This is a genomic window from Pseudoduganella sp. HUAS MS19 (assembly GCF_053615455.1).
The window spans coordinates 4035561-4490571 of record NZ_CM132133.1; the positions used below are offsets into that span (position 1 = coordinate 4035561).

412 protein-coding genes, 15 tRNA genes, 4 pseudogenes and 1 riboswitch (1 of these 432 running past the window's edge) are annotated in these 455011 nt (G+C 63.7%); of the genes and pseudogenes, 174 read left to right on the forward strand and 257 right to left on the reverse strand.

What is annotated here, in order from left to right; translation table 11 throughout:
* Positions 1-94: 94 nt before the first annotated feature.
* Genes gcl through pyk form a run of 5 tightly spaced genes read left to right on the forward strand, consistent with a single transcriptional unit; the run spans position 95 to position 6263 of the window.
* Positions 95-1837 (forward strand): glyoxylate carboligase, encoded by a 1743-nt coding sequence (gene gcl / locus ACWBU6_RS18210; RefSeq protein ID WP_452644810.1) that lies wholly within the window; start codon positions 95-97, stop codon positions 1835-1837.
* A gap of 11 nt (positions 1838-1848) precedes the next feature.
* On the forward strand, positions 1849-2628 hold the full coding sequence (hyi, locus tag ACWBU6_RS18215; protein WP_452644811.1) for a hydroxypyruvate isomerase: 780 nt from the start codon (positions 1849-1851) through the stop codon (positions 2626-2628).
* Between the two features lie 24 nt (positions 2629-2652).
* Positions 2653-3540: a 2-hydroxy-3-oxopropionate reductase gene (gene glxR / locus ACWBU6_RS18220; RefSeq protein WP_452644812.1), complete on the forward strand. Its 888-nt coding sequence runs from the start codon at positions 2653-2655 to the stop codon at positions 3538-3540.
* A 1-nt stretch (position 3541) separates the two neighbouring features.
* Positions 3542-4813: a glycerate kinase type-2 family protein gene (locus ACWBU6_RS18225; RefSeq protein ID WP_452644813.1), complete on the forward strand. Its 1272-nt coding sequence runs from the start codon at positions 3542-3544 to the stop codon at positions 4811-4813.
* 28 nt (positions 4814-4841) lie between these two features.
* Positions 4842-6263, forward strand: a complete 1422-nt coding sequence (gene pyk, locus ACWBU6_RS18230; protein WP_452644814.1) for a pyruvate kinase — start codon at positions 4842-4844, stop codon at positions 6261-6263.
* Positions 6264-6320: 57 nt separating this feature from the next.
* On the opposite strand, the gene guaD is transcribed toward pyk, so the two are convergent.
* A complete protein-coding gene (gene guaD, locus ACWBU6_RS18235) occupies positions 6321-7622 on the reverse strand; it encodes a guanine deaminase (protein WP_452644815.1) in 1302 nt (433 codons plus the stop codon).
* A gap of 9 nt (positions 7623-7631) precedes the next feature.
* The gene (uraH, locus tag ACWBU6_RS18240) at positions 7632-7985 is read right to left on the reverse strand and encodes a hydroxyisourate hydrolase (protein ID WP_452644816.1); all 354 of its coding nucleotides are present in this window, start codon (positions 7983-7985) and stop codon (positions 7632-7634) included.
* A 129-nt stretch (positions 7986-8114) separates the two neighbouring features.
* On the opposite strand from uraH, the gene ACWBU6_RS18245 reads away from it, so the two are divergent.
* The 3 genes from ACWBU6_RS18245 to ACWBU6_RS18255 all read left to right on the forward strand — a co-directional run bounded on the left by ACWBU6_RS18245 (position 8115) and on the right by ACWBU6_RS18255 (position 11851).
* Positions 8115-8936, forward strand: coding sequence for an outer envelope protein (locus tag ACWBU6_RS18245; protein WP_452644817.1), 822 nt, complete (start codon positions 8115-8117; stop codon positions 8934-8936).
* 74 nt (positions 8937-9010) lie between these two features.
* On the forward strand, positions 9011-10363 hold the full coding sequence (locus ACWBU6_RS18250; protein ID WP_452644818.1) for a nucleobase:cation symporter-2 family protein: 1353 nt from the start codon (positions 9011-9013) through the stop codon (positions 10361-10363).
* 111 nt (positions 10364-10474) lie between these two features.
* Positions 10475-11851 carry an 8-oxoguanine deaminase gene (locus ACWBU6_RS18255; protein ID WP_452644819.1) on the forward strand — a complete coding sequence of 459 codons (1377 nt, stop codon included), beginning with the start codon at positions 10475-10477 and terminating at the stop codon, positions 11849-11851.
* 36 nt (positions 11852-11887) lie between these two features.
* On the opposite strand, the gene ACWBU6_RS18260 is transcribed toward ACWBU6_RS18255, so the two are convergent.
* Positions 11888-12265, reverse strand: a complete 378-nt coding sequence (locus tag ACWBU6_RS18260) for a DUF3060 domain-containing protein (protein ID WP_452644820.1) — start codon at positions 12263-12265, stop codon at positions 11888-11890.
* Between the two features lie 522 nt (positions 12266-12787).
* Here ACWBU6_RS18260 and ACWBU6_RS18265 point away from each other — a divergent pair.
* A complete protein-coding gene (locus ACWBU6_RS18265; RefSeq protein ID WP_452644086.1) occupies positions 12788-14044 on the forward strand; it encodes an IS256 family transposase in 1257 nt (418 codons plus the stop codon).
* Positions 14045-14385: 341 nt separating this feature from the next.
* Here the strand turns inward: ACWBU6_RS18265 and ACWBU6_RS18270 are convergent, their stop codons facing one another.
* Genes ACWBU6_RS18270 through ACWBU6_RS18280 form a run of 3 tightly spaced genes read right to left on the reverse strand, consistent with a single transcriptional unit; the run spans position 14386 to position 16001 of the window.
* On the reverse strand, positions 14386-14517 hold the full coding sequence (locus ACWBU6_RS18270) for a hypothetical protein (protein WP_452644678.1): 132 nt from the start codon (positions 14515-14517) through the stop codon (positions 14386-14388).
* Between the two features lie 37 nt (positions 14518-14554).
* Positions 14555-14947, reverse strand: coding sequence for a hypothetical protein (locus ACWBU6_RS18275; RefSeq protein ID WP_452644821.1), 393 nt, complete (start codon positions 14945-14947; stop codon positions 14555-14557).
* 22 nt (positions 14948-14969) lie between these two features.
* A complete protein-coding gene (locus tag ACWBU6_RS18280) occupies positions 14970-16001 on the reverse strand; it encodes a hypothetical protein (RefSeq protein WP_452644822.1) in 1032 nt (343 codons plus the stop codon).
* 180 nt (positions 16002-16181) lie between these two features.
* Between ACWBU6_RS18280 and ACWBU6_RS18285 the strand changes: the two genes are divergently transcribed.
* Positions 16182-17288 (forward strand): IS5 family transposase, encoded by a 1107-nt coding sequence (locus tag ACWBU6_RS18285; protein ID WP_452644074.1) that lies wholly within the window; start codon positions 16182-16184, stop codon positions 17286-17288.
* A 738-nt stretch (positions 17289-18026) separates the two neighbouring features.
* On the opposite strand, the gene ACWBU6_RS18290 is transcribed toward ACWBU6_RS18285, so the two are convergent.
* The 3 genes from ACWBU6_RS18290 to ACWBU6_RS18300 form a co-directional block, all read right to left on the reverse strand.
* The gene (locus tag ACWBU6_RS18290) at positions 18027-19088 is read right to left on the reverse strand and encodes a TolB family protein (protein WP_452644823.1); all 1062 of its coding nucleotides are present in this window, start codon (positions 19086-19088) and stop codon (positions 18027-18029) included.
* Between the two features lie 124 nt (positions 19089-19212).
* On the reverse strand, positions 19213-20835 hold the full coding sequence (locus ACWBU6_RS18295) for an HAL/PAL/TAL family ammonia-lyase (RefSeq protein ID WP_452644824.1): 1623 nt from the start codon (positions 20833-20835) through the stop codon (positions 19213-19215).
* 16 nt (positions 20836-20851) lie between these two features.
* Positions 20852-22114, reverse strand: coding sequence for a urate hydroxylase PuuD (locus tag ACWBU6_RS18300; protein ID WP_452644825.1), 1263 nt, complete (start codon positions 22112-22114; stop codon positions 20852-20854).
* Positions 22115-22348: 234 nt separating this feature from the next.
* Between ACWBU6_RS18300 and ACWBU6_RS18305 the strand changes: the two genes are divergently transcribed.
* The 6 genes from ACWBU6_RS18305 (at position 22349) to ACWBU6_RS18330 (ending at position 31155) form a co-directional block, all read left to right on the forward strand.
* Entirely contained in the window at positions 22349-23284 is a 936-nt protein-coding gene (locus ACWBU6_RS18305; protein ID WP_452649581.1) for a LysR family transcriptional regulator, read from the forward strand.
* Between the two features lie 133 nt (positions 23285-23417).
* A complete protein-coding gene (locus ACWBU6_RS18310; RefSeq protein ID WP_452644826.1) occupies positions 23418-25169 on the forward strand; it encodes an allantoate amidohydrolase in 1752 nt (583 codons plus the stop codon).
* 145 nt (positions 25170-25314) lie between these two features.
* Positions 25315-26616 (forward strand): NCS2 family permease, encoded by a 1302-nt coding sequence (locus ACWBU6_RS18315; RefSeq protein ID WP_452644827.1) that lies wholly within the window; start codon positions 25315-25317, stop codon positions 26614-26616.
* A gap of 17 nt (positions 26617-26633) precedes the next feature.
* Entirely contained in the window at positions 26634-28121 is a 1488-nt protein-coding gene (xdhA, locus tag ACWBU6_RS18320; RefSeq protein ID WP_452644828.1) for a xanthine dehydrogenase small subunit, read from the forward strand.
* Positions 28118-30463 carry a xanthine dehydrogenase molybdopterin binding subunit gene (gene xdhB, locus ACWBU6_RS18325; RefSeq protein ID WP_452644829.1) on the forward strand — a complete coding sequence of 782 codons (2346 nt, stop codon included), beginning with the start codon at positions 28118-28120 and terminating at the stop codon, positions 30461-30463. The genes xdhA and xdhB overlap by 4 nt, the downstream gene beginning before the upstream one ends.
* Positions 30460-31155: an aquaporin gene (locus ACWBU6_RS18330; RefSeq protein WP_452644830.1), complete on the forward strand. Its 696-nt coding sequence runs from the start codon at positions 30460-30462 to the stop codon at positions 31153-31155. Before xdhB ends, ACWBU6_RS18330 begins: the two co-directional genes overlap by 4 nt.
* Before the next feature lie 65 nt (positions 31156-31220).
* Here ACWBU6_RS18330 and ACWBU6_RS18335 read toward each other — a convergent pair whose 3' ends face one another.
* The 11 genes from ACWBU6_RS18335 to ACWBU6_RS18385 all read right to left on the reverse strand — a co-directional run bounded on the left by ACWBU6_RS18335 (position 31221) and on the right by ACWBU6_RS18385 (position 43098).
* On the reverse strand, positions 31221-32171 hold the full coding sequence (locus ACWBU6_RS18335) for a DUF3616 domain-containing protein (RefSeq protein ID WP_452644831.1): 951 nt from the start codon (positions 32169-32171) through the stop codon (positions 31221-31223).
* 17 nt (positions 32172-32188) lie between these two features.
* Positions 32189-33253 carry a hypothetical protein gene (locus ACWBU6_RS18340; protein WP_452644832.1) on the reverse strand — a complete coding sequence of 355 codons (1065 nt, stop codon included), beginning with the start codon at positions 33251-33253 and terminating at the stop codon, positions 32189-32191.
* A gap of 373 nt (positions 33254-33626) precedes the next feature.
* On the reverse strand, positions 33627-35519 hold the full coding sequence (locus tag ACWBU6_RS18345) for a clostripain-related cysteine peptidase (protein ID WP_452644833.1): 1893 nt from the start codon (positions 35517-35519) through the stop codon (positions 33627-33629).
* Between the two features lie 264 nt (positions 35520-35783).
* Entirely contained in the window at positions 35784-36425 is a 642-nt protein-coding gene (gene ribB, locus ACWBU6_RS18350; protein WP_452644834.1) for a 3,4-dihydroxy-2-butanone-4-phosphate synthase, read from the reverse strand.
* Positions 36426-36526: 101 nt separating this feature from the next.
* Positions 36527-36677: riboswitch (FMN riboswitch) on the reverse strand.
* A 145-nt stretch (positions 36678-36822) separates the two neighbouring features.
* Positions 36823-38916: a flagellar biosynthesis protein FlhA gene (locus tag ACWBU6_RS18355; protein WP_452644835.1), complete on the reverse strand. Its 2094-nt coding sequence runs from the start codon at positions 38914-38916 to the stop codon at positions 36823-36825.
* Positions 38913-40058, reverse strand: a complete 1146-nt coding sequence (gene flhB, locus ACWBU6_RS18360) for a flagellar type III secretion system protein FlhB (RefSeq protein WP_452644836.1) — start codon at positions 40056-40058, stop codon at positions 38913-38915. Before flhB ends, ACWBU6_RS18355 begins: the two co-directional genes overlap by 4 nt.
* Positions 40051-40833, reverse strand: coding sequence for a flagellar biosynthetic protein FliR (locus ACWBU6_RS18365; RefSeq protein WP_452644837.1), 783 nt, complete (start codon positions 40831-40833; stop codon positions 40051-40053). Before ACWBU6_RS18365 ends, flhB begins: the two co-directional genes overlap by 8 nt.
* Before the next feature lie 6 nt (positions 40834-40839).
* On the reverse strand, positions 40840-41112 hold the full coding sequence (fliQ, locus tag ACWBU6_RS18370) for a flagellar biosynthesis protein FliQ (RefSeq protein ID WP_130311928.1): 273 nt from the start codon (positions 41110-41112) through the stop codon (positions 40840-40842).
* 11 nt (positions 41113-41123) lie between these two features.
* Complete coding sequence (gene fliP, locus ACWBU6_RS18375; protein WP_452644838.1) at positions 41124-41870, reverse strand: flagellar type III secretion system pore protein FliP; 747 nt, start codon at positions 41868-41870, stop codon at positions 41124-41126.
* Positions 41867-42241: a FliM/FliN family flagellar motor switch protein gene (locus tag ACWBU6_RS18380; RefSeq protein ID WP_426172241.1), complete on the reverse strand. Its 375-nt coding sequence runs from the start codon at positions 42239-42241 to the stop codon at positions 41867-41869. Before ACWBU6_RS18380 ends, fliP begins: the two co-directional genes overlap by 4 nt.
* A 2-nt stretch (positions 42242-42243) precedes the next feature.
* The gene (locus ACWBU6_RS18385; protein WP_452644839.1) at positions 42244-43098 is read right to left on the reverse strand and encodes a FliM/FliN family flagellar motor switch protein; all 855 of its coding nucleotides are present in this window, start codon (positions 43096-43098) and stop codon (positions 42244-42246) included.
* A gap of 387 nt (positions 43099-43485) precedes the next feature.
* On the opposite strand from ACWBU6_RS18385, the gene ACWBU6_RS18390 reads away from it, so the two are divergent.
* The 17 genes from ACWBU6_RS18390 to ACWBU6_RS18470 all read left to right on the forward strand — a co-directional run bounded on the left by ACWBU6_RS18390 (position 43486) and on the right by ACWBU6_RS18470 (position 57223).
* Entirely contained in the window at positions 43486-43836 is a 351-nt protein-coding gene (locus ACWBU6_RS18390; RefSeq protein WP_452644840.1) for a flagellar hook-basal body complex protein FliE, read from the forward strand.
* Positions 43837-43872: 36 nt separating this feature from the next.
* Positions 43873-45645, forward strand: coding sequence for a flagellar basal-body MS-ring/collar protein FliF (fliF, locus tag ACWBU6_RS18395; RefSeq protein WP_452644841.1), 1773 nt, complete (start codon positions 43873-43875; stop codon positions 45643-45645).
* A complete protein-coding gene (locus ACWBU6_RS18400) occupies positions 45626-46654 on the forward strand; it encodes a flagellar motor switch protein FliG (RefSeq protein ID WP_452644842.1) in 1029 nt (342 codons plus the stop codon). The genes fliF and ACWBU6_RS18400 overlap by 20 nt, the downstream gene beginning before the upstream one ends.
* Complete coding sequence (fliH, locus tag ACWBU6_RS18405; RefSeq protein ID WP_452644843.1) at positions 46654-47364, forward strand: flagellar assembly protein FliH; 711 nt, start codon at positions 46654-46656, stop codon at positions 47362-47364. Before ACWBU6_RS18400 ends, fliH begins: the two co-directional genes overlap by 1 nt.
* Positions 47361-48671: a flagellar protein export ATPase FliI gene (fliI, locus tag ACWBU6_RS18410; protein WP_452644844.1), complete on the forward strand. Its 1311-nt coding sequence runs from the start codon at positions 47361-47363 to the stop codon at positions 48669-48671. Before fliH ends, fliI begins: the two co-directional genes overlap by 4 nt.
* Positions 48668-49099 (forward strand): flagellar export protein FliJ, encoded by a 432-nt coding sequence (fliJ, locus tag ACWBU6_RS18415; protein ID WP_452644845.1) that lies wholly within the window; start codon positions 48668-48670, stop codon positions 49097-49099. Before fliI ends, fliJ begins: the two co-directional genes overlap by 4 nt.
* A gap of 87 nt (positions 49100-49186) precedes the next feature.
* On the forward strand, positions 49187-50578 hold the full coding sequence (gene fliD / locus ACWBU6_RS18420; protein ID WP_452644846.1) for a flagellar filament capping protein FliD: 1392 nt from the start codon (positions 49187-49189) through the stop codon (positions 50576-50578).
* Between the two features lie 12 nt (positions 50579-50590).
* Positions 50591-50977, forward strand: coding sequence for a flagellar export chaperone FliS (fliS, locus tag ACWBU6_RS18425; protein WP_090436437.1), 387 nt, complete (start codon positions 50591-50593; stop codon positions 50975-50977).
* Positions 50970-51281 carry a hypothetical protein gene (locus ACWBU6_RS18430; protein WP_452644847.1) on the forward strand — a complete coding sequence of 104 codons (312 nt, stop codon included), beginning with the start codon at positions 50970-50972 and terminating at the stop codon, positions 51279-51281. The genes fliS and ACWBU6_RS18430 overlap by 8 nt, the downstream gene beginning before the upstream one ends.
* 2 nt (positions 51282-51283) lie before the next feature.
* Positions 51284-52582: a flagellar hook-length control protein FliK gene (locus ACWBU6_RS18435; RefSeq protein ID WP_452644848.1), complete on the forward strand. Its 1299-nt coding sequence runs from the start codon at positions 51284-51286 to the stop codon at positions 52580-52582.
* 7 nt (positions 52583-52589) lie between these two features.
* Positions 52590-53045 (forward strand): flagellar basal body-associated FliL family protein, encoded by a 456-nt coding sequence (locus tag ACWBU6_RS18440; protein WP_452644849.1) that lies wholly within the window; start codon positions 52590-52592, stop codon positions 53043-53045.
* Between the two features lie 4 nt (positions 53046-53049).
* Positions 53050-53766, forward strand: coding sequence for a FliA/WhiG family RNA polymerase sigma factor (locus tag ACWBU6_RS18445; RefSeq protein ID WP_452644850.1), 717 nt, complete (start codon positions 53050-53052; stop codon positions 53764-53766).
* Between the two features lie 41 nt (positions 53767-53807).
* Complete coding sequence (gene motA, locus ACWBU6_RS18450) at positions 53808-54722, forward strand: flagellar motor stator protein MotA (protein WP_452644851.1); 915 nt, start codon at positions 53808-53810, stop codon at positions 54720-54722.
* Positions 54706-55692, forward strand: a complete 987-nt coding sequence (locus ACWBU6_RS18455; protein WP_452644852.1) for a flagellar motor protein MotB — start codon at positions 54706-54708, stop codon at positions 55690-55692. The genes motA and ACWBU6_RS18455 overlap by 17 nt, the downstream gene beginning before the upstream one ends.
* Before the next feature lie 22 nt (positions 55693-55714).
* Positions 55715-55987 carry a flagellar biosynthesis anti-sigma factor FlgM gene (flgM, locus tag ACWBU6_RS18460; protein WP_452644853.1) on the forward strand — a complete coding sequence of 91 codons (273 nt, stop codon included), beginning with the start codon at positions 55715-55717 and terminating at the stop codon, positions 55985-55987.
* Positions 55988-56010: 23 nt separating this feature from the next.
* Positions 56011-56412, forward strand: coding sequence for a flagellar export chaperone FlgN (flgN, locus tag ACWBU6_RS18465; protein ID WP_452644854.1), 402 nt, complete (start codon positions 56011-56013; stop codon positions 56410-56412).
* Positions 56399-57223, forward strand: coding sequence for a glycoside hydrolase family 73 protein (locus ACWBU6_RS18470; RefSeq protein ID WP_452644855.1), 825 nt, complete (start codon positions 56399-56401; stop codon positions 57221-57223). Before flgN ends, ACWBU6_RS18470 begins: the two co-directional genes overlap by 14 nt.
* Here the strand turns inward: ACWBU6_RS18470 and flgA are convergent.
* Positions 57183-57899, reverse strand: a complete 717-nt coding sequence (flgA, locus tag ACWBU6_RS18475) for a flagellar basal body P-ring formation chaperone FlgA (protein ID WP_452644856.1) — start codon at positions 57897-57899, stop codon at positions 57183-57185. The two genes, ACWBU6_RS18470 and flgA, sit on opposite strands and share 41 nt — an antisense overlap.
* 54 nt (positions 57900-57953) lie before the next feature.
* Here flgA and flgB point away from each other — a divergent pair, with 54 nt between their 5' ends.
* The 12 genes from flgB to ACWBU6_RS18535 all read left to right on the forward strand — a co-directional run bounded on the left by flgB (position 57954) and on the right by ACWBU6_RS18535 (position 67956).
* Positions 57954-58316, forward strand: a complete 363-nt coding sequence (flgB, locus tag ACWBU6_RS18480) for a flagellar basal body rod protein FlgB (protein ID WP_452644857.1) — start codon at positions 57954-57956, stop codon at positions 58314-58316.
* Positions 58317-58350: 34 nt separating this feature from the next.
* A complete protein-coding gene (flgC, locus tag ACWBU6_RS18485; protein ID WP_452644858.1) occupies positions 58351-58767 on the forward strand; it encodes a flagellar basal body rod protein FlgC in 417 nt (138 codons plus the stop codon).
* Positions 58767-59435 (forward strand): flagellar hook assembly protein FlgD, encoded by a 669-nt coding sequence (locus tag ACWBU6_RS18490; RefSeq protein ID WP_452644859.1) that lies wholly within the window; start codon positions 58767-58769, stop codon positions 59433-59435. The genes flgC and ACWBU6_RS18490 overlap by 1 nt, the downstream gene beginning before the upstream one ends.
* Before the next feature lie 15 nt (positions 59436-59450).
* Complete coding sequence (locus ACWBU6_RS18495) at positions 59451-60707, forward strand: flagellar hook protein FlgE (protein WP_452644860.1); 1257 nt, start codon at positions 59451-59453, stop codon at positions 60705-60707.
* A 14-nt stretch (positions 60708-60721) separates the two neighbouring features.
* Positions 60722-61450: a flagellar basal-body rod protein FlgF gene (gene flgF / locus ACWBU6_RS18500; RefSeq protein ID WP_452644861.1), complete on the forward strand. Its 729-nt coding sequence runs from the start codon at positions 60722-60724 to the stop codon at positions 61448-61450.
* 13 nt (positions 61451-61463) lie between these two features.
* Entirely contained in the window at positions 61464-62255 is a 792-nt protein-coding gene (gene flgG / locus ACWBU6_RS18505; protein ID WP_452644862.1) for a flagellar basal-body rod protein FlgG, read from the forward strand.
* Entirely contained in the window at positions 62255-62914 is a 660-nt protein-coding gene (gene flgH, locus ACWBU6_RS18510) for a flagellar basal body L-ring protein FlgH (protein WP_452644863.1), read from the forward strand. Before flgG ends, flgH begins: the two co-directional genes overlap by 1 nt.
* A gap of 10 nt (positions 62915-62924) precedes the next feature.
* Complete coding sequence (locus tag ACWBU6_RS18515) at positions 62925-64118, forward strand: flagellar basal body P-ring protein FlgI (protein WP_452644864.1); 1194 nt, start codon at positions 62925-62927, stop codon at positions 64116-64118.
* The gene (locus ACWBU6_RS18520; RefSeq protein ID WP_452644865.1) at positions 64118-64525 is read left to right on the forward strand and encodes a rod-binding protein; all 408 of its coding nucleotides are present in this window, start codon (positions 64118-64120) and stop codon (positions 64523-64525) included. Before ACWBU6_RS18515 ends, ACWBU6_RS18520 begins: the two co-directional genes overlap by 1 nt.
* 85 nt (positions 64526-64610) lie before the next feature.
* Positions 64611-65993 carry a flagellar hook-associated protein FlgK gene (flgK, locus tag ACWBU6_RS18525; protein ID WP_452644866.1) on the forward strand — a complete coding sequence of 461 codons (1383 nt, stop codon included), beginning with the start codon at positions 64611-64613 and terminating at the stop codon, positions 65991-65993.
* A gap of 11 nt (positions 65994-66004) precedes the next feature.
* Complete coding sequence (gene flgL / locus ACWBU6_RS18530; protein ID WP_452644867.1) at positions 66005-66916, forward strand: flagellar hook-associated protein FlgL; 912 nt, start codon at positions 66005-66007, stop codon at positions 66914-66916.
* A 5-nt stretch (positions 66917-66921) separates the two neighbouring features.
* On the forward strand, positions 66922-67956 hold the full coding sequence (locus ACWBU6_RS18535) for a hypothetical protein (protein ID WP_452644868.1): 1035 nt from the start codon (positions 66922-66924) through the stop codon (positions 67954-67956).
* Between the two features lie 70 nt (positions 67957-68026).
* Here the strand turns inward: ACWBU6_RS18535 and ACWBU6_RS18540 are convergent, their stop codons facing one another.
* Both ACWBU6_RS18540 and ACWBU6_RS18545 read right to left on the reverse strand, forming a co-directional pair.
* Complete coding sequence (locus ACWBU6_RS18540; RefSeq protein ID WP_452644869.1) at positions 68027-68461, reverse strand: hypothetical protein; 435 nt, start codon at positions 68459-68461, stop codon at positions 68027-68029.
* Entirely contained in the window at positions 68458-68886 is a 429-nt protein-coding gene (locus tag ACWBU6_RS18545) for a hypothetical protein (protein ID WP_452644870.1), read from the reverse strand. The genes ACWBU6_RS18540 and ACWBU6_RS18545 overlap by 4 nt, the downstream gene beginning before the upstream one ends.
* A gap of 34 nt (positions 68887-68920) precedes the next feature.
* On the opposite strand from ACWBU6_RS18545, the gene ACWBU6_RS18550 reads away from it, so the two are divergent.
* On the forward strand, positions 68921-69217 hold the full coding sequence (locus tag ACWBU6_RS18550; RefSeq protein ID WP_452644871.1) for a transposase: 297 nt from the start codon (positions 68921-68923) through the stop codon (positions 69215-69217).
* Positions 69211-69705: a helix-turn-helix domain-containing protein gene (locus ACWBU6_RS18555; RefSeq protein WP_452644872.1), complete on the forward strand. Its 495-nt coding sequence runs from the start codon at positions 69211-69213 to the stop codon at positions 69703-69705. Before ACWBU6_RS18550 ends, ACWBU6_RS18555 begins: the two co-directional genes overlap by 7 nt.
* A gap of 12 nt (positions 69706-69717) precedes the next feature.
* On the opposite strand, the gene ACWBU6_RS18560 is transcribed toward ACWBU6_RS18555, so the two are convergent.
* Genes ACWBU6_RS18560 through ACWBU6_RS18575 form a run of 4 tightly spaced genes read right to left on the reverse strand, consistent with a single transcriptional unit; the run spans position 69718 to position 73827 of the window.
* Positions 69718-71934: a putative bifunctional diguanylate cyclase/phosphodiesterase gene (locus tag ACWBU6_RS18560; RefSeq protein WP_452644873.1), complete on the reverse strand. Its 2217-nt coding sequence runs from the start codon at positions 71932-71934 to the stop codon at positions 69718-69720.
* 42 nt (positions 71935-71976) lie between these two features.
* Positions 71977-72639: an amino acid ABC transporter permease gene (locus ACWBU6_RS18565; RefSeq protein WP_452644874.1), complete on the reverse strand. Its 663-nt coding sequence runs from the start codon at positions 72637-72639 to the stop codon at positions 71977-71979.
* Positions 72640-72641: 2 nt separating this feature from the next.
* Positions 72642-73412 (reverse strand): transporter substrate-binding domain-containing protein, encoded by a 771-nt coding sequence (locus ACWBU6_RS18570; protein WP_452644875.1) that lies wholly within the window; start codon positions 73410-73412, stop codon positions 72642-72644.
* 10 nt (positions 73413-73422) lie between these two features.
* Positions 73423-73827, reverse strand: coding sequence for a hypothetical protein (locus ACWBU6_RS18575; protein WP_452644876.1), 405 nt, complete (start codon positions 73825-73827; stop codon positions 73423-73425).
* Between the two features lie 35 nt (positions 73828-73862).
* Here ACWBU6_RS18575 and ACWBU6_RS18580 point away from each other — a divergent pair, with 35 nt between their 5' ends.
* On the forward strand, positions 73863-74048 hold the full coding sequence (locus tag ACWBU6_RS18580; protein WP_452644877.1) for a DUF3460 family protein: 186 nt from the start codon (positions 73863-73865) through the stop codon (positions 74046-74048).
* Positions 74049-74085: 37 nt separating this feature from the next.
* Here ACWBU6_RS18580 and ACWBU6_RS18585 read toward each other — a convergent pair whose 3' ends face one another.
* The 3 genes from ACWBU6_RS18585 to ACWBU6_RS18595 form a co-directional block, all read right to left on the reverse strand.
* A complete protein-coding gene (locus ACWBU6_RS18585; RefSeq protein ID WP_452644878.1) occupies positions 74086-74703 on the reverse strand; it encodes a YcbK family protein in 618 nt (205 codons plus the stop codon).
* An 82-nt stretch (positions 74704-74785) separates the two neighbouring features.
* Entirely contained in the window at positions 74786-75235 is a 450-nt protein-coding gene (locus tag ACWBU6_RS18590; RefSeq protein WP_452644879.1) for a hypothetical protein, read from the reverse strand.
* Positions 75236-75294: 59 nt separating this feature from the next.
* On the reverse strand, positions 75295-75579 hold the full coding sequence (locus tag ACWBU6_RS18595) for a 2Fe-2S iron-sulfur cluster-binding protein (RefSeq protein WP_452644880.1): 285 nt from the start codon (positions 75577-75579) through the stop codon (positions 75295-75297).
* A 1-nt stretch (position 75580) separates the two neighbouring features.
* Between ACWBU6_RS18595 and ACWBU6_RS18600 the strand changes: the two genes are divergently transcribed.
* The 4 genes from ACWBU6_RS18600 (at position 75581) to ACWBU6_RS18615 (ending at position 80070) form a co-directional block, all read left to right on the forward strand.
* Positions 75581-76093 (forward strand): DUF1697 domain-containing protein, encoded by a 513-nt coding sequence (locus ACWBU6_RS18600; protein ID WP_452644881.1) that lies wholly within the window; start codon positions 75581-75583, stop codon positions 76091-76093.
* A complete protein-coding gene (locus tag ACWBU6_RS18605) occupies positions 76078-76836 on the forward strand; it encodes a helix-turn-helix domain-containing protein (RefSeq protein ID WP_452644882.1) in 759 nt (252 codons plus the stop codon). The genes ACWBU6_RS18600 and ACWBU6_RS18605 overlap by 16 nt, the downstream gene beginning before the upstream one ends.
* Positions 76837-76882: 46 nt before the next feature.
* A complete protein-coding gene (locus ACWBU6_RS18610; protein ID WP_452644883.1) occupies positions 76883-77719 on the forward strand; it encodes a sterol desaturase family protein in 837 nt (278 codons plus the stop codon).
* A gap of 122 nt (positions 77720-77841) precedes the next feature.
* Positions 77842-80070 (forward strand): NADP-dependent isocitrate dehydrogenase, encoded by a 2229-nt coding sequence (locus tag ACWBU6_RS18615; protein WP_452644884.1) that lies wholly within the window; start codon positions 77842-77844, stop codon positions 80068-80070.
* 94 nt (positions 80071-80164) lie between these two features.
* Here the strand turns inward: ACWBU6_RS18615 and ACWBU6_RS18620 are convergent, their stop codons facing one another.
* The gene (locus tag ACWBU6_RS18620) at positions 80165-81043 is read right to left on the reverse strand and encodes a LysR substrate-binding domain-containing protein (RefSeq protein WP_452644885.1); all 879 of its coding nucleotides are present in this window, start codon (positions 81041-81043) and stop codon (positions 80165-80167) included.
* Between the two features lie 84 nt (positions 81044-81127).
* Here ACWBU6_RS18620 and ACWBU6_RS18625 point away from each other — a divergent pair, with 84 nt between their 5' ends.
* Both ACWBU6_RS18625 and ACWBU6_RS18630 read left to right on the forward strand, forming a co-directional pair.
* Complete coding sequence (locus ACWBU6_RS18625) at positions 81128-82492, forward strand: MFS transporter (protein ID WP_452644886.1); 1365 nt, start codon at positions 81128-81130, stop codon at positions 82490-82492.
* Entirely contained in the window at positions 82480-82704 is a 225-nt protein-coding gene (locus ACWBU6_RS18630; RefSeq protein WP_452644887.1) for a 2-hydroxymuconate tautomerase family protein, read from the forward strand. Before ACWBU6_RS18625 ends, ACWBU6_RS18630 begins: the two co-directional genes overlap by 13 nt.
* On the opposite strand, the gene ACWBU6_RS18635 is transcribed toward ACWBU6_RS18630, so the two are convergent.
* Together ACWBU6_RS18635 and ACWBU6_RS18640 are read right to left on the reverse strand one after the other, a co-directional pair.
* Positions 82705-83427, reverse strand: a complete 723-nt coding sequence (locus ACWBU6_RS18635) for a ThuA domain-containing protein (RefSeq protein ID WP_452644888.1) — start codon at positions 83425-83427, stop codon at positions 82705-82707.
* Between the two features lie 98 nt (positions 83428-83525).
* A complete protein-coding gene (locus ACWBU6_RS18640; RefSeq protein ID WP_452644889.1) occupies positions 83526-84044 on the reverse strand; it encodes a GNAT family N-acetyltransferase in 519 nt (172 codons plus the stop codon).
* A 173-nt stretch (positions 84045-84217) separates the two neighbouring features.
* On the opposite strand from ACWBU6_RS18640, the gene ACWBU6_RS18645 reads away from it, so the two are divergent.
* Positions 84218-85228, forward strand: coding sequence for a sulfate ABC transporter substrate-binding protein (locus ACWBU6_RS18645; protein ID WP_452644890.1), 1011 nt, complete (start codon positions 84218-84220; stop codon positions 85226-85228).
* A gap of 3 nt (positions 85229-85231) precedes the next feature.
* Here the strand turns inward: ACWBU6_RS18645 and ACWBU6_RS18650 are convergent, their stop codons facing one another.
* From ACWBU6_RS18650 to ACWBU6_RS18660, 3 genes are read right to left on the reverse strand one after another with little or no spacing between them, the layout of a single operon-like run.
* Positions 85232-86380, reverse strand: a complete 1149-nt coding sequence (locus ACWBU6_RS18650; protein WP_452644891.1) for a response regulator — start codon at positions 86378-86380, stop codon at positions 85232-85234.
* Between the two features lies 1 nt (position 86381).
* The gene (locus ACWBU6_RS18655) at positions 86382-90674 is read right to left on the reverse strand and encodes a response regulator (protein WP_452644892.1); all 4293 of its coding nucleotides are present in this window, start codon (positions 90672-90674) and stop codon (positions 86382-86384) included.
* 9 nt (positions 90675-90683) lie between these two features.
* A complete protein-coding gene (locus ACWBU6_RS18660; RefSeq protein WP_452644893.1) occupies positions 90684-92186 on the reverse strand; it encodes a GAF domain-containing protein in 1503 nt (500 codons plus the stop codon).
* Positions 92187-92387: 201 nt separating this feature from the next.
* On the opposite strand from ACWBU6_RS18660, the gene ACWBU6_RS18665 reads away from it, so the two are divergent.
* Positions 92388-93254 carry a serine hydrolase gene (locus ACWBU6_RS18665; RefSeq protein WP_452644894.1) on the forward strand — a complete coding sequence of 289 codons (867 nt, stop codon included), beginning with the start codon at positions 92388-92390 and terminating at the stop codon, positions 93252-93254.
* A gap of 33 nt (positions 93255-93287) precedes the next feature.
* Entirely contained in the window at positions 93288-95618 is a 2331-nt protein-coding gene (locus ACWBU6_RS18670) for a histidine kinase dimerization/phospho-acceptor domain-containing protein (protein ID WP_452644895.1), read from the forward strand.
* On the opposite strand, the gene recD is transcribed toward ACWBU6_RS18670, so the two are convergent.
* From recD to ACWBU6_RS18690, 4 genes are read right to left on the reverse strand one after another with little or no spacing between them, the layout of a single operon-like run.
* Positions 95598-97571 carry an exodeoxyribonuclease V subunit alpha gene (recD, locus tag ACWBU6_RS18675; protein ID WP_452644896.1) on the reverse strand — a complete coding sequence of 658 codons (1974 nt, stop codon included), beginning with the start codon at positions 97569-97571 and terminating at the stop codon, positions 95598-95600. The two genes, ACWBU6_RS18670 and recD, sit on opposite strands and share 21 nt — an antisense overlap.
* Positions 97568-101200 carry an exodeoxyribonuclease V subunit beta gene (recB, locus tag ACWBU6_RS18680; protein WP_452644897.1) on the reverse strand — a complete coding sequence of 1211 codons (3633 nt, stop codon included), beginning with the start codon at positions 101198-101200 and terminating at the stop codon, positions 97568-97570. The genes recD and recB overlap by 4 nt, the downstream gene beginning before the upstream one ends.
* Complete coding sequence (recC, locus tag ACWBU6_RS18685) at positions 101197-104595, reverse strand: exodeoxyribonuclease V subunit gamma (protein ID WP_452644898.1); 3399 nt, start codon at positions 104593-104595, stop codon at positions 101197-101199. Before recC ends, recB begins: the two co-directional genes overlap by 4 nt.
* Before the next feature lie 47 nt (positions 104596-104642).
* On the reverse strand, positions 104643-107762 hold the full coding sequence (locus ACWBU6_RS18690) for a CHASE domain-containing protein (protein ID WP_452644899.1): 3120 nt from the start codon (positions 107760-107762) through the stop codon (positions 104643-104645).
* Positions 107763-107903: 141 nt separating this feature from the next.
* Here ACWBU6_RS18690 and ACWBU6_RS18695 point away from each other — a divergent pair, with 141 nt between their 5' ends.
* Entirely contained in the window at positions 107904-109493 is a 1590-nt protein-coding gene (locus tag ACWBU6_RS18695; RefSeq protein WP_452644900.1) for a CehA/McbA family metallohydrolase, read from the forward strand.
* Here the strand turns inward: ACWBU6_RS18695 and ACWBU6_RS18700 are convergent.
* Positions 109480-110157 carry a hypothetical protein gene (locus ACWBU6_RS18700; protein ID WP_452644901.1) on the reverse strand — a complete coding sequence of 226 codons (678 nt, stop codon included), beginning with the start codon at positions 110155-110157 and terminating at the stop codon, positions 109480-109482. The two genes, ACWBU6_RS18695 and ACWBU6_RS18700, sit on opposite strands and share 14 nt — an antisense overlap.
* 75 nt (positions 110158-110232) lie before the next feature.
* Between ACWBU6_RS18700 and ypfJ the strand changes: the two genes are divergently transcribed.
* Positions 110233-111111: a KPN_02809 family neutral zinc metallopeptidase gene (gene ypfJ / locus ACWBU6_RS18705; protein ID WP_452644902.1), complete on the forward strand. Its 879-nt coding sequence runs from the start codon at positions 110233-110235 to the stop codon at positions 111109-111111.
* On the opposite strand, the gene ACWBU6_RS18710 is transcribed toward ypfJ, so the two are convergent.
* Positions 111112-111684, reverse strand: a complete 573-nt coding sequence (locus ACWBU6_RS18710; RefSeq protein ID WP_452644903.1) for a hypothetical protein — start codon at positions 111682-111684, stop codon at positions 111112-111114.
* A gap of 63 nt (positions 111685-111747) precedes the next feature.
* Here ACWBU6_RS18710 and ACWBU6_RS18715 point away from each other — a divergent pair, with 63 nt between their 5' ends.
* Entirely contained in the window at positions 111748-113832 is a 2085-nt protein-coding gene (locus ACWBU6_RS18715; protein ID WP_452644904.1) for a prolyl oligopeptidase family serine peptidase, read from the forward strand.
* A gap of 32 nt (positions 113833-113864) precedes the next feature.
* On the opposite strand, the gene ACWBU6_RS18720 is transcribed toward ACWBU6_RS18715, so the two are convergent.
* Positions 113865-115052, reverse strand: coding sequence for an IS4 family transposase (locus ACWBU6_RS18720; protein ID WP_452644905.1), 1188 nt, complete (start codon positions 115050-115052; stop codon positions 113865-113867).
* 398 nt (positions 115053-115450) lie between these two features.
* On the opposite strand from ACWBU6_RS18720, the gene ACWBU6_RS18725 reads away from it, so the two are divergent.
* A complete protein-coding gene (locus ACWBU6_RS18725) occupies positions 115451-120346 on the forward strand; it encodes a HAMP domain-containing protein (protein ID WP_452644906.1) in 4896 nt (1631 codons plus the stop codon).
* Positions 120346-121206, forward strand: a complete 861-nt coding sequence (locus ACWBU6_RS18730; RefSeq protein WP_452644907.1) for a CheR family methyltransferase — start codon at positions 120346-120348, stop codon at positions 121204-121206. Before ACWBU6_RS18725 ends, ACWBU6_RS18730 begins: the two co-directional genes overlap by 1 nt.
* A 21-nt stretch (positions 121207-121227) precedes the next feature.
* Here ACWBU6_RS18730 and ACWBU6_RS18735 read toward each other — a convergent pair whose 3' ends face one another.
* From ACWBU6_RS18735 to ACWBU6_RS18745, 3 genes are read right to left on the reverse strand one after another with little or no spacing between them, the layout of a single operon-like run.
* Positions 121228-121341, reverse strand: coding sequence for a DUF2474 family protein (locus tag ACWBU6_RS18735; protein WP_452644908.1), 114 nt, complete (start codon positions 121339-121341; stop codon positions 121228-121230).
* Positions 121341-122348, reverse strand: a complete 1008-nt coding sequence (gene cydB / locus ACWBU6_RS18740) for a cytochrome d ubiquinol oxidase subunit II (protein WP_452644909.1) — start codon at positions 122346-122348, stop codon at positions 121341-121343. The genes ACWBU6_RS18735 and cydB overlap by 1 nt, the downstream gene beginning before the upstream one ends.
* A gap of 2 nt (positions 122349-122350) precedes the next feature.
* Entirely contained in the window at positions 122351-123781 is a 1431-nt protein-coding gene (locus tag ACWBU6_RS18745) for a cytochrome ubiquinol oxidase subunit I (protein WP_452644910.1), read from the reverse strand.
* A 226-nt stretch (positions 123782-124007) separates the two neighbouring features.
* Between ACWBU6_RS18745 and ACWBU6_RS18750 the strand changes: the two genes are divergently transcribed.
* The 5 genes from ACWBU6_RS18750 to ACWBU6_RS18770 all read left to right on the forward strand — a co-directional run bounded on the left by ACWBU6_RS18750 (position 124008) and on the right by ACWBU6_RS18770 (position 130934).
* Positions 124008-126344 (forward strand): TonB-dependent receptor, encoded by a 2337-nt coding sequence (locus ACWBU6_RS18750; RefSeq protein WP_452644911.1) that lies wholly within the window; start codon positions 124008-124010, stop codon positions 126342-126344.
* Between the two features lie 67 nt (positions 126345-126411).
* Positions 126412-129057 carry an ATP-binding protein gene (locus ACWBU6_RS18755; protein WP_452644912.1) on the forward strand — a complete coding sequence of 882 codons (2646 nt, stop codon included), beginning with the start codon at positions 126412-126414 and terminating at the stop codon, positions 129055-129057.
* 149 nt (positions 129058-129206) lie between these two features.
* A complete protein-coding gene (locus tag ACWBU6_RS18760) occupies positions 129207-129461 on the forward strand; it encodes a hypothetical protein (protein ID WP_452644913.1) in 255 nt (84 codons plus the stop codon).
* Positions 129445-130323: a DUF692 domain-containing protein gene (locus ACWBU6_RS18765; protein WP_452644914.1), complete on the forward strand. Its 879-nt coding sequence runs from the start codon at positions 129445-129447 to the stop codon at positions 130321-130323. The genes ACWBU6_RS18760 and ACWBU6_RS18765 overlap by 17 nt, the downstream gene beginning before the upstream one ends.
* 2 nt (positions 130324-130325) lie before the next feature.
* Positions 130326-130934, forward strand: a complete 609-nt coding sequence (locus ACWBU6_RS18770) for a hypothetical protein (protein WP_452644915.1) — start codon at positions 130326-130328, stop codon at positions 130932-130934.
* Here the strand turns inward: ACWBU6_RS18770 and ACWBU6_RS18775 are convergent.
* Positions 130820-131722, reverse strand: coding sequence for a LysR family transcriptional regulator (locus ACWBU6_RS18775; RefSeq protein ID WP_452644916.1), 903 nt, complete (start codon positions 131720-131722; stop codon positions 130820-130822). The two genes, ACWBU6_RS18770 and ACWBU6_RS18775, sit on opposite strands and share 115 nt — an antisense overlap.
* Positions 131723-131859: 137 nt before the next feature.
* On the opposite strand from ACWBU6_RS18775, the gene ACWBU6_RS18780 reads away from it, so the two are divergent.
* Genes ACWBU6_RS18780 through ACWBU6_RS18805 form a run of 6 tightly spaced genes read left to right on the forward strand, consistent with a single transcriptional unit; the run spans position 131860 to position 137447 of the window.
* Positions 131860-132726, forward strand: coding sequence for an alpha/beta fold hydrolase (locus ACWBU6_RS18780; RefSeq protein WP_452644917.1), 867 nt, complete (start codon positions 131860-131862; stop codon positions 132724-132726).
* A gap of 3 nt (positions 132727-132729) precedes the next feature.
* Entirely contained in the window at positions 132730-133902 is a 1173-nt protein-coding gene (locus tag ACWBU6_RS18785) for a substrate-binding domain-containing protein (RefSeq protein WP_452644918.1), read from the forward strand.
* A gap of 12 nt (positions 133903-133914) precedes the next feature.
* Entirely contained in the window at positions 133915-134664 is a 750-nt protein-coding gene (locus ACWBU6_RS18790) for an ABC transporter ATP-binding protein (protein WP_452649582.1), read from the forward strand.
* Complete coding sequence (locus tag ACWBU6_RS18795; protein ID WP_452644919.1) at positions 134657-135379, forward strand: ABC transporter ATP-binding protein; 723 nt, start codon at positions 134657-134659, stop codon at positions 135377-135379. Before ACWBU6_RS18790 ends, ACWBU6_RS18795 begins: the two co-directional genes overlap by 8 nt.
* 54 nt (positions 135380-135433) lie before the next feature.
* Positions 135434-136378, forward strand: coding sequence for a branched-chain amino acid ABC transporter permease (locus tag ACWBU6_RS18800; RefSeq protein WP_452649583.1), 945 nt, complete (start codon positions 135434-135436; stop codon positions 136376-136378).
* 1 nt (position 136379) lies between these two features.
* Complete coding sequence (locus ACWBU6_RS18805) at positions 136380-137447, forward strand: branched-chain amino acid ABC transporter permease (RefSeq protein WP_452644920.1); 1068 nt, start codon at positions 136380-136382, stop codon at positions 137445-137447.
* Here the strand turns inward: ACWBU6_RS18805 and ACWBU6_RS18810 are convergent.
* From ACWBU6_RS18810 to ACWBU6_RS18820, 3 genes are read right to left on the reverse strand one after another with little or no spacing between them, the layout of a single operon-like run.
* Entirely contained in the window at positions 137416-138204 is a 789-nt protein-coding gene (locus ACWBU6_RS18810; RefSeq protein ID WP_452644921.1) for a substrate-binding periplasmic protein, read from the reverse strand. The two genes, ACWBU6_RS18805 and ACWBU6_RS18810, sit on opposite strands and share 32 nt — an antisense overlap.
* 3 nt (positions 138205-138207) lie before the next feature.
* On the reverse strand, positions 138208-138831 hold the full coding sequence (locus ACWBU6_RS18815; protein ID WP_452644922.1) for a glutathione S-transferase family protein: 624 nt from the start codon (positions 138829-138831) through the stop codon (positions 138208-138210).
* Between the two features lie 24 nt (positions 138832-138855).
* Entirely contained in the window at positions 138856-139554 is a 699-nt protein-coding gene (locus tag ACWBU6_RS18820) for a glutathione S-transferase family protein (RefSeq protein ID WP_452644923.1), read from the reverse strand.
* A gap of 386 nt (positions 139555-139940) precedes the next feature.
* On the opposite strand from ACWBU6_RS18820, the gene ACWBU6_RS18825 reads away from it, so the two are divergent.
* Complete coding sequence (locus ACWBU6_RS18825) at positions 139941-140621, forward strand: YceI family protein (RefSeq protein ID WP_452644924.1); 681 nt, start codon at positions 139941-139943, stop codon at positions 140619-140621.
* Here ACWBU6_RS18825 and ACWBU6_RS18830 read toward each other — a convergent pair.
* A complete protein-coding gene (locus ACWBU6_RS18830; RefSeq protein ID WP_452644925.1) occupies positions 140605-141234 on the reverse strand; it encodes a LysE family translocator in 630 nt (209 codons plus the stop codon). The two genes, ACWBU6_RS18825 and ACWBU6_RS18830, sit on opposite strands and share 17 nt — an antisense overlap.
* 212 nt (positions 141235-141446) lie before the next feature.
* On the opposite strand from ACWBU6_RS18830, the gene ACWBU6_RS18835 reads away from it, so the two are divergent.
* The 3 genes from ACWBU6_RS18835 (at position 141447) to ACWBU6_RS18845 (ending at position 144654) form a co-directional block, all read left to right on the forward strand.
* The gene (locus ACWBU6_RS18835; RefSeq protein ID WP_452644926.1) at positions 141447-143048 is read left to right on the forward strand and encodes an ATP-binding protein; all 1602 of its coding nucleotides are present in this window, start codon (positions 141447-141449) and stop codon (positions 143046-143048) included.
* Complete coding sequence (locus ACWBU6_RS18840) at positions 143045-143662, forward strand: phosphohydrolase (RefSeq protein ID WP_452644927.1); 618 nt, start codon at positions 143045-143047, stop codon at positions 143660-143662. The genes ACWBU6_RS18835 and ACWBU6_RS18840 overlap by 4 nt, the downstream gene beginning before the upstream one ends.
* 293 nt (positions 143663-143955) lie before the next feature.
* The gene (locus ACWBU6_RS18845; RefSeq protein ID WP_452644928.1) at positions 143956-144654 is read left to right on the forward strand and encodes a hypothetical protein; all 699 of its coding nucleotides are present in this window, start codon (positions 143956-143958) and stop codon (positions 144652-144654) included.
* A 285-nt stretch (positions 144655-144939) separates the two neighbouring features.
* Here ACWBU6_RS18845 and ACWBU6_RS18850 read toward each other — a convergent pair whose 3' ends face one another.
* The 4 genes from ACWBU6_RS18850 to epsC form a co-directional block, all read right to left on the reverse strand.
* On the reverse strand, positions 144940-145143 hold the full coding sequence (locus tag ACWBU6_RS18850; protein WP_452644929.1) for a hypothetical protein: 204 nt from the start codon (positions 145141-145143) through the stop codon (positions 144940-144942).
* Positions 145144-145320: 177 nt separating this feature from the next.
* The gene (locus ACWBU6_RS18855) at positions 145321-147081 is read right to left on the reverse strand and encodes an amidohydrolase (RefSeq protein WP_452644930.1); all 1761 of its coding nucleotides are present in this window, start codon (positions 147079-147081) and stop codon (positions 145321-145323) included.
* A gap of 4 nt (positions 147082-147085) precedes the next feature.
* Positions 147086-147652 (reverse strand): YceI family protein, encoded by a 567-nt coding sequence (locus tag ACWBU6_RS18860; RefSeq protein WP_452644931.1) that lies wholly within the window; start codon positions 147650-147652, stop codon positions 147086-147088.
* Positions 147653-147800: 148 nt separating this feature from the next.
* Positions 147801-148718, reverse strand: a complete 918-nt coding sequence (gene epsC / locus ACWBU6_RS18865; RefSeq protein WP_452644932.1) for a serine O-acetyltransferase EpsC — start codon at positions 148716-148718, stop codon at positions 147801-147803.
* 126 nt (positions 148719-148844) lie between these two features.
* On the opposite strand from epsC, the gene ACWBU6_RS18870 reads away from it, so the two are divergent.
* On the forward strand, positions 148845-150047 hold the full coding sequence (locus ACWBU6_RS18870) for a multidrug effflux MFS transporter (RefSeq protein ID WP_452644933.1): 1203 nt from the start codon (positions 148845-148847) through the stop codon (positions 150045-150047).
* On the opposite strand, the gene ACWBU6_RS18875 is transcribed toward ACWBU6_RS18870, so the two are convergent.
* The 4 genes from ACWBU6_RS18875 to ACWBU6_RS18890 are packed head-to-tail and all read right to left on the reverse strand — an operon-like array spanning position 150017 to position 152901.
* A complete protein-coding gene (locus ACWBU6_RS18875) occupies positions 150017-150274 on the reverse strand; it encodes a hypothetical protein (protein WP_452644934.1) in 258 nt (85 codons plus the stop codon). The genes ACWBU6_RS18870 and ACWBU6_RS18875 overlap by 31 nt on opposite strands.
* A gap of 50 nt (positions 150275-150324) precedes the next feature.
* A complete protein-coding gene (locus tag ACWBU6_RS18880; RefSeq protein ID WP_452644935.1) occupies positions 150325-150945 on the reverse strand; it encodes a helix-turn-helix transcriptional regulator in 621 nt (206 codons plus the stop codon).
* Positions 150942-152183, reverse strand: a complete 1242-nt coding sequence (locus tag ACWBU6_RS18885; RefSeq protein ID WP_452644936.1) for an MFS transporter — start codon at positions 152181-152183, stop codon at positions 150942-150944. The genes ACWBU6_RS18880 and ACWBU6_RS18885 overlap by 4 nt, the downstream gene beginning before the upstream one ends.
* A 52-nt stretch (positions 152184-152235) precedes the next feature.
* Positions 152236-152901: a GntR family transcriptional regulator gene (locus ACWBU6_RS18890; protein ID WP_452644937.1), complete on the reverse strand. Its 666-nt coding sequence runs from the start codon at positions 152899-152901 to the stop codon at positions 152236-152238.
* Between the two features lie 128 nt (positions 152902-153029).
* Here ACWBU6_RS18890 and dctP point away from each other — a divergent pair, with 128 nt between their 5' ends.
* Genes dctP through ACWBU6_RS18940 form a run of 10 tightly spaced genes read left to right on the forward strand, consistent with a single transcriptional unit; the run spans position 153030 to position 162017 of the window.
* On the forward strand, positions 153030-154046 hold the full coding sequence (gene dctP, locus ACWBU6_RS18895) for a TRAP transporter substrate-binding protein DctP (RefSeq protein WP_452644938.1): 1017 nt from the start codon (positions 153030-153032) through the stop codon (positions 154044-154046).
* On the forward strand, positions 154043-154597 hold the full coding sequence (locus tag ACWBU6_RS18900; protein ID WP_452644939.1) for a TRAP transporter small permease: 555 nt from the start codon (positions 154043-154045) through the stop codon (positions 154595-154597). The genes dctP and ACWBU6_RS18900 overlap by 4 nt, the downstream gene beginning before the upstream one ends.
* Positions 154594-155943: a TRAP transporter large permease gene (locus ACWBU6_RS18905; protein WP_452644940.1), complete on the forward strand. Its 1350-nt coding sequence runs from the start codon at positions 154594-154596 to the stop codon at positions 155941-155943. Before ACWBU6_RS18900 ends, ACWBU6_RS18905 begins: the two co-directional genes overlap by 4 nt.
* Positions 155944-157611, forward strand: coding sequence for a malonate decarboxylase subunit alpha (gene mdcA / locus ACWBU6_RS18910; protein ID WP_452644941.1), 1668 nt, complete (start codon positions 155944-155946; stop codon positions 157609-157611).
* A gap of 8 nt (positions 157612-157619) precedes the next feature.
* Positions 157620-157934, forward strand: a complete 315-nt coding sequence (mdcC, locus tag ACWBU6_RS18915) for a malonate decarboxylase acyl carrier protein (protein ID WP_452644942.1) — start codon at positions 157620-157622, stop codon at positions 157932-157934.
* Positions 157931-158815, forward strand: a complete 885-nt coding sequence (locus ACWBU6_RS18920) for a biotin-independent malonate decarboxylase subunit beta (protein ID WP_452644943.1) — start codon at positions 157931-157933, stop codon at positions 158813-158815. The genes mdcC and ACWBU6_RS18920 overlap by 4 nt, the downstream gene beginning before the upstream one ends.
* Positions 158816-158817: 2 nt before the next feature.
* A complete protein-coding gene (gene mdcE, locus ACWBU6_RS18925; protein WP_452644944.1) occupies positions 158818-159534 on the forward strand; it encodes a biotin-independent malonate decarboxylase subunit gamma in 717 nt (238 codons plus the stop codon).
* Positions 159518-160204 (forward strand): malonate decarboxylase holo-[acyl-carrier-protein] synthase, encoded by a 687-nt coding sequence (gene mdcG, locus ACWBU6_RS18930; protein WP_452644945.1) that lies wholly within the window; start codon positions 159518-159520, stop codon positions 160202-160204. Before mdcE ends, mdcG begins: the two co-directional genes overlap by 17 nt.
* Positions 160201-161127, forward strand: coding sequence for a triphosphoribosyl-dephospho-CoA synthase MdcB (mdcB, locus tag ACWBU6_RS18935; protein ID WP_452644946.1), 927 nt, complete (start codon positions 160201-160203; stop codon positions 161125-161127). Before mdcG ends, mdcB begins: the two co-directional genes overlap by 4 nt.
* Positions 161124-162017, forward strand: a complete 894-nt coding sequence (locus ACWBU6_RS18940) for an ACP S-malonyltransferase (protein ID WP_452644947.1) — start codon at positions 161124-161126, stop codon at positions 162015-162017. The genes mdcB and ACWBU6_RS18940 overlap by 4 nt, the downstream gene beginning before the upstream one ends.
* Here the strand turns inward: ACWBU6_RS18940 and trxC are convergent.
* On the reverse strand, positions 162014-162448 hold the full coding sequence (gene trxC, locus ACWBU6_RS18945) for a thioredoxin TrxC (RefSeq protein WP_452644948.1): 435 nt from the start codon (positions 162446-162448) through the stop codon (positions 162014-162016). The two genes, ACWBU6_RS18940 and trxC, sit on opposite strands and share 4 nt — an antisense overlap.
* A 61-nt stretch (positions 162449-162509) precedes the next feature.
* Here trxC and ACWBU6_RS18950 point away from each other — a divergent pair, with 61 nt between their 5' ends.
* Positions 162510-163391 carry an alpha/beta fold hydrolase gene (locus tag ACWBU6_RS18950; protein ID WP_452644949.1) on the forward strand — a complete coding sequence of 294 codons (882 nt, stop codon included), beginning with the start codon at positions 162510-162512 and terminating at the stop codon, positions 163389-163391.
* Here the strand turns inward: ACWBU6_RS18950 and ACWBU6_RS18955 are convergent.
* The 6 genes from ACWBU6_RS18955 to ACWBU6_RS18980 are packed head-to-tail and all read right to left on the reverse strand — an operon-like array spanning position 163388 to position 170961.
* Positions 163388-164194, reverse strand: a complete 807-nt coding sequence (locus ACWBU6_RS18955) for a substrate-binding domain-containing protein (RefSeq protein ID WP_452644950.1) — start codon at positions 164192-164194, stop codon at positions 163388-163390. The two genes, ACWBU6_RS18950 and ACWBU6_RS18955, sit on opposite strands and share 4 nt — an antisense overlap.
* Positions 164195-164848, reverse strand: coding sequence for an energy-coupling factor ABC transporter ATP-binding protein (locus ACWBU6_RS18960; RefSeq protein WP_452644951.1), 654 nt, complete (start codon positions 164846-164848; stop codon positions 164195-164197).
* Entirely contained in the window at positions 164845-165552 is a 708-nt protein-coding gene (locus ACWBU6_RS18965; protein ID WP_452644952.1) for an ABC transporter permease, read from the reverse strand. Before ACWBU6_RS18965 ends, ACWBU6_RS18960 begins: the two co-directional genes overlap by 4 nt.
* Positions 165552-166508, reverse strand: coding sequence for a formate dehydrogenase accessory sulfurtransferase FdhD (locus ACWBU6_RS18970; protein WP_452644953.1), 957 nt, complete (start codon positions 166506-166508; stop codon positions 165552-165554). The genes ACWBU6_RS18965 and ACWBU6_RS18970 overlap by 1 nt, the downstream gene beginning before the upstream one ends.
* Entirely contained in the window at positions 166505-169288 is a 2784-nt protein-coding gene (gene fdhF / locus ACWBU6_RS18975) for a formate dehydrogenase subunit alpha (RefSeq protein WP_452644954.1), read from the reverse strand. Before fdhF ends, ACWBU6_RS18970 begins: the two co-directional genes overlap by 4 nt.
* Entirely contained in the window at positions 169285-170961 is a 1677-nt protein-coding gene (locus tag ACWBU6_RS18980) for an NADH-ubiquinone oxidoreductase-F iron-sulfur binding region domain-containing protein (RefSeq protein WP_452644955.1), read from the reverse strand. Before ACWBU6_RS18980 ends, fdhF begins: the two co-directional genes overlap by 4 nt.
* Before the next feature lie 99 nt (positions 170962-171060).
* Here ACWBU6_RS18980 and ACWBU6_RS18985 point away from each other — a divergent pair, with 99 nt between their 5' ends.
* Positions 171061-171471: a hypothetical protein gene (locus ACWBU6_RS18985; RefSeq protein ID WP_452644956.1), complete on the forward strand. Its 411-nt coding sequence runs from the start codon at positions 171061-171063 to the stop codon at positions 171469-171471.
* Here the strand turns inward: ACWBU6_RS18985 and ACWBU6_RS18990 are convergent, their stop codons facing one another.
* Together ACWBU6_RS18990 and ACWBU6_RS18995 are read right to left on the reverse strand one after the other, a co-directional pair.
* A complete protein-coding gene (locus tag ACWBU6_RS18990) occupies positions 171472-172650 on the reverse strand; it encodes a dienelactone hydrolase family protein (protein ID WP_452644957.1) in 1179 nt (392 codons plus the stop codon).
* Between the two features lie 60 nt (positions 172651-172710).
* Complete coding sequence (locus ACWBU6_RS18995; RefSeq protein WP_452644958.1) at positions 172711-173268, reverse strand: TetR/AcrR family transcriptional regulator; 558 nt, start codon at positions 173266-173268, stop codon at positions 172711-172713.
* 110 nt (positions 173269-173378) lie between these two features.
* On the opposite strand from ACWBU6_RS18995, the gene ACWBU6_RS19000 reads away from it, so the two are divergent.
* Genes ACWBU6_RS19000 through ACWBU6_RS19010 form a run of 3 tightly spaced genes read left to right on the forward strand, consistent with a single transcriptional unit; the run spans position 173379 to position 175418 of the window.
* Complete coding sequence (locus ACWBU6_RS19000; protein WP_452644959.1) at positions 173379-173714, forward strand: flagellar basal body rod C-terminal domain-containing protein; 336 nt, start codon at positions 173379-173381, stop codon at positions 173712-173714.
* A 54-nt stretch (positions 173715-173768) separates the two neighbouring features.
* Positions 173769-174410 (forward strand): phosphoribosyltransferase, encoded by a 642-nt coding sequence (locus ACWBU6_RS19005; RefSeq protein ID WP_452644960.1) that lies wholly within the window; start codon positions 173769-173771, stop codon positions 174408-174410.
* A 54-nt stretch (positions 174411-174464) separates the two neighbouring features.
* Complete coding sequence (locus tag ACWBU6_RS19010; protein ID WP_452644961.1) at positions 174465-175418, forward strand: gamma-glutamyl-gamma-aminobutyrate hydrolase family protein; 954 nt, start codon at positions 174465-174467, stop codon at positions 175416-175418.
* A 33-nt stretch (positions 175419-175451) separates the two neighbouring features.
* On the opposite strand, the gene ACWBU6_RS19015 is transcribed toward ACWBU6_RS19010, so the two are convergent.
* The 6 genes from ACWBU6_RS19015 to ACWBU6_RS19040 all read right to left on the reverse strand — a co-directional run bounded on the left by ACWBU6_RS19015 (position 175452) and on the right by ACWBU6_RS19040 (position 180458).
* Positions 175452-175928 (reverse strand): hypothetical protein, encoded by a 477-nt coding sequence (locus ACWBU6_RS19015; RefSeq protein ID WP_452644962.1) that lies wholly within the window; start codon positions 175926-175928, stop codon positions 175452-175454.
* Positions 175903-176598, reverse strand: a complete 696-nt coding sequence (locus ACWBU6_RS19020; protein ID WP_452644963.1) for a phytanoyl-CoA dioxygenase family protein — start codon at positions 176596-176598, stop codon at positions 175903-175905. Before ACWBU6_RS19020 ends, ACWBU6_RS19015 begins: the two co-directional genes overlap by 26 nt.
* A gap of 6 nt (positions 176599-176604) precedes the next feature.
* Positions 176605-176919: a hypothetical protein gene (locus tag ACWBU6_RS19025; RefSeq protein ID WP_452644964.1), complete on the reverse strand. Its 315-nt coding sequence runs from the start codon at positions 176917-176919 to the stop codon at positions 176605-176607.
* Positions 176920-176972: 53 nt separating this feature from the next.
* A complete protein-coding gene (locus ACWBU6_RS19030) occupies positions 176973-178067 on the reverse strand; it encodes an MBL fold metallo-hydrolase (protein WP_452644965.1) in 1095 nt (364 codons plus the stop codon).
* An 86-nt stretch (positions 178068-178153) separates the two neighbouring features.
* Complete coding sequence (locus ACWBU6_RS19035; protein ID WP_452644966.1) at positions 178154-179272, reverse strand: YbdK family carboxylate-amine ligase; 1119 nt, start codon at positions 179270-179272, stop codon at positions 178154-178156.
* A 1-nt stretch (position 179273) separates the two neighbouring features.
* Positions 179274-180458: a cation:proton antiporter gene (locus tag ACWBU6_RS19040; protein ID WP_452644967.1), complete on the reverse strand. Its 1185-nt coding sequence runs from the start codon at positions 180456-180458 to the stop codon at positions 179274-179276.
* A 74-nt stretch (positions 180459-180532) separates the two neighbouring features.
* On the opposite strand from ACWBU6_RS19040, the gene fghA reads away from it, so the two are divergent.
* Positions 180533-181384, forward strand: a complete 852-nt coding sequence (gene fghA / locus ACWBU6_RS19045; RefSeq protein WP_452644968.1) for an S-formylglutathione hydrolase — start codon at positions 180533-180535, stop codon at positions 181382-181384.
* Here the strand turns inward: fghA and ACWBU6_RS19050 are convergent.
* Positions 181374-182327 carry a chemotaxis protein gene (locus ACWBU6_RS19050; protein ID WP_452644969.1) on the reverse strand — a complete coding sequence of 318 codons (954 nt, stop codon included), beginning with the start codon at positions 182325-182327 and terminating at the stop codon, positions 181374-181376. The genes fghA and ACWBU6_RS19050 overlap by 11 nt on opposite strands.
* Before the next feature lie 143 nt (positions 182328-182470).
* Positions 182471-182546: transfer RNA gene (locus ACWBU6_RS19055), tRNA-Gly, on the reverse strand.
* A gap of 77 nt (positions 182547-182623) precedes the next feature.
* On the opposite strand from ACWBU6_RS19055, the gene ACWBU6_RS19060 reads away from it, so the two are divergent.
* From ACWBU6_RS19060 to ACWBU6_RS19075, 4 genes are all read left to right on the forward strand, one after another.
* Positions 182624-184276 (forward strand): Na+/H+ antiporter, encoded by a 1653-nt coding sequence (locus ACWBU6_RS19060; protein WP_452644970.1) that lies wholly within the window; start codon positions 182624-182626, stop codon positions 184274-184276.
* Entirely contained in the window at positions 184273-185373 is a 1101-nt protein-coding gene (locus ACWBU6_RS19065; RefSeq protein ID WP_452644971.1) for a sensor histidine kinase, read from the forward strand. The genes ACWBU6_RS19060 and ACWBU6_RS19065 overlap by 4 nt, the downstream gene beginning before the upstream one ends.
* The gene (locus ACWBU6_RS19070) at positions 185361-186077 is read left to right on the forward strand and encodes a LytR/AlgR family response regulator transcription factor (RefSeq protein WP_452644972.1); all 717 of its coding nucleotides are present in this window, start codon (positions 185361-185363) and stop codon (positions 186075-186077) included. Before ACWBU6_RS19065 ends, ACWBU6_RS19070 begins: the two co-directional genes overlap by 13 nt.
* Before the next feature lie 87 nt (positions 186078-186164).
* Positions 186165-187181, forward strand: coding sequence for a metallophosphoesterase family protein (locus ACWBU6_RS19075; protein WP_452644973.1), 1017 nt, complete (start codon positions 186165-186167; stop codon positions 187179-187181).
* On the opposite strand, the gene ACWBU6_RS19080 is transcribed toward ACWBU6_RS19075, so the two are convergent.
* On the reverse strand, positions 187176-188735 hold the full coding sequence (locus ACWBU6_RS19080) for a sigma-70 family RNA polymerase sigma factor (protein WP_452644974.1): 1560 nt from the start codon (positions 188733-188735) through the stop codon (positions 187176-187178). The two genes, ACWBU6_RS19075 and ACWBU6_RS19080, sit on opposite strands and share 6 nt — an antisense overlap.
* A gap of 174 nt (positions 188736-188909) precedes the next feature.
* Between ACWBU6_RS19080 and ACWBU6_RS19085 the strand changes: the two genes are divergently transcribed.
* Positions 188910-190079 (forward strand): acyltransferase family protein, encoded by a 1170-nt coding sequence (locus ACWBU6_RS19085; RefSeq protein ID WP_452644975.1) that lies wholly within the window; start codon positions 188910-188912, stop codon positions 190077-190079.
* Here the strand turns inward: ACWBU6_RS19085 and ACWBU6_RS19090 are convergent.
* The gene (locus tag ACWBU6_RS19090; protein WP_452644976.1) at positions 190059-190988 is read right to left on the reverse strand and encodes a sensor domain-containing diguanylate cyclase; all 930 of its coding nucleotides are present in this window, start codon (positions 190986-190988) and stop codon (positions 190059-190061) included. The two genes, ACWBU6_RS19085 and ACWBU6_RS19090, sit on opposite strands and share 21 nt — an antisense overlap.
* A gap of 99 nt (positions 190989-191087) precedes the next feature.
* Between ACWBU6_RS19090 and ACWBU6_RS19095 the strand changes: the two genes are divergently transcribed.
* Positions 191088-191978: a dienelactone hydrolase family protein gene (locus tag ACWBU6_RS19095; RefSeq protein WP_452644977.1), complete on the forward strand. Its 891-nt coding sequence runs from the start codon at positions 191088-191090 to the stop codon at positions 191976-191978.
* Here ACWBU6_RS19095 and ACWBU6_RS19100 read toward each other — a convergent pair.
* Positions 191968-194355, reverse strand: a complete 2388-nt coding sequence (locus ACWBU6_RS19100) for a penicillin acylase family protein (protein ID WP_452644978.1) — start codon at positions 194353-194355, stop codon at positions 191968-191970. The genes ACWBU6_RS19095 and ACWBU6_RS19100 overlap by 11 nt on opposite strands.
* Before the next feature lie 93 nt (positions 194356-194448).
* Here ACWBU6_RS19100 and ACWBU6_RS19105 point away from each other — a divergent pair, with 93 nt between their 5' ends.
* Complete coding sequence (locus tag ACWBU6_RS19105) at positions 194449-194943, forward strand: GAF domain-containing protein (RefSeq protein WP_452644979.1); 495 nt, start codon at positions 194449-194451, stop codon at positions 194941-194943.
* The gene (locus tag ACWBU6_RS19110) at positions 194936-195319 is read left to right on the forward strand and encodes a response regulator (RefSeq protein ID WP_452644980.1); all 384 of its coding nucleotides are present in this window, start codon (positions 194936-194938) and stop codon (positions 195317-195319) included. The genes ACWBU6_RS19105 and ACWBU6_RS19110 overlap by 8 nt, the downstream gene beginning before the upstream one ends.
* Here the strand turns inward: ACWBU6_RS19110 and ACWBU6_RS19115 are convergent.
* From ACWBU6_RS19115 to ACWBU6_RS19140, 6 genes are all read right to left on the reverse strand, one after another.
* Positions 195316-198567: an EAL domain-containing protein gene (locus ACWBU6_RS19115; RefSeq protein ID WP_452644981.1), complete on the reverse strand. Its 3252-nt coding sequence runs from the start codon at positions 198565-198567 to the stop codon at positions 195316-195318. The two genes, ACWBU6_RS19110 and ACWBU6_RS19115, sit on opposite strands and share 4 nt — an antisense overlap.
* A 19-nt stretch (positions 198568-198586) precedes the next feature.
* Positions 198587-199465, reverse strand: a complete 879-nt coding sequence (locus tag ACWBU6_RS19120; RefSeq protein ID WP_452644982.1) for a pyridoxamine 5'-phosphate oxidase family protein — start codon at positions 199463-199465, stop codon at positions 198587-198589.
* Entirely contained in the window at positions 199462-200073 is a 612-nt protein-coding gene (locus ACWBU6_RS19125; RefSeq protein WP_452644983.1) for a glutathione S-transferase family protein, read from the reverse strand. Before ACWBU6_RS19125 ends, ACWBU6_RS19120 begins: the two co-directional genes overlap by 4 nt.
* A 99-nt stretch (positions 200074-200172) precedes the next feature.
* Positions 200173-201312: an esterase-like activity of phytase family protein gene (locus tag ACWBU6_RS19130; protein ID WP_452644984.1), complete on the reverse strand. Its 1140-nt coding sequence runs from the start codon at positions 201310-201312 to the stop codon at positions 200173-200175.
* Positions 201309-202610 carry a DUF3422 family protein gene (locus ACWBU6_RS19135; protein ID WP_452644985.1) on the reverse strand — a complete coding sequence of 434 codons (1302 nt, stop codon included), beginning with the start codon at positions 202608-202610 and terminating at the stop codon, positions 201309-201311. The genes ACWBU6_RS19130 and ACWBU6_RS19135 overlap by 4 nt, the downstream gene beginning before the upstream one ends.
* A gap of 50 nt (positions 202611-202660) precedes the next feature.
* Positions 202661-203437, reverse strand: a complete 777-nt coding sequence (locus ACWBU6_RS19140; protein WP_452644986.1) for a hypothetical protein — start codon at positions 203435-203437, stop codon at positions 202661-202663.
* Positions 203438-203590: 153 nt separating this feature from the next.
* On the opposite strand from ACWBU6_RS19140, the gene ACWBU6_RS19145 reads away from it, so the two are divergent.
* On the forward strand, positions 203591-204148 hold the full coding sequence (locus ACWBU6_RS19145; protein WP_452644987.1) for a CPBP family intramembrane glutamic endopeptidase: 558 nt from the start codon (positions 203591-203593) through the stop codon (positions 204146-204148).
* On the opposite strand, the gene ACWBU6_RS19150 is transcribed toward ACWBU6_RS19145, so the two are convergent.
* Complete coding sequence (locus ACWBU6_RS19150; protein ID WP_452649584.1) at positions 204103-205098, reverse strand: GlxA family transcriptional regulator; 996 nt, start codon at positions 205096-205098, stop codon at positions 204103-204105. The two genes, ACWBU6_RS19145 and ACWBU6_RS19150, sit on opposite strands and share 46 nt — an antisense overlap.
* A gap of 95 nt (positions 205099-205193) precedes the next feature.
* Here ACWBU6_RS19150 and ACWBU6_RS19155 point away from each other — a divergent pair, with 95 nt between their 5' ends.
* Entirely contained in the window at positions 205194-205943 is a 750-nt protein-coding gene (locus ACWBU6_RS19155) for an SDR family oxidoreductase (protein WP_452644988.1), read from the forward strand.
* 4 nt (positions 205944-205947) lie between these two features.
* Here ACWBU6_RS19155 and ACWBU6_RS19160 read toward each other — a convergent pair whose 3' ends face one another.
* Positions 205948-207438, reverse strand: a complete 1491-nt coding sequence (locus ACWBU6_RS19160; protein ID WP_452644989.1) for an AMP nucleosidase — start codon at positions 207436-207438, stop codon at positions 205948-205950.
* Between the two features lie 43 nt (positions 207439-207481).
* On the opposite strand from ACWBU6_RS19160, the gene ACWBU6_RS19165 reads away from it, so the two are divergent.
* On the forward strand, positions 207482-208225 hold the full coding sequence (locus tag ACWBU6_RS19165) for a substrate-binding periplasmic protein (protein ID WP_452644990.1): 744 nt from the start codon (positions 207482-207484) through the stop codon (positions 208223-208225).
* Between the two features lie 2 nt (positions 208226-208227).
* Here the strand turns inward: ACWBU6_RS19165 and ACWBU6_RS19170 are convergent, their stop codons facing one another.
* From ACWBU6_RS19170 to ACWBU6_RS19195, 6 genes are all read right to left on the reverse strand, one after another.
* Positions 208228-208812: an NAD(P)H-dependent oxidoreductase gene (locus ACWBU6_RS19170; RefSeq protein ID WP_452644991.1), complete on the reverse strand. Its 585-nt coding sequence runs from the start codon at positions 208810-208812 to the stop codon at positions 208228-208230.
* Positions 208809-210308, reverse strand: coding sequence for a thymidine phosphorylase family protein (locus tag ACWBU6_RS19175; RefSeq protein ID WP_452644992.1), 1500 nt, complete (start codon positions 210306-210308; stop codon positions 208809-208811). The genes ACWBU6_RS19170 and ACWBU6_RS19175 overlap by 4 nt, the downstream gene beginning before the upstream one ends.
* Positions 210309-210371: 63 nt before the next feature.
* Positions 210372-211097, reverse strand: a complete 726-nt coding sequence (locus tag ACWBU6_RS19180) for a TorF family putative porin (RefSeq protein WP_452644993.1) — start codon at positions 211095-211097, stop codon at positions 210372-210374.
* Entirely contained in the window at positions 211055-212341 is a 1287-nt protein-coding gene (locus tag ACWBU6_RS19185; protein ID WP_452644994.1) for a S8 family peptidase, read from the reverse strand. Before ACWBU6_RS19185 ends, ACWBU6_RS19180 begins: the two co-directional genes overlap by 43 nt.
* Positions 212338-213018 (reverse strand): zf-HC2 domain-containing protein, encoded by a 681-nt coding sequence (locus tag ACWBU6_RS19190; protein ID WP_452644995.1) that lies wholly within the window; start codon positions 213016-213018, stop codon positions 212338-212340. The genes ACWBU6_RS19185 and ACWBU6_RS19190 overlap by 4 nt, the downstream gene beginning before the upstream one ends.
* A complete protein-coding gene (locus ACWBU6_RS19195) occupies positions 213015-213566 on the reverse strand; it encodes an RNA polymerase sigma factor (protein WP_452644996.1) in 552 nt (183 codons plus the stop codon). The genes ACWBU6_RS19190 and ACWBU6_RS19195 overlap by 4 nt, the downstream gene beginning before the upstream one ends.
* A gap of 171 nt (positions 213567-213737) precedes the next feature.
* Here ACWBU6_RS19195 and mrtJ point away from each other — a divergent pair, with 171 nt between their 5' ends.
* Genes mrtJ through ACWBU6_RS19230 form a run of 7 tightly spaced genes read left to right on the forward strand, consistent with a single transcriptional unit; the run spans position 213738 to position 221646 of the window.
* Positions 213738-214073: a JDVT-CTERM system glutamic-type intramembrane protease MrtJ gene (gene mrtJ / locus ACWBU6_RS19200; protein ID WP_452644997.1), complete on the forward strand. Its 336-nt coding sequence runs from the start codon at positions 213738-213740 to the stop codon at positions 214071-214073.
* Between the two features lie 26 nt (positions 214074-214099).
* Positions 214100-216685 (forward strand): choice-of-anchor D domain-containing protein, encoded by a 2586-nt coding sequence (locus ACWBU6_RS19205; RefSeq protein WP_452644998.1) that lies wholly within the window; start codon positions 214100-214102, stop codon positions 216683-216685.
* Positions 216682-216900, forward strand: a complete 219-nt coding sequence (locus ACWBU6_RS19210) for a DUF4266 domain-containing protein (RefSeq protein WP_452644999.1) — start codon at positions 216682-216684, stop codon at positions 216898-216900. Before ACWBU6_RS19205 ends, ACWBU6_RS19210 begins: the two co-directional genes overlap by 4 nt.
* A gap of 11 nt (positions 216901-216911) precedes the next feature.
* Entirely contained in the window at positions 216912-218057 is a 1146-nt protein-coding gene (locus ACWBU6_RS19215) for a DUF3570 domain-containing protein (protein WP_452645000.1), read from the forward strand.
* On the forward strand, positions 218051-218941 hold the full coding sequence (locus ACWBU6_RS19220) for an FAD:protein FMN transferase (RefSeq protein WP_452645001.1): 891 nt from the start codon (positions 218051-218053) through the stop codon (positions 218939-218941). The genes ACWBU6_RS19215 and ACWBU6_RS19220 overlap by 7 nt, the downstream gene beginning before the upstream one ends.
* Positions 218942-218944: 3 nt before the next feature.
* Entirely contained in the window at positions 218945-220903 is a 1959-nt protein-coding gene (dsbD, locus tag ACWBU6_RS19225) for a protein-disulfide reductase DsbD (RefSeq protein WP_452645002.1), read from the forward strand.
* The gene (locus tag ACWBU6_RS19230; RefSeq protein WP_452645003.1) at positions 220900-221646 is read left to right on the forward strand and encodes a carbonic anhydrase; all 747 of its coding nucleotides are present in this window, start codon (positions 220900-220902) and stop codon (positions 221644-221646) included. The genes dsbD and ACWBU6_RS19230 overlap by 4 nt, the downstream gene beginning before the upstream one ends.
* A gap of 3 nt (positions 221647-221649) precedes the next feature.
* Here the strand turns inward: ACWBU6_RS19230 and ACWBU6_RS19235 are convergent, their stop codons facing one another.
* A complete protein-coding gene (locus ACWBU6_RS19235) occupies positions 221650-222672 on the reverse strand; it encodes a diguanylate cyclase domain-containing protein (RefSeq protein ID WP_452645004.1) in 1023 nt (340 codons plus the stop codon).
* 9 nt (positions 222673-222681) lie between these two features.
* The gene (locus tag ACWBU6_RS19240; RefSeq protein WP_452645005.1) at positions 222682-224046 is read right to left on the reverse strand and encodes an MBL fold metallo-hydrolase RNA specificity domain-containing protein; all 1365 of its coding nucleotides are present in this window, start codon (positions 224044-224046) and stop codon (positions 222682-222684) included.
* A 148-nt stretch (positions 224047-224194) separates the two neighbouring features.
* Between ACWBU6_RS19240 and ACWBU6_RS19245 the strand changes: the two genes are divergently transcribed.
* Together ACWBU6_RS19245 and ACWBU6_RS19250 are read left to right on the forward strand one after the other, a co-directional pair.
* A complete protein-coding gene (locus ACWBU6_RS19245) occupies positions 224195-225541 on the forward strand; it encodes an amino acid permease (RefSeq protein ID WP_452645006.1) in 1347 nt (448 codons plus the stop codon).
* A complete protein-coding gene (locus ACWBU6_RS19250) occupies positions 225541-226371 on the forward strand; it encodes a hypothetical protein (RefSeq protein WP_452645007.1) in 831 nt (276 codons plus the stop codon). The genes ACWBU6_RS19245 and ACWBU6_RS19250 overlap by 1 nt, the downstream gene beginning before the upstream one ends.
* Before the next feature lie 79 nt (positions 226372-226450).
* Here the strand turns inward: ACWBU6_RS19250 and ACWBU6_RS19255 are convergent, their stop codons facing one another.
* The 8 genes from ACWBU6_RS19255 to ACWBU6_RS19290 all read right to left on the reverse strand — a co-directional run bounded on the left by ACWBU6_RS19255 (position 226451) and on the right by ACWBU6_RS19290 (position 233690).
* Positions 226451-227020 (reverse strand): hypothetical protein, encoded by a 570-nt coding sequence (locus ACWBU6_RS19255; RefSeq protein WP_452645008.1) that lies wholly within the window; start codon positions 227018-227020, stop codon positions 226451-226453.
* Positions 227017-228372: a peptidylprolyl isomerase gene (locus ACWBU6_RS19260; protein ID WP_452645009.1), complete on the reverse strand. Its 1356-nt coding sequence runs from the start codon at positions 228370-228372 to the stop codon at positions 227017-227019. Before ACWBU6_RS19260 ends, ACWBU6_RS19255 begins: the two co-directional genes overlap by 4 nt.
* A complete protein-coding gene (locus tag ACWBU6_RS19265) occupies positions 228372-229397 on the reverse strand; it encodes a phospholipase (protein ID WP_452645010.1) in 1026 nt (341 codons plus the stop codon). Before ACWBU6_RS19265 ends, ACWBU6_RS19260 begins: the two co-directional genes overlap by 1 nt.
* A gap of 86 nt (positions 229398-229483) precedes the next feature.
* On the reverse strand, positions 229484-231157 hold the full coding sequence (locus ACWBU6_RS19270; RefSeq protein WP_452645011.1) for a methyl-accepting chemotaxis protein: 1674 nt from the start codon (positions 231155-231157) through the stop codon (positions 229484-229486).
* A 72-nt stretch (positions 231158-231229) separates the two neighbouring features.
* A complete protein-coding gene (locus ACWBU6_RS19275) occupies positions 231230-232150 on the reverse strand; it encodes a hypothetical protein (RefSeq protein WP_452645012.1) in 921 nt (306 codons plus the stop codon).
* An 83-nt stretch (positions 232151-232233) separates the two neighbouring features.
* Positions 232234-232869, reverse strand: coding sequence for a dienelactone hydrolase family protein (locus ACWBU6_RS19280; RefSeq protein ID WP_452645013.1), 636 nt, complete (start codon positions 232867-232869; stop codon positions 232234-232236).
* Between the two features lie 42 nt (positions 232870-232911).
* Positions 232912-233274: a DUF5329 family protein gene (locus ACWBU6_RS19285; RefSeq protein ID WP_452645014.1), complete on the reverse strand. Its 363-nt coding sequence runs from the start codon at positions 233272-233274 to the stop codon at positions 232912-232914.
* The gene (locus ACWBU6_RS19290) at positions 233271-233690 is read right to left on the reverse strand and encodes a hypothetical protein (RefSeq protein ID WP_452645015.1); all 420 of its coding nucleotides are present in this window, start codon (positions 233688-233690) and stop codon (positions 233271-233273) included. Before ACWBU6_RS19290 ends, ACWBU6_RS19285 begins: the two co-directional genes overlap by 4 nt.
* Positions 233691-233834: 144 nt before the next feature.
* On the opposite strand from ACWBU6_RS19290, the gene ACWBU6_RS19295 reads away from it, so the two are divergent.
* From ACWBU6_RS19295 to ACWBU6_RS19315, 5 genes are all read left to right on the forward strand, one after another.
* Positions 233835-235232, forward strand: coding sequence for an amino acid permease (locus ACWBU6_RS19295; RefSeq protein ID WP_452645016.1), 1398 nt, complete (start codon positions 233835-233837; stop codon positions 235230-235232).
* Between the two features lie 144 nt (positions 235233-235376).
* Entirely contained in the window at positions 235377-236576 is a 1200-nt protein-coding gene (locus ACWBU6_RS19300) for a porin (RefSeq protein ID WP_452645017.1), read from the forward strand.
* Positions 236577-236586: 10 nt separating this feature from the next.
* The gene (locus tag ACWBU6_RS19305; RefSeq protein WP_452645018.1) at positions 236587-236994 is read left to right on the forward strand and encodes a hypothetical protein; all 408 of its coding nucleotides are present in this window, start codon (positions 236587-236589) and stop codon (positions 236992-236994) included.
* 91 nt (positions 236995-237085) lie between these two features.
* Positions 237086-237964 carry a DMT family transporter gene (locus ACWBU6_RS19310; RefSeq protein WP_452645019.1) on the forward strand — a complete coding sequence of 293 codons (879 nt, stop codon included), beginning with the start codon at positions 237086-237088 and terminating at the stop codon, positions 237962-237964.
* 92 nt (positions 237965-238056) lie between these two features.
* Complete coding sequence (locus ACWBU6_RS19315; protein WP_452645020.1) at positions 238057-238734, forward strand: PEP-CTERM sorting domain-containing protein; 678 nt, start codon at positions 238057-238059, stop codon at positions 238732-238734.
* Positions 238735-238752: 18 nt separating this feature from the next.
* Here the strand turns inward: ACWBU6_RS19315 and ACWBU6_RS19320 are convergent, their stop codons facing one another.
* Complete coding sequence (locus tag ACWBU6_RS19320) at positions 238753-239454, reverse strand: 2OG-Fe(II) oxygenase (RefSeq protein ID WP_452645021.1); 702 nt, start codon at positions 239452-239454, stop codon at positions 238753-238755.
* 257 nt (positions 239455-239711) lie between these two features.
* Between ACWBU6_RS19320 and ACWBU6_RS19325 the strand changes: the two genes are divergently transcribed.
* Positions 239712-241277, forward strand: coding sequence for a S8 family serine peptidase (locus ACWBU6_RS19325; RefSeq protein ID WP_452645022.1), 1566 nt, complete (start codon positions 239712-239714; stop codon positions 241275-241277).
* A gap of 46 nt (positions 241278-241323) precedes the next feature.
* On the opposite strand, the gene ACWBU6_RS19330 is transcribed toward ACWBU6_RS19325, so the two are convergent.
* From ACWBU6_RS19330 to ACWBU6_RS19360, 7 genes are all read right to left on the reverse strand, one after another.
* The gene (locus tag ACWBU6_RS19330) at positions 241324-241998 is read right to left on the reverse strand and encodes a hypothetical protein (RefSeq protein WP_452645023.1); all 675 of its coding nucleotides are present in this window, start codon (positions 241996-241998) and stop codon (positions 241324-241326) included.
* On the reverse strand, positions 241982-242398 hold the full coding sequence (locus tag ACWBU6_RS19335; protein WP_452645024.1) for an ExbD/TolR family protein: 417 nt from the start codon (positions 242396-242398) through the stop codon (positions 241982-241984). The genes ACWBU6_RS19330 and ACWBU6_RS19335 overlap by 17 nt, the downstream gene beginning before the upstream one ends.
* Positions 242399-242482: 84 nt before the next feature.
* Complete coding sequence (xth, locus tag ACWBU6_RS19340) at positions 242483-243262, reverse strand: exodeoxyribonuclease III (RefSeq protein ID WP_452645025.1); 780 nt, start codon at positions 243260-243262, stop codon at positions 242483-242485.
* Between the two features lie 24 nt (positions 243263-243286).
* Positions 243287-243820 (reverse strand): N-acetyltransferase family protein, encoded by a 534-nt coding sequence (locus ACWBU6_RS19345; protein WP_452645026.1) that lies wholly within the window; start codon positions 243818-243820, stop codon positions 243287-243289.
* On the reverse strand, positions 243820-244176 hold the full coding sequence (locus ACWBU6_RS19350) for a hypothetical protein (RefSeq protein ID WP_452645027.1): 357 nt from the start codon (positions 244174-244176) through the stop codon (positions 243820-243822). The genes ACWBU6_RS19345 and ACWBU6_RS19350 overlap by 1 nt, the downstream gene beginning before the upstream one ends.
* Positions 244177-244257: 81 nt before the next feature.
* Positions 244258-245286 (reverse strand): NADP-dependent oxidoreductase, encoded by a 1029-nt coding sequence (locus ACWBU6_RS19355; RefSeq protein ID WP_452645028.1) that lies wholly within the window; start codon positions 245284-245286, stop codon positions 244258-244260.
* An 82-nt stretch (positions 245287-245368) separates the two neighbouring features.
* Positions 245369-245962, reverse strand: a complete 594-nt coding sequence (locus ACWBU6_RS19360; RefSeq protein WP_452645029.1) for a TetR/AcrR family transcriptional regulator — start codon at positions 245960-245962, stop codon at positions 245369-245371.
* A gap of 94 nt (positions 245963-246056) precedes the next feature.
* Here ACWBU6_RS19360 and ACWBU6_RS19365 point away from each other — a divergent pair, with 94 nt between their 5' ends.
* Positions 246057-246491, forward strand: a complete 435-nt coding sequence (locus tag ACWBU6_RS19365; RefSeq protein WP_452645030.1) for a DUF411 domain-containing protein — start codon at positions 246057-246059, stop codon at positions 246489-246491.
* Here the strand turns inward: ACWBU6_RS19365 and ACWBU6_RS19370 are convergent.
* A complete protein-coding gene (locus ACWBU6_RS19370) occupies positions 246488-246844 on the reverse strand; it encodes a hypothetical protein (RefSeq protein WP_452645031.1) in 357 nt (118 codons plus the stop codon). The genes ACWBU6_RS19365 and ACWBU6_RS19370 overlap by 4 nt on opposite strands.
* Before the next feature lie 117 nt (positions 246845-246961).
* On the opposite strand from ACWBU6_RS19370, the gene ACWBU6_RS19375 reads away from it, so the two are divergent.
* Both ACWBU6_RS19375 and ACWBU6_RS19380 read left to right on the forward strand, forming a co-directional pair.
* Positions 246962-247765 carry a ferritin-like domain-containing protein gene (locus ACWBU6_RS19375; protein ID WP_452645032.1) on the forward strand — a complete coding sequence of 268 codons (804 nt, stop codon included), beginning with the start codon at positions 246962-246964 and terminating at the stop codon, positions 247763-247765.
* A gap of 71 nt (positions 247766-247836) precedes the next feature.
* Entirely contained in the window at positions 247837-249291 is a 1455-nt protein-coding gene (locus ACWBU6_RS19380; RefSeq protein WP_452645033.1) for a DUF4832 domain-containing protein, read from the forward strand.
* Here ACWBU6_RS19380 and ACWBU6_RS19385 read toward each other — a convergent pair.
* Complete coding sequence (locus ACWBU6_RS19385) at positions 249288-249665, reverse strand: GFA family protein (RefSeq protein WP_452645034.1); 378 nt, start codon at positions 249663-249665, stop codon at positions 249288-249290. The two genes, ACWBU6_RS19380 and ACWBU6_RS19385, sit on opposite strands and share 4 nt — an antisense overlap.
* Positions 249666-249728: 63 nt before the next feature.
* Between ACWBU6_RS19385 and ACWBU6_RS19390 the strand changes: the two genes are divergently transcribed.
* Positions 249729-250058, forward strand: a complete 330-nt coding sequence (locus ACWBU6_RS19390; protein ID WP_452645035.1) for a hypothetical protein — start codon at positions 249729-249731, stop codon at positions 250056-250058.
* 63 nt (positions 250059-250121) lie between these two features.
* Positions 250122-250793, forward strand: coding sequence for a CatA-like O-acetyltransferase (locus tag ACWBU6_RS19395; protein WP_452645036.1), 672 nt, complete (start codon positions 250122-250124; stop codon positions 250791-250793).
* On the opposite strand, the gene ACWBU6_RS19400 is transcribed toward ACWBU6_RS19395, so the two are convergent.
* The 11 genes and pseudogenes from ACWBU6_RS19400 to ACWBU6_RS19450 form a co-directional block, all read right to left on the reverse strand.
* Positions 250790-251341: a hypothetical protein gene (locus tag ACWBU6_RS19400; RefSeq protein ID WP_452645037.1), complete on the reverse strand. Its 552-nt coding sequence runs from the start codon at positions 251339-251341 to the stop codon at positions 250790-250792. The genes ACWBU6_RS19395 and ACWBU6_RS19400 overlap by 4 nt on opposite strands.
* A 4-nt stretch (positions 251342-251345) precedes the next feature.
* Positions 251346-251702, reverse strand: a complete 357-nt coding sequence (locus ACWBU6_RS19405) for a hypothetical protein (protein ID WP_452645038.1) — start codon at positions 251700-251702, stop codon at positions 251346-251348.
* Between the two features lie 147 nt (positions 251703-251849).
* On the reverse strand, positions 251850-252362 hold the full coding sequence (locus ACWBU6_RS19410) for a hypothetical protein (protein WP_452645039.1): 513 nt from the start codon (positions 252360-252362) through the stop codon (positions 251850-251852).
* 7 nt (positions 252363-252369) lie between these two features.
* A protein-coding gene (locus ACWBU6_RS19415; RefSeq protein ID WP_452645040.1) for an IS3 family transposase occupies positions 252370-253529 on the reverse strand; the annotation gives its coding sequence in 2 pieces (ribosomal slippage) (positions 252370-253271 and positions 253271-253529; 1161 coding nt in all).
* Positions 253530-253868: 339 nt separating this feature from the next.
* Positions 253869-254663, reverse strand: a complete 795-nt coding sequence (istB, locus tag ACWBU6_RS19420) for an IS21-like element helper ATPase IstB (RefSeq protein ID WP_452644064.1) — start codon at positions 254661-254663, stop codon at positions 253869-253871.
* On the reverse strand, positions 254656-256167 hold the full coding sequence (gene istA, locus ACWBU6_RS19425; RefSeq protein ID WP_452644063.1) for an IS21 family transposase: 1512 nt from the start codon (positions 256165-256167) through the stop codon (positions 254656-254658). The genes istB and istA overlap by 8 nt, the downstream gene beginning before the upstream one ends.
* A gap of 82 nt (positions 256168-256249) precedes the next feature.
* Positions 256250-256606, reverse strand: a complete 357-nt coding sequence (locus ACWBU6_RS19430) for a hemagglutinin repeat-containing protein (protein ID WP_452645041.1) — start codon at positions 256604-256606, stop codon at positions 256250-256252.
* A 186-nt stretch (positions 256607-256792) separates the two neighbouring features.
* Complete coding sequence (locus tag ACWBU6_RS19435) at positions 256793-257212, reverse strand: hypothetical protein (RefSeq protein WP_452645042.1); 420 nt, start codon at positions 257210-257212, stop codon at positions 256793-256795.
* 74 nt (positions 257213-257286) lie between these two features.
* A pseudogene (locus ACWBU6_RS19440) lies at positions 257287-257640 on the reverse strand (IS4 family transposase); the annotation flags it as partial.
* Between the two features lie 300 nt (positions 257641-257940).
* Complete coding sequence (locus ACWBU6_RS19445; protein WP_452645043.1) at positions 257941-258291, reverse strand: hypothetical protein; 351 nt, start codon at positions 258289-258291, stop codon at positions 257941-257943.
* A complete protein-coding gene (locus ACWBU6_RS19450; protein ID WP_452645044.1) occupies positions 258288-258527 on the reverse strand; it encodes a hypothetical protein in 240 nt (79 codons plus the stop codon). The genes ACWBU6_RS19445 and ACWBU6_RS19450 overlap by 4 nt, the downstream gene beginning before the upstream one ends.
* 7 nt (positions 258528-258534) lie before the next feature.
* Here ACWBU6_RS19450 and ACWBU6_RS19455 point away from each other — a divergent pair, with 7 nt between their 5' ends.
* Both ACWBU6_RS19455 and ACWBU6_RS19460 read left to right on the forward strand, forming a co-directional pair.
* Positions 258535-259908, forward strand: coding sequence for an IS4 family transposase (locus tag ACWBU6_RS19455; protein ID WP_452649585.1), 1374 nt, complete (start codon positions 258535-258537; stop codon positions 259906-259908).
* Positions 259909-260000: 92 nt separating this feature from the next.
* Positions 260001-261029 carry a hypothetical protein gene (locus tag ACWBU6_RS19460; protein ID WP_452645045.1) on the forward strand — a complete coding sequence of 343 codons (1029 nt, stop codon included), beginning with the start codon at positions 260001-260003 and terminating at the stop codon, positions 261027-261029.
* On the opposite strand, the gene ACWBU6_RS19465 is transcribed toward ACWBU6_RS19460, so the two are convergent.
* Positions 261022-262278 (reverse strand): IS256 family transposase, encoded by a 1257-nt coding sequence (locus ACWBU6_RS19465; protein ID WP_452645046.1) that lies wholly within the window; start codon positions 262276-262278, stop codon positions 261022-261024. The two genes, ACWBU6_RS19460 and ACWBU6_RS19465, sit on opposite strands and share 8 nt — an antisense overlap.
* A gap of 112 nt (positions 262279-262390) precedes the next feature.
* Between ACWBU6_RS19465 and ACWBU6_RS19470 the strand changes: the two genes are divergently transcribed.
* The 4 genes from ACWBU6_RS19470 (at position 262391) to ACWBU6_RS19485 (ending at position 275449) form a co-directional block, all read left to right on the forward strand.
* Complete coding sequence (locus tag ACWBU6_RS19470; RefSeq protein ID WP_452645047.1) at positions 262391-262756, forward strand: hypothetical protein; 366 nt, start codon at positions 262391-262393, stop codon at positions 262754-262756.
* A gap of 623 nt (positions 262757-263379) precedes the next feature.
* Positions 263380-269160: a hemagglutinin repeat-containing protein gene (locus ACWBU6_RS19475; protein WP_452645048.1), complete on the forward strand. Its 5781-nt coding sequence runs from the start codon at positions 263380-263382 to the stop codon at positions 269158-269160.
* A 23-nt stretch (positions 269161-269183) separates the two neighbouring features.
* On the forward strand, positions 269184-269561 hold the full coding sequence (locus tag ACWBU6_RS19480; RefSeq protein ID WP_452649586.1) for an Imm63 family immunity protein: 378 nt from the start codon (positions 269184-269186) through the stop codon (positions 269559-269561).
* 338 nt (positions 269562-269899) lie between these two features.
* Positions 269900-275449, forward strand: a complete 5550-nt coding sequence (locus tag ACWBU6_RS19485) for a hemagglutinin repeat-containing protein (protein WP_452645049.1) — start codon at positions 269900-269902, stop codon at positions 275447-275449.
* Here the strand turns inward: ACWBU6_RS19485 and ACWBU6_RS19490 are convergent.
* The 6 genes and pseudogenes from ACWBU6_RS19490 to ACWBU6_RS19515 form a co-directional block, all read right to left on the reverse strand.
* A pseudogene (locus tag ACWBU6_RS19490) lies at positions 275433-276527 on the reverse strand (IS4 family transposase); the annotation flags it as partial. The gene ACWBU6_RS19485 and the pseudogene ACWBU6_RS19490 overlap by 17 nt on opposite strands.
* Positions 276528-276567: 40 nt before the next feature.
* A protein-coding gene (locus ACWBU6_RS19495; protein WP_452644703.1) for an IS3 family transposase occupies positions 276568-277655 on the reverse strand; the annotation gives its coding sequence in 2 pieces (ribosomal slippage) (positions 276568-277403 and positions 277403-277655; 1089 coding nt in all).
* A gap of 59 nt (positions 277656-277714) precedes the next feature.
* Positions 277715-277966, reverse strand: a pseudogene (locus ACWBU6_RS19500) (IS4/Tn5 family transposase DNA-binding protein); the annotation flags it as partial.
* A gap of 208 nt (positions 277967-278174) precedes the next feature.
* Positions 278175-278699, reverse strand: coding sequence for a hypothetical protein (locus tag ACWBU6_RS19505; RefSeq protein WP_452645050.1), 525 nt, complete (start codon positions 278697-278699; stop codon positions 278175-278177).
* A gap of 14 nt (positions 278700-278713) precedes the next feature.
* Positions 278714-294409, reverse strand: a complete 15696-nt coding sequence (locus ACWBU6_RS19510; protein ID WP_452645051.1) for a hemagglutinin repeat-containing protein — start codon at positions 294407-294409, stop codon at positions 278714-278716.
* Positions 294410-294414: 5 nt separating this feature from the next.
* A complete protein-coding gene (locus tag ACWBU6_RS19515; RefSeq protein WP_452645052.1) occupies positions 294415-296067 on the reverse strand; it encodes a ShlB/FhaC/HecB family hemolysin secretion/activation protein in 1653 nt (550 codons plus the stop codon).
* Between the two features lie 322 nt (positions 296068-296389).
* On the opposite strand from ACWBU6_RS19515, the pseudogene ACWBU6_RS19520 reads away from it, so the two are divergent.
* Positions 296390-296704: pseudogene (locus ACWBU6_RS19520) on the forward strand (LysR substrate-binding domain-containing protein); the annotation flags it as partial.
* On the opposite strand, the gene ACWBU6_RS19525 reads toward ACWBU6_RS19520, so the two are convergent.
* From ACWBU6_RS19525 to ACWBU6_RS19545, 5 genes are read right to left on the reverse strand one after another with little or no spacing between them, the layout of a single operon-like run.
* Positions 296664-299831: an efflux RND transporter permease subunit gene (locus ACWBU6_RS19525; protein ID WP_452645053.1), complete on the reverse strand. Its 3168-nt coding sequence runs from the start codon at positions 299829-299831 to the stop codon at positions 296664-296666. The pseudogene ACWBU6_RS19520 and the gene ACWBU6_RS19525 overlap by 41 nt on opposite strands.
* Before the next feature lie 9 nt (positions 299832-299840).
* Complete coding sequence (locus tag ACWBU6_RS19530) at positions 299841-301034, reverse strand: efflux RND transporter periplasmic adaptor subunit (RefSeq protein ID WP_452645054.1); 1194 nt, start codon at positions 301032-301034, stop codon at positions 299841-299843.
* Positions 301031-302260 (reverse strand): TolC family protein, encoded by a 1230-nt coding sequence (locus ACWBU6_RS19535; RefSeq protein WP_452645055.1) that lies wholly within the window; start codon positions 302258-302260, stop codon positions 301031-301033. The genes ACWBU6_RS19530 and ACWBU6_RS19535 overlap by 4 nt, the downstream gene beginning before the upstream one ends.
* Positions 302261-302314: 54 nt before the next feature.
* Positions 302315-302635: a hypothetical protein gene (locus ACWBU6_RS19540; RefSeq protein WP_452645056.1), complete on the reverse strand. Its 321-nt coding sequence runs from the start codon at positions 302633-302635 to the stop codon at positions 302315-302317.
* A gap of 18 nt (positions 302636-302653) precedes the next feature.
* Positions 302654-303379: a substrate-binding periplasmic protein gene (locus ACWBU6_RS19545; RefSeq protein WP_452645057.1), complete on the reverse strand. Its 726-nt coding sequence runs from the start codon at positions 303377-303379 to the stop codon at positions 302654-302656.
* A gap of 93 nt (positions 303380-303472) precedes the next feature.
* Here ACWBU6_RS19545 and ACWBU6_RS19550 point away from each other — a divergent pair, with 93 nt between their 5' ends.
* Positions 303473-304309, forward strand: a complete 837-nt coding sequence (locus tag ACWBU6_RS19550) for a universal stress protein (RefSeq protein ID WP_452645058.1) — start codon at positions 303473-303475, stop codon at positions 304307-304309.
* On the opposite strand, the gene hppD is transcribed toward ACWBU6_RS19550, so the two are convergent.
* A complete protein-coding gene (gene hppD / locus ACWBU6_RS19555; protein ID WP_452645059.1) occupies positions 304310-305377 on the reverse strand; it encodes a 4-hydroxyphenylpyruvate dioxygenase in 1068 nt (355 codons plus the stop codon). It lies immediately after the preceding gene.
* Positions 305378-305499: 122 nt separating this feature from the next.
* On the opposite strand from hppD, the gene ACWBU6_RS19560 reads away from it, so the two are divergent.
* Complete coding sequence (locus tag ACWBU6_RS19560; RefSeq protein ID WP_452645060.1) at positions 305500-306018, forward strand: Lrp/AsnC family transcriptional regulator; 519 nt, start codon at positions 305500-305502, stop codon at positions 306016-306018.
* A 3-nt stretch (positions 306019-306021) separates the two neighbouring features.
* On the opposite strand, the gene ACWBU6_RS19565 is transcribed toward ACWBU6_RS19560, so the two are convergent.
* The 5 genes from ACWBU6_RS19565 to ACWBU6_RS19585 form a co-directional block, all read right to left on the reverse strand.
* Entirely contained in the window at positions 306022-306360 is a 339-nt protein-coding gene (locus tag ACWBU6_RS19565) for a copper-binding protein (protein WP_452645061.1), read from the reverse strand.
* Complete coding sequence (locus ACWBU6_RS19570) at positions 306357-309494, reverse strand: efflux RND transporter permease subunit (protein WP_452645062.1); 3138 nt, start codon at positions 309492-309494, stop codon at positions 306357-306359. Before ACWBU6_RS19570 ends, ACWBU6_RS19565 begins: the two co-directional genes overlap by 4 nt.
* Positions 309491-310981 carry an efflux RND transporter periplasmic adaptor subunit gene (locus ACWBU6_RS19575; RefSeq protein WP_452645063.1) on the reverse strand — a complete coding sequence of 497 codons (1491 nt, stop codon included), beginning with the start codon at positions 310979-310981 and terminating at the stop codon, positions 309491-309493. The genes ACWBU6_RS19570 and ACWBU6_RS19575 overlap by 4 nt, the downstream gene beginning before the upstream one ends.
* Positions 310978-312228 (reverse strand): TolC family protein, encoded by a 1251-nt coding sequence (locus ACWBU6_RS19580; protein WP_452645064.1) that lies wholly within the window; start codon positions 312226-312228, stop codon positions 310978-310980. The genes ACWBU6_RS19575 and ACWBU6_RS19580 overlap by 4 nt, the downstream gene beginning before the upstream one ends.
* A gap of 77 nt (positions 312229-312305) precedes the next feature.
* Positions 312306-312680: a hypothetical protein gene (locus tag ACWBU6_RS19585; RefSeq protein WP_452645065.1), complete on the reverse strand. Its 375-nt coding sequence runs from the start codon at positions 312678-312680 to the stop codon at positions 312306-312308.
* Positions 312681-312883: 203 nt separating this feature from the next.
* Here ACWBU6_RS19585 and ACWBU6_RS19590 point away from each other — a divergent pair, with 203 nt between their 5' ends.
* The gene (locus tag ACWBU6_RS19590; RefSeq protein ID WP_452645066.1) at positions 312884-315286 is read left to right on the forward strand and encodes a family 20 glycosylhydrolase; all 2403 of its coding nucleotides are present in this window, start codon (positions 312884-312886) and stop codon (positions 315284-315286) included.
* Positions 315287-315379: 93 nt separating this feature from the next.
* Entirely contained in the window at positions 315380-316189 is an 810-nt protein-coding gene (locus tag ACWBU6_RS19595) for a pre-peptidase C-terminal domain-containing protein (protein WP_452645067.1), read from the forward strand.
* 8 nt (positions 316190-316197) lie between these two features.
* Here ACWBU6_RS19595 and ACWBU6_RS19600 read toward each other — a convergent pair whose 3' ends face one another.
* The 4 genes from ACWBU6_RS19600 to ACWBU6_RS19615 all read right to left on the reverse strand — a co-directional run bounded on the left by ACWBU6_RS19600 (position 316198) and on the right by ACWBU6_RS19615 (position 324526).
* Entirely contained in the window at positions 316198-317733 is a 1536-nt protein-coding gene (locus ACWBU6_RS19600) for a hybrid sensor histidine kinase/response regulator (RefSeq protein WP_452645068.1), read from the reverse strand.
* Entirely contained in the window at positions 317726-319219 is a 1494-nt protein-coding gene (locus ACWBU6_RS19605) for an ATPase domain-containing protein (protein ID WP_452645069.1), read from the reverse strand. The genes ACWBU6_RS19600 and ACWBU6_RS19605 overlap by 8 nt, the downstream gene beginning before the upstream one ends.
* Positions 319220-319334: 115 nt before the next feature.
* A complete protein-coding gene (locus tag ACWBU6_RS19610) occupies positions 319335-322007 on the reverse strand; it encodes a bifunctional acetate--CoA ligase family protein/GNAT family N-acetyltransferase (protein WP_452645070.1) in 2673 nt (890 codons plus the stop codon).
* Complete coding sequence (locus tag ACWBU6_RS19615) at positions 322004-324526, reverse strand: cation-translocating P-type ATPase (RefSeq protein ID WP_452645071.1); 2523 nt, start codon at positions 324524-324526, stop codon at positions 322004-322006. Before ACWBU6_RS19615 ends, ACWBU6_RS19610 begins: the two co-directional genes overlap by 4 nt.
* A gap of 222 nt (positions 324527-324748) precedes the next feature.
* Here ACWBU6_RS19615 and ACWBU6_RS19620 point away from each other — a divergent pair, with 222 nt between their 5' ends.
* Both ACWBU6_RS19620 and ACWBU6_RS19625 read left to right on the forward strand, forming a co-directional pair.
* On the forward strand, positions 324749-325924 hold the full coding sequence (locus ACWBU6_RS19620) for an MFS transporter (protein ID WP_452645072.1): 1176 nt from the start codon (positions 324749-324751) through the stop codon (positions 325922-325924).
* Positions 325925-325939: 15 nt separating this feature from the next.
* The gene (locus ACWBU6_RS19625) at positions 325940-326863 is read left to right on the forward strand and encodes a TIGR03571 family LLM class oxidoreductase (protein ID WP_452645073.1); all 924 of its coding nucleotides are present in this window, start codon (positions 325940-325942) and stop codon (positions 326861-326863) included.
* A 10-nt stretch (positions 326864-326873) separates the two neighbouring features.
* Here the strand turns inward: ACWBU6_RS19625 and ACWBU6_RS19630 are convergent, their stop codons facing one another.
* On the reverse strand, positions 326874-327308 hold the full coding sequence (locus tag ACWBU6_RS19630) for a hypothetical protein (RefSeq protein ID WP_452645074.1): 435 nt from the start codon (positions 327306-327308) through the stop codon (positions 326874-326876).
* Positions 327309-327427: 119 nt separating this feature from the next.
* On the opposite strand from ACWBU6_RS19630, the gene ACWBU6_RS19635 reads away from it, so the two are divergent.
* Genes ACWBU6_RS19635 through ACWBU6_RS19645 form a run of 3 tightly spaced genes read left to right on the forward strand, consistent with a single transcriptional unit; the run spans position 327428 to position 330859 of the window.
* Positions 327428-328630 (forward strand): paraquat-inducible protein A, encoded by a 1203-nt coding sequence (locus tag ACWBU6_RS19635; protein WP_452645075.1) that lies wholly within the window; start codon positions 327428-327430, stop codon positions 328628-328630.
* The gene (locus ACWBU6_RS19640; protein ID WP_452645076.1) at positions 328623-330260 is read left to right on the forward strand and encodes a PqiB family protein; all 1638 of its coding nucleotides are present in this window, start codon (positions 328623-328625) and stop codon (positions 330258-330260) included. Before ACWBU6_RS19635 ends, ACWBU6_RS19640 begins: the two co-directional genes overlap by 8 nt.
* Positions 330257-330859: a PqiC family protein gene (locus tag ACWBU6_RS19645; RefSeq protein ID WP_452645077.1), complete on the forward strand. Its 603-nt coding sequence runs from the start codon at positions 330257-330259 to the stop codon at positions 330857-330859. The genes ACWBU6_RS19640 and ACWBU6_RS19645 overlap by 4 nt, the downstream gene beginning before the upstream one ends.
* A 136-nt stretch (positions 330860-330995) precedes the next feature.
* Here the strand turns inward: ACWBU6_RS19645 and ACWBU6_RS19650 are convergent, their stop codons facing one another.
* On the reverse strand, positions 330996-332090 hold the full coding sequence (locus ACWBU6_RS19650; RefSeq protein WP_452645078.1) for a type IV pilus twitching motility protein PilT: 1095 nt from the start codon (positions 332088-332090) through the stop codon (positions 330996-330998).
* A gap of 199 nt (positions 332091-332289) precedes the next feature.
* On the opposite strand from ACWBU6_RS19650, the gene ACWBU6_RS19655 reads away from it, so the two are divergent.
* A complete protein-coding gene (locus ACWBU6_RS19655) occupies positions 332290-332979 on the forward strand; it encodes a response regulator transcription factor (protein WP_452645079.1) in 690 nt (229 codons plus the stop codon).
* Positions 332980-332995: 16 nt separating this feature from the next.
* On the opposite strand, the gene ACWBU6_RS19660 is transcribed toward ACWBU6_RS19655, so the two are convergent.
* The 33 genes from ACWBU6_RS19660 to ACWBU6_RS19820 all read right to left on the reverse strand — a co-directional run bounded on the left by ACWBU6_RS19660 (position 332996) and on the right by ACWBU6_RS19820 (position 360310).
* A complete protein-coding gene (locus ACWBU6_RS19660; RefSeq protein WP_452645080.1) occupies positions 332996-333478 on the reverse strand; it encodes a lytic transglycosylase domain-containing protein in 483 nt (160 codons plus the stop codon).
* Positions 333456-334826: a shufflon system plasmid conjugative transfer pilus tip adhesin PilV gene (gene pilV / locus ACWBU6_RS19665; RefSeq protein WP_452645081.1), complete on the reverse strand. Its 1371-nt coding sequence runs from the start codon at positions 334824-334826 to the stop codon at positions 333456-333458. The genes ACWBU6_RS19660 and pilV overlap by 23 nt, the downstream gene beginning before the upstream one ends.
* The gene (gene pilM, locus ACWBU6_RS19670; protein WP_452645082.1) at positions 334823-335317 is read right to left on the reverse strand and encodes a type IV pilus biogenesis protein PilM; all 495 of its coding nucleotides are present in this window, start codon (positions 335315-335317) and stop codon (positions 334823-334825) included. The genes pilV and pilM overlap by 4 nt, the downstream gene beginning before the upstream one ends.
* A 28-nt stretch (positions 335318-335345) precedes the next feature.
* The gene (locus ACWBU6_RS19675; protein WP_452645083.1) at positions 335346-335900 is read right to left on the reverse strand and encodes a type 4 pilus major pilin; all 555 of its coding nucleotides are present in this window, start codon (positions 335898-335900) and stop codon (positions 335346-335348) included.
* A gap of 50 nt (positions 335901-335950) precedes the next feature.
* On the reverse strand, positions 335951-337021 hold the full coding sequence (locus ACWBU6_RS19680; RefSeq protein ID WP_452645084.1) for a type II secretion system F family protein: 1071 nt from the start codon (positions 337019-337021) through the stop codon (positions 335951-335953).
* The gene (locus tag ACWBU6_RS19685; RefSeq protein WP_452645085.1) at positions 337011-338621 is read right to left on the reverse strand and encodes a GspE/PulE family protein; all 1611 of its coding nucleotides are present in this window, start codon (positions 338619-338621) and stop codon (positions 337011-337013) included. Before ACWBU6_RS19685 ends, ACWBU6_RS19680 begins: the two co-directional genes overlap by 11 nt.
* Complete coding sequence (pilP, locus tag ACWBU6_RS19690; protein ID WP_452645086.1) at positions 338618-339124, reverse strand: type IV pilus biogenesis protein PilP; 507 nt, start codon at positions 339122-339124, stop codon at positions 338618-338620. The genes ACWBU6_RS19685 and pilP overlap by 4 nt, the downstream gene beginning before the upstream one ends.
* Complete coding sequence (gene pilO2 / locus ACWBU6_RS19695) at positions 339114-340382, reverse strand: type 4b pilus protein PilO2 (protein WP_452645087.1); 1269 nt, start codon at positions 340380-340382, stop codon at positions 339114-339116. Before pilO2 ends, pilP begins: the two co-directional genes overlap by 11 nt.
* Positions 340383-340392: 10 nt before the next feature.
* A complete protein-coding gene (gene pilN, locus ACWBU6_RS19700) occupies positions 340393-342117 on the reverse strand; it encodes a PilN family type IVB pilus formation outer membrane protein (RefSeq protein WP_452649587.1) in 1725 nt (574 codons plus the stop codon).
* A 14-nt stretch (positions 342118-342131) separates the two neighbouring features.
* On the reverse strand, positions 342132-342596 hold the full coding sequence (locus ACWBU6_RS19705; RefSeq protein ID WP_452645088.1) for a TcpQ domain-containing protein: 465 nt from the start codon (positions 342594-342596) through the stop codon (positions 342132-342134).
* A gap of 168 nt (positions 342597-342764) precedes the next feature.
* Positions 342765-344732 (reverse strand): type III secretion system outer membrane ring subunit SctC, encoded by a 1968-nt coding sequence (gene sctC, locus ACWBU6_RS19710; protein WP_452645089.1) that lies wholly within the window; start codon positions 344730-344732, stop codon positions 342765-342767.
* On the reverse strand, positions 344729-345136 hold the full coding sequence (locus ACWBU6_RS19715) for a hypothetical protein (RefSeq protein WP_452645090.1): 408 nt from the start codon (positions 345134-345136) through the stop codon (positions 344729-344731). Before ACWBU6_RS19715 ends, sctC begins: the two co-directional genes overlap by 4 nt.
* A gap of 3 nt (positions 345137-345139) precedes the next feature.
* Positions 345140-345373: a hypothetical protein gene (locus ACWBU6_RS19720; protein ID WP_452645091.1), complete on the reverse strand. Its 234-nt coding sequence runs from the start codon at positions 345371-345373 to the stop codon at positions 345140-345142.
* A gap of 72 nt (positions 345374-345445) precedes the next feature.
* Positions 345446-346045, reverse strand: coding sequence for a FliH/SctL family protein (locus tag ACWBU6_RS19725; RefSeq protein WP_452645092.1), 600 nt, complete (start codon positions 346043-346045; stop codon positions 345446-345448).
* Positions 346042-346632, reverse strand: a complete 591-nt coding sequence (locus tag ACWBU6_RS19730) for a hypothetical protein (protein WP_452645093.1) — start codon at positions 346630-346632, stop codon at positions 346042-346044. The genes ACWBU6_RS19725 and ACWBU6_RS19730 overlap by 4 nt, the downstream gene beginning before the upstream one ends.
* Before the next feature lie 2 nt (positions 346633-346634).
* Entirely contained in the window at positions 346635-347417 is a 783-nt protein-coding gene (sctJ, locus tag ACWBU6_RS19735) for a type III secretion system inner membrane ring lipoprotein SctJ (protein ID WP_452645094.1), read from the reverse strand.
* Between the two features lie 5 nt (positions 347418-347422).
* Positions 347423-347842: an EscI/YscI/HrpB family type III secretion system inner rod protein gene (locus ACWBU6_RS19740; RefSeq protein WP_452645095.1), complete on the reverse strand. Its 420-nt coding sequence runs from the start codon at positions 347840-347842 to the stop codon at positions 347423-347425.
* Positions 347843-347905: 63 nt separating this feature from the next.
* Positions 347906-348376 (reverse strand): hypothetical protein, encoded by a 471-nt coding sequence (locus ACWBU6_RS19745; protein ID WP_452645096.1) that lies wholly within the window; start codon positions 348374-348376, stop codon positions 347906-347908.
* Positions 348360-349517: a type III secretion system export apparatus subunit SctU gene (gene sctU / locus ACWBU6_RS19750; RefSeq protein ID WP_452645097.1), complete on the reverse strand. Its 1158-nt coding sequence runs from the start codon at positions 349515-349517 to the stop codon at positions 348360-348362. The genes ACWBU6_RS19745 and sctU overlap by 17 nt, the downstream gene beginning before the upstream one ends.
* Positions 349518-349538: 21 nt before the next feature.
* Positions 349539-350354, reverse strand: a complete 816-nt coding sequence (gene sctT, locus ACWBU6_RS19755; RefSeq protein ID WP_452645098.1) for a type III secretion system export apparatus subunit SctT — start codon at positions 350352-350354, stop codon at positions 349539-349541.
* A 3-nt stretch (positions 350355-350357) separates the two neighbouring features.
* Positions 350358-350621, reverse strand: a complete 264-nt coding sequence (gene sctS / locus ACWBU6_RS19760; protein ID WP_452645099.1) for a type III secretion system export apparatus subunit SctS — start codon at positions 350619-350621, stop codon at positions 350358-350360.
* A gap of 10 nt (positions 350622-350631) precedes the next feature.
* Positions 350632-351291 carry a type III secretion system export apparatus subunit SctR gene (gene sctR, locus ACWBU6_RS19765; RefSeq protein WP_452645100.1) on the reverse strand — a complete coding sequence of 220 codons (660 nt, stop codon included), beginning with the start codon at positions 351289-351291 and terminating at the stop codon, positions 350632-350634.
* Positions 351288-352307, reverse strand: a complete 1020-nt coding sequence (gene sctQ / locus ACWBU6_RS19770) for a type III secretion system cytoplasmic ring protein SctQ (protein ID WP_452645101.1) — start codon at positions 352305-352307, stop codon at positions 351288-351290. Before sctQ ends, sctR begins: the two co-directional genes overlap by 4 nt.
* A 13-nt stretch (positions 352308-352320) precedes the next feature.
* The gene (locus ACWBU6_RS19775) at positions 352321-352959 is read right to left on the reverse strand and encodes a hypothetical protein (RefSeq protein WP_452645102.1); all 639 of its coding nucleotides are present in this window, start codon (positions 352957-352959) and stop codon (positions 352321-352323) included.
* Positions 352956-353432: a hypothetical protein gene (locus ACWBU6_RS19780; protein ID WP_452645103.1), complete on the reverse strand. Its 477-nt coding sequence runs from the start codon at positions 353430-353432 to the stop codon at positions 352956-352958. The genes ACWBU6_RS19775 and ACWBU6_RS19780 overlap by 4 nt, the downstream gene beginning before the upstream one ends.
* Positions 353429-354763: a FliI/YscN family ATPase gene (locus ACWBU6_RS19785; protein ID WP_452649588.1), complete on the reverse strand. Its 1335-nt coding sequence runs from the start codon at positions 354761-354763 to the stop codon at positions 353429-353431. The genes ACWBU6_RS19780 and ACWBU6_RS19785 overlap by 4 nt, the downstream gene beginning before the upstream one ends.
* A 23-nt stretch (positions 354764-354786) precedes the next feature.
* The gene (locus tag ACWBU6_RS19790; protein ID WP_452645104.1) at positions 354787-355767 is read right to left on the reverse strand and encodes an FHA domain-containing protein; all 981 of its coding nucleotides are present in this window, start codon (positions 355765-355767) and stop codon (positions 354787-354789) included.
* A 79-nt stretch (positions 355768-355846) separates the two neighbouring features.
* The gene (sctV, locus tag ACWBU6_RS19795; RefSeq protein ID WP_452645105.1) at positions 355847-357937 is read right to left on the reverse strand and encodes a type III secretion system export apparatus subunit SctV; all 2091 of its coding nucleotides are present in this window, start codon (positions 357935-357937) and stop codon (positions 355847-355849) included.
* 12 nt (positions 357938-357949) lie between these two features.
* Complete coding sequence (locus tag ACWBU6_RS19800) at positions 357950-358219, reverse strand: hypothetical protein (RefSeq protein WP_452645106.1); 270 nt, start codon at positions 358217-358219, stop codon at positions 357950-357952.
* Positions 358200-358655, reverse strand: coding sequence for a hypothetical protein (locus ACWBU6_RS19805; protein ID WP_452645107.1), 456 nt, complete (start codon positions 358653-358655; stop codon positions 358200-358202). The genes ACWBU6_RS19800 and ACWBU6_RS19805 overlap by 20 nt, the downstream gene beginning before the upstream one ends.
* Positions 358652-358990: a hypothetical protein gene (locus ACWBU6_RS19810; RefSeq protein ID WP_452645108.1), complete on the reverse strand. Its 339-nt coding sequence runs from the start codon at positions 358988-358990 to the stop codon at positions 358652-358654. The genes ACWBU6_RS19805 and ACWBU6_RS19810 overlap by 4 nt, the downstream gene beginning before the upstream one ends.
* Positions 358987-359502: a hypothetical protein gene (locus ACWBU6_RS19815; RefSeq protein ID WP_452645109.1), complete on the reverse strand. Its 516-nt coding sequence runs from the start codon at positions 359500-359502 to the stop codon at positions 358987-358989. The genes ACWBU6_RS19810 and ACWBU6_RS19815 overlap by 4 nt, the downstream gene beginning before the upstream one ends.
* 13 nt (positions 359503-359515) lie before the next feature.
* Positions 359516-360310, reverse strand: coding sequence for a hypothetical protein (locus ACWBU6_RS19820; protein ID WP_452645110.1), 795 nt, complete (start codon positions 360308-360310; stop codon positions 359516-359518).
* A gap of 212 nt (positions 360311-360522) precedes the next feature.
* On the opposite strand from ACWBU6_RS19820, the gene ACWBU6_RS19825 reads away from it, so the two are divergent.
* Positions 360523-361140 carry an RNA polymerase sigma factor gene (locus ACWBU6_RS19825; protein ID WP_452645111.1) on the forward strand — a complete coding sequence of 206 codons (618 nt, stop codon included), beginning with the start codon at positions 360523-360525 and terminating at the stop codon, positions 361138-361140.
* Between the two features lie 4 nt (positions 361141-361144).
* On the opposite strand, the gene ACWBU6_RS19830 is transcribed toward ACWBU6_RS19825, so the two are convergent.
* The 7 genes from ACWBU6_RS19830 to ACWBU6_RS19860 form a co-directional block, all read right to left on the reverse strand.
* A complete protein-coding gene (locus ACWBU6_RS19830; protein ID WP_452645112.1) occupies positions 361145-361585 on the reverse strand; it encodes a hypothetical protein in 441 nt (146 codons plus the stop codon).
* A gap of 111 nt (positions 361586-361696) precedes the next feature.
* A complete protein-coding gene (locus tag ACWBU6_RS19835) occupies positions 361697-363223 on the reverse strand; it encodes a class I SAM-dependent methyltransferase (protein WP_452645113.1) in 1527 nt (508 codons plus the stop codon).
* Positions 363224-363225: 2 nt separating this feature from the next.
* Complete coding sequence (locus tag ACWBU6_RS19840; protein WP_452645114.1) at positions 363226-364281, reverse strand: methyltransferase regulatory domain-containing protein; 1056 nt, start codon at positions 364279-364281, stop codon at positions 363226-363228.
* 143 nt (positions 364282-364424) lie between these two features.
* Complete coding sequence (locus ACWBU6_RS19845) at positions 364425-366062, reverse strand: hypothetical protein (protein WP_452645115.1); 1638 nt, start codon at positions 366060-366062, stop codon at positions 364425-364427.
* 33 nt (positions 366063-366095) lie between these two features.
* Entirely contained in the window at positions 366096-366251 is a 156-nt protein-coding gene (locus ACWBU6_RS19850; protein WP_452645116.1) for a hypothetical protein, read from the reverse strand.
* Positions 366252-366260: 9 nt separating this feature from the next.
* Positions 366261-366473 carry a hypothetical protein gene (locus ACWBU6_RS19855; RefSeq protein WP_055927531.1) on the reverse strand — a complete coding sequence of 71 codons (213 nt, stop codon included), beginning with the start codon at positions 366471-366473 and terminating at the stop codon, positions 366261-366263.
* Positions 366474-366532: 59 nt separating this feature from the next.
* Complete coding sequence (locus ACWBU6_RS19860) at positions 366533-366688, reverse strand: hypothetical protein (RefSeq protein WP_170860350.1); 156 nt, start codon at positions 366686-366688, stop codon at positions 366533-366535.
* A gap of 213 nt (positions 366689-366901) precedes the next feature.
* Between ACWBU6_RS19860 and ACWBU6_RS19865 the strand changes: the two genes are divergently transcribed.
* Positions 366902-367285 carry a hypothetical protein gene (locus ACWBU6_RS19865; protein ID WP_452645117.1) on the forward strand — a complete coding sequence of 128 codons (384 nt, stop codon included), beginning with the start codon at positions 366902-366904 and terminating at the stop codon, positions 367283-367285.
* Positions 367286-367334: 49 nt separating this feature from the next.
* Here ACWBU6_RS19865 and ACWBU6_RS19870 read toward each other — a convergent pair whose 3' ends face one another.
* A complete protein-coding gene (locus tag ACWBU6_RS19870; RefSeq protein WP_452645118.1) occupies positions 367335-367457 on the reverse strand; it encodes a hypothetical protein in 123 nt (40 codons plus the stop codon).
* Positions 367458-367662: 205 nt separating this feature from the next.
* Here ACWBU6_RS19870 and ACWBU6_RS19875 point away from each other — a divergent pair, with 205 nt between their 5' ends.
* A complete protein-coding gene (locus ACWBU6_RS19875; protein ID WP_452645119.1) occupies positions 367663-368619 on the forward strand; it encodes a phytanoyl-CoA dioxygenase family protein in 957 nt (318 codons plus the stop codon).
* A gap of 4 nt (positions 368620-368623) precedes the next feature.
* Here ACWBU6_RS19875 and ACWBU6_RS19880 read toward each other — a convergent pair whose 3' ends face one another.
* Complete coding sequence (locus tag ACWBU6_RS19880; RefSeq protein WP_452645120.1) at positions 368624-369418, reverse strand: hypothetical protein; 795 nt, start codon at positions 369416-369418, stop codon at positions 368624-368626.
* A gap of 192 nt (positions 369419-369610) precedes the next feature.
* On the reverse strand, positions 369611-370219 hold the full coding sequence (locus ACWBU6_RS19885; protein WP_452645121.1) for a DNA-3-methyladenine glycosylase I: 609 nt from the start codon (positions 370217-370219) through the stop codon (positions 369611-369613).
* A 148-nt stretch (positions 370220-370367) separates the two neighbouring features.
* Here ACWBU6_RS19885 and ACWBU6_RS19890 point away from each other — a divergent pair, with 148 nt between their 5' ends.
* From ACWBU6_RS19890 to ACWBU6_RS19935, 10 genes are all read left to right on the forward strand, one after another.
* A complete protein-coding gene (locus tag ACWBU6_RS19890) occupies positions 370368-371252 on the forward strand; it encodes an AraC family transcriptional regulator N-terminal domain-containing protein (protein ID WP_452645122.1) in 885 nt (294 codons plus the stop codon).
* Between the two features lie 107 nt (positions 371253-371359).
* Positions 371360-371818: a (2Fe-2S)-binding protein gene (locus ACWBU6_RS19895; protein ID WP_452645123.1), complete on the forward strand. Its 459-nt coding sequence runs from the start codon at positions 371360-371362 to the stop codon at positions 371816-371818.
* Positions 371815-374004 (forward strand): molybdopterin cofactor-binding domain-containing protein, encoded by a 2190-nt coding sequence (locus ACWBU6_RS19900; RefSeq protein WP_452645124.1) that lies wholly within the window; start codon positions 371815-371817, stop codon positions 374002-374004. Before ACWBU6_RS19895 ends, ACWBU6_RS19900 begins: the two co-directional genes overlap by 4 nt.
* The gene (locus ACWBU6_RS19905; protein ID WP_452645125.1) at positions 374004-374984 is read left to right on the forward strand and encodes an XdhC family protein; all 981 of its coding nucleotides are present in this window, start codon (positions 374004-374006) and stop codon (positions 374982-374984) included. The genes ACWBU6_RS19900 and ACWBU6_RS19905 overlap by 1 nt, the downstream gene beginning before the upstream one ends.
* Before the next feature lie 10 nt (positions 374985-374994).
* Positions 374995-375351, forward strand: coding sequence for a hypothetical protein (locus ACWBU6_RS19910; protein ID WP_452645126.1), 357 nt, complete (start codon positions 374995-374997; stop codon positions 375349-375351).
* Positions 375352-375449: 98 nt separating this feature from the next.
* Positions 375450-376676: a TolC family protein gene (locus ACWBU6_RS19915; protein WP_452645127.1), complete on the forward strand. Its 1227-nt coding sequence runs from the start codon at positions 375450-375452 to the stop codon at positions 376674-376676.
* Positions 376673-377218, forward strand: a complete 546-nt coding sequence (locus ACWBU6_RS19920; protein ID WP_452645128.1) for a hypothetical protein — start codon at positions 376673-376675, stop codon at positions 377216-377218. The genes ACWBU6_RS19915 and ACWBU6_RS19920 overlap by 4 nt, the downstream gene beginning before the upstream one ends.
* Before the next feature lie 6 nt (positions 377219-377224).
* Positions 377225-378340 carry an efflux RND transporter periplasmic adaptor subunit gene (locus tag ACWBU6_RS19925; protein ID WP_452645129.1) on the forward strand — a complete coding sequence of 372 codons (1116 nt, stop codon included), beginning with the start codon at positions 377225-377227 and terminating at the stop codon, positions 378338-378340.
* 7 nt (positions 378341-378347) lie between these two features.
* A complete protein-coding gene (locus tag ACWBU6_RS19930; RefSeq protein WP_452645130.1) occupies positions 378348-381446 on the forward strand; it encodes an efflux RND transporter permease subunit in 3099 nt (1032 codons plus the stop codon).
* 65 nt (positions 381447-381511) lie between these two features.
* Positions 381512-381883: a hypothetical protein gene (locus ACWBU6_RS19935; protein ID WP_452645131.1), complete on the forward strand. Its 372-nt coding sequence runs from the start codon at positions 381512-381514 to the stop codon at positions 381881-381883.
* Positions 381884-381892: 9 nt separating this feature from the next.
* Here ACWBU6_RS19935 and ACWBU6_RS19940 read toward each other — a convergent pair whose 3' ends face one another.
* Together ACWBU6_RS19940 and ACWBU6_RS19945 are read right to left on the reverse strand one after the other, a co-directional pair.
* Entirely contained in the window at positions 381893-382762 is an 870-nt protein-coding gene (locus ACWBU6_RS19940) for an acyl-CoA desaturase (protein ID WP_452645132.1), read from the reverse strand.
* A gap of 93 nt (positions 382763-382855) precedes the next feature.
* Positions 382856-383485 carry a LysE family translocator gene (locus tag ACWBU6_RS19945; protein WP_452645133.1) on the reverse strand — a complete coding sequence of 210 codons (630 nt, stop codon included), beginning with the start codon at positions 383483-383485 and terminating at the stop codon, positions 382856-382858.
* Positions 383486-383562: 77 nt separating this feature from the next.
* On the opposite strand from ACWBU6_RS19945, the gene ACWBU6_RS19950 reads away from it, so the two are divergent.
* Positions 383563-384450, forward strand: a complete 888-nt coding sequence (locus tag ACWBU6_RS19950; protein WP_452645134.1) for a LysR family transcriptional regulator — start codon at positions 383563-383565, stop codon at positions 384448-384450.
* On the opposite strand, the gene ACWBU6_RS19955 is transcribed toward ACWBU6_RS19950, so the two are convergent.
* From ACWBU6_RS19955 to ACWBU6_RS20095, 29 genes are all read right to left on the reverse strand, one after another.
* Entirely contained in the window at positions 384447-384698 is a 252-nt protein-coding gene (locus ACWBU6_RS19955) for a hypothetical protein (RefSeq protein WP_452645135.1), read from the reverse strand. The two genes, ACWBU6_RS19950 and ACWBU6_RS19955, sit on opposite strands and share 4 nt — an antisense overlap.
* Positions 384699-384783: 85 nt before the next feature.
* Positions 384784-384857 (reverse strand) — tRNA-Cys (locus ACWBU6_RS19960).
* Positions 384858-384906: 49 nt separating this feature from the next.
* A tRNA-Gly gene (locus tag ACWBU6_RS19965) sits at positions 384907-384982 on the reverse strand.
* A gap of 16 nt (positions 384983-384998) precedes the next feature.
* Positions 384999-385074: transfer RNA gene (locus ACWBU6_RS19970), tRNA-Gly, on the reverse strand.
* Between the two features lie 43 nt (positions 385075-385117).
* Positions 385118-385193 (reverse strand) — tRNA-Gly (locus tag ACWBU6_RS19975).
* 89 nt (positions 385194-385282) lie between these two features.
* Positions 385283-385358 (reverse strand) — tRNA-Gly (locus tag ACWBU6_RS19980).
* An 80-nt stretch (positions 385359-385438) separates the two neighbouring features.
* Complete coding sequence (gene pgsA / locus ACWBU6_RS19985) at positions 385439-386029, reverse strand: CDP-diacylglycerol--glycerol-3-phosphate 3-phosphatidyltransferase (protein ID WP_452645136.1); 591 nt, start codon at positions 386027-386029, stop codon at positions 385439-385441.
* A 65-nt stretch (positions 386030-386094) separates the two neighbouring features.
* Positions 386095-387948 carry an excinuclease ABC subunit UvrC gene (gene uvrC / locus ACWBU6_RS19990; protein ID WP_452645137.1) on the reverse strand — a complete coding sequence of 618 codons (1854 nt, stop codon included), beginning with the start codon at positions 387946-387948 and terminating at the stop codon, positions 386095-386097.
* Entirely contained in the window at positions 387941-388339 is a 399-nt protein-coding gene (gene acpS / locus ACWBU6_RS19995; protein WP_452645138.1) for a holo-ACP synthase, read from the reverse strand. The genes uvrC and acpS overlap by 8 nt, the downstream gene beginning before the upstream one ends.
* The gene (pdxJ, locus tag ACWBU6_RS20000) at positions 388336-389094 is read right to left on the reverse strand and encodes a pyridoxine 5'-phosphate synthase (protein ID WP_452645139.1); all 759 of its coding nucleotides are present in this window, start codon (positions 389092-389094) and stop codon (positions 388336-388338) included. Before pdxJ ends, acpS begins: the two co-directional genes overlap by 4 nt.
* 9 nt (positions 389095-389103) lie before the next feature.
* Positions 389104-389982 (reverse strand): DNA repair protein RecO, encoded by an 879-nt coding sequence (recO, locus tag ACWBU6_RS20005; RefSeq protein WP_452645140.1) that lies wholly within the window; start codon positions 389980-389982, stop codon positions 389104-389106.
* Positions 389982-390884, reverse strand: a complete 903-nt coding sequence (gene era / locus ACWBU6_RS20010) for a GTPase Era (protein ID WP_130311454.1) — start codon at positions 390882-390884, stop codon at positions 389982-389984. The genes recO and era overlap by 1 nt, the downstream gene beginning before the upstream one ends.
* 18 nt (positions 390885-390902) lie before the next feature.
* Positions 390903-391691: a ribonuclease III gene (rnc, locus tag ACWBU6_RS20015; RefSeq protein WP_452645141.1), complete on the reverse strand. Its 789-nt coding sequence runs from the start codon at positions 391689-391691 to the stop codon at positions 390903-390905.
* Between the two features lie 3 nt (positions 391692-391694).
* Positions 391695-392075 (reverse strand): DUF4845 domain-containing protein, encoded by a 381-nt coding sequence (locus ACWBU6_RS20020; RefSeq protein WP_452645142.1) that lies wholly within the window; start codon positions 392073-392075, stop codon positions 391695-391697.
* Positions 392076-392098: 23 nt separating this feature from the next.
* A complete protein-coding gene (gene lepB, locus ACWBU6_RS20025) occupies positions 392099-393028 on the reverse strand; it encodes a signal peptidase I (RefSeq protein WP_452645143.1) in 930 nt (309 codons plus the stop codon).
* Positions 393025-394818, reverse strand: a complete 1794-nt coding sequence (gene lepA, locus ACWBU6_RS20030) for a translation elongation factor 4 (protein WP_452645144.1) — start codon at positions 394816-394818, stop codon at positions 393025-393027. Before lepA ends, lepB begins: the two co-directional genes overlap by 4 nt.
* Positions 394819-394966: 148 nt before the next feature.
* Positions 394967-395209 carry a glutaredoxin family protein gene (locus ACWBU6_RS20035; protein ID WP_452645145.1) on the reverse strand — a complete coding sequence of 81 codons (243 nt, stop codon included), beginning with the start codon at positions 395207-395209 and terminating at the stop codon, positions 394967-394969.
* 151 nt (positions 395210-395360) lie between these two features.
* The gene (locus ACWBU6_RS20040; RefSeq protein ID WP_452645146.1) at positions 395361-396833 is read right to left on the reverse strand and encodes a DegQ family serine endoprotease; all 1473 of its coding nucleotides are present in this window, start codon (positions 396831-396833) and stop codon (positions 395361-395363) included.
* 118 nt (positions 396834-396951) lie between these two features.
* Complete coding sequence (locus tag ACWBU6_RS20045) at positions 396952-397224, reverse strand: hypothetical protein (RefSeq protein ID WP_452645147.1); 273 nt, start codon at positions 397222-397224, stop codon at positions 396952-396954.
* 9 nt (positions 397225-397233) lie between these two features.
* Positions 397234-397812: a sigma-70 family RNA polymerase sigma factor gene (locus ACWBU6_RS20050; protein WP_452645148.1), complete on the reverse strand. Its 579-nt coding sequence runs from the start codon at positions 397810-397812 to the stop codon at positions 397234-397236.
* Positions 397813-397836: 24 nt separating this feature from the next.
* Positions 397837-398220, reverse strand: a complete 384-nt coding sequence (locus ACWBU6_RS20055) for a protein YgfX (RefSeq protein WP_452645149.1) — start codon at positions 398218-398220, stop codon at positions 397837-397839.
* Between the two features lie 78 nt (positions 398221-398298).
* Positions 398299-399543, reverse strand: coding sequence for a beta-ketoacyl-ACP synthase II (gene fabF / locus ACWBU6_RS20060; RefSeq protein WP_452645150.1), 1245 nt, complete (start codon positions 399541-399543; stop codon positions 398299-398301).
* Between the two features lie 39 nt (positions 399544-399582).
* Positions 399583-399822, reverse strand: coding sequence for an acyl carrier protein (acpP, locus tag ACWBU6_RS20065; protein WP_028104092.1), 240 nt, complete (start codon positions 399820-399822; stop codon positions 399583-399585).
* Positions 399823-399965: 143 nt separating this feature from the next.
* Positions 399966-400712, reverse strand: a complete 747-nt coding sequence (gene fabG, locus ACWBU6_RS20070) for a 3-oxoacyl-ACP reductase FabG (protein WP_452645151.1) — start codon at positions 400710-400712, stop codon at positions 399966-399968.
* Between the two features lie 13 nt (positions 400713-400725).
* A complete protein-coding gene (gene fabD, locus ACWBU6_RS20075) occupies positions 400726-401667 on the reverse strand; it encodes an ACP S-malonyltransferase (RefSeq protein WP_452645152.1) in 942 nt (313 codons plus the stop codon).
* An 84-nt stretch (positions 401668-401751) separates the two neighbouring features.
* Positions 401752-402738: a beta-ketoacyl-ACP synthase III gene (locus tag ACWBU6_RS20080; RefSeq protein WP_452645153.1), complete on the reverse strand. Its 987-nt coding sequence runs from the start codon at positions 402736-402738 to the stop codon at positions 401752-401754.
* Entirely contained in the window at positions 402692-403792 is a 1101-nt protein-coding gene (plsX, locus tag ACWBU6_RS20085) for a phosphate acyltransferase PlsX (protein WP_452645154.1), read from the reverse strand. Before plsX ends, ACWBU6_RS20080 begins: the two co-directional genes overlap by 47 nt.
* 82 nt (positions 403793-403874) lie before the next feature.
* Positions 403875-404057 (reverse strand): 50S ribosomal protein L32, encoded by a 183-nt coding sequence (gene rpmF / locus ACWBU6_RS20090; RefSeq protein ID WP_028104096.1) that lies wholly within the window; start codon positions 404055-404057, stop codon positions 403875-403877.
* Positions 404058-404199: 142 nt separating this feature from the next.
* Positions 404200-404697: a YceD family protein gene (locus ACWBU6_RS20095; RefSeq protein ID WP_452645155.1), complete on the reverse strand. Its 498-nt coding sequence runs from the start codon at positions 404695-404697 to the stop codon at positions 404200-404202.
* 117 nt (positions 404698-404814) lie between these two features.
* Here ACWBU6_RS20095 and ACWBU6_RS20100 point away from each other — a divergent pair, with 117 nt between their 5' ends.
* Together ACWBU6_RS20100 and ACWBU6_RS20105 are read left to right on the forward strand one after the other, a co-directional pair.
* A complete protein-coding gene (locus ACWBU6_RS20100; RefSeq protein ID WP_452645156.1) occupies positions 404815-405447 on the forward strand; it encodes a Maf-like protein in 633 nt (210 codons plus the stop codon).
* 74 nt (positions 405448-405521) lie between these two features.
* Positions 405522-406247 carry an SAM-dependent methyltransferase gene (locus tag ACWBU6_RS20105; protein WP_452645157.1) on the forward strand — a complete coding sequence of 242 codons (726 nt, stop codon included), beginning with the start codon at positions 405522-405524 and terminating at the stop codon, positions 406245-406247.
* A 1-nt stretch (position 406248) separates the two neighbouring features.
* Here ACWBU6_RS20105 and ACWBU6_RS20110 read toward each other — a convergent pair whose 3' ends face one another.
* A complete protein-coding gene (locus ACWBU6_RS20110) occupies positions 406249-407517 on the reverse strand; it encodes an EAL and HDOD domain-containing protein (protein ID WP_452645158.1) in 1269 nt (422 codons plus the stop codon).
* Positions 407518-407584: 67 nt separating this feature from the next.
* Positions 407585-408505 carry a 23S rRNA (adenine(2030)-N(6))-methyltransferase RlmJ gene (locus tag ACWBU6_RS20115; protein WP_452645159.1) on the reverse strand — a complete coding sequence of 307 codons (921 nt, stop codon included), beginning with the start codon at positions 408503-408505 and terminating at the stop codon, positions 407585-407587.
* Between the two features lie 71 nt (positions 408506-408576).
* Here ACWBU6_RS20115 and ACWBU6_RS20120 point away from each other — a divergent pair, with 71 nt between their 5' ends.
* Positions 408577-409035, forward strand: coding sequence for a GNAT family N-acetyltransferase (locus ACWBU6_RS20120; protein WP_452645160.1), 459 nt, complete (start codon positions 408577-408579; stop codon positions 409033-409035).
* Here ACWBU6_RS20120 and aceA read toward each other — a convergent pair.
* The 3 genes from aceA to ACWBU6_RS20135 all read right to left on the reverse strand — a co-directional run bounded on the left by aceA (position 409032) and on the right by ACWBU6_RS20135 (position 412324).
* On the reverse strand, positions 409032-410333 hold the full coding sequence (gene aceA, locus ACWBU6_RS20125; protein WP_452645161.1) for an isocitrate lyase: 1302 nt from the start codon (positions 410331-410333) through the stop codon (positions 409032-409034). The two genes, ACWBU6_RS20120 and aceA, sit on opposite strands and share 4 nt — an antisense overlap.
* A 250-nt stretch (positions 410334-410583) precedes the next feature.
* Positions 410584-411078, reverse strand: coding sequence for a ribonuclease E activity regulator RraA (gene rraA / locus ACWBU6_RS20130; protein ID WP_452645162.1), 495 nt, complete (start codon positions 411076-411078; stop codon positions 410584-410586).
* Between the two features lie 37 nt (positions 411079-411115).
* Positions 411116-412324 (reverse strand): MFS transporter, encoded by a 1209-nt coding sequence (locus ACWBU6_RS20135; RefSeq protein WP_452645163.1) that lies wholly within the window; start codon positions 412322-412324, stop codon positions 411116-411118.
* Between the two features lie 174 nt (positions 412325-412498).
* On the opposite strand from ACWBU6_RS20135, the gene ACWBU6_RS20140 reads away from it, so the two are divergent.
* Positions 412499-413218, forward strand: coding sequence for an AraC family transcriptional regulator (locus ACWBU6_RS20140; RefSeq protein ID WP_452645164.1), 720 nt, complete (start codon positions 412499-412501; stop codon positions 413216-413218).
* A gap of 68 nt (positions 413219-413286) precedes the next feature.
* Here ACWBU6_RS20140 and ACWBU6_RS20145 read toward each other — a convergent pair whose 3' ends face one another.
* Positions 413287-413865 (reverse strand): HD domain-containing protein, encoded by a 579-nt coding sequence (locus tag ACWBU6_RS20145; RefSeq protein WP_452645165.1) that lies wholly within the window; start codon positions 413863-413865, stop codon positions 413287-413289.
* 47 nt (positions 413866-413912) lie between these two features.
* Between ACWBU6_RS20145 and ACWBU6_RS20150 the strand changes: the two genes are divergently transcribed.
* Positions 413913-414428: a hypothetical protein gene (locus tag ACWBU6_RS20150; protein ID WP_452645166.1), complete on the forward strand. Its 516-nt coding sequence runs from the start codon at positions 413913-413915 to the stop codon at positions 414426-414428.
* Between the two features lie 3 nt (positions 414429-414431).
* Here the strand turns inward: ACWBU6_RS20150 and clpB are convergent, their stop codons facing one another.
* From clpB to ACWBU6_RS20185, 7 genes are all read right to left on the reverse strand, one after another.
* Positions 414432-417014, reverse strand: coding sequence for an ATP-dependent chaperone ClpB (clpB, locus tag ACWBU6_RS20155; protein ID WP_452645167.1), 2583 nt, complete (start codon positions 417012-417014; stop codon positions 414432-414434).
* Between the two features lie 54 nt (positions 417015-417068).
* Entirely contained in the window at positions 417069-417521 is a 453-nt protein-coding gene (locus ACWBU6_RS20160; protein WP_452645168.1) for a molybdenum cofactor biosynthesis protein MoaE, read from the reverse strand.
* On the reverse strand, positions 417518-420058 hold the full coding sequence (locus tag ACWBU6_RS20165; RefSeq protein ID WP_452645169.1) for a DUF349 domain-containing protein: 2541 nt from the start codon (positions 420056-420058) through the stop codon (positions 417518-417520). The genes ACWBU6_RS20160 and ACWBU6_RS20165 overlap by 4 nt, the downstream gene beginning before the upstream one ends.
* A gap of 81 nt (positions 420059-420139) precedes the next feature.
* Positions 420140-420811: a hemerythrin domain-containing protein gene (locus ACWBU6_RS20170; RefSeq protein WP_452645170.1), complete on the reverse strand. Its 672-nt coding sequence runs from the start codon at positions 420809-420811 to the stop codon at positions 420140-420142.
* A 105-nt stretch (positions 420812-420916) separates the two neighbouring features.
* Positions 420917-423280, reverse strand: a complete 2364-nt coding sequence (locus ACWBU6_RS20175; protein WP_452645171.1) for a bifunctional acetate--CoA ligase family protein/GNAT family N-acetyltransferase — start codon at positions 423278-423280, stop codon at positions 420917-420919.
* Positions 423281-423292: 12 nt separating this feature from the next.
* The gene (locus ACWBU6_RS20180; protein WP_452645172.1) at positions 423293-424285 is read right to left on the reverse strand and encodes a DUF2804 domain-containing protein; all 993 of its coding nucleotides are present in this window, start codon (positions 424283-424285) and stop codon (positions 423293-423295) included.
* On the reverse strand, positions 424282-425514 hold the full coding sequence (locus tag ACWBU6_RS20185) for a winged helix-turn-helix domain-containing protein (protein ID WP_452645173.1): 1233 nt from the start codon (positions 425512-425514) through the stop codon (positions 424282-424284). Before ACWBU6_RS20185 ends, ACWBU6_RS20180 begins: the two co-directional genes overlap by 4 nt.
* 190 nt (positions 425515-425704) lie before the next feature.
* Between ACWBU6_RS20185 and ACWBU6_RS20190 the strand changes: the two genes are divergently transcribed.
* The 3 genes from ACWBU6_RS20190 to ACWBU6_RS20200 all read left to right on the forward strand — a co-directional run bounded on the left by ACWBU6_RS20190 (position 425705) and on the right by ACWBU6_RS20200 (position 433357).
* On the forward strand, positions 425705-428305 hold the full coding sequence (locus ACWBU6_RS20190; protein ID WP_452645174.1) for a diguanylate cyclase domain-containing protein: 2601 nt from the start codon (positions 425705-425707) through the stop codon (positions 428303-428305).
* Between the two features lie 67 nt (positions 428306-428372).
* Entirely contained in the window at positions 428373-429623 is a 1251-nt protein-coding gene (locus ACWBU6_RS20195; protein ID WP_452645175.1) for an exonuclease SbcCD subunit D C-terminal domain-containing protein, read from the forward strand.
* The gene (locus ACWBU6_RS20200; protein ID WP_452645176.1) at positions 429620-433357 is read left to right on the forward strand and encodes an AAA family ATPase; all 3738 of its coding nucleotides are present in this window, start codon (positions 429620-429622) and stop codon (positions 433355-433357) included. Before ACWBU6_RS20195 ends, ACWBU6_RS20200 begins: the two co-directional genes overlap by 4 nt.
* Here the strand turns inward: ACWBU6_RS20200 and ACWBU6_RS20205 are convergent.
* The gene (locus tag ACWBU6_RS20205) at positions 433346-433510 is read right to left on the reverse strand and encodes a hypothetical protein (protein ID WP_452645177.1); all 165 of its coding nucleotides are present in this window, start codon (positions 433508-433510) and stop codon (positions 433346-433348) included. The two genes, ACWBU6_RS20200 and ACWBU6_RS20205, sit on opposite strands and share 12 nt — an antisense overlap.
* Before the next feature lie 93 nt (positions 433511-433603).
* Between ACWBU6_RS20205 and ACWBU6_RS20210 the strand changes: the two genes are divergently transcribed.
* From ACWBU6_RS20210 to dbpA, 9 genes are all read left to right on the forward strand, one after another.
* Positions 433604-434101, forward strand: coding sequence for a putative metalloprotease CJM1_0395 family protein (locus ACWBU6_RS20210; RefSeq protein ID WP_452645178.1), 498 nt, complete (start codon positions 433604-433606; stop codon positions 434099-434101).
* A 100-nt stretch (positions 434102-434201) separates the two neighbouring features.
* Positions 434202-434345 carry a hypothetical protein gene (locus tag ACWBU6_RS20215; protein ID WP_452645179.1) on the forward strand — a complete coding sequence of 48 codons (144 nt, stop codon included), beginning with the start codon at positions 434202-434204 and terminating at the stop codon, positions 434343-434345.
* A 62-nt stretch (positions 434346-434407) separates the two neighbouring features.
* On the forward strand, positions 434408-435346 hold the full coding sequence (locus ACWBU6_RS20220; protein WP_452645180.1) for a hypothetical protein: 939 nt from the start codon (positions 434408-434410) through the stop codon (positions 435344-435346).
* A 126-nt stretch (positions 435347-435472) separates the two neighbouring features.
* Positions 435473-436624 carry a methyltransferase gene (locus ACWBU6_RS20225; protein WP_452645181.1) on the forward strand — a complete coding sequence of 384 codons (1152 nt, stop codon included), beginning with the start codon at positions 435473-435475 and terminating at the stop codon, positions 436622-436624.
* Positions 436625-436672: 48 nt separating this feature from the next.
* Positions 436673-436749, forward strand: a tRNA-Met gene (locus tag ACWBU6_RS20230).
* 53 nt (positions 436750-436802) lie between these two features.
* The gene (locus ACWBU6_RS20235) at positions 436803-437360 is read left to right on the forward strand and encodes a hypothetical protein (protein ID WP_452645182.1); all 558 of its coding nucleotides are present in this window, start codon (positions 436803-436805) and stop codon (positions 437358-437360) included.
* Between the two features lie 46 nt (positions 437361-437406).
* Positions 437407-439062, forward strand: a complete 1656-nt coding sequence (locus ACWBU6_RS20240) for an acid phosphatase (protein WP_452645183.1) — start codon at positions 437407-437409, stop codon at positions 439060-439062.
* Positions 439063-439144: 82 nt separating this feature from the next.
* Positions 439145-439378 (forward strand): hypothetical protein, encoded by a 234-nt coding sequence (locus ACWBU6_RS20245; protein ID WP_452645184.1) that lies wholly within the window; start codon positions 439145-439147, stop codon positions 439376-439378.
* A gap of 3 nt (positions 439379-439381) precedes the next feature.
* On the forward strand, positions 439382-440791 hold the full coding sequence (gene dbpA / locus ACWBU6_RS20250) for an ATP-dependent RNA helicase DbpA (protein WP_452645185.1): 1410 nt from the start codon (positions 439382-439384) through the stop codon (positions 440789-440791).
* Between the two features lie 86 nt (positions 440792-440877).
* Here dbpA and ACWBU6_RS20255 read toward each other — a convergent pair whose 3' ends face one another.
* The 21 genes from ACWBU6_RS20255 to apbC form a co-directional block, all read right to left on the reverse strand.
* Entirely contained in the window at positions 440878-442455 is a 1578-nt protein-coding gene (locus tag ACWBU6_RS20255) for an amidase (protein ID WP_452645186.1), read from the reverse strand.
* Positions 442456-442599: 144 nt separating this feature from the next.
* Positions 442600-443175: an elongation factor P gene (locus ACWBU6_RS20260; protein WP_130311408.1), complete on the reverse strand. Its 576-nt coding sequence runs from the start codon at positions 443173-443175 to the stop codon at positions 442600-442602.
* 65 nt (positions 443176-443240) lie between these two features.
* Complete coding sequence (earP, locus tag ACWBU6_RS20265) at positions 443241-444377, reverse strand: elongation factor P maturation arginine rhamnosyltransferase EarP (RefSeq protein WP_452645187.1); 1137 nt, start codon at positions 444375-444377, stop codon at positions 443241-443243.
* A 46-nt stretch (positions 444378-444423) separates the two neighbouring features.
* Positions 444424-444499 (reverse strand) — tRNA-Glu (locus ACWBU6_RS20270).
* Between the two features lie 28 nt (positions 444500-444527).
* Positions 444528-444603, reverse strand: a tRNA-Glu gene (locus ACWBU6_RS20275).
* Between the two features lie 39 nt (positions 444604-444642).
* Entirely contained in the window at positions 444643-444978 is a 336-nt protein-coding gene (locus ACWBU6_RS20280; protein WP_452645188.1) for a cytochrome C oxidase subunit IV family protein, read from the reverse strand.
* 9 nt (positions 444979-444987) lie between these two features.
* The gene (locus ACWBU6_RS20285; RefSeq protein ID WP_452645189.1) at positions 444988-445644 is read right to left on the reverse strand and encodes a heme-copper oxidase subunit III family protein; all 657 of its coding nucleotides are present in this window, start codon (positions 445642-445644) and stop codon (positions 444988-444990) included.
* A 3-nt stretch (positions 445645-445647) separates the two neighbouring features.
* Positions 445648-446298: a cytochrome c oxidase subunit 3 gene (locus ACWBU6_RS20290; RefSeq protein ID WP_452645190.1), complete on the reverse strand. Its 651-nt coding sequence runs from the start codon at positions 446296-446298 to the stop codon at positions 445648-445650.
* Positions 446295-448103 carry a cytochrome c oxidase subunit I gene (gene ctaD / locus ACWBU6_RS20295; protein ID WP_452645191.1) on the reverse strand — a complete coding sequence of 603 codons (1809 nt, stop codon included), beginning with the start codon at positions 448101-448103 and terminating at the stop codon, positions 446295-446297. Before ctaD ends, ACWBU6_RS20290 begins: the two co-directional genes overlap by 4 nt.
* Before the next feature lie 11 nt (positions 448104-448114).
* Entirely contained in the window at positions 448115-449212 is a 1098-nt protein-coding gene (locus ACWBU6_RS20300; RefSeq protein WP_452645192.1) for a cytochrome c oxidase subunit II, read from the reverse strand.
* Positions 449213-449293: 81 nt separating this feature from the next.
* Positions 449294-449797: a hypothetical protein gene (locus ACWBU6_RS20305; protein ID WP_452645193.1), complete on the reverse strand. Its 504-nt coding sequence runs from the start codon at positions 449795-449797 to the stop codon at positions 449294-449296.
* Between the two features lie 113 nt (positions 449798-449910).
* Positions 449911-449986: transfer RNA gene (locus ACWBU6_RS20310), tRNA-Glu, on the reverse strand.
* 30 nt (positions 449987-450016) lie between these two features.
* A tRNA-Ala gene (locus ACWBU6_RS20315) sits at positions 450017-450092 on the reverse strand.
* 26 nt (positions 450093-450118) lie between these two features.
* Positions 450119-450194 (reverse strand) — tRNA-Glu (locus ACWBU6_RS20320).
* 40 nt (positions 450195-450234) lie between these two features.
* A tRNA-Ala gene (locus tag ACWBU6_RS20325) sits at positions 450235-450310 on the reverse strand.
* 26 nt (positions 450311-450336) lie between these two features.
* Positions 450337-450412 (reverse strand) — tRNA-Glu (locus tag ACWBU6_RS20330).
* 46 nt (positions 450413-450458) lie between these two features.
* Positions 450459-450534, reverse strand: a tRNA-Ala gene (locus tag ACWBU6_RS20335).
* Between the two features lie 75 nt (positions 450535-450609).
* Entirely contained in the window at positions 450610-452004 is a 1395-nt protein-coding gene (gene gltX, locus ACWBU6_RS20340; protein WP_452645194.1) for a glutamate--tRNA ligase, read from the reverse strand.
* Between the two features lie 111 nt (positions 452005-452115).
* A complete protein-coding gene (locus ACWBU6_RS20345; protein WP_452645195.1) occupies positions 452116-452502 on the reverse strand; it encodes a DUF4399 domain-containing protein in 387 nt (128 codons plus the stop codon).
* A gap of 11 nt (positions 452503-452513) precedes the next feature.
* Positions 452514-453596, reverse strand: coding sequence for a WD40/YVTN/BNR-like repeat-containing protein (locus ACWBU6_RS20350; RefSeq protein WP_452645196.1), 1083 nt, complete (start codon positions 453594-453596; stop codon positions 452514-452516).
* Positions 453596-454678 carry an iron-sulfur cluster carrier protein ApbC gene (gene apbC / locus ACWBU6_RS20355; protein WP_452645197.1) on the reverse strand — a complete coding sequence of 361 codons (1083 nt, stop codon included), beginning with the start codon at positions 454676-454678 and terminating at the stop codon, positions 453596-453598. Before apbC ends, ACWBU6_RS20350 begins: the two co-directional genes overlap by 1 nt.
* An 82-nt stretch (positions 454679-454760) precedes the next feature.
* On the opposite strand from apbC, the gene metG reads away from it, so the two are divergent.
* Positions 454761-455011, forward strand: partial view of a methionine--tRNA ligase gene (metG, locus tag ACWBU6_RS20360; protein WP_452645198.1) — the 5' portion only. It continues 1912 nt past the right edge of the window; 251 of the gene's 2163 nt are visible here — the first part of the coding sequence; it begins with the start codon at positions 454761-454763; its stop codon lies off the right edge, out of view.

Here is a 455011-nt window from a genome sequence, read left to right on the forward strand (position 1 = left end):
TGAAACGATTTTTTATCGTCTTATCAGGGCAACTCATCGCCTATAGCATACAAAACATCAACAACAGACTTTGCATGCATATCAGGAGATCACCATGGCAAAAATGACGGCGGCCGAAGCGGCTGTCCACGTACTGCAGAAGGAAGGCATTTCGGTCGCATTCGGCGTGCCGGGCGCCGCCATCAATCCGCTGTACGCTGCGCTGAAAAAGAACGGCAAGATCAAGCACATCCTGGGCCGCCACGTCGAAGGCGCTTCCCACATGGCCGAAGGCTATACCCGCGCCGCGCCGGGCAATATCGGCGTCTGCATCGGCACTTCCGGCCCGGCCGGCACCGACATGATCACCGGACTGTATTCGGCGCAGGCCGACTCGATCCCCATCCTGTGCATTACCGGCCAGGCGCCGCGCGCGCGCCTGCACAAGGAAGATTTCCAGGCCGTGGACATCTCGTCCATCGCCAAACCGGTCACCAAGATGGCGACCACGGTACTGGAGCCGGCCCAGGTGCCGCGCGTATTCCAGCAGGCCTTCCACCTGATGCGCTCCGGCCGTCCGGGCCCGGTACTGATCGACCTGCCGTTCGACGTGATGATGGCGCAGATCGAATTCGATCCGGAGACCTACACCCCGCTGGAGGCCTTCAAGCCGCGCGCCTCGCGTGCCCAGGTCGAAAAGGCGCTGGAGATGATGAACGACGCCGAGCATCCGCTGATCACCGCCGGGGGCGGCATCATCAACGCCAACGCGTCCGCCCTGCTGCAGGAATTCGCCGAAATCGTCAACGTGCCTGTGATCCCGACCCTGATGGGCTGGGGCACCATACCCGACGACCACCCGTTGATGGCGGGCATGGCCGGCCTGCAGACCAGCCACCGCTACGGCAACGCCACCGTGCTGGCCTCCGACTTCATCATCGGCATCGGCAACCGCTGGGCCAACCGCCATACCGGCTCCGTCGACGTGTTCACCGAAGGCCGCACCTTCGTGCACGTGGATATCGAGCCAACCCAGATCGGCCGCGTGTTCGGCCCGGACCTGGGCATCGTGTCCGACGCCGGCTACGCGCTGGAGCTGTTCGTCGAAGTGGCCAGGGAGTGGAAGTCTGCAGGCAAACTGCGCGACCGCACCGGCTGGGTGGCCCAGTGCCAGCACCGCAAGCGCACCATGCTGCGCCGTACGGATTACGACAATGTGCCCGTCAAGCCGCTGCGCGTGTACGAAGAAATGAACAAGTACTTCGGCCGCAATACGCGCTACGTGTCCGCCATCGGCCTGTCGCAGATCGCCGCCGCGCAATTCCTGCACGTCTATCAGCCACGCAACTGGATCAACTGCGGCCAGGCCGGTCCCCTGGGCTGGACCATCCCGGCCGCGCTGGGCGTGCGTGCGGCCGATCCGGGCACCGATATCGTGGCCATTTCTGGCGACTACGATTTCCAGTTCCTGATCGAGGAACTTGCCGTCGGCGCGCAATTCAAGCTGCCTTACATCCACGTGCTGGTGAATAACTCCTACCTGGGCCTGATCCGCCAGTCGCAGCGCGGCTTCGACATGGACTTCTGCGTGCAGCTGTCCTTCGAAAACGTGAACGCGCCGGAACTGAACGGCTACGGCGTTGACCACGTGGCCGTCGTCGAAGGCCTGGGTTGTAAGGCAATCCGCGTGCACAATCCGGACGACATCATCCCGGCCTTCGAGCAAGCCCGCGAGCTGATCGCCAAGTACAGCGTGCCGGTGGTGGTGGAAGTGATCCTGGAGCGCGTGACCAATATCGCGATGGGCACCGAGATCAACGCCATCAACGAATTCAACGACATCATCGACGCCGCTTAAGAGGAACTGCAATGCCAAAATTCGCCGCCAACCTGACCATGCTGTTCAACGAGCAGCCTTTCCTGGAGCGCTTCGGCGCCGCTGCCCGCAACGGCTTCAAGGGCGTGGAATTCCTGTTCCCTTACGAATTCGAGCCGCAGCAGGTGCACGAACAGCTGGAACAGCACAAGCTGGAAATGGTGCTGCACAACCTCCCAGCCGGCAATTGGGCCGGCGGTGAGCGCGGCATCGCCTGCCACCCGAACCGCATCGGCGAGTTCGAGCAGGGCGTGGAAACCGCCCTCGCTTATGCCAGTGTGCTGGGAACCCAACGTATCAACTGCCTGGTCGGCATCAAGCCGCAAGGCGTGGCCGATGCCGATGCCCGCGCCACGCTGGTGAGCAACCTGAAGTTCGCAGCCGGGGCACTGAAGAAGGCCGGCATCCCATTGCTGGTCGAACCGATCAACACCTTTGACATTCCGGGCTTCTTCCTGTCGGGCACCCGCCAGGGGCTGGAACTGATCGAATCGGTGGGATCGGACAACCTGTTTCTGCAGTACGACATCTACCACATGCAGCGCATGGAGGGCGAGCTGGCCAACACCATCAAGAACCACCTGTCGGTCATCAGGCACGTGCAGCTGGCCGACAATCCAGGCCGCTTCGAGCCCGGCACAGGCGAGATCAATTACCGCTACCTGCTCAACTTCCTCGACGAAATCGGCTACGGGGGCTGGGTGGGCTGCGAATACAAACCGAAAGCCGGCACCGAAGCTGGCCTAGGCTGGCGCCAGGAACTGGCGGCTTAAAACAAACCTAGAGGAGAAAGTACCATGCAAAAACTCGGATTCATTGGCCTTGGCATCATGGGCGGCCCGATGGCAGGCCACCTGCAGGCAGCAGGCCACAAACTCTACCTGCACGACGTGAAAAACCCGCCAGCCAACCTGGTCGAAAACGGCGCCACCGTGTGCACCTCGGCGATGGAAGTGGCCAAGCGCGCCGACATCATCTTCCTGATGGTGCCGGACACCCCGCAGGTCGAAGAAGTCCTGTTCTCGGAAGATGGCATCGCCGCCGGCCTGTCCGCCGGCAAGATCGTGGTCGACATGAGCTCCATCTCGCCGATCGCCACCAAGGAATTCGCCAGGAAGATCAACAAGAAGAGCTGTGCCTACCTGGACGCGCCGGTCTCGGGCGGCGAGGTGGGCGCCAAGGCAGCTTCGCTGACGATTATGGTCGGCGGCCCGCAGGAAGCTTTTGACACCGTCAAGCCGCTGTTTGAGCTGATGGGCAAGAACATCACCCTGGTCGGCGGCAACGGCGACGGCCAGACCACCAAGGTCGCCAACCAGATCATCGTGGCGCTGAACATCCAGGCCGTGGCGGAAGCGCTGCTGTTCGCATCGAAAGCCGGCGCCGATCCTGCCAAGGTGCGCGAAGCGCTGATGGGCGGCTTCGCCTCCTCGCGCATCCTGGAAGTGCACGGCGAGCGCATGGTGAAACGTACCTTCAACCCCGGCTTCCGCATCGCGCTGCACCAGAAGGACCTGAACTTGGCGCTGCAGGGGGCCAAGGCCCTGGGTGTGTCGCTGCCCAACACCTCGGCCACGCAGGAGCTGATGAACGCCTGCGCCGCCAACGGCTTGTCCGGCCTCGACCACTCTGCGCTGTGCCAGGCAATCGAACTGATGTCCAACCACCGCATTGCACAGGCTTAACATGACGTCCGCCCCAGCCCCACGCGCGCTCCTGCTCGACTTGTACAACGCCGCCATCGGCGCAGTCCATCCGCGCAACCTGCTGCAGGACTACCTGCCGCCGCCGCCCGCCAAGGGCCGCACGCTGGTGATCGGCGCAGGCAAAGGCGCCGCAGCCATGGCGGAAGCCGTGGAGCGGCACTGGCAAGGCCCGTTGTCGGGGCTGGTGGTGACGCGTTACGGTCATGGCGCCGAGACCCGGCATATCGAAGTGGTCGAGGCTTCGCATCCCGTGCCGGACGACGCGGGCCGGCAAGCCGCCGCGCGCATGCTGGAAATGGTGCAGGATCTGACCGGGGACGACCTGGTGCTGTGCCTGATTTCCGGCGGCGGTTCGGCCTTGCTGGCCTTGCCCGCCGAAGGCATCTCGCTGGCCGAGAAGCAGGCGCTGAACAAGGCGCTGCTGAAAAGCGGCGCCACCATCGGCGAAATGAATTGCGTGCGCAAGCACCTTTCCGCGATCAAGGGCGGCCGCCTCGCGCTGGCATGCGGCAAGGCGCGCGTGGTGACCCTGCTGATCTCCGATGTACCGGGCGACGATCCGCGGGTGATCGCAAGCGGCCCTACCCTGCCCGACGCCACCACCAGCGCCGAGGCGCTGGCGATCCTGTGCAAGTACCGGATCGACATCCCGAAAAGCGTGCTGGCGCACCTGCAATCGGCCGACAGCGAAACACCGAAGCCTGGCGATACGCGCTTCGAAGGCCATAGCCATCACGTCGTCGCCACCGCCCAGCATGCACTGGAAGCAGCTGCCACACGGGCGCGCGAGGCCGGCCTCACGCCGTACATTCTTTCCGACGGGATTGAAGGTGAGGCGCGTGACATTGGCCTGATGCACGCCGCAATGGCACGCCAGGTCCTTTCGCACGGCCAGCCTTTCCAGCGTCCTTGCGTGATCCTGTCCGGCGGCGAAACCACCGTGACGGTGCGCGGCAACGGGCGCGGTGGCCGCAACGTCGAGTTCCTGCTCAGCTTTGCGCTGGCGATGGAAGGCGCCACCGGCGTACACGCCATCGCCTGCGACACGGACGGCATCGACGGTTCGGAGGACAACGCCGGTGCGCTCTATGCGCCGGTTTCGCTGGCCCGCGCCGAAGCCAAGGGCGTCAGCGGCAAACACCTGCTGGCCAACAACGACGCCTACAGCTTCTTCAGCGCACTGGACGACCTGGTGGTCAGTGGTCCGACACGCACCAACGTGAACGACTTCCGCGCAATCCTGATTCTTTGAATCACTGAGAATAGAGAGAGACACCAATATGCGTCGCGAACGCAAAGCAAAAATCGTAGCAACCCTTGGCCCTGCAAGCAGCGAATACGCCACCATCAAGGCGCTGTTCGAAGCCGGCGCCGACGTATTCCGCTTCAACTTCAGCCACGGCAGCCATGCCGACCACCAGGCCCGCCATGGCATCGTGCGCGCCATTGAGAAAGAACTTGGCCGCCCGATCGCCATCCTGGCCGACCTGCAGGGTCCCAAGCTGCGCATCGGGCAGTTCGAAGGCGGCAAGGTGACGCTGAATGCGGGCGCCGAGTTCCAGCTTGACCAGGCGCCGGCGCCCGGCAGCGTCTCCCGCGTTTGCCTCCCGCACCCTGAACTGTTTGCAGCCGTCAGCGCCGGCCAATCGCTGCTGCTGGACGATGGCCGCATCAGGCTCGAAGTGCTGGCCAGCGACGCCGGCACCATCCGCACCCGCGTGGTGAATGGCGGCGTGCTTTCCGACCGCAAGGGCGTGAACGTGCCGGATGCCGTGCTGCCGATCCCGGCGCTGACAGCCAAAGACAAGGCCGACCTGGAGTTCGCGCTTGGGCTGGGGGTGGACTGGATCGCCCTGTCCTTCGTCCAATTGCCGGACGACGTGGTCCAGGCCAAGGAGCTGGTGCAGGGCCGCGCAGGCGTGTTGTCCAAGCTGGAAAAGCCGGCCGCACTGGACCGCCTGGAAGAAATCGTCGGCGTTTCCGACGCCATCATGGTGGCGCGCGGCGACCTGGGCGTAGAGCTGCCACCAGAACGCGTACCCGGCGTGCAGAAGCGCATCGTGCGGCTGTGCCGAAAGCATGGCAAGCCGGTGGTTGTCGCCACGCAGATGCTCGAGTCGATGGTCAGCGCGCCGGTGCCGACCCGCGCCGAAGCGTCCGACGTCGCCAACGCCGTGTACGAAGGCGCAGATGCCGTGATGCTGTCGGCCGAATCGGCCAGCGGCGCCTATCCGGTACAGGCGGTATCGATCATGAACCGGATCATTTCCGAAGTCGAGCGCGACCCGCTGTATCCAGCCATGATCGAGGCCCAGCACCAGGCACCGCTGCCGAACAAAGGCGACGCCATCAGCGCGGCGATGCGCGACGCTGCACGCATCATGGGAGCGAAAGCCATGGTTGCCTACACCACTTCCGGCCATAGCAGCCTGCGCACGGCACGCGAACGCCCGATGGCACCTATCGTCAGCATCACGCCGAAGCCGGAAACGGCGCGCCGCCTGGCGTTGGCCTGGGGCGTGCACAGCACCGTCAGCAAGGACGTCAACTCTGTCGATGAAATGGTGGCGGCGGCTTGCCGGACTGCGCTGCGTGAAGGATTCGTCATAGCCGGCGACCAGATTGCCATCGCTGCCGGGACCCCGTTCGGCCAGCCTGGCAGCACCAACCTGCTGCGGCTTGCGGAAATTTGGCCGCAGTAAGCAGCCATTAGTACAGACTTTCTCTTTTAACGCCGGTCCTCCAACCGGCGTCTTTTTTTACTCGCCGCGTTGATGCACCTGGGCGCCGGCCGCGTAGGTGGCCGAAATGGCGCGGTCGTCGCCCAGCAAAGCCAGGGCGAACAGCAATTCCTCCAGGCTGTCGCAGCGCGTTGTGCGGCGCTCCAGCAGCGGCGTGGCCTTGGGATCGACCACGATGAAATCGGCCTCGGCGCCAGCGGCGAAATTGCCCACCGTGCCTTCGAGCTGCATGCTGCGCGCACCGCCCAGCGTCGCCATGTAGAACATGCGCAGCGCCGGCAGGTAGGTGCCGCCCATGCGCGCCACTTTGTAGGTCTCGTTCATGGTCTGCAGCATGGAGAACGAGGTGCCGCCCCCGACATCGGTCGCCAGCGACAAAGCGACCTTCTGCTGGTCGGCGGCTGCGAAATCGAACAGGCCGCTGCCCAGGAACAGGTTGGAGGTGGCGCACATCGATACGGCGGCGCCAGTGGCGGCCATCCGCGCGCGGTCTTCGTTGTCGAGCCAGATGCAGTGCGCATACATCGAGCGTGGGCGCAGCAGGCCGTATTTGTCGTACACATCCAGGTAGCTGCGTGCATCCGGGAACAGCGACTTGACCCATGCCACTTCGTCGGTATTTTCCGCCACGTGCGTCTGCACGTAAGTGTCAGGATATGCACGCGCCAGCTCGCCGCACATATGCATCTGCGCTTCGCTGGACGTCGGTGCGAAGCGCGGCGTGAGGGCGTACATATTGCGTCCCTTGTTATGCCAGCGATGGATCAACTCCTCGCTTTCGCGCGCGCCCGTTTCGGCAGTGTCCTGCAGGAAGTCCGGGCAATGGCGGTCCATCATCACCTTGCCGGCCGCCATGCGCAGGTTGCGCGCTTCCGCGGCAGCGAAGAAGGCGTCCACAGATTCAGGATGCACGGTGCAGTACACCATGGCCGTGGTAGTGCCGCAACGCAGCAGTTCCCTGACAAAGAAGTCAGCCACCTCTCCTGCGTGGACGGGGTCCTTGAACTGGCGTTCGGTGGGGAAAGTATAGGTATCGAGCCAAGGCAGGAGGCCAGGTGCCGGCGAGGCGATCATGTCCGTCTGCGGATAATGGATATGGGTGTCGATAAAGCCCGGCATGATGATCTTGCCGCGATAGTCGCGCACCTGGATCCCTGGCGGCAAAGTGTCCTTCAGCTGCGCGTAGTCGCCAGCCGCGAACACGCGGCCGCCGTCAACCAGCAGCAGGCCGTCCTCGTGCCACGCATGCGCGTTGGGTGCAAAGGCCGGATCTGCCGTGAAATGAAGGATACTGGCCCGGAAAGCTTTCAAAGTAGTCATCACGCCACCCTAGCTGCCACGGTAAGTCGAATAGGCCCACGGGGATACCACGATCGGCACGTGGTAGTTGGCATTGGCATCCGCGATGCCGAAAGCGATGATCACCTCGTCGACGAAGCGCGGTTCCGGCAGCGCCACGCCTTGCGCGGCAAAGTAGTCGCCGGCCGAAAAAACCAGCTCATATTTGCCGGCAACGACCTCGCCGCCGGCCAGCAACGGCGTCTCGCAGCGTCCGTCCTGGTTGGTGGTGTCGGTCTTCAACAACACTTTTGTGTTGCCTTCAACGCGGAAAAGCTTAACTTTTACGCCCGCGCCAGGCTTGCCCTGCGTGATATCCAGGACGTGTGTACTCAGTTTGCCCATATGGTCTCCTCTTGTGAATGAAGAAAATCATATACGGCAGGCCATTGCGATATATACACGGTGGTGAATATCAACCATGACGTGCACGGACATAATCGGGACTCCATATCAAAAAATACAGGAGACACCATGCAGCAAGCATTACGCGTAGCGGCAGCCGGCACCATCGCTGTCCTGGCACTGACGATGGGCGCACAGCAAGCCAGCGCCGCCGACTGGAGCGACACCTCCATCGGCTACCGCTACGGCAAGAAATTCGCGGAGCCGTACAACCCGAACGACATCAGCAAACAAATCCTGAACTGGACCTATGCCGACGGCTACAAGTACGGCGGCAACTATATGAACCTGGACTTCCTGCGCTCGGACGGCAAGGACAATAACGCGCACGAAGCCTACCTGTTGTACCGCCACACCCTGGACCTGGGTAAAGTGAGCGGCAAAGACTTCAAGTTCGGACCTGTACGCGGCGTCGGCATCACCGCGGGCTTCGACTGGAATACGAAGAACGACAACACCTACAACTCGCGCAAGCGCATGATCCTGACCGGCCCCACACTGATGCTCGACGTACCGGGCTTCCTGAACGTGAGCCTGCTCGGCATGTGGGAAAGCAACCAGCCGCTTGGCGTCGCCAAGCGCTATAAATACGACACCCACGCCATGCTGAACGCCGCCTGGGGCATTCCATTGGGCTCCGGCTTCAGCTTCGAGGGCTATGCCAACTGGATCGGCAACAAGGGCAAGAACGAATTCGGGGGCCGGACTTCGCCGGAAGTGAACATCGACGCGCAAGTGATGTACGACTTGAGCAGCCATCTGGGCGCCAAGCCGAACACCCTCAAGGTCGGCCTGGAATACCAATACTGGCGCAACAAATTCGGGAATCCGCATAATATCCCCGGCAGCACGGCAAAGACCCCAATGCTCCGCGCGGAATACCATTTCTGATTCACTGACCGAAAGCGGCACGCCGGATAGCACCGGAAAAAGTAGTTCAGACAAAATCCAATAACGGAGACACCATGAACAACCTGCTATACAAAGTGGATGACCGTCCACCGCCAATCACAACCGCCCTGCTGGCGGCCCAGCACATGCTGGCTGCCCTGGGCGGCATCATCGCCGTGCCGCTGGTAGTCGGCGCAGTCCTGAAGCTTCCCGCCGACCAGGTGGTAGCCCTGGTCAACGCTGCCCTGCTCGGCTCCGGCATCGTCACCACCATCCAATGCATCGGCGTAGGTCCTGTCGGCATCCGCCTGCCTTGCGTGATGGGTACCAGTTTCGCTTTCGTGGGCGCCGCCATCAGCGTCGGCCTCGAACACGGGGTGCCAGGGATTCTTGGATCATCGCTCGCCGGCTCGGCGATCATGATCCTCGGCAGCTTCTTCATGCCGCAGATCCGCAAGCTGTTCCCACACCAGGTGACTGCAGTGGTCGTGACCATGATCGGCCTGTCGCTGGTACCGGTTGCAGTCGACTGGGCGGCCGGTGGCAAGAACGCCGGCGCGAACTATGGCGATCCCACCAACCTTGGCATCGCGCTGTTTGTGTTGGCCACCGTGATCGCACTGGTCCAATTCGGCAAAGGCATCATTTCAGCCGCTGCCGTGGTGATCGGCATCGCGATCGGCTATGGCGTCTGCCTGGGCCTGGGCCTGGTCAATTTTTCAGCCGTCCAGAAGGCCGCGGTATTCGCAGTACCGCAACCGCTGTACTTCGGCATGACATTCCCGATTAGCGGCATCCTGGCCATGGCATTGGCATACGTCGTGACCATTGTGGAGACGACCGGCACCTTCATGGCGCTAGGCTCCGCGACCAACACCAAGATGAAAGGCAAGCTGCTGTGTCGCGGCGTGCTGTGCGACGGCCTGGGTTCGGCCTTCGTGTCGGTGCTGGGCGCACCGCCGGTATCGACCTTCGCGCAGAACGTCGGCGTGATCTCGCTGACCGGCGTGGCCAGCCGCTATGTCGTTGCGCTGACCGGTGTATTCCTGGCCGCTGCCGGCCTGTTCCCCGTGCTCGGCGCTATCGTCGTAACGATCCCGCAACCGGTGCTGGGCGGCGCAGGCCTGATGATGTTTGCGATGATTATTGCGGCCGGCGTCCAGATGCTGTCCAACGTGGAACACGATAAGCGTACCGGCTTGCTGATCGCGGTCTCCGTGGGCTGCGGGCTGGCCGTATCGGTCCGTCCTGAACTGCTGTCCAAAATGCCCTCCTTTGTGCACGAGATCTTCGGCTCAGGCATCTCGACGGCGGCCATCGTGGCGGTGGTGCTGAACCTGGTGCTGCCGGACCGCCCGGTCGCCGAACACGACGAGGATGAAGAAGATGATGTACCGCAGCCGATGCTGATTCCAAAAGTCGGCTAAACTCGCCCGGTCCTGCCGCGCAAGTGGCGGGACCGCTCCTTTCCCCGACATTGTTTCCGCATTGCCCCGCGCATTGTTTCCGCAGTGTTTAATCATTTCGAGAAGAATTGAATGAGCAAAACTCTCCTGATCGAGAATGCGCGCGTGGTTGTCACGATGGACGAACAGCGCCGCGAAATCGACAACGGCGCCATTTTCGTGCGCGGTAATGTGATCGAACAAGTCGGCCCCACCTCTGAATTGCCGCAATCGGCAGACGATGTGATCGACGCAACAGGCCATGTGGTCATCCCCGGCCTGGTCAACACCCACCACCACATGTACCAAAGCCTGACGCGCGTGATCCCAACCGCGCAGAACGGTGAATTGTTCAACTGGCTGACTAACCTGTACCCGATCTGGGCCAACCTGGACAGCGAAATGGTGCACGTGTCGACCCTGACCGCCATGTCGGAGCTGATCCTGTCCGGCTGCACAACCAGCAGCGACCACCTGTACATCTACCCGAACGATTGCAGGCTGGATGACAGTATCGAAGCCGCTGCGAAGATCGGCATGCGTTTCCACGCCGCCCGTGGCTCGATGAGCGTAGGGCAGTCGAAAGGCGGCCTTCCGCCCGACAGCGTGGTCGAAGATGAGCAAGCGATCCTGCGCGACACCCAACGGCTGATCGAGACATATCACGACGCCGAACGCCACGCCATGCAGCGTATCGTCGTTGCGCCCTGCTCCCCGTTCTCCGTCTCCCGCGACCTGATGAAGGAAGCCGCCGCTCTCGCGCGCAGCCATGGCGTCTCGCTGCATACCCATCTCGCAGAGAACGTCAACGACATCGCCTACAGCCGCGAAAAGTTCAATATGACGCCAGCCGAGTATGCGGAAGATTGCGGCTGGGTGGGGCGTGATGTATGGCACGCCCATTGCGTCCAGCTCGATGACGATGGTGTCTACCTGTTCGCAAAAACCGGCACCGGCGTTGCGCATTGCCCGTGCTCGAACATGCGCCTGGCTTCCGGCATTGCGCCGATCCGCAAGATGGTCGATGCTGGAGTTCCAGTCGGCCTTGGGGTCGACGGTTCTGCTTCAAATGATGGTGCCCACATGCTGGGCGAAGTACGCCAGGCCATGCTGCTGCAGCGTGTCGGCTTCGGCCCCGATGCAATGACGGCACGCCAGGCACTGGAACTCGCGACCCTGGGCGGCGCAAAGGTCCTGAACCGCGACGACATCGGCGCTATCAAGCCTGGTATGTCGGCCGACATCGTCATGTTCAAGCTGGACCAGGTCGGTTTTGCAGGTGCACTGCATGATCCGGTTGCCGCACTGGTGTTTTGCACCCCGGCGAACGTCAGCTACAGTATTATCAATGGCAAAGTCGTGGTGAAGGATGGCATCCTTCAGACCATCGACCTGCCATTGACAATTGAACGCCATAACCAGCTGGCCGCCGCCCTGGCGCTAGCTACGAACACGCGGAAAGTCACCTGATAAGCGCCAGGAGAGATCCTCGGCCGTAACTTCGATTTACTTGATTCGGGTCACGCTGTGCCCGGTCCCGGTGACGCTTTGAGCGATCTTGCCTTCGGATTTCCAGCGCACCGTATGATCCGTTCCAGTAATAGCCAGCCGGCCTTTTGGCTTGACTTCCACGGTCACGGTATTCCCGACGCCCAGGATCTCCACCTCTGAGCAAACGCCGGTGGTCGTCACGGTGTGGCCCGAACCGACCACTTCCAGCTTACGGCCATCGCAAGGAAAACTACGCTGATGCCCGCTGCCACTGATGTTGATCAGCTTATCGGTCACTTCAATTTCGCCGACGGCGTCTTCCTGTGCGAAGGCGCCAGTCATCAATATCATCGCGACGGTCGCGGCCACTGCTTTTTGCATTCCCAGTTTCATACAAAGTCTCACAAAGTTATAAAAACTTCAATTCTAGTCTTTTAACCGGATGAGCGCGTACGATTTACCGGAAAGCAGTGCTAGCTCAGACTTGATACGACACCGAGTGTTAGTTGGGAGGTGGCTTCCGCCCCATTGCGGACGGTGGATCTTGCTGCGTGAATTAATCGCTGCCTAGCCCGGTATCCCATTCTGTCTTGCAATGAGCGCATATTGCGCTTTGATTGCCGGTGGATAGAAAAGACGATTTACATTTGCGTTTGCAATTAGGGCAGAGAATGTTTGTTGCGCACACATAAGTGGCAATCATAGCGGCTGGGACTGCGACAAACATTGCTAAGACTGCCAAAGAAAAAGCCTTTGGGTAGTCTGAACGATCAATAAGCAAGCAAGCGCCAACGGCTATTGCGCTGATGACGAACAACGGCGAAGCTGGCTTGAAAATTTCGAACAACGGCCGTGAGCCTGTCAGAATTTTAGTGTGAATCTGGGGTCATGAAATAATACCGAAAGGGATTGTCCATGACCGACGTAATGACCACTAAAAAACCAAAAACCAAGAAGCAGTACCCGTTTCCTGTTGAACTGATTGACCAGTTGCTGGCCCAGGTCGAGAACAAGGATGCCGAATCGATTCTCGGGGAGTCAGGCTTGGCCGGCCAGCTCAAAAAGATGCTGGCCGAGCGCATGCTGACAGCCGAATTGACCCACCACCTCGCCACCGAAGGCGACGCCAAGAACCACCGTAACGGCAAGAGCCGCAAAACCGTTTTGGCACCGGGCGGCGAGCTGGAATTGGAGATCCCACGTGACCGTCTTTCCAGCTTTGAGCCAAAGCTCGTCGGCAAGCACCAGCGCCGCATGCCGGGCTTCGATGACCACGTTATCGGCATGTATGCACGCGGCATGACCGTGCGTGAGATTCAGGCGCATTTGCTAGAGCTGTACGGCACCGAAGTGTCGCCAGACCTGATTTCGACCATCACCGACGAGGTCATGGATGAAGTGGCGCAATGGCAGCAGCGGCCGCTGGAAACGATGTACCCGATCGTCTACTTCGATGCACTGCGGCTGAAGATCCGCGATGAAGGCACCGTCAAGAACAAGGCCGTATATTTGGCGCTGGGTATCCGCGCCGATGGCCGCAAGGAAGTGCTGGGACTATGGATCGAACAAACCGAAGGCGCCAAGTTCTGGCTGAAGGTCTTCAACGAGCTGCGCAACCGTGGATTGGAAGACATTCTGATTGCGGTCGTCGATGGCCTGCGCGGCTTCCCTGAAGCGATTGAGGCCGTGTATCCGCAGGCGCAAATCCAGACCTGCATCGTGCACCTGATCCGCAACTCGATGACGCTCGCATCCTGGAAGGATCGCAAGGAGCTAGCCGCTGCACTCAAGCCGATCTACCAGGCCGCTAACGCCGACGCGGCAGCAGCGGCGCTAGATGCGTTTGCAGACGGCCCGTGGGGGCAGCGCTTCCCGACCGTGCCGGCGATGTGGCGGCGCCAATGGGAGCAGGTGATTCCGTTCTTCTCGTACCCACCGGAAGTACGTTCGATTATCTACACCACGAATGCCATTGAGAGCCTGCACATGCGGTTGCGGAAGATCGTGAAGAACCGTGGCCACTTCCCGAGCGACGAGGCAGCGACCAAATTGCTGTACCTGGCCTTGCGCAATATCGAAAAAGATTGGAAGATGCCGCAACGGACCTGGAAGATGGCCGCCAACCAGTTTGCCATTCTGTTTGGTGAACGCTTCACCAACGCGATTAACTAACTACGAACCGCGACCCCGGCACACAAAATTCCTGACAGGTCCACGGCCGTGGATATTGTTTGATCTCATACCTATTAGCAGTGTCGACACCTTCCTGAGATTCCGGAACACTCACGTCCTTCTTTTCCATTTTTCAAGCTATTCCAAAATGCGCCGATCAAGGTGGCCGCACTTGGCCGCCCCCTGCACCACCAAGCGGGCCATCATTTAGCCCATGCTGTCACAAGACGAGCCGCCTCATTGACATGCAGAATGCTATCGATCGCGGACACTTTTCGAAGCGCAACACGAATGTCAAAGCTGCTGCCTTCCGTAACGGGCAACGCTTCATTATGCAATGCCTATGCGAGATGGGCGGCCATACGAACCTCCATAGGAGCATCGACTTCACTGCCTAGATAAGGGGTCAACAGCTGGCGTATCTCATAAAGCGCATTGGCAAGGAGTTTAGCTTGAGCGCTATCGATATTCATTCTTTTCTTTCTATCCGGTGACAGCTTTTGGCCGGAATCAGTCTTTAGCTGCGTAACGTTCAATAGAGTCCACCATAGGGTCCTGCGCATCCATGAACATATAGCAGCGACCAAAAAGCGCACTTTTACCGAACGCGTCAAATTTGTTCTGGCCGAACGGGGTTATCTGTACCTCATGAGCAGCTAAAGCATCGAGATGACGGCTATCAATCTCATCCAAGTTTGACTGAACAACAGATGCCAGAACCACATTCGCTACATCATGGTTGTACCGTACCAATACGTTACCATCATCCATATTAAGTGGATGCATGTCCGGGTGAGCATGAAAAACCTTTTGGAGCGCCTCCTTCGCATGGTGCTCAGCCGCTTCGACTCCTGGCCGGATGCGACTTTGCAGAACTCTAGCCCAACTGAAAGCCCCTGTCATGCTAAGTCTGGGTCAGTACAACTTATGGAATGACGGCTTTCCGCGTCTTCCCTGTATTCAAATCAAGCGTGTAAACCACTTCGCGCTCTCCGGTGCCAAGAAGTCGCCTCTTCCAGATGACCAGATTGCTCTCGGCGATGTAGTGCGCCACTGGATATTTCTTGGAGCTGCCCACGTCCCTCTCATCGGGGCCCAACGGCGGGCTCGGGAACCGCCGCATCTCCTTACCAGGCTGTTCAACAACCACCTCGGTGCCGACACCCTCCCGGAAAGTTTGATAAATGCGCAGATCGGAGGTGATGCCGACCAGCGCCTTGTTATCCGGGGGAAGCACGGGATGGGCGCCCCACGGCCCCCCTCCGTCATGTTGCACCAATCCTTCGATCTCGATTGCCGATGTGTTTGAACAGCCATCGAGCCCATAGAGCTTCCAGCCGATCCATGCGAAGACTGCGGCATTTCCTGCTTTGGAATAGAAATCAGGACTTGTATGCAGTTTGATTCCCCCTGAAGCGACAATCCGCTCCATTCCACCTTCGGGCCCAACGCGATACATGCACGGCTGTCCGTAAGGCGGATCAAAACGATAGGCAATCTCCTCATTACTGCAATAGAGCCATAAGACACGACTGTCCTGCTTGTCGTGCTTCAGCTCCCCTGCGCATCCGACCCCGGCCGTGTTGACCAGCCGCTTACGCAAGACATCATCTCGCCATACTCGCGGGACAGAGTCCCCATTCAGCTCGATATAGGGATACCCGCCATTCGGCTGCTCGTCCTTGGGGATCACTTCGTATTCTGCGACAGGCTGCGGGTCCCTACCTCCCCGCATATCCAATGCCATGAGCGTCGAGACTTCGTTCCAGTTGCTTCTTTTTCCCCGCTCAAAAATCGGTAACGACTCCGGCCCCATCAAGGTCGTCGTTTTGAGAAAATACATTGTGTCGCCTTGCGTGGCGTACGTCGTCGAGTAAAGCGTGGTGGTGGTTGGAACGAATGCACAGGCGCTGAGCAGCGCGCAGCAAGCGCTAATGACGGCAATTACTTTCATCATATGGATAAAAATTCCTTGTCTAATCATAGACGACCTGGCTTTTCTTAACGCCCCGGTTAATTTGCACATACTTCGGCCATTCAGCGCCACTAGCAGGCTGCTGAAATACCGCCTCGGCACCGCGCCCGAGGCGGCCCGTCCAATGTTATCCTGACGCCCCCATTCCCGACCTGGAAATCAATGCGCGGCGCCGATACCTTTACCGAAAGCCTGTTCACGATGCGCAAGCTGGAGGACTTTATTCCGGCAGACCACCCGCTGCGTGTCATTCGCAAGATGGCCAATACAGCGCTGGAAAAGATGGACGACTTGTTCGCTAAGATGTACGAGGCCGACATGAAGGGCGGTCGTCCGAGTATCGCTCCCGAAAAGCTACTGCGCGCGATGTTGCTGCAAGTGCTGTACAGCATCCGTTCGGAGCGCCAGTTGATGGAGCAGGTCCAATACAATCTGCTGTTCCGTTGGTTTGTCGGCCTGTCGATGGACGATACCGTTTGGGTGCCGACTGTCTTCACCAAAAACCGCGAACGCCTGATCAAGCATGATGCCGTCATCGAATTCTTCAACGAAGTGCTGGTCATCGCAGAAAAAGAGGCGTGGCTTTCGTGTGAGCATTTCAGCGTGGACGGTACCCTGATTCAAGCCTGGGCCGGCCACAAAAGCTTTGTGCGCAAGGAGGACGATGGCCAAGGCAACGGCGACGGCGGCGATTTCAAAGGCGAGAAGCGCAGCAACGATACCCACCAGTCCAAAACCGATCCCGACTCCCGCCTATACCGCAAGGGCAACAACACCGGTAGTGAGCTGCGCTATATCGGCCATACCCTCAGCGACAACCGCCACGGCCTGATCGCCAATGCGATGGTCACAATGGCCGATGGTTATGCCGAACGGGAAGCAGCCAAGGCCATGATCGGCGATGCGCGTCAGGCGCTGGTTGATCCAAAGCGCGAGATCACGCTGGGCGCGGACAAGGGCTACGATGCCGCGGAATTCGTGCAAGCTTGCCAGGCCATGAACGTCACGCCCCATGTGGCGCAGAACAAGTCCGGCCGCAACTCGGCGGTGCCCGAGTCGATTGCACAGAGCGATGGCTACGCGATCTCGCAGCAAAAACGAAAACTCATCGAACAAGGCTTCGGTTGGGCCAAGTCCGTCGGCGGCATGCGCCAGGTGATGGTGCGTGGCTTGAAGAAAGTCGACCAGATGTTCGTGCTGACCATGGCCGCATACAACCTGGTGCGCATGCGCTCCTTGGGACAAGTCCGTCCCGCGGCGGCAGCATGATGGAAAATCGGTGGAAAACCTCGTGCAAACTGGGGAAACGATGGAATTTTCTTCCGAAAATCCCATCTTATGAAATTAATTAATCGACCAGCACCCGGAATCACGCGCCACGACCGATTCCAGCCGAGTGGTATTTCAGCAGCCTGCTAGGTCTTTTGGATGTAAAGTCACGAGGAGGCCAACACAAGTTTTTTGGCTTCTCGCAAAATAACTCCTGCCTCGAAAACTGGCCCGCTGAAATCGGATTCGACGAAGCGCATTATTTCGGCGTCAGCTGGAAATAGCCCGGCTATATCAATCACTATGCGACTGTCGGGATCACGAAGACTATAACGTTCGATGACCTCAGCGTACCACGGCCACGACGCGAGAGAGTTAATGAAAAGCAGAGCGAGTTCTTCCCTGCGATTTGCCGCTAGATTCCCGACGTAGTCTTGGACTGCTTCGTCTAGCGTTTGAATGGAATTTTTTTTCAACGCGAACTTCACGGAAAGAGTAAAAATTCATACTGGGATTCGGCTTTTGGCCGGGTTCTGCCTGCGGCATCCTCGTCAACGATAAGTTGCGCAGGAGGACAATTCACCTATAGGCGCCTTACCCATTCGCAAGCAGAAAACATTGGTTCCCCCTTTCATTAAAGTCTTAGTGCTATCGAAGGGCTGCTGTTTTCGGACCAAGCAAGACTCTATCCCATCTGACAGTCAGTGTCAGATTAAGTGTGAGCCGCTATGGCTCGAACTACCAGGTAAAGTTCCCGGACCTTTTCAACTCCTCGGGAAGCTCCGCCATATTGCCGCTGCTCGCTTCATATACGAGGAACTCATCGAAGCCTTGTCTGATGACGAGATGGTCTTCGTCCAGCCATCCCGATATGATGTTCCGTCCACACGAGGCATTTTCAGTGCTGCCGACCGTCCTGATCCTGCCATCGCGGTTCCGAATTTTCAGCAAGTGCTGTTCAGAGCCAGCTTTGTTTTCGACGAACGCGTGCCAAGTTCCACCAGGAGAGCCTTCCGCCTTGGGTACACGGGTTGAGCGCGGCTCCAAACTCTCGAAGATGGGAATTTCCCGGCCGTTTCGGATGAACGCATGATGCCCGCGGTACGATTCGAAGCGGCCAGCGAGCTTCTCAAACGATTTGGAAGCCGGCCGATAAGAGACGTACTCAAAAGGGACTTTATACCCGTCATGAAGCATGCTGCGCGCCAGAATCAGCAACTCTGTTCCGTCTTCTGACCAACTGGTCGATGTTCCCAGCTCTTTCTCAGGAATTGACACCGGCAGTTTCAGCTTTGTCCGCTTCAGTGTCGCTACGTCGAAAAGGAAGATGCCACTTTCGGAGCCGGACCAGCGCGAAGACGTAGTAACGCCGATAACGAGATAGTTGCTGTCGGGTGAAAACGAGGGGCCGCGCGCCTCCCGCACCGCGTGCTCGTAGACCAGGCGCCCGGAATCGGTCTGCCGGTCGAACAGCCAATATTGCGTTTTCGTGCCGCTTGCACGCGTTCCCAAGTAACTTATCCAGCGGCCGTCCGCAGACTGTGTCATGTTCACACCGCTCACAAATTCCTGGTCAGCCAGGCGTTTGCTGCTCAGGCTGGCCAAGTCTGCTTTGAAGAGCTGCCCTTCACGGCGCGTGAAATAGACCGGCGTTCTGATATCCATCGATGTCAACGCCACCATTTTCGCTTCAGTCGCGATGTTTCTGCATATGGGAACCGCCGCAGCACAATGGCACGGCGCGGACAACGACATGGTTGCTGCGGAAACCACTACTGCCAGGGGATAGAGCCTCTTCATTTCGCCACGCGCTCAGGAATTTTGCGCAGCATACCATCTTGCAATTTTGAAAACAAGTTCAGCCGTGGCGAACATAAAGCGAAATGGCCCTCGCGGGCCATTTCTTTGTTGAATGCGCAGAGAATTATGCGAATTCGCCGACCTTTGCGCTCACCGCCTTCCGCACCGAGCCACTGGTGACGAAGCCGTGCGCTACCTGGATGTCGTTGTGGAACCAGCGGTCGCCGTCGAGGCAGGCCGGGATCTGTTTGCGGATTTCGTCGTAAGCTGCTTGCGTACCCTCGCCCAGCTTGAATCCTGGCAGCAGGTGCTCGGTCATGGTCAGGGCCTGTGCGGCCAGCAGCATCTCCACGCCAACGATGTACTGCGTATTCTGCACCACGGTATGCGCCTTGCGCGCGCACCAGGTGGAGTTGGAGATGTGGTCTTCACTGTTGGCTTTCGATGGTATCGAGTCCACGCTGCCCGGCATCGACAGCGTACGGTTTTCCATCACCAGGGAGCTGAGGGAACATTGCACCACTGGATAGCCGGTATTTACGCCGCGCAGGCCCGACATCAGGTTGCGCGGCAGGCCCCACGACAGGGTGGGGTCGATCAGGCGTGCCACGCGGCGCTCGCAGATGCTGCCCAGGTCCGTGATCGCCATGGCCAGCAAGTCCATTGCCTGCGCCAGGTACTGGCCGTGGAAATTGCCGCCGGAGATGATCTCGAAGCCGCCGCCGTCCTTTCCGAAGATCAGCGGGTTGTCGGTAGCCGAGTTGATCTCGTTCTTCACGATGGTGTCAATGTAGTCCAGCGCATCGAACACGGGACCATAGACTTGCGGCGTGCAGCGCAGAGAGTACACGTCCTGGATACGCGGGGTGTAGGGAATGTCGGTACGGCGCAATTCGTCGGGAAACTGCACGGCGCGTGCTTCATGGCTGGTGCGGGTCGAGCCTTTCAGCAGCTTGCGCACGATGGAGGCGGTCTTGATCTGCCCCGGATGCGGGCGTGCCTGCTGGATGCGCGGATCGAAGGCCGACATTTCGGCGCGCATGGCTTCCAGCGTCAGGCCCAGCGACAGGCAGGCATCCGTCAGCAGGTCGCGCGCATCCTTGGCGGCCAGCACGGCGACGGCCAGCGATGCGGTGCAGCCGTTGATCAGGGCCGATGCATCCTTGGCTTTGAGGTCGAACCTGACCGGGCCGACTTCGGCCTTGGTGATGGCTTCGGCGGCCGGCATGCGCTGGCCCTTGTACATCACTTCCGCCTCATCGAAACCGGCAATGGCCGCCGCCAGGTAGGCCAGCGGCGCCAGGTCGCCGGAGGCGCCGACGGAGCCCTTCTGCGGCATGATCGGGTGAATGCCGGCGTTGATGAAGGCCAGCAGGCGGTCCACCACTTCCACGCGCGGCGCGGAGTAGTTGCTGGCGAAGGCGTTCGCACGCAACAGCATGGTGGCGCGGCTCACCTCTTCCGAGAACGGTTCGCCGATACCGCCGCTGTGAGCTTTGATCAGCTGCGTCTGGAACAGTTCGATGTGTTCGACCTTGATGCGGGTGTCCTTCAGCAGGCCGACGCCGGTGTTGAAGCTATACATCATCGGCGCTTCATCATGCATCCAGGTCGATTCGATATAGTCGCGGCTTTCCTTCAGCGCAGCACGCGAGGTGGCAGACAGTTCGACCCTGGCGCCATCGCGCGCCACGGCCAGGACGTCTTCGGCAGTCAGGTTGAAGCCGTCGATAGTTACGTTGCTCATTTCTTTTCCTTTGCTATCAGTTGACGCCAGCTTCGAACCAGGTGCCGATCATCTGCCGTTCGGCGTCCGTCATATTTGTCATGTTCGCCAGCGGCATGTCTTTGTTCTGCACCGTGCGCTGGTAGATCTTGGCGGCATGTTGTTTAACCTGGTCTTCGGTATCGAGCATCACGCCGCCCGGGGCTGAGGCGAAACCCGCCTGGGTCGGAGTCGCGGAATGGCAGGAGGCGCAGCGCTGCGTCACAACCTGCTTCACGCTGGACAGGTTGGCCTGGCCTGCAGGAGCGGCGGTTGCTGCGTGGCCATCGGCATCGGCCACGGCGGCCACCGTCGCAGGTGCGGCTACCGCCTTGCGCGGCGCCGGGGCAATTGCTACGGCCACCGCGGCCAGCAGGATCACGCCAGCGATGGGGAACGCAGGCGAAACCTTGCCCGCATGGCGCAGGTTGAAGAAGTGGCGGATCAGTACACCCGCGGCCATGATGGCGGCCAGCACCAGCCAGCTGTAAGCGTGGCTGTAGGTCATCGCGTAGTGGTTGCTGATCATGATCAGCAGCACAGGCAGCGTAAAGTAGTTGTTGTGCACCGAGCGCACCTTGGCGCGCTTGCCGTAGATCGGGTCGGGCGACTCGCCCTTGGCCATGGCATCGACCAGCTTGCGCTGGCCAGGAATGATCACAAACAGCACATTACCGACCATCATGGTGCCGATCATGGCGCCGACGTGGATGTAGGCCGCGCGGCCGCTCAAGGTATGGGTCAGCACATAGGCCGCGCCGACGATCAGCACGAACATCACGGTGCCCAGCAAGGCAGGCTTTTCGGCCAGCGCGGTCTTGCACAGCGTATCGTACACCAGCCAGCCGCCGGCCAACGTGCCAAGGCCAACCGCCACCGCTTGCATGGAACTCAGATCAGCCACGTTCTTATCGATCATCATCGCCGAAGCGTTGAAGTAGTAGACGATGAACAGCATGGCAACGCCGCTGATCCAGGTGGCGTAGGCTTCCCATTTGAACCAGTGCAGGTCTTCCGGCAGTTCGGCCGGGGCAACCAGGTATTTTTGCGGGTTGTAGAAGCCGCCACCGTGAACGGCCCACAGTTCGCCCATCACGCCCTTCTTGGCAAGCGGGCTGCCAGGCTTGGGAGGCCGGATCGAGTTGTCCAGCCAGACGAAGTAAAACGAAGCCCCGATCCATGCGATGCCGGTGATCAGGTGCAGCCAGCGAACCAGCAAGTTAAGCCATTCCACCCCGTATGGGCCGAATAAAGTCTCCATGATTTTTATCCATTCAATCTGCGTTCACCTGCCTCTGGCGGGCACTTCAGGTGAACCAAACGGTCGTTATACCGCCGCCGCTACGACCTGCGTGGATGGAACGATATCGGTTGCGGGCGCGGGAGACCTTCCATTTCCTATATAACTCGCATATACCTGGAGATATAGTTTGAAGCCCCGGAAGGTGCGAATCTCTCATGGATAAATCTAAATAACTAATATTCGGAGACCATGATGTCCAGATTGCCAGAACACTTAGACATCCACCTGATCCGTATTCTGTACCTGCTGCTGGTGGAGAAGAACGTATCGCGCGTGGCCCTGAAACTGAACCAGCCGCAGCCCTCCATTTCCGGTTCGCTGCGCAAGCTGCGCGACCTGACCGGCGACCCGCTGCTGGTGCGCGGCGGCCGCGGCATGGTGCCGACGCAACACGGCGAGAGCCTGTTGAAGACCGCCAAGCGCATCCTCGACGAAACCGAAAGCCTGTTCAGTCCCAAGACCGCGTTTGTGCCGCAAGATGAAGCGCGCACCTTTCACATTGCCGCGCCGGACTACATGAACACCCAGTTCTTCACCGAGGTGATTGCCCGCCTGCGCCGTGAATCGCCGCGCAGCCGGCTGGTGATCCATTCGCTGGGGCCGGACATCGATTATGTGCGTCTGCTGTCGGACGGTGAACTGGACCTGGTGGTGGGCAACTGGGACGAACCGCCCCAGCACCTGCACATCTCCAAGCTGTTCGACGACCCGATCGTGTGCCTGATGCGCGCCAACAGCGCCTATGCGCGCCGTACGCCGAAAGACGGCATGACGCCCGAGGAATACCTCACCCTGCCCCATGTCGCGCCCGCCCAAATCCTGCCCGGCTACCATGGCAACATCGATTCCTTCCTCGAAGAGCGCGATATGGAGCGCAATATTGTGGTGGAATCGGCACACTTTCGCATGTTGCCCTACATCGTGCAGCAGACCGATTTAGTTTTGACAGCCGGCAAACAATTCGCCAGTTTCTACGAGAATCTGCTGGGGCTGAAATCGTACAAGGTGCCGCTCGATTTCCCGCCACTGAGCTTCTACCAGCTATGGCACGAGCGCGCCCACCACGCCACGGAACACAAGTGGCTGCGGGCGCAAGTCAGCGCCGCCGCCCGCCTGCTGGTGAAGTAAGTATCGCCCCGGCTTGTAGCGGTTATCGGCCCAGCGTTATATCTCCCGCCTGCCGGGCCTCTATTATCAATTCGCCATTCCCCAGAACACCTTACTTGGAGCGGGCCGCCGCCAGGCGGCGGCCCGAAGCACGATGACGAGCCTGAAGCGACTGAACACCTGCGACGCAGGGACTTTTACCGAGATCCTGCACGGCCTGTATGAGCATTCCCCATGGATCCCGCAGCGCGCCGCCGCGCAGCGCCCGTTCCGCACCATCGACGAGCTGAAACTGGGCCTGCAGAAGGTCGTGGCGGAGGCCAGCAACGACGAACAACTGGGCCTGATCCGCGCCCACCCGGAGCTGGCCGGCAAGGCTGCCGTGGCGGGCGAACTGACGCCCGAATCGACCGGCGAGCAGGCCAAGGCCGGCCTGAACCTGTGCACCAAGGAGGAATTCGCGGCGCTGCAGGAGCTGAACGCCGCCTACAACAGCAAATTCGGTTTCCCCTTCATCCTGGCGGTCAAGGGCGGCGACGGCAAAGGCCTGTCGCGCCAGGCCATCATCGCCGCCTTCCGCCGCCGCCTGCGCAACCAGGCCGATGATGAACAGCGCGAGGCGCTGCGCCAGATCCACCGCATCGCCGAGATGCGCCTGAACGCCCTGCTCTCCTACGTGCCGCACATGGGACGCGACATCATGCAGTGGGCCGAGGAGATCGGCGCCATGAGCGAAGACGAACAAGGCCTGACCTGCACCTACATGACGCCGACCCACCGCCGCACCGCCAACCAGCTGGCAAAGTGGATGCGCGAGGCTGGCATGCACGCCCATATCGACGCGGTGGGCAATGTGGTGGGACGCTACCTGTCCACCGATCCGCAGGCACGCACCCTGCTCACCGGTTCCCACTACGACACGGTGCGCAACGGCGGCAAGTACGACGGCCGCCAGGGCATCCTGACTGCCATCGCCGTGGTCAAACACTTGCACGAAACCGGCGAAACCCTGCCCTTTCACCTTGAAGTGATCGCCTTTGCCGAAGAAGAAGGGGTGCGCTTCAAGAGCACCTTCCTTGGCAGCAGCGCCGTGATCGGCCAGTTCGATCCCAAGCTGCTGGACTTGCGCGACCGCGACGGCCTGCTGCTGCGCGACGTGCTGACCGACGCCGACCATGACGTCAACGCCATCGCCGCTATCGCCCGCGATCCGGCCGACCTGCTAGGCTTCGTGGAAGTCCACATCGAACAGGGCCCGGTACTGCTGGAGCGTGGCCTGCCGGTCGGCGTGGTGACCTCGATCGCGGGCAGCAAGCGTTACCTGGTCGAGCTGAAAGGCGTGGCCAGCCACGCCGGCACCACCCCCATGCCGATGCGCAAGGACGCCGCTACCGCTGCCGCGGAGATCATCCTTTACGTCGAGCAGCGCTGCGCACAGGACCAGGATTGCGCGCTGGTGGGCACGGTCGGGCAGCTCCAGGTGCCGAACGGTTCGACTAATGTGATTCCGGGCGCCTGTACCCTGTCGCTCGATATCCGCGCCGCCAACAATGGCGCGCGCGATGCGGCCGTGGACGACATCCTCGCCCACATCGAAAAAGTGTGTGAAAAGCGCCACATCGCCTATCAGATCGAACAGACCGTGGCAGCCGATTGCGCGCCGTGCGCACCACGCCTGATGGAGCAACTGGCAGCGGCAGTAGAGCGGCACGGCATCCCAGCCTTCCACCTCGCTTCCGGCGCCGGGCACGACGCCATGCTGATGGCGCGGGTGACCGATGTCGCCATGCTGTTCACCCGCTGCGGCAACGGCGGCATCAGCCACAACCCACTGGAAACCATGACCGACGACGACGCCGACCTGTCGGCCCGCATCCTGCTCAGCTTCCTGCGCAACTATACGTAATTCGCGATAGCCGATATGCCCGGGCATATAAGCCGAAAAGGAGACCTTCAACGATATTGTTAAAACAAGCAGCGCGAGGACGCCATATTTGTCCGCCCGGAGAGGCGGAATTTCGGGCGCAAAAAACTAAACGGAGACAAACCAAATGAAGTTCCTGGATCAATATTTCAAACTCAGTGAGCACGGCACCACCGTGCGCACCGAGGTGCTGGCCGGCCTCACCACCTTCCTGACGATGGCGTACATCATCTTCGTCAATCCTTCCATCCTGGGCGATGCCGGCATGCCCAAGGATTCGGTCTTTGTGGCGACCTGCGTTGCCGCCGCCGTCGGCACCCTGATCATGGGCCTGTACGCCAACTTCCCGATCGGCCTCGCCCCGGGCATGGGCCTGAACGCCTACTTCGCCTACGGCGTGGTGCAGGGCATGGGCTTTCCCTGGCAGGCCGCGCTGGGCGCCGTGTTCATCTCCGGCTGCTGCTTCATGATCGTCAGCCTGCTGCGTATCCGCGAGCAGATCATGAATGCCATCCCGCAGTCGCTGCGCATCGCCATCCCGGCAGGCGTGGGCCTGTTCCTGGCGCTGATCTCGCTCAAGAACGCCGGCATCGTGGTTTCCAACCCGGCGACCTTTGTCACCATGGGCGACCTGCACAAGCCGGCGCCGGTGCTGGCCATCGTCGGCTTCCTCGTCATCGTCGCCCTGGACCGCCTGCGCGTCACCGGCGCCCTGCTGATTGGCATCATGACCGTGACGGTGCTGAGCTTCTTCTTCGGCGGCAACCAGTTCAACGGCATCGTCTCCGCCCCGCCATCGATCGCGCCAACCGCGCTCGAGCTGGACATTGTCGGCGCCGTCTCGCACGGCCTGTTTACCGTGGTGATGGTGTTCTTCCTGGTCGAACTGTTCGACGCTACCGGCACCCTGATGGGCGTCGCCCAGCGCGCCGGCCTGATGAAGGACGGCAAACTGCCGAAGAACATGAACAAGGCCCTGCTGGCCGACTCCGGTGCGATCATTGCCGGTTCCGTGATGGGCACCTCGAGCACCACCGCCTTCATCGAAAGCGCCGCAGGCGTGCAGGCCGGCGGCCGTACCGGCCTGACCGCAGTCACCGTCGCCGGCCTGTTCCTGGCAGCGCTGTTCATCGCCCCGCTGGCCGGCGTGGTGCCCGCCTACGCCACCGCCCCCGCCCTGTTCTTCGTCGCCTGCCTGATGTTGCGCGAGCTGGCCGAAGTCAACTGGGCCGAGACCACCGAAAGCGTTCCCGCCGTCGTCACCGCCCTGGTGATGCCGTTCACCTATTCGATCGCCAACGGCCTGGCGCTGGGCTTTATCAGCTACGCCGGCCTGAAGCTGTTGACGGGGAAATACAAAGAAGTCAGCGCCATGATCTGGTGTGTCGCTGGCGTATTCCTGTTCAAATTGATTTACATCCCAGGTTGAAGCAAGGAGTAGCAAAGATGTCCCAACCGATTCGTTTCTTCTACCAGGGGCGCGTGCAGGAAGTCGATTGCGCCGCCCCCACCCGCTCGGTGCTGCAGCACCTGCGGGAAGACCTGCACTGCACCGGCACCAAGGAGGGCTGCGCCGAAGGCGACTGCGGCGCCTGCACCGTGGTGATCGGCTCGCTGGTGGATGGCGAACTGGAAATGCGCAACGTGAACTCGTGCATCCAGTTCCTGCCCACCCTGGACGGCAAGGCATTGTTTACGGTGGAAGACCTGAAACAACCCGACGGCACCCTGCACCCGGTGCAGGAAGCGCTGGTGGAATGCCATGGCTCGCAGTGCGGCTTCTGTACCCCCGGCTTCGCCATGTCGCTCTGGAGCCTGTACCTGAAACAGGAAGGCCGGAGCGCGCCGCCCTGCCGCAAGACGATCGATGAGACATTGTCCGGCAACCTGTGCCGCTGCACGGGCTACCGCCCGATTATTGACGCAGCCGCCCGCATGGGCGAGCTGCCAGCGGTCAGCTTCGACCGCGCAGCATTGAAGGCAGTCCTGCAAGGCCTGCGGCGAGACACCATGTTCAGCTACACCCACGACGGCCAGACGTTCCACGCGCCGCGCACCCTGGCCGAAATGACCGCCCTGCGCGCGGCCAAGCCCGCTGCCACCATCCTGGCCGGCTCCACCGACGTCGGCCTCTGGGTCACCAAGCAAATGCGCAACCTGGGCGACGTGATCTACACCCGCCAGGTGCAGGAACTGCACCGCATTGCCGCCGCCGACGGCAAGCTGGAAATCGGCGCCGCCGTGTCGCTGGACGACGCCTACAAGGCCGTGCTGGAACTTTATCCGGACGACTCGCTGCACGAGTTGTGGCAGCGCTTCGCCTCGCAGCCAATCCGCAGTACCGGCACCCTCGGCGGCAGCGTCGCCAACGGCTCCCCCATCGGCGATTCCGCGCCGTGGATGATCGTGCTGGGCGCCGAGATCGTGCTGCGCTCCGACAAAGGCCAGCGCGTCCTGCTGCTGCAGGATTTCTATCTCGATTACATGAAGAAGGACTGGCAGCCGGGCGAGTTCGTGGAGGCGGTGCGCATTCCGGCCCCGCGCGCAGGCCAGCAATTCCGCACCTACAAACTGGCCAAGCGCTACGACCAGGACATTTCCGCCGTCTGCGCCGCCTTTTCGCTCGAACTGGAGAACGGCGTCGTGCGCAATGCCCGCATCGCCTACGGCGGCATGGCCGCCACCTCGCGCCGCGCGCCGCAGGCCGAAGCAGCCATCAACGGCCAGCCGTGGAATGAAGCCGCGCTGCGCGCCGCGATGGACGCACTGGCGCGCGACTACACGCCGCTGACCGACATGCGCGCCTCCGCCAACTACCGCATGCGCACCGCGCAGAACCTGCTGCGCCGCTTCTGGATGGAGACCTGTCCGGAAGGTCCCGTACCGAACAACTGCGTCAACGCTTACGCATTCAAGGAAGGGGCCGCCGCATGAACAGCAAGTCCGAACAGTTCATGACGCTCGGCGCCGCCAAGGGCTGGTCCGAAGTGGGTCAGAGCCACCCGCACGAATCGGCCATCCTGCATGTGCTGGGCGAGGCCGTCTACACCGACGACATCCCCGAAGCGCAAGGCACGCTGCACGCCGCACTGGGCCTGTCGGCCAAGGCGCACGCACGCATCGTGTCGCTCAACCTGGAGCCGGTGAAGGCCATGCCGGGGGTGGTGGCGGTATACACCTGCAAGGACATCCCCGGCACCAACGACTGCGGCCCGATCATCCACGACGACCCGATCCTCGCCGAGGAAAAAGTGGAGTACGTCGGCCAGCCGGTGTTCATCGTGGTCGCCGACAGCCACGACAACGCCCGGCGCGCCGCCCGCAAGGCCGATATCCGGTACGAAGAGCTGCCTGCCATCCTGAGCCCGGAAGCCGCGCGCGACGCAGAATCATTCGTGGTGCCTCCCATGCGCCTGACGCGCGGCGATGCACAGGCCGCGTTCGAGCGCTCGCCGAACATCCTCAAAGGCAAGCTGCACGTCGGCGGCCAGGAGCAGTTCTACCTGGAAGGCCAGATTTCCTATGCCATCCCGAAGGAAGGCAATGGCATGCACGTCTACTGCTCCACCCAGCACCCGACCGAAATGCAGCACGTGGTGTCGCACGCCCTGCACTACCCGTCGCATGCGGTGGTGGTGGAATGCCGCCGCATGGGTGGCGGCTTCGGCGGCAAGGAATCGCAGTCCGCGCTGTGGGCCGCCTGCGCCGCCATCAGCGCCGCGCGCCTGAAACGGCCGGTGAAGCTGCGCGCCGACCGCGACGACGACATGATGGTCACCGGCAAGCGCCACTGCTTCTACTACGAGTACGAAATCGGCTACGACAACCAGGGACTGATCACCGCCGCCAGGGTGCAGATGGTGACGCGCGCCGGCTTTTCCGCCGACCTGTCGGCACCGGTTGCAACGCGCGCCATCTGCCACTTCGACAACACCTACTACCTGTCGGACGTGGACATCCGCGCCATGGCCGGCAAGACCAACACCCAGTCCAACACCGCCTTCCGCGGCTTCGGCGGTCCGCAAGGCGCGATCGCGATTGAGTATATCGTCGACGAGATCGCCCGTAATCTCGGCAAAGATGCCCTGGACGTGCGCAAGCTGAACTTCTACGGCCGCAACGACGAAGAAGGCCGCAATATCACGCAGTACGGCCAGAAGGTGGTGGACAACGTGATCCACGAACTGGTCGCGCAGCTGGAAAGCGAATCCGCTTACCGCAGCCGCCGCGCTGCCGTCCGCGCCTTCAACGCGGCCAGTCCTGTGCTGAAGAAAGGTCTGGCGCTGACCCCGGTGAAGTTCGGCATCGCCTTCAACGTCACCCACTTCAACCAGGCTGGCGCCCTGGTGCACATCTACGTCGACGGCTCCGTGCTGGTGAACCACGGCGGCACCGAAATGGGCCAGGGCATCAACACCAAGGTGTGCCAGGTGGTGGCGCATGAACTGGGCATTCCGCTGTCCAGCGTGCGCGCCTCCGCCACCGACACCAGCAAGGTCGCCAACACCTCCGCCACCGCCGCATCGACCGGCGCCGACCTGAACGGCAAGGCCGCGCAGGACGCGGCCCACACCCTGCGCAAGCGGCTGGTGGAATTCGCCGCCAGATCGTACGGCGTCACTGCTGACGAAGTCATCCTCGCCAACGGCACCGTATTCGCCGGCGAAACCGCCATACCGTTTGCGGACCTGGTGCAGAAAGCCTACCTGGCGCGCGTACAGCTGTGGTCCGACGGCTTCTACGCCACGCCCGGCCTGAGCTGGGACCGCGAAACCATGAGCGGCAACCCCTTCGGCTACTATGCCTACGGTGCCTCGGTCTCCGAGGTCATCGTCGACACGCTGACCGGCGAATGGAAGCTGCTGAAGGCCGACTGCCTGTACGACGCCGGCAATTCCCTCAATCCCGCCATCGACGTCGGCCAGGTGGAAGGCGCCTTCATGCAGGGCATGGGCTGGCTGACGACGGAAGAACTGTGGTGGAACCAGCAGGGCAAGCTGATGACGCACGCGCCATCGACCTACAAGATTCCCGCAGTCTCCGACTGCCCGGAAGACTTCAATGTGCGCCTGTTCAAAAACCGCAATCCCTTCGACAGCATCCACCGCTCCAAGGCGGTCGGGGAGCCGCCGCTGCTGCTGCCGTTCTCGGTGTTCCTGGCCATTCGCGATGCGGTAGCGTCGGTCGGCGGCTACCGCATCAATCCGCCGCTGCGCGCCCCCGCTACCGGCGAAGCGATCCTCGACGCGGTGGACGCCGTCCGCGCCCAGGCATGACGCTCGCAAGACGCCTTGCCGCCGAGGCACTCGGCACGGCGCTGCTGCTGGCCATGGTGGTCGGCTCGGCCGTCATGGCCGAGCGCCTGGCCGGGGGGAATGCTGCCATCGCCCTCATCGCCAATTCAGTCGCCAGCGGCTGCGGGCTGCTGGCGCTGATCCTGGCCTTTGGCGCCATCTCCGGCGCTCACTTCAACCCGGTGGTCACGCTGTCCGAAGCATGGCAAGGCCGCATGAAGTGGAGCGATACGCTGCCCTACGTGGCGGCGCAGGTATTTGGCGCATTCGCTGGCGTTGCCGCAGCACACGCAATGTTTGGTGAGCCGGCATTTGCTGCGGCGACCCACGCCAGGAGCGGCGCGGCGCAATGGTGGAGCGAGTTTGTGGCTACCTTCGGCCTGATCGTCGTCATCCGGGGCTGCGCGCGCAACCGGCCCGCAGTTGCGCCGTTTGCCGTCGCGGCGTATATCGTTTCCGCCTACTGGTTCACGGCATCGAGTGCATTTGCCAACCCGGCCCTGACGTTGGCACGCACGGCGACCAATACCAGTGCAGGCATCCTTGCCGATGGCGCCACCGCCTATATCGCTGCCCAGCTGCTCGGCGCCATTGCGGCGAGCGCGGTATTTACCTGGTTCCACCAGACTTCGGGAAATCCGGGCGTCATGGGCGCGGCCGATTCACGCCCTTAGCCGCAGCTCGTCGGGGCCTGCGCCTGTGCCTTCTATTGGAAAGACCAAAAGCGGGCCAGGCCGCACTACCAGGTGGGCATTGGCAAAGTCAGCAGCCTGAACGTCCTGGGCCGGGCAGGTTTATCCTTGCATTCATCGCCGTCGTCGCTAAGCAGGTGCATGGCCTTGCGGCCGGCATCGAGCATCAGCGCTTCCGGCCGAAATCCGGGCGGAACATCAACATGCAGACGCACCGGCTGCAGGCCCTCGCGCCAGCGGTAAAGCGCAAACTTGCCCTTACCGGCCGCTCCGGCGACGATGATGTATTCGGACTTTCCCGGAACCAGTTCCATGCTGCGGATACCAAGTCCGCCAAGATCGATTTCAATCGGCGTGCCGAAGTCCGGAGCTGTGGGCGACTCGGCCACCAGTTGTGACGGGTTCTTCAACGGCACGACCAGCGCGCGGCCATGCGGTATGGGGTTCCTGAAACCGATCAACACGCTGCCATCCGGCCTGACAGCCAAGCCTTCGATGCTCAGCCCTTCGCTCGATTCCGGCGGATTTCTCGCTTTGGCTTCGAGACCATATGCCTGGCCGATATCGTTGGTAAGCAGCTGGGTGATCTCCTTACTTGCCTTGCCAGCTGCGTGCACCACAACACCGTCAGCGCCATTGGCGACATCAGTAGCAAAGAATCGCCGCCGAGCCGGCCGCTCCTCTCCGTCTTTACTGGCACCATGCGACGCAATCCAGTAAATGCGGTCGCCAATGCGCGCGGCACCTTCGATATCGGCTTCCTTCTTGCCGCCCAAGAGCGGTGCCAGATCCACCCTTACCGGTTCCCCTGACGCCGCAATACTATAGATGCGCAGGACGTTGTCCTCATCGTCCGCAACAACAAACCTGTCCTTATCCAGCATGACCGCAGCCGATGCATCGCATAGCCCGTGATACACGACCGGCGCAGCGGTTGCGGAAACGGAGGCCGCACAGGCCAAAACGCACAAGCAAGGCAAGAAATCACGTTGGCGCATGGGATGTCTCCGGAAGATCAGTTGGTTGGCTTGTAATCGCTGCGCGGCTCCGAAGTCCCCTCGGCGGGGGCTTCGGTCGACTTCGATGTAGAGCCTTGTGCCGGGATCTTCAGTGCGACATACGTACCTGCACTGATGCCCATCAACGTCAACAATGAAGTGTCGAACTCGGGCATGATCAGCATCGACACCACGTCGTACAGGAACAGCAGTCCCAGCGTGGCAGTCATGACCAGCATCTGGAACCTGTGGATTGCAATACCGTTCTCATCCGACAGCAATTCGACGAGGAACTTGCCCCGTTCGCCGCAGTCGTAGGTGCGCGCCCCGCTGACCCCGTTGGAAGCGACCGAAGTCACCGTCGATATGCCAAGCAACATCAACGCTTGCGGGCTCAGCGAAGGCGTTTCCCCCGTTACCAGCCACAGGAAGACGAATGATGCAAAAATAATGGCAAACCACCACGTCATCTGGGTCTTTGCCAGGCTGAACGTACGCTTCTCCAGTGGCGTGCCCCTCGGCGCCGGATCACGCAGCAGGGCCGACTTCGCTCCCAGATAGATGAGCAATAACCAAATCCAGACCACAAACGTCACCACCATCGGCGCCCAGCTCTTGAAGATGCGCAGCGACGCCCGGTGCTCGGCAATGGCGAGCGACTGGACCGTGTTGTCTTCGCGGGTCCATCGAATATCGTAGTCCAGCTCACGGCCGGCCAGCACCGTTTCCAGCGGCGAGCCGGTAATGGTGCTCCAGACGGCTTCATCGGCCGCGGGAGAAAGCTTTTTCGCGGACTTGTCATGCCGCAGGAAGAATGACATGGTGTGGCGCCGGTCATCGCAGCCAATCGCTGAAAGCCCCGTGTCCATCCCCTGCACATACAAGCCGACCTTGGACAGTGCCGCGATGTCGCTGCACTTCGTACTTGGCAGCACATTCAACTGGACCACCCTGTTGATCTGGAGGGTCGGCGGGCCCAATGCGGCCAGGTGGCCGCGGTAAGCCAACGTGGCGAAAAGGCCGATGGCAAACAGGGCGAGCGTCGCCATCAGCAAGCGGCCCATTTCCTTGGAAAGTTTCATTGCAGCGCTCCTAGGCAGGTGTCAGGAACAGGTCGAGGTTGGCGGTCGCCGGATTTCCGTCGGGACGACCTTCGAATTTCTGGATGAGCGTTATGCCGTCGTTGCTGATTTCACGCTGTGCCATATTCGCTCCACATACTTGGAAAATAGAAGGAGCAATTTTTCAGCGCGGCTTGCGGCATGTCAATATATTTTTAATTTGATAATAATTGTGGCGTTCGCCGATGTGCTTGCGCCTGGCGGCGGAAGCGATGGATGGTCTGACAAGCCTTGAAGAAGGGTATCCCATCGACTTACCGCAGTCACTCGTTAAGCAGGCCGGTAGGACGGCAACCGGCGCAACAGGTCCACGTGGCATTTGATTCTCGCCTTGCTATTTCAGGCGTAACAGCTGTGTATCACTATGCTCCCCGCTTGTGCTGAGGATCCGGACAAAGCCCGACACGGCAGAATTGTTCGCGACGCGCTGCACGCTTAAGGAGTTCGTCTGCACGCCAGGGCCGGAAACGACGTAGGAAAGTGTGCCGTCCGCATCGTTCAACTGCGCGCGCGTGCCCTGCACCCGCGCGCCGCTGCCGATCACTTGTCCAGGCATCATGAGCGGGGAAAGCAGCTTTTCGCCTGCCTCCGGCAATCGCGACAGGGAAGTGATTGCAAGCTGATCACGACCGTTATCGAGCAGTAATCCGACATACGGTTTGCCATCAATGTAGAGAGACAAGCGCACCGCGCGCGCGTCGCCCGTGTCTGGCTGCCCGACGCTGGCAAATGTATCCAAGCCATTCACCTTGTAGGTTTGTCCGTCATATTGATAGCGGAAATCGGTACCGTCCAACGGCAGGTCTCGCGACTGGAGCAGGATGCCTTCCGCAGTCTGCAGATAGGCCGAAACCGATGCAATCTCATCAGGTAACTCAACACTTCCAAGGAGCACGCCATCTTTGGCGGACACAATTATCTGGCCGGGTTTGCACGTCACCCCGACGATGCATCCACCGGTGCCGCTGGCTACCACCGTGGTCCGTTCGGTAGCGCTGACCGGGGTGGCGAAGCTGCTGACGATGGCGCCATATTTTGCGAGGAAGGGACGGGAAGCGGAGCCCGTCACCATAGCCGATGCGGTATTGATCGTGCCGCTGATACTGCCCTTCGATGTGAAGGCCGGCACCACCATGCTGAGCCCAGTTGCGCTCGGAACCAGAGCGTTCCGCGAATAAAGCACCGCACTGGCATACTCACTCAACGTTGAATCGATAAGCGAATTGGTGCTGGCGCCGATATTCTCTGCCCGCAGCAATTCGAGAAACTGACGCACATCCACGTCGTAACGGAAATTTTGATCCAGGAACGAGCCAAACGGGTAAGAACGCTTCCTGGCATTGGCAATGCGCTTCTTCACTTCATTGCCAGCGGCATCGGCTGTCAGCAATGTCGTCAGGCGGTTGAGCAATTCCTCGTACCGGGAAAAGTAGGATTGTGCCTTGGCGAGGTCGATCACCGAGATGGTCTTTCTGAGTCCAACGGACGGTGCCCTGGCAATGTAGGAATCTGCCAGGGCCTTGGCCACCGCGACGGTCGCGCCTGGCGATGTTTTCAAGTTCCTCAGCTGCCCGAAGTCCCAGTTGGAGTATCCTCCCGACCAGCCGATCTCCTCTGATGCAAGCAGTACCTTAGCCGCACCCGCCATTTCCTGCGCCACGATCGATGTGGCCAGCAAACATGTGTCCAGTCCCAACAGGTCCAGTTTGATCCCCGTCCGTTTGATCACCGAAGCGATATCCTGCGGCGAAAGCTGCCGCGATGGATCGCGGTCGTCCTGACCATAGACGCCCAGCCCGCCGTGGTTCACCAGGATCAAGTGGTAATGGTTGGCAGGAAAGCGCGTAATGGCCGCATTGACAAAGTCTTCAAGTTCAGCCGTCGTCGTCATCAGCGATGTCGCCCTGACTGGAAGAGCTTCGAAGCCGCCCTGGTTGCTTATCCTGAAGCGGCTGTTGTCCCGGTACCCGCCGCTGCCGCCGCCAGTCTGGACGACGATATTGAAGTCTTGCGTCGATCCGACCGACCGGAGCTCGTTTAGTAGGTCGTCCGTTCCCGCGGAAAGGTTGGAGACGACGGAGTACACCATCAGGGTTGTTTTCGACGACGTAAGCGGGAGATCCGCGGGCGGCTTATCCGGACCATTATTCCCGCCACCACTGCACGCCCCCAGCACCAGCGCAATCATGATGATCAGTGATTGCTTAAGTCCAAAAAATGTCTTCACCACGTTCTCCCGGCTGGAACCACCGTTCCATTCTCCTTGGTTCGCCAGTGGTGCCGTTGATACCGATCAAACGCAGGCTTGAATGCGCTGGATTATGCAACGGGAGTATGGTTGGACTCGCTGTCCAGGCCGGTGCCTGGTCTGTCATTCGGACACGCTTGACGCACTATTGATACCTGCCGGAACTTTCTCAGCCAAAAGAGACCTCCCCTAGCCGAGCAAAGTACACACCCGGCGTCTGAATGACAGACTTGGCACCGGCTTTTAGCCACGCTTACGCCATTCGATCAGCTCGGCAATCGTGAGGATCGGCATGCCATGCAAGCGGGCGAATTGTTCGATGGCTTCGCCGCGCATCATGGTGCCGTCGGGATTCATCAACTCGCACAGTACCGCCGACGGCGCCAGGCCCGCGAGGCTTGCCAGGTCGACCGATCCTTCGGTATGGCCGGCGCGCATCAGCACCCCGCCTGGCGTGGCGCGCAATGGGAATACATGACCGGGGCGCACCACGTCTTCCGGACGCGCATTCGGCGCTGCGGCAGCGCGTATGGTGGCGACGCGGTCGGCGGCGGACACGCCGGTCGTCACGCCATGGCGTGCTTCGATGGAGACCGTGAACGGCGTGCCGTATTTGCTGCCGTTGTCGGCGGCCATCGGCGGCAGCTCGAGGTCGCGCACCTTGTCGGCGGTAAGACACAGGCACACGATGCCGCTGCATTCGCGGATCAGCAGGGCCATGGTTTCGACCGTCAGGCGGTCGGTGGCGACGATCAGGTCGGCCTCGTTCTCGCGGTCGAAATCGTCCAGCAGTATCACTGGGACGCCGGCCCGCATGGCTGCCAGCGCCGCATGCATGCGGGCTTCGAGATCGGTACTTTGAAGGGTCAGTTCAGGGGACAACATAGGAAACGCTCCTCGCTAAAGTTAACGAAAAACGCTCCAGGGCAAGCGAATAGGCGCGGCCGCCCGTGCCGCCAAGGCGGACCGGGAACACGCGCAACAGCGCACATCTTCTTTCATCCGGACTATACCGTCGGCCCTGGAGTCGCACCAGGTCTGCTGACCCTACCCGATACCGCCAGGCAGGCGCTCGCGGGCTTGAACGTTGCCGTTCTTACCGCCGGTGGGGAATTGCACCCCGCCCCGAAGACGTATTTTTTGCCTGCAGGTGCAGGCGGCGGGATTCTAACAGTCTTTTTGAAAACCGGTAAACCTGGGTCTGACCCGTAGGGTCAGACCCAGTCAGCTCACCTGCTGCGGGTTGCGGTTGTGCGCCAACTAATGCTACAAGTTTACCGTTTTAGCCAACGGTACCGATGATGGAAACTTCGCGATTCTCCGGCACCTCGTTATACGACAGGACATGCAGCCCCGGAGCAAACAGCCGCGCGTACCTTGCCAGCAGCGGCCGAATCTGCGGCAGCACCAGCAGCAGCGGCGGTGTCGCCTGCTGTTTCATCTGCTCGCGCGCCACCGGCATATTCACCTGCAGCTGCGCCAGCAGATGCGGATCGATCGGATAATTGTCCAACACCACCTTACCGGACTGGCGCGCCTGGTTCAGGGACCCAAGCAGCATGTTCTCCAACTCCCCGCCCAGGTTAAAGGCCAGCATCTCCGTCTTCTGCCCGAACAGGCCGGACACAATCTGGCGCCGCAGCGCGCAGCGCACTTCTGCGGCCAGCAGGATCGGGTCCTTGGTGGTCTCGGATGAATCGAGCAAGGTGGTGGCGATCGGTACGATGTCCTTCAGCGACACCGATTCCTGCAGCAACACACGGAACACGCGCAGCAACTGTGTATGCGTCAGGGCCTTGTCCAGCGAACCGGCCAGCTTGGGCGACAGCGCGGTCAGGCGCTCCATCAGCGCCGCCACGTCTTCATGTCGGAACAGCTCCGGCAGGTACTCGCGAATCAGCTTCGACACGTGGGTTGCGATCGCACTTGGCGCCTCCACCACCTGGTAGCCCAGGCCCAGCGCATGCGCCTTGTCCTTGGCTTCGATCCAGGTCACGGGCATGCCGTAGGCCGGCTCCACGCCGGGGATGCCGTCGATCTGGCCGTACACGTTCGGCGAAGGAATCGCCATCAGGCGGTCGGCAAACACCTCGGCCAGCGCAATCGCGGAGCCACCCAGCACCACGGAATACTGGGTCGGCTTCAGGCCCAGGTCGTCGCGCACATGAATCTGCGGCAGCACCATACCCATGGCCTCCGACAAGCTTTGGCGCACGCCGCGCAGGCGCTTGGTCAGTACTTCGCCATGCGCCTTGTCGATCATGCCCACCAGCTTGTAGCCCAGGGATACCTGCAGCGGCTGCACCACAGGCAGCGATTGCCATTCCAGCTCCGGCACCTTCTCTTCGCGCAGCGCCGCCTCGATGGCGGCGATATTGTCGACCACCGGCGCGCCCTGGCGCTGGTACAGGCGCCAGCCCACATAGCCCAGAACCGCGGCAAACGTGAGGAAGCTCAGCTTCGGCATGCCCGGCACCAGGCCGATGATCACCATCACGGCCGCGGCGCTGAACAGCACGTTCGGCGATGCCAGCAACTGTTGCCCCACCTGCGATTCGAAATCGCTGCCTTCCGTCTCCGATACGCGGGTCACGATGATCGCCGCGGCAGCGGACAGCAGCAGCGCCGGGATCTGCGCCACCAGGCCGTCGCCGATGGTCAGCAGCGCATACTGGCGGAACGCGTCGCCAAAGCTCATGTCCTGCATCACGGTACCGATGGCGACGCCGCCAACGATATTGATGATCAGGATCAGGATCGAGGCGATCGCGTCGCCGCGCACGAACTTGGCCGCGCCATCCATGGCGCCGTAGAAATCGGCTTCCGTCGCCACTTCCTTGCGGCGCTGGATCGCTTTTTCCTGGTTGATCAGTCCGGCATTCAGGTCGGCGTCGATCGCCATCTGCTTGCCCGGCAAGGCGTCCAGGGTGAAGCGCGCCGACACTTCGGAGATACGTTCGGCGCCCTTGGTCACCACGGCGAAGTTGATGATCATCAGGATCACGAACACCACCATGCCGACCACGTAGTTGCCGCCGATGACCACGTGGCCGAAGGCTTCGATCACCTTACCGGCGGCGTCCGTGCCCTCGTGGCCATGCAGCAGCACCACCCGGGTCGAGGCCACGTTCAGCGTCAGCCGCATCAGCGTGGTGGCCAGGATCACCGTCGGGAATACCGAAAAGTCCAGCGGCCGCTTGGCGTTCACGCTGACCAGGATCACGATCAGGGCCAGGACGATATTGAAAGTGAACAGGACGTCCAGCAGGATAGGTGGCAATGGCAGGATGATCATCGCCAGGATCGCCAGCAGGAATACCGGCGTGGCAAGTTTGTGGCGTCCCGCTTCTGCGAACAAGCCCTTCAGGAAATTCATGTCGTTGCTGCCTCACTCATGGAAGTTGGAACCGGTACCTGCGCCGCTTCCAGCGGATTGGGCTGCGATGGACGGCGCCCTTCACGGAACGCCTTCAGCTGCAGCACATAATGCAGGACCATGGAAACAGCCTGGTACAACTGCACGGGAATCTGCTGGTTGACCTGGCTGGTATTGTAAATTGCGCGCGCCAGCGGCGGCAGCGAAAGCACGTCAATCCCGTGCTCCTGCGCCAGCCGCTTGATATACAGCGCCATCTCGTCGACGCCCTTGGCCAGCACGAACGGCGCCTCGGCGCGCTTCTCGTCGTATTTGAGCGCCACCGCATAGTGCTCCGGGTTGACGATCACCACGTCGGCGCCCGGCACGATCTTGCGCGCGGCGCGTTCGGCCAGGGCGCGCTGCAGCTGGCGGATGCGCTGCCGCACTTCAGGGCGTCCTTCCTGCGTCTTGTATTCTTCCTTGAGCTCCTGCTTGGACATCTTCTGCTGCTCGGCGAAGAAATAGGCCTGGGCCGGCACGTCGATGATGGCAAAGATGATGAACACGGCCACCATCGCCATCACGCCATTTAGCATCTGGTTGGCGCCCGCGATCATGGCTTCATTCAATCCCAGCCCCTGCAGGCGCGTATATTCGTTGACCGTGCTGGTGCCGATATGCACCAGCACCCAGCCCAGCACCGCCGCCTTGCCGATCGATACCAGCAGCTCGAAGCCGTGCTTCTTGGAGAACAGGCGGCCCAGGTTGGTCACCGGATTGAAGCGTTCGAACTTGGGCTGGAAGTTCTTTGCACTCATCACCCAGCCGCCCGGCACCATGGCGCCCAGCACGATGAACAGCGGCACCACGAACAGGGGCAGCACCATCTTTACCAGCAGCAGCGCGGAACTGAGCCATACCGTGCTCATGACGTTTTCCAGCGCGCCCTCGCCTTCCAGCGGCGCAAACGCCTGGTGGAAGATTTCGCGGAAATCGAGCAGGTAGGCCGGCAGCATGAACACGAACAGCTTGAGCGACACCAGGATCCCGATCGCCGTCGCCAGGTCGCGCGAACGCACCACCTGGCCTTCCTGGCGGGACTTCTTCAGCTTCTGCGCTGAAGCCTTCTCTGACTTGTCGCCGCCGCTGTCGTCAGCCATGGGGCACCATCTGTTGCTGGATCATGTCGAGCACGCGGGTCGACATGCGGATGTAATGCTGCGGGATGAAACGCACCACCTGGCCCAGCATCAACAGGCCGAAAATGGTAATCACCGAAAAGCCCAATGCAAACAGGTTCAAGGTCGGCGCTACGCGGTTCAGGAAGCCGAAACCGAGCTGCACCACCAGCGCCGAGAACACCACCGGTATCGCCAGCAGCAGGGCCGCCGCGAAAATCCACGCCACATTCCAGGCCACGGTCTGCAGCAGCAACGCCGGGTAGCCGCCGCCCAGCGGCCAGGCCTTGAAGCTGGCGCCGATCACGCCGGCCAGGACCAGGTGGCCGTCGATGGAAAAGAATATCACGATGGCCAGCATGGTCAGCAGCGCCGACACCACGTCGGACATGGTGCCATTGGTCGGGTCGTTCATGACCGCCATCGAGAAGCCCACCTGGCTCGACACCAGGTAGCCCAGCACGGCGATCACCGACATGGAAAAATGGAAGGCCAGGCCAAGCACGCCGCCGATCACGGCTTGCTCCAGGGTGACGGCGATGCCCTGCACGGAAATCGGGTCGATGCCCTGCACCACCTGTCCTTCGGTCAGCGGCAGCATGATGATCGCCAGCACCAGCGACACCAGGATGCGCACGGTCACCGGCACCATCAGCTCGCCCAGCACGGGCGCCGCGCTCAGCATGGCCATGCAGCGCACGAAGGGCCACCAGATTGCCGTCAGCCACACCAGGAGGTTTGCCAGGACTTGTTCCATGGCGCGCTACCCGACCAATGTTGCCGCACGCTGGAAAATCGAAACGCAATAATCCATCAGGTAGCTGGACATCCAGCGCCCGGTCATCACGATGGCCAGCAGGGTGACCAGCAGGCGCGGCAGGAAACTCAGCGTCTGTTCATTGATCTGCGTGGCGGCCTGCACCAGCGCCACCAGCAGGCCCGCCACCAGCCCTGGCACCACCAGCACCATGACCATGATCATTACGATATGCAGGGCCTCGACGATCAGGTCGACGGCCACGTCGGGCGTCAGCATCGCTTTGTCACCTAATAGGCCTGTATGCTCGTCACGAGCGTATTCACGGTCAAGGTCCAGCCATCGACCAGCACGAACAGCAGCAGCTTGAACGGCAGCGAAATCACCAGTGGCGACAGCATCATCATACCCATGGCCATCAGCACCGACGACACCACCAGGTCGATGATCAGGAAGGGAATGAACAGCAGGCAGCCGATCTGGAACGCCGTCTTCAGTTCCGACAGGACGAAGGCAGCCAGCTTGACGGTGAAGGCATGATCGGCCGGATTGGTGATCGCGCCCTCGCCCGCCAGGTGGGCAATCTGGCGCAGCGACGCCTTGCTGGTCTGGGCCAGCATGAAGCGCGCAATCGGCTTCTCGGCGATTTTCAGCGCATCCTGCAGGCCGATCTTGTCCTGGTCGTAAGGCACGAAGGCATCGCGCCAGACGGCGTCGCCGATCGGCTTCATGACCAGCAAGGTCAGGATCAGCGCCACGCCGGTGATAATCCGGTTGGGCAAGCCCTGCTGCAGGCCGAGGGCCGAACGCAGCAGCGAGAGCACGATGACGAAACGGGTAAAGCTGGTCATCATCATCACCATGACGGGCAGCAAGCCCAGCAGGGTCATGATGATCAGGATCTGCATCTTCACCGACAAGTCGGTCTTGGCGCCGGGCACCACCCCGGCCAGCAAATCCTGCGCCCACGCGGGCGCGCAGGCACATAGCAGCACTGCCCCGGCCGCCAGGCCGGGTACCAGGCGGCGCCCGGTCATGGCGCCATCATGTCGAGGTTCAACCCGTCCAGATCGATGACCTTGAGGCCGTAATTTTCGCCGGCCACCACCACCTCGGCGCGGCCGATCGCGGTGCCGTTGACCTTGATGGTCAACGGTTCGCCGGCCAGCATGTCCAGTTCCACCACGCTGTCCGGGCCGATCTGCATCAGGTCTTGCAGCGACAGGCGGGCCGAACCCACTTCCAGCGTCAGCGTGACGGGAATCTTGCGCATCATGGCCGGCAGGTCGCGCCGGCCGGCACGCGGCGCCGGCACATCGCTCAGATCCTGCGATACCTGGTCGATGATCATTTCTTCCGACATATCGTCCAGCATCGAATCGTTGGAACCGTTCGGGTTATTCATCATATTCATTCGATATCTTCAAAAGAGGTTAAGCAGAGTTTGCCCTTGTGCTCAGTGACCGCAGCTGTAAACAGGCGGGATTCTTCGAGCATAACGTCTGCCCTGTGCAGGCTGATCGGGATGACATCGCCTACACGCAGGTCGAACATGGCGCCCAGCGTGGTTTCCTTGGAAACCAGGCGGCCGCTCAGGCCAACCTGGAGCCGCGCCGCCAGCGGCCCCGGATGCTTGTTGCTCTTCTTGCCGGCATCGCGCGCGGGCATCAGGCCGCCCAGCACATTGCCCATCACTTGCTTGTCGAGCGCGAACCAGGCCCTGCCCTGCAGTTCGCCATCGCTCAGCGCAACAGTAATGACCCAGCTTCCCTTGCCGGGCTGGGTGCCGCTGCCGGCCTTGATGCTTTCTTCTTCGCCAAGTTGCTGGCCGCCATCGGGCAGGTTACTTTCAATGCGCGCGGCCAGAATGCTCACCAACTGTTGCCCCAGCACCACAGCCAGGCGCTCTTCGGTAGCGGTAACGCGCACTGCCTGTTCGTCAACAGCGGCCTCGGCGCGGCTGGCGCGCCCATAACGGTAATTCAATACCCCCAGGAGTATCTTACGCTCCAGCGCAAAACCCAGTTGCCCGGATGGCGCCGTGAAGCCCAGCCAGCGCTGGCGCGCCTCGCTGCCCTCGAGACGGCTGAAGGCGACATCGTCGACCTGGAAAGTACCCCAGTAGCGCCGGTGCACATTCAGGCGCATGGCCTGGGCCAGGTCGTCGCGCAACTGCGCGGCAAACTCGGGCAGCCGGTGCACCGGCCGCCCCAGCAAGCAAGGGTCAAGTACTTCGTATCGCACAGTGCTTTGAGAGGTAGTCATAGTTGGCCATCCGTCTGCTGCCATCCTAGCGCAAAGTTCTCCGCTCAGGATGATCTTGGAAGCGTAGAATAACTCAAATCCCCCAGTATTGCCATGAATCAAGTATCTCTTCGGTCAAAAAGACTTTACATAAAAGTTTCCACAGAGTAAGCTTCATTAGTGCAAGGTAACATCAGTTGGTTGCAAAAACTACCCTTAGTGCATGATTTATAAGAAGTTTTGCGATTTGTAAGCGGTTGTTACGATCCCGAAATCGGGTTACTATGCATGTTCCCGTACGGCACCATTTAACATTTAGTCCAGATTGCTGGTTAATAGCTGGAAGTTAATCATGTTGCAGTATTGGTAACGAAAGCGCGCCCTGACGCAACCAACCTGAGGTGATTTATGGCAAATGAATTCGCCGGCCTGATCAAGGCCGACCTGGCATCCCTGAACAACGCGGCCGCAGAGCTCGCCCAGCAAGCCAACGTCATCGCACCGGCCGCCCAGTTCAATGCGCCGCAGGCCGGTGCCGCCTTCTCCTTTGCCCAGACGATGCAAGACGCCATTGCCGGCGTCAATGCGCAAGACCTGGATGCCGGTCAAAAGATGGCCGATGTCGATGCCGGCCGCAGCGACGACCTGGTGGGCGCCATGCTGGCCAGCCAGGAAGCGAGCCTGTCGTTCCAGATGCTGATGCAGGTGCGCAACAAGGTAATGGGCGCGGTCGATGAATTGATCAAGCTTCCGCTGTAAGCTGTTGTTTCCGCCTTCCCTTTCGAAAGACCTGACGTGATTGCTAACCTCAAGTCCGCCCTCGGACGCTGGCGGGGCGCTGCGGCACCAGTGCTGCCGCCTGCTGTCCTGAAGAACCTGTACCCCCTGCTGCTGCTGGCTGTCGGCGTGACGGCGCTGGTGCTGATGGTCCTGTGGAAGGACCAGAGCGGCTACAAGCCGGTCTTCGGCCAGCGCGAAAAAGTCGCGACAGCGGACATGATGAGCGTGCTCGATACGGAAAAGCTTGCCTACCGCATCCATCCGGAAACCGGGCAGGTGCTGGTGCCGGAAGACCAGCTGGGCCGGGTGCGCATGCTGCTTGCCGCCAAGGGCGTGACCGCACAGCTGCCGGCCGGGCTCGAACTGATGGACAAGAGCGACCCGCTGGGCGTGTCGCAATTCGTGCAGGACGTGCGCTTCCGCCGCGGCCTGGAAGGCGAACTGGCGCAATCGATCATGACCCTCGATGCCATTGCGCATGCGCGCGTGCACCTGTCGATCGCCAAGTCCACCTCCTTCGTATCGAGTGATGGCGAGAAATCGTCGGCGTCCGTAGTTATCGCTACCAAAGCGGGACGCAGCCTGGCGCCCGAACATATCGCCGCCATCGTCAATATGGTGTCGGGCAGCGTTGCCTCGCTGAGCCCGGCGCGCGTGAGCCTGGTCGACCAGGCCGGCAACCTGCTGTCCTCGCACGTCGACCTGAGCGAAGCCTTCGATGCCTCCACTGCCAGCAACGAAAACGCCAGGCGCCAGCAGGAAGAAATCCGCGCCAACATCAAGGGCCTGCTGGGTCCGATCGTCGGCGACAGCAATTTCCGCGTCAGCGTGACGGCCGATGTCGACAACGACAAGGTCGAAGAAACCGTTGAAAAATATGGCGCCGAGCCCAAGGTGACCAGCGAGGCCATGCGCGAGGAGCAGGACCGCAACCGCATCGCGATGGGCGTGCCGGGCACGCTGTCGAACCGTCCGCCGCAACAGCAGGCGGCCGATGCCGCGGCGGCCCAGGCCGCCGCACAAGGCGGTGCCGCCGCCGGCCAGGCCCCGGACGGCACGGCGCGCAAGAACGCCACCACGCGCCAGTACGCCTACGACCGCAGCATCACCCAGACCAAGCGCGCCCGCGGCCGCCTGGTGCGCCAGAACGTGGCCGTGGTGCTGGCGCATGCCGCGGCGCCCTTCCCCAAGACGGGCTGGAGCGCGCCGGAGATCGCCAACATCGACAAGGTGCTGCGCAACGGCCTGGGCATCAATGAAGAGCGCGGCGACAAGCTGGTGGTCAGCGCCATGAACTTCCCGGCCAAGGCGGCACCCCTGCCATGGTGGCAGGAACGCGACACGGTGGTCGATTCGGCCAACTGGCTCGGTTATGCGGTGGCGCTGCTGCTGGCTTACCTGCTGCTGGCCCGCCCGCTGCTGCGCCTGCTCAGCGCACGCTTCGCACCGGCCGCCCCGGCCCAGGGCGCCAAGCCGGCCCTGGCCGGCGCCGCCGCGCGCCAGGCCGAAGCCACGCCGATCGCGGGCACGGCCGGCGCCGTGCCGGGCGCCGCTGCCGCGGCGGCTGCACTAGGCTCTCCGGAAGCGCCGGCAGCGGCCAAGCCGGGCGCGCTGGAAGGCAGCCAGATGCCGGTGGTGCCGCTGCTGGAGAACTACGATTTGCCGCCGGCCGGCTCGCCGGTCGACGTGATGGTGGACCACCTCAAGGTACTGGCGGAAAAAGAGCCGGAACGCGTAGCCGAAGTCGTCAAACAATGGATGCAGAAAAATGGCCGACATCAACAATAACCAGGAACTGGACAACGAGCACAGCCTGAGCCCGGTCGAGCAAGCCGCCATCGTGCTGCTGTCGATCGGCGAAGAGCCGGCGGCCGCCGTGCTGCGCTGCCTGTCGCGCGAGGAATTGCTGGAAGTGACCCAGGTCATGTCGCGCATGAGCGGCATCAAGGTCGAGGCCGTGAAGAACGCCATGCAGACCTTCTTCGACGATTACCGCCAGCAGTCCGGCGTGCACGGCGCTTCACGCTCCTTCCTCAAGCGCTCGCTGGACCTGGCGCTGGGCGGCGATATCGCCAATACCGTGCTGAACAACATTTACGGCGACGAGCTGCGCCCGAAAATGGCGCGCCTGCAATGGGCCTCGCCGAAGTGGCTGGCCGACTACATCGCCAACGAACACGTGCAGATGCAGGCGGTGTTCCTGGCCTTCCTGCCGCCGGCGCTGGCCGGCCAGATCCTCGACGCGCTGCCGCTGGAAGGGCGCGACCTGGTGCTGCTGAACATGGCGCGCCTGGACGAGATCGACCGCGACCTGCTGCTGGAGCTGGACGAACTGGTAAACCGCTGCCTGTCCTCGTTCGACTCGCAGTCGACCAGCGTGGAAGGGGTGCGCCAGGTGGCCGAGATCCTGAACCGCCTGCCGGGCAACCGCGCCCAGATCGTCGAGCTGCTGCGCGCCCACGATCCGGAAGTGGTGGAACAGATCGAGATGCAGATGTACGACTTCCTGATCCTGTCGACCCAGACCGAAGTCACCCTCACCCGCATCATCGAGGAAGTGCCGCTCGAGCAGTGGGCCATCGCGCTCAAGGGCGCCGAACAGGCCATCCGCGATGCGGTGCTGAAGACCATGCCCAAGCGCCAGGCGCAATCGTTCGAAGACATGATGCGCCGCGCCGGTCCGGTGCCGATGTCGCGCATCGAGGCGACGCGCCAGGAAATCATGGCCACCGTGAAAGCGCTGGCCGATGCCGGCGAAGTGGAAGTGCAGCTGTTCGCTGAAACGGTGGTCGAGTGATGAAACAGTTCCGCCCTTATCGCTTCCCGCCCCTGCAGCAGTACGTGCACACGCACGGCGCCAACGGCCAGCGTGGCGCCGGGCAGGGCCATCTGGCCGACGCCGCGCAGTGGCAGGCGTCGGTCAGCGAAGGCTTCGAGCAGGGCCAGCGCGACGGCTACGAAATCGGCTTGCAGCGCGGCCAGGAAGACGGCTTCGAAGCGGGCCGCCAGCAAGGCGTCGAACTGGGCCGCGAAGAAGGCCGCCAGGAGACCCTGGTCGGCTTCGACCACCTGGCGCGCCCGGTGGACGGCATGCTCAAGTCGCTGAAGAAGCTGCGCGCCGATTACCGCGCGGCGCAGCGCAAGGAAGTGGTGGACCTGGTGGCCAAGGTGGCGCGCAACGTGATCCGCGCCGAACTGGCGCTGCAGCCGGTGCAGATCATGGCCCTGGTCGACGAGACCCTGGCCTCGATGCCGCCCACGCGCGACGAGATCGATGTCTACCTGAATCCGGAAGAAGTCAAACGCATCATGGAAGTCGATCCGAAGCGCGCCAAGCGCTGGAACCTGATCGGCGACGCCCGCCTCGACCTGGGCGAATGCCGCATCCGCGCCGGCGACAGCGAAGTCGATGCCGGCTGCCACCAGCGTCTTGCTGCTGTCATGGAACAGGTCGATAATCAGTTGCAGGCCGCCGATGGCGGTGACGACGCCGAGAGTGAAGAATGATTGCCGACGCACTGCGCAAACTGGAACTCGATGACGTACCGCTGGCCACCCCGACCGGGCGGCTGGTGGGGGCATCGGGCTTGCTGCTGGAGGCCACGGGTTGCAAGCTGCATACCGGCCAGCGTTGCCAGATCGAGACAGTCGATGGCGACTGGCTCGACGCGCAAGTGGTGGGTTTCCGCGAGAAGCTGACCTTCCTGATGCCGTTCAAGAAAGCAGCCGGCCTGACCACCGGCGCGCGCGTGCTGCCGTCCAATGAAAAGGGCAGCCTGCAGATCGGCGACAGCTGGCTGGGCCGCATGGTCAACGGCATCGGCGAAGCGATCGACGGGCTGGGCAAGCTGGGCGGCGAATATCCGCTCGACATGCAGCCGCCGCGCATCAACCCGCTGAAGAAGCAGCCGGTGGTCGACGCGCTCGACGTCGGCGTGCGCGCAATCAATAGCATGCTGACACTGGGCAAGGGCCAGCGCGTGGGCCTGATGGCCGGCTCCGGCGTCGGCAAGTCCGTGCTGCTGGGCTTGATCACGCGCCAGACCGTGGCCGACGTGGTGGTGGTGGGCCTGATCGGCGAGCGTTCGCGCGAAGTGCGCGAATTCATCGAAATGTCGCTCGGCCCGGAAGGCTTGAAGAAAGCCGTGCTGGTGATTGCGCCGGCCGACGAGTCGCCGCTGATGCGCATCATGGCTACCGAACTGTGCCACTCGATCGCGGCCCATTACCGCGACCAGGGCAAGAACGTGCTGCTGCTGGTCGACTCGCTGACCCGCTATGCGATGGCGCTGCGCGAAGTGGCGCTGGCGCTGGGCGAACCGCCGGCCACCAAGGGCTATCCGCCGTCGGTGTTTTCCGCCCTGCCGCAGCTGGTGGAATCGGCCGGCAATGGCGAGAACCCTTACGGCAGCATGAGCGCGATCTACACCGTGCTGGCCGAGGGCGACGACCAGCAGGACCCGGTAGTCGATACCGCGCGCGCCATCCTGGACGGCCACATCGTGCTGACGCGCGAGCTGGCCGAGCGCGGCCACTACCCGGCCATCAATATTGCCGCCTCGATCAGCCGCTGCATGAACCACGTGATCACGCGCGAGCACATGCTGGCTGCGCGCGCCCTGAAAGCGTCGATGGCGCGCCACGAAAGGGTGCGCGACCTGATCCCGCTGGGCGCCTATGTGCCCGGCGCCGACCCGGTGACCGACAAGGCAGTCAACCTGCATCCGCATATCGAAGAATTCCTGTGCCAGGGGACCAAGGAACCGGCCCCTTACGCTAACTGCATTGACCAACTTGAAAGGTTGATGGCATGACCACTACCACGATCCGCAGCCTGTCGACCCTGGTCGACATGCGCAGCAATGAAGTCGACAAACTGCAAACGGAAATGGCCGCCAAGGAAAGCGTGCGCGAGCGCTACAGGAAGACCCTCGACAAGCTGACCGACCTGTACCAGAGCAGCGGCGCCTCTGGCCGGCTGCCGATGGCGCTGGCCATCAATTGCGGCGATTACAAGCAAGGCGTGATGGCCATGGCCGACAGCCAGCGCCTGAACCTGCACATGCACGAGGCCGACATGGCCGTGTCGCAGCGCGCCCTGACCGCCGCCTACGTCAAGCGCGAAGTGCTGGGCCAGGTGCTCGAGCGCCACCAGGATGCCGCTGCCACGGCGCAGCGCGCACAGGAGCGCAAGCGGCATGACGAACTGGCAACCCAACTGTGGTACCGCGGACATAAATGAAAGGCTGAACCGAATATTTCATGAAGTCATCACTTTGGTCGCCTCTTACCTTGGTACACTTCATTTAATTTCTTCGGAGCACGAGAAATGGCTACTTCTGTCCCCACCTACGATCCCAAGACCACGGCTGCCCAGCTGGCGCAGATGTATATCCAGGGCCGCCAGTCGATGCTCGATTCGCAGTCGACGGCCGCGACCCTGATCGACAAGGCGCTGACCAAGCTCAGTTCTGCGCTGGGCACCTTCCGCGCCTCCCTGTCGAGCACCACCTCGTCCGGCTCGGTGGTGGCCAATAAGGCAAGCTTCAGTTCCGATGTCGGCAGCGCCACTGCCTCTGCCACGGCGGCGGCCGGCAATTACCAGTTCTATGTCGAGCAGTTGGCCACGGTCGGCCAGGTGTCCTACAGCGGCGTCACCGATTCCAACGTGGTGGGCGCGGCTGCCGGCACGCTGTCGGTCAAGCTGGCCGACGGCAGCAGCTTCACGGTGAACCTGGCCAATGGCGACAAAGACTTGAACAATGCGCTGAGCGCGAAAGAGATTGCCGCGGCCATCAACCTGGAAGCGAGCAATAATTCGCGCGTCACCGCCTCCACCCTGACCGTCAATGGCCAGACCCGCCTGGTGCTGACCTCCAATGTGACCGGCCAGGCCAATGGCGTGGCCGGCATCGACGTCGCCAACCTCGGCGACCCGGCCCTGCAAGCCCAGCTGGGCGATGGCAACCGCGTGCTGCAGGCCGGCACCGACGCCGTGGTGTGGGTCGGCGCCCCGGGCGGCGACCCGGCCAACAAGATGACGCAGGCGTCCAACACGTTCAACGTGGTGGACGGCGTCGCGATGACCTTCACCAAGGCGCAGACGGGCGGCGTGCCGGTCACGCTGAGCGTGGCGCGCGACAGCAGCGCCACCGCCACCAATGTGCAGAATTTCGTCGACCAGTGGAACAAGATGCTGGCGGCACTGGGCGAACTGACGGCCACCGGCGACCCGACCAAGGGCACCGCCGGCGGCATCTATGCTTCCGACGCCGGCATTGCCTCGCTGAAGTCGCGCATGCAATCGCTGCTGCGCACCTCGGTGGGCGGCCTCAGCCTGGCCAATTACGGCGTCACTGCCCAGCGCGACGGCACCCTGGCGCTGGACAAGACGCGCCTGGACAAGGCGCTGACCACCAATCCGACCGGCCTGGACGCCATCCTGGGCAAGGCCGGCACCACGCCCACCGGCGTGCTGGGCAACCTCGACACCCTGGTCGGCAGCTGGACCAAGGCCGGCACCGGCCAGTTGGCCAGCCGCAAGGATGCCAACGCAAAACTGCAGAGCCAGCTGGTGGCCCGCCAGGCCGTGCTGGAAACCCAATACGACAACGCTTACAAACGCTACCTGGCCCAGTTCACCCAGCTGCAAAGCCTGCAGTCCCAGATGAGCGGGACGTCCAGCATGTTTGAAGCGATGTTCAGCAAATCCGATTCCTGAAAGCCTTAAACAATGGATCACGACGCCTACGGCAGCTATCACGCCACCAACCTGGAAGCACAGACGGCCCGCGCCACGCCGATCGAACTGGTGCTGGTGCTGACCGACGGCCTGCTGGAAGAGCTGGCCCGTGCACGCGGCCACATCGTCGGCAAGCGCTACGAGCAAAAGGCGCTCAGCCTCGACAAGTGCACGGAAATCATCAACGGCCTTGCCAGCTCGCTCGACTTCGAGCAAGGCGGCGAGGTGGTGGCCAACCTGGGCCGCCTGTACGACTATTGCGCTGCCCGCCTGTACCGCGCCGGCGTGGACATGGACCCTGCCGTCATCGACGAAGTGGTGGGCCTGCTGACCACGATCCGCGCCGGCTGGCAAGGCGTGCACGACAAGCATGGATAGGCATGGCACGCTGCTGCAGCTGGCGCAGCAGCTGAGCGCCGCCACTGCCGCCAGCGACTGGGCGGCGCTGGCGGCGATTAACACTCTGATGGGCTCCACCCTGCCGACGCTGGCAGCGCAGGGGGCGTGGACGCCGGCCGAGCGCGCAGCGCTGGCGGCGCTGCGTGATCTACACCTCGCGGCCGTGGCGCGCGTCGATAGCGCCACCGCCGAGACGGGCCAGCACCTGAACGATATGACCAACAACAGAGAGGGCTGGCTTGCCTATGCCCTCGACAGCGGCAACGCTGCAACCGGAACCTGAGCATGATCAAGCTGCCTGCGGCGCCTGCCGCCTCCATCCCGTCCGCCAGCGGCGCGGCCGGCCTGCCGCCGCCCGCCGCCAACGGCGCCGCGGCGGCCGATGCCGCCCCTGCCGGCGCCGTCGCTGATAGCGCTGCCGCGGGCAACGCCCCGGGCGTACTGCTGGACGTTGCCGCCGCCATCGCGCCGGCCCCCTTTGGCACCCTGCTGGACGCCATGGCCGGCATGGCCAGCGGGGAAGAAACCACGCCGCCGGCCGGCAAGCAGGACGACCCGGCTGCCGCCGCCCAGGCGGTGGCTACCATGCTGCCCGCCATGGGCAGCTTGCCGCTGGCTGGCGGCGTCCCGGGCGCCACCCCGGACAGCGTGGCAGCGGTCGCCGCCGCCCTGACCGCCCCAGCCGTCAAGCCGGCTGCCAACGATCACGCCATGCTGCTGCGCCAGCAGGCCCAGGCCAGCGCCCTGACCGCACGCGACGCCGGCGCTGCGGCTCCCAGCGACGCGGCAGCAACGCCTGACGCCGCCCTGCGCGACGCACGTGCCGCCATGCTGGCCGCGGCCACCCGCCCGGCCGTCAGCCCGGCCGTGAGCCCGGCCGTGAGCCCGGCCGTGAGCCCGGCTACCAGCCCGGCGCTGCCAGGCGCGGCGACCACCGCGAGCCCGCGCAGCGCCGCCAGCGAAGTGCTGGCAGCCGCGCTGAACGCCGCGCAAGGCCAGGCCGCCGACAGCAGCGCCGCACCGATTGCGGCCAAGGACAGCGCCAGTCTGCTGGCCGACAGCCAGCGCCAGCCAGCCGATGCCGGCGCCCTGCCCGGCTTTCGCAGCGTGCTGGCCAACGCTGCCGCGCCCCAGCCTGGCGAAGCGCTGAAGCTGGCCGGCAGCCCGGAGCAATGGCAACAGCCGCTGCGCGCCGCGCTGGGCGACCGCCTGCAACTGCAACTGGCACGCAATGACGAACGGGCCGTGATCCGCCTGGAGCCACCCAATATGGGCAGCGTGGAAATTTCCGTGCGCCACAGCGGCGGCGCGCTGCAGGTCAACATCGCCGCCAGCCACAGCGAAGTGCTGCGCCAGCTCAACACCATTGGCGAGGCCGTGCGCCAGGACCTGTCGCAGCGCCAGTTCGGCGAGGTGGCCGTCACGGTTTCGGCGAGCAGCGCGCGCCACCTGGCCGATGGCGGCCAGCAGCAACGCCAGCAGGATGCACAGCAACAACGCGAGCAGCAGCGCCAGCCAGGCCGCGCCCTGGAAGACGCCGAGGCCGGCACCACCACTTTTGCCATGTTGGGCGAACGGGAGTAAGCATTAGATGAACAAAAAACTGGTTCTGATCGCAGCAGCCGTGCTGCTGGTGGGCGCAGGCGCCGCCGGTGGCGCCGTCTGGTTCATGAAAGGCAACAGCGCCCAGCCAGCCAAGGCCGCCGTGGAAGAGAAAAAGCCCGGCGAGCCGCTCAAGTACCTGACCATTGAGAAAGTCATTGTCATGCTGCGCCGCCAGCCGGGCGACACCGTGCCGCACTATATGTCGGCCGACCTCGTCATCTCGACCACGCTCAAGCAGGAAAAGGAAGCCAAGGAAGCCCTGCCCATGCTGCGCAGCGTTGCCGTGCGCGCCCTGTCGGCGCTGCCGATGGAAAAGGCGTCGATGATGACCATTGACCAGTTTGTCGAGGAATTGAACAAGGCTTACGATGAAGCCTATGCCAAGGAGGCGCGTGAGCGCCCCTTCGAACAGGTAATGATCGGCAAGTTGATCCTGGAGTAAGGCCATGGGCTTGGTGGACACGGTAGCAGCGCCATATGCCGACAGCTACGGCGCCGTCAGCGTCGCCGACGAGCAGAAGCACCTGCTCGCCTATGCGCCGCTGGTCAAGCGCATCGTGCGCCAGCTCAACTCCCAGGTCCAGGGCGCGATCGACCGCGACGACATGGAACAGATCGGCCTGATGGGCCTGCTCGAGGCGCTGCGCCGCTACGGCGAGCCCGATGCCGGTTTCGGCAGCTACGCCGCGCTGCGCGTGCGCGGCGCCATCCTCGATGAACTGCGGCGGCAGGACTGGCGCCCGCGCGCCGTGCGCCAGCAAAGCCACAAGATGCGCGACGCGGTGCGCGAACTGACGCGCAAGCTGGGCCGCGAGCCGGGCGAACAGGACATCATGACGGCGCTCGGCCTGGATGCCGAGGGCTACCAGGCCTACCTGCTGGACGAAAATGCGGAAACCATCGCCAGCTTCGATGAAATCCTGCAAGACACGCTGGCCGACACCGGCAGCGTGGCCGGCCCGGAAGAGCAGCTGATGATACGCCGCAGCCTGGAGCAGGCGCTAAATGGCCTGGACGAACGCGAGCAGCGGGTGATCCAGATGTACTACGAATTCGAGCTCAGCTACAAAGAGATCGCCGCCGTGCTGGACCTGACCGACGCCCGCGTCTGCCAGTTGAACAAGCAGGCGCTGAACAAGATGAAAGCGGTGCTGGCGGCCTGAGCCGCAGCCCACCCGGAAATACCAAGCGAAAGGCATAAACCATGCAGCAACTATTCGGCATCATGATCGTGTTTGGCTCGGTGTTCGGTGGCTACGCCATGATGGGCGGCCATTTCACCGCGATCTGGCAGCCGCTGGAACTGCTGGTGATTGCCGGCGCCGGCCTGGGCGCTTTCATCATCGGCAACCCGCGCCACGTGCTGACCGAAACCAACACCCAGCTCAAGCACCTGATGTCGCGCAAGAAATACGACTCGGAATTCCAGCGCCAGCTGCTGCTGCTGATGTATGAGCTGCTGCAACTGGCGGCCGGCGGCCTGAAAGCGCTTGATGCCCACGTCGAGGCGCCGCGCGAATCGCCGCTGTTCCAGCGCTATCCGCTGATCCTGGACGAACCCAAGCTGCTGGCCTTCATCGTCGACAACTTCCGCCTGATGGCCATGGGCAAGATCAACGCGCACGAGCTGGAAGGCGTGCTGGAGCAGGAACTGGAAGCGATCCATGAGGAACTGACGCAGCCGGCCAAGTCGCTGGGCAAGATCGGCGAAGCGATGCCCGGCTTCGGTATCCTGGCCGCGGTGCTGGGCATCGTGATCACCATGGGCACGGTGGGCGAAGGCGCCACCTCGGCCGAAATCGCCGAACACGTGGGCGCGGCCATGGTCGGCACCTTCATCGGTATCTTCTTCTGCTATGGCGTGCTGGACCCGATCTCGAACATGCTGAAGCAACTGATCGCCCAGGAAGCCTCGACCATGGAATGCGTGAAGGTGGTGCTGGTGACCCACGTCGCCGGCAAGCCGCCGCTGCTGGCCATCGACGCCGGGCGCCGCCTGGTGCAGCTGAACATCAAGCCAAGCTTCGCCCAGCTCGAAGGCTGGATCAATGCAATGGAAGGCGGCGACGAACCGGAAACGACGTCGCGCCGGGGAGGTGGCCGTGCTAAAGCCGCATGACAAGCACCACGAGCAAACCATCGTCAAGCGCGGTGGCGGCAAGCACAAGCACGACGACCATGGCGGTGCCTGGAAGGTGGCCTTTGCCGACTTCTGCCTGGCCCTGATGTGCCTGTTCCTCGTGTTGTGGCTGATGGCCGTGCGCAATACCGAATCGCTGGAGCACATCATGACCCAGTCCGACGGCAGCAAGACCGACGTCGGCAAGGGCGTGATGCCGGAGCAGATTGGCGGCCCGCGCGGCAGCCTGATCGAGCGCTTCCCGATGCCGCGCACCGGCAACAGCGACGTCGACGGCAATTCCACCGCAGGCTACAACAAGAGCCCGTCGCAGACGGCGGAGCAGCGCGTGCGCTACGAGTCGCCGGAAGACTTGAAGCTGCTCTCGCGCACCCTGGCCCGCATGAGCCAGGATGCCGGCCTGGCCGCCAACTTGGAATCGGTGGTGACGCCGTACGGCTTGCGCGTGATGTTGCACGATACCGACAGCCAGGGCATGTTCGTGCGCGGCTCGGCGATCCCGACCGACAAGTTTGCCCGCCTGTTGCAGGACATGGGGCCGCTCTTCGCCAAGATGGAAAACCAGATGCTGATCGTCGGCCATACCGATTCGTCGCAGTATGCCGACACCAGCCACAAGGCCTTCTCCAACTGGAACCTGTCCAGCAACCGCGCCATGTCCGCGCGCTCCCAGCTGCTGGCCGGCAGCATGCCGCAGGACAGCGTGCTGCAGGTGGTCGGCATGGCCGACCGTGCGCCGCTCGATGCCAAACGGGCCGATGCTGGCGTCAACCGCCGTATCGAATTGCTGATCCTGACCACCACCCAGGCGCAAGCCATTGCCGATATGTTTGGCATGCCGGACAGCAAGACTGCTATCATCCGGGAATCGGATTTGCCCGAACCCGGCCTGTTGCAGCAATTGCGACAACAACTGCTGCCTGGCAAGGGGAAGAGCAATGGCAATTAACGTTAAGTCAAGAGGAAACCGTATGAGGATTTCCGGTTCCACCCCTGGCACCCCGGTGCAGACCGTCGCCGACAGCGCGCCGGCCGACGCGGCGCGCCCGAGCGCCGCCCCGGCCGCCCAGCGCGAGCTGGAGTCGGCCGTGCTGCAGCCGGCCATGAAAGCCATGCAACAGATGGGCGACATCGACCACGAGCGCGTGGCGCAATTGCGCGACGCCCTGGCCAAGGGCGAACTGCCGTTCGACGCCGGCAAGCTGGCCGGCCTGATCCAGAAATTCCACCGGGGCGAGCCGTGAGCGAGCTGTCCAGGCAAGAAGCCATGAAGATGCTGCTCGACGGCATCAAGGCGGACTTGCAAAGCTACCAGCACATGCTGGACCTGATTGCCCAGCAGTTTGAAGCGGCCATCCGCCACCAGAGCGAACGCCTGGGCGAAATCGCTAAAGAAATCGGCGCTTTGGTCGATGTGCTGGAAGCGCGCCGCGCCCAGCGTGTCGACCTGGCGACCCGCCTGGTCGGCCCCCAGCCGTCCATGGAACAAGTGTTCACCCTGCTCAAGCCCGAAGCGCGTGCGCGCCTCGAAGCCGACTGGGCGCAACTGGAAGGCATGGTGCAGACGGCGCGCGAAATGGGCCGCCGCAATGCTGACCTGCTGGCGGAGCAATACACCATCATGCAGCGCGTGCTGCATGGCGACGATCAAACCTATGAGCCGGTCTGAATTCACGCCTTTCCGGGCCTTTACGCAAGCGACGGCGCCGACCCGGGCCACGGCAGCGACCGTGAGCAATATGAGCGCCACGCGCCCGGCGCTGCCGGCGCCGTTCAGCCCTGCCCTGGCCGCCAATGCCGGCATGGCGGGCCGGGCCGGCACGGGCGCTGCCGGCGGCGCCACCTTCCGCCAGGTGCACGCTGACGTTGCGCGCTACATTGCCGCCGCCGAGGCGCCGTCCGCTGCCGCGCCAAGCGCCGGCAGCGCCCTCAGCGCCGACGGCGCCGCGCTGCGCGCCCGCCTTGCCGCGCGCGCCATTGGCGGCAGCGACGCGGCCGAAGGCAGCGTGCCCGGCGCAGCCCAGCAAGCCTTCCTGGCAGCGATCCGCCCGCACGCCGAAGCGGCGGCCGCCCGCCTCGGCGTGGCGCCGGAACTGGTGGCCGCCCATGCCGCGCTGGAATCGGGCTGGGGCCGCCATGCCCCGGGCAACAATATGTTCGGCATCAAGGCCGGCGGCAGCTGGCAAGGCGCGGTGCAGGCCCTGGCCACGCTGGAGGTGGAAGACGGCGTGGCGCACAGCCGCAACGAACGTTTCCGCGGCTATGGCGACTTGGCCGCTTCCTTCCAGGACTATGCCGGCCTGCTGCTCGACAATCCGCGCTACCGGCGCGCCCTCAACACCGGCAGCGACGCCCAAGCGTTCGCCCTGGCGCTGCAGGCCGGCGGCTATGCCACCGATCCCGCCTACGCCGACAAGCTCGGCCGCGTGGCAGCGAGCATCAAGGCAGGTCAGCAGGCTCGACCGTCCCAGCCTCAATAACGCGCGCCCGGATCTGGGTGCCGCTGCTGTTTTTCACCCGGATGATGGCGCCGCGCGTGCCATTGTCCAGCGCTTCTCCCGCCATCGACACCTCGATCTGCTCGCGCCTGGCGACGATGCGCACCTGGTCGCCGCGCTTGACCAGTTGCGGTGCCGTCAACATGTTCGGCCGGATCACTTCGCCGGCCCGGATGCTGCGCCGCGCAGCCATCCCTTCCAGTTCAGCCAGGTCGGAAAAAGCATCGGGAATCAAGGTGATATCGTGGCGCACCCGCAACAAGTCTATAGGCGACAGAATTTTTCCGGAAATTAAATCGGTGGCAGCAACTGCAACGTTTGCCGAGACCTTGCCCTTGGCAAGGAACTCATAGCGCCACCCTTGCAAGCTTGGGCAAATGACCACGAAGCGCATGCGTGCAATGCCGCGCCGGTCCAGGCTCTCGACCCGTGTTTCAGAGGGACAGGCCGGAATCACGCGATTCGTCCTTACCACTTCGACATCGAACTTGGGCGCATCCCAGCGTTGACTTTCTGCATTGTTTTTCAATTGATTTTCTGCAGCTAGTTTCACTTTGCTTAGCAATTCCTCCATTGTTGAAGCAGTTGCAACACGGCAATTTAAAATTCCTATGAGCAATAGTCCAGCAAAAACCTGTACAATAGGATTGTTGGGCATGGGCAATACCTTTAGTATGTAATTTCGCTGGGACATTACCAGAGGAGAGTAACAATGGCCATAAATTTCAAGGACGCCCTGGGTTTGCATGCGGATGCACTGCAACTGCATGCAGAGCGCACGCGCATCCTGGCGTCGAACATCGCCAACGAGAATACGCCGGGCTACTCGGCTCAGGATATCGACTTCAAGGAGTCGCTGGCGCGCGTCGAAGCGCAGCTGTCAGGTGAGCCTATCCTCGATGGCGACGGTGAAACCAAGTTCCGCGTGCCCTACCACCCCAGCGGCGACGGCAACACCGTCGAGATCGGGGTCGAACAAGCCGCTTTCTCGCAAAATGCAACTGACTTCGCAACCAGTTTGACCTTCATCAACATGAAGCTGCGCGGCATCGCCAAGGCCATCAACGGCCAGTAACTGCCGGAAATACCACTGATCCAGGGGGAGACCCATGAGCTTTAAAGACATTGCGCAAATTGCCGGTTCGGCGATGGCGGCGCAGACAGTGCGCCTGAATACCGTTGCCTCCAACCTGGCCAATGCCGACTCCGTGGCCGGCAGCGAAAGCGAAACCTACCGCGCCCGCAAGCCGGTATTTGCCACCGTCATGGACGACAACCTGAGCGCAGCGGCCGGCGGCCGGGTGCAGGTGCTGGACGTGGTGGAATCGGCCGAGCCGCTGCGCAAGGTGTACGAGCCGGGCAACCCGCTGGCCAATGCCGACGGCATGGTGTTTTACCCGAACGTCAACCAGGTGGCCGAGATGACCGACATGATGTCGGCGTCGCGCGCTTTCGAAACCAATGTGGAAGTGCTGGGCCGCATCCGCGGCATGCAGGCTTCCCTGCTCAAACTCGGTGAATCCTGATGGAAACCAACCTGTTCACTAACGCAGCGGCGCAAGGCAGCAACCCGGCCGGCGTGGCGCTGAACGGCGCCTCCAGCGAGGGCCGCGACATGTTCACCAAGCTGCTGGTGGCCCAGATCCAGAACCAGGACCCGCTGTCGCCGCAAGACCCGGCCCAGTTCGTCCAGCAACTGACCCAGCTGTCGCAGACCGAAGCGCTGCAGAACCTGGCCAACCTGACCACCGCCAACGCCTCCGTGCTGCAATCGATGCAGGTGCTGGCGATGGGCGCCCAGGTCGGCTCCGACGTGATGGTGCAGTCAAGCCAGGTGAGCATCGACGGCCGCAAGGTGAGCGGCGAAGCCACGCTGGGCAGCAATTCGGCCAAGACCAGCCTGGTCTTGACCGCCGGCAACGGCCAGCAGTACGAGGTGGTGATGGGCACCCTGCCGGCGGGCACCCACCAGTTCACCATCGACCCGGCCAAGCTGGGCTTGCCGGCCGGCACGTATTCGATGCGCATTGCCAGCGAGAGCAACCCGGCCGCGCCGCTGGCCGTGCTGGGCCGCCTCGACAGTGTCCAGGTCGGCGCCGCCGGGAGCGTTACCGTCAAGATTGATTCGGTGGGCGAAGTATCGCCTTCCGCCATTACCGCATTCCGGGGCAAAACCCCGACTTCCGCTATTTAACGAAAGGTCCGCGCCATGAGTTTCGATATCGCTTTGTCCGGCATCCAGGCCATCAACGAGCAACTGGGTACGATTTCCAACAATATCGCCAATGCCGGGACCTACGGCTTCAAGTCCAGCCGGGCCAACTTCGCCTCGCTGCATGCCGGCGCCCAGCCGACCGGCGTGCACATCGGTTCGACCACCCAGTCGATCGCCCTGAACGGCGGCATCCAGGCCACCAACCGCGGCCTGGACGCCCTGATCAATGGCCGCGGCTTCTTCGTGGCCAAGGATTCCACCGGCCAGACCAACTACACCCGCGTCGGCATCTTCAACAAGGATGCCACCGACTTCCTGGTCAACAGCGCCGGCGCCAAGGTGCAGGGCTTCCAGCTGACCCCGCCTAGCATGGTGGCCGGCCCGATGGGCGACATCAAGGTGCCGACCAATCTGCTGACCGCCAAGGCCACCACCAATATCGATTTCGTCGCCAATATGTCGGCCGACTGGACCGTACCGACCGGCAATATCACCACCAAGCTGCCGGATGCCACCGTCAGCCCGCCCGTGGTGCCGGACGCCAATATGTACAATATGTCCAAGGTCACCGTGGTGCACGACTCGCTGGGCAATGAGCACACCGTGACCCAGTATTTCGTCAAGGACGTGGCGGCGCGCACCGTGCGCGTGTATGCGGCGGTGGACGGCACCGACCTGGGCGCCGCCGGCGGTTCGCCGTACACCCTGGTGTTCGACACCAACGGCCAGCTCGACCTGGCGGCCAACCCGCAGGGCGCCGGCACCTCGTACGCCCACAACCTGACCTTCACACCCGCCCCGGCGGCCGCCATGACGGTGGACCTGGACTACACCGGCACCACCTTCCAGAAAGGCGAGTCGACCACCTCCACCAACGCCGCCGACGGTTATGCGGCCGGCAGCTACGTGGGCGTGGAACTGGACCAGGCCGGCAACGTGGTGGCCAAGTATTCCAACGGCGAAAAGCAAGCCATCGCCCGCCTGGCGATCGCCACTTTCCCGGACGAGGATGCGCTGACCCCGGTCAACGAAACGTCCTGGACCGCCAACGTGCAATCCGGCAGCGCCAACCTGTCCGAAGCCGGCCAGGGCGTGGCCGGTGCGCTGACGGTCGCCTCGCTGGAAACGTCCAACGTCGACGTGACGGCGGAACTGGTCAGCCTGATGACGTCGCAGCGCAACTACCAGGCCAACTCCAAGGTCATCACTGCGGAGAACCAGATGCTGCAGTCGCTGATGCAAGCCCTGTAAGCGAGGCCAGCTGAATGGACGCGCTGATCTACACCGCGATGAGCGGCGCCGAGCGGGCCATGCGTGGCCAGCAGGTGCATGCCAACAACCTCGCCAACCTCGACACCAACGGCTTCCGCGCCAACCTCGAGCTGGCGCAGGCGGCCAAGCTGCCCGGCTACGGCTACGACGACCGCCATATGTCGCAAGTGCAGTCGAACGCCGTGACCGACCGCCAGGGCGCGCTGCGCCAGACCGGCCGCGAACTGGACGTCGCCATTTCCGGCCCCGGCTACTTCGCGGTGCAGGGCCCGAGCGGCGAAGCCTACACCCGCGCCGGCGCCATCACGCTCGATGCCGATGGCGCCATGACGGTCAACGGCATGCCGTTGCTGGGCGAAGGCGGCCCGATCACCCTGCCGGTGCATCGCAAGGTCGAGATCGGCCAGGACGGCACCGTGTCGATCCTGGGCCCGACCGCCAATGCCGAAATGCAGGTGATCGACAAGCTCAAGCTGGTGCGCGCCGAAGCGGCCGAGCTGACCAAGAACGAAGCGGGCTTGCTGGTGGCGCGCGATGGCCAGCTGCTGGCCGCCGATACCACGGTGCAGGTGCGGGCCGGCCACCTGGAAGGGGCCAACGTGACTGCCATCGAAGAAATGGTGGCCACCATGAGCCTCAACCGCACCTTTGAAATCCAGATGAAATTGTTCAAGGCCGCCGACGACATGACTTCGGTCGGCAACAAACTGATTAGCGGCTAACAGGAGAATCCCGATGAATCCAGCAATGTGGATCAGCAAGACCGGCGTGCAGGCGCAAGACGCCAAGCTGCAAGCCATCGCCAACAACCTGGCCAATGCCAATACCGTCGGCTTCAAGCGCGACCGCGTGGTGTTCGAGGACCTGTTCTACTCGATCGACCAGCAGCCGGGCGCCCAGCGTGCCGACAACAACACGCTGAACCCCTCCGGCGTGCAGATGGGTAACGGTACCCACCTGGTGGGCACCCAGAAGATCTTCACCAACGGCAATGTGCAGAGCACCAACAACGCGCTCGACGTGGCCGTGATGGGCAATGGTTTCCTGCAAGTGCGCCGCCCGAACGGCGAGCCGGCCTTCACCCGCGCCGGCCAGCTGCAGGTGGACAAGGACGGCGTGCTGGTCAATGCTTCCGGCCTACCGCTGGTGCCGCAGATCACCGTGCCGGCCAATGCCACCGCCATCACCATCGGCGAGAACGGCACCGTCTCGGCCACCATTCCCGGCAATGCCACGCCGACCGAACTGGGCCAGCTGACCCTGACCTCCTTCATCAACCCGACCGGCCTGCAAGCGCTGGGCGAAAACCTGTTCGCGGAAACCCCGGCCTCCGGCGCCCCGACCGAAGGCCGCCCCGGCGACGCCCAGTTCGGCAAGCTCAAGCAGGGCGCGCTGGAAGGCTCCAACGTGCAGGTGGTGGAAGAGATGGTGGACATGATCGCTGCCCAGCGCACCTACGAAATGAACACCAAAGTTCTGACAGCGGCGGATAATATGCTGCAGTACCTGGCACAGGCCGCACGCTGATGAAAAACGCACTGCCCGCGCTGGCCCTGGTCCTGCTGGCTGGCTGCTCCAGCCTGCAGCCGACCGTGCGCCCGGCGCCCTACGACGAAGCCCCTGCCCTGACCCGTTCCGCGCTGCCGCGCGGCACCTCGGGCGGCGTCTTCAACCCGGACAGCAGCATCTCGCTGGTGTCGGACAGCCGCGCCTTCCGCGTCGGCGACATCGTCACCGTGATCCTGCAGGAAACCACGCAGGCTTCGAAGAGTGCCGGCACCACCCTGGCCAAGGATTCCAGCGTCGGCATCGCCTCGCCCAGCCTGCTGGGCAAGACTTTCCCGAAAGCCGGCGTCGATATTTCGGCCGAGCGCGGCTTCAAGGGCGACGCCCAGAGCACCCAGCAAAATGCGCTGAGCGGCGCCATCACCGTGATCGTGCAGGAAGTGATGCCGAACGGCTTGCTGAAAGTGGCCGGCGAAAAAGTGCTGACCTTGAACCAGGGCGAAGAGTTCGTGCGCCTGCGCGGCTTTTTGCGCGCGGCCGATATCGATGCCAACAACCAGGTGTCGTCGCAGCGCATCGCCAACGCGCGCATCGCCTACGGCGCCCAGGGCACCCTGGCCGAAACCAACCAGCCGGGCTGGCTCACGCGCTTCTTCCTTGGCCCCTTGATGCCTTTCTGAGGTGATGGATATGTTCAGTTTTAAACCCGGCAAGGCAGTGTCTGACCCGCAGGGTCAGACACTGGTACGCGGCTGGCGGAGGCTGGTGTCAGACCCTGCGGGTCTGACATCGGTTTACCGGTTTGCGGCAGCGCTGCTGCTGGCCATCGCCCTCCCCGCCAGCGCCGCCCCCCAGCTGCGCAACCTGGTCGCGATCGAAGGCGTGCGCGACAACCCGCTGGTGGGCTACGGCCTGGTGGTCGGCCTGAACGGTTCCGGCGACTCGACCCAGGTCAAATTCGCCAGCCAGTCGGTGGTCAACATGCTCAAGCAGTTCGGCGTAAAGATGCCGGACGGCGCCGATGCCAAGTCCAAGAACGTCGCTGCCGTGATGGTGTCGGCCGTGTTCCCGCCCGGCTACCGCCGCGGCCAGCCGATCGACGTCACCGTTTCCTCGCTGGGCGACGCCAAGAGCCTGCGTGGCGGCTCCCTGCTGCTGACGCCGCTCAAGGCGGCCGACAACGAAGTCTACGCCCTGGCCCAGGGCAATGTGGTGGTAGGCGGCCTGTCCGCGGCCGGCAAGAGCGGCTCGTCCGTCACGGTCAACACCCCGACCGCCGGCCGCATCCCGAACGGCGCCGTGATCGAACGGGAAATCGCCACCGATTTCGCCACCAAGCCATCGGTGCACCTGTCGCTCAAACAGCCGAACTTCGAGACCGCCACCAATATCGTGGAAGCGATCAACCGCAAGTTCGGCGACGTGGCCAGTACCGCGGACGGCACCGGCATCGACGTGCTGGCGCCAGCCAATCCGACCCAACGCGTGGCCTTCATGGCCAAGCTTGAAGCGCTGCCGATCGAGGTCGGCCAGGACACCCCGAAAGTGGTGTTCAACTCGCGCACCGGCACCGTGGTCATTGCCGACGGCCTGCGGGTGAAGGCCGCCGCTGTCACCCACGGCTCGCTCAAGGTGGTTATTTCGGAAAGCGCGAAAGTGAGCCAGCCGGCGCCGTTCAGCCAGGGCCAGACGGTCGTCACCCCGCAATCGAATGTGGCGGTGAATGAGGCGAAGCCGCAAATGTTCAAATGGCCGGCCGGCGCCAAGCTGCAAGCCATCATCGACGTGGTCAACAGCCTGGGCGCGACGCCGGATGACATCATGGCAATCCTGCAAGCCCTCGACCAGGCCGGCGCCATCGAAGGCGAACTGGTGGTGATTTGATGGACAGCCGCTTCCTGCCCCTGCCGGTACGCAAGCTTGACATCGGCCAGCCTGAACAACCGAAGATCGGGCAGGCCGCCCCTGCCCCCCAGACCGAGGAAGCGCATTACCGCGACAAGGCGACCAACGCCGCCGTCAAGTTCGAGAGCTTCTTCATCGCCCAGACGCTGCACAAGATGCGCGACGCCACCAAGGCCATGGCCGCTGACGACAGCATCTATAAAGACTCGATCAACAGCGACATGCTGGACATGGCCGACAATATGGTCGCCGACCAGTTGGCCGGCCGCCGCGCCTTCGGCATTGCCGACGCCATTCTGCGCCAGTTGTTGCCGGCCGCCCCGGCTGCCGTAGCTTCCCCGCAAGAAATTTCAGTTTTACCCAAGAAAAATCCGACCGACGCTTAATCCCCCCAACCGCGCGGTCGCCTTTACTCGTTAACGGGCTAAAGATGCCATTGAGCAACGGCCCAGCCTAAGGGAAGAGAGCATCATGTCGATTATCAACAATGCACTGTCCGGATCGCTGGCGGCCCAGGCCGCCATCAATACGACCAGCCAGAACATTGCAAACTTGCAAACGAAGGGCTATACCCGCCAGGGCGTGCTCCTGTCCGCTGTCGCCCCGGCCAGCGGCACCAGCGGCGCCGGTTTCGGCGTCGAAGTTAGCAAGCTGATCCGCTTTTCCGACTCCTACAAGAGCCAGCAATTGTGGCGCGCCAATTCCGAGCTTGGCTCGCGCACCCAGTCCCAGCCCTACTTCACCCAGCTCGAGCGCGTGATGGGCGACGAACAAACCAGCCTGTCGAACGGCGTCGACCAGTTCTTCCGCGCCCTCAACGCAGCCGGCGTCGACCCGGTATCGACCCCGCTGCGCCAGCAGGTGCTGACGGCCGCCAACGCCATGGCGCAATCGTTCAACAGCATCTACAACGTGACGCGCCAGCAGCAAGTGTCGATCACCCAGCAGCGCGACGCCATGCTGCCGCAACTCAATACCCTGAGCGCCAACATTGCCGCCCTGAACCAGCGCATCACCCAGGCCGGATCGCTCGGCACCAACACCTCGGCCCTGGTGGACGAGCGCGACCGCGCCATCGATGCCCTGGCCAACCTGGTCTCGGTGGAAGTGCTGGAACAGCCGGACGGCACCCGCAGCGTCTCCCTGCGCAGCGGCCAGCCGCTGGTGGTGGGCAACCTGGCCGGCACCCTGGGCATGAATCCGTCCACCACCCCAGCATCGCTGGAACTCAAGTTCGCCGGCACCACCTTCGGCCTGGACGACACCAAGGTCGGCGGCCAGCTTGGCGGCATCGGCGACTTTGAAAAGAACACCCTGCAGCCGCTGCAGCAGTCGCTGCTTGACATGGCGGACCAGCTCGCAACCAAGGTCAACACCACGCTCTCTGCCGGCTTCAAGCCGGACGGCGCGCCGGGCACTGCCACCCCTGGCAGCGCACTGTTCACCTTCAACGCGGCCGGCACCGGCGGCATCCTGGGCCTGGTGCCCGGCTTCCAGGCCTCCGACCTGGCCTTCTCGTCCAACGGCGCGCCTGGCGACAGCAAGAACCTGCAGGACCTGATCGCCATCAAGGGCCAGCCGATCACCCTGTCTTCGATCGGCACCGTGCTGATCGGCGACGCCGACACCCAGCTGGTGGGCAAGCTGGCCATCGATAGCGGCCAGAACCAGTCGCTGCTGGAAACCGCCACCACCATCCGCCAGCAGTCGGAAGACGACTGGGCCGCGACCAGCTCCGTCAACAAGGATGAAGAAGCCATCAACTTGGTCGAGTTCCAGAATATGTACCAAGCGAACATGAAAGTGATCGCCGTTGCCAACACCCTGTTTGACGCCACCCTGGCGTTGTTCTGAGGATCATCGACATGCGTATCGCCTCCAGCCAGTTCCAGGCCTCCATGAACCGCTCGCTGCAGATCAACCAGACGGTGATCGCCAAGCTGACCGAGCAAATGGCCACTGGCAACAAGATCCAGGTGCCGTCCGACGAGCCCATTGCCAATGTGCGCCTGTCGCGCCTGCGCCGCGAAGAGAATATCGTCAGCCAGTACGTCGACAACATCAGCGCCGTCAAGATCCGCCTGTCCAAGAACGAAGCCTACCTGACCTCGATGGTGGGCGATATGGGTGCCGCGCGCGACCTGTTCGTGTGGGCCTCGGACGGCTCGAACACGCCGGCCGACCTGAATTCCATGGTCAACAGCCTGGTCGCGCTGCGCGACTCCCTTTACTTCAACGGCAATACCAAGGACCAGGAAGGCAAGTTCATCTTCTCCGGCACGCTGACGTCCACGGCCGCACTGACCTATGACGCCAGCCAGCCGGTTGGCGCGCGCTACAGCTACACCGGCAACAACGGCACCCAGGAAGTCGTGGTCGGCAACGGCATCACCCAGCCCGCCAACGTCACCGTGGACGGCCTGGACGACTACCTGAACCAGCTCGACAATGCCATCAGCATGCTGGGCAGCCCAACCGTCAACGCCAACGATCCCGCCTTGCGCGCCGTCTTGAAAACCGCGCTGGACGGCACCGACACCGCGCTGGGCCTAATTTCGGGCAAGATCGCCCAGTTTGGCGGCGCCCAGAACGTGATGGAAACCCTGGCCAACAACCACGGCAACGTCAGCCTGTCGAACAAGATCGCGATCACCGATATTGCACAATTGGATTACGGCCTCGCGGCCACCCAGCTGTCTGGTTACAATAGCGCCCTCCAGGCGACATACCAGGCGTACTCGAAGGTCAGCGGCCTGTCGCTGTTTAACGTACTGTAAATATCATGGAAATCGCCCAGCGCCCCAGCACTACCGGCCTCTCCACCAGAGCCACCGCCAATCCGGCGGCCGGTCAGGCCGAGACCACGCTGGCCGACGCTGGCGCGGCGATCGACCAGGCGGCGGCCAGCAAGGCCCCGCCGCCCCTGCGCCGCGGCCTGAGCAATATGGACGCCCCGCTGCAGAACGACGTCTCGGGCGCCCAGCAAGCCATTGATTTCCTCGAGCAAAGCGCAGCCCAGCTGCGCGCGCTGAAATCCGATATTGCCGCCAAGCTGGCCACGCGCAGCATGCGCGACGGCCAGGTGGAACAACGAGTGCGCCAGTTCAGCGAAACTTGGCGCAACCGCAGCCAGGCATCCGGCGGCACGCTCGATGCGCAGCTGAACTTCTCCAACCAGCCATCGACCCAGCGCTTCACCGCGCGCGGCATGACGCTGGCCAACCTGCGCAATGGCGCGCGCGAAACCCTGGCCATTGCGGTCGGCGGCGGTACCGCCGGCCTGCGCTCGGTGCACCTGGCGCCCGGCCTGTCCGACGGCGAGATCATTTCCCGCTTCGACCAGGCCATGGCCCCGGCCGGGGTGCGCGTCTCGGTCAACAAGGATGGCGAACTGGTGTTCACGGCCCAGGAAAGCGCCTGGCCCGGCATTCGCGATTCGCTGGCGGTACAAGGCTCCGGCATCCGCTTCCCGGCCGGCCAGCTCAACCGCATCAAGGCCGACGCCGAAGCGCCGGTCGTGGTCCCCGAAGGCTGGGGCACCGCCGACATCGAATCGATGCGCGCCACGCTGCAGCAAGTAACGCAAGCGCTGGCCCACGTCGAAGCGGCGCTATCCAAGGTACGCCTGGAATTGGCCGCCGCCACCCAGCGCGTGCAAAGCGAACTGCCGGAAATCGAAGTAGTCGGCATGGGCCAGATGGCCGAAGTCTTCGCCAACGTCGCCAACGAGCCCGGCTACGCCGCCCTGGTCTCCCTCACCTCCGCCCTAGTCGGCATCAACCGCGACCGCGTCGTCTCCCTGCTGAGACTTTCTTGAAACGGTTGCCTAACCTTTGCCCGCGCCAGGCCAAGTCGGGAAAGCGCCATTGATTTCTTGAACACCCGATTTAGCGAGATTGGAGTGAGTGCAAAATAATCTTCTCGCAATCAGAGACAGCTGCTTGCCCCGCTGAAACCGATGCCCAGCATGTTGCGCCCTCTTCACTTTTTTGGAATCCATGCCACCCCCTGGACAGGGCATCCGCCAACCATCGGCTCGCGCTTTTTTTCCCACCCTTTGCCGCCTGTACGATCCAATACCTTATTGCTGCATCCCGTTCATCAGCCGAAAAATTAATACCGACGTCCACATGCGCCTCCAGCAGCAGCGCAATTGCTTCTTGCGCTTCAGGGTCGCCCTGTTGCGCAATAGACAGCCAAGCGGCATAAGCGCGAGGATAGTTGCCACTATTTGCTGCGGCTGTCCCGAGCTCTTTGAGGCTTCGAGCGGCAGCACTTCCAAGAGCTAAGCCTAGAATGCCAATGACGATAAAATTCTTCATTCTTGATTTCCATTCGGATAAACAGTAGGTACATGCCTCTCATAATCTTGCAATTTCGGAGCTGGCCCATTTTTATTCAATAATGTATTTTGCAAATTATGCATTTGTAATAAAAAGTAGTCAGCAACCATTTCTGCTCTCTGCTCTTTGTTAAGTTTGAGGAACCCCGCTTTTTCAACTAATGGCCAGTACTTGTAATCCCGGTCGAATGCCGCGCTACGCACATTCTCACCAGACTGGTCTTGGGAGATATGCCCAAGCTCATGGATAAATGTATGCTGCGCCCCAGGTGAAGCCTGAGAAAAGTCGTCCGAATATTGTGGATCGTCAGGATGGAAATACATGTTTCCGTCCGGAGCCATCGCACGATCCTTGGAAGGGTCAGGGTCAGCTCCGGCAATCCGACATTTCTTGCGCAGGCGCAAAATTCACTGCGCTGGCCGGGCCTAAACTGGGTCCATGAACCGGCCTTTGCGCATCGAGCACGACAATGCCTGCTACCACGTCACTTCCCGTGGGAACCGTCGTGCCACCATCTTCCGCAGCGATAGCGATCGCCTGACCTGGCTGGCGCTGCTCGCGGAAGCCTGCCGCCGTTTCGACTTTGGCGTCCTGGCCTACTGCCAAATGGGCAATCACTATCACTTGGTGTTAAGGACCCGGCAAGGCAAGCTGGCGCGCGGCATGCGCTACCTCAACGGCAACTATTCCCAATATTTCAACCGGCAGCATCGCTATCGCGCTACACCGTGCTGAATCCGGTGCGCGCCAGGCTGGTAAGTCACCCTGGCCACTGGCGCTGGAGCAGCTACGGCGCGCTGACTGGTTCAGTTGACGCGCCGGCGTGGCTCGAGCGCGATACCGTCCTCGCACAGTTCGGCAATCAGCGCGAAGACGCCATTCGCGCATTTGAAGCCTATGTCCAGGCCGGCATAGGTCAAGCCAATCCCTTCCAGGCAGTACGCCACCAGCTCTTCCTTGGCAGCGAGGAGTTCTGCATCCTTGCGGCGCAAGGCGGAATCCGCGGCGACCTGCTGGAAATCAAGCGCACGCAACGGCTTGCAATCGCGCCCCCACTGGCGCACTACTTCCGCCTCTACCAGGACCGGCGCCAGGCCATGGCCCAGGCCTACCTTTCCCACAACTACACGATGGCCGAGATTGCGGAATTCTGCGACGTTTCGGCACGAACGGTCGGTCGCGCAGTGAAAGCATATCGGAAAATGTCCGATTGCCGGAGCTGACCCCGACTTTCATCAAGTAAGCTTGACGGGGCCGCGGGCCATGGCGCAGAGCTGGGCGGGCGGCATGGGGCGGGCGTAGACGAAGCCCTGGGCGTAGTCGCAGCCGGCGGCTTTCAGGAGGTTGAGCTGGGTCTCGGTTTCGACCCCTTCGGCTACGACCTTCAAACCCAGCTTGTGGGCCATGACGATGATGCCTTCGCATAGCGCCAGGTCGCCCGAGTCGCCGGCCAGGTCCATCACGAAGCTGCGGTCGATCTTCAGGTAGTCGATGTCGAAGTTCTTCAGGTGGGCCAGCATCGAGTGGCCGGTGCCGAAGTCGTCCAGCGCAACCTGCAGGCCCATCGAGCGAAACTGGCGCAGGCGCTCCATCACCGGGCCGCTATTGTCGAGCAACAGGCGTTCGGTGATTTCCATCACGATGCTGCGTGGCGCCAGGTGCAGCTGTTCAACGTAGTGCATCCAGCGCTCGAACACCTCGGGGCCGGTGCGAAACTGCACCGGCGACTGGTTGACGCTGATCTGGAAGGGCCGCCCCAGCTCGTCCTGCCAGCGCTTGGCCTGGTCGGCAGCGTGGCGGAATACCCAGTCGCCAATCTCGAGGATGATGCCACTGGCTTCGGCACTGCCGATGAAGTCGACCGGATTCAGCATGCCGCGCTCGGGATGGCGCCAGCGCAGCAGCGCTTCGGCGCGCTCGATGGTGCCGGTATGCAGGTTGACGATGGGCTGGTAATGCAGTTCGAATTGTTCATTGGCCACCGCCATCTGCAAGTCGCGCGTGATGCGCAGGCGCAGCTGGGCGGCGGCTTGCATGTCGGACGTGAAGTAGCTGTAGCGGTTGCGGCCGGCATTCTTGGCGGCGTACATGGCCTGGTCGGCATTGCGCAGCAATTGCTCGGGGTCGTTGGCGTCCGAGGGATGCAGGGCAATGCCGATGCTGGCCGAGACCGAGCCGCTGCTGTCGCCCAGGAGAAAGGGCCGGTTCAGGCTGGCGATGATCTGCTGCGCGACGCGTTCGGCGCTGGTGACATGGTCGAGGCCCGGGAGGATCACGACGAACTCGTCGCCGCCCAGGCGCGCCAGCGTGTCGGAAGCGCGCACGCAGGCGCCGATGCGCCCTGCCGCTTCCACCAGCAGGGCGTCGCCCATCTCGTGGCCGAGGCGGTCGTTGATTTCCTTGAACTGGTCGAGGTCGATGAACAGCAGCGCCAGGAACAGGCCGTCGCGGCGGGCTTTTTTCATTTCCTGCGACAGCCGGTCCTGGAACATATTGCGGTTCGGCAGGGCTGTCAGCGAATCGTAATTGGCCTGATGCCAGATCAGCTCGGTCGACAGCTTGCGCTCGGTGATATCGCTGACCAGCGCCAGCGCGCCGAGGTAGCTGCCGTCGGCGTCGAAAATCGGGTTGGTGGCCAGTGTGGCCCACATATCGCTGCCGTCGCGGCGCAGGAACTTGAATTCATGGCGTTCGGCGATGCCTTGCTGGCGGCGTGCGATATTGCGCTCGAGCAGGGTGCGCCCCTCGTCGTCCATGAAGTTGACCAGCGGCTGCTCCAGCATTTCCTCGATCGTGTAGCCCAGCATGGCGGCCATCTTGGGATTGACGAAGCTGGTGCGCGCCGATGCATCGATTTCCCAGATGCCCTCCTCGGCGCTGTGCACAATGCGGCGGAAGCGTTCCTCGCTCTTTTCCAATGCGGCCAGCTTGCCTTCGGCCATTTCCAGCACGACGCGCAGCTGCGCGGCGCCTGGCGTGCCGCTGCCCAGCAGCGTGACGGCAAAGCCACGGTCGCCGCGCCCGCGCGTCATTTGCAGCGACAGGCGCTGCGGCGCTTCGGTGGCCAGGCTGTTGCTGACGAAGGCGTCGAAGTCGGCCATGAAGCGCTGCGCGATATAGTTGCGGAACGGGACATTGTCGGGATTCTGGCGCGGCAAGCCAAGCAGGTCGGCGCCAACCAGGTTCATCTGCAGGATGGTGGTGTCGCTGCCAAGAACGAAATAGCCGACCGGGGCCAGCAGGTAGAGGTCGTTGAAGTAATCCTGCTCGTTGGCCAGCTGCAGGTCAGCGCCGGCGCGCTGCAGCCCGTTGTAGACCGCTGGCGGGGTGCCGCCCATGGCCGCCAGCACCGCTTCGCCGGGCAAGAGTGCATCGATCCCTGCCAGTCCGGGGACGGCGGGCCGGATGGCGGTCACCTGCTCCGCCTGCCTGGCATGCTGGTCTTTATCCATATTGGTTCCAGCCTAGCATGCCCTTGTGACGATGTCGAGCAGCTAACTTTGGCGATGCGCGCGGTTCAGGCGTTGCTCGGCAAAGCGTTGTAATTGCTCGAATGCCAGGCTGAGAATCCAGTAGATGGCTGCAGCGGCGAGGTAGAGCGGCAAGGGGCGGAACGTGGTGGCAATCACTTCCTTGGTGGATAACATCAGTTCCGTCATGGTAATGACCGACACCAGCGAGGTATCCTTGATCAGGCTGATCAGGGTGTTGCTCATCGATGGCACCGCGATGCGCAGCGCCTGCGGCATCACCACGTAGCGCAAGGTCTGGCCGTAACCCAGGCCCAGGCTGTAGCTGGCCGACCATTGCCCCTTGTGAATGGAAAGCATGGCGCCGCGCAGGCTTTCCGACAGGTAGGCCCCGGCATTCAGGCTCAACGCCAGGATGCCGGCGGTGACCGGCGTGAATTCGATGCCGACCGACGGCAGGCCATAGTAGATCACGAACATCTGCACCAGCAGCGGCGTGCCGCGCATCAGGCTGACGTATACATTGGCCGGCCAGCGCAGCAGCTTCCACGGCAGGATGCGCATGACGGCGGCCGGGAAACCCAGCACCAGCCCGCCCACCATCGAGGCCACTGCGAACACCAGGGTGTAGCCGGCGCCCTTCAACATGACAGGCGCTGCCTCGCGCAGCAGCTCCAGCCAGTCCATGCTCAGGGCGCCTTGCTGACGTCGATGCCGAACCACTTCATGGAAATGGCTTTCAGGCTGCCGTCGGCGCCGGCATCGGCCAGCGCCTTGTCGATGGCGGCCTTGAATTCAGGATTGCCCTTCTGGAAGGGAATGCCCATGCGCTCTATGGCGCCGACCCGGGCCCCGGCCTTGATCGGCAACTTGGTGGTCTTCATCAGGTAGGCCGCGATCAGGCTGTCGTTCAGGGCGGCATCGATGCGGCCCAGTGCCAGGTCCTGCAGTTGTTCGGGCGCAGCAGGATAGCCTTTGACATCGATGCCCGGCACCGCCTTCGCCTGCATCTCGTACACGCTGCCCTGGCCGGCGCCGACACGCTTGCCTTTCAGTTGCGCCAGCGAAGTCCAGTTATTGTTGTCATCCTTGCGCAAGATCAGCATTGGCGAGGAATAGATGTAGGGGACGCTGAAATCGAAAACCTGCTCGCGTTTGGGATTGATGCCGACCTGGGAAATGATCACGTCGTACTTCTTGCTCGCCAGGCCGGCCAGGATCGAAGCCCATTCCGAGGTCACAAACTCCAGTTTGACCCCGAGCTTGCCCGCCACCAGGCGCGCCACGTCCACGTCGTAGCCCGCCAGCTCGCCATTCTTTTCCTTGAAGTTGAATGGCGGGTAGACGCCCTCCATCGCCACTTTCAGCGTGCCGCGCGCCTTGACGGTTTGCAGCAGGTCGGCAGCACTGGCTTGCAGCGCCGTTACGGCCAGCAGGAAGGCGATCAATGGTTTGCGCATCGGGAATCCTTTAGTAAGAACGGCGGCGGCCGAAATTGTGACCTACTACGAGGGTGGTGCTGGCGATCAGGACCGACAGGCCAAGGATGAGCTGCACCAGCTTGTCCTCGGGCAGTGTCCAGAGCCGGCCCTTGGGCGGCTCGCAGCCGGCGATGGCGCACAGCAAGGGCTCCACCCAATCGGCTTCAGGAGTAACATCGAGGATAACGGCGCCCTCGGTGGTCTGCATGTAAATGTCGCCGCCCTCGGCCAGGCTGAAACACACGCCGTAGCCGGTTTCCTGCTTGCCGACGTGTTCCTTCAGCGCGAGGTCGTGCTCGGCGATCCACAGCTCCACGTCCTGGGGCGTTTCCAGTGCGCTCCATGGCACCGGGCGAAAGCGCGGCTTGGCCGCTTCGTCATCGTGAGTAAACATGGGTCAGGAGTGTAACCGAAACGAAAGGAGGCTGTATGAAAGTAAACGAATATGTATCTGAGTTCGAGAGCTTCTTCGGCAAGCTGCTCGATGAGCATCCGGAGCTGGTGGAAGACCAGCGGGTCGGCTGGAATATCTGGTGGGACCACAAGGTGGACCTGGAGGCGGAGCGGCTGGCGCGGACGGATGCAGTGCCGACGCCGGCGTATTACTACCACTGAAAACCGGTACTTGGACTGCGGCGGTGGCGTGCCGGTGTTAGCCCTTCCAGCTCCGCTGCAGGCCGGTATCGGCATGAATCCAGCCCCCGCGCGGACCCTGGCGGTAATAAAACCCCACGCCGCCCTGGCGGAAACTCTGCACGAGGCTTCCCAGCACCTCAGCATTCAGGTTCGGGATCCGGATATCGGCCGCCTTGCCGCTCATATGCAGCGACTGGCGCGCGGCCGGAATGCCCTGCTCGATCAGCCGCTTGTTGGACGCCTGCGTGCGATACCCCGACAGGATCTCGAGCGGGCTCTCGATCCCGAAGCGCTGCACAAAGGCCTGCGCCCCCCACAGCGTCTCGAACAATTTCGGATCGATCGGCGCCGTCTCCTTGCCATTCACGTCGCGTAGCAAATGGCACAGTTCCTGGTAAGCCGAATCGATGATCTCGCCATCCTTCCAGTAAGTCAGCCTGGCCTTTTCCCCACTCTGCGGGCGGATCAGGCTGATCGTGCGCGGCTTGATCCAGAACTCAAGGTCCAGCATCTGGGCGTCGAAAATGTCGGGCGGGGGTTCCGGCTCCGACTGCGCGCGGGTACGGCCGACCAGCGGCAGCCCCGCCAGCGCGGTGCCGGCCATCATCTGGAGGAAGTCTCTGCGTGTTGCCATGGCGATTCCATCTGTTGCAATAACAAACACTATAGCAACAGAGCGGGGAGTTGAGAAACCCCTTTAACAATTTGTCGTAAACTTAGCGTCCCTCGAACCACTTCCCGACCAGGAAACCGATCGCGCCCAACACCACGAAGAAGCCGACAATGCCGTTGCGGATGCGCTTCTGCTCGGCCAGGTTGCTCGCCAGCAGCTGGGCGGAATCAGCGCGCGCCAACTGTGCCAGCCGCTGGTCATCGGGATGCGCGTAAGTCTGGTCCGGCGCGGCATAGGTCTCGAACTCGTCCCCACGCACGCGCGCGCCCAGTTCCCGCGCCAGTGCCAGCATGGGTTCGATCACCCAGGTTTCGTCCAGGCGCGTCCACAGCTCGCCGTCGCTGTGCCACAGGGTGCAACTGCCGCGCCCGTCGCTGAAGGTCAGCTCCGTGTCACCGGTCACGCTCCAGCCTGGCAGCTTGCGGGCGCCAGCCAGCGCTTCGTCGCGCGAAATGGGCAGTTGCAGGCCGTTGGCGCTGCGCAGGATTGTCATGTGATAGGCCATGGGCAACGATTGTACGGTGTTGCAAGGCCGCCAAGACTCTCGAATTCTCACCCGTTGCGGCGGGCGGCCGGGGCGCTCAGCACCAGGTCGGAATCGGCAACGGCCACGCAAGGCAGGATATAGCCCTCGCGCTTCTCCTCCAGGCTCAACCCCGGCCATTCGATCAGGTGATGCGCCGTGCCGCTTTGCACCCGGCAGATGCAGCTGCGGCAAGTGCCATTGCGGCAGGAACTGGGCAGTACCACACCGGCACGGGCAGCCGATACCAGCAGGCTGGCCTCGCCATCCGTTTCGAACGATAATCCCTTCGGCTCAACTCTTATCTGAAACACAATGCCTCGCTATATTGCCCTGCTCCGCGGCGTCAGCCCGATGAACTGCAAGATGCCGGAACTGAAAGCGGCCTTCGAAAGTGCCGGATTTTCCAACGTCAAGACGCTTCTATCAAGCGGCAATGTAGCATTCGACGCCCGCTCTGCGCCTGCCGCGGCGTTGGAACGCAAGGCCGAAGCCGCCATGGAAATGGTCCTGGGCCGCAGCTTCTACACCATCATCCGCACGCAGCAGCATCTGAAGGACTTGCTGGCGGACGATCCTTATCCTAGCCTTGGCGCCGACCCGGCCGCCAAGCGCGTCGTCAGTTTCCTGCGCGATACGCCGCCCAAAACCGCGCTGCCGCCTGCCGTCAGTGGCGCGCAGATGCTCGGCGTCGTCGGTGCCGAAGTGTTTTCAAGCTATTTGCCCAGCAGCGATGGCCCGGTCTTCATGCGCCTGATTGAAAAGACCTTCGGCAAGGACATCACGACCCGCACCTGGGATACCGTGCGCAAATGCGCGGCAGCCTGATGCCCGCCCGGCATTGGTCCGGCAGCGCCCTGCTCTGCCCTGGTTTTGGCGTGTTCCGGGGCGCGATTGGCGACAGCGCGCTGCATGCACATTGCGCGCACCAGCTGGTGATCGCGCTGGAGGGTGAAGTAGGCGTTGCCTTTCCCACCGGCCCGCTACGCGCGGCCGGGATCGCCATCCCCGCCGGGCTGCCGCACTGTGTCTGCGCCGAAACGGCCCTTCTGGTCTATTTGGACCCGTTGACGGCAGAGGGGGCGGCATTGTTCCAGCCATCCGAGGCAGCGGCGCTGCCGCTGGCGGCAAGCCTTTGCCGGCAACTGCGCGCGGCCGCCGACCAAGGCCAGCCGCTGCGCAGCGTACTGCGGGGCGCGTTGGGCCTGGCCAGCCCATCGGCGCCGGATGCGCGCATGGCCGCCGTGGCAGACGCCCTGCGCGCCGGCGTTGCCGAGGGAGGCGTCGGCCGTTTGCAGCTGGCTGAACTGGCCAATCTTTCGCCAAGCCGCTTCTCGCACTGGTTTGTGGAGCAAACCGGCCTTCCCTTGCGCGGCTACCGCAAATGGCTGCGCCTGGAAATGGCCTTGCATCGCCTGGCGCGCGGCGGCAACCTGACCGCTGCCGCCCACGCCGCCGGCTTTGCCGACTCTGCCCATCTATCCCGCACCTTCCGCGAGATGTTCGGGATGAATCCGGCTGCGCTGCTGCGCGGGGTTGCATTGGATAGCTCTTTCGTTCAAGCAAGCTGACGCCCACAACCCTTACGCTGGCCTCCATTCACCACAGGAGGCCCACATGAAACAACGCGCAATACGTTACCTGAGCTACCCGGTCATTTTCGGCGGCGCCGCAGCGGCAATCCTCTGGGCCGCCGCGCAGGGCCTGCCTTACTGGCCAACTGTGCCGCTGTTGGCGCTGGCCGGCATCGCCTGCGTCGCCCTGCTCGAACGCTGGCAACCCTACGAGCCTGCCTGGCTGGCCGACCATGGCGATACGGTCACCGACAGCCTGCATTTCCTGCTCAATGCCAGCGTCCTGTATGGCAGCATCGCAATCCTGTCCTGGGCGCGCACGCTGCTGCCGGCACCGGCCGCCTGGCCGACCCAGTGGCCGGCATGGGCGCAGATCGGCGCCGCCATGGCCGTGCTGGACTTCGGCTTGTTCTTTATGCATTGGCTAAGCCATCGCCACCATCGCCTCTGGCTGTTCCATGAGGCGCACCACAGCAGCGAACGCCTGTATTGGCTGAACAGCGAACGGCGCCACCCGCTGCACGCCATGATGATGGGCGCGCCGGGTTTGGCCACCCTGCTGGCGCTGGGGGCACCGGCAGCGGCCATTTCGACCGGCCTGGCCATCCTTTCCGTGCACCTGGCCTTCCAGCACGCCAACCTCGACTATTCGCTGGGCCCGCTGCGCCACGTCTTCGGCGTGGCCCAGACCCACCGCTGGCACCATAAACGCGATTACCAGGACGCCCAGGTCAACTTCGGCGAATGGCTGATGCTGTGGGACCACCTGTTCCGCACCTACCGCCAGCCGCCGGGCCGGATCGGCCGCGGCGATGTCGGGCTCGATACCCCGGACGCCCCGGCTAAGTATCATCGCCAATTGTTACGGCCATTCCTGTGAGCTACAATGTCAAGCTTGTCCGGTAGGCCATCGCCCACCCGCCATCCACCCCGAGCCTGCCGAATCCGGCGGGCCCTGGGAAGAATATCCAGCGGAAAACATCCGCATTTGAGGGAATAAACATGTCTCAAAAGTCTAAAATCATCTACACCCTTACCGACGAGGCGCCACTGCTGGCGACTTATTCCCTGCTGCCGATCGTGCAGAAATTCGCCGCTCCGGCCGGCGTCGATGTCGTCACCAGCGATATTTCGGTAGCCGCCCGCGTGCTGGCTGCCTTCCCGGAATGCCTGAGCGACGAACAGAAAGTGCCGGACAACCTGGCCGAACTGGGCGCCCTGACCCAGAACCCGGACACCAACATCATCAAGCTGCCTAATATTTCGGCATCCGTCTCCCAGCTGGTGGCCTGCATCCGCGAACTGCAGGCAGCCGGCTACAAGCTGCCGGACTATCCGGAAGACGCCAAGACCGACGAAGAGAAGGCCCTGAAAGCACGCTACGGCAAGTGCATCGGTTCCGCCGTCAATCCGGTCCTGCGCGAAGGCAACTCGGACCGCCGCGCGCCGAAGGCAGTGAAAGAATACGCGCGCAAGAACCCGCACTCGATGGGCGAATGGAGCCAGGCATCGCGCACTCACGTCTCGCACATGCACGGCGGCGACTTCTACCACGGCGAAAAGTCCATGACCCTGGACAAGGCACGCGAAGTGAAGATGGAACTGCTGACCAAGTCCGGCAAGACCATCGTGCTGAAACCGAAGGTCGCACTGCAGGCCGGCGAAATCATCGACTCCATGTTCATGTCGAAGAAAGCCCTGCTGGAATTCTACGAGCGCGAAATCGACGACGCCTACAAGACCGGCGTGATGTTCTCGCTGCACGTCAAAGCCACCATGATGAAGGTATCGCACCCGATCGTGTTCGGCCACTGCGTGCGCATCTTCTACAAGCAAGCGTTCGAAAAGCACGCCAAGCTGTTTGAAGAACTGGGCGTAAACGTCAACAACGGCATGGTCAACCTGTACGAGAAGATCGAAAAGCTGCCAGCGTCGCAGAAGGACGAAATCCTGAAAGACCTGCACGCCTGCCTGGAACACCGTCCGAAGCTGGCCATGGTCGACTCGGCCAAAGGCATCACCAACTTCCACTCGCCAAACGACGTGATCGTCGACGCATCGATGCCGGCCATGATCCGCATCGGCGGCAAGATGTGGGGTGCCGACGGCCGCACCGCCGACGTCAAGGCAGTCATGCCTGAATCGACCTTTGCCCGCATTTACCAGGAGATGATCAACTTCTGCAAATGGCATGGCAACTTCGACCCGAAGACCATGGGCACCGTGCCGAACGTGGGCCTGATGGCGCAGCAAGCCGAAGAATACGGCTCGCACGACAAGACCTTCGAGGTGCCGGAAGCGGGCATCGCCAACATCACCGACCTGGCCACCGGCGAAGTGCTGCTGACCCAGAACGTGGAAGAAGGCGACATCTGGCGCATGTGCCAGGTGAAGGACGCCCCGATCCGCGACTGGGTCAAGCTGGCCGTCACCCGCGCCCGCAACTCCGGCATGCCTGCCGTGTTCTGGCTCGACACCTACCGTCCGCACGAAGCTGAAGTGATCAAGAAGGTCCAGGTATACCTGAAAGAGCACGACACCACCGGCCTGGACATCCAGATCATGTCGCAGACCCGCGCCATGCGCTATACCCTGGAGCGCGTCTCGCGCGGCCTGGACACCATCTCGGTGACCGGCAACATCCTGCGCGACTACCTGACCGACCTGTTCCCGATCCTGGAACTGGGCACCTCGGCCAAGATGCTGTCCATCGTTCCGCTGATGGCGGGCGGCGGCATGTACGAGACCGGCGCCGGCGGTTCCGCTCCGAAGCACGTCAAGCAGCTGGTGGAAGAAAACCACCTGCGCTGGGATTCGCTGGGCGAGTTCCTGGCACTGGCCGTGTCGCTGGAAGAACTGGGCATCAAGTCCGGCAACGCCAAGGCCAAGATCCTGGCCAAGACCCTGGACGAAGCCACCGGCAAACTGCTGGACAACAACAAGTCCCCGTCGCCGCGCACCGGCGAGCTGGACAACCGCGGCAGCCACTTCTACCTGTCGATGTACTGGGCCCAGGCCCTGGCAGCGCAGAACGACGACGCCGAGCTCAAAGCCAAGTTCGCGCCGCTGGCCAAGTCGCTGACCGAGAACGAAGCGAAGATCGTGGAAGAGCTGAACTCGGTGCAAGGCGGCGCCATGGACATCGGCGGCTACTACAAGCCGGACGCATCCAAGACTTCCGCCGTGATGCGCCCAAGCGCAACCTTCAACGCAGCACTGGCAGCCCTGTAAGCCGCCCCTCGCTTCGCAATTAAAAGTCGGGGTCAGCTCCGGCAATCGGACATTTGCTGCGCAAATGTCCGATTGCCGGAGCTGACCCCGACTTTCATTTTGATTGGCCGAAGCTGGCGATGAAGGCGTCGCGGGCGGCGTGGTGGGGGATGTCGCGGCGCCAGACGAGCATCGTTTCGACCTGCGCTACTTCGGGCGGAAGCGTGTGGCATTGCACCGTGCGGCCCAGGCCGCGCTGGCGCAGGACTTCGCGCGGCATCATGGCGACGCCCATGCCGGCGGCGACGCAGCCGATGATGGCTTCGAAGGTGCCGAATTCGGCGACTCGCGTGTGGGCGACGCCGGCGTCGGCAAACCACCACTCCAGGCGGCGCCGGTAGGAGCAGCCACTGCGAAAGCCCAGCAAGGTGCGGCGCGCTACGTCGGCCGGGCCGCTGACAGGACCGTGCAGCGCGTCCGTCAGCAGCACCAGTTCTTCGACAAATACCGGTAGCTGTTCCAGCTCCGGGCGCTCGATGGGCGAGGACACCAGCGCCACGTCCACCTTGTGGTTCGCCACTGCCTGCAGCAGGTAGTCGGTCGGGCCGGTGTCGAGCACCAGGTCGACTTGCGGGTACTTGCGGTGGAATGCGCCCAGCACGCGCGGCAGGCGCGCTGCAGCCGTGGTTTCGATCGATCCGATACGCAACTGGCCGGTTGGTTCCTGGCCGCCGCGCACCGACATCTGCGCCTCGTCCGCCAGACGCAACAGGCGGTCGGCGTATTCCAGCAGGCGCGATCCTTCCGCTGTGATCAGCATGCGCCGCCCCGAGCGGTGGAACAGGGTGACACCCAGCGATTCTTCGAGCTGGTTAAGGCGCGCCGACACATTCGATTGCACCCGGTGCAGCCGCGCTGCCGCCTGGGTCACGCTGCCTTCCTCGGCAACGGTCTTGAATATCCTGAGCGATGAGAGCTCCACTTCATTCTCCATTTGAGATGGTTCAATTCATTATTATTCATTTTTATTGATGCGTGAAGCCATTTATAGTTCAGGGTATCGAAAGGGAGCCTCACCATGTACAAGCCGTCACCCGCCATCCTGCTGGCCGCCAGCTTCGCCTTCATCATCGTCCAGCTTGACGTCACCATCGTCAATGTGGCCTTGCCGGAGATTGGCCGCGAGCTGGGCGCCAGTGTCAGTGCGTTGCAGTGGGTGGTGGATGCCTATACCTTGGGATTTGCCGTCTTCCTGTTGTCGGCTGGTGTGCTGGGCGACCGTTTTGGCGCACGCCGCGTATTCCTTTCCGGCTTCGCGCTTTTCACGCTCGCTTCCCTCGCTTGCGCATTGGCGCCAGATGCGCTGGCGCTGAACCTGGCGCGCGCCGTGCAAGGCGTGGGCGCTGCGCTGCTGGTTCCAAGCTCGCTGGCCATTCTGAACGCAACATACGCGCATGACCGCGCGCAGCTGGCCAAGGCCATCGCCTGCTGGACCGCTGCCGGCGGCGTGTCGATTGCCGCCGGCCCGGTGCTGGGCGGGCTGCTCATGAGCCTTGCCGGATGGCGCAGCATCTTCTGGGTCAACGTCCCGGTTTGCGTGCTGGGTTTCTGGCTGACGCTGGGCGTAGTGCCGCCGCTGCGCGGCAAGGATCCGGCACGCAGCTTCGACCTCGTTGGCCAGGTGCTCGCCATCGTCGCGCTGACGGCCTTTATCGGCGCCGTGATCGAGTTCAATGCGCTGGGCGCCTCCAGCCCGCTGCTGCAGGGCGCACTGCTGGTGGCCCTGGTGTCGGCCGTGCTGTTCGTTCGCAGCCAGCGGCAGAGCGCCGCACCCATGCTGCCGCTTGGCCTGTTCCGGGACATCGGCTTTTCCGGCGCGGTACTATTTGGCGTCCTGGTCAACTTTGCCTATTACGGTGTGATCTTCGTCCTCAGCTTCCACCTGCAGATGGTGCGCGGTTTTTCCGTGATGCATGCGGGCCTGGTCTTCCTGCCACTGACCGGAACATTCATCATCTCGAATATCGCCAGCGGCCGCATGCAGGCCCGCCTGGGCTCCCGCACGCCGATGGTTGCCGGCGGACTGATTGGCGCTGCGGGCTATGCCCTGCTCGGGATCTTTGGCGTGGCGGACGACGCCACCTTCCTGCAGATGCTGCCAGGCCTGGCGCTGATCCCGGGCGGCATGGGCCTTGCGGTGCCGGCAATGACCACCTCCATCCTTGCGGCCGTGGAGCGCAGCCAGGCCGGCACAGCATCGGCGGTGCTGAACACCGCGCGCCAGGCCGGCGGCGCCATGGGCGTTGCGATTTTCGGCGCACTGCAGGACATCGAATTTGCACTTGCCGTTTCCACCGTCTTGCTGCTGCTTGGCGCTTGGCTGGCCTGGTACAGCATCAGACAACCACTTCCAACCAAAGGAGCTTCACTATGCCGTACGTAAATTTCCGCATCACCAAAGAAGGCGCAACCGCCGAGCAGAAACTCGAACTGATCAAGGGCGCGACCGAGCTGCTGCAGCGTGTGCTGAACAAGAACCCGGCCACCACCTTCGTCATCATCGACGAAGTGGAGACCGACAACTGGGGCATCGGCTACGACAACGTGACGAGCTTGCGTGCCAGGGCCGCGGCAGCCAAGGTTCAGGGTGGCTGACTATTCCGGGGGCAGTCCATTGCCTGTAGCGGCCCAGTAGATGCCGCCGTACAGGTGATGGCGAAAAACCGGGTCGCCGTAGGTAGCCGGCAGGTGGCCGAGCGCAGTGTAAAACGCGCGGCCGCCGTCGTAATGCTGGTACCAGCTCACCGGGTGGAAGGCCCCCATGCCTTGCGGCCCGGCCTTGTAGCTCGATTCATCGACTGACAGCAGATACGTGAGCCTGCTGGTGGCGGGTTTGAAGGCGTACCATTCTTCCGTCATCAGGTTGCGCGCGGCGAAACGTTCCATGCCGGGAAAACCGCGGTTTTCCACTTTCACGAATGCGCTCTGTATCGCTGGATGGTGGTCGAACATATGCCCCACCAGCTTCGTGTACCACGTCCAGCCGTACTCGGTATCGGCAGCGCTGTGCACGCCAACGTAGCCCTTGCCGGAGCGGATGTAGCGCTCGAACGCTCCCTTTTGCTTTGCATCGAGTATGTCGCCTGTTGTCTGCAGGAAGATCACGGCCTGATACTTTGCCAGTTCCTGGTCGTTGAAAACGCGATGGGCATCCTCCGTCCAGAACACGCCGAAATCATGCAGCTTGCCCAACTCCTGGATCGCCGCAACGCCAGCCGGGATCGAGTCGTGGTGCCAGCCGGCGGTCTTCGAGAACACCAGCACGTTGAACTGCGCGGCCTGCGCGCAGCAGCATCCCACAGCAAGCAGGGTTGTCATCAGCACTTTCACCCATCCCTCCCTTTAGCGGCGTCAATCTGGTAACGCTATCACAACGTAGCCGGGCGAACCAGGCCGGACGCGGGCAGCGGGGCCGCTCAGTTGCAGCCGCAAAAGCGCTTGGGCTTGCTGGTATCGCACACGGTGCCGTCAAGCTGCTTCCAGAAGAAGACCGTATCGACACCATAAGGGGAGCGGACGTTGCCCGCGCGAAGGTAGCCCTGGCGGGCAAAGAATTCTTCACCGGTGGCGGTGCTGTGAAGCTGCAGGGCTTTGACGCCCCAACTGCAAGCCTGCTGTTCGGCGCAAGCGAGCAGCGCCTTGCCCGCGCCGCGCTGGCGCACTTCGGGCAGCAGGTAGCACAGGGCCAGTTTGCCGGCGGCCGTCAGCAAGGCAACGCCGACGACCAGGCCCTCCTCGACCGCGACCAGCGCGTAGTTGGTGGGCGAGGCGAACCAGGACGCCACCGTCTCGGGCGTCTTGTTGCCAAGCCAGGCGCCCAGAATGGCGGGATCATTTTTATGGTCAAGCACACAACATTCGGCGATTGAGCGTCGCAGCACCTCACAGGCAGCCGTGGCGTCTTTCGCTTCCGCGCGGCGAATTTCAAAACTCATGCGTGCTCACAGGTATTCAATAACCGGAATATACACCAGCGGCAAGAACCCCGTATGCGGCCGCGTGCGCGCTGCCTTATCCGGGGCCGATACTAAGCTTATAACGAATATGTAGTTTCCTTTCGGCGCGAGATTCTAGACCATGCATATCTGTTTTCACAATAGAGATTGCCATGACTTATAACAAATTCGCATTTGCACTCAGCGCCAGCCTGGCGGCGGCCACCATCGGTTTTGCCCCGGCCGCATCAGCCGCTGAGGTGACCCTGCTGAACGTGTCCTATGACGTGGCACGTGAGCTGTACAAGGATGTCAATCCGGCCTTCGCCGCGGCCTATAAGAAGAGCACCGGCACCGACGTCACCATCAAGCAGTCGCACGGCGGCTCTTCCAAGCAGGCGCGCGCCGTGGCCGATGGCCTGGAAGCGTCGGTGGTGACCATGAACCAGGCCAACGACATCGACATGCTGGCCGACCGCGGCCTGGTGGTGCAGGACTGGGCCAAAAAGTTCCCGCACAATGCGGCGCCGGCCTACTCCACCATGGTCTACCTGGTGCGCAAGGGCAACCCGAAAGCGATCAAGGACTGGGGCGACCTGGCCAAGCCGGGCGTGGCCGTCGTGATCCCGAACCCCAAGACTGCCGGCAACGGCCGCTATACCTACCTGGCGGCGTGGGGTTCGGTGCTGAAGAAGGGCGGCAATGAAGGGCAGGCGCGCGAACTGGTGGGCAAGATCTTCAAGAACGTGCCGGTGCTGGATGCCGGCGGCCGCGCCGCCACCACCACCTTCACCCAGCGCCAGATCGGCGACGTGCTGGTGACCTTCGAGAACGAGGTGAGCATGGTGCGCGCTGAGTTCGGCGACAACTTCGAGGTGGTGTATCCATCGTCCTCGATCCTGGCGGAGTCGCCGGTGGCCGTGGTCGACAAGGTGGTGGACAAGAAGGGCATCCGCACGGAGGCTACCGCTTACCTGAACTTCCTGTACTCCGACGCGGGCCAGGAGATCATCGCCAAGCACTACCTGCGTCCTCGTTCGGAGGCAGTATTCAAGAAGTACGCCGCCAGCTTCAAGCCGATCTCGCTGTTTACCGTGGATGAAGTGTTCGGCGGCTGGCGCGCAGCCCAGAAGAAGCACTTCGACGACGGCGGCGAGTTCGACAGGATCTACAGCTCGAAATAAGCGTTACGCCTTCGTCAGGCGCTCCATCTGCGCCTTCTTCTCGGCCATGTCATGGTCGGTATCATGGAACCGCGCCGCAATGGCGCGGAACTCCTCCTGCAGGCCGATGAACGCATCGATCATGTCGGGGTCGAAGTGCTTCCCCTTCCCTTCAATGATGATCTGCACGGCCTTCTCGTGCGGCATGCCGTCCTTGTAGACGCGGCGGCTGATCAGCGCGTCATACACGTCCGCCACCGCCATCAGGCGCGCCGATACGGGAATCGCTTCGCCGGCCAGGCCTTCGGGGTAGCCTGAGCCATCCCACTTTTCCTGGTGCGAGTACGCGATCTCCTTGGCGACCGACAGGAAAGCCATCGGCGTGCCCAGCGACCGTTCGGCATGCTCGATGGCGGCGCGGCCCAGCGTGGTGTGGGTCTTCATGATCTCGAATTCATGCGGCTCGAACCTGCCGGGCTTGAGCAGGATGCGGTCGGGAATGCCGACCTTGCCGATATCGTGCAGCGGGGCCGACTTGAACAGCAGCTTGATGTAGCCGTCGCTCAGCACCGCGCTGAAACGCGGGTGTTCCTTCAGGCGTTCGGCCAGTGCTTTCACGTAGAACTGGGTGCGGCGGATATGGTTGCCGGTCTCGGGGTCGCGGGTTTCCGCCATCGATGCCATGGCCAGGATGGTGACATCCTGGATCGCCACCACTTCGCGCGTGCGCTCCTGCACTTCCTGTTCGAGGAATTCGTTCTGGTCGCGCAAAAAGTCCGCGTGTTCCTTCAGCATCAGGTGGTTGCGCACGCGGGCCAGCGTGATCGGCGGGCTGATCGGCTTGGTGATGTAGTCGACGGCGCCAAGGTCGAGGCCCAGCTTTTCGTCCTCCACTTCCGATTTGGCGGTCAGGAAGATGATGGGGATGTTGCGGGTGGCGGCATTGGCTTTCAGGCGGCGGCAGACTTCGTAGCCATCCATCTCGGGCATCATCACGTCCAGCAGCACCACGTCGGGCGGCTGGCCGGTGGTGGCGATGCGCAAGGCCTTTTCGCCGCTGTTGGCAACCTTTACCTTGTAGAGGTCTTTGAGCAGGTCGTTCATCAGCACCAGGTTGTCGGGCGAGTCGTCGACCAGCAGCACGGTTTTCTTCGCGATCAGTTCCAGTTCCATCTTACTTTCCCTCCAGGCTTGCCATAGCTTCGTCCAGCGCCGCCAGCGCGGCTTCCAGGTCCAGGTTTCCAATGCCGTTTGCAATGCGGCGCCAGTGATCGGGCAAGGCGGCCTGGAACTGGTCAAGCTGCGCTTCCCACAGCTCGGCCGCTTCCGAGTCGCTGTCGGCCAGCAGACGGTGCAGGCGTTCAAGCGGGGCCGCGACGGCCGGCGCGGCCGGCACCAGGGCCGGGTGCAGCGCTCCGCCCCGCGTCTCCGCGTCCACGGCGCGCAGTGCGGCCAGCAGCGGGTCCAGCTCCACCAGCACCAGCGCCAGCAACCGCTCCAGCTCTTCGCGTGCGGCGCCCTGCTGGCAAGCCTGCTCCAGCGCCTGCGCGGCCTCCTGCACGCTGCGTGCGCCGATGTTTCCGGCGACGCCTTTCAGGGTATGCGCCAGCCGTTCCGGCGCTGTCGCATCGCCGCCCAGGAGTGCTTGCACGAACATGGCGGCAAAGTCCTGCTGGCCGTCGCGGAACTTGACCAGCAGGCGGCGGTAAAGGTTTTCGTCGCCCATGGACGTCGCCAGGCCGGCCCGTACGTCGACCATCGGCAGGGCCGGAAGCGGCGCCGGCTTGCCGCCGGCGGCAGTGGCGGACGCTGCGCGCGTGATGGCCGCGGACGCCGCGCCGGCCTGGCCCTCGCCCGGCGCGGGACGCAGCCAGCGCGCCAGCGTGGCGTACATTTCGGCGACGTTGACAGGTTTTGCGATATGGTCCTGCATGCCGCAAGCGAGCACCTTCTCACGGTCGCCGGCCATCGCGTTGGCGGTCATGGCAATCAACGGCAGCTGGTCGAAGGCGGGATTGGCGCGAATCGCGCGCGCGGCCTGGAAGCCGTCCATCACCGGCATCTGGCAGTCCATCAGCACGCCGTCGAAGCGCGCGTCCTGGGCCAGTATGTCCAGCGCTTCCTGTCCGTGGCACGCCAGCACAGCCTCGATGCCCGCCTTGCCCAGCAGGTCGATCGCCAGCTCCTGGTTCATCTCATTGTCCTCGACCAGCAGCACGCGCGTGCCGGCCAGGCGCGCCATGATTTCGCCAAGGTGCATGTCGCGCTCGGCGCAGCGGCGGCCTTCGGCCAGCACGCCCTTGCCCAGCGCTTCGCCGACCGCCTCCAGCAGCGCCGACGGCGTTACCGGCTTGGTGAGCACGGACTTGAGCTGGACCCGGCGTTCTTCCGCGCTGGTCAAGGCTTCCTCGCGGCCATACGCGGTCACCATGATGACTGCCGGCAGCCGTCCGGATTGCCCGGCTTGCAGGCGGCGCACAGTTTCCACGCCATCCATTGACGGCATCTTCCAGTCCATCAGGATCAGATCGTAAGGCATGGCCTGCTTTTCCGAGCGCGCGGCCATTTCCAGGGCTTGCTGGCCGCCCAGCGCCACGTCCACCTCCAGACCGAAGGAGCGCGCCACCGAAGACAGGATCTCGCGCGCCGAGGCGTTGTCGTCGACCACCAGCACCCGCACGCCGCGCAGCTCGTCGGCGCGGAACATGCGGCGCGGCTTGGCGTTGGCCTGCAGCCCGAAACGGGCCGTGAAGTGGAAGGTGGAGCCCTTGCCTTCCGCGCTTTCGACCCAGATGCGCCCGCCCATCAGCTCCAGCAGGTTCTTGCAGATCACCAGTCCCAGCCCGGTGCCGCCGTACTTGCGGGTGGTCGAGGCATCGGCCTGGCTGAAGGACTGGAACAGCTTCGCGCTTTGCGCTTCGCTCATGCCGATGCCAGAATCGCGCACCCAGAAATGCAGCTCGATGCCCTCTTCGAGCGGGGCCGACTGCTCGATGCCCACCACCACTTCGCCGCTGTCGGTGAATTTCACCGCATTGTTGGCAAGGTTGACCAGCACCTGGCCGATGCGCAAGAGGTCGCCCACCAGAGCGGTAGGCAGTTCCGGCGCCACCTGGAACAGCAGCTCCAGACCCTTGTCCTCGGCCTTGAAGCCGATCAGGTTGGCCAGGTTGTCGAGCACGTCGTCGAGGTCGAATTCGACATGCTCCAGCGTCATCTTGCCCGCCTCGATTTTCGAGAAGTCGAGGATATCGTTGATGATGCCAAGCAGGTTCTCGCCGGCGCGCTGCACTTTCTCGACGTAGTTGCGCTGACGCTTGTCGAGGTTGGTCTGCAAGGCCAGGTGCGACATGCCGATGATGGCGTTCATCGGCGTGCGGATTTCGTGGCTCATATTGGCCAGGAAATCGCTCTTGGCGCGCGTTGCGGCCTGCGCCTGTTCCTTGGCGATGCGCAGTTCGTCCTCGGCCGCCTTTTGCGAGGTGATATCCTGGTACACGCCATACATGTAGCGCGGCCTGCCGTCCTCTTCGTCGCGCACCACGGTGCCGACCGCGTGCAGCCAGATGATGCGGCCGTCCAGCGGGCGCTTGTAGGCATATACCGCATCGAACTTGTCGTAGCTGCCGTCCAGCGCTCCCTGCACCCGCGCCGCGACCCGCAGCGCGCCTTCGGGATCGGCTTCGATTACGCGCGCAAACCATTCGTCCTGCAGGTGGTAGCGGCCATCGGGCCGCGCCGGTTCGCCCAGCAGGCGCGCCGCGCGTTCGGACTGCGTGTAGTAATCGGGGTCACTGTAGTCGACCACCCAGTATCCGCAATCGGTCATCTCCAGCGCGATATCGCCCAGGAAGTTGCTGCGCCTGATTTCCTCTTCCAGCCGCTTGCGCTCGGTGATGTCGCGGAACACCACCACCGAGCCGACCTGCGCGCCATCCTTGTACATCGGCCGGTCCGCACAATCGACCGGGAAGGTGCTGCCGTCTTTGCGCTGCAACTGCTCGCTGTCCTGCTGCCACAGGGTGCCGACCAGTTCACCTTCCTCATAGCCCAGCAAGGCCGGCGCCGCCGGGTTGACGAAGCTGACGCGGCCTTCCAGGTCAAGGCCGACGATGCCGTCGCTGACCGCGCCCAGCACCAGCCGGCTGCGCTCCTCCAGTACCCGGGTGCGCTCGTTGCGCTCCAGGATTTCCATATTCATGGCAATTACCGGCAGCGCGCCATCGAGCAGGGACTGGGCCTGGTCGCCGTAAGGCTCCAGCGTTGCCAGCTCCAGCACGCCCAGCAGGCGCTCGTTGCGCAAGACCGGCACGATGGCGATGCTGGCCGGATCGGCCTCGCCCAGCGCCGAGCCGATGCGCACATAGCCGGCCGGCGCACGGCGCATGACGATCGGCTTGCGATCGGCGGCGCACTGGCCCACCAGCCCTTCGCCGGCCAGGAAGCGCTGCTGTGCGGCAGACCTGCCGCGCATGGCGTAACCGGCCAGCAGCGCCAGGCTGCCCTGCTCCGCCTCATGCCGGTAAAACGCCGCGTGTCCGGCCTGCACCAGGGGCGCCAGCGCCGCCAGCGCGCGCGTTGCCAGGTCTTCCGCGCTGTCGGCCGATTGCAGGTCGTTGCCGATTGCCGCCAAGTGGGTCTTGAGCCAGCGCTGGGCTTCCATCTTGCAGGCCTCTTCCTGCAGCACCCTGATCGAACGCGCCAGGCTGCCCATCTCGTTCGGGAAATCGGTCAGCGGCACTTCCGCGCTCAACTTGCCTTGCGCCAGTTGCTGCACGGCGCTGCGCAGGCGCTCCGCGGGCAGGCGCACCGAGCGCCCCACCAGGTAGCTGAACAGGACGCCCAGCACCAGGCTCAATCCCAGCAGGCCGTAGGTCAAGCGCATTTCGTAGCGCGACAGCGCCTGCATTTGTTCGATCTGGTGGCGCGCGCTGTCCTCCTTGATTTCAGCGACGCGCGCCAGCGCGTTGTTGGCGCGGATGCCGTGCTCCTGGAAGGCTTGCTCGGCCACCACCGCCGCCGCCTGCTCCACCTGGCCGGCGCGCAGCAATGCCACTGCCTGCTCCACGCGCAGGTGGTAGTCGGCATAGGCGCTCTCGAACTCGGCCAGGTTCTTGCGGTTCTCCGCGCGGACGATGCGCGGACGCAGTTCCTGCATGGCCCGGTCCTGCTTGCGCTGCGCTTCTTCGACCAGGCCCAGGGCGTAATCGCGGCCGGCCTTGTCGCGCGCCAGCAAGGCCTGCCGCAGCGCGCGGCCCCGCTGTGCAAACTGGATCAGCGCATCCTTGGCATCCGAAATGCCCAGCAGGTCATTCTTGTAGATGCCGAGGATCTCGTCGTGCATGCGGGCCTGGGTGGTGACGTTATGCAGGCCGAATGCCAGCGTGATCAACAGGCTGCCGCCAAAGCCCAGCGCGAGCTTCCAGGTCAGGCCCAGTTTTTCAAGTCGGGTCAATAAGCGGGCCACACTGCCTCCCTACTCAGTCATATTGATCGCCAGCAGCTCGAGCGCTGACAGGAATTGTTCAAAGGCCGCAGCGTCCAGCGCCTGCAGCAGCGCCAGCTCCACCGCCCCCAACAGGCGGCCGCGCAGCTGGACCGGCGCCAGCAGCAAGGCGCCCGGCATGGCGCCGCCCAGGCCGGAGCGAATGCGCCATGCGGCGCCGGCGCCGCCGGCATCGACCATGCGCGGCTGGCGCTCCAGCGCACACTGGCCCAGCAAGCCTTCGCCGAGCGCCAGGCGCTGCGGCGGCGCCGTGCTGGCATACGTGGCGCCCAACACGAGTCCGGCGGCGTCGGCGGTATAGATCGCACCCTGCATGGCGCCAAACAGGTGATGGCACTGGTCGAGGAAGGCGTTGAGGCGGGCCTGGCGGTGGGGCGCCTGCTGCATCTGCAGTGCGACCTGGGCGAGCTGCATCTTGCGTTCAGCGCGCACTGCCTGCTCCTGCGCCACGCGTTCGAGTTCGCGGTGGGCCCGGTGCTGGGACGCCTGGCTGCGCGCGGCCCGCAAGCCGGCGCCCCCCAGCATGAGCACCACGCCGGCGGCCATGGCGGCGGCAGGCAGGCCGCTGCCCGGCGGCACGCTCCGGCCCAGGTCTTCCAACACCACCAGCCGCCAGCTTCCGGCCGGATCGTGCCAGTCCACGGCGGCGCCGGCCACCGCGTAGCGCCGCCCTTCCCCTTGCCCCATGCCTGGCGCCACGCTGACCGGCAAGGGGCGCGGGGCTTTCTCGTCAAACAGCTTGCCGAACTGGCGCACGGAACGGATTTCAGCCACCCGGGCCGGGGTTACCGCGCCGGCCAGCATGCCGCGCCACTCGGGCCGGCTGCTGGCAAAGACCACGCCTTGCGGCGAGAGCAGGATGGCGGCGTGGCCGCTGCGGGCCAGCACCCGCTCCAGCTTTTCCATGCCAGTGCGCGCCACCACCACGCCGACCGGATCGCCGCTGCGCGCCATCGCGGCATAGACCGGGGCCGCGAAATACAGGGCATGGTCGCCGCGCGCCAGGCTGATGGCGGCGTAGATATTGTTCCGCCCCGCCATTGCCTCACGGAAATACGGGCGGAAGCGCACGTCAATGCCGGTGGAGGGCCGGCCGCTATCGTCCCAGGACGATTTGACGACGCCATCGCTGCCGACCACGAATAAACCCTGCATTGCCTGGCTGCGCGCGACATTTTCCAATAAGGCCGCTATTTTCGGCTGGTTGTGCGGAATTGGCCCGGTGCTTTCATTTTTGATATCCGGCTCAATCAAACCGAGCAGGGAAATCGCGCCCATCAAATTACTGTCCAGGGTTAATGACATGGCAGCAATCGCATCGCGTTCGACGTCGATATTCAATAATTCCAGCCGTCCCCGCTCCAGGTCGGCGCGGTAAGCCCGGCCGGCGCCGACAGCCGCTGCCAAGGCCAGCAGGCTTACCGCGGCCCAGGCCCTGACGGGATTATTTGCAATTCTCTCAATTACCAACATGGCAAATTTCAAGAAGGAAATATTATCGATTAACAATACCAGCAATCGCGCCGCCCGTGCCGCACGCTTTGGGATTTTATTGTTCAGTTGCGCATGATTGACGTTTGCTGGACGAGTTAACCCGATAGTGATATTGTCCATATTTAGAATATTGCCCCTAATCCAGCAATATTCCGCCCCGAACGAACGCCCACACCCAATATGTTCAAGAAAATAACCGCAGCCCTGCTGATGTCGATCTCCGCAGCCGCGTTTGCCGTGCCCCTGGGCTCGCAATCCGTGCTGGTCGTCGAGGATGAGACTGGCAAAGTGCTGGTCGAGAAAAACGCCACCGCCGTTGTTCCGATCGCCTCCCTGACTAAATTGATGACCGCAATGGTCGTGCTCGACTCCAAGCTTGATATGGACGAGCAGATCAGCATCGACAAGGACGACGTCGATACGCTCAAGCACAGCACATCGCGCGTGCCGGTCGGCGCCACCATATCGCGCGGCGACCTGCTGCAACTGGCGCTGATGTCTTCCGACAACCGCGCGGCAGCGGCGCTGTCGCGCACCTTCCCTGGCGGTCCGGCGGCCTTCAACGCCGCCGTGCATGCCAAGATCCAGCAGCTGGGCATGCACAGCACCCGGATCGCCGAGCCCACCGGCTTGTCGCCTAACAATACATCGAATGCGGCCGACCTGGTGAAAATGGCTGCGGCCGCTGCCCAATATCCCGAGATCCGCCGCATCACCACCGACACCGACGAAGCAATCAGGATGAAAGGGCGCGTGGTGCAGTACCACAACACCAATCGCCTGGTCGGCGCCAAGGGCTGGGATATCGGCCTGTCCAAGACCGGCTATACCGAAGAAGCGGGCCGCTGCCTGATCATGCGCATCACGGAAGCCGGCCGCGCCGCCACCCTGGTCCTGCTCAACGCCGGGGGCAATTCGGCGCGTCTGATGGATGCGCTGAATATCCGCCGCCTGCTGGCAGGCGACAGCGCGCCCAAAGTGATGAAAGCATCCAGTCCGCGCAAGAAGGCCGTGCGCACAACGGAACGCCGTCGCCGCCGCATGTAACCGGCCGCACGGGGTTCACTGCCGAGAGGCACCATGGACCTGCTGCGCAACCTGCGCTTCGCGCGCCGCCTGGCAATCCTCGTGGGGATCTTCGCCGGCGGCTTCCTGCTGTACGGGTTCTGGTCATTCCGCACCCTGGACGCCTTGCGCGTCAATGGTCCGCTGTATGCAGAGCTCATCCAGGGCAAGGACTTGATTGCGGACGTGCTGCCGCCGCCGCTGTACATCATCGAATCCTTCCTCGTCGCGCAGCAATTGGCCGCTGCCGGCAGCCAGGTCGAGCGCGAACAGCTGGCGCAGCGCCTGCGCACCCTGCATGCGCAGCAGATCGCACGCGTCCATTACTGGCAGGGCCGCCCCCTCGACCACAGCCTGGCGCAGTCGCTCAGGCAGGCAAACATGCAGGCGACCGCCTTTTACCGGGAAGGCTTCGGCCAGCTGGTGCCCGCGCTGGAACTGGGCGACCGGCCGCGCGCCGAGCATGCGCTGGCCAAGATGCAGCGCCATTACGACCTGCACCGGCAGGTGCTGGACAACCTGGTCAGCCAGGCGGCAAGCCGCGCGCGCTTCACCGAGGGCGAGGCGGCCGACCGCATCCGCGCCGACAGTGCGCTGCTGCTGGCGATCCTGGCCGGCTCGATGCTGCTGGCCATTGCCATGGCATGGCTGGTCAGCCGCAGCATTACGCGGCCTTTGGCGCAGGCCCTGACACTGGCGCAGCGCGTACGCAGCGGCGAGCTGACGTCGCCTGCCCCGCCGCCCTGCCGCGATGAAGCGGGCGAGCTGCTCTCTTCGCTGCATGCGCTGCAGGAGAGCCTTGCCGCGGCGGCAGGCGCGCGCGGCGAGTCCGAGCGCAAGCTGCGCTGCGCGCGGCAACTGCTGGACCGCCTGCTGAACAGCGCCGACATGCTGGTGCTGGGGCTTGGCCATGAGGGCGAGGTCTTGATCTTCAATGAAACCGCGGCCCGGATCACCGGCTGCAGCCGGGCAAGCGTACTGGGACGCGTGTGGCGCGACCTGCCGCTGCTGCCCATGTCGGCCGTTTCGCAATGGCCGGAAGGCGGACACCCGGAGCAGTTCCGCGCCATGCCGGCCGGCCATGAACACCTGCTGCATACCGCGTCGGGCGACGAGCGCCGCATCGCCTGGCACCACAGCGCGCTGGAAGAAGGCGAAATCGCCTTGCTCAGCTTCGGCATCGACGTCACCGAACTGCGCCAGGCCGAGCGCGCCATTGCGGCGGCGCACGAGGCGGCGGAGCATGCCAAGCGCAGCAAGGGCGCTTTCCTGGCCAATATGGGGCACGAGATCCGTACTCCGCTCAACGCCATCATCGGCCTGACCGAGCTGGCCTTACGCGGGCCGCTCGATGCGCGCCAGCGCAGCTATCTTGAGCAGGTTGACGGTGCTGCCGCCAGCCTGATGGCCATGTTCAACGACATCCTCGACTTCTCGCGCATCGAGGCAGGCAGCTTCCACATGGAGCAATGCGTGTTCAGCGCGCGCCACGCGGCCGAACAGGCTTGCGCCGAATGGCAGGCGGCAGCGCAGGCCAAGGGCCTGTTGCTCGAATGCACGGTGGAGGCCGGGCTGTGCGAGGAGGTGGTGGGCGACGCCGCGCGGCTGCAGCAGCTGTTGCAGCACCTGCTGGCGCATTCGGTCAGGTTCACGGAACGGGGCAAGGTGCAGCTGCTGCTGCGGCGCGAAGGTGCCGGCGGCGAGGACGGCGCCGTGTTGCGCTGGGAAGTACGCGACACCGGCGCGGCGCGTGACGCGGCCGTCCAGCTCTACGAGCCGGCCGGGCCCGGCGATTCGGCGGCAGGCCTGGGCCTGTCGGTGGCACGCCAGCTGGCTGCCATGATGGGTGGCCACCTGCTGCTCGAGAGCGACCCGGCCGAAGGCAACCGCTTCGTCTTCACCGCCCTGTTCCGCCATGCGCTGCCGGGCGCCATCGCTGGCGCGGAAGCGCAGGCGGCAGCGCAAGCGGCCTTCCCCGCCCTGTCCGCACTGGGCGCCGACATGGCGGGGGCGCTGGCGCGCCAGCACGGCAACCGCGCGCAGCTGCGCAAGATGCTGGGCCAGTTCCTGCAAGGCCAGGCCGCGCTGCATGTGGCCATTGGCGATGCGTTGGCGCTGGGCGACCGCCAACGGGCGCAGCGCATGGCGCACGCGCTGGCAGGAGCGTCGGCCCAGCTGGGCATGGAAGGCTTGCGCCAGGGCGCCGCAGGCGTGTTCAACGCCCTGCGCGCCGGCGCCGATGCAGGCGCCGAACTGGCCTTGCTTGCACCGGCCCTGGATGCGGTACTGCAGGCGATCCACGCCGACCTGCAAGCGGCCGATGCATCAGGCGAGCAGGCTGCGTAAGCCGCTGGTGCGCTCCGTACGGCGCCGGATGGCGTCCGGCAGCACGCCCGGATTCGGCGTCAGCAGCGTAAAGCGTTGGCGCGCGCGCGTGATGCCAGTGTAGACCAGCTCACGCGCCAGCACGCTCGACGCTTCGCGCGGCAGCACCAGCACCGTGTGGCTGAACTCCGACCCCTGCGACTTGTGCACCGTCATGGCAAATGCCGTTTCGACATTGCGCAGGCGGGTGGCCAGCACGCTGCGCACCTGCCCCCCGTCCGAGAAATACACGCGCAAGGAACCGGCGCGCGCCGGATCGGGCAGCACCAGGCCGATATCGCCGTTGTACACGCCCGTGGCGTAGTCGTTACGCGTGACCATCACCGGACGGCCCACATACCAGTCGCCGCGCCGCTTCAGCAGGCCCTGTTCTTCAAGGCGCTGCGCGATGCCCTCGTTCAGGCCAGAGACGCCCCATTCGCCCTCGCGCACGGCGCACAGCAGGCGGAAGCCCTCGAAGGCCTGCAGCACGCCGGCGGCCCAGGCGTCATGGCCGGCAGTGCCGGCGCCTTGCCCGACCATCTCCAGGAAAGGCCGGTAACCCTCGGCCGCCAGGCGCAGCATGTCTTCCTGCTGCGCCGCTTCGTTCCAGTGCAGCTGTCCCGCGCTGTCCGAGCGCAGCACCGCGCGCGCAGCTTCGGCATCGCCGTTGTTGACGGCGATGGCCAGTTGGCCGATCGGACCGCCAAAACGGCGGCTCTGGCGCAGCATGACGGTTTGCTGGGCCAGCGCGCCGGCATTGCCGAGGAATTCCGGCGGAATGGCCTGGCCGGTCGCCGCCGCCACAAAGGCCGCCGTGGCGGCGCTGTAGCCGCCGGCCTGCGCGTCGTGGCACAAGTCGCCCAGCACCGACCCCGCTTCCACCGATGCCAGCTGGTCCTTGTCCCCCAGCAGGATCAGCCGCGCACCTTCCGGCAAGGCATCGAGCAGGGCTGCCATCATTTCAAGGTGCACCATCGAAGCTTCGTCGACGATCAGCACGTCGACGTCGAGCGGGTTGCCGGCATTGTGGCGGAATGCGCGCGTGTCCGGGCGCGCGCCAAGCAGCGAATGCAGGGTGCGGGCGCCGCCCATGCGCTGCGCCAGTTCGCGCAGCGGCAGTGCGCCTGCCAGGCTTTGCTCCAGGTCTTCCAGGGCGCCATCGATGGCCTGCTTCAGGCGCGCGGCCGCCTTGCCGGTAGGCGCGGCCAGCGCCACGCGCAACTGGCCGGCGTTCCCGCCTTCCACCGCAAACAGCAATGCCAGCAAGCGCGCCACCGTATAGGTCTTGCCGGTGCCCGGGCCGCCGGTAATGACCGCCAGACCGCCGCGCGTGGCGACAGCACAAGCGATCTTCTGCCAATCCGCCCCGCCCTCGCGTGTCGCATGCGTAAATAGCCGGTCCAGCCAGCCGCGCACCAGCGCCGGCTCGGAAAAATGGGGACGTACCCCATTTTCCGCGGAAAATGGGGTACGTCCCCATTTTTCCGAGCCGGTGCGCGCGCGCACGGCGTCGGCCACGGTATTTTCGTCCGACCAGTAGCGGCGCAGGTACAGCCTGCCGCCGGCCAGCACCAGCGGCTGGCCGCGGTCGATGCCGCCGGGCCAGGACAGCACTTGCGGGCAGGCTTGCAGGAACGCATGCCAGGCCGGCAGGCCGTGCGGCAACTCGCCCGCTTCCGCGCACAGGCTTTGCCAGTCTTCCTCGCCCCAGCCCAGCATGGCCGAGGGATCGCCAGCCAGCGCCGACAGTTGCAGGCAACTGTGGCCGCGGCCTTCGAGCTCGGACAGCAGCAGGCAGGCCAAGGCCAGCGGCGCCCCGGCTGCCGGGCTGCCCTGCGGCGCCAGCGAGGCCACGAAGCGGGCAAATACCGGCCCCAGGCGGCGCAGCATGCCGCCTTCGGCCAGCATCTCGGTATGATCGTAAAAACTCATTGGCAAAGCCCGTCCAGTCCATCTAACAGTTCCATATCCGGCGGCAGCAGGTAACAGCCGCGGGTCTGCTCATTGCCGACGCCGCGCAGGAAATAGAAGATGGCGCCGCCCAGCTGCGCGACGGGGTCGTAGCCATCGCCCAGGCGGGTACGCAGCAAGCGATGCAGTGCCAGCATGTAGATCGCCCCCTGCACGTCGTAGCGGTGCGCGGCCATGCCGTGCGCCAGCGCTGCCTTGTGGTACGCCGCGTCGCCGCCGCCGAGCGCATTCGATTTATAGTCCAGTACCCAGTAGCGTCCCTGGTGCTCGAACACCAGGTCGCAGAAGCCTTTCAGCATGCCGTGCAATTGCCGCTGCGGCAAGGCGGGGCGCGCGACGCCGTCCAGCAGGAACTGGCGGCACAGCCGGTCCAGCTGCCCCGTATCCAGGCGTTCGCTGGGAAACCAGAACTCCATCTCGGGCAGCAGCTGGCCGATGGCGTCCAGCGCGCTGCCCAGCGGCGGCAGCACGGTGGTGGCAATCACCCGCAGCCATTCAAGGGTGTCGGCCTCGCGATGGCCCCAGCCGGCACGCTTGATCTGGCGCGCCGCGCGTTCCGCAAAATGTTCCTGGTGGATCGCGGCGAAACCGTCGCGCGCCAGCCCTTCGAGCTGGTCGTGCAGGAAGTTGCCGGGCACGGAGCCGCGCGGGAAGCGGTGCCAGGCCGTGTCTTCCATGCGCAGCGCAGCGCCCTCCGCCTCGCCTTCGAGCAGGGTTTCCTGCGCGGCGTGCATGGGCGCAGGCAGCGGCTCGCTGCCGCTGCGCCTTGCCAGCGAAGTAAAGCTGCCGACCGTCCAGTCGCGTTCAAAATGCGCCTGGTAAGCCAGCGGCGCTTCCAGCGGCGGACGCTGCACCGCGCGCGCCAGCCGCGTCACCGGCACCGAGGGCTGCAGCAGGGAGATGGCAATGGCATCGCAGCCGGCGCGCAGTTGCTGCCAGCTTTCGATCAACCGGCCGGAGGGCAGCGGTTCGCCGCCCGTCAACAGGTAACCCAGGGCCGAATCGTGCAGGGTGTTCTCGTCCTTCTTGCGCGCCGGCAGTGCCGCCACGCCAAGCCACAGGAAATGCCTTGCCCGCGTCAGCGCCACGTACAGCAGGCGCAGGTCTTCCTCGATACGGGCGGCTTCGGCAGCCTCCTGGCCCTCGTCGGACAGCCGCATGTCGAGGCGGCGCTCGCCGTTGGCATCGGTGTACTCGAAAAAAGTGCGGTTGCGCTTGTCGACCTTGCGCACCGTAACGGCGAATGGCAGGTAGACCAGCGGGTATTCCAGCCCCTTGGACTTGTGCACGGTGACCACCTTGACCAGCTCCGCGTCCGATTCCAGGCGCAGCACGCGCTCGTCGCCGCCGTCCGTCTCCTCGGCAATCTGCTCCGCCAGCCAGCGGATCAGGGCTTGCTCCCCCTCCAGCTGGCGGCTGGCCTGCTGCAGCAGTTCGGCCAGGTGCAGCAGGTTGGTCAGGCTGCGCTCACCGCCCGGCCGCGCCAGCAATTGCGCCGGCAGCCCAAGGTCGTGGATGAAGCGGCGCAGCATGGCCAGCACGCCCTGGCGCTGCCATACCAGGTGCAGTTCCTTGAGCTGTTCGACGCGGCTTTCCCAGGCCAGTTCGTCGGCCGAGAACCGAGCCAGTTCAGCCAGCGGCAGGTTGGCCGTGCGGGTGGCAAAAGCCGTGCGCGCCAGCTGGCCATCGAGCGGATTGGCCACCGCCGACAGCCAGCGCAGCACGTCCGCCGCCTCGTCGCTGGACAGCACGGAATCCTGGTCCGACAGGTAGACGCTTGGCACCAGGCGGCGCTGCAGTGCGCTGCGCACGGCGGCCGCCTCGCGGCGGTCGCGCACCAGGATGGCAATATCGGCCGGCTGCAGGCGCCGGAAGCGGGCATCGTCGCGGAAACCTGTCGCCACGTCGTTGAGCAGGCCGGCGATATGCTCGGCGCACTGCTCCGCGAAATACTCGCGGTAGGCGTCGGCGCCCAGCTGCTCCAGCGTGCAGCCGGCCGTCAGGGCCTGGATCTCGCCGTCCGGGCCAACCAGCCGTTCTGCGCGGCCGCGCGCACCCACCGCGTCAAACGGCAGCGGATTGCCCTGTTCGGTGCGAAAGCGGAAAGCACCGCGTGCGAAGCCGCCCTGCCCGGCCACCCCTTCCGCATGCAGGAAGACCTGGTTGACCGCGGCCACGACCTGCGCCGTGGAGCGGTAATTGGTGCCAAGCTGGTAGTGGCGGCCTTCGGTGGCGTGCCGCGCATCGAGGTAGCTGTGGATATCGGCACCGCGAAAGCCGTAAATCGACTGCTTCGGGTCGCCGATCAGGAACAGGCCAAGTTCCGCATCGTTGGCGGCCACCTGGTACAGCAGGTCGAAGATGCGGTACTGGCTTGGCGCGGTATCCTGGAATTCATCCACCATCGCCACCGGGAACTGCGTGACGATGCGCTGGCGCAGCGCCGTGCCATTGGGTCCTTCCAGGGCGCTGCGCAGGCGCTCCAGCATGTCGGCAAAGCCGAACAGGCGCTGCTGGCGTTTCAGTTCTTCCATGCGGGCGGCAATCGTTGCAGCGGCGTGGCGCAAGACATGGTGGCGCAGCGGCTCGATGGCATCCAGCGCGCGCCGCAGCGGCGCTATCGCTTCAAAGTCGGCCGGAATGTCGGGCGCGAAGCCCTTGGCGCAGGCGTCGGCCATGCCGGCCGGGGTCAGGCGGAACCACGGCGTGGCATTCATGTCCGGTTCGGCCAGTTCGGGATCGTTGGCCCAGTCGCGCAGGGCCGCAAACCATTTGGCCAGCGTATCGGCACGCAGCTTGGTGCCGTTGAAGCACTTCGGATTGAGCTCGCGCTGCGCCGCGATCCAGCCTTCCATGCGCAGGGCGCGCTCGGCCCAGCCTTGCTTGAGGCGCGCCAGTGCGTCTTGCTGCTCGCCTTGCACCCGGCCGATCATGGCGCCCAAGGGCTCGCGGCCGGCCAGTCCGGCTGCCCCGGGCCGGCGCGCGAGCTCGCGCACGCTGCGGCCAAGCGCCGCTACGTTGCGGCAAGCGGCAAGCAGCACGCGCAGCGCCTGCTCGCCCAGCGGGTACACCTGCTGGCGCCAGTAGTCGTGCACGGCATCTTCGTACAGCGCCGCCTCGTCGCTGAGCAATTCCTCATCGAACAGGTTGCCGCTGTCGAAAGCGTGCTCGCGCAGCATGCGCTGGCACCATGCGTCGATGGTGAAAATTGCCGCCTCGTCCATCGTTTCGGCGGCCAGCTGCAGGCGATAGGCCGCTTGCCGGCGCGCAGCCGGGTCGGGCAGCTCCTCCAGCAGCGCGTCCAGGTAAGCGTCAGGCGCCGACGCCTCCTCGGCACGGAAGTACGCCGCCGCCTCCACCAGCCGCTCCCGCACCCGGTTGGACAGTTCGCGCGTGGCTGCGCGGGTGAAGGTCATTACCAGGATCTCGTTCGGCATCAGCGGCCGGCGATAGGCGTGCCCGCCGCCGTGGCCAAGCACCAGCCGCACATACAGGGCGGCGATGGTCCAGGTCTTGCCGGTGCCGGCGCTGGCCTCGATCAGCCGGGAGCCATGCAGCGGGAATTCGAGCGGGTTCAGTGCGATGCTCATTCATCGCCTCCAGCGTCGCCTTCGATCGGCTGCACCGCCACGGATTGCGCCAGCCAGCGCGCCAGCGGCTGGTACAACGCATGGCTGGCGTCGGCAAAGTCGGGTTCATTCGCCAGGGCTGCAAAGTCCGGCCACAAGCGGGCCAGGCATGGGTCGTCGTTTTCGCCGGACAGCTCAAAGCCGCCGTCATAGACGCCGCGCGGGTCGCCGCCCATCACCAGCGCGAGCCCGGTCTTGCAGGCCGCAGGCAAAGGCCGGTCCATGCCCGCTTTCCACAGTTCGGCGATGCGGCCGAGCGCTGCCAGCGCCGCCTGCGGATCGAGCGGTTCCATGATGACGATCGCATCGCGCGCCACCAGCAAGCCGGTGACCGGCTGGCCCTGCGCGGCCGCAGCGAGCTGGCGCAGCCACATCGGGATCAGCTTTTCGCCGCGCGGCGCTCCCGCTTTGTCGCACACGCGGGAAGACATTTGCATCAGCCACACCGTGGCGCCATGGGCGCGGTGCAACTGGTCGATCCAGTCCTCCAGTACCAGCCCGTCCAGTTCCAGGTGGATCGCCAGCTTGGGTGCGGCCTCCCGGTAAGTGCCGCGCAGGGAAAGCCAGGCGGTCCGCACCGGCACCAGTTCTTCCACCAGTTCATCAAGCACATGGTCGCCGATCAGGCCGATCGGCAATACGCCCTGGCGCCGCAAGCGCTGGCCGCGTTCCTGCAGGCTGGTACGGACCTCGTCCGGCGCCTCCAGTTCGCCGCCATCGGCCAGCATCGCGTCTTCGAGCGCGTAGCGTTGCAGGCCATCGAGCTGGAACGGCTCTTCGTCCTCGCCCACCGCCGCCGATTCGGCAAAGTAGACGCCCAGGCGCTGGCGGAAGAAATGCCGCACCGGCTGGCGCAGGAAGGCCGCCAGCGTGGACAGCCGCAGCCGGAAGCTCTCTTCCACCTCATATGGCAGCAATGCGGCGGCGCTGGCGCCGGCGCCGGCGGCGTCATGCGCCGCGCGCCATTCACCGGCAAAGGTCAGCAAGCCGCCGCGCTCGAAGTAGGCGCGGCTGAAGGGCTGCAGCGCATGCAGCGTGGTGCGCGCGGCAAGATCGAGGTTCCAGCCGGCCTGCAGGTAATCGCGCAACTGCGCCACCAGTACCGATGGCGGCTGCTCGCTGTTGTCGCGCACATTACGCCCTACCCAGCTCACGTACAGCTTGTCGCGCGCTGCCAACACGGCTTCCAGCATCAGGTAGCGGTCGTCGTCGCGGCGCGAGCGGTCGCCGGGACGCGCCATGCCGGGCAAGGCCAGCAGGTCAAAGTCGGCGCGGCTGGCGCGGCGCGGGAAATCGCCATCGTTCATGCCCAGCAGGCAGACCACGCGAAACGGCACGGCGCGCATCGGCATCAGGGTGCAGAAGGTGACGCCGCCCGACACGAACTGGTGCTCCAGCGACGGTTCGTCAAGGCCGCCCATCCAGGCTTCGCGCAAGGTGGCCAGCGGCACTTCCTCGTCAAAACCGGCGTCTTCGCAGGTGGCGAGCCATTTGTCCAGCGCGTCGTCCAGGCGCGCCAGCGTCAGGCGGTCGGCCTCGTCGCGGTCGCTGAAGAAGCCCGTCAGCAGCAGGCGCGCCTGCTCGGCCCAATCGGCGGGACGGCGCGCCGCACCCAGGCGTTCGCGCCAATCCAGCAAGGCTTCGATCAGTTGCGCCAGCGAGCCGGCCAGGGCGGCATCGAGGCCCCCTACCTCCGAATACGGTTCGATGCCGACAAAGGCGCCGCCATTGCCGGCGGCATAACCGAGCAGCATGCGCCGCACGCCGAACATCCAGGCGTTCTGCTCGCCGGCCGGCGCCAGGCCAAGGCCGGCGCGGTGCCCTGCATCGAGGCCCCAGCGCACGCCGGCGCCTTCGATCCACTGGCCCAGGGTGGGCAAGTCGTCTTCGGCCAGGCCGAAACGGCGCGCCAGGGACGGAACGTCCAGCAGGTCGCGCACCTCGCTTTGGCGGCAACGCTGCTGCGGCAGGCGCAGCAGCCATTCCAGCGCCACCAGCAGGGGATTGACGCTGCGGTCGTTGACATCGCCGATTTCGTGCGGAATGAAGCGCGGGTCGTGGCGCCGGTGCTGGCCGAACACGGCGCGGATCGAGGCGGTGAAGACATCGATATCGGGCACCATCACCACGACGTCGCGCGGGCGCAGCGAGGGATCGGCGGCGAACATGGCCAGCAACTGGTCGTGCAGGATTTCGACCTCCCGCTGCACGCTGTGCGCCACATGGAATTCGATCGAACGGTCGCCATCGTCGGGCGGCACCTGCGGATGCTCGGCCAGCGGCAACATGTCGCGCACGGCGGCCTGTACCTGCGCCAGCAGGGTGTCGCCCTCTTCGTCGCCGAACAGGTCGACGCGCAGCTTGTCGTCGCGCCCTTCCAGGTCGGCGGCTGTGTCGAATTCGTCCAGCATGCGGATGTAGTCGCGTCCCTGGCGGCCCCAGCTCGCCAGCAGCGGATGGCTGTGCGCATGCAGCGCTTCCAGCGGCACGGCCGACAGGTCGACCTCCTTGCGCGCCGCGTGGCGGTGGCGCGTCGCGCGCAGCAGCTCGCGTCCCTCGATGATGTCGCCCCAGTAATAGCGGCATGGGTTGGGCACCGCGATCACCACCTGGGTGAAACGCGCCAGCGAGGCCATGGCCTGCAAGGTCTGGTACGGCAGCGCCGACACGCCAAACAGCACGATCCGGCGCGGCAGGCGCCCCAGTGGCGTGTCCCCGCGTTGCACCGCCTCCACAAAGGCAGCGTGCACGCTGGCGCGGCCCAGGCCGCGCTCCTCTTGCGGCACGCTGGCCGCGACGGCACGCCACAATTCGGCTTGCCAGCACTGCTGAGGCGCCAGCGGCATTGCCTGGCCGCGCGCATTGCGCAGCTGGTCGCGGCCGGCGGCCCAGTCCTCCAGCCAGTCGGCGCGGTAGACCTGGTACTGGTCGAACAAGTCGGCCAGGCGCTCGGCCAGCTGCAGGCGCCGCTCCGGATCGCCGTCGCCCAGGAAATGGCGCAGCGGCGCAAAGGCCTCCTGTGCCAGCAATTGCGGCAGCAGGCGCATCAGGCGCCAGGTCAGCGGCCCCTCGTCAAAGGCTGATACCGGCGGCACGCGCGCATGCCCGAGCATGCCCCGGTAGATTTCCCACAACAGCCGCGCCGGCAGGGCAACGCGGGTGGCGCCGCACAGGCCAGTCTCCTCGGCCAGCGCGATCTTCAGCCATTCCGCCACGCCATTTGACTGCACCAGGAAGATTTCCTGCTCCAGCGGCGCCAGCGGATGGCCGCGCAACCACTGGAACACGGCGCTGCGCAACTCTTCGAGCTGGTTGCCGTGCAAGATCAGGAGTCCGGGTTGGATGCTTAGGGCCATGTAAAAGCAGCGAAATAGCGTAGATCGCCATTATCGCCGCAAAGCGGCTATCCGGGAATATTGACGTTCATCTCCTGCGCAATATGCTCGCGCAGGCGGTCCAGCAAAGGCTGCATCTGGTTGACGATGGCACGCGCGCGGTCGATGCCGTCGGCCGCTGTCATTTTTTCCAGCGCCAGGCACAGGTCCGCAAAACTCATGGCGCCCACCGCCCGCGCCGAAGACTTGATGCGGTGCCCAAGCTCAGACAGGCGCACGATGTCGCCCGCCTCCAGCGCTTGCTGCACTTCACGCAAGCCGTCCTGCGCCGAATCGAGGAACATATTGGCGTACTTGCGCATCTTTTCAGGCTTGTTGCCGAACGTCTGGGCCAGCGCCCGCATGTCGAACAGCTCGGACTCGGCGCCGGCGGCCGCATCCGCTTCCTCCTCCGGCCCGGCCGCCGGCGCCGGCATGGGCGCAGGTGCAGGTGCAGGTGCAGGTGCGGATGCAGGCTGCGGCTGGCCCGGCGTGGTGGTGCTGCGCACCTGCGCCATGCGGCCTTCCGCGGCGCGCTGGCTCATCCACTTGGACAGCACCGAGAACAGCAGGTTAGGCGCTATCGGCTTGGTCACGAATTCATCCATGCCGGCGGCCAGGCAGCGCGCCTGGTCTTCGCGGCCGGCGTTGGCCGTCATGGCGATGATCAGGGTGCCGGACAGTTTCGGATGGGCGCGGATGATGCGCGTCGCTTCGTAGCCGTCCATCACCGGCATCTGCACGTCCATCAGCACGCAGTCGAAGTGCTCCTTCATCAGCAGGTCGATGGCCTCCTTGCCGTTGTTGGCCACCACCACCGTGGCGCCGGCATCTTCCAGCAGCTCCTGGCCCACCTGCTGGCTGAAGATATTGTCTTCCACCAGCAGGATGGAAGCGCCGTGGATCGGCGCCAGCATGTCCGGCTGCAGCGCGTTGGTGTCGGCGGCCTGCAGCAGGTGGGTGCTCTTTTGCAGCTTGGCGGTGAACCAGAAGGTCGAGCCCTTGCCCGGCTCGCTCTCCACCCCGACCGTGCCGCCCATCAGCTCGGCCAGCTGCTTGCTGATCACCAGGCCAAGGCCGGTACCGCCATACTTGCGGGTGGTCGACGTATCGCCCTGGTGGAAGGACTGGAACAGGTTCGACACCTGCGCCGGCGTCATGCCGATGCCGTTGTCCTGCACCTCGAAACGCACCACGGTATAGTTGTCGCGGTCCTCGACCGGGCGCGCGCGGATATAGATCTTGCTGTTTTCGGAGAACTTGATCGCATTGCTGGTGAAGTTCAGCAGCACCTGCTCCAGCCGCAACGGGTCGCCGCGCAACTGGTGCGACAGGCCCGGCCAGATTTCGAACACCAGCTCCAGGCCCTTGCGGTTGGCCGCATCGCCCAGTTGCCCGGAGATATTGGTCAGCAGCGACTCCAATGCAAAGTCCAGCACCTCCAGGTCCAGCTTGCCCGCCTCGATCTTGGAGAAATCGAGGATGTCGTTGATGATGCCCAGCAGGTGCTGGCCGGAATGGTAGATCTTCTGCAGGTAATCCTTCTGCTTCGGATGGGTGGCGCCTTTCAGCGCCAGGTGCGCCATGCCGATCACGGAATTCATCGGCGTGCGGATTTCGTGGCTCATATTGGACAGGAAATCGCTCTTGGCCTGGTTCGCGGCGCGCGCCTGCTCTTTCAGCATGTGCAGTTCGGTCACATCGGTCGACAGCGCGATTACCACCGTCACATCCTTCTCCAGGTGCACCGGCGCCTTCACCGTCCACAGGTGATGCACCACCCCGTGGCGGTCGGTGTAGCTCGCTTCGCCCGAACGCTTTTGGCGGTCGGCCAGCACCACGCCATCCTCGACCCAGGCGGCATCGGCCTCGCGCTTATGCATCACTTCCACGTCCAGGCGGCCGATGATGTCTTCCACCGGCAGGCCGATCACCTCCGCCATCTTCGCGTTGACGTAGACGTAACGGCGGTTCTGGTCCTTCATGTAGACATGCGCCTCGACGTTATCGAGCACGCTGTCGAGCAGGCGGCGCTGCTCCAGCGCGTTGCGGCGCTGCGAATACATGGTGAAGAGGTAGCCGTAGATCAGCAGTGTGCCGACAAAGCCGGTCACCAGCGCCAGGTAGGGAATCCAGCGGTCGAAGCCCACGATCATCGCATCCTTGCGGGCGTAGAACTGGGCTTTCCACAGGCTGCCGTTGAAATCGATGGGCAGTACCGAAATGAAATAGTCCTGCGGCTTGCCCGGCAGCGCGGCCGGCTTATCGATCGAACCGTTATCGTTGAACAGCAAGCGGTCGTCCGGCTCGATGGTCAGGCTGCGCTTTTCCGGATCGGTCGAGGCATCCGAGTACAGGATCATATGCACTTGGCGGTCGGCCATCTCGTCGATCGCGCCCTGGATCAGCTTGGACACCGAAAAACCGATGCCCACCGAACCAATGAAGTTGGCGCGGCGGCTGCTCACGTCATCCACCGGCATGCCGCGTTTGTAGACGGGCAAGCGCATACCCAGGCCAATATGCGGCACCGGCTGCTTGAGCAAGACCGGCTGGCCAGAGGCGCTGATCTCGCCGGTATCGCGCGACAGCGCCATGGCCCGGTCGATATTGGGGTTGGCCGTGATATCGACGCCGAACTTTTCCATCATCAAGCCCATCGGCTCGAGGTAAGTCAGGGGCGCATAGTTTTCGCGCCTGCCCGGCGGCTTGATGTCGAACTTGGGATAGCCGCCCGGCGCCAGGCTGGTATCGGCGCGCACCGCGGCAACAAAGGCTTCGCGCTGCTCGTGCGGCACGTTCGGCGCAAAATTGATCGCTTCAATCGCCGGAAAATGTTTGCCGACATTCAGGGTCGTTACGTACTGCCGGAATTGCAGCCGGGTGACATGATCGGCGGTCTGGAACAGCGCGACCAGGCCGCGCACAACATCCGAATAGGACTTGACGCGGGCCGAGATGCTGTACTGCGTGGCGCGGTTCAGGTTATCAAAGCGCAGTTGGGCCTCGTCCTCCACCGTGTTGGACGTGGTGGCAAACAAGGCGGCGCCCACGGCCGAGGCCAGCGACAGGCCGAGGAACCATAGCAGTGCCCGCCCGCTGGCCAGGCTGCGCAGCTTACGCCTCATCCATTGAGAAAAGTCTTGCATTTGAGCAGCATACTATTAAAGCAGGCCTGAACGGAACCAATTCATCACGCCCCGGTCCAAAGCACGACAGGAGGGCTCATCATGAAAAATGGATTCCATATCTTACCGGCATCCCGGGTTTGCCGGAATTTCCTAGCCTGCATGCATCTCATGGCGCTGTGCCTGGCCCTGCCTGCCGGGGCCGCGCCCGCCAGCCGGCAGCGTCCGCCCCCCGCGCCAGTACTGGAGCACAGCGAATTCGATGCCATGCTGGAGGCCGCATTCCAGCCGCCCTCGGCGGGGCCAAACAGGACTTTCATACTGCACTTTACACTTCCCGGTGCAAGGGCAGCGCACAAGGTGGCCTGGACGCTGGTGCTGGTCCGGCCGGACGGCAAACTGCTGCGCCAGTGGCGCGGACGCCACGTCTTGCGCAGCGGCAGCGGCCAGGCCGTGGTGCAATGGCGCCCCCCCACCACCCTGCCAGCCGGAATTTACGAGTTGCGCCTGCAAGCTGGCGATATCCGGCAACGCCGCCCGATTGCCATTGGCCAGCCGCAGCCACTGCAGGCGGCAGCCGCGCCGCGCGATGCCAGCGCCATGGCCCGGCCGGCGCACTTGGCCGGCCTGCCCTTCCAGATCGTGTACGGCAACCTGCACAGCCAGACCAGCCATAGCGACGGTGGCGGCGATCCAGCCCATTGCCGCGGCGGGCAGGCGCCAGGCAGCGGCGCCTTCGGCCCCACGGAGGCCTACCAGTTCGCCCGGCAACACGGCCTGGACTTCCTGCTTACCTCGGAACACAACCACATGTACGACGGCAGCGAAGGCAGCGATCCCAACGCCGACCCGGCGGCCGCCCGCCAGCTGTACCGCCTGGGCATCGCCAGCGCCGAGCAGTACAGCGCCCGGCACCCCGGCTTTGCCGCCATGTACGGCATGGAATGGGGCGTCATCAGCGGCGGCGGCCACCTCAACATCCTCAACAGTCCGGCACTGCTCGGCTGGGAACGCAGCAGTACGGGTGAACCGTTTGCCGACGTGGTCACACCAAAAAACGATTACGCCGCCTTGTATACCCTGATGCGGGAACAGGGCTGGCTGGGACAATTCAACCACCCCGGCAGCCGGCAGTTCCCGCTCCAGGGCAAACCGCTGGCCTACAGCGAAGACGGCGGCGCCGCCATGGCCCTGTGCGAAGTCATGAACAGCAACGCCTTCTCGAATCGCCTTGACGAAAGCGAGCCGCGCCACAGCTTCTACGAGGAAGCGTGCGGCAAACTGCTGGAAGCCGGCTTCCGTCTCGCATTCAGCAGCAACCAGGATAACCACTGCGCCAACTGGGGCGCCTCCTACAGCAACCGCACCGGCATCCTGCTGCCCGCGGGCACCCCGCCGACCGCCGAGGCCCTGCTGGAAGCCATCCGCGCCCGCCGCGCGTTCGCGACGATGGACAAGCAGGCCGCCATTGCGCTGACGGCCAACGGCACCATGATGGGCGCCCAGCTGGATAACAGCGGCCCGCTCACGCTGCAGGTGCACTACACCAGCACCGCGGGGCGCGGCATCGCAGCGCTGGACATGATGGAAGGCGTGCCGGGCCGCCGCGGCGAAGTCAAGCCCATGGCCGGCGTCAGCGGCATGCAGCACCGCTTCACGCCGCGGCCCGGAGCGCACTTCTATTACGCGCGCCTCACGCAGGACGACGGCAAGCAACTATGGTCGGCCCCGGTCTGGGTCAATCAACGCTGATGCGGACCGGCTTGATCTCGCGCGCCAGCATTTGCCGCACCGTTTCCGCCTCCTTGCGGACCAGAGCCGGCACCTGCTGGCGGCGCTCGCATTCGGCCAGCAGCTGCTGCGCCGCCTGCGAATCGAGTTGCGCCCCATCGCGCGACAAACGCAGCAAGCCGTAACGCAGCGCCACCCTGCAAAGTCCGGCACCATCCGGCGCCGCCAGCAGCTCGTCCGGAGCGACGGCACGTGCCGCAGCCACATCCGCCGGCGCGCACGAACCGCCGAGGCGGAAATTCAGCGCTTCCATGGCCGGCGCCGCCGGCAACAGCGCTTGCGCCTCCTCGAGGGTGAACGGTCCCGCCGGGCCGCACGAGGACAGCACCCGGCTGACCGCCTTCGGCTCGCCCAGTTTCGCGGCCGCCCGTGTCCAGCGGATGGCTTCGGCCGGCTGGCGCCGGTCGAAATACGCCACCAGCGCCGCCATGGCAGAGCGGTCGCCGCGCCCCGCCGCCGCCTGCGCCTGCGCCAGGCAATACGGGCTCAGCTGGGCCGGCTGCTGCTGCGCGCACGGCACGCTGCCGCGCTCCTGCAAGCGCTGGCAGTACCACGCGGCGGCGGCCGCTGCCAGGACTGTCACGGCGCCCAGCGCCAGGGCAATAGTTTTGCGTTCAATCTTCATGGCCAGCATTCTACGTGCGCCTGCAGCGCACACCAATGCGTTACACTTAGCGAAAACAAACAAGGAGTTAAAAAAATGCGCTGGGAAGGTAACCGGGAAAGTGAAAACGTCGAAGATCACCGCGGCGAAGGCGGTGGCGGCGGCGGATTCGGGTTCGGCGGCAGGTCGATCGGGATCGGCACCATCGTGATCGCGCTGGTTGGCGGCTGGATCTTCGGCGTTAATCCCATGACCATTCTTGGCTTGCTGAGCGGCGGCGGCGGCCCGGTTCAGGTCAGCCAGCAGCAACAGGTTCCGCGCACCGAGGCCAACGACCGCGAATACAAACTGATGAAGGTCGTGCTAGCCGATACCGAAGACGTGTGGACGGACCTGTTCCGCCGCAACGGCGGCACCTACCAGATGCCCAAGATGAAGGTGTTCAGCGGCGCGATCCAGACCGCCTGCGGCACCGGGCGCTCCGCCACCGGCCCGTTCTATTGCCCGGGCGACCAGGACATCTACATCGACCTCGACTTCTTCCGCCTGCTGGAGCAGCGCTTCCGCGCACCGGGCGAATTCGCGCAAGCCTACGTGGTCGCGCACGAAGTCGGGCATCACGTGCAAAACCTGATGGGGCTGAGCGACAAGGTGCATAACGCCCAGCGCAACGCCTCCGAACGCCAAGCCAATGCCCTGTCGGTGCGGCTGGAACTGCAGGCGGACTGCTTCGCCGGCGTCTGGGCCCACCATGCCAATCGCGCCCGCAGCATCATCGAAAAAGGCGACGTGGAAGCGGCCCTGAACGCCGCCACTGCCATTGGCGACGACGCACTGCAAAAGCAGGCCGGCGGCGAAGTGATGCCGGACTCCTTCACCCACGGCAGCTCGGCCCAGCGCGTGCGCTGGTTCACCCGCGGCATTGAGTCGGGCGAAATCGCCCAGTGCAATACTTTCCAAGCCCGCCAGCTCTGATTATTTCGCCAGGTTCTTGAGCAGGGGCGCCCGGTAGTCAAGGTCTTTCTCATTGAAATACAGGATGCCCCGCTTCAGGTCCGTATGGATGAAGACCTCGCTGTACTGCGCCTCCGAACCATCGCCCTGGAAAAAGAACTTCATCCGCGTTGGGGCGGAGGCCATCGCCGCCGGATCGGTGTTCAGCCCCACCACTTCGGCATCCACACTGGCTTTCGCCTGGCGGAGACCGCCAGGCACGCCGTACAGGCGCGCCAACGCTTCAACGAACCGGTCGGTATCGCCGCCAGTGCTCACGAAACGCCCGGTTCCCCAATAGATCGCATCCTCACTGCCTTCGAGTTGCCTGCGTTTCCACGCCGGATGGAACTCGACGGCAAAGCCTGCAGGCTTCCCCCCCAGGCTGCCTTGCACCACCACGCTGCGCGTACCGTCCTTTAATTGTTCAACCTTCTGCACCGGGAACTCAAGGTCGACGAAACCGTCTTCCTGGGTGACCTTGACAGCAGGCGCCGCAGCCTGAGCAATGATGGCGGACGCGCCCAGGATGGCTGCCGTGATGGACTTCTTCAATTCGGTCTCCAACGGGAAAACGATTAGTGTAGAGTAATCGGATTCTGAAGAACAGGAGCGGCAATGCGTTCGTATCGAAAAATGGCGTCTGGCATGGTGCTTGGCCTGGCGGCGGCGGGCGGCGCGCAGGCGCAACAGCCCGATCCCCATCTCTGGCTGGAAGACGTCGGCGGCGACCGGGCCCTGGCCTGGGTCAGGGAGCAAAACGGCGTCGCCCTCAAGGAATTGCAGGCGCAGCCGGCATATCCCGGCATCCATGAGCGCCTGAAGACCATCCTCAATGCCAGGGAACGCATCCCCTACGTCACCCGGCACGGCGACTTTTACTACAATTTCTGGCGCGACGCCGTGCACACGCGCGGCATCTGGCGCCGCACCACCTTGGAGCAATACCAGAAAGCCGAGCCGCAGTGGGAAACAGTGCTCGACATCGACAAGCTGGCTGCCGACGAAAACGAGAACTGGGTGTGGCACGGCGTAAGCTGCCTGTACCCGAAAGGCGAGCAATGCCTGGTCCAGCTATCGCGCGGCGGCGGCGACGCGCATGTGGTGCGCGAATTCGACGTCGCCAGGCGCCGCTTCGTCACCGACGGCTTCAACCTGCCTGAAGCGAAAAGCGATATCGGCTGGATCGACGCCGACACCATCTTCGTCTCGACCGATTTCGGCGCAGGCAGCATGACCACTTCCGGCTACCCGCGCATCGTCAAGGAATGGAAGCGCGGCACCCCGCTCGCGGCAGCCAGCACCTTGTACGAAACCAGGGCCGAAGACCTCGGCGTCGGCGCCTACAAGGATTTCACGCCCGGCCACAGCCACCAATTCATTAACCGCCAGATCGGCTTTTATGCCAGCGAGCTGTTCGTGCGCGAAGGCGACAAGCTGGTCAGGATCGACAAACCGGACGACGCCAACGCCTATACCGTGCGCGACCAGCTGATCATCGACCTGCGCTCGGACTGGACTGTCAATGGCAGGACATATAAGCAGGGCGCGCTGCTGGCGACCGACTTCAAGCGCTTTATGGCCGGCGAACGCCGGCTCGAAGAACTGTTCACGCCAACGCCGGCCAGCTCGCTCGACGGCGTTTCCGCCACCCGCTCGGCACTGCTGCTCAACGTACTCGACAACGTGAAGAACCGCCTGCTCGAACTGCGCCACGTGGACGGCCAATGGCAACGGCGCGAGGTCGACGCACCGGCCTTCGGCACGCTGGCCGTGCAGGCGCTGGACCCGATCGAATCCGACCAGTACTTCCTGACGGTGACGGATTTCCTGACCCCGACCACGATGTACCTGGCCCATGCCGGCAGCAATGAACGCAGCGCGCTGAAATCCCTGCCCGCCTTCTTCGACGCCAGGCCCTTCACCGTGCAGCAGCACATGGCCATATCGAAGGACGGCACCAAGGTGCCCTACTTCGTCCTGATGAACAGGAAGGCCAGGCTGAACGGCAAAACCCCGACCGTCATGTACGGCTACGGCGGTTTCGAAGTATCGATGAAGCCCTTCTACAGCGGCACCACGGGCGAAGCATGGCTCAAGCAAGGCGGCGCCTATGTGCTGGCCAACATCCGCGGCGGCGGCGAATTCGGCCCGCGCTGGCACCAGGCCGCGCTGAAGGAAAACCGCCAGCGCGCCTTCGACGATTTCATCGCTGTCGCGCAAGACCTGATCAAGCGCAGGATCACCAGCCCGCGCCACCTCGGCATCATGGGCGGCAGCAATGGCGGTCTGCTGGTCGGCGCCGCCCTGACCCAGCGCCCCGACCTGTTCAACGCCGTCGTGTGCCAAGTGCCGCTGCTGGACATGCAGCGCTACAGCAAGTTGCTGGCCGGCGCCTCCTGGATGGGCGAATATGGCGATCCCGACGACCCGGCACAATGGGGCTACATCAGCCGCTACTCGCCGTACCACAACGTCTTCAAGGACAAGCACTACCCGCGCGTGCTGTTCACCACCTCCACCCGCGACGACCGCGTCCACCCTGGCCACGCGCGCAAGATGGTAGCCAAAATGAAAGACCAGGGCCACGACGTGCTGTACTGGGAAAACACCGAAGGCGGCCACGCCGGCGCCGCCAACAACGACCAGCAAGCCCAGATGTGGGCATTGACCTACGCCTTCCTCCTCAAGCAGCTTAAGTAAAGAAAGTCGGGGTCAGCTCCTGACCCTTCCCCTCATATTTTGCAGACACGCACCATCGATATCAGTTCGATAAGTGCGTGTTTGATATCTGTCAGATGGATCGAAGGCGGTTGGGCCTCATTAATCCAATGCATCGCCAATGACAGGATTGACAGAGTGCTGGCAGCCTTCGCGCGACTGCCGTAAGCGACACTGAAACCTGTTTTGCGAGCGGCGAGTCCGATAAGCCAGAGTGCGTAGGTGAGCAATGTCCCCAGCAAGAGCAAAATAGCCAAGCGCCGCAATGTGTGGGTCTGACTAAGGCGTAATCCCATTCCCCACTGCGCGTTCTTGAGGTCGCGGAAGGTTTGTTCGATCTGCATGCGGCCAGCGTAAATGTTGGCGATTTGCTCGGCATTGAGTGAGGCGAGCTTGGGTGAAACGGCGAGCAACCATGGCTCGCGTTGTCCCCGACTATTCTTCTTGCTGTGGCAGCTGCGTGCCGGCTTGCCTATCTTGGTCAATCGGCGCCGCCCCTTTGGGTGGCGTTTCAGCAGCACAAGCCGGCACAGGACAGGATTAGCGCGTGTGTAAAAGTATTGGCCCAGGTCGCGCGCATGGGCGCTGGCCTGCGCATAGAGCGTCTTGCAGCCAACCCAGCAAGGACTGTCGTGCCAGCGCACCATGTCGCGATTGCGGATCCTCCCCACCCAGGCAAATCCGAGCTGGTTTAGCAGCTTGAACCAACTGGCGCGAAAGCCAGCATCGGTGATGATGATGGCCCGGCTGCCCGGTGGAAGTATGCTGCGCAACGATTGTAGAAAGTGTTGATGCACAATCGGTGAGCCAAGCTTGGCGCAGGGGTGGGTTTCCTCATAGAGGGTGAACGCACGCCCTTTGACGATGGCTGCTGCCCGAAGCAACTGAATGCTGCTATCGTCTCGTACCGCCGACCAGTCCACAGCAATCTGCACACCAGGCTGGCGGATCACACGGCGAGCCAGCGCACGGTACACGGCATGCTTTTCCTGCGCCAGATGGGGATTACTCAACAGCCGATCACAGCATTTGATGCGATGGCGCAACTGCGTCGCCGAAGCCAGCTTCTTCCCCATGCGCACCAGACTTAGGCCACCATGCAACGCCGCTGTCGCCACCTTGGCCAAGCATGTCCGCCGCTTGGCATGCATGTTCGGACATTCCTGATCCAATAACCCCTGTATGATTGCATGTGCATGCATGGCTTATTCCTTTCCCTCGCAGTTTGGACGCTACGAATGAAAGGGGTGACACAGCCATGCATGCGCCGTTTTTGGGATTGAAAGTTAACAGCTTCCTTCAACGTTTACAACAAAAATATGAGGGGAAGGGTCAGGGTCAGCTCCGGCAATCGGACAAAAGGCGCACATTCTGGCGTTTTTTGTCCGATTGCCGGAGCTGACCCTGACTTTCATCTTGCCTCGCCCAATCGTGCGCGTTCGAAGATGGCACGTCGTTATGCTTAGGAAAATGTTTCCCAGCGTGTTGCACAGTTGACAAAGCGAAGCATTTGCTCACCTTGGTACTTGACTGCCGTCCCGGGCGGAGTGACATTAAGCCTTCCCCTCGCATTCCACCTTCATACCTGAGGTACCGTCGAATGAACGACATGACCGAACTGCCGGAAGAGTTGGACCTGAAACTGATCCTGTCCACCTTGATGGCCCTCAAAAAAGGCGATTTCTCGGCACGCTTGCCGTCCGATTGGACCGGCGTGTCAGGCAAGATCGCCGATACCCTCAACGACATCATCGAGACCAATGAGCGCATGGTGAAGTCGGTGACCGAGGTTAGCCGCGTTGTGGGCCGCGAAGGCCGCTTGACGCAGCGTGCGACTGTCCATGTCTCGGGCGGCTGGGCGACCATCATCAGCGCCGTCAATACCCTGATCGATGACCTGGTGCGCCCGACCACGGAGATGGCGCGCGTGATCGGCGCCGTGGCGAAAGGCGACCTGTCGCAGACCATGGCGCTGGAAGTCGACGGCCATCCGCTGAAGGGCCAGTACTTGCGCGCGGCAATGACTGCAAACACCATGGTGGAGCAGTTGACGTCCTTCTCTTCCGAGGTGACCCGCGTGGCGCGCGAAGTCGGTACCGAGGGCAAGCTGGGCGGCCAGGCGCAGGTGAAAGGCGTGGCCGGCACCTGGAAGGATTTGACCGACTCCGTGAACTCGATGGCGGGCAACCTGACTTCCCAGGTGCGCAATATCGCGGAGGTGACCACCGCCGTGGCAAACGGCGACTTGTCCAAGAAAATCACGGTGGACGTGCGCGGCGAGATCCTGCAGCTGAAAGACACCATCAACGTGATGGTGGACCAGCTTCGCTCCTTCGCTTCCGAAGTGACCCGCGTGGCGCGCGAGGTGGGTACCGAGGGCAAGCTGGGCGGCCAGGCGTATGTGCCGGGCGTGGGCGGCACCTGGAAGGACTTGACCGACAACGTGAACTTCATGGCGTCCAACCTGACCGGCCAGGTGCGTAATATCGCGGCGGTAACGACCGCGGTGGCAAACGGTGACTTGTCCAAGAAGATTACGGTGGACGTGAAGGGCGAAATCCTGGAGCTGAAAAACACCATCAACGTCATGGTGGACCAGCTTTCCTCCTTCGCATCGGAAGTGACCCGCGTGGCGCGTGAGGTGGGTACCGAGGGCAAGCTGGGCGGCCAGGCGCAGGTGAAAGGCGTGGCGGGCACCTGGAAGGATCTGACCGACTCCGTGAACTCGATGGCGGGCAACCTGACTTCGCAGGTGCGTAATATCGCGGAGGTGACCACCGCCGTGGCAAACGGCGACTTGTCCAAGAAAATCACGGTGGACGTGAAAGGCGAGATCCTGGAGCTGAAAAACACCATCAACGTGATGGTGGACCAGCTGAACTCCTTCGCTTCGGAAGTGACCCGCGTGGCGCGCGAGGTGGGGACCGAGGGCAAGCTGGGCGGCCAGGCCAACGTGTCCGGCGTGGGCGGCACCTGGAAGGACTTGACCGACAACGTGAACTTCATGGCGTCCAACCTGACCGGCCAGGTGCGCAACATCGCCGAGGTGACCACGGCGGTGGCGAATGGCGACTTGTCCAAGAAGATTACAGTGGACGTGAAGGGCGAGATCCTGGAACTGAAAAACACCATCAACGTGATGGTGGACCAGTTGTCCTCCTTCGCATCGGAAGTGACCCGGGTGGCGCGTGAGGTGGGTACCGAGGGCAAACTGGGCGGCCAGGCTTATGTGCCCGGCGTCGGCGGCACCTGGAAGGACTTGACCGACAACGTGAACTTCATGGCGTCCAACCTGACCGGCCAAGTGCGCAATATCGCGGCGGTGACCACCGCGGTGGCGCGCGGCGACCTGTCGAAGAAGATCACAGTGGACGTGAAGGGCGAGATCCTGGAGCTGAAAGACACCATCAACGTGATGGTGGACCAGTTGTCTTCCTTTGCCTCGGAAGTGACCCGCGTGGCGCGCGAGGTGGGAACCGAGGGTAAGCTGGGCGGCCAGGCCAACGTGTCCGGCGTGGCAGGCACCTGGAAAGACCTGACCGAGAACGTGAACCAGCTGGCGGCAAACCTGACCAACCAGGTGCGCGCCATTGCGGAGGTGGCAACCGCCGTGACGCGCGGCGACCTGTCCCGTTCGATCCAGGTGGAGGCGCGCGGCGAGGTCTCCTACCTGAAGGACAATATCAACGAGATGATCCGCAACCTGAAGGAGACCACGCAGAAAAACGCGCAGCAGGACTGGCTGAAAACCAACCTGGCGCGCTTCACCCGGCTGCTGCAGGGCCAGCGCGACTTGCAGGCGGTGACGAAGCTGATCCTGTCCGAGCTGGCGCCGCTGGTGTCGGCCCACCACGGCGTGTTCTATATGATGGACTCGCAGTTGGCCGATGCCCGCCTGCGCATGATCGCCAGCTACGGCTACCGCTCCTCGCGCAAGCTGCCTACATCCTTCCTGCCGGGCGAAGGCCTGGTGGGCCAGTGCGCGCTGGAGAAGATGCGCATCTGGCTGACCGACGTGCCGCGCGACTATATCGTCGTCAGTTCGGGCCTGGGTGCGGCGCCGCCGACCAATATCGTGGTGCTGCCCATCCTGTTCGAGCAGCAGGTGAAGGCGGTGATCGAGATCGCCTCGCTCGACCGCTTCACGGAAACCCACCTGTCCTTCCTCGACCAGCTGATGGAATCGATCGGCGTGGTGCTCAACACCATCGAGGCGAACAGCCGTACCGAATCGCTGCTGACCCAGTCGCAGTCGCTGGCGCAGGAACTGCAGCAGACCAACCAGGAACTGGCAGAGAAAGCGCGCCTGCTGTCGGAGCAGAACATCGAGGTGGAGCGCAAGAACCGCGAGGTGGAGCAGGCGAAACTGGCGCTGGAGGAGAAGGCAACCCAGCTGGCGCTGTCTTCCAAGTACAAGTCCGAGTTCCTGGCCAATATGTCGCACGAGCTGCGCACGCCTTTGAATTCGCTGCTGATCCTGGCGCAGCAACTGGGCGACAATCCGGAAGGCAACCTGTCGGGCAAGCAGGTGGAATTCGCCAAGACCATCCACGGCTCCGGTTCCGACCTGCTGACCCTGATTAACGACATCCTGGACTTGTCCAAGATCGAATCCGGCACCGTTACGCTGGACGTGTCGGAGTACCGTTTCGCCAACCTGCGCAGCTATGTGGAGCGCACTTTCCGCCACATGGCCGAGGCCAAGCACCTGGGCTTCACGGTGGAACTGGGCGACAACCTGCCCGCATCCCTGATGACCGACACCACGCGCCTGCAACAGGTGCTGAAAAACCTGCTGTCGAACGCGTTCAAGTTCACCAACCACGGCCAGGTATCGCTGGGTATCGCGCTGGTGCAAAGCGGCTGGAGCCCCGACCACCCGAACCTGGGCAATGCCGATGCCGTGCTGGCCTTCTCGGTCAGCGACACCGGCGTCGGTATTGCTGCCGACAAGCTGCAGCTGATCTTCGAAGCATTCCAGCAGGCCGACGGCTCCACCGCGCGCAAATACGGCGGCACCGGGCTGGGCCTGTCGATCTCGCGCGAGCTGGCCCGCCTGCTGGGCGGCGAAATCCGCGTCGAATCGACCGTGGGCGCGGGTTCGACCTTTACCCTTTTCCTGCCGTATAACCGTTCCGGCTTCGTGTATTACGAAACCGCGCGCCAGCCGGCCATGCCCCGCCTGCCGGCGCCGGCCTCGGCCGGCACGCCGATCATCGCAACACCTGCCGTGGTCTATGCGCAGCCACTGCAGACGCAGGAAGTTGAGCCGGAAGAGCAGATTTACGGCTCGACCATCGACGACCGCGGCCTGACGGCGCCAGGCGATCCCTCGGTGCTGATCGTGGAAGACGATGAACGCTTCGCCAAGGTGGTGCTGGACTTCGCCCGCGAGAAGAACTTCAAGGGCATTGTGACCCACCAGGGCGACTGGGCCCTGAGCCTGGCGCGCGATTACCTGCCGTCGGCGATCCTGCTCGACCTGGATTTGCCCGATATCGATGGTTTCACCGTGCTGGAACGCCTGAAACGCGACCCCAGCACGCGCCACATCCCGGTGCACGTGATGTCCAGCCTGCGCGAACGCGAACGCGCGCTGCGTTCGGGCGCCATCTCCTACCTGAACAAGCCGGTCAGCAAGGAAGACCTGAACGAAGAGTTCATGCGCATCCAGCGCTTCCTGATCGGCGGCAAGCGCAACCTGCTGGTGGTGGACGACGAGGAAAACCAGCGCGACGCCATCGTCAAGCTGATTGGCGATACCGACGTCGACATCACGGCCGTTGGCACCGGCCAGGAAGCGCTGGCGGCGCTGCATGCCTCGCACTTCGATTGCATGGTGCTCGACCTGACGCTGCCCGACATCAGCGGCTTCGAACTGCTGGACATGATCGGCAAGGATCAGCGCCTGCGCGACCTGCCGATCGTGATCAACACCGCCAAGGAGTTGAACCGCAAGGAAGTGGCGAAGCTGAAACGCTACGCCAAGACCATCGTCATCAAGGACGCCCGCTCGCCGGAGCGCCTGCTCGATGAAACCGCCCTGTTCCTGCACCGCTCGCAGGCCAGCCTGCCGGAAGCCCAGCGCCGCATGCTGGAAGAAGTGCATGCGGCCGACGCCGGCCTGGCGGGCCGCAAGGTGCTGATCGTCGACGATGACTTGCGCAACATCTTCGCCCTGTCCTCGCTGCTGGAGCGCCAGCAGATGCTGGTGTCCTTCGCCGAGAACGGGCGCGACGGCATCGAAGTGCTGGAACGCGACCCGACCATCGAAATCGTCCTGATGGACATCATGATGCCGGAGATGGACGGCTACGACACCATGCGCGCCATCCGCCGCATCCCGAAATTCCGTTCGCTGCCGATCATCACGCTGACGGCGAAGGCGATGAAGGGTGACCGCGACAAATGCATTGCTGCCGGCGCTTCGGACTACATCACCAAACCGGTGGACGTGGCGCAGCTCCTGTCGCTGATGCGCGTCTGGCTCCATTAGTGGCTGCACTGATGGGCGCCAACGAAGACCTGCGCCGCAGCACGGCGCCAGAACTGGAGGAACTCGAGCTGGAGTTGCTGCTCGAGGCAGTGGTGCGCCGCTTCGGCTTCGACTTCCGCCTGCATGACCGGCCGCCGTTGAAACGCAAGCTGTTCGGCCTGATGCAGCAGCACGGCCTGGCCACGCTCTCGCAGTTGCAGGACCATGTCCTGCACGATCCCGCCACGGCTGGCGACTTGCTGCGCGCCCTGCACGTGCCTCCTGCCGCCCTGTTCGACGATGCCGCCGAGACGCTCATGCTGCGCGAAGCGGCCGCACATTCCCTGCGCGGTGCCGCCCTGCCCCGTATCTGGCTGGCCGATTGCGCCGGCGCCGGGCAAGCATGGACGCTGGCCATCATCCTGGCGGAAATGGGACTCCTGTCGCACACTGAAATCCATGCCACGGTCGCCTGCGACGAGATGCTGGACGAAGCGGCATCGGCCTGGCTGCCGGAGGCGGACCTTGGACAGGCGCAGGAGAGGTACGCGCTGGCCGGCGGCAAGGGGCGGCTGGCGGACTACTTCAACGTGCACGGCGGCCGCGCGATCCTGGTGCCGTCACTGCGCAGCCACATCACCTGGGCGCAGTACAACCTGGTCACGGACGCCTCGTTCAATGAATTCAACCTGATCGCCTGCCAGCGCGCCCTGCCCGACTTCGGCCCTTTGCTGCGCCAGCGCGTGCTGCAGCTGTTCCACGACAGCCTGGTCCCCTTCGGCAGCCTCGGCCTCGATCGCGAGCTCGAGCCGGCCGAGCCCCTGGCCGGGTACTACCAGCTGCTGGCGCCGGGGCAGCCCTGGTATAAGCGCGTCGCTTGAAGCCGGCCGGATGCGCGGCGCTCAGGACGTGAGTCCGGCCGCATTCATGGCCAGCTTCATGAGCGCCGCCGCCAGGCCGAGGGCGGCCACGCTTGCGGCCCAGATCAAGACCATCCAGCCTAGGCGTTTCCACATCAGTGATAACCCTCGCCAACGCGCACCTTGCCGCGGAAGACATAGTACGACCAGATGGTGTACATCAGGATGACCGGGATGATGAGCAGCGCCCCCACCAGGGCAAAGCCCTGGCTTTGCGGCGCCGCCGCCGCCTGCCAGATCGAAATATCGGGCGGTACCACATTCGGCCAGATGCTGATCCCCAGGCCGCTGTAGCCCAGGAAGACCAGCGCCAGCGTGTAGACAAAGGGACTGTTCTGCTGCTGCCGCGCCAGTGCCCGCAACAGCAGCAGGCCGCTGGCCAGCACCAGCACCGGCACCGGCGCAAACCAGAGCAGGTTCGGATAGCTGAACCAGCGCGCCGCGATCCGCTCGTCGACCAGCGGGGTCCAGATGCTGATGATGGCGATGGTCGCCAACAGGGCCCAAACCAGCGGGCGCGTAAGCCGGCGGGCGCGTGCCTGCAGTTCGCCTTCGGTCTTCATGATCAGCCAGGTGCTGCCCAGCAAGGCATAGGCCACCAGCAGACCGGCGCCCGTGAACAGCGCAAACGGCGACAGCCAGTCCATCGGGCCGCCGCTGAAAGTGGTACCGGTCACGCTGAATCCCTGCACATAGGCGCCCAGCGCCGCGCCCTGGAAAAAGGTGGCGGCAACCGAACCGCCGATGAAGGCCTTGTCCCAGAAATGCCGTTCATGGTCCAGCGCCTTGAAGCGGAACTCGAAGGCCACGCCGCGGAAAACCAGCCCGACCAGCATGAAGATCAGCGGCAGGTACAGGGCGCTCAGGATCAGCGCATAAGCCAGCGGGAAAGCAGCCAGCAGCCCGGCGCCGCCCAGCACCAGCCAGGTTTCGTTGCCGTCCCATACCGGGGCGACTGTGTTCATCAGCACGTCGCGTTCGTCCTTCTGCCTGAAGAACGGGTAGAGGATGCCGATGCCGAGGTCGAAGCCGTCCATGACGATGTACATCATCACGCCAAACAGGATGATGACGGCCCAGATGACAGACAATTCGATGCCCATGTTCACTCCTTGTTCCTGCCGGCGTCGTCGCGGTCCGATTTCCGCGCGGCCGACAGCGGGCGTGCCGGCGTGCGCTCCTGCCCCGGCCCGCCCATTTCCGCCCGCTCTCCTTCGCGCATGACCGGGCCTTTGCGGATCAGCCGCAGCAGGTAGGCGATGCCGGTGCCGAATACGGCGAAATAGACCACCACGAACAGCGCCAGCGTTACGCCCAGCTCGGCGGCGCCGTGCGGGGAGACTGCGTCGGCAGTCCGCATCACCTTGTAGACCACCCAGGGCTGGCGCCCCATCTCGGTCGTGAACCAGCCGGCCAGGATGGCCACGATGCCGGCCGGCCCCATCCACTTGGCGCAGTGCAGGAAAGGACGGCAGCTTTCCATCCGCCCGCGCCAGCGCAGCCAGACGCTGGCCAGGCCGAGCATGATCATCAGCAGCCCCAGGCCCACCATCAGGCGGAAAGACCAGAACACGACCAGGGAATTGGGCCGGTCTTGTTTCGCGAACTCTTTCAGGCCCGGGTAAGTGCCGTCGAGCGAATGGGTCAGGATCAGGCTGCCAAGCCGCGGGATCTCGACCTTGTAGCGGGTCTGCTCGGCCTCCATGTCGGGTATGCCGAACAGGATCAGCGGCACCCCTTCATTGCCCTTGTTCTCCCAGTGGCCTTCCATGGCCGCGATCTTGGCCGGCTGGTGCTTGAGCGTGTTCAGGCCGTGCAAGTCGCCAATGACGGCCTGGACCGGGGCCACGATCACCAGCATCGACATCGCCATCGACAGCATCTTGCGAATGGCGGGATTGTCCTTCCCTTGCAGCAGCAGCCAGGCGGCCGAACCGCCCACCATCAGGGCCGTGGCGAGGAAAGCCGCCACGCTCATGTGGGCCAGCCGGTACGGGAAGGACGGGTTGAAGATGACCGCCAGCCAATCGACGGGCACGACGCGGCCGCCGATGATTTCATATCCCTGCGGCGTCTGCATCCAGCTGTTGGAGGCCAGGATCCAGGTCGCCGAGATCAGCGTGCCAAGGGCCACCATGGCCGTCGCCAGGAAATGCAGGGCCGGCCCCACCCGGTTCCAGCCAAACAGCATCACGCCCAGGAAGCCGGCTTCCAGGAAGAAGGCCGTCAGCACCTCGTAGGCCAGCAAGGGGCCGGTAATGCCGCCGGCGAAGGCGGAGAAGTAGCTCCAGTTGGTGCCGAACTGGTAGGCCATGACCAGGCCCGACACCACGCCCATGCCGAAGTTGACGGCAAAGATCTTCAGCCAGAAATGATACAGGTCGCGATAGAGCTCGCGCTTGGTCTTCAACCAGCACGCTTCCAGCACCATCAGGTAGCTGGCCAGGCCGATGGTTATGGCGGGGAAGACGATATGGAACGATATGGTGAAGCCAAACTGGATGCGGGCCAGTTCAAGTGCTGTGAAACCAAACATGCGACTCTCCGGGAAAAGTGGAGCAACAACGATTGATTCTACGTAGCAAAGCCCAAAAGAACAGATGCAGTTCCGCTTTGAACGACCATATCAGATTAGCCCGGGACCAGGCTTTCACTACTGGCCATTCTGTGCAAAATTGCACACCGTGAGTGCAACCCTGTCAGTTTCGCACAGTTGGCAAAACATGCACACTCCTCGCATAACAAAACCTGAGGAGACTTTGATGCGCGTGCCGAAACACAATTTCATGCTGCGACGCTCGGTGGCAGCCGTGATGATGACGCTTCCCGCCATGTATGCCCAGCCCGCCCTGGCGCAAAGCGCCGGCGCTGAGCAAGCCGAAGGCGGGATGGAGCGGGTGATCGTCACCGCCCGCAAGCGCGAAGAGCTGATCCAGGACGTGCCTGGCGCCGTCACCGCGCTGTCCGGCGCCCAGCTCGACAAGAAGGCGCTGCCCGACATCACCGCACTCTCCGACATCGTGCCCAACACCACGCTCAAGGCCTCGCGCGGCACCAATACCACCCTGACCGCCTTCATCCGCGGCATCGGCCAGCAGGATCCGGTGGCAGGCTACGAGCAAGGCGTGGGCATCTACCTGGACGACGTCTACCTGGCCCGCCCGCAAGGCGCGCTAACCGATATCTACGACCTGGAACGCATCGAAGTGCTGCGCGGCCCGCAAGGCACCCTGTATGGCCGCAACACCATCGGCGGCGCGGTCAAATACGTGACACGCAAGCTCTCCCCTCAGCCAAGCTTCGAAATCAAGGGCGCGCTCGGCAACTACAGCCAGCGCGACCTGGTGCTGAAGGGCAGCACCCCGCTCAACGATATCCTGCGCATCGGCGCCACCGTCGGCACCTTCAACCGCGACGGCTTCGGCAAGAACGTGGTGAACGGCCGCGAGAACTACAACAAGGACGTGAATGCGGCCCGCATCAGCGCGGAACTGGTGCCCAACAGCGACCTGTTCATCCGCCTCGCCGCCGACTATACGAAAGACAATTCCGAGCCGAAGCAAGGCTATCGCCTGCTGAACGGCCCGCTGCCGGGCAATGAAGCGCCGCTGCAAGGCGCCTACGATACGCGCGCCAACCTGTACCGGGTGAACGGCCACGAACAGCAAGTGAGCACCAAGGGCGCATCGCTGACCATCGATTACAACCTGAATGCCGAAACGATGTTCAAGTCGGTCACGGCGCACCGCTCGTCCCGGTCCTATGCGCCGATCGACTTCGACTCGCTGAACGCGCCATTGTGGGAAGCACCGGCCATTTACAGCGACGAGCAGGACAGCCAGGAATTCCAGCTCACCTACACCGGCGCCCGCTGGCAAGGCGTGGCGGGCCTGTTCTACATGAAAACCAATGCCTTCAACGAGTTCGATGTGCTGTACAACGCCGCCGGCGGCCTGTCGCTATTGACCCGCGACGATATCGATTCCAAGACCTGGGCCCTGTATGCGGATGCCAGCTACAGCGTGTCCGACACCTTCAACGTCAGCGTGGGCGGGCGCTGGACCGAGGACGAGCGCGAAGCCGCCATCTTCAAGCGCAGCTACCTCGGCCTGGCCGGTTCGCCCAACCTGGGCAATCCCGCCGCCGTGGGCCTGGCGCCCAACACGGACCTGGGCAAGGGCGAGCTGCACCGCAAGGACAAAAAGTTCACCCCGAAACTGGGCTTTGGCTGGAAACTGTCGCCGGGACACAACATCTACGGCAGCTACCAGAGCGGCTTCAAAGGCGGCATGTTCGACCCGCGCATGGACCTGACGGCGACCGGCGGCCCGAACACAGCGGCCTCGCTGGAAAAGCGCAAGGGCGTGAACCCGGAGCAAGTCGATTCCCTTGAGCTGGGCTTGAAATCCTCGCTCAATGGCGGCCGCCTGCAGACCAATGCCGCCGTGTTCCACACCGACTACAAGAACGTCCAGATCCCCGGCTCGATCCCGACTTTCAACGCACAAGGCCAGGTGAACGGCTTTGCCGGCACGCTGACCAATGCCGGCAAGGCCAAGATCACCGGCCTGGAACTGGAAGCCATTGCCCGCGTAACGGATGGGCTGTCCCTGAACGGCATGCTGAGCTACATCGATGCCGAGTACAAGGAATGGATGGTGGCCAGCGGTGCGGCGCTGGTCAATGTGGCACACAGCGCAGAATTCCAGAACACGCCGAAAAAATCGGCCAACCTGGGCGCGACGTATGAATGGCCGGTCAGCCTGTTCGGCCGCGCCGGCAATATGAGCTTGAACAACAGCCTGTCCTGGAAGGACAAGGTGTACCAGGCTGAAATCGTGCGGCTGACCGGCATTGCCTCGATGGATGCGCTGGTGCCGCAAAACCTGATGCTGGCGCAAGGCGGCTTCACGCTGTGGGACGCCGGGCTGGTCTGGACCAGTGGCGACCGCCGCCTGCAGATCGGCCTGCACGGCCGCAACCTGACGGATAAGCGCTACAAGGTGGCCGGCTATGCCTTCGGCGGTTTCTTCAACACCGTGACCACCTATTACGGCGATCCACGCAGCTACAAGCTGACCGCGTCGTACAAGTTCTGACCGCACGTTACGATTGGTGAGAATCCTTTTGCGCTGACAGGAATATCATGGCAGTGAGGAGAGCAAGATGCTGCTCGAGCGCGAAAGGCAATTGCAGGATTTGCAGCGGCTTGCCAGCCGCGTTAGCTCAGGTGCGGGCGGAATGGCGCTGGTCCTGGGCGAAGCCGGCATCGGCAAGTCATCCTTGCTGCAGGCTTTTGCTGCGCCCCTGAAGGGCAAGTTCTTTGTCCTGCAGGGCGCGTGCGAAGACTTGTCCACGCCGCGCGTGCTCGGCCCCTTACGCGACTTCGCGCCCGCACTGGGCCAGGAGGTGGTGGCCACCATCGATAATGCCGCCAGTCCCGACATCCTGATGCCAATGCTGCTGGGCCACCTGGCCGCCCAGCCGCGGCCGGTGCTGGTCATGTGCGAAGACTTGCACTGGGCCGACCAGGCCACGCTGGACTTGCTGAAGTACCTGGCGCGCCGCATCGCCGACCAGCACATCATGCTGCTGGCCAGCGCCCGCAATGACGAGCTGCCGCCCGACCACGCCTTCTGGCGCTGGGCCGGCGACTTGCCGCCTGCCAGCACCCAGCGCCTCGACTTGCCGCCCTTGTCGCCCGACGCCGTGGCCACCCTGGCGCGCGACGCCGATTGCGATCCCTGCGAGCTCTATCGCGTCACCGGCGGCAACCCCTTCTTCCTTTCCGAATTGCTGACCGATTGCAGCCGGGATCCCAGCCATTTGCCGGCTTCCGTGCGCGACGCGGTCTGGGCCCGCACCTCGCGCCTGGACCCCAGGGTGCGCACCGTGCTGGAACTGGTCAGCGTCAGCCCCGTGGCACTGGAGGAGCAGTTGCTGGAGGCACTGCTGGGCGAAGACGGGCACGATGCCATCGACGGCAGCGTCGATAGCGGCCTGCTGCAACGCGCCAGTCCCGGCCTGTTGTCGTTCCGCCACGAACTGGCGCGCCAGGCCGTGTTGAGCGGGCTGCGCCCGGGCGCCACCCGGGCCCTGCACAAACGCTTGTGCAGCGCCCTGACCGAACAGGCGCCGCCGCACGCCCGCATCGAGCTGGCGCGGCTGGTGCACCATGCAACCGGGGCGCAGGATGCGCATATGGTGCTGCAACTGGCGCCGCGCGCGGCACGCCAAGCGGCGCGGCTGGGCGCGCACCGCCAGGCAGCGGCCCACCTGGCAAGCGCCCTGCAGTTCGTCGATGCGGTTGGCTGGACCGGCGAAGCGGCCCAGCTATACGAAGATTGGGCCTACGAAGCGGGTTTGCTGCGCATCGACGATCGGCTGATCGAAGCGCGCCAGAAAGCCATCGCGCTCTGGCGCAGCGTGGAGCGGCCGGACAAGGTCGGGCTGAACCTGCGCTGGCTGGCGCGCACCCATTGGTACCGCGGCGAAGCGAAGGAAGCCGAACGCTATGGACTGGAAGCGATCCGCACGCTCGAGCAACTGCCCAACAGCAAAGAGCTGGCCATGGCATACAGCATGCGCTCCCAGCACCAGCTGCTGCAGGACCATCCCGCCTCCGCCATCGAATGGGGCCACCTGGCCCTGGAACTGGCCAGCGCGCTGGATGACCACGACACGCGCGTCCATGCGCTCACCAATATCGGCAGCGCCAAGCTGTTCCTGGGAGACGACAGCGGTCAGCAGGACCTGGCCGACGGCTTGCAATGCGCCCTGGCGCAGCACCTGCACGAACACGCGGCGCGCATCTACAGCAACTGGGTGGAGTACGCCGTCGTGTTCAAGCAGTTTGCCCTGGCCGAACGGCTGCTGGCCGAAGGCTTCAGCTACCACCGCGAGCATGAGCTGGACGCCTGGGTGCATTACCTGACCGGCTGGCAGGCCCAGCTCCACCTCGACAAAGGCGAGTTCGCGCAAGCTGCCGCGCTGGCGCGGCAAGTGCTGGCCCTGCCCGACCTGAGCCTGGTAATGCGCTTGCCGGCGTTGACGGTGCTGGGGCGCACCCTGTCGCGCCAGGGTGGCCAGGACGCCGAACGCTGCCTGCAGGAGGCATTGCAATGGGCCCGCGCCACGCGGGAGGCGCAACGGTTGCTGCCGGTTCTGCTGGCGCTGACGGAAGCGGCATGGCAGGTGCAGGACATGGACAGTTGCCGCCGCTGGCTGGACGAGATCGGCCAGTTCGACCTGTCCGGCGTAAATGCCTGGGACCTGGCCGAAGTCGCCGCCTGGCGGCGGCGGGCGGCGGTGGCAACGGCGGGGGACGGCGAGCGCGCTCCCGCCCCACCGCCGCGCGCGGCGGAAGCGGTCGGCAATGGCCAGGCCGCATGCGACGCCTGGCTGGCCCTGGGCCTGCCGTTTGAGGCGGCCCTGGCCCTGCTCGACCTGCCCGGCGACGCCGCGGCGCAAGCCATGCCCAAGGCAGTTGCCCTGCTGGAGCAGATCGGCGCCGCGCCGGCAGCGGCCCTGGCCCGGCAACGCGCCCGCGCTTGCGGCGCCCAGGCCACACTGCCGAAATCGCGGCGCGGCCCTTACGCGGCGGCGCGCGAACATCCGAGCGGCCTGACCCGCCGCGAAGCCCAGGTGCTGGAGCTGCTGCTCGATGGACTCAGCAATCTTGAGATCGCCCAGCGCCTGTGCCGCTCCGAACGCACTGTCGAACACCATGTTTCAACCCTGCTCGGCAAACTGGGCGCCACCACCCGCCTGGACCTGCTGCGCCGGCCACCCGCTTCGCTGCATAAAAACTAGGTGCTGGCCATCCGGAATTTGGGTGCCAGTACCAATCCGCCGCGCCTCCCCGGCGCCTAAAGTGACTTCCATGGAAAGCACGGGGCATGGCCCATAGCCTGGTCCGCAGGGCCCGCCCCTCTTCAATACCGGACCGCCTGGAGATTGTCATGGAAGAACTGCGCCAGATAAATGCCAAGAGAAACCATATCAAGATCGTCGTCAGCGAAGGCAGGGTCACCCTGGAAGAATTGCATAAGGCCCTCGACATAGCCGTTGCGCAGATGGTGCCGCGAGGCGGCTGCAACTGCGGCCTGACGGGCTTTGACCTGACCTTCCTGCGCGGCGACCCCGCCATAGGCCGCGTGCTGCGCGAAGTGCCTCACATTGAAGGCGCGGTGCTGGAACATGAACTGCGCGGCTGAACTGCTTTGTCCCGGCCCACGCCCGGCCCCGGGCGTTGGCGTCAGCTATGAGGGACGCGACCCGGCGCTGCTCGAAATGATGCTGCCGCATGTGGACATCATCGAAGTCACGCCGGAAACCATGGCGCTGGCCGATGGCGACCGGGTTTCGCTGGACAAGGGCATCCTGGCCGAACTGAAAAATATCGACCGCGAAAAGACCATCGTGGTGCATGGCGTCAGCCTGTCCATCGGTTCGCACGATGGCTGGTCGCCGTCTTACCTGTACCTGCTCGATGAACTGGTGGACCAGGTGCGGGTGCGCTGGCACAGCGAGCACCTTGGCTATACCCGCGTCGACGGCGAACACCTCGGCATCATGCTGGCCATGCCGCGCACCGAACAGGCTGCGGAGCTGGTCGCGCAGCGCGCCTGGTGCCTACAGCAGCGCTATGGCTTGCCTTTCCTGCTGGAGAATATCGTGCACGTGGTGCCCGACTGTCCGGGCGATTACAGCGACGCCGGCTTCCTGAACGCCGTGGCGCGCGACAGCGGCTGCGGCCTGGTCCTTGATGTGTACAACCTGGAATGCGATGCGCATAACCATGCGCTTGATATCCAGGCCTTCCTCGCCGAGCTCGATGGCAGCCACGTGAAGGAGCTGCATGTCGCCTGCGGGGTCGTGCACAATGGCCTGATGCTGGACGTGCATTCGCGCCTGCCACGCCCCTGCACCATGGACCTGGCGCAGCAAGTGCTGCGCGACGTTGCAACCGAAGCGGAAGTGATCGTGTTCGAGTTCATGCCGGAAGCCGTACCCGGCCTGGGCAATGCGGCCATCGCCGGCACCCTGGAGCAAATGCGGCAACGGGAATGGAGGTAGAGATGGACCTGCCCAGCCACCAGCGCATCCTGCTTGGCCTGATGCGCAGCAATTACCAGCCGGACAGCGGCGATGCCGCCTATTACCACCGCATCGCCGCCTCCCCCGACCTGCAGGAAGCGCGCGGCAACGTGCTCCTGTGGCGCATCTACGTACTGGAACGCAGCTGTGTGCTGACGGTTGAATTGCTGCGCCAGGGCGGTTTGCTGGAAGACACCCTGCAGGCTTTCATCCGGCAGGAGAATATTTCGCCCTTCCGCGAATACCAGCCGCTCGCCTTCCTCGACTTCCTGGGCGGCCATGCAGATCCGCTGGTGGTGTCAGTGTCCCGCTTCGAGCTGGCGCTGATGAAGGTGCGCGAGGGCGATCCAGGCCGCTATCTGGTGGACTGGCGCTACGATCCCGCGCCCATCCTGCAGGCGCTGGCGCAGCGGGCGCCTTTGCCGGACCGTGCCGATCCCGACCCGCACCGCACCGAGATCTGCGGCGAACTGCCTCACCGGTTCGAGATAAAAAGGCTGGCGCGCGATTCGGCAAATGAGCGCAGCAAGTTCCAGACGGCCCTAACGCGCGGCAGCCGGTACAGGTCGACCGGGGCCACCAGCCAGTAGGCGCGTTCCACGTAGACTTCTTCCTGCAGCACGGGCACCAGGCGGCCATCGGTCGCCATATAGGGCGGCGCCATCATCAGGCCCAGGCCGGCGGCGGCCGCCTCGGCCTGGGCCAGCATGCCGGTGCAGCACAGGCGGCGGCGCGGGTTGACGCCCAGTTCATCGAGGAAGTTCAGCTCGTTGCTGGCCAGACGGTCCTGCACATAATCGACAAAATCGTGGCCCGCCAGGTCGCTGCGCTGGTGGATAGTCGGGTGGCGCGCCAGGTAGTCCGGCGAGCCGTACACATACAGCCGGAAAGACGCGAGGCGCGTCACCATGTAGCGGCCCGTGTTGGGCGCATCCAGCGTCACGCCAAGGTCGGCCTCGCGGCTGGCCAGGTTGGCAAAACGCGGCTGCACCAGCAAATCGACCGACAGCTCCGGATAATCCTGCAGGAATTGCGCCAGCAGCGGGGTAATGAAGCGTACGCCCAATGCTTCCGGCACACCCAGGCGCACCACGCCGCGGATCGCCACTTCGGTGCCGGAAAGCTGGCCTTGCGCGGCCAGCACTGCGCTCTCCATCGCTTCAGCGTGCGGCAGCACGGCGTGCCCCATCTCCGTCAGTTCGTAGCCTTCACGCGAGCGGTCGAACAGCGTCGCGCCCAGTTGCTGCTCCAGGCGGTCGATGCGGCGCGAGACGGTGGTGTGCTCCACTTCCAGCCGGCGCGAGGCGCCGGACAAGGTGCCGGAGCGCGCCAACTCCAGGAAGAAGCGCAGGTCGGTCCATTCGGGCAGGGTCTTCATGCCGGGTATTGTGCATCATTTTCCAGCGCCATAGTGTTGCTGTGCAAAATTGCACACACAGTGGGCGCGGCCGCCGGTTCCCGGCTTGATGCATTTCTTGCACACTGCACGCTCCTGCAACGCTGCCCACGAGGACCATGTATTCCGAGATCAGCTTTACCAGCGACGACGGCCTGCGCCTGTATGCGCGCGACTACCCTGGCGCCAGCGGCCCTGCGCGCCTGCCCGTGATCTGCATCCACGGCCTGACGCGCAATTCGGCCGACTTCGAGGACGTTGCGCCCTGGATTGCGGCCCAGGGCCGCCGCGTGCTTGCCGTGGATGTGCGCGGCCGCGGCAATTCCGAATACGATTCCCAGCCCGACCGCTATACGCCGATGGTCTATGCCAACGATATCGTCAAGCTGGCGCACGACCTGGGCATCGAGCGCGCGGTGTTCATCGGCACCTCGATGGGCGGCCTGATCACCATGACCCTGGCGCTGCGCAAGCCGCACCTGATCGCCGCCGCAGTCCTGAACGACGTGGGCCCGACGCTGTCCGAACGCGGCCTGTCGCGCATCCGCGGCTATACCGGCAAGGGCGAGCAGTTCACAAGCTGGCAGCAGGCGGCCGATTACATCAGCGGCATCAACGCCGTTGCTTTCCCCGGCAATTCGGCGCAGGAGTGGGAGCGCTGGGCACGCCGCGCCTTCCGCGAAGAAGGCGACGGAACGCTGGCCATGCGCTACGACCCGAATATCGCCGTGCCGATCCGCGCCAACAAGCTGCGCTCCACTTCCATGGCCGCCCATTTCGCCTTCCGCCGCCTGGCACGGCGCCGGCCGACCATGCTGATCCGCGGCGCGCTGTCGGACCTGATCGAGCCGGCGCAGGCCAATGCCATGCGCGCCGCCGCACCGCGCATGCTGTATGCTGAGGTGCCCGAGGTCGGCCATGCGCCGATGCTTTCCGAGCCCGCCGCGCAAGAGGCGCTGCGCAACTTCCTCGCCAGTGTGGATTAACCGATGAAAAAACTGATACCGCTGTTGGCCGCACTGGCGCCCGTCATGGCCGCCGCGCAGGAACTGAAGGTTGCCCTGATTGCCGGCAAAACCGGCATCCTTGAGTCCTATGCCAGGGAAACCGAGACCGGCTTCATGATGGGCCTTGAGTACCTCACCGGCGGCAAGATGGAAATCAACGGCCGCAAACTGAAAGTTCTCGTCAAGGACGACCAGAGCAAGCCGGACCTTGGCCGCACGCTGCTGGCCGAAGCCTATGGCGACGACAAGGTCGACATTGCGGTCGGCACCAGCTCCTCCGGCTCCGCCATCGCCATGCTGCCCATCGCGGCGGAGTACAAGAAGGTCCTGATCGTGGAGCCGGCCGTGGCCGACGCCATCACCGGCGCCAAATGGAACAAATACATCTTCCGCACCGCCCGCAATTCGATGCAGGACGGCCTGGCTGCCGCCTCCACCTTCAAGCAGGGCAGCGTCGCCTTCCTGGCGCAGGACTATGCCTTCGGCAAGGATGCGGTGGCCGCTGCACGGGAAGCGCTCAGGCTGACCGGTTCCAAGGCCAATATCGTGCATCAGGAATTCGCTCCGCAGAACGCCACCGACTTCACCGCCTCGGCGCAGCGGCTGTTCGACAAGCTGAAAGATGCACCGCAGCCGCGCGTGCTGCAGATCATCTGGGCCGGGCCGAACCCGATGAACAAGATCGCCGACATGAAGCCTGAGCGCTACGGCATCACGCTGGCGCCGGGCGGCAATATCCTGCCGGTGCTAAAGACCTGGAAGTCGTTCGCCGGCACCGAGGGCACGATCTATTACTACTACGGCTTCCCCAAGAACAGGATGAACGACTGGTTCGTGAGCGAGCACCAGAAGCGCTACAGGAAACCGCCGGACATGTTCACGGCAGGCGGCTTCACGGCAGCCAGCGCCGTATACACCGCCCTTGCCAGAACTGGCGGCGGCGATACGCAGAAGATGATTGCAGCCATGGAGGGCATGGAGTTCGACACGCCGAAGGGAAAAATGAACTTCCGCAAGGAAGACCACCAGGCCATGCAGCCGATGTATCACTTCCGCATCAAAAAGGACCAGGCGAACGAATGGGACTTGCTGGAACTGGTGCGCGAGATTCCGGCTTCCGAACTGCCGGTACCGATCAAGAACAAGCGGCGCTGAACGATGACTCCATTGCTGTCCACACGCGGACTGACTATCCGCTTCGGCGGCCACACGGCCGTCGACAACGTCAGCGCCGACTTCCATGCGGGCCAGCTGACTGTGATTGTCGGCCCCAATGGCGCCGGCAAGACTACTTACTTCAACCTGATGTCCGGCCAGTTGCCGGCCACCAGCGGCCAGGTGCTGCTGCGCGGCGAAGACATCACGCGCAAGGGCCCGGCGGCGCGCACCCGCAAAGGCATCGGCCGCGCCTTCCAGCTCACCAACCTGTTTCCCCATCTTACGGTGCACGAAAACGTGCGGCTGGCGGTGCAGGCGCGCGCCGGCAGGGGCATGAAGCTGTGGTCCGTCTGGTCCAGCCACAAGGACCTGCTCGAACGGGCCGGCCACTACCTGGACCGCGTGGCCCTGGCCGCACGGCGCGACACGCCGGTGGCCGCGCTGTCGCATGGCGACAAGCGCAAGCTGGAGGTGGCCATCATGCTCGCCCTGGAGCCGGAAGTGATGATGTTCGACGAACCGACCGCCGGCATGAGCGTGGACGAAGTGCCGGTGGTGCTGGACCTGATCCACCAGGTCAAGTCCGAGCGCAACAAGGCCGTACTGCTGGTTGAACACAAGATGGACGTGGTGCGCGCGCTGGCCGACCGCATCATCGTGCTGCATAACGGCGCCCTGGTGGCGGACGGCGAGCCCGCAGCCGTCATGTCCTCCGCCATCGTGCAGGAAGCTTACCTGGGAACTGCAAGCCATGACTGATGCCCTGCTCCAGCTATCCGGCGTGCATACGCACATCGGCGAATACCACATCCTGCAAGGCGTCGACCTGGCCGTGCCGCGCGGCGGACTGGCCGTACTGCTGGGCCGCAATGGTGCCGGCAAAACCACCGCGCTGCGCACCATTATGGGCCTGTGGCGGGCCAGCGCCGGCAAGGTCGAATTCAATGGCCACGACATCGCCAAGCTGCCCACGCCCGATATCGCGCAGGCCGGCATCGCCTACGTCCCGGAATCGATGGCCGTATTCAGCGGCCTGACAGTGCGCGAGAACCTTTACCTTGCGGCGCGCAGCGGGCCGATGGACACTGCGCGGCTGGAATGGATTTTCTCCTTCTTCCCGGCCCTGAAAAAATTCTGGAACTACCCGGCCGGCAACCTGTCCGGAGGCCAGAAGCAAATGGTCGCCATTGCCCGCGCCATCATCGAGCCGCGCGAATTGCTGCTCATCGACGAGCCGACCAAGGGACTGGCGCCCGCCATCATCCAGAACCTGGCCGATGCGATCCGCCAGCTCAAGGGCCAGACCACGGTACTGCTGGTCGAGCAGAACTTCAGCTTTGTGCGCCAGCTCGGCGACACCGTGGCGGTGATGGACGACGGCCGCATCGTGCACAGCGGCGCTATGGCCGACCTGGCCGCCGACCGCGCCTTGCAGGAACGCCTGCTTGGCTTGGCGCTCGATTCCCACCAATAAGGAGCGACGGTGAACGATACGACACTGCCATCCGTCCCGCGCGACTACATTCCCATGCTGCTGGTACCGGCGCTGGTGCTGGCCATGCTGCCGCTGGTGGGCAGCGTGCCGACCTGGGTCACGCTGACCGTGGCCGGGCTGGCGATGGGGATGATGATCTTCATCATGTCCAGCGGCCTGACCCTGGTGTTCGGCCTGATGGACGTGCTGAACTTCGGCCATGGCGCCTTTGTTTCCGTGGGCGCCTTTGCCGCCACACTGGTGCTGCTGCCGATGCGGGGCTGGATGGAGACCGACTCGCTTGGCCTGAACCTGGCAGCGCTCGGCCTGGCGATCGCGGTGGCCATGACGGTGACGGCGGCACTGGGCTGGGCCTTCGAGCGCGTCATCATCATGCCGGTCTACGGCCAGCACCTGAAGCAGATCCTCATCACCATGGGCGGCATGATCGTGGTCGAGCAGCTGATCCACGTCATCTGGGGCGCCGACCATCAGCCCATGCCGCTGCCGACCGCCCTGCGCGGCGCCGTTGTCGTGGGCGATGCCGCCGTCGAGAAATACCGCCTGCTGGCCGTCGCCGTAGGCATACTGGTATTCGTCGTGCTCACGCTGGTACTGAACCGCAGCAAGCTTGGCTTGCTGATACGCGCCGGTGTCGAGAACGGCGAGATGGTCGAAGCGCTTGGCTACCGCATCGGCCGCCTGTTCGTCGCCGTGTTTGCAGCGGGCTGCGCGCTGGCGGGCCTGGGCGGCGTGATGTGGGGCCTGTACAAGGAAACGCTGAGCGCCACCATGGGTGCGGAAGTGATGGTCATGGTCTTCATCACCATCATCATCGGCGGTCTCGGCTCGGTCGGCGGCTGCTTCATCGGCGCGCTGCTGATGGCGCTGACGGCCAATTATGCCGGCTTCCTCGCACCCAAACTGGCGCTCGTGTCCCATATCGTGCTGATGATCGCCATCCTGATGTGGCGTCCGGCCGGCCTGTCGAGGAAATGAAATGCTGAACACCCTGCTTTCGGGAGACCTGCCGCGCAGCCGTGCGCTGTCGTTCCTGCTGCTCCTGGTTGTGCTGGGGCTTGCCCTGGCGCCCTTCATCACCAGCGGCGCGCGTCCACTGAACACCGCAGCCACGATCTGCATCTACATCGTACTGGTCGCATCCTACGACCTTCTGATCGGCTACACGGGCATCGTCTCCTTCGCCCATACGATGTTCTTCGGCATCGGCGCCTACGGCGTCGGCCTTGGCTTCGACAGCCCCACGCCGGCCTGGGGCGCCATGGCGCTGGGCCTGGCGGCTGCGCTCATGCTGTCGCTGCTGCTGGCCTTCGTCATCGGCCTGTTCGCCCTGCGTGTACGCGCCATCTTCTACGCCATGATTACGCTGGCCGTAGCATCCGCATTTGCCGTGCTGGCATCGCAAATGTCGGAGTGGACCGGCGGCGAAGACGGCAAGACTTTCGACGTACCGGACTTGCTCTCGCCGGCCAACGAGTTCGGCGAGTTCATGGGCCGCATCCTGGACGGCAAGGTCCTCACCTACTACATCGTATTCTTCTGCGCCGCCATGATCTTCCTGGGCCTGCTGCGCGTCGTGAATTCACCGTTCGGCCGCGTGCTGCAGGCCATCCGCGAAAATGAATTCCGCGCCGAGGCGCTGGGCTACCGCACGGTGGCCTACCGCATTGCGGCCAACTGCATCGCTGCGCTTGCAGCAACGCTTGCCGGTGCGCTGATGGCGCTGTGGCTGCGCTACGTCGGCCCCAGAACGACGCTGGGCTTCGAAGTCATGACGGACATCCTGCTGATTGTCGTCATCGGCGGCATGGGCACCATGTATGGTTCGGTGGTTGGCGCCGCCCTGTTCATCCTGGCGAACAACTACCTGAAGTCACTGATGGCGCAGGCGGCGGGCATGGCGGCCGGCGTGCCAGTGCTGCAAGCAGCCCTGCACCCGGACCGCTGGCTGTTGTGGCTTGGCATCCTGTTCATCCTGGCCATCTACTTTTTCCCCAGCGGGATCGTGGGAAAGCTCAGGCAGCCGGCAGGCCGGCCAGGTACTTAGCCAGCAGGGCATCGGCCTTGCCGCTGCTGCGCAATTCCTGCACCGCGCGGCGTAGTTCCGATGCCAGCGCTTCATCGGTGTTATGCCGGCTCAGGTGCAGATGGATTTCCCGCGACTGCACTGCCAGCGATCCGCCCAGCCGCGCACGCGGCACGCCCAGCAGGCGCATGGCGTGGAAGACCGCCAGCCGCGTGCCGATCGAGGCATCGAGCCGCCCTTCCAGCAGCATGCGGATGCCCTGCAGCTGGTCGGTGATTTCATGCTTGCGGTATTGATGGTCATCCAGGAAGGCGGCCCCGTAATCCGAACCGCGCAACATGCCGACCGTACGGTTGCGCAGGTCCTGCAGGCCATCGAGCTTCAGGCCAGCCCGCCCGATGGCGATGACTTCGGTCGCCCAAAGCATGCCCATCGGCTCTGCCGCCTCCGCCACCGCGGAGTTGGATGTGGCGATCATCAGGTCGGCCGCGCCCGAACGCAGCATGGCGATGGCGCGGGCATAAGGCGCGACGATAATTTCGATCTGGTGCTGCGACTCGCGGGCGACCAGCTCAATGGCTTCGACGAACAGGCCGCTCTTGCGGCCGCCCGGGTCGAGCGTGGCGTACGGAGGAATCGCCAGGGCTACTGCGCGCAGTGCGCGCGGCCTGGCCAGTACGCGCCCTGGCCGGGAGGCCAGGGCCATTGCAGCCAGGGCGGCCGCAGCGGACCATCGGGCCATGCGGCCCAGCCAGCGCCGGCGCGGCGCCGATGTCATGCTTCAAGCTCCGGCACTGGCGCTTGGCCGCTCGACGATGCGGTCGCGCCAGGCCTGTACGTGCGCAAGGCCGTGATCGGCCGGGCGGAACTTCATCAGCCCACGCGCAAACTCGATCGCGCAAAAGCCGGTGATATCGGCAATGGTGAAGCGCTGTCCCGCCACGAAAGGCTGCCTGGCCAGTACGCCATCGAGCCACTTCGCGTTTTCGCGGAATTTCTCGCCCTGCGAAGCGCCAAAGTCCGGGAACTGCGGATTCTCGATTGGCGCAAAGCCGGGATGGGAGTGGCGAATGCTGTTGGCTGCGATGGCAAACAAGTGCAGCTCCATGCGGCGGTCGGCCATTTCGATGAAGGCGCGCTCCTCGGCGCCCTCGCCCATCAGGTTGGGCGCTGGATACAAGCCTTCCAGGTAGGTGCAGATGGCGCGGGTTTCGCACAGGACGCGGCCATCGTCCAGCTCCAGCGCCGGCACGCGGCCGAACGGATTGAGCGCCAGGTATGCCTCGCTCCGGTGTTCCCCCTTGCCCAGATCGACCGCCTGCAAGTCCAGCTCGATGCCCTTCTCCGCCATGAACATGGCAACACGGCGCGGATTGGGGGCGCGGGGGGCGGTGTACAGCTTCATCAAGTCTCCTCTTGTTTTGCTAAATCAGCGCGACTGGCCTGTTTCCAGCATTTTGCGCGCCTCGGCGGCAAATTGCTCGACTTTATCCTGGCTGTCCGCCCGTTCCAACACATTGCTGGGCGGCTGCTCGATTCCGCGCAACACGGCGGGTCGCGCGCGGATCTGGCGCACCCAGCGCTGCAAGTGGGGCATGCCCTCGGTTTCCACGCCCGACCAGCGATGGGTACGCACCCAGGCCCAATTGGCGATATCGGCGATCGAATAGCCGCCGGCCAGGTATTCATTGTGCGCCAGGTGGCCATCGAGCACCCGGAACAGGCGCCGGCACTCGCCCTGGTAGCGGTCGATGGCCGGCTGGATCTTCTCGGGGAAATAGCGGTAGAACATATTGGCCTGGCCCATCATCGGTCCGATGCCGCCCATCTGGAACATCAGCCATTGCAGCACCTGGGAGCGGCCCTTGGCATCCTGCGGCATCAGGCGCCCGGTCTTCTCGGCCAGGTAGACCAGGATGGCGCCGGACTCGAATACCGCGAAGTTGTCGTTGGCGCGGTCGACGATCGCCGGAATGCGGCCATTCGGATTGATGGCAGTAAACCACGGCTCCTTCTGTTCATTCTTGCCCAGTTCGAGCACATGCAGCGCATAAGGCAGCGCCAGCTCTTCCAGCGCAATCGAAATCTTATGGCCGTTCGGCGTTGCAGCGGTATACAGGTCGATCATCGGGCATCCTCAGTTTCGCGTCGCTGGCGCAAAGGATAACCGCATCGGCAAAAAAAAACCGGCCAATTTGGAGGGGCCGGTGAAAAACGCTTTTTAGGGCGCGGGGATAGAAGAAACCGTGCCGGATTGAGGAATCCGGCAACCCGGCGCACAGGGATGCTGTACGCTATGAACGTACTTTGCCAGTTTTCCGGCGTCCAAGGCTTAGGAGTTCATTAAGGAATCAAACTGTCCGGTCAAAAAAAATACCCGCGTCTATGCGCGGGTAAAGGGATTCAAATCGGGAGAGATTTGAAAGTGCAAGGGGGATATTCTCGAAAACGAAAACATCACGACTTCGTTTAAGATAGTACACTTTTTATATTAGAAACTCTCCAATAGTCACAATGCGAAAAAAAATTTGCAAATGGACTTTTCGAGCCGCGTTTCTAGCGGCGGCACTGGCCATTTCCGCCTGCGGCACGCAGCCGCCTGCGCCACCAGCTGCCGTGCCGGCGACGCCGGTCCCGGCGCTGCAAGCGCGCCAGTCGGCGCACCGCATCGTGGCCGGTGAATCCTTAATTGCCATCACGGTCCGCCGCAGCGGGCCGCTGGCGCGCATGGGCCACGACCATCTTGTCGCGGCGCGCCAGGTGGAGGGATTCGTCGACGTCGAGCAGGGCCTTACCGAACTGCGCTTCCGCCTCGACCAGCTCACTGTCGACGAAGCCGCGCTGCGCAAGGATGCCGGGCTGGAAACCCAGCCATCGGCCGACGCCATCGACGGCACGCGCCGCAATATGTTCGGCAAGGTGCTGCAAGCCCAGGCCTACCCCTGGGTGCTGGTGCGGGCCGCATTCGAGCCCGGGACGAGGGACAGGCTGCGCGCCGAGATCACCCTGCACGGGGTCACGCGCGAGTACAGGCTGCCGTTGCAGTTGCGCGAGGATGGCGCCAGCGTGCTGGCCAGCGGCGCCTTCACCTTGAAGCAGACCGACTTCGGCATCAAGCCCTTTGCCGTATTTGGCGGCGCGCTGGCCGTAAAAGACGAGCTGGAACTGAAATTTGCGATCAGCGCGCGACGATAAGGCGCAAGCCCAGGCCGACGAAAATCGCACCGGCGCCGCGATCGAGCCACAGGCCGGCGCGCGGGTTACGGTTGATCCATTTGCCCACCGCGCCCGAGAAGTAGCCCAGCGCACCAAACAGCAGGCAAGCCTGCAAGGTGAAGATCAGGCCCAGCTGCGCAGTCTGCCAGCTGGCGTCGCCATGCCCCGCCACCACGAATTGCGGCAGGAACGACAGGAAGAACAGCACCACCTTCGGATTGATCGCATTCGCGAACAATCCCTTGGCAAAGAGCTTGCCCAAAGACTCCTCCGGCATGGCCGCCTGGCCCACCTGCGCACCGCCCTTGCTGCGCAGTGCGCCGTATCCCATCCAGATGAGGTAGAGTCCACCGGCAACCTTGAGCGCAGTAAAGGCTGTTGGCGATGCGGCAATCAGCGCACCCACGCCCAGCGCCGCCAGCAGCGTATGGCTAAGGCAGCCAAGGGCACAGCCCAGGCCGAAAACCACGCCCTGCTTGCGTCCACGCGACATGCCCATACTTAAAACCATCAGGTTATCGGGACCCGGGGAAACAGTAATCAGCATGGCGGCGGCCAGGAAGGCCAGCCCTTGTTCAGGAGAAATTAGCATAGCCTGGATCATACACGACGGTGCCGGGGCATAACAATTCGGTATCACGCCGTGTTTATTTGTCCATTACAATAATTGCTATTGAGGGGATCATTAATATTTTGTTTTCTTCGTTTGCATCGTTTATTGAACCAGTTGCACCCCTCTTGATTATCCTGGGGTTGGCGGCGTTTATCCTGCTGATATGGGAGAACCGCAGCCTAAAGAAGCAATTGGCAGCGCGGGAAGCCGCGCTGAAGCAAACCCAGATTCAAAATGAGAAGCTGGGCCGCCACCGCATCGACTTCCTGGCGGCCATGAGCCACGATATCCGCACCCCGCTGGCCGGCGTGATCGGCATGCTCAAATTTGCCTTGCGCGACCGCACCATTGCCGACCGCACGGGGGAATACCTGCGCATCGGCCTGAAAAACAGCGAAGCCCTGCTGGCCATCCTGAACGACCTGCTGGATTTCTCGCGCATCGACGCCGGCCGCCTGGCGATCAATACCCAGGACCTGGACCTGATCGACATTATCGACGAAGCCATCACCATCCTGCGCCCGCAAGCCGACGCCAAGGCCCTGCTGCTGCGCTGCGAGCTGGCGCCGGGCCTGCCGCGCCATGTGCAGGGCGACCCGAATCGCATCCGCCAGATCCTGCTCAACCTGCTGGGCAACGCCATCAAGTTCACCGAGCGCGGCGAAGTGCGGCTGCGCGCATCCGGAGAAACCGCCGACGGCCTGGCGCGCGTCAGCTTCAGCATCAGCGATACCGGCCCCGGCATTCCGCTGGAAATGCTGCCGCGCCTGTTCCGCAAATTCGAGCCGGCCGACCTCTCGTCGACCCGCCGCGCCGACGGGCCGGGACTGGGCCTGGCCATCTGCAAGGAGCTGGTCGACCTGATGGGCGGCCAGATCGAAGCCGATACCCGCCTGGGCAAGGGCACCACGCTGCGCTTCTCGCTGCCGCTGGCCCTGGGCGGGCCGCCCGAGCACGACCCGGTCAGGATCCCGGCCCACCTGCGCCATGCCTATCGCTTGCGCGTGCTGTGCGCGGAAGATGTGCGCACCAACCAGATCATCATCAGCACCCTGCTGGAAGGCATGGGCCACGAAGTGAGCGTCGTAGAGAACGGACTGGAAGCCCTGCGCGCGCTGCATGACAGGGATTTCGACGTCGTCCTGATGGATGGCCGCATGCCGCAGATGGATGGTGAGCAGGCGGCGCGCCAGGTGCGCCGCGGCGGCAGCGAGGACTACCCTTCGCGCGATCCGCTGATACCGATCATCGCCCTCACCGCCAATGCCAACGACCTCGATCGCGCACGCTACCTGTCGGCCGGCATGGATGCCTTCCTCAGCAAGCCGGTCGACGAAAGGCTGCTGTTCGACCAGCTGGAAAAAACCATCGCGCAACTGCTCAATCGCGGCCGCAGCCTGCCGCGCACCGCGCCCACGCTGGCCGAACTGGACGACATGTTTGGCGTGGAGCCGGCCAGCCCGGCGATCCACATCCTGCCGCTCAGCGGCATGACGGCGCGCCACCAGCAGCGCATTGCGCAAGCCTTCCTGGACGAAGCGCCGCGCCGGATGGACGAAGGCCGCCTGGCGCTGCAAAACGGCGATGGCGAAGGCGCCACCAGCGCCTTCCATGCCCTGAAAGGCAGTTGCGGCTACCTGAGCGCCCCCGAATTGCACACCCTGTGCCATCAAATGGAAAAAGCCAGCGCCGCAGGCGACCTGGAATCGGCCTTCGCCCTGTTGCCTGAACTCGATGCACTTATCCTGCAAGCTTGCACCGACCTGCGTCGCGACGATACGATAGCTGCATGACGACACAACGCGCCTGGGTGCGCATGCCATCCGGCCGCCGGCTGGACTTGCTGGATCCGACGCCCTTCGATTGGGACGACGCCGACCTCGCACTGGGCCTGGCGCGCACCTATCGCTGGGGCGGCCACTCGGCCTGGCCGCTGCCGCTCTCCGTCGCCCAGCATTCGATCACGGTGCTGCAATTGCGCCGGCAATGGTCGCCCACCCCGCTCGACCCGCTGCGCTCCCTGCGCGAACTGCTGCACGATGCGGAAGAAGGCTTGCTGGGCTTTGACTGCATCTCCGTGCTGAAGCCCTTCCTTGGCGACAGCTTCCGCCAACTGAGCCAGCGGCTGGAACAAGCCGTGTTCCTGCGCTATGGCTTGCCGGCCTGGACGCCGAAGGAATACCGGGTCCACAAGCGCGCCGACCGCCTGGCAGCGGCCAGCGAAGCGGTGCATGTGGTGGGCTGGAGCGGCGAAGAGGTACGGCGCACATTGAAGATTACCGCCGTGCCGCTGGAACAAGATCCATTGCAGGCCTTGTACGGCGAACCGGCCTGGCAACCCTGGCCGCCGGGGCTCGCTTGCGAACGCTTCCTGCATGAACTGAACCGGCTCAAGGCAGCAGCTTGATAGTCTGGATGATAAAATTGTCGTAATGCGAAGTTTTTAAAGACGAAATTTCAGTTATCCACTTCTGCTGTGGATAAACATGTGGAGAAGCGGCTCTTGACAGCCTGTTTCGCCTTTAACGGCGCGGCTCCCTATAAATTGCCCAATTCTTTGGCAAGCAAATAGTCTTAATAGAATCAATGACTTAGCAAAGTTGAGTCCATGCCATTTTGCAACTGACTGAGCATTCGGAAAATATTTTGACAAAAGTTCTGGCGCGGAATAGTGTGTCCACAACCGACAAAGGAAAATGCATGGACGTGAAAGTTCCTGACGACGATACAAGCGAAGGATGGATGATCGACGACGAGGCGCAAGCCAGTTCCGCCGAGCAAGCTCCAGGCGCCAGTCCCGCTCCCTGGCGGGTGCTGATCGTTGATGACGACGTCGACGTCCATGTGGTCACCAAGTTCTCGCTCAGCAATGCATGCTTCATGGGTCGCCGCCTCAGCTTCCTGCACGCCTACTCCGGCGAAGAAGCCCTGACCACCCTGCGCAACAATCCCGATGTCGCCCTGGTGCTGCTGGATGTGATCATGGAAACCAGCGACGCCGGCCTGCGCGTGGCCAACCAGATCCGCGCCGAACTGAAGAATGAACTGGTGCGCATTGTGCTGCGTACCGGCCAGCCGGGCCAGGCGCTCGAGCACAGCATCATCCTCGATTACGATATCAACGATTTCTGGTGCAAGACCGACCTCACCACGCGCAAGCTGTTCACCACCGTCATTTCCTCCCTGCGCAATTACGCCGACCTGCAAATGCTGCAAACGCAGCTGGCCAAGTACAACCAGCACCGCGAACAATTTGCGGCGATCCTGCAGGGCGTGCAAAAGGGTGAGGCATGGTCGGGCCAGCTAGTGATTGGCCAGCCTGCCTCAACTGTGGATATCCAGGTCCAGCCCGGCGCCGAACCGGGCAGTTTCAAGGCCACCGGACGCATCCTGAAATAAGCACTGTATGCAAATACAGTAGTTATTTCACCGGCATTCTCCCTTAATTTCGCCTGATCTGCCGTAAGTGGTGGATTGAAAAGGGCTTTTTCGCTTATCCACATTGTATGTGGATATCTTTGTTGATAAGGGGGTCTTGACAAGGCAAACGGCCTTCAACGACGCCATTTCCAACAAACTGCCCGTTCAATGTGCAGAAAAAAGTTCATTTAAAATCAACGACTTAAATTCTAACGAATTCTCACGCGCGTGGTTTAACTAATTAAAGTCGCGCGTTACTTGTCGTTAACTTTTGTGCATAACCTGAGCCGCAGCACGCCGCTGCGCCGGCTGCAGCAACACGCGCTGGATGATGTCGGGAGCGATGTTATGCGACTTCATATACTCCACTGCGCACAAGGTGCTGAAGCTCGCTTGCACCTCGATACCACGGTCGACAATTGCACTGCGCGCCGAATCGACGCGTGGCAGGTATTGCAGCAATTCCATAGGACACCTTCAAGCGGGATGGGCGGTCAAGGAAGTATTGACCATGCCGCCAATAAGTCAATGGCCCGCCCGCAACACCACCGCCCGCGCCCGTGTCAACCTTGGGGTCAGACCCTTTGCTTGCCACGACGTGGCAAGCAAAGGGTCTGACCCCAAGGTTGACACGGGCTGGGCGCATTAGCGGTTCTGGTAGCCGCCGTAGTATTTGACGGGGCTCCATGCGGGCTGCACGGGTGGCTGCTCGGGGGCGTATTGGCCGAAGTCGGGGCCGGCGTGGACGATGCGGCCGTTCACCAGCGTCAGCGCGCTTTCCAGCGTCTTGATCTCGGCTTCGGGAATGCTGAAGTAGTCCTTCGGCAGGATCACGAGGTCGGCGTACTGGCCTTGGGCGACCTGGCCTTTCAGCTTTTCTTCGCCGCTGAACCAGGCACTGCCCTGGGTCATCAGCTTCAGCGCTTCGTAGCGGCTCAGGCGGTCCCTGGCCTGCCACATCGGCATGCCGCCGGCGGTCATCCCGGTCACCGCCCAGTAGATCGCCGGCCACGGCCCGTAGCTCGATACGCGCGAGCCGTCCGTCCCCAGGCCGACCGGGATCTTCATCTCCAGCATCTTGCGGATCGGCGGCATCTGGCGCGTTTGCTCGCCGTAGCGCTTCCAGTAATGCTCGCCCTGGAAGTACATGCGGTCCTGCACCGCCACCCCGCCGCCCAGCTTCTTCACGCGCGCCAGTTGTTCGTCGCTGATGGTTTCGGCGTGGTCGAAGAACCAGCGCAGGCCGTTGAACGGCATCTCGCGGTGGACCTTTTCAATCACGGCCAGGTCACGCTCGATCGATTCGCCGTACGTGGCGTGGATGCGGAACGGCCAGCGGTTCTTCACCAGCAGGCGCAGCACCGGCTCCAGCTCGCTTTCCATATGGCTCGGCATCTCGGGGCGCGGCTCGAGGAAGTTCTCGAAGTCGGCTGCGCTCCACACCAGGTTCTCCCCTGCCCCTTCCGTGTTGTAGCCGTTGGGGTAGAACATATGGTCGTTGTGGTCCGGCCTGGCGGTACTAAGCCAGCGCTGGTAGTCTTCCAGTTCCTTGCCGGGCTTCTGCGCGAACAGGTAGTAGGATGTGCGCACAGTCAGCTTGCCGCCCTTGGCCAGCTCCAGGCTGACGGCATAGTCGTCCGGATAGGCCTGGCCGCCGCCGCCGGCATCGATGGCGCTGGTCACGCCGAGGCGATTCATCTCGCGGTAATACTGGATGGTGGAATTGAGTTGCTGTTCGCGCGTCAGCGCGCCGGTCTTGCCCAGCGTGGAGTACAGCACCATGGCGTTCGGCTTGGCGACCAGCAGGCCGGTCGGCTTGCCGTCCGCGCCCAGTTCGACCACGCCGTCCTTGTATCTGGTGTCCTTGTCGTAGCCCAGGACTTCGATGCCCTTCTTGTTCACCAGGCCCAGGCCGTACAGGTAGAGGATGAATACCGGCTTGTCCGGCACCGCATCATTCAGTTCTTCCAGTGTCGGCAGGCGCTTTTCGTCGAACTGGAATTCGTTGAAGCCGCCCACCACCTTGATCCACGCTCCGTCCGGCGTGCGGGCCGCCTGCTCGCGCAGCATCTGCATGGCGCGTTGCAGCGAAGTCACGCCGTCCCAGCGCAGTTCGGCGTTGTAGTTCAGGCCCTGGCGGATGATGTGAAGGTGGGAGTCGTTCAAGCCCGGAATGACCGTGCGGCCGCCGGCGTCGATCACTTGCGTGCCCGGCTTCTTCAGCTTAAGCACCTGGGCATTGCCGCCCACCGCAGTAATCATGCCGCCCTTGATGGCTACTGCCTGCGCGAAGCTGCCTTCGCGCGTCATCGTGGCGACTTTGCCATTGGTGATGATGATGTCCGTCGCACAGGCGTGCGACAATCCGGCAGCCAGCAAGGCTGCGGCCAGCAACGGTCTGGTCATCGGCTTATTCCTTGACGGCTTCGATCGAGAAGCCGAGGGTCAGCTCGTCGCTGACGTGCGGTGCGTACTTGCCGGCGCCGAAATCGGAGCGCTTGATCCGGGCCACCGCGTTGGCGCCGCAAGCGTCTTTCTTCAGCATCGGGTGCGGCATGCAGTGGAAGGAAGTCACTTCCAGGTTCACCGGCTTGGTCACGCCTTTGATCGTCAGGTTGCCTTCCACGCCGGCCAGCTTGTCGCCGTTGAACACGAACCTGGTGGACTTGTAGGTGATGGCCGGGTACTTGGCCGAATCGAGGAAGTCAGGGCCCTGCAAGTGCTGGTTGAAAAGGTCGGAGCCGGTGTTGGCCGATTTCGGGTCAATGGTCACTTCCACCGAACCGGTCTTGGCGGCGCGGTCGATCTGGATCTTGCCGGTGGTGCTGTTGAATTTGTTGACCTGGGTCGAATAACCGAAGTGGCTGTATTCGAAGCGGGAGAAGGAATGGGATGGATCGATGTTGAAGGTTTCCGGTGCGGCCGATGCGGCAAGGGAGAAACCGGCGGCGATGGCAAAGGCGATCAGTTTTTTCATTGTTCAGACTCCAGGTGGGGGATGGTGACCCATTATGCGACGACTGCCGATCAGTGTAAAACGCATAATGTGCGCGCTACCGATCGACTTTTTCGATAGTAGGCACCAGCTGGAGACGAAAAACAATCACCCTTTCGAGGTATCCCCTTCAGTCGCTGCGCATCTGGGCTTGCGAGACGTTGCTGTTTGGCGGGACGCTTTGCGTCAGCCAGACATTGCCGCCCACGGTGGAACCGGCGCCGATCGTGATACGCCCCAGTACGGTGGCGCCGGCGTAGATCACCACATCGTCCTCCACGATAGGATGGCGCGGCGTTCCTTTGATCAATTGTCCCGAGTCGTCGGCCGGGAAGCGCTTGGCGCCCAGCGTGACGTGCTGGTACAGGCGTACGCGCTCGCCGATGATGGTGGTCTCGCCGATCACCACGCCAGTGCCGTGGTCGATGAAGAAGCTGGCGCCGATCTGCGCCGCCGGGTGGATATCGATACCCGTACGCGAATGGGCAATATCGCTGATGATACGCGCAATGAAAGGGGCGCCGAGCTTGTGCAGGCTGTGCGCCAGACGGTAGTGCAGAATTGCCACCATGCCCGGATAGCACAGCAGGATTTCCGCGATCGAAGTCGCCGCCGGATCGCCGGCATAGGCGGCCTGCACATCCGATACCACCAGCGCACGGATTTGCGGCAGCGATGCGGCAAACGAGCGTGTGATGCCCAGGGCGACGCGCGCCTGGTCGTCCTCCGCCTCCGCCACTTCGGCGCCGAATTGCAGGCCGCGCCGCACCTGTTCGTGCAGCCGGTCCAGCGTGGTATTCAGCGTATCGCCGACAAAGTAATCGATGCTCTCGTCGGTCAGGTTCGGGCGTCCGTAGTGTGTCGGGAACAAGGCGGCCGACAAACCCTCGAGGATTTGCACCAGCTCCGCGCGGGAAGGCAGTTCACGCACGCGCCGCTGGTGGCGGATATTGTGGGTCGCTTCGCGCGACACGCGCAGCTGGTGAACCACCTCGTCGAGGTCCCAGCGCGCTGCGCCGCTTTCGGCGCCGTAAGAGTCGATAGCCATAAGGCACAAGAATATCCAGATTACATCGAAAAGCGAAAGAAACTGTTTGCACAAGCTTATGCTTTCCAGTCATAAGCAGACAGTCCGGGATTCCCTTAAAATAGCGCGCTCACTCTCGGGCAACACATGAAGAACATCCTGCTTACCTTGCTGCTTGCCGGCCTGACCATGGTCGGTCCGCTGGCAATCGACACCTATCTACCTTCTTTCCCGGCCATTGCCGAGACTTTCAGCGCCAGCCCGATGGCGATCCAGCAGACCCTGAGCCTGTTCCTGTTCACCTTCGCCTTCATGATGCTGTTCTACGGCACCCTGTCGGACAGCTTTGGCCGCCGCCCGGTCATCCTGTGGTCGCTGGTGCTGTACATCCTGGCCTCGCTGGGCGGCGCCCTGGCCGGCTCCTTCGGTTTCCTGCTTGGCGCCCGCATCCTGCAAGGGCTGGCATCCGGTGCAGGTTCGGTGATCGCCCGCGCCATCGTGCAAGACCGCTTCGATGGCATGGAAGCCCAGAAAATGCTGGGCAATATCATGATGGTGTTCGGCCTGGCTCCGGCCATTGCGCCTGTGCTGGGCGGCTGGTTGCAAGTTTCCTTCGGCTGGCGCTCCATCTTCTGGTTCCTGACCGGCTTCGGCCTCTTGATGTGGATCGCCGTCTGGCGCTGGCTGCCGGAAAGCCTGTCACAGGAAAAACGCCATCCGCTGCACCTGGGCGCCATCGCACGCAATTACTGGATGGTGCTGAAGCACCGTCAGTTCCTGCTGCTGTCGGTGTCGCTCGGCGCGGCTTTCGGCGGTTTTGCCCTGTATATCGGCTCGGCCGCCTACTTCATCATGCACATCCTGAAGCTGCCTGAAACCGCCTTCGCCTGGTTGTTCATCCCCTTGATTAGCGGCCACGTGCTGGGCGCGACCGCAAGCGGCAAGCTGGCGCACCGCATGGCGCCTGCGAAACTGATCCAACTGAGCTACGGCCTGATGGCCATTTCCGCGGCCATCAACGTGGGCTACAACTGGTTCTTCGCAGCGACCGTCCCTTGGGCCGTGCTGCCGCTGTTCCTGTTCTCCTTTTCGCTGGCCCTGGCAATGCCGCCACTGACACTGGCCGGCATGAACCTGTTCCCGCAACATAGCGGACTGGCGGCTTCGATGCAGTCCTTCCTGCAGATGATGCTGTTTGCACTGGTGTCCGGGCTGGTAGCGCCACTGCTGTTCGGCAGCGCGCTGCATTTGGCACTCGGCCTGGCAGCCTGCCTGGCGGTGAGCTACGCCACCTATCGCGGCGCAACCCACGGCCAGCCTCACGGCCAGGGCGCGGGCGTCACTTCCTGATATTGCGGGCCACCCTGTGCCGGCTCGGGTGCCGGCTGGGGCGGCTCGTGGCCCAGTTTAAGATTGGGCGGCAAGCCGAGGCCGAGGATTTCCTTCCTGCCTTCGACAAAATCGGAAGTGCTGAGCGGGTGTTCGCTGTCGGGCCAGTTGGCGATCGCCCAGTTCTGCACCTCGACAAAGCGCTTCCACACTTCGGTGACAAATTTCCGCCTGATTTCATCGTCCATTGCTGCCTCCGTTGGGTTTTCACTACTCTACACCAGCGGCGGGTTTGCTGTCACACGGGCTTGATCCGGTAGGCACAACGGCGTTCGCCGGCCAGGATGTGTTCCTCGCGCTGCACATTGCAGCCGGGCCCCAGCACACGCTGGAATACCTCCAGTTCCGAGCGGCAGAAGTTCTGGCATTCGCGGGCGGCGGCACAGATCGGGCAATGGTTCTCGACCAGGAGCAGCGTACCGTCGTTTTGCGGCTCGACTTCGGCCATATAACCTTCCACGTCGCGCGCCAGGGCCAGGGCTTGCACGCGCTCCGGCAGCGCGGCACCGGCATCGATCGCTTCGCGGTAGAAGGCCTCGCTGGCCTGTTCGCGGGCGGTAATCAGCTTGTCCATGCCTTCTTCGCCGAACAGGGCGCGCACCTGGGTGATCAGTTGCAGCGTCAGGTCGGCGTGGCGGTCGGGGAAGCGTGCGTGGCCGGCGTCGGTCAGCAGCCAGCGGCGTGACGGGCGCCCCACCTTTTCCGCCACATCTTCAAACGTGACAAAGCCGCGTTCTTGCGCCGCCTCCAGGTGGCGGCGCGCGCCCATCGAGGTCAGGTCGAGCAAGCCGGCCAGTTGCTGCGCTGTGCGCGGGCCCCGCGTTTTCAACAGGAAGAGGATCTGGTCGGCAGTGTTCATGCGCCGGCTCCTTCCGCCTTCGCTACCGCGCGCTGCGCCGGAGCGCTAGCCAGTTCACCGCGCCAGCCGCGCAGCCGCCAGCCCGCCCATGCGGCAAAAACCGCGCCAAGCAGCAGGATCAAACGCGTATCGATCAGCGTCAGCACCGAACCGATGGCGGCCATGGCGATGTTGGCGAAGCAGAACGTCATCGACAACAAGCCCATGACCGAACCCTGGCCATGCGCCGCAAAGCGGTCCGCCGCCCACGATTGCACCGTCGCGTTATAGAAGGCGTTGGGAAGGCCGAACAGGCAGATCGCCACCATGCCGATCCACAGGTTGCCCAATGCAACGCCGGCAACCGATGCCGCCAGGCCGAAAGCCAGCCAGCTCGCACGGTGCAGCGGTTCCATGCTGCTCGGCCGGCCCGCAATAACCGCGGCCAGCGTCATGATCGCGCACATTGCCATATTGATGGTCGCAATGCCGCGCGCATCGTAACCACCCTGCTCCACCAGCCACAGCGGGTAGTATTCATAGAAACCGGTGATGCCGCAGGTCAGCGCCAACTGCACGATGAACAGCGTGCGCAACTCGGGAAAGCGCAGCAAATTCATGGCGTGGTGCGAGCGCGCCACCTGCCACCATGAAGCACCGTCGGCCGGCGCCTTGGCCGCGCGCGGCACGGTGATCGCCACCAGCGCGGCAGCCAGGACCAGGGCCACCACGGCCACCCAGAACGGCACTGTAATGCCAAAGCCCAGCGTGAAGCCGGCCAGCACCGGCCCCACCAGCCAGCCCAGGTGGAGCGAGCCATTCACCAGCGACAGCGCGCGCAGGCGCTGCGGGCCTTCCAGCTTTTCGGCCACCAGGGCCCGCGCCACCGCGCCATTACCTTCCAGCAGGCCGGTGCCGAAGCGGGCCAGGATGAACAGGGGATATGACTGCATCACCAGCGCCAGCGCGGTCAGCGCGTGGCCGGCAGCGGCACCGAGTGCAGTCGCCAGCAGGATTGGACGGCGCCCGTAGCGGTCGGACATGGGTCCGAGCAGCGCGGAGCCGATCACCAGGCCGATCGGGTTCACCGTCAGCGCGATGCCGAACAGGAGCTTGGGCGGCAGGCCGAGGAAGTGATTCAGGGAGTTATGGGCTTCGGCCGCGAACAGCGGCGGAAGGATCGGATACGGCAGCGAAGCGCCCGTGGTGGACAGCAGGCCAAGCAGGCAGGTAGCCGCGATGAGGAGGACATTGTTCATGCCCTCCAATATACGCAGGGCTCGACAATAAGTAAACAGAAAACGTTATTTATTATCGAGCGGCCGGCCTGGCGAGCTGCGGCAGCGATGCCATCAGGTCCGAGAAGCGCTGGCCCTGGATCATCACATGGCTGCGCAGCAGCTCGGCCGCCTGGTCGCCATCGCCAGCCAGGATGGCCTGCACCACTCCCTCGTGTTCGGCATAGGAATGGCCAATGCGGTTGCGCACACGAAGCTGCAAACGGCGGTACGGCCGCAGCCGGCGATACAGGCTGCGCGCCTGTTCGAACAGGAAGCTGTTGTGGGCACCCGCATAAATCGCTTCGTGGAAGGCTTCGTTGCGATAGTAGTACTCATCCGGCTCCTGCGCTTCCACTGCCGCCTTGCAGGCTGCGTGCGCAGCCAGCAGCACCTGCTGCTCCCCGGGCGTCATGCGGCGCGCAGCCAGGCGGCCGCAGGTCGCTTCCAGCTCGGACATGACTTCGAACATTTCGAGCAGCTGTTGCGGCCCCAGTTCGGCCACGATTGCCCCGCGCCTTGGACGGATCACTACCAGCCCCATCGACTCAAGCTGGATCAGCGTCTCCCGGATCGGTGTGCGCGATACGCCGAAGCGGGTTGCCAGTTCGGTCTCGTCCAGGTGCTGGCCCGGCTGAAGCTCGCCCATCGCAATCATTTCTTCGATGGTTTCCCGCAAGGTGGAGGAGTGTTTCGTCATGGCACTACATGTTCAGGATGTATATGAGACTCCATTATAAGACGCACAATTCTCTTGACAATGTATTCGCCGAAGATATTCTTGTATACAAAAAAACCTAAGCTGCATACTTAACCGTGGAGGATGACATGTCGCAGATGATCCGCAGGTCCGTACTTGCCGCACTCGCCGCCAGCCCGCTGTGGCTGCAAACCGCCTGGAGCCAGAGCAGCGCCCTCAAGATTTCGCACCAGTTCCCCGGCGGCACCCTGGCCGAAGGCGACTTCCGCGACCGCCTGACGCGCATGTTCGCGGCGGAAGTGGAAAAGCGCACCAAAGGTGCGCTGAAGTTCGCCGTCTATCCCGGCTCCTCGCTGATGAAGACCAATGCCCAGTTCTCCGCCATGCGCAAGGGCGCGCTGGACCTGTCGCTGGTGCCGCTGTCTTACGCCGGCGGCGAGCTCCCGGAGGTAAACCTCGGCCTGATGCCCGGCCTGGTCACCTCATATGAACAAGGTTACGGCTGGAAGAACCGGGAAGTCGGCAAGGCCCTGACGCAACTCCTGTGGGAGAAAGGCGTGGTGCTGGTGAGCTGGATCTGGCAGGCTGGCGGCGTCGCCTCGCGCGTCAAGCCGGTGGTCGATCCGGAAGATGCCAAGGGCATGAAGATCCGCGGCGGCTCGCGCGAAATGGACCTGATCCTGAAAGCCGTCGGCGCCGCCGTGGTGTCGCTGCCTTCCAACGAAATCTACGCCGCCATGCAGACTGGCGCCATGGATGCGGCACTGACATCCTCGACGTCCCTGATCTCCTTCCGCCTGGAAGAAGTATCGAAAGCGCTGACCACCGGCCGCGGCACCGCCTACTGGTTCATGTTCGAGCCTTTGATGATGTCGCGCGCGGCATACGAGCGCCTGCCGAAAGAGCAGCAAGCCGCCATCATGGCCGTCGGCGCCGAACTGGAAGCCTTCGCGAAAACGGCAGCCCAGGCCGACGACACGCAGGTCGCCGCCGTCTACCAGAAGGCCGGCGCCAGGGTCGTCGACCTGAACGCAGCTTCCGTCAGGAAGTGGCAAGCCATCGCCCGCAGCACCGCCTGGAAAGACTACGGCGAGCGTAATGCCAACTGCGCCAGGCTGCTGGCCCTGGCGGAGAAGACGCTGTGAGCCACGGTTTCGAACTCAACCCGCCCAGCGAGGCGGCGCTGCCGCGGCCCCCCGGCCTCGCGACGGCCGGCGTCCTGCTGGCGAAAGTGAACCAGGGCTTGCTGGCATTGTCGATGGTGGCGATGGTGCTCACCGCCCTGATCCTCACCTATTCCGTGGTGTCGCGCTATTTCTTCCACGCCCCAACGGACTGGCAGGATGAAGCTTCGATCTTCATGCTGGTTGGCGTAACCTTCTCCTGCTGCGCCTACGTGCAAAGCTTCCGCGGCCATATCGGCATTGAGGCGCTCGCTGCCATCCTGCCGCCCAGGGCCAATGCGGTGCGTCTGTTCATCGTCGACCTCTTGTCTTTCGTGTTCTGCGCCTTCTTTTCCTGGAAATCATGGACCTTGTGGCACGAAGCCTGGGTTGACGGCCAGACCACCACCTCCACCCTTGCACCGCCGCTGTGGATTCCATACTCCATGATGGCAGCCGGCATGACCTTGCTGGCCCTGCAGATCCTGCTGCAAGTGCTGGCGCGCATCTCCGGTAAAGGAGCCGCAAAATGAGCGAACTGACCCTGGGCGCGCTGTACGCCATCGTCACCCTGGCGGTCATGTTCTCAGGCATGCCGATCGCCTATGCGCTGGGCATTGTGGCGACCACCTTCATGTACTTTTTCATGCCGGCCAGCTCGCTCGACACGGTCACCCAGAACGTGTACGAGGAGATGGCTTCCATCACCCTGCTCTCGATTCCGCTGTTCATCCTGAAGGGCGCCGCCATCGGCAAGTCGCCGGCCGGCAAGGACCTGTATTCAGCCATCCACACATGGCTTCACAAAGTTCCTGGCGGCCTGGGAATTGCCAACGTGTTTGCCTGCGCGCTGTTTGCGGCCATGGCCGGTTCGTCGCCGGCCACCTGCTCGGCGATCGGTTCCGCCGGCATTCCCGAGATGCGCAAGCGTGGCTACTCGCCTGGTTTTGCGGCGGGCATCATCGCGGCAGGCGGCACGCTCGGCATCCTGCTGCCTCCTTCGATCACCATGATCCTGTATGCGGTGGCAGCGGAACAGTCGCTGGGACGCCTGTTCCTGGCCGGCATCGGGCCCGGCCTCCTGCTGGTGCTGCTGTTTGCCGGCTATGCCGTCTGCCGCGCCCGCACTGAATATCAGCAGGCGCTGGTGGCTTACCAGAACGGCGGCGCCAGGTCGGCCTACCTGGATGACGAGCATTTCACCCTGCGCCAAAAGGTGCAGATGCTGCCCCGTGTATTGCCCTTCATCGTGCTGCTGATCGGCGTGATGGTCGCGCTGTATGGCGGGTTTGCCACGCCGTCCGAAACGGCAGGCCTGGGTGCCCTGCTCGCACTGGTGCTGATCGCCGTCGTGTATGGGGCCTGGCGGCCCCGGGACATGTCGCCGATCCTGTCCTCCACCATCAAGGAATCGACCATGCTGCTGCTGATTATCGGCATGTCGCTGTTGTATTCCTACGTCATGAGCTACCTGCATATCAGCCAGGCTGCCGCCAGCTGGGTCGTCGGCATGCACCTGTCGAAGTGGGTGCTGCTGGCAACGATCCTGATGCTGGTGGTGGTGCTGGGCTTCTTCCTGCCCCCGGTATCGATTATCCTGATGACGGCGCCCATCATCCTGCCGCCGCTGCGCGAAGCGGGCTTTGACCTGGTATGGTTCGGCATCGTCATGACGGTGGTGATGGAAATGGGCCTGATCCACCCGCCGGTAGGTTTGAACATTTTCGTCATCAAGAACATCGCGCCGGATATACCGCTGCGCGACGTGATCTGGGGCGTGATGCCATTCCTGCTGCTGATGGTGGTTGCCGTGGTCCTGCTGTGCATCTTTCCCGCAATTGCCACCGCCCTGCCCGACATGATCATGGGAGTGAAGTAGATGAGTGACCCAAGCCGCGTATGGGATAGCCTTCAACGTAACCGCAAAGGCCGCCTGGAGCGCGCCCGCAGCGTACTTGGCGGCGAACTGGCAGGCAAGGTGCTGCCCGCTGCCCGCATCGCCGACCTGCTGCACACGGTGCTGGAACACGGCGACCGCGTTTGCATCGAAGGGAACAACCAGAAGCAGGCCGATTTCCTGGCACTGGCGCTGGCAGGGCTCGATCCGCAACGCGTGCACGGCCTGCACATGCTGCAATCGGTGCTGGCCCTGCCCGAACACCTGGACGTGTTCGAGCGCGGCGTGGCATCGAGACTGGACTTCTCTTTCTCAGGCCCGCAGGCAGCCCGCGTGGCCAGGCTCGCGGCGGCGGGCAAGCTGAATATCGGCGCCATCCACACCTATCTCGAGTTGTTCAGCCGCTACTTCATCGACCTGCCGCCGCGCGTGGCGCTGGTCGCTGCGGAAGCGGCAGACCGGCACGGCAACCTGTACACCGGCCCGAATACGGAAGACACGCCTCCCATCGTCGAGGCCACTGCGTTCAAGAACGGCATCGTGATCGTTCAGGTCAACCGCATCGTGGAGAAAGTGCCGCGGGTCGACGTGCCGGGAGACTGGGTCGATTTCGTCGTGCAGTCGCCAACGCCCTATTACATCGAGCCGCTGTTCACGCGCGACCCGGCGCAGATTTCGGAGATCCAGGTCCTGATGGCGATGATGGCAATCAAAGGCATCTACGCCGGGTACCAGGTGCAGCGCCTGAACCACGGCATCGGCTTCGACACCGCCGCCATCGAACTGCTGTTGCCGACCTATGGCGCGGCGCTCGGCCTACGCGGCAAGATCGCCACCCACTGGGCGCTCAATCCGCACCCCGCCCTGATCCCCGCGATCGAAGCGGGATTCGTGGAATCGGTCCACTCCTTCGGCTCGGAACTGGGCATGGAGAACTACATCAGCGCCCGACCAGACATCTTCGCGGTAGGCCCGGATGGCTCGATGCGCAGCAACCGCGCCTATTGCCAGGCGGCCGGCCATTACGCCTGCGACATGTTCATCGGCTCCACCCTGCAGATCGACCTCTCCGGCAATTCGTCAACCGCCACGCTGGGCCGCATTTCCGGTTTTGGCGGTGCGCCGAACATGGGCGCCGACGCGCGCGGCCGGCGCCACGCCAGCCCAGCCTGGCTCAAGGCCGGCGAACAGGCGCGCCAGGGCAGCGGCGCCATGCCACGCGGGCAAAAGCTGGTGGTACAGATGGTGGAAACCTTCCGCGAACATATGCAGCCGGCCTTTGTCGAACGCCTCGATGCCTGGGAACTGGGGCAACAGGCCGGGATGGCAATTCCGCCCGTGATGATCTACGGCGACGACGTGACGCATATCCTGACCGAGGAAGGCATTGCCAACCTGCTGCTTTGCCGCAGCGCCGAAGAGCGCGAACAGGCCATCCGCGGCGTGGCAGGCTATACGCCCGTTGGCCTTCAGCGCGACAAGCGCATGGTGGAAAACCTGCGCGATCGTGGCATCATCAGGCGCGCCGAAGACTTGGGCATCGACAAACGCCATGCCACGCGCGACCTGCTGGCGGCCAAAAACATGAAGGACCTCGTGCGTGCCTCGGGCGGCCTGTATGATCCGCCCAAGCGATTCCGCAACTGGTAGGAGCCAAGATGGAAGCACTCAATTACCGATTCGAACAAGGCCGGCGCCCACTCTCAGCCGAACCGCGCGTCGTTGGCGTGGTCAGTTCAGGCAACCTGGAAGTGCTGATCGAAAGCATCCCCCTGGGCGGCGCCTGCGAAGTGGATATCCAGACTGCCGCAGTCGGCTTCGGCGCGATCTGGCAAGCCGTGATCACGGACTTCCACGAACGCTGGCAACTGGCCGACACCCGCATCGCGATCAACGATATGGGGGCCACGCCCGCCGTGGTCAGCCTGCGTCTCGACCAGGCGGTGGAATCCATGCTGGGAGAAAGCAAATGAGCAGCTACCTGGAGGCCAATGGGCGCGAGCGCCTGGCGCTGTTCGACAGCTTTGAAGAATTCATCGGCCCCGCGCAGCGCGTCGTCAGCCCGCATCTGGCGCAGCTGGGTGCGCCGGTTTCGTTCGACGACGGTGTGATCGTCGGCCGCGCCACGCTGGATGGACTGCCCGTGTTCGCAGCTACCCAGGAAGGCGGCTTCATGGGCGGCGCCGTGGGGGAGGTGCACGGCGCCAAGCTGGTTGGCTTGCTGCGCCGCGCGCTGGTCGACCACCCCGCAGCCGTGCTGCTCTTGATTGAGAGCGGCGGCGTGCGGCTGCATGAAGCCAATGCGGGATTGATCGCCCTGTCGGAAGTCATGCGTGCCGTACTGGACGTGCGTGCTGCCGGCATTCCGATCGTGGTGCTGATCGGCGGCTCCAATGGCGCCTTTGGCGGCATGGGCATCGTGGCGCGCTGCGCCAATTCGCTGGTGATTTCGGAGGAAGGCCGGCTGGCAATGTCGGGCCCTGAAGTGATCGAAACCGCCAGCGGCGTCGAAGAATTCGATTCGCGCGACCGCGCACTGGTATGGCGCACCACTGGCGGTAAGCACCGTTACCTGCTGGGCGATGTGCAGCGCATCGTGGAAGACAGTATTCCTGCCTTCCGCCAGGCCGCGCTGGACGCCATCGCGCAAGCCCGCAACAACACGGTAGAACTGACACTGGCTGGCCTGGAAGCGGAGCAGGCCATGCTCGAGCAGCGCATCGGGCGCTTTGGCCGTATGCGCGATCCCGCCGACATCTGGGCATCGCTGGGCGTTGCCGCGCCTCAGGATATTCCGCTGCTGGCGATCGATTCCTTCATTGCCGCCGCAGGGCCTCACCGACAAGGAGCATGAGAATGGATTGGAAAGTTTTAGCCGATGCCCTTTTCCCCGGCGGCCATGACATCGTCGAACATGAACAAGTCCTGACCGGGACCGCACGCGTTGACGGGCAAGCCGTCAGCGTGATCGGTACCACGGGCCATGCTCCGATCGGCGTGGAAATTGCGCTGGCCCAGGCCAAGGCCGTGCTGGCGACGATACGCAACCACCCAGGCCGCGCTATCGTGCTGCTGGTCGACACACAAGGACAGCGATTACGCCATCGCGACGAAATGCTGGGCATCAACAGCTACATGGCCCATCTGGGCAAATGCATCGACCTGGCGCGCCGCCGGGGCCATCGCACCATCGGGCTGGTGTACGACCAGGCCCTGTCCGGCGGATTTGTCGCCAGCGGCATGATGGCCGACGCCTGCTACGCCCTGCCCGGCGCCACGATCCGTGTCATGGCCTTGCCGGCGATGGCGCGCATCACCAAAGTGTCTGAAGAAAAGCTGGTGGAGCTGGCACGCAGCAACCCCGTATTCGCGCCGGGACCGGAAAACTACCTGCGCATGGGCGGCCTGCAGGCAATCTGGGAGGGCGACCTCGCCGCCCACCTGGCAAACGCCATCTCCAGTGCACCGCGCGAGGACCAGCGCAGCGCGCTCGGCCTGCTGCGAGGAGGCCGCAAGACTGCACAGCCAGTCATAGAAGCCATCGTCGGCGGCGGCAATGTACGCGCGGCATGACCTGGTGTGGCTGGTGCGCGACGGGTGGCAGGCCGTGCTGGCTACTGCCCCGCGCGGCACGCCAGCCCACGCCGCAATCGCCCGCTGGGCCGATGCCGGCTGGCCGCTGGTGGTGCGCCGCCGCGATGATGCCGCGCACGCGACCGGGCAGGCCAACGGGCATGGCGGCGATGTCTGCATCGGCCTTGCCGCCCCGCCCGATCCCGTCAACGGAGCGAAGCTGCGCCTGCCGTTGCACGTGCCGGCGCAGCATATTGCCCGCCATTGCGCACCGTTGCCACTGGATGGCGTCGCCCATGCCCTTCCAGCGCACTGGCAAGCTCCCTTCGCCCGCCTGGCGGCAGCCAGCACAGCTCTTGACCTGCGCGTTTTCGGCTCCCTCGCGCTGCAGGCACTGACGGGCCAGGCCTATCTGCGCGACACCTCCGACATCGACCTGCTGTTCCGGCCCCGAAACAGCGCCGCGCTGGATGAAGGCGCCCTGCTGCTGGCCAGCTTCCTCGAAGACTTGCCGCTGGACGGAGAAATCATCTTCCCTGGCGGCCAGGCCGTGGCGTGGAAGGAATGGCTCACCGCCGGTTCCCCCACCGGGCGCGTCCTGGTCAAGTCGCAATCGGGCGTAAGACTCGCAACGCGCGCAGAACTGCGCGCAGAACTGGAGCCGGCATGACGGTCCGCGCCACTCAGTCGGCACAGCAAGCGCGCATCCTGGCAGCCGCCGCCCGGTTCACTGCCAGTTCCAGGCCGCGCCGTCACGCCGCCCATGCCTTCTGCCGCGAAGTTGCGCTGCGCGCGGTGCGCAGCCTGTACCACGAGCTGACACTCTACCCCAAGCCAGGCCTGGTCTCGCTCGTTGACAACGGCAGCCATACCGATATGAACGCCGTAACCTTCATGCGCAGCCTGTTTTCGCTGCGCCACTACTACGCCCGCATCTGCCACGCAGGCTACGACGGCGCCCCCTTCGCGGAACTGAAAAGACTGGGCATCGCCGCCGAGCAGCGCATGCTGGCGGCCACCAAAGGCGTCAACACCCACCGCGGCGCCATCTTCGCCCTCGGCTTGCTGTGCGCCGCGATGGGCCGCGTCCGTGCGCTGCGCATGGCGATGACGCCCGCGGCGCTGCGCACCGTCCTGCTGCTTCACTGGGGCGAAGAACTGGCCGCCCACACGCACGCCGGCGGCAGCTCGAACGGCTTGCAAGCGGCTGCCCGGCATGCCGCCAGCGGCGCGCGGGAAGAAGGCGCCCTTGGCCTGCCTTCCGTGTTCGAAGTAGGCTTGCCGGCCCTGCATGCCACGCTGGCTAGCGGCGGCCCGATGCTGCACGCCCGCGTCGATGCCATCTTCGCCCTGATGGCCAACATCAGCGACACCAACATCTACCACCGAGGCGGAACCGCCGGCGCCGATACGGTGCAGCACGCGGCCCTCCAGTTCCTGCAGCAAGGCGGTACCGCAAACCCGCAATGGAAGGAGCGCGCCCTCGAGTGCCACAGGCACTTCGTCGCCCAGGGGCTGTCGCCCGGCGGCGCTGCCGACCTGCTGGCCGCCACTTGCCTGGTGCACAGCCTGACCACCGTGCCCCTTCCATGAAAAGCCGCCTGCTGATCCTGTGTCCCGGCCAAGGCAGCCAGCATGCCGCCATGTACGACCTGGCGCGCGGAGACTCGCATGGCGCGGCCCTGCTGGCGCAACTGGCGCCCCTGCTGCCCGACCTGTCCTGCCCCGAGGCCATGTTCGGCAACCGCGCCGCGCAGCCGGCGGTCGTCGCCAGCAGCCTGGCGATGTGGGAGGCGCTGCGCCGCGACTGCCGCCAGCCCGCCCTGGTGGCCGGCTACAGCGTCGGCGAACTGACCGCCTACGCTGTGGCCGGCGCCCTGAGCCCGGAACGCACCATCCTCCTCGCTGCGCAACGCGCGGCACTGATGGATGCTTGCGTTGACGCCGGAAGCGCCCACGCCATGCTTGCCATCAGCGGCCGGCGCACGGCTACGCTGCGTCCACTGCTGGCGACCCACGGCTTCCAGATTGCGATCGAAAATGGCGAAGATAGCTGCGTCGTCGGCGGCCTCGCCGCCGATGCGGCCGTCATGTCGATCCCCGGCGCACGCGTCGTGCGACTGCCGCTTGCTATCGCCTCGCACACGCTTTATCTGCAAGGCGCGGTCGAACCGTTCGCGAGACTGCTCGCACGGGAAGAATTTGATACGCTCCAGGCTCCGGTCCTGGGCGGCATTGACGCCGTGCCCATAGGCGACAAGGAGACGGCAGTCAGCCATCTCGCGCGCCAGCTCGCCGAACCAATCGTGTGGTCCGAATGCATGGACGCTTGCGCCGAGCGCGGCATCACTGCCGCCCTGGAACTGGGACCGGGAAATGCCTTGTCGAAGATGCTGTCGACGCGCCACCCCGGCATCGAATGCCGTTCGGTGGCGGACTTCCGCTCGCTGGATGGAATCAGGGACTGGCTGGCGCGGGTTTAACGCAGGTGCTGCTGCACCCACGCGATAATGCCCTTGCTGTCCATTGCCCCCGCCTGGCGCGCCAGCTCGCGCCCGCCCTTGAAGACCGCCAACGTAGGAATGCTGCGGATGGCGAAGCGCGCGGCCAGTTGCTGTTCCGCCTCGGTATTAACCTTCACCACGCGGAAATACGGCTCCAGGTGCCGGGTCGCCTGTTCGTAGAACGGCGCCATTGTGCGGCAGGGTCCGCACCACGGTGCCCAGAAATCCACCAGCACCGGAATATCGTTGCGCTCAATATGCTTGAGGAAGCGCTCGGTCGCCAGGTCCGCCGGCTGGCCGGTGAACAGGGGACGCTGGCATTTGCCGCAGGTCGCCTCTTCCTCCAGGCGCACCGAAGGCACGCGGTTGACGGCGTCGCAGTGTGGGCAGACGATATGCAAGTTTTCCATAGGTTCCAGTATAGCGCAGGCTTATAATCCGGAGGGCACGCTTCGCCAGCCAGGAGGCAACATGGAATACGTGAACACCGACCGCTTGCGCATTGCCTTCCGCCAGCATGGCGACATGCAGGGGGAGCCGATCTTCCTGCTGCACGGCTGGCCGGACGATATGCACACCTGGGATGGCGTCCTGCCCTTTCTCGCAGGCTCCGGATACCGCCTGATCGTGCCCTGCCTGCGCGGCTTTGGCGATACCCGTTTCCTCGACCCGGCCACACCGCGCAGTGGCCAGCTAAGCGCCCTCGCACAGGACCTGCTGGACTTCGCCAGCGCCTTGGGCATCGACCGTTTCAATGTGGCCGGGCATGACTGGGGAGCCCGCGCCGCCTACAACGCCGCCCTGCTGGCGCCGCAACGGGTGATGCGCTGCATGGCCCTGTCGGTCGGCTGGGGCACCAATGACCCGCACCAGGCATTGAGCCTGCATCAGGCGCGCAATTACTGGTACCACTGGTATATGGCGACCGACCGCGGGGCCGAGGCGCTGCGCAAGGATCGCCGCGAATTCGCCCTCCTGCTATGGCGCACCTGGTCGCCTTCATGGCATTTCGGCGAAGGCGTTTTCCACGACACCATGCATGCCTGGGACAACCCGGACTGGGTGGACGTCACCGTGCACTCTTACCGCCACCGCTGGGGGCTGGCCACGCCCGATCCGGCCTACGCCATGCAGGAAGAGCGGCTGCGGCGCGAATCCGTGATCAGCGTGCCGACACTCACCCTGCACGGCACGGAAGATGGCGCCAACAGCCCGCAAACCTCGGAGCGCAAGGAACACCTGTTCAGCGGCCCTTATTACCGCGCACTGCTGGCCGGCGTCGGTCACTTCCCGCAGCGGGAAAACCCGGGCGCCGTGGCCGATGCCTTGCTCGCCTGGCTGCAGCGCGGCTAATCGGCCTTCGCGCTGGGGAAGAACAGCTGTTGGCCGCCAGGGCGGAACTGCGCAATCCTTGCCTGCCCTTCGGGCGATGTGATCCAGTCGATCAGCTGGCGCGCGCCCTTGTAGTTCACGCCCGGATGTTTAGCCGGGTTGGTTGCGATGATGCCATAGGGGTTGAACATGCGCTGGTCGCCCTCGACCATCAGCGCCAGTCCGGTCTTCGCCTGGTAAGCCCCGTATGTCGCACGGTCGGTCAAGGTATAGCCGCCCATTTCAGCCGCCATGTTCAGCACCTCACCCATGCCGAGGCCCGCCGACACGTATAGCGGAGCGGCAACCCGCGAGCCCGCCTGCTTCCAATAGCTCTTTTCCATGATGTCGGTACCGGAATTGTCACCGCGCGAAATGAACTTCGCCGGGCCGCGCGCCAGTTTGCGGAATGCGGCCAGGACATCCTTGCCGCCTTTGATGCCAGCCGGATCGCTGGACGGGCCGACCACGATGAAATCGTTGTACATGACGTCGTGCCGGTCGACACCCCAGCCTTCGGCGACAAATTTATCCTCCGCCGCGCGCGCATGCACCAGGGTGACATCCACGTCGCCATTTTTCGACAGCTCAAGCGCCTTGCCGGTGCCAACCGAAATCACATGCACCTTGCTGCTGGTCCGCGCCTCGAAGGCCGGCAGCAGGTAGGCCAGCAAGCCTGAGTGTTCGGTGCTGGTCGTGGTGGAGAGGCGGATAAGCCGTTGGGCATGGGCGCTGCCGGACAGCGCAAACGCCGCGGCAAGGCTAAGCAGGAGCCTGCGTTGCACTCATTTCTCCTCGAGTTGGCCGTCGCGCAGTTTCAGGCGCTGCACATCCGGCAGGTTGATCAGGTCACGGTCGTGGCAGGCCATGACGACGGTGCTGCCCGACTGGGTCAGCGATGGAATCAAGGCCAGGACTTGTTCGCGTGCCTCGCCATCCAGGCTGGCGGTCGGTTCATCGAGCAGCAGCAGGCGCGGTTGCAGCACCTTTGCCCGTGCCAGCGCCACGCGCTGCTTTTCACCGCCGGACAGCGTAGCCGGCCGGCTGCCCTGCAGATGCCGCACGCCCGCCCAGTGCATCGCCTCCTCCACCAGTCTTGCAGCCTCGGCGCGCGCCACGCCACGGGCCTTCAAGCCGTAGCCGATATTGCCGGCAACGCTGGTCGAGAACAGCACGGGATGCTGGTGCACGTAGACTATGTCGCGGCGCAGGAGCGCCGGGTAAGGCGCCAGCGTCACCGCCTCACCATTGAAGCGCACGCCCACCGCATCGGCCGGCGCCAGGCCGGCCAGCACGCGCATCAGCGTACTCTTGCCGGCGCCGTTCATTCCGGTCAGTACATAGGCACGGGCTGCATCGAGCTTGAAATCCTGCAGGTCGAACAGCATCTTTTCACCATAGCGCTTGGTCAGGCGGACGATGGAAAGCATGGGCGTCATCCCCGTCCCCTGGCGGCATGGGCATCGCCCTGCAGCACCATCATGGCCCCGTTCATCGCCAGCGCAATGGCCACCAGCACCACCCCCAAAGCGATGCCCTGCGCAAACTCGCCTTTACTGGTCTCCAGCGCAATGGCGGTCGTGATGGTGCGCGTTTCGCCCGCGATATTCCCGCCCACCATCATTGCGCAGCCCACCTCGGAAATCACACGCCCGAAGCCGCTGATAATTGCCGCCATCACGCCAAAGCGCACCTCGTAAAGCAGCGTCGCCATGACGCGCCACGGAGAAGCACCATGCGCGATGGCCGTTTCCGCGAAACGTGGGTCGGCCGCCTGCACGGCCGCCAGCGTAAAGGCCAGCAGCACGGGCAGCGCGATGAGCACCTGTCCCGCCACGATGCCCGGCTGCGAGAAAAGCCACTGCAACCTGCCCATCGGTCCGTGGCGCGACAGCATCATGTACAGGAGCAGGCCGATCAGCACCGTCGGCAGCGACAATGCGGCCTGCACCAGCCAGATCACGATACGCCGGCCGCGAAACTGCGTCATTGCAATCGCATAGCCGCCGGCAAGCGCAAACGGGGTCGCGATCAGCAATCCGAGCACGCTGGTGCTGACCGAGATCCAGACAATGCGCCACAGCACAGGATCGCCGTTAACCAACAGCGCAAACGCCCCGCGCACCGCATCCACCAGCCCCATCACGCCTCCCGGTCGAGCTCGTGTCCCACCATGGGGTCACACCCCAGGTGTGACACGGGCGCGACTGTAGGTGCGGCTGAGGCCGTGTCACACCTGGGGTCTGACCCCACGGTGTGACACGGTCTCGGCGGTAACTCGGCCAGTTCGGGTTCGGGGAGCAGGCGTTGCGGGGAGGTCAGCAGCAGGAAGTGGCGGCCGGTGCAGCGGGCCAGCAAGGTCATGCCGAGGCGGCTGGCGACGCTGTGCCCCATCTGCGTGGTGCCGGAGCGCGACAGCAGGAACGGTATCGACATTTGCGCGCCTTTGATCACCATTTCGGATGTCAGGCGCCCGGTCGTGTAGAACACCTTGTCGCCGCCGTCCACGCCGTCCAGCCACATCTTGCCGGCAATGGCGTCAACGGCGTTGTGGCGCCCTACGTCTTCGACAAAATACAAAAGCTCCCCGCCTTGCGTGAACAGGGCGCAGCCGTGCACCGAACCCGCTTGCTTGTAGATCGACTGCAGCGTGCGGATGGTTTCAACGATCCGGTATACGCCGGACTGCTTGAGCCGCGCCCCGGGCGGCAGCTGGATGTCGTCCACTTCGTCCATCAGGTCGCCGAACACGGAACCCTGGCCGCAGCCGGTGGTCACCACTTTGCGCGCGGTGCGTTCTTCGATATCGGCGACGCCGCCACGCGTCTTCACCGCTGCGGCGCCGACCGACCAGTCGACATGGATCGATGCCACGTCCTCCACCGAACGGACCAGACGCTGGTTGCGCAGGTAGCCCAGTACCAGGGCTTCCGGCGCACCGCCCAGCGTCATCAGGGTGACCAGCTCGCGCTTGTCCACGTACACGGTCAGCGGGCGTTCGGCGGGAATGTGGATCAGCGAACGGCGTCCTTTTTCGTCGATCGCTTCCACCTCCTGCGTCAGCACCACGCTGGCCTGTGTCATCTGCGGTAGGTTCATGCGCTTGCCGCCTCCATCGCCTGGCCGCCGCCGAAACTGGACTGGGCGTCAACCGTACCGCCCAGCGTGACTTTGACCGCGCAGTACTTGAACTCGGGGATCTTGCCAAACGGGTCGAGCGCAGGGTTGGTGAGCTTGTTGATCGCCGCTTCGTAATAGCAGAATGGCACGAACACGGCGCCGCGCGGCGAGCTGTCGTCGGCCCGGGCATACAGCGCGACCTGGCCCCGGCGCGACGCGATGGTCACCACGTCGCCCGGCTCTGCGCCCAGGGCCGCCAGGTCTAATGGATGCACCAGCGCGACCGGGTCCGGTTCGATCGCGTCCAGCACCGCCGTGCGCCGCGTCATGCTGCCGGTGTGCCAGTGTTCGAGCTGGCGGCCGGTAATCAGGACCATGGGATAGGCGCTATCGGGCCGTTCATCGGCCGGGATGATATCAGCCGGCACAAAACGCGCCCGGCCCGACTCGCGCGGGAAATCGTCGGTGAACACCACCGGCGTGCCGGGATCGCCCTCTTCATGGCAGGGATAGGTCACCGCATGCTCGCGCTCCAGGCGCTCCCACGTGATGCCGGCAATGCTGGGCATGACGCGCCGCATCTCCGCGAACACGTCGGCCGCGCTGCCGTATTGCCAGTCCAGGCCAAGCCGCTGGGCCATCTGCTGGATAATCCACAAGTCCTGCCGCGCTTCACCCGGCAGTTCCAGGGCCCGGCGCCCGATCTGCACCAGCCGGTCGGTGTTGGTGAAGCTGCCGTTCTTTTCCGGGAAGGCGCTGGCCGGCAGGATCACATCGGCCAGGCAGGCGGTTTCTGTGAGGAAGATGTCCTGCACCACCAGGTGCTCCAGCGAGGCCAGGGCAGCGCGCGCGTGGTTGGCATCGGGGTCGGACATGGCTGGATTCTCGCCCATGATGTACATGCCTTTGACCTGCCCAGCCTCGGCGGCATCCATCACCTCCACTACCGTCAGCCCGGGCTTGTCGTCCAGCGTGCCCGGCGCCAGGCCCCAGGCGTTCTCGAATCGGGCCCTGGCGGCAGGCTCGGTCACGCGCTGGTAGTCCGGGTACATCATCGGGATCAAGCCCGCGTCGGAGGCGCCCTGGACATTGTTCTGTCCGCGCAGCGGATGCAGGCCCGTACCCGGCCGGCCAATTTGTCCCGTCATCAGCGACAGCGCGATCAGGCAGCGCGCATTGTCAGTGCCGTGCACATGCTGCGAAATCCCCATCCCCCACAGGATCATCGAGGCGCGCGAGGTGGCGTACAGGCGCGCCACCTCGCGAATTGTCTCCGCCTCGATGCCGCAGATCGGCGCCATGGCTTCCGGCGCGTAATCGGCCACGTTTGCCGCCAGTTCGTCGTAGCCGATGGTGCGGCCGGAGATAAAGTCCCTGTCCACCAGCCCTTCCGTCACGATCACGTTCATCATGGCGTTCAGCAGCGCCACATCGGTATCGGGTTTGAACTGCAGGAAGCGGTGGGCAATGCGCGAAAGGTCGGAGCGGCGCGGATCGCACAGCACAAGCTTTGTGCCTTGCCGCACGGCGTTCTTGATCCACGTCGCCGCCACGGGGTGGTTCACGGCCGGATTGGCGCCAATCAGGATCACCACTTCGGCCTTCATCACGTCCTTTACCGGGTTGGACACGGCGCCCGAACCTATCCCTTCCAGCAGGGCCGCAACCGAGGAGGCATGGCACAGCCGCGTGCAATGGTCGACATTGTTGCTGCCGAAGCCGGTGCGCACCAGCTTCTGGAACAGGTAGGCTTCCTCGTTGCTGCCCTTGGCCGAGCCGAAGCCGGCCAGCGCGCGCGGGCCGTGGGTGTCGCGGATGGCGGCCAGCTTGCCGCCGGCCAGCGCCAGCGCTTCTTCCCAGCTCGCTTCGCGGAACACTTCGTGCACGCGCTCGGGGTCCATGCTGAAGCCGCCCGATTTCGGCGGCGCATCGGCGCGCCGCACCAGGGGCCTGGTCAGGCGATGCGGATGGTGGACGTAGTCGAAGCCGTAGCGGCCCTTCACGCAAAGCCTGCCCTCGTTGGCCGGTCCATTGCGTCCTTCCACGAACACGATCTTGTTGTCCTTGACGTTGTAGGTGAGCTGGCAGCCTACGCCGCAATATGGGCATATGGAGTCGACGCGCCTGTCCGGCACCGCCAGCGCGGCATCGCGCGCAGGCATCAGGGCGCCGGTCGGGCAGGCTTGCACGCATTCGCCGCACGCAACGCAGCTGGAGGTGCCCATCGGATCGTCCATGTCGAACACGATTTTCTCGCCGTCGCCGCGCCAGGCCAGGCCGATCACGTCGTTCATCTGCTCGTCGCGGCAGGCACGCAGGCAACGGGTGCACTGGATGCAGGCGTCGAGGTTGACCGCGATGGCGGCATGCGTCAGGTCGCCCGCCGGCTGGCGGCGGGGCGCGAAACGGGGCTTGCCGACTGCAAGGGTTTCCGCCCAGCGTTCAACTTCGTTATGACGCGTATGCGCTTGCCCGGGCATGTCGGCCAGCAGCAGTTCCAGCACCATCTTTTGGGCGGCAAGCGCACGCGGGCTGTCGCTGCTGACTTTCATTCCTTGCGAAGGATGGCGGCAGCATGATGGCGCCAGCACGCGCTCGCCCTCAATCTCCACCATGCATGCGCGGCAGTTGCCGGCGGGCGCCATGCCGTCCTGATAGCAAAGGTGCGGAATGTCGATGCCTGCGCGGCGCGCCGCATGCAGCAGCGTTTCGCCGGCCGCGGCCCGCACCGCGCGGCCATTGAGTTCGAAGGCGATCATCGCGCCACCTCGTGCGGGAAGTACTTCAGCACGCAGTCGACCGGATTGGGGGCGGCCTGGCCCAGGCCGCAGATCGAGGCGTCGCGCATCACCTGCGACAGCTCGCCCAGCAGCCCTGCATCCCACACCTGCGCCTCGACCAGGTTGGCCATCTTGGCGGTGCCCACCCGGCAGGGCGTGCACTGGCCGCAGGACTCGTGGCGGAAAAAGCGCATCATATTCCCGGCCGCAGCGCGCGCAGTGTCATGCTGCGACAGCACGATGACGGCGGCGGAACCGATGAAGCAGCCGTATGGCTGCAGCGTATCAAAGTCGAGCGGCACATTGGCCATGCTGGCCGGGAGGATGCCACCTGATGCGCCGCCCGGCAGGTAGGCATAGAACTGGTGGCCGTCCTGCATGCCCCCGCAGTATTCGTCGATCAGCTCTTGCGCCGTAATGCCGGCCGGCGCCAGCTTGACGCCCGGCTGCCTGACGCGGCCTGAGACCGAGAACGAACGCAAGCCCTTACGGCCGTTGCGTCCATGCCCGGCGAACCACGCTGCGCCTTTGGCCAGGATCTCAGGCACCCAGTACAAGGTCTCGAAATTGTGTTCCAGCGTCGGGCGGCCGAACAGGCCCACCTGCGCCACATAGGGCGGCCGCAGGCGCGGCATGCCGCGCTTGCCCTCGATCGATTCGATCATCGCCGATTCTTCGCCGCAGATGTAGGCGCCCGCGCCGCGCCGCAAATGGATGCGAGGCTGCTGACCGCCCAGTTGCGCAAGCTCCTGCTGCAGCAGCTGGCGGCAGTCGTGGTATTCGTCGCGAAGGTAGATGTAGATCTCGTCGATGCCGGTGGCCCAGGCGGCGATCAGCATGCCTTCGATGAACTGCCGCGGATTGCGTTCAAGATAGAAGCGGTCTTTGAATGTGCCCGGTTCGCCCTCGTCGATATTGACTGCCATCAGGCGCGGTCCCGGTTCGCTGCGCACGATGCGCCACTTCCGCCCCGCCGGGAAACCGGCCCCGCCCAAGCCGCGCAGGCCGGCCTCTTCCAGTTCCGCAATTACAGCCTCCACGGAACGCGCCCCGGACAGGCATTCGCCCAGCACTGCGAACGCGCCGCCGCTGTCCGGCGCGCCGGGAAGCGGTGCAGGAGCAGCGCCCGCCGCGCCAGCAAGCGCCGCCGCCACGCGCTCGCAACTGGCGAACCCGGTCGCATGCTGCCCCACCAGCACCGCCGGCGCCTGGTCGCAGCGTCCGATACAAGGCGCCGCCACCACCCGCACCTCCCGCCCCAGCAGCCCCGGCAGGCGCGCCAGCAGTTCGCCCGCGCCAGCCAGTTCGCACGACAAGCCATCGCACACGCGTACGGTCAACGCCGGCGGGGCCGGTTCGCCCTCGCGAACAATATCGAAATGGTGGTAGAAGGAGGCCACCTCAAAAACCTCGACCTGGGCCAGCCGCAGCTCCGAGGCCAGCGCCGCCAGGTGCGCCGCCGGCAGGCAGCCATATGCATCCTGGATCACATGGAGGAACTCGATCAGCAAGTCGCGCCGGCGCGGCGCATCGCCGAGCAAAGCCTGCACCTGCTGCAGCGCAGCAGCATCAACCTGCCGGCCTTTCGGCCGCTGGCGCTTCCTTTCCCGGCTGGCACCCTGCACTGCAATTGGAATCATGCCCTGATTCACCTCGCAAAATGATGTGGCTTACCTCAGGGTATCATGCGTAGCCCTGCGGCGGAACATGTTATTGTCAGTATAAGGATGCCACAGCACGGGAGGTCAACCGTGGAAAATCTTCAATCGCTGGCGTCCATGCTGGACCTGTACCAGTTGAGCCTGACGATCATCCTCGTCCTGCATGCCCTCAGCCTGGTGCCGCAATGGCAGCGCCAGTACTTCCACCCGCGCCTGCTGCGCGTGGCCATGCTGGGAATGATGCTGGGGATCGCACAAGGTGCGGTAATCGCCGCCGCCGTGGAACACAGCGCGCTTGCACGCGGTGGCGGCATCGCCCTGCTGGGCGCTGCGATCATGATGCACGGCTGGGTCGCACTGCAAAACCTGCTGGCCAGCTACGCCTTGGTCCACCTGCACCGTCCCAGCGCCATCATGGCGCACCGCATGGGCTGGGCCCAGCGCCCGCTTGGCTACCTGAGTGCCGCGCTGACGCTCGTCGCAGGATTTACCCTGGCGTGATCAGTTGCGGCCCGCCGTGCCGTGCTCAGGCCAGACAATATCGTTGTCGACCGAATACAGGCGGCAGGGTTCTTTGCTGGCCGCCTGGCAGGCCGCCAGCGCCTTGTCGTTGGTGTTCTCGCCCTCTTCCGCCCAGCCCCAGGAACCGGTGGCCGAAATCGCAAAGGCGCGCGGCGTGGCCTTTTTCAGGAATTCCCGGTACTGCTCGCGGCCACGCTGGGGCAGGTAAGGCACGGCATTCACGTCATCCAGCGCTGCATAGCGGGTCGCTTTTTGCGCCGCCGGTTCTGCCAGGGCATACACCTCGCGGGTTGGCATGCCGACGCTGGCCAGGAAGCGCTCAACTTCCGGCAGCCAGATCGCTGCCCCATCGCGATTGCCCAGCAAACCGTGCGCATCTTTCTTGAAGGCGCCGTAAGCCACCAACTCCGCCTTGCCGCCGGCCGCCGTGAAGGCACCGTGCATGCGCGCCACCAGTTCCGGCCCGAAGTAGCTGTCGTTGGCGCCATACATCCACATGCTTGGCAGCTTGTTGCGGCGGCCATACTCGCCAAAGGCCTTGACCAGGGCGCCCTGCCAGTTGCACAGGTCGCCGTGCACCTTCAGTCCGCCGGCAAAATTCATGATGCCGCGCACCCCTGGCAAGTCCTGCGTGGCAGCGGCCATGCTGGCCAGGCCGCCGAAGGACTGGCCGGCCAGCACGATATGTTCATTGTCGACCCAGGCCAGGGTGCGTGCGAAACGTACCACGTCGGCGATATCGCCCGCCTGTTCGTAGCCGTTCGCCGTCATATTGCAGCCGTATTCGACGAACTTGCCGGTGGAGTTGGAGAAGCCCGTGCGCATTGGCACCATCACCGCGTATCCGCGCCGCACGAAGGCCGTAGCCAGGTAAACGAAGCGGTCGCGTGCCTGCAGCCGGGGATTGCCCGGCGCCTTGCCGTGGTTGACGATCAGCAGCGGGAATGGCCCGGGACCGGGAGGACGGAAAACTGTGGTTTCCAGCTGCACGCTTTGCGCGCGGCCGGCCGGCACCATGATGATCTGTTCGTTCAGGCGAGCGTCGAGCGCAGCATCCCCCGCCTGCGCGGATGGCAGGCATGCACAAGCCAGCAGTATGGCGGCGACACGTGCAATGAAGGAATTAATGATGCTCTCCAGAACAATGCGTATGGGCAATATCCCAGATTCTTATGCGCACCGTTCAGGAAAGCAATCCCAAAACGTTAACCGTAGCAATTAGCTCAGCTTTAAGAGCAGGGAACGCATGGATTGCAACACTTCATCGGCCAGTTTCGGGTCGGATTTGTAGACATTTCGCGACACTGAGATGGCGCCCACCAGCGCTGCCATGATGGCAATTGCCTGCTGCCCCTGGCCGTCCCCGGCCGGCAACCGGGTGCGGATGTATTCGGCCATCTGGCGAAATCCATTGGTGTAGCCGGCCCCCACCGCGGCATCCTGGCGCGCCACCTCGCTGGCGGCCGCGGCCAGGGGGCAGCCTTCGGCCAGGTTGTCGCGCTGGCCAGGCGCCAGGTAGTCATCGATCAGTTGCGCCAGCGTGAGCGGCTGCCCGGCCAGCTTGCCGTAGGCGGCGCCGGTGCTGAACTGCATGGCTTGCGCCGCCAGCGCATCTTTCGAGGGGAAATGGGCATACAGGGCGCCGTGCGTCAGCCCGGCCGCCTTGCTGATTTCAGCCACGCCAACGCCATCGATCCCCTTCTCGCGAAACAGCCGGGCAGCCGTTTCAAGCAGGACTTGCCGGTTCTGCGCTGCTTTCTCCCTGGTGATTTTCATGGCCCGCCCCCATTAATCATTGCGATCGTCATCATACCAGCTGTTGTATTGCCTGCCCGTTTTTTGGGCAGGCCCGATAATTTCCATGTGGAATCATGTAGACTGGCGCCATGACCATCTCCGCACTCCAGGCCGGCCTGTCCGGCCTCCAGGCCAATCAGCGCGCGCTCGACGTGGAAGGGCACAACGTCGCCAATATGGCGACGCAGAACTTCCAGCCGCAGCAGGCCACATTCCAGGAAACGCCAGGCGGGAGCAGCGTCACCATTTCCACCGCCGCGCGCGACCTGTCGGCGGCCGCCAATGCCGGCGGCGCCCCATCGGGCACCGACCCGGCCAGTTCCATCACCAACTCCCTGGTCTACAAGGCCAACTTCGATCTGTCGGCCAAAGTGATCCAGGCCGCCGACGAGCGAATTGGCACACTGCTGGATATCAAGGCTTAACGCCAGCGCCTTCCCGCGCTATGCTGTCGTATGTGCAGCGTGGCGGAGGCTAGCATGGACGACCTCGAACTCCCCCTTCAGGACCGCAAGCAAGCCGCCGAGCTCCTGGCCGAAAAGCTGGCGCACCTGCGCGGCAGCAATCCCCTGATCCTGGCCATTCCACGCGGCGCCGTGCCGATGGGGCGCATCATTGCCGATCGCCTGCAAGGCGAGCTGGATGTGGTGCTGGTGCGGAAAATCCCTTCGGCCATCGATCCCGAACTGGCAGTCGGCGCCGTCGACGAGCATGGCAACCGCGAACTGGCGCCCTACTTCAACCGCACACGCACCAGCATGGAATGGGTCGAACTGCAAACCCGGGAGCAGCTGGAATTGATGCGCCGCCGCCGCGCCTCTTACGGCAGCAAGCGGCCGCCGGCCAATCCCGCAGGCCGCACCGTGGTGATAGTCGACGATGGCCTGGCCACCGGCTCCACCATGGCGGCTGCCCTGCGCTCCACGCGCGCCCGCAAGCCGAAGCAATTGATTGCCGCCGTGCCGGTGGCGGCGCCGGACTCGCTGGAAGTGATTGCGCCCTTGGCCGATGGCATCGTCTATCTCGCCGCGCCGCTGAACTTCATGTCGGTCAGCCGCCATTACCTTAGCTTCCCCCAGGTCGCGGAAGAAGAAGTCCTCGAACTGCTGACGAGCGAGTAGTGCGACTTTGAATTGCCGCGTGTGCGACACTGGCGCTGAGGAGGCAGGCTACGGATGACCGAACACGATCCCCGCAAGCACGACCGCCGCGAAGGCGACCGCGGACAACGGCGCCGTGCCGGCGATGCACCGCGCTACCTCGATCCCGGCGAGACCATCTTCACGCTGTGGGGGCGCGTGATCGTCGCGCGCTACAAGCGCTGGGCTGCCGCGGCCACGCGGCACATCATCCAGCGGCCTTTGCACATCGGCGTTTCCGCCCGCATTTACCACCCCGAACCCGGCGCCACGGGACTGCGCAGCAAGAACCTGCAGTATCTCGAAGAGTCGGTGGCGCAGTGGGTCATGTCGCGCGACGTCCTGGTGTTCATGATCCCGACCGTGAATACATCGGGCCTGCTGCACCCCTCCAACATCCGCCTGCGCGACTACGCCAAGCACCTCGACGGCCTTGTGCTGCAAGGCGGCGCCGACGTATCGCCGCACAGCTATGCGGAAGAGCCCACCAAGCCCGAATGGAGCGGCGACCGCGCGCGCGATATGTACGAACTGGAGCTGCTGCATGAATTCGTCGAAGCAGGCAAGCCGGTATTGGGCATTTGCCGCGGCTGCCAACTGCTCAACGTCGCCTTTGGCGGCAGCTTGTACCAGGATATTGCGACCGACGTGCCCGACGCGCACGTTCACGTGTCGGACGATTACGACCGGCACCGGCACGAAATCACTTTCCCGCCCGGGTCTTCCTTGCCTTCCATGGTGCGGGGGCCGCAGCGCGCGCTGGTGAACTCGATCCACCACCAGGCGGTGAAGTCGCTCGGCAAGGACATGCAGGTGGAAGCCCTGTCCTACCCGGACAATATGATCGAAGCGATCCGCTATACGCGGGCGCCATTCGTGATGGGCTTGCAGTGGCATCCTGAATTCCACCGCGCCGGCGGGGTCGAACTGCTCGATTGCACCGGCATCCTCGACAGCTTCCTGCGCGCCGCCCGGGAAACGCGCTTTTAAGCGTGATGCTTGAACCGACCGCCCGGAACTTCGTCAACGCTTGCAGGGCTTTCCATCGTATTGCAGTTGGTATTGCTTATAAGTGCTGCCGTTCCAGCGTTCGATCGGGAAGCAAAAGCCTGGACCGCCGATTTCGATATCGGGCCAGCCGTCTTTCCCTCTGGTCGGCAGCACCGTCAAGATGCCGGCACCGTGGGTGATCAGCTTCCATTTGCCATCGGTCTGCTTGCTGACCAGGGCATAGCCGACGCCCGTATCGCCATAGCAGGCCGTGCCGCTTTCCGTGATGACGGCCTCGGGCTGGCCGTCGCCATTGAGGTCTCTGACTTGTTCGATCGCCCCCGGCACATAGCTCGAGCCAGAGTCGGAACAGGATTTCCAGGCCTTGCCGTGCTGCTTGAAGCCCGCCGCCTTGAAAGCGGCAGCTTCGTCCGCCGCCGGTAATGAGCGCGCCCCTGCCAGCGAGGCCTGGCTAAACACCAGGCTAAGAATTGTGAAGATCAGTTTCATATTGCCACCCTCCCCGCTTGGGCCATTGTAATCCATGCGGTAGCCCAGCAGGACCAAAGAGGAAGTGCAATACCCGGCGCCGGCTCACGCCTGTTGCTTTTGAGGAACGATGTAACAGCAAAGGGCGCATCACGAGCACATCGCCCGCGCCGGCAAGGCAGGCCCGCTCATGCTGGCGCATGGCCGCCGCCGTCTGCGCCGCGATCGTACCCTGGCGGTGCGATCCCGGAACGACGTGCAGCGGCCCGTCCTCGGCAGCGCAAGGGTCGAGATGGAGGCGCAAGGCGACCATCTGTTCCAGCACATCCGCAGGCGCTTGCACATACCAGCCGTCCTCCTTGCGCGACCAACCGCGCAGCACGGCATTCTCGACGCGATCGCTGACGGGAATACTCAGGTCCTGGTGCACCGGTACCAGCCAGTTCACTGCGCCCGATTTTTCGAAGAAGGTACACTGGACCGCAACATGCCCTGGCGGCAGCATGGGCCGCAAGGCGGGCATCGCAATGAGCAAATCCGCAAGCTCGGCGCACCAGGCCTGCGACAGCAAGGTTCGGGAACCGGCGGTGCCATGGGCGCCGATCTGCGCGGCATAACGCCCGCATTGCGCGGCGTCGGCGACGCCTTGAATGACTGCAAATCCGTCCCGCGCAAAATCGGCAGCGGTCACTATGGCTCAGGGTTTGGCGTAGAAGACCAACGAGCTGCCCAGGGTCAGCGACTCTTCAATGTGGGCATGCAGGTCGACAAATGGCTTCTGCTCCAGCATTTCGGTTTGCAGGACGCTGAAGGCATCCATCGCCACTTCCTCGAAGCCGAATTTGCCGGCCTCGATAATCGCAGAATCCCAGAGCGCCTCCGCACCTTCCTGCAGCAGGAACAGCATGCACTTATGCAGCGCATGCTCTTGCGGGTGCGCATATTCATAGACCGGCTTGCCTTCGAAAATCCCTTCGAAGGTGTATATCCCCAGGACACTGCTATCGCTCATGAGCTGTTCTGATTGACTGGTTAAATCCCGCCGGCAAGCGGGGACGTTGCTGATTATACAGCGGACCTTCGTCGCCCCAATGCCCTGAACAGGCACCAGAAAGCAGCCGTTATCAAGGTCAACGCGCCTGCCAGCATTGCCACGGCGCGCCACGAATACAGCACCGGCGCCGTGACAAACGGCGGCTGGTAGATCAGTAGCTGGTCTTGCCGGTGCAGGTGCAGCGGCAGGCCCGGGGCCAGGTAGCTTTCGGCCAGCACCGGCCTGGCGGCACCGCTCGCCAGTTCGCCCATCGCAGCCTGGACGCGGCTGGCCCAGTCGTGATCGAACTCCGGCTTGCCATGGGCACCGAAATACCTGTAGCCCTGGCCTGTTGTTGCCAGCAGTTCGCTGATCTCGCCGGCGTAGGCGCGTGTGTCGCTGCCCGGCAGGAAAACCACCAGCCCGCCCAGGTGCTGGTAGAGGAAATCGCCGGCAAACACCAATCGGCGCGCACGGTCGATGAAGGTTGCCGATTCCTGGGCATGGCCGGGCGTGGACCGGAACTCGATGGCACGCCCGCCAAGGTCGATCTTTTCACCGTCGTCCACCCAGCGCTGGATACGCAGGTCGCGTGCACCCGTGAGCGATTCCATGGCCGCGATCTGCAGCTTGCCGCCCTGCGCGCGGGCCTTCAGCTCCGGCGTCGCGAGCAGCAGCACGCCATCGAAGGCATCCAGGTCTCCAATATGGTCGAAATGGAAGTGCGAAAGCGCAAGCATGAGCGGCTTGGCGGTCAGGCTCTCTGCCACCGCTCGTATCGAGCGGATGCTGGCCGGACGCTCGCCCGATCCCGCGTCAATCAGCAAGGCGCGTTCGCTGCCAACCAGCAGGTAGGAGGAGTTGTATTGCGAGGACTTCGGTTCGGCGATGATGTAGCTGCCCTCATCGATCGCCTCGACCGCGTACCAGTCGTCGACGTAGCGCGCCTTTTCGCTCCACAGTTGGCCGGAGCGCAGCATGCCGAACACCTGGTCGCTGGCAAATGGCATCTTGGCCAGCCAGGACGCGGCCAGCAACGACACCAACAGGATCACGGCAGTGGTGGTAATGGCGCGCCTGAAGGCGCGGGACTTTCCGGGGACAACAGGCATGAGACGGCGCGACATGTTAAAAACTTGGCAATTCTACCCAATCGCCAGGATCTCTGCTTGCCGACCGTTGGCGGCGGACGGACCCGGCCGCCGCCATGCATTCAGTGACCGCGGAACTTCGCGATCGCGGCGTCCACCACTCCTTCCACGCTGCCGGAGGAATCGAACTCCGCCCGCAGGTAGTGGGCGTCGCTGCCCATATGCGTCACCTGCATCAGGTGGTTCAGCGCGGCGCTGCCGCCAAGTGCTTCGGCGTGCAAGTCCATGCGGCGCAGCGTGGTGAGAATGTCTTCGCGCAGCGACAAGCTTTCATAAGTCTTGGGGTGCACTACCGTGCCATCCAGGCCGAAACGGCAGGCCTGGAAGCGGTTGTAGTTGTAGACCAGGTAGTCGTCCTCGGCCGGCGGCGCCTCCTTGCGCTCCAGCAGGTAGGAGCACAGGGCTTGCAGGTAGCAGGCCAGGGCTGCTGCCCTTTCCACCGTCAGCGGCGTATCGCACACGCGCAGCTCGATGGTGCCGTATTCAGGCTTTGGCCGGATGTCCCAGTAAAAGTCCTTCATCGACTTGATCACGCCCGTGTGCTCCATCTTCGAGAAGAAACTGTTCTCGAATTCATCCCATTTCAGGATGAACGGCGCCCGGCCGCTCATTGGGAAGGCGAACACGCTGTTCAGGCGTGCGGAGTTGAACAGGGTGTCGTTCCCCTGCACATACGGCGAAGAGGCCGACAGCGCGATGAAGTGCGGCACATAGCGGCTCAGCGAATGCAGCAGGTACAGCGCATCGTCGCCGCTGGCGCAGCCAATGTGCACGTGCTGGCCGAAAATCGTAAACTGCTTGGCCAGGTAGCCATACAGCGCCGACACTTCCTTGAAGCGCGGCTTGGAGAAGATCTTGCGCTCCGACCAGCGCTGGAACGGGTGGGTGCCGCCGCCGCAGATGCCGATGTTCAGCGTGTCGGCCGCCCGCACCAGCGTATCGCGCGTTTCGCGCAGCTGGGCCAGCAGCTCGCCGTGCCTGGTGTGCACGTCGCTGTTAATCTCGATCATGCTCTCGGTGATCTCCGGCGTCACGTGGCCGGGGAACGGCTTGCGCGCCAGCAGGTGCAGCAAGTCCGGACTCGAGGCGGTCAGGTCGAAGTCGGACAGGCTGACCAGCTGCAGCTCAAGCTCGACGCCCATCGTCAAAGGTTGCGACGATTTAAATTCTTCCAACGGCATATCAGCCCTCCTCTTTTGCCGTTTCGCGCGCCCGTATCAGCGCACGTTGCGTGATGATCGGCCCCAGCACTTCCATGAACAGCGTCATGGCAGCGAGCGCGGCCAGTTCATCGACCAGCACAATACCCATGTAACGCGTCTGCTCAAGCAGCAGGATGGCGAATACCGACATGGGCGACAAAGCCACACCGATCAAGGCGCCCTTGCGCCAGGAAATGCCGGCGACATGCGAGAACAACGCGACGGCAATCGTCTTGGTGGCAAAGCGTACCATCAGCAGCAGGAAACCCAGCGTCGCGCCAAACACGACACGCTGCCAGTCCAGGGTTGACACGGCAAACACGAACAGCAGCACCGTCAGCAATTCGCCAATGGCGCCGAAGTTGCGCTGCGTGCGCGTGAACGTCACGCGTCGATGGCGTGCCATCAGGCCAAAGGTCAGCGTCGCCAGCACCGGCGACAGGTCGGCCGCCTGCGTGATCGACACCAGCAGCACCACCACCATGGCAAAGGCCACGGTGCCGTCGCGCGCCAGCGTGCCAAGGCTGCGCAGCAGCGCCGGCACCAGCATGCCTGCCACCGCGCCCAGCACGGCCGAAGCAAGCAGCTCGATCACGCTGCGCGACACTGCCTGGGTCAGGCTGCCGGAAGTCTGGAATACCCAGAAGCCGACCACAACCTTGAACACGAACAGCGCCAGCACGCAGTTCATCGCGACCAGGTGCAGTACGCGCTCCGTTACCTGGCCCGAACTGCGCTCCTCGTTGATCACGCGCAGCACGCCGGCCGGCGAGCTGGACATCGCCAGGGAAGCGAGCAGCAACGCCGTCAGCGGCGGCATGCCTTGCCAGTATGCGATTGAAAACACCGCACCGAATGTGAGCGCAGATTCGGCAAGGCCGCTGACGGCAATCCAGGGATTGACGCTCAGCCAGCGCAGGTTGATGCGGTAACCGAATTCAAACAGGATGAGGCCGAAAGCGATATTGGCAAGCAGGGTTACCTGGCTGCTGCCGTCCGGCACGAGAAGATCGGGCATGGCCTGCGCAAGCAGGAAGCCCACCAGGCCGTACACACTGATGCGCGGCAGATTGGTCCAACGGTGAACAAACTCGCCTGCAAGCCATGCAAGCAGCATGGCGCAAGGCCATGCGAGTTCGTCAGAGATGACTAACAAATCGGTCATAGACTTACCTCCGAGCCGTACTATATTGCAATTGTGAAAAACATGTCACACGAATCTTGGTTACAATGCCACGTATGGACATGATCAGCGAACACGTTTGCCACGGTGGAGTACAACGCTTCTACCGTCACGAGTCGGAAGCGATTGGTTTGCCAATGCGCTTTTCCATCTTCATTCCGCCGCAGGCAGCGCAAGGGCCGTTGCCTGCGCTGATTTATCTCGCGGGCCTCACATGCACGGAAGAGACTTTCGCCATCAAGGCCGGTGCACAGCAGCATGCCGCGCGCGAAGGCCTGGTCCTCATCGCACCGGACACCAGTCCGCGCGGCGCAGGCATTGAAGGCGAGACGGCGAGCTGGGATTTCGGCGAGGGCGCCGGCTTCTACCTCGATGCGACGCAAGCGCCGTGGTCGCAGCATTACCGCATGGAGAGCTACATCCACGAACTGCGCCAGCTGGTGATCGATGAATTGCCGGTCGACGCAAAGCGAATCGGCATCTTTGGCCATTCGATGGGTGGACATGGTGCGATGACGCTGGCCCTGCGCCGGCCGGACCTGTTCCGCAGCGTATCGGCCTTTGCGCCGATCGCAGCGCCGGTACGCTGCCCATGGGGACAGAAAGCTTTTGCCGGATACCTGGGGCCGGATAAGGAGAGCTGGCTGCAGCACGACGCCAGCGCGCTGATGGCGGTGCAGGACGAGGCGCCCTTCCCCAACGGCATCCTGATCGACCAGGGCCTGGCCGACAAGTTCCTTGAGGAGCAGTTATACCCGGGAGTGTTCGAGGATGCGTGCCGCGCCGCCGGCCAGCCCCTGGAGCTGCGCCGGCATGCGGGCTACGATCATGGCTACTACTTTATTTCGAGCTTCATTGGCGACCATGTGAAGTTCCATAGCCGCCAGCTCAAGGAAATTACTTCGTAAGCACCTTGCGGATGGTTTCCGCCAGTTCTTCCGCGACGAACTTGGCCACGTAAGCGTCGGCACCGACACCCTTCACGTGGTCTTCGTTGGTCTTGCCCGACAACGAGGAATGAATCACCACCGGAATCTTGGCGAAGCGGGCATCCTGCTTGACCAGGCGGGTCAGCGTGAAGCCGTCCATCTCCGGCATTTCCAGGTCGGTCAGCACCAGGGCCACGCGGTCTTCCACCGGGATGCCTTCGGCCTTGCAGCCTTCGGCGATGTGGTTCAGCTTGTCCCATGCTTCCTTGCCTGTCTTCATCATGACAAACGGCGCATGCATCGCTTCCAGGCCGCGCTCGATCAGGTTGCGCGCCACCACGGAGTCGTCGGCAGCGAGGATGAAGGTGCCCGGCTTGAGCGGCAGGCGCCCCACCGAGGTTTCATCGATATCCTTGCCATCGCTTGGCGTCAGGTTGCGCAGGATGGTTTCCACGTCCAGCACCTGTGCCAGGCGGGTGTTCTGCACATCGCCATCGACGCGGGCGATGGAGGTCACCATGCCGCCACCGTGACTGCCTTCGGCGCTCAGCACCTGGCTCCAGTCCAGGCGCACGATCTCGTCCACCGATTCAACGGCAAAGGCTTGGGTGGTGCGCGCGAATTCGGTCACCAGCATGATATTGAGGCCAGTCTTCGGCTTGACGCCGACGATGCCCGGCAGGTCCATCACGGGAATGATCTGGCCGCGCAGGTTGACCACGCCCAGCATATGCGGCTCCGAGCCCGCAACCGCGGTCACGGTCGGCATTGCAACGATCTCGCGGATTTTGAACACGTTGATGCCGTACAGCTCGGAATTGCCGCTGGTGTTGTCGACACCAAGGCGGAACAGCAGCAGCTCGAACTTGTTGGAGTTTGTGAGGTTACTGCGCTCGTCAACTTCTTGTTGAACGGAATTCATCGGTTGCTCCAATCTGCTGGTAAGAGGCATTCCCTTTGGTATGGAATGTTTCGGCAGTATACCGGCCTTTTTTTAACATCCGGCAGCGATGAGGGGCAGAAACAACAAAAAAAGGACGCACGATAGCGTCCTTTCAAGAATTCTGGAGCGGGAAAAGAGTCTCGAACTCTCGACCTCAACCTTGGCAAGGTTGCGCTCTACCAACTGAGCTATTCCCGCAGAGGAGGCGCTATTATGACAGCCACTGTCCTGAGTGACAAGTTCTTTTTGCTTTGTCATGCCCCTATAATGGCCGCATGGATTCTATCGAGATAGTTTTGGCAATGCTGCTGGCCGTGATCGCCAGCGCCTATATGAAGCGCATGCTGCCGGCCGGCATTCCGCTGCCCCTGGTGCAGATCGCCCTGGGCGCCGGCATTGCCGCATGGTCCGGCCATGGCATCCAGCTTGATCCGGAAATGTTCTTCCTGCTGTTCATCCCGCCGCTGCTGTTCCTCGATGGCTGGCGCATCCCGAATACCGGCCTGTTCCGCGACCGCGTGGTGATCCTGGAACTGGCGCTTGGGCTGGTGATCTTTACCGTGCTCGGCGCGGGCTACCTGATTCACTGGATGATCCCTGCCATGCCGCTGCCGGTGGCATTTGCGCTGGCCGCCATCCTGTCGCCAACCGACCCGGTTGCGGTCGGCTCGATTGCTTCGCGCGCCCCGATCCCGAAACGGCTGATGCACATCCTCGAAGGCGAGGCCTTGCTCAACGATGCCAGCGGCCTGGTCTGCTTCCGCTTTGCCGTGGCCGCCGCCCTGACCGGCACCTTTTCCCTGGCCAGCGCTTCGCTGACCTTCGTCTGGCTGGCCGCCGCCGGCATTGCCACCGGCGTTGCCGTGACCGCCGCCATTTCCTGGGTGCAGGGCAGGCTCACCATGCGCTACGGCGAACCTTCCGGCTCGCCTATCCTGGTCAGCCTGCTGATTCCTTTCGGCGCCTACCTGGTTGCCGAACGCCTGCATGCATCCGGCATCCTGGCCGCCGTGGCGGCGGGCATCACCATGAGCTACGTGGAGCTGGGCGGCCAGGCGCTGGCCGCGACCCGCATCCAGCGTACCGCCGTGTGGGACACGGTACAGTTCACGCTGAACGGCGTCATGTTCGTGCTGCTGGGCGAACAGTTGCCCGACATCCTGCGCGGCGCCAGCGAATCGCTGGAGCAGAGCGGCCATATCAATCCGTGGTGGCTGGTGCTGTACGCCTTTGCCATCAGCTTCGGCCTGATCGCATTGCGTTTCGTGTGGGTGTGGGCGACGCTGCGCGTCACCCTGTACCGGCGCAGCCGCCGCGCCACCTCGGTCCAGGGCGGCAAGCCGCACTGGCGCCTGCTGCTGGCAACCGCGCTGGCCGGGGCGCGCGGCGCGATCACCCTGGCCGGCGTGCTGACCTTGCCGCTGTTCCTGCCCGACGGCGATCCGTTCCCGGCGCGCGACCTGACCATCCTACTGGCCAGTTCCGTGATCCTGATTTCGCTGCTGGCGGCCAGCATCGGCTTGCCGCGATTGTTGGGCGGCATGCATTTCCCGGAAGAGCCCGCCGAACGCCAGCAGGAAGACATGGCGCGGCGCCAGGCGGCTTCGGCAGCCATTGCAGCCATTGAACGTGCCGAACTGGCCCTGGCCGATGCCCACCACCCGGACGTGCTGCCGCAAGCCGCGGCGCGCGTCATCGCGCTGTACGAATACCGCCTGAACCTGGCGTGGTCGGCCGAAGACCAGAACAAGGAACATTTCCGCAAGCTGGACCGTGCGGAACGCGAGCTGCGCCTCGCCGCCATGCAGGCCGAGCGCCAGGCCATCTTCGAGCTGGCGCGCCATCACCACATTTCCGACGAAACGGCACGCAAGCTGGTGCGCGAGATTGACCTCGTCGAAGCACGCCACCAGAAGCAGGCCAAGTGAACCGGCGCGCCACACTCTCAATCGCTGGCGCGTGGCTGCTGTTCTGGGCGCTGATGGTGGCCACCGCCGTGCAGGATTTCCTACGCCATGACGACCACGGCCCGCTGTGGCAGCCCGTGCTGTGGGAGTCGTCATCAATGGCCGTCGCTTCGCTGCTGCTGGCGATGCAGCGCCGCGCAACCCGCCGCCACGACCTCCTGCTGGCTACGCCTTCGCGCTGGTTCGCGCGGCAGGCGCTCTGGCTGCCTGTCTGGTGGGTGCTGTTCACGCCGCTGGCCTTCGGCATCCGGCATGGCGTATATGCCCTGCTGGGCGCGCAGTACCGCCACCAACCCTGGGGCGAGACTTTCCTGTACGAGAACGTGAAAATCTCGGTGTTCGCGATAATTTTCACCCTGATCACCTTCGGCCTGCTGTCTTACCGCGCCGCGGAGCAGGCCAATGCCCAGTTGCGCACGGCCCAGTTGCATCAGCTGACGCAGCAGATGCAACCGCATTTCCTGTTCAACGCGCTGAATACAATCTCCGCCCTGATGCACACGGATGTCGAGCGCGCCGACGCCACGCTGGTGCAACTGGCCGATGTGCTGCGGGCTACGCTGGACGTCAGCGGCCAGCAGCAGGCGCCCCTGTCGTCCGAGTTGCGGCTGCTGCGCGGTTATGCGCGGCTGATGGAAGAACGTTTTGCCGATCGCGTGCATATCGCCTGGGAGGTTGATGCGGCTTGCGGCGCGTGCCTGGTGCCGGTAATGAGCATGCAGCCCTTGCTGGAAAACGTCTTCAAGCATACGGTCGAGCGGCGGCGCGGCGTGACGCAGGTTGCCATCCGTGCACAGCGCGATGGCGACGCTTTGCTGCTCACGGTCAGCGATGACGCTGGCGTACTCGACGCTCATGCGCTGGACGCAGGCAACGCGATGGGCGCCGGCGCAGCGAGCGGCGGCGCGCAACGCGGCGCGGAAGAGCCTGGCGGCATCGGCGTGCGCAACTTGCGCGAACGGCTGCGGGCGCTGCACGGCGAGCGGGCATCGCTGCGGCTGGTGCAGCTGGCACCGGCTGGAGTGCGCGCGGAAATGAGGCTGCCATGCGCATCCTGATCGTCGACGACGAGCGCCCTGCACGCGACAAGCTGCGCCGCCTGCTGGCGCAGGAGCCGGGCATTAGCGCAATCGAGGAAGCGCGCGATGGCGTCGATGCGCTCGAGAAAGCGGCCAGCTTCGCGCCCGATGCCATCTTCCTCGACGTGCAAATGCCCGAAGTCAGCGGCCTCGACGTGGCCGCGTCCCTGCCCCATCCGGCGCCCCTGGTCGTATTCGCCACCGCCTTCGACGAATACGCCGTACCGGCCTTCGACGCCAACGCCATCGATTACCTGCTGAAGCCCTTCGACGCCGCCCGCCTGCAACGCGCCATGCAGCGCCTGCGCGCACGCCTGGCAAGCCGCGCAGCGCAGGCGGAGCGCGCGCCCGGCGCCGTTGGCCTGCCGCTGCAACAATTGCTGGTCAGCGAGCGTGGCGGCACCCGCGTGATACCCGTGGCCGACATCCAATGGCTCGAGACTGCCGACAATTACGTGGTGCTGCATACCGCGCAGGGCGCCCCGCTGCTGCGCCAGACCCTGAGCAAGCTGCTGGACAGCCTGGGCAGCCAGTTCATGCGCTGTCACCGGCGTGCCGCCGTGCGGCTCTCCCTGGTCGACAAAATCGACCAGCAAGGCCAGCTCGTCCTGCGCAACGGCACCCTGGTGCCATTAGGACGCCAATTCAAAGCGGCGCTTCTGGATGCATTGTCGAAGCCGTAACCTGCATCGCGCCCGATAGATGGATCACAGTTAATTGAACTTTCGGTTTCCCTGATTGTCCAAAGCGGACTAACCAGGGAGGCCATCATGTCAAGACCACTTGCGACTTTGCTGCATATCTCCGATTTGCACATCGGAAGCATCGACCCGACTACGGGCGACGCCGCCGTCAGTGCTGCCGTACAACTCGGGCTGGACAACTTTCCGCTGTTTGATGGTTTGCTCGGACATCACGCCAAAGCACTGCGCGAGCTCGCGGAATTCGTCAATGGCATGCGCGATAATGACGAAAAATTCCAGATCATTGTCACTGGCGACCTTAGCCGCCAAGGCGATGCGCCGGAACTGGCTTTAGCGCGGCGCTTCTTTGAAAGCGAGATCGATCTCAGCCCCCCGAACGGCCGCTTTGTGGGCCTGCATACTGGCGGCAACACCCTCACGATTCCCGGAAATCATGATCACTGGGCAGGAGTCGCGCTACCGATCGGCGCTACCCCTTCCAATTATTACCATTACTTCATTCGCTCACTGCCCGCCTTCCGCACCATTCCTCTGGGACGAAAAGGCCACGTGTTGACCTTGATCGAGATCGACTCTGATGCGGACGTGCCACCAAACTCCATCCAGCGCGCATTCGCACGCGGCAGTTTCCGTTCGCAATTGCTCAAGCTCGACCAGGCACTCGCCCCGCAGGAAGACTTTGAAGTCCGCGTGCTCGTCATCCACCATGCACTCACCTGGACCAATTTCGGACTGGCGATGACAGCCAGCACCAAAGCCGAACTTGACCGCTTCTTGCCGCAACATGGGATTCGCGTCATCCTGTGCGGCCACACCCATTCGGCTTCAATGCGCCGTCATTATGCAGGCAGCAGGGAGTGCTGGGAATGCGGTGCCGGTTCGACCACCCAGTTCGACACAGTTCCCCTCAAATGGCGGCGTCGGCTGCGCAAGCAGCACATGGCCATCCTCAAGCCCAACTCATTGATACTTCATCGCATCTTCGACGTCGAAGGCAGGCTCGAATGGTCGGCAACGACCTACGTCCGTACGGCGACGGGCTTCCTGCCCACCTATCCGCCGCGGCAGTTTGCCTTGCTATAGGGCAGCAAGCTCATATGTGTCAGCGCACCAGCGGCGGATGAGCAGATCCCTCGACAGGAAGCCGCCCTGCTCCTTCATCCGCGGCAATTTGAGGAAGCTGTTGTCCCCAACATATTGATAGCCATTCACCAGCAGTGGCGAAACCTGAAGCATGCAGAACAAGCTGTTCGCAAGTGGGCAAACCAGGCCAGGCTCCAGATCCAGCGTTCCCGCCACATCAAAATCCAGGCATTTCCGGTTGACGACGATGCTCTTGCTGCCATCCTTTACCAGCAGGCCGTCCGCCACGGACAGATGGGGGGCGGCTTCATTTCCGGCGCGGCGCAGGGATCGGTTGAAAAGCAATTCAATACCCCGCAAGGCCTCGAATACCATGCCCGGGGTTAAGCCGTATTGCAGCAGGCGCTCGGCCGCCGGATCGCCTGCGCGACACGAGGAGTGATACGTGCGCAGATGCTGCAGCAAATCGCGCTCTGGCTTGCCGGCGGCTTTAAGCGCCATTTCCCAACTGCCCATTCGCGTGGACGGACGCAGCTCATCAAGCTTGTCGAGGAGCGCAGCCCAGGCGTCCGCAATCACCTGTTGCTCGTCGGCGAGAATGGCCGCGATGTCCGATTGTAGATCGTCAGTCTCCGCCGGAGGCAGGTCATGCTCGCCTAACGCAGCATAGACACGCGCCATCCATTCCGGATGGCTGGCAAGGGCTTGGCACTCGGACGCCTCCAGTTCCATGTCCTGCTCTTCCAGTGCCTCGCGAATCTGCGGAGCATGGACGCGCAAGCGTTCCAGCGCTTCGTTGTCGTCGAAAGCAATCAGTGCTTTCCTGAGTATTTCGAGGTGCGGCATGATCTTTCTCCTCTGGCGATCAGGCTGTACGGCATGCCGCACTGAGTTCAGCAGTGCTTGCGCAAAGCGTGCCTTGGCCTGGTTTACCTGTTCGGTTGACATTCCGAGTTCGGCGGCCACCATGCGTGGCGTCTGGTCCATGACCCAAACCCGGTACGCGATATCGGCATCGGTCGATTGCGGCCGTGCCTCCATCAGTTGCAGCGCGACCCGGCTGACCGTTGCAGCCAACTGGTCGCGCAAGCGGTAGCGCGTGAGATGATGTTTCTCAGCGAGTTCGCGCTCGCCGGGCGCATAGTCCGACAGGAAATCGGCCAGCAGTGCCTGTTCGGCGGCGCTCAATTGCGCGATGGCCGCCTTGAGCTGGGCAACCTGCTGCTTCATTTCGGCAGCTTCCAGCGGCAAAGGATCGGCCGCGGCCAGGTCGAGGCATTCCTCGATATCGACGGCGCGCGAACGCAGCCGGTGCAGTTTCAACTGACGGCGGCGGCCGAAGCGATAAAAGGCGGTGGCGAGGTAGGGGGCAAAATCGCCCTTGGCCGCGTCGAAGCGGCTGTTGAGCTGTTCCCATTCCAGGAAAAAGTCATGGACCAGGTCGCGGGCGTCATGCGGCTGGATGTGGTAACCATCCCGTACCAACTTGCTCAGCACGCGCCATAACAGCGGCTCGTACTCGAGGAAATCCCTGGGGCACGCCAACGCACTCATCAATATCTCCAATCGGGGCACTCAATACATCCATATTGCAGCGCGCCCGGCAACTGGTTGAAATCCTGCTCAATAAATGTGTTCGCCCCAACAAAATGCTGTTCGCCACTTATTGCTGGCCTGGCAAGACCGGTTTCCCTAAGCTGGGCCCATATCCCCCCCTGCCAAACCATTATGCAAAACCAACGCCTGTACTTCCTCGACTGGCTGCGCATCGGCGCTTTCTTCCTGCTCGTGCTCTACCACACCGGCATGTATTACGTAACCTGGGACTGGCACGTCAAGGCGCCCCACCCCAGCGATGCCATCGAACCGCTGATGCTGCTGTCCTCGCCTTGGCGTATGTGCCTGCTGTTCCTGATCGGCGGCGCTGCGGCCGCCAGCCTGCTCGACACGCTGGGCGGCAAGGGCCTGGTCAAGGAGCGCAGCAGGCGCCTGCTGGTTCCCCTGATCTTCGGCATGGTCATCATTGTGCCGCCCCAATCCTACTTTGAAGTGGTGTCCGACGTCGCCTACCAGGGCAGCTATTTCGACTTCATGCAGCTTTACCTGCGTGCCTACCACGGCTTTTGCGACCACAACGGCTGCCTCGACCTGCCGACCTGGAACCACCTCTGGTTCCTGCCCTACCTGTGGCTGTACACCTTGCTGCTGGCCGCCTTTGGCAGCTGCCGCGTGCAAGGCCTGGGCTGCTGGCTGCTGCGCCACCTGCAAGGCTGGAAGCTGTTCGTGCTGCCGGTGGCTTTCCTTGCCGCCGGCCGCATCCTGCTCCTGCCGCATTGGCCGCACACGCATAACCTGACGGAAGACTGGCACAACCATGCCATGAGCCTGCCCTTCTTCCTGTTGGGCGCGGCAATGGTCCGCCGCGGCGAGTTCTGGCAGCGCCTGGAGAACGTGCGCTTTGCCGCGCTCGGATTCTTCCTTGCGGGCTGGTCGTCCATCATCTTCTTTTACGCGACTGGCGACACCTACAAGGACTGGCTGCCGCTGGTGCGCACCATCTACGCACTGTGCCAATGGAGCGGCATCGTCGCCGTTTGCGGCTTCGGCCACCGCCACCTGAACTTCGACAGCGCCGGGCGGCGCTACCTGACGCAGGCCGTGTTCCCCGTCTACATCCTGCACCAGACCCTGATCATCTGCCTGGCCATGGCGTTGCGTGCGGCCAGCCTCGCGCCGGTGACGGAAGGCGCGCTGATCGTGGTGCTGACGTTTGCCATCAGCTTTGGGATATTCGAAGTGATACGCCGCGTGCCGCTGCTGCAGCCGCTGTTCGGCGTAGGGAAAGCGGCAGTCATGGCGCCTGCCGCGAAAGATGGGTCAGTTCAGCACCTTGCGTGAGCGCTTGGCGCGGTACATCTCGGCATCGGCAATCGCCAGGGCTTCTTCCAGGTCGATGCCGGGCTTGCGCATCGCCATGCCGATGGATGCACGCACGTCGTAGCCGGCCAGGGTCTCCTGCACCCGCAGCAGCATGGCCTGGGCGTCGAAATAGTCGCACTCGACCATCAGCATGGCAAACTCGTCGCCCCCCATGCGCGCCACCACGTCGGAGCCGCGCGTCACTTCCTTCAGAGCCTTGCTGCAGCGGATCAGCAGCGCGTCGCCCGAAGCATAACCCTGGGTATCGTTATAAAACCTAAGGTCATCCAGGTCGATCGACACCACGCAAGCCGGATGTCCGTAGCGGCGGCAGCGCTCATCCTCGCGCACCATCAGCATGTCCCAGCCGCGCCGGTTGTACAGGCCGGTCAGTTCATCGCGCGTGATGTCCACATCCATTCGCTCGGCCTTGCGCACCGCCTCGGTGCCGGCCAGCTCGGCCTCCAGCAAGCCGCCCAGCAGTTCGCCCATCAGGACCACCATGTCCTTGTCTTCGCGGATGCGTTCTGGCTGCGGTTCCGGGTCGATCGCGCACAGGGTGCCGAACAGGGTGCCGTCGGCACGCCGCAGCGGCACGCCGACATAGGCGCCAATCGTGATGTGGTCGGTGATCGGGGCTTGCGCATAGGCTGGCTCGTTCGCCACGTCGGGCGCGATGTGCGGCCCCTGCCCTTCAGCCATGCGCGAACACAGGGTTTCTGCCCAGCTATAAGCCTGGCCAGGCTTGACGCCGTAGCCATGATCGTCGGCAAACAGCACGATCCAGTCTTTCCCGTCGGTACGAGTGACCATCCACAATTTGAAACCCAGGCGCTGCCGAAGAAACTGCATGGTGGCCTTGGAAGCGGCCGCAAAATCGTTCATCATTGCTTGCCTCATCAATAGCTGGTTCCGGCTCGAAATCGAAATGTCATTATGCACCGGTCAGGGTAGACTTGACAGCGCTAATTTACCGGGAGACCGCCGATGACACGCCTGACCGCCAAGGATTTTGAACCGGAAGTACTGGAACTGTTCGACAAGTACGTGCACGGCCAGTTGAGCCGGCGCGACTTCATCGCGTCCGCCACCCGCCATGCGGTGGCCGGCGCTACCGGCGCCAGCCTGCTGGCGGCCCTGGCCCCCAGCTTCGCCGCTCCGCTGGTGGCGGCCGACGACAGGCGCATCCAGGCCAGCTACGTGGAATACCCTTCGCCGCAAGGTTATGGCAAGCTGCGCGGATACCTGGTGCGGCCGGCCGCTGCCGGGGGCAAGCTGCCCGCCGTGCTGGTGGTGCACGAGAACCGCGGCCTGAACCCGCATATCGAGGACATCACCCGCCGCCTGGCGCTTGATGGCTTCCTGGCCTTTGCACCGGACGCCCTGTTTCCCCTGGGCGGCTATCCCGGCGACGAAGACAAGGCGCGCGAACTGTTTGCTAAACTGGACCAGGCCAAGACCCGCGCCGATTTCCTGGCCGCCGTAGAAATCCTCAAGGGCCACCCGGATACCAACGGCAAGGTCGGCGTGCTGGGCTTTTGCTATGGCGGCGGCATGGCCAACTACCTCGCCACCATGGTGCCCGACCTGGCCGCAGCCGTGCCCTTCTACGGCGCCCAGCCGCCGGCGGCCGACGTGCCGAAGATCAAGGCGCCCTTGCTGGTTCACGATGCCGGCAACGACACGCGCATCCTGGCCGGCTGGCCGGCCTACGAGGCGGCCCTGAAGGCGGCCGGCACCCGCTATGAGCACTTCGTCTACCCTGACGTCGAACATGGCTTCAACAACGACACCACACCGCGCTACGATGAAGCCGCTGCCAGGCTGGCCTGGCAGCGCACGGTGGGCTTCCTGCGCAAGCACGTCGCTACTTCGTAAATGTCAGCGTGTGCACGGCCGGCCCGGCCAACAGCGGCGTGGTCTTACCCGCCACCCAGTCGCCATGGCCGGCCAGGAAGAACGGCGACAAGGGATGGCCGCTCTGGCCGCCCGGCATATTGAACAGGCCCTGTTCTTCGCGTCCCGGCGACACCGTCATGCGCTCGGACTGGCCGAATGCCGGACCGGCCACGCGCGGCATATTGCTGTCGCCCGGCAACTGGTCGGGCGGTACGCTGAGCCACTTCTTCAGCAGCGGCACCGCGCCCGCAATCGGGTGCGCAATCGCGGCCCTGTTGCGCGCGCCCCAGGTGGCGGCAGCGAGCGGCCTGCCGCCCGCCGTCAGGTGCCCGATGGTGCGGTCCAGCGCCGCCAGTTGCAAGGCCTTCCAGTCCGCATAACCCTGCGGCAGCCAGCCGCCCGGCTGCTCATCGAGCAGGCGTCCCAGCACCACCGGCCAGCGGCTGGAGGCGGCGCGCATATTGGCATCCTTGTTCAACCTGGCCAGTTCGATATTGGCGCCGCCATATAGCAGCTCGTATAGCGACCACATGAAGGATCGGCTGGCGCGGTAAGCCACCGAATCCACGCTGGCATGGCCATTCCAGCTTTCCTTCAACAGGCGCGCCAGCTCGGCGCGCTGCGGCTTGCCTTTCACCGCTTCCGCATCCAGTACGGCCAGCGCACGGTCGCGCCATTGGGAGATGAACAGCGCCCTGTCGTCCAGCATCACGCCATAGACGCCCTTTTCGTCAGTCTGGTCGCCCAGGGCGGCCAGCGCATCGCGCGCCTGTTTGGCACGGGCGCCCATGTCGAAGCCGCCGTCGCCCAGCTTGACGGAATCGGCGCCCAGCAGCTGGCGGCTGTTGGCCGTGACCAGCTGGCCATCGGCCGGATTGCGCACCGAGGGATAGGCAGCGGCTGGCAGCAGGCCTTGCCAGCCGCGGGTGCTGCCATTGGCCGACAGCGGAAAGCTGGCATCGACCGGCGTTGCCGGCCGTTGTGGCAGCGGGCCGGCGATGGTCCAGCCGATATTGCCGTCGCTGTCGCCGGCCACCAGGTTTTGCGCCGGCATGCCGACCTTCGGCGCCAGCGCCAGCGCTTCGGCCACGCTGTTCACCTGCTCCATATGGCGGATCGCCAGGTTCACTGCCTGCACTTCGTGTGCGACCCAGTGCACCGCATAGTCGCGGCCGCCGGACTGCATGATCGGCCCCAGTGAAGTCTCGCGGACCTTCAGGATGACAGCCGGCTGGCCTTTGACCAGGATGGTCTCGTCATGCTCGCGCGGCGTTTCCCAGCCGCCCGGCAGCTTGGCCTGGCCGGGCCGGTCCTTGGCCGAGCCGACTTCCACCAGGTCGACATAGTCGCCATAGCTGTTGGTGAACCCCCAGGCCACATTGCCGTTGCTGCCTGCCACCACGGCCGGCACGCCCGGAATGCTGACGCCGACGATGCGGCGCGTGCTGCCATGCTGGCCCGGCACCTGCAGCAGCAGGCGGTACCAGGTGTTCGCCAGCTTGATCCCCAGGTGCATATCATCCGACACGATGGCGCCGCCAGTGCTGCTGCGCTTGCCCGACACGGCCCAGTTGTTGCTGCCGACCCCGTCGACAAACGCCGCCGCGGCCAGGGTGGCTGGCTCCCCGGCCACGCCCTTGCCCCACCAGTCGGGCGCGCGAAACGGGATCTGCGCGTCCGGCGCGGGCGGGCTGGCGCCATCGAGCGGCGCATCCCACTGGGTGCTGGCCGGCAGCAGGAAAGCCAGTTGTTCGGCGTTGGCATGCTCTTTCAGCCAGCCTCGCGCCAGCTCGCGGCCGATGCCAGTCACTTGCAGATCAATATACATGGCCCAGGCCACCAGGAAAGAGTCTTCCAGTGCCCATGGGCGCGGACCGACGCCGACCAAGCCATACTCGAACGGACGGTTGCCGAGCGCATTCAGGCCATCGTTGACGCCCGCGGTATAGCGTTCCAGCAGCTGGCGGTCGGCAGCCGGCAAGACCTCGATCGCCTGCGTGGCACGGGCACGGAAGCGGTGCAGGCGGTGGATGCGGTCGGTCTCGAGCGCCTGCTCGCCAAACAGCTCGGACAGTTCGCCGGCCGGCATGCGGCGCAGCAGGTCCATCTGGAAAAAGCGGTCCTGGGCATGGACGAAACCGGTGGCATAAGCCACGTCATTGCGGTCGCCGCCGGCAATGGAGGGAACGCCCTTGTCGTCGCGGGTCACGGTCACGTTGCCGGCCAGCCCGGCGCCAGTGCGCCGGCCATCGAGCTGGGCCAGGCTGCCGCGCAAGAAGAACCAAAGTCCCAGCACTGTCGCCAGCAACAGCGCCAGGATGGCCAGGACAAGACGTTTCAGCCATAACTTCGCCATCGGCGGCCCCAGTATTATTGTGTTGCCTTAAATCTTGCCAGAAAACCAAAAGGAACGGCAGCGAAATTGTTTAACCGTGCTACAGTGACTCCCATGATCCCTGCGCCTACACCTTCCAACGAAGCCGAGCGGCTGGCAGCTTTATATGCGCTATTGCTGCTCGACACGCCACCCGAGGAACGCTTCGACAAAATTGTGGCTTTCGCAGCCGAAGAATTTGACGTTCCCATTGCCCTGATCTCCCTGCTCGATACCAACCGCCAGTGGTTCAAGGCGGCCATCGGTCTGGGCGGGACCTGCGAAACCGGACGCGACATCTCCTTTTGTGGCCATGCCATCATGCGCTCCGAAATCATGGTGGTGGAAGACGCCCTGCTCGACCAGCGCTTTGCTGACAATCCGCTGGTGACCGGCCCACCGCATATCCGCTTCTATGCCGGCGCGCCGCTGATCCTGGCTAACGGTTATGCGCTGGGCACCCTGTGCATCATCGATACGCGGCCGCGCCAGCTCGATCCACTTGCCTTGGCCATCCTCTCGACCTTGCGCAGCCTGGTGGTGCAGGAACTGGAGGCCAGCCATGCCTGAACTCAAGCAGATGCTGCTGGTCGAACCGGAAAACATCCTGCGCCGTACGGCGGCCCTGACCGCACGCTCGATGGGGCTGGCTGAAGTGCAGGAAGCTTCCAGCAGCGCCGTGGCGCGCCAGATCCTGGCCCAGCGCCCCTTCCACGGCGCCCTGATCTCGATCGATGCCGGCGAAGCCTTCGACTTGTCCCTGCTGGACCTGGTGCGGCAGGGCCACAGCGCCAGCCGGCCGCGCATTCCGCTGGCCGTGCTGGCATCGCGCTCCGACGATACGCTGCTGGCGGCCTTGCGCGAGCGCGGCATCAACCGCATCGTGCTGAAGCCCTTCCGCGCGCGCGCCCTGCTGGACGCTTTCGCCGCACTATCGGGCCACTAGGTGCCGGTCGGCGCGTGGCTGTCGCCGCCGTGCATCAGCGCATGGTAGCGGAAGGCTTCGCGGATATTGTCGCGCAAGGCCTGGTCGTCCCAGGGCTTGGTATAGAAGCGGTAGATCTCACCGCGGTTGATGGCGCCCAGCACTGACTCCAGTTCGGCGTAGCCGGACAGGATGATGCGCACCGTGCCCGGATACAGCTTGCGCACCCGGCTCAGGAACTCGGTGCCGTTCATGTCCGGCATGCGCTGGTCGCTGACCACCACCTGCACTTCGTGCGTGGCCAGCAAGGAGAACGCTTCCTGCGCATTGTGCGCCGCCAGGATCTGGTAGCCGTCGCGGCGCAACAGCCGCATCAGGGACGACAGCACATTCGGCTCATCGTCAAGCAGCAGCAGCGTGCCCTTGCGCTCGTCCGCCGGGCGCAGGGCCGGCTGGCGCGACTGCTCCTGCTTCAGCAAGGCGGCGAAGGCTTCCGGCATGATCGGCTGGCTGAGGTGGTAGCCCTGCGCTTCGTCGCAGTTGTAGCGCTGCAGGTAGGCCAATTGTCCTTCCGTCTCCACCCCTTCGGCAATGATGCGGAAGTCCAGGCTGTGGCCCAGCGAAATCACCGAGCGCACGATGGCCGCCACGGTAGGGTCGCCCAGCATGTCGCGCACGAAGGACTGGTCGATCTTCAGGTAATCGATGGGGAACAGCTTGAGGTAGGCCAGGCTGGAGTAGCCGGTGCCGAAATCGTCGATCGAGATGCCCACCCCGACCTTCTTCAAGCGCTGTACCGTGACCACCGCCTCGTCGGCGTTCTGCATCATCATGCTCTCGGTCAGCTCCAGCTCGAGGTACTGGGCTTGCAAGCCGGTGCTGCGCAACGCCTCCACCACCTCGTCGGCCAGGCCCTTGTCGCGGAACTGGCGGGCCGAGACATTGACCGCCACTCGCAGCGGCCGCAGTCCGGCGTCCTGCCACGCCTTGTTCTGGGCGCAGGCGGTGTGGATCACCCAGCGTCCCAGCGCCACGATCAGGCCCGTTTCCTCCGCCACCCCGATGAAACGGCCCGGCGGAATCAGGCCCATGGTCGGGTGGCGCCAGCGCAGCAGCGCCTCGACCCCGGAAATTTCTCCGCTGGCCACATTCATCTTCGGCTGGTAAACCAGGAACATCTCGCCGCGCGCCAGGGCGCCGCGCAATTCGTTTTCGATGGCGGCGCGCTCGACGATGCGTGCATGCATGGCCGGTTCGTAGAACTGCACCTGGTTGCGGCCATTCTCCTTGGCACGGTACATGGCAATGTCGGCAAAGCGCATCAGCAGCTGCGGTTCGCTGCTGTCGGCGGGATACAGCGCGACGCCCATGCTGCAGGTCACCGTATGCTCCTGTCCCGCCAGCTGCATCGGCGCCGCGATGCTGTCCAGGATCTTGCGCAGCATGGCTTGCGACGGCGTCGCGTCGTGGCCGTCCAGCAGGACCAGGACGAATTCGTCGCCCCCCATGCGCGCCACGGTGTCGGTATCGCGCACGCAGCCGCGCAGCCTGCTGGCCACGGTGCGCAGCAACTGGTCACCGGCCTCGTGGCCCAGGTTATCGTTGACCAGCTTGAAGTTGTCGAGGTCGAGAAAGGCTACCCACACCGTGTGGCTGTAGCGCTGCGCGTAGCTGATCGCCTGCGCCAGCCGGTCGCCGCACAGGTTGCGGTTGGGCAGCCCGGTCAGCGCATCGTGGCTGGCCTGGTGCTCGAGCTGCGCCTGGTAGTCCATGGTGGACGTCATGTCGGTCAGCACGCAAACGCGGTGCGTGTGCTGTCCCTCGCTGCCGCCAACCGGCGCCACGTGCAGCTGCGCCCACCAGTTGCGGCCATCGCGATGGCGGCCGCGCAGCATGAGCTGCACATCGCTCTGCCCATGCACCGCTTCATGCAGCGCGGTTTGCGCCGCCGCGTCGTCCGGGTCGGCCAGCAATTGCTCCAGGCTGCGGCCGTCCAGCCCGCCGGCCGCATACCCGGTCAGTTCGGCCAGCGCCCGGTTGGCGTATTCGATCGTATCGCTGCCTTCGTGAATGGCGGTGATGGCAATGGCGTTGACGCTCGATTCGAGCGCGCGGTTATGCAGCTGCAGCATCAACTCGACCTGCTTGCGCTCCGATACATCCTCAATGGTGCCAAGCAGGCCGATGGTCTTGCCGGCCTGGTCGTGCAAAGGCAGCTTGTTGATCAGGAACCAGTGCACGCTGCCGTCGGCGAACAGCAGGTGGTCTTCGCGGTTCAGGTGCGGCACGCCGCTGCGGATGATCATCGCATCGTCGGCGCGGATGCGCTCCGCGTTATGCGACCAGGGGAAATCAAAATCGCTCTTGCCCACTACGGCTTCCTGCGACGGCAGGCCGGCCGCACGCAGGAACACGTCGTTGCAGCCGCGATAGCGCAAGTCCATGTCCTTCCAGAAGATCTGGTGCGGGATGTGGTCGACCACCAGTTGCGTCATCTCCTGCGATTCGTGCAGGGCTTTTTCGATGCGCAGGCGCCGGGTGACGTCGTGGGCGAACACGAAGCGCGCCTTGTGCCCGGCCATCAGCAAGGGATGCGAGGAAATCTCCACTTCGATCAGGCGGCCGTCCTTGCAGCGGTGGGCCCAGGTGCCCGATTGCTGCGCCGCCGACTGCGCTGAAGCTTCAAGGTCGTCACGCAGGCGTTGCAGTTCGTGATCGGGACGGATATCCTCGATTGTCATCTCGAGGAATTCTTCTTCGCTGTAGCCGTAGACCGCCACCGCAGCGCGGTTGACCACCAGGAAGCGCAGCGAGCCGACGTCATAGACCCACATCGGGTGCGGATGGTGGTCGAACAGGCGCTTGAAGCGCAGCCGTGAGCCGTACGAGTCGGCCTCGGGCAGCGGCGTCGCGATGCAGCGGAAGCACTCGGGCTGGGTGCCATGGCCGGCGTAGTATTCCAGTGCCAGCGTCACCGGGGCGCCGTCGCCGCCCTTCTCGCACAGCGCCAGTTCGCCGCGCCAGACGCCGCGCAGCTTGGCCTCGGGGATGGCATCGTCGCGCAGTTCCGCGGCAGCCCAGCTGCGGAACAGGCCAAACGCCTTCTCCCCGGCGCCGAGCTCATCTGCCAACCGCCGCGCATGGGCGTTCGCGGCAAGCAATGTGCCTTCGGCATCCATCATGAAAGCCAGGTTGGGGCTGTGCTCATACACCGCAGCGAATGCATCCAGCCTGGTCCTTCCCGGCGAAGCGAGAGAAGCCCTATCCATGCCAGCGATGGTAACAGAACTATTTTGCTAGCAGCGCCCATCTGAGCGGCAATGCATCTTCCCGCCACACAAGCTGTTGCGGCTGGAATTCCCAATGCCGCTCGGTTCCGTCCAGAGCGACGCGCGCCGTTCCGCTCATCTGTAGCAAACCGCCGCTGTCAAAGTCCGGGAACACCAGCCCGGCCCTGCCATTCAGCAGTATGTTACCGAGAGTGGCAAAAAATCGATTACCTTCGTAGTCCGGCACCAGCAGGCTGCCGCTGCTGCTGATCTGGACAAAACCCGGCGGGCCGCCGCGATGCGACACGTCAACGCGCATCTCTTCGCCTGCGCCGGAATACGTTGCGACGAAGAAAGTACCTGCGCGCCCGATCAGGTCGCGCGCCAGCGCATCGAGCTGCGGCAGCTGACGCGGCGGCAGGCCGGACGGCTCGCCCGGCGCCCGCTCGAAGCGGTAGTTGCGTTCATGGATGTACTTCGGGCAGTTGCCAAACGACTCGGCGACTGCGAGCTCGAACTGCGCGCCGCCCAGCGCGCGCAGCCGGCCGTTCAGGCGGTTGCGGCGGCGCGTGTGCAGCTCGATCCCCAGCATGCCCACCGCCGCACCATCGCGCAAGCCGGCCTGCGCCGGGTCCGCGCGCTCGGCCGGCAGCAACAGCTGCAGGCGTTGCGGATGCGGCGAATGCATGAAGCCTTCTTCCCCGGCACGCAAGGTGGCCCACGGGCGTCCTTCGCCATCGACGCTGCCGAACACGGCAAAGGGCAACTGGGCGAAAAAGTCGCGGTGCTGGTCCGGCATATAGTCGCGGATCACCTTGCGCCCGATGTCGTCCATGCGCTCCACCGCGCCAAGCGTCGCCTGGAGCGCGATCTCGCCGGCGTGCCAGGGCCCGTTCATGCTGCCAGCCCGACCGGCGATTTGAGGAAGGGCTGGAAGCGCGGCAGCGCTTCGATGCGTTCCAGCCAGGCGTTCACGCCGGCGTAGGCCGACAGGTCGACATTGCCTTCCGGCGCACGGGCGATGTAGCTGTACAGCGCGATATCGGCAATGGTCGGCCCGCCGCCCGCGATCCATTCCCTGCCCGCCAGGCTGCCCTCGACCAGGCCGAGGATGCGATGGGCGCGGGCGATGGCCTCGGCCGGGTCGAGCGGTTTCTTGAACAGCTGGATGATGCGGGCGGTGGCCGGACCGCTGGCGATTTCACCGGCAGCCACCGACAGCCAGCGCTGTACGGCGGCGGCGCCAACCGGGTCTTGCGGCAGCCAGCCGGCATTGCCGTAGCGGGTCGCCAGGTAGACCAGGATGGCGTTGGAGTCGGCAATCACCACGCCGTCGTCCTCCAGCACCGGTACCTGGCCAAAGGGGTTCAGCTTGAGGAAGGCTGCGGTTTTCTGCTCGGCTTTGAGCAAGTCGACTTCCACCAGTTCGAAATCAAGGCCCAGCAGGGACAGGAACAGGTGGGCGCGATGGGCGTGGCCGGAAATGGGGTGGTAGTACAGCTTCATCGGATCTCCTTTCAAGTAATGATGCGAGTGTGATCCATGTCGGCGATGATGAGAATCACCGCCAGCGGCAATTCACCATTCCATCAGGCGCAATAATGCTCAGGGCAGCACTTCGAACAGCAGGAATTGCGTGACCTGGCCCTTGCCAAAGTTATCGTCGCTGGCAAACACCAGCGTGGCGTGGCCGTTCGGCAGGCGCGGGCCGAAGGCCATGGCCTCAAGGTTGCCGATGCGCGGCAGGCCCGGCTTGCGGAAGTCCAGCACCAGCCGCTTTCGGGCCGGGACATACTGCGCACCGGCAAGGCCGGGCACGGACCGCACATCGCTTGCCGCGCGCGCGTCGGCAGCGTACAGCCGGATGTAATTGCTGTAGGCGCCATCGGCGCCTTGCACCGTGGCGCGCTCCAGCACCAGCAGCTCGCCGTCGGGCAGCGCCAGGATTTCGGAGACGCCGTTCTCGGCTTCCTTGCCTGGGCCCGGTTCGGCGGGAATGGCGTCCAGCGGATAGGCGAACTGGCGCACTACCTGGCCGTCGCGCCGGAATTGCGTCATGCGCAGCATTGCGCCGTGCTGCGGCGTCGGGAGCGGGCCGTCTTCATACAGCGGCGACTCGATGGAAGCCCAGATGCTGCGGCCATCCGGCGCGAAGGCGAGGCCTTCGAACGTGGCGTTGTAGCGCGAACCGCGCGCTTGATCCTTGTGAACCCTGAAACCATCCGGCAAGGGCAGTTCGGACAGCAGCGTCCCGTCACGCGCGGCATGGCGGATGAATGGATCGAGGCCATGGCGGCGGTCGCCTTCGCTCGAATACCACAGGCTGCCGTCCAGCGGGTCGATGCGGACCGATTCCACGTCGGCGCGTGCGCAGCCGCCGCTGGTGGCGGCAAAGTCCCTGCCGTCGGCGTTCAGGAAGTAATGCAGGCCGGTGAAGCGCACCGCGCGAAAGGCAGTGGCGTCGAAATCGAGCTCGGCCTCGTAAAAACGCGCCGGATTGTGGGTGCAACGGTCATCCGATTCAATGACCCAGCGGCCGCGCGCCGCATCGAAATCGAGGCCGGAGAAGCCGCCCAGCATGGTGTCGCGGAATATGGCCTGGTGCGCCACGCGCTGCTCTCCAATGAAACGCAGTGCACCGACCGGGGACGCGGTGGAAGCCGGGGCGTGGCGCGAAGCAGGTGCGCACGCCGCCAGCGCCAGCCCCGCTGCCAGCGCGGCGCCGCAAAAGGCCAGGCGCCTCATGCGCGGTGCAGGCGCCTGTGCATGCAGCGCAAGCCGATCCACATGCCGGCCGCCACGACCGGCACCATGACGCCCATCAGCAACTCGGGATTGACGGCAAATCCCATCACCTTGGCGCCTTTGGCGCTATAGCCGATCAGGCCCACCACGTAATACGAGATCGCCGCCACCGACAGGCCTTCCACCGCCTGCTGCAGGCGCAGCTGCTGCGCGGCGCGCGCGTTCATCGACTGCAGGATCTTGCGGTTCTGGGCTTCCTGCACGATGCCGACACGGGTGCGCAGCAGGTCGTTGCAGTTGGCGATGCGGCCGGCCAGCGCCTCCTGGCGTGCGGCCACGGCTTCGCACGTCTTCATGGCGGGCGCCAGGCGGCGCTCCATGAATTCCTCCACCGTCGGCGTGCCTTCGATACGCAATTCGCGCAACTCGTCGATGCGCGCGTTGACCAGGCCGAAATAGGCCTTGGATGCGGCGAAGCGGTAGCTGGTGTCGGCCGACACTTTTTCGATGCGCGCCGCCAGGTGGGTGATGCGGTCAAGCAGCGCCCGCTCGGTGGAGCCGTCATCAACCTTGCCGTCCGCTTCCACCAGGGCGCCCGCCAGCGTCGCCAGCTCGGCTTCAACCTTGTTCAGTTCCGGCGTGGCGTCCTGCGCGACCGGCAGGCCAAGCAGGGCCATCATGCGGTAGGTTTCGATTTCCAGCACGCGCTGCACCAGGCGGCCCGACTGCTGTTCGTGCATGCCCGCGTCGCAGACCACGAAGCGGCTGAAGCCATCGGCGTGAATGGCGAAATCGGTCCACATTTCGCCGCCATTCATCACCTGGCTGCCTGCCAGGGGGGCGCCCTGGAACAGGCGCTGCAGGCTCTCGGCAAAGGCATGCTGCATGCCGCCCGGGCGCCCCAGCAGCACATGCGCCGCCACCAGCACCCTGCCCTGCAGCCGCAGCAGCCATTGTTCCGGCAGGTGGCGCGAGGGCATGCTGCCAAAAGCGTCTTCCGGCAGCGGCATGCTGGCCACCGTTTCCGCGAAAGTGAAGGTGGCAAATTCCGTGTGCAGTTCCCACTTCAGGCGAAAGCGGCCAAAGTCATGGCTAAAGTATTTTCCGCCCGCTGCCGGCGCCGTCACGCCGAAATGGCCACACAGCTCCGCCAGCAACTCCTGCTGCGCCTGTTCGCCCATGATGGCCAAGTGGGTCAGCAGGGTTGGCGCGTCCAGTTTCAGGAAGGGGCGCGAGTGGATTTCGGCAGCGAGGGGCACACGCTGCGCGTGGTTCAGGCTGGAAAACACGATACTCATTGGGCTGGGCTCGGTGATGGCGGAGTCCAGATAGTAACATTGTATTTACTTTAAGCCCGGCCGTGGGCCGCGGCCGGGGCGCGAAAGCGCAGGCTGATGTCGCCCCCGGCCGCTGGCAGGATCGGCTCGAACCACAGGTAGCCGGGCGGATCGCCCGGCCCCAGCCGCAGCGAGCTGCCGTCGGTGGCAAGTTCGAGCATCCGGCCGCTGGCCGGGTCGAACAGGCGCAACGCAGGAGCGCCGCTCTGTCCTTTATCCAGCACGTAACGCGCTGATCCCGGCAATGCAAGCGCAGGCCGCGCCGCGCGGAAATCCCAGGGTGTCCCCGCCACGTCCCGCTCGTGTTCACCGGCCGGCACCACGCGCCCGGCGCCGGCCATCAGCAATTGGCCCGGCGCCTCGCCCGCGCCGGCCAGATTGAAGGCCACCCGCAGGCAGATCGTCGCCGGCGCCGCGGCAGGCGCCTGGCAGTGCAGCGACAGGCTATTTGCATCATCCAGGACATAGGTCGCCACCACCGCGTGCGGCCCCGGACTGACCAGGCGCAGGCCGACACTGGCATCTTCCACCAGCGGCACCGCATGCCACGGCAGGCGGTGCAGGGCACGCCCCGGCGCCGGTTGCAGGTGGATGCCGCAATCCGGTGCCTCGTCATGCACCACGTTGGCCAGCCGACCATTGCGGTCAGGTGTCTGCAGGGCGGCAATCGCGGCGCCAACGGTGCGGATCCGCACCTCCATGCCATGGCGGTTACACAGGGCGAAGATATACCGCGGCAATCCTTCCGCCGTATGGCCTGCGTCCTGCTGCGTAATACTTAGTTCCATCTTCTAAGTATATTCAGCCCCCTCAGTTTTGATAAAATAAGTCGCCATTTCCCGTCGGCAAAACAATGAAGTGCAGGCATCGCAAATTTCCTACTGGGCACGTGAAGGAGGCGAGTGGCAAATCATCTTCGAAAGCATGATCTGAAGATCCTTTTGCGCACCCAGCTTCTGAGTTGCGCCGCGCTGGCGGGTATCGCCATGGCCATCCTCCTGTTCCGGCGCGAGCCGCTTGCGGGACTGCTGCAGGCCGGCTGGCCGTGGTGGCAGCAAGGCCTGGCCGGCATCGTACTGGGGCTGGCTGCCGGCAGCGTATCGGCCCTGACCACACTGCGCAAGCCCCATGCCGAAGCGGTGCAGCGCACGGCCGCCAGTTATGCGCGGCTCGACCTCAGTGGCTGGAATCCAGTCTGGATCTCGCTCGCCGCCGGCATCTCGGAAGAATTGCTTTTCCGCGCCGCGCTGCAGCCGCTGGTGGGGATCTGGGGCGCCAGCCTGCTGTTCCTGCTGGTGCACATCGGCGCCTACGATTTCCGCCGCTTCGACCGCGCCGCGCTATGGCAGGCCGGCGGCGTGTTCGGCATGGGCCTGCTGTTCGGCTTCGCGTTCGAGCATATCGGCTTGCTGGCCGTCATGGTCGCCCACGCCATCGTCGACATCATCGGCCTTTACCTGGTGCGCCGCATTTCGGCAGGCGCGAACCGCTTGCGGTAATCGCTGGGAGACACGGCCAGCGTGCGCTGGAAGGCGGTGCGCAGCCGCTCCTCGTTGCCAAACCCGCAAAGGCGCGCAACCAGGTCGACACTGCGCTGCGACGCCTCCAGCATGCGCCGCGCGGCCTCCAGCCGCAGCGCTTCGACACCCTTGGCCGGCGTGCGGCCGGTTTTCTCCTTGTACACCCGCGCAAAATTGCGCGGACTCATATTCACCTGGCTTGCCAGCACCTCGACCGGCATCGACAGGGCCAGGTTATCCATGATCCACAGGTGCAGTCGCTCGAAGGCATCGCCGCCGGCTTCCTGCGCCAACAGCAGTTCACTAAATTGCGCCTGGCCGCCCGGGCGCTTGAGAAACACCACCAGTTCGCGCGCCACCTGCATGGCCACCTCATGCCCGCAGTCGCCTTCGACCAGCGCCAGGGCCAGGTCGATGCCTGCCGTGACGCCTGCCGAGGTCCATACCGCTTCCTGCCTGACGAACAGCGAATCACGGTCGATGTCGACCGCCGGAAAGCGTTCCTGCAGCAGGTCGCACATTGCCCAATGGGTGGCGGCGCGCCTGCCGTTCAACAGGCCGGCCTGCGCCAGCAGGAAGGTGCCGCTGCAGACCGATGCCGTGCGCCGCGCGCGGCTTGCCGCCACGGCGATCCAATCGCTCAGTTCCCTCAGCAATGCCTGCACGCGCGGCATCTCCGGCGAGCCAGGGACGACGATGGTGTCGATGTCCTGCAGCAGGAAGGACGACAGCGGCTCGGTCGCCAGCGCCATGCCTTCGGCGCTGCGCACCATGCCGCCGGCCAGGCTGGCCACCCGGCGCGCGTAGCCGGGCAGCCCGCGTTCGCGCATGCGCTTGTCCGCAGCCCAGAACACAGTTTGCGGGCCGCTCAGGTCCAGCAGGCCCACCTCGTCATAGGCCAGGAACAGCACCAGCCGCTCGTCATGCATATTTGGCAGGAAATAAGGGGTATTCGTCATTCCCGCCAATTCTGTGCGTCCTAAGATGTACTGTCAACGTGACAGCAACCCTTTGGAGGAGAACCATGAAGATCGTAGTCATTGGCGGCACCGGCCTGATAGGCGCAAAACTGGTCAAACTGCTGCAGGCGAAAGGCCACGAAGTGCTGGCGGCATCGCCCGGTACCGGTGTCAATGCCGTTACCGGCGACGGCCTGGCCGCAGCCCTGGCCGGAGCGGAAGTGGTGGTCGATGTGGCCAATTCGCCGTCATTTGCGCCGGCCGACGTGCTGGACTTCTTCCAGAAGTCCAGCCGCAACCTGGGCAGGGCGGAGAAAGAGGCCGGCGTGCGCCACCATGTGGCCCTGTCGATCGTGGGCACCGACCGCTTGCCGGAGAATGGCTATTTCGCAGCCAAGGTGGCGCAGGAGGAACTGGTCAAGCAGAACGGCGTGCCTTACACCATCCTGCGCGCCACGCAGTTCATGGAATTTCTTGCCGCTATCGGCCAGTCGTCGGCGGTGGACGGCACTATCCGCCTGTCGCCGGCCCTGATCCAGCCGGTGGCAGCCGACGATGTGGCGCAGGCCCTGGCCGACGTGGCGCAGGCCGCGCCCTTGAACGGCACCGCCGAACTGGCGGGACCGCAAGCCTATCCGCTGGAACAGATCGTGCGCCGTGCGCTGGCGGCGGCCGGCGAGACGCGGCCGATCGTCACCGACCCGCAGGCGGGCTACTTCGGCTCGGTGCTGGAGCAAGGCAGCCTGGTGCCGGCCGCCGACGCCAGGCCGCGCCTGGGCGCCATCGGCTACGAGACCTGGCTGCAGCAGCACTGAGTCTTTACTGGAAGGCCACTTCGGCGAAGCTGCGCAGTTTGCGGCTGTGCAGCTTGTCCGACCCCAGTCCGCGCAGCAGTTCCAGCGCGCGGATGCCGATGCGCAGGTGCTGGTCGACGCGGTCGCGGTAGAACTGGTTGGCCATGCCGGGCAGCTTGATTTCGCCATGCAGCGGCTTGTCGCTGACGCACAGCAGCGTGCCGTACGGGACGCGGAAGCGGAAACCGTTGGCGGCAATGGTGGCGCTTTCCATGTCCAGCGCCACCGCCCTGCTCTGGCTGAAACGGCGCTCCGGCGTGCGCTGCGGCAGCAGCTCCCAATTGCGGTTGTCGGTACTGGCCACGGTGCCGGTGCGCAGCACCCGCTTCAGGTCATGCCCGCCCAGCTGCGTGACTTCCGCCACCGCCGATTCGATCGCCACCTGCACTTCGGCCAGTGCCGGTATCGGCACCCACAGCGGCAGATCCTCGTCCAGCACGTGGTCTTCGCGCACATAGCCGTGGGCCAGCACGTAGTCGCCCAGTTGCTGCGTGTTGCGCAGGCCGGCGCAGTGCCCCAGCATCAGCCAGGCATGCGGGCGCAGCACCGCGATATGGTCGGTGGCCGTCTTGGCGTTGGCCGGGCCGACGCCGATGTTTACCATGCTGATGCCGCTGCCGTCGGCGCGCACCAGGTGGTAGCCCGGCATTTGCGGCAGGCGCGGCGGCGCCGCGCCCAGGTCGTCGCCCGGCTGCATGGCGTGGCCGACGCGGCGCGTGACGATATTGCCCGGCTCGACGAAGGCCACATAGCCGTCGTTGTCCGGGCTGGCCATCAGCTCATGGCCCAGGCGCACGAATTCATCGATATAGAACTGGTAGTTCGTAAACATCACGAAATTCTGGAAGTGCTCGGGCGAGGTGCCGGTGTAATGGCGCAGGCGCTGCAGCGAATAGTCGACGCGCGGCGCGGTAAACAGCGACAACGGCTGCGCATCGCCCGGCGGCGCCTCGAAGGTGCCGTTGGCGATGCCGTCATCCATGGCGGCCAGGTTGGGCAGGTCGAACACGTCGCGCATCAGCAGGCGGCGCTCGGCGCTCAGGCTGCCTTCGATATGGTCATGCTCGGCGAAGGAAAAGTGGATCGGGATCGGCTGGGAGCTCAGGCCCACTTCGATCTGCATCTGCTGCTGGCCGTGGTTTTTCAGCAGCAGGCGGAATTGTTCGGTGTAATAGCCTTCGAACAGGTCGGGGCGGGTCAGCGTGGTTTCAAAAGCGCCGGGGCCGGCGACAAAGCCGTACGACAGGCGGGAATCGGCGCGCGCCACGGTTTCGGTCTGCACCCGCACGTACGGGTAACAGGCGCGGACACGCTCGCCGGGCGTCTCGCCCTCGACAAAGCGCTGCAGCGATTCGCGCAGGAAGCGGATACTATCGTCGTAAATTGCCCGGACCTGGGCCAGTGCTGCGGAGGGATCGTCAAACATGCGGGGTGCTACGTGGGGACGGCTGAACATCGTGCGACTCCTTTCTGCTGTTCCACCCTATTATAATGGCAGCATGTGGCAGAGATATTTCATCGGATTGATCGCGGCAGGCAGCATGGCGGACGCGCCGGCAAATGCGCCGTTAACCGTGGCCTGGCGCGAAAAGCCCCCCTACTATTACTATGATGAGAACAAGGCTGCGAAAGGCTTCATGCTGGAACGCGCCAAACAGGTTTTCGCCGCGGCCGGCGTGCCTGCGGTATTCGTCAACGAACCGCAAAAGCGCATCTGGGCCAATTTCAACCATGGCACGCCGAACTACTGCTCGATCAGCTGGTACCGCCTGCCCGAGCGCGAAGCCGTAGCGCAATATTCGGTTTCCGTGCACGCGGACTTGCCCCATGCCGTGCTGGCCGTGCCGGCGGTGGCGGCCCGCATCAGGTCCCACGCCAGCCTGAAATCCCTGCTTTCGGATAAAACCCTGACTCTGGCCGTGATCGACGGCGTTTCCTACGGCCCGGAACTCGACACGCTGATCGCCGGCAGCCGGAACCGCATCATGCGCCGCACCGTGGAGACCTCGGCCATGTTCCGCATGGTTGCATTCGGCCGCGCCGACTACCTTTTCGTGGACCGCGAAGACTGGAATTACCTGCGCCTGAAGTTCCCTGAACTGCAAACGCTGGTGCTGATCGATTTTGCCGACATGCCGCCCGGCCTGAAACGCTACTTCGTCTGCAGCCGGGACGTGCCGGCGGAAACCATGGAACGCCTGAACCGCGCCATCCAGGCGCGCAGCGACACGCCGCGCCGCTAGCTTCAGATCGCCCTGGCGCCCAGCACCTGCATGCGCTGGCGCCAGGCGGCCACCGCAGCGCTATCCATCTTGCCGGCGCCGCCCACCAATGTCTTGCGTACCGGCGCTATGCCAACGAAGTTCAGGATGTTGCGCTCCAGCGATTTCAGGCTGTGGGCGCGGAAGTACCAGCGATAGAACAAGGCCGGCATGCCCATCGTCACCACCACGCGCGCACTGCGGCCGGCCAGCAGGCCCGCGTGCAGCGGGTTCCTGGCCTCGCGCGCCAGGGCAAAGCCGGGCCGCGCCACCTGCTCCAGGAAGGCTTTCAGGCAAGCAGGCATGTCGCCCAGCCAGAGCGGATAGAAGATCACCAGGTGCCCGGCAGCCGCGATGGCCTGCTGTACCGGCGCCAGCGCCGGCGGCACTTCGCCCTCTTCCCATTCATGCGCGTTGGCCAGCAAGGGGAAGTCCAGCCTGGCCGGGGTGAGCGTGTCCGCCTGGTGGCCGGCCGCATGCGCGGCTGCCACATAAGCTTGCGCCAGCGCGTGGCACAAATGGCCGCCGGCCGGGTCGGGATGGCCCTGGATCACGAGGATCTTGCTCATGCGTCTTCCACCGTGACCAGGTTGCTCTGGGCCTCGGCGTATTCCAGCGCGTAGGCCAGCTCGCCCGGCGTGTCGGCATGGACCGACAGGACCGGCTGCCCCACTTCAAGCCAGCTGCCGAGCGGCGCGAGGAAACGCACGCCGGCCGCTGCGGCGCGCGGTGCCCCGGCCAGCTTGGCCAGCGTGGCCAGCTTGCGGTTGTCGATGGCGACGACCCGGCCCGCATGGCGCGCCTCCAGCACATGGGTGCAGGCCGCAAGCGGCGGCTGGCGCAGGCCGCCCTGCGCTGCGCAGATGGCCTGGAATTTGGACCAGGCGGCGCCCGAGTCCAGCGTCCCGGCAGCCAGTGCCATGCCTTCGCCCGGCGCGGCACGGCCGCCCAGCTCCAGCACGCCGGCGGCCAGGGCCAGCGCGCGCTGGCGCAAGTCCTGCGGTGCGCCGGGCGCACCCTGCAGCACCGCCAGCACATCCATCGCTTCCAGTGCCGGACCGATGCCGACGCCAACCGGCTCGCTGCCGTCGCTGAGGACGCACCTGACGGCCAGGCCCAGCGCACCGCCGGCGCCTTCCAGGCGCGCGGCGAGCTGGCGTGCGGCCTGATCGGAGCGCACCTTGGCGGTGCGGCCGACCGGAATGTCGATCAGCACATGGCTGGCGCCGGCCGCCAGCTTCTTCGACAGCACCGAAGCGACCAGCAAGCCATCGCTATCGAGTTCCAGCGGGCGCTCGACGCGGATCAGCACATCGTCGGCCGGGCTCAGGGTCACGCTGCCGCCCCACACGATGCAGCCGCCCTCCTGCTGCACCACGCGGCGCATGGCGTCGATGCCGATTACCACGGGCGCCAGGGTTTCCATGGTATCGGCCGTGCCGGCCGGCGATGTGATGGCGCGCGAAGACGTCTTGGGCATGGTCATGCCGCAGGCCGCGACAATCGGCACCACCAGCAGCGTAGTACGGTTGCCCGGCAGGCCGCCCACGCAGTGCTTGTCGACCACTACCTGCGACGGCCAGTGCATGCGCTGGCCCGCCGCCGCCATGGCGCGCGTCAGGGCGATGGTTTCCGCCAGGTCCAGGCGGTTGCCGGAGCAGGCCGTGATGAAGCTGGAGAGATGGATGTCCGGATAGCGGCCGCCGGCAATGTCGGCAATGATGGCGCGGGCTGCCGCATCGTCCAGCGGCCGGCCGTGGATCTTGCCGCGCACCGCCGCGAACGATGCCAGCGCTGCCGGGTGGCGCACACTGATTGCCACGCCCGGCGCAGCGCCCAGCGCTTCCCAGGCCGCCTCGGACAGGCCGATATCCTGCTCCTCGAGCAGCCCGCCATCGACCACGTTCAATGTGGCGGCGACGGTGCGCGCGCCGCATTGCAGCTCGATGCGCGATTGGGCCTCGAAGCCCTCGGCGCGGCAAACCTTGCAGTCGCGCCGCATATAGGCGACCGGCTGCTGGTAGGTGTCGATGCCAAGCCGCCTGGCCCTTAATGCATATCCCATGATGTCACTCCTTTCGCCCAGCCTATGCGATCGCGGCGGCGCCCGGAATGACCTGGATCAATTTCAGAAGCTGCGCGCCAGCCCGAGAACCAGCTTGCTTTGCAGCTTGCTCGACGGTGTGCTGGAGTAGCTGCCATAGGCGCCGCTGGCAGGGGCGCCCTGGCGGCGCAGGCGGGCGGCATCCAGCGACAGCTGCAGTTGCCAGCCTTCGACTGCGGTCCCGACGCCGACGCGTCCTTCAGCGCGATTGCTGCCCGAATTGCCGGGCGCGCCCAGGTAGCCGCCGCGCCAGAAATAGCGCCAGCCGGTTCCCCATGGCCCGCCGCCATTGAGTTCAGCATACACCGTGCGCTCACGCAAGCCGAGGTAGTCCGGCGAATAATGCAGGCGGGCCGAGTAGTTTTCGAAGGAGATGCCGACAAACGCCTCGCGGAAATTCCAGTCCGGTGCGCCGTGGAAGGCGTAGGCAGACAGGCCCGCCTCCCATGACAGCCCCGATTGCAGGCGTGCGGCATAGCCGGCGTAGCCCAGCCACTGCGCAGTGCGATGCGACTGCGGCGCCAGTTGTCCGCTGACCACCTGGCCGCCGGCAAAGCAGCCGTTGGCGCCATCGACATCGAGCGAGAGCCGCGCGGCCGGCTTGCCGGAGCTGAGCGAAATGCCGCGGTACAGATGATCCGACACGATTCCGGCGCTGCCGCTTACCTGCGCCTGCGCACTCGCTGCAAGGATGCCGGCCAGCCCTGTCAGGGCGACCGTGCCAGCTTGTCGGAGGAAGGGTTGGGGCATGCGCAGGAACATTTACCGGTAATGCGCATGATGGTGGCGCAAAGATCTATCCCCGTCAACGGTGCGGGACCGCTGCTGCGCACGATGCCCGCATGCAGGCGCTCGCCGTTCAGTTGCGGCTTGAGTTCGCCGATCAGGGCCAGCATGCCGCTCACGTGCGCGGCAGCGTAGGAAGACCCGGACACCATGCCCCAGCGCGCGCCCGGCATGGTGGTGGGCACGTCGCGCCCCGGCGCGAGCAGGCATTGAGCGCCATGGCGCGGCGCATCGTCGGCGGCGACGGCAAACACGCCGGGACTGTTGGCCGGAAAGCCGCCATCGCTGCGGGCCGGGTCGATCGCGCCCACCACGCGCATGCCGCGCGCCTGCGCCACGCCGAGCAGTTGCTGCAGCAGGCGGTCGGGTGGGCCGGACAGGCTCAGGTTGATCACCTGGGCGTTGTGCAGCAGGGCGTAGTTGAGGGCTTTGGCCAGAGTGAAGCTGTTGCAGCGCGTGCCGCTGTCGGCCTGCCAACAGGCGCGCAGGGCCATCAGGCGCGCTTGCGGCGCGACGCCGGCGATGCCGATGCCGTTGCCGGCGCGCGCCGCGATCACGCCCGCGACCGCCGTGCCGTGTTCTTCCGCCACATAGGACTGGCCGTCGACGAAATTCTCCTGCAGCGCCACCTGCCCTGCCAGGTCGGGGTGGCTGGCTTCGACACCGCTGTCGATCACGGCCACCAGCACCTTGCGCCCGGTCGCGGACTTGCGCACCTGCTCCAGTTGCCATGGCGCAGCGGCAGGCTGGACGCGATACAAAGGGTCGCCTGCTGCACTGGCGCCGCCCAGGGTGCCGAAGTCCTGGATGGCCTGCGCCCAGGCCACCCGGCGATCGCGCGACAGCGCGACCAGCACCCCGGCCGGGTCCTGGCCGGGGGCCAGGCGCATGCGATAGCAATCGACGCTCAGCGCAGGCATCGGCCAGTCTTCCATCATCTGCAAGCCATGCTCGCGCGCCAGCGCGGCGGCGATGCGCTGGCGCGCCTGGCGGCCCGCGTCGTCGCGATAGCTGGCACCGCTGTAGCCGTCGGCCCTGAAATGCGGCGCCGGCAGGTGCAGCATGATGAGGATTTCGCGGGCAGCGCCGGTCGGTTGTCCGCCGGGGCCGTGCGCAGCGTCCGGGGGCTCTTGCTGCGCCGCCTGCAGGCCTGCCATCCCGCCCAGTGCGCACAGCATCCACAGCATCAATGCCATCCAACGGATCACTGCCCGCCCTCCGCTGCCAGCGCTTCCGCCAGTTCAACCGCAGGGTCGGCGCGCAGGGCCGCCAGCACCGCGGCACGCTGCGCCGGGTCGACATCCAGCAGCCATGCGCCGGTGGCGCTCGGCGCGCCAAGCAGTTGCGCGCCAGGGGTCGTCAGCAGGCGCTGCACGTCCTGCACGCTGGCGCCGGGCCTGAACACGAGCAGCACATCAGGTGTGGCAGCCGGTGCGCTGCCAAGCGCCCGGTAGGCGGGCGGCGCGCCTGCCGGCAGCAGGTTCACGGCCAGCACGACAATCACCAGCGCCTGCGCCGCGATGGCCCAGCCCTGCCAGTCGCCGCCAGCGCGCAGCCAGTCCAGTAAGGCAGTGGCAAGGCGGGACGGCGCCGGCGCAACGGGAACTGCTTGCGTGGCAGGCGGGGCCGAGGGCAGCGGCGCATCGTCCAGCAGCGGCATCAGGCGCGCCAGGGCGCGTTCCGGATCCAGGCCGGCCGGCAACGGCGCTGCCGTTTCGATCAGGCGGCGCTGCCAGGCCAGGTCGGCGCGGCATGCGGGGCAGTCGCGCAAATGCCGCTGCACGCGCGCCGCCTCGCTGTCGGCCAGCGAGCCGGCGGCATACCAGGGCAGCAGTGCCTGCATGTCCTGGTGCTCCGCAACGTACGATGGGTCTTGCATGTTCATCTTATTTCTTCCAAATGGTCGGACAACATGTGCTTCAGGCGCAGGCGGGCATGGAACATGCGCGTTTTCACGGTATTGACCGGGCAGTCCATGGTTTCGGCGATCTCCTGGTAGGCCATGCCGTGGTAATACGTCAGGCACACCACCGCGCGCTGCTCCAGGGGCAGGGCGTCCAGCGCCCGGCCGACGCCGCGCTGCAGCTGCAGCGCAGCGAGGGCATGCTCGGGCTCGCGCCACTCTTCGCCGGCGACCTCCGGCGCTTGCTCCAGCGGCTCGTCGACGCCGCGCAGGGCTTTCAGCGCCTGGCGGTAGGCGATGCCGAAAATCCAGGTGGAGACCTTGCTGCTGCCGTCGTAGCTGGCAGCTTTCTGCCACACCACAAGCATGGTGTCGTTGACGATCTCTTCCAGCAGCGGCAGGTTGCGCGTCATGCGGTCGAGGAAACGGGCCAGGCGCGGGAAGTAGGCGCGGTACAGCGCCTGGAAGGCCAGGCGATCGCCGCCGCCCACCAGCCGTATCAGTTCGCCATCGTCCACATCCCCTGTCACTCCCGTCCTCCTGCCAGACCGCATGCAATTTTCTCCTTTTTACGCCTGTGAATACCCAGCCGGAGGAGAAAGGTTCAAGCAAATTTCAAAAATATTTTCCCTCCCGATTTTGAACCATTTTTGCGTGCGCCGGTATTGACCGTAACAACATTGACAGAATGTTCAGTACCTGTGTTCGCTCAAACAGCCGTCTGCGGCCCCGCCCTGCTCTCGCCCGACCTGGCCGCCCTGCTGCGCCTGCTGGTGCTGGCGCCGCTGCTGGAGGAATGGGTGGTGCGCGCCGGGCTGCATGCCTGGCTGCTGCCGCGCTGCCGCGCCCCGCTGGCGCTGCTGGCCAGTGCGGCGGCGTTCAGTGCGCTGCACCTGGGCGCGGGGCCGCTGGCGGCGGCGCTGGTGTTCGGGCCAGGCCTGGCATTCGGCCTGGCTTACCAGCGCTGGCGCGACTGGCGGCTGTGCGCCCTGCTGCACAGCGCATGCAATGCCTGGGCCCTGTCGATGTGTGCTTGAACAACTCACCAACAACGGGAGCACCCATGAATCACCACCGACTTTGGCCTTTGCTGGCGTTAGCCCTGGCGCAGGCGGCGCATTTCGCGCACGCTGCCGATGCCCTGAACGGCAAGAGCCTTTACCTGAACGGGCCCACGTCCGGCGGCACCACCTGCGCCGCCTGCCACGGCCCATCGCCGGCTAACAACGTCAGCAACATCCTGGCCGCTGCCGACAATCCGTCCGTGATCAGCGCCGCGTTCGCTGCCAATAAGGGCGGCATGGGCACCCTGTACAACGGCAAGTTCAGCGCGGCGGAGATGGCCGACCTGGCGGCATTCATCGGCAACCCGAACGTGACGGCAGCGCCGGCGGCATCCGTGGCGCCAGCCACGCTGTCGTTTGGCGGCGCGACCGTGGGCCAGGACAGCGGCGCGCTGGCCACGACACTTTCCAACACCGGCTCGGCGCCCCTCAACATCGGCGGCATCGCCGTGGGCGGCAGCCATGGCGGCGATTTCCGCATCACAGGCGGCAGCTGCACCGCCGGTGCCGCCCTGGCGGCCGGCGCCAACTGCAGCGTGCAACTGTTGTTCCGCCCGACGGCAAGCGGTACCCGCAGCGGCGCGCTGACCATCAGTCACAATGCCACCGGCGGCGCGAGCGGCGTGGCCCTGTCCGGCACCGGCAATGCCGTGCCGCAGGCGACGCTGTCGCTGTCGGCCAGCGCGCTTGACTTCGGCGCGCTGCTGGTCAACGCCCCTGCCCAGCGCACCCTGACGCTAACCAACAGCGGCCAGGCCGCCCTGAGCTTTTCCTCGATCGGCGTGAGCGGTGCCCAGGCCGGCCACTTTACCCTGGGCGGCACTTGCGCGGCCGGCGCGCCGCTGGCCGCCGGCGCCAGCTGCACCGTGCTGGTGCAGGTCATGCCTGCGACCGCAGGGGCGATTGCCGCCACCCTCAATCTCGCTTCCAACGCCAGCAATGGGAACGTTGCGGTCGGGCTTTCCGGCATTGCGGCAGCGCCCGCGCCGGCCGTCGGTGCCAGCCCCGGCGCAGTCGCTTTCGGCCTGTGGACCATTGGTGCGGCACCGCTTGCACAGCAAGTCACGCTCACCAACAGCGGCAATGTGGCGCTGTCCTTCAGCAGCATTGCCTTCAGCGGCGCGGCAGGCATCTCCATTGCCGGCGGCGGCGATTGCGGCAGCAGCCTGGCCGTTGGCGCCAGCTGCACGGTGCCCCTGGCGTTCGCTCCCGCCACAACGGGCGACGTGGCAGGAACCTTGCTCGTGCGCTCCAATGCCGCCGACCTCTCGGTGGCGGTCACCGGCTCCGGCACCACTTCGCCGGTCGCGCGCCCGGCATTGAGCAGCAGCGGACCGCTGGCCTTTGCCGATACCCGGGTGGGACAGCAATCGTCTGCGCAGCGCAATACACTGTCCAACAGCGGCACCGGCGCCCTGAAGATCGCCTCGCTGGTCCTGGGCGGCAGCCATCCCGGCGACTTCGCGCTGGCCGGCAACTGCGCTGCCGACGTCACGCTGAGTCCGGGCGCGAGCTGCACGATTGACGCCAGCTTCAAGCCAACTGCCGCCGGCGCCCGCAGCGCCGACATGCTGCTTGTCACCGACAGCGGCGCCCAGTTCAGCGTGCGGCTGAACGGCAATGCCAGCGCGGTCCCGGCGCCGACGCCTGCGCTTGGCGTGTCGCCGCAAGCCTTCGACTACGGCAGCACCGCCGCCGGCGGCGCGGGTATCGTCAAGCGCTTCGTGCTGTCGAACACCGGCTCCGCGGCGCTGGTACTGGACAGCGTCGCCTTCAGCGGCCCGTTCTCGGTGGCGGCAGGCGAGGCCAATGCCTGCGGCGCCTTCCCGCTGACGCTGCAAGCCGGTGCTGCCTGCGAACTGCCGGTGCGCTTTGTTCCGGCAGCCACCGGCAGCGCCACCGGCAGCGCCACCCTGCAGGCGGCAGGCGGCAGCTGGCAGCTCGCCCTCAGCGGCCAGGGCGCGGACGGTGCCAGCCCCGCAGGCGCCACGCAGAACCGGGGCGGCGGCGGCTGCTCCTCCATCAGCGGCGGCAATGACCCGATGCTGGCCCTGCTCGCGGCCCTGGCGGCCGGCGTTCTGCTGTGGCGCCGCCGCCAGGCGCGCCTCCTGGCGGCAGCCGCGGCACTGGCGCTGGCCGGCCAGGCCGCTGCGCTGGAGCCGGGCCAGGCCGCCCCCTCCTTCTCGCTGAACGGCCCGGGCGGCGCCGTCAAGCTGGAGCACTACCAGGGCAAGCTGGTGTACATCGATTTCTGGGCTTCATGGTGCGGGCCTTGTCGCCAGTCCTTCCCATGGATGAACGAGATGCAGGCCCGCTACGGCGGCCAGGGCCTGCAGGTGGTCGGCATCAATGTCGATGCCAGGACCGACGATGCGCGCAGCTTCCTGAACGCGACGCCTGCCAGCTTCGTCATCGCTTTCGACCCGAATGGCACGGCGCCGCGCAACTATGGCGTGAAAGGCATGCCGAGCAGTGTGCTGATCGGGCCAGACGGCAAGGTGCTGTATGAGCACAGCGGTTTCCGCCCGGCCGACCGCAGCGTGCTCGAAGCGCGCATCAAGAGCGCGCTGGGAGTGCGGCAATGAGCGCGCGCCTGCTGCTTGTCTGCGCACTGCTGGCCGGCCTCTCCGCCTGCGCACTGAAACCGGTACAACCCTGGGAGAAAGGGGAACTGGCGCGTACCGACATGCTGGTGCAGGGCGACAGCCTCGAGACGCGCTTCAACGAACACATTTACACCAGCAAGGAAGCGGCTTCCGGCGGCAGCGCCGTGGGTGGCGGCGGATGCGGCTGCAACTGACAAGGATCACCATGGAAAACAAACCACAGAACGGCGTGCCGGTCGGCCAGGCCTTGCTGGCGGCGGCCATGCTGCTGCCGGGAATCGGCGCGGTGCATGCCGAAACGCCGCCGGAGCGGGGCAGCATCGGCGTGAAATACCTGTACTACAAGGAGGACCAGCCGGGCCTGGACCGGGTGCGCGTGCATGCACCGGCGGTGTCGGTGCTGGCGCCGATCGCCGGCCAATGGACGGTGGCCGCCAGCGCCACGGTGGACGATGTGTCGGGCGCTTCGCCGCGCTATCACACTGCCATCTCCGGCGCCTCGCGCATGAACGATTTGCGCAAGGCGGGCGACGTCACCGTCACGCGCTACCTGCCGCGCGGCACGGTCAGCGTATCGGCGGCTTATTCGACGGAACACGACTATGTGTCGCGCGCCCTGTCGCTGCAGACATCCCTTGCCAGCGACGACAGGAACACCACCTGGAACTTCGGCCTGGGCGGATCGGATGACAGCATCAATCCCGTCAACCGTGTCGTGCAGGATGCGGGGCGGCAGACCGTCAGCGTGCTGGCCGGCGTGACGCGGGTCCTGACGCCGGTCGATGTTGGCCAGTTCACGCTGACGCACACGCAGGGGCATGGCTACTACTCCGATCCTTACAAGCTGGCCGACAACCGGCCCGGCACGCGGCGCCAGGATACCGCCCTGCTGCAGTGGAACCACCGTTTCACCGCGCTGGCGGCAACCAGCAGGCTCGGTTACCGCTATTACCGCGACAGTTTTGGCATCCGGGCCCATACGCTCGGCGCCGAGTGGGTCCAGGGCCTAGGCAATGGCTGGACCGTCACGCCGGCCGTGCGGCTGTATTCGCAGCGCGCGGCCGACTTCTATTTCGATCCGGTGTACGACAGCCAGCTTGGCGCCCCGTTCCCGCCGGGCTATGTGTTCGGCAGCCCGCAAGCCAGTTCCGCCGACCAGCGCCTGTCCGGCTTCGGCGCCGTCACGCTGGGCGTGAAACTGGCGAAACAGCTCAATCGGGACTGGGCTGTCGACTTCAAGCTCGAACGCTACGAACAGCGCGCTGCCTGGCGCCTGTTCGGCAGCGGCAGCCCGGGACTGGCGCCGATGCGCGCCGTCAGCCTGCAAATAGGAGTGACACGGCAGTGGTAAGCCCCATTTTCACGATCGACTTCCAGGCGATGGCCAGCCGCTGCGAGATCCGGCTGGCCGCCGCTTCGGGAGCTGAAGCGCGCGCGCTGGCCGAGCCCGCGCTGGAGGAAGTACGCCGGATCGAAGCCAAGTATTCACGCTATCGCGCCGACAGCATCGTGAGCCGCATCAACGCGGCGGCCGGCGTGGCGCCGCTCGCCTGCGATGAGGAGACCCTGGCGCTGCTCGACTATGCCGATGCCGTGTACCGCAGCAGCGGCGGGCGCTTCGACATCACTTCCGGCGTGCTGCGCAAGGTGTGGGACTTCCGTCTTGGCACCGTGCCCTCGCCGCAGACGCTGGAGCGCCTGTTGCCGCTGGTCGGCTGGCATCAGCTGCGGCGCGAGAACGGCAGCGTAATGCTTGCCCGAGCCGGCATGGAACTCGATTTCGGCGGCTTCGGCAAGGAGTATGCGGTTGACCGCGCGGCGGAAATCCTGACAGCGCAAGGCGTGCGGCACGGCTATGTGAACCTGGGCGGCGACATGCGTTTCCTGGGGCCGCGGCCCGATGGCGGGGAGTGGAGCATCGGCATCCAGCACCCGCGCGATACGCAAGCCACCGTTGCCAGCGTGCCGTTCAGGCGGGGAGCGCTGGCCACCAGCGGGGACTATGAGCGGTACTTTGAGGCCGATGGACGGCGCTACTGCCACATCCTCGATCCAGGCAGCGGCATGCCGGTGTCGTACTGGCGCTCGGTGAGCGTGGTATCGCCGCTGGCCATCGCAGCCGGCAGCTGCAGCACCACAGCCATGCTGCTGGAGCGCGACGGGCTGGATTTCCTGGAGCAGTCCGGCCTGCCCTTCCTGGCCATCGACCAAGACGGTCAAATTTTTCGGAGGTAGATGATGAAATTCCTGATTCAATGGCTGGCAGCGATGCTGCTGGCTTTCCTGTCGGGCAGCCCTGCCCTGGCGGACGATTTCCTGGCGCCCGAGCAGGCATTCGGCTTGCGCGCGGAATTGCGGGCGGATGGCCAGCTTGCCCTGCATTGGTCGATCGCGCCGGATTATCATCTTTACCGCGACCGCATTCTCCTGCGCCGCGATGGTGTGCTGCTGCCGGTTTTGCTGCCGCCAGGGAAGCGCAAGTATGACGAGAATTTCGGCAAGGAGATGGAGACTTATGCGGGAGAGCTGGCTTTGCAGCTTCCCTGGCAGGGCCGTGCCGGCGCGACCTTGACCGTCGGCTACCAGGGCTGTGCCGATGCCGGCTTGTGCTATCCCCCGCTTGAGCGCCGCTACCGCATCGATCCGGCGCGGCCGGGCGTACTGGCAGCCCTGCCCGATGCCGTGCCGGGCCAGACGGCGAACGGGGCCGGAACCGGCGCCGTGCCAGCGGACGGCGGCGCGACCGCGGCAGCCAGTGCCGCAGGTGCGCAGGGACCGGCGGCAGGCGGCGCTGCGGCCGGGGACCGGGCGGGCGGGCGCGATGCCGGGCGGCGCGGCGCGGAAATGACAGCGGAGGATGACACTTCGCTGGCGCAGCGCACGCTGCAAAGCGGCAGCGCGTGGCGGATTGGGGCGGCCTTCCTGGCCTTCGGGCTGCTGCTCTCGTTCACGCCGTGCGTGCTGCCGATGGTGCCCATCCTGTCCTCCATCATCGTTGGCGAGACGCATGTGACGCGCCAGCGCGGCCTGCTGCTGGCGGCCGCGTACAGCCTGGGCATGGCCCTGGTCTACACGTCGCTGGGCGTGGCAGCGGGGCTGGCGGGAGAAGGCCTGGCGGGCGCGCTGCAGAAGCCCTGGGTCCTGCTGACCTTCGGCGCACTGCTGGTGGCACTGGCGCTGTCGATGTTCGACGTCTACCAGTTGCAGTTGCCCAGCGCCCTGCAGACGCGCCTGAGCTCCGCCAGCGGCAGGCTGTCCGGCGGCCGCCTGGCGGCGGTGTTCACGATGGGCGCCGTCTCGGCGCTGATCGTCGGCCCATGCGTGGCCGGCCCGCTGGCGGGAGCGCTGCTGTACATCAGCCAGACCGGCAACGCCCTGACCGGCGCCGGCGCCCTGTTCGCAATGACCTGCGGCATGAGCGTGCCGTTGCTGCTGACCGGCCTGTCGGCCGGCAGCCTGCTGCCGCGCGCCGGCGCCTGGATGAACCACGTGAAGAAAGTCTTCGGCCTGCTGCTGCTCGCCGTCGCCATCTGGATGGTCAACCCGCTGTTGCCGGCGCCCGCCAGCATGGCACTGTGGGGTGCCTTCGCCATCCTGTGCGCCGTCTTCCTGCGCGTGGCCGAAGCGCTGCCGCAGGGCGCCGGCGCGGGAGCCTGCGCAACGAAAGCGCTCGGCGTGCTGATGCTGTTGGGCGGTCTGTTCGAACTGGTCGGCGCGGCCAGTTCGGGACACGATGTGCTGCAGCCGCTGGCCCACCTGCGCGGCGGCGGGAACGGTGCTACCATTGCCGGCGCGGCTGCGGGCCATGCACATAATGCCGAACCCCGCTTCACCCGCGTGCGCACTGTCACCGAGCTTGACCAGGCCCTGGCTGGTGCGAAGAAACCGGTCATGCTGGACTTTTACGCCGATTGGTGCATCTCTTGCAAGGAAATGGAACGCCTCACTTTCACCGACGCCCGCGTGCAAGCCGTCATGCAGGACATGCACCTGCTGCAGGCCGATGTCACAGCCAACAGCGAAGAAGACCGCGCCCTGATGAAGCGCTTCAGGCTTTTCGGCCCGCCCGGCATCGTGATGTTCGACGCCAACGGAAACGAAGTGCCGCAGGCGCGCACCATCGGCTACCAGCCACCCGAAAAATTCCTGCGCCGCCTGGAACTTGCGGCCAATAACCCTGAAAGGACCATTCAGTGAAACGCACCCTCTCCTTCCTGCTCTGCGCCGCCCTGCTGCCTGCCGCGGCCTTCGCCGGAGACAAACCGGCACACTGGAGCTATGAAGGCGCCACCGGCCCGCAGAACTGGAGCAAGCTGGAACAGGACTTCAGCACCTGCAAGCTGGGGCACAACCAGTCGCCGATCGACATCCGCAAGACCAGCAAGGCCAAGCTGCCGCCGCTGGAATTCGCTTACAGCCCGTCGCCGCTCAAGATCCTCGACAACGGCCACACCATCCAGGTGAACTACGCCGCGGGCAGCAGTGTCACCATCGACGGCAAGCGCTACGACCTGCTGCAATTCCATTTCCACAAACCAAGCGAAGAAAAGATCAATGGCCGCAGCTATCCGATGGTGGCGCACCTGGTGCACAAGAACGCGGAAGGCAAGCTGGCCGTGGTAGCGGTGCTGTTCAAGAAAGGCGCCGGCAACCCGCTGGTGCAGACCCTGTGGGACGCCCTGCCGACGGAAAAGGGCGAAGCCCAGGAAGTAGCCGGCGTGAACATCGATATCGGCAAGCTGCTGCCGGCCACGCAAGGCTATTACAACTTTGCCGGCTCATTGACCACCCCGCCATGCAGTGAAGAGGTCAACTGGTTCGTGCTGAAAACGCCGGTTGAAATGTCGGATGCGCAGCTGAAGCGCTTCGCCACGGTCTACAAGCACAACGCCCGCCCGATCCAGCCGCTGAACGGCCGCACCGTCCAGGAAAGCCTGTAACCCTCAGCAGCGGGCCTGGGCCCGCTTGCAGCGATCGCGTCCCTGCCGCTTGGCGGCATACATGGCCGCATCGCTGCGCCGCAGCAGTTCTTCCGCCGGTTGCGCATCATAGGGAAACACGGCCAGCCCGATGCTGGCCGACACGAATGCCGGCTGCTCTCCGGCCAGCCGCACCGGGGCACGCACGGCGGCCAGCGCCCGGTCCAGGATTTCCTCCGCCTCGCCAACATCGTTCAGCCCCGCCAGCAGCAGGACGAATTCGTCGCCACCGAGCCGCGCCACGGTGTCGTTGGCGCGCACCACTTGCTGCAGGCGTCCCGCCACCTCCACCAGCACCGCATCGCCTGCCTCATGGCCGTAAGTGTCGTTGACATTCTTGAAACCGTCCAGGTCCATCACGCACACCGCCACCAGCTTATCGGCGCGCGCGGCAAAGGCCAGCGCCTGCTGCAGCCGGTCTTCCATCAGGCGCCGGTTCGGCAGGCGCGTCAGCGGGTCCAGGAAGGCCATCTTTTCGATCTCCTCCTGGCGTGCGCATTCGTCCGTGATGTCGGTGAACAGGCCGAAGTAATGCTGCACCTTGCCGTACTCATCGCGCACCGCGCTCAGCGTCAGGTGGGCCGCGAACAGCGAACCGTCGGCGCGCTTGTCCCACACCTTGCCCTGCCACTGGCCGGTGCCCAGCAAGCCTTGCCACATCGCCTTGTAGAATTCCGCGTCCTGCCTGCCGGACTGCATGATGCGCGGATGCTGCCCCACCAGTTCATGGCGCGCATAGCCGCTCATGGCGGCGAAGGCGCGGTTGGCCTCGACGATGCGCATGTCGCGGTTGACCACCAGGATGCCTTCGGAAGTCGCATCGAACACCTTGGCCACCAGGTGCTCGCGCGCGGCGGCGCTGCGCATGCGCTGGCGCAGCAGGCGGGAAATTCCCGTCACATGGCGAAACATCAGCCATGCCGTCAACGCTGCGGCCAGCAGGGCGCCGCACACTGCGGCGAGCGAGATTTCCAGCGTGGCCGCCATGCCATCCCCCTACTCCAGCACCACCTCTTCCAGATAGTCCGGCACGCGGCAGGGCCACTGAAGCTGCTCGGAAATGCGCAGCCTTAGTGCATCGGCTGCCGCCGGTTCGCCATGCGTGACGAACACCTGGCGCGGGGTGGCCGAGGAGTGCGACAGCCAGCCCAGGATTTCGTCGGCGTCGGCATGGGCCGACAGGTTGCCGATCAGTTCAACGCGAGCCCGCACGGGGTAATACTCGCCGTGGATCTTGACCGAAGTTTCGCCGGCCAGCAGGCGGGCGCCGCGCGTGCCCGCCGCCTGGAAGCCTGCGAACAGGATGGTATTGCGCGCATCGCCGGCAAAGGCCTTCAGGTGGTGCAGCACGCGGCCGCCGGTCGCCATACCGCTGGCGGCAATGATCACCATGGGCGCCTGGCGCCGATTCAGCGCCATCGATTCTTCCACGCTGTTGACGATGTGCGCCACATGGCCCAGGGCACGGCAACTGCGTTCGTCCAGCCGGTGCTGGCCCTGGTGCCTGATGTAGAGCCGCGTCGCATCCACCGCCATCGGGCTGTTCAGGTAAACCGGCAGTGCCGCCGGAATCGCCCCGGCCTCCTTGAGCTTGCATATTTCATACAGCAGTTCCTGAGCCCGTCCCACTGCAAACGAGGGAATCACGGTCACGCCGCCACGGGCTGCCGTCTTGCTGATGACCTCAGCCAGCTTGCCGCCCGGATCGGACACGTCGTGGCGGCGGTCGCCGTAAGTCGATTCCACCACCAGGTAATCGCATTTCCCAAGCACGGTCGGCGGCCGCATGATCGGGTCGTTCGGCCGTCCCACGTCACCCGAAAACATCACGGTACGGCCGGCGCAGCGCACCGATACCGAAGCCGCGCCCAGGATATGCCCCGCCAGCTGGAAGCGCGCCATCATGCCTGGCGCCGGCGAGAACTCATGGCCGACCGGCACCACCTCCAGGTGCTCCAGCGCGCGCAGCGCATCGGCTTCCGAGTACAGCGGCAAAGCCGGCTTGTGTTTGGAGAAATTGTGGCGGTTCGCATACAGCGCCTCCTCTTCCAGCAGCCGGCCGCTGTCGGGCAGCAGGATGTGGCACAAGTCGCGCGTGGCTTCCGTGCAGTACACCCGGCCGCGGAATCCGGCACTGGCCAGCACCGGCAAAAAACCGCTGTGATCGAGGTGTGCGTGGGTCAGCACCACGCTGCGGATGGTATCGGGCGGCACAGGAAAGGCCTCCCAGTTGCGCAGGCGAAGCTGCTTATAGCCCTGGAACAGGCCGCAATCGACCAGGACCTGTTCGTCGCCATGGCGCAACAGGTATTTGGAGCCGGTGACGGTGCCGGTGGCACCCAGGAATTTAAGTGTGAGCATGTTTGCAGCATAGCCAAGGCCCGGCACAAAATATTTGATCTAGGTCAAGGAGCGCCCCCGCAAAATGCGGCAGTGCGAAAATGACATTGTTGCCTTGCGAGGATGTAGAATCAGGGCCTTTGACCATTTCGACACCAGGACGCCATACATGACAGAACTGAAACGGGGCCTGAAGAGCCGCCACATCCAGCTGATTGCGCTGGGCGGCGCCATTGGCACGGGCCTTTTCATGGGCATTGCGGACACCATCAAGCTGGCCGGGCCTGCCGTGCTGCTTGGCTACGCAGTGGCCGGCTTCATTGCCTTCCTCATCATGCGCCAGCTGGGCGAAATGGTGGTCGACGAACCGGTAGCCGGCTCGTTCAGCTACTTCGCCGACAAATACTGCGGCCACATGGCCGGCTTCATGTCGGGCTGGAATTACTGGGTGCTGTATGTGCTGGTCAGCATGGCCGAACTGACGGCGGTCGGCATCTACGTCCAGTACTGGTGGCCCTGGATGCCGACCTGGGTCAGCGCCCTCGCCTTCTTCCTGATCATTAACGCCATCAGCCTGGCCAATGTGCGCGCTTACGGCGAGATGGAATTCTGGTTCGCGATCATCAAAGTAGCGGCAGTGGTCGGCATGATCGTGTACGGCGGCTACCTGCTGGTGTCCGGCAACGCCGGACCGGAAGCGGCCGTGGCCAACCTCTGGCAGCACGGCGGCTTCTTCCCGAACGGCGTGTCGGGACTGGTGATGGCGATGGCCGTCATCATGTTCTCATACGGCGGCCTGGAGCTGGTGGGCATTACCGCCGCCGAAGCCAGCAACCCTTCCGAAACCATTCCAAAGGCGACCAACCAGGCCATCTACCGCATCCTGATTTTCTATGTCGGCGCACTGGGCGTGCTGCTGTCGCTTTACCCGTGGCAGAAAGTGGTCACCGGCGGCAGCCCGTTCGTGATGATCTTCCACGCCTTGAACGCCAACTGGGTGGCGAACGTGCTGAATGTCGTGGTGCTGACCGCCGCGCTGTCCGTCTACAACAGCGGCGTCTATTCCAACAGCCGCATGCTGTACGGCCTGGCCAGGCAGGGCAACGCGCCGAAAGCCCTGCTGAACGTGAACAAGCGCGGCGTGCCGCTCGCTGCGCTGGGCGTATCGGCGCTCGCCACCGGCATCTGCGTGGTGCTGAACTACTTCATGCCCGGCAAGGTGTTCGGCTTCCTCATGGGGCTTGTGGTGTCGTCGCTGGTGATCAACTGGGGCATGATCAGCTGGATCCACCTGCGCTTTCGCGCCCGGAAAAACGCCGAAGGCCACGAGACCGGCTTCAAGAGCTGGGGTTACCCGTTCACCAACTATCTTTGCATGGCGTTCCTGGCCGGCATCCTGCTGATCATGTTCATGACCGAAGGGCTGCGTATCTCGGTATACCTGATTCCGGTGTGGCTGCTGGTGCTGTTCATCGGCTACCGCTTCCGCGGCGTACCTGAAAAGGCCGTCGCGTAATGACCAAGGTCGCGCTCCTGACCATCCACGGCATGGGCGAGCAGCCGCTCGACTATGCCGACGATATGCGGCGCGCGCTGTCGCACCGCATGGGCGCGGCCTTCGCCAACGTCGACGTGCACAGCGTGTACTACCAGCACCTGCTCAAGCCCAATGAACTGGACGTATGGAACCGCACGCGCGAACGCTCCACGGTGCGCTACGAGCAGCTGCGCAAATTCATCCTGTTCGGCTTTGCCGATGCGGCGGGGCTGGAGAACCGCAAGGAGTACGACAATTCGGTCTACGAACAGGCGCAAATGGAGATCGCGCGCGCCCTGCTGGCGATTCTTGCCACACGCGGGCCGGATACGCCGATCGTCATGCTGGCGCATTCGCTGGGCTGCCAGGTCATGTCCAGCTTTATCTACGATGCACAGAAGCGGGCCGGCGGCGGCCTGGTCTCGGCCGGCATCTGGAAAGCGGGCCGCATGGCCGACAGCCTGAGCGCGGAGCAGCGCAAGTTCCTGCAATGCGGCACGGCGCGGGCCTTCGTGACCACCGGCTGCAATATCCCGGTCTTCGTCTCCGCCCACCAGCGCATGGACGTCAAGCCGATCATCAAGCCCAATCCCGGCTTCCGCTGGCTCAACCTGTACGACCCCGACGATGCGCTCGGCTGGCCGCTGCAGCCGCTGGAAGGCGGCTACGAAACGCTGGTCGAAGACCGCGTGGTGAACGCCGGCCAGGGCATCCTCGACTTCATGACCAAGAGCTGGAATCCCCTGTCCCACACCGCCTACTGGACCGACGACGAAGTCATCAAACCCCTGGCCAGCACCCTCCTATAAAGAGAAAAGTCGGGGTCAGGTCCGGCAATCGGACATTTTGCGCAGCAAAATGTCCGATTGCCGGACCTGACCCCGACTTTCATTTTGCTGCCTCGGCGGCTTGGCGCTGCTGTTCGATGCGGCGGATTTTTTCTGCTACCTTGGCCAGCTCTTCGGGCGGTACGCCGGCTTCGCGGCCTTGCTCGAGGTCGGCCTGCAGGCGCGTCAGCTCGGGGCCGGCCGCTTGCGCGTAGGCTGCCGCCAGGCGCCGCTTTTGCGCCAGCTGGTGGGCGGCATAGGCCTGCGGGTCGGCCAGTACGCTGGCATCCGGGTGTTCGGCCGGGGCGCCGCGCTCGATCGGCGGGGTGCGCGCGTCACCTGCTTCGCGCGCCTGCGACAGCGGCAGCCAGGCTGGCGTGCGCGTGTCGACGGGCGGGATCGGGACGCGGCGCAGGCCATCGCCCTCGCCTTCGCCGTTCGCGGCCACGACGGCGGCCGGGGCGGCTGGCGGCATCGGTGCCGGCGGCCGGGCGACGGGTACGGGTGTTGGCGGCGTGGCTGCCTGGCCGCCAGCGGGATCGGCCGCTTCCCGATTGCCGGCGAGGTACCACTGGCCAACAACTGCGCCCAGGATGACGGCGATCACTGCGCTGCTTTGCCAGCGTTTCATTGGGCCTCTGCGATTTCTATCCGCGCCGAGCGGCGCGCGTTTTCCATCATCTCGCCCAGCTGCTGCATGGCTTTCTTGAGCGCGATCATGCGGCTGGCCTGGTAGCGTACCGTTTCCGATTGCAGCGGATGGGCTCCATGCAGCTGTTCTTCGACCAGCACGATTTCCCACCAGGCAGCTTCGTTCGGGCCCACCGGCGCGCGGATCGGGGACGATGGCTTGCCCGGCTGCTGGCTGAAGGCCAGGCTGGCAAGCCAGTCCTTGCTGCCATCGGCGCTGATCCAGCCGAGGTCTCCGCCTTTGGCTGCGTCGGCGGCGCGCGACATCTTGCGGGCGGTGGCGGCAAAGTCGGCGCCTCCCTGCAAGGATTTCAGCACGCGCTGCGCCTGCGCTTCATCGGCGACGCGGATGTGGCGGGCGCGGACCTTGTCGATGCGGGCAAACAGGTCTTTGTGCTGGTAGTAGAAGGCTTCGATTTCCTGCGCGCTGGCCTCGCCTGACAGGCGGTTCAGCAACGGGCTGCCGGAGTCGGTGTCGAGGCCCACGCCGTACAGTTGCTGCAGCCTCAGCACGGCCTCTCCGTCGGCAATCGCCTGCTGCAGGTCGGCTACGGCGTCGGCGCCGTAGCGCTGGCGGGCCCAGTGCAGCACGAAGGCGTTGGCCATGATACGGCGCGCCTGCACGGCAGCCACGCTGGCCGGCTGCTGCGACAGGGCCAGGCGGCCCTGCACGTTCTGGCGCCGGTACACGTCGTACAGGGTCACGCTCGCCGCTTCGCCGCCGGGAAGCCGGTAGCGCAGCACGTCGATCGTGCCGGCCAGTGACTGCTGTTCGCCGGACAGTGCGATTTCCAGCTTCAACGGACCCGGGCGGCCGAAGATGGCCTCCAGTTGCGGCGCCGGAATTGCCGGCTGTGCGGTGACCAGGCTCTCCAGCGTGGCGCCGGGCAGCACCCTGACCGCCCCATCGAGGTCCTTTCCATACACTTCGCGCAGGGTTGCGACCAGGCGCTCTTCGACCGTCACGTCCGGGGCGAAGGCGACCGACAGGCTGGCCGCTTCGCCCGGCGCCGGAGCGCTTGCTTGCGCCGACAGCAGGCGGCTGTCGATAAGGTCTTCCAGCGCGGCACGCCGCTCCAGTTTGGGCTTGGCGGCGCGGCGCTGCTGCCACAGCGTATCCACGGTGAAGGCGTATAGCGGCTCGCCGTCGATATGAGCGGCAACCGCGGCGGCAGGCGGTGTTGCGGTGCCCGCCACCGCGTGGACACCGGAGAGCGCGGCGAGGACGGCACCGGCGGCGGCCCGGGCAGCGATGGCCCGGACGGCGCTGCGCACGAGGTGGCGGGCGGCCATCAGTTGGCCAGGCGCTCGGCGGCGCGGTTCAGCACGTGGACCACCATGGCGATGGAGTGCGGAATCATTTTCCTGCCGACCGTGACGCGGTCGCCGTGCGCGCTCGACGACAGCACGATGCCGCCGTTGGCATACGAGTAGGTGCCGCCTTGCGTCAGCAACGGACGAATGTCGCTGCCGCCCGCCGCCACCGGCGTGAAATCGGCCATGGCGGCGGTCACCAGCGCGGAGTCGTTCAGGCGTTCACGGTCGTAGTAGTCGTACACCCATTGCTCCCAGCCCGAGTGGTCGTGCGCGGAGGTGGTCCAGGTGTGGTGCGGCTGCAGCAGGTCGGTGGTATGCAGCACGAAGCCCAGCGACTGCGCGGTAGGCTGCGCCAGGAATTGCGAGAACCAGTACTGGCCCAGGTTGTCGATCGGCTGGAATGGCGCAGCTTCGAAGTCCGCGTACATCGACGGCGTGGAATAGCCGCCCAGGCGGTAGTGCGCTTCCGTGATGGCGTAGGTGTTGTACTTGCTGCCGTCGCCGAACCAGCCTTTCAGGCCGCCCGCGCCGTCGTCCAGGTAATCGCCATACAGCCAGCTCGCTGCCAGCTTGTCGATATCGCCTGCCACGGCCAGCTTGGCGAAGTTGTAGCCGCCGAACGGATTGCCGTGCACGTCGCGCCCGGAGGTGTGGTTCTGGAAGTGCCAATAAGTGGTGTACTTGACGATGCTCGCCCCCGCCCCCCAGACCGGCGCCATCTGGCAGTTGCCGGTAGTGGCGCCGCAAATATAGGTGTCGGCAAAGTCGTCGACATCGTACGCGCCCTGCCCCAGCGCTGCCGCGAACTGGTCCATCGTGTAGCCGGCGCGCGTCACGCCGGCCAGCAGCTTGTTGTAGTTGGTGGTACCAGGATTGGCCTTCATGTAATTGACTGCGTCCAGCACGATACGACGGTGCGTCTCCTGCTGCCATGCGTGGGCCGGAAGGCTTACTGCGGATGCTGCCAGCGCGAGGCTGGCAGCGATGGTGCTCAGTTTCATCTGGTGTCTCCTGGTTGAAAAGAGTCCAGACGATAGCGTCAAATTATGACGAACAGATGAAAAAGTCTTCTAAAAATATTAACAACTCAGAATTGCTCCCACTGGTCGGCACCGGCGGCCCCGGCGACCTTGCGCTGCCGTGGCGGGCGCACCGCAACCGCTGTGGAAGCGGCCGGCTGGCTGGCATTGCGCAGCACCGGCGCCGACTTCAGGTGGGCGACACCGATACGGAAGGCGCTCACTGCCTGGGCCAGCACTTCCGCCTGGTCCTGCAAGGCTTGCGATGCGGCTGCCGTTTCCTCCACCAGGGCGGCGTTTTGCTGCGTGACCTGGTCCATCGAGGTGATCGACTGGTGCACCTGGGCGATACCGGCGTTCTGTTCGGCAGTCGCGGCGCTGATCTCAGCCACGATATCGGAGACCTGCTTCACGCTCGCCACCACGTCGCTCATGGTGTCGCCGGCCCGCACCACCAGCCTGGTGCCGGAATCGACCTTCTCCACACTGTCGTCGATCAACGCCTTGATTTCCTTGGCCGCTGCGGAAGAGCGCTGCGCCAGGCTGCGCACCTCGGTTGCCACCACGGCGAAGCCGCGCCCTTGTTCGCCGGCGCGCGCCGCCTCCACGGCGGCATTTAGCGCCAGGATATTGGTCTGGAACGCGATGCCGTCGATTACGCTGATGATGTCCACGATCTTGTGCGAGGAAGCGTTGATCGAGGCCATGGTGTCGATCACTTCCTTCACCACCTCGCCGCCCTGCACCGCGATCTGCGAGGCATTTTGCGCCAGCTGGTTGGCCTGGCGCGCATTGTCCGAATTCTGGCTCACGGTGGACGTGAGCTCCTCCATGCTGGAGGCGGTTTCCTCCAGCGCCGCGGCCTGCGCCGAGGTGCGGTTATTCAGGTCGCCGGTGCCAACGGCGATCTGGCGCGATGCAGTGCTGACCGCCTCCGCCGCCGAACGCGCCGTGCCGACTACGCCGCCAATCTCGCCCAGCAGCTTGTTGAAGGCCACGCCGGCGTGGCCGATTTCATCCATGCGCTCCACTTCGACCTGGTGCGTCAGGTCCAGGGAGGAGCTGACGTCTTCCATCGTGCCCTGCATCTTGTCCAGGCCACCGGTGATCACGCGGTACATCTTGTAGCCCATGAATCCCACGACCAGCAGCACCGCCACGGTGACCCCGACCAGGACGGTGACAGCCCTCGCGTAATCGGCATCGCTGTCGGCTTTCACCTTGGCGATCAGCTTCTGGTTGTAGGCTACGTGGTCATCAAGGCTTTTCTTCACGCCGGCAGCGCCCAGCGCCAGCGGCGAGCCGGCAACCAGCGTGGCGCGTACGCCGTCCATATCGCCCGCGTGCGAGGCGGCAATGAACGGGACCAGGGCCTGGCGGTAAGTCTCCATGGCGGCCTTATCCTGCTCCAGCATCTTGCGGTCGGTCTCGTCGAAGACATTGTTCTTCGCATAGTCGGCCAGCACCTTATCGAAGTTGGCGTGGGCATCGTTGTACGCCTTGTCCAGCGCACTCTTGTCGGGCAGGTTGGAGAACACCGACAGCCGGTAGCCGGCCAGGCGGCTATCGCTCACCGCCGCCTTGGCGGCATTAATCGCCGAGACGCTCGGGATCAGGCGCGTCTGCACCAGTTCCATGCGCTGCTGGGCATCGCGCAGCTGCCACAAGCCCTGTGCACCGACAAACAGCAGGCCGATAAATGCAATTGCCAGGGTAATCATCAATCGATTGCTGATCTTCATGATGGGTCTTCTTCCTATGCAAGTGAATCATGCTGTTCCTGGCCGGCGCGCGGCCAGTGCAAGGCAATGCCTTCAGAATTGCGTAGCCAGCGATTCGTGGAAGATCGGCGGCTGGATGTCCGAACCGAAGCCGTTGTCGAGCTCCTCCAGGCGGCGCATCGGTACTTCCTTCAGGTCGGCAATCGTCGGCGTCCAGCGCAGCATGCGGTCGGACTCGAAGCGGTCCACCGCGCAGGCAATCGCATAGCCGCTCATGGCGCCGACGCGGCTGCGGGCCTGGGCCTGCGCTTCGCGGATGGCCAGCACATAGCGCTCCAGGGTCATGCCGGTCGCAGGGGCCTTGCCCACTTTTTCGCGCAGGCGCGTCAGCAGGTCCGTGTGCGTTGCCAGCAACTCCATCAGCCCGGAGCCCGGCCGGCCGGTGGCGACATCGTGTTCGCCACGAATCAGGTAGGTAACGGCCAACGGCTTATGGTTGCTGGTCACGACGCGAATACTGCCGCCTACCATCGACATGATGCTGAAATAGATCCCGTCTTTCATCGCGGCCTGGCCGTCCTGCGGCATCAGTTTCAATTGCTGGATCTCGATGACGATGCTGCCGTCGGCATTGGTAAACAGCGCGGCGACGCCGGCCAGGGTCGGCGGCGTCGGATAGGTCGTGTAATCGCCCAGCGGGCGGAAGCCGCGCGTGGCAAGCTGGGTCGCGTAATCGTCGATCAGGCGCCAGTCAACCTGCTGGCGCGCCAGCGGGCTGTCGCGGTCGATGCGGACATAGGAGGTGAGCTCCTCCAGCCGGGCCAGCATGCCCTTGCGGATCTTGTAGGCGGTACGCAGGAAAGTCAGCAAGGCAACGCCGCACACCAGGATGCCCAGCCACAGCAGGCCGCCGGGCGTTGCAGGCAATGGCGTGAGGAAGACGGCAAATGCGGCACACACGAGACTGTTGAATACCGAATTCCTGATGATTGCCTTCTTCAAATGCAGCGCCATACACTCTCCCAATAGATGGGGAAAATTATAGCGACGCAGATGGGCTTAAAAATGCACGCATTCTCACCATTCTTCACCATTCATCATGAAAGGTGCTGGCTGAACCAGTCGCGCGCCAGGCGCGCCACTTCCTCCAGCGCACCCGGCTCCTCGAACAGATGGGTAGCGCCGGGCACGATGTCGATGCGTTTTTTGCAATTAAGGTTATGGAAGGCGGATTCGTTGAGTTCAATGACACCTTCATCCCTGCCGCCCACGATCAGCAGGGTTGGCGCCGTCACGCGCGCCAGGGCCACCTGCCCGGTCAGGTCCGGCCGGCCGCCGCGCGAGACCACGGCCGCCACGCCATCCTTGCGCTCGGCGGCCAGCTGCAAGGCGGCAGCGGCGCCGGTACTGGCGCCAAACAGGCCAAGCGGCAAGCCGCGTGCCGCCTGCGCGGCGGCCAGCCAGTCGGCGGCCAGCCCCAGGCGCTCGGTGAGCAGGCCGATGTCGAAGCGGGTGCGGTAGATTTCGTCTTCGGCAGGCGTCAGCAGGTCCATCAGCAAGGTGCCGATGCCGGCAGTACGCAAGACCCCGGCCACGAAATTATTGCGGGGGCTGAAGCGGCTGCTGCCGCTGCCATGGGCGAACAGGACCACGCCTGTCGCACCGGTGGGCAGGTCGAGCGTACCTTCCACCTCACCGGCCGGGGTGGCGATGCTGGCAATTTCGTGGTGCATGGCGGGCTATCCTCCTGGCCCACTATACCTCCGCCGCCATTGTCAGCGCGCGCGGATGGCTTTCAATTCGGCGCCCAGCCAGGCTTTGCTCTCTACCGGCGCCGCGGCGCCGCATTTGACCATATATGCCTTGCCGCTCGAACTGCTGGCGCTGGCGCCGAGGTCGATGAACTGCTCGGCGTTCCTGACCATGTCCTTCTTCTCCAGGTATTCGAGCTTGCGCAAGAGGTGGGTCCTGGCGTCGGCGCCGCTGTACCAGCTGCCGTTGCGGTTGAACTGGCAGCCGGACGTCTGCAGGCGGGCCAGCAGCGCGTCGACTTCGGCGCGCGCCGGCGCCGGCAGCGGCGCAGCCTGGGCGCCGGCCCAAGCCAGGGCGAATGCAAGGGTAAGCATCTTGCGCATCATTTCTCCTTCTTACGGACTTTGTAGGGCGCGAGGATGTTGCCGCAGCGGATATTGCCGGCGGCGACGCGCGCATTAAAGGCATGCAGCTCCTTTTCAAGGCTGGCGCCGGCCGCATTCAGGCCGGCCGCTTGCGCGTTCAATTCATCCTGCCGTGCGTTGTAGGCGGCCACGGCGGCGCTGTCGGTGCGAACGACCCGGGCCGACGCGGCCTCATGCGCCGCCAGCTCGGCAGAGGTGCGCTCCAGCGCCGTTTCGTGCTCGCGGAAGCGCCGCGCCAGCGCCTGGCGCTGCGGCCGCAGTTCGCCCTCTTCCGCCATGCAGGCTTTATAGGCTGGGGTATCGGGCTGCGGCGGCATCGGCTGGGCGACGGCGGCAGCGGCAAAGGTGGTCGCGGCAGTGGCCGCGGCGATTATCATATATTTCATCTGTGAGGCAAGGACTTTCAAGGCAACAAACAATTCAGATTTACAATCCTACAACATCCTGCGGCAAACCCGTGTGCTAATATGCGGCAGCCTTTTTTTGGCGATCCCAAAAGAGAAGAGATATTGGAGAGACTAGTGAGCATTTTTAGGACCAAGAACCTGGACGACATGGTAGCAGCCACCCGTACCCCGGGCGGCCTGCAGAAAGTGCTGGGTCCGATGGACCTGGTGCTGATGGGCATTGGCGCCATCGTCGGTACCGGCATCTTCGTCTTGACCGGCACCGGCGCGCTGACCGCCGGCCCGGCCCTGACGATTTCCTTCATCGTCGCGGCACTGGCCTGCGGTTTCGCCGCCCTGTGCTACGCAGAATTCGCTTCGACCGTTCCGGTTGCCGGCTCCATTTATACCTATAGCTACGCCACCCTGGGCGAGCTGGTGGCCTGGATGATCGGCTGGGACCTGATGCTCGAATACGGCCTGGCCACTTCCGCCGTGTCGGTGGCCTGGTCCGGTTACTTCCAGTCCCTGATCGCCGGCATCGGCATCCACCTGCCGACCGCGCTGACTGCCGCACCTGGCGCCGTTCCCGGCACCACCACCATCTTCAACCTGCCGGCCTTCGTGATCATGATCGTGCTGACCGCGATGCTGGGCTGGGGCGTGCGCGAATCGGCCCGCGTCAACAACATCATGGTGGTCATCAAGGTCGGCGTGGTGCTGCTGTTCATCGCCGTTGGCGCTGGCCATGTGCAGCCGGCCAACTGGCAGCCATTCATGCCATTCGGCGCATCCGGCGTAATGAGCGCTGCAGCGCTGGTGTTCTTCGCCTTCATCGGTTTCGATGCCGTGACCTCCGCCGCGGAAGAAGTGAAGCGTCCCGAGCGCGACCTGCCGATCGGCATCATCGGCTCGCTGGCCGTCTGCACCATCCTGTACGTGATCGTGGCCGGCATCATGACCGGCATCGTCCCTTACAAGCAATTCCTGGGCGTCGACCACCCGGTGTCGCTGGCACTGCAATACGCCGGTGAAAACTGGTTCGCCGGCTGGGTATCGCTGGGCGCCATCCTCGGCATGACCACCGTGATCCTGGTCATGGCATACGGCCAGACCCGCATCATCTTCGCCATGTCGCGCGACGGCCTGCTGCCCAAGAAGCTGTCCACCGTGCACCCGAAATACCACACCCCGTTCTTCGCCACCTGGATGGTCGGCCTGATCTTCGGCTTCATCGCCGCCCTGGTGCCGCTGAACGTGCTGGCGGAACTGGTCAATATGGGCACCCTGGCCGCCTTCTGCCTGGTGTCGATCGCCGTGATCATCATGCGCAAGAAGCGTCCCGACCTGCACCGCGCCTTCCGCTGCCCGGGCGTGCCGGTGGTGCCTGGCCTGGCGGTTGCCTTCTGCCTGGCGCTGATGGCCTTCCTGTCGGCCATTACCTGGATCGCCTTCGGCATCTGGCTGGCGCTGGGCCTGGTGGTGTATTTCGCCTACTCGCGCCACCGTTCGGAACTGGGCAAGGCTAAGTAAGAATCGACCGAAAGCAAGAAAAGCCCGCCGCAGCGGGCTTTTTTATTGTTGCGCGCCTACCACGAATAATGGCGCAGGCGCCGACAATCTGTAACACTGCCCCCGTAGTCAGCTTGTTCACCACCAATAACAACGGGAGAGAGCATGACGATGAAAAGGATTTGCAGCGCGCTTGCCGCGCTTTCCGCAGTCAGCTTCGCCATACAGGCAAGCGCCCAGGAAGGAGGGCCTTCCGTCACCATCAGCGGCTTTGGCACCGCCGCCCTCACCTCCACCGACACCGACGACGCAGAATTCATCCGGCCCAACCAGGCTTCCGGCGTGCGCCAGGACTGGCGCACGGGCGTCGACTCCAACTTCGGCATCCAGGCCACGGTCAAGGTCAACGACATGATCTCCTTCACCGGCCAGGGCCTGGTGCGCAAGGATGCCATCGACCATTACCGCGCCCAGGCCGCATGGGCTTTTGCCAAGTTTAAGGTCAACGATGAACTCAGCGTGCGCGTGGGCCGCATGGGTGCGCCGATCTACATGATCTCGGACTTCCGCAATGTAGGCTACGCCAACACCATGCTGCGGCCGCCGGCCGAAGTCTATCGCCAGGTGACACTGGACTCCTTCGACGGCGCCGACCTGCTCTACCAGCGCAGTTTCGGCGATACCTCGCTGAGCGTGCAACTGGGCACAGGCCGCGCCGACGTCGACCAGCCGGCGCAGGAGGTCCAGTTCCGCAAGATGCTGCTGTTGCACGTGGTGGCGGAAAACGGTCCGTTCACACTGCGCTTCGGCCGCGCCCAGGCCGACTTCAGCGTGGTCGACAATCCCGCGCTGACCGGGCTGGTGACGACGCTGCGCACCGTGGGCCTTGGTTCGGTAGCGGACATGATGCCGTTGAACGATGTCAAAGGCACGTTCACCTCGGTCGGCGGCACCATGGACTGGAAGAACGTGGTGCTGCAGGCCGAATACGCCATGCGCCGCACCGACACGCTGATCGTACACGATTCCAACTCCTGGTACGCGATGGCGGGCTACCGCTTCGGCAAGTTCCTGCCCTACTACTACCACGGCAGCATCAAGCAGAAGTCGCCGCGCAGCGTGGCCGGCTTTCCTACCAGCGGGCCGCTGGCGCCGCTGGGCGCGGGCGTCAACAACCTGGCCAAGGCCGCCTTGCAGACTTCGGACGCGATCGGCGTGCGCTGGGACTTCTACAAGTCGCTGGCTTTGAAGGTCCAGGTCGACCACATCAAGCCGAAAGACGGCGCCGGAGCGTTCATCAATGCCAGGCCTGGCTTCAATGAGTCAGTGAACGTGTATGCGGTAGCACTCGACTTCGTGTTCTGAGGAGGCAGCCATGGACAAGCGAATCAAGCCGCTGCTCGCCGCAGCGATGATGTGTGCCGCCCTGCCTGCACTGGCGGCCGAAATTGTGGTGGTGGTCAATCCGAAGAATCCGGCCTCGCGCATGTTCAGCGAGCAGGCGGCCCAATTCTTCCTTGGCAAATCGACGCTGTTCACGCCGATCGAACACACCGAGGGGCCGCTGCGCAATGAGTTCAGCCAGAAGGTGCTGGGCAAGGACAGCGCCCAGGTCAAGGCGCAATGGTCGAAGCTGGTGTTTACCGGCAAGGGTACGGCGCCCAAGGAGTATGCCAGCAGCGCCGAGGTGAAGAAAGCTGTGGCCGCCGACGTCCAGGCCATCGGCTATATCGAAAAATCCGCCGTCGACGACAGCGTCAAAGTCATCCTCACTGTGCAGTAAATGCGGTGCCAGGTCTGGCAATCGGACAAATTGCGCAGCAATTTGTCCGATTGCCGGAGCTGACCCCGACTTTCATGCGATGATCGGCGGAATGCGCCATCCGGTCCTTACTTACATCATCGCCATGCTCATGCTGAGCACCCTGGGGGTCTATGTCCAGGAGGCCGGCCTCGATCCAGTCACCACAGTCTTTTTCCGCTGCGCCATCGGCGCACTGGCGCTGGCACTATATTGCGGCTGGAAAGGCATGTTCAGGCGCGAGAACATGCCGCCGCGCGCCTTCAAGCTGGCCGCATTCAGCGGCGTGCTGATGGTGGTGAACTGGGTGACCTTCTTTGAAGCGATCCGCCGCATCGGCATCGCCGTCGCCACCATCGTGTTCCATGTGCAGCCTTTCATGGTGCTGCTGCTTGGCGCCCTGGTATTGCGGGAGCGCCTGGCGGCGAACAAACTGGCTTGGGTGGTGGTGGGCTTTGGCGGCCTGGCGCTGGCTTGCGGCGTGCGTTTCGACGAACCGATGGATGCCAACTACCTGCTCGGCATCGCCAGTACGCTGACCGGCGCCCTGGCTTATGCCGGCGTGACGCTGACCACCAAGTCGATGCGCGGCACGCCGCCGCACCTGACGGCACTGGTGCATTGCATGAGCGGCGCCCTGCTGCTGGGCGCTTTCAGCTCCATCCCTGCGGGAGGCCTGAGCGCCGCGCAATGGGGCTGGCTCGGCACGCTTGGCCTGGTGCCGACGGCCATGGCTTACGTGATGATTTACGGCGCTACTCCGCGCATGGAGACGGCGGCGATCGCAGTGCTGACTTTCATCTATCCGGCGGCCGCCGTGTGCTGGGACTATGCGGTCTACGGCCATCTGATCAGCGCCTGGCAGGTGACCGGCTTCGCCCTGATCGTCATGGCCAGCCTGGGAGTCAACCTGGACTGGCGAATTACTGTCGGAAAACTTTACAATCGGTAAGTCCTGTTTTTCTAAGTCATTGATTTATTTGCATGGCACAATATTTGCTTGAATGCATCTCTGTTTGATCAACAATAACCAGAGAATCCTCAATGAAATTTAAAGCAATCCTCGCAGCATTGGCATTGGCCGCCGCCCTTCCGGCATCGGCAGATGTTGTTTACTCCAACGATTTCGAATCCAACGCCAACGGCTTTTCCGGCGCAGGCTTCCTGACCGGCACCCAGGATTACAGCCAGCACGGCTTCGGCCAGCAAATGCTGCGCAACAATGCGCAAGGCAATCCGGCAGCCGCTTCGGTCCTGAACCTGAATTTTGGCAGCGCAGTCAACAACACCACCTTGAAGCTGTCCTTCGGCGCTATCGATTCCTGGGATGGCAGCAATTGCTGCGGCCCTGATTACTTCAATATCCGTGTCGACGGCAACCTGCTGTTCCAGCAAAACTTCGACGTTTTCGGCGCGGCAGCCTCCGGTCCGAACCTGAACTTCCTGAACCGCAGCCACCTGGGCTTCTCCGGCTGGGAAGACATGGCCTACGAAATGAGCTTCAACCTGGGCAACCTGGCCGCCGGCGCACACACCATTGAGTTCTTCGCTTCCGGCAGCATCTGGCAGGGTGCCGAGGACGAGAGCTGGGCCATCGACAACATCAGCCTGGCCGGCGACCGCGCCGCACCTCCAGCCGACGTACCTGAACCAATGAGCGGCGCCCTGCTGCTGGGCGGCCTGGGCGCAATGGCCCTGGCACTCCGCCGTCGCCGCGCTTAAGCGTTTCTCCCGCGCGCCTCAACCCGGCGCGCCGAACATCGCTTCGGCGCGCTGGAACAGGATCCACGAAGTCGCCACATACTTGTCGCCACTGCGCGATACATTTCCCTTGTGCGTATGGGTGAAGCCGGCCGGCGCGATGATGAGCCGCCCCTGGCGCGCCGCTATCTTGCGCTGCTGGTAGTAGAACTCCGTCTCCCCGCCTTCCGCCACATCGTTCAGGTAAAACTGGAACAGCAATGCGCGATGCAGCGTTTCGCAACTGGCGTTCTGCGGATAGACCTCAGAATGCCAGTGGTGATAACCGCCGCTGGCCTGCAGGTACTTCTGCAGGTTGATCGGGCCGCAACGGTACATGGACTGGATCAGCTCCCCCAGGTATGGCCGCCCGCAGCGCTCGAAATTATCGATATTCAGGGTGACCGGCTGGCCGCCGTCCGGATCGGCCACCCGCGGCGACAGTGCACCCGTGAGCAGCATGCGGTACTTGTCCATGTAGGCGGACAGATGGGTCAACACGCTGGCCATCATCAGGTTCGACACGTCGTTCCACTCCGCGTGCTGGCTGATGGTGAGGTCATAGCTGTCCTTCTTGGCCACATCCACACCCTGTCCCGTCTTACCCCGTACAGCCTTGCCGCTGGCCTCGAAGCGCGCCAGGATCTGTCGGCATTGATCCGGCGTCAGCGCGCCGTCGTAGATTTCAATAAAGTCGTCCATGCCGGGCAGCATACGTCAAAACCAACTTTCATTTGTTAAGTTTGAGACAGCGTCTTGCGAAGTGTCTCATTCTTAACAAATGTGTATGCCGTTTTCAACAGTGCGATACAACTGGAGACATTTTGATAGATTTCTTGAGTTTTTCTCCATACACTCAGTCCAGTCGAATGCAAAACGTTTGCGTTACGGCAAATAAAATTCGCGCCGAACAACGGCCCGGGGACATACACCTTACACAAGAGAGTGGGAGAATTTCCATGGTTCAAAAGCAATTCCAGGTTTCGAAAATCGCTGCCGGTGCCAAGCTGCTGGCTGCCGTAGTTGCTGTCGGTGCTGCTGGCCAGGCTTTCGCCGCCAACGACACCACCCGCGTCATCGTACAATTCCAGCCAGGCAAGGCAGCCGCCATGAAATCGGCCGTCGCTGCTGCCAAGGGCAACATCAAGCATGAAATCTTCGGCATGGACGCCATGGCGATCGAAGTGCCGACCCAGGCTATCAAAGGCCTGCAACACAACCCGAACGTGATCCTGGTGGAAGAAGACGTCAAGCGCCAGCTGTTCGCCACCACTTCCCCATCGACCGGCACGCCTTACCAGCTCGGCCAGCTCGTGCCGTGGGGCATCAAGGCTGTGCAGGCTGACCAGTTGTCCGACGCCAACACCTCCAACCGCAAGGTCTGCATCATCGACTCCGGCTACGACAACGCCCACGAAGACCTGAACGGCAACGTGGTGACCGGCGAATACGATGCCGGCACCGGTAACTGGAGCACCGACGAAAACCACCACGGCACCCACGTTGCTGGCACCATCGCCGGCATCAACAACGGCCTGGGCGTGGTCGGCGTGAACCCGAACAAGAAGCTGAAGCTGCACATCGTCAAGGTGTTCGGCGCTGATGGCTGGGCCTACTCCTCGACCCTGGCTACCGCTGCCAACAAGTGCGGCGCAGCCGGCGCGAACGTGATCTCGATGTCGCTGGGCGGCGGCCGCTCCAGCAAGACCGAGCAGCGCGCCTTCGACACCCTGCAATCCAAGGGCGTGCTGTCGATCGCTGCTGCCGGCAACGACGGCAACACCGTGGTTTCCTACCCAGCAGGCTACTCCAGCGTGATGATGGTTGCTGCCGTGGACGAGAACAAGGCATGGGCCGACTTCTCACAGTACAACAGCAAGGTTGAAATTGCCGGTCCAGGCGTGGCCGTGCTGTCGACCGTTACCATGGGCGGCGGTTCCGAGTCCAAGCTGTCCGTGGGCTCCACCGTCTACACCCCGGGCGACATGGGAGGTTCGCCTAAGCTGACCCGCACCGCTCCGCTGGCCGACTTCGGCCTGGGCGATGCAGTCAACAGCTCCGTATCGGGCAAGGTCTGCCTGATCCAGCGCGGCACCGTGGATTTCGCGACCAAAGTATCGAACTGCCAGGCATCCGGCGGCGTCGGCGCGATCGTGTACAACAACGCAGCCGGCAGCTTCGGCGGCACCCTGGGCACCACCGTGACTTCGATCCCTTCGGTCACCGCGACCGATGTTGACGGCGCCGCGATGAAGAACCAGCTCGGCCAGTCCGCAACCGTGGAAGTGAAGCCAACCAACTACTCCTTCTACGACGGCACCTCGATGGCTACCCCGCACGTGTCGGCAGTGGCAGCGCTGGTATGGTCCTACTTCCCAACCTGCACCGGCTCGCAGATTCGCGCTTCCCTGACCAAGTCCGCCCTGGACCTGGACGTGGCAGGCAAGGATAACAAGACCGGTTACGGCCTGGTGCAGGCCAAGGCAGCCTACAACCGCATCCTGTCCCTGGGCTGCGGTAACTAAGTTACTGCTTTCTCCAAGCACGAAGGGCGCCTTGCGGCGCCCTTTTTTATTTGCATTCGATTTCGTTGATTGGCGGAGGATTGTTGCGCAAATGGTCCGTGAGCTTACGAATGTCGATCACGTACCGTGGCAGGAAGCCACCGGGAACGATGCGGAACAGGTCCTGCCGCTGCTCTTCGAATACGAAGTCGGGATCACGCGGCGTTAACGTTTCCCGCACCTGCTCACTGTCAAACTCCTCTATCAATTCCAGCACCGAACATGGCAGCCAAGGAGAAACCTGCTTGTCCCAAACCGGCAAGAGCAGTGTGCCATCGAGCTTGGTCAGCAAACGCTTGTAGCCGTAACGCCGCATGATGTACTGGCGGCCGTCAGTAAGGAAGAAGACCAGCTGCGAATTAGGCGACATCGGTTGCGGACCGTAGTGGCTCGATGTCCCGGCATACAAGACCTGCGGCACCTCCATCCGAGCATAGATGGTGTGATGAACTTCGGCGCGTACCCAGTGTGGCGGAGGATCGAAGTTGATCGTGACGAAGCCGGGCTTGGGTGGTGGTTCCGGCAAGGATCGCAGGTATTCGCCAGCATCCAGCTCCGCAACAACGATTAGTGGCTGCCGATCCGCCAGGATTGGAAAGGCCTCGGGAGGCCGAGGCCCTGAGGCGCAGCCAGCAAGCACTAGTGCCGCTGCGCCAAGCAAGAAGTTACTGGAAGCGCTCATTTCCAACGATTGCGATATTGCGCACCCCGAGCCGCTGCGCGGTCGTCAGCACGCCGGCCACCACCTTGTACGGGGCGAGGCCGTTGGAACGGAGGTGGATGCTGTCGTCGCCTTTCAGCGCTGCCAGCTTTTCTTCCAGTGCCGCGCGGCTTGCGAGCTGGGCGCCGTTCCACCACAAGGTGCCGTCGAAATCGACCTCCAAGGTCTGGGCAATCTGCTCGATGGCTCCACTGTGCCGCGGCATGTCCATGCCGACGGAATGGTTGGCTTTGGGGATGGTGACGATCAGCATGATGATCAGGACCAGCATGACGTCGATCAGCGGCGTCATATTCAACTGGTTCAGCGGCTCAGCCTCGGCTGAAGGTGCGGACAGTGCTGCATTGCGCGGGTAACGCATGGTGCCTCCTCAGGTTAGTGTTATCAAACGAAAAACTCCGGAGTGAGGCCAATATACCGCCTGGAAACAACAGTTGCGAAAAGATTAGAACCGCCCCTCTAATTCAACCCATGTGGGCGCATGGTCGCTGGGCTTTTCACGGCCGCGCACAGCGCGGTCGACGTCCGCCCCGCGCAGGTGCGGCGCGAGCACCGGATTCAGCAAGAGATGGTCGATGCGCAGGCCGGCATCGCGGCCAAAGGCGTTGCGGAAGTAGTCCCAGAAAGTGTAGATCTTTTCGTCGGGGTGCATGGTGCGCAGCGCGTCGGTCCAGCCCTGCCCGACCAGCTTTGCGAAGGCGGCCCGCGTTTCTGGCCGGAACAGTGCATCATCCACCCAGCGCTCGGGCTTGTAGACATCGAGCTCGGTCGGCATCACGTTGTAGTCGCCGGCCATGATCACGGGCTGCTTCGCGGCCACCAGTTCCGCGCCGCGCGCAATCAGGCGGTCGAACCATTTGAGCTTGTAGTCGAACTTGGGGCCGGGTGCGGGATTGCCGTTGGGGAGGTAGAGGCATGCGACCATCAGCTTACCCACCGTGGCTTCGATGTAGCGGCTCTGCACATCGTCCGGGTCGCCCGGCAAGGCACGCCCCAGTTCCACCGGCGTTGTACCGCGGGCCAGGATGGCAACGCCGTTCCAGCTTTTCTGGCCGTGCCAGATCGCACCATAGCCGGCGTCGTTGATGGCCGCTTCGGGAAATTTTTCGTGCGGCGCCTTCAGCTCCTGCAGGCATACGACATCCGGCTGGGTTTCATTCAGCCATTGCAGCAACGCCGGCAGGCGGGCGCCTATTCCGTTAATGTTGAAGGTCGCGACTCGCATGGCGACCATTATGCACAAACCGGGTCAGCTGCGGCGCATGACGATGGCGGGCAAGCGTCCCCCATCGCCGGTGGCGAAGTAGCTTTCGATCGCGCCGATTTCCGCAAAGCCTTCGGCGCGATAGATGCGCCGGGCCGCGTCCCATTCCGGGTTGACGATCAAGATGGTGCTGCGCAGGTGTGGATGGCGGGCGAACATGTTGGCCAGCGCATCGCGGAACAGCCGACGTCCCCAACCCGTGCCGCGCGTGGCAGGATCGACCACCATGGAGGAAACATAGACTTCTTCGCCATCGCGCAGGTGCGTATCGGCTGCCGCATGGTTGCGGGCAAACCGGACGGGATTGAAGCCCGGCAGCAACGGCCAGAACTCGGCGCATAGGTAACCGTACAGACGCCCTGCTTCGCCAGCCAGCACCCAGCATCCTTCGGGTGCCGCCGACAAGCGCTCGGCGAACGCTTCTTCGGTTTCCTGGATCGCTTCGGCAAAGCCGGCGCGTTCCAGCCGCATGATCTCGGCCATGTCGGCCGCCACGGCCGGCCGCAGGGTGAACGGCATTACTGCTGCTTGGTGCAGCCTTGTGCCACGCTGCGCACCTTGAAGGCAGCGACAGTTTCGCCTTCGGTGACGACCTTCAGGCAGATGCCGTCATAAGACACAAAAAAGTGGGTGCATTGGCCACTGGCAGCTTCGCAGGAACGCAGTTCCGGGAACTGGCCCTGGAGCTGGCGCTCCCATTCCGCCCCGGCATTGCGATGGTCCGGACGCCAGCCGGCATCGATGACTTCCTTGCGGGCTTTCGCGTATTTCATGCCTACGAGGCTGTCCCAGGTATTTGTTGGCTGGGGGGCGGCAGCGGCGGTACCGACGGCCAGGGCCATCGAAACCGCCATGATCAATCTGGAGACATTCATGAATTGTTCAGGAATATTATTAAGAACTAAATCAATTATGCCACGCAGAAATGGGCTCAGGCCAGAGTTATATACAACATTTCAGGATTTTGCGACGCACACTACAACCTTGCCGAAATTGCTGCCATGCAACAAGCCGATCAGGCCTTGCGGGGCTTGCTCCAAACCGTCCAGAACATCTTCGATCAGCTTGATCTTGCCATCCGCAACCCATGCCGACATGTCGCTGGCAAAGTCTTCATAGCGGGTTTCGTAGTGGTCGAGGATGACCATGCCTTGCATCCGGATGCGTTTTTGCAGGATCGCCGACATGACTTGCGGCAGGCGGTCCCCACCTTGCAGTGCACCATTCTGGTTGTAATGGGCGATCACACCGATCACCGGCACGCGCGCCCCGATGTTCAACAGAGGCAACACTGCGTCGAATACCGCACCGCCGACGTTCTCAAAATAGACGTCAATTCCGTTGGGCGCCGCCTCGTCCAATTTTTGCGCCAGTTGCGGGTCGTGGCGGTCCAGCGCGACGTCGAAGCCCAGTTCATCGCGGGCAAACGCTACCTTGTCGGCGCCACCGGCGATGCCGATCACACGTGCCCCCTTCAATTTTGCGAGCTGGCCGACGATGGAACCGACTGCGCCGGTCGCTGCCGCCACCACTACCGTGTCACCAGGCTTGGGCTGGCCGATATCCAGCAAGCCGACATAGGCGGTGAACGCCGGCATGCCAAGGCCGCCCAGCGCCAGCGATGGTTGTTGCATGTCGCCTAGTGCGCGCAAATCGCTGCCATCGGACAGCGCATAATCCTGCCAGCCCGCGTTGCCGAGCACTATTTCACCCGCCTTGAAACCCGGATGGCGCGACGCCACCACGCGGTTGATGGTGCCGCCAACCATGGTCGCGCCCAGCTCGACGCGCGGCGCGTAAGCAGGAGGAACTTCGTCCATCAGGTTGCGCATATACGGGTCGAGCGACAGGTAGAGGGTGCGCAGCAGGACCTGGCCTTCGCCCGGCTCGGGAACCGGCCCTTCTTCGAGGCGGAAATTGCCTGGCGTAGGGGCCCCTTGCGGACGGGAAGCGAGGACGATGCGGCGGTTGGCAGTGGCAGTCATTTGATGCTCCTTTCGTTATTAGACCAGTCGTCTAGTCCTTGGGAAGAAAAAAGCAGGAGGCCATCCCGGCATCCCGCCCGATTCAAGTTTGCTGCGTGTGGTTCAATACTTGCTGCGTGCCCGCCATCGCCGTATCCAGCGGCGCGCGGTCATGGTTGATCTTGGCGAGCAGGCTTGCGCCCACCCAGCTCTGGTAAAGCGCCACAGCCAGCACCTTCGCATCCAGGCCTTGCGGCAGCGAGCCGTCCACAATGCCGCGTTCGATGCAATGTCCCAGCCGCGAAGTGATGCCGCTGACGCCGCGATGCAGCGCCGCGCGCAAGACGTCCGACAGGTCGCTCACCTCGGCACCCAGCTTGACGGCCAGGCACTGGCTGGATTCGCCCAACTGGCATTCGCGCCAGTCTTCAAAATAATTCAGCAAGCCCTCGCGCCCCGTAGCGCCCTGCCCCAGCAAATCGTCGATCCGCGCCAGGGTACGCTCGAAATAGCTGTCAATGACAGCCGCGCCGAAGGCTTCCTTGGAGCCGAAGTAATGGTAGAACGAGCCTTTCGGCACCCTGGCGGCGCCCAAAAGTTCAGTCAGCCCGACACCGTTAAAGCCCTTATGCATGAACAGCGGCATGGCTGCATCGATGATGCCTTGGCGGACGTCGGCGTAGTTGGAGGAAGTCATGCGGAACAGTCTATCCCGAATTAGACCAGTCGTCTACATGTATTTTTGAGCCAGGTCATTCCCTTCCCGGAGGGAGACGTGGCACCATGCGCAGATGAAGATCCGAAAAACACTCCTGGCCGCGATGCTGGCCATGCCGGCGCTGGCAATGGCCGCCGCGCCCGTCATCAACGTCTACAAGAGCGCGACCTGCGGCTGCTGCGAAGCGTGGGTCAAACACCTGCGTGATAACGGCTTCAAGGTGGAGGCGCATAACGTCGCCAACCCTTCGGACATGCGCGAGAAGATGGGCATTCCGGACCGCTTCGGCTCCTGCCACACCGCTGTGGTGGATGGCTATGCAATCGAGGGCCACGTGCCGGCAGCCGAGGTCAAGCGCCTGCTGGCAAGCAAGCCGAAGGCGAAGGGACTGGCCGTTCCGGCCATGCCGCTTGGCTCGCCGGGCATGGAAGGTCCACGCAAGGACGCTTACGATGTGCTGCTGGTGCTGCCAGATGGCTCGTCCAAGGTCTACCAGCACTACAACTAGAGTGCGAGCAGCAGCATGGCCACGCCGGCAACAGCTACCAGTGCGTGGCCGATCATGACGGCGTTCGGAATCAGTACGCCTTGCTGGTGGCGGCCGAGATTCATCCACACTCCGCCAATCGCGGCCAGCAATAGAGCCAGCAAGCCAATGTGAGCCAGGTCCGGCACGTGCGAGAAAATCGTCACGTAAGCCAGCAGGGTCACGCCGGCAGCGGCGATGAAACCGTGCAGCATTGCGATCCAGTGCGGTGGATTTTCCTTTTTGCTTAAGCGGATCAGCGCCATGACGATGCCGCCGGCGGCGGCGACACCGAACAGCACACACGCAACAAATAGTATTGTCTGGGTATCCATGCAGGCATTCTCCGCCCGCCACCTGGCCCGCTCGGTGCGCTGGCACACGCAGCAGGCAGCGCAGGCAACGATGAAGGCACTATACTGTTGGCCCCTGCGTGGAAATCAATGCAATAAATGGAAGCAAAGCCTGAACTCCGCCGCCTTGCGCTGCAATGCCTGGTCGAACCCGACCCCGCCGCCAAGCTGACCGCCGTCGCTGCCATGGCCGAGGCCTGGGCCGACGGGGGGCTCATGCTGGATGCCGAGTCAATACTGGCGGCTCCGGCGGCCCCAATCCCGGGTCGCCCTGCCCGCCCGGAACTGGTGGCGCCGCGCCTGGTCGGACGAAGGTCCATGGCCACGGTGGAAGGCCGCGCCATGCTGGTGCACGCACTCGCGCACATCGAGTTCAACGCGGTCAACCTGGCGCTGGATGCGATGTGGCGCTTCCCTGGCATGCCGGAACAGTTCTATGCCGACTGGCTGCGCGTGGCAAAGGAGGAGGCATACCACTTCTCGCTGCTGTCGGCCCACCTCATTACGCTCGGCTGCGCCTACGGCGACTACAGCGCGCACGGCAGCTTGTGGGAGATGGTGGAGAAAACCACCGGCGACGCGATGGCGCGCATGGCCTTGGTGCCGCGCACGCTGGAAGCGCGAGGCCTCGATGCGATCCCGCCACTGCGCGCCAAACTGGCGCAGGCCGGCGATGAAGCAGCTGCAGCCATTCTCGACATCATCTTGCGCGACGAAATCGGCCACGTGGAAATCGGCAATCGCTGGTACTGGCACCTGTGCGGCTTGCGCGGACTGGACCCGGTGGCGACTTACGACGATCTCGTGGTGCAATACAAGGCCACGGTACGCGGTCCTTTCAATATGGAGGCGCGCCGCAAAGCCGGGTTCAGCGAAGACGAGCTGCGTGCCTTACTACATTAAGTAAGTATTGCCGCCACGCTGCAGGCGCGCTAAATTTCCCCGACGTCCACATACCGGGGGGGGGAAGCCCTATGCCGCGCCTGAACTACCTCATCGTAACGGCCCTGCTGGCGGCCGGCACCGCTCCAGCGATTGCCGGCCCAAAAAGCTGGACCGCCTTGAATGCCAGCCGCACCTACACCGCACTTCCCGTCGCCAGCGACGACACCATCAATCCCCTGCGCGGCTATTACCGCTGGCAGAATCAGGAGTTAATTCCGCAATCGGCGCCGGCGAAAGATGCCTACCGCCGCTACTACTGGAAAGACCTGGAAGCGGCCGAGGGCCAGTACAACTTCAGCGCCATCCTGAACGACCTTGCCGCAGCCAGGAGCCAGGGCCGCAAGTTCGCTTTCCGCGTGCGCATGATGGCCGGTTACGACGACAACTTGCTCTACGCGCCTGGCTATATCGTCAATAACGCCAACTGCCAGGCAGGCTGCGGCTTCTGGGCCGACACCGATACGACCGTGCCGGGCCAGACTTTCATCCCCGACTGGAACGATCCCTGGCTGCAGCAGCGCTCGCGCGCCTTGCTCTCCGCCCTGGCCGCCGCGCTGGGACCGGACAATGCCGACATCGCATGGATCGATGTCGGCATGTACGGACAGTACGGCGAGTGGGCGCTGCGATCCAGCGCATATGCCAGCCCGCCGGCCGGCATTACACCGGCGACCAACGCCAGCAAGCGCGAATTCGCGAAGATGCATTTCGACGCATTTCCCAATCAGCAGCACGTGATGTTCATCCCCTTTTCGAACAAGGATGCGCTGGTGTACGGCCTGCTGGAACAAGCCATCACCAGCAAGCCGGTGGGTTTGCGCGCCGACTGCCTGAGCCGCTACGGCTACTTCGACCAATGGACCAACCGGCTTGCGGAATGGGCACCCTTTGCCGCCCAGTGGCAGAAGGCGCCATTCGTCTCCGAGTTTTGCCCTTTCACCAGCGGCGACCCGCAGAACAATCCAGCGACGGCACGCCAGCAGGCGGCCGCCTTCCATATCACGCTGTTCAGCAACGGCAATTTCGAGACCAGCCGCCCGGATGCGGAACGCTGGGCGGCACTGACCCCGGCGGAACAAAATGACTTGCTGATGCTGGCGCGCGAGTCAGGCTACCGTTATGTGGTCGCCAGCAGTACCGTCAACCTCACATCAAGCGGTGCACTGACGCTGACCACCATGCTGCGCAACGACGGCAGCGCACCGGCTTACGAGACCTGGCGAGTCAAGGCGGAGCTGGTGAACTCATCAGGCCTGGTGGTCTGGACAGGGCTGACATCCGCCAACCTGAAGTCTCTGGCGGGAGGCGGAGCCAGCGCCAGCTACCAGGATAGCTGGACGCTGCCCGCACTGCCGACCGGCGACTACATCCTGCGCCTGGCCGCGCGTGATACCAGCGCATCCCCGCGTGCGCCGTTGAAATGGACTATCAGCCAACGCGCCGCCGACGGCACGCTTGCGGTGGCAACACTGCGCCGGCGCTAGGCGGTCGGCAACCAGTGGGGCTTGGTGTCCGTGTGCAATTCCTCCTGCACAGGACCATCATACTCAGGCTCCATAGTGCCAAGCGTGATGGCGATGCGGTCCGGTGATTGCGTGCTGCGCCAGGTCAGTGTCGAGCCGCAAACCTTGCAGAAACCGCGCCGGCCATGTTCCGACGAATGGAACTCCGCCACCAGGTCGGCGCCCTTCTCGAAACTGAAGCCGGCGCTGGCGACATTGGCATACGTGCCCGATGCCGCCCCATGCTGCTTCTGGCACATGGTGCAATAGCAGTGGCTCGCACCGCTCACCGAGCTCTTTTCAGCCTTGTATTCGACGCCGCCACACAGGCAGCCGCCTCGCAGATATTCGGTCATGTTCATCTCCCTTGCAGGAATGCCGGCAATGATAATATAACCAGGCCCCCAAAGGAGACGCACATGACGACCGAAGCCATGCCTTTCCGCACCCTGCTCTACCGCTTCATCTTCTTCGACTGGCTGTTCAAGGATGTAAGCGCGGCGCGCAATGTGATCGAACGCCACGCGGCCCTGCAGCACAACAAGTACATGAGCCGCTACCTCCCGATCTATTTCCGACGCTGGACCGTCATGGCCACCTTCGACTTTGGGCTGGGCTGCCTGTTCGAGCGCGCCCTGCAGGCCACCGTGTTGTCGGCGTACTTCTTCACCTGGTCGTGCGTGACCGTGGCTGGCATGGTGGTGATTGCCGCCGCGTGGATCTTCCTGACGTTTGGCCGGATGAGTTGATTGAAATTTGAGCAGTCGAATAATTCCGATTAGAATCATGGCTTTAGCACACGGAGAGATTCCTTGTTAACAGACTTTTCCACAGAAACCGTTAACAACTCCCTGCAGCGCCGCCTCGACCGTTTCGAGCTGTTCGACAGCATGGACAGCCCCGCCCTGAACCTGACCTTCGTGCTGGAACTCCCGGATTTCAGGCCCTGGTGCAAAGCCCAGGGCTTGCCGCCTTTCCATGTGATGCTGTGCGCCGTGCTGCGCTCCGTGCTGAAAGTGGAGAATTTCCGCTATCGCATCCTGGACGGCAAAGTGATTCGCATCGACCGCCTGACGCCCTCCTTCACCGTCAAAAACCAGCATAACGACCTGAATTTCGCCCAGTTTGAATGGACGGACGATTTGCGCGAGTTCGTGGCGCGCGGACTGGCAGCACGCGAGGAAGCCTCGAATATGGAAGCGCTGAATCGTCAGTACCGCAGCATGACGCCGCGCGAAGCGAAGGAGCAGGTATTCGTTACCTGCATTCCCTGGCTGAATTTCACCTCGATCCAGCACCCTACCGCCGTACTGGCGCAGCCGGATATTCCATCGTTCGCGTGGGGTAAATTCAGGGACGCAGGCACGGGACGCCTTGAGTTGCCGTTCTCAGTGCAGGTGCACCATGGCTTCGTCGACGGCTACCATATTCACCTGTTCGCCGAACAGGTGGCCGCCGAGCTGACGGCAATGATGCAGGCTTAGGCCAGGCGGATGTCGCGCGCTCCCGCATCGGCCAGGCGCGCGAGCAGGTCTTCCAGGGCTTGCACCGGCGCCGATCCGAGGTCCAGTTCAACCGCGACCATTGCACCATCCGGCTGCGGATCGCTCGCGAAATGCACCACGCCAAACAGCCCTTCTGCGTTCTTCTGGTTGGTATCCTCAGGATCGAACCAGTCCATGAACCACGGGGCAAGCACCGCACCCACCTGCTCAGGAACGAGGCCGCCGACCCGCAAGACCACGGCATCCCACACAAAGGGAGCGACATAGACAATGGCGGGAGGAATCGGCAAAGTATGCACGCTGAATTGCATGCGCGTGTGCGAATCGACCGAAAGCAGCTTGCCTGCTTGCGTACCGCGCCTTGGGACCAAGTCGGCCCGCATCGGTAAGCCATACTCGCCATCGACCGCAAGACTACCGTCTTCACGGCGCAGTACCGCCTCCGCATGCGCATGCGCGGAGGAAGCGACTGCATCGGCGAACGTGGCGGCATAGGCCATGCGAATGACCGAGAAAAGCTCCGTCATCGGCTCACAGTACGTTGGGGAGGGTGATGTAGACCAGCCCACTTAACAGCAGCAGCGAAGCGCATGCGACAAGGCGGTTGAGCGATTGCTCCCACGCGTGGTCGCGGGTACGCGCCATGCGTAAATCCGCAGCAGCCTGGATGCGCGCGAACTCTTCATCCGTCACTGCAGTGGCAACGATGTGCAGGGGGTTGTGCAACAGTTCGACCGCGTCGTGATATTGGTGTGCGAGCCAGATGCAAAGAACCCGTCCCTCTTTCGACGGTTTGGAAGGCTCGAATACCGGAATGCCTGCGCGGGACAAACGATCCCACGCATCTTCATATTCGAGCTCACAGTTTGTGACAAAGACCTGGCGCATGGGGCGGTATAGTAACCGCCAAGGGGGCCTTAGAAACTCTCAGAATTTCACTTATCAAATAATTTTATTTGATGGCGCACGCTTGAAGCATAAGAAAAAAGCGCCGTCCGCGCGAGCGCGGAACGGCGCTTAATAGCGATCCCCTGATTAACGGCAGGTGAACGTAGCAACGCCGCGGAACACATTGCTGTTGCCCAGCGCAACGCTATAGCTCGCAACGACGAAGATCGCACCATTACCAGCGTCACCGATGGTCACCATGCCACCAGTGCCAAGACCACCCACGGTGCCGGAGAAATACGTACTATCCACAGTTTTGACGGTACCCTGCAAATTCGCGGTCGCAGTAAGGCCGTTGCCAGTGGTAGTGATACCCAGGGAAACATGGGCGCCGTTTCCATCAACCGTAACTGCTGCCGTGCCGGTCGACGTGCCTACGAAGTTTGCAGAACTAAGAACAACTGATCCACCGCCGGCGTAAGTCGGCTTAGTGAATTTACCGGCATCGCAAGTCAGCGAACCGTTGATCGGCATCGATGCCAGTTTGTTGAAGACTACGTAGTGATACGAGCTGCCGGTGGCGCCACCCAGGGGATAATCGCCGCTCGAAGACGTCACGCTGCCATCGTTCCAATGAGGTGTACTGTCAATAGTGGACACTCTCTCTTTATGCCGCCTGCGGGGTTTCGTTGAAAGATTCAGCGAACAACGCTGGCGGAACAAAACCGATGCGGGAATGACGCCGCTGCCGGTTGTAGAACATTTCAATGTATTCCTGAATCGAAGCTCGCGCCTCGGCACGCGTGGCATAGCGGCGATGATGAACAAGCTCGTTTTTCAAGCTGCCCCAGAAGCTCTCCATCGGCGCGTTGTCGTAGCAGTTGCCCCTTCTCGACATGGAGGCGAGCATGCCGAATTGCGCCACCAGGGAACGATACGACGAAGCGCAGTATTGACTCCCCCGGTCTGAATGGTGAATCAGACCCGGTGCCGGCCGCTTGTTTGCCACAGCCCGCCACAGGGCTTGCGCCGTCAGCTCCTGCGTCATACGCGCATCCATCGCGTAACCCACGATTTCACAGGTGAAGACATCCTTGATGCCAGCAAGGTAAAGCCATCCTTCCGCTGTCGGCACATAGGTGATATCAGTCACCCAGACCTCGCCGGGCCTGGTGGGTGCGAACTTTTGGCTCAGCAGGTTCGGCGCCACCGGCAGGTCGTGATTCGAGTTGGTGGTCGCCTTGAACTTGCGCTTTTGTTTGCAGCGAAGATTGAGCTCCTGGCGCAGCCGACGGATACGATCACGACCAACCTCGTGGCCTTGCGCCGCCAGCTCGGTCTTGACCCTTGGCGAGCCATACGTTTCCCGGCTTTGACGGTGAACGGCAGTGATCAAGAGCTTCAGATGTTCGTCCTGGCGCGCACGCGCGCTGGGGGCTGCCTTCTGCCAGTTGTAGTACCCGCTGCGCGAAACACCAAGGGCGCGGCAAAGCGCAGCTGTTGGAAATTCGAGTCGCACCGATTTCATCCACGCGTATTTGGCAGCGACTCCTGCGCAAAATACGCTGCCGCTTTTTTTACGATATCTCGCTCCTGTTTTGCGGCGGCCAGTTCCCTGCGAAGCTTGGCGTTTTCGGCTTCCAGTTCGGCCACGGTGCGACTGCCAGGCGCTACAGCATCCGTACCACGCCGTGCTGCCGCAACCCAGCTGGCAAGGGTTCCTTTGGGGACATGGGCGCGCTCGGCTGCCTGCTCGATGGTCAGTCCCTGCGCAAGAACCAGCTTGACGGTCTCGTCGCGTAACTCGGGGGTATATGCTTTCTTCATTGATTTCAAAAGTGCTCCTGTTGGTGAAGTTTACCAAACAAGAGTGTCCGAAAATCTCAGCCTACCTCATATGATCCTTGACTTGAGCGGGAAGACAGATGCCTTCGGAAGCTGTAAGAGCTTACATGTGTTGGCGCCGACTGAATTTTGACCCACCCTGCCGATTGAATTTTGACCCAGGGCGGGACGCTGCTTTGGGAGCCGGCGTCTGTGGATAAGTGTACCAAAGACAGGGGGGATTCGCGGTGGGCGCAGCCCGCCGTGAATCCCCCCTTAGTCAGTTCAATAGTTAATTAACGGAGTAAACGATTTATATCGTTATACATCCTGTCTTCAAAGCTACACCGGAAAGTCCGCCTTCCCGGCCTTCTGTTTTTGCTCCCGCGCCTTGATCCGCCCCTTGGCCGCCATACTGCTGTGCTGGAAGCGGTAGGAGTCGTTGCCAGTCTCCACGATGTGGCAGTGGTGCGTCAGCCGGTCTAGCAGCGCCGTGGTCATCTTAGCGTCGCCGAACACGGCGGACCATTCAGCAAAGCTCAGATTCGTCGTGATGGCCACGCTGGTATGTTCGTACAGCTTCGAGAGCAGGTGGAACAGCAGCGCGCCGCCGGCCTGGCTGAACGGCAGATACCCCAGTTCGTCGAGGATGACCAGGTCGATCCGCATCAACGACTGTGTCAGCCGACCGGCCTTGCCTTCCCGCTTCTCGCGCTCCAACGCATTGACCAGATCGACCGTCGAGTAGAAGCGCACCCGCTTGCCCATTGAGGCAATGCCCGCCACCGCGATGGCCGTCGCCAAATGCGTCTTGCCGGTGCCGGGGCCACCGATGAACACTGCGTTCTGCGCCGTATCGGTGAAGGCCAGCGTGGCCAGTTGCCGCACCAGGGCCTCATCGACCCTGGATGCCGCGAAGTCGAAGCCGGCCAAGTCGCGGTGCACGGGGAATTTGGCGGCGTTCATCTGATGGTTCACCGAACGCATGGCGCGGTCCGTGTGCTCGGCGCGCAGCAGGTGCTCAATCAGCCATTTGGACGACGACACGGCGTGCTCTCCTTGCGCCACCAGATCGGTCCAAGCGTCGGCCATGCCGTGCAGGCGCAGGCCCTTCAATTCCTTGATCAGGTCACGCATGGTTCACCTCCGCGCTGCTGCCAGCCGTCTCGCGCAGGCTGTCATAGCGGCTGGTGTTGGCTACCGGCGCCTCCTTCAATACCAGGCTGGTCTCGGCATGTGCCGGCGGCGGGGCGGCACTCAGGCGGGCCAGCACATTCTCGACGTGCTCGACACTGAGCACGCCGGACTCGATCACCAGCTCCACCGCCACCAGCACTGCCGGCAGGCCGGCGCCGGGCACGGCCGCCAGCACCTGCGCCATGAGCCGGTCGCCGCCGGCGTGGCGCAGCAAGCCTTGCCGCAGCCGCTGCAGCGGCGCGGGCATGTCGGCAAAGGGGGCGCCGTTGCGCAACGCACCGGGCTTGCGCTGCACTAGCGGGATGTAGTGCTGCCAGTCGTAGCACACCTGCTTGCGATCGACGATGCGTTCATGGGTGGCGACCAGCGCATCGCCGGCCACCACGCACACGCGGGTCGGGTACAGCCTTGTGCTCACCATCTGCCCGGCCAGCTCGCACGGCACTGAATAACGGTTGCGGTGCACGGTGACCAGGCAGGTGGACGACACCCGCGCCGCCTTTTCCACGTAGCCGTCGAACGGCGTGGGCATGGGCATCAGGTGGGCCTGCTCCTGTTCCAGCATGTCGGCCACGCTCAGCGCCTCGTACTCCGGGTGCTGCAATTCTCCCCACAGCGTCCGGCAGCGCTCTCCGAGCCAAGCGTTCAATTCAGCGAGGGAAGCGAACTGGCGGTCTTGGGCTTCGATCCAGATCCGGCGCCGGCTATCCTGCACGTTCTTCTCCACTACGCCCTTTTCCCAGCCTGAGGCCACGTTGCAGAAATCGGGCTCAAACAGGTAGTGCGCGCACATGACGGTGAAGCGCGTGTTGACCACGCGGCCCTTGCCTTTCTGGACCTTGTCGACCGCCGTCTTCATGTTGTCGTAGATGCCGCGCCGGGCCACGCCGCCCAGCGCTGTGAACGAGCGGGTGTGGGCGTCGAAGAGCATCTCGTGTCCCTGACTGGGGTAGGCCACCAGCCAGAAGGCGCGGCTGGCGCACAGCTTCATGTGCGACACCTGCAGACGCCGGTAGATGCCGCCGACCACCATGCCTTCCTCGCTCCAGTCGAACTGAAACGCTTCGCCCAGCTCGAAGCTGAGCGGGACGAAAGCCTCTGCCGCCTTGCCTTCGCGGCCACGCCATTCCCGGATGAAGTCGGTAACCCGGCTGTAACTGCCGACGTAGCCTTCGGCCCTGAGTTGGGCGAACAGCGCTTTCCCGGTACGCCGGTTCTGCTTGTTGCGGTGGGTGTCAGCTTTGAGCGCCTGCTCCAGTGTGGCGTGGAACTCGCTCAGCTTGGTGGGTGCCGATTCTCGCCGATAGCGCGGCGGTGGCGCGTCTTCCGGCTTGCGTAGCCATTTGCGCAGCGTGTTGCGGGACAGGCCCGTGCGCTTCGCGATCTCGTGCAGCGACAGCTTGTCGCGCAGGTACATCCGTCGAACTTTACCTAACATTTCCATGGTGATCACCTTATTATCTCCTGCCCAAAAAATAGGCGGGAGTAGTAGAACACCTGGGTCAATTTTCAGTCGGCATCAGCCCTCAAAGTGGGTCAATTTTCGGTCGGCGGCAACATTTCGCCAGCAGCAAGGCATTGCCGTCGGCGCTCATCTGCGTGCCCTGACTGGTGATCGAGCCGTCGGTGGCGATGATGGTCAGGTCCTTGCCGGCAGTGAGGGTACTGGTACGCGCTTCACTGCTGGCGTGATTCTCCGTGCTGTTCTTGCCGTGAGAGCCGAACTGCAAGGTGGCAACCGTCAGCGCGGCCCGGGCGCCGTCGGCCGCACCCTCGGCCTTGCCAATTTCACGGCCAATGAAGCTGCCGTTCTTGGTGTTCTTGGTATCCTCCTTGTAGGCGTCCTTGAACGCAGCCAGCGGGTTGACTGTGAAGCCCGCCAAGAAATTTGTTCACACCTCCAGCAAACCGGCGCGAAACTGCCAAACAAACCGAATGTGCATGGCGCTCGGCCGCCACCTTCGAGTACCTCCGCCAGCAAAAACGACAGCCCCAACCGACATAAATTGCTATTTTGGACAACTGAGCAGGAGAGGCTCACATTTGGCAAGGCCGACTTTCCCGAGCAACTATGGATTACGACAATCACCTCCAGCCGAAAACCTCGAATAGTCGCTCGCCTCCGACCAATTATCATCAAATGCATCAATCAGTCTAACTAACGCTGCGTCCTTACGTGGAACAAAGTATTCCCGATGCTCCGAAATAGCTACTTCCAGTACTTCGCTCCACCGCAGCTCGTGCATGCAAAATGCAATCGCATCTATAGAAAGAATTCCTCGACCTTCTCTACGCGCATTTCTCACATGGCGTACCGCGTCAATTAGTACACCAGCATAAAGCTTCTGATCGGTCCCCTTACGTTTCAGGAAATCAAGCAATTCTCCATAAAGCGCCTCAGTGTTTTTACTATATTGATCTTCCGCCAGCTGAATCTTTAAGCAGAGCTTCTCAAAGTCAGCCATGTGCGCGTCCAATTGATTTTTCATTGTTTAACCACCCATCTTCCAAGTGCAAAGTCGTACACCTTCTCTACGTCATGCCCTTATACACAAGTCCAAAATCAGGAAGCAGGCATAGCTGCATAGCGTAATACTTCCGCCGCCACGCGCACTTTCCGCAGTCCTTTCCAAATCGTTTGCACACCGGGCCCACCGTCGCCTTTGCGGGCAAGGAAACCGCCAAATCCGGCGATCAAACGTAGTACCTCATTCAGCGTCGGCTTTGCTAGCGGCCCAGCCTTGGAGCGCATGTATGCAGCGCGAATTTCGGCCCAGTCGAAGAAGCGACTGGCCTCCAGGTCAGGGCAGGTTCGCCCCAGCCGCATCAGGTGCGCGATGCGCCATGCCACTACCAGATACATCGCGATAGCCCGTTCCAGTTTGCCGATATCCAACTGCAACGACTCGATACGGCAAGCATTCTAAATCTGCAGCAAAAGGTGAGAGACCGGCGTTTTGCAGAAGCTTTGAAGCCACCGGAGGGGAATTCCGGGCGGTACTTCGCGGTACGGAACAGCGCTTCGGCGAAAGCGTTGCCACGTATGTTACAGTTAAAAACTTAGCTTCACTTATACTTTATGAAATGAACCGTGCCTTCCTTAAAATATCCGCTCGCTCCACCACAATCTCTGTTCTGGACTTTTAAGCAGAGCAATATTCCGATTCAAATGACAACCTTGACACCAAACCAGAGATCCAACCCAAAATGCCGCCCACTATGCAACGTAAAGAGAATATCCGTTTACGACAGCATGATCCAATGCACTGATCATCTTAGCTAGATTTGATGAAAAATCTTCTGGAGTCCCCACATTCGAGACGTCATTTTTCCAGAACTGATCAAGTTGGATCAATTCCTTCTTAAAGTCAAGCAGCTCCGAGCCGGTAAGTAGAAAACCATCTTCAGAATCAGCACGCTCAGTTATTGACGAAATAATTGGAAGACCAAGTCTACGTCCAACCGATTCCCAGTATAGGTCTAACGTGTATGCCGATCCCAGATAGTGATCAAACACCACGTCATCGAGCGAACTACCTTTAGGTATAAACATATGATAAGCCATCATTTTCCTTTCTTAACAGGAAGTATAAATACGTTTTCAGCACCAAGAATTCTCTTCGATTCTTCGATCAACTGGTTAAATCTTTCACTGTTTCCCCGTTCGTAATAAACTTGGGCTGTAGTGCCCCTCTTCTTTGCTTCATCCTTTAACACCTCTAAAGCCATGCCCTTATACACAAGTCTGACATGACCGGCATGCGCCAGAAAAATCAGTTTACATTCAAGGACTTGCAACAGCACTTGTAAGCTGACGTCATTTCGCGTTTACTCTCGCCTTTTAGGTGGCGCGTTGACGACAGCAGCACAGTGGGCAACCACGGAATTTGCAGGATTAGATCTCGGTGATGCGCGCCTCAACAATCGAGCGAGGACGTTGATGGAGCGATTTGCAGCCGACCCGACGGCGAGCATTCCTGATGCCTGCCACGGCTGGGCGGAGACGATGGCCGCTTACCGTTTTTTGAGCAATGAAGCGGTGGATTGGCAAGCCATCCTTACGCCGCATTGGCAGCAGACTCAGCAGCGCATGCACGGCAAGGCGGTCGTTCTCTGTATGCAAGACACGACAGAACTGAATTTCAACGGACAAGAGACGGAGGGCCTGGGGCCGTTATGTTACGAGCCGCAGCGCGGCATGTATTTGCATCCGACTTATGCGGTGACGCCGCAGCGCGAAGCGCTGGGTGTGCTCGATGCATGGATGTGGGCTCGCAGCAAGAAAGATGCATCTGGTAAGCGCAATGATTTGAAGGAAAGCCTGCGTTGGATCGAGGGCTATGATCGCGTTGCCGAAATGGCGGCGGACTTCCCCGATACGCGCCTGGTTTATTTGGCGGACCGGGAAGCCGATCTTTTACCCTTGATGCGCCGGGCGCAAGAAGCTGGCGAGCCAGCCGACTGGCTAATCCGCGCCGCGCACAACCGATGCCTGCCTGATGGCGGCAAGCTTTGGGAGCGCACCACCGCCAGTGAGCCAGTTGGGCAGATTGAATTCACCATGGCGTCGCGGCATGGCGTCAAAGCCCGTCCTGTACGCCAGCAATTGTGGGTGCAGCGGATTGATCTGCGCAACGGTGCCAATGGCCCCCTGGCCGTGACCAGCATCGTGGCGCGCGAAATCGATGCGCCAGCCGGCGTTAAGCCAATTGAATGGCGCTTGCTGACCAACCGTTGTGCCACTAGCCATGCGGAGGTAGTGGAATTGATCGACTGGTATCGCGCCCGCTGGGAAATCGAAATGCTGTTCGACATCCTGAAGAATGCTTGCCGTATCGAGTCGTTGCAGTTGGAGCATATCGGCAAACTGGAACGGGCTATCGCGATGTATCTGGTAGTGGCATGGCGCATCGCGCACCTGATGCGGCTGGGGCGAACCTGCCCAGACCTGGAGGCCAGTCGCTTCTTCGACTGGGCCGAAATTCGCGCTGCATACATGCGCTCCAAGGCTGGGCCGCCAGCAAAGCCGACGCTGAATGAGGTGCTACGTTTGATCGCCGGATTTGGCGGTTTCCTTGCCCGCAAAGGCGACGGTGAGCCCGGTGTGCAAACGATTTGGAAAGGACTGCGGAAAGTGCGCGTGGCGGCGGAAGCATTACGCTATGCAGCTATGCCTGCTTCCTGATTTTGGACTTGTGTATAAGGGCATGAGTTAAGCGTTGCGAAGACCTGGAGACCCTTAGATACGGTGATGCCTTAGAGCGCGTTGCTAAGGGGATGGTTGATGATGAACAGGATCAAAAAAACGCTGAATACGTAATTGCCTTGCAACGGGCTTCGCAGAGCCCAACTAGCGAAGGTGCCATGGGTAACTTTGCTGGGTACATTGAACGTCTGAAAGAGGCGCGGGAGATGCTCGCAAGGTACGAAGGCCAGCCTATGCTATACAAGGGCAAGCCGATGATTGGTGAGGATGGAAAACAACTCACCTATTTCTCTGCAACGAGGGCTGAGCGAGCAGATAAATATGCCGAAGGCGTGATGTCTGGAGAGCCAGATCCGCTGTTTCCGCAGCGGGATGCCCGTGATGAGAGGCGCCTCGACTACTTTGCTGTGCAAAACGGTTCTGCAAAGAAGGATTACATAATCGAAGAAACGCTGCTCGGTGGAAAAGTGGCTGACAAGGCTCTCTCTGCTGCACTCGGCAAGTTATGGATGGGGCTCGATAGGGCATTGGCGTACGAAGCTGCTGCGGCCATTAAAGGCAGCGCCAGCAAAGGCCCCTCGTTAGTGTCCGGTCTTGGAGATAAGCGGGTAGCTGACGAAGCGATGTCGGTGGTTGGTGGGGGCGATGCCGTGCCTGGGCCGGTAAGTTTTATGGGGGAGGGGGACCAATTTCTTAAGAACGCGTCGAAGAGACTCGACGTTGATGCGAACGGAAAGTTTGACGTGGTTGCTCACGGGAGTACTCACAAAATTGAAGTAATGACTGCCAACGGCCCCATTGTGGTTGATCACCGTGTTGCTTCCAAGCTGATCGACAATGCCCCTGGCTACAACGGCCAGCCGATCCGACTATTATCTTGCGAGACCGGTGCATGTAGTACGGGATTCGCGCAGAATATGGCAAACAAGATGGGGAAAGTGATCGAGGCTCCGACAGATTTAGTCTGGGCCTATGGAAACGGAAAGATGGTAGTTGCTCCACGTTTGTCTGTGGACCCCAAGTCTCCACTATTTGACCAACCCGACTTGAGGACCTGTCAGGAATTTTGTGTGCCGGGGTCGCGGTTCGTAGTTAGTTAATCGCGTTGGTGAAGCGTTCACCAAACAGAATGGCAAACTGGTTGGCGGCCATCTTCCAGGTCCGTTGCGGCATCTTCCAATCTTTTTCGATATTGCGCAAGGCCAGGTACAGCAATTTGGTCGCTGCCTCGTCGCTCGGGAAGTGGCCACGGTTCTTCACGATCTTCCGCAACCGCATGTGCAGGCTCTCAATGGCATTCGTGGTGTAGATAATCGAACGTACTTCCGGTGGGTACGAGAAGAACGGAGTCACCTGCTCCCATTGGCGCCGCCACATCGCCGGCACGGTCGGGAAGCGCTGCCCCCACGGGCCGTCTGCAAAGGCGTCTAACGCCGCCGCTGCGGCGTCAGCGTTCGCTGCCTGGTAGATCGGCTTGAGCGCAGCTGCAAGCTCCTTGCGATCCTTCCAGGACGCCAGCGTCATCGAGTTGCGAATCAGGTGCACGATGCAGGTCTGGATTTGCGCCTGCGGATACACGGCCTCAATCGCTTCAGGGAAGCCGCGCAGGCCATCGACGACCGCAATCAGAATGTCTTCCAATCCACGGTTGCGCAGCTCGTTGAAGACCTTCAGCCAGAACTTGGCGCCTTCGGTTTGTTCGATCCATAGTCCCAGCACTTCCTTGCGGCCATCGGCGCGGATACCCAGCGCCAAATATACGGCCTTGTTCTTGACGGTGCCTTCATCGCGGATCTTCAGCCGCAGTGCATCGAAGTAGACGATCGGGTACATCGTCTCCAGCGGCCGCTGCTGCCATTGCGCCACTTCATCCATGACCTCGTCGGTGATGGTCGAAATCAGGTCTGGCGACACTTCGGTGCCGTACAGTTCCAACAAATGCGCCTGAATCTCGCGCACGGTCATGCCGCGAGCATACATGCCGATGACGTGGTCATCGAAGCCCGGCATGCGGCGCTGGTGCTTGCCGACGAGCTTTGGCTCAAAGCTGGAAAGACGGTCACGTGGGATCTCCAATTCCAGCTCGCCGCCCGGTGCCAAAACGGTTTTGCGGCTCTTGCCGTTACGGTGGTTCTTGGCGTCGCCTTCGGTGGCGAGGTGGTGGGTCAATTCGGCTGTCAGCATGCGCTCGGCCAGCATCTTTTTGAGCTGGCCGGCCAAGCCTGACTCCCCGAGAATCGATTCGGCATCCTTGTTCTCGACCTGGGCCAGCAACTGGTCAATCAGTTCAACAGGAAACGGGTACTGCTTCTTGGTTTTTGGTTTTTTAGTGGTCATTACGTCGGTCATGGACAATCCCTTTCGGTATTATTTCATGACCCCAGATTCACACTAAAATTCTGACAGGCTCCGACTTGAGCAGGCAGGGTAGTTTCAAAATTTTCAAACCAGAGAAAAGCCAATGAACGACGAATTTCAAATGATCTGTGAAAAGTGCGGGGGTAAGATGGTTGCTAGGCATGAAGGAAGCATGCAAGGCTTATTTTGTACGAAATGTGACTGGTCAGTGGTTACCACTCGCATTCCAGAAATCAAATTGGATCGTACTCAATATGATGTCTTTGCACTTAACGCTGATTACAAAAATCAATCTCATATAAAGGCGGTTGCGCACGTGACCGGATTCAATTTGCTGGAAGCAAGGAAGCTGCTGCAGTTCGCTGAACCCGACATTTTTCGTGGAAATGCTGTCGAAGTTAAGCGAGTAAGAGATGCCCTCCGATCGGTCGGAGTTGACTGCAGGATTGAACCTGAATTTACTTGGTGATCTGCAATTAATGTGACTTCAGGAATAACTAGCGCGACGTGCTTCGGTATTACTGACCTGCTAGCCGAGAATGCTACTGGGCCGTGGATGGCTAGGTTGAAAGTACACTGCGCAGCGCATTTTGGCATTATATAGGTGCTAAGGAAACCAAATTTCTGATCCGCGACCCATGTGATCGGCTGCGCCAGGAATTGGTCTGTGACTTTCAGACACGCTTTCGATGGATAATACTGTCCTGAATTCTCCCTATCTTGATGGCTAATTGGCTGTCATTTTTGGGGTGCGCGTCAATTAGTGCCGACTTGCGGGGGGACATCGAATTACCGGGAACTTAATTGCTGTAATTTGCGTGGAACGGCGCCTAAAGTCGAGTAACGAGAACTCCGAGTCGGCAGCTTCGTTGGCAAAGAATTCGCGAAAGCTGAAAGTGCGGCGGAAGGTGGCTTGTTTCTGTCAATCCCGACCCGAAAGGCGAGTACCTGTTCGAGACGCGTCCGCAGTTCGCAAAGCTGGACCAGTGGACCAGCAGCGACTACCTGCTGGACAAACTGGCAGTCGATCACGCCACCACACAGAAACGCCTAGGCGACGGCTTCTACGAACAGCGACTGGTACGCGAACAATTGTCCGAGCTGACCGGCCGTGCTCCGAGCGCCGGTCCGGGCGATGACGCGCTGTACAAACAAATGCTGAACAGCGCCGCCAGCTTCGCGCAGGAATTTGGCCTGCGACCAGGCATTTCCCTCAGCCCTGAGCAAGTCAGCCACCTGACCAGCGATATCGTCTGGCTGGAGAGCCAGGCGGTGCAGCTTCCAGACGGCTCCATCGAGACCGTGCTGGTACCGAAGGTCTATCTGGCGCACGTTAACGCGAACGCGGTCAAGCCAACTGGTGCATTGGTCACCGGCGCCAGCGTGGTGATCGACGTCAGCGAAACAATCATGAACCAGGGTGGCGTGATTGATAGCGGCAATGGACGCACGATACTGCTGGCCGGCGAAGACATCGTCAACCGCGGCGGAGCCATTAAAGGCGGCGACGTCACCCTGCAAGCTGGCCGTGACATCAAGAACGAAACCCTGACCGTGGAAAGCAAGTGGTCGTCCAAGGTGAACGGCGGCAGCTTTACCTCGCTCTCCAACCAGGCGACGATCAGTGCCACCAATGGCTTGGTCATGGATGCGGGCCGCAACCTGACCGACCTGGCAGGCACGATCAACGCAGGCGCCAGCGCTTCCATTTTCGCCGGCAACAACATCAGCTTTGACACGGTGAAAGCCGGCAGCACGTATCATGCCCTGATCGATGGCAATGCCGAGAATAATAGCGCCGTGTACAACCAGGTTAGCCGAGTCAACGTGGGCGGCGACCTGCTGATGGCAGCCACCGGGAATCTGAACCTTGCCGGCACCCAGGTATCCATTGGCACCAAGGGGAGCGGCGCCGGCACACTGCTGGCCGGCGGCGCCGTGAATATCAACGCTGTGGTGGACGAGGTCAAGACCAGCCTGCAGGACGATAAAACCAGGAAGAGCTGGGGTAAGGATATCCACGAGAACCAATCGGTTGTTGGCGCCCATGTGGCATCCACCGGCGACTTGCTGGTCAGCGCCGGTATCAGCCAAAGCAGTGACCTGAACGTCACAGGCAGCGCGCTTGCCGCTGGCGGCACGCTGACGCTGAAGGCAAGCAAGGACCTGAATATCGGCAGCGTCGCCGAAACGCACTTTTCCGACATGGAGAACCACAGCAAATCGGGCAATAAGATCAAAAAGAGCAGCAGCGACATCACCGATTACAACGCTACCACGCTGGCGATCGGCAGCTCCATCAAAGGCGGCAACGTCATTGCCACCAGCGGCGGCGACACCCTGATCAAAGGCAGCACCGTGCTGGCCGAAAAAGACCTCAGCATCGACGCCAAAGGTGGCCTGAAGATCGTCAGCGCCGAGGAAACCAGCAAAACATCGAGCAGCAGGCAAGAGAAGAAATCCGGCTTCAGTGTCAGCTACTCGTCGGGTAATCTCAGTACTGGCTACGGCAAGTCGAGTACCTCCTCGCAAAGCGCGCAGGAGACGGTGACCCAGCTCGCCTCCAGCATCGGCGCCCTGGACGGCAGCGTCAAGCTGAAGGCCGGCGAAACACTGCAAGTGGTTGCCTCCGACATCGCGGCCAAGGAAAACCTCACCTTGATCGGCAAGAACGTCGACTTGGCCGCGGCGCAGAACACCTCGGTGAGCCAGGTGAACGCCCAGAGCAAGTCATCCGGCTTTGGCGTAGGATTCACGGTCAACCCGGTGAAAGCCTTCAATGACGCCTACAAGTCCAGCACCGAGAACTCCAAGTCCGGCAGTTTCATCGGCAAGGAATTCGCCAAGGCAGAAGGCGCGGCAGAAGGCGGGATGGCGGCCGTGTCGGTCGTCAACGCGCAAATCAGCAACAAGAGCACGAACAGCACCCAAAACCACGCCACCAGCGAGGCCCGCACCAGCACCCTCACTGCCGGCAAAGACCTGACCATCCTTGCCACCGACGGTTCGATCACCAGCCAGGGCGCCCAGATCAGCGCCGAAGGCAATGCCCTGATCCTGGCCAAGGACAGCATCAAGTTCGACGTGGCCCACAACACGGAAACCAGGTCGCAAGATACGAGGAAGTCGGGCTTCAGCATCGACACCCGTTCGACGCAAGTGATCGGCGTGCTGCACAATAATGGCACCGGCAATGGCGGCACCGACACAGTGACCGGTACCAAGCTGTCGGTCGGCGGCAGCACCACCATGGCCACGCAAATCGGCGACATTGCGCTGACCGGCGCCAACGTCGTCTCGGAAGGTAACCTGTCGATCAACGCCGCCCGTGATCTCACCATCACCAGCGCGCAAGACACGCTCCACAACGCCAACCAGAGCAACAACAAGGCCATCGGTAAGGTGGCCATTTCCGACACCGAGCGGTTCTCGGGCTACCACAACGAAAAGCACAAGGACAACAGCGACCAGGTGACCCAGGTGGCCTCCAACGTTTCCAGCCTGAAGGGCGACGTGAACCTGACGGCAGGCGAGAAGTACACCCAAACATCGAGCAACGTGCTGGCCGGGAATGACGTCAACATCACCGCCAAAACGATCGACATCACCGTGCTGCAAAACACCGGCAGCCACCAGGAATCAAACAGCGACTTGAAGATCGGCGCCTTCGCCCGCATCAGTTCACCGCTGATCGACCTGGTCAACAACGTGGAAGCGGCGCGCAAATCCGACGGCCGCCTGAAAGCGATGCAGGGCATGGCGGCAACCGCCAACGCCTACCAGGCTGGCAGCGCGATCAGCAGCCTTGCTGGTGGCCCCGGCAGCGGCATCCTGATCAAGGGCGAAGCCGGCATCGGCTTCGCCAGCAGCAGCAATTCCAGCAATGCGAATGACAGCACCGCGCAGGGCAGCACAATCAACGCCGGCCGCAACGTCAACCTGACGGCCATTGCAGGCGACATCCACGCCACCGGCGCCACGCTCAATGCCGGCAAGACCCTGAGCCTGGACGCAGCACAAAACATCGTGCTGGACGCCAGCCAGAGCACGCTGCACAGCGATGGCAAGAACAAGAGCTCCGGTGTTGAGGCAGGTGTTGGCTTCCAGGTCGGCGCACAGACCGGCGTGTACATTTACGCCTCTGCCAACGTCGGCAAAGGCCACAACAAGAACGACAGCACGATCAACAACAATACCCAGCTCAATGCCGACACGATCAATATCCGCAGCAAGGGCGACACGACGCTGAAAGGCGCGACGGCAACCGCCAACACGATCAACACGGACGTGGGCGGTAAGCTGGCGATCGAAAGCCTGCAGGACACCAGCCAGTTCGAGAGCGTGCAGACCAATGCCGGTGTACGCGTTCAGGTAGCGATCGGTAATGCGTGGAGCGCCTCCGGCAATATCTCTCAACAAAAGGGGAGTGGCACCTACGCAGGTGTCGGCCAGCAATCGGGCCTGTTCGCAGGCGAGGGCGGCTATCACGTCAAAGCTGACACCATCGACCTGAAGGGCGGCGCCATCGCCAGCACCAATGCTACGGCCTCTGAGCTGACCACCAACAAGCTGACCACTTCCGACATCGAGAACAAGATGAAGTACTCGGCCAGCAACGTCAGCGTGGCCGGGGGCACCGGCGGCAAGAGCGAATTGCTCAGGGATGACGCCGGCAAGATCATGTCACTGAGCCAGCAAACGCAGGCATTCGGCACGGCGAAGGATGGTAACGTCGCACCTGGATTGCCGATGGTGGAGAGCGGGAGCGACAGATCCACTACTTACGCCACCATCACCGACGGCAAGATCACCATCGGCGGCGTGACGACCAGTTCCGTCAAGGACTTGGGTATCAACACTGATTTGAGCAAAGCCAACACCGCGCTGGATAAGCTGCCTGATTTGCAGAAGCTTCTGAAGGACCAGCAAGCCATGTCGGCCGCCGCTGGTACCGTGATTGCGACGGGCAAGCAGTTCGCAGGTGACATCGCAAGTAATGCTGCGAAGGCGCAAAAGGCTGCGCAAGAGACGCTGAACGATCCGAAGAGCACTGCCGAACAGAAGTTGGCTGCGGCGAAAGCAAACGAAGAAGCCCAACAAACTTTGAAAGACTGGGGCACCGGTGGTATTTACAGCCGTGCGCTGAATGCAGGTGTTGGTATCTTGACCGGTGCGCTGGCTGGGCAAGGCGGTGGCCAAATCACAGCTAATGCTATTGCCCCGACGGTCGCAAAAATGGTTGGAGACATCGGCACCGATTTGCAAAAGGAAGCTAGGAACGAGGCGGACAAGTTTACCGGTCTCGCCCAGCAGGCGGCAGATCGCGGTGACACGGCTGCAGCTGCTGAGTACAGCGCTAAGGCAAACGAAGCTGCTACTACTGCTGCGAATTGGGACGACAACGGAATCTACCGTGTGGGGCTGCATGCAGCTACCCAAGGCATGCTAGGCGGCTTGGCAAATGGCCAATCCGGCGCACTGGAGAGTGCCGCCGGTGTTGTAGGCGGCAACTTGGGGCAGCAACTTGGGGCGCAACTCGGTAATGCGGAAGCCGATAAGCTCGGTTTGAAAGGCGAGGAGAAAAGAGCATTCGTCAATGCGTTCCAGCAAACGGGGGCGGCCGTTGGAGGCATGGTCGCTGGGGCGGTCGCCGGCAGCGTATCTGGCGGCAGCGTAGACGTAGGCTCGGTTCTGGCTGCGGCTCAAGGCGGGCAAGCAGCGGGAACTGTTGATACATACAATCGCCAGCTGCATCTGACCGAGACAGTAAAGCTTGCAGCTCTCAAGAAGGGTAAAACCGCTGCGGAGCAGCACAAGCTGGATGCGGCAGCATGTGCCTTGGTGCATTGCGCAGAAGGCGTGTCCCCAAGCGACGCCCGCTACAAGCAACTGGATGATCTGCAAAAGGAGGGGTTACTCTATAAGGATGAATTGTCGGCCTTGGAGAAAACCGGGGAATTCGTCTACGCCCCGAAACTAGATGCAATTCGCGATCGGATCACCCGCGACGGTGAGCTGTTCCGACGGGCAGGTGGCGTGATTAATCTCGGGGCCGGGACTTTAGGCACATTCGCAGGTGGTACGATTGGAGTTACTGGTGCTGCAAGCTGTGTGGAAACGCTTGGTCTTGGTTGCGCCCTTGCCGCGTTTGGCGGTTACATTGCGAAAACGTCCAATGACCAAGCAAATGACGGAAGTCGGGCTCTCTTCGGCAGATACACCTCCAACGAAGGCCAGCGCGTATTGGACTCGTTCAACCTGCAGACATATCCAGGTGATAGGGATCCAATCAAGAACGCCGCATGGGATGGCATCAAGTTTAGTGCGGGTGTGTTGCTGTACAAGTATGGTCCCAAGATTATTGCTTCGACGGAAGAGCGGCTGGCCGTAGGGGGCATAGCTGCTACGGCGGCGGCAAATAAGGGAGCCGCTACATCAGGCACAAGAGCAGATCTTCCGACAGCGACAGCGGTTGACCGAGTATCCTTGAACGCCGCCACCGAAGATTCGTTGCAGTATGTGAAATATCAAGATGAGAAGGGTTGGGTTTACCCTAAAGACTTGGGATTTGCTGGGCCAAGAGTTAACACAACATTGCCAGTAGGAACGAAATTGGATCGCATTGGAGAGCCATCTGGTAGCTTTATGTCGCCAGCGGGAACTCCTTATGACTACAGAGCGCTACCTCCTGGCACCGGTGCTTCCAAAGTATACTTTTATGAGGTGACCAAGCCGCTTCCAGTGATGCAGGGTGAGATTGCTCCTGCATTTGGCCAAGTAGGAAGCGGCACGCAGATATTGCCAAATTTCCCATCGCGGGTGAATGTACAATGGCTTTTGGATAACGGTTATATTAAAGAGGTAAAGAGGTGATAGAGTTCACTGCGATCGAAAAAATGGTCCAGGAATTAGGGCGGAAGGGAGGTATTCCATCGAAATACCTTCAAATATTTGGATGTTCTCCCCAAGACGGACGGGCTCATATCGAAATTGCTCAAGACGAATATCGGTATGTCGTGGAAGAACGCGGGTTTAGGTTCAGTGTTCGGTCCACTAGTGAACTTGAGGAACTTCTGTTCTGGGTCTTGGATGAGGCCGCCGCTAGATTTTCATATGATAGCGAGCTGGCAAATAGGAATTCGGATCAAGATCCAAGGCGTGTGGCTTTTCAATTACGCATCCAAGTAATGCGACGCATTAAGGAAGAGTGGGGAAAAAGGACGGCCGCATATGTGGAGAATACTGTTAGAAATTCCCCGTATCTTGATGGCTAATTTTTTGTCCTGTTCAGATGTCCAAATAGGGGGCTGTAGGTGCGCCCCGCTAGTCTTGTAGGTGGAGGCACCGTAAGGCTGTGAAGAAGTGAGCTGCAACGCCCTTTTGCATGAAACTCTGGCGCCGATCAGCTTATTTTCTGTGCGAATCAAGCGTCGCATGACTTGTACAGGCGGCTGTTTTCAGGGCGCCTGTGGGCACCACCTGATTTCGTCAATTGAGATCGGATGCGCTGCTAGGGGCGTGTCTGGAATCCAAACAGCAGTCCGCCCCACGCCTCAAACCACTCGACCGCAACAGGTTTATGGCGGTAGGGATCAACTCCTGTCTAACCATCATGAACCAAGGCGGCGTGATCGATAGCGGCAATGGCCGCACGATCCTGCTGGCCGGCGAAGATATCATCAACCGCGGCGGCGCCATTAAAGGCGGCGACGTCACGCTGCAAGCTGGCCGTGACATCAAGAACGAAACCCTGACCGTGGACAGCAAGTGGTCGTCCAAGGTGAACGGCGGCAGCTATACCTCGCTCTCCAACCAGGCGACGATCAGTGCCACCAATGGCTTGGTCATGGATGCGGGCCGCAACCTGATCGACCTGGCGGGCACGATCAACGCGGGCGGCAGCGCTTCCATTTTCGCCGGCAACAACATCAGCTTTGACACGGTGAAAACCGGCAGCACGTACCATGCCCTGATCGATGGCAATGCCGAGAATACTAGTGCCGTCTACAACCAGGTTAGCCGAGTCAACGTGGGCGGCGACCTGCTGATGGCAGCAACCGGGAATCTGAACCTTGCCGGCACCCAGGTATCCATTGGCACCAAGGGTAGCGGTGCGGGCACACTGCTGGCCGGCGGCGCGGTGAATATCAACGCTGTGGTGGACGAGGTCAAGACCAGCCTGCAGGACGACAAGACCAGAAAGAACTGGGGTAAGGATATCCACGAGAACCAATCGGTCGTTGGAGCCCGCGTGGCGTCCACCGGCGACTTGCTGGTCAGCGCCGGTATCAGCCAAAGCAGTGACCTGAACGTCACAGGCAGCGCGCTTGCCGCTGGCGGCACGCTGACGCTGAAGGCAAGCAAGGACCTGAATATCGGCAGCGTCGCCGAAACGCACTTTTCCGACATGGAGAACCACAGCAAATCGGGCAATAAGATCAAAAAGAGCAGCAGCGACATCACCGATTACAACGCTACCACGCTGGCGATCGGCAGCTCCATCAAAGGCGGCAACGTGGTTGCCACCAGTGGTGGTGACACCCTGATCAAGGGCAGCGCCGTGCTGGCCGACAAAGACCTCAGCATCGACGCCAAAGGTGGCCTGAAGATCGTCAGCGCCGAGGAAACCAGCAAAACATCGAGCAGCAGGCAAGAGAAGAAATCCGGCTTCAGTGTCAGCTACTCGTCGGGTAATCTCAGTACTGGCTACGGCAAGTCGAGTACCTCCTCGCAAAGCGCGCAGGAGACGGTGACCCAGCTCGCCTCCAGCATCGGCGCCCTGGACGGCAGCGTCAAGCTGAAGGCCGGCGAAACACTGCAAGTGGTTGCCTCCGACATCGCGGCCAAGGAAAACCTCACCTTGATCGGCAAGAACGTCGACTTGGCCGCGGCGCAGAACACCTCGGTGAGCCAGGTGAACGCCCAGAGCAAGTCATCCGGCTTTGGCGTAGGATTCACGGTCAACCCGGTGAAAGCCTTCAATGACGCCTACAAGTCCAGCACCGAGAACTCCAAGTCCGGCAGTTTCATCGGCAAGGAATTCGCCAAGGCAGAAGGCGCGGCAGAAGGCGGGATGGCGGCCGTGTCGGTCGTCAACGCGCAAATCAGCAACAAGAGCACGAACAGCACCCAAAACCACGCCACCAGCGAGGCCCGCACCAGCACCCTCACTGCCGGCAAAGACCTGACCATCCTTGCCACCGACGGTTCGATCACCAGCCAGGGCGCCCAGATCAGCGCCGAAGGCAATGCCCTGATCATGGCCAAGGACAGCATCAGGTTCGACGTTGCCCACAACACGGAAGGCAAGATGCAAGAGTCGAAGAAGTCGGGCTTCAGCATCGACACCCGCTCGGCACAGGTGATCGGCTCGCTCAACAACAAGAGCGACGGCAATGGCACCACCGACACCGTGACCGGCACCAAGCTGTCGGTCGGCGGCAGCACCACCATGGCGACGCAAACCGGCGACATTACGCTGGTGGGCTCCAACGTGGTCTCGGAAGGCAAGCTGTCGATCAACGCCGCCCGTGATCTCACCATCACCAGCGCGCAAGACACGCTCCACAACGCCAACCAGAGCAACAACAAGGCAATTGGCAAGGTGGTTATTTCCGACACTGAACGTTTCTCCGGCTACCACAACGAAAAGCACAAGGACAACAGCGACCAGGTGACTCAGGTGGCCGCCAACGTCTCCAGCCTGAAGGGCGACGTGAACCTGACAGCAGGCGGGAAGTACACCCAAACCTCGAGCAATGTATTGGCCGGGAATGACGTCAACATCACCGCCAAAACGATCGACATCACCGCGCTGCAAAACACCGGCAGCCACCAGGAATCAAACAGCGACTTGAAGATCGGCGCCTTCGCCCGCATCAGTTCACCGCTGATCGACCTTGCCAACAACATCGAAGCAGCACGCAAATCCGACGGCCGCCTGGAGACCATGCAGCGCATGGCAGCTGCCTCCAACGCCTACCAGGCCGGGAGCGCAATCAGCAGCATGGCCGGAGGCCCCGGCAGCGGCATCCTGGTCAAGGGCGAGGCAGGCATCGGCTTTGCAAGCAGCAGCAATGCCAGCAATGGCAGCGACAGCACCGCTCAAGGCAGCACTGTCAACGGTGGCCGTAACGTCACCCTGACGGCCACCGGTGGCGATATCCACGCCACCGGCGCCACGCTCAACGCCGGCAAAACCCTGAGCCTGGATGCAGCACAGAACATTGTTCTGGACGCCAGTCAGAGTATGCTGCACAGCGACGGCAAGAACAGGAGCTCCGGTGTTGAAGCGGGCGTTGGCTTCCAGGTCGGCGCACAGACCGGCGTGTATTTCTACGCCGCTGCCAACGTTGGCAAGGGCCACAACAAGAACGACACCACGATTAACAATAACACCGCGCTCAATGCAGAGACGATCAACATCACCAGCAAAGGCGATACGACGCTGAAAGGCGCCACGGCAACCGCCAACAAAATCAACACCGACGTGGGCGGCAAGCTGGCCATCGAAAGCCTGCAGGACACCGGCCAGTTCGAGCGCGTGCAGACCAACGCCGGGGTACGGGTGCAAATGGGCTTCGGTGTCTGGAGTGCGAACGGCAACCTTTCGCAGCAAAAGGGCAGTGGCACCTACGCCGGCGTAGGCCAGCAATCGGGCCTATTCGCAGGCGACGGCGGCTACCACGTTAAGGCCGATACCATCGACCTGAAGGGCGGTGCCATCACCAGCACCAATGCTGCTGCCTCCGAGCTGACGACCAACAAGCTGACGACGTCGGACATCGAGAACAAGATGACCTACTCGGCCAGCAATGTCAGCATGGCAGGGGGCACTGGCGGCAAGAGCGAATTACTCAGGGATGCCGACGGCAAACTGCTGCCGTTCAGTCAGCAAACGCAGGCCTTCGGCACAGCCAAGGACGGCAACACAGCGCCTGGCCTGCCGACGCTGGAGAGAGGCAGCGACAGCTCCACCACCTACGCCACGATCACCGACGGCAAGATCACCATCGGCGGCGTGACGACCAGTTCCGTCAAAGACCTTGGCATCAATACCGATGCAAGCAAGGCGAACACCGCGCTGGCAAAGCTACCCGATCTGCAGCAGCTCCTGAAGGACCAGCAAGCCATGTCGGCGGCTGCCGGGACGGTGATTGCGACTGGCAAGCAGATCGCAGGGGACATCGCAGGTGATGCGGCGAAAAAGCAAAAAGAAGCGCAAAAGACGCTGGAAGATGTGAATATCACCGCCGAGAAGAGGGCAGAGGCAAACAGACAAATTGAAGAGGCCCAGAAAACGCTGAAGGATTGGGGACCGGGTGGTCTCTACAGCCGTGCGCTGAATGCAGGCGTGAGCGTTTTGACCGGTGCGGTGGCAGGGCAAGGCGGCGGCCAAATCACAGCGAATGCTATTGCTCCGACGGCCGCCAAAATGGTCGGAGATATCGGCACCGGTTTGCAAAACGAAGCCAGGAGTGAGGCGAACAGACTCACAGGTCTCGCTCAGCAAGCGGCAGACAGGGGTGATATGGCGGCAGCTGCTGAATATGGCGCCAAGGCGAATGAAGCTGCCACCACTGCTGCCAAGTGGGATGACAACGGTATCTACCGTGTTGGGCTGCATGCAGCTACCCAAGGCATGTTGGGCGGCCTGGCGGGTGGCCAGGCGGGCGCGCTGGAGAGTGCCGTCGGCGTTGTAGGTGGCAACCTGGGGCAGCAACTTGGAGCGCAACTCGGTAATGCGGAAGCCGAGAAGCTTGGTTTGAAAGGCGATGAGAAAAGGGCGTTCGTTAATGCATTCCAGCAGACTGGTGCCGCTGTGGGGGGCATGGTTGCAGGTGCTGCAGCAGGGAACCTATCGGACGGCAACGTAGACGTTAGCTCGCTTCTGGCGGCGGCGCAAGGCGGACAAGCCGCGGGAACTGTTGACACCTACAACCGCCAGTTGCACCTGACCGAGTCGGTAAAGCTGGCAGCCCTGAAAAAGGGTAAGACAGCGGCGGAGCAGCACAAACTAGATGCTGCGGCATGTGCGTTGGTACATTGCGCCGAGGGCGTTCCCGCCAGCGATGCGCGTTTCAAACAATTGAATGACCTGCAAAAGGAGGGGCTACTCTACACAGATCAGCTGGCGGAGTTGCGGCGGACCGGAGAGTTCGTGCACGACCCTAAGCTCGATACAACCCGTGATTGGATCACGAAGAATGGTGAGACTTTCCGACGTACCGGTGGCCTTATCAATCTTGGTGCGGGAACGGTAGGTACATTCGCAGGTGGTGCGATCGGCGTTGCCGGTGCCGCGAGCTGTGTGGAAACGCTCGGTCTTGGTTGCCTCGTTGCTGGGTTTGGAGGATATATTGCGAAAACCTCCAACGACCAGGCGCATGAGGGGAGTCGTGCGCTCTTTGGCCGATATAAGTCCGACGAAGGCCAACGGGTATTAGACTCATTCAATCCGCAGACATATCCTGGCGAGAACGATCCGATTAGGAACGCAATATGGGGTAGCGCCAAACTGGGTGCAGGTGTGTTGCTGTATAAGTATGGCCCGAAGATTATTGGTTCGGTAGAGGACAGGTTATTGGCGGGAGCTAGCAGTAAGAAGCCAGGATTGGAACCAACGTCAACTGCTAACGACGGGGGGCAAGTCAAGGTTGTCGGGGGCGGGCCACCGGCTGCAAATGATACAACTTACGGGCGGAATGTACCGGTAGGTGGTGATAACACGGCCAGCGCAAAGGGAAAACCGTCGAATAGTAGTAGCACTGAATCAGGGGCGACGCCAGAGAAGGCGAGCGAAAATGGAAACTCAGCCATTCCAGATTACATAGCAACGACTAATGGAGACATTGGCGCGACTGCGGGACTAGGCCCGAGGAAGCTCCGCGCGCTTGAACGGGAGTTGCAGGTTGTCGAGATAACTGGTGGAAAGTCGGCTCAAACTGCTCGTGTTGGTGAAAATGGTCGTGTAATTACTGAAGACACACCAATCTACCGAGATGGACAAGTTGCTTCGGGCATTGATGTGTATGGTAAGAACGGAGAGCTAATTCAAGTCGGCGGCCCGGGGAAAAACTCAAACGACGCAGTCTTCGTAAGGGCCATGCGGGCTTTAGAGCATGCCCTTATACACAAGTCCAAAATCAGGAAGCAGGCATAGCTGCATAGCGTAATGCTTCCGCCGCCACGCGCACTTTCCGCAGTCCTTTCCAAATCGTTTGCACACCGGGCTCACCGTCGCCTTTGCGGGCAAGGAAACCGCCAAATCCGGCGATCAAACGTAGCACCTCATTCAGCGTCGGCTTTGCTGGCGGCCCAGCCTTGGAGCGCATGTATGCAGCGCGAATTTCGGCCCAGTCGAAGAAGCGACTGGCCTCCAGGTCTGGGCAGGTTCGCCCCAGCCGCATCAGGTGCGCGATGCGCCATGCCACTACCAGATACATCGCGATAGCCCGTTCCAGTTTGCCGATATGCTCCAACTGCAACGACTCGATACGGCAAGCATTCTTCAGGATGTCGAACAGCATTTCGATTTCCCAGCGGGCGCGATACCAGTCGATCAATTCCACTACCTCCGCATGGCTAGTGGCACAACGGTTGGTCAGCAAGCGCCATTCAATTGGCTTAACGCCGGCTGGCGCATCGATTTCGCGCGCCACGATGCTGGTCACGGCCAGGGGGCCATTGGCACCGTTGCGCAGATCAATCCGCTGCACCCACAATTGCTGGCGTACAGGACGGGCTTTGACGCCATGCCGCGACGCCATGGTGAATTCAATCTGCCCAACTGGCTCACTGGCGGTGGTGCGCTCCCAAAGCTTGCCGCCATCAGGCAGGCATCGGTTGTGCGCGGCGCGGATTAGCCAGTCGGCTGGCTCGCCAGCTTCTTGCGCCCGGCGCATCAAGGGTAAAAGATCGGCTTCCCGGTCCGCCAAATAAACCAGGCGCGTATCGGGGAAGTCCGCCGCCATTTCGGCAACGCGATCATAGCCCTCGATCCAACGCAGGCTTTCCTTCAAATCATTGCGCTTACCAGATGCATCTTTCTTGCTGCGAGCCCACATCCATGCATCGAGCACACCCAGCGCTTCGCGCTGCGGCGTCACCGCATAAGTCGGATGCAAATACATGCCGCGCTGCGGCTCGTAACATAACGGCCCCAGGCCCTCCGTCTCTTGTCCGTTGAAATTCAGTTCTGTCGTGTCTTGCATACAGAGAACGACCGCCTTGCCGTGCATGGGTAATCCCCCCATTTTTGATGCGCGCCAGAAGTAGGGGTTAGTCGGCGAGAGCGAGCTTCTGTTTTGGTGTTATCCCGCCCAGGCCCATGTTGGGGCGCTCGTGATTGTAAGTCCAGAGCCAGCCGGTGGCAAAGTCCTGGATCTCGTCGAGCGATTCAAACAGGTGCTGCGCAAGCCAGTCGTAGCGTACGGTGCGGTTATAGCGCTCGATGTAAGCGTTCTGCTGCGGCTGTCCAGGCTGGATAAACGCAATCTCAATGCCATGCTTCTTTGCCCATTGCGCCGTAACGCCGCTTATGTACTCCGGGCCGTTATCACAGCGTATCGCTCGAGGCTTGCCACGCCACTCAATGACTTGGTCCAGCGCCCGCACAACGCGTTCCGATGGCAGCGAGAAGTCCACGTCGATAGCCAGTCCTTCTCGGTTGTAATCGTCGATCACGTTGAACAATCTGATACTGCGACCGTCGGCAAGTTGGTCATGCATGAAGTCCATCGACCAGGTCTGGTTGATGGCCGTCGGCACGGACAACGGCACTGGCTTTTCCCTCATGATGCGCTGTCGTGGCTTGATGCGCAGATTCAGCTCCAGCTCGCGATAGATTCGATACACACGCTTGTGGTTCCAGCCGAAGCCCTTCACGTTGCGCAGGAACAGGAAGCACAAACCGAAGCCCCAGTTGCGCTGGTTGTTCGTCAGGCGAACCAGCCAATCGGCTATGACCTCATTCTCGGCATTGAGCTTTGCTTGATAACGGTAGCAAGTCTGGCTGATGCCGAAGGCCACACAGGCGCTCTTGACGGTCATGCGGCCGGCTTCGACGTAGTGTCGTGCCATCTCACGTCGGCGAGATGGCTTCACCACTTTTTTGCCAGCGCCTCCGCAACAATCTCCGCCTTCAGGCGCTCCTCCGCGTACATCTTCTTCAACCGACGATTTTCCTCCTCCAGCTCCTTCATTCGGGCCATCAGGGAGGCGTCCATGCCGCCGAACTTGGAACGCCATTTGTAGAACGTGGCACTGCTCATGCCATGCTCGCGGCACAGCTCAGGAACTGGGGCACCGGCCTCGGCCTGCTTCAGGATGGCGATGATCTGGCTTTCAGTAAAACGGGACGTCTTCATGCGGTAGAACCTTCAATTTCAAAGTTAGAAAATTCTACTTCCTGCGGCGATCATTTGGTGGGGGGATTACCCATGCGCTGCTGAGTCTGCTGCCAATGCGGCGTAAGGATGGCTTGCCAATCCACCGCTTCATTGCTCAAAAAACGGTAAGCGGCCATCGTCTCCGCCCAGCCGTGGCAGGCATCAGGAATGCTCGCCGTCGGGTCGGCTGCAAATCGCTCCATCAACGTCCTCGCTCGATTGTTGAGGCGCGCATCACCGAGATCTAATCCTGCAAATTCCGTGGTTGCCCACTGCGCTGCTGTCGTCAACGCGCCACCTAAAAGGCGAGAGTAAACGCGAAATGACGTCAGCTTACAAGTGCTGTTGCAAGTCCTTGAATGTAAACTGATTTTTCTGGCGCATGCCGGTCATGTCAGACTTGTGTATAAGGGCATGACCTTAGCCAGCGAAAACTGGGCCCGAACCGAAGCAGATCCTATTTTAGCTTTTAAAGAGCAAATAAAAACAAATCCATTATTAATCAGATTGGCTACACCACAATTCGATATCCGCAGGCGATATCTTAGGCTCGACGATGACAAACCGCTTTAAAGTAAAGTCGAAATATGTCTTACCAGCCGGTTCCAGCAAACTATTTTTGACAACATTCTCAATTACGTTATGAGGCAGGCCGTTAGCTTCAGTAAGTGAAGAAGCAATTAACTTACGTTGATTAAAGAATTCGGATGGCAAATCAACGTTACATTCCTCATCCATTAATTCATCTGTTCCCGTAAAAATTCTATGCTCCCGAGCAATAAAATCAGATCCAGTCTCAAATGGAGACAAAATTTCGACTGCGCCCCCGATTCCACCTCTATCTTCAATCCACCTCTTCACCGCATAAAGAATCTCCACATAGGCCTTACAAATCTTAGCAGATGGAAATTTCCTGACCAATATTCGACCAGCGTTATCATCACCATAAAACAATACGCCTACACCACTCACCAGATATTTCGTTAATGGCCTAAGATTTATAAATTCTTCAAAAGTCCTCATATTTCTCCTATCGTCTATATTCCATCAATCCAAATAATCGTCTTTTTCACTGGCGACCAATGGAAGTTTGCCGATGGCTTTTCGCGGTTTAACCGCTTTGTCAAGTCTAACAGTGCCGGGTGGTCAATGTTTTTCAGATTATCTCGCGTACGCAGCAATGCTGCTAGAGCTTCGTCATCCCCAAGCGCATTTCTAAGCGGCATTGAGTCCGGATAGAAGTCCCGCAGTACCCAATCGGGCCCGCGATCATAAATTTTTACCACATCAAGCGTTTCACTCAACGACGGGTTTTGACGTACAACGGCACCCGCGTCTTGCAAAACAACAACAGATTGATTCAGGTCCTTAACGCGTGTTTCATACCACCGTTTCAAGGTCAAGTTCGGATTCGTGTTTGATAAGAAAAGCTGTCCTTCGCCTCCGCGCAATTTTGGATCAGCTACCAGGTCAGAATTACCAAACTTGATCAGCTCGTCATGGAAGGCCCTATTCAAAGTGGGATCGAATACATTCCATGTGTCAGGATACACTACGGCCTCTGGCCCCATGAGCTTTTTAACATCAAAGACCTCATTGGAACGCAATGCAGAGAGCTTGACTTCCTGACCACCCGCGCTCGAAAAGTTGTTCGAATGCTGAGCATATTGGCCACTACTTCCAAAGCTAGGGACTTCGCCCGTCGCCTTTGCCCCAAGGTCTGGTGTCGAACCAGATTGCCACTCGCGATTCGAGTTGCGCCTCAAAAGGGCGTCAAGCTCGCTCGACGTGACCGAGCCAATCTGTGGAGTCAGTCCCGACACCGAACGTTCCCCGGCGTAACCGATGAAAGCACCACTTCCTGTGCTACCTGCCTCGCGTCCAATTGCAGTCGCCTCAGCGCCTGCGGCAGTTCGACTAGACGCCGGGATCAATCCGAAACCACGCTCGAATGGGTTAAGTATGCTCAGAAAGCCGATGATGCCGTCGCGCGCAATTTTCTGATTCAGAGCCCGCCCATATGATCGTGTTTGTGGATCATCGGTGCCTGGCGACCACAGCGAATCAGTTCCCCAAGCAATTGAATCAAAGCATCCTAGTGGGCACTCAGCGCGAAGAGGTTGGTACGCGACGCCGTCAACGATCACAGTCGTTCGAGTCAACTGGTTATGTTCTTTGTCTTTGGAAGACGCTTCTGGCGCAGGGAACATGAATCTGTCCACCTTCGCTTCTGTCTTCGCAAAGACATATGGGCTTGCTTTACCTCCCATGTTTTGCTGAATAAACTCAATCAGCGCTGCGTCTGGCGTGGAAGGCAATACCTCCCTCAACGTAAGCTGAGCCCCTGGAATGCCCTCAAGCCTCATATCACCCGGGATGGACGACATCGGTTTCCATCCTTCATGAGCGTTATTATCGAAGACAAAGCCATCTTCCTTTCTTACGGTGAAGCTTTCAGCGCGACCGGGCTCAACCAAAAGATTGGTGCCATCAGTGATCCCCGATAAGCGGAGCACATTCAGGATTTGCTTTTCGGTGTATATGCCTTTGCTCTTCTTCGAGATTCGTTTGGCATTCTCATAATCTGGCGCGTGCAAGGTTCTGTTGAAAGTATCAACGGTTCCTGCGGCCTGTCCACCTCGCGCTGCCGCCAGCAAGGAACCAGCATCTACAGCGCCTCCGGACGGATTCCCTGCGGCGACCCCGGCGATCATCCCGCCAACTGCCGCACCAGTCTGCTGGAACGCGTTGACGAATGCCCTTTTCTCCTCGCCTTTCAAACCGAGCTTATCGGCTTCCGCATTACCAAGCTGCGCCCCAAGTTGCTGCCCCAAGTTGCCGCCAACAACGCCAGCAGCACTCTCCAGTGCTCCGGATTGACCGCTTGCCAGGCCGCCTAACATGCCTTGGGTAGCTGCGTGTAGCCCGACGCGGTAGGCCCCGTTGTCGCCCCAATTCGCAGCAGTCGTCGCAGCTTCTCTTGCCTTAGCGCTGTATTCGGCAGCCGCTACCGTGTCGCCCCTATCCGCCGCTTGCTGAGCGAGGCCCGTGAGTCTATCCGCCTCCGCCCTCGCCTCATTCTGCAAGTCGGTGCCGATATCGCCAACCATTTTGGCGACCGTCGGTGCAATGGCGTTCGCTGTGATTTGGCCACCACCCTGCCCTGCCACCGCACCAGTCAAGACGCTAACGCCAGCATTCAGCGCGCGGCTGTAAATGCCTCCAGTACCCCAATCATTCAGGGTTTGCTGAGCCTCTTCGAATTGCTTGGTTGCAGCGGCCCTTTGTTCAGCAGTGCTCTTCGGATCCTTCAGCGTTTCTTGCGCGGCTTTTTGCGCGTTCGCCGCGCCGATTGCGATGTCCCCCGTAATCTGTTTGCCCGTCGCGATCACGGTACCTGCCGCAGCCGACATGGCCTGCTGGTCCTTCAGGAGCTTCTGCAAATCAGGCAGTTTGTCGAGCGCAGTGTTGGCCTTGCTCAAGTCGTTATTAATGCCCAGATCCTTAACGGAATTGGTTGTCACCCCACCAATGGTGATCTTGCCGTCGGTGACGGTGGCAAAGGTAGTGGAGCTGTCGCTACCTCGCTCGACCGTCGGCATGCCAGGTGCCGCATTGCCGTCCTTGGCTGTGCCGAATGCTTGTGCTTGCTGGCTCAACGGCAGGATATTACCTGCCTCGTCCCTGAGCAATTTGCTCGAGCCGCCAGTACCCCCTGCCACGCTGACGTTGCTGGCCGAGTACTTCATCTTGTTCTCGATGTCGGACGTGGTCAGTTTGTTGGTCGTCAGCTCGGAAGCAGCAGCATTGGTGCTGGCGATCGCACCACCTTTCAGGTCGATGGTGTCGGCCTTGACGTGGTAGCCTCCATCGCCGGCGAACAGGCCTGACTGCTGGCCTACGCCTGCATAAGTACCACTTCCCCTTTGCTGGGAGATGTTGCCGGAGGCATTCCACGCGTTGCCGATTGCGACCTGCACCCGTACCCCGGCGTTGGTCTGCACACTCTCGAACTGGCTGGTGTCCTGCAGACTTTCAATCGCCAGTTTGCCACCAACGTCGGTGTTGATCGTGTTCGCCGTTGCTGTGGCACCTTTCAGCGTGGTGTCGCCCTTGCTGCTGATATTGATCGTGTCGGCTTTGAGCTGGGTGTTGTTGTTGATCGTCACATCGTTTTTGTTGTGGCCCTTGCCGACGTTCGCTGCGGCATAGAAGTACACGCCGGTCTGTGCGCCGACCTGGAACCCAACACCTGCTTCGACACCGGAGCTCCTGTTCTTGCCATCGCTGTGCAGCGTGCTCTGGCTGGCGTCCAGCACGATGTTTTGTGCTGCGTCCAGGTTCAGGGTTTTGCCGGCATTGAGCGTGGCGCCAGTGGCGTGGATGTCGCCGCCGGTGGCGGTCAACGTGACGTTGCGGCCGCCGTTGATGCTGCTGCCCTGCGCGGTGCTGTCGTTGCCGTTGCTGGAATTGCTGCTGCTGGCGAAGCCTACGCCGGCTTCACCCTTAACCAGGATCCCACTCCCAGGGCCGCCAGTCATGCTGCGGATCGCGCTGACGGCCTGGTAGCCGTTGGCCGTTGCGGCCATCCTTTGCATTTCCTTCAGGCGGCCATCAGATTTGTGCGCTGCTTCCACGTTGTTGGCCAGGTCGATCAGCGGTGAGCTGATGCGCGCGAAGGCGCCGATCTTCAGGTCGCTGTTCGATTCCTGGTGGCTGCCGGTGTTTTGCAGCGCGGTGATGTCGATCGACTTGGCGGTGATGTTGACGTCATTCCCGGCCAATACGTTGCTCGATGCCTGGGTGTACTTCTGGCCTGCCGTCAGGTTCACGTCGCCTTTCAGGCTCGAGACGTTGGAGGCCACCTGGGTTACCTGGTCGCTGTTGTCCTTGTGCTTTTCGTTGTGGTAGCCGGAGAAACGCTCAGTGTCGGAAATGACCACCTTGCCGATAGCCTTGTTGTCGCTCTGGTTGGCGTTGTGCAGCGTGTCCTGCGCGCTGGTGATGGTCAGGTCGCGGGCGGCGCTGATCGACAGCTTGCCGTCCGAGACCACGTTGGCGCCGGTCAGCGCAATGTCGCCGGTTTGCGTCGCCATGGTGGTGCTGCCGCCGACCGACAGCTTGGTGCCGGTCACGGTGTCGGTGGCGCCGTTGCCGTCGCTCTTGTTATGGAGCGTGCCAATGATTTGCGTCGAGCGGGTGTCGATGCTGAAGCCCGACTTCTTCGAGTCCTGCGACCGGGTTTCCGTGGTGTGGGCAACGTCGAACTTGATGTCGTCCTTGGCCACGATGAGGGCATTGCCTTCGGCGCTGATCTGGGCGCCCTGGCTGGTAATCGAGCCGTCGGTGGCGAGAATGGTCAGGTCTTTGCCTGCCAACAGGGTGCTGGTGCGCGCTTCGCTGGTGGCGTGGTTTTGCGTGCTGTTGGCGCTCTTATTGCCAAATTGCGTGTTGACCACAGCCACCGCCGCCGCGCCACCTTCTGCTGCGCCTTCCGCCTTGGCGAATTCCTTGCCGAAGAAGCTGCCGGACTTTGAGTTTTCGGTGCTGGATTTGTAGGCGTCCTTGAAGGCTTTTACCGGGTTGACCGTGAAGCCCACGGCGAAGCCGGAGGACTTGCTTTGGGTGTCCAACTGGCTCACCGAGGTATTCTGCGCCGCGGCCAGGTCGACGTTCTTGCCGATCAGGGTCAGGTTCTCCTTGGCGGCAATGTCGGAGGCGACCACTTGCAGCGTTTCGCCCGACTTCAGCTTGACGCTGCCATCCAGCGCGCCGATACTGGAGGCGAGCTGGGTGACCGTCTCCTGCGCGCTTTGCGAGGACGTACTTGACTTGCCGTAGCCAGTACTGAGATTGCCCGACGAGTAGCTGACGCTGAAGCCGGACTTTTTCTCCTGCCTGGTGCTCGATGTTTTGCTGGTTTCCTCGGCGCTGACGATCTTCAGGCCACCTTTGGCGTCGATGCTGAGGTCCTTTTCGGCCAGCACGGTACTGCCCTTGATCAGGGTATCGCCGCCGCTGCTGGCAACGACGTTGCCGCCTTTGATGGCGCTGCCGATCGCCAGCGTGGTAGCGTTGTAATCGGTGATGTCGCTGCTGCTCTTTTTAAGCTTGTTGCCCGATTTGCTGTGGTTCTCCATGTCGGACAAGTGCGTTTCAGCGATACTGCCGATAATCAGGTCCTTGCTTGCCTTCAGCGTCAGCGTGCCGCCAGCGGCTAGCGCGCTGCCTTTGATGTTCAGGTCACTGCTTTGGCTGATACCCGCGCTGACCAGCAAGTCGCCGGTGGACGCCACGCGAGCTCCAACGACCGATTGGTTCTCGTGGATATCCTTACCCCAGTTCTTCCTGGTCTTATCGTCCTGCAGGCTGGTCTTGACTTCATCCACCACAGCGCTGATATTCACAGCGCCGCCGGCCAGCAGTGTGCCTGCGCCGCTCCCCTTGGTGCCAATGGATACCTGAGTTCCGGCAAGGTTCAGATTCCCGGTAGCTGCCATCAGGAGGTCGCCGCCCACGTTGACTCGGCTAACCTGGTTGTAGACGGCACTATTATTTTCGGCATTGCCATCGATCAGGGCATGGTACGTGCTGCCGGTCTTCACCGTGTCAAAGCTGATGTTGTTGCCGGCGAAAATGGAAGCGCTGGCGCCTGCGTTGATCGTGCCTGCCAGGTCGGTCAGGTTGCGCCCGGCATCCATGGTCAAGCCATTGATGGCACTGATCGTCGCCTGGTTGGAGAGCGAGGTATAGCTGCCGCCGTTCACCTTGGACGACCACTTGCTGTCCACGGTCAGGGTTTCGTTCTTGATGTCACGACCGGCTTGCAGCGCGACGTCGCCGCCTTTAATGGCCCCGCCACGGTTGATGATGTCTTCGCCGGCCAGCAGGATCGTGCGGCCATTGCCGCTATCGATCACGCCGCCCTGGTTCATGATTGTTTCGCTGACGTCGATCACCACGGTGGCGCCAGTGACCAGTGCACCGGTTGGCTTGACCGCGTTCGCGTTGACGTGCGCCAGATAAACCTTCGGTACCAGCACAGTCTCGATGGAACCGTCCGGCAGTTGCACCGCCTGGCTCTCCAGCCAGACGATATCGCTGGTCAGGTGGCTGACCTGCTCAGGGCTGAGGGAAATGCCTGGTCGCAGGCCAAATTCCTGCGCGAAGCTGGCAGCGCTGTTCAGCATTTTCTTGTACAGCGCGTCGTCGCCCGGACCGGCGCTCGGAGCACGGCCGGTCAGCTCGGACAATTGTTCGCGTACCAGTCGCTGTTCGTAGAAGCCGTCGCCCAGGCGTTTCTGCGTGGTGGCGTGGTCGACTGCCAGCTTGTCCAGCAGGTAGTCGCTGCTGGTCCACTGGTCCTGCTTTGCAAACTGCGGCCGCGTCTCGAACAGGTACTGGCCTTTCGGGTCAGGATTGCGCAGGAACAGACCACCCGGGGAAATTTTCTTCACACCGCTGATGCTTTCGCCACGCACTTCGCCAGCAGACTGCCCCAACGCGTTGCCGGCCGCGGTGCTAACGTTGCCGAGCGTGCTGTTGCGCGCCTGGTTCGCTACGCGCCCAAGCAGTGAGCCTTCGCGTGCGGGGCCTCCCGACTGTGCTGCGCCTTCGGTATCGAGGCTGTTGCCAGCGCCACTGCCGGACGCCGTGCTGCCCGCCAGCAGCTGGTTCTCAGTGCCGCTATCACCCGCCTGGCCTGCGCTGCCAAGGTTGGCGCCCACTCCGCTCGCTCCAGCGCGACCTGCCAGGCTGGCATGCGCGCCAGCAGCGCTGCCGGACACGCTTCCGCCAGCGCCACCACCATTACCGCTACCTGCGTTGGTATGTGCACCGGCGCTGGCAGCGCTACTTGCACCGCTCCCGATCACATTGACCGCGTCGCGGAAATTGCCAACTGTACCAGCGCTATAGTCCACATTGCGGAAACTGCGAGCGCTGATGAAGACCCCCTGCGCACCCAACATCGTTCCGCTAAGCGCGCCAATTTCCTGGTTGATATTGGGATTGCTCCAGGCTTCGGTGTAACGGCCGGTATACGTCGTGAACGTGCCGCTGAAGCTGTGCCTGCGAAGCAGTTTGGTCCCGTCGTTGGTAATGGCGGGCCTGCCGGCTACGTCCAAGGTGCCAAGGGCCTTGATCTCGCTAAGGGTGTTGTCCAGTGTATTGGTGACCGTCAAGCGCATATTTCCGCCGGAGAGTATCTGGCCAGCTTTGCCAGCGCTCGGGGAGATTTGGTCCTCGACGATGGTGTGGTTCGCCACCCGCTTCTCTTCCAGTTGATCGGAAGTCTGCGTTCCAGTATGCCTTTGCGTATGTCGCAAGATGGTATGTTCCGGATCACTATATGCCGGCTGGGTCACAATGCGGAGGCAGTTGGTGCTACAACTGCCATATGCGCTGGAGAAGTTGTATTCCGGCGTATTCCACTCAACCTGACGACTGTCTGGCAGCTGGTACGCATCCTTCGCGGCGCCACCTTGGTCAGGATTGGTCGCAGTACGGCTTTCGTAATAGTAAATGACTCTTACGCCGTCGCTCATTGGGATGCGGCTACGCGAACCCCATTTGGCATAGTAACCACTGAGGGCGCTGAAGAACGCTGAGTCGTTGGCGTGGGTGCGTATCACCGCTCGGGTAATTTCATAGCCGTCGGGCGTGATACGTTTTTCCGATTCCAGAATGTCTGCCGGATTAACGAAATAAACCTCCCATGGCGTGTAGTTACTGGAACCAGGATCGTAGCCGTTGGGGTTCCCACCAGGTCTGTACCAGGACGGCATCGCCATATTCACCGTTTCCGTTCTGGTGACCTGGACAATCGATGCGTTGTCTCGAATATTCTGCAACGCGACCGCATTCAAATCCAAATTGCCGCTTGCCTCGATGGTGGACGAAACGTTATTCACCTGCGCGCTCAAGCCGCCATTGTTGGCGCCAATAAACATACTTGCGGCGCTGTACAGCGTTCCGCCTTGGAGATTGTTCAGCGTTCCATCCACACCGAGCGCCATATTGCCTGTGGAGCCGATCAAGGCGCTGGCGCCGATGTTATTGAGGTTACCGGTGCGGACAGCCACGTTTCCGCCGACGATACCGCCGGTGTTGCTGATGTTGGCAGCGACCAGGTCGAGCGCACTTTCACCGTTGATCTCACCGGCGTTGGTCAGGTCGCCGGCTGCGCGGATGGCGACTGCGCCGCCTTCGATCACGGCGCCGGTTTGGTTGGTCACCTGGTTGCCACTCAGGGTCAGCCTGCCTTCCGTGCCGAGCGTGCCGGCGTTGGTGATGTTGCCAGTAACGGTCAGGCTCAGGTCGCGGTTGGAGTGGATTTGCTGGGCGCCAGCGGCTTGAACGAAGTCGCCGTTCATGCTCATCGCGAGATCGCGGCCACCGAAGATTTCGCCCAGTGCGCCGACCGTGCCGGCCGAGACGAACAGGTCGCGATCAGTGGCGATGCGGCCTCCTGAATTGCTCAATTGCGGGGTGTTCAGCGTCAGGTCGGCGCCGGAGCCGCCAGCAGTACCGAGGGTGCCGCCGTCGTTATTCACGTATTGCGCGGAGATGTAGGCGTTACCGCCGGAGAGTACTTGGCCGCTGTTGACGAAGCCTGAACCGGCCTGGTTGAAGGTGAGCGTGCCGCCGCTGTTTACCTTGCCCTGGTTATTGAGCTGTTGGGTGACCGCCAGGTCCATGCCTTGGCCGGAAGCGATGGTGCCAGACACGCCGTTCCACAGCGTGGTGCCGGACAGCAGCAGGCTACCCATGCCGGCGATGGTGCCGTGATTGGTGATTGCACCGCGGCTCAGGAGCCTGGTGGCGCCACTACCCTTGTTGGCGATGCGGCCGGTGCCGTTGTCGATGGAATCGCTGTTGATGGTCAGGTTGCTGCCTGCGCCGATCGCTTCGATCACGCCGCCATTGTTCTGCAGCGCGCTGCCGGATGTCATTTGCAGGTCTGTGCCGGATTGTACGATACCTCCGACATTGTTCGCAACGCCGGAGATGGACAACGATGCTTTGCCGTCTGCCACGAGCTGGCCGCTGTTGGTGAAACTGTTCGTGTTGATTGCCAGTTCAGAACCGTAGCCGTCTACCGTCGAGATCTGGCCGTTGTTGGTGAAGATGGACGAGTTGAAAAGCGCCCTCCCCTTGGCTGCAATCTGGCCGCTGTTGCTGAAGCTTGCTGCGGCTTCGTCGAAAGTCAGCATGCCGCTGCTGCCGATGGTACCCTGGTTGTTCAGTTGCTGGTTGATGTCCAGCAGCATGGCTGCGCCGGAACTGAGCTGGCCGCCGGCCTGGTTGTGCAGTGTGCTGGCATGCAGGTCAAGCGCGCCGTTGCCGGCAATGGTTCCGCTGTTGGTAATGCTTCCTGCACTGGTGATGGTGGTGTTGCCATTGCCTGCGTTCACAATGCGGCCGCTGCTGCTGACCGATTGCGCGTTGGCAGTCAGCCGTGAGGCGGCGCCGGCGGCTTCGATGGTGCCGCTGCCGTTATTCAGCGCTCCCGCTGCATTAAGGGTCAAGTCAGCGCCAGCGTGCAAGGTGCCGCCGCTATTACTAACCGCGCCACCAATCGTTGCGAGCAGTTGACCATCGGAAGATACTGCGCCCGCGAGGTTGGACAGACTGCCGGCTTGCAGCGTAATGCCGCGCCCGGAACCGCTGACCGTGTAAAGCTGGCCACCATCGTTGACAATGTTGGAGGCAATGATGCTCATCTCGCCACCGGTTCCAATGCGGCCGCTGTTGGCGAACGAGGCGCCTGCCTGGCTGAACGTGAGCGTACCGCCGCTGCTGATGGTGCCGCCCTGGTTGTCGAGCTGCTGGCGTACTGCCAGGTCGAGCGTGGTGGCGGCGGAGATCACGCCACCAGCCTGGTTCTGCAAGGTCTGGGCATTCAGTACCAGCGCGCCGTTGCCGGCCATGGTGCCGCTGTTGACGATGCTGCTCGCGCTGGTGATGCTGGTGCGTGCGTTGCCGGCGTTGACGATGCGGCCTGCGAGGTTGCTAATCGAACCAACCTGCACGTCCAGCGTGGAGCCTGCGGTCAGTGCTTCCAACGCGCCGCTGTTGTTAGTCAGTGCGCCGTTCGCGGTGAGCGACAAATTGCCTGCGGCTTGGATCTTGCCTTGGGTATTGTCCAAGCCCGCGCCCGAGACCACGCTGGCATTACCTGCCGCGGCGATTGCGCCGCTGCGGTTACTCATTGTTCCTGCGCTGTTCAGTGTGATGTTTGCGCCGCCTGCGGTGGCGGTAGCAATCTGGCCGCCATCGTTCTTGATGCCGGCGGCATGGATCTTGATCGTGCCTGCCGCTGCAATTTGGCCGCCGTTGCTGAACTGCGCGGCCGCCTGTTCGAAGAACAGCGTGCCGCCGCTGCTGATTTTTCCGGCGCTGCTCAAGGATTGGTGGACGCCGAAATCCAGGTTTCCTCCAGAAGAGATGCTGCCTGCACTTGCGTTGTCCAGCGTGGCTGCTGCTACATTGAGCACGCCATTACCGGCGATCTGACCACTGTTGGTGACAGAGCCGGTAGCGGTAAGATTGGTCGCGCCAGTGCCAACGTTGACGATACGGCCAGTGCCGTTATCGATGCTGCCGGACGTGATATCCAGAGTGCCGCTCGGCGCCGAGGCTTCAATCACGCCATCCTGGTTGGTCAACGTGCCGCGCGAGGTGATGTTTGCGTTGCCATCAGAAACGACGGCGCCGCTAGTGTTGATGATGCTGTCCGAATCCAGGCGCAGGTTGCCGCCGCCATTCTTGACAGTCACCAGTTGGCCGCCATCGTTGTTGAAGGCACCCGTTGCGAGGGTTGCATCGGTGCCGCTGACAAGCTGGCCGCTATTACGCACCGCTTTTCCGGCTGCGTCGAGCGTAAAGGTGGTGTGGCTGCTGATGGCGCCTGCGTTGTCCATGCTGTGGCCAATGGTCAGGTCCAGCTTGCCGCCGGATGCGGCGATGCCGCCGCCGGCACGGTTGGTCAGGTCGGCTGCGGACAGGGTCATGTTGCCGTTACCTGCGATCAGGCCGGCGTTATCCAGCGCCGTATCGACGTTCACCGTGGTGGCGTTGGTGCCGACGTTGACGATGCGGCCGGTGCCGTTTGCTAGCGAGCCGGAGTGCAGGTCGAGCGTGGCGTTCGGGGCCTGCGCCTCCACCACGCCGCCGTTGTTGCTCATTGCGCCTGCGGTGTCGACGTCCAGAGAACCGGCGGATTGCACGGTGCCTTGCGTGTTATCGAGCTTGCCGGCGCTGTCGATCGTTGCCGCTGCGTCGGACATGATCACGCCGCTGCGGTTGCTGATCGATGCGGCGTCGATCGTCATTGCCGCGGCGGAGCCTTTGGCGGTGGCGAACTGGCCGCCGTCGTTGTTGAAGTCCCCTGCATTCAGCGTCATTTCGCCTTGCGACACGATCACTTTGCTGTTGCTGACCGTCGCTCCATAGGCGTTGACTTGCAGTACTCCACCGCTGTTGATGGTACCGGCATTGACCAGCGAGCCGGTCACGGTTGCTGTCATGCCTTGTGCGGATGCGATTGTGCCGTTGGCTTGGTTTTTGAGCGTGGCGGCGGAGATTTCCAATGCGCCGTTACCGGCGATTATCCCATCGCTCGTAATGCCATGGACGGCGTTCAGCGTGGTCGCGCCGGTGCCTACGTTGACGATACGGCCGCTGCCGTTGGCCAGGTCGCCTGCTTTCAGGTGCAAGGTGCTGGCAGTGGAAACTGCTTCAATGTTGCCGCCGTCGTTGTTGATCGTGCCGCCAGCTTGCAGATCGAGGTCTGTGCGGGCTTGCAGCAGGCCGCTGCGGTTGTCGACGTCGCCGGTGACTTGCAGGTCCGCTTTGTTGTCGGACATGATCGTGCCACCCTGGTTGCTGACACTTTGGGCGTTGAGCTGAACGTTGGCGTTCGAAGCTTGGGTGGTGGCGAGCTTGCCGCCATCGTTGTTGATGCTCGCTGCGGTCAGGTCGATGGTGCCTGCGGCGACCATGGTGCCGCTATTGCGCAGTGCCAGAGTGGTTTGGTTTGTCTGCAGGGTGCCGGCGCTGCTGATAGTGCCGGCGTTTTCCAGAGAAGACTTCACCGCGAGCGACATGTCGCCGCCGGCGCTGACGGTGCCTTGCGATTGGTTGCGCAGGCTGCTGGCGGAAAGGTCCAATTTTCCGTTGCCGGCGATCTGGCCGCTGTTTTCAACGTGGCCGGTTGCGGCGATGCTTGTGCTGCCTGTGCCAACGTTGACGATGCGGCCGGTCGTGTTGTCGATCGAATCGGCGGCCAGGTGGATGGCGCTGTCTGCGCCGCTTACCTGAACCAGGCCGCTGGTGTTGGTGATCGCAGCGCCTGCATCCAGGCGCAGGTCGCGCGCGGCCTGGATTTCACCGCTGCCGTTGTCTATAGCGCCTGCGGCGGTGATCGTCGCATCGGAACCGGAGCTGACGATGCCGCTGCGGTTATCGAACTTGCCAACGTTGGCCGAGATGCCCGAACCGCTGGCGGTGATGATTTGGCCATCGCGGTTATCGATCTCGCGCGCGTTCAGCGTTGCGGCACCTTTGGAGGTGATGGAACCGGCGTTGCGCAGTGAGGCGGCCTGCTGGTCGAAATTCAGTTTGCCCTGGGTACTGATCTGGCCATCGAGGTTGATCAGTTCCGATCTCACTTTCAAGTCCATGTCGGACATGGCGGTGATAATGCCGCCGGTGCCGTTGGTCAGGTTTTCCGCGCTGACGGTCAGGCCGCCGTTGCTGCCGATCAGGCCGTTGTTGGCCATGTAGCGGTCGATCGTGAGGGAGGATTGACCCGTACCGGCGGAAACGATGCTGCCTGCCCTGTTGGTCAGGGTGGCGCCAGCCAGGGACAGGTCTGCGCCGCTTTCAAGGCGGCCGCTGTCGTTGTTGATGCCCGTGCCAGCGCGCAGGTCGAGCGCGCCGCCGGAACCGAGGTAGCCGCCCGCATTGCTTGCCTCGCCAGCGATGTGTGCGGATGCGCGGCCGTCGGCGCGGATTGTGCCGGCGTCGTTTTTCAGCGAGCCTGAGGTGATGTCGATGCGGCTGTTGCTGCCTTCGGCGGTGGCGATTGTGCCGTCGCGGTTGTCGATCGAGCTGTTCTCGATCTTCATTGGACCTTTCGACAGGATGTCGCCGGAGTTCACCAGCGCGGATTGCGCCTGCGACATGGTGAAGCTGCCGCCGTTGCTGATGCTGCCTTCGTTCTTCAACGAAGTGGCGACGTTCATGTTGACGTCACCGATGGCGGTGATGCGGCCTTGCGTTGTATTGGTCAGGCTCGCTGCGTCGATGTTCATGGCGCCATTGCTGCCGATGTTGCCGCTATTGCTGATGGTTGCAGCCTTCAATGCCAGTGGGCCGCTGCCGGCATTGACGATGCGGCCGGTACCGTTGTCGATTGCTGCCGCTTGCATTGCGAGCTTGCTTTGGCTGCCGATCGTCTCGATCGAACCGTCCTGGTTGCGCAACGTGCCGCCGGCTTGCAGAGTCAGGCCTTTGTTGGCCTGGACGACGCCCGTCGTGTTGTCCACGTCGGCAGCAATTTGCAAGGTCCCCAGGCCACCGGTGGAGACTTGGCCGTGCTGGTTGTTCAGGGCATCGGCCTTCAGTGACAGGTCGCCGGCGGCGGCAATGGCGCCGGAGGTGTTGGTCAGTGCACCGGTTTCCAGTTGTGCGTTGCCACCGATGCGCCAGTCGCCTTGTTCGGTGGCGGTTGCGCCGCTGCTCAGGCTGAGGTGGCCGCCGATGTTCAATTTGCTGGCGGTGCCGGAGATCTCGCCGGCGCGCAGGATCAGGCTACCTGCGGTTTCCAGCTTGCCGTTGGTTTGCTGCAGCTTGTCGCCCACCGCGATCGTCGCATCGCTGGCGCCCAGGTGCAGCAAGGTTCCGTTGTCGTTATTCAGGTAGCGCGAGACGTCGATCTGCAGTTTGTTCGCTTGCAGAACACCACTACGGTTGTCGAGTTCGCCAAGTGTGGCGCTGAAGGCGCCGCCTGTCAGCATGCGGCCAGACTGGTTGTTCAGGGCGGAGAGCTGCAGGGCTGCATCTTGTTGCACGCCGATTTGACCCTGGTTGTTGTCCAGGGTACCGCCGTTCACTTTCAGTGTGCGCAGGTTGACCTGGCCACGCTGGTTGGTCAGTGCGGTGGTGTCCAGGTTGATGCCGCCGGTGGCGGTGACCAGGCCGTGCTGGTTGTCCATGGTGGCGAACCTGATCTCGCCTGCTGGCAGGGCTGGGACGGGGGTGCCGCCAGTGTCGCCCGAACCTCCGGCGCCGGTCGAGCCGCCGGAGCCAGTGCCGGTCCCCGTGCTGCCGCCAGCGCCGCTGCCGGTACCTGCGCCATCGCCAGCATTACCGCCTGTTGCGCTGGATGCTGCCTGCCCCAGCACGCCATCCGAATTATGGACGCTGCCAGCGGTCACGTTCAATGCCGATGCACCGCCTTGCACAATCTTGCCGCCGGCATTCAGCAGGGCGCCGTTCGCGCTGCCCAGCTCAACGCGGCGCGCCTCAACGGAACCGCCACGATTATCGAAATCGCCAGCTACCGCCGCGACCAGTTGCCCGCCGGCGTTCATGCTGGCGGTGTTAGCGACAGAGGCAGACTTGAGCGCCAGGTCTTCGCCGGCCTGCATCTTGCCCTTGTTCTCGACAGAATCCCGGATGCTCACCTGCAGGTTCTTCGATGCCGCAAGCGTGCCGGTGTTCTCCAGGCGTCCCTCGGAAGTGACGACCAACTGACCCGCAGCCGCGCCGATCTCGCCGGCGTTGCGTACACCAACGCCAGCCTCGGTACCAACCAGGAAGATCTGGTTGGCGTACATGCCGCCCAGGCGCGAAGCGTCAACGGCGAACTGGGGCGCGGCACCGCTTGCCTGCCCTGTTTCCGTCACCGCTGGCGACTCGCCCTCGGCAACCTTGTTCACGCCGGTGACCACATTCAGGCGCTGCGCCCACAGGGCCGCGTTCAGCACCAGCGAACGGCTGATCAAAGCCGTGTAGTCGGTCTTGCTTGCATCCAGACCTGCGCCGTCGATCACGATCTGGCCGCGCTGCACGTCATAGCCTGCCAGCCTGCCATCCGTCATGAACGGCGAACCGGTGGTCAGCGTCGCGCGGCTCACATTGATAAAGCCGCCGCCGTCAACCGAAATGCCGGACGGGTTGGCGATCACCACTTCCGCCTTCTGCCCCGCCACTTCGATATAGCCGCGCAGCGCGCTAGGATTGTTGGAGTTGACTTCATTCAGGATCACCTTCGCGGCGCCCGCTTTCAGCCATGGGTTGGCTTCAACCCAGCCGCCCAACTCGGTCTGCACGTTGACGCGCGAGTTGTTCAGGATTGCCCCGCCCTTGGCCACGTCGAATTGCGAGTAGACGTTGCGCGACACGCCGGCCGCACTCGGCTCCCGCACGTTCACTTGCGGCACGCCGTTGGCCGCCTTCAGCACGATGGCCTGGTTCTGGCTCGGGGCCTTTGGATCGGCGATGATCTGGGCCTGCACATGGCTGGCCCAGAGGAAGCCGCCAAAGGCCACCCCGAACAGCAGGCTCAGTCGGCGCAGTGCCGGATGCCCCATGGCGGCCGGCGCCGAACTATCGAGCGCGCCGGTCTGACCGGCGCCTTTGCTGCAACTGCGGGCGCACTCGCCCACAGCCATCAGCATGCCACGTGCTTTATTGAAAACGATACGGTAGCGAAGTTTGTTCATGGTGCTCAGAACTCGTAATTCAGGTTGAAGCCAGTGGCAACGCTGGCGGTGCGGAAGGCGTCCGGCTTGCTTACCGGCTTACCCGCGAAGAAGTCGGCGCTCAGGCCGCCGAATTGGCCGCGCCAGCCGAGGGCGGCGCCGGTCAGGCGTGTGCCGCGCAGCAAGGCAGCGGACGGGCCGGATACGACACCGTGGTCCAGCGCTACGTAGAGCTGGTGGCGCGTGGCGGGGATGGTCCAGTTCAGGTCATTGCGCAGCAGCCAGCCGCGTTCGGCCGACAGGCTGGCTTCGCCGTCAAAGCCGCGCACGGTATAACGGCCGCCGATCGAAAATCGGTCCTGCGGGATCAGCTTGGTGCGGTTCCATTGGCGGCGCCAGGCCGCCTGGTACGACAATGATTTGGTCAAGGGCCAGTTCAGCGTGACGTCGGCATTGAAAATGCGCGGGCGGGCGGTGCCTTCGTCGAAAGCCTCTTCCTGCGCCGGCAGGCTGCCGTAGGAGCTTGTGCCCAGCTTCCAGGACAGGTTGCCGTCCAGGGTGGCGGGTCCGATGAATTCCCTGTGCGCGATGCCTGCCACGAAGCCGGCCATGCGGCGGCGCTGGACTTCCACTTCCATGTCGTCGATGTAGTTGCGGCTGCCGCGCTGGTAGGTGCGCAGCGACAGCGTGGTCTTGCGCGTGGCATCGCGGTACACCAGGCGCGAGAGCTTCAGTTCGGCGGTGTTGCTGGTGCCGCGATAGATGTAGTCGTGGAAGGCGCCGGCTACGGTCTGGCGATAGCGGTAGTCGTTCAGTTGCAGCGAGAGCAGCCAGTAATCGAACGGCACCGAGTAATGCAGGGCGTAGCCGCTGGTGCCGTACTCGCCGCCAGGGCTGTCGCCCGGCACGTTGCGATTGAGGGTCAGGTAAAACAGGTCTTGCAGGCCGAAGGGATTGTCGACCGACAGCGTGAACCCGCCCTGGTAGGTGCCGGTGGAACGGCTGCCGCTGTCGTCCACCGATGCGCTGAAGCGATAGGCGCGGCCGCCCTTCCATTTCACCTGCAGGTCGCTTTCACCAGGCTGCTCGCCAGGCACGATCTCGATATCGGCCTGCGCGCCAGGCACGCGTTTCAGGTTCTCCAGGCCCTGCTCGATATCGCGCAGGTTCAGCAACTCGCCAGGCACCAGCGGCAGCGCATTGCCGAATGACGGCTGCTGCTCCGGATAGCGCAACGCGCGAATACGGCCCGGCACGAGTTTCAGGTGCAGCTCGCCACCCAGCAAATCCTGGGGAGCCGCCAGCACACGTGCCGTGACATAGCCCTGGGCCACCAGGGCGTTCTGCACTTGCCCGACGAGGACGTTGATGCCGGCGCTGCCAAGGCAGCGGCCAAGCGCACCGTCGGCGGCTTGCAGCGCCCACTGGAACTGGCCGGCCATTTCGCCTTCCAGGAACACGCGCCGGATCGGGAAGCATGGCGTTTCGTTTTCCGGCCAGGCTGCCTGCGCGGAGCTGGTTTCACGCTGCAGGCGCACATCCGGCCTGGCCTCGTCCTGGCGGGCGCGTTCGCGTTCACGCTGTTCCTGGCGCTGCAGCTCCTGGTTTGCCAATGCAGGATCGACCTGCGCCAACGCAGGCAAAGCTGCGCCAAGGCCGAGCGCAAGCTGCGCAGCCATGCCTATTCTTTTACACAACATCTATTACTCGATTGGAATTTTTTACAGCCCGAAAGTATAGCTGTGTATCACTCGTAACGAGATGTTTCGCTTATATATATTTATTATTTGGTGATGGATTAAAGGCAAGCCGAGGGACTTTTGTGACAATTGGAGAGAATTGAATGAGTAAAATCTCCTCAGCTGCATCGAAATAATCACAATTCGCTCGAAATCAATGACTTATGCTCAATCTTGTAGAGCATCTCCACTATTCAGCCAGGGTTGGGTAGTCGGTGTAGCCGACCGCGCTGCCGCCAAAGAAAGTGTTGCGGTCGGCTCCTGCCTCGGACTGGTGAAGTCGAGCACCTGGACCTTGCTCGACGGCGAAGAGAGCGTGCCAGTTGGCGTCGGCAGCCGTTTTGCCATCAACAGCGTGGGCCTGATGCGCCGCATGGCGACGCTCGATATGGGAATCCTGCTGCTGCCCGATGAAATCGTCGCCGACGACGTGGCGGCAGGACGCTTGCAGCGCGTCCTGCCCCAATGGCATGGCAAGCCCACGCCGGTGTATGCACTGACCGAAACCCGGCTGGTCCCGGCCAAGACGCAGCGCTTTATTGAATTCCTGCGGCAGCGGCTGGCGCCAGCGGCCTAAGTTCCTCCTTGCGGCGATAGGCCAGGCGGTACAGCAGCGGCAATAGCAGCAGCGTCAGCGCCGTCGAGGACAGCACGCCGCCAATCACCACAGTCGCCAGCGGGCGCTGGACTTCCGCGCCGGTGCCGGTGGCAATCGCCATCGGGACGAAACCGAGCGACGCCACCAGGGCCGTCATCAGCACTGGCCGCAGGCGCACCAGTGCGCCGTTGCGCACGGCATCGGCCAGCGGCAGCCCTTGCTCGCGCAGGCTGCGGATGAAGGAGATCATCACCAACCCGTTCAGGACGGCCACGCCGGACAGTGCGATAAAGCCGACCGCCGCCGATATCGACATCGGTATGCCGCGCACCCACAGGGCGAAAATGCCCCCCGTCAGGGCGAACGGAATGCCGGTGAATACCAGTGCGCCGTCGCGGGCATTGTTAAACATCAGGAACAGCAGTGCGAACACCAGCGCAAGCGATGCCGGCACGACCACCTTCAGCCGTTGCGCGGCATTTTGCAGGTTTTCGAACTGGCCGCCCCAGGCCAGCCAGTAACCCGCCGGCAGGCTGACGCCTTTGAGGATTGCCTGCTGTGCTTCTTCGACGAAAGAGCCGATATCGCGGTCCTGCATATTGACCGTTACCACCACCCGCCGCTTGCCCTGCTCCCGGCTTAGCTGGTTCGGACCGGGCGCGGTGTCGAAGGTGGCGATTTCGGCCAGGGTAACGTAGGCTGGCCGCGCGCCCTCCTGCTTCGGCAGCGGCACAGGCAGGCGCTTGAGCAGCTCGATATCCGAGCGCAGCGCCTCCGGCAATCGCACCACAATGTCGAAGCGGCGGTCGCCTTCGAACATGGCGCCGGCTTCACGGCCGGCAGTTGCAGTGGCAATCAGCTCCTGCACTTCGGCGATGTTCAGTCCCAGGCGTGCGGCGCGTTCGCGGTCAACCTGGATCTGCAGCATCGGCAGCCCGCTTGTCTGTTCGACCTTCACGCCGGAGGCGCCGGGAATCTTTGCAAGGATTGCGCCGATCTCGGCGGCTTTCGCGTTCAGCACGTCCAGGTCGTCGCCGAATACCTTCACCGCAACGTCGCTGCGCACGCCGGAGATCAGCTCGTTCACGCGCAACTGGATCGGCTGGCTGAATTCATAGCTATTGCCCGGCAATTGCTCCAGCGTGGCGCGGATGGCGGCAAGCAGCTCTTCGCGGCTGCGCTTCGGCTTCGGCCATTCATGTTCCGGCTTGAGCATGATGTAGCCATCCGAAATGCTTGGCGGCATAGGGTCGGATGCGATTTCCGCCGTGCCGGTGCGGGCGAAGACGTTGGCGATTTCGGGGAACTTCGCTACCAGCGTTTTCTCGATCTGCTGCTGCATTTGCACCGATTGCCCCAGGCCTGTACCGGGAATGCGCACCGTCAGCACGGCGAAGTCGCCTTCGTTCAGGTTGGGTACGAACTCGGTGCCGAGACGCGTTGCCAGCAGCACGGACAATGCGAGCACCAGTCCGGCGGCAGTAAAGACCACCGGACGGTTCGCCATCACGTAATCGAGCAGCTCGCCATAGCGTCGCTTGGCCGCCAGCATCAGCCGCCCTTCTTCCTCGCGTACCGGTTTGTCCATGAACAGGGCGACCGCGGCCGGCACGAAGGTGATCGACAGCAGCATCGCGCCCAGCAAGGCCGCCACCACGGTGAAGGCCATGGGATGGAACATCTTGCCTTCGATCCCGGACAGCACGAAGATCGGCAGGTACACGATCATGATGATCAGCTGCCCGAAAAGCAGCGGCCTGCGTGCCTCGTGGGCGGCGGCGAAGACCTCGGCAAAGCGCTCGTCGCGCGTCAGCGGCCTTCCGGCGCGGTGCTGTGCGTGCGACAGGCGCCGCACGCAGTTCTCCACGATCACCACGGCGCCATCGACGATGATGCCGAAGTCCAGCGCGCCAAGGCTCAGCAGGTTGGCGCTGACGTTGTTGGCCACCATGCCGGTGAAGGTAAACAGCATCGACAGCGGAATCACCATGGCGGTGATCAGCGCCGCGCGCAGGTTGCCGAGGAAGAGGAACAGCACGCCAATCACCAGTACCGCTCCCTCCAGCAGGTTGCGCTTGACCGTGTCGATGGCTTTCTCCACCAGCACGGTGCGGTTATACACCGGCGTGGCCGAGACGCCGGCAGGCAGGCTGCGGTTGATCTCGACCATCTTCCTGTCCACGGCCAGCGCCACCGCCCGGCTGTTTTCACCGATCAGCATGAACACGGTGCCAAGCACCACTTCGTGCCCGTTGCGGGTGGCGGCCCCGGTGCGCAGCTCGGCGCCGATGCCAACCGTTGCAACATCGGCCACGCGCACGGCCACGCCGTCGATGGTGGAGACCACGATATTGCCGATATCGGCCACGGACTTGAGCTGGCCCGGTGCGCGCAACAGGTACTGCTCGCCCTCTTTCTCGATATAGCCGGCGCCGACGTTGCCGTTATTGCGCTGCAGCGCCGTCACGATGTCCGACAGGTTCAGGCCATACGAGGCCAGCTTGGCCGGTGTCGGTGCGACCAGGTATTCCTTGTCGTAGCCGCCGATCGAGTTGATCTCCGTAACGCCTGGCACGTTGCGCAGTTGCGGCTTGATGATCCAGTCCTGGATTTCGCGCAGGTCGGTCGGCGTGTAGGGCGTGCCATCGGGCTTGCGTGCGTTGGGCGCGGCATCCACCGTCCACAGGTAGATTTCGGACAGGCCTGTGGCGATCGGGCTCATGGTCGGCGTGAGGCCGGCCGGCAGCTGCGAACGCGCATCCTGGATGCGCTGGCTGATCAGCTGGCGCGCAAAATGGATGTCCGTGCCATCCTTGAATACCACGGTGATTTGCGACAGGCCATAGCGCGACAGGGACCTGGTCTGCTCAAGGCGCGGCAGGCCGGCCATCAGCGATTCGATCGGGAAGGTAATGCGCTGCTCCACTTCCAGCGGAGAGTAGCCGGCGGCAGCGGTATTGACCTGCACCTGGACGTTGGTAATGTCCGGCACGGCGTCGATCGGCAGCTTCTTGTAATTGACCACGCCCAGCACGGCCATCGCCAGCACGGCGAACATGACCAGCCAGCGGTGGCCAATGCAAGCCTGGATAATTCTGCTTAACATGGCGGCTCCTTAATCTTCATGCTCGGCGGCGCCCTTGCCCTGCTCCGCCTTGATGGTGAAGCTGTGGGCGGCGGCATACCGGGCATCCTTGCGCAGGCCGGACGTGATCTCCACCAGCTTGCCGTCGGAGCGGCCGATCGTGACCGGAACGGGCGTGAACGACTGGCCGCTGCGCTGGAATACCACCTGCGCGCCGTTCAGGACTTGCAGTGCCTCCTTTTCCACCGCTACCGGCACTTCGGCGGAGCCGGTCACCACGTCGACGTCCACGAACAGGCCCGGACGCCATGCCAGTTGCGGATTTTCCAGTACCACGCGGGCCCGTGCGGCGCGGGTCTGCTCGCCGATCATCGCGCTGACGAAGCTCACCTTGCCTTTTGCCGCGGCGCCCGACGCAGCCGAATGCAGCACAGCGTCGGTGCCGACCTTGACGATTTCGAGGTCTTTCGCCGGCACCACGACTTCGGCCCATACCTGGCGCAGGTCGGAGACCGTAAATACCTTGGTTTCCGCGCCAACCGCTTCGCCCACGGCAATGTGCTTGTCGACGATCAGGCCATCGAAGGGCGCGCGGATCTCGAGACGGTTGTAGGGGCCTTTGCCGGAACCGGTAGCGCCGATTGCCACCAGCTTCTGGCGGGCGTTCTGCTCGGCGATGGTGGCTTCATGCCATTCCTGTTCCGCCTTCAGGTAGTCCTGGCGTGCGGAGACCTTCTCTTCCCACAGCTTCCTTTCGGCCTCGTAGACCGAGCGCGCCAGGGCCGCGCGCTTCTCCGCAGCCGCCAGGCCGCTGCGCTGCTCCGACACGTCCGCGCTGGCGACGACCGCCAGCAGCTCGCCCTTGCGCACCTGCTGTCCCAGGTTGGCCTGCACTTCCTGCACGATGCCATCGACGCGCGGCGTGACGTGGGCGGTGCGGTCTTCGTTCAGCTTGACTTCGCCCGGCAAACGGACGAAGGTTTCCAGGCGCGCGGCGCCGGCCGTGCGCAACCGGATATCGGCCGCTGCAACCTGCGCATCGGTGAACGGAATCGGGTGCGTGCCTGCGGCGCCCGCACTGGGCGGATGCTCGTCGTGGTGTTCGCCCGCCTCGGCATCGGCTTTGGCGGCCGGAGCAATGCGCTCCCAGGCCAATACGCCGCCTGCAAACAGGACGGCAGCGGCTACCATGGCCGCAATAGTGATTTTCTGACGCTTGTTCATTTTGAATCCTTGGAGTCCAGGTTGCCGACCAGTTTTGCCAGGTCGGCCCGGGCGCGGTAGAAGTCCGAGATGGCCCGCAGGTGCTGGCCCTGTGCCTGCACCCAGGTGCGCTGGGCGTCGAGCACTTCCACGTAGTTGAATTTGCCGGCTTCAAAGCCTTTCATCGCCGCCTCGGCCGCATATTGGGCACCCGGCAGCACGTCCTCGCGCACCAGGCGCTCTTGCTGCATGGCCGCCTGCATGCGGGAATGGGCCTGCATCGCCTCCGCGCGGATGCGCTGGCGGGCCGCTTCCAGCTCCGCGCGGGCTTTATCGGTACGGCGTTCGGCGGCCAGGATAGCGCCCTGGTTGCGGTTGAACAGCGGCAGCGGTACGGACAGTCCAATGATGTTCTGCCGCACGCGGTCGCGCTCCGGCCCTTCGCTGCGCTTGCTGCCGACAATCAGCGACACATCGGGCATGCGTGCGGCACGTTCCATGCGCAGCGATGCCTGGCCCGCCTCCACTTCCGCAACGGCCCGTTCGATAGCGGGCGCGGAAGCAATCAAGTCTCCCAGCCGCGCGCCGGGCAGTCCCGCTTCGGCCGGCGATGCAGGCGCGGCCAGGATTCCGATTTCACGGCCATCGTTGCCAAGCAGGCTGGCCAGCCTGATACGCGCCTCGTCCAGATCCCGCTGGGCGCTCACGCCCTCCATGCGCCAGTTGGCTTCCGCCACCCGCGCCCGTGCCTCTTCGACCGGCGACACCTTGCCCGCCAGGACGCGGCGCGCCGCCGCTTCGCTGGAACGTCGCCCGTTTTCGCTGACCTGCGCGGCCAGGGCGACGTGCTGTTGTGCGAGGTAGGTTTGCTGGTAGGCGGCCACGACCTCCGCCTCGATCCGCGCCCGGCCGATGGCCAGGTCCAATGCCGCCGCGCGGCTGCCGGCGCGCGCCGCCTCGATGCGTGCGGCACGCTTGCCGCCCAGTTCAAGCGGGATCGCCAGCTGGACGGTCGACGATCCGCCCTCGCTGGTTTTCCCCTCGCGCAGATAGTCCAGCGAAGGATTGGGCAGCAGCGCCGCCTGGCTTCCGGCCGCGTCGACGGCCGAGGCTTCCAGCGCCAGCGCCTGCAGCTCGGAATTGGCCTGCCGCGCACGTTCCAGTGCATCGGCAAGCGTCAATGATGGTTGCGCCCACGCAGGGGCCAGGCAAATGGCCGCCAGAAAAGGCACGCAAATAGCTTTCACGATATTGCTCCTTGATGATTGATGGGGAACGGCTGCATGCGGCAGCCGGATCAATCAGCGGAGCCTGTCGGGACGCGGGGGAATGTCCGGGATGAAGGAATGGATGGGCGGTTCCGGCGAGGCCACCGGAGCGACCGAATCGGCTTGCTGGCGCGCATCGGCCAGATTGGCGACAAACGGCGCGTGGGAATGGTGGCAGAAGTCGCACTGCGTACAGCAGGCGCTGTCCGGACCCTGCGAATCGCCCACTGCCGTGGCTTGCTCGCCAATCTGGAGCACCTCGAATTTCAGGCAGCAGCTATCCGTTGCCGCCAGGGTGGCCTGGAGCGGCAGCACTAGCAACAGCAGGATAACGAGGAAGCGCCGGATATTCATGAAACCGGATTATAGCAATTAACGGTAGCGGCGCAGCAAGCGCTCTACCGTGCCGTCCGATAGCATGCCGCCGATAGCGCGCTGGACATCGCGAAAGGGAATGGCGGACTTCTGCGAGAACGCGCATTGCGCCTTGAACGGATCGAATTCGAAGTCGACGCGCAGCTTGTGCCGGGGCTCGGAGCGCATCAGGTATTCCGCCGTCATGCGTCCCATGATTGCGTATTGCATGCGTCCATGCTGGATTTTCGAGATATTCAGTTCCATCGACGGTGCGTCTTCTCGCACAAAGGCCCGGCCCAGCGCCGCGTCGATCATCGAATAGGAATAGCCAAGCACCGTGCCGACCGGCTTGTTTGCCAGGTCCGACAGGGAGCGGACGGCAGGCGCTTCGGGCCTGGAGAGCAGTACGCCCGCATCGGACATCAAGGGCTGGCTCCAGTTGAATGGTCCCGGCAGCCAGCGCGGGAGCACGTAGCACACGCCATCGGCGCGGCCGCTCGCCAGGTAATCGGCAACCCGCTTGGCCGGGACGCTGATATAGCTGGCACGCATGCCCATCCGAAGCGCAATGCTGTCGCCCAGGTCCTTGAGCAGGCCCTCGACCATCTGCCCGTTGTGGAAACGGGACAAGGGCATATTGTGGTTGGTCGCAGCGACAAAGACCATCTCCCCCTGGCCGGCAACTGCTGCGGGACTCAGGGCTGGCAACAGGCAGGCAAGCGCAAGACAAGAACGTAACATATTGACATGATATCAGACAGGCTTGACCCAGGTCATGGATCGTGCGCGTCAATCGGGCGCACACTTGTGCCAACATCAACACAGGAGGACATCATGTCTTACCGCACCATCGTAGTCCATGCCGACCGCGCGCCCAACACCGAGGCCCGCATCGCGCTGGCAGCTTCCATCGCCGTGCGCGAGGAGGCCCACCTGGTCGGCGCCGCGATGACGGGCATGCCGCGCTCCATGCTGGCCGGCCGCAATTACGAAGGCAGCGGCGTATTCCTGGCCGACTACCTGCGGCGCGCCGAGGAACGCGTGCAACTGGCGCTGGAACAATTCAAGAACTTCGCCGATCGCCTTGGCGTTCCTTCTTTCGAGGCGCGCAGCAGCAACGACGACGAGTATGCCGGCATGTGCATGCAGGCGCGCTACGCCGACCTGGTCGTGCTGGGACAGGCGGGCGCGACAGGAAGCAATGAAGGCAGCCTGCTGCCGGACCTGCCCGATTACGTGCTATTGAACTGCGGCCGTCCGGTGCTGCTGGTGCCGCGCACCGGCCGCTTCCCGACCATCGGCAAGCGCGTGATGGTGGCCTGGAACGGCAGCATGGAGGCGGCCAAGGCCGTCACCGCCGCCCTGCCACTGCTGCGCGGCGCCGAGCAGGTGACGCTGGCCGTGCTGGGCGACAGCGCGGATACCCTGGGCGAGTCGCCCGGCGCCGATATCGCCCTGTACCTGGCGCGGCACGGGGTGAATGTGGAAGTCCTGCGCCGACCGGAGGCGGCCGATCCCGGCAAGGCCATCCTGTCGCTGGCGGCCGATTTCAACGTCGACCTGCTGGTGATGGGCGCCTACGGCCATAGCCGCTTCCGCGAGATGATGCTGGGCGGCGCCACGCGCACCATACTGGCAACGGCAACGCTGCCAGTATTGATGGCCCATTGATCAGGCGGTCAGCACGCCACGGCGCATCTGGTCCAGTTCAATCGACTCGAACAGGGCCTTGAAGTTGCCTTCGCCGAAGCCTTGGTTGCCCTTGCGCTGGATGAACTCGAAGAACACGGGGCCCAGCTGGTTCTCGGAGAAGATCTGCAGCAGCAGGTCGCCCGGCTTGCCGTCGATCAGGATCTTGCGTTCGCGCAGGGACTGCAGCGGCTCGCCGTGGCCTGGAATGCGGCGGTCGACCAGCTCGTAGTAGGTGTCGATGGTGTCGAGCAGCTTCACGCCGGCGCCGCGCAGGCTGTCGACGGTCGCGTACAGGTTGTCGCTGCCCATGGCGATGTGCTGGATGCCTTCGCCGCGATAGGCATCAAGGTATTCCTGGATCTGGCCGGCGCGGTCGGTGCCCTCCTCGTTGATCGGGATGCGCAGCTTGCCGCATGGGCTGGTCATGGCCTTGGACTTGACGCCGGTAACCTGGCCTTCGATATCGAAATAGCGTACTTCGCGGAAGTTGAACAGGCGCTCGTAGAACTCGGCCCACTCGCCCATCCGGCCGCGGTGCACGTTATGGGTCAGGTGGTCGATGTAGGTCAGGCCATGGCCTTTCGGGTTCTGCTCGACGCCAGCAATCGGCTCGAAGTCGACATCGTAAATGCTGATATTGCCGTTGCCGGGCCAGCGGTCGACCAGGTAAATCAGCGAGTCGCCGATGCCTTTGATGGCCGGCAGGTTCAGCTCCATCGGACCGGCCTTGCTCTCGAAGCCCCATGCGCCAAGGCGCAGCGCGCGCTTGTATGCATAGGCGGCGTCCTTCACGCGGAAACCGATGGCGCATACCGAAGGGCCATGCAGTTCGGCGAATCGCTGCGCGAACGAGTCTTTTTCGGCATTCAGCAGGAAATTGACTTCGCCCTGGCGATACAGGGTGACATCCTTGCTGCGATGGCGCGCCACGGCGGTGAATCCCATGGCTTCGAAGGTCTTGCCCATTGCGACCGGGTCCGGCGCCGCGTATTCGATGAATTCGAAGCCGTCGGTGCCCATCGGATTGTCCCACAGTGAGTCGGTCATTTGCTGTCTCCGGAAAAGTGTGTAGATAACGGATATACTACGCACCGATTCTGGATTTTTTGCGCATTCTGCACATCTTTCACCACCCGATATGCGCATTACGCGCATAAAACAAGGAACCGATGATGATTACCGTCGACCGCCACGACCTGTCCCTGCTGAACGAGCTTCAACGCAACGGCGAAGCGACCAATGCCGCCCTGGCGGAAGTGCTGCATCTATCCGTGTCGCAGGTGGGACGGCGCGTGCAGCGCCTGCGCGAAGCGGGCATCATCGACCACTATGCGGCCGTGCTGGAACCGGGCACCGTGGGGCTGGACGTGATGGCTTTCGTCCATGTCACGCTGGACCGCCATGGCGAGAAGCGCGGCGACGCCTTCGAAAAGGCGATCCGCGACGTGCCGGAAGTGATGGAATGCTTCTCCGTGACCGGCGAAGCGGATTATGTGGCGCGCGTCGTATCGCACGACCTGGCCTCGTTCGCCGACCTGATGATGAAGGAAATCCTGCTGTTGCCCGGCGTAGTGAACGTCAAGTCGAACATCGCGCTGAAAAAGATCAAGCAGTCGACGGTCCTGCCGCTGGAGCATATCGTGCGGCCGAACCCGCGCAAGCAGCGCATCGAGTTCGCCCGCACATGATATTTAGTTCACAACTTCCAGCGCGGTCACAGTCATCGCGCCGTTCGCGCTTTCCACGGTAAAGCGCACCTTATCGCCTGCCTTTACCTTGTCCAGCATGGCGGCGTCCTTGGCGCGGAACACCATGGTCATCGCGCCCATGCCCAGGTTTTTCAGTTCGCCATGCTTGATGGTCAGCTTGCCGGATGCCTTGTCGACCTTCCTGATTTCGCCGTCCGTCGTATCGGCAGCAACGGTATGCTGCGCGTGGTCGGTTGCGGAATGTTGTGCCAGCGCCGGCCCGCCGGCCAGGCATGCCACCGCCAGGATTGCCGCTTGCAGGGTGGTGGTAAATACTTTCATTTGATTTCTCCTTTGATTTGATGCCGCCGAAGCAGCAAGTATGCCGCAGGTACTACAAATAAAGATAGCAGGGGCGCGGACAGCATTCCCCCCACCATCGGTGCAGCGATGCGCTGCATGATTTCGGAGCCGGTGCCGGAACCGATCATGATCGGCACCAGGCCGGCGACGATCACAGTCACCGTCATGGCTTTCGGCCGCACGCGCAGCACGGCGCCTTCGCGGATCGCGTCCAGCAGCTCGGCCTCGCTGCGCCGTCCCGCCGCTTCGCGCGCCGCCCAGGCGTGCTTCAGGTAGAGCAGCATGATGACGCCGAATTCCGCCGCCACCCCGGCTAATGCAATAAAGCCAACGCCGGTGGCCACCGACAGGTTGTGGCCGAGCGCCCACAGCAGCCATATTGCGCCGGCCAGGGCAAACGGCAGCGTCGCCATGATCAGCGCCGCCTCGTCGGCGCGGCGGAATGTCAGGTACAGCAGCACGAAGATAATCAGCAGCGTAGCCGGCACCACCACCTGCAGGCGCGCCGTTGCGCGCTCCAGGTATTCGAACTGGCCCGACCACGACAGCGCATAGCCGGCCGGCAGCTTGACGCCGGCGGCAACGGTTTGCTGCATTTCCTGCACGGCCGAGCGCAGGTCGCGGCCGTGGATGTCCACGTACACCCATCCGGACAGGCGCGCGTTTTCGCTACGCAGCATGGGCGGGCCATCGCTGATGCGCACGGTCGCCACGTCGGCCAGGCGCAACTGGGCGCCCCGTTCCGTCAGCAATGGCAAGGCGCGCAGGCTCTCCAGCGAATCGCGCAGCTCGCGCGGGTAGCGCACGCTGATCGGGAAGCGCTGCAAGCCTTCGACCGTTTCGCCCACATTGTCGCCGCCGACCGCACTGGCAATGATGCTTTGCACTTCGTCGATGTTCAGGCCATAACGCCCTGCCGTGGCGCGATCAATGGCGACGTCGATGTAACGGCCGCCGTTCAGGCGTTCCGCAAGGGCCGACGATACGCCAGCCACCGGGCGCACGACACGCTCGATCTCACCCGCAATGCGGTCGATTTCCTGCAGGCTGGCGCCGGAGACCTTGATGCCGACCGGGCTCTTGATGCCGGTCGCCAGCATGTCGATGCGGTTGCGGATCGGGGGTACCCAGATGTTGGCCAGGCCCGGCACCTTGACGACGCGGTCCAGCTCCGCCACCAGCTTGTCGGGCGTCATGCCGGGGCGCCACCGGTCGCGCGGCTTGAACTGGATGGTAGTCTCGAACATCTCCAGCGGCGCCGGATCGGTCGCGGATTCGGCCCGCCCTGCCTTGCCGAAGACGCTCTGCACTTCCGGCACGGTCTTGATCAAGCGGTCGGTCTGCTGCAGCAATTGCTGCACCTTGCCGGCACCGAGGCCAGGCAAGGCGGACGGCATGTACAGCAAATCGCCCTCGTCCAGCGGCGGCATGAATTCGCCGCCCATATGCGCCAGCGGCCAGAGCGACAGCACCGCTATGGCGGCCGCCACGGCCAGCGTGGCTTTGGGCCAGTGCAGTACGCGTTCGAGCAGGGGGCGGTACGCCGCGATCAGCCAGCGGTTGAGCGGGTTGGCATGTTCATCCGGAATGCGGCCGCGAATCAGGTAACCCATGAGGACCGGAACCAGCGTCACCGCCAGCCCCGCCGCTGCCGCCATCGCGTAAGTCTTGGTGAGGGCCAGCGGCGCAAACAGGCGCCCTTCCTGCGCTTCCAGCGTGAACACCGGGATGAAGGACAGCACGATGATCAGCAAAGAAAAGAACAGCGCCGGCCCCACTTCCGCCGCCGCCGTGCCGGTCACCTGCCAGTGCTCCTCGCCTTCCAGCGTGCGGCCGGGGTGGGCATGGCGCCAGGCTTCGATATGTTTGTGGGCATTTTCGATCATCACCACCGCCGCGTCGACCATGGCGCCGATGGCAATCGCAATCCCGCCCAGCGACATGATGTTGGCGTTGACGCCCTGGTAATGCATGACCAGGTAGGCCGCCAGTATGCCCAGCGGCAGCGAAACGATGGCCACCAACGCCGAGCGCAGGTGGAACAGGAATACAGCACATACCAGCGCCACGACAACGAATTCCTCCGCCAGCTTGCTTTCGAGGTTGGCGACCGCGCGGCGGATCAGGTTCGATCTGTCATAGACGGGCACGATTTCCACGCCCGGCGGCAGGCTGGCCTTGAGCGCTGCCAGGCGCGCCTTGACCGCATCGATTGTCTGCAGCGCGTTCTTTCCCGACCTCATGACGATCACGCCGCCCGCCACTTCGCCCTCGCCATTCAAATCGGCGATGCCGCGCCGCATTTCCGGCCCAAGCTGGATCGTCGCCACATCCCCCAGGCGCACCGCGACACCGGCCCCGCTGGCGGCCAACGGGATCTGCCGGAAGTCTTCCAGCGAGCGCAGGTAGCCGGAAGCGCGCACCATGTATTCCGCTTCCGCCATCTCCAGTACCGATCCGCCGGTTTCCTGGTTGGCGCGGCGGATTGCATCGATCGCCCTGCCGTGCGTGATATTGAAAGCGCGCAGCCGCGCCGGGTCGAGCACCACTTGGTACTGCCTGACCATGCCTCCCAGGCTGGCCACTTCCGCCACATTCGGCACCGCCTTCAGCTCGTACTTGAGGAACCAGTCCTGCAAGGCGCGCAACTGGGCAAGGTCATGCTTTCCGCCGCGGTCGACCAGCGCGTACTCGAATACCCAGCCAACGCCTGTCGCATCCGGCCCCAGAGAGGCGCGCGCCTGCGGCGGCAATCGGGACTGCACCTGGTTCAGGTATTCCAGCACGCGCGAGCGCGCCCAATACGGGTCGGTGCCGTCCTCGAACAAGACGTAGACAAAGGAGTCGCCGAAGAAGGAATAGCCGCGAACCGTGCGCGCCCCCGGAACCGACAGCATCTGCGTGGTGAGCGGATACGTCACCTGGTTCTCGACGATCTGCGGCGCCTGCCCGGGAAAGCTGGTGCGGATGATGACCTGCACGTCGGACAGGTCCGGAATCGCATCGAGCGGCGTGCGCTGCAGGGCCCAGGCACCCCAGCCGGCCAGCAGGATCGATGCCAGCAGCACGAGGAAGCGGTTGCGGATCGACCATAGAATCAGTTTCGCGATCATTTGCGCTCCCCGTGCTGGTGCTCCGGTACCGGCCCTGCCGCCGTCATCGACGTCACCTGAAAGCCGCCATCGGCCAGTTGCACGAACTCGAACGACACGCGGTCGCCCGCCGCAACGCGCAGCGGCAAGCCGCCGTGCGGCAGCTTGAATGCCATCGTCATTGCCGGCCATTTGAGCGATGCAACAGGTCCATGCGACAAGGTGATTTCGTCCTTGTCCAGCGATTCCACGGTCGCTTCGGCGCGATGCGCCGGCGGCGCCGGGCCGGTCATCCTTTGCCCGCTGCCTTTCAGGCTCGCTTCCGAATCGACCAGGAACTGGCCGGAGACCGCCACTTTCTGGCCGGCCTGCAAGCCTGAACGTATCTCAAGCTGCCCGCCAGCCTCGGCTCCCAGCTCGACCTGCACGGGGGCGAACTTGCCTGCTCCTTCCTCGACCATGACGACGTTGCGCGTGCCAGTGCGGATCACCGCTTCCGACGGCACCAGCAGTGCGGCCTGCCGCTGGCGCGGCGCGAACGATAGCGTGACGAACATGCCCGGCGCCAGGCGGGCGCCCGGATTGGACAGCTCGATGCGGGCGCGGATAGTGCGCGTCGCCGCATCCACCTGCGGCAGGATCGCAGCCACCTTGCCCCGCAGCTGTGCGTCCGGCAGGGCCGCTGTGTGCGCCGTGACCTCGGTCCCGGCCGGCACCTGGGCCGCCACATTCTCTGGCAGTTCCGCGTTGACCCAGACCGTATCCAGGCCGTTGATGCGGTACAGCGGGGCGCCGGCGGCAACGGCCATGCCTTCGCGCGCCGCCAATTCCGTCACCACGCCGGCGCGCGGCGCCACCAGTACCTGGCGTGCCGGCACCCTTCCACCCGCCTCCACTTGCCGCACCTGCTGCTCGCTCATGCCCGCCAGGCGCATGCGCTGGCGCGCCGCATCCAGCAAGCCATGCGCCGCGCCGGACTGCATGCGGCGCACGGCCAGGAGTTCCTCTTGCGCCGCCACCCAGTCCGGCATGGTGACCTCCGCCAGCGGCTGGCCGCGCCGCACCGGCTCCAGCGGCGCGCGCACCAGAACGCGCTCCACGAAGCCGTTCGCGCGAGAGTGCACCACGGCCACTTCGCGCTCGTCGAACGCCACGTTGCCGACGGCCGATACCGAAAGCGGCAGCGGAGCGCTAACCACTGGCGCGGTACGCACGCCAAGGTTCTGCTGTACGCGCGGGCTGATGCTCACCGTGCCGGCATCATTACCCTCGTCGGCATAGACCGGCACCAGCGCCATGTCCATATACGGCGACTTGCCGGGCTTGTCGAATCTTTGCCCCGGCACCATCGGATCGTGCCAGTACAAGGGTTTGCGCTCTTCCGCCGCAGTCGCCTGCACCGGCGCCGCAGCTGCCTGGCGCTTGCCCAACTGGTAACCGCCAATTCCCGCCACGGCTCCCAGCGTGCCGGCTGCCAAGACGGCGACGAACATCAGGTTCTTCTTCATGGGTGCCCTTTCGCCGGCAGGATATAAGTCAATTGCGCCCAGACGCGCGCGTTGTCCCGTTCCAGCTGCATCGCCTGAAGGCGCTGCTCGCTCTCCGACCGGCGTGCCGCCAGCACCTCCGCAAGACTGGCCTTGCCGCCACGGTAGGCCGCAAGCACCGCCTCCAGGCGCGCGCCGGCCAACGGCAGGATCTCCTTCTCGAAACGGTCAATGCGCTCGCGGCCGGCCTTCCATTCGGCCAGCTGGCCGCGCACTTCGGCCACGTGCGCGCGCAAGGCTTCGTCACGCTCCGCCTGCGCCTGTCCCGCCATTGCCAGCCGCGCCGACAGCTCGCGCTCCTGGCGGCGGCCACGGTCCCATTGCAGGGGTACGGACACGCCAACCGACACCATGCCCGGATAGCCCGGGCCACGCTGTTGCAAAGCCACTTCCACGCTCCAGTCGGCAGTACGGTTGGCCCGCGCCAGTCCTGCTTCCGCCTGCGCCAGCTCGGCCTGGCGCGCCAGCACTGCCACCTGCGGGTGGTGTTCGAGCGTTGCTTCCAGCGCTGCCGGTGCGATGGCGATGCTGCTGGTGTCCGCGCCGCCATCGAGCGCCACATCGGCGGCCTCGCCGGTCCAGCGAGCCAGCATGATCGCGGCATTGCGCGCCTGCAGGTCCAGCTCCGTTGCGCGGTCCTCCAGCGCCAGCAAGGTTGCGCGCGCATCGAGCAAGCCGGCCTGGCTGGAACGCCCGCCACGGTAGGCCGCCTCCGCCGCCGTGATCTCGTCGCGCGACAGGGCGACCTGGCGCGCCAGCTCTGCCCCCATGCGCTCGAGATGATAGCGGTCAAGCCAGGCAATGGCGGTGTCGCGCTGGATGTTCGCGGCCAGCGCCTGGGCAAGGGCATGGCTGCGCGCCGCTTCGCTCTCGAAACGGGCGGCACGCCAGCGGCGCTTGTCGCTGCCGGTCAGCTCCTGCATCACGCCGATACGCCGCATGGTCATCGAATCGGCGCCGATGCGGTAACGATCGGCGCCGCTCACGGGAAGGTTGTCGACGCCGGCTTTCAGCACCGGGTCGGGCAGTTGGGCCGCCGCGACGGCCATGTCGCGCGCGGCATCGGCGGCATGGCCTTGCGCCGCCAGCTGGCGCGAGCGTTCAACGGCGCGCTGCTGCGCCTGCGCCAGCGTCAGCGCCGCGGCCTCGGTGGCGAAAGCGAAGGCGCAGCCGAACGCCAGGCAGCGCCGGATAAATGGGGAAAACATGAAACCTCCAGAATGCAAAGGGAACCATGCGCAAGCCGGACAGGCATGCGCGAAACGGCATCATGCAAACTGGAAGGTCAATGACGGAAGCAGCAATGCTCTATGGAGTGCGGCGGCGACAGGCTGCGCGCCAAGCCTGGCTGGACAGCTGTCTCCTCGCTGGAATCGGGCGCCCACGCATCGGCGATGACTACGCCTGCCAGGTCGGCCGCGACGAATGGCAGCACAGGAGGCAGGTCGGGTTTGTCGAGCGACTGCTTGGCGGCCAGGTTGGCCGCCTTTGCCTTGCACAGGCTGGGCTGGGCCGGGTCCATGCCGGCGCACTGGGCGCCGGCGGCAACCGGATTTCCGGCGGAAGGACAGGCATACGACGCTACCGCAAGCTGCATGAACAGCATGCTGAACAGCGCCACCACAGCGGCCACGATCCTGGAAGTCCGGCGGAGTTTCATGGGGGCGATGATAGTCCGTTTCGGTCAGTTCCGCAATGAGGCCGGCGCTGCCATTAATTTACGCAGTACGTTTTTCCCACGTTAAATCATGACCTTAGCGCACCGCCCCCGGCCTTGTTAACAGACTTTTCCACAGAAACCGTTAACAAGTGGAGGACTTGTGTTAGCTTGACGAACCTATAACACGAGACCAGCCAGATGCCATGACTTCAAAAAGTTCGGTTGTTTGCCTTGCGCTCCTGCTCACACTTTCCACCGCCCGCGCGGCGCCCCAATATGCCAGCGGCGAACGCCTGCAGGTGCGCTGGGAGCAGCAGGATGCCGGCCAGGCCGGCCGGCTCGGAATCGCAAATCTCGACCGCAATCCCCTGCCGCCGCAAGGCTGGTCGATCTACTTCAACTGCGTCGAATGCACCGATCCGGGACCGCTGGCCGGCAAGCTGACAATCGATGGGCTGGGAGGCACCTTGTACCGCCTGCGCCCGGCACCCGGCTTTGCCGGCCTGGCGCCGGGCCAGTCGCTGGACGCCGTCTATCGCGCCCACTCGCCCGACGCCAAGGCGTACCGCGCACCTTCCGGCCTGTACCTCGTGTATGAAGAAGCGCCGGAAGCGGCCCAGGCCATCACCGACTACCAGCTGCTGCCATTGCCGCGCCCGGACCAGCTTGACAAAGGCCAGGCAATAACCGCCCAGGAACTTTACCGCCGCAACGCGGACACCGCCCTGCTGCCCGCCGACGCGCTGCCGCCCATCTTCCCTACGCCGCTGGCACTGCAAAAGCGCGATGGCGTGCTGCACATGCAATCGGCGCCTGCCATCGTTGCCGGTGCAGGGCTGGAAAACGAGGCCGCTCTTGCCGCCGGCCTGCTCAGGCAATACTGGCCGGCCGCCGCAACGACGCCTTCCGGCAGCGCCACGCTGCGCCTCGCGATCGCCCCGATTGCCGGCCAGGCGTCGCCGGAGGCTTACACACTGGCCGTGGACGCGGCCGGCGTTGCCATCACCGGCAACAGCGCCGCCGGCGTCGCACATGGCCTGCAATCGCTGCGCGACCTGCTGCCGCTTCCCGCCACCGGCGACAGGATAGCGCTGCAACTGCCCATGCTTGCCGTCACCGATGCGCCACGCTTCGCCTATCGCGGCCTGATGCTCGATGTCAGCCGCAACTTCCAGCCCAAACAAACCATCTTCCGCCTGCTCGACCTGATGGCGCGCTTCAAGCTGAACGCCTTCCATTTCCACCTGACCGACGACGAAGGCTGGCGCCTGGAGATCCCCGGCCTGCCGGAATTGACCAGCATTGGTGCAGTGCGCGGCCACAGCGCCAGGCCAGGCGTGCGCCTGCAGCCGGCTTATGGCTCCGGCCCGGGCGCCGCCGATCCGCACGGCAGCGGCTACTACTCGCGCGCCGACTATCTCGACATCCTGCGCTATGCGGCGGCCCGCCATATCGAGGTCATCCCGGAAATCGAAATGCCCGGCCACGCGCGGGCCGCGGTGCAGGCGATGCAGGCACGCTACCTGCGCATGAAGGCCGCCGGCCAGGCCGGCGCCGGCAAATACCTGCTGCACGACCCGGCCGACCAGTCGCAATACAAATCCGCGCAGAACTACAATGATAACGTGATGAACCCGGGCCGCGAGTCCACCTTCACCTTCATCGGGCATGTTGTGAAAGAAGTCGCTGCCCTGCACCGCGAGGCCGGCGTCCCGCTGCGCACGCTGCACGTGGGCGGCGACGAACTGCCTGCCGGCGCCTGGGAAAAGTCGCCGCTCAGCCGAGCCCTGATGGCACGCAGGAAGCTGCAAGGCAAGGCCGGGCTGTGGGACTACTTCTACGACCGCGTCGACGCCATCCTGCGCGGGAACGGCCTGGCCACCTCCGGCTGGGAGGAACTTGGCACGCGCAAGCACACGCCCAATCCCCATTTCGCACAGCGCAATTTCACGCTCTATGTATGGAATAACGTCGGCGATGCCGCGGACCTGGGCTACCGCCTCGCCAACGCGGGCTACGACGTGGTGCTGGCGCCGGCCACCAGGCAGTACCTGGACATGAGCCACAACAAGAATCCTGACGAACCAGGCGTCAACTGGGCCGCCTATATCGAGCTCGATGACGTCTACAACTTCATCCCGCTGGACAAGAGCCTGACCGAGTCCGGCAAGCGCCGCATACGCGGCCTGGAAGCGGCACTCTGGACCGAGACCATACGCGAACCCGGGCTGATCGACTACCTGCTCATGCCGCGCCTGCTGGCCATGGCGGAACGCGCCTGGGCCGCGCCGGTTCATAGCGGCGCCTGGCCGGCCTTCGCCAACGTCCTCGGCCAGCGCGTGCTGCCGCGCCTGGACCTGGAGCCATCGCCACTGGGCCCGGTCAACTACCGCATCGCGCCACCCGGCCTGGCGCTGGACGGCGGCAAGGTCCACGCCAACCATGCCCTGCCCGGCTTCAACCTGCGCTATACCAGCGACGGCAGCGAGCCAACGGCCGCCAGCCCGCAGGTGCAGGGCCCGATCACCGAGCGTGGCACCATCCAGGTCGCTGCATTCGACCGCAATGGCAGGCGCGGTGGCATTTCGCGCATCGACAACCGCTAAAGAAACACTACGATCTCCCGAAATGGCGTATCCTCGCCGTCGCATTATTGCCTTTAACGCAACATTTTGAAACTATTCATTTCGGGAGACTACATGAAGAAGATATTGGGCGGACTTGCCCTGGCAATCTGCGCAACGCACATCCCGGCCGGCGCCGGTACGATCTACCTGACGCGCCACGCTGAGAAAGCCGCTACCGGCACCGATCCGGCACTGACTGCCGAAGGACAGGTACGCGCCACCAACATCGCGGCGACGCTGAAAGACGCGCAGGTCAGGCACATCTATTCCACTGCCTACCAGCGCACGCGGCAGACCGCACAGCCCCTGGCCAGCTACCTGAACCTGCCGGTCACCACCTACGACCCGGGCCAGCTCGCCACGTTCGCGCAGCAACTGCGCGCGCTGCCCGACAATGCCCTGGTGGTCGGTCATTCGGACACCACACCCGACTTGATCCGGCAACTGGGCGGCGATCCGGGCAGCGCCATCGCCGAAACGGAATTCGATCGCCTGTACCAGCTAACGTTTGCCGCCGACGGCACCGTCACCACCAACCTGCTGCATTCGATGCCAAGCACCCTGGTCCTGCCGTGCGCGGGCGCCACGCTGAACCAGTCCAGCCTGACCGCCATCTCCGGCAGCTGGCTGTACTTCACCGTCAACGTACCCGAATGCGCCAATACCCTGAACGTGAACATGAGTGGCGGCAGCGGCGACGGCGACCTGTACGTCCGTTTCGGCCAACAGCCTACTGCCAACGATTACGCCTGCCGTCCCTACAAGAACGGTAACACCGAATCCTGTGCGCTGAGCAACCCGCAGGCAGGAACCTGGCACATAGGCATCCGCTCCTACACCACCTTCAGCGGCGTTTCTCTGAGCGCCGCCGCGGTACAGTAAGCGCCCGGTCAGGCGCGCTGTAAGGCCTGTTCGCGGATCTCGGCCAGGTGCTTGCGCAGCACATTCAGGTCCACCGGCTTGACCAGGTAATGCTGCATGCCGGCTTCGGACGCCTGGCGGCGCGCCTCGTCATGCCCCCAACCTGTCATGGCGATGAAAACGGTGTCCTCCCTGCCCTCGCGCTCGCGGATGCGGCGCGCCGCTTCGTAGCCCTGCATATCGGGCAGCCCAATATCCATGAGGATGACTTGGGGGCGGTAGCGGCCGGCCACGTCGATCGCCCCCTGGCCATCGTGGGCCATGGCAACCGTGTAACCTTCCATTTCCAGCATCACCCGCAGCATGTCCGCGCCATCTTCGTTATCGTCCACGATCAAGATGCGCAGCGCGTCGTCGGCCAGGCCTTTGGGCGTCCCCTGGATATGCCTTTCCTTGCTGCGCCGCTCCGGCACAACGATCGGCATGCGCAGGACGAATTCACAGCCCTTGCCGGAGCCTTCGCTGGCAACGGTCACGCTTCCGCCGTGCATGCGCGTGAAACGCTGGGTCAGGCTAAGCCCGATTCCCAGGCCGCCCAAAGTATGCACGCGTCCGGCCTGCCCTTGCACGAACAGGTCGAAGATGCGGGAACGGGCTTCCGGCTCAAGCCCGGCGCCATGGTCGCGCACTGTAAATACGATGTCTTCGCCATCCACTTCCGCATGCAGGTGAATGGTCGAGCGCGGCGGCGAAAACTTGGCCGCGTTGCTCAGCACATTGGCCAGGCTCTGGACCAGCCGCGCACGGTCCCCGAACAGCAGCACGCTGGCTGCGGGCTGGCGCAGGTCCAGCGCATGGCCGCCGGCGTCCATCTGCTGGCGGCAGATTTCCACGGCATGCTGCAACACCGTCGCCAGGCTGACGCGTTCGCACTGCAGCGCAACCTTGTCGTTGGTGATGCGCGCCACATCGAGCAAGTCGTCCACCAGGCGCGTCAGGTGGCGCACCTGGCGTTCAACCACCTGGCTGATGCTGCGCACCTTTGGATCGGCGCTCGGGATGGTATTCAGCACGTCCATTGCGGTGCGGATCGGCGCCAGCGGATTGCGCAGCTCATGGCCAAGAATGGCCAGGAACTCGTCCTTGCGGCGGTCGACTTCGCGCATCTCGTACTGGCGCCGGCGCGCGCGTCCTGCCGACAGCGCTGCGCTCACCAGGGTGGCGCGGCGCACCGGCCGCTCAAGCAGGGTCACGTTGCCGACCCGTTCGAAGATCCTCTGGATGCCGGGCGAATCCAGCCCTTCCTTGCTCAAGACCAGCACCGGCAGGTCCGACCAGGCAGGTTGTGAGGCCAGGAAGCCGGTCAGCTCGCGCAGGAAGTCGTCATTGAAGGCTTCTTCCACCACGAACAGGGCTGCCGCGCCCTGCTGCAGTTCCTGCACCACTTCGCCCAGCTCATGGCAGATATGGCAACGCAGGCGCGCTTGTCCCAGCACCTGGTCGATCAGCCGCGCGTCCTTGCCGACCGGTGCAAAGATGACAATGCGCTGTTCCAAGTCATTCATGCTCCGCTTCGTCCTTGCCTTTGACCAGTTTCACAGGTACCCCTGTCAGGATGCCGCGGAAGTCCTTCAGCACCGGCCCCACCTCGATCCCTTTGTCCGTAATGGCGAAGGAGCGCAATGTCGTTTCGTGCCGGCTGCCGCGCTTCTTGAATACCGACAGGGCCTTGTGCACTGCGCCGCCGGCCTCGTAATAACGCAGCAGCAGCATATTGTCGGCCAGGTAGCTGACGTCCACATTGCTGCCCATCGGGCCGATCACGCCCTGTTGCACCCCGACCAGCAGGGTTGCCACCCCGCGTTGTCCCAGGTAAGTCAGCACCTCGCGCAAATGGGTGGTAAGGAAGCGCGCTTCCGGCATCGCATTCATATAGCCGTTCAAGCTGTCGATCACCACTACCTTGGCGCCTTCGTCCGCCGCCTTGCACACCAGGTGCGCGAACTGGCCGGGTGACAGTTCGGCCGGGTCGATCTGGTTTACCCGCAGCAGGCCCGCTTCCAGCGGTGTGCGCAAATCCATGCCGATGCCGTCCGCACGGTTCAGCAAGGTATTGAAGGACTCTTCAAATACGAACATGGCCGCCTTGTGCTGGCGCTGCGTAACGGATTTGACGAACTGGGCCGCAAGACTCGACTTGCCGGTGCCGGGCGGTCCGGAGACCAGTGTGCTGGAGCCTTCTTCCAGACCGCCGCCCAGCAAGGCGTCCAGGGCAGACAAGCCGCTTGGCACTTGCTGCCGCCGCACCATCTCACGCGATTCGGACGCCACGATGCGCGGATAGGCAACCACCCCGCCGGAAACGATCACATAGTCGTGCGGCCCACGGCGGTAGTCGATGCCGCGGTATTTCACAACGCGTAAAACGCGGCGTTCGGCGCCGTAACCCGATTCGATCTGTTGCAGCGAGATCACGGCATGCGCAATGCTGCGCACCTGCTGGTCGCCGCCCACGGCCGTCTTGTCGTCCAGGAACAGCGCGGTGCAGGCGCGCCGGGCGAAATACTGCTTGAGCGCCAGCACATGCCGCCGGTAGCGTAAAGGACTGCCGGCCAGCAGTTGCAGTTCCGACAGCGAGTCGAGCACCACGCGCCTCGGATTGAGGCGGTCGATCTGCGCCAGGATCAGACGGTTGGTTTCGCCCAGTTCCACTTCGGAAGGATGGAACACCGTGTACTGCTCATCCGGGTCAAGCACGCTTTCGGCCGGGATGATTTCGTGCACGGTGATGCCGTCCATCGAAAAGCCATGCGACTGCGCGACCGCCCGTAACTCGACTTCGTTTTCCGCCAGGGTAATGTAGAGCACTGGCTCGCCTTGCCGGGCCCCTTCCGCCAGGAACTGCAGGGCCATCGTGGTCTTGCCCGTGCCAGGCTCACCTTCCAGCAGATAAAGCCGGTCCTTGGTCAGGCCGCCCGCCAGGATCGCATCGAGGCCGGCAATGCCGGTTGAAATAAAGGCATCAGTCTGCTTGTTCTGCGGCTGGAGCATGTCAGTCCTGCACGAAGATTGTCGATAAGACACTATAGCAGTTGTTGCAGAACGGCTTGTTTCGATTGTTCTTTACTTGCACCTGAGAAATTTTTCCATCGGTTCACATGCACAGTCAGCCATGGGATGCCTGCCCGTCCCCCAGCACCAGGCGCATGCCGATCGTCCCCTTGGCAGCGGCCGGCGCCACGGCGAAACCCAGGCGGTGCGCCAGTTGCAGCATGCGCAGGTTTTCCGGCAAGGCCTCGCCCACCAGTTGCTGCGTGCCGCGCGCACGGCAATAGCGCAGTATCTTCTCCATCAGCAGCGCTCCGAGTCCGCGCCCCTTCAAGTCCGAGCGCACCACCACCGCAAACTCCGCACTGAGGTTGTCGGGGTCCGCAACAGCGCGCGCCACGCCCAGCGTTTCCGGACCGTTGGCACCCGGGCGGGTAGCGATAAAGGCCATTTCGCGGTCGTAGTCGATCTGGGTCCAGCGTGCCAATTGCGCCGCAGGCAGCGAATGCACCTGGGCGAACATGCGAAAGCGCACGTCTTCAGGCGTCAGGGCGGCAAAAAAGGCGCTGTGCTGCGGCGCATCTTCCGGGCGGATCGGCCGCAGCAGCAAGGCGCCGCCTTCCCAGGCCACGCTTTCCTCCAGTTCGGCCGGATACGGCCGGATGGCAAAGCGCGCCGGGCCGATCTGGGCAGCGTGCGTCACCCGCATGCGCGCATCGAGGGCCAGCACGCCGTGTTCGTCGGCCAGCAAGGGATTGATGTCCAGTTCCTGCACTTCGGGCAAGTCGGCCAGCAGCGTGGCGATGCGCACCAGCACTGTGCACACCGCCTCGATGTCGGCCGGGGGACGGCCGCGGTAGCCGGCCAGCAGGCGTGCCACCCGCGTGCGGCCCACCAGGTCGCGTGCCAGCACCTGGTTCAGCGGCGGCAGCGCCAGCGCGCGGTCGCCGATGGTTTCCACCGCGATGCCGCCCTGGCCGAACAGGATCACCGGGCCGAATACCGGATCGCAGCTTGCGCCCACGATCAGTTCATGTGCCCCGGGCCTGCGTGCCATGGCCTGCACCGTAAAGCCGCGCAGATGCGCTTTGGGATGCAGCGCGTGCAGGCGTGCGCGCATCGCCAGCGCCGCGGCGCGCACCGCTTCCGGAGTGTCCAGGTCCAGCTCGACGCCGCCGACGTCGGTCTTGTGCGTGATGTCCGGCGACAGGATCTTCAGCGCGACGGGGTAGCCGATGCGCCCGGCCAGCAGCACAGCCGCCTCGACGCGGTCGGCAATGGCGGTTTCCACCACCGGAATGCCGTAGCAGGCCAGCACTTCCTTGGCCTCCGGCTCGCTCAGCATAGGGCGGTTCGACTCCAGCGCGTGGGCCACCACCTGCCGTGCGCGGGCCTGGTCCGGGCAGAAATCGCTGGCAGCGGCGCCCGGCACCTCCATCAGCAGTTGTTGCGCACGGCGGTAGTTCACCATCTGCATGAAGCCGCCCACCGCATCCTCCGGCGTGGCGAAGCTGGCGACGCCGGCTTCGCCCAGCACGCGCCGCGCCGGCGCCATGCCCTCACCGCCCAGCCAGCAGGACAGCACATTGCACCGGGCATCGCGTGCCGTCGCCGCCACTGCCTGCGCCACTTCCATCGACGGCACGATGGCGGTCGGGGCGTGCATCACCAGCACCGCATCGACGCCCTCGTCCTGCAGCAGCGCTTTCATCGCCTCGCTGTAACGCCGGCCGGGAGCATCGCCAATGATGTCGACCGGGTTGGCATGCGACCAGGTGGCCGGCAGCACTTCGTCCAGCCGGCGCAAGGTGGCGCTCGTCAGCTGCGCCAGCTTTCCTCCCGCGCCTACCAGCGCGTCGGTGGCCAGCACGCCGGGGCCGCCGCCATTGGTCAGGATCGCCAGCCGTTCGCCCGCCAGAGGACGACCCGCGGCCAGCGTTTCCACCGCGTCGAACAGCTCTTCGGTACTCAGCACGCGCAGCATGCCGGCGCGCCGGATGGCAGCGTCGTACACGGCGTCGGAGCCGGCCAGCGCGCCGGTGTGCGAGTTGGCGGCCCGTGCGCCTTCGGCAAAGCGTCCCGACTTCACCACCAGGACCGGCTTGCTGCGCGCAGCGGCGCGCGCCGCCGACATGAATTTGCGCGCTGCCCGCACGTCTTCCATGTACAGCAGGATGGCCTGGGTTTCGCGGTCGCTGGCAAGGTAATCCAGCACATCGCCGAAGTCAACGTCGCTGCTGTCGCCCAGCGAGACGAAGCGCGAAAAACCGATATTGCGGCTGCGCGCCCAATCGAGGATGCCGGTCACCATGGCGCCCGACTGCGACACGAAGGCCAGTTTGCCGGGCAACGCCGGCAGGTGCGCGAAGCTGCCATTCAGCCCGATACCCGGCACCAGCAGGCCGACACAATTGGGGCCGAGGATGCGCAGCAGGTGCGGCCGCGCCGCCGCCAGCATGGCCGACTTCTGCGCGGCGTCGAGGCCGGCCGTGATCACCACGGCAGCCTTGCAGCCCATCCGCCCCAATTCGTCGACCAGCCCGGGCACCGTGGCCGGCGGCGTGCAGACCAGGGCCAGGTCCGGCGCCCGCGGCAGGTCGCGCACGCGGTGGAAAGCCGCCCGTCCGCAGAGGGCCGAGTACTTGGGATTGACCGGCCACACCGGGCCGTCGAAGCCGCCCTGCAGCACGTTGGCCAGCACCGTGGCACCGACGCTGTGCGGCCGCTCGGAGGCGCCGATCACGGCCACCGAGGCGGGTTGGAACAGGAATTCCAGGTTGCGAATGCTCATGCTTTCCTCTCAATTTGGCGCTGCCAGCGCACGGCGGCGCGCATGGCCGCCTGGTTGACCACAAAACAAGCCAGGCCGACGGCCACGGCCAGCCCCAGCTCCAGCGCGCCCGGCATGCCGAGCTGGAAGGCTTGCCCCAGCGGCGGCACATACAGCACCAGCAGCAGCATGGTGCAGGTCACGGCCGCCACCAGGTGCGACACGCGGTTGCCAGCCGCCCGGTGCGCCAGCGCGCTGCGGGCGGCGGACAGGTTCGAAAAAATCAGCGACAGGTTGACCAGCACCAGGGCGGCAAAACCTGCAGCCCGGGCGGCCGGCGCAGTCATGTTCCCGAGCGCCCAGGCATAGGCCAGCGCCGTCGCCAGCAGGCCAACCAGGCCCTGCACCAGCGCGCCGGCAAGCGTGGCCCGCTCCAGCAAGGGCGCGTCGGGCCGGCGCGGCGGGCGCGTCATGGCGCTGGCGTCCGACGCTTCGTATTCGAAGGCCAGCGAACATGCCGGCCCGATCACCAGCTCGAGGAAAGCGATATGCATCGGGTAGAGCAGCATCGGCCAGCCCAGCACCGCGGGCAGCAAGGCCATGCCGGCAATCGGCACATGGATCGCAAACACGTATGAGAAGGCGCTGCGCATATTGGCAAAGATGCGGCGCCCAAGCCTGATACCGCGCACGATGGAGGCGAAATTGTCGTCCAGCAGCACCAGCGCCGCGGCTTCGCGCGCCACATCCGTGCCGCGCTGGCCCATGGCGATGCCGACGTGGGCCGATTTCAGCGCCGGCGCGTCGTTCACGCCGTCGCCCGTCATGGCCACCACTTCGCCATTGGCCTTCAACGCTTCGACGATGCGCAGTTTCTGCATCGGACTGATACGCGCGCATACCGTGGCGCTGGACAGGCGCTCACGCAGGGCGCTTTCGTCCATCTGCTCCAGCTCCCCGCCTGTCAGCACCCGGCGGGCGGGCAATCCGGCGCGCTGCGCAATACTGCCGGCCGTCGCCGGATAGTCGCCGGTGATCATGAGCACGCGGATGCCGGCGGCATGGCATTGCCCGATCGCGTCCGGCACTTCGGCGCGCAAGGGGTCGGCCAGGCCCATCAGGCCGAGGAAGGCGTAGCTGAAACCGTCCTGCGCCGCCGGCAGCAAGCCGGCCGCATGCTGCGCCCGCGCCACGCCAAGCACCCGCAAACCTTGCGCCGCCATGCGGTCGGCGGCAGCGCGCAGGGCCGCCATCTGTCCTTCATCGAGCCGGCACAACGCGCCGATGGTTTCGGGCGCGCCCTTGGCGGCCACGGTGGCCAGGTCGGCCTCACCCTCATCCCATACCTGCGTCATGGCGCGCAGGCCGCTCGACAACGGGTACTCGCGCAGCAATCCATCCTGGCGCGTGCCTCCCGCCAGGGCATGAAAGGCCTGCTCCATCGGATCGCTGGCGCGCGGCTTGCTGGCCAGGGCGGCAAAGCGCACCAGCTCGTCGAACGCAGCCGGCAGCCCGGTCTGGAAGGCATGCGGCAACTGCAGGAACTCGCCCTCGGCATACAACTGTTCGACGCCCATCCGGTTCTCCGTCAGGGTGCCGGTCTTATCGGTGCACAGCACGGTAATCGAACCGAGCGCCTCGATCGAAGCCAGGCGCCGCGTCAATACCTGCACGCGCGCCATGCGCCAGGCGCCAATGGCGAGGAATACCGTCATGATGACCGGGAATTCGGCCGGCAGCAGCGACATCGTCAAGGCAATCCCGGCCAGGATGGCCGCCAGCCAGCCCCCGCCTTGCAAGCCATACAGCAGGACGGCCAGCAAGCTCACGGCCACGGCCGCCACCGCCATCAGGCGCGTCATGCGGTTGGCATCGCGCTGCATGGGCGACGGCTCGCCGCCCACCGCCTGCAGGCTGCGCCCGATCCTGCCCAGCTCCGTGCGGGGCCCGGTGGCGTTCACGCGCGCCAGGCCGTCGCCTTGCAGGACCAGCGATCCCGACCACAGGTAAGGCGTCTCGTCGCCGCCCGGCGCGGCTGGCGGCAGCGGGCCATCGGCGACGCACTTGGCAACTGCCATTGATTCGCCGGTCAACTGCGATTCGTCGACCCGCAGGCCGGTGGCCTGCAGCAGCACGGCATCGGCAGCCACGCGGTCGCCCTCCGCCAGCAACAGCAAATCACCCGCCACCACCTCGCTGCCGGCAATGCGCAGCGCACGGCCCTCGCGCAGCACCAGCGCACGCGGCGAACTGAGATCGCGCAAGGCTTGCAAGGCACGCTCGGTACGCCCCTCCTGGAACAGCGCCAGGCCGATGGTCAGGGCCGCCATCGCCAGCAGCGCGGCGCCTTCCTGCCAGTCGCCCAGCACCAGGTACAGCACGGCGGCGCCCAGCAACAGCAGGAACATCGGCTCGCTCACCGTATGCAGCAGCAAGGCCGCCATGCGCTGCTGCGCTTGCGGCAGGCTGTTCGGCCCCTGTTCGGCCAGCCTGCGCCGCGCTTCTTCATGGGACAAACCCTGCAATCCCGGCTCTTGCATGCTGGTCCTCCAGGACGTGATCATCCGCCCACCTTAGCGCTGCAGCTGCGCCATGCACATGATCAAGGTCAAGTTCGGCCGGATTGGGCAACCAGCACCGGCCTCGGGATGCAGGGACAATTATTGAATCAAAGTCAAAAGTGTTTAGCGCATACAGGGCTTAATCAGCAAATATTGCCCCGGTACACTGCGATCCATTGAAAACTCCATGAGTCCATTCCCATGCGATCCACTACCGCCCTGTTAGCCCTTGCCACTGGCGCCTTTGCCATCGGCACCACCGAATTCACCCCGATGGGCCTGCTGCCCGTGATTGCCGACGGCGTCCAGGTCAGCATCCCGACCGCCGGCATGCTGGTTTCGGCCTATGCCGTGGGCGTCATGGCCGGCGCCCCGGTGATGACTTTGCTGTTCAGCCGTTTCGGCAAGCGCGCCGCCCTGATGGCGCTGATGCTGATTTTCACCGTGGGCAACCTGCTGTCGGCCTTTGCGCCAGGCTATACCACCCTGCTGCTATCGCGCCTGATCACCAGCCTGAACCACGGTGCCTTCTTCGGCATCGGCGCCGTGGTGGCGGCCAGCGTGGTACCGAAGGAAAAACAGGCAAGCGCCATCGCGGCCATGTTCATGGGCCTGACCCTGGCCAATATCGGCGGCGTGCCGGCCGCCACCTGGATCGGCCAGCAAGTCGGCTGGCGCGTCGCCTTCGGCGGCACCGCCGTGCTGGGGCTGGTCACCATCGCAGCACTCTGGATGGCCTTGCCGAAGGGCGAACCTGGCACGCCGCCAGACGTGCGCCGCGAATTGAAAGTGCTGACGCGCCCCGAAGTGCTGTTGGCAATGGGCACTACCGTGATGGGCTCCGGCGCCATGTTTGCGCTCTACACCTACGTGGCGCCAATCCTGGCTGAAATCACCCATGCCACGCCTGGCTTCGTCGCCTTGGCCCTGGTCTTGATCGGCATCGGCTTCACAATCGGCAACAGCCTTGGCGGCCGCCTGGCCGACTGGTCGCTCGATGGCGCCACCAAGCTGATTCTCGCGGCCCTCGCCCTCACCATGGCTGTGCTGCCGCTGGCGATGACGACCGAAACCGGTGCTGCCATTGGCCTCGTGGTCTGGGGCGCCGCCGCTTTCGGCATCGTACCGCCGGTGCAGATGCGTGTCATGCAGGCAGCGGCGCAGGCACCTGGCCTGGCCTCTTCGGTCAACGTCGGCGCCTTCAATCTGGGTAATGCGCTTGGCGCCGCCCTGGGCGGCGTGGTGATCGGCCAGGGCCTGGGGTATGCCGCGGTGCCGCTGGTTGGCGCGGCACTGGCCGCCGGTGGCCTGGCGCTGGTCTGGCTTGGCAATGCGGGCCGCCGTGATGCATCGGCTTCCGCCGCTTCCTCGATTTGAGCAGGGAGCGAGTTCATGAGCGCTTCCTTGGCTCGCCTGACCGAAGGTGGTTTCAGCATCGGCATCGAGGCTCCGCTGGATAACGACTGGAGCCACGCCGGCGACCAGGCGAGGCAACAGGCCGGGCGCCTGCCCGGCGAGCCGGACCTGCAGCGCCACGCGGACCTGGCCCAACTGGCGGACCGCCTCGGTTTCCGTGCCCTGTGGGTGCGTGACGTCCCCATGTACGATCCGTCTTTCGGCGACGCGGCCCAGGTATTCGAAGTGTTTTCCTACCTCGGCTACCTGGCCGGCATCACCAGGGACATCCTGCTTGGCACGGCCGCCGTGGTGCTGCCGATCCGCGAACCGCTGCTTACCCTGAAGTCGGCGGCGACGCTCCAGCGCTTGAGCTGCAACCGCCTGATGCTGGGCGTGGCCAGTGGCGACAGGCCGGTGGAGTATCCCCTGTTTGGCCGCGATTTCGCAGCGCGCGGGACGGAGTTCCGCACACAGGTTGCGCTGCTGCGCGACGGCGCGCACTCGCGCCTTCCTCCTGGCCTGCATGTGTTGCCGCGCATCGAAAAGCCTTTGCCGCTGCTGGCCGCGGGCCTGGCCCAGCAAAGCCCGGCGTGGGTCGGCCAGCACCTGGACGGATCGCTGGCCTACCCCGGCACACCGGAGGACCACACACGCCGCGTGGCAGCGTGGCGCGCCGTGGACGGGAGCAAGCCATACGCCACCTTCATCCACCTGGACTTGAGCGAACGGGCCGATGAACCGATGCAGCGCTGGCGCTTTGGTTTCCGCGCTGGCCGTGCCGCACTGACCGGGGAGCTGGCAGCGCTACGCGCGGCCGGCGTCGACCACGTTGGGCTGCACTTCCGGCGCAACCGCCGCCCGCTTGGCGAAACCTTCCACGAGATCGCCGAACACGTAATGCCGCTTTTTCACGCCTGATGCAGTGCTATTACGGGGCCGGGCACTTCTTGCGGGGCGCCCAGTCCCACTGTTCATTGTTCTTGACCAGCTTCATCTTCCATTTGCGGCTCTCGTCAGTTCCGCAGGTCGCGTTGGCAACGAGTTCGCCGTTCGGCATCCAGGTTGGCGTGTCCAGGTCCACGTACCTGTAATCCTGGCCGGGGCCTGAAATGAAGTTGTAGCCAGACCAGAATTGCTTGCCGTTCGCGGCAAAAATCTTCCATACGTCGCCGTCCAGGCCGCCCGAGCGCCCGGTGGCGAGATAGGCGCGGCGGTCTTCCGAGAAGTAGACGCTTACGCCGCCTTCAGTGACCGCCCCGGTATGTTCGTTAATCAGCTTGCCGGCGAAGTCACCGCCGTCTTCGACATTGACCAGGATGTAGCCTTCCTTACGGTCGCAAAACTGGTAATGCGCACCCTCCATCGGCTCGTCAAATAGTCACTGGTTCTGGCCCGGATGCCAAATGTCGTATCATGCTGGCATATTAAAGCCCCCCTAGACGAGTGCATCGATACGACCTGATTAGCTGCCATGACTGCGGCGTGTTGCATAGCCGGCGCCCGGTGCGCCCGCGCGAGAAGGCGCGCTGCGTACGCTGCCGCTCGGTGATGTATCGCGGCATCCACTCCGACGCCGGCCGCATGGCGGCCATCACCCTGGCCGCGCTGATCGTCTACGTGATCGCGCAATGCTTTCCGATCGTTGAACTGGATGTGAACGGCAACGCCTCGCGCGCCACGCTGCTGGGCGCGATCGTCGTGCTGTGGCAGGGGCATATGCCGCTGGTGGCTGCTGCGGTCTTCCTGTTTACCATCCTGCTGCCGGCCATCGAACTGCTGGCGCTGCTACACGTGACACTGGCGCTGGCCGGCGGCCACAAGCCAAAGTCGTTCAACCTGCTGCTGTATGCCGTGCACCTGGCGCGGCGCTGGGGCATGACGGAGGTGCTGATGATCGGCATCCTCATCACCATCGTCAAGATGACCAGCCTGGCCACGGTGGTACTGGAACCCGGCCTGTTCGCCTTCGCGGCGCTGACGCTGATGCTGGCCATCGTGGTTTCGTTCGACCCCAGGATGCTGTGGAACCTGGGCGACGCTCTGGCGCCGCAGCCTGATGTTCAGCCGCCGCTGCCGCAAAAGGCATTGTCATGCCACGTCTGCGGGCTGGTCTCGGCCGACAGCGGCGCGGCGCACCAGGACTGTCCCCGCTGCCACGCGCGCCTGCACCGCCGCCATCCGGACAGCCTGGGACGGACCTGGGCCCTGCTGATCGGCGCCGCCATCCTGTATATTCCCGCCAACCTGCTGCCCGTGATGTATACGCATTCGCTGTTCGGCAAGGAGGACGACACCATCATCAGCGGCGTGCTGTATTTCTGGGACAGCGGTTCGCCCGTCCTGGCCGCGATCATCTTCGTCGCCAGCATCCTGGTGCCGCTGCTGAAGCTGGCGGCCCTGTCGCTGTTGGCATGGACGGCGCAGCGCCGCTCGCGCTGGCGGCCCTTGCAGCGCACGGTGCTTTACCGGATGGTGGAATTCGTGGGACGCTGGTCGATGCTGGACATCTTCGTCATTACCCTGACGGTGGCCCTGGTACGGTTCCAGACGCTTGCCACCATCACCGCCGGGCCGGGAGCCCTGGCGTTTTGCGCGGTCGTGGTGCTGACCATGCTAGCTTCGATGCAGTTCGACCCGCGCCTGATCTGGGACCCGGTCCCGCCCTATGGAGAAAAACATGCCTGAACATTACGGCACCCCAGCCAATACCGCCGGCGCCCCCCTGCCCGAACCGCAGCTTGAAAAGGCCAGCCACTGGCTGCCTTCACTGGTGTGGCTGGTGCCGCTGCTTGCGGCACTGATCGGCATCGGCCTGGTGGCCAAGTCCTATTTCGATGAAGGGCCGACGGTGGTGGTCAGCTTCCGCAGCGGCGAAGGACTCGAAGCCGGCAAGACCAAGGTGAAATACAAGGATGTGGACGTTGGCCAGGTGCGGGCAATCTCCCTCTCGCCGGACTTGAGCAAGGTGCTGGTCACCATCGACATGAACAAGGATGCACGCCGCTTCACAGCGGCCGACACCCGGTTCTGGGTCGTCAAGCCGCGGGTCGGTGTGAGCGGCGTATCCGGCCTGGGCACACTGCTGTCCGGCGCCTACATCGGCGTCGATGCCGGCAAATCGAAGGAAAGCAGCCACGAATTCATGGGCCTTGAGAAGGTGCCGCAAGTGGCGGGCGACCAGAAAGGCACGTATTACGTTCTTCATGGCGATTCGCTGGGTTCGATCGACGCCGGCTCCCCCGTCTTCTACCGCCGCATTCCTGCCGGCCAGGTAATCAGCTACGAGCTGGAAAACAACGGCCAGGGCGTTGCAATCAAGGTTTTCGTCAATGCACCTTATGACCAGTACGTCGGCAGGAACACGCGCTGGTGGCATGCCAGCGGCGTTGACCTGCAACTCGACTCCGGCGGATTCAAACTGAACACGCAGTCGGTGGCGGCGCTGCTGGTTGGCGGCATCGGCTTCGAATCGGTCACTGGCCGCAAGCCGGACGCCGTGGCGCCGCCCAACACCGAGTTTCCGCTGGCCGCCGACCAGGCCCGCGCGATGCGCGAGCACGATGGCGCGCCGATCACGACCGTGTTCTACTTCAACCAGTCGCTGCGCGGCCTCTCGCCCGGCGCACCGGTGGACTTCCGCGGCATCGTGCTGGGCGAAGTGCGTTCGGTCGGCGTCGAGTTCGACCCGGTCAAGAAGGACTTCCGGATGCCGGTCACGGTGGATATGTATCCGGGCCGCCTGGGCCGCCGCTTCCAGGAAACCGTCACCGACGACAAGGACCGCAATGCCGGACCGCTGGTGCTCGAACGCATGGTCAGCCATGGCTTGCGCGGCCAGCTGCGCACCGGCAATCTGCTGACCGGCCAACTGTATATCGCGCTGGACTTCTTCCCCAATGCGGCGCAAGTCAAGCTCGATATGAACGCCTATCCTATCGAAGTGCCGACCGTGCCCAATGCGCTGGACGAATTGCAGGCCCAGATCGCCAGCATCGCGCGCAAACTGGACAAGGTGCCGTTCGACCAGATCGGCAACAACCTGCGCGATTCCCTGCAAAGCGCCGACAAGCTGTTCAGGAAGGTCGACTCGCAGCTGGTGCCGGAACTCCAGTCCACGCTGGGCGAAGCGCGCCAGACCTTCGGCGCGGCGCAGCAGGTGCTGCAGCAGGACTCGCCGGTGCAGTCCGACCTGCGCATGGCCCTGCAGCAGCTGACGCAGACGCTGCAATCGCTTAACGAACTATCCGATTACCTCCAGCGCCACCCGGAAGCGCTGATCCGTGCCAAACCCCAGCCTGCGAAGGAGAACAAATGATGCGCCGGCATGCCCTGTCAGGATGTGTAGTGTTTGCTTTGTCGCTGGCCGGCTGCGCAAGTCCGCCGCCGGAACGCTTCTATAGCCTCAGCAACGGCATGGCGCCCGCGGCCAGCGTGCCGAATCCCGGCTACTACATCGAGGTGCAGAACGTGACGGTGCCGCAGCAGGTGGCGCGCAGCCAGCTGGTGGTGACTTCCGGCGAGGGGCGCATCGACCTGCTGGAGCAGGAACGCTGGTCGTCGCCGCCGGCGTCCGAGATCGGCCAGGCGCTGTCGCTGGCCATCTCCGGAGAACTTGGCGCCATCGATGTCTTCCGCACCCAGCCGCCGGAAAAGGCCACGGTCTACCGCATCAGCACCAATGTGCAGCGCTTTGAATCGGCGCCCGGCAAATATGCGTTGCTGGACGCCGTCTGGAGCGTGCGGCTGGCGGGCAGCACCCAGGTCCAGACCTGCCGCAGCACGGCCCGCGAAGAAGTTGGCGCAGGTTACGACGCCCTGGTGATGGGGCACCGCCGTGCCGTGGCCCGGGTGGCGGCCGATATCGCCAAGGCCGTACGCAGCCACGCTGCGGGCAAGGCGGCCTGCCCGTCCTAACTGCCGGATTGCTCGCTCACTATCCCGGTGACCTCCCGGCGCACGGCAGCACCGATCAGGGCGTGCCTGGAAACGGCAGCATGCTGACGGCAGCGGCGCCCGGGGTCCGGTTAGCGCCGGACCTTTTCCACTCGCATCAGCGGGTATTGCCCAGCATTTCGCGCAGTTCCAGGCGGTTGTAGGCCACGCGCAGCGCGTCGCGCGCACTGATCTCCTTGCGCGCGACCAGTTGCTGCAGCACCTCGTTCAGCGGCCGCGACATGCTGTCTTCCTTGCGCTTCATGTAGTCGCCGATCATGTGCAGCTTGTCGGGGTCGACGATGTACGGGGCAATCTGCTGGTTGTGGTTGAACACCATCTCGCTGGCCAGCACATAATTCTCGCCATTTTCCGACGGCAGCAGGCTCTGGAAAATCACCCCGATCAGGGAACTGGCCAGCATGGCCGAACGCTGCGCGCGCTGGTCGACCGGGAAGAAGCTAAGCAGCTTGCTGATGGCGCCGACCGCATTCCCGGTATGCATGGTGGCCAACACCAGGTGCCCCGATTCGCCGGCATGCAGCACGGTTTCGGCCGTATCGTAATCGCGGATCTCGCCCACCATCAGCACGTCCGGCTTCTGCCGCAGGGCTTCGCGCAGGCCACTGGAGAAGCTGGCGGTATCGACCGGCACCTCCTTTTGCGAAATGATCGACTGCTTGCGCTGCAGGGTGTACTCGATCGGCTCTTCGATGGTGACGATATGGCCGTTGCGGTTGGTATTGATGTAGTCCAGCATCGAAGCGATGGTGGTGGTCTTGCCCGACCCGGTCGGACCGGTTACCAGGATCAGCCCCTTGTTCGATTCAAGCATGGTGCGCACATAGGACGGCAGTCCGGTGCGCTCCAGCGGCAGGGGTTCCAGCGGCAGCCGGCGCACCGACAGCGCAACCCGGGCGCCCGCGCCCAGGCGATAGATATTGCAGCGCAGGCGGCAATTCTGCAGCACGAAGGGGCGGTCCAGCGCCTTCTCGACGATCTTGTCTTCCCAGTCCTCGTCGATACTGTCCAACAGAGGCCGCAGCTCGCCCAGCGTCAGCGGGCCCTCGTGGAACTGCTGCCAGCCGCGCGGTGTCTTCACCATGGCGGCAGCACCCTGCTCCAGGTGGATATCGGAAAAGCTTTGCTGCCCGCTGACCAGCTGCATGAACTTCTGCTGGAAGTCGCCGGCTCGCGAAGTATCGTTGAACATCAGGGTCACCTCTAAGATGAAAATGATTCAGGCTCCGTGATTCTACACAGATGCGCATGCAAGTCACACCTCTTGCCCCGCGCTGGCGCCCGCACACAATAGCGGAGCTGGCAGCAAAAATACAAGATTGTGTTTACTATTGCCAATTAAATACTGATGAGCAGGTGCGGGCCGGAGTGACTATTAAGTTTGGACTAAGATGAAGATCGCATGCCATATCCAAAGTGCTGAAGTCTACGAACTGGTACATAGCGTGCTGCTGCGCGCCGGCTTCGACGTGCAGCGCTTTGCTTCGGAAACGGCGCTGCTGCGGGGCGTGCGCCGCGACGACGTCGACCTGGTCCTGATCGACCTGGCCAGCGAACCGGAGGCCGACAACAGCCTCCTGTCCTGGCTGAACATGCGCACCGGCGATGCGACTGCCGTCATGATACTTTCGCCCCTGCAAAGCGCCGCCCTGGCGGCCCTGGTGCTGAATGCCGGTGCCGACGAATTCGTGCCGCGTCCCTTTGAAGCGGTGGAACTGCTGGCGCGCATCAATGCCCTGTTGCGCCGCAGCGGCAACGCACCGCAGCGGCGCAGCATCGAATACGCCGGCTACAGCCTGGAACGCGATAGCGGGCGGTTGCAGTTCCTCGGCCAGCCGATCGAGCTGACCCCGCGCGAATTCAGCATGGCATGGCTGTTCTTCTCCTCGCCCGGCGTCTACATCTCGCGCAGCACCATCGGCGCCGTGATCTGGAGCACGGACAGCGAAGTGGCAGGCCGCACCATCGAGCAGCACGTCTACAAACTGCGCAAGAAGCTGCAGGTCGGCGACAAGCGCATCGTCATGATCCGCACCGCCTACACCCAGGGCTACCGCCTGGAGCTGTGCACGCCGGACTAGCCCGGCCCGGCGGCGCTCAATACGCTGCATCGTTCGCTCCCGCACCGCCGGCCTGTTCGGCCAGTGCCGCCTCCGGCAGGTTCTTGCGCACCTTCAGCGCGTATTTGATGCGCTTGGCGGGATCGCGCGCGTTGTAGGCCCCCACCGCTTCCCAGGTCACGCCCATGCGCTGCATGTTCTGCGCCAGGATCCAGGCGCCGACCTGGATGCTGGTGCAGGCGTCGTACAGGTCCTTCTCCTCCACGCCGTACTTGCGCAGCGTCGGCAGCCAGCTGCTGTTGATCTGCATCAGGCCGATATCGTAGCTGCCGTTCTTGTTGCGGTTGATGGCAGTGGGGTTCAGGCCCGATTCGGTCTTGGCGATGGCATACAGCAGGTAGGGATTGACGCGATACCAGGTCGCAGCCTCCTCCCAGCATGCGTGCGCGGGAATGCCGGCCAGCGACAAGGCGGCCGCCAGGGCCGCGGCGCGGCCCTTAATTGAGCGTGTGTTTTCCATTGGCGTACCTGAAGGTATGGTCCGGGCCGCAGATCAGCGGGTGAAAGTTATCGTCCATCACGATGGTGCCGGTCGGAAACTTCAATACGTCCCGCCCTTCCAGCTCGCTCCATTCCCAATAATGGCAGGCGCCACCGGCTACTTTATGGGACGTGAGATTGATCGACGGGGCCGCCATCCAGCTGCTGGCCTCGATCCTGCGCGCGGCGACGCCGCGCACCACATTGGCGTCGCGCTGCACCTCCAGGTCGCGGCCAGCCTTGAGGTCGCGGTCGGTGGAAATGTGGTCGGTCGCATGGATGGTGCCCGCCGATTCGATGGCTTGGGCCGCATGCAGGCTGCGCGCCCTCACCTCGCCCGGCGCATCGAGGTTGCCGTCCTTGTCCAAGGCAAGCGGCGCCCAGCCGGCGCCGTCGAAGGTGAAGGCCCGGCTCAGGTTCATCACCATGCGCACGTCGCCGCGCAGGCTGCCGGCCACCGGCAAGTCGCCCCAGCTTGCCACTGGCGCCTTCCACGACGAGGCCAGGTTCCAGTGCCCGGTGGCATCACAGCTGAGCAGGTTGCGCGTGCCGGCATCGATCGCCAGCCCCGGCTCCGCGACACCGCTGGCATTCACGCAGGAGTCGCCGGCCGCGACCAGCGCATCGGGGCTGAAACGCAATTGCGTGTTCATGCGATTGAGTTCCGGCTTGCCCGGCACTGCACCGCGGTAAAGGAAGTCAGCCCCCAGCTGGCCGGCGCCATCGTAGAAGAGGTTCGATACCAGGTGGCCGGCATCGGCCGCAGTCCCCTGCAGCACGGGTCCGGCGCCGCCGGCACAAGCGATGCCGCGGTAAGGCGTGGTATCCATGCGCCAGGATGCGCCCCGCGCAACCGCCGGTTCGCGCGCCGTGATGAAGCCGCTGCCGGGCCCCGCATGCAGGGCCACGGCGGCCAGGTCCTTGTCGCCGATAGGCTTGCCGCCGCTGGTGACCACCAGCGCGTCGAACTTTCCGGGCGCCGCGGCTGCATCGGGCTGGCGCACCAGGACGCAGGTGCCCTGCTGGTAGGCATTCAGGTCGGTGAACCCGGCCGGCAGGAAGCGCCCGGCGCGCAGCTGTTCCAGGCTGACCGCCAGCACGGTGGCGGCGCTGGGTGTTGCCGCCTTGATCTCGTCATGGTGGGCCTGCATATAGCGTCCTGCCGCATGCACAACCTGCGACTGGTAGTAGGCCGCCTGCTGGCCGCGCAGCTCGTCGAGCGAGTTGTCGCTCATGCCGGTCAAGCCAAGCAGTAGCACGGCGCCGACCGCCAGCGCCGCCAGCAGTTCCAGCATGCCCACACCCGACTGGTGCCGGCGGGCCATCATGGCGCCACCGCCAGCCAGACCGGCACGCCGTCCGGCAGGGCCAGGCTGGCCAGTGCCGACAGTGGGATGCCGGTGTCGCCGTACACGGGCGACTGCAGGTTGGCCAGGCCGCGCCGGTAGCTGCCGGCCAGCACTGAATTGCGGGCCAGGCGCACGATCTCGCGCGTCAGTTCGCGGCGCGGCAACTGGCGCGCGTAGATGTAGATGGTGCCGGCCGCATCGCGGTAGTTGCCCCACGGCGTAGCCGGCGGTCCCTCCAGCAGCGGCCAGTCGCGCAGCACGCCGCTGGCTTTCAGGGTATCGAGGTTGACGCTGGTGGCGCGCAGGTCGTGGGCCTGGAAATAGGCCACCACGGCGCTGCGGTAGTTCGCCATGCCCTCGGCGCTGGCTTCGGCCAGTTGCTGCTGCCCGGCCGCGGCATGGCGTTCGGCCAGCGCCACATAGGCGCCCGCCATCGACATCACCAGTGCCAGGATCACGACATTCCACATGCTGCCTCCCCGCGTGCATTGATAAGCCTCAGGCGCCCTTGAACGTCACCGCATTGCCGGCGCCGCCGGCCACCGAACACACCGTCGCGGCATCGCTGACCGTGGCCGGGAAGGTGGTGATGGCCTTGCCGGCCTGGCTGATCTCGACCCAGCCGCTGGCGCCGCTGATCAGGTTGACGCAGACATCCTTGGGTACCGCTGCATAGGTGATCTCGAAGCCGTTGGCGGTTCCCGTCACGGTGACGGCGCCGCCCCAGCTGTTCTTCAGGGTGTTGTTCTCGGTATTCCTGGCCAGGGTGCTGGGAATGGCGTTGGCCGCGATCAGCGTGGGCACCAGGCTCTCCGCCGGGTAGGTCTGGCCGATGTAGAGCTTGCGTACGGCCGTGCGCATGGCTACCGCTTCCTCGGTCGCCTGGTTCGACTTGGCGCTGCTGAAGGCGCCCCCCAGCAGCGACACGGCGCCCAGCACCACCACGGCGGCGATACCCAGGTAGGCGATCCCTTCCAGCAGGGAGGCGCCGTGCTGGCGGAACGGCGATGGCATGCGGCCGCGACGTTGCTGCGATTGGAACAGGTGATTCATGGTCATGCCTCCATAAATGTGACTGGTGTATCAGGTAAAACCGCTTCGGGCTAAGCGATGCCGCGCGTAGCGGCGGCGATTTCCTGCTGGATGCCGAAGAAGCCGGTCACCAGCCAGGCGATCACCAGTGCCAGCGTGACGATGGCAAAGCCGTTCAGTACTTTCATGCGCAGGGCGACCGCTTCCACGCCCTCCTCCATCCATTCGGCCGCCAGCAGCTTGAGCGCTTCCGAAAAGCCCTTGTAGTCGGCATACACGCACAGGTCGTCGATGATGGCAGGCGACGGGAAGCCATAGCCCGCATGGCGCAACGCTTCGCCGCAATTGAGGCCGGAGCGCACGCCCATCAGGGCGCCGTCCAGCCGCTCGCGCAGCCAAGGCTGCGCCTTGAGCGACAGCCGCGCCAGCGACTTCTCGACCGTGACGCCGGCTGCCTGCAGGGCGGCAAAGGCCATCAGGAAGCCGCTGCCGACGATCAGGCGGTAGATCGAGAACGGCGCGAAGCGGTCAAGGAATACCCTCAGGTTGCCGCGCCACAGCGGCAGCGATGCCAGCGTGGCGGCAATTACGGCCACCGTGCCAGCCACGGCAAACAGCATCCAGTCCTGCACCCAGAGCGACATGCGGTACAGCGACAGGGCCGCGCCGTGCCAGCCCGAAGGATCGACCAGGCGCGTGAACTGCGGGATCACCAGCGCCCCGAACAGCCAGATGTACAGCGCAATCATGGCCAGGATGGCCAGCGGGTAGGCGGCGCCGCTGAGGATTTCGGCCTTGATGCGGCGCCCCGCCTGCACCACGTCCACCAGCGCATGCAGGCTGCCCTCCAGCCGCCCGGACTGTTCGCCGGCCATGATGATCATCTGCTCGGTGCCGGGCACCCACCAGGCCAGCCCGTCCGACAGCAACTGGCCGTTCTGCACCGTGCGCCGGCAGTCGTCCAGCACCAGGGACAGGGTGGTATCGCCGCCCGGCCCCGCATTGCGCCGCGCCAGTTCCTCCAGGATGCGCAGCAGCGGCAGGCCGCCGGCCAGCATCTTGGCGATCTTGCGGTACAGGCGTACCCGCTCGGAGGCATTGAACTGGGTGCGCGCCCAGTAACGCACGATTTCAACGCGCATCGCAGCCCTCCTCCACCACTTGCAGGCGGCGCCGCGCCAGGGCGGCGCCTGCGTTCAGGTGGCCCAGCACCTGTTCGGCCATGCGCGGGTCGACCAGGCCGGCAGCGACCTTTTCCACCGCATGCTCGACCATGGTGCGGCCGCCCAGGGAGCGCAGCCAGTAGCTCAGGGCGGCGGCCTTGTCGCCGCGCCGCAGGTGGCCGAAGAACTCGTCGTCGGGAACGATGATCTCCGCGACAACCGTGCGCCCGATGCTGCCGTGGCCGCCGCAATGGTCGCAGCCAGGGCCGGTCACATGCACCCGCCGCAGGTCGGCCACCACCTCGCGCAGGCGGCCCATGACCGCAGCGGGCAGCGGCGCCGGGGCGGCATTCAGGGGCAGCTTGCAGTGCGGGCACAGGGCCTTGACCAGGCGCTGGCTGATCAAGCCGGTGACCACCGTATGGTCGGCCACCTGGCTGGCGGCCAGGCCCAGGTCGAGCAGGCGGTCGGCAATTGCCAGCGCGCTGTTGGCGTGGATGGTGGTCCAGACCTGGTGTCCGGTCATGGCGGCGCGTACCGCATTCTGCGCCGAGGCGCGGTCGCGCACCTCGCCGACCATGATGGTGTCCGGGTCCAGCCGCATGGCATTGGAGATGGCGGCCGCGAACAGGCGCGACCTTTCGTCTTCCGAACCGGCATTGGTGACCGAGGTCTGTACCGCCCCGTCGATCGGGTACTCGACCGGGTCCTCGATGGTCAGTACGTGGCGCCGTCCCTCGGCCTCGGCGATCTGGCCGGACAGGATGCGCTGCAAGGTGGTCGACTTGCCCGAGCCGGTCGGGCCGCCGATGATGTTCATGCCGATCGGCTGCTCCTTCAATTGCTGCAGCATGGCGGCCTGCTGCTCGCTGAAGCCGAGCGGACACAGTTCGCCGTCGCCGGCGTCGAGATACAGCAGGCGCAAGACCATCAGCGTGCCTTCGTTGGTGGGCACGGTGGCGATGCGCACGCCGTGCAGCTCGGGCGGCAGCTTGTCGCGGTCGGCGATGCTGGCATCCTGGCGCTCGGTCGGCTTGTAGGAGCTGTCGGAGACCGAGGCCATGGCGCCGTACAGGGTGGCCAGCAGGCGCTCGCCGTACTCGCGGGTCTGCACGCCGACCGGCGTCAGGTCGCCGCGCACGCGGAACAGGATTTCGGTGGCGCGCTGGCGCACCCGGATGTGGATGTCGGAAGCGCGCGCGGCGCAGGCTCGGCTCAGCAAATCCTTGGCCGTCACCTGCATCATCGAATGTTCCTGGCGCCGCTCGACCAGGGAACCGTTGCCGCTGGCATACAGGTGGCGCAGCTCGTCGATCTTCGCGTGCTCGACGCGGAACGGCTTCTGCATGCGCTGCAGGCGCGCCTGGTAGGACAGCACGTGCGCATTCATGTCCTGGCCGACCGCCACCAGCAGGCGGCCATCGGCCAGCAGGCACACCAGCTTGCGCTCTTCGGCGCTGGCTTCGTACTGGCCGGAGTGGCTCAGCACCGCAGCCCCCTGCAGCGGCGCTTCCGCCGGCGCGCTGGCCGCTGCCGGCGCGCCCCCCTGCATGCCAGGCAGCGCAATGCGCAGTTTCATCGCGCGCTCCTTGGCGCTGCTGCTGTCGGCATGGGCGCCGGCGTGCCGGGATTGAAGGCATTGACCTGCTGGGTATAGCCGGACAGGCGGATGCGCTTGCGCCCCGGCGCGCTTGCCATCACTTCATTGTTGCGGATCGAGACGATGCGCATGCCGCCCGGCAGGACGCTGCCGACCTGCACCTCGGCCACGCTGCCGTTGGACATTTCCAGCGTGGCGAACATGGTGTCGCCCAGCCCCTCCACGGCACGCACCACCGGGTCGCCGACCACCACGGGCTGGCTGAGCATCGCCCCCATGGTCTGCTTGGCGGCAATCTCGTTCTGTTTGGTGATGATCGACGATTGCACCTCAAGCTGCTTTTCGCGGGCTCGCAGCAGCATGGTCTCCGCCTCGATGCGGGTCAGGCTGGCGGCCGTGCTTTCCGCGCGCGCCACCGCCGGCGACAGCGTGCAGAGCGCCAGCGTCAGCGCAGCGACGCTCCTGGTCCGATTATTTTGCATAGATGACTCCTTCAAGTAACCACGCCATACCGCGATAGCTGATCTTTTCGATGCGCACGCCGGGCCGTTCCAGCATGGCTGCCAGCTGCAACGGAGCCACACCCTGCGCATCGAGCTGGAAGCCGAAAGCTTGCCAGTCCGGCGCCGCAGGGACTGCCGGTCCGGCCGGCCCCAGGGACGCGGCAACCGGCGCCGCCGCCCGCTTGTTCAGCCGCAGGGACAACCCGAGGTTCTGCATCTGGGCCATCAGCGGTTCGATCGCCTGCGGCGCCGCCAGCAGCTCCTCGCCGCGCGCCGCGGGCAACGCCGCCAGCGCCCCGTTCAGCGTCGCCTTGTCGCCGGTGGGATCGATCACGGCCTGCGGCACCGCGTCGCGCAGGGTGGCGACCGTGGCGGCATTGCGCGACCACGCATAGCTGAACTGGCCGCGCGTGCAGGTGTACTCGTCGAGCCGCCAGCCGCCGGGGGTCAGGTGGTCCAGGCGGTCGAAGCAGGCGCGGATCGTGGCCGAGGGCAAAGGCTGCCCGGTCCAGGGCCGCTGCACCGCGGTTGGCACGGCTGCGCGCTGCGCCACCATCGCCTGTTCGGCCTCGCGCCGCGCCTGCCAGTGCTTCCATCCGAAGAACAGGCCGGCGCCCACCACGGCCAGCGCCACGCCGGCCGCCAGGCGCCACTCCGGCGCACGCTGGGCCGCGATCGGGCGCAGGCGCCACCAGCGGAAGACCCGCAGGCTGCCATCCTTGCGCTGCGGCAGCAGGCTTTCGATGCGGCGTGCATTGAAATTGTGGAAGCCCTGGCCGGCCAGGCTTTCGTCGCCGATCACCACATTCCAGCCGCCCAGCGCATAATCGCCGTACAGGCGTTCCAGCACTTCTTCCTTGGTCCCGGCAAAATCGCCATTGGGCAGGAAGTTGGCATCGCGCACAGCAAAGTAGGCCCACTTCCCGTCCGGCAGCTGCAGCGCCGCCAGCCAGTTGTGCACCGGCTGCAGCAGGCCGTCATAGAAAGCGCCTTCCATCGCCACCGTCTTGGAGACGGCCGCTCCCAGCGAGTACAAGGTGCGCGCCGCGCCGTCGCTGCTTTGCGCGTAGCCTGCCTGCGCGGTCGACTGGTCGCGCCGTACCACCATCAGGTCGGAACCGATCTTGCGTCCCAGTTCCACCGCTTCACGCTGCAGTTCACGCGGCCGCGACAGCGACTGCCAGAACAGGCCGCAGACAAAGCGCGCCTTGTCGATCTGGATGATATGGATGCCCATGCCTTCCTCCTCAGGTACCGGCCATGGCCATCGGCGTGATCAGCACCACGATCACTTCCTTGTTGCTCTTGGCTTTCACGCCGCCGCCCAGCAGGTAGTTGTCCGGCTTGCCAACGCCCCGGCGGTCGACGTTTTCGTCGGTCTGCTCAAAGCCGCCGATGACCAGGGTTTCGCCCGACTTCATCGACACGCGCTGCAGGAAGTTGCGGGTATCGATCTCCGGCGATTCGATGCGGCTGGTGCCGCTTTCGATGACGCGGATGCCGCGCAGGGTCGAAATGTCGATGGAGAACTGCAGCATCACGGCGCCGTTGTTCAGGACATGGGGCAGGATGCTCATGTTGAAGCCGGAAGTCACCACGCCCGGCACCAGCGTGGTGGTGGTGCCGACCTGCGCCACGATCGAGGTCTGCGAACTTTGCAGGTAAGTGGTCTGGCGCGCCACCTGCACCGGCACCGGCTGGTTGTTCAGCGTGACCACCGAGGCGGTGGTCTGGCGCCTTACCTTGCCCTGCTCCGCCAGCGCCTTGGCCACCACGGTACTGCCGCTGAAGCGCGAGTTGCCGACGATGCCGGCCGACAGCGCCGACGCTCCCTGGCTGGTGTTGAAGGTGTTCTGCAGGCCATACTTGTTTTTCAGGCTGCTGTACACCAGGTTCCAGTTGATGCCGTACTCGTCGCCCTGTTCCAGGCTGACCGACAGCACCGTGACGTTCATCACGATCTGGCGCGACAGGGCCTGGTTGGCGTTTTCGATGTAGGCGCCGATACGGTCCAGCGTGTCGGGCGTGTCGACCACGGTGATGGTGCCGGTGGCCGGCGCCGCCAGCACCTTGCCGTGCGACGAGAGCATCACCTTGACCGCGCTCTCGATGCCGTTGTACACCGACAGCTTGGACACCACGCCGGTATTCTGGCTGTTGTTGGCCGAGACCGAGCTGCCGCTGTTGCCGCCATTGCCCCCGGAGCTGCCGCCCGATCCGCCGCCGGCGCCGGCCAGCGAAGCCGCGCCGCTGGTGACCGATGCGGCAAACGATGCATCTCCCGGCACGGCGCTGATCTGGAAAGTGCGCGCATCGGTGTGATAGAACTGGATCACGCCGTCGGCATACTTCCAGGATACGCCGAAGCGCGCCGCGATCGTATCGAGCAGGCCCTTGAAGGAACCGTTGGCATAGCTGACGCGGATGCCGCCCTGCAGGTCGGGCTGGAAGCTGACGCTGGCATCGGCCGCGCCGCTGCGCAGCGGCGCATCGCCGGCAAGCTGCTGTTCGCCCGGCATCCCCTGCGGCAGCGGCAAAGCAGGCACGCCGCCCGATGGCTGGCGCATGGCCGGCGGCGCCGGCAGGCGCCCGCCGCCGCGTTTGAAGGCGCTGGCTGCAACGCTGGCCGCGTCGGCATTGACGCGGCTCGGAATGCCCGAGCGCAGCGTCAGGCGCTCCGCCAGTTCGGACAGGGAATAGATGCTGCGGTCGAACGCCGCCGCCTGGTAGAACACGGCCGGCAGCGGCGGCTGCCCCAGCTTGACCACATTCTTGCCCAGCCAGATGCCAGGTTCGTGCACCACCCGCGCCGATGCGGGCACCACCGCTCCGCGCGCATTGCGCCCTACTTCCTTGACCAGGCCCGACGTCGCCCCGTCGGCGGCATCGGCATTGGAGGACACGCGATCGGCCAGGTCGGAACAGGCGCTCAGGGACAGCACCGCGCATGTCAGCACCGGCAGGCATTTCATGATCGGGCGGCGCATCATTGCACACCCCGGCCGATGATGCGCAACACCTTGTTACCCTTATAGAAAACGGCCTTGATCGGCATCTCCGCGCTATCCATGCTGCCCACCACCGTGGCAATCGCTTCCTCGAAAGTGCCTGGGACGGTGGTACGCACCTGCACCGCGTAATCGACCGGCAGCTCCCACAGCAACTGCCAGCCCGCCGCACCGGCCCAACGGGCCAGGGCCGCGTTCAGGGTCTTGTCGGCCGGGACGATGTCCCAGGCATCGGGTGCGGCACGCACGGCCGGTTCGCTGGCCGGCGCAGCCAGCGCGATGGCGCGGCCCTTGCCGGCGGCGGACCGTACGGCAGGCTTGGCCGGCTTGCTGCTCGCCGCGGGCTTCGCCGGTTCCGCAGCAAACGTGCCGCAGCACAGCGACAGTCCAAGCGCCGCGAAAGAGGCCCGGGCCGCGCCATTCAATATGATATTGAGGTTCAACGCTCTTCCTCCTGATGGCCATTGCTGGCAGATGACATCAACAAAGCCTTGCCGCCGCCAGGAGCGCTTGCATCGCAAGTGCGCCAGGGCTAAGAGAAATATAGACGAAAGTGCATTCCGAATTTCTCAACAAGGCTCAACAATCCCCACCCCGCGGGGGATCGCGTATCAGCGCTGGTCGGCGCTGACGGCGGCGGGGATCAGGGCCCAGGGCGAGCGCTCGCCCGAGGGTGGCGCGGGTGCGCGCATTTTGGCCGGCGCCGCATCCTTGCCGGCCGGTGGCGCCGGCAGCGGCAAAGGCAAAGGCAGTTGCGTGGTTGCGGATTTCCCCGGCGCCGGGGGTGGCGGCAACGCGGCCGCCATCTGGCGCGAAGCCTCCGATGCAGCGCCGCCCCGGCGCGCGCCGCCCGCCGCAGGCGCCGTGTATGCCCGGTCCGAACCGCTCAGGCGCGGCGTGATCAGGAACAGCCTCTCGCGCGTGCTGCGCGACTCGGTCTGGTTGCGGAACAGGCCTCCGACCAGCGGCAGGTCGCCGAGCACCGGCGTCTTCTGCTTGTCGCTCGCCATCCGCTCGGCGCGGTAGCCGCCGATCATCAGGGTCTGCTGCAGGTTCACGATGGCCTGGGTGCTGATGGTTGAACGCGTGACGCGCACATTGCTGCGGGAATCCTTGCCCGGGCCGCTATTGCCGGCGCCATCCAGCGAACCGTCCTCGATGTCGACTTCCAGGTGCACCTTGGAGCCATCCGCCTCACGGATAAGCCGCGGGATCACGCGCAGCATGGTGCCGGCCGTGATATCGGCCAGGTCGGCGACGCGCTCGCCCACCAGGGGCACATAGGCGGTCTGGCTCAAATCGAGCACCGCGGCCACGTTATCCAGCGTCAGCACGGTCGGCGTCGCCAGCACGCGCGCCTCTCCTTTGGCCTCCAGCGCCTTCAGGCGGGCATAGAAGCGGTTGATATTGCTGATCAGGAGCGTGGCGCCCGGCAGCGGCAGATCGCTTCCCTGCGATTCGCCTGCCGTGGAATTGAAAGTCAGGTTGCTGGTGCCGGCCCGCACGCCCCACTCCACGCCCATCTCGGCCAGGTTGCTGCGGTCCATGTCGATGATCAGCGCTTCGATCTCGATCTGCTGCGGCGGCACGTCAAGTTCGGCGATCAGGGCCGCGTACATCTCGCGCTGCTGCACGTCGTCGTAGATCAGGATGGCGTTCATCGCCGCACTGGCTTCGATGCGCGGCTTGCCGTTTTCCGGGCTGCTGCCCTGCGGCTTCTTCCCTGGGCCCTCGCCCTGCAATGGCGTTGCAGGCAGCGGCGCATTGCCGCCCTGTGCCGGCGAGAAGATCGGCACGAAGGCATTGCCGCGCGGCGCTTCCTGCACGGTGCCGGGGCCTGACTTGGGCCGGTGCGAACGCTTCGGGCTGCCGATGTCGAACTGGTTGGTGTCGGCCAGCTTTTCGGCCGTGCTGGGGCCCAGCAGCAGCCCGCTCAGAATGGTCTTCACGCCCGGGATGATCTCGCTCTGGCCGCGCGCATTGATGGTACGGTCCATGGCGCTGGCGTACTTCAGCCGGAATACCATCACGCGCCTGCCGCGCGCCTTGGCGCGCTGTTCGTCCGGCAGCAGGATCTGGCGGGCGAACTTCACATAGCTGCGCGGGCCGCTGACAATCACCGTGCCAACGTCGGGCAATTCGCCCCAGCCGAAACGCTCATCGAACAGTCCGACCCCGACCAGGGCCGCCTTGGCATCCTGCACCGCATCGTCGCCCAGGTCGAGCCGCGCCGAAGTGTGGTCGCTGGCGGGAACGATGTACAGCACCTCGTTGTAGACGAACCAGCCGCACTGGCACAGCGGCGCCAGGCGGTTGAGGAATTCGCTGCCGCTGTTGGCGGCCAGGCGGCCGTTCATCACTTTCTGGCCCGCCACTTCCATCGAGATGCGCACGCCATACACGCGGCCGAATTCGTCCAGCACCGAGCGCAGGCTCATGCCGCTGGCGTTGATGGCGAAACCCGTGCCTTTCCAGGAAGCCGGAACGGCTGCCAGGGCGCTGGCCGGCACCAGCAGCAGGGCCAGCAGCCAGGCGGCCAGCGGCCAGCGCAGGCGAATGAAGGCGGCAGCGCACCTCATCGCTGCGCTCCCGCGAACAGGGCGCGGATGCGCTGCTCGTTCTGGCCTGACGGATGATGCTGGCGCGGGCGCGCGGGCGCCATGGCGGCACGCCACATTGCGAGCTGGTTGAACAATTGCTCCAGGGCCGGCGCCGCGTCCTGCCAGCATTCCGCCTGCGGCAGCCATTGCGACAGGACCAGCGCGCCGTCGGCACGCACGGCCAGGCCGGCTTCGAACTGGCGCGCACCCTGGAAGCCGATGCGCATTGCTTCTTCAAGCTGGGCATCGCTTGGCTCGCGCAGCAAGATGGCGCCCAGTTCGGCGCCGCCGGCTGCCGGCTGCAGATAGGCCGACTCGCCGTCGAGAACGAGCGGCGCGTCCAGCGGCAGCTCCGCCAGCCAGCGTCCGATATCGTCGCTCATGGCTTACTTCGCTTCGTTGAGAACGGTTTTCAGGGGCTTTTGCAGCAGGTTGAACTGCGCGGTCATCGCGCTGTGGGTCAGCGACTGCTGCTCCAGCAGGCGCGTGAACTCTGCCGGATGGGGTTTCTCGCCGTTGGCCTGGCGCCGGTAGAACTCCTGCAACTGGTCGCCGATGCCTTCGAATTTGCGGTCAAGGCGATGCAGGGACTGCACGACGGGATTCAGCTTGCTGGACATGGCGCTCTCCTGAGGGTGATGTACAGGTGAGTGGCGCCGCAGGGGATGCCGGTTCGCCCGGCAGCGGAAAATTCAGGCGGGTGACCGCATGGCCGGCAAGCCGGCCAGCGCCTGGCGCAAGGCGGCCGCCGCTGCGGTGAAGTCGGCACGCCATTGGCCGCTGTCAGCCTCCAGCCTGCAGGTGCCGGGTTCCAGGCTGGGGTCACTTTCACAGGGCCAAGGCAAACCCTGGGGCGCAGGCATGTCCTGCGGGTGCAGGCGCAGCACGGCGTTCAGCAGCTTGGGCGGCGCCTCTTGCAACAGGCGGCGGCAGGCAGCGGCAATCCTTTCCTGTGCCGTTGTCTCCAGCACCAGCCGCTCATACAGGGTGGCTGCCAGCTCGGCCACCATGTCCTGCGCCTGCTCCTGGAATGCGGCCATGACGGCCTCCATGCCCTGCTGCAGCTGCATGCCCTGCCCGAGCACGCGCGCCTGCGCCTCGTGGACGGCCAGGCGCGCCTCCTCCCTGGCCGCTGCCAGCAGCTGCTCGGCCTCGTGGCGGCCTTGCGCGATGATCTGCCCAGCCAGCAATTGCGCATCGGCCGTGCGCTCCAGGGCCGCGCCGCGCAGTATGCCGTGCAGCGGCAACAGGCGCGGGTCCGCTTCGATACGCGCCACGCAAAAGGCAGTCATGCGAACTCTCCTTGTAGTTGCCGCCTGCCCGCCTGCTCCAGGCACAGGGCCCAGCAGCGCAGGCGCCGGCGCGCGGCAGCGCCGCTGGCCACGCCAGGGGCAAGGCCGCGCAGCATGAATCCTGTCAGCGCAGCTGCTGCATCGTCGGCCATTTCAGGCGCGAGCGTGAGACGCAGGCGGTCCCACATGCCTGGATAGCCGGCCTCCAGCGAGCAGGCAAGTTCGCGCAAGCCGTCGCGCTGTATGTCCCCCCCCGGCGGGCAAAGCCGTACCAGCGGCTGGATGGCGGCCGTGCCAAGGCTCCAGCGCCGCTCGCCCACAGGCAGGCATGCCAACGCGCCATGCCTGCCCTCGCGTGCGGCCAGCAAGGCGCCGTACAGGCGCGCCGCGGCAAGCAGCAATGCGGCGTCGCATGCTGCGAACCGCTGCCAGCCGCCATCGAATGCGCGGGGGAAGTCGGGGCGCACGCCATGCTCGCCGCACCACAGCCGGTAGCCAAGGCGCCGGGACAGCGGCGCCGCATCCTGGGCATGCAAGGCTGGATTGAACCACCAATCAAGGAATTTCCCGCTTTCCGAATATGTCACGGCTACTCTCCCGCCGCCTGGGCGGTGCGCCTGCGCAGGCCGGCAAACAGGCGATGCTTGCGCAGCAGGCCATGGCCGGCATAGGCGATACCGGCCAGCACCAGCGCCCCCAGTACCGCCAGCGCGTAGCGCAAGCCGGACGCCGATTCCTCCGCCACATGGAAGGGCCCGACCTTGGTCCAGGCTGGCGGCGCCGGCGCAGCTTCGGCGGGCGTCATCACCACCGACACCTTGTTGCGGCCTTCTTCGCCGCTCAGGCCCGGTATGCTGGACGACACCAGGCGCCGCACACGCGGCGTTATCGCGTCCTCGTCCAGCGGCGGACGATAGCGGATGAACACTGCGGCCGACGACGGCTGGATGGCTTCGCCCGGAGCGATACGTTCGGGCAGCACCACGTGCACCCGTGCCGACAGCACCCGGTCAAACAGTTGCAGGGTCGATTCCAGCTCTTCCGACAGGCCGTGGATATAGCGCACGCGCTCCTCCATCGGCGAAGAGATCATGCCCTGCTTCTTGAACACCTCGCCCAGGTTGGAGCGGCTGCGGCGCGGCAGCCCCGCCGCCTGCATGGTACTGGTGGCACGCGACAGGTCCGCCTCCCTGACGGTCAGGCTGACGCCAGTCTTGTCCTGGTGCTTCTCGACCTCGATGCCCTGGCCAGTAAGGGCAAGGACGATCTCGTTGGCGTCGGCATCCTGCAGCGAAGCCTGCAGGACAACCACCTTGCTGCAGCCCGCCAGTGCAAGGACACACACTGCCACGTTGAATAGGCGCTTGAACATGGCGCTTATTGCAGCTTGGTCAGCGAGTCGACCGAGCTGCTGGCCCGGGAAACCACCTTCGAGATGGTCTGGACGCGCAGCTGATAGTCGTTCAGGGCCAGCATGGCGTGCATCAGGTGCAGCGAATCCCCGCTGGCGGTGGCGCGCTCGAGCATACGCGACACATACTGCTGGTGGCGGTTGACATCACCGGCCAGGCCGGCGGCACGTTCGGCCATGACAGCCGCCAGGCTGTCCTGGCCGATGCCGGGCGGCGCCAGGTCCTGCTGGGCGCCCGAGCGGAACTGCTGCTGTTGCACCTGCAGCTGCACCTTGAAGTTTGCCGCGCCTTCGCCGGCCGCAGCGGCGTCAGGAATTTGCGGCGCCGGCTTGCCGGCCAGTCCTGACGCGGCACCTTGCACCGCCATGCTGAGTCGAGTATCCACGCTGCCTCCAGAAGAAAGTCAATCCGCTGCCGATGGGTGGCTGGCGGGGCGCCTGCGGTTCCCTTACAACTGCTCCTGCAGGTCCAGGCAGAATACGCCGCCGCAGCCATGGCTGTTCGCCGGGTCGCAGCCCGCGCCGCCGCAGCGCCGCTGGCACGCCAGGCGCGATCCCGGCCGAACCGGCGGCAGCGCCGCTGCGGTTTTCGGTACCAGCCGGCGCAGCAAGGGATGGCCCTGGGCGCCGGACATGGCAAGATGCCGCGCCCGGTCCTCGCCGCCGCTCTCGCCAGTGTAGCCATCCCCGGGCTCACGCGCGGCAAGGTATGCAGGCGGAGCAACGTCATCGCACATCGTATCGGCAGCCAGGGCGGCAGTGTGCGGCATGTACAACGGGCACCCGCCCGCCGCCTGCGAGCGCTGTGGACGCGGCCGCGGCACCTTGCCCTGTTTGCCGTGGGATAGGGGTACCGATTCCGCCTCCGGCGGCGCAACGGGCTGTCCCTGGCCCAGCGGCTCCTTAGGCTTGATCCGCATTTCGGTCTCCTTGTGCCGCCGCTTCCTCCGCGCTCAAGCCGCGCATTCCGGGCGGCGGGTCGCCGTACGCCTCCAGTTCCACTTCGCTGCCCTGCTGTCCCAGGCGCTGCAGTTCCAGCACCACGGCGTAGACCTGCGCCACCGCTTCGTAGCTGGTACGCGGCACGTCCGTATCCGGCTTGCAGCCGGCGTACAGGGTGCGGGCCAGCCAGACGTGGCGGATGATCGGGATGCCGCGCAGGCGCGCGCGCGCCATCATGGCCTGCGCCGTCGTGTCGCGTCCCTTGGCCAGCACCTGCGGTACCATGCCCGCATCGGGATCGTAGAATAGCGCCACCGCGAAGTGGCTGGGGTTGACCACCACGGCATTGGCGTCGTCGGTGCGCTCCACTGGCGCCTCATTGGCCCATTGGCGCGCCAGCTGTTTGCGCTGGCCCTTGACCATCGGATCGCCTTCCGATTCCTTGTATTCGCGCTTGATCTCTTCCATGTCCATCATCAGTTCCTTCTTGTGGAAGTACCTCTGCGTCGCGAAATCGATCGCCGCCAGGCCAAGGCACACGATAACGACGCAATGGAAGATGGACTTGAGTACCGCGATAAAGCCGAAGTAGGCGTCCTTCGGCTCGCCGGTGCAAAGCTGCACGATCGCCGGCAGGGCGCCGCGCGCAAGCACATACACGGTCCAGCCGATCAGGGCCGCCTTGCCGACCGCAATCAGCAGCTCGACCAGCTTCTTTTTGGAGAATAGCTGCTTGAAGCCGTTGACGGGATTGAGCTTGTCGAACTTTGGCGTGACCGCTTCCGGCGCGATCAGGACCCCGAACTGTCCCCAGTGCGCCGCCACGCCAACCACGATGCAGATCAGGAAGAAGCTGCAGAACGAGACGATCAGCAAGGTGCCCGCGGCCTGCAGCATGTCCCACAGCGTCGCCTCGAAAGGACGACCCACGCTGGCGATGCCGAGTTCGAACAGTCCATCGAGCTGCCCGCGCCACAACGGCTCCGTCGCGAAAGCCGCCTCCGCCACGGCGACCAGGGTTGCCAGGCGGGCCAGGTCGCGGCTGGTCGCTACCTGGCCCTTTTTTCGGGCATCGTCGATCTTCTTGTCTGTCGGCTCTTCGTTCTTTTCTTCGCTCATGCTGCGCTCCGTACAAGGCGGTCACGGCCCGCGATGGGCGCCGAGCAGGCCGGCCGCCAGGTCGAGCAGGCTGGAAAAATCACCGGCCACATGATGCGACAAAGTTGGCCAGTACAGCAGCAGGATCACCACCCCCAGCAAGCTCTTTATCGGCGAAGACGCAAAGGACACCTGCAGGTTGGGCGCAAACACGCCGATCATGGCGAAGGCCAGTTCGACCAGGACCAGGGGAATGATCACAGGGGCGCCGTACACCACGATGTGCCAGAAAAGCTCGCCGAAGCGCTTGACAAGCAGGTCCATGTGCCCCGGCTCGTACGGCGGCGCCAGCGACCAGGCCGGCCAGGTGGCATAGCTTTCGACCAGGATGCGCGCCAGGGCGACGAACAAGCCCGCCTGCACCATGACCAGCACCACCGCCTGTACCAACACGCCGCCGATAATGCTGGCATCGCGGTCGATCCCGGCGTTGTTGGTCTGGATCTGGACCGGCGAACGCTGGCTGTCCAGGATCGAACCCACCGACTGCACCGCCCATAGCGGCATGGTGGTCAACACCCCCAGCAGCAGGCCGATGGCTGCCTCCTTGAAGATCAGCATGCCGCAAGTGAGCATATCTGGCCCGAAACGCTGCACCGCATAATAGGTCGGCAGCGCCGCCGGCAGCGCGATTGCCATCGCTGCCATGTTCTTTGCCATGCCGGTCAGGACGTTCAGGCCGAAGCCCGGCAAGATCACCAGGCAGACCAGCACGCGCGGCGTCGCCAGTGCCAGCGCCACCAGCGCATTCTGTATATCCAGCAGCAGCGAAGGCTGCATGGCGCTGATCTCAGGCATTGCCTAGCGTCCCACGGCCGGCAGCAGGGTGAAGGCCAGGTCCGTCAACTGGATCAACTGCACGCCGATCCAGCGTCCCATGCTGGCCAGGGTAACGGCCACTGCCACCAGCTTGACCACATAGGGCAAGGTCTGGTCCTGGATCTGGGTCACCGCCTGCACCAGCGACACGGTCACCCCGCACAGCGTTGCAATGACCAATGGCGGCGCGGAGAGCATCACGGCCAGCCACAGGCCCTGCTGGAAAAAGTTCAAGGTATCTGCCACGGGATTCCTTTCAGGCGTAGGATGCGGCCAGCGCATGCAGCAGTTTGCCCCAGCCCCCAACCAGCGTAAACAGCAGCAGCTTGAGGGGAATGGTGATCGTTTGCGGGCTGACCTGCTGCATGCCCAGCGCCATCAGCAGGTTCGATACCAGCAGGTCGATCACCACGAACGGTATGTAGATCAGGAAGCCGATCTCGTAGCCGGCCTGCAGCTCGGACACGACGAAGGCCGGAACCAGGACCAGCAGGTCGTTGTTGCGCGCCTGTTTTGCATAGTCCTCCGGCCACAGCTTCTTGGCCGATGCCAGGAACAGCTCACGCTGGTCCGGGTTGCCATGCTTGATCATGAAATCCCGCAGCGGCTCGAAGGCATCGATGGCTTTGGCCAGCCCCGGTGGCGCCTGCACGCTGCTGCCCGGCGAAGCGGGCTGCGCCATGCGTTGTCCGATCTGCTGGATCGTCGGCGCCATGATGAAGCCGGTCAGCACCAGCGCAATGCCGTAGATCGCCAGCGTCGGCGGCACTTGCTGCACGCCGATGGCGCTGCGCAGCACCAGCATGACCATCGACAGCTTCAGGAAGGATGTCGTCGTAACCACCAGCAGCGGAATCAGGGCCAGTCCCGCCAGCGTCAGTGAGAATGAAACGACGTCCGGCTGCCCGTTCATCATGCCGCGCTCCAGGAAGTGATGCGCACGCCCAGGCGCCCATCCACATCCACCGCTTCGCCACGCCCAAGGTGACGGCCGCCGCACACGATGGCGATGCTGTCTGCGCTGCCTTGCGACAGCTGCAGCACGGCTCCGCTGGCGAGCGTGCGCAACTGGCCCAGGCTTAGCTGGAGCGTGCCAAGTTCAAAACTGATTGCCAGCGGCAGCTGGTCCAGGGCGGCTTCCTCTGCGCCGCCCGCTTCGTCTTCGCTGTCGTAGTTCAATTGTGTCTCCATGGTGAGAATGGTGAACAGGCCCGGGGCCGCATAGCGCACTTGCGCCTGCACTCCGCCCAGCGGCACGCGGCCCACGCCCTGCGTATCGAAGCGGGTAACGTCCGGCAGGATGATGTCGCCTGCGCCCAGTTCCTGCAGCGCCGCCGCAGGCAGGCGATGGCTGCCCAGCCTGACACGCAGGGATACCGGCAAGGCATGCAGCGCGTCCAGCGGCCGTGCCCTGGGCCGCCATGCGTGGTGCTCCAGCAGGGCGAGCCAGGACTCGGGCGATGCGCTGATCCGGGTGCCGGCCATATGCGCACCGTCGCCAAGGCGCAGGTACATGGAGGCCAGCCCGCCAGTCAAAGGAGGCACCGCGTCGCGCCGCAGCGCCCGCATGCAGCCCAGCGGCGTTTCCGCCAGGCGGCCCAGCAGCGCCCCATCGAGCCACGCGCGCTGCGCCTGCGGCGCCGGCTCGGCTGCCATGGGATCGATGCCGGTAAGGCCGTGCAGCAATGCGGCGCCATCGTCCAGGTAGAACAGGCCGTGCGGGCCTTCCAGGCCCAAGCCGCCTGCCCCGGCCGGCGGCTGCGCACCGGCGGCGGGCGTGACAGCTTCCAGGTGCAGGGACATGCCGCCATGGCTGCACCATAAGCCGCCCGCCACGCTGCGGCTCAACGCCGCACTGGCGGCGCTGAGCGCCTCTTTCTGCAACCGCACGGCCTTCGCATCCGCGGCAGGCAAGCACTCCGTTCCAGCCATTCCAGCCCTCCGCTTACAGTATGGTCAGGGTCACATCCTTTCCTATACGTCGTTCCAGGTGGACGCTTAGTTCCTTTTGCTGGCCACGCAGGCGCTCGGCCAGGCCCTTGCCGGCCGGCTTCAGGTGATAGGCAACGCAAGCCGGGCCGGCGTCCACTGCCACGGCCATCGTCTCGCCGCCGGGCAGTTGCACTTCGAAGATGCCGCTCATGTTCCCTGCGGGGAGCAGCGCCACGATGTCCTGCGCGTCGAACGCTTGCCCGTATGCCGCTGCAGCACCCGTCAGCGCTGCTCCAGGATCGCCTTGCCCGCCATCGGCACCGTCATCGCCCCGCCCGCGGCCCTGGCGGCCTTCCTGCCCGCTTGCGCCCGCGCCTTCGCCAGTGCGCCAGTCTTCCAGCTTATCGGCCGGCTGTTCGCGCGCAGGATTGGACGGCGCACGGGCAGTGCGCGGCGGCTCAGGCTGGGCCGGCGCGGCCGCTTTGCCGTGCACCCGCACCGGCCTTGGCGGCGCCTGTGCCGGCGTGGCCGGCTGGGCCGCGGCTGCAGTGGCCAGGCGCCATGCCGGCGCAGTTAGCGGACGGCGGTTTGACCTGCCGGGCAAAAGCTCGTCCAGCCATCGTCCCGGCATGGCCGGCGGCAGGCGGTTCATCCGGCCTCCCCGGCCTGGCGGGCCAGGGCACGCAGCTCATCGCGCATGATGCCGAGCTTCTCCTGCTGCCGCTGGGCGCGCCGTGCCTCGCTCCGTGCTGCGAAGAAGCGCGCGCCTGCCTGCCGGGATTCCCGCACCGCTTCCTGACAGCGCAAGTTCAGGCTGGCCGCCTCTTCCTTCATCCGCGCATGGCGCGCCTTGGCAACGTGGAACTGGCCCGTGGTGATCGTCATCTGCAGGAACCGGGCGCGCGCCTCCTGCCAGAACTGCGCGGCCTGCCGCACCGCCTCGCGCTTGCGCAACTTGTAGTCGTGCAGCGCCTGGCGGCTGGCGCGCCAGCTGTCCCGGGCACTGCTGCGCTCACGTTCGAGCCGCCCCAGTCTTTGCTTGCGCACGTGCAGCAGCTGGTCCAGGCTGCGGTCCGGCCGCTTAGGCTCGGCCACGTCAGTCACTTCCCGCCTGCCGCGCTTCATGACTGCATCCCCAGCAAGGTATCCAGCGTTTCCTGGAACGGCGTGCCGCTTCCGCTGCCGGTGTACTGGCGCAGGAATTCCAGCTGCGCGGGGCGCAACTGCATGGCGCGGTCGGCCACCGGGTCGGCGCCCGGCTGGTATTCGCCAAGGCGTATCAGCAGTTCCATCTCCTGGTAGCGCGCCAGCAGTTCGCGGAACTGCCCGGCAGCCGCGCGGTGTTCACGCGTGGTCACATTGCTCATCACGCGGCTGATGCTGGCCAGGACGTCGATGGCAGGGTAATGGCCCTGCTCGGCCAGCTTGCGCGTCAGCAGGATGTGCCCATCCAGCAAGGACTTGGCCTCGTCGCCGATCGGGTCGGAAGCCGATTCGCCATCCACCAGCACCGTATACATGGCGGTGATCGCCCCGTCCGGCGTGCTGCCGGCGCGCTCGATCAGGCGCGGCAGCATGGTGTAGACCGACGGGGTGAAGCCGCCGCGTGCCGGCGGCTCTCCGGCCGCCAGGCCGATCTCGCGCTGGGCGCGGGCAAAGCGGGTCAGCGAGTCGACCAGCAGCAGCACCTGTTTACCGCGCGCCCGGAAAGCCTCGGCAATCGCCGTTGCGGTAAAGGCGGCGCGCGCCCTTTCCATCGACGTGCGGTCGGAGGTGGCGCAGACGATCACGGTCTTGCGCACCAGTTCGTCGTCCAGTTCGTGTTCCAGGAATTCGTTCAGTTCGCGGCCACGTTCGCCGATCAGGCCGAACACGATCGCTTCGGCCTGGCAGCCGCGCGCAATGGCTGCCATCAGGGTGGTCTTGCCGCAACCGGGGCCGGCAAAAACGCCGATGCGCTGGCCCAGGCCCATGGTCAGCATGCCGTCGATGGCGCGCACGCCGGTAGGCAGCGGCGTGACGATGCGCGGCCGCTCCACGGCCTGCGGCGCGTCGCGGATCACCGGCACCGTGGTGCGCCAGGTGCCCACGACGCCGCTGGCAGCCGGCGCGCGGAACATCTGGCGGCCAAAGCCATCGAGCACGCTGCCGAACAGGTGGTCGCCCGCTTCTATGGTATGCGCGCGCCGCAGCGGTTCGATCACGGTGTTGCTGGAAACACCTTCCAGCGGACTGAGTGCGGACAGCACGGCGCAGCGCTCGGTAAAGCCTACCACCTCTGCCAGCATTGGCGCGCCGCCGCGCTGCTGGTCGTACAGGTGGCAAAGCTCGCCGATCTGCACCGGCGGCATATGGGCCTCGATCAGGGTGCCCAGGACCTGCGCCACCTTGCCGCGGCTGGTGAACCCCGGATGCGGCGGAAGCTGCGCCCTCCATGCCGGGATGGCTGCGCGCATTTCCTGCAAGGCTGCGGCCACTGTCACCAGCGCACCTCGATCGGTGCGGGTCCTGCAAAGGTGATGCGGTTGCCGTCGATGGCGGTCAGGCGCACTCCCTTGTATTCATCGCCCGGATAGAGGCGCCGGCCGTCGCTGGTCACGATGCTGGCCTGGTTGCCTGTCACCAGTTGCTGGATCTGGAACGGCAGCAGCGTATCGGCACCACCCAGTTGCACGTCGATGGGAAATTCGATGTGGTTCGCTTTCACGAAATCGGCCAGGATGCGTCGGAAACGCAGGGTTTCCTCCTCGTCCAGCGCGCCCTTCATGCGCCAGGCGCCTTCATCGAGCTGCAAGTCGAAACGGCGCAGCATGTCCACGTCGGCCAGGCGCTTGCGAAAGGCCTGGGCCAGGGCCGCCGGCGGCGTCCTGGGGGCCTGCGGCGCTGCCGCCAGGACGGCCGGGAGGGCCGGAGCCGGCGGCAGCACCTGCGGCGGCGCCGGCCTGGCGCTAAATGCCAGCGAAGCGGCGCCTGCCAGCACAGTGCCGGCGGCCACAGGCACCCACATGGCGCGGCTGCGGCGCTTCCCGCGTTTTCCGGCCGACGGGGCGGGGTCCGGCTCTGCCGGCCGCGCGGGCCGGCCTGCGCCCGGGACTGCGCCATGCGCCGCCCCGCCAGCCATCGCTGCAGGCAAGGATGGCGGCTCCATCCACGGCGCCGCCGCATCGGCAACGCCGATCCAGACTGCACCGATACGCGCACTGCCGCCGGGCGCCAGGACATGCTCCTCCTGCTCCGCGTCCGGCGCCGCGCCGCGCACGCTTCCTTCCAGCGCCGCCAGCAGCCAGCGCTCGCCGTCATGGCGCAGCGTGGCGTGCCGGCCGGCCACCCCTGGGTCAAGCAAGACCACGTCCGCATCATCGCTGGCGCCGATCACGTAGTGTTCTGCGCCCAGCGGCAGGCTGGCGCCGCGATGCAGCCCGCTCAGGATCCGTAACTCCAGCCCGGATTGTTCGCCCATATCCTCACCTCCAAGATTCCCGGCGCCGGGATCGCGCCGCTACCATGTGTGGCAGGCGCGGGCCGCCCGGTTCCGCCGCTTATGCTTCGATCATGCCGACCGGCTGGATCCGCAGGTGCTGGGTCAGCTCGGAGAAGGCGAACACCGGCACCGAGAAGAATTCCTCCTCGATCAGCTTGCGCACGGAGCGGCGGATGTCCGCCGCCGTCACCAGTACCGGTGGCGCCACCGACGAGCTCACGCTGTGCGACAGCTCGCCCAGGCGGTCGAGGATCATCTGCTCGGTCTCGGGATCGATATCGAGATAGCTGCCCTGGCTGGTCTGGCGCATGGCGTTGCGCAGCAGGTCTTCCAGTTCCGGCGACAGCAGGATCACCTCGATCAGTCCGTTGCGCGCCACCTCGAAGCACAGTTGCCGCTTCAGGGCCAGCCGCACATAGTCCGCGATGACGTCCGGATCGCGCTCCTTGGGCGCCCAGTCCAGGGTCGTCTCCAGTAACAGGCGCGCATTGCGCAGGGAGACGCCCTCCCGCGTCAGCCGCTGCACCACCTCAGTCAGGCGCGGCAAGGTGAGCGTCTTGTTGACCTCCTTGCCCAGCTCGGGATAGCGCCGTTCCGCCCAGCGCGTGAAGCGGATCACTTCATTGACGCCGACGAACATCTGGCAGTTGCGCAGCATCTCGACTTCGATATCGGCGCCGCACACGGCTTCCCAGCGCTGGTACTGCACGCCCGCCTCGGCCAGCGCCGCTGCGTCCTCGATGCGCACCCAGGTGCGCCGGCGGCGCGAACCCGCAACCTGGGCTTCGACGGCCGTGAAGCCCAGTTCCTGCAAACGCCCCGCCGCCTCCTGGGTCGCGCCCCAGCCAAGTCGGATTTCCTCGTCGATCAGCGGCACCTCGGCCATCAGGAAATGGACACGCCCCTCGGGAATCGAATGGTGGTATTCGAACTCGATGGGTTTCAGGTCCGGAATGCCGCGCCGTTCCAGCATCCCGTTGCGCATGACGCGCACCGCAACGCGGATCGTCTCCGCTTCCGGCGTATCGCGCATCGCTTCAGGCATGCGCAGTATGAAGGGCGTGGTGGCCGAGAAATTGGTCAGGTCGACAATGCTGGCATTCTGCCGCTCCTTCTCTTGCGCCGCCCTTTCCTTTTCGGCATCGGCAAGGGGCTTGAGCATGCCCATCACGCCCGCCCCGCCCAGGCCCAGTGCCAGGACCAGGAAAACCATGGCCGGCATGCCGGGGATGGCGCTGAACAGCAGCATGATGGCCGCCGTGGTCAGCAAGGCCTTGGGCTCCTTGAACAGTTCTCCCACGATGTCCTGGCCGATATTGCTTTGTTCGCCCTCCGCGTCGTCGCCGCTGACGCGCGTGGTGATCATGCCGGCGCCAAGGGAAATCAGCAGTGCCGGGATCTGGGCGATCAGGGCGTCGCCGATGGTGAGGATGGAATACACCTGCATCGCCTGCGACGCCTCCATGCCCCGCTGCACGATGCCGATCGAGATACCGCCCACCAGGTTGATGGCCACGATGCAGATGCCGGCAATGGCGTCGCCCTTGACGAACTTCATGGCGCCGTCCATGGCGCCGTGCAACTGGCTTTCCTGTCCCAGCTTGGCGCGCTTTTCCTTGGCCTCCTCCGCTGTCAGGATGCCGGCCCGCAGGTCGCTGTCGATCGACATCTGCTTGCCCGGCATTGCATCGAGGGAGAAGCGGGCCGACACTTCGGACACGCGCTCGGAACCTTTGGTGATGACGATGAACTGCACCACCGTCAGGATCAGGAAGATCACCAGGCCGACCACCAGGTTGCCGCCCACCACGAAATTGCCGAAGGTCTCGACGATATGCCCGGCATCGGCTTCCAGCAGGATCAGGCGTGTGGTCGATACCGAAATCGCCAGCCGGAACAAGGTGGTCAGCAGCAGCACTGCCGGGAAGGTGGAGAACGCCGTCGGACCCGGCATGTACATGGCGACAATGACAATCAGTGCCGAAGCGCCCAGGCTGCAGGCGATCAGGATGTCCAGCAGCCAGACCGGCATCGGCAAGGCCAGCATGAAGACGATGCCGATCACCAGGCCGGCGGCGAGCAGCTCTGCGCGCCTGGCCACCCTGGCGGCAACTCCATTGAGGAACAAGACGAAAGCCATCGATTGCATGCTGTGTTTTCCTTATGCGCTCTGGCGCCGGGCGATCAGTTCCAGGCAGGGTTGGGCGCCGAATGCCTGGCGCAGTACGGCCAGGTCGGCCGGAAGGCCCAGTTCCGTGGCCGCGTAGCCGGCCAGCAGCAACAGGTTGCGTTCGCCGGGCCAGAGTTCCAGGCATGCGCTGGCCAGCGCATGCGCTTCATCATGCTGGCGCGCCCCGATGTGGCCCCAGACCAGGCCGATGGCGGCGCCCAACTCCTCCGCCATCGCCGCCTTAATGCTGCCCTTTCTCATCCTCGCCTCCTTCCGCCGTTTGCAGTGCGCGATCCGGTTCGGCGTCGCTGCGCCGCATCTGCTGCCAGCGCAGCCGAAGCTGCACTGCCGTTTCCACCACCTGGACGGCGCGCAAGGCAGGCCCCCGTGCCTCCAGTGGATGCCGCAGTGCCTGGTCGATCAGCATTTTTTGCAGGCCGCGCAGCGAAGGCAAGGGATTGCCGCGCCATACCGGATTGTCGAAACTGAGTTCCGGACCCACGGCCTGGGCCAGCATCGCCAGCTTCGGATCGGCACTGAGCACCGGCGGCGGCAGCGACAGCGCCTCCTCGGCGGGCAGCAGCAAGGGCCGCGATTTGACCGCCTGCAGCGAGGGCGCCAGGCTGTGGATCTCGCCGGCATCGGCCAGCGCTTGCAAGCCGAGGCTTGCGGCATCGTTCAGGCGTGTCTTGATCACCGCAGCAACTCCTCGGCCGCCAGCCATTGTTCGTCGTCCAGCCCGATTGCCTCGCTGTCGGTGCAACGGCGCACCAGGTACCAGCTGCCGTCGGCGAACAGCGCCGGCAGCCAGGCGCCGCGGCGCCGCAGCCCGGCCCCACGGCGGCGCAGCAGCGTTTCCCCCCGCAAGTGCTGCGCCTCCGGCGTGGTCGCGCCAAGCGCCAGCAGCACGCCGCTCTCCAGCGGATAGATCAACAACCGCCTGCCTCCGGCCAGCGCTGCCATGGCCACCGCATCGTGCAGCCGGGCCTGCGCCAGCAGCTGCGAGCAAACCGCGTTCAGGTCATCCCTCATTGCCTGCCCCCATGGCCGCGCAATTCGCCCTTGGCCCGTGCGGCGATGCTGTCGCGCCACTCCTGTTCGCGCCGCTCGACCTTGCTTGGCAGGAGCGGAAGTTCGAACTGCGCGGCCTGGGCCTGGCGCTGCAGCTCGTCCAGCAGCTCGCGCCGGGTCGCCAGCTTATCGGCCGCCCACAAGGTGGCAGGCAACGCTTCCATGGCGCTGCGCAGCAGCGACCATGCCTTGCCGCGCACCTCGGCACGCAGCGGCTTCACCTCGCCTAACTGGGCCATCAACGTTGCCGCCTTGGCCTTGCCCCAGCCGGTTTCCGCGGCTGTCAGCAATTGCACTGCCAGTTCCGCCACATCCGGCTGCGCCACCAGCGCCGCCTGGTCGGCCAGGTCGCGCCGCAGCGCTGCGGCGATATCGAATACCGACCTGACAACGGTGAAGGCCTTGGCATCGGACATCGTCAGCCAGTAGCGGCCCATGCTGCGTTCCGGGTTTCGCCGTATATCCGCTCCCATGCCGCCCCTCCCTTTAAAGTCCTGCCATCATGCGCGAACGCAGGCTTTCCATGGCCGACACGCAGTGCTCCGCGCCGAAATTGCGTATCAGCGCCTTGAGCATGGCCAATGGCGTCAATGGCACGTCCACGCGGCCCTTGGCTTTGCCGCCGATCAGGAAGCGCAGTTCCCGCGTCGTCGGCAACGCTTCCTCCGCCATGGATTCCATGGCGCTGTGTAATTCTTCGGTTTCCTGCAGCGTGTGCCGCAGGTCGCCCGGGCTGCGCTGCATCATGTCGCTCATCATCTCGTTGAGCGCGCCTTTCAGGGCCCGCTTCTTGTAGGCGCTCATGCCTTCCATCTGGTCCGCTTCGCGCAATGCCTCCAGCAAGGCGTTGTAGCTCTGCACCATGTCAAAGCGCTCGGTCAGCATGGCTTCCGCCGCGGCCCGTCCCTCCTGGCTGCTGTCTTCGCGCAGCATCTCCAGCGCGCGCTGGACGGGATGCCATTCGTCATGCGCTTCGTTCATATGGCCAGGGCCGCCCACCTGCGCTGCCTTGCCGGCCTGCTGGCTGCGCGTCCTGTCACGCAGCGAGCCGCGCGGCGCCGTCCTGACTGCCGCCGGGACCCGGCGCTGTTCCAGCGCCTTGCTCTGGAAGGCCAGTTCCTCCTTGACGCCGGCCTCGATATCGATCGCCTCGCGTGCCTTCAGGTCGACCGTCACGTGCGCCTGGCGCAGGTTGTGGGCTGTATTGGCCGCGGGCCTGGAAAGCTGCGCTTGCAGCTCCAGGGCGGCGGGGCTGATTGGGGAGTTCGATACGTTCTTCATGCGGCATCAGTGGCAGCGGCGGCCAGCGCGGTTCCGCAGCAAATCCTGCGAAACCGCGGCGCTTTCCTCAACTTTTTTCAAAGTCTCATCAATGTTCACGGAAGTACAACGGACCGCGATCCGGCTGCTATCTTTCAGCCTACACAAGCCGGGGCGCCCATTCCATAAGGCGCCCCGCCCGACGATGCAATCTAGCCCAGTGGGAGAACCTTATGTACCAAACCATGCTCGCTGCCACCGACATCCATAGCACCGGCCATGCCGTACCCGTTCCTGTCCTTGCCAGCGCCAACGTCTACAGCTTGCGCCCTGCGCCGGCCGCCGCGCCTGGCGGCATCGACCTGGTGCACCTGTACGAGAAGCACCGCACCCACCTGCTGCGCTTTGTGCAGCGCTACCTGGGCAACCCGGGCGATGCGGAAGACGTGGTACAGAACACGTTTGTGGAAGCGCTGCGTTGCGCCGACCAGTTCTCCGGCCTGTCCAAGCCTTCCACCTGGCTGTTTGGCATTGCCTTGAACCTGGCCCGTAACCAGGTGCGGCGCAACTGCGCCGACCGCTATGAGGAAACCGACGACAGCTTCCTGGAACAGATCGTCGACAGCCATGCCGATCCGGCCCTGATGTGCGAATTGCGCCAGATGGCGGGCCTGGTGGACAAACTGCTGGGCGAACTGCCGCCAGCGATCCGCAACACGTTCGAGGCGGTGCTCGATGGCGAGATGAGCTATGAAGAAGCAGCCCGCGATCTGGATATTCCGATCGGCACTGTCCGTTCGCGCGTGGCGCGGGTACGTGCCGCAGCCCGCCGCCAGTGCGGGCGCGAATGATGGTTCAGCAGGCCGGCGGCCGGTCCAGCGCCATGCTGGCATGCCAGGCCTGGGCCATGTCGGCCGTTTCCAGTATGGCATCCATCACGCTGCGCTCGTCCCCAAGGCGGGCCAGCGCAATCCTGCGCATGGCGATATGGCAGCCCTCATCGGCGTGCCACATGCAATCGAGGCCGTCGAAGCGCGAATCTCCCGCTTGCGGCGCGTAGCCGTCCTGGCCTAGCGCCGGCAGCCGCGCCGAGATGGTGAGGCAGCCGCCCCCGCTTGCCGCATCCACTGCGGTGCGCGTCAGGACGAGCCCGAACTGCAGCTCCAGCACGGGCGGCGACGCGGCATCCTGGCCGCACAATTCGCACAGCTCCGCCAGCAGCGCATTGGCCGCCCGGCTGGAACCATCGAACTCCTTGTTTTCTGGATGATCGGCTTGCACTGGCAAGTGCCCCATATCGTCGCGCACGCAGGCCGGATGCCGCCCTGGGCCCGACGCTGGCCCACGGCCGGCATATTCTAGCAGCCAGTCCCGGCCGGGTGCGCGCAACAGGGCCGCGAGTGCCGGCTACAGCATGCGCAGCGTGCGCCAGATCGGGAGGCGGAGCGCCAGGATCGCCGCCACCGTGCGCGGCAATCCTTCGCGCAGCTCGTGCAGCGCAGTTTCGGCGGGGCTGCCTGGGATACAGGTGGCGAAGTGGCCTTGCAACAGGATGGCTACGCGGCGGCTGATGTCCTGTGCGTCGGGCGGCTCCTCCGCCGGCGCCTGTGCCAGGCATTGGTAGACCAGGCGCTGCGCCAGGCCCGAATGCAGGCCGCCGCCCAATTGGGGCGAGGCAAGCGCCTGGTAATGGTCGCCATAGGCGGACTGCGCCGCGATTGCCTGGTTAAGCCGCCTGGCCGGCGCGGGGTCGACCGCGTCGCTGCCGATGAAAAAGATCGCCGCCTTGTCCGAGGCGGCCAGGCGCGCAGCCAGGCGTGCCACGGCCTGCACGCTGCAGCCTTCGTAGCCGGCCAGCTCGGTGAAGGTTTTCGCTCCTGTTGCCAGTGCATCGAGAATGCGCCACAGTGCCGCGCTATCGCTGCCGGCTGCGGCGTCCGGGGCCGGGCCGGTTTGCGCCACTGAAGTCAGGACCAGTCCCAGCCTGGCAAGCCAGCCGGCCTGGCGTTCGGCAGGCATGCTGCGGGCGCCGCGCACGTAGACGTCTTCCCGGAAGCTTGTATTGAGCAGGTAGTCGCGCATCGTTTCGCGCCAACGCGGATCGGCCGCGCCTTCAAGGAGCGCCCGCTGCTGCGCCGTCAGGTAATCCTCCCCGAAGGCGAGCGGCAAGTCCGCCGAACCGACGAAATCGAGGTCGGCGGCCGCCAGGCCGCCCGCCACGTCCGCATGGTAAAGCGGTTCCCAGCCGCTGTTCAGGTATTCGTGCGCCAGGTAGCCCGCCTTGTCCCGCGCCAGCGACGCCATGCGGTAATCCAGCTGCTTGCTGCCGTCGAAGAAGGCGGCGCCCGCTTCGGCCAGGCTGCGCGCAAGCTCGCGCGCCTGTTCCAGCTGCGCTACGCGCGGCACCGGATTGCAGTTCGCATGCTCAAGCAACAGGCGCTGCAGGGGCAAGATGCGGGTCCAGCCGGGCATGGCATTGTAGTTGACATAGACGATGCCGCCGGGCTTGAGGTAGCGGCCGATGAACTCCACCAGGCACTGCCGGTTGGCGGGAGTGATCCAGCTGTAGATGCCATACATGGTGATGTAGTCGAGCTGCGGCAGGTCCGCCTTGCCGGCGGCAAGGTCGGCGAAACTGCATTCGAGCACCGTCATGTTTTCCAGCTGCGCCTCGTCCGCCAACTGGCGGGCGCTTGCCACGTGGGCCGGGTTGAAATCGTTGGAGTAGAAGCGGCCGTGCGGATGGCTGGCCGCCAGGATGTTCGATGTCAGGCCCATGCCGGCACCCAGTTCGAAGTAGGTGAAAGGCCGGTCCGGCGGCACCGGTTCGACCCCATTCAGGATGCAGGCGATACTCAGGTGGCCAGGGCTTTGCTCGGCAAAATATGCCGCCGGATAGTCCAGGTCCGCCACGTAGCCGTCATTCCAGTCCATATTCACGCTCCCTGGTTGCAAATGAGCGCCTGGCCGGCATCGACCAGCAAGCCGGCCAGGCGCGCTACGTCAAGCATGTCCTTGCCTTGCAACGCGGGCAGGAGCGCCAGCTCGGCGAAGCTGCGCGGCCCGCCTGCCAGCGCGTCCAGCATGGCCCCGGAAAGCGCTGCATCCAGCGCTTGCGCCGGCGCTTTGCCGCGGGCCGGGGCCAGGTCAAGGTAGCATCCTGCCAGCCATTCCGCCTGGCGCATCGGATGCATGCGGCGCGCGCCCCTTACATAAATATCGCGACGGAATGCGGTGTCAAGCAGGACATCGCGCACCGTCTCGCGCAGTACCGGAATGCCCTGCGCGTCCAGCAGCGCACACTGCGCCGCCGGCAGGTGGCGGCGAGGATCGCTCCACCAAAGGTCGGCCGACGCCACGTATTCCAGCTTGGCGTCGGCCAGGGCGCGCGCGACGTCGGCGTGATACAGGGCCTCCCAGCCGCGCCGCGCGAATTCCCGGCAGCCCGGTGCGATGCCGGCCAGGCGCCTGCGCATGGCCGGCGTGTCGTTGTCGGCAAAGTACGCCGCAGCAGCGCCGCGCAGTTGCTCCACCTGGGCGGCCGCCTGCGCCAGCTGCTGCGCCGCGTCATCGCCATGCAACCGGGCCTGCTCACGCACCAGGCGTTGCAGGGGCAGGATGCTGCTGCAGCCGGGCAAAGCGTCATAGCCGGCATAGGCGATGCCGCCCGGCTTCAGGCAACGATCGAACAGCTCAACGGCCTGCTGCCGCTGCTGCCGGTCCAGCCAGCTGAATGGACAGGCCAGGATGATAAAGTCCATGGGCGGCAGGCCAGCGGCCTGCCCCGCAGCTGCACCAGCCACAAAGTAGCTGCCATGCGGATTGGCGCCTGCGGCGGCGGCCAAAGCGAGCTCCTGGCCGCAATCGAGCCCGAGGAAGCTGAACGGCCGGTCGAGCGGAACAGGTTCCACGCCGGCCAGGGCACAGGCGAAATTCAAGTGCTCCGGTCCGGGTTGCCACCACTGCTGGTCCATGTCTTGTTCTCCCGGCATTCAGCCTTTGCGGGACAGGCGCCGGATGCGGTGCCAGTTGAATCCCTCGTCTAGCGTGGCGCATTGCTGCTCACGCAGCGGCTCCCCGCGGACCACTTTCGCGTTCGCGTCCATAGTGAACTCCCTGTTGCTGCAAGCATGGATCAGGTGTAGAAGACGCGGTCGCGGCCGGCGTTGCGATAGTCCTTCATGCTCAGGCGGCCGTCATGCTCGCCATTGGTGGCCGACTCCAGTTCCTTGAACAGCGCGTAGTTGTTGGCCGCCATGCGCTGGGCCGCCTGCTGGACCTCCTCCGGCACCTGGATGGTCTTGCCATTCTTGTCGGTACAGTAGCCGGTGGCAGCCATCTGCCGGACTTGGTCGATCGTCAGGAAACGAATGCCATGTTCGGCCTGGAAGTGCTGCATGCTGCGGGTCGCCGCCGACGCCGAAGTCCAGTCTCCGCCAGGCCGCACTTCATCCGGATTCCTGATGTAGCGGTAGTCCGGACGGTCGCCGCTGCGGGCCTGGATGGTGCCATCCTTTACCGCCTCGGAGTAATCGCCCTGGCTCAGTTTGCCGTCATGCTCGCCATTGGTGGCCGATTCCAGCTGCTTGAACAGCTCGAAGTTGTTGGCCGCCATGCGCTGGGCGGCCTGTTGCACCTCTTCCGGCACCTGGCGGGTCTTGCCGGATTTGTCGGTGTAATAGCCGGTTTCGGCCATCTGGCGCAACTGGTCGATATCGAGCAGGCGGATATCGTTATCCTTCTGGAAGTCCCTGATGGTCCTGGCCGCATCGGCGCGCGACGGCAAGCCATCGAAGCCGCCTTCCAGCTCCAGGTCGAAACTGGCATCGCGCACAAAGCCGCTGCCTTTGCCGATTGAACCGTCCTTGACCGCTTCACGGAAGTCGCCGATGCTCAGCGAGCCGTCATGCTTGCCGTTGGTGGCGCTTTCCAGTTTCTTGAACAGCTCGAAGTTATTGGCCGCCATGGCGCGTGCCGCATCCTGCACTTCTTCCGGCACCTGGATGAACTTCCCGTTCTTGTCCTTGCAGTATCCCGTTTCGGCCATCTGCTGGATCTGGTCGATGGAAAGATGGCTGATGCCGTGCTCTTTCTGGAAATCGTTGATGGTCTTGGCCGCGCCATACTCGCTTGGACGGTTCGATGAAATATTGCCGTTCATGATGGCGTTCATGAAGTCCAGCAGCGAAATGCCGCGCATCGTCGGCGCATAGCCGGAACCGCCGTTGGGCGAAATGGTGCCATCCTCGACCGCATAGCGGTAGTCTTCCTGGCTCAGCTTCCCGTCATGTTCGCCGTTCTTGGCCGATTCCAGCTTCCGGTACAGCTCGCCGCCGTTGGCCATCAGCTTCTGGGCCGCCAGCTGCACATCTTCGGGCACCAGGCGGGTCTTGCCGTTCTTGTCGGTGAAATAGCCCGTTTCTGCCATCTGCCTTACCTGGTCGGGCGAGAGGTAGCGGATGCCGTTGTCCTTCTGGAAGGAGTTGATGGTCTTGGCGGCGCTGGACTCCGATGGCAGCTGGCTGCCGCCGTCGCCCGCGAACAGCATATTGCGGGCCGCGTTCTTCAGCCAGGCCGGCAGATCCAGTTCGTCGAGCACGTCGGCCAGCGTTTCAGGCGAACCCTGGCCGCGCGGCGAGCGGGCAAACAGGATGTCGCTCGATTCCGCGCCAAGCGGCGAAACCCCGGTTAGCACGGGGCGGAAGGCGCCCGGCGTGTCGTTGTCAAAAGTGGTGGTGATCGTCGTGGTGGTAGTGGTGATCGTGGCTGACATGCTGTTTCCTTGGTCGAGTAAGTGAATGCGCGCCTACACTGCCGACTGCGAAATTTCTTCCGCTTTCTTGATCAACTTCGTGAACACTGCCACGTTGTTGACATCGCTCCTTGCGGCAGCGACTTCCTCCAGCTGGCGGACATACTTCGCTTCGCTGGCGCGCGCTGACCGTATTCTTGAGTCGGACATGGGAAGCTCCTATTGCTGGTCGTTGATGGTCTTGGCCATCGCATTGAAGACCTTCAGCTTGGCCAGCGAAGTGCCCTGCTGCGAGACCCAGAGCTGGAATTCCATGGCTTCGGCCGCGCCCATCTGCGCGGCCTGCCCCAGCGGCATGGACTTGGTCTTTTCCATGGCCTGGCCCGGGCGCGCCTGCGATGGCGCGAACATGCTGTTCTGGTAGCTGCTCATAGTGTTCTCCTTCGATCGATGCAACAGAGGTGGAGCCTGACGGCTCCACCTCTTCTGGCTTAGATCAGGGACAAGGCGTTGTCCTGGCCAGCCTTCGCCAGCTTCAGCTTCGCGGCGTTGGCATTCACCGCCTCTTTTGCCGCGGCCGTAGCTTCCTGGTCAGCGATAGCGCCGCCTGCGCCAATCCACGATCCGATACCGGTCAGTCCAGACATGATTACCTCCTTGGTTGTGGTTGAAATTGCCGCCTTACGCATTGCGTTGCGACGGTAGCGATATGTGGAGGCCTGCGCGCCGGCAGTTCCATGCCGCCGATCCGATTTCCGGTTTGTGTCCCGCGTGGAACCGTTTGGCATAGAGCCGCTACCTATCGGTGCGTTATGTAATGGAACATGCGCAGGAATCCATCAACCATCAAAGGAGCAAATATGGGCGTTCAATTTTCCCCGGTCGGCGGCTTTAACTTCAGCGCGCAGGTAAGCGACATCTTCAAGGAAAGCCTGAAACACAAGACCAACGAAGACCTGATCAATATGCTGGGCAAGGACAACCTCAGCCCGGCCGCGCGCGACGCCATCAGCAAGGAACTGGAATCGCGCTTCAAGGCCAATCAGGCGGAGAAAAGCGGCGGCGGTGGCGGCGGCGAGGAGGAGGACGAGCTGCGCAAGCTGCTGAAGAAACTGCAGGAAGGCACCATTTCTTCGGAGGAGATGAAGAAGCTGGCCGGCATGCTGGGCGTGAACGTTGCCACGCTGGAGAAGATCAAGGGTAAGGGCCAGGAAGAAGCCGGAGCGGATATCACCGGCGGCTGACCCTGGTCCGCCTGGCGCTTGCGGCCTCCTGCGGCCGCAAGCGCTTCACTTAGATAATGTCGTCGGCCGGGTTGGGCGACTTCGCATCCTGGCCACCGCCCAGGACTTTGGCAGCGGTATTCACAACTTCAGGCAGAACGGCACGGCCGATAGCGGCAAGTACTGGCAGCATTTTTGACTCCTTTTCATGGTTGATATGGTGCAGGGCACCAGCGCCCCAAGCTAAGTGGCAACGAATGGCGCATACGTTCCATCGCCGTGCAACGGCGCTGCGGAACCAGCGCAGCCACCGCAGCCACCTATCGGCAGGCCTGGTGCCGGGCGCAAATGCGCGGCCCCTGTCAGCGCTTGCCGGCGTTCCCACATGAGACGAGCTTATGGACTTCGCAGAACAACAATCACAGGCAGCCTCCCTCTCGCCGCTGGCGCATGCCGGCCAACTCGCCTTCTGGCTCGATCTGAATCCCGACCTGACGATCAGTGCAGCGCCCCTGTCCAAGCCGGCGCCGACCGCCCTGCCCGGCCTGGGCGATGCCAGGCGCCACGCCGCGGACGCTATCGCCGAGGGCTATTTCCAGGCTGGCCCCATTATCCCGCGCAGCCATGCCGGCAAACTTGCGCAGGTGATCGGCGGCCTGGTGCAGCGCGGCATTCCGCCCATCTTCTGCATGGTCTACGATGCCTTCTGGCAGATGTTCGCGCCGCTCGATCCCGTGCTGCGCCAGCTGCTGGGCGAGCGCTACCAGATGATGCCCACCGATATCTGGGCCTGGCACGTAGCGCCGCAGGAAGAAGCCGCAGGCTGGGGGCCGCACCGCGACCTGCACCATCCGCAAGCGATCGGCGCCGATGGCCGCCCGCGGATACTCAATGTCTGGCTGCCGTTGACCGACGTCAGCCCGCTCAATGCCTGCATGTACGTTCTGCCCCAGAACCTGGACCGGAGCCTGGCGCCGGAAGGCGAACAGATCGAACTGGAACTGGGCGACTGGCAGAACATTCGGGCGCTGCCCGTTCCCGCCGGCGCACCTTTAGGCTGGAACACCCACGTGCTGCACTGGGGAGGCCGCAGCAGTACGCGGGCCAGGCAGCCGCGCATCAGCGTCGGCATCTATTTCCACAACCGCGATTGCGACCTGCACGAGATCAATCCCGATACCGCCCGCACCGGCTTTACTTCGCTCGACTTCGGCCCCGGCCTGCAATTGCCGTTCGAGGCGCGCCTGCAGGCGATTGCCGGCGCGATCTATATGTACAACCGCCGCATTCCAGGCGACTTTCCCGACACCTGGGAGCACATTTTCCAGTTCGCCCGCCAGTATCGGCGCAATTGAAGTCCTAGCGCCGGTACTTCTTCAGCAGCGTCTTGAGGCGTGCGCGCCCGTGGACGCCGTACCAGGTCCAGATCGCTTCCGACGCCTCGCGGTTGTTCTCGTAATAGCCGCGGTTCAGCGCCAGCCAGGAATTGATGACCAGCAGCGGCTTGCGCAGGCGGACGAACTGCTTGCCGTAGCGCGCTGCCACCGGTGCATCCATATCTTCCGGCATCGACAGCGAGATGGCGAATCCGTCGATGCGTCCCAGTCTGAGTTTCTCGAAATTGAGGTCGGGATTGGCGGCGCCGGCATCGACCTCCACTCCCGCGCTTTGCAGGTACCTGATGTGCGGCGCCCCTTGCGAGACGCCTATGACGCGCCCGCGCATGGCGGCCGCGGGGTCGGCGTCGGGCGCCAGGCGGTCGCGCGCGCGCACGAAGACCACGACATAGAGCGGCATGGCACGCGCCGCATCGAGCCTGCCTTGCCTGTCGCGCGGATAGACCACATTGGGCAGTTCGCCCACAACCTGCGGGTCGAACAGGGACATGGCGTCGATCGCGCCTTCATCCAGGCTTTTGTGCAGCCGCGCCGGCGGCAACCGTACCATCCGCACAGGGCAATGTGCGCTGGCGCCCGCATCGCGTGCCAGTTCGGCCAGCGCGCCTGGCGGCTCCGGCGCCTGCGCTCCCGAGCCGGCGTAATACGGCGGAACCGCCTTGTCCGTATAGCCGTAGCGAAGCGGCTGGCAAGCGCCCGCCGCCTGCCCCGCGAGCAGAAAGCTTATCAGGATGGATAACAAGGGCCAGGCACGCATCGGACATCGGGATTGCTTGAACAATGCCAGTATAGCGTTCAAGCCTTCCCGATGGGCTGCCTGACCGGCGGTCTATTCTCGGGAGAGAAGTGGCTGTACCAGGCGACATGGTCGACAGTCGCATCCCACGCTGTGTCGGCTGCGGCGCGCAACTGGGCGCGGCCGCCGGCCGGCGCGAACGATGCGATGAGGCTACGACGGGCGTACGAGCCGGGAGTTCGCCTTTTCAGCCCGTTCCCGGATCACGCAGCCTTGCGCATGGTCATTGACCAGGCCCATGGCCTGCATGAACGCATAAACGGTGGTTGGCCCGACAAACTTCCAGCCAAGCTTTTTCAGGGCTTTGGACAGGGCTATCGCTTCCGCCGAGGTGGATACCGTCTGCGCTGCCGCAGCCGCCTGCGGTGCCGGCTCGAACTTCCAGACGAATCGGGCCAATGACCCTTCGCTTGCGATCAGCTCTTTGGCGCGCCGTGCGTTATTGATGACCGCTTCAATCTTGCCGCGATGGCGGACAATGCCTTCGTCCTGCAGCAGGCGTTCAACGTCGCGCTCCGTGAAGCGCGCAACGCGGCCAATATCGAAGTTATGGAAAGCGCGCCGGAAGTTCTCGCGCTTTGCCAGGATGGTCCGCCAGCTCAATCCGGACTGGAATCCCTCCAGGCAGATTTTCTCGAACAGGCGCGTGTCATCGACCACCGGAAAGCCCCATTCGGTGTCGTGGTAATGCAGGAATTCCGGCGCGGCGCCGCACCAACGGCATCGCGCGCCGCCATCTGGACCGGCAAAAAGTTCGCTCACCTCGCTCCTCCCTTCGGATCGTTGATTAGGACACCTGTCCTAATCAAATGTTAGGACGTGCGCGGCAACATTGTCAAGCCTTTACTCCAGCCATGATTTATTGGGCAGGCGGTGTTATGCTCAGCCGATCACTATGTTGAGACGCCCAATGAAAATTCTGGCCGACGCTATCGCGCAATGGACCGCGAACCAGGAAGATTATCAATCCCCTATCGCCAATTTGTACCTGTACCGGCGCAATGAGCCGACCACGCCGAACGTCTGCCTGGTGGAGCCCAGCATCGTGATGGTCGCGCAAGGCGCCAAGCAGTTGGTCATTGGCGACCAGTGCTACCGATATGATGCGCAGCGCTTCATGGTGACCGCCCTGAACCTCCCCGGCAGCTCCCAGGTTCTGGAAGCGAGTCCGCAGCAGCCCTGCCTCGGGCTGGTCTACAAGCTCGACCTGCGCACCATCGCTGAACTGTCGACACAAAGCACCCTGCCGGCGCCGGCCGACATTTCACACCAGGGCGTGGCGGCCATCGGCAGCCTGACGCCTGCGCTGGCCGATCCTTTCAGGCGCCTGATCGCGTTGCTGAACGAGCCGGAAGCCCTGCCCGTGCTGGCCCCGCTGGTCGAACGCGAGATCCACTACCGGCTGCTGCTTAGCGACCAGTCCGCGCGCCTGCGCCAAATTGCCTCCGTCGGCAGCCAGAGCTTTCGCATCGCGCGCGCGCTCGACTGGCTGCGCCTTCACTACGCCCAGCCGCTGCGCCTCGACGAACTGGCGGCACACGCCAAAATGAGCACATCCAACCTGCACCTGCACTTCCGCCAGTTGACTGCGATGAGTCCCTTGCAGTACCAGAAATGGCTGCGCCTGAATGAGGCGCGGCGCCTGATGCTCAACGAGCACCTGGACGCGGCCAGCGCGGCGTTCAGGGTGGGCTATGAAAGCCCTTCGCAGTTCAGCCGCGAATACAGCCGCCTGTTCGGCGCGCCGCCCAGGCGCGACGTCGACAGCATGCGACGCGAAGCCGCAGCCGCCTGACACGCCAAAGAGGATCAGGCAAGAAATCGGTGGGATCGTGCTATCGGCTGCGAAAACCCGCTCAATAGAATGCAAGCTTGCATTTCCACATGAGCGGAGAGTACGGAATGATCACACTGAATATCAACGGCACGACAACGCGCGTCGACGCCGCCCCCGACACCCCATTGCTGTGGGTGCTGCGCGACAAGCTGCACCTGACCGGAACCAAATACGGCTGCGGCATGGGCCTGTGCGGCGCCTGCACCGCGCACCTGGACGGCACACCTATCCGCTCGTGCAGCACACCGGTGTCGGCTGCGGTCGGGAAGAAGATCGTCACCATTGAAGGCATCGACCGCGCACGCATCGGCAAAGTGGTGCAGGAGGCATGGAAAAAGCTGGATGTGGTGCAGTGCGGGTACTGCCAGTCCGGCCAGATCATGAGCGCAGTAGCCCTGCTGGAGGGCAATCGCAAGCCATCGGACGACGATATCGACGCCGCCATGGCCGGCAATATCTGCCGCTGTGCCACCTATGTGCGCATCCGCGCCGCCATCCACGAAGCCGCACAGGAGCTCGCATGAAGACGACTTTTCCCCGCATTGAAAACGGCAGCCGCCGCGACTTCCTGCGCAGCGCAGTGCACGCCGCCGCCGGCCTGACGCTGGCCATTTACCTCCCGGGCGCCCAGGCCGCCGCCACCGCTGCCGTACCGGAGTTCGAGCCGAACGCCTTTGTCCGCATCGGCACGGACGGCATGGTGAGCGTCATCGCCAAGCACGTCGAGATGGGCCAGGGTGCCTACACCGGCCTCGCCACACTGGTGGCGGAAGAACTTGACGCGGCCTGGTCCCAGGTGCGTGTCGAAGGCGCAGCGGCGGATGCGCGCCGCTACAACAACCTGGCATTCGGCCCGTTCCAGGGTACTGGCGGCAGCACCGCCATCGCCAACTCCTGGGAGCAGTTGCGCAAGGCTGGCGCCAGCGCGCGCGCCATGCTGGTATCGGCCGCCGCCGCACAGTGGAACGTTCCGGCCAGCGAGATCCGCGTCAGCGAAGGCATTGTCACGCACGGTGCGCACAAGGCCACCTTCGGCGAACTGGCCCCGGCAGCCGCCCTTTTGGCGGTGCCTGCTGAAGTGAAGCTGAAATCTCCCGAGCACTTCAAGCTAATTGGCAAGCACGCCCCGCGCAAGGACAGCGCAGACAAGGTCAATGGCCGCGCCCAATTCACCCAGGACGTGCACCTGCCGGGCATGCTGACCGCCGTCGTCGCCCATCCGCCGCGCTTCGGCGCGACCGTCAAATCCTTCAGCGCCGGCAAAGCCAAAGCCATTCAAGGCGTGGTGGACGTGGTGCAGATCCCGAGCGGCGTAGCAGTCCTGGCACACGACACCTGGAGCGCCAGGAAAGGCCGCGACGCACTCAGGATCGTCTGGGACGAATCCAAGGCGTTCAAGCTGGGCAGCGAGGAAATCTTCGCCCGGTTCCGCACGCTGGCGCAGCAGCCAGGCCTGCTTGCCCATGGCTCGGGCGACACCGGCGCCGCGTTCGCGCGCTCCGGCCGCGTGCTGCGCGCATCCTACGATTTTCCTTATCTCGCGCACGCCGCGATGGAACCCTTGAACTGCGTGGTGCGCATCGGCAAGGACGAATGCGAGCTGTGGTACGGGGCCCAGTTCCAGTCCATCGACCAGCCGGCAGTGGCCACCCTGCTTGGCCTGGCGCCGGAGAAAGTGAAAATCAACATGCTGTACGCTGGCGGCAGCTTCGGCCGGCGCGCCAGCAAGGACGCGGACTTCGTGCTGGAAGCGGTGCAGATTGCCAGGGCCAGCAAGTCGCGCGCCCCCATCAAGCTGGTCTGGATGCGCGAGGACGACATGAAAGCAGGCTACTACCGCCCCGCTTTCCACCATGTACTGGAAGCATCGCTTGGCGACGATGGCCGCCCGACCGGCTGGCAACACCGCCTGGTGGGCCAATCGATCCTGGCCGGCACGGCATTCAGCGGCATGATCAAGGATGGCATCGACGCGGTTTCCGTCGAGGGCGCGGCAAATCTGCCGTATGACATTCCCGCCATGCGCGTCGAGTTACACTCGCCGACCAATATTCCGGTCCCCGCGCACTGGTGGCGCTCGGTCGGATCAAGCCATACCGCCTACTCCACCGAGACCTTCATCGACGAACTGGCAGGCACCGCCGGGCAAGACCCTGTGGCTTACCGCCTCGGGCTGCTCGGCAAGCATCCGCGCCACGCCGGCGTGCTGAAACTGGCAGCTGAAAAAGCCGGCTGGGGCCAGCCGCTGCCGGCAGGGGCGAATGGTACACGCCGCGGCCGCGGCGTCGCGGTACATGAATCCTTTGGCAGCTACGTCGCCGAGGTGGCCGAGGTGACCGTGAGCGCCGATGGCGCCATCAAAGTCGACCGGGTGGTGTGCGCCGTGGACTGCGGCATGGCCGTCAACCCCGATATCGTGCGTGCCCAGGTCGAAGGCGGTGTTGGCTTCGCCCTGTCGGCAGCGCTGCATGGCGCCATCACGCTGAAGGACGGCGTCGTTGAGCAGTCCAACTTCCACGACTACGCACCGATCCGCATCAACGAGATGCCGAAGGTGGAGGTGCATATCGTCCCATCGGCCGAGAAGCCCACCGGCATTGGCGAACCGGGCGTGCCGCCGCTGGCGCCGGCCCTGGCGAACGCCCTGGCTGCCGCTACCGGCAAACGCGTGCGCAGCCTGCCGATCCGCGCGCAGGAGCTGAAGGCCTGATGGAGAGTGTCGATCTGCAGGTACTGGAGGCGGCCCGCCGCTGGGCGGCCGAAGGACGGCGCTATGCGCTGATTACAGTTGCGCACACCTGGGGTTCTGCGCCCCGTCCCGCCGGCTCCTGGCTGGTGGTACGCGACGACGGCATGGCCGTTGGCTCGGTATCGGGCGGCTGCGTTGAAGACGACCTGATCGCCCGCAGGCGCGAAGGCCGGCTTGGCGACCGCCTGCCCTTCGCGCTCGACTACGGTGTCACGCGGGACGAGGCAGCGCGCTTCGGCCTGCCGTGCGGCGGCGCGCTGCAGCTGGTGGTCGAGCCGCGGCCAGATGCCGCGCAACTGGACGAACTGGCCAGGCGGCTGGCGCACGGCGAACTGGCGTTACGCGAAGTGGACCTGGCAAGCGGCGCCACCGCCCTGACGCCCGCCCGGCGCGGCGACACGCTGAGCTGGGACGGCCAGATACTGCGCACCGTCCATGGCCCGCAATGGCGCCTGTTCATCGTCGGCGCCGGCCAGATTTCCTATTACCTTGCCCAGATGGCGCAGGCGCTGGACTACGACATCACCATCTGCGAGCCGCGCATGGAATACGGCGCCGAATGGCATGTGCCGGGCACCCGGCTGGTGACCTCCATGCCCGATGATGCCTTCCTTTCGATGCACGCGGACGTACGCTGCGCCGTGGTCGCGCTTACGCACGATCCGAAGCTGGACGACCTGTTGCTGCTGGAAGCCTTGCGCTCCCCCGCCTTCTACGTCGGCGCAGTGGGCTCGCGCGCCAATGACGCCAGGCGGCGCGAACGCCTGGCGCGCCACTTCGACTTTTCTGCCGAAGAGCTAGGGCGCCTGCACGGTCCGATCGGCCTGCCCATCGGCAGCCATACGCCGCCGGAAATCGCGGTCGCCATTGTGGCGGAAATGACGGCTGTCCGCCACAGGGCGCCGATTGCCTTGCGCACCGAGGCAAGGCCGCTGCTATAATCGGGTTCCTATGCGCCGATTCCTCTGCATCCTGTTGATGTTCTGTTTGCCATTGCAAGGCTTTGCCATGCAATGGAGCCAAGCTTTCCAGGCCGGGGATCTCTCGTACGCGCACGAGGTGTTGCACGATGAACATGTCAGCCATCACCATGAGGACGATGGTTCGATCCATTTCGATTCTTCCGACGAATCGGTGCAACACGTGCAAGACCATTCCTGCTCGCCGCAGCCCGGCGGCTTGTTCGTTCCCGAACTGGCGCCCGCGCCCAGCGAGTTGGTAGAAACCGTTGCAATCCACCTGGTTACATTCATTCCTGATCCGATGCTGGAAATGCCACATCGGCCTCCCGCAACTGCCCTCGGCTAAGCCGCCGAGGGTGCCCTGCACATCCCTGACCAACGTGGCCTCGCCACGCCGTGCCCGCACGCCTCGGTGATTTCCTGATCACCCGACGGAGTTTACCTATGCACGTCTTCAGACTGCCCCGCGCAGTCGCCGGCCTGGCAATGATCTTGCCGGTCCTGGCGTCTGCGCAGCTTGCGGCTCCCGCCATGCCGCAAGCTTCATTGCAGGCCATGGTGGAAAGCGCCTGGCAACGCTCGCCCCAGGCTCGTACCCTGCTTGCGCGGCAGGACGAAGCCAGCGCCGAGCAGGAACTGGCCGCGTCATGGCTGGCCGCAGCACCGGTGGTGGAGCTGTCACAGCGCAGCGACCGCTGGAGCGGGCAACGCGGCAGCAGGGAATCGGAAGTGGCGCTCTCCACCACCATCTGGACGCCGGGCCAGAAGGCGCGGCGCGCGGCATACGCCCGGGCCTATGCCGCGGAACTGGATGCGCAGGTCCGGCAAGCGCGCCTGGAGCTCGCTGGACAGGTCCGCTCCCGCCTGTGGCAAGCCCTGGCCGCCCAGGAACAGGCGGCGGAGAAACTGCTCCTCCAGCAGCACTTGCAGCAACTTGCACAAGACGTGCAGCGGCGCGTGGAGGCTGGCGACCTGCCCCGCAGTGACGCCCTGCTGGCGCAGCAGGAACTGGTTCAGGCGCAATCCGGCCTGATCGCGGCGCGCGGCAATGCCAGGGCGGCCCTGGCCCGCCTCACGGTCCTGACCGGCCAGGCCACGCTGCCGCCGGCGGTCGCCGAAGCGCTGCCGCCATCTGCCGAGCCGGCGCCAGTTCGCATGCATGCGGCGCAAGCGGCCGAGCAGCGGGCGCGGGCCGCCATTGCGGCAGCGGCGGCCCAGCCATCGGCAGCGCCCACCATCGCCCTGGCCATGCGCCGCGAGCGCGACGGCGCGCAGGGCCCAAACGCGCGCAGCATCGGACTCGCGCTGCAGATTCCATTGGCCGGCAGGCAGCGCAACCGTCCGCTCGAAGCTGCGGCGGCAACGCAACTCGCTACAGCGAGCGCCGAGCTGGCGCAGACCAAGGCACAGCTGGATGCGGAGCGGGCGGAGGCGCAAAACGGGGTCCAGGATGCGCAGGCGGGCTTGCAACTGGCCGAACAGCGCGCCGCTGCGGCGCAGGAACATGCCCGCCTTCTCGACCGGGCTTTCGCTCTTGGCGAACGCAGTTTGCCCGAGCTGCTGCGCTCCCGCATCCAGGAGCATGAGGCGCTGCTTGCACTGAGCCAGCAGCGCATCGCCCTCGGCCAGGCAATTGCCGGCCTTAACCAGGCTTTAGGAATCATCCCATGAAACGATTGACAATGCTCCTTTGCTGGCTGGCGCTTGCGCTGCCCGCTTTTGCTGCGCCCGGCGCGCACGGTCCGAACGGCGAACATCTCGACGGTCCCGCGACGACGGCAGGTACGGACAGCATACCCCGCGTCGAAACCTTTACCGAGGCATTCGAACTAGTGGGCCACCTGTCGGGCGGCGAACTGTCCATCCTGGTCGACCGCTACGACACCAACGAGCCGGTCTTGAACGGCAAGCTGGAAGTCCAGTACCAGGGCATGAAAGCCCAGGCCAGGTTCCACTCCGCTATTGGCGACTATGCAGTCGACGATGCGAAGCTGCTGCAGGCCTTGTCGGCGCCGGGCAAACACCAGTTGCTGTTCACCCTCGTCGCCGGTGAAGAAAGCGACCTGCTGGAAGGCACGCTGCAAGTACCGGACAGCGCCGGCCATGGGCATGCGGGCGTGTCGCGCCGGATGTACGCGCTGGCCGCTGCCGTGCTGCTCCTGTTGGCCGGCGCCCTGCTGCTGCGCCGCAAACTGTCCACCTCAAAGCGATAACGAATCATGCGAACACACCTGCTACAGATCGCCCTGGCCGCCTGCCTCGCAAGCAGCGCGGCCGCCCTCGCCTCGCCCGGAGCGCACGGCCCCAACGGCGAACACCTGGACGGCGCCGCCACTGGCAGCGCCGGCGGCCTGGCGCGCCTGCCCGATGGCAGCGTCAACGTGCCCAAGCTGGCCCAGCGCCGCATGGGCATCCGCACCGTCAAGGCCGAAGCCGGCGACCATCCCGTAACCGTGCAACTGAATGGCCGCACCGCTATCGACCCGAATGCCGGGGGCCGCGTCCAGGCCCCCTTCGCCGGTCGGATCGAAGCCGGACCACAGGGCTTGCCGGTAGCCGGACAAACCGTACGCAAAGGCCAGATCCTGGCCGTTTTGCGCCCGGTCGCCAGTGCCGCGGAACGCGGCGCCCAGCAGGCAACGCTGGCCGACCTGCGCGCCAACCGCAGCCTGCTCGAACAGCGCGTCAAGCGCCTGGAAGCATTGGAAGGCAGCGTCGCCCGCAAAGACATCGACGCCGCCCGTGCCGAGCTGGCAAGCCTGCTTGGGCGGGAAAAGGCGGTCGCGGCGGCAGTTGGCGGTGCGGAACCGATCGTGGCCCCGGCCGACGGCGTGCTTGCCAGCGCGCAGGTGCTGGCCGGGCAGATTGTCGAATCGCGCGATGTGCTGTTTGAAGTCGTGCACCCGGATCGCCTGCTGGTCGAGGCCAGCACACCCGATGCCACGCTTGCCGCCCGCATCCAGGCTGCCAGCGTCGTGCAGGCCGAAGGTGTCGAGCTCACGTTACTAGGCGGCGCGCGCAGCCTGCGCGACGGCTCCTTGCCCGTGCAATTTCTGGCCAAAGGCAAAGCCATTCCGCTGGCGGTGGGCCAGCCGGTGACAGTATTGGCGCGCCTGAAGACAGCCGAAAAAGGCATCGCCTTGCCGGCCGCAGCCCTGGTGCGCAACCCGTCCAATGAGACGGTGGTGTGGATCAAATCCGGCGCCACCCGCTTTATCGCCCAGCCGGTCGAGGCCAAGCCGCTGGATGCGCACACCGTGGTGGTGACCAAAGGCCTGAGTCCCGAGAACCGCGTGGTGGTCGATGGCGCGGCCCTGATCAACCAGATTCGCTAGGGCCGCCATGTTCAATCGAATAGTTCGCTTCAGCCTGGACAACCGCCTGTTCGTCCTGGCGGCAGCCGCAATGCTGATGGTGTACGGCGCGCTGACCGCCTGGCGCACCCCGGTTGACGTATTTCCGGACCTGAACAAGCCGGTAGTCACCGTGCTGTCGGAAGCTGGCGGCATGGCGCCGGAAGAAGTCGAGCAACTGGTATCGTTCCCGATCGAGACGGCACTGAATGGCATGCCTGGGGTAACCCGCGTGCGCTCGGTTTCCGGAGTAGGACTTTCCATCGTCTACGCCGAATTCGACTGGGGTACCGATAGCTACCGCAACCGTCAGTTGGTCAGCGAACGAATGACGCTGGTCAAAGAGCAATTGCCCGGCAGCGTCACCCCGGTCATGGGTCCCGTTTCGTCCATCATGGGCGAGATCATGCTGATTGCCCTGCCGGTCGATGCCGCCAGGACCGATCCAATGAAGGCCCGGGAATATGCGGACTTCGTCTTGCGCCCGCGCCTGCTGTCGATCCCGGGCGTATCGCAAGTGATCCCGATTGGCGGCGAAGTCCGGCAACTGCGCGTGGAGCCCGACACGGCGCGCATGGCGCAGTTCGGCGTATCGCTGGAACAGGTGTCTGGCGCCTTGCGCGGTTTTGCCGCCAACACCAGCGGCGGCTTCATTGACCTGAACAGCCGCGAGTACCTGATCCGCAACCTGGGGCGCACCAGCCGCCTGGAAGATGCGCGCGGCATCGCCGTCGCCTATCGTAACGGCGTCCCGGTCCTGCTGGAGCAGCTTGCCGACGTGCGCTATGCGCCGGCCTTCAAGCGCGGCGACGCCGGCATGAACGGCAAGCCGGCAGTGATCGTGAGCGTGCAGAAGCAGCCAGCCGCCGACACGGTAGGCCTGACGCGCGACATCGAGAACGCGCTGGGCGAACTGAAACAAGGCCTGCCCGCCGGCCTGGCGGCGCCGGTGGTCCTGTTCCGGCAAGCCAGCTTCATCGACGCCTCCATCGGCAACGTGGTGCAGGCCCTGCGCGATGGCGCCATCCTGGTTGCGGTCGTGCTGTTTGCATTCCTGCTCAGTGCCCGGGCAACGGCGATTTCGCTGGTTGCCATCCCGCTGTCGCTGGCCGTGACCGCCCTCGCCTTTCACCTGCTTGGGCAATCGATCAACGTCATGACGCTGGGCGGCCTTGCCATCGCGATCGGCGAACTGGTCGACGATGCGGTGGTGGACGTGGAAAATATCCAGCGCCGCTTGCGGCAACGCCATGAGGATGGCTTGTCGGTGCTGGAAGTGATCTGGCGCGCATCGGTCGAAGTGCGTTCAGCCATCGTCTACGCGACCGTCATCGTGGTGCTGGTCTTTGTACCGCTGTTTGCGCTGCCCGGCATTGAAGGGCGCCTGTTCGCACCACTGGGAATCGCCTACATCGCCTCGATCCTGGCATCGCTGCTGGTTTCCATGACGGTGACGCCGGTCCTCGCCTGCTACCTGCTCCCCGCTTCCTTGCACCAGGCTCACCGCGACAGCCCCCTGGTACGCCGGCTCAAACTATGGGACAGCGCATTGCTTGACTGGTGTTTCCCGCGCATGAAGGTGATCCTGTCGGCAGCGCTGGTGGCCGTGCTCCTCGCCGCCGCGACCATACCATTCTTCCCGCGCGCCTTCCTGCCGCCTTTCAATGAAGGATCGCTGGTGATGGGCATGACCTTCACGCCCGGCACTTCGCTGGCGGAAGCCAATCGCCTCGGCTCCCTGGCGGAAAGGTTGATCGCGCAGGTGCCGGAAGTGTCCAAGGTTGGACGCCGCACCGGCCGCGCGGAACTCGACGAGCATGCTGAAGGCGTGCACTCATCGGAAATCGATGTCGACCTGAAGCCATCGATGCGCAGCCGCGAGGAAGTCATGGCGGCCATCAGGTCGCAGCTGTCGTCGATTCCGGCCTCGGTGGCGATCGGCCAGCCGATCTCGCACCGCCTGGACCACCTGCTCTCCGGAGTCAGGGCCCAGGTCGCGCTGAAAATCTACGGCGACGACGTCGATACCTTGCGCGGCCTGGCCGAGGGCTTGCGCGGCAGACTGCAAGCCGTGCCGGGGCTGGTCGACTTATCGGTCGAGCGCCAGGTGCTGATCCCGCAAGTGAAGGTCCGCATCGACTACCGCAAGGCCGCGCAATACGGCCTGGCCCCGGGCCAGGTATTGGAAGCACTTGAGTCGCTGGCCGAAGGCAAGCGCATAACGCAGGTCATCGATGGCGCCCGCCGCTACGACCTGGTGCTGCGCCTGGCCGACGCCAGGCGCACGCCGCAGGACCTGGAGCGCCTGATGCTGGACAGCCCGGCCGGCCGCATTCCGCTATCGACCGTCGCCACAGTGGAAGAAGGCGACGGCCCGAACCAGATTGGCCGTGAGAATGGCCGCCGCCGCATCGTGGTGTATGCCAACACGGACGGCTCCAGCATGTCGCGCATCATAGGCGACGTGCGCAAGGCGGTCGATGCCACAGCCCTGCCTGGCGGCTACTTCATCAGCATCGAAGGCCAGTTCCAGGCGCAGGAACAGGCACAGCGCCTGATGATGGGCCTGTCGCTGGGTTCCCTGCTGATGATTTTCCTGGTCCTGTATTCACGCTACCGCTCCACGACCCTGGCGCTGGTCATCATGGGCAATATTCCCTTTGCCCTGGTGGGCAGCGTACTTGCAATGTGGCTTGCCGGCATATCGCTGTCGGTCGCGTCGATGGTCGGCTTCATCACCCTGGCCGGTATCGCAACCCGCAACGGCATCCTGAAGGTCAGCCATTACATCAACCTGTGCAAGTTTGAAGGCGAAACGTTTGGCTGGCCGATGATCGTGCGCGGCTCGCTGGAACGCCTGACGCCGGTGCTGATGACGGCACTGGTGGCCGCTTTCGCGCTCACGCCGCTGCTGCTCTCGGCCGAGGCGCCAGGCAAGGAAATCCTGCATCCGGTTGCGGTGGTGATTTTCGGCGGGCTCGTAAGCTCCACCGTGCTCGACTCGCTATTGACCCCATTGATTTTCTGGTTGGTGGGCCGCAAGCCGCTGGAACGCCTGGCAGGAACCGGCAAGGACGATACGTACTGATTCTACGGGCAAGCGGCAGCGCCCCTGCAAGCTGCCGCAAATCTCACACTCGTTTGGAGTAAGCAATGAAGAAACTGATGGCACTGATCGCGTTTTCGCTGGCGATCGCAGGCGGCCAGGCGCTGGCCCATGAAAGCCCGGCCAAGTATGGCGGCATCGTGAAAACGGCGGGTGATCTGCAGTTCGAACTGGTCAACAAGGATGGGCAGACTATCATCTATGTCGACGACCATGGCAAAGCCATCCCGATGGCGGGCGGTTCGGGCACCCTGACCGTACTCAAAGGCACGGAAAAAACCGAGCTGCCCCTGACTGCAGGCAGCGGCAACGCGCTGCTTGCAAAGACCGGCGACAAGGTCGGCCCAGGCACGAAAATCGTTGCAGCCATCGTCTTCCCCGACAAGAGCGCAATGAGCGTGCGCTTCTCCATCAAGTAGGCAAGCCGCCTACCGCAGGTGCCAGACCAGGCCAAGCTTCTCGAATCCGCGAATGAGCCATCCGCCAAAATCGAGATGCTTGGGTTCGTTCATCGCCGAGGTGGGACGCCAATGATGGTGGCTGTGCAAGCCCTCGCCCAGCAAAAGCAGCGCAAAGAAGACATTGTCCCGCGCTTCGCTATCGCTGCCAGCCACCTTTTGCCCAAACAAATGGCCGAATGAATTGACGGACCAGGTCAATTGGTGAAGCAAGGCGACCCGTGCAGCGCCGGCCCAGAATACGCACCTGGCCATCTCGGCCTCGCCGCCAAGCCAGTATCCAACGGCGCCCGGCAGTGCCAGGCCCAGGCCAACGACTGGCCAGTAGTATCTGGAAAGAACAACGATGCTGCGGTCAGCGAGGCAATCCGGCGCGTAACGCTCCGGCTGTGAAACCCGCCCGTAGACCATCCACCCCACGTGCGCATGGAACCAGCCAACCAGGCGATTCGAGATGGGGCCGTGATCGGAAAACCAAGGCGAATGGGGATCGAATTGCTTATCTGCGAAGCGGTGGTGCCGGCGGTGATCGGCCACCCAGCGCGTGACATCGCCCTGCATCGCCCAGGTTCCTAGTACACCAAGACCTACCTTGATGATCCGGCTGGTCTTGAACGCGTGGTGGGTGAAATAGCGATGCAGGCCGATGGCCACGCCCATCACCGTCAGGGCGAAGAAAATACCAAAGACAATCAATGTGCCGGCCGTCGGTGCAAGCTGCCACCGGCCACTCACCGCCATCGCTGCCATCAGGAGCCACGGCAGGAATATGGACGCCAGGTTGAGCAACCTGTTGTTCCAGTTTTCTCTTGCGGCTTGCGAGATATAGGGGTCCTTCACCGACGCACTCTACGAGGGGCACTCGAATTGTTTGAACAGCAAGATACTATTATCAAACTTCCCCTCACGCAACAATAACGCCGCCGCCGGCAGTCAATCGAATGCAAGCGCGATCGCCAGGCCGATGAACAATAGCGCAGTGCCACGCTGCAGGATCGCCATGCGCGGCCCGGACATGATCCGCGCACCTGCGGTGGCAGCCAGCAGCACATAGCTCAGGTGCGCAACCAGGGTGCAAGCGACGAAGGTCAGGCTAAGCAGCAGGAAGCGCGTGACGTCAACGGCGCCTGGCGGCATGAATTGCGGGAAGACCGCGGCAAAGAACAGGATCGCCTTGGGATTGCTGCAGGCGACCAGCATCCCGCGCCGGAACACCGCGCCACGGCTGCTGCCTTCCGGCTCGCTCGCCAGGGCTGCCGCCCCCGCCCGTCCCGCATTACGCCATTGCTTGATGCCCAGCCAGGCGAGGTAAGCGGCGCCGGCCAGCTTCAGCGCCGAATACGCCGGTGGCCATGCCTTGAACAACAAACCCAAGCCGCCGACCGCCACGCACGAGACCAGGAACACGCCAACCGCATTGCCGGCGGAACTGTAAGCAGTACGCCGGGCGCCCAAAGTGAGTGTGGTGGAAACTGCCAGCAGCACGGCTGGCCCTGGGCTGAAGGTGGCGGCAAGGGCCATGGCGAGGAAAGCTAGCCAGAGGGAAAGAGTCATGGTCGTCATGCCGCCAGTATCCCGTCTGCAGCCCGGATTAAAAATACCCTAGAATTAACAACATCTTTAACCTGGAATTAATAATAATGGACAGGATGCGCAGCATGGAAGTCTTCGTTCGCGTGGTGGATGCCGGCAGCTTCAGCGCCGCGGCCCGCACCCTCGACATGTCGACCGTCATGGTCAGCAAGCACATTGCCGCCCTCGAACACCTGGTCGGCGCGCGCCTGCTGCACCGGACCACGCGCAGCCAAAGCCTCAGCGAAATCGGCCAGCAATACGCCGAGCAATGCCGGCACATCCTGCAACTGGTGCATGCGGCGGAAACCGGGGCGCAGGCCATGCGCACGGTCCCACGCGGCACGCTGAAAATCAGCGCACCGGCGGCATTCGGCAGCCGCTGCCTGGCGCCTGCCATGGCGCAATACCTGGAATCCAATCCAGAGGTAAACCTTGAGCTCGACCTCTCAAACCGTTTGTCCGACCTGGTGGAAGAAGGCCTGGACGCCGCCATCCGCATCGGCCCCTTGAAGGATTCGAGCATGGTGGCACGGCCACTGACGTCTTTGCAGATGATGGTCTGCGCCGCGCCAGGCTACCTGGCGCGGCATGGCACGCCGCGCACGCCCGGTGAGCTGTCGCAGCACCGCTGCCTGGACTTTTCACATTGGCGCCATGACGCGCGCTGGCGTCTCGGGCAATCCGGTACGGAAGAAGGAACTTCACCCCATTGCCGCATGCGCTCGAACAATGGCGAAGCTTTGCGCCTGGCGGCGGTCGCCGGCCTGGGCCTGGTCATGCAAGCCGATGCCGTGCTGGCCGACGAAATTGCCGCCGGCCGGCTGGTGCCGATCCTGCGCGACTACTGGCCGGCTCCCCGCCCCATGCACCTGATCTACCCGCGCGACCGGCAATCGACGCCCAAGCTGGCCAGTTTCGTGGAGTTCGTGGTGCAGCGATTCGGTACTGTTTAGAGGAACGGCCAGCTGAGGATGCCTTTGGCATGCAGGACGGGACGGAGCACGAGGTATCCGACTGCAAAGCCCACGGCAAGCAGACTGCGCGCATCGCCCATTGCTGCGAGGAAGACGCCCCCGACTGTGGTGGCAGCCACCAGCACCATCAGCCAGACCTCGATGCTTGTGAAAAATGGCGTGGCCTTGCGCCAGGTGGCGGCGATCAGCTTGAGCGCTTCCAGGGGAGTTTTGACGGGCTTTTGCATGAAGTTTCACCAACTGTGCCAATTGCACAAAAATCGAAGCCGGAAATGAAAAATCCCCGGCTAAGCGGGGATTTTTCATTTCGTTTGGAGGCGAGGGCCGGAATCGAACCGGCGTACACGGCTTTGCAGGCCGCTGCATAACCACTTTGCTACCCCGCCGTAAGGCTGGAAGAAACAACCGGCGAGGCCTGGTTCTTTCTAAGAATTCTGGAGCGGGAAAAGAGTCTCGAACTCTCGACCTCAACCTTGGCAAGGTTGCGCTCTACCAACTGAGCTATTCCCGCATGGGTTTGAAAAACTTGGAGCGGGAGAAGAGTCTCGAACTCTCGACCTCAACCTTGGCAAGGTTGCGCTCTACCAACTGAGCTACTCCCGCATGGAGTTATTTCAATCTACTACTAGTTGCTGCTCCGGTGAACTGGAGCGGGAGAAGAGTCTCGAACTCTCGACCTCAACCTTGGCAAGGTTGCGCTCTACCAACTGAGCTACTCCCGCATTTCAGAGGAACCGCATTATCGCAGAAACATTCTCATATTTCCAGTGCGATTATTACTGCTTCGTTACCGCTTGTTGCCGATGACGTTTGGAGCGGGAGAAGAGTCTCGAACTCTCGACCTCAACCTTGGCAAGGTTGCGCTCTACCAACTGAGCTACTCCCGCTTCGCATCGCTGCGTCGTCATCAACAGCAGGCCAGCATTATAGATGATCCAAAGACGCTGTCAAGGGGCAATATTGTTATTTACGATAACGTGCCGGAGCGTTCCTTGATCATCGGCCAAGCCTTCTTCAGGTAATAGAACATGGACCATACCGTCAGCACACTGGCCAGCCACAGCAGCAAGTCGCCCCAGAAGCGGGTATCGATGGCGCCCCACAGCACGTCGTAGTACAGCAGCATCGGGATGGCGCTCATTTGCGCGGCCGTCTTGATCTTGCCGATCGAACTGACCGCTACCGATTTGGAGGCACCAATCTGCGCCATCCACTCGCGCAGGGCCGAAATCGTGATCTCGCGGCCGATGATGATGAAGGCGACGATCGGGTGGCAACGGCCACCGTCCAGGTTAAGCAGCACCAGCAAGGCGCCTGCCACCATCAGCTTGTCTGCCACTGGGTCGAGGAAGGCGCCAAAGGCAGAAGTCTGGTTCCAGCGGCGGGCCAGGAAGCCGTCAAACCAGTCGGTAACGGCGGCAACGATGAATATCAGGGTGGCGGCCAGATTGCGTTCGTGCGGGGTGAGCCAGGTGACGGGGAGGTAAAACACGCCTACGACCAGGGGAATCAGCGCGACGCGCAACCAGGTCAGAAGGATCGGGATGTTGAAAGGCATATGCGGTGTATAAGAATTGTAATGACGCGCCGCTAGTGTATAACGGCGGCGCATTCAAAGCCACTCTAGTGCAGTTGCCTGTAGATTTCTTCGGCCAGGGTGTCGGAAATGCCCTCCACCGACTTCAAGTCCTCGACACTGGCGTTCATCACGCCTTTCAGGCCGCCAAAGCGAGATAGCAGTTTCTGGCGGCGTTTGGCGCCAATGCCTTCGATCTCCTCCAGGCGCGAGGTCTGGCGCGCTTTGGCGCGCTTGGCGCGCATGCCGGTGATGGCGAAGCGGTGCGCTTCGTCACGGATCATGGCAACGAGCATCAGGGCCGCGGATTCCTTGCCAAGTTCCTGCGGTTCGCGGCCGTCGACGAAGACCAGTGTCTCCAGGCCGACACGCCTGCCCTCGCCTTTCGCCACGCCGACGATCAGGCTGATATCCAGCCCCAGCTCAACGAACACCTGGCGCGCCATTTCGACCTGGCCTTTGCCGCCGTCGATCAGCACAACATCCGGCATCACGCCATCGCCGCCTGCCACCTTCTCGTAGCGGCGCGTCAGGACCTGGCGCATGGCGGCGTAATCGTCGCCCGGCGTGATGTCGTTGATGTTGTAGCGGCGGTATTCGCCGTTCTGCATCTGGTGATGGTGGAATACTACGCAGGACGCCTGCGTTGCCTCACCCGCCGTATGCGAAATGTCGAAGCATTCCACGCGCAGGGTGTCGAGGTCTTCGTTTTCCAGCCCCAGCACTTCGGCCAGGGCACGGGTGCGGGCCTGCTGCGAACCTTGCTCGGACAGCAGGCGCGCCAGCGAGATCTCGGCGCCCTTCTGTGCCAGCTCCTGCCATTGGCGGCGCTGGCCCTGCGGCTGGAATACCAGGTGGATGCGGTGGCCGCACTGCTCCTGCAGCGCCAGGATCAGCTCCGGCTGGTCAAATTCGATGTTCAGGATCAGGGTGCCGGGAATCGACTTCTCGGTGTAATGCTGCACCAGGAAAGCGGCCAGCACTTCCTGTTCAATCGGGCGCTCGGCCACGACCTCGGCATCCATCACATGGGTCGGGAAGTAGGCGCGGTCGCCCAGATGGCGGCCGCCACGCACCATGGCCAGGTTGACGCAGGCGCGGCCGCCCTGCACCACCACGGCCAGGATATCGACATCCTGGTCGCCGGTGGTTTCCATCGACTGCTGGTGCAGCACCTTGGACAAGGACTGGATGCGGTTGCGCACCACCGCCGCCTGTTCGAATTTGAGCTCGGTGGCGTAGGCGAGCATCTTCTGCTCCAGCTCCTCCATCACCTCCGTCTGCCGGCCGCGCAGGAAGCGCGCCGCATTGTTGACATCATTGCGGTAGTCCTCCGGCGCGATCAGTCCCACGCAAGGTCCACTGCAACGGCCGATCTGGTGCAGCAGGCAGGGACGCGTACGGTTCATGTACACGCTGTCTTCGCAGGTGCGCAGCATGAAGACCTTCTGCAGGATCTGCATCGATTCCTTCACCGCCCAGGAGGACGGGAACGGGCCGAAATACTGGTGCTTGCGATCCACCGCGCCGCGGTAGTACACCATGCGCGGCACATCGCCGCCGGTGATCTTCAGGTAGGGATAGCTCTTATCGTCGCGGAACAGGATGTTGTAGCGCGGCTGCAGGGCCTTGATCAGGTTGTTTTCCAGGATCAGGGCTTCGGCCTCGCTTCGCGTCACCGTGGTCTCCAGGCGCGCGATGCGCTCGACCATCAGCGCGATGCGCGGGCTCGACAGATTCTTCTGGAAGTAGCTCGACACGCGCTTTTTCAGGTCGCGCGCCTTGCCCACGTAAAGCACCTTGTCTTCAGCGTCGAAGTAGCGGTACACGCCGGGCAGGTTTGGCAGCTTGGCAACGGTGGCCAGCACCTGTTCGCGTGGGTCTAAGGTTTCTTCAGTCATTCGCTCGCTCGACGATCGCATAGGCGACCGCGTAATCCTCTTCATCGCTCACGGAGATATGGGCGACCAGCGCGTTCTGCAACATGAATTCGCCCAGCGCACCGCTGCAGGCCATGTAGGGCTTGCCCAGATCGTCATTGAGCAGTTGCGCCGTATGCCAGGTCATCGGCGGGCGCAGGCCCAGGCCGAGCGCCTTGGAGAAAGCTTCCTTGGCGGCGAAGCGGGTGGCGGCATAGCGCACGCCGCGCAGCGGGCTGCGCGCACAGCGCTCCCGGTACACCAGGAATTCTTCAGGACCAAGGATCTTGCGCGCAAAGCGCTCGCCGCTGCGCTCAAGCGCGGCAGCGATGCGGGGCACTTTGCTGACGTCAGTCCCGATCCCGTAGATCATTTTGCGCCCAGGCGGGTCGACACCATGATGGCCTTCATCTCGCGCACGGCATTTTCCCAGCCGGCGAAGATCGAATGGGCAACGATGGCGTGGCCGATATTCAGTTCTGCAATCTCCGGAATGGCGGCAATGGCCTGGACGTTGGTGTAATGCAGACCATGGCCAGCGTTCACCTTCAGGCCATTTTGCACGCCCCAGCGCACACCATCCCTGATACGCTGCAGCTCGCGCGCCTGCGCCTCTCCCTCGGCATCGGCGTAGGCGCCGGTGTGCAGTTCGATCACGGGAGCGCCAACGGCCGCGGCGGCCTTGATCTGCTCCTCATCGGCATCGATGAAGAGGGAAACGCGGATGCCCTCCCCTTGCAGCTGCTTGACGGCGGCCTCCACTTCCTTGTGGAAGCGCACCACGTCCAGCCCGCCCTCGGTGGTGATCTCGGTGCGCTTTTCGGGTACCAGGCACACATCGGCCGGCTTGATACGGCAGGCGAAATCGATCATTTCCTGCGTCACGGCCGCTTCCAGGTTCATGCGTGTCACCAGTTGCGGCGCCAGTGCGATCACGTCTGCATCCTTGATGTGGCGGCGGTCTTCGCGCAGGTGCAGGGTGATGCAATCGGCGCCGGCTTGTTCAGCCAGCAGCGCAGCGCGGATCGGGTCTGGATACACGGTGCCGCGTGCATTGCGCAGCGTTGCGACGTGGTCGATGTTTACGCCAAGGTCGATGATAGTGCCGGAGGGAGACAGGAAGCTCATATTCTTTTCTTAAAGTTGCAGCAAATCGATCAATATCTGGCGCGTGTTCAATGGCGCGCCGCCAAGGTGCCAGGACAGCAGGTAGCGCATCAACTGCTTGCTTTGCGCCTGCGTGGCCGGATCGGTGTAATCCTCGCGCTCCATGTCCAGCAAGGTCTTGCCGGCGACGCGCGGCGCCATGTCCTCATCGCGCTCCGGACGCGGGCCGCGGTCCGGATCCACCACGTAATGTACATCGGCCAGCACTTTCGTGCGCGAGGCGGTGCAGCGCGTCAGGTCGGCCGCCACGCCGGTTTCCCTCAGCAGCGCCATTTCGAACTTGCGCAGCACGATCGGTGCCGGCTCATGGTGGGCCAGCTGGTTAAGGGTGGAGACGTAATGGTCGAACAGCCTGGCATGCGCATCGTCGCGCGCGGTCAGCTTGACCAGCAGTTCATTCAGGTAGAAGCCGCACAGCAGCGCGGTCTTTTCGAGGGGGAGCATGCCGCCGACCCAATCGGCATCGGTCAGCGTACGCAGCTCGTTCTTGCCGGTCCAGCCGGTCGTCAGCGGCTGGAAGGTCTGCAGCACGCCGCGCAATTGGGAATGGGGACGCTTGGCGCCCTTGGCGATCAATGCCACGCGCCCAAAATCGCGCGTAAACAGCTCGACGATGAGGGAGGTTTCTTTATAGGGATAGCTATGCAGCACAAACGCCGGCTGCCCCGTCACCCGGGTGCCGACCGTCCGCTGCTGCCCCGGCCCCCGGCGCTTTTGCGCCGGCGGAGCCGGTACTGCCGAGCCTGTGTCAACCTTGGGGTCAGACCCTTTGCTTGCCACGCCGGAGGCGATGGCAAGCAAAGGGTCTGACCCCAAGGTTGACACAGGCTCGGCAGTGAAGTCAGGCATTATTCGTAGCCGTATGCGCGCAGACCGGCTTCGTTGTCGGCCCAGCCGGACTTCACTTTCACCCAGATCTCGAGGTAGACCGGGCCGCCGAACAGTTTTTCCATGTCCTGGCGCGCCTGGGTGCTGACTTCCTTCAGGCGCGCGCCCTTGTTGCCGATGATCATGGACTTGTGGCTGTCGCGCTCGACCAGAATGGCGGCGAAGATGCGGCGCAAATTGCCTTCCTGTTCGAATTTCTCGATCAGCACCGTGCTGGTGTAGGGCAGCTCGTCGCCCACGAAGCGGAACAGCTTTTCGCGCACGATTTCGGATGCCAGGAATTTCTCGCTGCGGTCGGTGATATCGTCTTCGCCGAAGATCGGTTCATTCTCCGGCAGGTGCTTCTTGATCTCGTTCTGCAGCCCGTCCAGCTGGAAGCGCAGCTTGGCGCTCACCGGCACGATCGCGGTGAACTGGAATTTTTCGGCGATCTGCTGCGCGAACGGCATCAGCACCGCCTTGTCTTTCACGCGGTCGGACTTGTTGATCACCAGGATCACCGGCACATTCTTCGGCAGCAGGTCCATCACTTGCTGGTCGGCGGGGCCGAAGGTGCCCGCTTCCACGATGTACAGGATCAGGTCCGACGATTCCAGGGTATTGGTGACGGTCTTGTTCAGCGTCTTGTTCAGCGCATTCGAGTGGCGGGTCTGGAAGCCCGGCGTGTCGACATAAATGAACTGGGCGTCCGACACGGTCTGGATGCCGGTGATGCGGTGGCGCGTGGTCTGCGCCTTGCGCGAGGTGATGCTGACCTTGGCGCCGATCAGCGTGTTCATCAGGGTCGACTTGCCGACATTCGGGCGGCCGACAATGGCGATGTAGCCGCAGCGGAAGCCGGCGGGAGTGGGTGCACTAGTCATGATGCAAACTCAATTCAGTTATTGTTTGGCGAGCTTCTTGTCGGCCGCCGTTTCGCCCTGGACCGTGGCGATGCCGGCCAGCTTGAGCTGGGCCGAGCGCTGGCGCGGCTTGCGGCCGGCGGACGGCGCCTTCTTCAGGGCTTCTTCGGCGACTTCCAGCGCCAGCTTGGCGGCGGCCTGCTCGCCGGCGCGGCGGCTGCCGCCCCGCCCGAACACCTGGATGCCCAATTTGGGCACCAGGCACTCGATCTCGAATTCCTGGCTGTGCGCGGCGCCGTGGGTGGCTACCACGTTATACAGCGGCAGCGAGATCTTCTTCGACTGCAGGAATTCCTGCAGCAGGGTCTTGGCATCCTTGCCCAGGGTCTGCGGATCGACCGAGTCCAGGATCGGGATGTAGAAGGCGCGGATCACGCCCGCCGCCTGGTCGAAACTGCCGTCCAGGTAGATGGCGCCCAGCAGGGCTTCCAGTGTATCGGCCAGGATCGAGGGGCGGCGGAAACCGCCCGACTTCAGTTCGCCTTCGCCCAGGCGCAGGAACTGCGACAGTTCCAGCTTCTGGGCGATTTCGAACAACGATTGCTGCTTGACCAGGTTGGCGCGCACACGCGACAGGTCGCCCTCGTCGAGGGAGTTGAAACGTTCGTACAGGATGGAGGCGACCACACAGTTGAGGATCGAGTCGCCGAGGAATTCCAGCCGTTCGTTATGCAAACTGCTGTGGCTACGGTGCGTCAAGGCCTGCTGGAGCAATCCAGCATCCTGGAACGTGTAGCCCAACCGGGTTTGCAATAACTGTAAATTCATCACTTATTCTTCAACCTTTTTCTTGGCCCCAGCCTTCGCAGTTGTGCCCTCGTATTCAAGCAGCAGGCTAGCCGGGCCAAACAACGGAATCTTCTTCTCGTAGGCGAAACTGATTTCGGTTTCGCCGCCCAGGCGTTCGATGATCAGTTCGTTCGACTTCAGGCTGGTGATATAACCCACTTCAACACTCTTGTTGTAGGAATCCGTGATTCCCTTGACGGAGCCGCCCCCGTCCCGCTTGGCATGCTCGATCGCATTCATGATGGTGCGGTACTCCATGAAGGTCGGAAGGACCTGTGCACCGACCAAACCGATGCATCCAAGGATGGCGATGACAATAATCAGGCCAATCAGGCTGATACCACGTTCGTGCTGCTTGCGCATAAGTTCTGCTCTCCCCTCTCTGCTTAGCGGATGCCGCCAAGACGATCAAAATTGAAATTACCCAGGTTCATCCAGATGAAGAAGGCTTTGCCCACGATATTCTTGTCCGGTACGAAACCCCAGATACGGCTGTCGGCACTATTGTCCCGATTGTCGCCCATCATAAAGTAATTTCCTTCAGGAACTACGCACGAGAAGCCTTCGTAGTTGTAAGTGCATGCCTCGCGGTGCGGGAAATTGTCGTCCACCTGGCCGATCAGGACTGGCGGCGCCTTCTCGTTGTTCAGGATGCGGTGCTGCACGTCGCCCAGTTGCTCGGTGAATTGTTTCTGGTAAGTAAGAGTACCTTCTTCCAGGTAGTCTTCCATCGGGGCATACCCCACCGGCTGGCCATTTACCGTTAAGCGCTTGTTTTGATACACAATTTTATCACCCGGCACACCGATCACCCGCTTGATGTAATCCTGGCTCATATCCTTCGGATACTTGAACACCATCACGTCGCCGCGCTGCGGGTCGTTGATCTGCACCACCTTCTTGTTGAGGATAGGCAGGCGGATGCCGTAGGTGTATTTGTTCACCAGGATCAGGTCGCCAACCAGCAGGGTCGGCACCATCGACGACGATGGGATCTTGAACGGTTCCCACAGGAAGGAGCGCAGGAAGAACACCAGCGCAATCACCGGGAAGAAGCTGCCCGAATACTCGATCCAGGTCGGCTGGCGCAGGATGTCCGCTTCCAGCTTGGAACGGGCGTTGCCCTGCTCGTCCATGCGGATGCCGTTGGCGGCCGAGCGCGCCATGCGCTCGTCGTATGCGGCCAGCGCCTTGTTGGCGGCGGCGCGGCGCTGCTTGGAGAACACCACCAGGTCGAGGACCCAGATGATCCCCGTCACCACCATCAGGACGAACAGGATTAGCGCGAAATTGCCCAGGATGGATTGCAATGTCATTTCTCTTCCACTTGAAGGATTGCCAGGAACGCCTCTTGCGGGATCTCCACGGAGCCCACCTGCTTCATGCGCTTCTTACCTGCTTTCTGCTTCTCGAGCAGTTTCTTCTTACGGGTGATGTCGCCGCCGTAGCACTTGGCCAGCACGTTCTTACGCATCGCCTTCACGTTTTCACGCGAGATGATGTTGGAGCCAATGGCTGCCTGGATTGCCACGTCGAACATCTGGCGCGGGATCAGTTCGCGCATCTTGGCCGCTACGGCGCGGCCGCGGTATGGCGCATTGGCGCGGTGCACGATGATGGCCAGCGCGTCGACCTTTTCGCTGTTGATCAGCATGTCGACCTTGACCACGTCGGCCGCACGGTTTTCCTTGAACTCATAGTCCATCGACGCGTAGCCGCGCGAGGTGGACTTCAGCTTGTCGAAGAAGTCCAGCACGATTTCGGCCATCGGCATTTCATACACCAGCTTGACCTGGCGGCCGTGGTAGGCCATGTCCATCTGGATGCCGCGCTTGGCGATACACAGGGTGATCACGGAACCGACATACTCTTGCGGCATGTACAGGTTGACGGTCACGATCGGCTCGCGCACTTCGTTGATGTGGCTCGGGTCCGGCATGCGCGACGGGTTGTCGACGTGGATCACGGTGCCGTCGCGCTTTTCCACCTCGTACACCACGGTCGGCGCCGTGGTGATCAGGTCCATGTCGAATTCGCGCTCCAGGCGTTCCTGTACGATTTCCATGTGCAGCAGGCCCAGGAAGCCGCAGCGGAAGCCGAAGCCCAGCGCTTGCGACACTTCAGGCTCGAATTGCAGCGCGGCGTCGTTCAGCTTCAGCTTTTCCAGCGAGTCGCGCAGCGCGTCGTACTGGTTGGCTTCGACCGGGAACAGGCCGGCGAACACCTGCGGCTGTACCTCCTTGAAGCCTGGCAGCGGGGCCGGGGCGCCGTTTTGCACGTGGGTGATGGTATCGCCAACGCGCGCAGCTTTCAGTTCCTTGATGCCGGCGATCACAAAGCCTACCTGGCCCGCGGTCAGCTGCGGCAGCGACACCGAACGCGGCGAGAAGATGCCGACGTCGTCGACCAGCTGCTGGGCGCCGGTGGCCATCAGGCTGATCTTGTCTTTCTGCTTCAGGGTGCCGTTCACCACCCGCACCAGCATCACCACGCCCACATAGGCGTCGTACCAGGAGTCGATGATCAGGGCTTGCAGCGGCGCTTCCGGGTCGCCCTTTGGCGGCGGCACCTTGGCGATGATGGATTCGAGCACGTCTTCCACGCCCAGGCCGGTCTTGGCCGAGCATTGCACGGCGTCGCCCGCTTCGATGCCGATCACGTCTTCGATTTCCGCGATGGCGGTCGGCGGGTCGGCGTTCGGCAAGTCGATCTTGTTCAGCACCGGCACCACTTCCACGCCCAGGTCGAGCGCGGTATAGCAGTTGGCAACGGTCTGCGCTTCCACCCCTTGCGAGGCGTCCACCACCAGCAGCGCGCCTTCGCAGGCGGACAGGGAACGGCTTACTTCATAGGAGAAGTCGACGTGGCCAGGCGTGTCGATCAGGTTCAGGTTGTAGATCTCACCGTTACGCGCCTTGTACTTCAGGGCCGCGGTCTGGGCTTTGATGGTGATGCCGCGTTCACGTTCCAGGTCCATGGAGTCCAGGACCTGCGCTTCCATCTCGCGGTCGGACAGGCCGCCGCACAACTGGATGATGCGATCCGCCAGCGTGGACTTGCCGTGGTCAATGTGGGCGATGATGGAAAAATTGCGAATGTTGTTCATTAAAAATCGAAACGAGCTATAACAAAAAGGCGCTTGAGCGCCTTTTTATGGAAATCAATGCAAGGGTAACCCCCGGCATTTTACCGGATTTCAGAGGGGAAAGCCGGATTTCTAGAGGGAGGACCGAGAAATAGTGCCATTTCAGCAATCAAATCGACAACACGGCCCGTACTTTGGCCTCATCCAGGAAGTAGTGGCACAATTCCGGCTCGTTGAGATCGGCAAACAGCACCGGCACCAGCTCATCGAAGCGGGCCACCAGGGCTTCGTCGGCATCGACGTCGATGACTTCAACAGTGAACGGTTTTTCCGGGGTGTGCAGGGCGTTCAGGGCTGCCAGCATGTCTTCGCACAAGTGGCAGTAGCTGCGGGAGTAAAGGGTAAAGTGCATTCAGGGCTGGCGCGGACTGGTCGGCGCCCCCTCGGGCGCGGGCTGCCATTGTAGCGCCCTTCCCTGGTCTCCATGAAGTGCCAATGGAACACCGCCGCCGGCTTGCCGCCTTGTGGGGCGCGCAACGCGGCGGCGGCGCGAGGGACCCGGCTTACCTGGAGGCTGGCGCCGGGCGCAGCGAGAAGTGCTGCGCCTGGTTGCCGCGGCGCACCAGCACAGCGGCGGCACGCTTCGTATCCAGCTTGGCCACGGCAGCATTGAATTGCTTGGCGTCCACGATATCCTGGTTGTTCAGCATCAGCAGGATATCGCCCTGGCGCAGACCGGCCGCCTCGGCTACACCTTCGGTGTCTTCCACGATCACACCGCCGTTCACGCCCAGTTCGCGCTTCTGGGCTGGCGTCAGGTCGCTGACAATGAAGCCCAGCGCATTGGCGCCGGTCGCCGGCGCCGCGCCGCCGCGCTGCTCGCCGCGCTTGCCGCCGGAACGTCCCGCCACCTTGTTGTCCGGATCGGCCTCGCCTACCGTAACCTGCACATCGGTCGGCGCGCCCTTGCGCCAGACGGTCAGGGTGGCCTTGCTGCCCGGTGCGGTGCCCAGCACCATGCGGGTCAGGTCGGCGAAGCGGTCGATGTCCTTGCCGTTGTACTTGACGACCACGTCGCCCACGCGCAAGCCGCCCTTGTCGGCCGGACTGCCCGGTTCGACCTGGGTCACTTCGGCGCCCTTATTGTTTTTCAGGCCCAGCGATTCGGCCACATCCTTGTTCAACTCGCCAATCTGCACGCCCAGGCGGCCACGGGTCACCTTGCCGGATTTCTTCAACTGGTCGGCCACGCGCATCGCCTCGTCGATCGGGATCGCGAAGGAAATGCCGTTATAGCCGCCCGACAGGGTCGCGATCTGCGAATTAATGCCGATCACCTCGCCCCGCAGGTTGATCAGCGGGCCGCCCGAGTTGCCCGGATTGACGGCCACATCGCTCTGGATCAACGGCAGCAGGTCGCCGGTATCGCGCGCCTTGGCCGAAATGATGCCGGAGGTGACCGTGCTTTCCAGGTTGAACGGCGAACCGATCGCAATCACCCATTCCCCCACGCGCGCCTTGTTCGGGTCGCCAATGGTCAGGTAAGGCAGCTTGCCGCCGCTATCGACCTTCAGGACCGCCACGTCGGCGCGCGCATCGGCGCCCAGCACCTTGGCCTTGAATTCGCGCTTGTCGGTCAGGGTCACATACACCTCGTCCGCGCCATCGACCACATGCGCATTGGTCAGCACGTAGCCGTCAGCCGACACCACGAAGCCGGAGCCGATGCCGCGCTGGATTTCCTGGCCCGGGGTCGGCAGGTTGCGGCGGCGCGGGGTCTGGCCGCGCGGAATCTGGCCGCCGAAGAAGCGGCGCAGGAACTCCTGCATTTCATCGGCCTGGCCGGCCGCATCGACGTCGCGCTGGGTGATGCGCTCGGTGGTACGGATATTCACGACAGCCGGACCGACCCGTTCAACGAGGTCGGCAAAGTCCGGCAAACCGGCCACGGCGGGGGCCGCCGCATGGGCGGGCGCGAAACCGGCAACGGCTGGCAGGCCGAGGGAGGCCGCGCTGAGGACCAGCGCAGAAATCATGGTTTTTTTCATGGTTGCGTTAAGTGAAAGTCAATGAAGAACAAGCAATATAAATCAGCTTCGCGTTAAACGGGAGCCGGATATTGTGACGATATGTTGCGGGCAACCCACTCAGCTTTCAAGAGGCCACGTCAGCCGCTTCCGAGCCCTGCCCCGCACCGCGCGCCGCCTCGCCCGGTTGCCCGCTCCCGCCTGCCGCCTGGCCGCCGCCCGCCGCCGGCGTCTGGTCTGGGCGGCCGCCCTGTTCCGCCGCATCGAGCGCCGCCGCCAGCCGCGCCTGGAAGGCGGCGCTGGGCTCGATATTGGCCACGCTTTGCCGCAAGGCGTCCCCGATCGCCGCGCTAACCTGGAGCGCCACAGGCAGCCCATCCTCATCTGGCAGCACAATCATTGCTCCTCCTCACCAACGCTTATCGACAGGCAAATCCAGCAAAGGCCGCAGACGCCGCGCAATGGCCTCGCGTGCGCGGAAGATCCTGCTGCGGACGGTTCCTAGCGGACACTCCATGATTTGCGCAATTTCCTCATAACTCAAGCCCTCGATTTCCCGCAGCACAACCGCGGTACGCAATTCCAGCGGCAAGGCGTCCATCGCTGCGTCAATCGCCAGCATGACCTGCTTGCTGAGCAACATCGATTCCGGCGTCCCGATCTCGGGCAGCGCTGCCGGCAGCTGGGACGGCGCCACACCATGCGGCGCACCGCGCTGGCGTCGCCGCAGGATCGCATTGCGCGCCCCGTTCAGGGCGATCCGGTACAGCCAGGTATAAAACGCGGCCTCGCCGCGAAAGCGCGGCAAGGCCCGGTACGCCTTGAGAAAGGTCTCCTGCACCACATCTTCCGCCTCGGCCGGATCGCGCAGCAGCCGCACTGCCAGCCGCAGCAGGCGCCGCTGGTAGCGCCCCGCCAGCAGGTCGAACGCCGCCCGCTCCCCTGCCCGAGCCCGCTCGACCAGCTCACGATCTGGGTCCACCTTCATAAGAGCAGCCCCGCCAAGATTGGTTCACATTTTTTGCAGTTGCGCCCGGATCGCCGCCTGCAGGCGGCGCCACCCGCCGCCCGTGACCGAATCGGGAAGCAAGACCAGCCACAGGCGCCGGCCTCCGTCCAGCTCCAGATGCAAGAGCAAGGCGCCCGGCCAGGCCGTGCAGCCACCCAGCAAGCGTGCCCGGCACTGCTTCCGGTATACCGTCAGCCGGATTTCTCCGACACCGGAAATATCAATATGGCTGCAATTGACGTCGCGCCGCAGGCCTGCCAGCAGCGCAGCCGCCAGCAAGGGTTGCCCGCCCCATGCCCCGACGGCCAGCACGGACGCAACGATCCCTGCCCGCAAGGCGCACAGGCATGGCGACGGACGAACGGCGACAGATGCCGCGATCGACATAAGGATGTTTTGGTCTGGGGGGGTACAGCAGAAGCGCTCGCCCCGGTGCTGGGACCGGGGCGAGGGCTGGAAGTTCCGTTAGACTTTGGCGAACAGCAAGCTGCCGTTCGTGCCGCCGAAGCCGAAGGAGTTCTTCAGTGCATAGTTGATCGTGGCATTACGCGCGGTATTCGCGCAGAAGTCCAGATCGCATGCAGGATCCTGGTTGAACAGGTTGATGGTCGGTGGGATGACCTGGTTGTGGATCGCCAGTACGGTGAACACGGACTCCAGGCCGCCAGCGCCGCCCAGCAGGTGGCCGGTGGCCGACTTGGTGGAGCTGACCACCAGCTTCTTGGCATGGTCGCCGAAGGTGCGCTTGACACCCTGGACTTCCGCCACGTCGCCTTGCGGGGTCGAGGTGCCGTGCGCGTTCACATAGTTCACCTGGTCAGGGTTGATGCCAGCGTTCTTCAGCGCGTTTTGCGCCGACTTGCTGCCACCAGCGCCGTCTTCCAGTGGCGAGGTCATGTGATATGCATCGGCGCTCATGCCAAAGCCCAGCAATTCTGCATAGATCTTGGCGCCGCGCGCTTTCGCGTGTTCGTACTCTTCCAGAACCATGACGCCCGCGCCTTCGCCCAGCACGAAACCGTCGCGATCCAGGTCCCATGGACGGGACGCGGTAGCTGGGTCATCGTTACGCGAAGACAGTGCGCGAGCCGAGGCGAAGCCGCCCAGGCCCAGTGGCGACACGGTCGATTCCGCGCCGCCGGCGATCATGACATCCGCATCGCCGTATTCGATGGCACGGGCTGCCACGCCGATCGAATGCAGGCCGGTGGTGCAAGCCGTCACGATGGACAGGTTTGGACCGCGCATGCCGTACTTGATCGACAGGTTGCCGGAAATCATATTGATGATCGAGGCCGGTACGAAGAACGGGGAGATGCGGCGCGGACCGCGCTTATCGTAATCTTCCTTCTGCGCTTCGATCATCGGCAGGCCGCCGATGCCGGATCCAATGATCACGCCGATGCGATCGGCATTTTCTTCAGTCACGGTGATGCCGGAATCCTGGATTGCCTGGATGCCTGCGGCCATGCCGAAGTGGATGAATTTATCCATGTGACGCGCTTCTTTGGCGTCGAGGTAGTCCTCGACGTTGAAGCCCTTCACTTCACCCGCGAAACGGGTGGAGAAGGCCGACGCGTCAAAACTAGTAATGTTTGCGATCCCGGATTTGCTCTCGGTGATTGCTTTCCACGCGTCGGCAACTGTGTTGCCGACGGGGGAAATAACACCGAGGCCGGTGACCACTACACGACGGTTTTTAGAACTCAAGCGAGTCTCCCGGAGTGGATCGGAGAGTCAGGGCTTTGCTTAGGCCTTGACGTGTGCAGTAGCGTAGTCGATCGCTTGCTGCACGGTGGTGATCTTTTCAGCTTGTTCGTCTGGGATTTCCATTTCGAACTCATCTTCCAGTGCCATTACCAGCTCAACGGTGTCGAGGGAATCGGCGCCCAGGTCGTCGACGAAGGAGGATTCGTTCTTGATGTCTGCTTCAGCGACGCCCAGTTGTTCAGCGACGATTTTCTTAACGCGTTGTTCGATATCCGACATGTTATGGCTCCAATATGTTGTTACGGAAAGCGCGCATTTTAGCAGGTTTGCGCGCCTATAAACTAATTTCGACGTTTGATTTGATCTACGTTGAAATCACTATTAAATGATGCGATCGTGCGGCATTATGCCGCAAAACCGTATCAATTCATATACATACCACCGTTCACGTGGAGGGTGGTACCGGTAATATATGCGGCCGCTGGCGAGGCCAGGAATGCGACGGCTGCAGCGATATCTTCCGGCTTGCCCAGGCGGCCCAGGGGAATCTGGGTCAGCAGGGCCGTATGCTGGTCTTCGCCCAGCGCCTTGGTCATATCGGTATCGATGAAGCCAGGGGCGACGCTGTTGACGGTAATGTTGCGGCTGCCGATTTCACGGGCCAGGGCGCGGGTCATGCCCTCGACGCCAGCCTTGGCGGCAGCGTAATTCATCTGGCCAGGGTTGCCGGCCGATGCCACCACGGAGGTGATGTTAATGATACGCCCAGTCTTCGCTTTCATCATGCCGCGCAGGACCGCGCGGGACAGGCGCCCCACCGAAGTCAGGTTGGTGGCGATCACGCTATCCCACTCCTCATCCTTCATGCGCATGGCCAGCTGGTCTTGCGTGATGCCCGCATTGTTGACCAGGATGCCGACGGCGCCGTAGGTTTTCGCGATGTCGTCGATGATGGCCGCGCATTGTTCGGCGTTGGTGACGTTCAGCACCATGCCCTTGCCTGCTTCGGCGCCGATCTCGGCCAGGTAAGCCGAAATCGCTTCCGCGCCGGCTTCGGTGGTGGCAGTGCCGATCACCTTGGCGCCCTGGCGGGCCAGTTCCTGCGCGATTGCCTTGCCGATGCCGCGCGAGGCACCGGTCACCAGTGCTACTTGATTAGCGAGAGTCATTTTTATCCTTCTTTTATTTCAGGGTTTCCAGCATGCGCTCGAGCGTCGCCTGGTCATAGATGGCTTCGCCCACCAGGCTGGCGTCGATACGCTTGGCCAAGCCCATCAGGACTTTGCCCGGACCGCATTCAACCACATTCGTGATGCCTTCGGCAGCAACTTTCTGCATGGTTTCCACCCAGCGCACTGGGGATGCCGCCTGGCGCACCAGCGCATCCTTGATCGCAGCGGGGTCGGTCAGCACGGCCACGTCCACGTTATTAATCAGTGCGATCTGCGGTGCATGGAAAGGGATCGAGGCCATGTAGTCGCGCAGGCGATCCGAAGCCGGCTTCAGCAGCGAGCTGTGGAACGGCGCGGACACTGGCAAGCGCATGGCGCGCTTGGCGCCTTTGGCCTTGGCGATTTCGCAGGCCTTGTCGACTGCGCCAGTATGGCCGGCGACTACCACTTGCGCTGGCGCGTTGTAGTTAACGGCTTCCACCACTTCGCCCGGAACGGCCGCAGCGGCTTCGGCACAGGCTGCGCGCACGTCTTCATCGGACAGGCCCAGCATCACCGCCATGGTGCCCTGCCCTACCGGCACGGCTTCCTGCATCGCCTGGGCGCGGAAACGCACCAGCGGCACAGCGTCTTTAAAGGAAATCACGCCTGCGGCAACCAGGGCCGAGTACTCGCCCAGCGAGTGGCCGGCAACCACGCTCGGCACCGGGCCGCCAGCGGCGATCCAGGCGCGATAAGCCGCCACGGCAGCGGTCAGCATGACCGGCTGGGTGTTGGTGGTCAGGTCGAGCTCTTCTTTTGGACCTTCGGCAATCAGCTTGCCCAGGTCAAATTGGAGTGCATCGGAAGCTTCGGCCAGGGTCTGTGCAACCACCGGGTTGCCGGCAAAGCCTTCCATCATGCCCACAGCCTGGGAACCCTGGCCCGGGAACACGAACGCGAATTTATTCATCTTTCAACCTTTAGACTTCTTATTCTAAAAAGGACTGCATTTTATTACATTCGGGCATGTCCTGGCGCGGTAGCAGGGCCTTCATCACATGCGCGCCAGGACGGCACCCCAGGTGAAGCCACCGCCCACACCTTCCATCATCACCACGTCGCCCTTCTTCACGCGGCCATCGCGCACCGCGACGTCGAGCGCCAGCGGGATCGAAGCAGCGGAAGTATTGCCATGCTGGTCGACGGTCACCACCATCTTTTCAGGCTCCATGCCCAACTTTTTGGCGGTGCCGTTCATGATGCGGATATTCGCCTGGTGCGGGATCAGCCAGTCGATCTGGTCGGCAGTCATGCCCGCCGCATCCAGCGCCTCGTAAGCCACTTTCTCCAGCACCGACACAGCCAGCTTGAACACCGCCTGGCCATCCATGTACAGGAAGGCGCTGCCGTCAATCGCACCATTGGACAGGCTGCCCGGCACGCGCAGCACATCGGAATGGCGGCCATCGGCATGCAGCTTGCACGCGAGGACGCCAGGCTCCTGCGACGCGCTCATGACAATGGCGCCGGCGCCATCGCCAAACAGCACACAGGTGGTGCGGTCTTCGAAATTCAGGATGCGCGAGAAAACTTCCGCGCCGATAACCAGCACGTTCTTGTGCATACCGGACTTGATGAAGCTGTCGGCCGTCGCTACCGCGTAGACGAAACCGCTGCACACAGCCTGCACATCGACAGCCGCACAGTTATTGGAGATACCCAGTTTCTTCTGCACGATGCAGGCCGTGCTCGGGAAGCTGCCGTAAAAGTCGGGAGTGGAGCTGGCAACGATGATCAGGTCGATATCGTCCGGCTGCATGCCGGCCATTTCCAGCGCGCGCTTGGCAGCGATCACGCCCAGGTCGGACGAAGCCTGCTCAGGCTCCGCATAGTGGCGGGCGGAAATGCCGCTGCGCGACACAATCCACTCGTCCGAAGTTTCGATGCCCTTGGCAGCCAGCTGGGCTGCCAGTTCATGGTTGGTGACGCGTTTCTCAGGCAGGTAGCTGCCCGTGCCTACGATCTTGCTGTACAGGGTCATGCGTGTCTCTCGTTTGTGTAGTCGTCTCTTCCTGCGGCATCAATTCGGCAATCATCGCCGACAGATGCTCTTGCAAATCATGATGCGCCGCCTCGTAAGCGCGGCGGATTGCCCATTCAAAGGCTTCCACGCCTGCCCCGCCATGGCTCTTGAATACCAGGCCGCGCAGGCCCAGCAGGCCAGCGCCGTTAAAGCGCGCAGGATTCAGGCGTTGGGTGATCATGCGCAGCGCACCGCGCGCGATCAACGCACCCAACATGGTGATCGGGTTGCGCTTGAATTCTTCGGTCAACACCACCTTGAACAAGTTGGCCAGGCCTTCGACAGCCTTCAGCGTCACATTGCCGACAAAGCCGTCGCAGACGACGATGTCGGTGGTGCCTTTGAAAATATCGTTCCCTTCCACATTGCCGTAGAAGTTCAGGGCGCCGCGTTCGTGGTCGGCGCGCAGCAACTCGGCGGTGGCTTTCACCACTTCATTGCCCTTGATGTCTTCCGTGCCAACGTTCAGCAAGCCGATGGTCGGGCGCTCGATGCCCTCCATCGCCTGCACCAGCACATAACCCATGATAGCGAATTGGTGCAAGTGGTGCGGTTCGCAATCCACGTTGGCGCCCAGGTCCAGCATATAGGTCGGCTTGCCCAGCTTGTTGGGCATGATGGTGCAGATGGCGGGACGGTCGACGCCGGCCATGGTTTTCAGCACGTAGCGCGAGACAGCCATCAGGGCGCCGGTATTGCCGGCCGAAACACAGCCGGCAACGGCGCCGCTTTTCACCTGCTCGATGGCGACGCGCATCGATGAATCCTTCTTGCGGCGCAAAGCGACCTCGAGCGGGTCATCCATGGTGACCTGTTCGGAAGCGTGAAGGATGGTCAGGCGCGGCGCGGCCTCGGCGTGGTGCTTTTTCAGTTCGGCGCGCAGGACGTCCTCCAGGCCAACAAGGACCAGCTCGGCGTTCGGTTCGTGCTTGAGGAAAGAGAGTGCTGCGGGGATCGTGACTGAGGGGCCGTGATCGCCACCCATGCAGTCGATAGAGATTTTGATTGTCATTGTATAACTCAAAGAAAAAGCGGCGCGACGTCAGAAAACCTGCGTAGCACCGCTTTGTCTTGTCGCTGAAGCGAAACGTCGATTACTCGTCGTTCTTGGTCTTCAGCACTTTGCGACCACGATAGAAGCCGTTAGGCGAAATGTGGTGACGCAGGTGGGTTTCACCGGTGGTTGGCTCAACGGCCAGGTTCGGTGCTACCAGAAAATCGTGCGAACGGTGCATGCCGCGCTTCGACGGGGATTTCTTGTTCTGTTGAACAGCCATGATGACTCCTAATACTAAAGTTCTAAGATTTTAACACATCCGATGCGCAAAAACATGCGAATCGAGCTTTTACATCCATGCCAAACTCGATTACTGCACGCGTTTTGACACGTTCTTTGCTACTACAAACCGATTAATTCGTTTAGTTTGCCTTCAAGCCCTTGAGGCTTGCGAAAGGCGAAGGCTTCTCATTCTTCGCAGAGTCGACCAGCGAGGTGTCAGGACACACCTCGTGCTTCGGCGCTTGCGGCAAGGCCAGCAGGGCCTCGTCTTCCACCAGGTCCATGAGATTCATGGAGCGCGCACCGACGATCACGTCAATGCTTTCATCATCAATGATTTCCTCGATTTCATCCGCGTCCGCGTCGTCTTTGCCGAGCATCAGGAGCGTCGACGAATCGATTTCGTATTCAAACGGGGTCAGGCAGCGCTGGCACACCAGTTGCACTTTACCGGCAACGGTCAGGCGCATCTGCGGGAAGCCCTGTTTGCTGGAACCGCCTTCCACTTTCCAGGCCAACTCACCGGAAGTGTTCGCGCATTCCTTGCTAAGCCGGGTCATTTCAGCGACGGGAGTTACCCCTTCCTTGCTGCTGTTGGTCCGACAAAATTCAAAGGCGTCGATCTCAAAAGCATTCATTGGCTAAAATTTCCCTCGAAAACCTGCGATAATAACAGGATTTTCCACGCCGCGTCAAAGACTTGCGAGACTTTTCGCGCTTTTTCTACGGCGCAGAGAGCATATAACATTTCCCTGATGAAAACAACCAACATCATCCTTGCATCCAGCTCAGCTTATCGCCGCGAGCTGCTGTCGCGCCTGCATTTGCCGTTTTCGGTCGACCTGCCGGGCATCGACGAAAGCCCGCAGCCGGGCGAGACGCCCTCCGCCACCGCCTTGCGCCTGGCCCGCGAGAAGGCTGCCGCTGTGGCTGCCCGCCATCCCGGCGCGCTGGTCATTGGCTCGGACCAGGTCGCCACGCTGGACGATGAGCAGATCGGCAAACCAGGCAATCATGCCAATGCCCTCGCCCAGCTGCAGAAAATGCGTGGTCGCGAAGTCGTGTTTCACACGGCACTGTGCCTGTGGGATGGGCACAACAATACCCACCAGCTCGAAGATATCCAGACCGTGGTCAAGTTCCGCGATCTGGCGGATGAGGAACTGGACGCTTACCTGCGCATCGAGCAGCCCTATGATTGTGCCGGAAGCGCGAAAAACGAGGCGCTGGGGATCGCCATCCTTGAACGCATCGATTCCAGCGACCCGACTGCCCTTACGGGCTTGCCGCTGATCGCTCTCACTGGCATGCTGCGCGCCGCGGGTGTCCACTTCTTCCACACCGGCGAACCCGTGCCTGACCCGCGGGGTCATACACTTGGCAACTAAGCAAGACCCGCACACTCCGATCAGTCGAGGTGTCTGACCCTGCGGGTCAGACACCGGTTTACCGGTTTAAAAAAATGAACGGCACCCTATACTTAATCCCCAACACCCTCGGCCCCACCGAATCGCTGGACCAGGTCATCCCGCAGCACGTGCAGCAGCTGACAAGCCAGCTCACCCACTTCGTTGCCGAAAACGCCAAAACCGCCCGCGCCTTCCTGAAACGGGTCGGCACCGCCAGGCCGATCCAGGAAATTGCAATCAGCGAACTGAACATCAACACGCCGCAAGCCGCGCTGCAAGCCCTGCTCGAGCCCCTGCAAGCCGGCCATGACGTCGGCCTGCTGTCCGAAGCCGGGGTCCCTGCAGTCGCCGACCCCGGCGCCGACCTGGTCCGCCTGGCCCACGCCCACGACATTCCGGTACGCCCGCTGGTCGGCCCCTCCTCCATCCTGATGTCGGTGATGGCCAGTGGCCTGAACGGCCAAAGCTTCGCCTTCAACGGCTACCTGCCCACCGATGCTGCAGCGCGCGCCAAGCGCCTGAAGGACCTGGAAACCCGCTCGCGCCAGGAAAAGCAGACCCAGCTCTTCATCGAGACGCCCTACCGCAACGCCGCCATGCTGGAAGCGCTGGTCGGCGCATGCACTGCCAGCACGCTGATCTGCGTGGCTACCGACATCAGCCTGCCAACGGAAACGATCCGCACCCGCACGGGCGCGCAGTGGAAAGGCCTGCTCGATTCCGGCAAGGCGCCGGATTTCCACAAGAAGCCGACAGTATTCCTGTTATTGGGCCAATGAGCTATCGCACCGAGTGGGCATATTCATTGACCCACTCAAACGCCTCGCGCTGCAGCGCATACAGCGCCGAGGGCGGCAGGTCCAGCTTGTGCAGAATGCCCGTCAGCTCCCGTCCTTCCTGCGCCCGCTCGATCAGCTCGATCAGGCGCAGCACATCCCCATAATCGCCCTCGCGGTGCAAAAGCGCATCACGCACCTCGTCCAGTACGTTGACGCTGTCGAGGATCTCGCCCATCCGCACCGAGAACAGCGCATCCATCAGCGACATGATGCCGACGGTAAACCCGATATCGGCCGCCACCCTTTCCGACGGCCGCACATGCCCCATCACCAGCTCCATGGTCTTGCCGCGCGTCGTCGCCATCTGCAGCAGCGGCGAATCGAATTCGGAACCCTTCACATACAGCAGGATCTGCAGCCAGCGCTGCAACTGCCTGCGCCCCAGTACGATCAAGGCATGCCCGACCGAGTTGATGCGAAAGCGCGCCCCCACCGCCGGCGTATTCACCAGCCGCAGCAGGTTCAGGGAAATCAGGGGATCATGCTTGACGCTGCGCTCGACCTCGCGCTGGTCCGCATCCTGGTTCAGCAAATCCAGCAAATGCATGATGGAGAGCTGCGACGGCGTAATCTTCTTCCCGCTGAGGATGACCGGCCGCGCAAAATAATAGCCCTGGAAGTACTCAAAACCCAGGTCCATGCATTCCCTGAACTCTTCGACCGTTTCAACCTTCTCGGCCAACAGCTTCTGGTTCGCATTGCGCAGGTAGCGCGTCAATTCCGGCAAGCGGCCGCGCTCGATCTGCTTGATGTCGACCTTGATCACATCCATCAGCGGACGCAAGGCCGTTACCGCTTCGCTTTCACCTGCCACATCATCCAGGGCAAACTTGTAACCGGCCTGCTTCAGCTCCTGCACCCGCTTCAGCACGTCCGGCGTCGGCTCCACCGACTCCAGCACCTCGAGGATCACCTTATCGTTCGGCAGGAAGTGGATGAAGTCGCTCATCAGCCCCGTCGTGTCGACATTGACGAAGGCTAGCTGGTCGCCGACGACCTGCTCCATGCCCAGCTCGGAGGCATGGGCAATCACGGATGCAGTGGCATGGGTGCCGTCGGTCACACGGGCTTCGTGGACTTCGGCGTTTCGATAGAGCAGCTCGTAGGCCACGAGCCGCTGGCTGCGGTTGAGGATGGGTTGCCGTGCCAAGAAGAACTGATTGGCATACGGCATCGGGATTTGCACTTCACTTTCAACCACGGCTGTCATGGGTTTCCCCATTGCTAAGACTCATGGTTACAAGACTATACCCATTAGTGCAGTCCTGGCAACATTTTTATGCGGTGCGCGGCCCAGCCTTCTTGGCTGTGGTCGCTTCGCCACTTTCCAGCGTGAACTGGGCGCCCGCGTCGCGGCCCAAAACCTGGACCAGGTAAGGCATCACCTGGCGCAGCATCGGCTCTAACGTATAAGGCGGATTCAGCAGGAACATGCCGCTGGTGTGCAGTGCAATACCGTCCGGGGTCGGCGTGCTGATGCACAAGGTCACGTTCAGCCAGCTCTTGGCCGGCAGATGTTTCAGGCGCTCGGCGAAGTTGCGCGCCTCGATACGCTGCAGCACCGGATACCAGACCGCGTAGGTGCCGGTCGGGAAGCGTTTCAGCGCGTCGCCCAGCATGTCGGTAACCTTCTTGTAGTCCTGCTTATCCTCGTAAGGCGGATCGCACAGCACGATGCCGCGGCGCGAAGGCGGCGGCAGCAGCGCCTTCACGCCAAGAAAGCCATCAGCCTTATTGACGATCACGCGCTTGCCGCGCGCAGCCGGGCGGCGACCATTGGCCGCCTGGTGCTGTTCCAGCTTCTGGAAATTATCGGCCAGGATCTTGGCGTCCGACGGGTGCAGCTCAAACAGGCGGATGCGGTCTTCTTCGCGCGCCACGATCTCGGCGCAGTAAGGCGAACCCGGGTAGAAGCGCAGCTTGCCGCTCGGGTTCAGGTCCTTGATCAGCTGGACGTAGTCAGCCAGCGGCTCCGGCAAGTCATCACGGTCCCACAGCGGGCCGATGCCGGTTTCAAACTCGGCGGTCTTGGTGGCTTGCGCGCTGTCCAGGGAATAGACGCCCGCACCGGCGTGGGTGTCGATATAGGTGTACGGGACGTCCTTCTGGTTCAGGTATTCGAGAACCTGGACCAGGACAAAGTGCTTGAGGACGTCGGCGTGATTGCCGGCATGGAACGCGTGGCGGTAACTGAACATAAATAATGCGGGAAAATAAGGATTTGCCCGCATTATCTCATGCGCATCATCGCCTGCGATACACTGGGCACATGATCACCGTCCTCCCAGCAGACTGCGCCGACATTCCGATCTTGTGGCAACTGCGCACGCGCGCACTGCGCAAGCAATGCGCCGGCCACTACGCCCCCGACATCTTGCGCACCTGGGCCGCGGCACCTGCCCCGGCCACTTATCCGGCATTGCTGGCCCAAGGCGGCGGCATCAAGGCCAACATCGGCAGCGAACTCGCCGGCTACGCCATCCTGGACCTGGAGCGCAACGAGGTGGACGCCGTTTTCGTCGACCCGCAATTTGCCGGCCAAGGCGTCGGCAAGGCCTTATTGCGTGCATTGGAACAGATGGCCGCGCAACCGGCAGCACTGCACCTTTACGCCTCGTTGAATGCAGTGCCGTTCTACGAAGCGGCAGGCTACCGCGCAATGAAAAGCACGCAGTACCAGCACCCATCGGGGATTCTGCTGGACTGCGTGTTCATGGAGCGCGCTTAAGCGACTTTCTTGTTTTCGTCGAAGAATTGCTCGTCCTCGGTCGAACCGTGCAGCGCCGTAGTCGAACTCTGGCCCTGCTGGATGGCCTGCGTCACCGCATCAAAATAGCCGGTACCGACTTCGCGCTGGTGCTTGACTGCGGTGAAGCCCCGCGCTGCCGCTGCGAACTCGGCTTCCTGCAATTCCACGAAAGCAGACATCTGGCGGCGCGCATAGCCATGCGCCAGGTTGAACATGCCATAGTTCAGCGAATGGAAGCCCGCCAGCGTAATGAACTGGAATTTGTAGCCCATGGCGCCCAGCTCTTTCTGGAACTTGGCAATGGTCGCATCGTCCAGGTTCTTCTTCCAGTTGAAGGAAGGCGAACAGTTATACGCCAGCAGCTTGCCGGGGTATCTGGCATGCACCGCTTCCGCGAAGGCTTTGGCAAAGGCCAGGTCCGGCTTGCCGGTTTCGCACCAGACCATGTCGGCATAAGGAGCATAGGCCAGGGCGCGCGAGACCGACTGCTCCAGGCCATTGCGGACTTTGTAGAAGCCTTCCACGGTGCGCTCGCCGGTGCAGAAAGGCTTATCGTTGTCATCCACATCGGAGGTCAGCAAATCCGCTGCCTCGGCATCGGTACGGGCAATGACCAGGGTCGAAGTGCCCATCACGTCGGCAGCCAGGCGCGCGGCAGTCAGCTTTTCAACAGCCTCCCGGGTTGGCACCAGCACCTTGCCGCCCATATGGCCGCACTTCTTCACGGATGCCAGCTGGTCTTCGAAATGCACGCCCGACGCGCCGGCTTCGATCATGGCCTTCATCAGCTCGAAAGCGTTCAGCACGCCGCCGAAACCGGCTTCCGCATCCGCCACGATAGGCGCGAAGAAGTCGATATCGTCTTTACCCTCGGACCATTGGATCTGGTCCGCACGCTGCAACGTGTTGTTGATGCGGCGGACAACCATCGGCACCGAATTGGCCGGATACAGCGACTGGTCCGGATACATCTCACCCGCCAGGTTGGCATCGCCCGCGACCTGCCAGCCGGACAGGTAAATCGCCTTCAAGCCAGCCTTGACCTGCTGCATGGCCTGGTTGCCGGTGAGCGCGCCCAGCGCGTTGACGAAAGGCTCGGTAGTCACCAGGTCCCACAGCTTTTCCGCACCGCGCCTGGCGAGGGTGTGCTCGATGGCCAGCGAGCCGCGCAAGCGCACCACGTCTTCAGCGGTGTAAGTGCGGGTGACACCCTTCCAGCGTGGATTGGTATCCCAGTCGTGCTGCAGGGCCGCGATTTGTTGGGCGCGAGTTGCCATGATGATCTCCTACGAAAGCGTTAGAAAACGAAAACCGTTAGAGATATCTTAGGCTTGATTGTTCAGTGCAACAATTGTCTTATATAAGACATATGAGCACCATTTACTCGCATTAAATCAAAAGCTTAGCGCCAGCATTCCATGATACGGAATACCATTTCTCCTTTCGAGAGAAACAAAGGTTGTTGAATCGATGCACTTTCCATCGCATGAAATGATCATTTCACATCGTGGAAAGACCTGCCGGGCATCAGGCGAGCTTTTGCCGCGCCACCAGCACGCCATCCGCATCGGCATAGATCCAATCGCCCGGGCGCACCGCAACGCCGGCGATCGAAACGCTCACATCGCGCTTGCCGGCGCCATCACGTGCGCTGCGCTGGGGGTGGGTGGCCAGGGCCATGATGCCGACGTCGCACTGCGCCAGTTCCGCGCTATCGCGCACGCAGCCATCGACGATCACGCCCGCCCAGCCATTGTTTTGCGCCAGCAAGCCGAGCTGGCCACCGACCAGGGCCCGGCGCAAGCTGCCCCCGCCATCGACCACCAGGACCCTGCCGCCGCCCTGTCCTTCCAGGGTCGCACGCACCAGCGCATTATCCTCATGCACCTTCAGCGTCGCCGCCGGCCCGGCAAACTGGACACGCATGCCGAAATGGCGGAAAAACGGTGACAGCACTTGCAGGCTGCCGTCATCCAGCATTCCCGGATTTTCATCACAAAGGTCAGTCGTGGCAAAACTCATGGCATCACTCTCGGTTATGGACGATGGCCTGACTATATCAGGCTGCGGCGCTGGCGGTGGCGCGGGTGCGGCTGCCGACACCGGTGGCGGTGGCGATGGCGAGCAGCAGGAAGAAGGCGATGCCGGCAAAGACATGCTGGGGTTTGCCGGCGTCCATCATCAAGCCAAACAGCAATGGGCCTACCGACAGCCCGCTGTCCAGTCCGGAGTACACCACGCCGTACACGCGGCCCGTGGCATTCTTCGGGGCGGCCGCGCGGATCATCAGGTCGCGCGAGGGGCCGGCAATGCCGGAGAAGAAGCCGACCAGTGCCATCATTACCAGGGCGCCCCAGGCAGGGACTACGGCCAGGCCAAGCAGCAGGGCCAATATGGCTGCCAGCGCGAACGCAGCGGCAATCGTACGGTCATGGTTCTTGCGCCCTGCACCGAGGAAGCCGCCCAGCATCATGCCAAGCGCGGACGCCAGCATATAGGCCGTGAACGCGCTGGTGGCCATCGCCAGCGACATGCCGTACAGCTTGACCAGCCCGGTCGATGAGAAGCTCTGGATGCCGCCCAGCGCCAGCGCGGTCAGGAAGAAAAAGCCGAAGCACATCCATACCGAAGGCAGGCGCAGGAAATCCAGCGTACCGCCTTGGGATGCGCCGGCGACGTGGGGAACAACCGGATCGGGACGCAGCGCTGCGCGGTTCCACCACAGGATTGCCAGCACGATCGCGGGCAGCGCGGCCGCGCACAGCAAGGCCGTGCGCCAATCCGAGGCGCTTGCCACGCCGGTCAGGAACAGCGGCGCCGCAGCCCAGCCAATGCTCCCGCTCACGCCATGCACCGAAAAGCCATGCGCCAGCCGCTCGCGCGATACGCGCTGGTTGAGGATGGTGTAGTCCGCCGGGTGGAAGATGCTGTTGCCCAGGCCCGCCATCAGCGCGCCTGCCACCAGGCCGGCATAGTTCTGGGCATGCGACAGCACCAGCGCCGAAATGCCCAGCATCGCCATGCCGGAAAACAGCACGCGGCGCGCCCCGACGCGGTCCACCACGAAGCCGGCCAGGGCCTGGCCAATGCCGGAAACGACGAAGAACACCGTCATCAGCAGGGCCAGTTCGGAGTAGCTGAGGCCAAAAGCCGTCTTCAGCCAGGGAAACAGCGCGGCCAGGATCAGGTGGTAAAAGTGCGAGACGCCATGCGCCAGCCCGACCAGGCCGATGACGCGGGCATCCGTGTGGAAGGTGTGCTTATCCATTGCCAGTCTCATTGGTGTGAAGAATGCAAACATTCTAGAAAAACCTGGCACGTCTGTTTTGAGCTAGTATGACATCATTTATCGCAAAACCGCCATCCCATGCCCGTCCAGATCGTCACCCACACAGGGCCACATGAAAGCCGCCGCGAGCCGACCGCCGTGCAACCAGTTACCATGATTGCACGTGACCTGGTCAGCGAGCGTTCCCTGCAGGCCCATACCCACGATTGCGCCCAACTGACCCTGGCGCTGGAAGGGGTGATCCGCGTGAACGCGATGGACAGCAGCTGGATCGTGCCGCCGCAGCGCGCCATCTGGACCGCGGCCAATGTCGAACATTCGTTGAGCGTGATCGAGACCGCGCGGCTACGGCCGGTCTACGTCGTCTCGTCGTTCGATCCCTTTCCCGGCGAACCGTGCAAGGTGCTCGAAGTGTCGCCGCTGCTGCGTGAACTGGTCATGGCACTGGAGCAGGAAGACCCGGAAGTGCCAACCCGCCGCTCCCAACTGATCAGCGGCCTGATCCTCGATGAATTGCCGCACCTGGCAACACGCCCGATCCGCGTCCCCATGCCACGCGACAAGCGCCTGAAGAGCCTGTGCGATGCCTTGCTTGCCGATCCGGGCGCAACCCACACTTTGGCAGCGTGGGCAGGCAAGGCCGGGGCATCGGAGCGTACGCTGGCGCGCCTGTTTGAAAAGGAACTGGGCATGAGCTTCGGCCAGTGGCGCCAGCAAGCGCGGCTGGCGCATGCGGCGCCGATGATCTCCAGCGGCATGCCCTTGTCGCAAGTGGCCGATGCGCTGGGCTATGCCAGCCAGTCCGCCTTTACCGCCATGTTCCGCAAGACCTTCGGCTGTCCGCCAACCGAGTTTTTCAATACCCGCATCTGATTTAGATCAAAGCCACGGTTGTTTGCCTCCCGGCCGCGCTTGCCTGCCGGCCTTCGCAGTGCCTACACTCATTGCGGAGGCGCGGCCTGCTGGCGCTGCGTTGTTTCAGCGTCGAGCATTTCCCGCAGCTTCACAAACAATGGTGCCGTGGCAGTGTGCTTGCGGCCATACCCCAGGTTGAAGGCGTAGTCGAATTCGGGCGGATTTTCGCCCTGGTTGTGTTGGAGGATGGTTTCCAGCTTATCGAAGGCTTTCACGGCCTGGGCTTCCGGCGTGGCGGCAGCTTCGTACTCGTCCCACAGGGCGATGATTTCCGCCCGCAGTGGCGCGTCGAGGTCGCGCGTCAGGGTGTGCAAGTCTTCGCGCTCCTGCGCCGACTTGCCGGGATGGGCGTGCTGGTCGATTGCGGGGATGTCGCCGTGGATTGCTTCGCCGAGGTCGTGCACGATGCACAGCTTCAGCACGCGGGCGAGATCCAGACCCGGCAACTCGTCGGCGAACACCAGCGCCATCAGCGCCAGCCGCCAGCTATGCTCGGCGGTGCTTTCCGGCCGTCCGGTCGAGGTGAACCCGCTGCGCAGGACGCTTTTCAGCCGCTCCGCTTCACGCAGGAACGCCAGCCGGCCGGCCAATGTTAACTCTTTCATGCAGTGCTCCTATCCAGAAGCATGAGCATACGCAAATTGGAGGTTGTATGTCATCCCGTTTTCAATGGCCCGCAAAATGGTGGCAGTGGTTGCTGGTCTATCCGGGGCTGGCCATTGCCCTGATCCCGATCGTCAACGATTACGTCAAGTCCCGTGACGGCGACGGTCAAGTCGCGCTCTGGACCAAGAATATCAGCTGCATTGAAGCGCCCTTCGCTGGTGTCCTGAACGAATTCAATGTGCAGACATCCGCCACGATCTGCAAATCGGGCGATGTGCTGGTGCGCTTTATCGGTCCTGGCGACAAGCGCGCCTACCGCTGGGTGGCGGTGGAGCTGTTTGGCTTGCGCAGCACAGGCACTTTCAGCCTGATTGGCAACGCGATGGCCCAGGCGCCCGCCGCGCGCCAGCGGGAAGAGACCGTCTGCCAATGGAAGCGTCCCGATGGCTGGATCATTCGCAGGGTCAAGATCGAGGGCAGTTGCTACGAAGAGCACATCTGGGCCGCGACTGGAGAAGTCAGGCGCAGGCCTCAGGTTGACTGCCGTGCGCCTTGCGGCTGAAATTCAAGCCTTGCGGAAGGCCAGTTCGTTGCCCTCGGCATCGATGCGGATCGTGTCTTTCGGGCCGAAGCGGCCTTCCAGGATCAGCTTCGACAGCGGGTTTTCGATCTGCTGCTGCACGGCGCGTTTCAGCGGACGTGCGCCATACACCGGGTCGTAGCCCGCCTCGGCGATCTTCTGCAGCGCGGTGTCGCTCACTTCCATGCCCATGTCCATGCGCTTCAGGCGCTGTTCCAGGATCTGCAGCTGGATGCGGGCAATCGAACCGATATGCTTGTCGTCCAGGCCATGGAACACCACGATCTCGTCGATCCGGTTGATGAACTCCGGACGGAAGTGCCCGCGCACCTCGGCCATTACCGCCAGTTTCACCACGGCCGGATCGGACTCGTCCAGCGACTGGATCTTCTGCGAGCCGAGGTTCGAGGTCATGATCACCACCGTGTTCTTGAAGTCCACGGTGCGGCCCTGCCCGTCCGTCATGCGGCCATCGTCCAGCACTTGCAGCAGCACGTTGAACACGTCCGGGTGCGCTTTCTCGATCTCGTCCAGCAGGATCACGCTGTAGGGCTTGCGCCGCACGGCTTCCGTCAGGTAGCCGCCTTCGTCGTAGCCCACATAGCCCGGCGGCGCGCCGATCAGGCGGGCCACCGAGTGCTTCTCCATGAATTCGCTCATGTCGATGCGGATCAGCGATTCTTCCGAATCGAACAGGAAGTTCGCCAGCGCCTTGGTCAGCTCTGTTTTACCGACCCCGGTGGGGCCGAGGAACATGAAGGAGCCATAGGGGCGGTTCGGATCCGACAGGCCGGCGCGCGAACGGCGGATGGCGTCGGCCACCGCGTTGATCGCTTCATCTTGCCCCACCACGCGTTCGTGCAGCTTTTCTTCGATATGCAGCAGCTTGTCGCGTTCACCCTGCATCATGCGCGACACGGGGATGCCGGTCGCACGCGATACCACCTCGGCGATTTCCTCCGCGCCGACCTGGGTCCGCAGCAGTTTGGGCTTGTCGCCTGACTGTTCGGCGGCGCCGGCGGCCTCGGCATGCTTCAACTGCGCCTCCAGTTCCGGCAGCTTGCCGTACTGGAGCTCGGACACGCGCTGCCAGTTGGAAGCGCGGGTCGCCTCTTCCATCTGCTGCTTGATGCGCTCGATCTCTTCCTTGATGTGGGTGGTGCCCTGCACATTGGCTTTCTCGGCCTTCAGCACTTCCTCGTAATCGTTGTACTCGCGTTGCAGCTTGGCGATTTCATCGTCCAGCAATTGCAGGCGGGCTTTCGAGGCTTCGTCCTTCTCGCGCTTGACGGCTTCCTTCTCGATCTTGAGCTGGATCAGGCGGCGCTCGAGCTTGTCCATCACCTCAGGCTTGGAGTCGATCTCGATCTTGATCTTCGAAGCGGCTTCGTCGATCAGGTCGATCGCCTTGTCCGGCAGGAAGCGGTCGGTGATGTACCGGTGCGACAGCTCCGCCGCTGCGATGATCGCAGGGTCGGTGATTTCCACCTTGTGGTGCAGCTCGTACTTGTCCTGCAGGCCGCGCAGGATGGCGATGGTCGCTTCCACGCTCGGCTCGTCGACCAGGATTTTCTGGAAGCGGCGCTCCAGCGCGGCATCCTTCTCGATGTATTTGCGGTATTCGTCCAGCGTGGTCGCACCCAGGCAATGCAGCTCGCCGCGCGCCAGCGCCGGTTTCAGCATATTGCCGGCATCCATGGCGCCTTCGGCCTTGCCGGCGCCGACCATGGTGTGCAGCTCGTCGATGAAGACGATGGTCTGGCCTTCGTCCTGCGCCAGTTCCTTCAGCACGGACTTCAGGCGTTCTTCGAACTCGCCGCGGTACTTGGCGCCGGCCAGCAGGGCTGCCATATCGAGCGACAGCACGCGCTTGCCGCGCAGCGAATCGGGCACCTCGTTATTGACGATGCGCTGCGCCAGCCCTTCCACGATGGCGGTCTTGCCGACACCCGGCTCGCCGATCAGCACTGGATTGTTCTTGGTGCGGCGCTGCAGTACCTGGATGGCGCGGCGGATCTCGTCGTCGCGGCCGATCACAGGGTCCAGCTTGCCCATGCGGGCGCGCTCGGTCAGGTCGAGCGTGTATTTCTTGAGGGCTTCACGCTGGCCTTCCGCTTCCTGCGAATCGACCTTGGCGCCGCCGCGCACGGCGTCGATGGCGCTTTCCAGTGCCTTGCGCTGCAAGCCGTTCTCGCGTGCCAGCTTGCCGGCGTCGCCCTTGTCTTCAGCGATTGCCAGCAGCACCATTTCGCTGGAGACGAACTGGTCGCCGCGCTTCTGGGTTTCGCGGTCGGCCTGGTTCAGCATATTGACGAATTCACGGCTGACCGTGACGTCGCCGCCGGACACCTTGGGCATGCGCTCCAGCGCATGCTTCAGGGCCTGCGCCAGTCCGCCGACGTTCACGCCGGCGCGCTGCAGCAGCGAGCGCGCGCCGCCGTCCTCCTGGTTGAGCAGGGCCAGCAGCAGGTGCGCGGGTTCGATGTATTGGTTGTCGTTGCCAACGGCCAGGCTTTGGGCATCGGCAAGGGCTTCTTGCAGTTTTGTTGTGAGTTTGTCTTGGCGCATTTCGAACGCTCCTGATGAATTGTCAACGACAATTTAAGGACGCGTTGACAGTTTTCAAGACCACTTGATTAAAGCTTCATCGTCGCTGCTGCGCGCGTCTACCCAGCGGGCTCCCTCGGCCGTCTCTTCCTTTTTCCAAAATGGCGCCTCGGTTTTCAGGTAATCGATGATGAATTCACAAGCCGAGAACGCCTCCCCGCGGTGCGGCGAGGTAACCGCCACGAGCACGATCTGGTCCATGGGCTTGAGCGGCCCGACGCGGTGGATGACCAGCGCGCCATAGATCGGCCAACGGACCCTGGCCTGGTCGATGATGGCCTGGATCGACTGCTCGGTCATGCCCGGGTAATGCTCCAGCTCCATCCCGGCGACGGAGGCGCCCTCATTGAGGTCGCGCACCGTACCGACAAAGCTGACTATACCGCCAACTTTCGCGTTTCCGGCGCGCAGTTGCGCCACTTCCCGGGACAAATCGAAGTCCCCTTCCTGGATGCGTACTTCGCTCATTTGCCCTCCGCGCCGATCTTGCGAAATAGCTGCTCGATGCGGCTGGCAGTGCGTGCATCGACCAGTGCCGGCATGGCGCACAAGGCCAGGAACTGGGCGGCGTGACTGGCCGGCTTCTGGCCGGACTTGAGGGAGCTCTGCAATACTTCCACCTGCATTTTCAATCGGTCTTTCGCAAATTCGGCGCCACTGTCGATGCCGGCCACGATTTCCAGGCGCAGCACTTCGGACAGCAGGCGCCCACGGTTTTCCTGCAACTGGCCGGCGTAGGCGGCGCGCGCGCCGGTGCCCTCCCCGGCCGCTTTCAGCGCGGCGTCGAAACGGGTACGCAGGGTGCGCTCCTGCTCGGCCGGCAACGCCGGCAACGCCTGCCAGCGGGCGCCCCAGCCGGCGCTGTCGATGTCGCCGTCTTCCGTGAGCGCGTTTTCCAGCGCCTGCACCAGGCGCAGCTTCTCGCGCAAGGCGTTGGCCTGGGCGGCGCCGGCCCGCTTGCGGATGCTGTCGGCCTGCGATTGCAGGGCGCCGACGGCGGCGCGGTAACGCTGGTCGATTTTCTGCTCGCTGGCGCGCGGCACCACGCCTGAGGCGTGCCATGCTGCCGCGGCATCCTTCAGTGCCTTGCCGATGGCGGCCAAGACGGCCTTGTCGTCGCCTTCGAACGTGGCCGATTCGAGCCCGGCGCAAATCGCTTCGCGGACGTGCAGGTGGGCCTTGCGTTCGTGGTCGGCGGCGTGGGCATGCTCCTTGCGCCGGGCGAAAATCTGGTCGCAGGCGGCACGGAATTTCTGCCATAGCGCCTGCTCGGTCTTGCGCTCCAGCGGCAAGGCGCGGGCATGGCCCTGCCAGGACTCCTGCAGGCGGCGCAGGGTGTCGATAGTGTGGCGGTCCAGCGGATTCAGTTTGCCGACTTCCTCGATCAGCTGTTCGCGGCGTGCCACTTCGATCTTGCGCTGCGAGTCAAGGGGCGCCATGAGGGTGTCCATCGCCTTGCTGAACGCGGCGTCCAGGCGCTTCTTGTCCTTGCGGTCAATGGTGCCCAGGCGGCTCCAGGCCTGGCGCAGGCGTTGCGTCGAAGATGCCAGCGTGCGCCAGTCATGGGTATGCGGCAGGTTGCCCGAAGCCGATTCCTCGCGATCGGCCTGGGCGCCGCCGGCCGCTTCCAGTTGGGCGGCGTCCCTGGCGATCAGGGCGTTCGCTTCGTCGACCAGTTGTTGCGCTTTTGCCGCATTGGCGTGGCGCTCGTCGGCCAAGTGTTTGAAATGGGCGGCGGCCGGGGCGTATGCGGCGGTACAGGCGGCGTCGAATTTTTCCCACAGCGATTTGGGCGCGGCGCCGGAAACGCCGTCCAGCGCCTTCCAGCGTTCGCGCATGCTGCCGACTTTCTTGGCCAGCTCGCTCATGCCGAGGCCCTCGGCCGGCAAACTCTCCACCGCATGCACCAGTTCTTCGCGCGACACATTGCCGCCCCAGCGTGCCCAGTCGCCCAGGCGCTTCAGGTCGGCCCGCGCGTGCGCCAGGCGCTCGGCCTGGGCCGGCGACAGGCGGCCGGTCTTGCTCTCCTTCAGCGTCTTATCATGCTCAGCAGCAATATGCAGCTGGCCTTGCGCGAGCGCGGCCTCCATCGCTTCCACCAGGTCCATGAAGTGGCGGTTGGCTTCCTGCTCGGCAGGCGATGGTTTGTGCTTTTCCTTGGGCGGGCGCGGCGGGCGGACAGCCGCCACGTCATGCCCGTCGGCGCGCGTGACTCCCTCGCCTTGCGCTGGGGGGGGCGCACCGTCCCCTGGTTGCGGCGCAATTTCCCTTGCGCTTGCCCCGGCCGCGGGAACGTCGGCGGCCGGGGGAGCCGGCTGTTGCCAGGCGCGCTCGGCCGCCAGGGCGGCATCAAAATCGTTTAGGAGGTGGCGCGGCAGCGAAGCGCGCTCCGGCGCCGCCATATGCGCCTGGTGCTCGCCGGCCAGGCGTTCCAGTTCGGCAGCGTCGGGATGCTGGCGCAAGGCTGCCAGCGCATCGATCATGGCGCGCTGCAGCGAGACCTGGGCTTCGAGGCGCTCGGCCAGCGCATCGCGCACATGGGTAAATTCAGCCGCTGCGGCAGGCGCGGCATCCACCACCTTCCATTGGCGGTCCAGGTCGGCGACCAGGTTGGGCGTCAGCTTCTCATCAGCCAACAAACGCTGCGCCAAAGCAATGCACGCCTGCGCCTGCTTCTGCTCGGCCTGCACGTGCCGGATCGCATCGAGGCGCCCCTGCACCAGCTTGGCCACGCGCCGGTCCGAGTTGCGCACCGCCTGCTGCACTTTCTCCAGCGCATCCTGGGACACGACATGCTCGGCCGCCGCCAGCCGCACGTCGGCAAATTCACTGTTCAGGATGAGCTCAACCGCAGCAGTCTCGTCGCCCGCAAGGTTGCGGGCCAGCTCGGCTTGTGCCGAGCGGCGTTCCGCGGGAGTGCCGAGCGGCGCCTGCGAGCCGCCCGAACTGGGCTGCCCCGCAACGCTGGCTTGGCTGGCCTGCTGCTTGAAAAGGAACTCAAACATAGTTGTGCTATGAATGGATCAAAACCACCATCATAGCGCAGCACCGCCCCGGCAGGGGCGGCGAATGCAGGCACGGCGCATTCAGGCCGTATCCGCAGCGGCGCGATGGGCCGAACGCGTGCGCCGGTGGTAGCGCAGCTTCGGCACAGGAACCACGGCCTCGTGTTCGTCCCGCAGGGAGGCATGCACCTGCTTCGCTTGCGCCAAGGCTTTCCTGTCTTTGTCGGCGGAGGCCGGCACGCGGCGCGCTTCCACCACTTGAGCGTCGTGGGCCAGGAACTTGTTTGCAATATCGAACCAGGCCTCGCCACCGATGGTGGCGCGGGCGATGGTAAACAGTTCCTTTTCCTCCTTCTCCAGGCGCTGCAGCAGCACCGTGCAGAAAGTTTCGATCGATTCGCAGATTTCCGTCACTTGCTGTTCGCTGCATTCCACTGCCGTATCGAGTTCAGACTGCAGGCGCCGGATCACGGCCAGGGCAGACTGGTTCAATCGGCTCAGTTCGTCCAGCAACTGATTCGCTTGTTCCGTCGCATTTTGCAGCGCGGGAATCAGGTACAGCTCGATCTTGCGCCAATGGCAGGCCTGGTACAGGCGCTCCAGGGTTTCGCAAGCATATTCAAGCTGGGAGAGGGTCAAGCGCTGTTGCCGCAACAGCGTCGATTGCACGTATTTTTGAAACGACAGCAGGCTAAGGCGCACGTTAGCCTGTTCAACGGATAGCGCAACTAATGTGTATGTGGCCGTTAACATTCTTGCTCCCAAATATCGCTACGCGGAAACGGAAGTACAAGTGTAAGTTAGCCCAACAGGTTCGCTTTGACCTACATCAATGTAGCGTCACGCGCCCTCCACAATTTAGGAGGTTTTCACATCCAGCGCAAGGCGAAGATCAACCATACCAGCTTCTCGCGACGCCGTCACTGTTCCGCCAAATCTGCGCATCAGTTGTTGCATTCCGATATTCTCCGACAGGGCTTCGCCTGTGATTTCACGCGTGCCGCGGCTGCGGAAATAGTCAAGCAATTTCTGGAACAGAATATTTCCCAGTCCTTTGCCTTTCAGATCGGAACGCACGATGATGGCGAACTCCGCTTTCTGGTTATCCGGGTCGGCCACTGCCCTGACCACGCCCAGCGTTTCCGGCTGGCCATCCGCACCGCTGCGGGTGGCAATGAAGGCCATGGCGCGATCGTAGTCGATCTGGGTCAGGCGTGCGAGCTGGGTCGGCGGCAATTCCTTCATTGCCGAGAAAAAACGCAGCCGCACGTCGTCGGGATCGAGCCGGCTGAAAAAGCGCACATGGGCTGGCGCATCTTCCGGGCGGATCGGACGCAGCAGCACGGACCCGCCCTGCCACTGGACTTCCTGCTCCAGCTCCTGGGGATAGGGACGGATCGCCATGCTGCTTTCGGCGCGGCGCGGGCCCAGGGCGGCGCGTGCGCCGTGCACTTGCAGCACGCCGCCCACGACTGTGACCGGATCGATTTCCAGTGCGGCAATTTCGCCGATATCGGCCACCAGTTCGGCCACGTGCACCAGCGCGCCACACAGGATTTCGCGCTCGTCGACCAGGGCGCGGCCGACCCCGGTGCGCCTCAGCATGTCGCGCGCCAGCACGGTGTTCAGGGGCGGCAGGCCGACCGCGCGGTCGTCGACCACCCGGCCGGCGCTGCCGCCCAGGCCAACGCTGATGGCCGGCCCGAACACCGGGTCGACGTGCATGGCAATACGCAGCTGCTGCACGTCGCCCCCCGCCGTCGGGCCTGCCAGCGGCAGGCCGTAGGCTGCCAGCACGGCGGACAGCGCGGCGTGCGCCAGTTCGGCCTGGCCGGCGGCTTGCGCCGCCTCCACCACGTTGCGCGCGGCCTGGCGTTCCGGCACCGAATGCGCGGGCACCTGGCCGGGCACCTCGATCAGCAAGGCCTGGTTGCGGGCGTACTGCACCACCTGGCTGTAAGCACGCACGGCTTTTTCCGGCGTGTCGTAGGTGGGCAGGCCCGCATCGGCAAAAATCTGGCGCGCGGCCGCCACCGACGCCCCGCCCAGCCAGCAGGACAGCACGCTGCGGCCGCTTTGGCGCAGCAGCGGCGCCAGCGCCTGGGCCACGCCGGTGCTGGCCGCAGCCGACGATGGCGCGTGCACGACCAGCAGCGCGTCGGCGCCGGGGTCGGCCAGCAAGGCGCTGGCCACGGCGGCATGCCGCTCGGCGCTGGCTTCGCCGCCAATGTCGATCGGGTTGGCCAGCACCAGCCCGGCCGGCAGTTCGCTGCGCAGGCGCTTGCCGGTGTCCGGTGAGAACTGCGCCAGCTTGCCGTGCACGTATTGCAGCGCATCGGCGGCCAGCTTGCCGGTGCCGCTGCCATTGCTCATGATGGCCAGGCGGGTGCCGCGCGTGGGCCGTGCGCGCGCCACGGTTTCCACCGCGTCAAACAGGTCGGCCGAGGAGTACACGCGCAGCATGCCGGCGCGGTGGATCACCGCGTCGTACACCTTGTCGTCGCCGCTGCGGCCGGCTTTCAGCACCACTACCGGTTTGCCACGTGCGGCCAGGCGGGCGGCGGAGATGAACTTGCGGGCGCAGGTCACCGATTCGATGTGCATGATGATGGCGCTCGTGTCATCGTCCGCCGCCAGGTAATCCAGCATGTCGCCAAGGTCGATATCGCCGCCCTCCACCACCGACACCACGCGCGAGAAGCCAATGCCGTGCAGCTGCGCCCAGTCCAGCACTGCCGTCATCACGGTCGCCGACTGGGAAATGAAGGCGGTCTTGCCCGGCTTGGCGCCGGCATGGGCGGCGCTGGCATTCAGGCCCGCCAGCGGCGCCACCAGGCCGATGCCTCCAGGCCCCAGGATGCGCAACAGGTAGGGACGTGCAGCCCGCATGATCTGCTGGCGGATGGTGTCGCTGACCGGGGTCAGAATGATGGCGCCACGCGTGCCGCGGGAGCCCAGGTCGGCGATCAGCGCCGGCACCGTTTCCGGCGGCGTGCAGATAATGGCCAGGTCCGGCACGCGCGGCAGGGCCGACAGACGCGGATAGCAGGGAATGCCGCGCAGCTGCTCGTATTTCGGGTTGACCGGCCAGATCGCCCCGGCAAAGCCGCTTTCGGCCATATTGTTCATCACCTGGGTGCCCATGCGGTCGGGCCGCAGCGAAGCGCCGAAGATGGCCACCGAGCCGGGCTCGAACAGGCTGTCCATATTCCTGATGCTCATGGCGACACTCTCCTACCAGCGTGAATAGTGGTCTTCGGTCACGCCTGGAAGTTGCGTGACGATGCGTTTCGGGCCATCCGCTTCGCTGCGCACCCAGCCGCTGAAATGGCCTACCGGCTGGATGTAGCGGCTGGCCGCCACCAGCAGGTTGCGGTTCTGGCGGCGCGCGCCGGCCGGGGTGAAGAACAGCTCCAGCTGGTCGTCTTCGGTGAAGATATGCCAGCGCTGCATCGGGTCATGCGGGTCGAAGATGAAGTGCGCGGGGGCCAGCGGCACCACTTCGCCATCGATCCAGAGCGCGTTTTCGTGTCCGCCGAAATAGCCCGCTTGCAGGTTGAAGCCCATTTCGAGGCTATGCCCGGAAGCCCAGCGCCAGGATGTCTCGCGCGCCAGCAAGCCGTTCGAGTAATCGAAGCTGGCCACGCCGCCATCGAGCTTGTACTCGTCGCGGAAGGTGCGCACTTCGCCCTTCAAAGGCATGCCGGGCGACTTCTGGGTGCCGTGCAGCGCCCCGCCCTGCACCGGGCCGGTAGCCAGCAGCAGCGGCGCGATCGGCGGACCGAACTCGGCGTCGATTTCCATGTAGGGGCAGCGCAGGGTCAACTGGTACCGTTCGCCGTCCAGCGGCTCGATGCTGATTCGGGTACCGCGGGTGCGGAACCAGCTGGCGGCGCCGGCATGTTCGCCGACGCCTGCCGACAGGCGGCCCGGCAGTCCGTCCTGCGAGAAATCGGCCATCATGTCGCAGTCATTGCGGTCGAAAGCATAGGCGAAGCAGGTGCTGGTCCAGCCCAGGTCGACGATGGCAACGGCTGCCATCACATGCTCGGAAACCAGCGAAACATAGTGCCACTTCTTATGGTGGAAGCGGCGCCACAGGCTGCTGCGCGCGTGTTCGCCCGCAAGCAAGTGCCAGTCGAACGATTCCGCTGCGCCGGAGAACCGGCCTAGCAGCGCCTTGCCGTCGGCTCCGACAACGCGTTGCGGTGCTGTGGCAAGCTTCATTGTTCTACTCCCTGTGCATCCAGCTCCGCCTGCAGCGTCGCGGCAAATTCGGGCGGCTCGCCGGCCTGCACCTGCACATGCGGGCAACCATGCCAGTTGGCCAGGCGCTGCACCGCGCCTGCGATGTCGCGCACGAAGCGCCCGGTCACGCGCACACCAGGCTCCAGCACCAGGTTCTTCAGCTCAAAGATGCCGCCGCGGCGATGCGCTTTGGCGTCGATGCGGCCCACCAGCGCACCGCGGCGCAGGATCGGCAGCGTGAAATAGCCGTAGCGGCGCTTTTCAGCCGGCGTATAGCATTCCAGCCGGTAGTCGAAGCCGAACAGGTCAACCACGCGGCGACGGTCCCACACCACCGGGTCGAACGGCGACAGGACGGTGGTCAGCGTCGGGGACAGGGCGCCGCTCGCAGCGGCCTGGGCCAGGTCGGCCAGTTCATGGTGGATGTAGACGGCATCCTTCCAGCCGTCGACGCGGGCGCGCAGCAGCAGGCCTTCATCGGCCAGCGCCTCCAGGTCCGGGCGCGGGGGCTTGGTGCGGTAGTAGTCGGCCACCCAGGCGCTGCGCGCCAGGCCCAGGGCGCGCACGGATTTGAGCGCCAGCTCGCGCCGCGTTTCATGCATGCCTGGCATCTGGCTGTCGTCCCAACCTGGCAGCACGCGCTCGGCCAGGTCATAAACGCGCTGGAAGTTGTGGCGGCGCGCGATCATCAATTCGCCGGCCGTAAACAGCACCTCCAGCGAGCGCTTCTCCGGTTTCCACTCCCACCAGCCGCTACCCTTGCCATCAGTGCGTTCGAAGTCGGCCGAACGCACCGGCCCGTTACTGCGGATATGCTGCAGCACGCGCTCCACATCGGCGCGCCGCTCCTTCATCCACTGCGCCGAATACTTCCATCCCATGGCGCTCGGGTCGACCATGCGGTGGCGCAGCAGGCGGTAGTCTTCGATCGGCACGAAACAGGCTTCGTGCGCCCAGTATTCGAACAGCGCGCCCTCGGCCAGGTGTTCTTCCAGCCAGGGCTGGGGGTAGTCGCCCAGGCGGCTCCACAGCACCAGGTAGGGACTGCGCGCCACCACGTGGATGGTATCGATCTGCAGCACGCCCATGTTGCGGATCGCCGCCAGCACGTCGGCCTTCTGCGCCTTGCGCCGGCGCGGCTGCAGCAAACCCTGTGCCGCCAGGTGCAGGGCACGCGCCGCGGCGAGGGAGAGATTCAGTTCGGTCAAGACTTGGTTCCTGTAGAGGGGTGGACGCCTATTCTAATAGCGAATTGACAGTATTTCCTGGCATTTTACGGACGATGGTGGCTGCCAGGCAGCATTGTTCCGTTTTTTTGTGCCCGCTGTCGGGGTTTGAGTGCAAAATAAGCCTGTGCCAACGTCAACCGCCCGTCAGATTTTCCGCAAGCTGTATCGCATGATACTGCTGCCCTCTTTCACGCTGGTTTTGCTGGTGATGATGTGGGCGGACGTCTTCTACCAGCTCAGGCAGGACGCCGGCAGCGCACATTACGAAGCCGTGCAGCACAGCCATTCCCTGGCGCGCACGCTGGCCGAGCACTCCGGCCATCTGCTGCGCCAGGCGGACCACGCCACCCAGCTGTTCAAGCTCAAGTTCGAGGAAACCAATGGCGCCCTGCGCCTGCCCGAATTCAGCAAGCGCGGCGGCCTGCTCGATTCGGTCATGCCGGCCCGCCTGGAACTGCCGATTGCCCTGATCGACGCCAACGGCAAGCTGCTGGACAGCATGCATGGCGCCTTCCCGCCCAATTCGGCCAACCAGGCCTACTTCAAGACCCTGGCCACGACAGCCGGCGACGCAGCCCTGGTCACCAACCCGATGGTCGAACCGATTACGAAAAAGTGGCAGATCCAGATCGCGCGCAGGCTGGACGACAAGGCCGGCAAGTTTGCCGGGGTGATCGTGCTGATGATCGATCCGGCCTATTTTGTCGAAGACTACGACCGCCTGCATGTCGATGCCGGCGGCCTGGTCATGCTGGTAAGCCGCGATACAGCCCTGGCCATCGGCCGCATCGACGAGAAACTCTTCATCACCGATACCATCGACTACGTTGCGCCGGCCGACCCGGTCAGCCTGCCGGAAGAGCTGCTGCTCAAGACCCCGATCGACAGGACGGAACGCATTTATGGCTTCCGCGACATGCCGCGCTACTCGCTGACCGCCGTGGTGGGCGACGCCAAAGAGCATGCACTGGCCAAGTACTATAGCCAGCGGCGCCTGTATTTTGGCGTTACCGCCATCGTGTCGGTGGTGGTGCTGCTGTTTAGCTTCCTGCTGACGCAGCAAGCCAAGCGCCTGCGCGAGAGCACGCGCGAGGCAACCTATGCGCGCGAAAAACTGCATGCGGCAGTCGATGCCAGCCTTGACGCGCTGTTCCTGATCAAGGCCTGCCGCGCCAAAGGCAGCGGCAGCGAGATCACCGACTTCATCCTGGTCGACGTCAACGAGCGCGGTGCGCGCGTGCTCGGCTATGCGGCCGACCAGGCGCTGGGCAAGCGCATGGGGGACATGCTGCCGCATTGGCACAGCGAGGGCATGTTCGACAAGTGCCTGGGCGTGATGCGCACCGGCGAACCGCTGGAAGAGGAATTCGAATCGACGGTCTTCGGCGAACCCCTTTGGCTGCGCCACCAGATCGTCGCCATCGAGGACGGCGTCGCCGTCACGGCGCGCAACATCACCGAGCGCAAACGTTCGGAAATGGCGGTGCGCCAGAACCAGGCGGAGTTGCAGGCCGTCAACGATGCCTCGCCGCTTGGCCTGGTGCGCGCCGACAAGGATGGCAAATGCACCTACGTCAACCGGACCTTCGAAGCGATCACCGGCATGCCGCGCGACACGGCCCTGGGCGACGGCTGGTTCGACGCCGTGCACCCGAACGACCGCGACATGCTGCGTGCATCGCTGCGCCACCTCAACACCACACAGCAGGCTTTCCAGGAAACCCTGCGCTGCCTGCACCCCGACGGCAAGATCGTCTGGACCTCCATCAAGGTGGCGCCGATCGTGATCGACAACACAATCGCCGGTTACGTCGGCACGCTGGACGACATCACGCTGGTGCGCAAGTCCGTGATGGCCCTGCGCGAAAGCGAAGCGCGCCTGCGCACCATCGCCGACACGCTGCCTGCCATGATCGCGTATGTCGACTTCGAAGAGATCTATCGCTTCCACAACTTGGCTTATGAGCGCGAATTCAGCAAGACCGGCCTGCAGGTGACGGGACGCACCGTGCAGGAGACCGTTGGCGATAAGCGCTATGCCCTGCTGCAGCCCTACATCGCCCGCGTGCTGCGCGGCGAGACGCTGAACTTCGAGGAAGAGGACGACAGCGGCGACTACCTGCGCACCTTTGACGTGGTCTACATCCCGCAGCTGGACGAAGATGGCATCACGGTGATCGGCTTCCACGTGATGCGGCAGGACGTGACGGCGCAAAAACGCGAGAAACAGCGCTTGCTCAAACTGTCGCAGGTCGATGCGCTGACCGGGCTGACCAACCGCGCCGGCTTCCTGCAAAAGCTGAGCGAAACCATGGTGGCCTGCCGCGAGAGCGGCGGTCTGATGGCCGTGATGTACCTCGACATCGACCGCTTCAAGCCGGTCAACGACACCTACGGCCATGCGGTAGGCGACGCGCTGCTCAAGGCATTTTCGGCACGCCTGTCCAACACCGTGCGCGGCAGTGATACCGTCGCGCGCCTGGGCGGGGACGAGTTCACCATCATCATGGACCACATCTCCCGGCCCGAAGATGCCGCCGTCACCGCCGCCAAGATCGTCAACGCCATGCAGCAGCCCTTCGAGCTCGATGGCATCATGGCCAATGTCTCCACCAGCATCGGCCTGACCTATTACCGCGACGAGGATGTCAGCCCGGCCGAATTGCTGAAACGGGCCGATTTGCTGCTTTACGAGGCCAAACAGGCCGGCCGCAACACCTTCCGCAGCGGCATGCCGCTGCCGCAAATGCGCTCGCCGAACGCGGCCTGACCGGGATCAAGACATCTGCCATCCGTTTGCGCTATATTTGCGCTTCCCACGCCCTGCTTTACATTTCATGCGCCTGCTGCACACTTCCGACTGGCATCTGGGCCAGTCGCTGCATAATTTTGACCGCCACTATGAGCACCAGCGCTTCCTGGACTGGCTGCTGGATACGATCGTGTCCGAACAGGCCGACGCCCTGCTGGTGGCCGGCGACATTTTCGACAACGCCAACCCATCGGCAGCTTCGCAGCGCCAGCTATATACCTTCCTGCAACAGGCCCGCGCCCGCGCGCCGCAGCTCGATATTGTCGTCATTGCCGGCAACCACGACTCCCCCGGCCGTCTTGAGGCTCCGGGACCTTTGCTGGAAGTGCATGGCACAAGCGTCATCGGCTGCCCGCACCGCGACGCCGACGGCAATATCGCCGTGGAGCGGATGCTGGTGCCGCTGACCGGCAAGGATGGCTCCGTCGCCGCCTGGGTGCTCGCAGTGCCTTTCCTGCGCCATAGCGACCTGCCCCGCCAGGCGCCGGCAGAACAGGCTGCAAGCGAAGACGCCGCGCCGCAGCCGGACCCTTACCTCGCCGGCATTGCGGAGCTGTACCGCCAGGCGCTGGACCTGGCAAGCGCGCGCGCTGCCGAAGGCCAGGCCATCGTCGCCATGGGCCACTGCCATATGGTCGATGGCACCATGTCGGCCGATTCCGAGCGCCGCATCGTGATCGGCGGCACGGAAATGCTCCCGAGCGGCATCTTTCCGCCGCCCATCGCCTACGCGGCACTGGGCCACCTGCACCTGGCCCAGCAAGTCGGCCCGCATGCCCATATCCGCTATTGCGGCAGTCCCATTCCGCTCTCCTTCGCCGAGACCGGCTACCAGCACCAGGTGCTGCGCATCGACCTGCAAGGCGCGCGCGTCGCCGAGATCGCCGCCCTGCCGGTGCCGCGTGCTGTCCAGTTGCTGCGCGTGCCGGAAAAGCCGGCCACGCTGGAAGAAGTGAAAACCGCCCTGGCCGCCCTCGACCTGCCTGGCGCGCCGCTGGAACAGCAGCCGCTGCTCGAAGTGCGCATCAGGCTCACCGCGCCGGAGCCGGGCCTGCGCGCTGCGATCGAGGAAGCCCTGCAAGGCAAGCCGGTCCGGCTGGCGAAGATAGAAACCTCGAGCGCGTCGCGCGCTGCGTTCGAAGAGGCAGCGCTATCGCTTGACCAGCTGGCTACCCTGCAGCCTGACGACATCTTCAAGCGCCTGTACCTGCAGCGCTACGGCAGCGAAGCGCCGCCCGAACAACTGGCCGCCTTTGCCGAACTGGTGCGGCCATGAGGGTCCTGCGCATCGCCGGCAGGAACCTTGCCTCGCTGGCCGACGAGTTCTCGGTCGACTTCACCGCCCAGCCGCTGTCCGACGCCGGCCTGTTCGCCATCAGCGGCCCGACTGGCGCCGGCAAGAGCACCTTGCTCGACGCCCTGTGCCTGGCCCTGTACGACGATACGCCGCGCCTGCACAAGGCAGAAGGCAAGACGCCCGATGTGGGCGACCCGGTATCCGCGCAAGACCCGCGCACCCTGCTGCGGCGCGGCGCCGCCGAAGGCTGGGCCGAAGCGGACTTCGTCGGCAACGACGGCGAATCCTACCGCGCCCGCTGGAGCGTGCGGCGCGCCCGCACCAAGGCCAGCGGCGCCCTGCAGCCGAGCTCCATGGCATTGCATAAGCTGCCGGGCCTTCAGCCGCTGGGCCATAAGAAGACCGAGGTGATGGCGGAAATCGTGCAGCGCATCGGCTTGAGCTTCGACCAGTTCACCCGCGCCGTGCTGCTGGCGCAGAATGAATTCTCAGCCTTCCTCAAGGCCAGGGACGATGAACGCGGCACCTTGCTCGAAACACTGACCGGCAGCGGCATTTACAGCGAAATTTCGAAGCGGGCATTTGAACGCTGGCGCGCCGAAGAACTGGCGCTGAAGACGCTCGCCGCCGGCCTGGCGAACCAGCAGCCGCTGGCGCCGGAACAGCGCGCCGGCATCGTCGCGCAGTCCGAAGCCGCCGAAGCAGCACTGCTCGCCTCGGCCCAGCGCGTCTCGGCCCTGGAAGCCGACCTGCGCTGGCACCAGCAAGCCGAAAGGCTGGCCAGCGCGGTACAGCACGCAGGCGAGCATTTGCAGCAGCGGCATCATGCTTCCGAAGCCGCCGCCCCGCGCCGCGCCGTCCTGGTGCAGCTGGACGCCGTGCAGCCCGCGCGCGCGATGAACGATGACGTCGTTCGCCTCGCGGCCGATCGCGCCGCGGCGCAGGCCGAGATTTCGCTCGCGGAGCAGGAATCCGAGCGCACGCGCCTGGCGCTGGACGTGCTGACCGGCGATGTCCAGCAGGCTGGCGCCGCCCTGGCGGCTGCCGAAGGCGCACAACAAGCCGCCGCGCTACTGCTGGACCAGGCGAAAGCGCTCGATGCGCGCCTGGAATCCCTGCAGTCTGCCTTTATCCAGGCTGCCAGGGCCCGCGATGCCGCCGCTCACGCCGACACCGCCGCGAAAGCCGCACTGAGCGCGCGCGAGGCCCAACAACAGGCGCTCGTTCACGAACAACAGGCTGTCCAACAATGGCTGGCCAGGCACGAACACTGGTCGGCCCTGGCACGCGACTGGGCGCGCTGGGACGTACTGTTGGCGCAGGCGGGCCAACAAGCCGACCGGGCCGACAGGCAATCGCAATCACTGGCCGCCGTCCAGCAAGCCACTGCACGCCAGCGACAGGAAGAAAGCCATGCCCGCAGCGGCCTGCATGCAGCCGCCGAACGCCTGCGCCAGGCCGAGTCCCAGCGCGAACAGGCGGCCAAGGCGCTGGCCGGCATCGATATCGAAAGCATCGCCCGGCAGCGCCGGCACCTGGACCAGCGCCGCGCACTGCTGGCCGATGCTAACGCCGCCTGGCAAGAGCTGTCGCAGCTCGCATCGCGCCAGCAAGACCTGTCCAGCCGCAGCGCCTCATTGCAGGCGGCGCGCGACAGCGCCGAAGCCGAAGTCTCAGCCGCCCGCCAGGCCAACCTTGCGTTGGTCGCCGCCTCAAGCCAGGCCGAACGCTCGCTGAAACTGGCCGAAGCCGCTACCGGCGAGAGCGTTGAAAAGCTGCGTGCGACGCTGCAGGACGATATGCCGTGCCCCGTTTGCGGTTCCCACCAGCACCCTTACCGCGATGAAGACGGTCCGCTGCACGCCATGCTGGCGCAACTGCAGGCCGAAGTGCACGACTGCCGCGACCGGCTGCAACGCAATATGAAGCGCGAGGCCGAGCAGCAAGCCCGCCTCCAAGCCAGCGTCGAACAGCTGGCAGCGATCGGCGTCGAACAGCACAACATCGGCACCGCGCTCGCCACCGCCCAGCCGCGCTGGCAAAGCGCCAGTAGCGCTCTTGCAGAACACGCGGGCCAGCCCGCCGCCGGCGCTGACGCCGCCGGCTGGCTCGCCGTGCATGCGGACACGCTGCAAACGGCGCTGCGTGCGCTAGAGGGCCAGGAACAAACCCAGCGCCAGGCCGCCCGTACCCGCGAAGTGGCGCAAACCGCCTGCGAGCAGGCCGCTGCCGAGTGCAACCGCCAGCAGCAGGCGCTCTCCGCCGCCCAGACCGCGCTGGCACAATCGGAAGCCCAGCATAAGGCGCTGGACGAACAGCGCATCGACACCGCCCTGCAGATCGCCACCCTGCTCGACCAGCTTGACAGCCCGCTGGCGCGGCCCGGCTGGCAGGATGAGTGGAAGGAAAGCCCGGCGCGCTTCCATGAACAGCGGGCGCGCGAATGCAGGCATTGGCAAGCGCAACGCCAGTCGGCCGACGAGCGCACCAGCGCAATTGCAGCAATCGGCATCGAGTTGCAGGCCTTGCGCGCCGCACAGCAGCGCAGCACAGCGGAGGCCGGCGCCACCCAGGCCGCGGCCGATGCCGCCCGTGCCGCCCGCGACAGCGCCGCCGCCGAGCGCCAGGCACTCTGGCAAGGCAGGCCGGCACGTGAAGTGGAAGCCGAGCTGCGCGCGGCAACCGACGCTGCGCGCGCCGCATTGCAGGCACGCCAGGAATCGGCCCAGCTAGCCGCCCAACAGCGCACCCGCGCCGACGAAGCCCATGATCAAGCCAGGCGCCGCCTGGCAGCGCTGGATGCCGCCGTCGAAGGCGCCGCCGCCCGCCTGCAAGCCTGGCTCACCGACAACCGCGCGCTTGGCATCGGAAACCTGGACGCCTTGCGCGCCCTGCTCGCCCATTCCCAGCAAACGATCCGCGACGAGCGCACCAGCCTGCAGGCGATCGACCATGCCCTGGCCTCTGCCAAAGCGGTGCTGGCCGAGCGCGAGGCGCAGCACGCCGAACACCTTGCCCAGGCGCCGGCGGGCGAGCAACGCAGGGCCGCCGAACTCGAACAGGCACTGGCAACGCTGCAGGAAGAACGCAAGCACGCCCACGACCACGCCGCCGCCCTCAAGCTGCAGCTGGCACAGGACGATGCCCGCCGCCAGGCCGGCGAAGCGCTGCTGGCCGATATCGCCCGCCAGCAGGAAACGGAGCGCCGCTGGGCCCAGTTGAGCGAGTTGATCGGCTCGGCCGACGGCAAGAAATTCCGCAACTACGCCCAGCAATTCACCCTGGACGTACTGGTGGGCTACGCCAACGCCCACCTGTCGCAGCTGGCGCCGCGCTACCTGCTTGAACGCATCGACAACCCGGCCCAGCCGTCGCTGGGCCTGCTGGTGTGCGACCTGCACATGGGAGACGAAAAGCGCTCCGTGCACTCGCTGTCCGGCGGCGAATCGTTCCTGGTATCGCTGGCCATGGCGCTCGGCCTGGCCTCCTTGTCCTCCAACCGCGTGCGGGTGGAATCGCTGTTCATCGACGAAGGCTTCGGCAGCCTGGATGCGGAAACCCTGCGCGTCGCCATGGACGCACTCGACGGCTTGCAGTCCATGGGGAGGAAAGTGGGCGTGATCTCGCACGTCCAGGAAATGACCGAACGGATCGCCACCAGGATCGTGGTGCAGCCCGCAGCCAACGGTTGCAGCGCGGTGTCAGTCGGCTAGGCGCCAGGTGTGCTCGTCCTGCTCGACGCGCACCATTTCCCAACCCAGTTCACGGCGGATCTGCTGCGGGTCGGGCAGGGGGCGGCGTTCATCCTGGCGCGACTGCAGCCAGTTGCGCACTGCTTCCTTGCTTGGTTGCTTGGACTTCTCCATCGTAAACCTCCATCGGCTTGACGGTCACTCCTTCAACGCAATAGGTGGTGGCCAGTTGACGAAAGACGCTGGCCAATTTGTTATTATGTGTAAATGGGGATCGGCGCCATATCATCGTCAGGCAGTTACGCGCCGCAGGCCAGCGCGCCGGCGCGCAGCCCCACGCGCAGTGAATCAGCCCAGCAGCAATACTCTCCCGAAGACCAGGCAAAAATCGACCAGCTCAAGGCGCGCGACCTCAAGGTGCGCCAGCATGAGCAAGCCCACCTTGCAGCCGCAGGCAGCCTTGCCACCTCCGGCGCCACCTACACTTACCAGCGCGGCCCGGATGGGGTGAATTACGCGGTGGGCGGCGAGGTCAATATCGACACGTCGCCCGGCCGCACGCCCGAGGAAACCATCGCCAAGGCGCGCCAGGTGCAGGCGGCCGCATTGGCGCCGGCCGATCCGTCCGGCCAGGACCGCAGTGTCGCCGCGCGTGCCGCCCAGATGGCGCAGCAAGCCCAGGTTGAACTTTCAGCAATGCAACAAGAACTGCAGCGCGGTTACGGTCTTTCCGAAAAGCAAGCGACGATCGATATCTTTGCCTGATAAAATCGTCCTTTTGCCCGGAGTCCAGGCCATGTTTCTGAAAGCCCCCCGCACCCTCACCTTCAAATGCGTAAAATGCAGCAAAGCAGTTAAAGTTGCATTGCAGAAAACGTCTGCATGCTCGCACATTACGCCGTACTATGGTGTCTGCACCTGCGGCGAAGTGAAACTGCACGCCACCGGCGCCCCGGAAGCCGTGAAGTCCTACCTGGAATCGAACGGCCTGTGGACACATCATCATTGATAAAGCTCAAGAAATTCGGAAACTTGCCGTTTCAGGGGTAGTGCCCCTAAAGGTTGCCTATCATGAACCCACTGAACACCATCGGCCCACGCCAGTACCAGAACTCTTCCTTGTCCCCTGCCACCTCGCAGGCGGAAGGCAAGCCTTCGCGCGCCAATGCGGTGAGGGACGTGAACACGGATAGCGCCGTTTCGCTGTCCAGCAACGCCGTCGACCTGCAAAAACGCGTCGACCAACTGGGCAACCGGACGGTGGACATGGCCCAGGACCTGATTGGCAGCTTTGCAAAAAGTTTGCTGGGCGACAATGCCAAGGGCGCCAAGATCTCCTTCGATTCGGTGGCGCTGGAGTCGAATGCCAGCTTCGCCGCGGGCGCCCTGCGTGCCGAAGGCGCCGCTGGCGTCACCAGCGCCCTGGGCTTCAGCCTGAACGAAAGCTCCCACTTCCTCGGCAAAGGCACCATCACCACCGCAGACGGCCGCAAGCTGAGTTTTGAAGTGGAAATCCAGTACGAAGCCAGCATGACTGCCGGTGCGGCATCCAGCATGCCGACGCGCCGCAAGGAGCACGCCGACGAGAACCCGGCCATGCCGCTGCCGGAAGTGGAGTTCCCGGACATCGATTTCCCGGGCAGCCTGGCCGACCTGTTCCGCCTGATGGACCGCAATATCAGCGCCACCCTCAAGCAGCAAAACGAGCAAGGCGAGGAAAGCGATGCCGGCAACCTGACCATGCGCCTGCTCAAGCTGGTCGATGCCGAATCGTCGCTCGACACTTACCTGCCGGCGAACGCCAGCGACAAGGCCAAGGCTTACGGCCTCCTGCAATCCGAGCCGGGCCAGGCCGCCGAGCTGGCGCATGCCGCCAAGGCCGCCCGCGACGCTGCCCGCAACGGCGAGATCGACCCGCCAGGCGACGAAATCGACCCGCCACCAAGCGATACCGCTCCCCCGCCGGCACCGGCAATCGCCCCGGCCCCTGAGGAACCGCCAGCCGCATAAGCACGCGTATAATGGCAGCTTCCTGATTGAAATTCGGGGTCAGGTCCGGCAATCGGACATTTCGCCGCGCGAAATGTCCGATTGCCGGACCTGACCCCGAATTTCTTCGTTTACACATCGGCCACTATGCAAGAAATCCACTGGACAGAACAAGGCGAGCCGCGCTCCGCGCGCTGGCATTCCGAAGCAGGCAACCCGCCGCCCAAGCGCGTGCAGCTTGCCGACGACACCATGAACGCCGACGTTGCCTATCGTCTCGCCTGCGAGGGCACCGCCTTGCTGTGGCGCGGCGATTTCCAGAACGCGCGCCAACTGTTGCAGGCCCTGGCCCGCCGTGCCGACCACAAGAAAGCCAAAGGCGGAAAAGGCCGCAAACTAGCCGCCGGCAAGGCGCCTGCCAACGCCACAGAAGCCTTCCACCTGCACCGCCAGGAGCAATCCCAGCGCGCCCGCACGCTGGCCATGCTGCTGATCCCTTTCGAACCGGGATACCGTATTCCCCTGCGCCGCGCACCCGATGTCGCCCTGGCCTGCAACGAGGCCTATGGCCGCAGCGAAGACGCCTTCGTTATATCCCTGCGCGAATTGCAAGGCCTGATCGGCGCCCATGAATGGCGCAAAGCCGGCGTGCCGGTGGCTGCGCTGGGCGAACGTATCCACCCGCACTACGGCGTGTTCTCGCCGGTGCGCGGGGAATACGTGCAGCTTGTGGCCGATGCACCGTTGCCCAAAGGCGCTTCCGAGCTGGCTTTCGACATCGGCGCCGGTACCGGCGTCCTGTCGGCCGTGCTGGCCAGGCGCGGCGTGCAACGCGTGGTCGCCACCGATATGGACAAACGCGCCCTCAGTTGCGCGCGCGACAACCTCTCCCGCCTGATGCTGGATGACCAGGTGGAATTGCTGGAAGCAGATTTGTTCCCGCCCGGCCAGGCGCCGCTGGTGGTCTGCAATCCGCCCTGGGTGCCGGCGCGCCCGAATTCCTCGGTGGAGCACGCAGTCTACGACCCGGACAGCCGCATGCTGCGCGGTTTCCTGTCCGGTCTGAAAGCCCACCTCACGCCGGGCGGCGAAGGCTGGCTGATCCTGTCCGACCTGGCCGAGCACCTGGGCCTGCGTTCGCGCGCAGAGCTGGAGGAATGGATCGCCGCCGCCGGCGTCAAAGTGCTGGGCCGCCTCGACGCCCGCCCGATCCACCCGAAGGCCAGCGACGCCAGCGATCCCCTGCATGCCGCCCGTTCGGCAGAGATCACTTCGCTGTGGCGCTTGGGCATCGCATAAATCGACCTTGCGAAACCTCAATGTGCGAGCTATAATGCTTGCCTCAGACGCGGGGTGGAGCAGTCTGGCAGCTCGTCGGGCTCATAACCCGAAGGTCACAGGTTCAAATCCTGTCCCCGCAACCAGATTCGAAAAGCCGTTGCCTTCGCAACGGCTTTTTCCATTTCCGGGTGCGCCAATGCAAATTTCGCCTTGCTTACGCTGGATCCCGGCCTTGCCCCTGCTGGCGGCATGCGCCAGCCCCGGCGATCCAGCAGAAGTCCTCGCTCAAAAACTTAGCAGCGGCATCCTGGCCAGCAGCAGCGCCACGCTGACACTGGAGAAATGGTGCGCCGACCACGCCATGGCGGCCGAGCCAAGGATTGTCGCCCGCCTGGTGCGCGGGGCGGATAAACCCGCCAGCGCCGAAACCCTAGCCCGACTGGGCGTGACCGGCGCAGACGTCAAATACCGCCGTGTGCAGCTTTACTGCGGCCCGCATCTGTTTTCCGAGGCGGACAACTGGTATATCCCAAGCCGCCTGGCGCCGGAAATGAACCGCCTGCTGGACGAAACGGACACGCCCTTCGGCAAGGCCGTGCTGCCATTGGCGCCTTACCGCCGCACCTTCTCCAGCACCATGCTGCGCTCCCCTGCCGCGCTGTTCGAACATCGCGCAGTGCTGTACTCGGCCTCGCACCAGCCCATCGCCGAAGTGCGGGAAACCTACCAGCGCGGGGTCCTCGCCTTTTTGTAGTCGAACTGTCACAATTGCACGCGACAAGAACCGCAAGGAGCAAGGCGTGAACGACGAAAACAGCAAGGACGATCTGCCGGCCAGCCCGGCACGCCGCCGAATCTTCCAGGCTGCAGGCGCCGCCGGCCTCGCAGCCAGCCTGCCAGGCGTGAACGCCGCCCCGCCCTCGACATCCGCCAAGCCGGCCAAAGCGATTTCACTGGACGACAAGTTGCAGGCCAACGTCAGGAACGTGGTGGTGATCTACCTCGAGAACCGCAGCTTCAACAACCTGTTCGCCGACTTCCCCGGCCTGGCCTCGCCCATGTCGGCCCTGAAGCCGGCACACTACCAGCAGCGCGACTACGACGGCAGCATCCTGCCAACGCTGCCCAAAGTCTGGGGCGGCCTGGTGCCGGTGCCGCAAGACATCGCCGGCAAACGCTATGAATTGAAGGAAGACCAGCTTGCCGGCCTGCCGAACGCACCGTTCAAGCTGGTCGACGCCGAAGGCAAGCCGCTGCCCGAATCCGTCATTACGCGCGACCTGTGGCACCTGTTCTACCAGAACCAGATGCAGATCAACGGCGGCAAGAACGACAGCTTCGTCGCCTGGGGCAATACCGGCGGCATGGTAATGGGTTACTACGGCGAGATGGAAAAGAACCTCGGCCTGTGGCAGGTGGCACGCCAGTACACCCTGTGCGACAACTTCTTCATGGCTGCTTTCGGCGGCTCCTACCTGAACCACCAGTTCCTGGTATCGGGCCGCTGCCCGGTCTACCCGGATGCCGCCAACAGCCCGGCCAAACGCAAGATTGCCGTGCTGTCCGATGGCCCGGCCGGCTACAAGCTGGCGCTTGATCCAAAGAGCCCGAAATCCGCGATGGAAGGCAGGCCGGTTTATGTGAATGATGGCGCCATCACGCCGGACGGTTTTGCGGTCAACACCATGGCCCCACCCTACCAGCCAAGCTGGGTGCGTCCGGCGCCGGGCGGCGACCCGATGCACGCCAATCCCGAAGACCCGAGCTACCTGCCGCCACAAACCTACGACACCATCGGCGACCTGCTGTCGCGCAAAGGCGTGAGCTGGGCGTGGTATGGCGGCGCTTTCCAGGCTGCGCTGGACCACAAGGGCGGCGGCACCAAGCCGAACTTCCAGTACCACCACCAGCCGTTCAGCTATTTCAAGCAGTTCGCGCCGGGCACCGCCCAACGCGCTGCCCATATCCGCGATGGCGGCATGGGCGACAGCCCGATATCAAACAAATTCCTGGCCGACGTGGTGGCAGGCAAACTGCCGGCGGTGAGCTTCTACAAGCCGCAGGGCAATCTGAACCTGCACGCAGGCTACTCGGATATCGAATCGGGCGACCAGCACATTGTCAACGTGCTGCAGCACCTGCAGAATTCGCCGCAGTGGGAAAACATGGTCGTGGTGGTGACGTTCGATGAAAACGGCGGCTGGTGGGATCACGTCGCGCCACCGAAAGGCGACCGCTGGGGTCCGGGTTCGCGCATCCCCGCCATCATCGTGTCGCCGTTTGCCAAGAAGGCCACGGTTGACCACAGCTTCTACGACACCACCTCGATCCTACGCTTCATCACCCGCCTGCATGGCCTGCCATTGCTGGAAGGTCTGGCCGAGCGCAACAAGGCTTTCGCCGAGCACGGTGCGCTGCCGCCGGGCGACCTGACGGGGGCCCTCGCCTTCCGTTGACATGGTTGCCCGTGTTACAATCCGCCGGTTCTAAAAGGAAGCCCGACTGATTCAGCCGGGCTTTTGTTTTCTGCGACGGATAATGAGAGATAAAAAAGACAACGCGACAATCGACCTGCCAGGCTTCGAGCCTGCCGAGCCGATGACGCCGGAAGCCAAGCTTCCGCCGCCGCCGCGTGTTCGCCGCTCGCCGCGCAAACAGGAACAACTCGACCTGCTGGGCGAACTCGGACCCACCGACGCCAGCGGCCTGCCAATCTGGCAGAATGATCCCAACCTGGACCTTACCGGCCTGCCGATCTGGCGGCGGGACTAAAAAATGACCTCTTTCGCTACCCTGCCACTGTCCGAAAAACTCCTTGCCAACCTGGACTCGCTGGGTTACCGCGAAATGACCGAGATCCAGGCGCAAAGCCTGCCGTCCATCATGCAAGGCCGCGACCTCATTGCGCAAGCGAAGACCGGCAGCGGCAAGACTGCAGCCTTCGGCATCGGCATGCTGTGCAACCTCAATACCGCCTGGTTTGCAGTGCAGGGACTGGTGCTCTGCCCTACCCGCGAGCTGGCCGACCAGGTGGCCAACGAGCTGCGCCGCCTGGCGCGCTGCGTGCCCAATGTGAAGGTGGTGGTGCTGACCGGCGGCGCGCCAATGCGCCCGCAGATCGCCTCGCTGGAATTTGGCGCCCACATCGTGGTCGGCACGCCGGGCCGCGTGCGCGATCACCTGTCGCGCGAATCGCTCGACCTGTCGAATGTGCGCACCCTGGTGCTGGATGAGGCGGACCGCATGACCGATATGGGCTTCTACGACGAAATCGCCGGCATCGTGCGCGCCTGCCCGAAACGCCGCCAGACCCTGCTTTTCTCAGCGACCTATCCGGACGACATCCGGCAAGCCACTGAAGCCTTCCTGGCCGATCCGGTCGAAGTGACTGTCGAAGCCCAGCACAGCGGCGGCCAGATCGAACAGCGCTTTTACGAGATCGGCTTCGACGACCGCGACAAGGCTGTCGGCAAGCTGCTCAAGCACTACCAGCCCGCCTCCGCCATCATCTTCTGCAATACCAAGGTGCACTGCAAGGAATTGCTGGACGAACTGCACGCGGAAGGCTTCTCCGCGCTCGCCCTGTACGGCGAATTGGAACAGCGCGAACGCGACGAAATCCTCGTACTGTTCTCCAACCGCAGCTGCTCGATCCTGATCGCCACCGACGTTGCCGCGCGCGGCCTCGACATTGCCAACCTGGAAGCGGTGATCAATGCCGACGTGTCACGCGATACCGAGGTCCACATCCACCGAATTGGCCGCACCGGCCGCGGAGGCGAAAAAGGGCTGTCGCTCACGCTATGCGCACCGAACGAGAAGAAATGGGTCAAGCTGATCGAAGACTACCAGGGCGCGCCGGTGGAATGGCACGGGATCAAGGAACTGGCGGAAGACGAATTTGTGAACGCCGAACCGGCGCCCATGCTGACGCTCTGCATCGCGGGCGGCAAGAAGGAAAAATTGCGCGCCGGCGACGTGCTGGGCGCGCTGTGCGGCGACGGTGGCCTGACCAAGGAACAAGTCGGCAAGATCAATGTCACCGAATTCCAGACCTATGTCGCCCTCGACCGCCGCATCGCGCACGAAGCCTTCGCCCGCCTGAAGGCCGCCAGCACCATGCCCGGCGGCGACTTCGGCAGCTTCAAAGGCCGCAACTTCAAGATGCGCATGATTGACGTCTAAAAATGTCCACCCTGGGGTCAGGAACAAAAGTGGACATTCTTTACAGAAATGTCCACTTCGCTTCCTGACCCCAAGGTGGACATTTTTCAGCTGCGGAGGGAGACGCTGGCCGGGAATTGCGGGGCGCGGCGAACCAGCGTCGCTTGCTCGAAAGCGTAGGCCATGCCGATCAATGCCGCTTCGCTGAATGCTGTGCCGACGAAGGATAGGCCGACCGGCAAGCCGCGCACATAGCCAGCCGGTACTGTGATGTGCGGATAGCCAGCTACCGCTGCTGGAGACGAGAAGCTTTTGCCGTAGTGGTCGCCGTTGATGAAGTCCGTCAGCCATGCGGTGCCATCGGTCGGCGCGACCAGCGCATCCAGTTCGTGCGCCTTCAGCACCAGGTCGATGCCCTCTTCCCGCGAATAGCGGTGGTTGTTGGCCAGCGCATCCCGATATGCCTGGTTATCAAGGCCCGGCTTGGCTTCCGCGCGCTCGAGATATTCCTGGCCAAAGTATGGCATTTCAAGCTGGGCATTCCGCTTGTTGAAGGCGATCAGGTCGGCCATGTTCTTGACCTTGGCGTTCGGCGCATAGTCGCGCAGGTAGGCTGCAAGGTCGGCCTTGAATTCGTGCAGCAGCACTTCGGTTTCGCTGTCGCCGTATTTTTCCGTGTTGGGCACTTGGACGTCGACCAGGATTGCGCCCTGCGCTTTCAGCGCATCCAGCGCTTTTTCGATTTCCCCATCCACGCCGTCGCTGCCGCCGAAGAAATTGCGGGCGACGCCGAGCCGCTTGCCGCGCAAGCCATCGCGCTTGAGCGCAGACGAATAATCGGCGGCCTTGCCGGCGCCGTCCTGCGTGGCGGGATCGTTCGGATCGACACCTGCCATCGCAGCCAGCATCAGCGCGGCGTCGGAAACGCTGCGTGCCATCGGGCCTGCAGTGTCCTGCGAATGGGCAATAGGGATGATGCCACTGCGGCTCACCAGGCCGATGGTCGGCTTGATGCCAACCAGGCCGCAGATCGATGCGGGCGATACGATCGAGCCGTCGGTCTCGGTGCCGACCGCCAGTGTCGCCAGCCCGGCCGCAATCGCGGCGCCGGAGCCGGAACTGGAACCGCTGCAATTGCGGTCCAGCGAATACGGATTGCGCGTCAGGCCGCCGCGCGCGCTCCATCCGCTGACGGAGTGGCTCGAGCGCATATTGGCCCACTCGCTCAGGTTCGTCTTGCCGATGATGACCGCGCCGGCTTCGCGCAAGCGCGCTGCCACATGGGAGTCGCGCGCCGCACGGACGCCTGCCAGCGCCAGCGATCCGGCGGTGGTGCTCATGCGGTCCGCTGTCGCAATATTGTCTTTCAGGAGTACCGGGATGCCGTGCAGCGGGCCGCGTACACGGCGCTGGTGTCGCTCGCGATCCATTTCGCGGGCGATCTTCAGCGCTTCCGGATTGATTTCGATGATGGAATTGATACGGGGACCGGATTTGTCGATCGTGTTGATCCGGGACAGGTATTGCGACGTGAGGGCGTGTGAAGTCAGCTTGTTGGCGGCCATCAGGCCTTGCTGGTGCTGAACTCCGGCATCGAGCACGGACGGCACCGCGGCCTGCGTGCGCGGCAAAGTGGCTGCCCCGCCGGCAGCCAGTCCCAACTTCACGAAACCCCTTCGATCCATCTGGTACGCCCTCAGTCAAGAAAAGCACAAACCAGTAGAATACCAGCAGTTTGCAAGTGATTAATACTGCTCAAAAGCAAAAAAGCCCGCATCAGCGGGCTTTTTATTGCGCATTTGCAACACTACGTCGCAAATTGCCCGCAATCAGGCGCGAACGACCTTCTTGAACTCGTGGGTACGGGTGTCGATCTCGACCACGTCGTCCTGGGACACGAACAGTGGCACCTGGATCGAGAAGTTGCGGCCTTCGATGGCGTTTTCCAGCTTGGCTTCTTTCAGCACGTTACCGGAGGTGTTGCCCTTCACTGCCGGCTCCGAGTAAATGATCTGGCGCGCGATGGTGGTAGGCAGTTCCACCGAAATTGCCTTGCCGTCGTAGAAGACAGCTTCGCATTCCATACCGTCTTTCAGGTAGTTGACTGCTTCGCCCATGTTCTCTTCTTCGATTTCGTACTGGTTGTACTCTTCGTCCATGAACACGAACAGTGGATCAGCGAAGTACGAGTAGGTCACCGGCTTCTTGTCCAGAACGACCACGTCGAACTTGTCGTCGCCGCGGAACACGTTTTCCAGCGGGGCGCCGGTCAGCAGGTTTTTCATCTTCCACTTGTAGGTGAAGCCAGTGCGGGACGAGCCGTTGACGTCGGAACGCAGAACGATGAATGGCTTGTCTTCAACCATGATGATGTTGCCGACACGAATCTCTTTTGCGAATTTCATAGCGAATATATACCGGTTAAGGGGAGTTGCAGTAACCGTGCATTATAGCACGGGCTTGTGATGTGTTACTTCAGCGATGCACAAAATTTAGTCAAATTCGTGGCCAAATCGCCGTTGGCCAGGATTTTTTGTTGCCATTGTGTCGACTTTGCCGAAATTTCAGGCATGGCCGCGACGAGGGCTTTCCAAAGGGTTGGCCAGTCGCCTTGCGGCATGTCGTTCCAGGCCAGGGAGAATTCATCGAGCGCACTGCCGGCCGCATAGCGCTGCAGGAAGGCGCGCAACTTCTTATGGTGCAGGTTTTCGTCTTGCGCGTAAATGTTCCAGATGAAGGATTTGCCAGCCCACTGCGCCCTCACCCAGGAATCTTCGCCGCGCACGAAGTTCAGATCGCAGGACCACAGCAGCTTGTCGTAATCCTGTTGCGCAACGAAGGGCAGCACGCGCACAGTCAATGCGCCTTCGCTGCGCACCGCGCCAGGCACGGCAGGCTGGCCGAGGAAGTTCGCCACCGCCTCGCTTGCCACACCTTCCGGCACCAGGCAAGTCACCTGCTGCCCACCGCCGCGCCACGCCGCAAGCAATCCGGCGACCGGTGCGTACGGGTAGCAGAACAGCGATACCTTCATTGCCGCCGCCTCGTTTTCCGTGACGCCCAGCGAGGACAGGAAAGCCGATACCGCGGCGGGATCGGAGATATAGGCGCGCCGCTCGGCTTCAAGGCCTTTTTCGTACAAGAGCCCGCCGGTTTTTTCGGTAAAGCCGGGGAAGAAGAAATACTTGGTCAGCGGCAAGCGCGGATGCTTCGATGGCAAGCTGTGGCAACCTTCCACCCACTCTTCCGCGCTCAAGCCTTCGAGATTGAGCCAGACCGGGCGCTCCGGCCGCTGCGCCATCGCGGCAATATAGCCGGGCGGAATGTCACAGCCGAAGAATTCGATCACGATGTCGGCCACGTCGCCGGCAGCGAACGCGCCCTCCTGCGAGCCCCAGTGGCGCACGGCGACGCCGTCCAGCTGTTGCAGCTCGGCGGCGACGTCGACATGCGGGCAGATGCGCTGAAAGGTAGGCATGTCATCGACCCACAGCCTGACGGCAATGCCGTGCTCACGCTGCAACTGGCGCGCCAGGCGCCAGCAGATGCCGATGTCGCCGAAATTATCGACAACTTTGCAAAATAGATCGAGGGACAAGCTAGGCATAAGCTGAAAATGAAAAAGCCGCACTAGGCGGCTTCATTCTAATCTGTGGCGTCCCCACGGGGATTCGAACCCCGGTACTCACCGTGAAAGGGTGATGTCCTAGGCCTCTAGACGATGGGGACCCTGGACTTGCACTACGCTTGTATGACTTGGCGTCCCCACGGGGATTCGAACCCCGGTACTCACCGTGAAAGGGTGATGTCCTAGGCCTCTAGACGATGGGGACGTCGTAAAAGCGTGCGCGAATTATATCAGCGTGCAAGCCTCATTTCAAGGGCGCAACGGCGAAGTGCTCGATGCGATTCGCGTTCACGTAATCCGACTCCACCGACATCATCACCACCAGCACGAGAATCGCCAGCGGCGGCAAGGTAATTGCGTAGATCAGCGCCAGCCGCTCCCATTTCATGTGCATGAAAACGGCGACGATAAAGCCGGCTTTCAGCGTCATCAGAATCAGGATCAGCGACCAGCGCAGCATGCCCTGCAAATGGTAGAAGTCCACCAGGTAAGAGAAGAAGCTCAATACGAACAGCAGTATCCAGACTTTGACGTAGGTGCCGATCGGGTGCTGTTGGTGGGCGGTGGTAGTTTCGGACATGGCAGCCTCCTACCAGAGATAGAACAATGCAAAGATGAATACCCAGACAAGGTCGACAAAGTGCCAATACAGGCCGGTGATCTCGACGATGTCATAACCCTTTTTCTCGTAATGCCCCTTCAGCACGCGCATCGCGATGATCGTCAGGTAAATCACGCCCGCCGACACGTGCAGCCCGTGAAAGCCGGTAATCATGAAGAAGCACGATCCGAACTGCGCCGCGCCCATGGGATTGCCCCACGGCCGCACGCCCTCGTGAATCAGCTTGCTCCACTCGAAGGCCTGCATGCCGACGAAGACCAGGCCGAAAGCCGCCGTCACCAGCATCAAGATGGCGGCCATCTTGCGATTGCGCTGGTAGCCGTAATTGACCGCCATCGCCATCGTGCCGCTGCTGGTAATCAGCACGAAGGTCATGATCGCAATCAGGATCAGCGGGTAGTTGGTGCCGGCAATCGTGAGCGAGAACACTTCGCTGGGATTGGGCCACGCCGTGGTGGTGGCCATGCGGACCGACATATAGCCGGTGAGGAAAGTGCCGAATATGAAGGTGTCGCTAAGCAGGAAGATCCACATCATCGCCTTGCCCCACGGTACGCGGAACGCGACACGGTCGCCCGCCCAGTCGGAGACGAAGCCTTTCAAATCGTTGGTGCCGGTATCCATACCTCACCTCACTGGAATGCCTATCGTTGTGCAGAAGGCCCTGACCAGTTCCGGCGTCACCATGTACAGCAAGGCGAACACCGCCAGCCAGAGGACAAACAGGAAATGCCAGTACTGCGCGCACAAGCCGATCGCCTCCCCTGCCCGGCGCAGCGCGAAGGCACCGGCCACCATACCGCCCAACACGTGCGCAGCGTGCAGGCCGGTGATCAGGTAAAAGAAACTGTTGGCGGGATTGGCCGCCACGCCGTAGTCCGCTGCCGTCATTGCCTGCCAGGCGAAAAGCTGGGAGAGCACGAACATGGCCGACAACACCAGCGCACCGATCGATGTTCGGCGCGCCGCCTCCCGCTGGCCGGCCGCAACCTGCCGCCGGGCCAGCTCCCAAGCCAGGCTGCAGAGCACCAGCAGACCGGTGCTGCCATACAGCTGCCACGGCACATAGGCGATCGGCCGCCAGTCCTCGTACGCAGCACGCATCATGTAGGCCACGCCGAACAGGCCAAACAAGGTGCTGACCACCACCATGAAGATCCAAAGCCCGGTGCGGCGCGCACCTTTCGGCCAGGCCGGTTCGCTGCCGCGTGCGCCGCCATCGCCGCCGGGCTGGCCCGGGAAGCCGCCATTTGACCGAAGTGTCGCGTTGTTGCTCATTTCGGCACCTCCGCAGGATCATGATGCGGCGCCGATCGTGACGGAGGATGCGATGGCGGCTGTGCATGCGGATCGGGCCCGTATTCCGGACCCGCATTCTGCGGGATGTAATCGCCGCCGGGGCCATCTACACCATATTCGTAAGCGCCGCGATGCACGGACGGCAGCTCAGGCCCCCAGTTGCCATGCCCGGGCGGCGTGTGCGGCGTGAACCACTCAAGGCTCGCCGCCCGCCACGGATTGCCGCCCGCCACCACACCCTTGCGCGCGCTCCACGCCAGGTTGAACAGGAACAGCAGCTGCGCCACGCCGACCACGATGGCGGCCACCGTAATGAAGGCGTTCAGCGTGTGGGCCGACTCGGGAATAAAGACGTAGTTCTCGTAAGCGTAATAACGGCGCGGCATGCCAAGTACGCCCAGGTAATGCATCGGGAAGAAGATTGCGTAGGAGCCGATGAAGGTGATCCAGAAATGCGCCTGCCCCAGCGCTTCGTTGTACATGCGGCCGGTCACTTTCGGGTACCAGTGATACAGTCCGCCGAACACCGCCAGCACCGGCGACACGCCCATCACCATATGGAAGTGCGCCACGACAAAGTAGGTATTCGACAACGGAATATCGACACTGACGTTGCCAAGGAACAGGCCAGTCAGGCCGCCGATCAGGAAGGTGCTGATAAAGCCCAGTGCGAACAGCATCGGCACCGTCATATGGATATCGCCGCGCCACAGGGTCAGGGTCCAGTTATAGACTTTCAGTGCGGTCGGGACCGCAATGATCAGGGTCGTGGTGGCGAAGAAGAAACCGAACCACGGGTGCATGCCGCTGACGTACATATGGTGCGCCCACACCACGAAGCTCAAGCCGCCGATGATCACGATCGCCCACACCATCATGCGGTAGCCGAAGATGCACTTGCGAGCATGCACGCTGATCAGGTCCGAAATCACGCCGAAGGCCGGCAGCGCGACGATGTACACCTCCGGGTGGCCGAAGAACCAGAACAGGTGCTGGAACAGCAGCGGGCTGCCACCCTTGTAATCGAGCTGCTGCCCCATCGATACCAGGGCCGGCATGAAGAAGCTGGTGCCGAGCAGCTTATCGAACAGCATCATCACGGCGCTGACAAACAACGCCGGGAAGGCCAGCAGCGCCAGGATGGTCGCTACGAAAATGCCCCACACCGACAGCGGCATGCGCATCAGGGTCATGCCGCGCGTGCGCGCCTGCAGTACCGTGGTGACATAATTCAGGCCGCCCATGGTGGCCGCGACAATAAAGATGGCCAGCGACACCAGCATCACGACAATGCCCCATTCCACACCCGGTGTGCCCGGCAAGATGGCTTGCGGCGGATACAGCGTCCACCCTGCCCCGGTCGGCCCGCCGGGAACAAAGAAGCTCGCGCACAACACGACTACCGCCAGCAAGTAGAACCAGTAAGAGAGCATGTTCAGGAAAGGGAACACCATATCCCGCGCCCCGACCATCAGCGGGATCAGGTAATTCCCGAAGCCGCCCAGGAACAGCGCCGTCAGCAGGTACACCACCATGATCATGCCGTGCATGGTGATGAACTGGTAATAGCTGTTCGGATCGATGAACTGGAACTTTCCGGGGAAGCCAAGCTGCAGCCGCATCAGGTCGGACAGGACCAGGCCGATCAGGCCGACAAACAATGCGGTAATCGTGTACTGGATGGCGATGACCTTATGGTCCTGGCTCCAGACATACTTGGTCCAAAAGCTTTGCGGGGCGTGATCGTGTCCTTCGTCGTGGCCGTGCTGTTCACCATAAGACATGCGAGGTCTCCTCAGCGTACCGTCTTGATGTAGTCGATCATCGCCGCCATTTCCTCATCGCTTAAGGGGTTGGGCGGCATGATGTTCGGATAGCCCTTGACCACGGTGGCCTTGGGGTCGTTGATGGACTGCTTCAGGTAGGCTTCATCCACCGCGATGGTGGACCCACCCTCCAATGCTTCCTGTTTGCCAAACAAACCTTTCCATGTGGGGCCGACGCCTGGCGCGCCGTCCACACTATGACAGGCGATACAGCCTTTCGACTGCGCGATCAGCCTGCCCTGCTTGCCCGGTTCGGCCGGCCCGCCGACGCCCCCAGCCGCATTACGCCCGCTGAAGGTGGGCTGCTTGGCCAGCCAGGCATCGTAAGCCGCCGGCGCGTCCACCACCACGGCACTGCGCATATTCGAATGCCCTACCCCGCAAAGCTGCGCGCACAGCACTTCAAAGCGCCCGAGCTGCGTGGGCGTCAGCCAGAAATGCGTCACCAGGCCGGGCACCATGTTCATGCGCGTACGGAACTGTGGCACGTAGTAATCGTGCAGCACGTCCTGCGCCCGCAACAGCACCTTGACCGGCTGGTTGATCGGGATATGCATCTCGTTGCCGTCGACTAATACATCGTCCTGCCCCGCCGGATCTTCCGGATCGATGCCGAAGGGATTGGTGGCATTGATGAAGCGCACGTCGGTCGCGCCGAGCTTGCTGTCCTTGCCCGGCAGCCGGTAATGCCAGTCCCATTGCTTGCCCATCACCTCGAACACGCTGGCATTGGGCGGCGGGTCGATCAGCTTCGCATAAACGTGCAAGCCAGGCGCCAGCATGGCCACGATGCCGAGCGAAGTGGCACCGATCAGCCACCACTCCAGCTTGCGGTTATGCGATTCCGCCGCGGCGCGATGGCCTTCGCGGTGGCGGAACTTGACCACGGCGTAGGCGACAAACAGGTGAATGATGATGAAGAGCGCGGCGCAGATCACGAGTGTGATCATCAGGGCATCGTCCATCGCCTGCCAGTTGGAGGCTATGGGAGTCAGCCACCATGGGCTGAGCCAGTGAAAGATAATCGCGCCAAGAACAATCAGGATGAGGGAGATTGCCAACGCCATAATGATAAGCCCGGTTAGTTATGGGAAAACTACACACGGCTACGCCCCGCTCGCTGGCGGGGCGCACTTGCCAAGGCTTATTCACTCGCGTTTTTCTGGCCTTTCAAGCATGCGGTAAAACACTGCGCAGCAAGCGCCGAAGATCACATGGGCGCCAAAGGTTGCCCATCCCCGCAATTCGGCAAACCAGGTAAAGGCGCCGGACATGCCATAGAAATTCAGCACATACAGCAGCGCCCCGAACGCGGCACCGGTCAGCGCCACCAGCCCCATGCTCGAATCGAGCTGGAATGGCGCGATGATGGCCGCCAGCATCATGGCGAATGTGATACCGAGGATATAGTGGACTGCCAGCGCTGCGATCACCACCGTCAGGTCGTAGCCGGAAGTTTGCAGCACCTCCCAGCCCATGACCATCGCGGCTACCATCCGGGTTGTCAGCCACCGGTCACCGCCTTGCGCGGTGGCCCACATCAGTTCCAGCAACATCAGGATACCGCCGGCTCCGAAACCGGCAATGGCTGCGGCGGTCCAGTCAGCCTGGCGCGCCACCCAGCGATGCGATTGCAACACGCGAAGTTCCATGACTTCCTCCTGTGCAGGGTCCGTAACTCATATTAGTACGCAAAGCACGAAGATGCAAAGGAGTTAAGCTTGCACGCTTTTTAGGCAGTTTTGGATGGAAGTAAGAAGAATGCTGGCGTCCCCACGGGGATTCGAACCCCGGTACTCACCGTGAAAGGGTGATGTCCTAGGCCTCTAGACGATGGGGACCTGTTGGACTATTGCTACGTTGTGCCTTGTTGGTGGAGGTAAGCGGGATCGAACCGCTGACCTCTTGCATGCCATGCAAGCGCTCTCCCAGCTGAGCTATACCCCCCTGGGCACAACATAATGCGAAAAGCTTGGCGTCCCCACGGGGATTCGAACCCCGGTACTCACCGTGAAAGGGTGATGTCCTAGGCCTCTAGACGATGGGGACCATATGGACTTTCCGTTACTACTCTCAATCTCTGCCGCGTTGGTGGAGGTAAGCGGGATCGAACCGCTGACCTCTTGCATGCCATGCAAGCGCTCTCCCAGCTGAGCTATACCCCCATGCTGGCACAGATTGTTACTGCTCTTGGCGTCCCCACGGGGATTCGAACCCCGGTACTCACCGTGAAAGGGTGATGTCCTAGGCCTCTAGACGATGGGGACCCTGGACTGCTTTTACTACCGTTTTACTGCATTTCCTTCGCTAAACTGGTGGAGGTAAGCGGGATCGAACCGCTGACCTCTTGCATGCCATGCAAGCGCTCTCCCAGCTGAGCTATACCCCCGTTTTCGAAGGAGACAGAAGTATAGCAGCCCTTCTTCAAATTGCAAATGCTAATTTGCAAGATTGACGAAATTATTTAGGCGAATTGCGCCAGGCGGGCTGCCACGGTGTCGCGTCCGAACAATTGCAGCACCGCATCGATAGCAGGAGTCTGCAGTTGGCCGGCCACCATCAGGCGCAGCGGCATCGCCAGCTGAGGCATTTTCAGGCCGTGCGCTGCCAGCACTTCCTTGATCATGGCGGCGATCGCTTCCTTGGTCCACTCGACGGTAGCGATGCGCGCGGCGAAATCAGCCACGGCTGGCTTCACGGCATCGGTGTAGTGCTGGGTCATCAGGGCAGCGTCCGGATTCGGCGCGCGGTAGAACAGCATCGCGGCTTCCGCCAGCTCATTGATGGTGTTGGCACGGTCTTTCAGCAGGGCCAATACCAGCGGCAGCTCAGGCGCGCCTTGCAGGCTGCCGCCTTCGGCCAGCAGCTTCGGCGTGACCAGCTCGGCCAGGCGGGCGTTGTCGGACTGCTTGATCCAGTGGTTGTTGACCCACGCCAGCTTGTCGTAGTTGAACTGGGCAGGCGAAGCGGTCAGGCTCTCCAGGTTGAACCACTGGCAGAACTGCTCCATCGAGAACAGTTCATCGTCCCCGTGCGACCAGCCCAGGCGGGCCAGGTAGTTCAACATGGCTTCCGGCAGGTAGCCCTGGGCCGGATATTCCATCACGCTGACGGCGCCGTGGCGTTTGGACAGCTTGGCGCCGTCCGAACCCAGGATCATCGGCAGGTGGCCGTATTGCGGCAGCTCGGCGCCGATGGCGCGCAGGATGTTGATCTGGCGCGGGGTGTTGTTGACGTGGTCGTCGCCGCGCAGCACGTGGGTGATTTTCATATCCCAGTCATCGACTGCCACGCAGAAGTTGTAAGTCGGGGTGCCGTCAGGGCGGGCAATGACCAGGTCATCCAGCTCCTTGTTGGCGATGGTGATGGTGCCTTTGACCACGTCGTTCCAGCTGACGTCGCCATCGAGCGGGTTCTTGAAGCGCACCACCGGCTTGCGGTCGGCCGGGATTGCCGGCAGGGTCTTGCCCTCTTCCGGACGCCAGGTGCCGTCGTAGCGCGGCTTCTCGCCGGCTGCCGTGGCCTTGTCGCGCATGGCTTGCACTTCTTCCGGCGACGAGTAGCAATGATAAGCAGTGCCCTCTTGCAGCATTTGCGCCACGACTTCGCGGTAGCGGTCCATGCGCTGCATCTGGTAGAACGGGCCCTCATCGTGGTCCAGGCCGAGCCACTTCATGCCGTCCAGGATGGCTTGCACCGCCTCCGGGGTAGAACGTTCCAGGTCGGTATCCTCGATACGCAGCACGAAGGTGCCGCCGAAATGGCGGGCGAAGGCCCAGGAATACAGCGCAGTGCGCGCGCCGCCGACGTGCAGGAAACCGGTCGGGCTAGGAGCGAAACGGGTACGGACTTGAGTCATCTCGAGTGGAATGCAGAAAAATATAAAGGCATTATTTTACCTGCAAACCTCTCGCTTGAGCTCGTGTCCCCCCTGGGGTCTGACCCCAGGGGGGGGACACGAGCTCGGCTGCTACTTGACGGTGACGGTGATGGTCTTGGACAGGCCGGGGCCGTAACTTTGATGGGCGCCGTTGGCAAACTGCATGGTCAGTTTGTAGGTGCCTGGCGGCAGGGTGACGTCGGTTTCGGTCTGGCCTTTGCCGAAGTGCAGGTGCTTCTCGTCGAAGGGAATCGATTCGCCAACCTTCATGCTGTCGCCGTTGATGATCAGGTGGTGGTGGCCGGTATTGTTGTCCATGGTACCGGCCGGCTTCACTTCCATGCCGGTGACGGCGAATTTGACCTTGAATGGGCTGCTGACCACCGCGCCATTGCTGGGCTCGGTGAAGTCTACCGATTGCGCTGCCGCGGTGCCTGCTACCAGGGCCATTGCCAGGGCCGCCACGATTTTCTGCATTGCTTTCTCCTTTATCTGAGAGGGGGTCCAACGTATTTGACGATCAAGCCTTTCGGTCCGACGGCCCATCCGGCGCCGGAAGCTGAAAAGCCAACGGCGTTCAGTTTCGTTTCCTTTTCGATAATTGTCCAGGTCTTGCCGCCGTCCCGGGTGTAGCCGCTCCCGGCCAGGCCAACAGCAACAAAGGTTTCGCGCGCCCCTGGCACCGGCAGCACCGCCGACATGAAGCCCGATGGCAGGATCGGCGCCGGTGACCAGCTTGCGCCGCCATCGCTGCTGACCGCCCCGTTCAGGGTTCCCAGCGCAGGCTCCTTATAGTCGCCGCCGGCCGCCAGGCCGAGTCCCCGCCCGCCAAAGCCTACCGAGAAGGCGCCCTTGCTGGCCGCGGCAGCCGGGATGGGCAATGGCGCCGACTGCCAGCTTTGACCGCGGTCGGTCGAACGGAATACCCGTGACTGTGCGGCGCCGCCAGTGACAAACCAGGCCTTGCCATTCGCGCCTACGCTCAGGCAGGTGCCGCTGGCGGCGAACGCGCCCTCTTGCGGCAGCGCGGCCAGGCCTTTCGGGTCCAGTGCCGGGTGCCAGGTGTCGCCGCCGTCCGCGGTCAACAGGATCTGGAACACGCCGCCCACCGGATCGCCGAAGACGATGCCGTGGCTGGCATCCCAGAACGCCATTGCGTCCCAGAAGCCTTCCGTCTCCTTGTTCACAACCAGCAGCTGCCAGCTGGCGCCGCCGTCGCGCGTGCGGTACATGCGCGAAGCAGCGCCGGGGCCGGCGCCCATCACGATGGCGGTATTGGCGTCAAACGCCTCGATGTCACGGAAGTCGAATGCGTCCGCCCCCGGTACCATGTGCGAGGTCCAGTGCTGGCCGTCGACGGTGCGCAGGACAGTGCCTTTGGCGCCGCTGGCCCACGCCACCTTTCCGCTCAGGACGGACAGGCCGCGCAGTTCGACGGTAGCGGCGTGGCGCTGTGGCTCCCACGCCGGCAGGCGGGCTGGCGCCGCCGATCCGGCCAGCGTGCCGGGCGCCGAGCAGCCCGCCAACACGGCCAGTGCGGCCAAGGCCGCGCATGGGAGAGCGCGCCGCATCAGTCGTGCTTGATGACGATGCTAGGGAACTTGCTGCTCATATCCTTGGCCTTCTCGGCCACCTTCACCGCCACCTTGCGTGCGATCGCCTTGTAGATGGCAGCCTCCGCGCCATCCGGCTCGGCAACCACGGTAGGTTTGCCGGAATCGGTCTGCTCGCGGATCGCCAGCTTCAAAGGCAGCGCGCCGAGGAAGTCCACGCCAAAGTCGGCGCACATCTTCGCGCCGCCGCCGTGACCGAAGATCTCTTCGGTATGGCCGCAGTTCGAGCAGATATGCGTGCTCATATTCTCCACCACGCCCAGGATCGGGATGCCGACCTTCTCGAACATCTTCAGGCCCTTGCGCGCGTCAAGCAGCGCAATGTCCTGCGGCGTCGTGACGATCACGGCGCCGGTCACCGGCACTTTCTGCGACAGCGTCAACTGGATATCGCCGGTACCTGGCGGCATGTCGACAATCAGGTAATCCAGGTCGCGCCAGTTGGTCTGCTCCAGCAGTTGCTGCAAGGCCTGGGTCACCATCGGGCCGCGCCAAACCATCGGTTCGTCCGGGTCGATCAGGAAGCCGATCGAGGAAACCTGCACGCCATGCCCCTCCATCGGGTCCATGGTCTTGCCGTCGGAGGTGGTCGGGCGGCCGGAAACGCCCAGCATCATCGGCTGCGAAGGGCCGTAAATATCGGCGTCGAGCACGCCAACCGATGCCCCTTCGGCAGCCAGGGCCAGCGCGAGGTTGACGGCGGTAGTCGACTTGCCGACACCGCCCTTGCCAGAGGCGACGGCGATGATATTCTTCACGTTCGGCATCAGCTTCAGGCCGCGCTGCACGGAGTGGGAAATGATCTTGCTGGCGATGTTCAGGCTGACTTTGGCGCCCAGCGGCTGCAGGGCAGCCAGCACGTTGGCACGGATCGAATCGGTTTGCGACTTGGCCGGATAACCCAGCTCGATATCCAGGCTGATTTCACCCCCATCCACCTTCAGGTTGCGAACTGATTTGGAGGAGACAAAGTCCTTGTTGGTATTAGGGTCGACTACTTTGGACAGTGCTGATTTGACGTCATCTACGGTGATACTCATGCAATTCTCCATTGGTGATGGCGCAGTCTAGCGCATCCGCTGGTAAAATGCTCTTTTTATCCACCTTACAAGCGCATCAATTATGACTCGCAAGCTGTTCGTCACCACTGCCCTGCCATACGCAAACGCTGCCTTCCACATCGGCCACATGATGGAGTACATCCAGGCCGACATCTGGGTCCGTTTCCAGCGAATGCAGGCCGAGGGCGACGGTTTGCGCGAAGTGCACTTCGTGGGCGCCGATGACACCCACGGCACCCCGATCATGATTGCTGCGGAAAAGGAAGGCATCACCCCGCAGGAATTCGTGGCCAAGATCGCCGCCGGCCGGCC

Bases quoted from the DNA above. Each gene is read 5' to 3' on its own strand.
- ACWBU6_RS19275 (WP_452645012.1), bottom strand. From the start codon at position 232,150: ATGGCGCTGCATTTGAAGAAGGCAATCATCAGGAATTCGGTATTCAAC.
- ACWBU6_RS20220 (WP_452645180.1), top strand. From the start codon at position 434,408: ATGAACCCACTGAACACCATCGGCCCACGCCAGTACCAGAACTCTTCC.
- ACWBU6_RS20190 (WP_452645174.1), top strand. From the start codon at position 425,705: ATGATACTGCTGCCCTCTTTCACGCTGGTTTTGCTGGTGATGATGTGG.
- ACWBU6_RS18535 (WP_452644868.1), top strand. From the start codon at position 66,922: ATGGAAATCGCCCAGCGCCCCAGCACTACCGGCCTCTCCACCAGAGCC.
- ACWBU6_RS19140 (WP_452644986.1), bottom strand. From the start codon at position 203,437: ATGGAACTAAGTATTACGCAGCAGGACGCAGGCCATACGGCGGAAGGA.
- ACWBU6_RS19175 (WP_452644992.1), bottom strand. From the start codon at position 210,308: ATGGGATATGCATTAAGGGCCAGGCGGCTTGGCATCGACACCTACCAG.
- ACWBU6_RS18885 (WP_452644936.1), bottom strand. From the start codon at position 152,183: ATGAACAATGTCCTCCTCATCGCGGCTACCTGCCTGCTTGGCCTGCTG.
- ACWBU6_RS19845 (WP_452645115.1), bottom strand. From the start codon at position 366,062: ATGTCAGCCACGATCACCACTACCACCACGACGATCACCACCACTTTT.
- ACWBU6_RS19825 (WP_452645111.1), top strand. From the start codon at position 360,523: ATGTACCAAACCATGCTCGCTGCCACCGACATCCATAGCACCGGCCAT.
- ACWBU6_RS19850 (WP_452645116.1), bottom strand. From the start codon at position 366,251: ATGTCCGACTCAAGAATACGGTCAGCGCGCGCCAGCGAAGCGAAGTAT.
- ACWBU6_RS19160 (WP_452644989.1), bottom strand. From the start codon at position 207,438: ATGTTCAGCCGTCCCCACGTAGCACCCCGCATGTTTGACGATCCCTCC.
- ACWBU6_RS18280 (WP_452644822.1), bottom strand. From the start codon at position 16,001: ATGATGAAAGTAATTGCCGTCATTAGCGCTTGCTGCGCGCTGCTCAGC.
- ACWBU6_RS18660 (WP_452644893.1), bottom strand. From the start codon at position 92,186: ATGTTGGTAATTGAGAGAATTGCAAATAATCCCGTCAGGGCCTGGGCC.
- ACWBU6_RS19260 (WP_452645009.1), bottom strand. From the start codon at position 228,372: ATGGCCGCCCGCCACCTCGTGCGCAGCGCCGTCCGGGCCATCGCTGCC.
- ACWBU6_RS18590 (WP_452644879.1), bottom strand. From the start codon at position 75,235: ATGACAATCCTGCGCAGCGCCAACGGCCTGCAACTGCCCATTTCGCGC.
- ACWBU6_RS19385 (WP_452645034.1), bottom strand. From the start codon at position 249,665: ATGACCGAATATCTGCGAGGCGGCTGCCTGTGTGGCGGCGTCGAATAC.
- fghA (WP_452644968.1), top strand. From the start codon at position 180,533: ATGGACATGATCAGCGAACACGTTTGCCACGGTGGAGTACAACGCTTC.
- ACWBU6_RS20175 (WP_452645171.1), bottom strand. From the start codon at position 423,280: ATGAGCATCAGGAATATGGACAGCCTGTTCGAGCCCGGCTCGGTGGCC.
- ACWBU6_RS18390 (WP_452644840.1), top strand. From the start codon at position 43,486: ATGGCAAATGAATTCGCCGGCCTGATCAAGGCCGACCTGGCATCCCTG.
- ACWBU6_RS19865 (WP_452645117.1), top strand. From the start codon at position 366,902: ATGGGCGTTCAATTTTCCCCGGTCGGCGGCTTTAACTTCAGCGCGCAG.
- ACWBU6_RS19030 (WP_452644965.1), bottom strand. From the start codon at position 178,067: ATGTCGCGCCGTCTCATGCCTGTTGTCCCCGGAAAGTCCCGCGCCTTC.
- ACWBU6_RS19820 (WP_452645110.1), bottom strand. From the start codon at position 360,310: ATGAAGAACGTATCGAACTCCCCAATCAGCCCCGCCGCCCTGGAGCTG.
- ACWBU6_RS19100 (WP_452644978.1), bottom strand. From the start codon at position 194,355: ATGGCGAAGTTATGGCTGAAACGTCTTGTCCTGGCCATCCTGGCGCTG.
- ACWBU6_RS18795 (WP_452644919.1), top strand. From the start codon at position 134,657: ATGACTGATGCCCTGCTCCAGCTATCCGGCGTGCATACGCACATCGGC.
- recO (WP_452645140.1), bottom strand. From the start codon at position 389,982: ATGCCTGACTTCACTGCCGAGCCTGTGTCAACCTTGGGGTCAGACCCT.
- ACWBU6_RS19720 (WP_452645091.1), bottom strand. From the start codon at position 345,373: ATGTCCAGCAAGCTGAATCCCGTCGTGCAGTCCCTGCATCGCCTTGAC.
- flgH (WP_452644863.1), top strand. From the start codon at position 62,255: ATGAAAAACGCACTGCCCGCGCTGGCCCTGGTCCTGCTGGCTGGCTGC.
- ACWBU6_RS19625 (WP_452645073.1), top strand. From the start codon at position 325,940: ATGAGCGCTTCCTTGGCTCGCCTGACCGAAGGTGGTTTCAGCATCGGC.
- ACWBU6_RS18255 (WP_452644819.1), top strand. From the start codon at position 10,475: ATGAGCAAAACTCTCCTGATCGAGAATGCGCGCGTGGTTGTCACGATG.
- ACWBU6_RS20115 (WP_452645159.1), bottom strand. From the start codon at position 408,505: ATGTTCAGTTACCGCCACGCGTTCCATGCCGGCAATCACGCCGACGTC.
- ACWBU6_RS18720 (WP_452644905.1), bottom strand. From the start codon at position 115,052: ATGCATGCACATGCAATCATACAGGGGTTATTGGATCAGGAATGTCCG.
- rraA (WP_452645162.1), bottom strand. From the start codon at position 411,078: ATGAGTTTTGCCACGACTGACCTTTGTGATGAAAATCCGGGAATGCTG.
- ACWBU6_RS19655 (WP_452645079.1), top strand. From the start codon at position 332,290: ATGAAGATCGCATGCCATATCCAAAGTGCTGAAGTCTACGAACTGGTA.
- ACWBU6_RS20280 (WP_452645188.1), bottom strand. From the start codon at position 444,978: ATGTCCGAAACTACCACCGCCCACCAACAGCACCCGATCGGCACCTAC.
- ACWBU6_RS19595 (WP_452645067.1), top strand. From the start codon at position 315,380: ATGAAGAAGATATTGGGCGGACTTGCCCTGGCAATCTGCGCAACGCAC.
- ACWBU6_RS19125 (WP_452644983.1), bottom strand. From the start codon at position 200,073: ATGAAGCTGTACTACCACCCCATTTCCGGCCACGCCCATCGCGCCCAC.
- ACWBU6_RS19355 (WP_452645028.1), bottom strand. From the start codon at position 245,286: ATGACTGCCACTGCCAACCGCCGCATCGTCCTCGCTTCCCGTCCGCAA.
- acpP (WP_028104092.1), bottom strand. From the start codon at position 399,822: ATGTCGGATATCGAACAACGCGTTAAGAAAATCGTCGCTGAACAACTG.
- plsX (WP_452645154.1), bottom strand. From the start codon at position 403,792: ATGACAATCAAAATCTCTATCGACTGCATGGGTGGCGATCACGGCCCC.
- ACWBU6_RS19010 (WP_452644961.1), top strand. From the start codon at position 174,465: ATGACCGAACACGATCCCCGCAAGCACGACCGCCGCGAAGGCGACCGC.
- ACWBU6_RS18275 (WP_452644821.1), bottom strand. From the start codon at position 14,947: ATGACAGGGGCTTTCAGTTGGGCTAGAGTTCTGCAAAGTCGCATCCGG.
- ACWBU6_RS19070 (WP_452644972.1), top strand. From the start codon at position 185,361: ATGCGCATCCTGATCGTCGACGACGAGCGCCCTGCACGCGACAAGCTG.
- ACWBU6_RS19675 (WP_452645083.1), bottom strand. From the start codon at position 335,900: ATGAATCACCTGTTCCAATCGCAGCAACGTCGCGGCCGCATGCCATCG.
- dctP (WP_452644938.1), top strand. From the start codon at position 153,030: ATGTCGCAGATGATCCGCAGGTCCGTACTTGCCGCACTCGCCGCCAGC.
- ACWBU6_RS19115 (WP_452644981.1), bottom strand. From the start codon at position 198,567: ATGGATAGGGCTTCTCTCGCTTCGCCGGGAAGGACCAGGCTGGATGCA.
- pilN (WP_452649587.1), bottom strand. From the start codon at position 342,117: ATGAAATGCCTGCCGGTGCTGACATGCGCGGTGCTGTCCCTGAGCGCC.
- ACWBU6_RS19855 (WP_055927531.1), bottom strand. From the start codon at position 366,473: ATGAGCAGCTACCAGAACAGCATGTTCGCGCCATCGCAGGCGCGCCCG.
- ACWBU6_RS19050 (WP_452644969.1), bottom strand. From the start codon at position 182,327: ATGAATTCCGTTCAACAAGAAGTTGACGAGCGCAGTAACCTCACAAAC.
- ACWBU6_RS20140 (WP_452645164.1), top strand. From the start codon at position 412,499: ATGATTGCACGTGACCTGGTCAGCGAGCGTTCCCTGCAGGCCCATACC.
- ACWBU6_RS19775 (WP_452645102.1), bottom strand. From the start codon at position 352,959: ATGAACCGCCTGCCGCCGGCCATGCCGGGACGATGGCTGGACGAGCTT.
- ACWBU6_RS18855 (WP_452644930.1), bottom strand. From the start codon at position 147,081: ATGACCAGACCGTTGCTGGCCGCAGCCTTGCTGGCTGCCGGATTGTCG.
- ACWBU6_RS18330 (WP_452644830.1), top strand. From the start codon at position 30,460: ATGACGCTCGCAAGACGCCTTGCCGCCGAGGCACTCGGCACGGCGCTG.
- ACWBU6_RS19950 (WP_452645134.1), top strand. From the start codon at position 383,563: ATGGACAGGATGCGCAGCATGGAAGTCTTCGTTCGCGTGGTGGATGCC.
- apbC (WP_452645197.1), bottom strand. From the start codon at position 454,678: ATGAGTATCACCGTAGATGACGTCAAATCAGCACTGTCCAAAGTAGTC.
- ACWBU6_RS19000 (WP_452644959.1), top strand. From the start codon at position 173,379: ATGACCATCTCCGCACTCCAGGCCGGCCTGTCCGGCCTCCAGGCCAAT.
- ACWBU6_RS19090 (WP_452644976.1), bottom strand. From the start codon at position 190,988: ATGATGAACGATTTTGCGGCCGCTTCCAAGGCCACCATGCAGTTTCTT.
- ACWBU6_RS19325 (WP_452645022.1), top strand. From the start codon at position 239,712: ATGGTTCAAAAGCAATTCCAGGTTTCGAAAATCGCTGCCGGTGCCAAG.
- ACWBU6_RS18300 (WP_452644825.1), bottom strand. From the start codon at position 22,114: ATGGAGACTTTATTCGGCCCATACGGGGTGGAATGGCTTAACTTGCTG.
- ACWBU6_RS18700 (WP_452644901.1), bottom strand. From the start codon at position 110,157: ATGAAGATTGAACGCAAAACTATTGCCCTGGCGCTGGGCGCCGTGACA.
- uraH (WP_452644816.1), bottom strand. From the start codon at position 7,985: ATGGGCAAACTGAGTACACACGTCCTGGATATCACGCAGGGCAAGCCT.
- mdcG (WP_452644945.1), top strand. From the start codon at position 159,518: ATGTACGCGCGGCATGACCTGGTGTGGCTGGTGCGCGACGGGTGGCAG.
- ACWBU6_RS19110 (WP_452644980.1), top strand. From the start codon at position 194,936: ATGCCTGAACTCAAGCAGATGCTGCTGGTCGAACCGGAAAACATCCTG.
- flgK (WP_452644866.1), top strand. From the start codon at position 64,611: ATGTCGATTATCAACAATGCACTGTCCGGATCGCTGGCGGCCCAGGCC.
- ACWBU6_RS18310 (WP_452644826.1), top strand. From the start codon at position 23,418: ATGACGAGCCTGAAGCGACTGAACACCTGCGACGCAGGGACTTTTACC.
- ACWBU6_RS18750 (WP_452644911.1), top strand. From the start codon at position 124,008: ATGCGCGTGCCGAAACACAATTTCATGCTGCGACGCTCGGTGGCAGCC.
- ACWBU6_RS18290 (WP_452644823.1), bottom strand. From the start codon at position 19,088: ATGAAGAGGCTCTATCCCCTGGCAGTAGTGGTTTCCGCAGCAACCATG.
- ACWBU6_RS18630 (WP_452644887.1), top strand. From the start codon at position 82,480: ATGCCGTACGTAAATTTCCGCATCACCAAAGAAGGCGCAACCGCCGAG.
- ACWBU6_RS18335 (WP_452644831.1), bottom strand. From the start codon at position 32,171: ATGCGCCAACGTGATTTCTTGCCTTGCTTGTGCGTTTTGGCCTGTGCG.
- ACWBU6_RS19460 (WP_452645045.1), top strand. From the start codon at position 260,001: ATGGTTGATGATGAACAGGATCAAAAAAACGCTGAATACGTAATTGCC.
- ACWBU6_RS19605 (WP_452645069.1), bottom strand. From the start codon at position 319,219: ATGCTCCAGCCGCAGAACAAGCAGACTGATGCCTTTATTTCAACCGGC.
- ACWBU6_RS19920 (WP_452645128.1), top strand. From the start codon at position 376,673: ATGAAACGATTGACAATGCTCCTTTGCTGGCTGGCGCTTGCGCTGCCC.
- gltX (WP_452645194.1), bottom strand. From the start codon at position 452,004: ATGACTCAAGTCCGTACCCGTTTCGCTCCTAGCCCGACCGGTTTCCTG.
- ACWBU6_RS19180 (WP_452644993.1), bottom strand. From the start codon at position 211,097: ATGCCCCAACCCTTCCTCCGACAAGCTGGCACGGTCGCCCTGACAGGG.
- ACWBU6_RS18950 (WP_452644949.1), top strand. From the start codon at position 162,510: ATGGAATACGTGAACACCGACCGCTTGCGCATTGCCTTCCGCCAGCAT.
- ACWBU6_RS19840 (WP_452645114.1), bottom strand. From the start codon at position 364,281: ATGCCGGGAGAACAAGACATGGACCAGCAGTGGTGGCAACCCGGACCG.
- lepA (WP_452645144.1), bottom strand. From the start codon at position 394,818: ATGAACAACATTCGCAATTTTTCCATCATCGCCCACATTGACCACGGC.
- ACWBU6_RS20040 (WP_452645146.1), bottom strand. From the start codon at position 396,833: ATGATTTCTGCGCTGGTCCTCAGCGCGGCCTCCCTCGGCCTGCCAGCC.
- ACWBU6_RS19510 (WP_452645051.1), bottom strand. From the start codon at position 294,409: ATGAACAAACTTCGCTACCGTATCGTTTTCAATAAAGCACGTGGCATG.
- ACWBU6_RS18960 (WP_452644951.1), bottom strand. From the start codon at position 164,848: ATGACGCCCATGCTTTCCATCGTCCGCCTGACCAAGCGCTATGGTGAA.
- ACWBU6_RS18260 (WP_452644820.1), bottom strand. From the start codon at position 12,265: ATGAAACTGGGAATGCAAAAAGCAGTGGCCGCGACCGTCGCGATGATA.
- ACWBU6_RS18840 (WP_452644927.1), top strand. From the start codon at position 143,045: ATGACGACACAACGCGCCTGGGTGCGCATGCCATCCGGCCGCCGGCTG.
- ACWBU6_RS19550 (WP_452645058.1), top strand. From the start codon at position 303,473: ATGTCTTACCGCACCATCGTAGTCCATGCCGACCGCGCGCCCAACACC.
- ACWBU6_RS18295 (WP_452644824.1), bottom strand. From the start codon at position 20,835: ATGAGCAACGTAACTATCGACGGCTTCAACCTGACTGCCGAAGACGTC.
- fliS (WP_090436437.1), top strand. From the start codon at position 50,591: ATGGATCACGACGCCTACGGCAGCTATCACGCCACCAACCTGGAAGCA.
- ACWBU6_RS19785 (WP_452649588.1), bottom strand. From the start codon at position 354,763: ATGCGCGCAGCCATCCCGGCATGGAGGGCGCAGCTTCCGCCGCATCCG.
- ACWBU6_RS19135 (WP_452644985.1), bottom strand. From the start codon at position 202,610: ATGAGTATCGTGTTTTCCAGCCTGAACCACGCGCAGCGTGTGCCCCTC.
- ACWBU6_RS19910 (WP_452645126.1), top strand. From the start codon at position 374,995: ATGCGCCGATTCCTCTGCATCCTGTTGATGTTCTGTTTGCCATTGCAA.
- acpS (WP_452645138.1), bottom strand. From the start codon at position 388,339: ATGATCTACGGGATCGGGACTGACGTCAGCAAAGTGCCCCGCATCGCT.
- recC (WP_452644898.1), bottom strand. From the start codon at position 104,595: ATGGCCCTAAGCATCCAACCCGGACTCCTGATCTTGCACGGCAACCAG.
- ACWBU6_RS18875 (WP_452644934.1), bottom strand. From the start codon at position 150,274: ATGGACGATGAAATCAGGCGGAAATTTGTCACCGAAGTGTGGAAGCGC.
- mdcB (WP_452644946.1), top strand. From the start codon at position 160,201: ATGACGGTCCGCGCCACTCAGTCGGCACAGCAAGCGCGCATCCTGGCA.
- ACWBU6_RS18650 (WP_452644891.1), bottom strand. From the start codon at position 86,380: ATGGAACTGGAACTGATCGCGAAGAAAACCGTGCTGCTGGTCGACGAC.
- ACWBU6_RS20135 (WP_452645163.1), bottom strand. From the start codon at position 412,324: ATGGATAAGCACACCTTCCACACGGATGCCCGCGTCATCGGCCTGGTC.
- pilM (WP_452645082.1), bottom strand. From the start codon at position 335,317: ATGTGGAATGTCGTGATCCTGGCACTGGTGATGTCGATGGCGGGCGCC.
- ACWBU6_RS19210 (WP_452644999.1), top strand. From the start codon at position 216,682: ATGAGCGCGCGCCTGCTGCTTGTCTGCGCACTGCTGGCCGGCCTCTCC.
- ACWBU6_RS18725 (WP_452644906.1), top strand. From the start codon at position 115,451: ATGAACGACATGACCGAACTGCCGGAAGAGTTGGACCTGAAACTGATC.
- ACWBU6_RS19060 (WP_452644970.1), top strand. From the start codon at position 182,624: ATGGATTCTATCGAGATAGTTTTGGCAATGCTGCTGGCCGTGATCGCC.
- ACWBU6_RS20105 (WP_452645157.1), top strand. From the start codon at position 405,522: ATGAACGGCACCCTATACTTAATCCCCAACACCCTCGGCCCCACCGAA.
- flgF (WP_452644861.1), top strand. From the start codon at position 60,722: ATGGACGCGCTGATCTACACCGCGATGAGCGGCGCCGAGCGGGCCATG.
- ACWBU6_RS19170 (WP_452644991.1), bottom strand. From the start codon at position 208,812: ATGAGCAAGATCCTCGTGATCCAGGGCCATCCCGACCCGGCCGGCGGC.
- ACWBU6_RS20095 (WP_452645155.1), bottom strand. From the start codon at position 404,697: ATGAATGCTTTTGAGATCGACGCCTTTGAATTTTGTCGGACCAACAGC.
- ACWBU6_RS18635 (WP_452644888.1), bottom strand. From the start codon at position 83,427: ATGACAACCCTGCTTGCTGTGGGATGCTGCTGCGCGCAGGCCGCGCAG.
- ACWBU6_RS19390 (WP_452645035.1), top strand. From the start codon at position 249,729: ATGACGACCGAAGCCATGCCTTTCCGCACCCTGCTCTACCGCTTCATC.
- ACWBU6_RS18515 (WP_452644864.1), top strand. From the start codon at position 62,925: ATGTTCAGTTTTAAACCCGGCAAGGCAGTGTCTGACCCGCAGGGTCAG.
- ACWBU6_RS18640 (WP_452644889.1), bottom strand. From the start codon at position 84,044: ATGAGTTTTGAAATTCGCCGCGCGGAAGCGAAAGACGCCACGGCTGCC.
- earP (WP_452645187.1), bottom strand. From the start codon at position 444,377: ATGCCTAGCTTGTCCCTCGATCTATTTTGCAAAGTTGTCGATAATTTC.
- ACWBU6_RS19330 (WP_452645023.1), bottom strand. From the start codon at position 241,998: ATGAGCGCTTCCAGTAACTTCTTGCTTGGCGCAGCGGCACTAGTGCTT.
- uvrC (WP_452645137.1), bottom strand. From the start codon at position 387,948: ATGACTGAAGAAACCTTAGACCCACGCGAACAGGTGCTGGCCACCGTT.
- ACWBU6_RS19660 (WP_452645080.1), bottom strand. From the start codon at position 333,478: ATGGAAAACACACGCTCAATTAAGGGCCGCGCCGCGGCCCTGGCGGCC.
- epsC (WP_452644932.1), bottom strand. From the start codon at position 148,718: ATGGCTATCGACTCTTACGGCGCCGAAAGCGGCGCAGCGCGCTGGGAC.
- ACWBU6_RS19400 (WP_452645037.1), bottom strand. From the start codon at position 251,341: ATGACGGAGCTTTTCTCGGTCATTCGCATGGCCTATGCCGCCACGTTC.
- dbpA (WP_452645185.1), top strand. From the start codon at position 439,382: ATGACCTCTTTCGCTACCCTGCCACTGTCCGAAAAACTCCTTGCCAAC.
- ACWBU6_RS19835 (WP_452645113.1), bottom strand. From the start codon at position 363,223: ATGGACTGGAATGACGGCTACGTGGCGGACCTGGACTATCCGGCGGCA.
- ACWBU6_RS18995 (WP_452644958.1), bottom strand. From the start codon at position 173,268: ATGAAAATCACCAGGGAGAAAGCAGCGCAGAACCGGCAAGTCCTGCTT.
- ACWBU6_RS20080 (WP_452645153.1), bottom strand. From the start codon at position 402,738: ATGACCCTGTACAGCAAGATCGTAGGCACGGGCAGCTACCTGCCTGAG.
- ACWBU6_RS18800 (WP_452649583.1), top strand. From the start codon at position 135,434: ATGCTGCTGGTACCGGCGCTGGTGCTGGCCATGCTGCCGCTGGTGGGC.
- ACWBU6_RS18550 (WP_452644871.1), top strand. From the start codon at position 68,921: ATGAACCGGCCTTTGCGCATCGAGCACGACAATGCCTGCTACCACGTC.
- ACWBU6_RS20045 (WP_452645147.1), bottom strand. From the start codon at position 397,224: ATGATTGTGCTGCCAGATGAGGATGGGCTGCCTGTGGCGCTCCAGGTT.
- ACWBU6_RS18755 (WP_452644912.1), top strand. From the start codon at position 126,412: ATGCTGCTCGAGCGCGAAAGGCAATTGCAGGATTTGCAGCGGCTTGCC.
- ACWBU6_RS19345 (WP_452645026.1), bottom strand. From the start codon at position 243,820: ATGCCGTTCACCCTGCGGCCGGCCGTGGCGGCCGACATGGCCGAGATC.
- ACWBU6_RS19105 (WP_452644979.1), top strand. From the start codon at position 194,449: ATGATCCCTGCGCCTACACCTTCCAACGAAGCCGAGCGGCTGGCAGCT.
- pilV (WP_452645081.1), bottom strand. From the start codon at position 334,826: ATGATGGCCCGCCGGCACCAGTCGGGTGTGGGCATGCTGGAACTGCTG.
- fabD (WP_452645152.1), bottom strand. From the start codon at position 401,667: ATGAATAAATTCGCGTTCGTGTTCCCGGGCCAGGGTTCCCAGGCTGTG.
- ACWBU6_RS20210 (WP_452645178.1), top strand. From the start codon at position 433,604: ATGGGGATCGGCGCCATATCATCGTCAGGCAGTTACGCGCCGCAGGCC.
- xth (WP_452645025.1), bottom strand. From the start codon at position 243,262: ATGCGAGTCGCGACCTTCAACATTAACGGAATAGGCGCCCGCCTGCCG.
- ACWBU6_RS19860 (WP_170860350.1), bottom strand. From the start codon at position 366,688: ATGTCTGGACTGACCGGTATCGGATCGTGGATTGGCGCAGGCGGCGCT.
- ACWBU6_RS19620 (WP_452645072.1), top strand. From the start codon at position 324,749: ATGCGATCCACTACCGCCCTGTTAGCCCTTGCCACTGGCGCCTTTGCC.
- era (WP_130311454.1), bottom strand. From the start codon at position 390,884: ATGACTAGTGCACCCACTCCCGCCGGCTTCCGCTGCGGCTACATCGCC.
- mdcE (WP_452644944.1), top strand. From the start codon at position 158,818: ATGGATTGGAAAGTTTTAGCCGATGCCCTTTTCCCCGGCGGCCATGAC.
- ACWBU6_RS20160 (WP_452645168.1), bottom strand. From the start codon at position 417,521: ATGAGCGAAGTACGCATCCAGGAAGGGGACTTCGATTTGTCCCGGGAA.
- ACWBU6_RS18845 (WP_452644928.1), top strand. From the start codon at position 143,956: ATGGACGTGAAAGTTCCTGACGACGATACAAGCGAAGGATGGATGATC.
- ACWBU6_RS19165 (WP_452644990.1), top strand. From the start codon at position 207,482: ATGTGGCAGAGATATTTCATCGGATTGATCGCGGCAGGCAGCATGGCG.
- ACWBU6_RS19445 (WP_452645043.1), bottom strand. From the start codon at position 258,291: ATGATGGCTTATCATATGTTTATACCTAAAGGTAGTTCGCTCGATGAC.
- ACWBU6_RS18770 (WP_452644915.1), top strand. From the start codon at position 130,326: ATGGACCTGCCCAGCCACCAGCGCATCCTGCTTGGCCTGATGCGCAGC.
- ACWBU6_RS19645 (WP_452645077.1), top strand. From the start codon at position 330,257: ATGATGCGCCGGCATGCCCTGTCAGGATGTGTAGTGTTTGCTTTGTCG.
- ACWBU6_RS18610 (WP_452644883.1), top strand. From the start codon at position 76,883: ATGAAACAACGCGCAATACGTTACCTGAGCTACCCGGTCATTTTCGGC.
- ACWBU6_RS19035 (WP_452644966.1), bottom strand. From the start codon at position 179,272: ATGCCGTTGGAAGAATTTAAATCGTCGCAACCTTTGACGATGGGCGTC.
- ACWBU6_RS19505 (WP_452645050.1), bottom strand. From the start codon at position 278,699: ATGAGGACTTTTGAAGAATTTATAAATCTTAGGCCATTAACGAAATAT.
- ACWBU6_RS19335 (WP_452645024.1), bottom strand. From the start codon at position 242,398: ATGCGTTACCCGCGCAATGCAGCACTGTCCGCACCTTCAGCCGAGGCT.
- ACWBU6_RS20120 (WP_452645160.1), top strand. From the start codon at position 408,577: ATGATCACCGTCCTCCCAGCAGACTGCGCCGACATTCCGATCTTGTGG.
- ACWBU6_RS19895 (WP_452645123.1), top strand. From the start codon at position 371,360: ATGATCACACTGAATATCAACGGCACGACAACGCGCGTCGACGCCGCC.
- pdxJ (WP_452645139.1), bottom strand. From the start codon at position 389,094: ATGAGCTTCCTGTCTCCCTCCGGCACTATCATCGACCTTGGCGTAAAC.
- ACWBU6_RS18615 (WP_452644884.1), top strand. From the start codon at position 77,842: ATGTCTCAAAAGTCTAAAATCATCTACACCCTTACCGACGAGGCGCCA.
- ACWBU6_RS19300 (WP_452645017.1), top strand. From the start codon at position 235,377: ATGACGATGAAAAGGATTTGCAGCGCGCTTGCCGCGCTTTCCGCAGTC.
- ACWBU6_RS20205 (WP_452645177.1), bottom strand. From the start codon at position 433,510: ATGGAGAAGTCCAAGCAACCAAGCAAGGAAGCAGTGCGCAACTGGCTG.
- ACWBU6_RS19790 (WP_452645104.1), bottom strand. From the start codon at position 355,767: ATGGGCGAACAATCCGGGCTGGAGTTACGGATCCTGAGCGGGCTGCAT.
- sctQ (WP_452645101.1), bottom strand. From the start codon at position 352,307: ATGGCTGGAACGGAGTGCTTGCCTGCCGCGGATGCGAAGGCCGTGCGG.
- ACWBU6_RS19650 (WP_452645078.1), bottom strand. From the start codon at position 332,090: ATGTTCAACGATACTTCGCGAGCCGGCGACTTCCAGCAGAAGTTCATG.
- ACWBU6_RS19935 (WP_452645131.1), top strand. From the start codon at position 381,512: ATGAAGAAACTGATGGCACTGATCGCGTTTTCGCTGGCGATCGCAGGC.
- ACWBU6_RS19585 (WP_452645065.1), bottom strand. From the start codon at position 312,680: ATGAAACTCCGCCGGACTTCCAGGATCGTGGCCGCTGTGGTGGCGCTG.
- ACWBU6_RS20225 (WP_452645181.1), top strand. From the start codon at position 435,473: ATGCAAGAAATCCACTGGACAGAACAAGGCGAGCCGCGCTCCGCGCGC.
- ACWBU6_RS18540 (WP_452644869.1), bottom strand. From the start codon at position 68,461: ATGAAGAATTTTATCGTCATTGGCATTCTAGGCTTAGCTCTTGGAAGT.
- flgB (WP_452644857.1), top strand. From the start codon at position 57,954: ATGGCCATAAATTTCAAGGACGCCCTGGGTTTGCATGCGGATGCACTG.
- ACWBU6_RS19285 (WP_452645014.1), bottom strand. From the start codon at position 233,274: ATGATGCGCAAGATGCTTACCCTTGCATTCGCCCTGGCTTGGGCCGGC.
- ACWBU6_RS18250 (WP_452644818.1), top strand. From the start codon at position 9,011: ATGAACAACCTGCTATACAAAGTGGATGACCGTCCACCGCCAATCACA.
- ACWBU6_RS19725 (WP_452645092.1), bottom strand. From the start codon at position 346,045: ATGACTGCCTTTTGCGTGGCGCGTATCGAAGCGGACCCGCGCCTGTTG.
- flgA (WP_452644856.1), bottom strand. From the start codon at position 57,899: ATGCCCAACAATCCTATTGTACAGGTTTTTGCTGGACTATTGCTCATA.
- ACWBU6_RS18305 (WP_452649581.1), top strand. From the start codon at position 22,349: ATGTCCAGATTGCCAGAACACTTAGACATCCACCTGATCCGTATTCTG.
- ACWBU6_RS20055 (WP_452645149.1), bottom strand. From the start codon at position 398,220: ATGTCGATCGCGGCATCTGTCGCCGTTCGTCCGTCGCCATGCCTGTGC.
- ACWBU6_RS19930 (WP_452645130.1), top strand. From the start codon at position 378,348: ATGTTCAATCGAATAGTTCGCTTCAGCCTGGACAACCGCCTGTTCGTC.
- fliD (WP_452644846.1), top strand. From the start codon at position 49,187: ATGGCTACTTCTGTCCCCACCTACGATCCCAAGACCACGGCTGCCCAG.
- ACWBU6_RS19235 (WP_452645004.1), bottom strand. From the start codon at position 222,672: ATGGCGGCCACGCTGGAAATCTCGCTCGCCGCAGTGTGCGGCGCCCTG.
- ACWBU6_RS19925 (WP_452645129.1), top strand. From the start codon at position 377,225: ATGCGAACACACCTGCTACAGATCGCCCTGGCCGCCTGCCTCGCAAGC.
- ACWBU6_RS20150 (WP_452645166.1), top strand. From the start codon at position 413,913: ATGTCATCCCGTTTTCAATGGCCCGCAAAATGGTGGCAGTGGTTGCTG.
- ACWBU6_RS19310 (WP_452645019.1), top strand. From the start codon at position 237,086: ATGCGCCATCCGGTCCTTACTTACATCATCGCCATGCTCATGCTGAGC.
- ACWBU6_RS19810 (WP_452645108.1), bottom strand. From the start codon at position 358,990: ATGAGGGATGACCTGAACGCGGTTTGCTCGCAGCTGCTGGCGCAGGCC.
- ACWBU6_RS18965 (WP_452644952.1), bottom strand. From the start codon at position 165,552: ATGGGGCTGGTGGATGCGGTGCGCGGGGCGTTTGCGCTGTTGGTTAAC.
- ACWBU6_RS19515 (WP_452645052.1), bottom strand. From the start codon at position 296,067: ATGGCTGCGCAGCTTGCGCTCGGCCTTGGCGCAGCTTTGCCTGCGTTG.
- ACWBU6_RS19040 (WP_452644967.1), bottom strand. From the start codon at position 180,458: ATGACCGATTTGTTAGTCATCTCTGACGAACTCGCATGGCCTTGCGCC.
- ACWBU6_RS18815 (WP_452644922.1), bottom strand. From the start codon at position 138,831: ATGAAGCTGTACACCGCCCCCCGCGCCCCCAATCCGCGCCGTGTTGCC.
- ACWBU6_RS18365 (WP_452644837.1), bottom strand. From the start codon at position 40,833: ATGGAACAAGTCCTGGCAAACCTCCTGGTGTGGCTGACGGCAATCTGG.
- ACWBU6_RS20180 (WP_452645172.1), bottom strand. From the start codon at position 424,285: ATGAAGCTTGCCACAGCACCGCAACGCGTTGTCGGAGCCGACGGCAAG.
- ACWBU6_RS18905 (WP_452644940.1), top strand. From the start codon at position 154,594: ATGAGCGAACTGACCCTGGGCGCGCTGTACGCCATCGTCACCCTGGCG.
- ACWBU6_RS19150 (WP_452649584.1), bottom strand. From the start codon at position 205,098: ATGCATGACGAGCGGCTGGTGCTGTTCCTGGCCTATGACGAGGTGGGC.
- ACWBU6_RS18380 (WP_426172241.1), bottom strand. From the start codon at position 42,241: ATGATGAATAACCCGAACGGTTCCAACGATTCGATGCTGGACGATATG.
- hppD (WP_452645059.1), bottom strand. From the start codon at position 305,377: ATGACCGACTCACTGTGGGACAATCCGATGGGCACCGACGGCTTCGAA.
- sctT (WP_452645098.1), bottom strand. From the start codon at position 350,354: ATGCCTGAGATCAGCGCCATGCAGCCTTCGCTGCTGCTGGATATACAG.
- sctJ (WP_452645094.1), bottom strand. From the start codon at position 347,417: ATGTTCAAGCGCCTATTCAACGTGGCAGTGTGTGTCCTTGCACTGGCG.
- flgG (WP_452644862.1), top strand. From the start codon at position 61,464: ATGAATCCAGCAATGTGGATCAGCAAGACCGGCGTGCAGGCGCAAGAC.
- ACWBU6_RS18440 (WP_452644849.1), top strand. From the start codon at position 52,590: ATGAACAAAAAACTGGTTCTGATCGCAGCAGCCGTGCTGCTGGTGGGC.
- ACWBU6_RS19715 (WP_452645090.1), bottom strand. From the start codon at position 345,136: ATGAGCGACGATATCGGACGCTGGCTGGCGGAGCTGCCGCTGGACGCG.
- ACWBU6_RS19900 (WP_452645124.1), top strand. From the start codon at position 371,815: ATGAAGACGACTTTTCCCCGCATTGAAAACGGCAGCCGCCGCGACTTC.
- fliQ (WP_130311928.1), bottom strand. From the start codon at position 41,112: ATGCTGACGCCCGACGTGGCCGTCGACCTGATCGTCGAGGCCCTGCAT.
- ACWBU6_RS18780 (WP_452644917.1), top strand. From the start codon at position 131,860: ATGTATTCCGAGATCAGCTTTACCAGCGACGACGGCCTGCGCCTGTAT.
- ACWBU6_RS19250 (WP_452645007.1), top strand. From the start codon at position 225,541: ATGACCAAGGTCGCGCTCCTGACCATCCACGGCATGGGCGAGCAGCCG.
- ACWBU6_RS19545 (WP_452645057.1), bottom strand. From the start codon at position 303,379: ATGTTACGTTCTTGTCTTGCGCTTGCCTGCCTGTTGCCAGCCCTGAGT.
- ACWBU6_RS18315 (WP_452644827.1), top strand. From the start codon at position 25,315: ATGAAGTTCCTGGATCAATATTTCAAACTCAGTGAGCACGGCACCACC.
- ACWBU6_RS19155 (WP_452644988.1), top strand. From the start codon at position 205,194: ATGAAGATCGTAGTCATTGGCGGCACCGGCCTGATAGGCGCAAAACTG.
- ACWBU6_RS20110 (WP_452645158.1), bottom strand. From the start codon at position 407,517: ATGACAGCCGTGGTTGAAAGTGAAGTGCAAATCCCGATGCCGTATGCC.
- ACWBU6_RS19610 (WP_452645070.1), bottom strand. From the start codon at position 322,007: ATGAGCATTCGCAACCTGGAATTCCTGTTCCAACCCGCCTCGGTGGCC.
- sctV (WP_452645105.1), bottom strand. From the start codon at position 357,937: ATGCAATCGATGGCTTTCGTCTTGTTCCTCAATGGAGTTGCCGCCAGG.
- ACWBU6_RS18245 (WP_452644817.1), top strand. From the start codon at position 8,115: ATGCAGCAAGCATTACGCGTAGCGGCAGCCGGCACCATCGCTGTCCTG.
- ACWBU6_RS19085 (WP_452644975.1), top strand. From the start codon at position 188,910: ATGCAAAACCAACGCCTGTACTTCCTCGACTGGCTGCGCATCGGCGCT.
- ACWBU6_RS18940 (WP_452644947.1), top strand. From the start codon at position 161,124: ATGAAAAGCCGCCTGCTGATCCTGTGTCCCGGCCAAGGCAGCCAGCAT.
- ACWBU6_RS19570 (WP_452645062.1), bottom strand. From the start codon at position 309,494: ATGATCGCGAAACTGATTCTATGGTCGATCCGCAACCGCTTCCTCGTG.
- ACWBU6_RS18775 (WP_452644916.1), bottom strand. From the start codon at position 131,722: ATGAAGACCCTGCCCGAATGGACCGACCTGCGCTTCTTCCTGGAGTTG.
- flhB (WP_452644836.1), bottom strand. From the start codon at position 40,058: ATGGCTGACGACAGCGGCGGCGACAAGTCAGAGAAGGCTTCAGCGCAG.
- flgC (WP_452644858.1), top strand. From the start codon at position 58,351: ATGAGCTTTAAAGACATTGCGCAAATTGCCGGTTCGGCGATGGCGGCG.
- ACWBU6_RS19630 (WP_452645074.1), bottom strand. From the start codon at position 327,308: ATGGAGGGTGCGCATTACCAGTTTTGCGACCGTAAGGAAGGCTACATC.
- ACWBU6_RS19305 (WP_452645018.1), top strand. From the start codon at position 236,587: ATGGACAAGCGAATCAAGCCGCTGCTCGCCGCAGCGATGATGTGTGCC.
- ACWBU6_RS19130 (WP_452644984.1), bottom strand. From the start codon at position 201,312: ATGAGGCGCCTGGCCTTTTGCGGCGCCGCGCTGGCAGCGGGGCTGGCG.
- ACWBU6_RS19095 (WP_452644977.1), top strand. From the start codon at position 191,088: ATGACACGCCTGACCGCCAAGGATTTTGAACCGGAAGTACTGGAACTG.
- rpmF (WP_028104096.1), bottom strand. From the start codon at position 404,057: ATGGCTGTTCAACAGAACAAGAAATCCCCGTCGAAGCGCGGCATGCAC.
- ACWBU6_RS18870 (WP_452644933.1), top strand. From the start codon at position 148,845: ATGAAGAACATCCTGCTTACCTTGCTGCTTGCCGGCCTGACCATGGTC.
- ACWBU6_RS19470 (WP_452645047.1), top strand. From the start codon at position 262,391: ATGAACGACGAATTTCAAATGATCTGTGAAAAGTGCGGGGGTAAGATG.
- ACWBU6_RS19915 (WP_452645127.1), top strand. From the start codon at position 375,450: ATGCACGTCTTCAGACTGCCCCGCGCAGTCGCCGGCCTGGCAATGATC.
- ACWBU6_RS20235 (WP_452645182.1), top strand. From the start codon at position 436,803: ATGCAAATTTCGCCTTGCTTACGCTGGATCCCGGCCTTGCCCCTGCTG.
- ACWBU6_RS19465 (WP_452645046.1), bottom strand. From the start codon at position 262,278: ATGACCGACGTAATGACCACTAAAAAACCAAAAACCAAGAAGCAGTAC.
- ACWBU6_RS19270 (WP_452645011.1), bottom strand. From the start codon at position 231,157: ATGAAGATCAGCAATCGATTGATGATTACCCTGGCAATTGCATTTATC.
- recB (WP_452644897.1), bottom strand. From the start codon at position 101,200: ATGAGCATCGCACTGAACCCGCTCGAATTCCCGCTGCATGGCTCCCGG.
- ACWBU6_RS18400 (WP_452644842.1), top strand. From the start codon at position 45,626: ATGGCCGACATCAACAATAACCAGGAACTGGACAACGAGCACAGCCTG.
- clpB (WP_452645167.1), bottom strand. From the start codon at position 417,014: ATGCGCCAAGACAAACTCACAACAAAACTGCAAGAAGCCCTTGCCGAT.
- flgN (WP_452644854.1), top strand. From the start codon at position 56,011: ATGAAGATGCTGCTCGACGGCATCAAGGCGGACTTGCAAAGCTACCAG.
- ACWBU6_RS19905 (WP_452645125.1), top strand. From the start codon at position 374,004: ATGGAGAGTGTCGATCTGCAGGTACTGGAGGCGGCCCGCCGCTGGGCG.
- gcl (WP_452644810.1), top strand. From the start codon at position 95: ATGGCAAAAATGACGGCGGCCGAAGCGGCTGTCCACGTACTGCAGAAG.
- ACWBU6_RS18850 (WP_452644929.1), bottom strand. From the start codon at position 145,143: ATGGAATTGCTGCAATACCTGCCACGCGTCGATTCGGCGCGCAGTGCA.
- ACWBU6_RS18665 (WP_452644894.1), top strand. From the start codon at position 92,388: ATGTTCAAGAAAATAACCGCAGCCCTGCTGATGTCGATCTCCGCAGCC.
- ACWBU6_RS19580 (WP_452645064.1), bottom strand. From the start codon at position 312,228: ATGTTTTCCCCATTTATCCGGCGCTGCCTGGCGTTCGGCTGCGCCTTC.
- ACWBU6_RS19365 (WP_452645030.1), top strand. From the start codon at position 246,057: ATGAAGATCCGAAAAACACTCCTGGCCGCGATGCTGGCCATGCCGGCG.
- ACWBU6_RS19315 (WP_452645020.1), top strand. From the start codon at position 238,057: ATGAAATTTAAAGCAATCCTCGCAGCATTGGCATTGGCCGCCGCCCTT.
- mdcA (WP_452644941.1), top strand. From the start codon at position 155,944: ATGAGTGACCCAAGCCGCGTATGGGATAGCCTTCAACGTAACCGCAAA.
- ACWBU6_RS19680 (WP_452645084.1), bottom strand. From the start codon at position 337,021: ATGCGCGTTGAAATCGTGCGTTACTGGGCGCGCACCCAGTTCAATGCC.
- ACWBU6_RS19945 (WP_452645133.1), bottom strand. From the start codon at position 383,485: ATGACGACCATGACTCTTTCCCTCTGGCTAGCTTTCCTCGCCATGGCC.
- ACWBU6_RS19375 (WP_452645032.1), top strand. From the start codon at position 246,962: ATGGAAGCAAAGCCTGAACTCCGCCGCCTTGCGCTGCAATGCCTGGTC.
- ACWBU6_RS19530 (WP_452645054.1), bottom strand. From the start codon at position 301,034: ATGAACAAGCGTCAGAAAATCACTATTGCGGCCATGGTAGCCGCTGCC.
- ACWBU6_RS20255 (WP_452645186.1), bottom strand. From the start codon at position 442,455: ATGGATCGAAGGGGTTTCGTGAAGTTGGGACTGGCTGCCGGCGGGGCA.
- ACWBU6_RS18495 (WP_452644860.1), top strand. From the start codon at position 59,451: ATGAGTTTCGATATCGCTTTGTCCGGCATCCAGGCCATCAACGAGCAA.
- ACWBU6_RS18760 (WP_452644913.1), top strand. From the start codon at position 129,207: ATGGAAGAACTGCGCCAGATAAATGCCAAGAGAAACCATATCAAGATC.
- ACWBU6_RS19265 (WP_452645010.1), bottom strand. From the start codon at position 229,397: ATGAAACTGAGCACCATCGCTGCCAGCCTCGCGCTGGCAGCATCCGCA.
- ACWBU6_RS19015 (WP_452644962.1), bottom strand. From the start codon at position 175,928: ATGAAACTGATCTTCACAATTCTTAGCCTGGTGTTTAGCCAGGCCTCG.
- fliH (WP_452644843.1), top strand. From the start codon at position 46,654: ATGAAACAGTTCCGCCCTTATCGCTTCCCGCCCCTGCAGCAGTACGTG.
- ACWBU6_RS18890 (WP_452644937.1), bottom strand. From the start codon at position 152,901: ATGACGAAACACTCCTCCACCTTGCGGGAAACCATCGAAGAAATGATT.
- ACWBU6_RS19025 (WP_452644964.1), bottom strand. From the start codon at position 176,919: ATGAGCGATAGCAGTGTCCTGGGGATATACACCTTCGAAGGGATTTTC.
- recD (WP_452644896.1), bottom strand. From the start codon at position 97,571: ATGAGTTTTTACGATCATACCGAGATGCTGGCCGAAGGCGGCATGCTG.
- ribB (WP_452644834.1), bottom strand. From the start codon at position 36,425: ATGTTGTCCCCTGAACTGACCCTTCAAAGTACCGATCTCGAAGCCCGC.
- ACWBU6_RS19290 (WP_452645015.1), bottom strand. From the start codon at position 233,690: ATGATAATCGCCGCGGCCACTGCCGCGACCACCTTTGCCGCTGCCGCC.
- ACWBU6_RS18695 (WP_452644900.1), top strand. From the start codon at position 107,904: ATGCATCTCATGGCGCTGTGCCTGGCCCTGCCTGCCGGGGCCGCGCCC.
- sctR (WP_452645100.1), bottom strand. From the start codon at position 351,291: ATGATGAACGGGCAGCCGGACGTCGTTTCATTCTCACTGACGCTGGCG.
- ACWBU6_RS20050 (WP_452645148.1), bottom strand. From the start codon at position 397,812: ATGAAGGTGGACCCAGATCGTGAGCTGGTCGAGCGGGCTCGGGCAGGG.
- ACWBU6_RS20145 (WP_452645165.1), bottom strand. From the start codon at position 413,865: ATGAAAGAGTTAACATTGGCCGGCCGGCTGGCGTTCCTGCGTGAAGCG.
- ACWBU6_RS18605 (WP_452644882.1), top strand. From the start codon at position 76,078: ATGCGCGGCAGCCTGATGCCCGCCCGGCATTGGTCCGGCAGCGCCCTG.
- ACWBU6_RS18575 (WP_452644876.1), bottom strand. From the start codon at position 73,827: ATGTTTACTCACGATGACGAAGCGGCCAAGCCGCGCTTTCGCCCGGTG.
- pilP (WP_452645086.1), bottom strand. From the start codon at position 339,124: ATGCAAAATAATCGGACCAGGAGCGTCGCTGCGCTGACGCTGGCGCTC.
- ACWBU6_RS19875 (WP_452645119.1), top strand. From the start codon at position 367,663: ATGGACTTCGCAGAACAACAATCACAGGCAGCCTCCCTCTCGCCGCTG.
- ACWBU6_RS19205 (WP_452644998.1), top strand. From the start codon at position 214,100: ATGAATCACCACCGACTTTGGCCTTTGCTGGCGTTAGCCCTGGCGCAG.
- ACWBU6_RS20165 (WP_452645169.1), bottom strand. From the start codon at position 420,058: ATGTTTGAGTTCCTTTTCAAGCAGCAGGCCAGCCAAGCCAGCGTTGCG.
- ACWBU6_RS19955 (WP_452645135.1), bottom strand. From the start codon at position 384,698: ATGCAAAAGCCCGTCAAAACTCCCCTGGAAGCGCTCAAGCTGATCGCC.
- ACWBU6_RS19815 (WP_452645109.1), bottom strand. From the start codon at position 359,502: ATGGGAGCGGATATACGGCGAAACCCGGAACGCAGCATGGGCCGCTAC.
- ACWBU6_RS19890 (WP_452645122.1), top strand. From the start codon at position 370,368: ATGAAAATTCTGGCCGACGCTATCGCGCAATGGACCGCGAACCAGGAA.
- ACWBU6_RS18435 (WP_452644848.1), top strand. From the start codon at position 51,284: ATGATCAAGCTGCCTGCGGCGCCTGCCGCCTCCATCCCGTCCGCCAGC.
- ACWBU6_RS18805 (WP_452644920.1), top strand. From the start codon at position 136,380: ATGCTGAACACCCTGCTTTCGGGAGACCTGCCGCGCAGCCGTGCGCTG.
- xdhA (WP_452644828.1), top strand. From the start codon at position 26,634: ATGTCCCAACCGATTCGTTTCTTCTACCAGGGGCGCGTGCAGGAAGTC.
- fdhF (WP_452644954.1), bottom strand. From the start codon at position 169,288: ATGATCGCCTTCGAACTCAATGGCCGCGCGGTGCGGGCCGCGGCCGGC.
- ypfJ (WP_452644902.1), top strand. From the start codon at position 110,233: ATGCGCTGGGAAGGTAACCGGGAAAGTGAAAACGTCGAAGATCACCGC.
- flgM (WP_452644853.1), top strand. From the start codon at position 55,715: ATGAGGATTTCCGGTTCCACCCCTGGCACCCCGGTGCAGACCGTCGCC.
- ACWBU6_RS18625 (WP_452644886.1), top strand. From the start codon at position 81,128: ATGTACAAGCCGTCACCCGCCATCCTGCTGGCCGCCAGCTTCGCCTTC.
- ACWBU6_RS20350 (WP_452645196.1), bottom strand. From the start codon at position 453,596: ATGCGGCGCGCTCTCCCATGCGCGGCCTTGGCCGCACTGGCCGTGTTG.
- ACWBU6_RS19405 (WP_452645038.1), bottom strand. From the start codon at position 251,702: ATGCGCCAGGTCTTTGTCACAAACTGTGAGCTCGAATATGAAGATGCG.
- ACWBU6_RS18765 (WP_452644914.1), top strand. From the start codon at position 129,445: ATGAACTGCGCGGCTGAACTGCTTTGTCCCGGCCCACGCCCGGCCCCG.
- ACWBU6_RS18785 (WP_452644918.1), top strand. From the start codon at position 132,730: ATGAAAAAACTGATACCGCTGTTGGCCGCACTGGCGCCCGTCATGGCC.
- ACWBU6_RS18270 (WP_452644678.1), bottom strand. From the start codon at position 14,517: ATGAATATCGATAGCGCTCAAGCTAAACTCCTTGCCAATGCGCTTTAT.
- ACWBU6_RS19615 (WP_452645071.1), bottom strand. From the start codon at position 324,526: ATGCAAGAGCCGGGATTGCAGGGTTTGTCCCATGAAGAAGCGCGGCGC.
- trxC (WP_452644948.1), bottom strand. From the start codon at position 162,448: ATGGAAAACTTGCATATCGTCTGCCCACACTGCGACGCCGTCAACCGC.
- istB (WP_452644064.1), bottom strand. From the start codon at position 254,663: ATGCGTGACCTGATCAAGGAATTGAAGGGCCTGCGCCTGCACGGCATG.
- pgsA (WP_452645136.1), bottom strand. From the start codon at position 386,029: ATGCCTTTCAACATCCCGATCCTTCTGACCTGGTTGCGCGTCGCGCTG.
- ACWBU6_RS18670 (WP_452644895.1), top strand. From the start codon at position 93,288: ATGGACCTGCTGCGCAACCTGCGCTTCGCGCGCCGCCTGGCAATCCTC.
- ACWBU6_RS20305 (WP_452645193.1), bottom strand. From the start codon at position 449,797: ATGGAACTTCGCGTGTTGCAATCGCATCGCTGGGTGGCGCGCCAGGCT.
- ACWBU6_RS19600 (WP_452645068.1), bottom strand. From the start codon at position 317,733: ATGAATGACTTGGAACAGCGCATTGTCATCTTTGCACCGGTCGGCAAG.
- ACWBU6_RS18735 (WP_452644908.1), bottom strand. From the start codon at position 121,341: ATGTGGAAACGCCTAGGCTGGATGGTCTTGATCTGGGCCGCAAGCGTG.
- ACWBU6_RS19075 (WP_452644973.1), top strand. From the start codon at position 186,165: ATGTCAAGACCACTTGCGACTTTGCTGCATATCTCCGATTTGCACATC.
- istA (WP_452644063.1), bottom strand. From the start codon at position 256,167: ATGGAAATGTTAGGTAAAGTTCGACGGATGTACCTGCGCGACAAGCTG.
- sctC (WP_452645089.1), bottom strand. From the start codon at position 344,732: ATGAGGTGCGCTGCCGCCTTCATTCGCCTGCGCTGGCCGCTGGCCGCC.
- fabG (WP_452645151.1), bottom strand. From the start codon at position 400,712: ATGACTCTCGCTAATCAAGTAGCACTGGTGACCGGTGCCTCGCGCGGC.
- ACWBU6_RS18520 (WP_452644865.1), top strand. From the start codon at position 64,118: ATGGACAGCCGCTTCCTGCCCCTGCCGGTACGCAAGCTTGACATCGGC.
- ACWBU6_RS18560 (WP_452644873.1), bottom strand. From the start codon at position 71,934: ATGGATAAAGACCAGCATGCCAGGCAGGCGGAGCAGGTGACCGCCATC.
- mdcC (WP_452644942.1), top strand. From the start codon at position 157,620: ATGGAAGCACTCAATTACCGATTCGAACAAGGCCGGCGCCCACTCTCA.
- ACWBU6_RS18355 (WP_452644835.1), bottom strand. From the start codon at position 38,916: ATGAATTTCCTGAAGGGCTTGTTCGCAGAAGCGGGACGCCACAAACTT.
- ACWBU6_RS18585 (WP_452644878.1), bottom strand. From the start codon at position 74,703: ATGGCAACACGCAGAGACTTCCTCCAGATGATGGCCGGCACCGCGCTG.
- ACWBU6_RS18880 (WP_452644935.1), bottom strand. From the start codon at position 150,945: ATGAACACTGCCGACCAGATCCTCTTCCTGTTGAAAACGCGGGGCCCG.
- glxR (WP_452644812.1), top strand. From the start codon at position 2,653: ATGCAAAAACTCGGATTCATTGGCCTTGGCATCATGGGCGGCCCGATG.
- ACWBU6_RS18825 (WP_452644924.1), top strand. From the start codon at position 139,941: ATGCGAAAAAAAATTTGCAAATGGACTTTTCGAGCCGCGTTTCTAGCG.
- ACWBU6_RS20260 (WP_130311408.1), bottom strand. From the start codon at position 443,175: ATGAAATTCGCAAAAGAGATTCGTGTCGGCAACATCATCATGGTTGAA.
- ACWBU6_RS19525 (WP_452645053.1), bottom strand. From the start codon at position 299,831: ATGTTAAGCAGAATTATCCAGGCTTGCATTGGCCACCGCTGGCTGGTC.
- sctU (WP_452645097.1), bottom strand. From the start codon at position 349,517: ATGAGCGAAGAAAAGAACGAAGAGCCGACAGACAAGAAGATCGACGAT.
- ACWBU6_RS19005 (WP_452644960.1), top strand. From the start codon at position 173,769: ATGGACGACCTCGAACTCCCCCTTCAGGACCGCAAGCAAGCCGCCGAG.
- fliI (WP_452644844.1), top strand. From the start codon at position 47,361: ATGATTGCCGACGCACTGCGCAAACTGGAACTCGATGACGTACCGCTG.
- ACWBU6_RS18265 (WP_452644086.1), top strand. From the start codon at position 12,788: ATGACCGACGTAATGACCACTAAAAAACCAAAAACCAAGAAGCAGTAC.
- ctaD (WP_452645191.1), bottom strand. From the start codon at position 448,103: ATGTCTTATGGTGAACAGCACGGCCACGACGAAGGACACGATCACGCC.
- lepB (WP_452645143.1), bottom strand. From the start codon at position 393,028: ATGACATTGCAATCCATCCTGGGCAATTTCGCGCTAATCCTGTTCGTC.
- ACWBU6_RS18470 (WP_452644855.1), top strand. From the start codon at position 56,399: ATGAGCCGGTCTGAATTCACGCCTTTCCGGGCCTTTACGCAAGCGACG.
- ACWBU6_RS19870 (WP_452645118.1), bottom strand. From the start codon at position 367,457: ATGCTGCCAGTACTTGCCGCTATCGGCCGTGCCGTTCTGCCTGAAGTT.
- ACWBU6_RS19640 (WP_452645076.1), top strand. From the start codon at position 328,623: ATGCCTGAACATTACGGCACCCCAGCCAATACCGCCGGCGCCCCCCTG.
- ACWBU6_RS20170 (WP_452645170.1), bottom strand. From the start codon at position 420,811: ATGTTAACGGCCACATACACATTAGTTGCGCTATCCGTTGAACAGGCT.
- dsbD (WP_452645002.1), top strand. From the start codon at position 218,945: ATGAAATTCCTGATTCAATGGCTGGCAGCGATGCTGCTGGCTTTCCTG.
- ACWBU6_RS18920 (WP_452644943.1), top strand. From the start codon at position 157,931: ATGAGCAGCTACCTGGAGGCCAATGGGCGCGAGCGCCTGGCGCTGTTC.
- ACWBU6_RS19120 (WP_452644982.1), bottom strand. From the start codon at position 199,465: ATGAACGGGCCCTGGCACGCCGGCGAGATCGCGCTCCAGGCGACGCTT.
- ACWBU6_RS18430 (WP_452644847.1), top strand. From the start codon at position 50,970: ATGGATAGGCATGGCACGCTGCTGCAGCTGGCGCAGCAGCTGAGCGCC.
- ACWBU6_RS19540 (WP_452645056.1), bottom strand. From the start codon at position 302,635: ATGAATATCCGGCGCTTCCTCGTTATCCTGCTGTTGCTAGTGCTGCCG.
- ACWBU6_RS19360 (WP_452645029.1), bottom strand. From the start codon at position 245,962: ATGACTTCCTCCAACTACGCCGACGTCCGCCAAGGCATCATCGATGCA.
- ACWBU6_RS18645 (WP_452644890.1), top strand. From the start codon at position 84,218: ATGACTTATAACAAATTCGCATTTGCACTCAGCGCCAGCCTGGCGGCG.
- ACWBU6_RS19575 (WP_452645063.1), bottom strand. From the start codon at position 310,981: ATGAAGAAGAACCTGATGTTCGTCGCCGTCTTGGCAGCCGGCACGCTG.
- ACWBU6_RS19320 (WP_452645021.1), bottom strand. From the start codon at position 239,454: ATGGACGACTTTATTGAAATCTACGACGGCGCGCTGACGCCGGATCAA.
- ACWBU6_RS19370 (WP_452645031.1), bottom strand. From the start codon at position 246,844: ATGGATACCCAGACAATACTATTTGTTGCGTGTGTGCTGTTCGGTGTC.
- ACWBU6_RS18285 (WP_452644074.1), top strand. From the start codon at position 16,182: ATGCGCGGCGCCGATACCTTTACCGAAAGCCTGTTCACGATGCGCAAG.
- ACWBU6_RS18690 (WP_452644899.1), bottom strand. From the start codon at position 107,762: ATGCAAGACTTTTCTCAATGGATGAGGCGTAAGCTGCGCAGCCTGGCC.
- fliJ (WP_452644845.1), top strand. From the start codon at position 48,668: ATGACCACTACCACGATCCGCAGCCTGTCGACCCTGGTCGACATGCGC.
- xdhB (WP_452644829.1), top strand. From the start codon at position 28,118: ATGAACAGCAAGTCCGAACAGTTCATGACGCTCGGCGCCGCCAAGGGC.
- ACWBU6_RS19745 (WP_452645096.1), bottom strand. From the start codon at position 348,376: ATGCGGATCAAGCCTAAGGAGCCGCTGGGCCAGGGACAGCCCGTTGCG.
- pyk (WP_452644814.1), top strand. From the start codon at position 4,842: ATGCGTCGCGAACGCAAAGCAAAAATCGTAGCAACCCTTGGCCCTGCA.
- ACWBU6_RS19485 (WP_452645049.1), top strand. From the start codon at position 269,900: ATGAACCAAGGCGGCGTGATCGATAGCGGCAATGGCCGCACGATCCTG.
- ACWBU6_RS18445 (WP_452644850.1), top strand. From the start codon at position 53,050: ATGGGCTTGGTGGACACGGTAGCAGCGCCATATGCCGACAGCTACGGC.
- ACWBU6_RS19190 (WP_452644995.1), bottom strand. From the start codon at position 213,018: ATGAACATGCAAGACCCATCGTACGTTGCGGAGCACCAGGACATGCAG.
- ACWBU6_RS19280 (WP_452645013.1), bottom strand. From the start codon at position 232,869: ATGCACCACGAAATTGCCAGCATCGCCACCCCGGCCGGTGAGGTGGAA.
- ACWBU6_RS18620 (WP_452644885.1), bottom strand. From the start codon at position 81,043: ATGGAGAATGAAGTGGAGCTCTCATCGCTCAGGATATTCAAGACCGTT.
- ACWBU6_RS19800 (WP_452645106.1), bottom strand. From the start codon at position 358,219: ATGAGAAAGGGCAGCATTAAGGCGGCGATGGCGGAGGAGTTGGGCGCC.
- guaD (WP_452644815.1), bottom strand. From the start codon at position 7,622: ATGACTACTTTGAAAGCTTTCCGGGCCAGTATCCTTCATTTCACGGCA.
- ACWBU6_RS18565 (WP_452644874.1), bottom strand. From the start codon at position 72,639: ATGGACTGGCTGGAGCTGCTGCGCGAGGCAGCGCCTGTCATGTTGAAG.
- ACWBU6_RS20195 (WP_452645175.1), top strand. From the start codon at position 428,373: ATGCGCCTGCTGCACACTTCCGACTGGCATCTGGGCCAGTCGCTGCAT.
- ACWBU6_RS19830 (WP_452645112.1), bottom strand. From the start codon at position 361,585: ATGGGGCACTTGCCAGTGCAAGCCGATCATCCAGAAAACAAGGAGTTC.
- rnc (WP_452645141.1), bottom strand. From the start codon at position 391,691: ATGAATTTACAGTTATTGCAAACCCGGTTGGGCTACACGTTCCAGGAT.
- ACWBU6_RS20245 (WP_452645184.1), top strand. From the start codon at position 439,145: ATGAGAGATAAAAAAGACAACGCGACAATCGACCTGCCAGGCTTCGAG.
- ACWBU6_RS19560 (WP_452645060.1), top strand. From the start codon at position 305,500: ATGATGATTACCGTCGACCGCCACGACCTGTCCCTGCTGAACGAGCTT.
- ACWBU6_RS20345 (WP_452645195.1), bottom strand. From the start codon at position 452,502: ATGCAGAAAATCGTGGCGGCCCTGGCAATGGCCCTGGTAGCAGGCACC.
- ACWBU6_RS18970 (WP_452644953.1), bottom strand. From the start codon at position 166,508: ATGAACCTACCGCAGATGACACAGGCCAGCGTGGTGCTGACGCAGGAG.
- ACWBU6_RS19380 (WP_452645033.1), top strand. From the start codon at position 247,837: ATGCCGCGCCTGAACTACCTCATCGTAACGGCCCTGCTGGCGGCCGGC.
- cydB (WP_452644909.1), bottom strand. From the start codon at position 122,348: ATGGGCATCGAATTGTCTGTCATCTGGGCCGTCATCATCCTGTTTGGC.
- flgL (WP_452644867.1), top strand. From the start codon at position 66,005: ATGCGTATCGCCTCCAGCCAGTTCCAGGCCTCCATGAACCGCTCGCTG.
- motA (WP_452644851.1), top strand. From the start codon at position 53,808: ATGCAGCAACTATTCGGCATCATGATCGTGTTTGGCTCGGTGTTCGGT.
- aceA (WP_452645161.1), bottom strand. From the start codon at position 410,333: ATGGCAACTCGCGCCCAACAAATCGCGGCCCTGCAGCACGACTGGGAT.
- ACWBU6_RS18715 (WP_452644904.1), top strand. From the start codon at position 111,748: ATGCGTTCGTATCGAAAAATGGCGTCTGGCATGGTGCTTGGCCTGGCG.
- ACWBU6_RS18225 (WP_452644813.1), top strand. From the start codon at position 3,542: ATGACGTCCGCCCCAGCCCCACGCGCGCTCCTGCTCGACTTGTACAAC.
- ACWBU6_RS18745 (WP_452644910.1), bottom strand. From the start codon at position 123,781: ATGTTTGGTTTCACAGCACTTGAACTGGCCCGCATCCAGTTTGGCTTC.
- pilO2 (WP_452645087.1), bottom strand. From the start codon at position 340,382: ATGGGCATCCATATCATCCAGATCGACAAGGCGCGCTTTGTCTGCGGC.
- ACWBU6_RS20020 (WP_452645142.1), bottom strand. From the start codon at position 392,075: ATGCGCAAGCAGCACGAACGTGGTATCAGCCTGATTGGCCTGATTATT.
- ACWBU6_RS19245 (WP_452645006.1), top strand. From the start codon at position 224,195: ATGACAGAACTGAAACGGGGCCTGAAGAGCCGCCACATCCAGCTGATT.
- ACWBU6_RS18860 (WP_452644931.1), bottom strand. From the start codon at position 147,652: ATGAAAAAACTGATCGCCTTTGCCATCGCCGCCGGTTTCTCCCTTGCC.
- ACWBU6_RS19435 (WP_452645042.1), bottom strand. From the start codon at position 257,212: ATGAAAAATCAATTGGACGCGCACATGGCTGACTTTGAGAAGCTCTGC.
- ACWBU6_RS18810 (WP_452644921.1), bottom strand. From the start codon at position 138,204: ATGACATCGGCGCCGCGCCGGCGCTGGCTGGGCCGCATGGCCCGATGG.
- ACWBU6_RS18830 (WP_452644925.1), bottom strand. From the start codon at position 141,234: ATGCTAATTTCTCCTGAACAAGGGCTGGCCTTCCTGGCCGCCGCCATG.
- ACWBU6_RS20200 (WP_452645176.1), top strand. From the start codon at position 429,620: ATGAGGGTCCTGCGCATCGCCGGCAGGAACCTTGCCTCGCTGGCCGAC.
- ACWBU6_RS19350 (WP_452645027.1), bottom strand. From the start codon at position 244,176: ATGAATGTCTCCAGATTGATCATGGCGGTTTCGATGGCCCTGGCCGTC.
- ACWBU6_RS18580 (WP_452644877.1), top strand. From the start codon at position 73,863: ATGAAAGTAAACGAATATGTATCTGAGTTCGAGAGCTTCTTCGGCAAG.
- ACWBU6_RS19255 (WP_452645008.1), bottom strand. From the start codon at position 227,020: ATGAAACGCTGGCAAAGCAGCGCAGTGATCGCCGTCATCCTGGGCGCA.
- ACWBU6_RS18490 (WP_452644859.1), top strand. From the start codon at position 58,767: ATGGAAACCAACCTGTTCACTAACGCAGCGGCGCAAGGCAGCAACCCG.
- ACWBU6_RS19080 (WP_452644974.1), bottom strand. From the start codon at position 188,735: ATGAGTGCGTTGGCGTGCCCCAGGGATTTCCTCGAGTACGAGCCGCTG.
- ACWBU6_RS19480 (WP_452649586.1), top strand. From the start codon at position 269,184: ATGGTCCAGGAATTAGGGCGGAAGGGAGGTATTCCATCGAAATACCTT.
- ACWBU6_RS19780 (WP_452645103.1), bottom strand. From the start codon at position 353,432: ATGAAGCGCGGCAGGCGGGAAGTGACTGACGTGGCCGAGCCTAAGCGG.
- ACWBU6_RS18340 (WP_452644832.1), bottom strand. From the start codon at position 33,253: ATGAAACTTTCCAAGGAAATGGGCCGCTTGCTGATGGCGACGCTCGCC.
- ACWBU6_RS18570 (WP_452644875.1), bottom strand. From the start codon at position 73,412: ATGCGCAAACCATTGATCGCCTTCCTGCTGGCCGTAACGGCGCTGCAA.
- ACWBU6_RS19240 (WP_452645005.1), bottom strand. From the start codon at position 224,046: ATGCTCACACTTAAATTCCTGGGTGCCACCGGCACCGTCACCGGCTCC.
- ACWBU6_RS19685 (WP_452645085.1), bottom strand. From the start codon at position 338,621: ATGAAACTGCGCATTGCGCTGCCTGGCATGCAGGGGGGCGCGCCGGCA.
- ACWBU6_RS18600 (WP_452644881.1), top strand. From the start codon at position 75,581: ATGCCTCGCTATATTGCCCTGCTCCGCGGCGTCAGCCCGATGAACTGC.
- ACWBU6_RS19590 (WP_452645066.1), top strand. From the start codon at position 312,884: ATGACTTCAAAAAGTTCGGTTGTTTGCCTTGCGCTCCTGCTCACACTT.
- ACWBU6_RS19565 (WP_452645061.1), bottom strand. From the start codon at position 306,360: ATGAAAGTATTTACCACCACCCTGCAAGCGGCAATCCTGGCGGTGGCA.
- ACWBU6_RS20290 (WP_452645190.1), bottom strand. From the start codon at position 446,298: ATGAGCAACAACGCGACACTTCGGTCAAATGGCGGCTTCCCGGGCCAG.
- ACWBU6_RS20300 (WP_452645192.1), bottom strand. From the start codon at position 449,212: ATGGCGTTGGCAATCTCCCTCATCCTGATTGTTCTTGGCGCGATTATC.
- ACWBU6_RS18820 (WP_452644923.1), bottom strand. From the start codon at position 139,554: ATGATCGACCTGTATACCGCTGCAACGCCGAACGGCCATAAGATTTCG.
- ACWBU6_RS19215 (WP_452645000.1), top strand. From the start codon at position 216,912: ATGGAAAACAAACCACAGAACGGCGTGCCGGTCGGCCAGGCCTTGCTG.
- fliP (WP_452644838.1), bottom strand. From the start codon at position 41,870: ATGACCGGGCGCCGCCTGGTACCCGGCCTGGCGGCCGGGGCAGTGCTG.
- hyi (WP_452644811.1), top strand. From the start codon at position 1,849: ATGCCAAAATTCGCCGCCAACCTGACCATGCTGTTCAACGAGCAGCCT.
- ACWBU6_RS19880 (WP_452645120.1), bottom strand. From the start codon at position 369,418: ATGCGTGCCTGGCCCTTGTTATCCATCCTGATAAGCTTTCTGCTCGCG.
- ACWBU6_RS20285 (WP_452645189.1), bottom strand. From the start codon at position 445,644: ATGGATACCGGCACCAACGATTTGAAAGGCTTCGTCTCCGACTGGGCG.
- ACWBU6_RS20035 (WP_452645145.1), bottom strand. From the start codon at position 395,209: ATGCACTTTACCCTTTACTCCCGCAGCTACTGCCACTTGTGCGAAGAC.
- ACWBU6_RS20100 (WP_452645156.1), top strand. From the start codon at position 404,815: ATGAAAACAACCAACATCATCCTTGCATCCAGCTCAGCTTATCGCCGC.
- ACWBU6_RS18385 (WP_452644839.1), bottom strand. From the start codon at position 43,098: ATGACTACCTCTCAAAGCACTGTGCGATACGAAGTACTTGACCCTTGC.